The 446,707-nt window shown below is 62.3% G+C and carries 398 protein-coding genes, 1 tRNA gene, 1 pseudogene, 1 CRISPR repeat array and 3 riboswitches (1 of these 404 running past the window's edge); of the genes and pseudogenes, 219 read left to right on the top strand and 181 right to left on the bottom strand.

The features are described 5' to 3' along the window. Nucleotides 1-342 precede the first annotated feature (342 nt). Nucleotides 343-1,239 carry a GNAT family N-acetyltransferase gene (locus BW995_RS13475; protein ID WP_217696083.1) on the bottom strand — a complete coding sequence of 299 codons (897 nt, stop codon included), beginning with the start codon at nucleotides 1,237-1,239 and terminating at the stop codon, nucleotides 343-345. Between the two features lie 280 nt (nucleotides 1,240-1,519). Between BW995_RS13475 and BW995_RS13470 the strand changes: the two genes are divergently transcribed. Genes BW995_RS13470 through BW995_RS13455 form a run of 4 tightly spaced genes read left to right on the top strand, consistent with a single transcriptional unit; the run spans nucleotide 1,520 to nucleotide 5,861 of the window. Continuing rightward, nucleotides 1,520-2,443 carry a 2-hydroxyacid dehydrogenase gene (locus BW995_RS13470; RefSeq protein WP_076400897.1) on the top strand — a complete coding sequence of 308 codons (924 nt, stop codon included), beginning with the start codon at nucleotides 1,520-1,522 and terminating at the stop codon, nucleotides 2,441-2,443. A 24-nt stretch (nucleotides 2,444-2,467) separates the two neighbouring features. Further along, nucleotides 2,468-2,842 (top strand): cupin domain-containing protein, encoded by a 375-nt coding sequence (locus tag BW995_RS13465; protein WP_084194828.1) that lies wholly within the window; start codon nucleotides 2,468-2,470, stop codon nucleotides 2,840-2,842. Nucleotides 2,843-2,894: 52 nt separating this feature from the next. Continuing rightward, nucleotides 2,895-4,358, top strand: a complete 1,464-nt coding sequence (locus BW995_RS13460) for an aldehyde dehydrogenase family protein (protein WP_076400896.1) — start codon at nucleotides 2,895-2,897, stop codon at nucleotides 4,356-4,358. Nucleotides 4,359-4,406: 48 nt separating this feature from the next. After that, complete coding sequence (locus tag BW995_RS13455; protein WP_076400895.1) at nucleotides 4,407-5,861, top strand: NAD-dependent succinate-semialdehyde dehydrogenase; 1,455 nt, start codon at nucleotides 4,407-4,409, stop codon at nucleotides 5,859-5,861. Between the two features lie 186 nt (nucleotides 5,862-6,047). On the opposite strand, the gene BW995_RS13450 is transcribed toward BW995_RS13455, so the two are convergent. After that, a complete protein-coding gene (locus BW995_RS13450) occupies nucleotides 6,048-6,554 on the bottom strand; it encodes a GNAT family N-acetyltransferase (protein ID WP_076400894.1) in 507 nt (168 codons plus the stop codon). Between the two features lie 261 nt (nucleotides 6,555-6,815). Here BW995_RS13450 and BW995_RS20300 point away from each other — a divergent pair. Further along, nucleotides 6,816-7,001, top strand: a pseudogene (locus BW995_RS20300) (hypothetical protein); the annotation flags it as partial. Here BW995_RS20300 and BW995_RS13440 read toward each other — a convergent pair. Then, complete coding sequence (locus tag BW995_RS13440) at nucleotides 6,995-8,269, bottom strand: NAD(P)/FAD-dependent oxidoreductase (protein WP_076400893.1); 1,275 nt, start codon at nucleotides 8,267-8,269, stop codon at nucleotides 6,995-6,997. The pseudogene BW995_RS20300 and the gene BW995_RS13440 sit on opposite strands and share 7 nt — an antisense overlap. Nucleotides 8,270-8,348: 79 nt before the next feature. Next, nucleotides 8,349-9,017, bottom strand: a complete 669-nt coding sequence (locus BW995_RS13435; protein ID WP_076400892.1) for a haloacid dehalogenase type II — start codon at nucleotides 9,015-9,017, stop codon at nucleotides 8,349-8,351. Nucleotides 9,018-9,394: 377 nt separating this feature from the next. Here BW995_RS13435 and BW995_RS13430 point away from each other — a divergent pair, with 377 nt between their 5' ends. The 7 genes from BW995_RS13430 (at nucleotide 9,395) to BW995_RS13400 (ending at nucleotide 19,482) form a co-directional block, all read left to right on the top strand. After that, nucleotides 9,395-10,255, top strand: coding sequence for a GNAT family N-acetyltransferase (locus BW995_RS13430; protein ID WP_076400891.1), 861 nt, complete (start codon nucleotides 9,395-9,397; stop codon nucleotides 10,253-10,255). 9 nt (nucleotides 10,256-10,264) lie between these two features. Next, nucleotides 10,265-11,644, top strand: a complete 1,380-nt coding sequence (locus BW995_RS13425) for an aspartate aminotransferase family protein (protein WP_322099125.1) — start codon at nucleotides 10,265-10,267, stop codon at nucleotides 11,642-11,644. Nucleotides 11,645-11,949: 305 nt separating this feature from the next. After that, the gene (locus BW995_RS13420) at nucleotides 11,950-13,560 is read left to right on the top strand and encodes an ABC transporter substrate-binding protein (protein WP_076400890.1); all 1,611 of its coding nucleotides are present in this window, start codon (nucleotides 11,950-11,952) and stop codon (nucleotides 13,558-13,560) included. 367 nt (nucleotides 13,561-13,927) lie between these two features. Continuing rightward, the gene (locus tag BW995_RS13415) at nucleotides 13,928-14,878 is read left to right on the top strand and encodes an ABC transporter permease (protein WP_076400889.1); all 951 of its coding nucleotides are present in this window, start codon (nucleotides 13,928-13,930) and stop codon (nucleotides 14,876-14,878) included. After that, on the top strand, nucleotides 14,875-15,729 hold the full coding sequence (locus tag BW995_RS13410) for an ABC transporter permease (protein WP_076400888.1): 855 nt from the start codon (nucleotides 14,875-14,877) through the stop codon (nucleotides 15,727-15,729). Before BW995_RS13415 ends, BW995_RS13410 begins: the two co-directional genes overlap by 4 nt. After that, nucleotides 15,726-17,387 carry an ABC transporter ATP-binding protein gene (locus BW995_RS13405; RefSeq protein WP_076400887.1) on the top strand — a complete coding sequence of 554 codons (1,662 nt, stop codon included), beginning with the start codon at nucleotides 15,726-15,728 and terminating at the stop codon, nucleotides 17,385-17,387. Before BW995_RS13410 ends, BW995_RS13405 begins: the two co-directional genes overlap by 4 nt. Before the next feature lie 475 nt (nucleotides 17,388-17,862). Beyond that, complete coding sequence (locus tag BW995_RS13400; protein ID WP_175617071.1) at nucleotides 17,863-19,482, top strand: methyl-accepting chemotaxis protein; 1,620 nt, start codon at nucleotides 17,863-17,865, stop codon at nucleotides 19,480-19,482. A 368-nt stretch (nucleotides 19,483-19,850) separates the two neighbouring features. Here the strand turns inward: BW995_RS13400 and BW995_RS13395 are convergent, their stop codons facing one another. Then, complete coding sequence (locus BW995_RS13395; RefSeq protein ID WP_456152101.1) at nucleotides 19,851-20,330, bottom strand: Lrp/AsnC family transcriptional regulator; 480 nt, start codon at nucleotides 20,328-20,330, stop codon at nucleotides 19,851-19,853. A gap of 284 nt (nucleotides 20,331-20,614) precedes the next feature. Between BW995_RS13395 and BW995_RS13390 the strand changes: the two genes are divergently transcribed. From BW995_RS13390 to BW995_RS13345, 10 genes are all read left to right on the top strand, one after another. Next, complete coding sequence (locus BW995_RS13390) at nucleotides 20,615-21,943, top strand: NAD(P)/FAD-dependent oxidoreductase (protein ID WP_076400885.1); 1,329 nt, start codon at nucleotides 20,615-20,617, stop codon at nucleotides 21,941-21,943. A 503-nt stretch (nucleotides 21,944-22,446) separates the two neighbouring features. After that, entirely contained in the window at nucleotides 22,447-23,082 is a 636-nt protein-coding gene (gene eda / locus BW995_RS13385; protein ID WP_076400884.1) for a bifunctional 4-hydroxy-2-oxoglutarate aldolase/2-dehydro-3-deoxy-phosphogluconate aldolase, read from the top strand. 11 nt (nucleotides 23,083-23,093) lie between these two features. Next, nucleotides 23,094-24,035: a sugar kinase gene (locus BW995_RS13380; RefSeq protein WP_076400883.1), complete on the top strand. Its 942-nt coding sequence runs from the start codon at nucleotides 23,094-23,096 to the stop codon at nucleotides 24,033-24,035. 553 nt (nucleotides 24,036-24,588) lie between these two features. Then, entirely contained in the window at nucleotides 24,589-25,284 is a 696-nt protein-coding gene (locus tag BW995_RS13375; protein WP_076400882.1) for a FadR/GntR family transcriptional regulator, read from the top strand. Between the two features lie 34 nt (nucleotides 25,285-25,318). Beyond that, complete coding sequence (locus BW995_RS13370; RefSeq protein WP_076400881.1) at nucleotides 25,319-26,338, top strand: zinc-binding alcohol dehydrogenase family protein; 1,020 nt, start codon at nucleotides 25,319-25,321, stop codon at nucleotides 26,336-26,338. A gap of 216 nt (nucleotides 26,339-26,554) precedes the next feature. Further along, on the top strand, nucleotides 26,555-27,532 hold the full coding sequence (locus BW995_RS13365; protein WP_076400880.1) for a C4-dicarboxylate TRAP transporter substrate-binding protein: 978 nt from the start codon (nucleotides 26,555-26,557) through the stop codon (nucleotides 27,530-27,532). Between the two features lie 153 nt (nucleotides 27,533-27,685). Further along, entirely contained in the window at nucleotides 27,686-28,153 is a 468-nt protein-coding gene (locus BW995_RS13360; protein WP_076400879.1) for a TRAP transporter small permease, read from the top strand. Beyond that, complete coding sequence (locus tag BW995_RS13355) at nucleotides 28,153-29,427, top strand: TRAP transporter large permease (protein ID WP_076400878.1); 1,275 nt, start codon at nucleotides 28,153-28,155, stop codon at nucleotides 29,425-29,427. Before BW995_RS13360 ends, BW995_RS13355 begins: the two co-directional genes overlap by 1 nt. Before the next feature lie 63 nt (nucleotides 29,428-29,490). Next, nucleotides 29,491-30,978 carry a UxaA family hydrolase gene (locus BW995_RS13350; protein WP_076400877.1) on the top strand — a complete coding sequence of 496 codons (1,488 nt, stop codon included), beginning with the start codon at nucleotides 29,491-29,493 and terminating at the stop codon, nucleotides 30,976-30,978. Nucleotides 30,979-31,297: 319 nt separating this feature from the next. After that, complete coding sequence (locus tag BW995_RS13345; protein ID WP_076400876.1) at nucleotides 31,298-32,776, top strand: tagaturonate reductase; 1,479 nt, start codon at nucleotides 31,298-31,300, stop codon at nucleotides 32,774-32,776. A 93-nt stretch (nucleotides 32,777-32,869) separates the two neighbouring features. Here BW995_RS13345 and BW995_RS13340 read toward each other — a convergent pair whose 3' ends face one another. From BW995_RS13340 to BW995_RS20545, 11 genes are all read right to left on the bottom strand, one after another. After that, nucleotides 32,870-33,658 carry a lysozyme family protein gene (locus tag BW995_RS13340; protein WP_076400875.1) on the bottom strand — a complete coding sequence of 263 codons (789 nt, stop codon included), beginning with the start codon at nucleotides 33,656-33,658 and terminating at the stop codon, nucleotides 32,870-32,872. A gap of 165 nt (nucleotides 33,659-33,823) precedes the next feature. Then, nucleotides 33,824-34,111: a lysozyme family protein gene (locus tag BW995_RS20550; protein WP_139332906.1), complete on the bottom strand. Its 288-nt coding sequence runs from the start codon at nucleotides 34,109-34,111 to the stop codon at nucleotides 33,824-33,826. Nucleotides 34,112-34,141: 30 nt separating this feature from the next. Further along, complete coding sequence (locus tag BW995_RS13335) at nucleotides 34,142-34,606, bottom strand: hypothetical protein (RefSeq protein ID WP_076400874.1); 465 nt, start codon at nucleotides 34,604-34,606, stop codon at nucleotides 34,142-34,144. A 338-nt stretch (nucleotides 34,607-34,944) separates the two neighbouring features. After that, nucleotides 34,945-36,087 carry an ABC transporter substrate-binding protein gene (locus tag BW995_RS13330; protein ID WP_076400873.1) on the bottom strand — a complete coding sequence of 381 codons (1,143 nt, stop codon included), beginning with the start codon at nucleotides 36,085-36,087 and terminating at the stop codon, nucleotides 34,945-34,947. Between the two features lie 37 nt (nucleotides 36,088-36,124). Further along, on the bottom strand, nucleotides 36,125-37,330 hold the full coding sequence (pcaF, locus tag BW995_RS13325; RefSeq protein ID WP_076400872.1) for a 3-oxoadipyl-CoA thiolase: 1,206 nt from the start codon (nucleotides 37,328-37,330) through the stop codon (nucleotides 36,125-36,127). Nucleotides 37,331-37,357: 27 nt separating this feature from the next. Beyond that, a complete protein-coding gene (gene paaK / locus BW995_RS13320) occupies nucleotides 37,358-38,674 on the bottom strand; it encodes a phenylacetate--CoA ligase PaaK (RefSeq protein ID WP_076400951.1) in 1,317 nt (438 codons plus the stop codon). 84 nt (nucleotides 38,675-38,758) lie between these two features. Further along, nucleotides 38,759-39,220, bottom strand: coding sequence for a hydroxyphenylacetyl-CoA thioesterase PaaI (paaI, locus tag BW995_RS13315; RefSeq protein ID WP_139332905.1), 462 nt, complete (start codon nucleotides 39,218-39,220; stop codon nucleotides 38,759-38,761). Then, on the bottom strand, nucleotides 39,213-40,733 hold the full coding sequence (locus BW995_RS13310) for a 3-hydroxyacyl-CoA dehydrogenase (RefSeq protein WP_217696082.1): 1,521 nt from the start codon (nucleotides 40,731-40,733) through the stop codon (nucleotides 39,213-39,215). The genes paaI and BW995_RS13310 overlap by 8 nt, the downstream gene beginning before the upstream one ends. After that, on the bottom strand, nucleotides 40,733-41,533 hold the full coding sequence (gene paaG / locus BW995_RS13305; RefSeq protein ID WP_076400870.1) for a 2-(1,2-epoxy-1,2-dihydrophenyl)acetyl-CoA isomerase PaaG: 801 nt from the start codon (nucleotides 41,531-41,533) through the stop codon (nucleotides 40,733-40,735). The genes BW995_RS13310 and paaG overlap by 1 nt, the downstream gene beginning before the upstream one ends. Before the next feature lie 26 nt (nucleotides 41,534-41,559). Beyond that, complete coding sequence (paaN, locus tag BW995_RS13300; RefSeq protein ID WP_245821445.1) at nucleotides 41,560-43,269, bottom strand: phenylacetic acid degradation protein PaaN; 1,710 nt, start codon at nucleotides 43,267-43,269, stop codon at nucleotides 41,560-41,562. 215 nt (nucleotides 43,270-43,484) lie between these two features. Further along, a complete protein-coding gene (locus BW995_RS20545) occupies nucleotides 43,485-43,697 on the bottom strand; it encodes a hypothetical protein (RefSeq protein WP_139332904.1) in 213 nt (70 codons plus the stop codon). A gap of 56 nt (nucleotides 43,698-43,753) precedes the next feature. On the opposite strand from BW995_RS20545, the gene BW995_RS13295 reads away from it, so the two are divergent. From BW995_RS13295 to BW995_RS13275, 5 genes are all read left to right on the top strand, one after another. After that, the gene (locus BW995_RS13295) at nucleotides 43,754-44,782 is read left to right on the top strand and encodes a diiron oxygenase (RefSeq protein ID WP_076400869.1); all 1,029 of its coding nucleotides are present in this window, start codon (nucleotides 43,754-43,756) and stop codon (nucleotides 44,780-44,782) included. 306 nt (nucleotides 44,783-45,088) lie between these two features. After that, a complete protein-coding gene (locus BW995_RS13290; protein ID WP_076400868.1) occupies nucleotides 45,089-46,132 on the top strand; it encodes a 2Fe-2S iron-sulfur cluster-binding protein in 1,044 nt (347 codons plus the stop codon). A gap of 106 nt (nucleotides 46,133-46,238) precedes the next feature. Further along, on the top strand, nucleotides 46,239-47,201 hold the full coding sequence (gene paaX / locus BW995_RS13285; protein ID WP_175617076.1) for a phenylacetic acid degradation operon negative regulatory protein PaaX: 963 nt from the start codon (nucleotides 46,239-46,241) through the stop codon (nucleotides 47,199-47,201). A gap of 44 nt (nucleotides 47,202-47,245) precedes the next feature. Beyond that, nucleotides 47,246-48,058: an IclR family transcriptional regulator gene (locus tag BW995_RS13280; RefSeq protein WP_076400867.1), complete on the top strand. Its 813-nt coding sequence runs from the start codon at nucleotides 47,246-47,248 to the stop codon at nucleotides 48,056-48,058. Between the two features lie 84 nt (nucleotides 48,059-48,142). Next, nucleotides 48,143-50,032, top strand: a complete 1,890-nt coding sequence (locus BW995_RS13275; protein ID WP_076400866.1) for an ATP-dependent nuclease — start codon at nucleotides 48,143-48,145, stop codon at nucleotides 50,030-50,032. Nucleotides 50,033-50,407: 375 nt separating this feature from the next. Here the strand turns inward: BW995_RS13275 and BW995_RS13270 are convergent, their stop codons facing one another. Next, complete coding sequence (locus tag BW995_RS13270) at nucleotides 50,408-51,151, bottom strand: YggS family pyridoxal phosphate-dependent enzyme (RefSeq protein WP_076400865.1); 744 nt, start codon at nucleotides 51,149-51,151, stop codon at nucleotides 50,408-50,410. Beyond that, complete coding sequence (locus tag BW995_RS13265) at nucleotides 51,148-51,846, bottom strand: glutamine amidotransferase (protein WP_076400864.1); 699 nt, start codon at nucleotides 51,844-51,846, stop codon at nucleotides 51,148-51,150. Before BW995_RS13265 ends, BW995_RS13270 begins: the two co-directional genes overlap by 4 nt. Nucleotides 51,847-51,953: 107 nt before the next feature. Here BW995_RS13265 and pdxR point away from each other — a divergent pair, with 107 nt between their 5' ends. Next, entirely contained in the window at nucleotides 51,954-53,396 is a 1,443-nt protein-coding gene (gene pdxR / locus BW995_RS13260) for a MocR-like pyridoxine biosynthesis transcription factor PdxR (protein WP_076400863.1), read from the top strand. 285 nt (nucleotides 53,397-53,681) lie between these two features. Further along, the gene (locus BW995_RS13255) at nucleotides 53,682-54,482 is read left to right on the top strand and encodes a methyltransferase, TIGR04325 family (protein ID WP_076400862.1); all 801 of its coding nucleotides are present in this window, start codon (nucleotides 53,682-53,684) and stop codon (nucleotides 54,480-54,482) included. Between the two features lie 18 nt (nucleotides 54,483-54,500). On the opposite strand, the gene BW995_RS13250 is transcribed toward BW995_RS13255, so the two are convergent. Further along, complete coding sequence (locus BW995_RS13250) at nucleotides 54,501-55,469, bottom strand: bile acid:sodium symporter family protein (RefSeq protein WP_076400861.1); 969 nt, start codon at nucleotides 55,467-55,469, stop codon at nucleotides 54,501-54,503. 118 nt (nucleotides 55,470-55,587) lie between these two features. On the opposite strand from BW995_RS13250, the gene BW995_RS13245 reads away from it, so the two are divergent. The 7 genes from BW995_RS13245 (at nucleotide 55,588) to BW995_RS13215 (ending at nucleotide 61,792) form a co-directional block, all read left to right on the top strand. Further along, a complete protein-coding gene (locus tag BW995_RS13245; RefSeq protein WP_076400860.1) occupies nucleotides 55,588-56,442 on the top strand; it encodes a LysR family transcriptional regulator in 855 nt (284 codons plus the stop codon). A 403-nt stretch (nucleotides 56,443-56,845) separates the two neighbouring features. Further along, nucleotides 56,846-57,721, top strand: coding sequence for a branched-chain amino acid ABC transporter permease (locus tag BW995_RS13240; RefSeq protein ID WP_076400859.1), 876 nt, complete (start codon nucleotides 56,846-56,848; stop codon nucleotides 57,719-57,721). Between the two features lie 2 nt (nucleotides 57,722-57,723). Beyond that, nucleotides 57,724-58,737 carry a branched-chain amino acid ABC transporter permease gene (locus BW995_RS13235; RefSeq protein ID WP_245821443.1) on the top strand — a complete coding sequence of 338 codons (1,014 nt, stop codon included), beginning with the start codon at nucleotides 57,724-57,726 and terminating at the stop codon, nucleotides 58,735-58,737. Continuing rightward, the gene (locus BW995_RS13230; RefSeq protein ID WP_245821442.1) at nucleotides 58,734-59,540 is read left to right on the top strand and encodes an ABC transporter ATP-binding protein; all 807 of its coding nucleotides are present in this window, start codon (nucleotides 58,734-58,736) and stop codon (nucleotides 59,538-59,540) included. The genes BW995_RS13235 and BW995_RS13230 overlap by 4 nt, the downstream gene beginning before the upstream one ends. Next, complete coding sequence (locus BW995_RS13225) at nucleotides 59,537-60,265, top strand: ABC transporter ATP-binding protein (RefSeq protein WP_076400858.1); 729 nt, start codon at nucleotides 59,537-59,539, stop codon at nucleotides 60,263-60,265. Before BW995_RS13230 ends, BW995_RS13225 begins: the two co-directional genes overlap by 4 nt. A gap of 4 nt (nucleotides 60,266-60,269) precedes the next feature. Beyond that, nucleotides 60,270-61,067: an enoyl-CoA hydratase/isomerase family protein gene (locus tag BW995_RS13220; protein ID WP_076400857.1), complete on the top strand. Its 798-nt coding sequence runs from the start codon at nucleotides 60,270-60,272 to the stop codon at nucleotides 61,065-61,067. Between the two features lie 254 nt (nucleotides 61,068-61,321). Then, nucleotides 61,322-61,792: a thermonuclease family protein gene (locus BW995_RS13215; protein ID WP_076400856.1), complete on the top strand. Its 471-nt coding sequence runs from the start codon at nucleotides 61,322-61,324 to the stop codon at nucleotides 61,790-61,792. A 12-nt stretch (nucleotides 61,793-61,804) separates the two neighbouring features. On the opposite strand, the gene BW995_RS13210 is transcribed toward BW995_RS13215, so the two are convergent. After that, nucleotides 61,805-62,659: a DMT family transporter gene (locus BW995_RS13210; RefSeq protein WP_076400855.1), complete on the bottom strand. Its 855-nt coding sequence runs from the start codon at nucleotides 62,657-62,659 to the stop codon at nucleotides 61,805-61,807. 464 nt (nucleotides 62,660-63,123) lie between these two features. Here BW995_RS13210 and BW995_RS13205 point away from each other — a divergent pair, with 464 nt between their 5' ends. The 6 genes from BW995_RS13205 to BW995_RS13180 are packed head-to-tail and all read left to right on the top strand — an operon-like array spanning nucleotide 63,124 to nucleotide 68,685. Further along, nucleotides 63,124-64,743, top strand: coding sequence for a pyridoxal phosphate-dependent decarboxylase family protein (locus tag BW995_RS13205; protein WP_076400854.1), 1,620 nt, complete (start codon nucleotides 63,124-63,126; stop codon nucleotides 64,741-64,743). Beyond that, entirely contained in the window at nucleotides 64,737-66,281 is a 1,545-nt protein-coding gene (locus BW995_RS13200) for a phenylacetate--CoA ligase family protein (protein WP_076400853.1), read from the top strand. The genes BW995_RS13205 and BW995_RS13200 overlap by 7 nt, the downstream gene beginning before the upstream one ends. Nucleotides 66,282-66,290: 9 nt before the next feature. Further along, nucleotides 66,291-66,824 (top strand): hypothetical protein, encoded by a 534-nt coding sequence (locus tag BW995_RS13195; protein ID WP_076400852.1) that lies wholly within the window; start codon nucleotides 66,291-66,293, stop codon nucleotides 66,822-66,824. A gap of 15 nt (nucleotides 66,825-66,839) precedes the next feature. Then, on the top strand, nucleotides 66,840-67,712 hold the full coding sequence (locus tag BW995_RS13190; RefSeq protein ID WP_076400851.1) for a hypothetical protein: 873 nt from the start codon (nucleotides 66,840-66,842) through the stop codon (nucleotides 67,710-67,712). Continuing rightward, the gene (locus tag BW995_RS13185; protein WP_076400850.1) at nucleotides 67,709-68,137 is read left to right on the top strand and encodes a hypothetical protein; all 429 of its coding nucleotides are present in this window, start codon (nucleotides 67,709-67,711) and stop codon (nucleotides 68,135-68,137) included. Before BW995_RS13190 ends, BW995_RS13185 begins: the two co-directional genes overlap by 4 nt. Beyond that, nucleotides 68,134-68,685, top strand: a complete 552-nt coding sequence (locus BW995_RS13180) for a hypothetical protein (protein ID WP_076400849.1) — start codon at nucleotides 68,134-68,136, stop codon at nucleotides 68,683-68,685. The genes BW995_RS13185 and BW995_RS13180 overlap by 4 nt, the downstream gene beginning before the upstream one ends. A gap of 87 nt (nucleotides 68,686-68,772) precedes the next feature. Here BW995_RS13180 and BW995_RS13175 read toward each other — a convergent pair whose 3' ends face one another. Then, complete coding sequence (locus tag BW995_RS13175; RefSeq protein WP_076400848.1) at nucleotides 68,773-69,507, bottom strand: SDR family oxidoreductase; 735 nt, start codon at nucleotides 69,505-69,507, stop codon at nucleotides 68,773-68,775. 129 nt (nucleotides 69,508-69,636) lie between these two features. On the opposite strand from BW995_RS13175, the gene BW995_RS13170 reads away from it, so the two are divergent. From BW995_RS13170 to BW995_RS13160, 3 genes are all read left to right on the top strand, one after another. After that, nucleotides 69,637-70,527, top strand: coding sequence for a LysR family transcriptional regulator (locus tag BW995_RS13170; protein ID WP_076400847.1), 891 nt, complete (start codon nucleotides 69,637-69,639; stop codon nucleotides 70,525-70,527). 152 nt (nucleotides 70,528-70,679) lie between these two features. Then, complete coding sequence (locus BW995_RS13165) at nucleotides 70,680-71,252, top strand: hydrolase (RefSeq protein ID WP_076400846.1); 573 nt, start codon at nucleotides 70,680-70,682, stop codon at nucleotides 71,250-71,252. Next, nucleotides 71,252-72,319: an AbrB family transcriptional regulator gene (locus BW995_RS13160; protein WP_076400845.1), complete on the top strand. Its 1,068-nt coding sequence runs from the start codon at nucleotides 71,252-71,254 to the stop codon at nucleotides 72,317-72,319. Before BW995_RS13165 ends, BW995_RS13160 begins: the two co-directional genes overlap by 1 nt. 2 nt (nucleotides 72,320-72,321) lie before the next feature. Here the strand turns inward: BW995_RS13160 and BW995_RS13155 are convergent, their stop codons facing one another. The 7 genes from BW995_RS13155 to BW995_RS13125 form a co-directional block, all read right to left on the bottom strand. Continuing rightward, nucleotides 72,322-73,008, bottom strand: coding sequence for an energy transducer TonB (locus tag BW995_RS13155; protein ID WP_084194824.1), 687 nt, complete (start codon nucleotides 73,006-73,008; stop codon nucleotides 72,322-72,324). Further along, on the bottom strand, nucleotides 73,005-73,802 hold the full coding sequence (locus tag BW995_RS13150; protein ID WP_139332902.1) for an ABC transporter ATP-binding protein: 798 nt from the start codon (nucleotides 73,800-73,802) through the stop codon (nucleotides 73,005-73,007). The genes BW995_RS13155 and BW995_RS13150 overlap by 4 nt, the downstream gene beginning before the upstream one ends. After that, nucleotides 73,799-74,797 carry a FecCD family ABC transporter permease gene (locus tag BW995_RS13145; RefSeq protein WP_076400843.1) on the bottom strand — a complete coding sequence of 333 codons (999 nt, stop codon included), beginning with the start codon at nucleotides 74,795-74,797 and terminating at the stop codon, nucleotides 73,799-73,801. The genes BW995_RS13150 and BW995_RS13145 overlap by 4 nt, the downstream gene beginning before the upstream one ends. Beyond that, nucleotides 74,790-75,638 carry an ABC transporter substrate-binding protein gene (locus tag BW995_RS13140; RefSeq protein WP_076400842.1) on the bottom strand — a complete coding sequence of 283 codons (849 nt, stop codon included), beginning with the start codon at nucleotides 75,636-75,638 and terminating at the stop codon, nucleotides 74,790-74,792. Before BW995_RS13140 ends, BW995_RS13145 begins: the two co-directional genes overlap by 8 nt. Beyond that, entirely contained in the window at nucleotides 75,635-76,201 is a 567-nt protein-coding gene (locus tag BW995_RS13135) for a DUF7676 family protein (protein ID WP_076400841.1), read from the bottom strand. The genes BW995_RS13140 and BW995_RS13135 overlap by 4 nt, the downstream gene beginning before the upstream one ends. Nucleotides 76,202-76,230: 29 nt before the next feature. After that, the gene (locus tag BW995_RS13130) at nucleotides 76,231-78,165 is read right to left on the bottom strand and encodes a TonB-dependent receptor plug domain-containing protein (protein ID WP_076400840.1); all 1,935 of its coding nucleotides are present in this window, start codon (nucleotides 78,163-78,165) and stop codon (nucleotides 76,231-76,233) included. Between the two features lie 298 nt (nucleotides 78,166-78,463). Further along, nucleotides 78,464-78,688: riboswitch (cobalamin riboswitch) on the bottom strand. 20 nt (nucleotides 78,689-78,708) lie between these two features. Then, nucleotides 78,709-79,887, bottom strand: coding sequence for an MFS transporter (locus tag BW995_RS13125; protein WP_076400839.1), 1,179 nt, complete (start codon nucleotides 79,885-79,887; stop codon nucleotides 78,709-78,711). A 162-nt stretch (nucleotides 79,888-80,049) separates the two neighbouring features. Between BW995_RS13125 and BW995_RS13120 the strand changes: the two genes are divergently transcribed. Beyond that, a complete protein-coding gene (locus tag BW995_RS13120; protein WP_076400838.1) occupies nucleotides 80,050-80,937 on the top strand; it encodes a LysR family transcriptional regulator in 888 nt (295 codons plus the stop codon). 291 nt (nucleotides 80,938-81,228) lie between these two features. On the opposite strand, the gene BW995_RS13115 is transcribed toward BW995_RS13120, so the two are convergent. The 5 genes from BW995_RS13115 to BW995_RS20540 form a co-directional block, all read right to left on the bottom strand. Then, complete coding sequence (locus tag BW995_RS13115) at nucleotides 81,229-81,852, bottom strand: glutathione S-transferase family protein (protein ID WP_076400837.1); 624 nt, start codon at nucleotides 81,850-81,852, stop codon at nucleotides 81,229-81,231. 169 nt (nucleotides 81,853-82,021) lie between these two features. Further along, nucleotides 82,022-82,405: a DUF1636 domain-containing protein gene (locus tag BW995_RS13110; protein ID WP_076400836.1), complete on the bottom strand. Its 384-nt coding sequence runs from the start codon at nucleotides 82,403-82,405 to the stop codon at nucleotides 82,022-82,024. A gap of 3 nt (nucleotides 82,406-82,408) precedes the next feature. Then, nucleotides 82,409-83,317 carry a LysR family transcriptional regulator gene (locus BW995_RS13105; protein WP_139332901.1) on the bottom strand — a complete coding sequence of 303 codons (909 nt, stop codon included), beginning with the start codon at nucleotides 83,315-83,317 and terminating at the stop codon, nucleotides 82,409-82,411. Nucleotides 83,318-83,540: 223 nt separating this feature from the next. After that, nucleotides 83,541-84,482 carry a thioredoxin-disulfide reductase gene (trxB, locus tag BW995_RS13100; RefSeq protein WP_076400835.1) on the bottom strand — a complete coding sequence of 314 codons (942 nt, stop codon included), beginning with the start codon at nucleotides 84,480-84,482 and terminating at the stop codon, nucleotides 83,541-83,543. Nucleotides 84,483-84,497: 15 nt separating this feature from the next. Beyond that, a complete protein-coding gene (locus tag BW995_RS20540) occupies nucleotides 84,498-84,950 on the bottom strand; it encodes a hypothetical protein (RefSeq protein ID WP_139332900.1) in 453 nt (150 codons plus the stop codon). Between the two features lie 112 nt (nucleotides 84,951-85,062). On the opposite strand from BW995_RS20540, the gene BW995_RS13095 reads away from it, so the two are divergent. Then, complete coding sequence (locus BW995_RS13095) at nucleotides 85,063-85,566, top strand: Lrp/AsnC family transcriptional regulator (protein WP_076400834.1); 504 nt, start codon at nucleotides 85,063-85,065, stop codon at nucleotides 85,564-85,566. A gap of 90 nt (nucleotides 85,567-85,656) precedes the next feature. On the opposite strand, the gene BW995_RS13090 is transcribed toward BW995_RS13095, so the two are convergent. Continuing rightward, on the bottom strand, nucleotides 85,657-86,217 hold the full coding sequence (locus BW995_RS13090; RefSeq protein WP_407656318.1) for an HNH endonuclease: 561 nt from the start codon (nucleotides 86,215-86,217) through the stop codon (nucleotides 85,657-85,659). Between the two features lie 885 nt (nucleotides 86,218-87,102). Here BW995_RS13090 and BW995_RS13085 point away from each other — a divergent pair. The 4 genes from BW995_RS13085 (at nucleotide 87,103) to BW995_RS13070 (ending at nucleotide 94,075) form a co-directional block, all read left to right on the top strand. Beyond that, on the top strand, nucleotides 87,103-88,785 hold the full coding sequence (locus BW995_RS13085) for a methyl-accepting chemotaxis protein (protein WP_076400833.1): 1,683 nt from the start codon (nucleotides 87,103-87,105) through the stop codon (nucleotides 88,783-88,785). A 97-nt stretch (nucleotides 88,786-88,882) separates the two neighbouring features. Further along, the gene (gene gluQRS / locus BW995_RS13080; protein WP_076400832.1) at nucleotides 88,883-89,719 is read left to right on the top strand and encodes a tRNA glutamyl-Q(34) synthetase GluQRS; all 837 of its coding nucleotides are present in this window, start codon (nucleotides 88,883-88,885) and stop codon (nucleotides 89,717-89,719) included. Between the two features lie 381 nt (nucleotides 89,720-90,100). Further along, a complete protein-coding gene (locus tag BW995_RS13075) occupies nucleotides 90,101-91,771 on the top strand; it encodes a methyl-accepting chemotaxis protein (RefSeq protein ID WP_245821440.1) in 1,671 nt (556 codons plus the stop codon). A 633-nt stretch (nucleotides 91,772-92,404) separates the two neighbouring features. Further along, nucleotides 92,405-94,075 (top strand): methyl-accepting chemotaxis protein, encoded by a 1,671-nt coding sequence (locus BW995_RS13070; protein WP_076400830.1) that lies wholly within the window; start codon nucleotides 92,405-92,407, stop codon nucleotides 94,073-94,075. A 340-nt stretch (nucleotides 94,076-94,415) separates the two neighbouring features. On the opposite strand, the gene BW995_RS13065 is transcribed toward BW995_RS13070, so the two are convergent. Then, nucleotides 94,416-95,183 (bottom strand): tetratricopeptide repeat protein, encoded by a 768-nt coding sequence (locus tag BW995_RS13065; RefSeq protein ID WP_139332898.1) that lies wholly within the window; start codon nucleotides 95,181-95,183, stop codon nucleotides 94,416-94,418. 171 nt (nucleotides 95,184-95,354) lie between these two features. On the opposite strand from BW995_RS13065, the gene BW995_RS13060 reads away from it, so the two are divergent. The 4 genes from BW995_RS13060 (at nucleotide 95,355) to BW995_RS13045 (ending at nucleotide 98,704) form a co-directional block, all read left to right on the top strand. Beyond that, entirely contained in the window at nucleotides 95,355-95,933 is a 579-nt protein-coding gene (locus BW995_RS13060) for a hypothetical protein (RefSeq protein WP_076400828.1), read from the top strand. A gap of 143 nt (nucleotides 95,934-96,076) precedes the next feature. Beyond that, a complete protein-coding gene (locus BW995_RS13055) occupies nucleotides 96,077-96,703 on the top strand; it encodes a hypothetical protein (protein ID WP_139332897.1) in 627 nt (208 codons plus the stop codon). After that, complete coding sequence (locus BW995_RS13050) at nucleotides 96,703-97,572, top strand: SDR family oxidoreductase (protein WP_076400826.1); 870 nt, start codon at nucleotides 96,703-96,705, stop codon at nucleotides 97,570-97,572. Before BW995_RS13055 ends, BW995_RS13050 begins: the two co-directional genes overlap by 1 nt. Before the next feature lie 34 nt (nucleotides 97,573-97,606). Then, nucleotides 97,607-98,704, top strand: a complete 1,098-nt coding sequence (locus tag BW995_RS13045) for a GGDEF domain-containing protein (protein WP_076400942.1) — start codon at nucleotides 97,607-97,609, stop codon at nucleotides 98,702-98,704. Nucleotides 98,705-99,081: 377 nt separating this feature from the next. Further along, nucleotides 99,082-99,374: direct repeats of the CRISPR family, unit length 31 nt; unit sequence GTCGCCCCCTTACGGGGGCGTGGATTGAAAC. Between the two features lie 272 nt (nucleotides 99,375-99,646). Here BW995_RS13045 and ahpF read toward each other — a convergent pair. From ahpF to rsmI, 8 genes are all read right to left on the bottom strand, one after another. Continuing rightward, entirely contained in the window at nucleotides 99,647-101,227 is a 1,581-nt protein-coding gene (gene ahpF / locus BW995_RS13040; RefSeq protein ID WP_076400825.1) for an alkyl hydroperoxide reductase subunit F, read from the bottom strand. 238 nt (nucleotides 101,228-101,465) lie between these two features. Next, nucleotides 101,466-102,029 carry an alkyl hydroperoxide reductase subunit C gene (ahpC, locus tag BW995_RS13035; protein WP_076400824.1) on the bottom strand — a complete coding sequence of 188 codons (564 nt, stop codon included), beginning with the start codon at nucleotides 102,027-102,029 and terminating at the stop codon, nucleotides 101,466-101,468. A gap of 272 nt (nucleotides 102,030-102,301) precedes the next feature. After that, nucleotides 102,302-105,043: a sensor domain-containing diguanylate cyclase gene (locus BW995_RS13030; RefSeq protein ID WP_076400823.1), complete on the bottom strand. Its 2,742-nt coding sequence runs from the start codon at nucleotides 105,041-105,043 to the stop codon at nucleotides 102,302-102,304. Between the two features lie 259 nt (nucleotides 105,044-105,302). Continuing rightward, a complete protein-coding gene (gshB, locus tag BW995_RS13025; RefSeq protein WP_076400822.1) occupies nucleotides 105,303-106,259 on the bottom strand; it encodes a glutathione synthase in 957 nt (318 codons plus the stop codon). Nucleotides 106,260-106,341: 82 nt separating this feature from the next. Continuing rightward, nucleotides 106,342-107,202, bottom strand: coding sequence for a SirB1 family protein (locus BW995_RS13020; protein WP_245821438.1), 861 nt, complete (start codon nucleotides 107,200-107,202; stop codon nucleotides 106,342-106,344). Between the two features lie 2 nt (nucleotides 107,203-107,204). Beyond that, complete coding sequence (locus BW995_RS13015) at nucleotides 107,205-107,927, bottom strand: BON domain-containing protein (RefSeq protein ID WP_076400821.1); 723 nt, start codon at nucleotides 107,925-107,927, stop codon at nucleotides 107,205-107,207. A gap of 51 nt (nucleotides 107,928-107,978) precedes the next feature. Continuing rightward, nucleotides 107,979-108,407: a YraN family protein gene (locus BW995_RS13010; protein WP_076400820.1), complete on the bottom strand. Its 429-nt coding sequence runs from the start codon at nucleotides 108,405-108,407 to the stop codon at nucleotides 107,979-107,981. Further along, on the bottom strand, nucleotides 108,404-109,357 hold the full coding sequence (rsmI, locus tag BW995_RS13005; protein ID WP_084194823.1) for a 16S rRNA (cytidine(1402)-2'-O)-methyltransferase: 954 nt from the start codon (nucleotides 109,355-109,357) through the stop codon (nucleotides 108,404-108,406). The genes BW995_RS13010 and rsmI overlap by 4 nt, the downstream gene beginning before the upstream one ends. A gap of 71 nt (nucleotides 109,358-109,428) precedes the next feature. On the opposite strand from rsmI, the gene BW995_RS13000 reads away from it, so the two are divergent. From BW995_RS13000 to BW995_RS12980, 5 genes are all read left to right on the top strand, one after another. Further along, a complete protein-coding gene (locus BW995_RS13000) occupies nucleotides 109,429-110,742 on the top strand; it encodes a penicillin-binding protein activator (RefSeq protein ID WP_084194822.1) in 1,314 nt (437 codons plus the stop codon). Nucleotides 110,743-111,036: 294 nt separating this feature from the next. Next, complete coding sequence (ppa, locus tag BW995_RS12995) at nucleotides 111,037-111,570, top strand: inorganic diphosphatase (protein ID WP_076400819.1); 534 nt, start codon at nucleotides 111,037-111,039, stop codon at nucleotides 111,568-111,570. A gap of 224 nt (nucleotides 111,571-111,794) precedes the next feature. Continuing rightward, nucleotides 111,795-115,181: a PAS domain S-box protein gene (locus tag BW995_RS12990; RefSeq protein ID WP_076400818.1), complete on the top strand. Its 3,387-nt coding sequence runs from the start codon at nucleotides 111,795-111,797 to the stop codon at nucleotides 115,179-115,181. Nucleotides 115,182-115,442: 261 nt separating this feature from the next. Then, a complete protein-coding gene (locus BW995_RS12985) occupies nucleotides 115,443-116,798 on the top strand; it encodes a sensor histidine kinase (protein ID WP_245821457.1) in 1,356 nt (451 codons plus the stop codon). A gap of 116 nt (nucleotides 116,799-116,914) precedes the next feature. Continuing rightward, nucleotides 116,915-120,436: a PAS domain S-box protein gene (locus tag BW995_RS12980; protein WP_175617068.1), complete on the top strand. Its 3,522-nt coding sequence runs from the start codon at nucleotides 116,915-116,917 to the stop codon at nucleotides 120,434-120,436. A 269-nt stretch (nucleotides 120,437-120,705) separates the two neighbouring features. On the opposite strand, the gene BW995_RS12975 is transcribed toward BW995_RS12980, so the two are convergent. The 3 genes from BW995_RS12975 to mutS all read right to left on the bottom strand — a co-directional run bounded on the left by BW995_RS12975 (nucleotide 120,706) and on the right by mutS (nucleotide 126,849). Continuing rightward, nucleotides 120,706-122,775, bottom strand: coding sequence for a methyl-accepting chemotaxis protein (locus tag BW995_RS12975; RefSeq protein WP_076400815.1), 2,070 nt, complete (start codon nucleotides 122,773-122,775; stop codon nucleotides 120,706-120,708). Between the two features lie 669 nt (nucleotides 122,776-123,444). After that, nucleotides 123,445-123,969: a hypothetical protein gene (locus tag BW995_RS12970; protein WP_076400814.1), complete on the bottom strand. Its 525-nt coding sequence runs from the start codon at nucleotides 123,967-123,969 to the stop codon at nucleotides 123,445-123,447. A 213-nt stretch (nucleotides 123,970-124,182) separates the two neighbouring features. Continuing rightward, nucleotides 124,183-126,849, bottom strand: a complete 2,667-nt coding sequence (mutS, locus tag BW995_RS12965; protein WP_076400938.1) for a DNA mismatch repair protein MutS — start codon at nucleotides 126,847-126,849, stop codon at nucleotides 124,183-124,185. Between the two features lie 442 nt (nucleotides 126,850-127,291). Here mutS and BW995_RS12960 point away from each other — a divergent pair, with 442 nt between their 5' ends. From BW995_RS12960 to upp, 9 genes are all read left to right on the top strand, one after another. Next, entirely contained in the window at nucleotides 127,292-127,810 is a 519-nt protein-coding gene (locus tag BW995_RS12960) for a hypothetical protein (protein ID WP_245821436.1), read from the top strand. An 80-nt stretch (nucleotides 127,811-127,890) separates the two neighbouring features. After that, on the top strand, nucleotides 127,891-130,158 hold the full coding sequence (locus tag BW995_RS12955; protein WP_076400813.1) for an NADP-dependent malic enzyme: 2,268 nt from the start codon (nucleotides 127,891-127,893) through the stop codon (nucleotides 130,156-130,158). A 374-nt stretch (nucleotides 130,159-130,532) separates the two neighbouring features. Continuing rightward, nucleotides 130,533-132,074, top strand: coding sequence for an ATP-binding protein (locus BW995_RS12950; RefSeq protein ID WP_084194842.1), 1,542 nt, complete (start codon nucleotides 130,533-130,535; stop codon nucleotides 132,072-132,074). Nucleotides 132,075-132,170: 96 nt separating this feature from the next. Beyond that, entirely contained in the window at nucleotides 132,171-132,917 is a 747-nt protein-coding gene (phoU, locus tag BW995_RS12945; RefSeq protein ID WP_139332895.1) for a phosphate signaling complex protein PhoU, read from the top strand. Between the two features lie 174 nt (nucleotides 132,918-133,091). Next, nucleotides 133,092-133,742, top strand: a complete 651-nt coding sequence (locus tag BW995_RS12940) for a response regulator (RefSeq protein WP_076400811.1) — start codon at nucleotides 133,092-133,094, stop codon at nucleotides 133,740-133,742. Nucleotides 133,743-134,001: 259 nt separating this feature from the next. Continuing rightward, nucleotides 134,002-134,709 carry a 7-cyano-7-deazaguanine synthase QueC gene (gene queC / locus BW995_RS12935; RefSeq protein ID WP_076400810.1) on the top strand — a complete coding sequence of 236 codons (708 nt, stop codon included), beginning with the start codon at nucleotides 134,002-134,004 and terminating at the stop codon, nucleotides 134,707-134,709. Next, entirely contained in the window at nucleotides 134,706-135,395 is a 690-nt protein-coding gene (queE, locus tag BW995_RS12930; protein WP_076400809.1) for a 7-carboxy-7-deazaguanine synthase, read from the top strand. The genes queC and queE overlap by 4 nt, the downstream gene beginning before the upstream one ends. A 61-nt stretch (nucleotides 135,396-135,456) precedes the next feature. After that, complete coding sequence (locus BW995_RS12925; RefSeq protein WP_076400808.1) at nucleotides 135,457-136,014, top strand: 6-pyruvoyl trahydropterin synthase family protein; 558 nt, start codon at nucleotides 135,457-135,459, stop codon at nucleotides 136,012-136,014. A 68-nt stretch (nucleotides 136,015-136,082) separates the two neighbouring features. After that, nucleotides 136,083-136,733 carry a uracil phosphoribosyltransferase gene (upp, locus tag BW995_RS12920; RefSeq protein ID WP_076400807.1) on the top strand — a complete coding sequence of 217 codons (651 nt, stop codon included), beginning with the start codon at nucleotides 136,083-136,085 and terminating at the stop codon, nucleotides 136,731-136,733. 116 nt (nucleotides 136,734-136,849) lie between these two features. On the opposite strand, the gene BW995_RS12915 is transcribed toward upp, so the two are convergent. Genes BW995_RS12915 through BW995_RS12905 form a run of 3 tightly spaced genes read right to left on the bottom strand, consistent with a single transcriptional unit; the run spans nucleotide 136,850 to nucleotide 139,512 of the window. Continuing rightward, nucleotides 136,850-138,244, bottom strand: coding sequence for a sensor histidine kinase (locus BW995_RS12915; protein ID WP_076400806.1), 1,395 nt, complete (start codon nucleotides 138,242-138,244; stop codon nucleotides 136,850-136,852). Between the two features lie 6 nt (nucleotides 138,245-138,250). Beyond that, complete coding sequence (locus BW995_RS12910; RefSeq protein ID WP_076400805.1) at nucleotides 138,251-138,964, bottom strand: response regulator; 714 nt, start codon at nucleotides 138,962-138,964, stop codon at nucleotides 138,251-138,253. A 20-nt stretch (nucleotides 138,965-138,984) separates the two neighbouring features. Then, nucleotides 138,985-139,512, bottom strand: a complete 528-nt coding sequence (locus BW995_RS12905; RefSeq protein ID WP_076400804.1) for a MarR family winged helix-turn-helix transcriptional regulator — start codon at nucleotides 139,510-139,512, stop codon at nucleotides 138,985-138,987. A 270-nt stretch (nucleotides 139,513-139,782) separates the two neighbouring features. On the opposite strand from BW995_RS12905, the gene BW995_RS12900 reads away from it, so the two are divergent. Both BW995_RS12900 and murI read left to right on the top strand, forming a co-directional pair. Beyond that, on the top strand, nucleotides 139,783-140,655 hold the full coding sequence (locus BW995_RS12900; RefSeq protein WP_076400803.1) for a branched-chain amino acid aminotransferase: 873 nt from the start codon (nucleotides 139,783-139,785) through the stop codon (nucleotides 140,653-140,655). 45 nt (nucleotides 140,656-140,700) lie between these two features. Further along, nucleotides 140,701-141,534: a glutamate racemase gene (gene murI, locus BW995_RS12895; protein ID WP_076400802.1), complete on the top strand. Its 834-nt coding sequence runs from the start codon at nucleotides 140,701-140,703 to the stop codon at nucleotides 141,532-141,534. Here murI and BW995_RS12890 read toward each other — a convergent pair. Further along, the gene (locus tag BW995_RS12890; protein ID WP_076400801.1) at nucleotides 141,452-142,384 is read right to left on the bottom strand and encodes a cation diffusion facilitator family transporter; all 933 of its coding nucleotides are present in this window, start codon (nucleotides 142,382-142,384) and stop codon (nucleotides 141,452-141,454) included. The two genes, murI and BW995_RS12890, sit on opposite strands and share 83 nt — an antisense overlap. A gap of 25 nt (nucleotides 142,385-142,409) precedes the next feature. Next, entirely contained in the window at nucleotides 142,410-143,009 is a 600-nt protein-coding gene (gene pdxH / locus BW995_RS12885; RefSeq protein ID WP_076400800.1) for a pyridoxamine 5'-phosphate oxidase, read from the bottom strand. Between the two features lie 212 nt (nucleotides 143,010-143,221). On the opposite strand from pdxH, the gene BW995_RS12880 reads away from it, so the two are divergent. Then, nucleotides 143,222-143,713, top strand: coding sequence for an RT0821/Lpp0805 family surface protein (locus BW995_RS12880; protein WP_245821434.1), 492 nt, complete (start codon nucleotides 143,222-143,224; stop codon nucleotides 143,711-143,713). A gap of 250 nt (nucleotides 143,714-143,963) precedes the next feature. On the opposite strand, the gene pheT is transcribed toward BW995_RS12880, so the two are convergent. The 4 genes from pheT to rpmI all read right to left on the bottom strand — a co-directional run bounded on the left by pheT (nucleotide 143,964) and on the right by rpmI (nucleotide 148,138). Beyond that, nucleotides 143,964-146,360, bottom strand: a complete 2,397-nt coding sequence (gene pheT, locus BW995_RS12875) for a phenylalanine--tRNA ligase subunit beta (RefSeq protein ID WP_076400798.1) — start codon at nucleotides 146,358-146,360, stop codon at nucleotides 143,964-143,966. Further along, on the bottom strand, nucleotides 146,357-147,433 hold the full coding sequence (pheS, locus tag BW995_RS12870) for a phenylalanine--tRNA ligase subunit alpha (protein WP_076400797.1): 1,077 nt from the start codon (nucleotides 147,431-147,433) through the stop codon (nucleotides 146,357-146,359). The genes pheT and pheS overlap by 4 nt, the downstream gene beginning before the upstream one ends. A gap of 123 nt (nucleotides 147,434-147,556) precedes the next feature. Then, nucleotides 147,557-147,913 carry a 50S ribosomal protein L20 gene (rplT, locus tag BW995_RS12865; protein WP_076400796.1) on the bottom strand — a complete coding sequence of 119 codons (357 nt, stop codon included), beginning with the start codon at nucleotides 147,911-147,913 and terminating at the stop codon, nucleotides 147,557-147,559. A gap of 30 nt (nucleotides 147,914-147,943) precedes the next feature. Further along, nucleotides 147,944-148,138, bottom strand: coding sequence for a 50S ribosomal protein L35 (gene rpmI / locus BW995_RS12860; RefSeq protein WP_076400795.1), 195 nt, complete (start codon nucleotides 148,136-148,138; stop codon nucleotides 147,944-147,946). Between the two features lie 403 nt (nucleotides 148,139-148,541). Here rpmI and BW995_RS12855 point away from each other — a divergent pair, with 403 nt between their 5' ends. The 3 genes from BW995_RS12855 (at nucleotide 148,542) to BW995_RS12845 (ending at nucleotide 151,275) form a co-directional block, all read left to right on the top strand. Beyond that, a complete protein-coding gene (locus BW995_RS12855; RefSeq protein WP_076400794.1) occupies nucleotides 148,542-149,471 on the top strand; it encodes an exopolyphosphatase in 930 nt (309 codons plus the stop codon). A gap of 256 nt (nucleotides 149,472-149,727) precedes the next feature. After that, nucleotides 149,728-149,988 carry a YMGG-like glycine zipper-containing protein gene (locus BW995_RS12850; protein ID WP_076400793.1) on the top strand — a complete coding sequence of 87 codons (261 nt, stop codon included), beginning with the start codon at nucleotides 149,728-149,730 and terminating at the stop codon, nucleotides 149,986-149,988. Nucleotides 149,989-150,102: 114 nt separating this feature from the next. Then, nucleotides 150,103-151,275, top strand: coding sequence for an OpgC family protein (locus tag BW995_RS12845; protein WP_217696080.1), 1,173 nt, complete (start codon nucleotides 150,103-150,105; stop codon nucleotides 151,273-151,275). 61 nt (nucleotides 151,276-151,336) lie between these two features. Here the strand turns inward: BW995_RS12845 and BW995_RS12840 are convergent, their stop codons facing one another. Both BW995_RS12840 and BW995_RS12835 read right to left on the bottom strand, forming a co-directional pair. Continuing rightward, nucleotides 151,337-151,750: a bacteriohemerythrin gene (locus tag BW995_RS12840; protein WP_076400792.1), complete on the bottom strand. Its 414-nt coding sequence runs from the start codon at nucleotides 151,748-151,750 to the stop codon at nucleotides 151,337-151,339. 69 nt (nucleotides 151,751-151,819) lie between these two features. Further along, nucleotides 151,820-152,230 (bottom strand): bacteriohemerythrin, encoded by a 411-nt coding sequence (locus BW995_RS12835; protein ID WP_076400791.1) that lies wholly within the window; start codon nucleotides 152,228-152,230, stop codon nucleotides 151,820-151,822. A 230-nt stretch (nucleotides 152,231-152,460) separates the two neighbouring features. Beyond that, a riboswitch (SAM riboswitch) is annotated at nucleotides 152,461-152,536 on the top strand. Nucleotides 152,537-152,670: 134 nt separating this feature from the next. Here BW995_RS12835 and metZ point away from each other — a divergent pair. From metZ to BW995_RS12805, 6 genes are all read left to right on the top strand, one after another. Continuing rightward, the gene (gene metZ, locus BW995_RS12830; protein WP_076400934.1) at nucleotides 152,671-153,819 is read left to right on the top strand and encodes an O-succinylhomoserine sulfhydrylase; all 1,149 of its coding nucleotides are present in this window, start codon (nucleotides 152,671-152,673) and stop codon (nucleotides 153,817-153,819) included. 274 nt (nucleotides 153,820-154,093) lie between these two features. Continuing rightward, on the top strand, nucleotides 154,094-154,456 hold the full coding sequence (locus tag BW995_RS20820; protein WP_076400790.1) for a hypothetical protein: 363 nt from the start codon (nucleotides 154,094-154,096) through the stop codon (nucleotides 154,454-154,456). Between the two features lie 151 nt (nucleotides 154,457-154,607). Beyond that, nucleotides 154,608-154,988: a DUF350 domain-containing protein gene (locus BW995_RS20815; protein WP_076400789.1), complete on the top strand. Its 381-nt coding sequence runs from the start codon at nucleotides 154,608-154,610 to the stop codon at nucleotides 154,986-154,988. A gap of 96 nt (nucleotides 154,989-155,084) precedes the next feature. Then, entirely contained in the window at nucleotides 155,085-155,855 is a 771-nt protein-coding gene (locus BW995_RS12815) for a hypothetical protein (RefSeq protein WP_076400788.1), read from the top strand. Nucleotides 155,856-155,933: 78 nt separating this feature from the next. Then, nucleotides 155,934-156,701, top strand: a complete 768-nt coding sequence (locus BW995_RS12810) for a DUF1190 domain-containing protein (protein WP_076400787.1) — start codon at nucleotides 155,934-155,936, stop codon at nucleotides 156,699-156,701. Nucleotides 156,702-156,704: 3 nt separating this feature from the next. Continuing rightward, nucleotides 156,705-157,865 (top strand): glutathionylspermidine synthase family protein, encoded by a 1,161-nt coding sequence (locus BW995_RS12805; RefSeq protein ID WP_076400786.1) that lies wholly within the window; start codon nucleotides 156,705-156,707, stop codon nucleotides 157,863-157,865. 258 nt (nucleotides 157,866-158,123) lie between these two features. Here BW995_RS12805 and BW995_RS12800 read toward each other — a convergent pair whose 3' ends face one another. From BW995_RS12800 to BW995_RS12785, 4 genes are all read right to left on the bottom strand, one after another. Further along, nucleotides 158,124-159,062 carry a hypothetical protein gene (locus tag BW995_RS12800; RefSeq protein WP_076400785.1) on the bottom strand — a complete coding sequence of 313 codons (939 nt, stop codon included), beginning with the start codon at nucleotides 159,060-159,062 and terminating at the stop codon, nucleotides 158,124-158,126. 247 nt (nucleotides 159,063-159,309) lie between these two features. After that, nucleotides 159,310-159,384 (bottom strand) — tRNA-Gln (locus BW995_RS12795). Nucleotides 159,385-159,560: 176 nt separating this feature from the next. Further along, on the bottom strand, nucleotides 159,561-160,295 hold the full coding sequence (locus tag BW995_RS12790; protein WP_076400784.1) for a TerC family protein: 735 nt from the start codon (nucleotides 160,293-160,295) through the stop codon (nucleotides 159,561-159,563). A 67-nt stretch (nucleotides 160,296-160,362) separates the two neighbouring features. Further along, nucleotides 160,363-160,641, bottom strand: a complete 279-nt coding sequence (locus BW995_RS12785) for a hypothetical protein (RefSeq protein ID WP_076400783.1) — start codon at nucleotides 160,639-160,641, stop codon at nucleotides 160,363-160,365. Between the two features lie 177 nt (nucleotides 160,642-160,818). Here BW995_RS12785 and BW995_RS12780 point away from each other — a divergent pair, with 177 nt between their 5' ends. Beyond that, nucleotides 160,819-163,296 carry a hypothetical protein gene (locus BW995_RS12780; RefSeq protein WP_076400782.1) on the top strand — a complete coding sequence of 826 codons (2,478 nt, stop codon included), beginning with the start codon at nucleotides 160,819-160,821 and terminating at the stop codon, nucleotides 163,294-163,296. 82 nt (nucleotides 163,297-163,378) lie between these two features. Here BW995_RS12780 and BW995_RS12775 read toward each other — a convergent pair whose 3' ends face one another. The 3 genes from BW995_RS12775 to BW995_RS12765 form a co-directional block, all read right to left on the bottom strand. Next, complete coding sequence (locus BW995_RS12775; RefSeq protein ID WP_076400781.1) at nucleotides 163,379-163,936, bottom strand: NifU family protein; 558 nt, start codon at nucleotides 163,934-163,936, stop codon at nucleotides 163,379-163,381. Between the two features lie 88 nt (nucleotides 163,937-164,024). Then, nucleotides 164,025-164,528: a universal stress protein gene (locus BW995_RS12770; RefSeq protein WP_076400780.1), complete on the bottom strand. Its 504-nt coding sequence runs from the start codon at nucleotides 164,526-164,528 to the stop codon at nucleotides 164,025-164,027. Nucleotides 164,529-164,585: 57 nt separating this feature from the next. Beyond that, nucleotides 164,586-165,416 (bottom strand): TIGR02186 family protein, encoded by an 831-nt coding sequence (locus BW995_RS12765; protein WP_076400779.1) that lies wholly within the window; start codon nucleotides 165,414-165,416, stop codon nucleotides 164,586-164,588. 149 nt (nucleotides 165,417-165,565) lie between these two features. Between BW995_RS12765 and BW995_RS12760 the strand changes: the two genes are divergently transcribed. Continuing rightward, the gene (locus tag BW995_RS12760; protein WP_076400778.1) at nucleotides 165,566-166,375 is read left to right on the top strand and encodes a lysophospholipid acyltransferase family protein; all 810 of its coding nucleotides are present in this window, start codon (nucleotides 165,566-165,568) and stop codon (nucleotides 166,373-166,375) included. Between the two features lie 60 nt (nucleotides 166,376-166,435). On the opposite strand, the gene BW995_RS12755 is transcribed toward BW995_RS12760, so the two are convergent. Beyond that, on the bottom strand, nucleotides 166,436-167,836 hold the full coding sequence (locus BW995_RS12755) for a DUF3422 family protein (RefSeq protein ID WP_322099124.1): 1,401 nt from the start codon (nucleotides 167,834-167,836) through the stop codon (nucleotides 166,436-166,438). 155 nt (nucleotides 167,837-167,991) lie between these two features. On the opposite strand from BW995_RS12755, the gene tldD reads away from it, so the two are divergent. The 5 genes from tldD to BW995_RS12730 all read left to right on the top strand — a co-directional run bounded on the left by tldD (nucleotide 167,992) and on the right by BW995_RS12730 (nucleotide 173,083). Beyond that, nucleotides 167,992-169,425: a metalloprotease TldD gene (tldD, locus tag BW995_RS12750; RefSeq protein ID WP_076400777.1), complete on the top strand. Its 1,434-nt coding sequence runs from the start codon at nucleotides 167,992-167,994 to the stop codon at nucleotides 169,423-169,425. A 189-nt stretch (nucleotides 169,426-169,614) separates the two neighbouring features. Further along, nucleotides 169,615-170,268, top strand: a complete 654-nt coding sequence (locus BW995_RS12745) for a YopT-type cysteine protease domain-containing protein (RefSeq protein WP_175617067.1) — start codon at nucleotides 169,615-169,617, stop codon at nucleotides 170,266-170,268. A 90-nt stretch (nucleotides 170,269-170,358) separates the two neighbouring features. Continuing rightward, nucleotides 170,359-171,240 (top strand): S-methyl-5'-thioadenosine phosphorylase, encoded by an 882-nt coding sequence (locus tag BW995_RS12740; RefSeq protein ID WP_076400775.1) that lies wholly within the window; start codon nucleotides 170,359-170,361, stop codon nucleotides 171,238-171,240. 15 nt (nucleotides 171,241-171,255) lie between these two features. Then, nucleotides 171,256-172,350 carry an S-methyl-5-thioribose-1-phosphate isomerase gene (mtnA, locus tag BW995_RS12735; protein ID WP_076400774.1) on the top strand — a complete coding sequence of 365 codons (1,095 nt, stop codon included), beginning with the start codon at nucleotides 171,256-171,258 and terminating at the stop codon, nucleotides 172,348-172,350. Between the two features lie 82 nt (nucleotides 172,351-172,432). After that, nucleotides 172,433-173,083 (top strand): class II aldolase/adducin family protein, encoded by a 651-nt coding sequence (locus tag BW995_RS12730; RefSeq protein ID WP_139332893.1) that lies wholly within the window; start codon nucleotides 172,433-172,435, stop codon nucleotides 173,081-173,083. Between the two features lie 6 nt (nucleotides 173,084-173,089). Here the strand turns inward: BW995_RS12730 and BW995_RS12725 are convergent, their stop codons facing one another. The 14 genes from BW995_RS12725 to mutM all read right to left on the bottom strand — a co-directional run bounded on the left by BW995_RS12725 (nucleotide 173,090) and on the right by mutM (nucleotide 192,073). Next, nucleotides 173,090-173,614: a hypothetical protein gene (locus BW995_RS12725; RefSeq protein ID WP_076400772.1), complete on the bottom strand. Its 525-nt coding sequence runs from the start codon at nucleotides 173,612-173,614 to the stop codon at nucleotides 173,090-173,092. A 25-nt stretch (nucleotides 173,615-173,639) separates the two neighbouring features. Beyond that, nucleotides 173,640-174,116: a transposase family protein gene (locus BW995_RS12720; protein WP_076400771.1), complete on the bottom strand. Its 477-nt coding sequence runs from the start codon at nucleotides 174,114-174,116 to the stop codon at nucleotides 173,640-173,642. 161 nt (nucleotides 174,117-174,277) lie between these two features. Continuing rightward, the gene (locus BW995_RS20535; RefSeq protein WP_139332891.1) at nucleotides 174,278-175,417 is read right to left on the bottom strand and encodes a hypothetical protein; all 1,140 of its coding nucleotides are present in this window, start codon (nucleotides 175,415-175,417) and stop codon (nucleotides 174,278-174,280) included. A gap of 12 nt (nucleotides 175,418-175,429) precedes the next feature. Beyond that, entirely contained in the window at nucleotides 175,430-175,999 is a 570-nt protein-coding gene (locus BW995_RS20530) for a hypothetical protein (protein WP_139332890.1), read from the bottom strand. Between the two features lie 24 nt (nucleotides 176,000-176,023). Then, nucleotides 176,024-178,729: an ATP-binding protein gene (locus BW995_RS12715; protein ID WP_076400770.1), complete on the bottom strand. Its 2,706-nt coding sequence runs from the start codon at nucleotides 178,727-178,729 to the stop codon at nucleotides 176,024-176,026. 55 nt (nucleotides 178,730-178,784) lie between these two features. Then, on the bottom strand, nucleotides 178,785-180,500 hold the full coding sequence (locus BW995_RS12710; protein WP_076400769.1) for an ATP-binding protein: 1,716 nt from the start codon (nucleotides 180,498-180,500) through the stop codon (nucleotides 178,785-178,787). Between the two features lie 472 nt (nucleotides 180,501-180,972). Next, nucleotides 180,973-183,402: a DNA topoisomerase (ATP-hydrolyzing) subunit B gene (gyrB, locus tag BW995_RS12705; protein WP_076400768.1), complete on the bottom strand. Its 2,430-nt coding sequence runs from the start codon at nucleotides 183,400-183,402 to the stop codon at nucleotides 180,973-180,975. Nucleotides 183,403-183,610: 208 nt separating this feature from the next. Further along, nucleotides 183,611-184,783: a DNA replication/repair protein RecF gene (gene recF, locus BW995_RS12700; protein WP_076400767.1), complete on the bottom strand. Its 1,173-nt coding sequence runs from the start codon at nucleotides 184,781-184,783 to the stop codon at nucleotides 183,611-183,613. 11 nt (nucleotides 184,784-184,794) lie between these two features. Then, on the bottom strand, nucleotides 184,795-185,913 hold the full coding sequence (gene dnaN, locus BW995_RS12695; protein WP_076400766.1) for a DNA polymerase III subunit beta: 1,119 nt from the start codon (nucleotides 185,911-185,913) through the stop codon (nucleotides 184,795-184,797). 184 nt (nucleotides 185,914-186,097) lie between these two features. After that, nucleotides 186,098-188,305 carry a chromosomal replication initiator protein DnaA gene (gene dnaA / locus BW995_RS21420; RefSeq protein ID WP_456152100.1) on the bottom strand — a complete coding sequence of 736 codons (2,208 nt, stop codon included), beginning with the start codon at nucleotides 188,303-188,305 and terminating at the stop codon, nucleotides 186,098-186,100. A 1,023-nt stretch (nucleotides 188,306-189,328) separates the two neighbouring features. Continuing rightward, nucleotides 189,329-189,595 carry a 30S ribosomal protein S20 gene (gene rpsT, locus BW995_RS12680; protein WP_076400765.1) on the bottom strand — a complete coding sequence of 89 codons (267 nt, stop codon included), beginning with the start codon at nucleotides 189,593-189,595 and terminating at the stop codon, nucleotides 189,329-189,331. Nucleotides 189,596-189,819: 224 nt separating this feature from the next. Continuing rightward, complete coding sequence (locus BW995_RS12675; protein WP_076400764.1) at nucleotides 189,820-190,596, bottom strand: enoyl-CoA hydratase; 777 nt, start codon at nucleotides 190,594-190,596, stop codon at nucleotides 189,820-189,822. A gap of 95 nt (nucleotides 190,597-190,691) precedes the next feature. Further along, nucleotides 190,692-191,207, bottom strand: a complete 516-nt coding sequence (locus tag BW995_RS12670; RefSeq protein ID WP_076400763.1) for a hypothetical protein — start codon at nucleotides 191,205-191,207, stop codon at nucleotides 190,692-190,694. A 17-nt stretch (nucleotides 191,208-191,224) separates the two neighbouring features. Continuing rightward, the gene (mutM, locus tag BW995_RS12665; RefSeq protein ID WP_076400762.1) at nucleotides 191,225-192,073 is read right to left on the bottom strand and encodes a bifunctional DNA-formamidopyrimidine glycosylase/DNA-(apurinic or apyrimidinic site) lyase; all 849 of its coding nucleotides are present in this window, start codon (nucleotides 192,071-192,073) and stop codon (nucleotides 191,225-191,227) included. A 122-nt stretch (nucleotides 192,074-192,195) separates the two neighbouring features. On the opposite strand from mutM, the gene ubiE reads away from it, so the two are divergent. The 6 genes from ubiE to BW995_RS12635 all read left to right on the top strand — a co-directional run bounded on the left by ubiE (nucleotide 192,196) and on the right by BW995_RS12635 (nucleotide 198,639). Then, nucleotides 192,196-193,023, top strand: a complete 828-nt coding sequence (gene ubiE, locus BW995_RS12660; RefSeq protein ID WP_084194815.1) for a bifunctional demethylmenaquinone methyltransferase/2-methoxy-6-polyprenyl-1,4-benzoquinol methylase UbiE — start codon at nucleotides 192,196-192,198, stop codon at nucleotides 193,021-193,023. A 53-nt stretch (nucleotides 193,024-193,076) separates the two neighbouring features. Beyond that, the gene (ubiB, locus tag BW995_RS12655; protein ID WP_076400760.1) at nucleotides 193,077-194,627 is read left to right on the top strand and encodes a 2-polyprenylphenol 6-hydroxylase; all 1,551 of its coding nucleotides are present in this window, start codon (nucleotides 193,077-193,079) and stop codon (nucleotides 194,625-194,627) included. A gap of 778 nt (nucleotides 194,628-195,405) precedes the next feature. Further along, nucleotides 195,406-196,320 carry a glutamate/aspartate ABC transporter substrate-binding protein gene (locus BW995_RS12650; RefSeq protein WP_076400759.1) on the top strand — a complete coding sequence of 305 codons (915 nt, stop codon included), beginning with the start codon at nucleotides 195,406-195,408 and terminating at the stop codon, nucleotides 196,318-196,320. Between the two features lie 176 nt (nucleotides 196,321-196,496). Next, nucleotides 196,497-197,243, top strand: a complete 747-nt coding sequence (locus BW995_RS12645) for an amino acid ABC transporter permease (protein ID WP_076400758.1) — start codon at nucleotides 196,497-196,499, stop codon at nucleotides 197,241-197,243. After that, nucleotides 197,243-197,908 (top strand): amino acid ABC transporter permease, encoded by a 666-nt coding sequence (locus BW995_RS12640; RefSeq protein ID WP_076400757.1) that lies wholly within the window; start codon nucleotides 197,243-197,245, stop codon nucleotides 197,906-197,908. The genes BW995_RS12645 and BW995_RS12640 overlap by 1 nt, the downstream gene beginning before the upstream one ends. Then, a complete protein-coding gene (locus tag BW995_RS12635) occupies nucleotides 197,905-198,639 on the top strand; it encodes an amino acid ABC transporter ATP-binding protein (RefSeq protein ID WP_076400756.1) in 735 nt (244 codons plus the stop codon). The genes BW995_RS12640 and BW995_RS12635 overlap by 4 nt, the downstream gene beginning before the upstream one ends. A gap of 247 nt (nucleotides 198,640-198,886) precedes the next feature. Here the strand turns inward: BW995_RS12635 and BW995_RS12630 are convergent, their stop codons facing one another. From BW995_RS12630 to BW995_RS12595, 8 genes are all read right to left on the bottom strand, one after another. Beyond that, nucleotides 198,887-200,842: an acyltransferase family protein gene (locus BW995_RS12630; protein ID WP_076400755.1), complete on the bottom strand. Its 1,956-nt coding sequence runs from the start codon at nucleotides 200,840-200,842 to the stop codon at nucleotides 198,887-198,889. Nucleotides 200,843-201,066: 224 nt separating this feature from the next. After that, nucleotides 201,067-201,819 (bottom strand): hypothetical protein, encoded by a 753-nt coding sequence (locus tag BW995_RS12625; protein ID WP_076400754.1) that lies wholly within the window; start codon nucleotides 201,817-201,819, stop codon nucleotides 201,067-201,069. A gap of 162 nt (nucleotides 201,820-201,981) precedes the next feature. Continuing rightward, nucleotides 201,982-202,983, bottom strand: coding sequence for a tryptophan--tRNA ligase (gene trpS, locus BW995_RS12620; RefSeq protein WP_076400753.1), 1,002 nt, complete (start codon nucleotides 202,981-202,983; stop codon nucleotides 201,982-201,984). Between the two features lie 87 nt (nucleotides 202,984-203,070). Further along, nucleotides 203,071-204,663, bottom strand: a complete 1,593-nt coding sequence (gene murJ / locus BW995_RS12615) for a murein biosynthesis integral membrane protein MurJ (RefSeq protein WP_076400752.1) — start codon at nucleotides 204,661-204,663, stop codon at nucleotides 203,071-203,073. A gap of 209 nt (nucleotides 204,664-204,872) precedes the next feature. Continuing rightward, on the bottom strand, nucleotides 204,873-205,946 hold the full coding sequence (locus BW995_RS12610; RefSeq protein WP_076400751.1) for a polysaccharide deacetylase family protein: 1,074 nt from the start codon (nucleotides 205,944-205,946) through the stop codon (nucleotides 204,873-204,875). Nucleotides 205,947-205,965: 19 nt separating this feature from the next. Further along, on the bottom strand, nucleotides 205,966-208,239 hold the full coding sequence (locus tag BW995_RS12605; RefSeq protein WP_076400750.1) for a diguanylate cyclase domain-containing protein: 2,274 nt from the start codon (nucleotides 208,237-208,239) through the stop codon (nucleotides 205,966-205,968). 55 nt (nucleotides 208,240-208,294) lie between these two features. Beyond that, nucleotides 208,295-208,954: a chemotaxis protein CheX gene (locus BW995_RS12600; RefSeq protein ID WP_076400749.1), complete on the bottom strand. Its 660-nt coding sequence runs from the start codon at nucleotides 208,952-208,954 to the stop codon at nucleotides 208,295-208,297. Further along, nucleotides 208,951-209,310, bottom strand: a complete 360-nt coding sequence (locus BW995_RS12595; RefSeq protein ID WP_076400748.1) for a response regulator transcription factor — start codon at nucleotides 209,308-209,310, stop codon at nucleotides 208,951-208,953. The genes BW995_RS12600 and BW995_RS12595 overlap by 4 nt, the downstream gene beginning before the upstream one ends. Nucleotides 209,311-209,613: 303 nt before the next feature. Between BW995_RS12595 and BW995_RS12590 the strand changes: the two genes are divergently transcribed. The 4 genes from BW995_RS12590 to BW995_RS12575 all read left to right on the top strand — a co-directional run bounded on the left by BW995_RS12590 (nucleotide 209,614) and on the right by BW995_RS12575 (nucleotide 213,821). Continuing rightward, nucleotides 209,614-210,927, top strand: a complete 1,314-nt coding sequence (locus BW995_RS12590) for an AmpG family muropeptide MFS transporter (protein WP_076400747.1) — start codon at nucleotides 209,614-209,616, stop codon at nucleotides 210,925-210,927. Between the two features lie 74 nt (nucleotides 210,928-211,001). Further along, on the top strand, nucleotides 211,002-211,766 hold the full coding sequence (locus BW995_RS12585) for a sulfite exporter TauE/SafE family protein (protein WP_076400746.1): 765 nt from the start codon (nucleotides 211,002-211,004) through the stop codon (nucleotides 211,764-211,766). Nucleotides 211,767-211,809: 43 nt separating this feature from the next. Continuing rightward, nucleotides 211,810-212,415, top strand: a complete 606-nt coding sequence (locus BW995_RS12580) for an SCO family protein (RefSeq protein WP_076400745.1) — start codon at nucleotides 211,810-211,812, stop codon at nucleotides 212,413-212,415. Nucleotides 212,416-212,417: 2 nt separating this feature from the next. Then, nucleotides 212,418-213,821 (top strand): cobyrinate a,c-diamide synthase, encoded by a 1,404-nt coding sequence (locus BW995_RS12575; RefSeq protein WP_076400744.1) that lies wholly within the window; start codon nucleotides 212,418-212,420, stop codon nucleotides 213,819-213,821. Nucleotides 213,822-213,973: 152 nt separating this feature from the next. Here BW995_RS12575 and BW995_RS12570 read toward each other — a convergent pair whose 3' ends face one another. The 3 genes from BW995_RS12570 to BW995_RS12560 form a co-directional block, all read right to left on the bottom strand. Next, nucleotides 213,974-214,753: a GNAT family N-acetyltransferase gene (locus BW995_RS12570; protein WP_076400743.1), complete on the bottom strand. Its 780-nt coding sequence runs from the start codon at nucleotides 214,751-214,753 to the stop codon at nucleotides 213,974-213,976. A 135-nt stretch (nucleotides 214,754-214,888) separates the two neighbouring features. After that, the gene (locus BW995_RS12565) at nucleotides 214,889-215,314 is read right to left on the bottom strand and encodes a Fur family transcriptional regulator (RefSeq protein WP_076400932.1); all 426 of its coding nucleotides are present in this window, start codon (nucleotides 215,312-215,314) and stop codon (nucleotides 214,889-214,891) included. A gap of 347 nt (nucleotides 215,315-215,661) precedes the next feature. Continuing rightward, nucleotides 215,662-216,081, bottom strand: coding sequence for a MucR family transcriptional regulator (locus BW995_RS12560; protein WP_076400742.1), 420 nt, complete (start codon nucleotides 216,079-216,081; stop codon nucleotides 215,662-215,664). A gap of 113 nt (nucleotides 216,082-216,194) precedes the next feature. Here BW995_RS12560 and BW995_RS12555 point away from each other — a divergent pair, with 113 nt between their 5' ends. Continuing rightward, complete coding sequence (locus tag BW995_RS12555) at nucleotides 216,195-216,452, top strand: sulfurtransferase TusA family protein (RefSeq protein WP_076400741.1); 258 nt, start codon at nucleotides 216,195-216,197, stop codon at nucleotides 216,450-216,452. A gap of 38 nt (nucleotides 216,453-216,490) precedes the next feature. On the opposite strand, the gene rimI is transcribed toward BW995_RS12555, so the two are convergent. From rimI to ddpX, 3 genes are read right to left on the bottom strand one after another with little or no spacing between them, the layout of a single operon-like run. Then, on the bottom strand, nucleotides 216,491-216,961 hold the full coding sequence (rimI, locus tag BW995_RS12550) for a ribosomal protein S18-alanine N-acetyltransferase (protein ID WP_076400740.1): 471 nt from the start codon (nucleotides 216,959-216,961) through the stop codon (nucleotides 216,491-216,493). After that, nucleotides 216,954-217,652: a tRNA (adenosine(37)-N6)-threonylcarbamoyltransferase complex dimerization subunit type 1 TsaB gene (gene tsaB, locus BW995_RS12545; protein ID WP_076400739.1), complete on the bottom strand. Its 699-nt coding sequence runs from the start codon at nucleotides 217,650-217,652 to the stop codon at nucleotides 216,954-216,956. The genes rimI and tsaB overlap by 8 nt, the downstream gene beginning before the upstream one ends. 2 nt (nucleotides 217,653-217,654) lie before the next feature. After that, the gene (ddpX, locus tag BW995_RS12540) at nucleotides 217,655-218,212 is read right to left on the bottom strand and encodes a D-alanyl-D-alanine dipeptidase (protein WP_076400738.1); all 558 of its coding nucleotides are present in this window, start codon (nucleotides 218,210-218,212) and stop codon (nucleotides 217,655-217,657) included. Between the two features lie 182 nt (nucleotides 218,213-218,394). Here ddpX and lepA point away from each other — a divergent pair, with 182 nt between their 5' ends. Then, nucleotides 218,395-220,200 carry a translation elongation factor 4 gene (gene lepA, locus BW995_RS12535; RefSeq protein WP_076400737.1) on the top strand — a complete coding sequence of 602 codons (1,806 nt, stop codon included), beginning with the start codon at nucleotides 218,395-218,397 and terminating at the stop codon, nucleotides 220,198-220,200. Nucleotides 220,201-220,368: 168 nt separating this feature from the next. Here lepA and BW995_RS12530 read toward each other — a convergent pair whose 3' ends face one another. After that, nucleotides 220,369-221,904 carry a YifB family Mg chelatase-like AAA ATPase gene (locus BW995_RS12530; protein WP_076400736.1) on the bottom strand — a complete coding sequence of 512 codons (1,536 nt, stop codon included), beginning with the start codon at nucleotides 221,902-221,904 and terminating at the stop codon, nucleotides 220,369-220,371. Nucleotides 221,905-222,235: 331 nt separating this feature from the next. Here BW995_RS12530 and BW995_RS12525 point away from each other — a divergent pair, with 331 nt between their 5' ends. After that, a complete protein-coding gene (locus BW995_RS12525) occupies nucleotides 222,236-223,714 on the top strand; it encodes a methyl-accepting chemotaxis protein (protein ID WP_076400735.1) in 1,479 nt (492 codons plus the stop codon). 570 nt (nucleotides 223,715-224,284) lie between these two features. Beyond that, the gene (locus BW995_RS12520; protein ID WP_076400734.1) at nucleotides 224,285-224,758 is read left to right on the top strand and encodes a MarR family winged helix-turn-helix transcriptional regulator; all 474 of its coding nucleotides are present in this window, start codon (nucleotides 224,285-224,287) and stop codon (nucleotides 224,756-224,758) included. A 339-nt stretch (nucleotides 224,759-225,097) separates the two neighbouring features. Here BW995_RS12520 and BW995_RS12515 read toward each other — a convergent pair whose 3' ends face one another. From BW995_RS12515 to BW995_RS12500, 4 genes are all read right to left on the bottom strand, one after another. After that, nucleotides 225,098-225,553, bottom strand: a complete 456-nt coding sequence (locus BW995_RS12515) for a CBS domain-containing protein (protein ID WP_076400733.1) — start codon at nucleotides 225,551-225,553, stop codon at nucleotides 225,098-225,100. A gap of 118 nt (nucleotides 225,554-225,671) precedes the next feature. Then, on the bottom strand, nucleotides 225,672-226,997 hold the full coding sequence (locus BW995_RS12510) for an HlyC/CorC family transporter (RefSeq protein ID WP_076400732.1): 1,326 nt from the start codon (nucleotides 226,995-226,997) through the stop codon (nucleotides 225,672-225,674). Between the two features lie 80 nt (nucleotides 226,998-227,077). Then, the gene (gene aroB / locus BW995_RS12505) at nucleotides 227,078-228,208 is read right to left on the bottom strand and encodes a 3-dehydroquinate synthase (protein WP_076400731.1); all 1,131 of its coding nucleotides are present in this window, start codon (nucleotides 228,206-228,208) and stop codon (nucleotides 227,078-227,080) included. A gap of 47 nt (nucleotides 228,209-228,255) precedes the next feature. Then, nucleotides 228,256-228,813, bottom strand: a complete 558-nt coding sequence (locus BW995_RS12500; RefSeq protein WP_076400931.1) for a shikimate kinase — start codon at nucleotides 228,811-228,813, stop codon at nucleotides 228,256-228,258. 373 nt (nucleotides 228,814-229,186) lie between these two features. On the opposite strand from BW995_RS12500, the gene BW995_RS20810 reads away from it, so the two are divergent. From BW995_RS20810 to BW995_RS12490, 3 genes are read left to right on the top strand one after another with little or no spacing between them, the layout of a single operon-like run. Continuing rightward, nucleotides 229,187-229,327: a hypothetical protein gene (locus BW995_RS20810; protein ID WP_175617066.1), complete on the top strand. Its 141-nt coding sequence runs from the start codon at nucleotides 229,187-229,189 to the stop codon at nucleotides 229,325-229,327. 9 nt (nucleotides 229,328-229,336) lie between these two features. Beyond that, nucleotides 229,337-231,193 (top strand): hypothetical protein, encoded by a 1,857-nt coding sequence (locus BW995_RS12495; protein ID WP_076400730.1) that lies wholly within the window; start codon nucleotides 229,337-229,339, stop codon nucleotides 231,191-231,193. Between the two features lie 2 nt (nucleotides 231,194-231,195). Further along, a complete protein-coding gene (locus BW995_RS12490) occupies nucleotides 231,196-232,239 on the top strand; it encodes a site-specific tyrosine recombinase XerD (protein WP_076400729.1) in 1,044 nt (347 codons plus the stop codon). A 196-nt stretch (nucleotides 232,240-232,435) separates the two neighbouring features. Here BW995_RS12490 and BW995_RS12485 read toward each other — a convergent pair whose 3' ends face one another. The 8 genes from BW995_RS12485 to BW995_RS12450 all read right to left on the bottom strand — a co-directional run bounded on the left by BW995_RS12485 (nucleotide 232,436) and on the right by BW995_RS12450 (nucleotide 240,948). Next, the gene (locus tag BW995_RS12485) at nucleotides 232,436-233,512 is read right to left on the bottom strand and encodes a tartrate dehydrogenase (protein WP_076400728.1); all 1,077 of its coding nucleotides are present in this window, start codon (nucleotides 233,510-233,512) and stop codon (nucleotides 232,436-232,438) included. A 172-nt stretch (nucleotides 233,513-233,684) separates the two neighbouring features. Beyond that, entirely contained in the window at nucleotides 233,685-235,031 is a 1,347-nt protein-coding gene (locus BW995_RS12480) for a diguanylate cyclase (RefSeq protein WP_245821432.1), read from the bottom strand. A 307-nt stretch (nucleotides 235,032-235,338) separates the two neighbouring features. Further along, nucleotides 235,339-236,559, bottom strand: a complete 1,221-nt coding sequence (gene ftsY, locus BW995_RS12475; RefSeq protein WP_076400727.1) for a signal recognition particle-docking protein FtsY — start codon at nucleotides 236,557-236,559, stop codon at nucleotides 235,339-235,341. Continuing rightward, complete coding sequence (mtaB, locus tag BW995_RS12470; RefSeq protein WP_076400726.1) at nucleotides 236,559-237,824, bottom strand: tRNA (N(6)-L-threonylcarbamoyladenosine(37)-C(2))-methylthiotransferase MtaB; 1,266 nt, start codon at nucleotides 237,822-237,824, stop codon at nucleotides 236,559-236,561. The genes ftsY and mtaB overlap by 1 nt, the downstream gene beginning before the upstream one ends. Next, nucleotides 237,821-238,696 carry a diaminopimelate epimerase gene (gene dapF / locus BW995_RS12465; protein ID WP_076400725.1) on the bottom strand — a complete coding sequence of 292 codons (876 nt, stop codon included), beginning with the start codon at nucleotides 238,694-238,696 and terminating at the stop codon, nucleotides 237,821-237,823. The genes mtaB and dapF overlap by 4 nt, the downstream gene beginning before the upstream one ends. A gap of 213 nt (nucleotides 238,697-238,909) precedes the next feature. After that, entirely contained in the window at nucleotides 238,910-239,404 is a 495-nt protein-coding gene (locus tag BW995_RS12460) for a CarD family transcriptional regulator (protein ID WP_076400724.1), read from the bottom strand. A gap of 714 nt (nucleotides 239,405-240,118) precedes the next feature. Further along, the gene (fdxA, locus tag BW995_RS12455) at nucleotides 240,119-240,454 is read right to left on the bottom strand and encodes a ferredoxin FdxA (protein ID WP_076400723.1); all 336 of its coding nucleotides are present in this window, start codon (nucleotides 240,452-240,454) and stop codon (nucleotides 240,119-240,121) included. 41 nt (nucleotides 240,455-240,495) lie between these two features. Further along, nucleotides 240,496-240,948, bottom strand: coding sequence for a tellurite resistance TerB family protein (locus tag BW995_RS12450; RefSeq protein WP_076400722.1), 453 nt, complete (start codon nucleotides 240,946-240,948; stop codon nucleotides 240,496-240,498). Between the two features lie 103 nt (nucleotides 240,949-241,051). Between BW995_RS12450 and BW995_RS12445 the strand changes: the two genes are divergently transcribed. After that, entirely contained in the window at nucleotides 241,052-241,702 is a 651-nt protein-coding gene (locus BW995_RS12445) for a DUF938 domain-containing protein (protein ID WP_076400721.1), read from the top strand. Between the two features lie 275 nt (nucleotides 241,703-241,977). On the opposite strand, the gene BW995_RS12440 is transcribed toward BW995_RS12445, so the two are convergent. The 3 genes from BW995_RS12440 to BW995_RS12430 form a co-directional block, all read right to left on the bottom strand. Next, nucleotides 241,978-242,574 carry an OmpA family protein gene (locus BW995_RS12440; RefSeq protein ID WP_076400720.1) on the bottom strand — a complete coding sequence of 199 codons (597 nt, stop codon included), beginning with the start codon at nucleotides 242,572-242,574 and terminating at the stop codon, nucleotides 241,978-241,980. Then, nucleotides 242,567-243,064, bottom strand: coding sequence for a FecR family protein (locus tag BW995_RS12435; protein ID WP_084194811.1), 498 nt, complete (start codon nucleotides 243,062-243,064; stop codon nucleotides 242,567-242,569). The genes BW995_RS12440 and BW995_RS12435 overlap by 8 nt, the downstream gene beginning before the upstream one ends. Nucleotides 243,065-243,149: 85 nt before the next feature. Continuing rightward, nucleotides 243,150-243,662 carry an NADAR family protein gene (locus BW995_RS12430; protein WP_076400718.1) on the bottom strand — a complete coding sequence of 171 codons (513 nt, stop codon included), beginning with the start codon at nucleotides 243,660-243,662 and terminating at the stop codon, nucleotides 243,150-243,152. Between the two features lie 617 nt (nucleotides 243,663-244,279). Between BW995_RS12430 and BW995_RS12425 the strand changes: the two genes are divergently transcribed. The 7 genes from BW995_RS12425 (at nucleotide 244,280) to BW995_RS12395 (ending at nucleotide 252,841) form a co-directional block, all read left to right on the top strand. Further along, complete coding sequence (locus BW995_RS12425) at nucleotides 244,280-246,268, top strand: AMP-binding protein (protein ID WP_076400717.1); 1,989 nt, start codon at nucleotides 244,280-244,282, stop codon at nucleotides 246,266-246,268. Between the two features lie 56 nt (nucleotides 246,269-246,324). Further along, complete coding sequence (locus BW995_RS12420) at nucleotides 246,325-247,152, top strand: ABC transporter ATP-binding protein (protein WP_076400716.1); 828 nt, start codon at nucleotides 246,325-246,327, stop codon at nucleotides 247,150-247,152. A gap of 12 nt (nucleotides 247,153-247,164) precedes the next feature. Next, the gene (locus BW995_RS12415; RefSeq protein WP_084194810.1) at nucleotides 247,165-248,100 is read left to right on the top strand and encodes a branched-chain amino acid ABC transporter permease; all 936 of its coding nucleotides are present in this window, start codon (nucleotides 247,165-247,167) and stop codon (nucleotides 248,098-248,100) included. An 18-nt stretch (nucleotides 248,101-248,118) separates the two neighbouring features. Next, complete coding sequence (locus BW995_RS12410; protein WP_076400715.1) at nucleotides 248,119-249,228, top strand: branched-chain amino acid ABC transporter permease; 1,110 nt, start codon at nucleotides 248,119-248,121, stop codon at nucleotides 249,226-249,228. Nucleotides 249,229-249,317: 89 nt separating this feature from the next. Continuing rightward, nucleotides 249,318-250,655 (top strand): ABC transporter substrate-binding protein, encoded by a 1,338-nt coding sequence (locus BW995_RS12405; protein ID WP_076400714.1) that lies wholly within the window; start codon nucleotides 249,318-249,320, stop codon nucleotides 250,653-250,655. Between the two features lie 74 nt (nucleotides 250,656-250,729). Continuing rightward, nucleotides 250,730-251,569 carry an ABC transporter ATP-binding protein gene (locus BW995_RS12400; protein WP_076400713.1) on the top strand — a complete coding sequence of 280 codons (840 nt, stop codon included), beginning with the start codon at nucleotides 250,730-250,732 and terminating at the stop codon, nucleotides 251,567-251,569. Nucleotides 251,570-251,599: 30 nt separating this feature from the next. Beyond that, nucleotides 251,600-252,841, top strand: coding sequence for a phenylacetate--CoA ligase family protein (locus tag BW995_RS12395; RefSeq protein WP_076400712.1), 1,242 nt, complete (start codon nucleotides 251,600-251,602; stop codon nucleotides 252,839-252,841). 101 nt (nucleotides 252,842-252,942) lie between these two features. On the opposite strand, the gene BW995_RS12390 is transcribed toward BW995_RS12395, so the two are convergent. Further along, nucleotides 252,943-253,563: a TetR/AcrR family transcriptional regulator gene (locus BW995_RS12390; RefSeq protein ID WP_076400711.1), complete on the bottom strand. Its 621-nt coding sequence runs from the start codon at nucleotides 253,561-253,563 to the stop codon at nucleotides 252,943-252,945. 155 nt (nucleotides 253,564-253,718) lie between these two features. On the opposite strand from BW995_RS12390, the gene BW995_RS12385 reads away from it, so the two are divergent. The 4 genes from BW995_RS12385 to BW995_RS12370 all read left to right on the top strand — a co-directional run bounded on the left by BW995_RS12385 (nucleotide 253,719) and on the right by BW995_RS12370 (nucleotide 260,465). Then, nucleotides 253,719-254,918 carry an efflux RND transporter periplasmic adaptor subunit gene (locus BW995_RS12385; protein WP_076400710.1) on the top strand — a complete coding sequence of 400 codons (1,200 nt, stop codon included), beginning with the start codon at nucleotides 253,719-253,721 and terminating at the stop codon, nucleotides 254,916-254,918. A gap of 15 nt (nucleotides 254,919-254,933) precedes the next feature. Then, the gene (locus BW995_RS12380) at nucleotides 254,934-258,089 is read left to right on the top strand and encodes an efflux RND transporter permease subunit (protein WP_076400709.1); all 3,156 of its coding nucleotides are present in this window, start codon (nucleotides 254,934-254,936) and stop codon (nucleotides 258,087-258,089) included. A gap of 130 nt (nucleotides 258,090-258,219) precedes the next feature. Next, complete coding sequence (locus BW995_RS12375; protein ID WP_076400708.1) at nucleotides 258,220-259,638, top strand: efflux transporter outer membrane subunit; 1,419 nt, start codon at nucleotides 258,220-258,222, stop codon at nucleotides 259,636-259,638. A 110-nt stretch (nucleotides 259,639-259,748) separates the two neighbouring features. After that, nucleotides 259,749-260,465 carry a TylF/MycF/NovP-related O-methyltransferase gene (locus BW995_RS12370; protein WP_076400707.1) on the top strand — a complete coding sequence of 239 codons (717 nt, stop codon included), beginning with the start codon at nucleotides 259,749-259,751 and terminating at the stop codon, nucleotides 260,463-260,465. Between the two features lie 97 nt (nucleotides 260,466-260,562). Here the strand turns inward: BW995_RS12370 and clpB are convergent, their stop codons facing one another. Beyond that, on the bottom strand, nucleotides 260,563-263,202 hold the full coding sequence (gene clpB, locus BW995_RS12365) for an ATP-dependent chaperone ClpB (RefSeq protein WP_076400706.1): 2,640 nt from the start codon (nucleotides 263,200-263,202) through the stop codon (nucleotides 260,563-260,565). A gap of 257 nt (nucleotides 263,203-263,459) precedes the next feature. On the opposite strand from clpB, the gene BW995_RS12360 reads away from it, so the two are divergent. Next, on the top strand, nucleotides 263,460-264,248 hold the full coding sequence (locus BW995_RS12360; protein WP_076400705.1) for an MOSC domain-containing protein: 789 nt from the start codon (nucleotides 263,460-263,462) through the stop codon (nucleotides 264,246-264,248). A gap of 128 nt (nucleotides 264,249-264,376) precedes the next feature. Here BW995_RS12360 and BW995_RS12355 read toward each other — a convergent pair whose 3' ends face one another. From BW995_RS12355 to BW995_RS12345, 3 genes are all read right to left on the bottom strand, one after another. Beyond that, complete coding sequence (locus BW995_RS12355) at nucleotides 264,377-264,685, bottom strand: DUF1465 family protein (RefSeq protein WP_076400704.1); 309 nt, start codon at nucleotides 264,683-264,685, stop codon at nucleotides 264,377-264,379. Nucleotides 264,686-264,746: 61 nt separating this feature from the next. Continuing rightward, on the bottom strand, nucleotides 264,747-265,121 hold the full coding sequence (locus BW995_RS12350; protein WP_076400703.1) for a hypothetical protein: 375 nt from the start codon (nucleotides 265,119-265,121) through the stop codon (nucleotides 264,747-264,749). Between the two features lie 35 nt (nucleotides 265,122-265,156). Next, nucleotides 265,157-266,845, bottom strand: coding sequence for a methyl-accepting chemotaxis protein (locus tag BW995_RS12345; protein WP_076400702.1), 1,689 nt, complete (start codon nucleotides 266,843-266,845; stop codon nucleotides 265,157-265,159). Nucleotides 266,846-267,201: 356 nt separating this feature from the next. Here BW995_RS12345 and BW995_RS20805 point away from each other — a divergent pair, with 356 nt between their 5' ends. From BW995_RS20805 to BW995_RS12335, 3 genes are read left to right on the top strand one after another with little or no spacing between them, the layout of a single operon-like run. Then, a complete protein-coding gene (locus tag BW995_RS20805; protein ID WP_175617065.1) occupies nucleotides 267,202-267,516 on the top strand; it encodes a hypothetical protein in 315 nt (104 codons plus the stop codon). Beyond that, nucleotides 267,461-269,914 (top strand): putative bifunctional diguanylate cyclase/phosphodiesterase, encoded by a 2,454-nt coding sequence (locus BW995_RS12340; RefSeq protein ID WP_175617064.1) that lies wholly within the window; start codon nucleotides 267,461-267,463, stop codon nucleotides 269,912-269,914. The genes BW995_RS20805 and BW995_RS12340 overlap by 56 nt, the downstream gene beginning before the upstream one ends. Before the next feature lies 1 nt (nucleotide 269,915). Beyond that, nucleotides 269,916-270,962, top strand: a complete 1,047-nt coding sequence (locus BW995_RS12335) for a BMP family ABC transporter substrate-binding protein (protein WP_175617063.1) — start codon at nucleotides 269,916-269,918, stop codon at nucleotides 270,960-270,962. A gap of 11 nt (nucleotides 270,963-270,973) precedes the next feature. On the opposite strand, the gene BW995_RS12330 is transcribed toward BW995_RS12335, so the two are convergent. The 3 genes from BW995_RS12330 to BW995_RS12320 all read right to left on the bottom strand — a co-directional run bounded on the left by BW995_RS12330 (nucleotide 270,974) and on the right by BW995_RS12320 (nucleotide 275,162). After that, nucleotides 270,974-273,316: a hybrid sensor histidine kinase/response regulator gene (locus tag BW995_RS12330; RefSeq protein WP_076400700.1), complete on the bottom strand. Its 2,343-nt coding sequence runs from the start codon at nucleotides 273,314-273,316 to the stop codon at nucleotides 270,974-270,976. Then, nucleotides 273,313-274,335 carry an ABC transporter substrate-binding protein gene (locus BW995_RS12325; protein WP_076400699.1) on the bottom strand — a complete coding sequence of 341 codons (1,023 nt, stop codon included), beginning with the start codon at nucleotides 274,333-274,335 and terminating at the stop codon, nucleotides 273,313-273,315. Before BW995_RS12325 ends, BW995_RS12330 begins: the two co-directional genes overlap by 4 nt. 83 nt (nucleotides 274,336-274,418) lie before the next feature. Further along, a complete protein-coding gene (locus BW995_RS12320; protein WP_076400698.1) occupies nucleotides 274,419-275,162 on the bottom strand; it encodes a DUF695 domain-containing protein in 744 nt (247 codons plus the stop codon). 140 nt (nucleotides 275,163-275,302) lie between these two features. Between BW995_RS12320 and BW995_RS12315 the strand changes: the two genes are divergently transcribed. Together BW995_RS12315 and BW995_RS12310 are read left to right on the top strand one after the other, a co-directional pair. Beyond that, nucleotides 275,303-277,687, top strand: a complete 2,385-nt coding sequence (locus BW995_RS12315) for a Tex family protein (RefSeq protein ID WP_076400697.1) — start codon at nucleotides 275,303-275,305, stop codon at nucleotides 277,685-277,687. Nucleotides 277,688-277,852: 165 nt separating this feature from the next. Next, entirely contained in the window at nucleotides 277,853-278,050 is a 198-nt protein-coding gene (locus tag BW995_RS12310; protein ID WP_076400696.1) for a hypothetical protein, read from the top strand. A gap of 323 nt (nucleotides 278,051-278,373) precedes the next feature. Here BW995_RS12310 and BW995_RS12305 read toward each other — a convergent pair whose 3' ends face one another. From BW995_RS12305 to BW995_RS12295, 3 genes are all read right to left on the bottom strand, one after another. After that, the gene (locus tag BW995_RS12305) at nucleotides 278,374-278,946 is read right to left on the bottom strand and encodes a flavodoxin family protein (RefSeq protein ID WP_076400695.1); all 573 of its coding nucleotides are present in this window, start codon (nucleotides 278,944-278,946) and stop codon (nucleotides 278,374-278,376) included. 16 nt (nucleotides 278,947-278,962) lie between these two features. Continuing rightward, entirely contained in the window at nucleotides 278,963-279,427 is a 465-nt protein-coding gene (locus BW995_RS12300) for an Rrf2 family transcriptional regulator (RefSeq protein WP_076400694.1), read from the bottom strand. A gap of 115 nt (nucleotides 279,428-279,542) precedes the next feature. Then, on the bottom strand, nucleotides 279,543-280,283 hold the full coding sequence (locus BW995_RS12295; RefSeq protein ID WP_076400693.1) for an SDR family NAD(P)-dependent oxidoreductase: 741 nt from the start codon (nucleotides 280,281-280,283) through the stop codon (nucleotides 279,543-279,545). Between the two features lie 38 nt (nucleotides 280,284-280,321). Here BW995_RS12295 and BW995_RS12290 point away from each other — a divergent pair, with 38 nt between their 5' ends. Then, nucleotides 280,322-281,002, top strand: a complete 681-nt coding sequence (locus tag BW995_RS12290) for an SOS response-associated peptidase (RefSeq protein WP_084194808.1) — start codon at nucleotides 280,322-280,324, stop codon at nucleotides 281,000-281,002. A gap of 6 nt (nucleotides 281,003-281,008) precedes the next feature. On the opposite strand, the gene BW995_RS12285 is transcribed toward BW995_RS12290, so the two are convergent. After that, a complete protein-coding gene (locus BW995_RS12285; RefSeq protein WP_076400691.1) occupies nucleotides 281,009-283,432 on the bottom strand; it encodes a Lon protease family protein in 2,424 nt (807 codons plus the stop codon). 110 nt (nucleotides 283,433-283,542) lie between these two features. Beyond that, nucleotides 283,543-283,953 (bottom strand): metallopeptidase family protein, encoded by a 411-nt coding sequence (locus BW995_RS12280; RefSeq protein ID WP_076400690.1) that lies wholly within the window; start codon nucleotides 283,951-283,953, stop codon nucleotides 283,543-283,545. A gap of 156 nt (nucleotides 283,954-284,109) precedes the next feature. On the opposite strand from BW995_RS12280, the gene BW995_RS12275 reads away from it, so the two are divergent. Both BW995_RS12275 and BW995_RS12270 read left to right on the top strand, forming a co-directional pair. Next, on the top strand, nucleotides 284,110-284,400 hold the full coding sequence (locus tag BW995_RS12275) for a 4a-hydroxytetrahydrobiopterin dehydratase (RefSeq protein ID WP_139332887.1): 291 nt from the start codon (nucleotides 284,110-284,112) through the stop codon (nucleotides 284,398-284,400). Nucleotides 284,401-284,587: 187 nt separating this feature from the next. Continuing rightward, on the top strand, nucleotides 284,588-286,108 hold the full coding sequence (locus BW995_RS12270) for an acetyl-CoA hydrolase/transferase family protein (RefSeq protein WP_076400688.1): 1,521 nt from the start codon (nucleotides 284,588-284,590) through the stop codon (nucleotides 286,106-286,108). A gap of 58 nt (nucleotides 286,109-286,166) precedes the next feature. Here BW995_RS12270 and BW995_RS12265 read toward each other — a convergent pair whose 3' ends face one another. Then, nucleotides 286,167-286,790: a DapH/DapD/GlmU-related protein gene (locus BW995_RS12265; RefSeq protein ID WP_076400687.1), complete on the bottom strand. Its 624-nt coding sequence runs from the start codon at nucleotides 286,788-286,790 to the stop codon at nucleotides 286,167-286,169. Further along, the gene (locus BW995_RS12260) at nucleotides 286,787-287,605 is read right to left on the bottom strand and encodes a substrate-binding periplasmic protein (RefSeq protein ID WP_076400686.1); all 819 of its coding nucleotides are present in this window, start codon (nucleotides 287,603-287,605) and stop codon (nucleotides 286,787-286,789) included. Before BW995_RS12260 ends, BW995_RS12265 begins: the two co-directional genes overlap by 4 nt. 259 nt (nucleotides 287,606-287,864) lie before the next feature. Here BW995_RS12260 and BW995_RS12255 point away from each other — a divergent pair, with 259 nt between their 5' ends. The 4 genes from BW995_RS12255 (at nucleotide 287,865) to BW995_RS12240 (ending at nucleotide 294,101) form a co-directional block, all read left to right on the top strand. Next, nucleotides 287,865-290,324, top strand: coding sequence for an ATP-binding protein (locus BW995_RS12255; RefSeq protein WP_076400685.1), 2,460 nt, complete (start codon nucleotides 287,865-287,867; stop codon nucleotides 290,322-290,324). A gap of 49 nt (nucleotides 290,325-290,373) precedes the next feature. Next, the gene (recQ, locus tag BW995_RS12250; RefSeq protein WP_076400684.1) at nucleotides 290,374-292,191 is read left to right on the top strand and encodes a DNA helicase RecQ; all 1,818 of its coding nucleotides are present in this window, start codon (nucleotides 290,374-290,376) and stop codon (nucleotides 292,189-292,191) included. A 74-nt stretch (nucleotides 292,192-292,265) separates the two neighbouring features. Further along, nucleotides 292,266-292,907, top strand: coding sequence for an SAM-dependent methyltransferase (locus BW995_RS12245; RefSeq protein WP_076400683.1), 642 nt, complete (start codon nucleotides 292,266-292,268; stop codon nucleotides 292,905-292,907). A 3-nt stretch (nucleotides 292,908-292,910) separates the two neighbouring features. Further along, entirely contained in the window at nucleotides 292,911-294,101 is a 1,191-nt protein-coding gene (locus BW995_RS12240; RefSeq protein ID WP_245821429.1) for a DNA polymerase IV, read from the top strand. A 182-nt stretch (nucleotides 294,102-294,283) separates the two neighbouring features. Here the strand turns inward: BW995_RS12240 and BW995_RS12235 are convergent, their stop codons facing one another. Further along, the gene (locus BW995_RS12235; RefSeq protein ID WP_076400682.1) at nucleotides 294,284-295,885 is read right to left on the bottom strand and encodes a gamma-glutamyltransferase family protein; all 1,602 of its coding nucleotides are present in this window, start codon (nucleotides 295,883-295,885) and stop codon (nucleotides 294,284-294,286) included. 215 nt (nucleotides 295,886-296,100) lie between these two features. On the opposite strand from BW995_RS12235, the gene gpt reads away from it, so the two are divergent. Next, a complete protein-coding gene (gene gpt / locus BW995_RS12230) occupies nucleotides 296,101-296,592 on the top strand; it encodes a xanthine phosphoribosyltransferase (RefSeq protein WP_076400681.1) in 492 nt (163 codons plus the stop codon). A 13-nt stretch (nucleotides 296,593-296,605) separates the two neighbouring features. Here gpt and BW995_RS12225 read toward each other — a convergent pair whose 3' ends face one another. Both BW995_RS12225 and BW995_RS12220 read right to left on the bottom strand, forming a co-directional pair. Further along, the gene (locus BW995_RS12225) at nucleotides 296,606-297,655 is read right to left on the bottom strand and encodes a glycosyltransferase family 4 protein (protein WP_076400680.1); all 1,050 of its coding nucleotides are present in this window, start codon (nucleotides 297,653-297,655) and stop codon (nucleotides 296,606-296,608) included. A gap of 24 nt (nucleotides 297,656-297,679) precedes the next feature. Further along, a complete protein-coding gene (locus BW995_RS12220) occupies nucleotides 297,680-298,615 on the bottom strand; it encodes a UDP-2,3-diacylglucosamine diphosphatase (RefSeq protein WP_084194806.1) in 936 nt (311 codons plus the stop codon). A 232-nt stretch (nucleotides 298,616-298,847) separates the two neighbouring features. On the opposite strand from BW995_RS12220, the gene BW995_RS12215 reads away from it, so the two are divergent. After that, nucleotides 298,848-299,780 carry a diacylglycerol/lipid kinase family protein gene (locus BW995_RS12215; RefSeq protein ID WP_076400925.1) on the top strand — a complete coding sequence of 311 codons (933 nt, stop codon included), beginning with the start codon at nucleotides 298,848-298,850 and terminating at the stop codon, nucleotides 299,778-299,780. A gap of 88 nt (nucleotides 299,781-299,868) precedes the next feature. Here the strand turns inward: BW995_RS12215 and BW995_RS12210 are convergent, their stop codons facing one another. The 5 genes from BW995_RS12210 to hemC all read right to left on the bottom strand — a co-directional run bounded on the left by BW995_RS12210 (nucleotide 299,869) and on the right by hemC (nucleotide 305,237). Beyond that, on the bottom strand, nucleotides 299,869-300,294 hold the full coding sequence (locus tag BW995_RS12210; RefSeq protein ID WP_076400679.1) for a bacteriohemerythrin: 426 nt from the start codon (nucleotides 300,292-300,294) through the stop codon (nucleotides 299,869-299,871). Between the two features lie 604 nt (nucleotides 300,295-300,898). Further along, nucleotides 300,899-302,197, bottom strand: a complete 1,299-nt coding sequence (locus tag BW995_RS12205; RefSeq protein ID WP_076400678.1) for a heme biosynthesis HemY N-terminal domain-containing protein — start codon at nucleotides 302,195-302,197, stop codon at nucleotides 300,899-300,901. A gap of 2 nt (nucleotides 302,198-302,199) precedes the next feature. Further along, the gene (locus tag BW995_RS12200; protein ID WP_076400677.1) at nucleotides 302,200-303,492 is read right to left on the bottom strand and encodes a COG4223 family protein; all 1,293 of its coding nucleotides are present in this window, start codon (nucleotides 303,490-303,492) and stop codon (nucleotides 302,200-302,202) included. Next, a complete protein-coding gene (locus tag BW995_RS12195; RefSeq protein WP_076400676.1) occupies nucleotides 303,489-304,274 on the bottom strand; it encodes a uroporphyrinogen-III synthase in 786 nt (261 codons plus the stop codon). The genes BW995_RS12200 and BW995_RS12195 overlap by 4 nt, the downstream gene beginning before the upstream one ends. A 12-nt stretch (nucleotides 304,275-304,286) precedes the next feature. Further along, nucleotides 304,287-305,237: a hydroxymethylbilane synthase gene (gene hemC / locus BW995_RS12190; RefSeq protein WP_139332885.1), complete on the bottom strand. Its 951-nt coding sequence runs from the start codon at nucleotides 305,235-305,237 to the stop codon at nucleotides 304,287-304,289. Between the two features lie 93 nt (nucleotides 305,238-305,330). Here hemC and tsaD point away from each other — a divergent pair, with 93 nt between their 5' ends. Further along, nucleotides 305,331-306,413, top strand: a complete 1,083-nt coding sequence (gene tsaD, locus BW995_RS12185) for a tRNA (adenosine(37)-N6)-threonylcarbamoyltransferase complex transferase subunit TsaD (protein WP_076400923.1) — start codon at nucleotides 305,331-305,333, stop codon at nucleotides 306,411-306,413. A gap of 27 nt (nucleotides 306,414-306,440) precedes the next feature. Beyond that, nucleotides 306,441-306,905 (top strand): preQ(1) synthase, encoded by a 465-nt coding sequence (gene queF, locus BW995_RS12180; protein ID WP_076400675.1) that lies wholly within the window; start codon nucleotides 306,441-306,443, stop codon nucleotides 306,903-306,905. Here the strand turns inward: queF and BW995_RS12175 are convergent. The 4 genes from BW995_RS12175 to BW995_RS12160 all read right to left on the bottom strand — a co-directional run bounded on the left by BW995_RS12175 (nucleotide 306,887) and on the right by BW995_RS12160 (nucleotide 311,779). Then, a complete protein-coding gene (locus BW995_RS12175; RefSeq protein ID WP_076400674.1) occupies nucleotides 306,887-307,534 on the bottom strand; it encodes an HD domain-containing protein in 648 nt (215 codons plus the stop codon). The two genes, queF and BW995_RS12175, sit on opposite strands and share 19 nt — an antisense overlap. Nucleotides 307,535-307,543: 9 nt before the next feature. Next, on the bottom strand, nucleotides 307,544-308,866 hold the full coding sequence (locus BW995_RS12170; RefSeq protein WP_076400673.1) for an MFS transporter: 1,323 nt from the start codon (nucleotides 308,864-308,866) through the stop codon (nucleotides 307,544-307,546). Between the two features lie 346 nt (nucleotides 308,867-309,212). Further along, entirely contained in the window at nucleotides 309,213-310,526 is a 1,314-nt protein-coding gene (locus tag BW995_RS12165; RefSeq protein WP_076400672.1) for an ammonium transporter, read from the bottom strand. A 248-nt stretch (nucleotides 310,527-310,774) separates the two neighbouring features. Beyond that, the gene (locus BW995_RS12160; protein WP_076400671.1) at nucleotides 310,775-311,779 is read right to left on the bottom strand and encodes a hypothetical protein; all 1,005 of its coding nucleotides are present in this window, start codon (nucleotides 311,777-311,779) and stop codon (nucleotides 310,775-310,777) included. Between the two features lie 127 nt (nucleotides 311,780-311,906). Here BW995_RS12160 and BW995_RS12155 point away from each other — a divergent pair, with 127 nt between their 5' ends. Both BW995_RS12155 and BW995_RS12150 read left to right on the top strand, forming a co-directional pair. Continuing rightward, a complete protein-coding gene (locus BW995_RS12155; protein ID WP_076400670.1) occupies nucleotides 311,907-312,383 on the top strand; it encodes an Lrp/AsnC family transcriptional regulator in 477 nt (158 codons plus the stop codon). 218 nt (nucleotides 312,384-312,601) lie between these two features. Next, nucleotides 312,602-313,729 carry a response regulator gene (locus tag BW995_RS12150; protein ID WP_076400669.1) on the top strand — a complete coding sequence of 376 codons (1,128 nt, stop codon included), beginning with the start codon at nucleotides 312,602-312,604 and terminating at the stop codon, nucleotides 313,727-313,729. 41 nt (nucleotides 313,730-313,770) lie between these two features. Here the strand turns inward: BW995_RS12150 and BW995_RS12145 are convergent, their stop codons facing one another. From BW995_RS12145 to BW995_RS20800, 4 genes are all read right to left on the bottom strand, one after another. After that, complete coding sequence (locus BW995_RS12145) at nucleotides 313,771-316,452, bottom strand: ATP-binding protein (RefSeq protein ID WP_076400668.1); 2,682 nt, start codon at nucleotides 316,450-316,452, stop codon at nucleotides 313,771-313,773. Nucleotides 316,453-316,626: 174 nt separating this feature from the next. Beyond that, nucleotides 316,627-317,049, bottom strand: a complete 423-nt coding sequence (locus BW995_RS12140; protein ID WP_076400667.1) for a DUF779 domain-containing protein — start codon at nucleotides 317,047-317,049, stop codon at nucleotides 316,627-316,629. A 380-nt stretch (nucleotides 317,050-317,429) separates the two neighbouring features. Then, complete coding sequence (gene adh / locus BW995_RS12135) at nucleotides 317,430-318,950, bottom strand: aldehyde dehydrogenase (RefSeq protein WP_076400666.1); 1,521 nt, start codon at nucleotides 318,948-318,950, stop codon at nucleotides 317,430-317,432. 168 nt (nucleotides 318,951-319,118) lie between these two features. Next, nucleotides 319,119-319,676, bottom strand: a complete 558-nt coding sequence (locus BW995_RS20800) for a rhodanese-like domain-containing protein (RefSeq protein ID WP_084194801.1) — start codon at nucleotides 319,674-319,676, stop codon at nucleotides 319,119-319,121. A gap of 141 nt (nucleotides 319,677-319,817) precedes the next feature. Between BW995_RS20800 and BW995_RS12125 the strand changes: the two genes are divergently transcribed. The 3 genes from BW995_RS12125 to BW995_RS12115 are packed head-to-tail and all read left to right on the top strand — an operon-like array spanning nucleotide 319,818 to nucleotide 322,132. Continuing rightward, nucleotides 319,818-320,834, top strand: a complete 1,017-nt coding sequence (locus BW995_RS12125; RefSeq protein ID WP_084194800.1) for an ABC transporter substrate-binding protein — start codon at nucleotides 319,818-319,820, stop codon at nucleotides 320,832-320,834. Next, a complete protein-coding gene (locus BW995_RS12120) occupies nucleotides 320,827-321,570 on the top strand; it encodes an ABC transporter permease (protein ID WP_076400664.1) in 744 nt (247 codons plus the stop codon). The genes BW995_RS12125 and BW995_RS12120 overlap by 8 nt, the downstream gene beginning before the upstream one ends. Beyond that, complete coding sequence (locus tag BW995_RS12115; protein WP_076400663.1) at nucleotides 321,551-322,132, top strand: ATP-binding cassette domain-containing protein; 582 nt, start codon at nucleotides 321,551-321,553, stop codon at nucleotides 322,130-322,132. The genes BW995_RS12120 and BW995_RS12115 overlap by 20 nt, the downstream gene beginning before the upstream one ends. A gap of 3 nt (nucleotides 322,133-322,135) precedes the next feature. Here BW995_RS12115 and BW995_RS12110 read toward each other — a convergent pair whose 3' ends face one another. The 4 genes from BW995_RS12110 to BW995_RS12095 are packed head-to-tail and all read right to left on the bottom strand — an operon-like array spanning nucleotide 322,136 to nucleotide 325,864. Then, complete coding sequence (locus BW995_RS12110) at nucleotides 322,136-322,927, bottom strand: ABC transporter permease (protein ID WP_076400662.1); 792 nt, start codon at nucleotides 322,925-322,927, stop codon at nucleotides 322,136-322,138. Further along, entirely contained in the window at nucleotides 322,927-323,700 is a 774-nt protein-coding gene (locus BW995_RS12105) for an ABC transporter ATP-binding protein (protein WP_076400661.1), read from the bottom strand. Before BW995_RS12105 ends, BW995_RS12110 begins: the two co-directional genes overlap by 1 nt. Beyond that, complete coding sequence (locus BW995_RS12100; RefSeq protein WP_076400660.1) at nucleotides 323,690-324,664, bottom strand: YVTN family beta-propeller repeat protein; 975 nt, start codon at nucleotides 324,662-324,664, stop codon at nucleotides 323,690-323,692. Before BW995_RS12100 ends, BW995_RS12105 begins: the two co-directional genes overlap by 11 nt. A gap of 33 nt (nucleotides 324,665-324,697) precedes the next feature. Further along, nucleotides 324,698-325,864, bottom strand: a complete 1,167-nt coding sequence (locus BW995_RS12095; RefSeq protein WP_076400659.1) for an ABC transporter substrate-binding protein — start codon at nucleotides 325,862-325,864, stop codon at nucleotides 324,698-324,700. A 201-nt stretch (nucleotides 325,865-326,065) separates the two neighbouring features. On the opposite strand from BW995_RS12095, the gene pedF reads away from it, so the two are divergent. From pedF to BW995_RS12040, 11 genes are all read left to right on the top strand, one after another. After that, nucleotides 326,066-326,524 carry a cytochrome c-550 PedF gene (gene pedF / locus BW995_RS12090; protein WP_076400658.1) on the top strand — a complete coding sequence of 153 codons (459 nt, stop codon included), beginning with the start codon at nucleotides 326,066-326,068 and terminating at the stop codon, nucleotides 326,522-326,524. Further along, nucleotides 326,514-327,359, top strand: coding sequence for a substrate-binding periplasmic protein (locus tag BW995_RS12085; protein WP_076400657.1), 846 nt, complete (start codon nucleotides 326,514-326,516; stop codon nucleotides 327,357-327,359). Before pedF ends, BW995_RS12085 begins: the two co-directional genes overlap by 11 nt. A gap of 21 nt (nucleotides 327,360-327,380) precedes the next feature. Beyond that, the gene (locus tag BW995_RS12080) at nucleotides 327,381-328,208 is read left to right on the top strand and encodes a quinoprotein dehydrogenase-associated SoxYZ-like carrier (protein WP_076400656.1); all 828 of its coding nucleotides are present in this window, start codon (nucleotides 327,381-327,383) and stop codon (nucleotides 328,206-328,208) included. After that, nucleotides 328,205-329,173, top strand: a complete 969-nt coding sequence (locus tag BW995_RS12075; RefSeq protein WP_076400655.1) for a quinoprotein relay system zinc metallohydrolase 1 — start codon at nucleotides 328,205-328,207, stop codon at nucleotides 329,171-329,173. The genes BW995_RS12080 and BW995_RS12075 overlap by 4 nt, the downstream gene beginning before the upstream one ends. Before the next feature lie 87 nt (nucleotides 329,174-329,260). Beyond that, on the top strand, nucleotides 329,261-329,341 hold the full coding sequence (gene pqqA / locus BW995_RS21370) for a pyrroloquinoline quinone precursor peptide PqqA (protein ID WP_076400654.1): 81 nt from the start codon (nucleotides 329,261-329,263) through the stop codon (nucleotides 329,339-329,341). Nucleotides 329,342-329,489: 148 nt separating this feature from the next. After that, complete coding sequence (gene pqqB, locus BW995_RS12065) at nucleotides 329,490-330,413, top strand: pyrroloquinoline quinone biosynthesis protein PqqB (RefSeq protein ID WP_076400653.1); 924 nt, start codon at nucleotides 329,490-329,492, stop codon at nucleotides 330,411-330,413. Then, a complete protein-coding gene (gene pqqC / locus BW995_RS12060; RefSeq protein WP_175617062.1) occupies nucleotides 330,410-331,195 on the top strand; it encodes a pyrroloquinoline-quinone synthase PqqC in 786 nt (261 codons plus the stop codon). The genes pqqB and pqqC overlap by 4 nt, the downstream gene beginning before the upstream one ends. After that, nucleotides 331,195-331,479, top strand: a complete 285-nt coding sequence (gene pqqD / locus BW995_RS12055) for a pyrroloquinoline quinone biosynthesis peptide chaperone PqqD (RefSeq protein WP_076400652.1) — start codon at nucleotides 331,195-331,197, stop codon at nucleotides 331,477-331,479. The genes pqqC and pqqD overlap by 1 nt, the downstream gene beginning before the upstream one ends. Continuing rightward, on the top strand, nucleotides 331,476-332,612 hold the full coding sequence (pqqE, locus tag BW995_RS12050; protein ID WP_076400651.1) for a pyrroloquinoline quinone biosynthesis protein PqqE: 1,137 nt from the start codon (nucleotides 331,476-331,478) through the stop codon (nucleotides 332,610-332,612). The genes pqqD and pqqE overlap by 4 nt, the downstream gene beginning before the upstream one ends. A 218-nt stretch (nucleotides 332,613-332,830) precedes the next feature. Then, entirely contained in the window at nucleotides 332,831-334,603 is a 1,773-nt protein-coding gene (locus BW995_RS12045) for a PQQ-dependent methanol/ethanol family dehydrogenase (RefSeq protein ID WP_076400650.1), read from the top strand. Nucleotides 334,604-335,133: 530 nt separating this feature from the next. Then, on the top strand, nucleotides 335,134-335,697 hold the full coding sequence (locus BW995_RS12040; protein ID WP_139332882.1) for a hypothetical protein: 564 nt from the start codon (nucleotides 335,134-335,136) through the stop codon (nucleotides 335,695-335,697). Between the two features lie 240 nt (nucleotides 335,698-335,937). Here the strand turns inward: BW995_RS12040 and BW995_RS12035 are convergent, their stop codons facing one another. Beyond that, nucleotides 335,938-336,243: a hypothetical protein gene (locus tag BW995_RS12035; RefSeq protein ID WP_076400648.1), complete on the bottom strand. Its 306-nt coding sequence runs from the start codon at nucleotides 336,241-336,243 to the stop codon at nucleotides 335,938-335,940. 661 nt (nucleotides 336,244-336,904) lie between these two features. Between BW995_RS12035 and BW995_RS12030 the strand changes: the two genes are divergently transcribed. Both BW995_RS12030 and BW995_RS12025 read left to right on the top strand, forming a co-directional pair. Then, on the top strand, nucleotides 336,905-338,779 hold the full coding sequence (locus tag BW995_RS12030) for a ribonucleoside-diphosphate reductase subunit alpha (RefSeq protein WP_076400647.1): 1,875 nt from the start codon (nucleotides 336,905-336,907) through the stop codon (nucleotides 338,777-338,779). Nucleotides 338,780-339,105: 326 nt separating this feature from the next. Beyond that, entirely contained in the window at nucleotides 339,106-340,065 is a 960-nt protein-coding gene (locus BW995_RS12025; protein ID WP_076400646.1) for a ribonucleotide-diphosphate reductase subunit beta, read from the top strand. A 175-nt stretch (nucleotides 340,066-340,240) separates the two neighbouring features. Here the strand turns inward: BW995_RS12025 and soxB are convergent, their stop codons facing one another. Genes soxB through soxX form a run of 5 tightly spaced genes read right to left on the bottom strand, consistent with a single transcriptional unit; the run spans nucleotide 340,241 to nucleotide 343,951 of the window. Continuing rightward, nucleotides 340,241-341,878, bottom strand: coding sequence for a thiosulfohydrolase SoxB (gene soxB, locus BW995_RS12020; RefSeq protein WP_076400645.1), 1,638 nt, complete (start codon nucleotides 341,876-341,878; stop codon nucleotides 340,241-340,243). Further along, nucleotides 341,875-342,720, bottom strand: coding sequence for a sulfur oxidation c-type cytochrome SoxA (soxA, locus tag BW995_RS12015; protein WP_084194797.1), 846 nt, complete (start codon nucleotides 342,718-342,720; stop codon nucleotides 341,875-341,877). Before soxA ends, soxB begins: the two co-directional genes overlap by 4 nt. Further along, nucleotides 342,665-343,000, bottom strand: coding sequence for a thiosulfate oxidation carrier complex protein SoxZ (soxZ, locus tag BW995_RS12010; protein WP_076400644.1), 336 nt, complete (start codon nucleotides 342,998-343,000; stop codon nucleotides 342,665-342,667). Before soxZ ends, soxA begins: the two co-directional genes overlap by 56 nt. Before the next feature lie 13 nt (nucleotides 343,001-343,013). Next, nucleotides 343,014-343,472, bottom strand: a complete 459-nt coding sequence (locus BW995_RS12005) for a thiosulfate oxidation carrier protein SoxY (protein ID WP_076400643.1) — start codon at nucleotides 343,470-343,472, stop codon at nucleotides 343,014-343,016. Beyond that, entirely contained in the window at nucleotides 343,469-343,951 is a 483-nt protein-coding gene (soxX, locus tag BW995_RS12000) for a sulfur oxidation c-type cytochrome SoxX (protein WP_076400642.1), read from the bottom strand. The genes BW995_RS12005 and soxX overlap by 4 nt, the downstream gene beginning before the upstream one ends. A gap of 108 nt (nucleotides 343,952-344,059) precedes the next feature. Between soxX and BW995_RS11995 the strand changes: the two genes are divergently transcribed. Continuing rightward, nucleotides 344,060-344,335, top strand: a complete 276-nt coding sequence (locus BW995_RS11995; protein ID WP_217696078.1) for a sulfurtransferase TusA family protein — start codon at nucleotides 344,060-344,062, stop codon at nucleotides 344,333-344,335. A 10-nt stretch (nucleotides 344,336-344,345) separates the two neighbouring features. Here the strand turns inward: BW995_RS11995 and BW995_RS11990 are convergent, their stop codons facing one another. After that, a complete protein-coding gene (locus tag BW995_RS11990) occupies nucleotides 344,346-345,176 on the bottom strand; it encodes a DUF2189 domain-containing protein (RefSeq protein ID WP_084194796.1) in 831 nt (276 codons plus the stop codon). A 205-nt stretch (nucleotides 345,177-345,381) separates the two neighbouring features. Here BW995_RS11990 and BW995_RS20795 point away from each other — a divergent pair, with 205 nt between their 5' ends. Together BW995_RS20795 and cyoE are read left to right on the top strand one after the other, a co-directional pair. Next, nucleotides 345,382-345,537, top strand: a complete 156-nt coding sequence (locus BW995_RS20795) for a hypothetical protein (protein ID WP_175617061.1) — start codon at nucleotides 345,382-345,384, stop codon at nucleotides 345,535-345,537. 42 nt (nucleotides 345,538-345,579) lie between these two features. Next, nucleotides 345,580-346,542, top strand: a complete 963-nt coding sequence (gene cyoE / locus BW995_RS11985) for a heme o synthase (protein ID WP_084194795.1) — start codon at nucleotides 345,580-345,582, stop codon at nucleotides 346,540-346,542. A gap of 294 nt (nucleotides 346,543-346,836) precedes the next feature. On the opposite strand, the gene BW995_RS11980 is transcribed toward cyoE, so the two are convergent. After that, entirely contained in the window at nucleotides 346,837-348,048 is a 1,212-nt protein-coding gene (locus BW995_RS11980; protein WP_076400640.1) for an arabinose transporter, read from the bottom strand. A 50-nt stretch (nucleotides 348,049-348,098) separates the two neighbouring features. On the opposite strand from BW995_RS11980, the gene BW995_RS11975 reads away from it, so the two are divergent. Beyond that, nucleotides 348,099-348,782, top strand: a complete 684-nt coding sequence (locus tag BW995_RS11975) for a TetR/AcrR family transcriptional regulator (RefSeq protein WP_076400639.1) — start codon at nucleotides 348,099-348,101, stop codon at nucleotides 348,780-348,782. Here the strand turns inward: BW995_RS11975 and BW995_RS11970 are convergent. The 3 genes from BW995_RS11970 to BW995_RS11960 all read right to left on the bottom strand — a co-directional run bounded on the left by BW995_RS11970 (nucleotide 348,758) and on the right by BW995_RS11960 (nucleotide 349,829). Beyond that, nucleotides 348,758-348,967, bottom strand: coding sequence for a hypothetical protein (locus tag BW995_RS11970; protein ID WP_076400638.1), 210 nt, complete (start codon nucleotides 348,965-348,967; stop codon nucleotides 348,758-348,760). The two genes, BW995_RS11975 and BW995_RS11970, sit on opposite strands and share 25 nt — an antisense overlap. Nucleotides 348,968-348,979: 12 nt before the next feature. Further along, nucleotides 348,980-349,348, bottom strand: a complete 369-nt coding sequence (locus tag BW995_RS11965; RefSeq protein WP_076400637.1) for a hypothetical protein — start codon at nucleotides 349,346-349,348, stop codon at nucleotides 348,980-348,982. 157 nt (nucleotides 349,349-349,505) lie between these two features. Beyond that, the gene (locus tag BW995_RS11960) at nucleotides 349,506-349,829 is read right to left on the bottom strand and encodes a DUF6156 family protein (RefSeq protein WP_076400636.1); all 324 of its coding nucleotides are present in this window, start codon (nucleotides 349,827-349,829) and stop codon (nucleotides 349,506-349,508) included. A 220-nt stretch (nucleotides 349,830-350,049) separates the two neighbouring features. Between BW995_RS11960 and BW995_RS11955 the strand changes: the two genes are divergently transcribed. The 4 genes from BW995_RS11955 to BW995_RS21245 all read left to right on the top strand — a co-directional run bounded on the left by BW995_RS11955 (nucleotide 350,050) and on the right by BW995_RS21245 (nucleotide 354,878). Then, complete coding sequence (locus tag BW995_RS11955) at nucleotides 350,050-351,177, top strand: YeiH family protein (RefSeq protein WP_084194837.1); 1,128 nt, start codon at nucleotides 350,050-350,052, stop codon at nucleotides 351,175-351,177. Nucleotides 351,178-351,184: 7 nt separating this feature from the next. Continuing rightward, nucleotides 351,185-352,087, top strand: coding sequence for a LysR family transcriptional regulator (locus BW995_RS11950; RefSeq protein WP_322099123.1), 903 nt, complete (start codon nucleotides 351,185-351,187; stop codon nucleotides 352,085-352,087). Nucleotides 352,088-352,104: 17 nt separating this feature from the next. Then, a riboswitch (TPP riboswitch) is annotated at nucleotides 352,105-352,223 on the top strand. Between the two features lie 136 nt (nucleotides 352,224-352,359). Further along, the gene (gene thiC / locus BW995_RS11945) at nucleotides 352,360-354,195 is read left to right on the top strand and encodes a phosphomethylpyrimidine synthase ThiC (protein WP_076400635.1); all 1,836 of its coding nucleotides are present in this window, start codon (nucleotides 352,360-352,362) and stop codon (nucleotides 354,193-354,195) included. A 269-nt stretch (nucleotides 354,196-354,464) separates the two neighbouring features. Next, nucleotides 354,465-354,878, top strand: a complete 414-nt coding sequence (locus BW995_RS21245; RefSeq protein WP_076400634.1) for a helix-turn-helix domain-containing protein — start codon at nucleotides 354,465-354,467, stop codon at nucleotides 354,876-354,878. Between the two features lie 85 nt (nucleotides 354,879-354,963). Here BW995_RS21245 and BW995_RS11935 read toward each other — a convergent pair whose 3' ends face one another. Then, nucleotides 354,964-355,821, bottom strand: coding sequence for a DUF4743 domain-containing protein (locus BW995_RS11935; RefSeq protein ID WP_076400633.1), 858 nt, complete (start codon nucleotides 355,819-355,821; stop codon nucleotides 354,964-354,966). A 250-nt stretch (nucleotides 355,822-356,071) separates the two neighbouring features. Here BW995_RS11935 and BW995_RS11930 point away from each other — a divergent pair, with 250 nt between their 5' ends. Beyond that, nucleotides 356,072-356,827, top strand: a complete 756-nt coding sequence (locus BW995_RS11930) for a hypothetical protein (RefSeq protein ID WP_076400632.1) — start codon at nucleotides 356,072-356,074, stop codon at nucleotides 356,825-356,827. A gap of 123 nt (nucleotides 356,828-356,950) precedes the next feature. Here the strand turns inward: BW995_RS11930 and BW995_RS11925 are convergent, their stop codons facing one another. Together BW995_RS11925 and BW995_RS20790 are read right to left on the bottom strand one after the other, a co-directional pair. Beyond that, nucleotides 356,951-357,739 (bottom strand): protein phosphatase CheZ, encoded by a 789-nt coding sequence (locus tag BW995_RS11925; RefSeq protein ID WP_245821428.1) that lies wholly within the window; start codon nucleotides 357,737-357,739, stop codon nucleotides 356,951-356,953. A gap of 84 nt (nucleotides 357,740-357,823) precedes the next feature. Further along, nucleotides 357,824-357,976: a hypothetical protein gene (locus BW995_RS20790; protein ID WP_175617060.1), complete on the bottom strand. Its 153-nt coding sequence runs from the start codon at nucleotides 357,974-357,976 to the stop codon at nucleotides 357,824-357,826. A gap of 727 nt (nucleotides 357,977-358,703) precedes the next feature. On the opposite strand from BW995_RS20790, the gene BW995_RS11920 reads away from it, so the two are divergent. Beyond that, a complete protein-coding gene (locus BW995_RS11920) occupies nucleotides 358,704-361,442 on the top strand; it encodes a PAS domain S-box protein (protein WP_076400630.1) in 2,739 nt (912 codons plus the stop codon). Nucleotides 361,443-361,765: 323 nt separating this feature from the next. After that, the gene (locus tag BW995_RS11915) at nucleotides 361,766-362,743 is read left to right on the top strand and encodes a methyl-accepting chemotaxis protein (RefSeq protein ID WP_407656317.1); all 978 of its coding nucleotides are present in this window, start codon (nucleotides 361,766-361,768) and stop codon (nucleotides 362,741-362,743) included. Nucleotides 362,744-362,772: 29 nt separating this feature from the next. On the opposite strand, the gene BW995_RS11910 is transcribed toward BW995_RS11915, so the two are convergent. Further along, the gene (locus tag BW995_RS11910; protein ID WP_076400628.1) at nucleotides 362,773-364,377 is read right to left on the bottom strand and encodes a GlcNAc-transferase family protein; all 1,605 of its coding nucleotides are present in this window, start codon (nucleotides 364,375-364,377) and stop codon (nucleotides 362,773-362,775) included. Between the two features lie 255 nt (nucleotides 364,378-364,632). On the opposite strand from BW995_RS11910, the gene fabI reads away from it, so the two are divergent. Together fabI and BW995_RS11900 are read left to right on the top strand one after the other, a co-directional pair. Next, entirely contained in the window at nucleotides 364,633-365,406 is a 774-nt protein-coding gene (gene fabI, locus BW995_RS11905; RefSeq protein WP_076400627.1) for an enoyl-ACP reductase FabI, read from the top strand. 188 nt (nucleotides 365,407-365,594) lie between these two features. Beyond that, a complete protein-coding gene (locus BW995_RS11900) occupies nucleotides 365,595-366,092 on the top strand; it encodes a DUF3124 domain-containing protein (RefSeq protein ID WP_175617059.1) in 498 nt (165 codons plus the stop codon). A 257-nt stretch (nucleotides 366,093-366,349) separates the two neighbouring features. Here BW995_RS11900 and BW995_RS11895 read toward each other — a convergent pair whose 3' ends face one another. Beyond that, the gene (locus BW995_RS11895) at nucleotides 366,350-367,732 is read right to left on the bottom strand and encodes a hypothetical protein (protein WP_076400625.1); all 1,383 of its coding nucleotides are present in this window, start codon (nucleotides 367,730-367,732) and stop codon (nucleotides 366,350-366,352) included. A 406-nt stretch (nucleotides 367,733-368,138) separates the two neighbouring features. Here BW995_RS11895 and BW995_RS11890 point away from each other — a divergent pair, with 406 nt between their 5' ends. The 19 genes from BW995_RS11890 (at nucleotide 368,139) to BW995_RS11800 (ending at nucleotide 388,192) form a co-directional block, all read left to right on the top strand. Beyond that, entirely contained in the window at nucleotides 368,139-369,302 is a 1,164-nt protein-coding gene (locus BW995_RS11890) for an isovaleryl-CoA dehydrogenase (protein WP_076400624.1), read from the top strand. Nucleotides 369,303-369,422: 120 nt separating this feature from the next. Next, complete coding sequence (locus BW995_RS11885) at nucleotides 369,423-370,613, top strand: acetyl-CoA C-acyltransferase (protein WP_076400623.1); 1,191 nt, start codon at nucleotides 369,423-369,425, stop codon at nucleotides 370,611-370,613. Between the two features lie 141 nt (nucleotides 370,614-370,754). Further along, entirely contained in the window at nucleotides 370,755-371,444 is a 690-nt protein-coding gene (locus tag BW995_RS11880) for an SDR family oxidoreductase (RefSeq protein WP_076400622.1), read from the top strand. Next, the gene (locus tag BW995_RS11875) at nucleotides 371,444-372,052 is read left to right on the top strand and encodes a carbonic anhydrase (protein ID WP_076400621.1); all 609 of its coding nucleotides are present in this window, start codon (nucleotides 371,444-371,446) and stop codon (nucleotides 372,050-372,052) included. The genes BW995_RS11880 and BW995_RS11875 overlap by 1 nt, the downstream gene beginning before the upstream one ends. Before the next feature lie 26 nt (nucleotides 372,053-372,078). Beyond that, on the top strand, nucleotides 372,079-372,687 hold the full coding sequence (locus BW995_RS11870; RefSeq protein ID WP_076400620.1) for a 2-hydroxychromene-2-carboxylate isomerase: 609 nt from the start codon (nucleotides 372,079-372,081) through the stop codon (nucleotides 372,685-372,687). Nucleotides 372,688-372,734: 47 nt separating this feature from the next. Continuing rightward, entirely contained in the window at nucleotides 372,735-373,148 is a 414-nt protein-coding gene (locus tag BW995_RS11865) for a rhodanese-like domain-containing protein (RefSeq protein WP_076400619.1), read from the top strand. Nucleotides 373,149-373,317: 169 nt separating this feature from the next. Then, a complete protein-coding gene (locus BW995_RS11860) occupies nucleotides 373,318-374,928 on the top strand; it encodes a carboxyl transferase domain-containing protein (RefSeq protein ID WP_076400618.1) in 1,611 nt (536 codons plus the stop codon). Between the two features lie 14 nt (nucleotides 374,929-374,942). Further along, nucleotides 374,943-375,782 carry an enoyl-CoA hydratase/isomerase family protein gene (locus BW995_RS11855; protein ID WP_139332880.1) on the top strand — a complete coding sequence of 280 codons (840 nt, stop codon included), beginning with the start codon at nucleotides 374,943-374,945 and terminating at the stop codon, nucleotides 375,780-375,782. Further along, a complete protein-coding gene (locus BW995_RS11850; protein WP_076400616.1) occupies nucleotides 375,775-377,775 on the top strand; it encodes an acetyl-CoA carboxylase biotin carboxylase subunit in 2,001 nt (666 codons plus the stop codon). The genes BW995_RS11855 and BW995_RS11850 overlap by 8 nt, the downstream gene beginning before the upstream one ends. 28 nt (nucleotides 377,776-377,803) lie before the next feature. Then, nucleotides 377,804-378,223 (top strand): hypothetical protein, encoded by a 420-nt coding sequence (locus tag BW995_RS11845; protein WP_076400615.1) that lies wholly within the window; start codon nucleotides 377,804-377,806, stop codon nucleotides 378,221-378,223. Between the two features lie 113 nt (nucleotides 378,224-378,336). Continuing rightward, the gene (locus BW995_RS11840; protein WP_076400614.1) at nucleotides 378,337-379,257 is read left to right on the top strand and encodes a hydroxymethylglutaryl-CoA lyase; all 921 of its coding nucleotides are present in this window, start codon (nucleotides 378,337-378,339) and stop codon (nucleotides 379,255-379,257) included. Next, nucleotides 379,258-380,646 carry an SLC13 family permease gene (locus BW995_RS11835; protein ID WP_076400613.1) on the top strand — a complete coding sequence of 463 codons (1,389 nt, stop codon included), beginning with the start codon at nucleotides 379,258-379,260 and terminating at the stop codon, nucleotides 380,644-380,646. A gap of 128 nt (nucleotides 380,647-380,774) precedes the next feature. Continuing rightward, nucleotides 380,775-381,284, top strand: a complete 510-nt coding sequence (locus tag BW995_RS11830; protein WP_084194791.1) for a response regulator — start codon at nucleotides 380,775-380,777, stop codon at nucleotides 381,282-381,284. Nucleotides 381,285-381,387: 103 nt separating this feature from the next. After that, nucleotides 381,388-381,969, top strand: a complete 582-nt coding sequence (locus tag BW995_RS11825) for a response regulator (protein WP_076400612.1) — start codon at nucleotides 381,388-381,390, stop codon at nucleotides 381,967-381,969. A 193-nt stretch (nucleotides 381,970-382,162) separates the two neighbouring features. Continuing rightward, the gene (locus BW995_RS11820) at nucleotides 382,163-382,681 is read left to right on the top strand and encodes a phosphorelay protein (protein WP_076400611.1); all 519 of its coding nucleotides are present in this window, start codon (nucleotides 382,163-382,165) and stop codon (nucleotides 382,679-382,681) included. Nucleotides 382,682-382,849: 168 nt separating this feature from the next. Further along, nucleotides 382,850-383,539, top strand: coding sequence for an NnrU family protein (locus tag BW995_RS11815; RefSeq protein WP_139332879.1), 690 nt, complete (start codon nucleotides 382,850-382,852; stop codon nucleotides 383,537-383,539). A 249-nt stretch (nucleotides 383,540-383,788) separates the two neighbouring features. Then, the gene (locus tag BW995_RS11810; RefSeq protein ID WP_076400609.1) at nucleotides 383,789-385,297 is read left to right on the top strand and encodes an inorganic phosphate transporter; all 1,509 of its coding nucleotides are present in this window, start codon (nucleotides 383,789-383,791) and stop codon (nucleotides 385,295-385,297) included. A 228-nt stretch (nucleotides 385,298-385,525) separates the two neighbouring features. Beyond that, nucleotides 385,526-387,112: a PfkB family carbohydrate kinase gene (locus tag BW995_RS11805; protein ID WP_217696077.1), complete on the top strand. Its 1,587-nt coding sequence runs from the start codon at nucleotides 385,526-385,528 to the stop codon at nucleotides 387,110-387,112. A 75-nt stretch (nucleotides 387,113-387,187) separates the two neighbouring features. Continuing rightward, a complete protein-coding gene (locus BW995_RS11800; protein WP_245821426.1) occupies nucleotides 387,188-388,192 on the top strand; it encodes an NAD-dependent epimerase/dehydratase family protein in 1,005 nt (334 codons plus the stop codon). 23 nt (nucleotides 388,193-388,215) lie between these two features. Here the strand turns inward: BW995_RS11800 and BW995_RS11795 are convergent, their stop codons facing one another. The 7 genes from BW995_RS11795 to BW995_RS11765 form a co-directional block, all read right to left on the bottom strand. Next, on the bottom strand, nucleotides 388,216-389,667 hold the full coding sequence (locus tag BW995_RS11795) for a methyl-accepting chemotaxis protein (protein ID WP_076400607.1): 1,452 nt from the start codon (nucleotides 389,665-389,667) through the stop codon (nucleotides 388,216-388,218). Between the two features lie 46 nt (nucleotides 389,668-389,713). Further along, complete coding sequence (locus BW995_RS11790) at nucleotides 389,714-390,049, bottom strand: hypothetical protein (protein WP_076400606.1); 336 nt, start codon at nucleotides 390,047-390,049, stop codon at nucleotides 389,714-389,716. A gap of 166 nt (nucleotides 390,050-390,215) precedes the next feature. Next, nucleotides 390,216-391,655, bottom strand: coding sequence for a dihydropyrimidinase (hydA, locus tag BW995_RS11785; RefSeq protein WP_076400605.1), 1,440 nt, complete (start codon nucleotides 391,653-391,655; stop codon nucleotides 390,216-390,218). Nucleotides 391,656-391,681: 26 nt separating this feature from the next. Beyond that, a complete protein-coding gene (locus BW995_RS11780; RefSeq protein WP_076400604.1) occupies nucleotides 391,682-392,371 on the bottom strand; it encodes a TetR/AcrR family transcriptional regulator in 690 nt (229 codons plus the stop codon). 114 nt (nucleotides 392,372-392,485) lie between these two features. Beyond that, nucleotides 392,486-393,751, bottom strand: coding sequence for a Zn-dependent hydrolase (locus tag BW995_RS11775; protein ID WP_217696076.1), 1,266 nt, complete (start codon nucleotides 393,749-393,751; stop codon nucleotides 392,486-392,488). Further along, nucleotides 393,751-395,034, bottom strand: a complete 1,284-nt coding sequence (gene preA / locus BW995_RS11770; protein ID WP_076400602.1) for an NAD-dependent dihydropyrimidine dehydrogenase subunit PreA — start codon at nucleotides 395,032-395,034, stop codon at nucleotides 393,751-393,753. Before preA ends, BW995_RS11775 begins: the two co-directional genes overlap by 1 nt. 13 nt (nucleotides 395,035-395,047) lie before the next feature. Beyond that, entirely contained in the window at nucleotides 395,048-396,358 is a 1,311-nt protein-coding gene (locus BW995_RS11765; RefSeq protein WP_076400601.1) for an NAD(P)-dependent oxidoreductase, read from the bottom strand. A gap of 348 nt (nucleotides 396,359-396,706) precedes the next feature. On the opposite strand from BW995_RS11765, the gene dgt reads away from it, so the two are divergent. Continuing rightward, nucleotides 396,707-398,047 carry a dGTP triphosphohydrolase gene (dgt, locus tag BW995_RS11760; protein WP_217696075.1) on the top strand — a complete coding sequence of 447 codons (1,341 nt, stop codon included), beginning with the start codon at nucleotides 396,707-396,709 and terminating at the stop codon, nucleotides 398,045-398,047. 73 nt (nucleotides 398,048-398,120) lie between these two features. Here the strand turns inward: dgt and BW995_RS11755 are convergent, their stop codons facing one another. The 5 genes from BW995_RS11755 to BW995_RS11735 form a co-directional block, all read right to left on the bottom strand. Then, the gene (locus BW995_RS11755; RefSeq protein WP_076400600.1) at nucleotides 398,121-399,125 is read right to left on the bottom strand and encodes an ABC transporter substrate-binding protein; all 1,005 of its coding nucleotides are present in this window, start codon (nucleotides 399,123-399,125) and stop codon (nucleotides 398,121-398,123) included. 104 nt (nucleotides 399,126-399,229) lie between these two features. Next, a complete protein-coding gene (locus tag BW995_RS11750; RefSeq protein WP_076400599.1) occupies nucleotides 399,230-400,339 on the bottom strand; it encodes an ABC transporter permease in 1,110 nt (369 codons plus the stop codon). Continuing rightward, nucleotides 400,336-401,223, bottom strand: a complete 888-nt coding sequence (locus BW995_RS11745) for an ABC transporter permease (protein WP_076400598.1) — start codon at nucleotides 401,221-401,223, stop codon at nucleotides 400,336-400,338. Before BW995_RS11745 ends, BW995_RS11750 begins: the two co-directional genes overlap by 4 nt. Further along, nucleotides 401,213-402,001 (bottom strand): ABC transporter ATP-binding protein, encoded by a 789-nt coding sequence (locus BW995_RS11740; RefSeq protein ID WP_139332909.1) that lies wholly within the window; start codon nucleotides 401,999-402,001, stop codon nucleotides 401,213-401,215. Before BW995_RS11740 ends, BW995_RS11745 begins: the two co-directional genes overlap by 11 nt. 286 nt (nucleotides 402,002-402,287) lie before the next feature. Next, nucleotides 402,288-404,225, bottom strand: coding sequence for an acyltransferase family protein (locus tag BW995_RS11735; protein WP_245821425.1), 1,938 nt, complete (start codon nucleotides 404,223-404,225; stop codon nucleotides 402,288-402,290). Here BW995_RS11735 and BW995_RS21240 point away from each other — a divergent pair, their 5' ends adjacent. Next, on the top strand, nucleotides 404,226-404,357 hold the full coding sequence (locus BW995_RS21240; RefSeq protein WP_281251133.1) for a hypothetical protein: 132 nt from the start codon (nucleotides 404,226-404,228) through the stop codon (nucleotides 404,355-404,357). It abuts the gene before it with no gap. A 333-nt stretch (nucleotides 404,358-404,690) separates the two neighbouring features. On the opposite strand, the gene rhmD is transcribed toward BW995_RS21240, so the two are convergent. The 4 genes from rhmD to BW995_RS11715 form a co-directional block, all read right to left on the bottom strand. Next, nucleotides 404,691-405,869, bottom strand: a complete 1,179-nt coding sequence (gene rhmD / locus BW995_RS11730) for an L-rhamnonate dehydratase (protein ID WP_076400596.1) — start codon at nucleotides 405,867-405,869, stop codon at nucleotides 404,691-404,693. 44 nt (nucleotides 405,870-405,913) lie between these two features. Next, nucleotides 405,914-407,275, bottom strand: a complete 1,362-nt coding sequence (locus BW995_RS11725; protein WP_076400595.1) for an MFS transporter — start codon at nucleotides 407,273-407,275, stop codon at nucleotides 405,914-405,916. A gap of 127 nt (nucleotides 407,276-407,402) precedes the next feature. Next, complete coding sequence (locus tag BW995_RS11720) at nucleotides 407,403-408,155, bottom strand: SDR family NAD(P)-dependent oxidoreductase (RefSeq protein ID WP_076400594.1); 753 nt, start codon at nucleotides 408,153-408,155, stop codon at nucleotides 407,403-407,405. A 100-nt stretch (nucleotides 408,156-408,255) separates the two neighbouring features. After that, entirely contained in the window at nucleotides 408,256-409,098 is an 843-nt protein-coding gene (locus tag BW995_RS11715) for a fumarylacetoacetate hydrolase family protein (protein ID WP_076400593.1), read from the bottom strand. A gap of 137 nt (nucleotides 409,099-409,235) precedes the next feature. Between BW995_RS11715 and BW995_RS11710 the strand changes: the two genes are divergently transcribed. Both BW995_RS11710 and BW995_RS11705 read left to right on the top strand, forming a co-directional pair. Next, the gene (locus tag BW995_RS11710; protein ID WP_076400592.1) at nucleotides 409,236-410,174 is read left to right on the top strand and encodes a LysR family transcriptional regulator; all 939 of its coding nucleotides are present in this window, start codon (nucleotides 409,236-409,238) and stop codon (nucleotides 410,172-410,174) included. Between the two features lie 26 nt (nucleotides 410,175-410,200). Then, nucleotides 410,201-411,136 carry an AEC family transporter gene (locus BW995_RS11705; protein ID WP_076400591.1) on the top strand — a complete coding sequence of 312 codons (936 nt, stop codon included), beginning with the start codon at nucleotides 410,201-410,203 and terminating at the stop codon, nucleotides 411,134-411,136. Between the two features lie 67 nt (nucleotides 411,137-411,203). On the opposite strand, the gene BW995_RS20505 is transcribed toward BW995_RS11705, so the two are convergent. Further along, nucleotides 411,204-411,869, bottom strand: coding sequence for a hypothetical protein (locus BW995_RS20505; RefSeq protein ID WP_139332878.1), 666 nt, complete (start codon nucleotides 411,867-411,869; stop codon nucleotides 411,204-411,206). Nucleotides 411,870-412,048: 179 nt separating this feature from the next. Here BW995_RS20505 and BW995_RS21365 point away from each other — a divergent pair, with 179 nt between their 5' ends. Continuing rightward, nucleotides 412,049-412,300 carry a helix-turn-helix domain-containing protein gene (locus BW995_RS21365; protein WP_076400590.1) on the top strand — a complete coding sequence of 84 codons (252 nt, stop codon included), beginning with the start codon at nucleotides 412,049-412,051 and terminating at the stop codon, nucleotides 412,298-412,300. A gap of 139 nt (nucleotides 412,301-412,439) precedes the next feature. On the opposite strand, the gene BW995_RS11695 is transcribed toward BW995_RS21365, so the two are convergent. The 3 genes from BW995_RS11695 to BW995_RS11685 are packed head-to-tail and all read right to left on the bottom strand — an operon-like array spanning nucleotide 412,440 to nucleotide 418,146. Further along, nucleotides 412,440-415,907 carry an SbcC/MukB-like Walker B domain-containing protein gene (locus tag BW995_RS11695; RefSeq protein WP_076400589.1) on the bottom strand — a complete coding sequence of 1,156 codons (3,468 nt, stop codon included), beginning with the start codon at nucleotides 415,905-415,907 and terminating at the stop codon, nucleotides 412,440-412,442. Next, the gene (locus tag BW995_RS11690; protein WP_076400588.1) at nucleotides 415,904-416,605 is read right to left on the bottom strand and encodes a DUF4194 domain-containing protein; all 702 of its coding nucleotides are present in this window, start codon (nucleotides 416,603-416,605) and stop codon (nucleotides 415,904-415,906) included. The genes BW995_RS11695 and BW995_RS11690 overlap by 4 nt, the downstream gene beginning before the upstream one ends. Beyond that, the gene (locus BW995_RS11685; RefSeq protein WP_076400587.1) at nucleotides 416,602-418,146 is read right to left on the bottom strand and encodes a Wadjet anti-phage system protein JetA family protein; all 1,545 of its coding nucleotides are present in this window, start codon (nucleotides 418,144-418,146) and stop codon (nucleotides 416,602-416,604) included. Before BW995_RS11685 ends, BW995_RS11690 begins: the two co-directional genes overlap by 4 nt. Nucleotides 418,147-418,229: 83 nt before the next feature. Here BW995_RS11685 and BW995_RS20500 point away from each other — a divergent pair, with 83 nt between their 5' ends. The 7 genes from BW995_RS20500 to BW995_RS11650 are packed head-to-tail and all read left to right on the top strand — an operon-like array spanning nucleotide 418,230 to nucleotide 423,728. Next, a complete protein-coding gene (locus tag BW995_RS20500) occupies nucleotides 418,230-418,640 on the top strand; it encodes a hypothetical protein (RefSeq protein ID WP_139332877.1) in 411 nt (136 codons plus the stop codon). 10 nt (nucleotides 418,641-418,650) lie between these two features. Continuing rightward, nucleotides 418,651-419,388, top strand: coding sequence for a P-loop NTPase family protein (locus BW995_RS11675; protein ID WP_076400585.1), 738 nt, complete (start codon nucleotides 418,651-418,653; stop codon nucleotides 419,386-419,388). Next, nucleotides 419,388-419,927, top strand: coding sequence for a hypothetical protein (locus BW995_RS11670; RefSeq protein ID WP_076400584.1), 540 nt, complete (start codon nucleotides 419,388-419,390; stop codon nucleotides 419,925-419,927). The genes BW995_RS11675 and BW995_RS11670 overlap by 1 nt, the downstream gene beginning before the upstream one ends. Before the next feature lie 41 nt (nucleotides 419,928-419,968). Then, nucleotides 419,969-420,271 (top strand): hypothetical protein, encoded by a 303-nt coding sequence (locus BW995_RS11665; RefSeq protein ID WP_076400583.1) that lies wholly within the window; start codon nucleotides 419,969-419,971, stop codon nucleotides 420,269-420,271. 3 nt (nucleotides 420,272-420,274) lie between these two features. Then, a complete protein-coding gene (locus tag BW995_RS11660; protein WP_076400582.1) occupies nucleotides 420,275-420,583 on the top strand; it encodes a hypothetical protein in 309 nt (102 codons plus the stop codon). Continuing rightward, nucleotides 420,583-422,934: a VirB4 family type IV secretion system protein gene (locus BW995_RS11655; protein WP_076400581.1), complete on the top strand. Its 2,352-nt coding sequence runs from the start codon at nucleotides 420,583-420,585 to the stop codon at nucleotides 422,932-422,934. The genes BW995_RS11660 and BW995_RS11655 overlap by 1 nt, the downstream gene beginning before the upstream one ends. Next, nucleotides 422,916-423,728, top strand: a complete 813-nt coding sequence (locus BW995_RS11650) for a hypothetical protein (RefSeq protein WP_076400580.1) — start codon at nucleotides 422,916-422,918, stop codon at nucleotides 423,726-423,728. The genes BW995_RS11655 and BW995_RS11650 overlap by 19 nt, the downstream gene beginning before the upstream one ends. Here the strand turns inward: BW995_RS11650 and BW995_RS11645 are convergent, their stop codons facing one another. After that, nucleotides 423,729-423,962: a hypothetical protein gene (locus tag BW995_RS11645; protein ID WP_076400579.1), complete on the bottom strand. Its 234-nt coding sequence runs from the start codon at nucleotides 423,960-423,962 to the stop codon at nucleotides 423,729-423,731. 70 nt (nucleotides 423,963-424,032) lie between these two features. Between BW995_RS11645 and BW995_RS11640 the strand changes: the two genes are divergently transcribed. The 23 genes from BW995_RS11640 to cas3 all read left to right on the top strand — a co-directional run. Beyond that, on the top strand, nucleotides 424,033-424,998 hold the full coding sequence (locus BW995_RS11640; RefSeq protein WP_175617057.1) for a type IV secretion system protein: 966 nt from the start codon (nucleotides 424,033-424,035) through the stop codon (nucleotides 424,996-424,998). A 37-nt stretch (nucleotides 424,999-425,035) separates the two neighbouring features. Continuing rightward, the gene (locus tag BW995_RS11635) at nucleotides 425,036-425,224 is read left to right on the top strand and encodes a hypothetical protein (RefSeq protein ID WP_076400577.1); all 189 of its coding nucleotides are present in this window, start codon (nucleotides 425,036-425,038) and stop codon (nucleotides 425,222-425,224) included. Beyond that, entirely contained in the window at nucleotides 425,224-425,871 is a 648-nt protein-coding gene (locus tag BW995_RS11630) for a VirB8/TrbF family protein (protein WP_076400576.1), read from the top strand. The genes BW995_RS11635 and BW995_RS11630 overlap by 1 nt, the downstream gene beginning before the upstream one ends. Before the next feature lie 23 nt (nucleotides 425,872-425,894). Continuing rightward, nucleotides 425,895-426,998, top strand: a complete 1,104-nt coding sequence (locus BW995_RS11625; RefSeq protein ID WP_076400575.1) for a TrbG/VirB9 family P-type conjugative transfer protein — start codon at nucleotides 425,895-425,897, stop codon at nucleotides 426,996-426,998. Nucleotides 426,999-427,002: 4 nt separating this feature from the next. Beyond that, a complete protein-coding gene (locus BW995_RS11620; protein WP_076400574.1) occupies nucleotides 427,003-428,169 on the top strand; it encodes a TrbI/VirB10 family protein in 1,167 nt (388 codons plus the stop codon). A 2-nt stretch (nucleotides 428,170-428,171) separates the two neighbouring features. Next, entirely contained in the window at nucleotides 428,172-431,735 is a 3,564-nt protein-coding gene (locus BW995_RS11615; protein WP_076400573.1) for a hypothetical protein, read from the top strand. Between the two features lie 3 nt (nucleotides 431,736-431,738). Continuing rightward, nucleotides 431,739-432,746, top strand: a complete 1,008-nt coding sequence (locus tag BW995_RS11610; RefSeq protein ID WP_076400572.1) for a CpaF/VirB11 family protein — start codon at nucleotides 431,739-431,741, stop codon at nucleotides 432,744-432,746. Then, nucleotides 432,739-433,203: a hypothetical protein gene (locus BW995_RS11605; RefSeq protein ID WP_076400571.1), complete on the top strand. Its 465-nt coding sequence runs from the start codon at nucleotides 432,739-432,741 to the stop codon at nucleotides 433,201-433,203. The genes BW995_RS11610 and BW995_RS11605 overlap by 8 nt, the downstream gene beginning before the upstream one ends. After that, nucleotides 433,200-433,727, top strand: a complete 528-nt coding sequence (locus BW995_RS11600) for a hypothetical protein (protein ID WP_076400570.1) — start codon at nucleotides 433,200-433,202, stop codon at nucleotides 433,725-433,727. Before BW995_RS11605 ends, BW995_RS11600 begins: the two co-directional genes overlap by 4 nt. Then, nucleotides 433,724-435,496 (top strand): type IV secretory system conjugative DNA transfer family protein, encoded by a 1,773-nt coding sequence (locus BW995_RS11595; protein ID WP_076400569.1) that lies wholly within the window; start codon nucleotides 433,724-433,726, stop codon nucleotides 435,494-435,496. The genes BW995_RS11600 and BW995_RS11595 overlap by 4 nt, the downstream gene beginning before the upstream one ends. Next, the gene (locus tag BW995_RS11590; protein WP_076400568.1) at nucleotides 435,493-435,900 is read left to right on the top strand and encodes a hypothetical protein; all 408 of its coding nucleotides are present in this window, start codon (nucleotides 435,493-435,495) and stop codon (nucleotides 435,898-435,900) included. Before BW995_RS11595 ends, BW995_RS11590 begins: the two co-directional genes overlap by 4 nt. A gap of 5 nt (nucleotides 435,901-435,905) precedes the next feature. Beyond that, the gene (locus tag BW995_RS11585; protein ID WP_076400567.1) at nucleotides 435,906-437,951 is read left to right on the top strand and encodes a DNA topoisomerase; all 2,046 of its coding nucleotides are present in this window, start codon (nucleotides 435,906-435,908) and stop codon (nucleotides 437,949-437,951) included. A 14-nt stretch (nucleotides 437,952-437,965) separates the two neighbouring features. Beyond that, nucleotides 437,966-438,343, top strand: a complete 378-nt coding sequence (gene ssb, locus BW995_RS11580) for a single-stranded DNA-binding protein (RefSeq protein ID WP_084194788.1) — start codon at nucleotides 437,966-437,968, stop codon at nucleotides 438,341-438,343. Nucleotides 438,344-438,441: 98 nt separating this feature from the next. Continuing rightward, the gene (locus BW995_RS11575) at nucleotides 438,442-438,678 is read left to right on the top strand and encodes a hypothetical protein (RefSeq protein ID WP_076400565.1); all 237 of its coding nucleotides are present in this window, start codon (nucleotides 438,442-438,444) and stop codon (nucleotides 438,676-438,678) included. Then, the gene (locus BW995_RS11570; protein WP_076400564.1) at nucleotides 438,675-441,092 is read left to right on the top strand and encodes a zincin-like metallopeptidase domain-containing protein; all 2,418 of its coding nucleotides are present in this window, start codon (nucleotides 438,675-438,677) and stop codon (nucleotides 441,090-441,092) included. The genes BW995_RS11575 and BW995_RS11570 overlap by 4 nt, the downstream gene beginning before the upstream one ends. A 1-nt stretch (nucleotide 441,093) precedes the next feature. Beyond that, the gene (locus tag BW995_RS20785) at nucleotides 441,094-441,252 is read left to right on the top strand and encodes a plasmid mobilization protein (RefSeq protein ID WP_175617056.1); all 159 of its coding nucleotides are present in this window, start codon (nucleotides 441,094-441,096) and stop codon (nucleotides 441,250-441,252) included. A 56-nt stretch (nucleotides 441,253-441,308) separates the two neighbouring features. Then, the gene (locus BW995_RS11565) at nucleotides 441,309-441,734 is read left to right on the top strand and encodes a hypothetical protein (RefSeq protein WP_139332875.1); all 426 of its coding nucleotides are present in this window, start codon (nucleotides 441,309-441,311) and stop codon (nucleotides 441,732-441,734) included. Further along, nucleotides 441,727-442,332: a hypothetical protein gene (locus BW995_RS11560; RefSeq protein ID WP_076400562.1), complete on the top strand. Its 606-nt coding sequence runs from the start codon at nucleotides 441,727-441,729 to the stop codon at nucleotides 442,330-442,332. Before BW995_RS11565 ends, BW995_RS11560 begins: the two co-directional genes overlap by 8 nt. A gap of 856 nt (nucleotides 442,333-443,188) precedes the next feature. Continuing rightward, a complete protein-coding gene (locus tag BW995_RS11550) occupies nucleotides 443,189-443,461 on the top strand; it encodes a BrnT family toxin (RefSeq protein WP_076400560.1) in 273 nt (90 codons plus the stop codon). Further along, on the top strand, nucleotides 443,454-443,723 hold the full coding sequence (locus BW995_RS11545) for a helix-turn-helix domain-containing protein (protein ID WP_076400559.1): 270 nt from the start codon (nucleotides 443,454-443,456) through the stop codon (nucleotides 443,721-443,723). Before BW995_RS11550 ends, BW995_RS11545 begins: the two co-directional genes overlap by 8 nt. A 51-nt stretch (nucleotides 443,724-443,774) precedes the next feature. Next, entirely contained in the window at nucleotides 443,775-443,984 is a 210-nt protein-coding gene (locus BW995_RS11540) for a hypothetical protein (RefSeq protein ID WP_076400558.1), read from the top strand. A 72-nt stretch (nucleotides 443,985-444,056) separates the two neighbouring features. After that, nucleotides 444,057-444,368 carry a hypothetical protein gene (locus tag BW995_RS11535; protein ID WP_076400557.1) on the top strand — a complete coding sequence of 104 codons (312 nt, stop codon included), beginning with the start codon at nucleotides 444,057-444,059 and terminating at the stop codon, nucleotides 444,366-444,368. 271 nt (nucleotides 444,369-444,639) lie between these two features. After that, nucleotides 444,640-446,707, top strand: partial view of a CRISPR-associated helicase Cas3' gene (gene cas3, locus BW995_RS11530; protein ID WP_139332908.1) — the 5' portion only. Its footprint extends 338 nt past the window's final position; only the first 2,068 of its 2,406 coding nucleotides appear in the window; its start codon is at nucleotides 444,640-444,642; the stop codon falls past the right edge of the window.

Genomic DNA, 446,707 nt, shown 5'->3' with positions numbered 1-446,707 from the left:
AAATACAGAACGGCCCCTTGGCGCAAGCTAAGGGGCCGTTCTGTATTTAGCTTATGAGTTCAGATTTGAACTGACGAGGAAGTCAGGTCACCCGCAGGCGTCAGGAGGGCGCAGCCCTCCGCCCGGACGCCAAGGGCAGCGAAGCGTAAGCGAAGCAACATCTGGCCCCCGCAACCAAAATACCAAAAAGCCCCCCGGCTCACGCCAGGGGGCTTTTCGCATTCCCACACCCAACTCCCGGGATCAAAGGGCCCTCCGGCCCTTTGCGGGCGCGGGCAGAGCCCGCACTTCCCTTCCCTCACAACAAAAGCCCCACGGCTTACACCGAGCGAACCGACGCCCTCACCCCAGCGTCTGCGCCACCAGCCCGTAGGTCAGCGGAGCCCCGGCTTGCTGGTTGGTGGTCCACGAGCAGCCGAGCGCCATGGTGGTCACGGTGTCGAACAGCGGAATGCCGCAGCTCAGCAGATAGTCCGAAAACGGCGCGTTTTTCTGGCGGGTATCCAGCCGCAGGAACCGGCCCTGCAACGCGACCACATGCGGGCGCAGGACCATCACCGCATCGCGGTCATTGGCGGCAATCAGCGGGCCGACCACATGGCCACGGCCAAAGGGACGGCACAGGCTGAAGGCGACGATCTTGCCGTTGCGTTCCAGTACCATGCCGGTTGACAGCGGAAACAGCCGGTTCATCAGCACCCGGCGCCCGGCGCGGAAGGCCTGCTTGTCGAGGGCAATCAGGGCCTTGTGGTCCTCGGGCGTCACTGGACGCAGGACTTCGCCAGCCTCCAGCGCCGGAGCCGGGGGAGCGGTCTGGACTTCGCCCTGATGCTGATAGACCAGCCCTTCATCGCGGAAGCCCAGCGAGCGGTACAGCCGCTCGGCGGGACGGGTGGCGTTCAGACCCAGACGATAGCCTTGCAGGTCGCGCAAGGCATGGTCCATCAGCCAGTGGGCAGCACCATGCATTTGCAGGCGCGGCGAGGTGATCACCATGCCGATGGTGGCAAAATTGTCTTCCTCGGGGAACCACATCGCTGATCCGACCACCCGGCCGATTTCATCGACGGCGGCGATGCCGCGGCCACTGTCGAGCATGAATTGCCAGTCCTCGGCCCGGTGGGGCCAGGTGACGCTGATCGACAGGGCGTGCAGCATGGCCAGATCGGCATCAGCGATATCGATGGCGGAAAGCTGGAACGACTCAAGCTGCATGGACTCGGAAACAGACTCGGACACGGTATACCTCATGGTCTCCGGCAAGGCCGACGGGGTGCAACCGGCAGGACACTCTGACCATACGGCACGCGCCGTTTGGGTCAAGATGAGACTAAGGGAAGCGGTGCCATATATTCCGCTCTCGATTCAATGGCCTTTGCAATATTTGACTGAAAAACCGCCATTTTCGGCATCATTCGCTGCGCTGCCTGCCCCAGTGTTTTGCTCAGACTATGAAGGCTGTGTGGGCCGGGCCGCCTTGGGCGGATCGCCCGGGCGGCGGCAAGGGAAAGAAAGCGCGATGACCTTCCTGTTCAACTCTGATCCGGTGCGTGGGCAGATTTTTGCCGATGCCTTTGCGGCCAGCCTGCCGGATGTTGCCTTTTCGATGGACCCGGCAACGGTTGATCCCGACGCGGTGCGCTATCTGCTGACCTGGACGGTGCCCAAGGATCTGGAGCAGTACCGGAACCTTGAGGTGCTGTTTTCGATCGGCGCCGGGGTTGACCAGTTCCCGCTCGACCAGTTGCCGGACAGCTTGCAGGTGGTGCGGATGGTCGAAGACGGCATCGTGCGGATGATGCAGGAATACGTCACCCTGTCGGTGCTGGCGGTCCATCGCAACCTGCCGGCTTATCTCAGCCAGCAACAGCGGGCGGAATGGCGGATTCTGCCGGTGCGGCAGGCGTCGGAACGGCGGGTTGGTGTGCTGGGGCTGGGGATGCTGGGGACGGCGGTGCTCGACAGCTTGCGGCCGTTCGGCTTTCCGCTGCTGGGCTGGAGCCGTTCGCCGCGCAGCATTGACGGCGTCACCTGCTACAGCGGGACGGAAACCCTCGACACCTTCCTTGCCCAGTGCGATGTGCTGATTTGCCTGCTGCCGCTGACGCCGGAAACGCGCGGCCTGCTGGATGCCCGCCTGTTTGCCACCCTGCCTGCCGGGGCCAGTCTGGTGCACGTCGGGCGCGGCCCGCAACTGGATCAGGCGGCGCTGTTGGCGGCGCTGGACAGCGGCCATCTGGCCAGCGCGGTGCTGGATGTCACCGACCCGGAACCGCTGCCGCCCGACCATCCGCTGTGGAGTCATCCGCGGGTTCTGATTACCCCGCACATCGCCAGTGTGACCCAGCCGGTGACGGCGGCACAGGCGGTGATTGCCAACATCTGCCGCCATCAGGCTGGCGAAGCGATGGTCGGTCAGGTCGACCGCCAGCGCGGCTATTAATCTCTTTTCGACAAGGACTGAATGATGACCGACGTGAAGATGTCCGACCTGCTGAAGACGCTCGATTACGCCCCGACCTTCGCCCCGAAGGAAAGCAAGCCGCTGCCCGAACGCCTGATTGCCGGTGATCCGGACTTCACCTGCTGGCCGCTGGACGTGTCGCGCGACGAAATGATCCACACCGGCATCTGGCAGGCGACGCCGGGCGAAACCCGTTCGATCAAGGGCGGTACCTTTGAGTTCTGCTACATCCTGTCCGGGGTGGTCGAAATCACTCCCGACGGCTGCGAGCCGGTGATCTACCGTGCGGGCGACAGCTTTGTGATGAAGCCGGGCTTTACCGGCGTGTGGAAGACCATCGAGACGGTGCGCAAGATCTACGTCACCGTGATGGAATAAGCCTTTTGTTTGCGTCTCCCTGCGGCCGTATCAGTCACAACAAGGATAAGTCATGTCGCTGAGCTTTGACCCCAACAGCCTGACCCTGCCGCAGGGTCACTATATCGGCGGAACCTATGTGGCGGCGCGTGAGGGGATGACCCTTTACCGCCCGTCCGACGCGGTGGCCTTTGCCGATTGCCCGATTGCCGATGCGGCACTGGTGGATCAGGCGGTGCAGACCGCCAAACAGGCGCTGAAGACCAGCGGCTGGGGTACCCTGCGCCCGCGTGAGCGGACCAAAATCCTGCAACGCTGGGCCGACCTGATCGAACAGCACGGCGAGACGCTGGCGAAGCTGGAGGCGGTGGCCTCCACCCGCCCGGTCGGCCATCTGATCGCGGGCGACATCGCGGTGACTGCCGAGCAGATTCGGTTCTTTGCCGAATTTGCCGACAAGGAAGGCAGCGATCTGGTGCCGACCGATGGCAACTCGCTAGGCATGATCATGACCGAGCCTTACGGGGTGGTCGGGGCGATCACGCCGTGGAATTTCCCGCTGTCGATGGCGGGCTGGAAACTGGGGCCTGCGCTGGCGGCTGGCAATGCGGTGGTGCTGAAGCCGTCCGAAATGACGCCGTTCGCCACCCTGTACATGACCGAACTGGCCGAAAAGGCGGGCCTGCCCGCCGGTCTGATCAACATTGTGTTGGGCGATGGCCCGACCACCGGCAATGCGCTGACTGGCCACCCGGACATTGCCAAGGTCAGCTTTACCGGCTCGACCGGGGCCGGGTCGGCGATCATGGCCAACATTGCCCGCACCGGCGTCAAGCCGATGACGCTGGAATTGGGGGGCAAAAGCCCGCAGGTGGTGTTTGCCGATGCCGATCTGGACCAGACAGCCGACGCCATTGCGCGCAGCATTCTGGGCAACGCCGGACAGGCGTGCGTTGCCGGGTCACGGGTGATTGTACAGGACAGCGTTGCCGACGAACTGACCGCGCGCCTGATTGCCCGCATGACGGTGATCCGCCCCGGCCCGACGTGGGACGAGCTGACCGATTACGCGCCGATCATCTCGGAACGCCAGATTGCCCGCATGAGCAGCATTGTCGAAGCCTCGAAAGCCGCCGGAGCGGAGTGCCTGCTGGGCGGCGAGCGCCTCGACCGTCCGGGCTATTTTTATGCCCCGACCCTGCTGGGCAACGTCACCGAGAACTCTCCGGCGGTGCGGGAAGAAATTTTCGGGCCGGTGCTGACCATCCAGAGCTTCCACGACGAAGCCGAAGCCCTGGCGCTGGCCGACCACCCGACCTATGGGCTGGCGGCGGGCCTGTTCACCCGCGACCTGTCGCGCGCCATCCGCCTGACGCAGGCGTTGCAGGCCGGGACGGTGTGGGTCAACCGCTACAGTCGGTCCCGCGACCACATCCTGCCGACCGGCGGCTACAAGCAATCAGGGATTGGCAAGGACCTTGGGCGCGAGGCCTATCAGGCCAACCGCAAGAGCAAGAGCGTGCTGATCAGTCTTTAATCTTTGCGGACTCTTTCCCCGTAACGCACACACCATAGAGGGCCTGCCATGTTGTCGCTTAACGATCCCAGCCTGTTCCGCCAGCAAGCCCTGATCAACGGGGTGTGGTGTGATGCTGCATCCGGCCAAACGGTGTCGGTGACCAATCCGGCCACCCGCACCGAGCTGGGGACGGTGCCCGATCAAGGGGCCGAAGAAACCCGCGCGGCCATCGAGGCGGCCAACGTCGCCTTTGCCAGCTGGCGCAAAAAGACCCATGCCGAGCGCGCCGCCCTGCTGGAAGCATGGTACGGCCTGATGATCGAACATCTGGAAGACCTGGCGCAGATTCTGACCTTTGAACAGGGCAAACCGCTGGCCGAAGCCCGTGGTGAAATCCGTTATGGCGCGTCGTTCGTCAAATGGTTCGCCGAAGAGGCCCGCCGCGTTGCCGGGGGCTCGGTGCCGTCGCCGACCGCTGACCGCCGCATTCTGCTGCTGAAAGAGCCGGTCGGGGTGTGCGGGATCATTACCCCGTGGAACTTCCCCAACGCGATGATCACCCGCAAGGTTGCTCCGGCGCTGGCCGCAGGCTGTACCGTGGTGATCAAGCCGTCCGAGTTCACCCCCTATTCGGCGCTGGCACTGGGTGTGCTGGCCGAACGGGCCGGGATTCCGGCCGGGGTAATCAACATCGTCACCGGCCTGCCGACCGGTATTGGCGATGAAATCATGGCCAACCTGACGGTGCGCAAGATTTCGTTCACCGGCTCGACCCGCGTTGGCGCCCTGCTGATGCGCGGCGCTGCCGACAGCATCAAGCGCCTGAGTCTGGAACTGGGCGGCAACGCGCCGTTCATTGTCTTTGATGATGCCGACGTCGATAGCGCCGTTGAAGGCGCACTGGTGTCGAAGTTCCGCAACGGTGGCCAGACCTGTGTCTGCGCCAACCGCATTCTGGTGCAGGCCGGGGTCTATGACGCATTCGCCAGCAAGCTGGCGGCGCGGGTGTCGGCAATGAAGGTTGGTCCGGGCACCGTTGACGGTGTCGATATCGGCCCGATGATCAATGATGCGGCGATCGACAAGATCAACCGCCACGTTGCCGATGCACTGGACAAGGGCGCGTCGATCATCTCCACCTGCACCGCCCCGAGCGAAGCGCAGTACGCAACGCCGGTGGTGCTGGCCAATGCCTCTGCCGACATGCTGCTGGCCAACGAAGAAACCTTTGGCCCGGTGGCCCCGCTGTTCCGCTTTGAAACGGAAGAGGAAGCGCTGGCGATTGCCAACGGCACGCCGTTCGGTCTGGCCGCCTATTTCTACACCGAAAGCCTGAAGCGGGCCTGGCGGGTGGCCGAGGCGCTGGAAGCGGGGATGATCGGCCTCAACACCGGGGCGATCTCCACCGAAGTGGCGCCGTTCGGCGGGGTCAAGCAGTCCGGTCTGGGCCGCGAAGGTGCCCAGTGCGGCATCGAAGAATACCTTGAAATGAAGACCTTCCACGTCGGCGGGCTGGGCTGAACACCAGCCTCGTGCAGATGAGAAGAAAGCCAGCGCCGGTTCCCCTCCCGGCGCTGGTTTACTTTTTGGGGTTTGCTTTTGAGTCAGGGCATCATGGATGTGCCTGTTTCAGCAGGGTGGCGGAATAGGCCATGGTGGCACGGCAGGTGCCGATCCGGCTGAGGCACAGCCAGCGAAAGGGCAGGCTCATAAGGCTCTCTGTAGCAGGGTGGTGTCCAGCCAGCGATCAAACTTGTAGCCGACATTGGTCAACCGTCCGGCCACCACAAAGCCGCAGGACTGGTGCAAGGCCAGTGAGGCGATGTTGTCGCTGCCCGCAACGACGGCAATCATCTGGCGAAAGCCTGTTTGCTGGCAGTCGGCGATCAGGTGGTTCAGCAGGAGGCGGCCCAGTCCTCGCCCGGTGTGGTGCGGTGCCAGATACAGTGAGTTTTCCACCGTCCCGGCATAGGCCGGGCGCGGGCGATAGGCGGTGGCATAGGCATAGCCCGCCAGCTCGCCATCAACCTCGGCGACCAGAAAGGGGGCCTTGATCTGGCGGATGGCGGCCATTCGCCCGGCTATTTTCTCAACAGAGGGCGGTTCAGTGTCAAAGGTGGCGGTGGAGGTGGTGACGTAATGGCCGTACAGGCGGGTAATCTCCGGCAGGTCGTCGGGGGTGGCAGAACGCAGGATAACGGGGTGAGAAATCATGATAAACTCGCAAGGAACACCAGAACTGACCGTTACTGTAGGCGGCGGTCCGGCAGGTCTTCAAACGAGTTTAGTGGTTTGCTTGTGTGAGAAAAACTGTGCCATGCGCCTGCCGCCCCTGAATGCCCTGCGTGCGTTTGATGCCGCTGCCCGTCATGGCAGTTTTACGTTGGCGGCGGTGGATCATACCTTTGTGGCTCTGCAAGCGGCCGAGGATGGGCTGGGGGTGGCGGTGGTGCCGCCGCCCGCTGTCTCGCTGCCGGGCGGTTGGTGGCACCGTTTGCCACGGCTCAGGCCGTTTCGGGAACCTATTTCATTTTGCACCGGGCCGGTGCCCTGTCGCCAGCGGTACAGGCGTTCCATGACTGGCTACGAGCGCAAGGGGCGGCCACCTGTACGATGCTGCCGCCCCCTCTGATGCCGGTCCGGGACTCTGGTGATCACTGAATCTTGTCGAGAAACTTGTAATACATCCCGACCAGCGGCAGGAACCACGGCTTGCCGAAGTGGCCGGGGACGGCGGGCCAGTCGAGGCCCTTCAGCGGGTTGCGGTCTTCGCGGCCCAGCATCGCCTCGGCCATGATCATGCCCAGATGCGACGACAGTTGCGCCCCGTGGCCGGAATATCCCATGGCGTACCACACGCCATCGACGTAGCCCGCACGCGGGTAACGGTCCTTGGTCATGTCCACCAGTCCGCCCCAGCAGTAGTCGATGTCGACTGTGGATAACTGCGGGAAAAGGTTGACCATCGCCTCGCGCAGGATGGCGCCGCTTTTGGCATCCGACCGCTGGTCGGAGGTGGCGGAGAAGCGTGCGCGGCCACCAAAGATCAGCCGGTTGTCGGGGGACAGGCGGAAATAGTTGCCGATGTTCATCGAGGTGACATAGGTGCGGTTGCCGGGAACCACACTGGCGATTTCGGCGGCACTCAACGGGCGGGTGGCAATCAGGAAACTGCCGACCGAAATGACCCGGCGGCGGAAATAGCCGAACGGGCCAGAGGTATAGGCCCCGGTGGCGACCAGCACCTGATTGGCCCGCACGGTGCCTCGTGGGGTGGTCAGGGTGTGTTTGCCAGCGTTTTGCACATGGGCAGTGACCGGGGCCTGTTCAAAGATCACCGCGCCATGGCGGGTGCTGGCGGTGGCGAGGCCGACCACATAGCGGCCCATGTGCATCATGGCGCTTTTTTTGGACAGCATCGCCCCGTGGAACGGGGCACCGACTTCCTGCTCCAGATCCTTGGGGGACAACAGGGCGGTGTCGGGATCGACTTCGGCGTGAATGGCCTCAAAGTTGCGGGCGATGGCGTCGAAGTGCTGCGGCTTGGAGGCGAGCTTCAGCTTGCCCGAGCGGCGGAAATCGCAGTCGATGGTTTCTTCGGCGATGATCTGTTCGATGGTGTCGATGGAATCATCAAGGGCGCGATACAGCGCCTTGGCCTGTTCGGCCCCAAGGTGGGCCTTGGCGGTAAGGAAGCTGTGGGCCAGCCCGTTGTTCAGGTGGCCGCCGTTGCGTCCCGACGCGCCGCAACCGACGTGCCCGGCCTCCAGCACCACCACACGGGCGCCAGCCCTGGCCAGCGTGCGCGCCGCCGACAGGCCGGTAAAGCCGCCGCCGATCACTGCAACATCATACTCACCCTCGACCGGCCCGCTGGCCGCGCTGGTAAACGGAGGGGTACTGTCGTGCCAATAGGACTCGAACTTCATGGCCTGCGCCCGTGTCTAAAGTTGGTCTTGAGGACGCGCCGCCGGACCACTGTCCTGCGGCGCGTCCCTCAGGGGAGCGTTACAGCCCGACCACCCCGGCGAGGCCGGAGATGTCGGCGATTTCGGTGTAACCATAGTACGGGTTGGCCGGTTCGTGACCACGGTTGACCCACACCTTGTTCTTGATCCCCAGATCATGGGCCGACATCAGGTCGTACCGGAACGACGACGAGACGTGCAGGATGTCTTCGGGGTTGCAGTTCAGCATGTCGAACATGTACTCGAATGCCTGGAAACGCGGCTTGTAGGCGTTCGCCTGCTCGGCGGTATAGACGGCGTGGAACGGCGCGCCCAGCTTTTCGACGTTGGACATGATCTGGCAGTTCATGGCGTTCGACAGCGCCACCAGCGGGATTTCCCTGGCAACCTTGGCCAGCCCGGCGGGAACGTCGGCATGCGGACCCCATGTCGGCACGCGCTCGTAGATCATTTTGGCGTCTTCGTCGCGGAATTCCAGACCGTTGCGCTTGCAGGTGCGTTCCAGCGAGTTGTGCACCACCTCGGCATAGGGCTTCCAGTCGCCCATGATTTCGTCAAAGCGATAGGCCGAGAAATTCTTGATGACCTGCTGCATGCGGGCTTCGTCGAGCTGCGCGCCGTACAGGTCACGGGCGGCTTCGGCCATCTGGAAGTTGATCAGGGTGCCGTAGCAGTCAAAGGTGATGTACTTCGGGCGGAAGGTGGTCATGGCCGACAGTCCTTGCTCGTTGTGCGGGGAGGAGGCGGGGAAGGGGGGCGGGGAGCAACCGGCGTGACGATCATCAGGTCGTGCTCTGTCCCTGCACTTCATCATAGGGGGGGTGCGCCAGCGTGCAGGACTGAATTGCCCGGCTGCAAAGCAGAATGTGTTGTATCAAGGGGCTGTTTTGGCAGACTGTTTGGCGGCGGGATGATTGCGGCGTCTTCACGGGGCCCCGGCGAACGGAGACGCCCGGCCTGCACAGCATAAGATGCCGTTCGGGTGCGTTGCGGTGCTTGGCTATGCCGTTGCCCCCCGATCCACGGAACCATCTCCTCTGCGTCTTCGGCTACAACAGAAGGAGGTCGTAACGAGGATCTGAACCTATGCAAGCAACCCAAATTGATCTTGTGGCATTCCTGCCGTCGCATCTTGACGGTGCGCTGGCCTTGTCGCGGCAAGCCGTGTGGCCGCACCGTCTGGAAGACTGGCGCATGGCGCTGGACCTCAGTGCCGGTGTGGTGGCGGTCGAAGACGGCGAACGGCTGGTCGGAACCGTGCTGACCACCTGCTATGGCACTGATTGCGCGACCATCAACATGGTGATCGTTGATGAATCGATGCGCGGGCGCGGTCTGGGCCGCAAGTTGATGGATGCGGCGTTTGAACTGGCCGCTGACCGCCCGCTGCGGCTGGTGGCCACCACTGATGGCCTGCCGCTGTACGAAAAGCTGGGCTTTGTGCGCACCGGCACGGTGATGCAGCATCAGGGCATCCCCGCAGGTGCGCCGGCAATGCCGGAAAGCATCGCCCCGGACGCGGTGGCCTTTGAAAGCGATGTCGATCTGGCGGCCCTGATTGCGCTGGATACGGCGGCCTTTGGCGGCGACCGTTCGGGACTGCTGGCCTACCTGCGGTCGGTCGGCCGGTTTGCGGTGCTGCGCCGCGACGGGGCAATTGTCGGCTTTGCCGCCCTGCGTGCCTTTGGCCGGGGCGAGGTGATCGGGCCGGTGGTGGCCGCCTCTGCCGATCAGGCCAAGGCGCTGATTTCCTTCTGCATCGCCGCGCGTCCCGGTGCGTTCCTGCGCGTTGATACCACCGAAGACACCGGCCTGTCCCCCTGGCTGAGCGAGATCGGTCTGGCCCATGTCGGTGGCGGTGTGGTGATGCGGCGCGGCGAGCCAGTTGCCCCGATCGGATCGGCTGTTGCCCGTACCTTTGCCCTGGCCAATCAGGCTTTGGGCTGATCTGGAGAAATGATTGTGAGCACTTCCCTGATTGACCTTGACCGTGCCCATCTGGTGCATCCGGTTGCCTCGTACCGGACGCATGAACAACTGGGTGTGCGGGTGATTGCGTCGGCGTCGGGCGCGACGGTGACCGATTCCACCGGCCACCAACTGGTAGACGGCTTTGCCGGCCTGTGGTGCGTCAATGCGGGCTATGGCCATGAAAGCATTGTCGAAGCGGCGGCCAAGCAGTTGCGTACGCTGCCCTATGCCACCGGCTATTTCGGTCTGGGCTCCGAGCCTGCCATCGAACTGGCCGCCGAGCTGGCCAAGCGGGCACCGGGCGACCTGAACCACGTCTATTTCACTCTGGGCGGTTCGGACGCGGTGGACAGCACCATCCGCTTCATCCGCTATTACTGGAACATGCGCGGCAAGGCTGCCAAGGACCAGTTCATTTCGCTGGAACAGGGCTATCACGGCTCGTCGACCATCGGTGCGGGCCTGACCGCACTGCCAGCCTTCCATGCCGGTTTCAGTGTGCCCTATGCCTGGCAGCATAAAATTCCGTCGCACAACGTTTACCGCAATCCGGTCGGCTCGGACCCGGCGGCGGTGATTGCTGCCTCGGTGGCGCAGTTGCGGCAAAAGGTCGCCGAGCTGGGCGGGCCGGAACGGGTGGCAGCATTTTATGCCGAGCCGATCCAGGGATCGGGTGGTGTACTGGTGCCGCCGACCGGCTGGATGAAGGCGATGCGCGATGTGTGCCGCGAGCTGGACATCCTGTTTGTTGCCGACGAAGTGATCACCGGATTCGGCCGTACCGGCCCGCTGTTTGCCTGTTCGGAAGACGACGTGGTGCCGGATTTCCTGACTGTTGCCAAGGGTTTGACCTCTGGCTACGTGCCGATGGGGGCGGTGTTCATGAGCGAGCACGTCTACCAGACACTGGCCGACGGGGCAGGCAGCAGCGCGGTCGGTCATGGCTACACCTACTCGGCGCATCCGGTGTCGGCAGCGGTGGGGCTGGAAGTGCTGCGCCTGTACGAAGGCGGCCTGCTGGAAAACGGTCGCAAGGCCGGGGCACGGCTGATGGAGGGCCTCAATAGCCTGAAAAACCACCCATTGGTGGGCGATGTGCGCGGTCGCGGCATGTTGGCGGCGATTGAACTGGTGGTCGACAAGGAAAAAAAGACGCCATTCCCTGCCGCTGCCCAGCCGTCCCGCCGCATTTTCGACCGCGCGTGGAACAACGGTCTGGTGATCCGTGCCTTTGCCGATGGCGTGCTGGGATATGCCCCGCCGCTGTGCTGCACTGATAGCGATATTGATGCGATTATTCAACGGACTAAGCTGACTTTGGATCAGACGCTGGAAGACCCGGACGTGCGGGCTGCTCTGGCGTAACAGGCGCGAAAAAGGGGGGTGTGCTCGTCGCGCCCCCCTTTTGAAATACTGTCGCGGCCACCAACTTCAACATATTCTGCCGTGGGGGGGCTGTAATTCGGCAGCTCTGGTGTTTCAAAATGGCGACACTGGAATGGCATAAAAAAGCGGCCCGCTCAAAAAACAAACAGGGTCGTGGGATGCGAACAGACCAGGAAGGCATGGGTCCGCCAGCGGCGGATCAATGGCAAGGCCCAAGACCCTGCGGGGCAGGCCGCCATACGCCAGAGTGATGACGTTTCACGTTCAATTCATGGGGAGCTCCGATGACCGATTCTAAGATTGTGAACTGGACCGCAGCCGATAACGCCATGGTGGAAGATGCTATCCGCCGGGGCGCCAGCCGTCGTGACCTGTTGAAAATGATGGCGGCAGGCGGTATCGCGACTTCGGTCGGCGGGACCATTCTGGGTCGCGCCATGTCGGCCGTCGCTGCCACCCCGGTGTCTGGTGGGCACCTGAAGGCGGTGGGCTATTCGTCGTCGAACGCCGACACCCTCGACCCGGCCAAGGCTTCGCTGTCAACCGACTATGTGCGCTGTTGCGCGCTGTACAACCGCCTGACCTTCCTCGACAAGAGCGGCTTCCCGCAGTTCGAGCTGGCCGAAGCGCTGGACACCAAGGACGCGCTGGTGTGGACCGTCACCCTGCGCAAGGGCGTGCAGTTCCACGACGGCAAGACGCTCGATGCCGACGACGTGGTGTACTCGCTGAAGCGTCACCTCGACCCGGCGGTTGGCTCCAAGGTGGCCAAGATCGCCAAGCAGATGAGCGACGTGAAGGCGATTGATCCGCGCACCGTGCAGATCACCCTGACCAGCGCCAACGCTGACCTGCCGACCATTCTGGCGATGCACCACTTCATGATCGTGCAGAACGGCACCACCGACTTCAGCAAGGGCGTCGGCACCGGGGCATTCAAGCTCGAAACCTTCGAGCCGGGCGTGCGCTCGATCATGAAAAAGAACACCGATTACTTCAAGGCGCAGGGCGCCCACGTCGACAGCTTTGAATTCTTTGGCATCCCGGACGAAAACGCCCGCGTCAATGCCCTGCTGTCGGGCGATATCCACCTGATCACCATCGGCCCGCGTTCGATCCGTCTGGTGGAAAACCGCCCGGATGTGGTGGTGCAAAAGACCATGTCCGGCGCCTACACCAACCTCAATGTCCGTCTGGACATGGCACCGGGTAACCAGAAGGATTTTGTTGACGGTCTGAAGTACCTGATCAACCGCGAACAGATCCTGAAAGCCGCCCTGCGTGGCGTCGGCAGCATCGCCAACGATCAGCCGATTTCCCCGATCAACCCCTATTGCAACACCGATCTGAAGCCCAAGGCCTATGATCCGGACAAGGCCAAGCACCTGCTGCAAAAGGCCGGGGTGATGGGGCAGACCCTGCCGGTGGTGGCGTCCGAAGCCGCCGACGTGTCGATCGACATGGCGATGATCCTGCAACAGTCGGCGTCGGAAATCGGCATGAAGCTTGATGTCCAGCGCGTTCCGGCCGATGGTTACTGGGATAACTACTGGCTGAAGGCGCCGATCCACTTCGGCAACATCAACCCGCGCCCGACCGCTGACCTGCTGTTCTCGCTGTTCTATGCCGGGGAAGCAGCGTGGAACGAAAGCCGCTTCAAGTCCGAACGGTTCGACAAGCTGCTGGTCGAAGCCCGTGCCGAGCTGGACAACGCCAAGCGCAAGGAAATCTACGGCGAAATGCAGGGTCTGGTGTCGGAAAACGCCGGGACCATCATCCCGACCTACATGGCCAACGTTGCCGCCCACTCCAGGAAGCTGAACGGTCTGGAGCCGAATCCGCTGGGTGGCATGATGGGCTATGCCTTTGCCGAGTACGTCTGGCTGGAAGGCTAAGGCGCGTTACCCTCAGGGCGTCATCAGGAAACGGGGCCAGCCTGGTCTGGTCCCGTTCCCGACGCCAGCCCATCCGGACGGGGTGGGGTGTTTCATATGACATGAAACGATTGTCGGACCATTGTTTCCTGTTTTCCGTTGCGCATAAGTGCTAGAGGCATTCCTGTTTCATGAACAAGTGTTCGAGGAAATGGGTCGTTTTCTGTCAGGGAACAGCAGGATACTTGCCAGACCGTGCGTGTGCGTGCGCCGTTTGTGCCCCCGCCGGAGCAACCCGGGGCCGACCCCCTTCCTGTACCTTCGAGGCGGTGTCCTCTGGCAGGGAACCATCCTCGCAGCAAGCAGTACAAATCCAGGGAGCAGGTGTGTGAAAAGTCAGGTTCTTTCCCTTATCGCCGGACGACTGGGGATCGCAGTGATAACGCTGCTGATCGTGTCGTTTGCGGTGTTTTTTGCCACCTCGATGCTCCCCGGTGATACCGCGTCGATCCTGTTGGGTCAGGCTGCCACGCCTGAGGCCGTGGCTGGTCTGCGCAAGGCGATGCACCTCGATGATCCGGCGATTTTTCGCTATGGCCGCTGGTTGCTGGGCCTGTTGACCGGTGACTTTGGTACCTCCTATGCCAACGGGCGTCCGATCATGGACCTGATTGGTGGGCGGTTGATCAATACCCTGAAGCTGGCGGCGGTGACCACCCTGTTCGCCGTGCCGCTGTCGCTGTTTCTGGGGATTACCTCGGCCATGCTGCGCGGGTCGTTGTATGACCGGGTGGTGACGTTGTGTACCATCGGCCTGATCTCGATCCCCGAATTCATGGTCGCCACCACCGCCGTGCTGATTTTCTCGGTGTCGCTGGGCTGGCTGCCGGCGCTGGCCTTTGCCAATGAAGTCCATTCTTTGGGTGAATTGCTGCGCGTGTTTGCCATGCCGGTGATTACCCTGACCTTTGTGGTGTCGGCCCAGATGATCCGCATGACCCGGGCGGCGGTGGTTGAAACCCTCAACACCCCCTATGCCGAAATGGCCCTGCTGAAAGGCGCGTCGCGGGGGCGGATTGTCATGCGTCATGCCCTGCCGAATGCGCTGGGGCCGATTGCCAACGCCATGGCGCTGTCGCTGTCCTATCTGCTGGGCGGGGTGATCATCGTCGAGACGATTTTCAACTATCCCGGCGTGGCCAAGCTGATGGTCGATGCGGTGGCGACCCGCGATCTGCCGTTGATCCAGACCTGCGCGATGATCTTTTGCCTTGGCTTTCTGGTGCTGACCACCATTGCCGACATCATTGCCATTCTTGCGAACCCGAGGTTGCGATGACCACTCCTGTTTCCACGACTGCTCCGCGCCGGACGCCCGGCTATCGTTTCAACCTAGTGGGGATTATCGGTTTCTCGGTTCTGCTGTTCTGGGTGGTGGTGGCGCTGGTCGCCCCGTGGGTGATCCCCTATCCGGTCGGCGAAATTGTCGACTATGACTATCTGGCCCCGATCAGTGACAAGTTCTGGATGGGCACCGATTATCTGGGCCGTGACATCCTGTCCCGCGTGTTGATGGGCGCCCGCTATACGGTGGGGATTTCGCTGGCCTCGGTGACGCTGGCCTGTTCCATCGGGGTGACGCTGGGGATGGTCGCTGCCGTTTCGGGCGGTTGGCTGGACACCGTGCTCAGCCGGTTCCTTGATGCGATGAACTCGATTCCCAGCAAGCTGTTCGGGCTGGTGGTGGTGGCGGCTGTCGGTTCGTCGCTGCCGGTGCTGGTGCTGACCATGGCCGCCGTCTATGTGCCGGGGTCGTTCCGCTTTGCCCGGGCGCTGGCGGTCAACATCAACACCATGGATTTCGTCACCGTCGCCCGCATCCGTGGCGAAGGCACGCTGTACCTGATTTTGTCGGAAATCCTGCCGAACATCCTTGGTCCGGTGCTGACCGACCTTGGCTTGCGGTTCGTGTTCACCGTTCTGCTGCTGTCGGGCCTGTCGTTCCTTGGGCTGGGGGTGCAGCCGCCCTATGCCGACTGGGGCGCGATGGTGCGTGAAAACATCAGTGGCCTGTCGTTCGGGGCTCCGGCGGTGATTTTCCCCTGTCTGGCGATTGCCACCCTGACCATCAGCGTCAATCTGCTGATTGACAACCTGCCGCAAAAAATCCGCGATCGGAGTGATGCATGAGCCAGCTGGTAGAGATCCGCGACCTGAAGGTTGCTGCCAAAACCGACGCCGGTCGCACGGTCGAGATCATCAAGGGCGTTTCCTTTGACATTGCCCCCGGTGAAATTGTCGCCCTGATTGGCGAAAGCGGTTCGGGCAAGACCACCATTGCCCTGACCCTGATGGGGTATACCCGCACCGGCTGCCGGATCAGCGGCGGCAGTGTGACCGTTGACGGTCAGGACATGGTGCAGCTCAGTGAAAAGGACCGTGCCGATGTGCGCGGGACCAAGGTCGCCTATGTGCCGCAAAGCGCTGCTGCCGCCTTTAACCCGGCAGCGACGATCATGGATCAGGTGATCGAAGTCACCCGCATCCATGGCCTGATGCCGGTTGATGCGGCGCGGACGCTGGCGGTCGAGCTGTTCCGGGCCCTGTCGCTGCCCAATCCCGACACTATCGGCGACCGTTACCCGCATCAGGTTTCCGGTGGCCAGCTTCAGCGCCTGTCGGCGGCGATGGCGCTGATTGGTCAACCGAAGGTGGTGATCTTTGACGAACCGACCACCGCGCTGGACGTGACCACCCAGATTGAAGTGCTGCGGGCATTCAAGAGCGTGATGCGCAAAAACGGTATTGCCGGAGTGTATGTGTCGCACGATCTGGCGGTGGTGGCCCAGATTGCCGACCGCATTCTGGTGCTGCGCGGCGGGGAAGTGCAGGAGGTTGGCTCCACCGACCAGATTCTGCACCGTCCACAGCATGCCTATACCAGACAGTTGCTGGGCGCGTTCGAGCCGGTACCGCGCTCCCCCGCGGAAGCGGCGCGGGTGGCCGACCTGCATCCGCTGCTGGAAGTCGATCATCTGGTGGCGGGCTATGGCCCGCTTCAGTCCGATGGCATGCCGCTGGTGCGGGCACTGAACTCGGTCAGCCTGTCGGTGCATCGCGGGCGCAATCTGGGGATCATCGGTGAGTCCGGCTGTGGCAAATCGACGCTGGCGCGGGCCATTGCCGGAATTTTGCCGCGCAAGGGTGGCAATATTGTTTTCAACGGTCGTGAACTGGCTGCTGATGCCCGTCATCGCAGCCGGGAAGAACTGCGCGACCTGCAGATCGTGTTCCAGTACGCCGATACGGCGTTGAATCCGGCCAAGTCGATCGAGGAACTTCTGGGGCGACCGCTGGCCTTTTACCACGGCTTGAAAGGCAAGGCGCGCGACCAGCGCGTTGAGCAGTTGCTGGACATGGTACACTTGCCCAAAAGCGTACGTCACCGGCGGGCGTCCGAGCTGTCGGGCGGGCAAAAGCAGCGTGTCAATTTTGCCCGTGCGCTGGCTGCCGAACCGAAACTGATCCTGTGCGATGAAATCACCTCGGCGCTGGATACGGTGGTGGCGGCGGCGGTGATCGAGCTGCTGAAGGAACTCCAGCGTGAACTGGGGCTGTCCTATATCTTCATCAGCCATGACCTGTCGGTGGTCGAGGCCATTTGCGACGAGATCATGGTGATGTACGCCGGGGAAAAGGTTGAGCAACTGACCCCGAGCGATATCGGGCGGGCAGAAAACCATCCCTACTCGCGCCTGCTGTTTTCCTCGACGCCGAAGCTGGATCCGGGCTGGCTGGACAGTCTGGAGCAAGACCCCGAGCTGGTGCGGGCCTATTGCCGCCGATAACCGTTGGCCCGTGGCACGACCGGTTCCCAATCGCCGCTCTGGCACTGTCCAGGGCGGCAATTTGTTTGCTGGCATATGAATATACCGCGAAGTCGCTAGCCTGTGATGAAAATGTACTGACTGTTCTATTTTGCAAGTAACGGTTTTTATTTATAACGCATCATCCCTCTAAATGGGGGACTCTATATTTTTCATCGTCGCCTTTCTTCGCCTGTGCTATGTGATTTCTTGGGATGCGGGAAATGTGTCCTGCGTAAAAGGTGAGATCAGGGGAAACCGGGGTAAAAAAGACATGCCATTCGATTGGAAATGTCTTGATCTGTAGCTGTGAAGACTGGTGACGATACAGATCCCTCGCATACAGTATCCTGCTCAGAGTCGTTGCAAGAACGGGGACCATATGAAAAAGAATAAATTAGATAATGTTAATATTGCGACGCGTCTGTCTCTGGGAGTTCTTGTCTCGGTCGTCGGGATGATCCTGATTACAGGGGTGGCCCTGTTCAACAACAAGACTGATGCCCTGCATGAACGGCAGGCCCAGTTGAAGGCCGTGGTCGATGGGGCGGCATCCCTGATCGAGGCCTATGCCGACAAGGCCAAAAAGGGCGAAATGACCACCGAACAGGCGCAGGCTGCCGCCAAGCAGGCTCTGCGCGCCTTCCGCTACGATGGCGACAACTATCTGTTCATCAACGATGACAAACTGGCCTATGTGCTGCATCCGGTGCGCGCCAATCTCGAAGGCACCGACGGGACCGGCGTCAAGGACAAACGGGGCAATCCGATTGTCGTCAACATGGTCGAACTGGCCCGCAAGGAAGGCGCTGGCTTCACCTCGTACTGGTATCCCCGACCGGGCCAGGACAAGGAAGTCGAAAAGATGGCCTACACCAAACAGACCCCGAGCTGGCGCTGGTACGTCGGGACCGGGGTCTACATTGATGATCTGGATACCTCGTTTCTCAACAATGCCCTGAAAACGTCCGCTCTGGTGCTGTTGGTGATTGCGGTATCGGTGTGGTTGTCGATTATCATTCGTCGGTCGATTGCGCTGCCGTTGATCGGGCTGACCGGCAACATGGAGCGTCTGGCGCAGGGCGATACCGGCATCACCATCGACCACGCCGACAGCAAAAGTGAAATTGGTGGATTCGCCCGCGCCCTGATGGTGTTCCGGGAAAATGCCATCGAACAAAGCCGCCTGCAGGAGCGGGAGCGCGCCGAAGAGCGCAGCCGGGCTGAACGCGGCGTGCGTATCGAGGCCCTGTGCAAATCGTTTGACGTGTCGATCCACCGCTTGCTGGGTACCGTGGCCCAATCGGTTTCCTACATGAACGAAGCGGCGCAGAAACTGTCCGCCGGGGCGCAGGAAACCAGTGTGCAGAGCGCGGCGGTGGCGGCGGCATCGGAACAGGCTTCGACCAACGTGCAAACGGTGGCCGCCGCCAGTGAAGAGCTGTACGTCTCGGTGGAAGAAATCAGCCGTCAGGTTCAGCAATCCAGCATCATCGCTGCCCATGCGGTCGAGCAGGCTGAAACCACCAACACCAGCATGAGCGGCCTGTCGGCTGCGGTCGGACGGATCAGCGAAGTGGTGGACCTGATCAACAACGTCGCCAGCCAGACCAACCTGCTGGCCCTGAACGCCACCATCGAAGCCGCGCGCGCCGGGGATGCCGGCAAGGGCTTTGCGGTGGTGGCCAACGAGGTCAAGAATCTGGCCAGCCAGACCAGCCGCGCCACCGAAGAAATCGGCCAGCAGATTGGCGCGGTGCAGCAGGAAACCTCAGGGGCGGCGGCGGCGATCACGGCCGTGGTGGACACCATCGGCCAGATCAGCCAGATCACCTCGGCGATTGCCAGCGCGGTGGAAGAGCAGGGGGCCGCAACGCAGGAAATCGCCCGCAATGTGCAGGAAGCCGCCCATGGCACTGACGAAGTGAACCTCAACATTCAAGGGGTATCGCAGGCCGCCAATCAGGTCGGCGAAGCCGCCGAGCAGGTGCATCAGGCGGCGCAGGACCTGAATAACGAGGCGGTCAGCCTGAAGGGCGCAGTGGAAGAGTTCCTGCGCGAAATCAGGGCTGCCTGAGCGGGAAACCAAGCCAGGGAAGGATGTGGAGCGCTGCTCCACACCTCGCCGGGGCCTTTAGAGCATTTTCAAGTTGACCGTCGACGGTCAACGGCTCGGAAAATGCGGCACTAAAAGGGAAGAGCGTTTTCGCTCGGTATGAAAACGCTCTAGAGCGTTGTGCGAAAAGTGGGAACCGGTTTTCGCAAAAACAATGCGGCACTACAAAAAATTAGACCAGCATGCCTGCTTCCGATTTAACGCACGCTGGTCTAGCTCCGGACCCCATTCCTTTGATCATAAAAGAAAAAATGGGGGCTTGGGGCCTCAGGCCCCAAACGGGCTCGGGCGGTAGCCCGCTTTTGTTTTCCCACTTTTCGCACTACGTCCTAATACTGAAACAGCTTGGTCAGCGGGATATGGGGCCGCACGATGGGGGATTTCAGCACCACAAAGCTGAAATACTTGTCGATTCCGATATCCATGTCGGTCAGCTTTTCCATGATTTCCTGATACTCGCTGATATCGGCGGTGATGAACTTCAGCAGGTAATCATAGCCGCCGGAAATCAGGTGGCATTCGACCATCTGGTCGATCTTTTCCACCGCGCCCAGAAAGCGGGCGAAATCAATCTGGCGGTGGTTTTTCAGGGTGACTTCGGTAAAGACGGTCAGCGTCTGGCCCAGCTTGCGGACATTGATCAGGGCGGAATAGCCCTCGATATAGCCCTCGGACTGCAGTTTCTTGACCCGCACCAGACAGGGGCTGGGGGACAGGTTGACCAGCTCGGCCAGTTCGACATTGGTGATGCGTCCGTTTTTCTGCAATTCATGCAGAATCTTGATGTCGATCCGGTCCAGCTTCAGCACATTCACCTCCCGTCGGCGGCCTGCACGATGTAGAGCAGTGGGGCAACGCAGCAGGCGAAATAAAATGCTGCCTCTGTCTGCCTGCGAACCATAGCACAGCGCTGGGGAATGTCTATCGATGCTGCCAAATGGCGGGAAACCCACCAAAAATGGTGAGAACGCCCGACGCATAAAGCGCCGCAAAGCTGGTGCTTTGCGAAATAAAATGCTGCCTCACGGGGAACTGCAGCACCCGCTTTGGTGCTGTGGCTTTATGATGGAGGGCAACGGTTGGAGAAAATCCCATGCGCGTCCCTCTGCTGAAAATCGAATCCTCCCCGACCCTGCCCGAGTCTGCCGATGCGGTGGTGATCGGTGCCGGGATCGTTGGTGTGTTTACGGCCTATTATCTGGCAAAGCGCGGCCTGAAAGTGGCGCTGGTGGAAAAGGGACTGGTCGGGGCTGAACAGTCCAGCCGGAACTGGGGCTGGTGTCGTCAGCAGAACCGCGATGCGCGCGAACTGCCGATTTCGACCAAAAGCCTGGAGCTGTGGGAACGGTTTCAGGCCGAAAGCGGCGAAAACGTCGGTTTCAGCCGTTGCGGCCTGCTGTACCTCAGCAACGACGAGGCCGAACTGGCGGGCTGGGCAAAGTGGTGTGACTTTGCCAGAACGGTGAACGTCACCAGCCATGTGCTGACCAGCGAACAGGCCAACGAGCGTGGCCGTGCCACCGGGCGAAGCTGGAAAGGCGGCATTTTCTCGCCAACAGACGGGATTGCCGATCCGTCGCGGGCGGCTCCGGCGGTGGCGCGGGCGCTGATGGCGCTGGGCGGGACGGTGCACCAGAGTTGCGCGGCGCGCGGGCTGGAAACCAGTGGTGGCCGGGTGAGCGGGGTGGTGACGGAAAAGGGCACCATTCGGACGCCGGTGGCGATCCTGTCCGGTGGGGCGTGGGCATCGTCGTTCTGTCGTCAGCTGGGCGTGGTGTTCCCGCAGGCGTCGGTGCGCTCGTCGATCGTGGCGCTGGCGCCGGGCGCGCAGGGGATTCCTGACGCCCTGCATACCAAGGACGTTTCAGTCACCCGCCGCGGCGATGGCGGCTATACGCTGGCGATCAGTGGTTATGGTCGTCTGGACATGACCTTGCAGGGTCTGCGCTTTGGCCGCGAGTTCATGCCGATGTTCATGAAGCGCTGGCGCAGCCTGCGGCCCGGCGGGCTGGAAGGTCTGCGCTCGGGGCATGAAACACTGTCGCGCTGGTCGCTGGACAAGCCGACGCCGATGGAAAAGATGCGGATTCTTGATCCGTCAGTGGACGAAGGCACTGCCGTCGAAATCCACCGCCGGGCGGTGGCCCTGATGCCGGAACTGGGCAAGGTGGACATCAGCGCCAAATGGGCGGGCTACATTGACAGCACTCCCGATGGCGTGCCGGCAATGGGTGAAGTCCATAACGTTCCGGGCTTCATTCTGGCGGCAGGCTTCAGCGGCCACGGCTTTGGCATCGGGCCGGGGGCCGGGCATCTGCTGGCTGACATCGTCACCGGTGCCGCCGAGCCGATTGTTGATCCGCGTCCCTACAGCCCGGAACGGTTCCGTTCTTCGGTGTGGGGCAAGGTGGCGGAGTTCTGATTTCTTATTTTTGACAAGCACTGACCGGGGAGAAAGACGGTCTTCTCCACAGGGAGTGCTTCAGGCCGCGTCGGGGCTGCATGGCGGTGCAGGGGGCGCGGCACGACAGCGGGATATCGGGATGCCCTCCCTGATATCCCGCTTTTTTTATCTCCACAGGCTTGTCGGCGGTGGTGAAACTGGCTAGCCTTGGCGGCATGTGAGTCCCGACCGGGCCGGATGTTCGTCCGTTTGGCCCCGTTGGTGTGCGGTTCACATGACCCCCGGCCTGTTTGCCCCGTTCCGTGTGGCCTGTGCCGGTGAATTGCATCCTCTCGGCTTGGTGTCTGCCGCAGTCTGGCTGTCGGCGGGCCTGTTGCTTGGAGCAAATCCCGAGCAGATGGACACATCTGCGACGACGTATTTGCTTAAATAACAAATCATTAGAGCATTTCTCGTGATCCTTGGAGGCCGAGAAATGCTCTAGTCTGCGTTGCCGTTCGGCACGCTGAAAAGGATGAATCATGTCTGTTCCTGCGATTGAACCCCTGCTGCCTGCGGGCCGGGTGATCCCGGTGCTGGTGCTGGATGACCCTGAAACGGCGCTGTCGGTGGCCGAGGCGCTGGTGGCTGGCGGCCTGAGCGTGCTGGAAGTCACCTTGCGTACCCCGGCGGCACTGGCCTGTGCGGAAAAGATCGCCCGCCACCTCCCGCAGGCGCTGGTCGGGCTGGGGACGCTGACCCGCCCCGAGCAGTTTGCGCAAGCGCGCGATGCCGGGGCGCAGTTTCTGGTCAGCCCTGGCCTGACCCCGGCAGTGGCCGAAGCGGCGCTGACCACCGGCTTGCCCTATCTGCCGGGCATTGCGACAGTCAGCGAAGCGATGGCCGCCCGCGAGTACGGGTTTACCGAGCTGAAGTTCTTCCCGGCGATGCTCAATGGCGGCGCGGCGGCGCTGAAGGGCATGGCGCCGCTGTTGCAGGACGTGCGCTTCTGCCCGACCGGCGGCTTGACGGTGGCTTCGGTGCCCGAGATGCTGGCATTGCCGAACGTGTTTGCGCTGGGCGGGAGCTGGCTGACCCCGGCGGCGGCGGTCCGTGAGCGGCGCTGGGCGGATATCGAGGCGCTGGCACGGGCGGCGGTGGCCGCTCAGCCGGTCTGAGGGAGGTCTGGATGAGCACGCTCCCCCCTCTCCTGACCGGTCGCATTGCCGCGTTGGGGGAATGCATGCTGGAACTGCGACAAGGCCCGGGCGGTCTGGTGCTGGGCTTTGGCGGCGACACCCTTAATACCGCTGTCTATATGGCTCGCCTGGGGGCCGCTGTGGACTATGTGACGGCACTGGGCGATGACGGCCACAGCGCGCAGATGGTGGCCGCCTGGCAGGCCGAAGGTGTCGGCTGTCAGCATGTGTTGCGGTTGCCGGGGCGGGTGCCGGGTCTGTACATGATCGAGACCGACCCCACTGGCGAGCGGCGCTTTTTGTACTGGCGGGACTCTGCTCCGGCGCGCGAGCTGTTCACCCTGCCGCAGACACCCGCCCTGCAACAGGCGCTGATGTCCTGCCCGATGCTGTTCCTGTCCGGGATCAGTCTGGCGATCTGGGGCGAGCAGGGGCGGGCGCAGTTGTTCGCCTTCCTCGACCGTTACCGGCAGGCCGGGGGGCGGGTGGCCTTTGACACCAACTGGCGGCCCCGCCTGTGGGCCGACCGGACACAGGCGCAGGCGGCCTATCAGGCAATGTTGCAACGGACCGACCTTGCCTTGCCGGGCGAGGAAGACCTGAGTGCCCTGTATGGCGATCAGGGGGCCGAAGCGGTGATGGCGCGGGTGGCGGCGTTCGGGATTTCCGAAATCGTGCTGAAGCTGGCACAGCCCGGCTGTCTGGTGCGCTGGGGAGGCCAGCAGGTGGCGGTTCCGGCGGTTTCTGGCGTGCAGGTGGTCGATACCACGGCAGCCGGAGACAGCTTTGCTGCCGGTTATCTGGCGGCGCGCCGGACCGTTGGGCCTGCGGACGCTGCGGCGGTTGGTGCCCGGTTGGCGGCGGTGGTGGTGGCCCATCCCGGCGCGATCATTGACCGGTCGGTGATGCCGGTGGGACTGTTGGCCCAATAAATGGTCACTGAACCGGGGAGGTCAAAAGGGCGGCAAATGCGCTTTTGACCTCCCCGTTTTTATGGAGAAATGGTCCTGTTGTCCAACCGATGAAAGACGCAAAAAACGCTCCCGATTCGGTGCAACCATGATTTGATGGCAAATGTGTACCAAAAGCCCATTTTCACGACATAAAATAATCCTGCCTCTGGTTTTCTCCCCGGTCATTTGGTCCAATGATTGGACCAAAAAAGAATATTATTTTAATATGGTATTGTTTGCGACTGTTGACGATCGTTTGTGTGCGATGCACCCTCGCGGGGCCTGAAAACGATTGTTTCCCGGAAGAGCCTCCGGGAAAGAAACAGAATGAAAATATTTTATATCATTATGTTAATGACTGATTGGTCGGCCATTTCAACCTGTGTCAACGATCTGTCGCAAAACCTTCGCACCTGCAAAAACAGACGTTCTTCCGGAGTTTGCGATTTTGCCGCTTTGGTGCCGGTGATACCATCCGCTCCATAAGGTCCAATAATAGGACCCAAAATCAAAACATGGGGAATGGGTGGTCATGTCCGGGACAGCAACCTCGACAGTCAAAACGATTTTTGAGCGGCTGCGGCTGGAGCTGGTCGAACAGTACCACCCCGGTGACCTGCTGCCCAATGAACGCCTGCTGGCCGAACGGTTCGGGGTCAGCCGCAACACCATCCGCGAGGTGGTGATTTTCCTCGAAGCCTATGGGCTGGTGGAAAAGACCCAGCGCGGCCCGCGTGTGCGCGCCCCCGATGCCGAGGCGATGTTCCGCATCGTCAGCCAGATGTTTGACCGCAGCCCGCAGGCCTACAACGATGTGCTGCATTTCCGTCGCCTGATCGAAATCGGCACGCTGCCCGAGGTGGTGGATCACATCACCGACGACGAAATCCGCGATCTGGAGCGCTGTGCACTGCTGATGGAGCAAGCCCCGACCATCCGCGAAGCGGCCGAAGCCGACTTTCGGTTCCACGCGATGCTGGTGGTGGCGTCCCGCAACGTGATCCTGGCCAAGCTGTACGAGGCGATGGCTCAGCCGCTGATGTATTACCTCGAAATCGGCAAGAGCAACCGGGGTCTGGAAAGCACCACCAGCAACCATCACCGTAGCATCATCGACGCCCTCAAGGCCCGTTCCTACCGGCTGTTGCGCGATGCCTGCGAAGACCATTTCCGCTTCAGTGCCAAGGTGCTGGATCAGGAAACCGCCCATACCCGCCCCTCTGTCTGACCGCCTTTCCACGCCGTGACCGCGTAAGGATACCATGATGAAAGCCTTGATGATTGCAGGCGAAAACAGCTGTGTTTTCCACGATATTGCCCAACCCGTTCCCGGCCCCGGCGAAGTGCTGGTGGCGGTGCGCCACGTTGCCCTGTGCGGCAGCGACCTCAACACCTTCAAGGGTCTGAATCCACTGGTCAGCCTGCCGCGCATTCCGGGGCATGAAATCGGCGGGGAAATCGCGGCGGTGGGCGAGGGCGTTCCGGCTGAATTCGCCATTGGCAGCCGTTGCATTGTCATGCCCTACACCAGTTGCGGCACCTGCCCGTCGTGCCGTCGTGGCCGGGTGAACGCCTGCCGTGGCAACCGGACGCTGGGCGTGCAGCAGGAAGGCGGTCTGGCGGAATACATCGTTCTGCCCCATGGCAAGGTGATCCTGAACACCACGCTGGCACCGCGCCATCTGGCGCTGGTCGAGCCGCTGTCGGTGGGCTTCCATGCGGTCGATCGTGGCCGGGTCAGCAAGGACGACACGGTGGTCGTGCTGGGCTGCGGCATGATCGGCATGGGGGCGATTGCCGGTGCGGTGCACCGTGGCGCACGGGTGATTGCCGTCGATGTCGGCGCCGCCAAGCTGGACATCGCCACCCGCTATGGCGCCAGCGCGGTGATTGATGCGGGCAGCGAAGACGTGTTGGCGCGGGTGGCCGAGCTGACCGGCAACGATGGCCCGGATGTGGTGATCGAAGCCGTGGGCCTGCCGCTGACCTTCACTCAGGCGATTGACATGGTGGCCTTCACCGGTCGGGTGGTCTACATCGGCTATGCCAAGGAGCCGGTGACCTACAAGACCCAGCTGTTCAACCTCAAGGAACTGGACATTCTGGGCTCGCGCAATGCGACGATGGCTGATTTTCAGGCGGTGATTGCCTATCTGGAATCCCTGAGCACGCCGCCCGATGACATGATCACCAAGGTGTTCCCGTTCGCCGAAGCCGATCAGGCCCTGCCGTACTGGGTGGCCGAGCGTGAAACCACCCTCAAGCTGATGATCGAGCTGTAAAAACAGCATGCCTCTACGCAGGCGGGGGGAGGGTCATCTCCTGCCTGCTGGCATGTACAGGATGGCGGGTGAATTGGCATGACGACCGGACCGGGGATCTCCCCTGCCGGGCCGATTCTTCCGGCCATCGTCCGAGACTGGTGGCGCAGCCACCACGCAGTGAGACCGATGGGGCGGGGCAAGCGCCCGATTGACAGAAGAAACAGGAGGAACGCAATGAAACGGATGCTGTGTGCGGCGCTGACCGCGTTGGCGATGATGACCGGTGTGGGCGGAGCCAATGCGGCCCCGACAACCGAAGTGATGGTGGCCTATGAAAACAATCCGGGCGAACCGCTCGACAAGGTCATGCATTACTGGGCCGATCTGGTGGCCGAAAAAAGCGGCGGCAAGGTCGCGCTGAAGCTCTATCCCAGCTCACAGCTGGGGGCCAAAAAGGACGTGATGGAACAGGCAATGATGGGGATGAACGTCATCACCATCGCCGACGTCGGTTTCCTGCAGGACTATGACCCGGACTTGGGCATCCTGTTCGGCCCCTACCTCAGCGACAGCCCGGAAAAGCTGTTCAAGATTTATGAAAGCCCGTGGTACCTGCAGAAAAAGGAAGCCCTGAAGGCCAAGGGCATCCATGTGGTGCTGTCCAACTACCTGTATGGTGTGCGGCACATTCTGGCGAAAAAGCCGATCCGCACCCCGGACGACATGAAGGGCCTGAAGATCCGCGTTCCGAACAACGTGATGCAGATCAAGACCATCGAGGCGATGGGCGCGACCGCCACCCCGATGCCGCTGGCTGACGTCTATCCGGCGCTGACCACCGGCCTGATTGACGGGGTGGAAAACCCGGTGTCGGTGCTGTACGGCGCCAAGCTGCACGAAGAAGCCAAGTTCCTGAGCAAGGTCGGCTATCTGACCAACACCTCGATCTGGCTGGGCGGCGAAGCCTATTTCAAGACCCTGCCGGCTGACGTGGTGACCCTGCTGGAAGAAACCGGTTATCAGGCCGGTCTGTACAGCCAGAAGGTTTCCGCCGAGCAGGACGCCGAGCTGATCGAGAAGATGAAGGCCGCCGGTGTGACGGTGATCGAACCGGAGGTGGCAAAGTTCAAGGATGTGACCAAGGTTGTCTACACCCAGTTCCCCAAGTGGTCGCCGGGTCTGTATGACACCATTCAGCAGCAGCTGAAATAAGGCCTGTGATGGGCGTGGTTGCGGTCTCCTGAACCGCCCCGGTCAGATGGCTGGCTGTGCCAGCGCCCGCTCAACGGGTTCTTGACCAGCATTTTCCGCACAACAAACAACAGGTGGGTGGCCCCTTGGGGTCACCCCTCCGGGGTAAACACCATGGGTGTGATCAATCGTATGGCAACTGCCATAGCCGGTTCGGCTCTGGCTGCCTTGGTGCTGATGACGATTGCGGCGGTGATCGCCCGCTACGTCTTTGATGCACCGTTCCACTGGACGGAAGAAGTCTCCGGCCTGCTGATGATCTGGATCGTGATGATCGGGGCGATCGTTACCGAACGCGACGATCAGCATCTGACCATTCCGGTGCTGGTTGATGTCCTGCCGCCCCGGGTTCAGGCGGCGGTGTCGCTGGTGGTCACGGGCCTGTCGGTGGCCATTCTGGGCTATGGCGCCTGGCTGGGCTGGCTGCTGGCCAAGGCTGCCGAGTCCAAGCTGACCGGCGTTTTACAGTTTTCGTGGTTCTGGATTGACCTCGCCTATCCGGTTGGCTCGGTGGGGATCGTGGTGTTCCTGCTGGCGAAAATGCTGCGTGATCTGCGAACTCTGCTGCGGGGAGACCACTGATGTCCTGGCCGGTTATCATCATCCTGATGCTGGGGCTGTTTGCCCTCAACATGCGCCTGTACGTGGCGATCATCGCCGCCGTGCTGGCGTACTTTATCTTCTTCAGCCGCTTCCCGGATCAAATCGCCATCCAGCGTCTGATCGGGGCGTCGCAGAACATGTCCCTGCTGGCGATTCCGTTCTTCATCCTGCTCGGCACGCTGATGGAATACACCGGGGTGGCGCGCCGGATGCTGAAGGTGGCCGATCTGCTGGTCGGCAAACTGACCGGCGGCATGGCGTTGACCAACGTGATGCTCAGCACCCTGCTGGGTGGGGTCAGTGCCTCGAACCTCGCCGATTGCGCCATGCTGACCCGCATGCTGGTGCCGGAAATGGAGCGCAGCGGCTATAATCGTGCCTTTGCCGCCGCCGTGACCGCTTCGGGGGCGTTGATCACCCCGATCATCCCGCCGGGCATTGCGCTGATCATCTATGCGCTGGTGGCCGATGTGTCGATTGGCTCGATGTTCATGGCCGGGGTGGTGCCGGGCCTGCTGATGTCGGCGATGCTGATGGTCACCATCTATATCGTGTCGAAAAAGCGCGGCTACAAACCGGCGCGTGAAACCTGGCCGACCCGCAGCGAAACCCGCCGGACCCTGCTGGATGCCTGGCCGGTGCTGGTGCTGATCGTGTCGATCATTGGCGGCATTCGTCTGAACATCTTTACCCCGACCGAAGCCGGAGCGGTGGCGGTGGGTGTGGTGCTGCTGATCGGCTTTGTGATTTACCGCGAAATGCGCCTTGGGCACGTCTCGCACGCCCTGACCGAGACCTTCAAGTCAACCGCCTCGGTGATGCTGGTGATCATGGCCAGCTCGGCGCTGGCGTGGATCCTGTCGCTGGAACAGGCGGCGCAGCAGATGGCGGTCTACATCACCTCGCTGACCGACAACAAGTATGTGTTCCTGCTGGTGATCAACCTGCTGCTGTTGCTGTTGGGGATGCTGGTCGAAGGCAACGCCATCCTGATCGTGCTGGTACCGTTGATGATGCCGACGGTGGCCCATTTCGGCATCGACCCGGTGCATTTCGGGATCATCGTGATCGTCAATCTGGCCGTCGGCTGCCTGACGCCGCCGGTCGGTACGGTGATGTTGCTGGTGTGCAATCTGGCGAAGGTGAAGATCGTTGACTTCCTCAAGCAGGGGGCACCGCTGTTCCTCGCCCTGCTGCTGGCCTTGCTGCTGATCACCTTTGTGCCCGAGTTGTCGCTGTTGCTGGTGCATTGATCGGCTTCGGGACACCTGCGGTTTTTCCTCCCCCCTGACGTGCTGTAAGCGAAAGATCTTCCGATGGCGCAGTATATCAAAATCAATCCCGCCGATACCGTTGTGGTGGCCCTCGAGCCGCTGGACAAGGGCACGGTCCTGCCCGCGCTGGGTCTGACCCTGCTGGATGACATCCCGCGCGGTCACAAGCTGGCGCTGGTCGATCACGCGGTGGACCAGCGGGTGATCAAGTACGGCGGGGTGATCGGCAAGGCGATTGTGCCGATTGCTGCCGGGGCGCATGTCCACGCCCACAACATCAAGACCACTCTGGGGGGAGTGGAAGACTATCAGTATGACGGGGCGCAGGATGACCCGCTGGTCGGTGACGGCACGATGCCGACCTTCCCGGCCTTTGTGCGCAGCAATGGGGAAATCGGCATCCGCAACGACCTGTGGATTATTCCGCTGGTCGGCTGCATCAACGGTCTGGCCCGCAACGCCGCCAAGACCTTTGAGGCCACCGGCGCGCTGCCTGCCGGGTCGCGGGTGCTGGTGCTGGAACATCCCTATGGCTGTTCGCAATTGGGCGATGATCTGGACAACACCCGCAACATCCTGCGCGCGCTGGCGATCCACCCCAACGCCGGTGGGGTGCTGGTGATGGGGCTGGGCTGTGAAAACAACACCCGCGCCCTGTTTCAGGCCGGGTTTGAACATCCCGACCCGCAACGCCTGCGCTATCTGGTGACGCAGGAGGTCGAAGACGAGCTTGACGCCGCCCTGACGGCGATGGGCGAGCTGGCGGCGATCATGCAGACCGATCAGCGGCAGCCGGTTGGCGTTGACCGCCTGCGGGTGGGCCTGAAGTGCGGCGGCTCGGACGGTTTGTCGGGGATTACTGCCAACCCGCTGCTGGGGGCTTTTTCCGACTGGCTGTGTGCCCACGGTGGCGCAACAGTGCTGACCGAAGTCCCCGAGATGTTCGGAGCCGAGCATCTGTTGATGGAGCGGGCGGAAACGCCCGAGGTGTTCAACGACATCGTGCACCTGATCAACGACTTCAAGGATTACTTCATCCGCCACGACCAGCCGATCTATGAAAACCCCTCGCCGGGCAACAAGGCCGGGGGCATCAGCACGCTGGAAGAAAAGTCGCTCGGCTGCACCCAGAAGGCAGGCAAGGCGCTGGTGCGCGACGTGATCCGCTATGCCCATCGTATCCGCAAGCCGGGCCTGACCCTGCTGGAGGCTCCGGGCAATGACGGGGTGGCGGTGACCGCGCTGGCGGCGGCGGGCTGCCATCTGGAACTGTTCACCACCGGACGCGGTACGCCGCTGGGTGGCATTGTGCCGACGATGAAAATCGCCACCAACTCGCCGTTGTTCGACAAAAAGCCGCACTGGATGGACTTCAACGCCGGTCCGATTGCCGAAGGCACATCGACGGTCAACGAGATGCTGCCCGCCTTCATCGACGCCATTCTGGCCGTCGCCAGCGGCGATTTTGCGCGCAACGAAAAGAACGGTGCGCAGGAAGTTGTGATCTTCAAGTCCGGCGTGACGCTTTAGAGCATTGTGCGAAAAGCGGGAACCGGTTTTCGCGAAAACAATGCGACAAATCAAAATGTGAGACCAGCATGCCTGCGTCAGGTCACGGTACGCGACAGTAAGGAAACAAGGACGTGGAGCGCTGCTCCACACCTCGCTGGGGCCCTTAGGCCCCAGACCCCATTCCTTTGATCATAAAAGAAAAAAAATGGGGGTTCGGGGCCTCAGGCCCCGAGCGGTTCGGGCGGCAGCCCGCTCTTTAAACCTTATTGTCGTGTCCTGTTGCGTGAGGTTTAACGCACGCTGGTCTAAGTATTTCTGCCAAAAGGATACCCCGTCCATGACGACGACCTTCCCCCGCCTGAGTGCCGCCCTGCCGGTGGCGCAGGGCAAAGCCCGCCCGACCCCGCGCATCATCCAGTTCGGGGAAGGCAACTTTCTGCGTGCGTTCTTTGACTGGAAAGTGGACCGCCTGAACGAAGCCACCGGAGCCGACTGGGGGGTGGTGGTGGTGCGCCCGATCGCCGGGGGCATGCCGCATACTCTCAATGAACAGGACGGCCTCTATACCGTGCTGTCGCGCGGGGTCGATGACAGCGGCACGGCGGTGTCGGAGTCCCGGCTGGTCGGCTGCATTCGCCGTGAACTGTCGGCGCACAGCGAGTGGGAGGCGGTGCTGGACCTGGCCCGCACTCCCGAGATCACGGTGATGGTGTCGAATACCACCGACGCCGGGATCGCCTATGTGCCGACGGTGGCCTATGGCGATGCGCCGCCAGTGTCGTTCCCGGCGAAGGTGACGCGCTATCTGCATGAACGCTGGAAACACTTTGGCGGTGCGCCGGAAACGGGCCTGCAGTTGCTGGCCTGCGAGCTGATCGACCACAACGGCGACGAGCTGCGCCGGATCGTGTTGCAGCACGCTGCCGAATGGTCGCTGGAGCCGGGCTTCATTGCCTGGGTCGAGCAGCACAATGCCTTTTACAACACACTGGTTGACCGCATCGTTCCGGGCTTCCCGCGTGCCGACGCCGACGCCCTGCGCGCCGAACTGGGCTATGACGACCTGTTCATGACCACCGGCGAGCTGTTCCACCTGCTGGTGATCGAACGCAAGCCGGGGATGCCGGACTTGCGCCTGCCGCTGGGGCAGTATGATGCCGGGACGATCATCACCGACGATGTGACCCCCTACAAGGCGCGCAAGGTGGCGATCCTCAACGGGGCGCACACCGCGCTGTGCCCGCTGGCGATGTTGGCCGGTATTGCGACGGTGGGCGAGTCGGTGACCAACCCGGTGGGGGCGCGCTTCCTCGATCGTCTGCTGGGCGAGGAAATCATCCCGCTGCTGTCCCTGCCAAAGGCCGAGCTGCAGGACTTCGCCGACGCCGTACTGCGCCGTTTCCGCAATCCCTACATCCGCCACCTGTGGCACGACATCAGCCTGAACGGGCTGGTGAAGTACCAGACCCGCGACCTTGACCGCCTGCTGGGCTACGCCGAGGAATTCGGCTCGTACCCGCGCCTGCTGTCGCTGTCGCTGGCGGCGTGGCTGGTGTTCTACCTCGGCCGCTTCCCGGCTGCCGAGACCCTGCCGCCACGGGATGCACCGGAGATTCTGGCCCGCATCACCGCCATTGCCGCACTGGATCAGGGCAGCGACGGTGTGGCGGCGATGGTGGCCGCCTATCTGCAGGAACCGGCATTCTGGGGCCGCTCGATCGACACCCCGGCCCTGCGCAAGCAGGTAACCCACTGGTTCGGCGTGCTGACCGAAGCCCCGTTCAGCTTTGACCGGCTGGGCGAGATTGTCCAGTAACGACCAGCGATGAAAAGAGTGGGCGACGGCCCACTCTTTTTCTCCAGGTGCCCTGTGCTGTGGGCCCACATTCAAGGCCCACAGTTCCCGGATTCATGGCCCAGTCATCTCATTGGGGAACATTGTTGGATACAATGCCTTTAGTCGCTTCAATTCCTGTTCTTTCCGTTCCAGCTCGGCGCTGGAGGGAGGTGGTGGCGGTTCTGGCTTATAGTCGGGGTACATGGTCGGGTACAGGGCGGCCAGTTTCTGCTGTGCCGGATCGAGTTTGGCCTGCTGGTCGAGGGATTGCGGAGAAGGCTGAGGGCCTGTCAGCAGGGTAGAACGCGCTTCTGTCGATAACGGGGCAGCTTTATCTTTATCGGTTGATTCTTGCGGCGCTGGATTGTCCTTGTTTTGTTCTTTATTTTTTTCGTCAGTTTTACTCTGGGTATCCCGGTTGGGCTTTGTCGAAGAGGGCTCCTTGTTCGGAGAGGGGGGAAAGGTTTTCGGGTACCGTGCCCGATACTCTTGTGCCTCGGTAGACCGCTCAATGGCCTCCCAGCGGGCGCGCTCTTCCTCAGACCAGGTTGTGGGATCCCCGGTCAGAAGGTTGGCTTCAGCAAGGCGCCGTGCGGCAAACCCCGCGACACTGTTGCTGTTTGAACGATACAGAAGCTCTTGACGGGCCGTGACTCGATCACCCTTAAGCCACGCCGCGGTCATCTTGGGAGCGCGGACGCCATTATAGGCCAGAGAGGTGAATGCGGCCTGTTCCTTTGATCCCTGCATGGATTGGACAATCTGTTCCGCTTCTTGAGCAGTCCAGCCATTGTTTTGTGCTATTTTTGCTATTCTCTGGTTTGCAATATCATTATGCTTGTCCCATTGTTTTTTGGCCATCCCAGTGATTTGGTCCTCGCTGAGGGTGAATCCAAACTTGTTGTCTTCTGTTTTTTCGTTATTTCTTTTCCATGCAGGGATTATTTTGTTAATATTTTTTATTTCTTCCCCTTTTTCTATATCGCTCCTGTTTATTTTATTTAGTACTAATTGAAGTGTTTCTTTCTATTTTTCAGAAAATTGATATGGATGGTCAAGATTTATTTCTTTTCCGATTTCATCAAGACTTCGGAGAGAAAATTTTTTATCCTTGTTTTTACTAAAAAGGGCTGTTCCTGCCCCCATTGTTGGTATGCCCTCCGTATCGCTATAGATGCGTGGAACATATCCTTCAAATGTATTTAGGTGCTCTGTCGCGACACGATTATATTCTTCTAGCGGGATTGGAGGCGGCGCAACAAATTTTCTTCCAGCCTCTTTTTGTGTGTTTTCAGTAGATTTTTCGGAGCCCATGATTATCCAGCATTATTGTCGTTGGGGAGATTATTTTTCTCTCTCAAAGAGATTCACGATTGGGCTTTTCATGCCATTCTCAAGGAAGAAATACATGATGCATGGCTTCATTTCATTGTATTTATCCATGTCTTCTTTATTTAACCTGTCAATATAGTCTTTAACTATATCATATTTTGTTGTTATGCTCATTTCATTATTATTTTTATCGATACCGACAAAAGAATACTGACTGTCATCAGCATACTTCTTCTTCTGGAACGTTGTTTTTTCTCTTCCCTTTACGGTGAGGGTCGCCCTCTCCTTCTCAATGCGGAGAACGAAGAAGGGTTTGTCGGTGGGGGCCCAGTACAGTCTTTCGGGAGTGCCGAAATGGTCGATGGAATAGGTGCTGTGCCACGTTCCCTCGACCGGCGCGCAGCCCTGTGGCGCATCTTCAGCGTGGGCGGTGCTGATGGCGAGAAGAGACGCGAATGCAAGGAAGACGGATTTCATGGAGTGCCTGTCAGGAGTGATGTTCAATATTGGAACATATATAGAACAATTCTTTTGACAGGGCAACTCATTTTCACGCATAGGCTGTCTCGGAGGGCATGCCATCGGTGACGTAGCCAGTTCCTTCGCTCAGCCCAACCGTCTGCGATAAATCAACAGAACGGGGTCCGGGGCCTTTCGGCCCCGGCGAGGTGTGGAGCAGCGCTCCTCGGTCTTTTTGTTTCCTGTGCTTTTTCAAACGCAAATGCGTCGTCGCAGATGGTCCATCTGCTCGGGATTTGAGTCTGTTCCTTCAGCAAATGCGTCGTCGCAGATGGTCCATCTGCTCGGGATTTGCGTTACTCCGCCAGCGCCCAGTCGTTGCCGTTGACGCTCAGCATGCGGAACGAGTCCAGCGTCAGGCCCATGTGGTCGGTCGGCGACATGCCGAAGGCACCGCTGACCCCGATGTACAGGTCGGTGCTTTCCAGCGCGTCGCGCACCTTGGCGCGGTCGGTGGAGTTGGCTTTTTTGATCGCGTTGACGGTCAGCATCAGCCCGTCATAGGCATAGCCGCCAAAGGTCGAGGTATCCTGATTCCACCGTGCCTTGAAGGCGTTGTTGTAGGCGGTCACCACCGGCTTTTGCGGATCACCGGCGGGCAGCTTGTCGGGGATCAACTGCGCCGGAGACGGCAGGCGCACGCCGTTGGCGGCATCGCCCGCCAGCTTGAGGAACTCGTTCGAGGCCACCCCGTGCGACTGGTACAGCGGGATGGTCAGGCCAAGCTGCTTGTAGTTCTTGGTCACCAGCGCCGCCCCTTGTCCCAGACCGAACACGAACAGCGCCTGCACGCCAGTGGTGTTCTTGATCTTGGTCAGCTGCGGGCTCATGTCGGTGTCTTTGGGGCCATAGGTTTCATTGGCCACCAGCGTGATGCCGTATTTGCTGGCAACCGCTTCGGTTTCCTTTTTGCCCGACTGACCAAAGCCGCTGGTTTCCGACAGCAGCGCCACCTTGCTGATGTTGCGCTTCTGCATGTCGGCGAACACCTTTTCCGCCGCCATGCGGTCGGTGTGCGGGGTCTTGAACACCCACTTCTTCACCGGGTCGACGATCACCACCGCGCCCGCCAGCGAGACGAACGGCACTTCGGCCTTTTCGACCAGTGGCACCATCGACATGGTGGAGCCGCTGGTGGTGCCGCCGACGATCACGTCCACCTTGTCGTCTTCGATCAGGCGCTTGGCAAAGCTGTTGGCCTTGGTGGCGTCGCTGCCGTCGTCATAGTGGACCAGCTCCAGCGGCCGCCCGAGGACGCCGCCGCCCTTGTTGATCTCTTCGACGTACATTTGCAGCGTTTTCAGCTCCGGGTCGCCGAGGAAGGCGGCGGGGCCGGTGACCGACAGCACCGACCCGATCCTGATCGGCTCGGCGGCGGTGGCCGGGCCTGCGCTCAGGCCAAGGACGGCGGCAGCCAGCAGGGAGGCAAGGGTTTTCATGGCGTTTCCTCCGGTTTTTTTGATGTGTGTTTGTTTTTCAAACGCGTTCGATGATCAGGGCGATGCCCTGACCCACCCCGATGCACATGGTACACAGGGCATAGCGGCCACCGGTCCGCCGAAGCTGACGGGCGGCGGTGGTGATCAGGCGGGCGCCGCTCATCCCCAGCGGATGGCCGATGGCGATGGCGCCGCCGTTGGGGTTGACGTGGGCGGCATCGTCGGGCAGACCCAGCTCGCGCAGGACGGCCAGCGACTGGGCGGCGAAGGCTTCGTTCAGCTCGATGACATCCATCTGCGCCAGCGTTAGGCCGGTCTGCGCCAGCACCTTGCGCACCGCCGGAACCGGGCCGATGCCCATGATGCGCGGCGGAACACCGGCGGTTGCCATCCCGACCACCCGCGCCAGCGGAGTCAGTCCGTGCTGCCGGGCGGCCTGTTCCGAGGCCAGCAGCAGGGCGCAAGCACCGTCATTGACCCCCGAGGCATTGCCTGCGGTGACGGTCAGCTCCGGGCCGTTGACCCCTTTCAGGCGGGCCAGACTGTCGAGGGTGGTTTCCGGGCGCGGGTGTTCGTCGGTGGTGATCACCTTCGGGTCGCCCTTTTTCTGCGGGATGACCACCGGCACGATTTCGTCGGCAAACACCCCGGCAGCATGGGCGGTGGCCCAGCGCTGTTGCGAGCGCAGGGCAAAGGCGTCCTGATCGGCGCGGGATACAGTGAAATCGGCGGCCACGTTGTCTGCCGTTTCCGGCATCGAGTCCACGCCGTACATCTGCTTCATCCGCGGATTGATGAACCGCCAGCCGATGGTGGTGTCGTACAGGGCGGCGCTGCGCGAAAAGGCGCTGTCGCTTTTCGGCATCACGAACGGGGCGCGCGACATGCTCTCGACGCCCCCGGCCAGCATCAACGCGCCTTCACCGGCCTTGATGGTGCGGGCAGCCAGACCGACGGCATCCATCCCCGATCCGCACAGGCGGTTGAGGGTGGTGCCGGGCACGCCGACCGGCAGACCGGCCAGCAGTGCGGCCATGCGGGCGACGTTGCGGTTGTCTTCACCGGCCTGATTGGCCGAACCATAGATCACGTCATCGACCGCCTCCCAGTCCACCGACGGGTTGCGCTCGGCCAGCGCCCGCAACGGGATGGCGGCCAGATCATCGGCGCGCACGCCGGACAAGGCACCACCGTAACGTCCGACGGGAGTACGGACGGCATCACAAATCAGGGCTTCAATCATCGGAACCTGCTCTGGCAGAAGGGGGGATCAGATTTGCTTCGGGCGGTTGTCGATCACCCGTTTGGCCTTGCCGACCACCGTGCGCGGGATGGTGCCGGGGTCGAGCACCTGCACCTGGGTGCTGACGCCAACCATCGTCTTGATGTGCCGTTGCAGTTCCTTGCCCAGCGCCAGCACCCCGGCGTCACTGAGCGCGCTGGCCGAACTGGTTTTCAGCTCGCAATGGACGGTCATGGTGTCCATGTGGCCGTCGCGGTCGATCACCAGCTGGTAATGGCCGGACAGGTGCGGATTGGCGAGAATCTGTTCTTCGATCTGGGTCGGGAAGACGTTGACCCCGCGAATGATCAGCATGTCATCGGAGCGGCCAGTGATCTTGCTGATGCGGCGGAACGAGCGGGCGGTGGGCGGCAACAGGGCGGTCAGGTCGCGGGTGCGGTAGCGGATGACCGGGAAGGCTTCCTTGCTGAGCGAGGTAAACACCAGTTCGCCCTCGCTGCCGTCGGGCAGGACCTCGCCGCTGACCGGGTCGATGATTTCCGGGTAGAAATGGTCTTCCCAGATCACCGGCCCGTCCTTGGTTTCCAGACATTCGCAGGCGACACCCGGCCCCATCACTTCGGTCAGGCCGTAAATGTCGATGGCGTCAATGCCCAGCTTCTGCTCGATCTCGCTGCGCATGCCTTCGCCCCACGGCTCGGCCCCAAAGATGCCGATTTTCAGCGAGATGTCTTGCGGGCTGATGCCCAGCTGCATGAACTCGTCGGCGATCACCAGACTGTAGGACGGCGTCACCATGATCGCATCGGGGCGGAAGTCGAGGATTTGCTGCACCTGCTTGTCGGTCTGGCCGCCGGACATCGGCACGGCAATGCAGCCCGCTTTTTCGATCCCGTAATGCGCCCCCAGACCGCCGGTGAACATGCCGTAGCCATAGGCGTTGTGCACCATGTCGCCGGGACGCACCCCGGCGGCGCGCAACGAGCGGGCGACCAGCGTCGCCCAGGTGTCGATGTCGCGGGCGGTATAGCCAACCACCACCGGCTTGCCGGTGGTGCCGGACGAAGCATGCAGGCGGGCGAGTTTCTGGCGCGGCACGGCAAACAGCCCGAACGGGTAATGGTCGCGCAGGTCGAGCTTGGTCATGAACGGAAACAGCGACAGGTCGGACAACTGGCGCAGGTCGTCGGGATGTACGCCCTTGGCGTCGCATTTCTGGCGATAGGGGGCAACGTTGTCATAGGTGTGGCGCACCGACCATTTCAGCCGGTCGAGTTGCAGCGCGGAAATTTCATCGCGGCTGGCGGTTTCAATCGGGTCTAGGGGCGCGGGGACTCCGGTCATTTTGGACACTGTTCCTCTCCTGTAATCTTGTTTCTTGAGAGCTTTGAGGCACGTCGGTCCGGCGTTCTGTGGGATCAGGTCTGATCAGGGGCCGGTAAGGACGTCGCCTTTGATGCGGCTGGATTTGCCGCGGAACACCGCGATGATGCTGCCATCCTGCCGAGTGACGGTGACGTCATAGACGCCACTGCGTCCGGCGGTGGCACGTTCGGTGGCTTCGGCGCGCAGGATGTCGCCAACCTGTGCCGGAGCCAGAAAGTCAACATGGCAGGCCGAGGCAACGGTGGTGTGGTTGCCGCTGTTACAGGCATAAGCAAAGGCGGTATCGGCCAAGGTGAAAATCAGCCCGCCGTGGCAGGTGGCGTGCCCGTTGGTCATGTCTTCGCGCACCGGCATGTCCAGACAGGCGGCACCGGGCGCAATCGAAATCAGGCGCATCCCCAGCATTTGCGGGGCGCGGTCGCGGGCCCACATGGCCGCTCCGACGCGGGTGGCAAGCTCCTGTGCGGTGATCTCAGGGGTATGTTCAGGCATGTGTTCAGGCATGGCAGGGCCTTCCGCTCAACAGACAGGATCGCAGATAGGGCGACAGGCGATAACGGTCCTCGCCATAGTAGGCCGCCAGATGGTCCAGCACCTGCACCACGGTGGCGACGCCGATGCGGTCGGCCCACGCCAGCGGGCCACAGGGATAATTGGCCCCCAGCCGCATGGCGGTATCGGCGGCGGCGGCAGAGCAAACGCCATGGTGGACGGCATCACCGGCTTCGTTGGCCAGCATCGCCACCGTGCGCATCACCGCCAGCGCCGGAGAATCCACCAGCCAGGAAACGGCAATGCCCGCCGCCTGCAACAGGCCGGTGAGAGCGTGCCGTGCCGCCGGAGTACAGTGCGGCGCACAGGCCATCGCCAGCCGGGAGGCCTGCTGATAGTCAAGGGCGAGGTCCAGCACCGCCGTATCGGTGATCCCGCTGCTGGCGGCGCGCTGGGCGGCGCTGCGGCCATCGGTGGGATAGAGCACGGCAGAGCCAACGGTTGCCAGCCGGTCATCGTCGGCGGGCTGGTGCTGGCAGGCAACGCCATGGGCTTGCAAACGAGCGGTCAGCGCAGCGGTAGCCGGGTGATCCCCGTGCAGCACAATGCCGTCCGGGGCGGGGCAGTGCGGTGCCACCTGCACGTCGGGGCGCTCGCCGCCGCGATGGTCATAAAAGCCGCGTCCGCTCTTGCGGCCAAGAAAACCAGCGGCAACCAGTTCCTGCTGGATCAGCGACGGGGTAAAGCGCGGGTCATGAAAGAACGCCCGCCACACCGACGAAGTGACGGCGAAATTGACGTCGTGGCCGATCAGGTCCATCAGCTCGAACGGCCCCATGCGAAAGCCACCGGCATCACGATAGAGGGCGTCAAGGGTGGCGGTATCACTGACCTGTTCGTCCAGCAGCCGCAGGGCTTCGGCGTAATAGGGGCGGGCGACGCGGTTGACGATGAATCCCGGCGTCGAGCCGGTGCGCACCGGGGTTTTGCCCCACCCTTGCGCCGTCGCCATCAGGGTGTCCACCACCGCCGGAGCGGTGGCAAGGCCGCTGACCACTTCGACCAATGCCATGAGTGGGGCCGGATTGAAGAAATGCAGCCCGGCCAGCCGTTGCGGCGCATCAAGGGCGGAGGCAATGGCGGTGATCGACAGTGACGAGGTGTTGCTGGCGAGGATGCAGTCGGGGGCGGTCACAGCTTCGAGGCGGCGGAACAGCTCCTGCTTGACCGTCAGGTCTTCGATGATCGCTTCGATCACCAGCCCGGCCCCGGCCAGATCGTCCAGCGTGTCAACCGCCTGCAGGGCGGCGCTGGCGGCGTGGGCGGTGTCGGCGTCCAGCTTGCCCTTTTGGGCCAGCGTGGCAAAGCTGGCCCGCTGGCTAGCCACCGCGTCGGCGGCGGCTCCGGAGCGGCTGTCGTACAGGAACACCGGGTGCCCGGCACGGGCGGCGATGTGCGCGATACCGCTGCCCATCGCCCCCGCTCCGACCACTGCCACCGGTGTGGACAGAGGCAGTGCAGACATCATTCACCTGTAAAGTTGGGAGGTCGCTTGGCGGTGAACGCCGCCACCCCCTCGGCATAGTCCTTGCTCCAGCCCAGTTCGCGCATGCACATCCCCTCAAACGACAACTGCTGCTCCAGGGTGTGGTTCTGCGCGGCGTGCATCGCCTGCCGGGTGCGCACCAGCGCCTTGGTCGGGGCGACGGCCAGCCGTTCGGCCAGTTCGGTGATGGTGGCGGCAAAGGCGTCATCGTCAACGGCAGCCCAGATCAGCCCCCAGTCGGCGGCTTTCTCGGCGGGCAGCTTGTCAGCCAGCAACGCCAGCCCCATCGCCCGCGCCATGCCGATCCGCTGCGGCAGGAACCAGGTCCCCCCGGTGTCGGGAATCAGGCCGATCTTGCTGAAGGCCTGCAGGAACGAGGCGGACTTTGCCGCCACCACCAGATCACAGGCCAGCGCCAGACTGGCCCCGGCTCCGGCGGCGATGCCGTTGACGGCGGCAATGGTCGGCACGCGCAGGGCGCTCAGGCGCAGGATCAGCGGCTTGTAATTGCGCTCGACGGTGTTGCCGATGTCGGGCATCTGCCCGGCGTTGATCTGCATCGCCCGGTCGCCCAGATCCTGCCCGGCGCAGAACCCGCGCCCGGCGCCACTGATCACCAGCACCCGGATGCTGGTGTCGGTTTGCACCTGATCAAGGGCGGTGCGCAGCTCGGCATGCATTTCTTCGGTAAAGCTGTTGAGCTTGTCCGGGCGGTTGAGGGTCAGGCGGGCGATGCCGGTGCTGACCTCGAACAGGATGGTGGAAAAGGTCTGGCTCATGGTGTCCTCGTGACAGTGGTGATCGATCACAGATGATACCGACGTTGGACCACACAGAAACGATCCGCCACAAAGGCCGAGTTGCTATAGGAGGCATTGGCCGCCGGATTACCCCCGGTGCCGTGATAGTCGGAATAGGCCGCCGACTGGTTGACGAACACCCCGCCGGTCAGGTTGATCGACAGCGCCACCCGGCTGCGCACGGTGGCGGCGGTGACGGCATCGGTCATTGCCGGATCGCTGCTGTACAGGCCGACGGTCAGCGCGCCGTGGGTGCGCACGATGCGTTCGGTCAGGGTCGGCAGGTCGGCGCGGTTGGCGACCTTCACCACAAAGCTGATCGGCCCGAAGCGTTCTTCCATATAGGCGGCGTCGTCGGTGGCATCGCAGGACAGCAGCACCGGGGTACGGACCTCGGCCTGTGGATAATCGGGGTTGTCGAGCTTTTGCGACGGCAGGATCACCGAGCCGAACCGCCCGGCATTGGCATCTTCAATGCGGGCGAGGGTGTCAGCGGACTGGATCGCCCCCAGAACGGCGTGGGCCACTTCGGGCTTGGACAGGAAACCGCTGATGGCCTTTGCCAGATCAGCGCACACCTCGTCGTAGCTCTTCGGGCCGTCTTCGGTGCGGATGCCGTCGGCGGGAACCAGAATCGCCTGGGTGGTGGTACACATCTGGCCGCTGTACAGCGACAGGGTGAAGGCCAGATTGCGCAGCATCGCCTTATAGGAGTCGGTGGAGTCGATCACCACGGTGTTGACCCCGGCCAGCTCGGCGTAAACCCGCGCCTGTCGGCAATTGCTCAGCAGCCAGTTCCCGAACACCGAACTGCCGGTGAAATCGACCGAGGCGACCGCCGGATGGGTGACCAGCGCCTGCGTGTCGGTGCGGGTTTCCCCGAGGAACAGCGACACCAGATTGGGGTCCAGCCCCTGTTCGCGCAGCACCTCGCGCAGCACCCGCACGGTGAGGGCGGCGGGCAGGATGGCGTTGCTGTGCGGCTTGATGATCACCGGGTTGCCGGTGACGAGGGCGGCGAACAGGCCGGGATAGGTGTTCCAGGTGGGGAAGGTGCCACAGCCGACCACCACCGCCACCCCGCGCCCGACGATCTGGAAATGCTTTTTCATCACCAGCGGCGGGTTCTTGCCCTGTGGCTTTTCCCACACCGCTTCGGCGGGGATGGTGCTCTGCTCGCGCCAGCCATAGGCGACCGCCTCAAGACCGCGATCCTGCGCGTGCGGGCCACCGGCCTGAAAGGCCATCATCCAGCCCTGCCCGGTGGTCATCATCACCGCATGGGCAAGGGTGAAGCTGTGGCGGTTGAGCCGGTCGAGCATTTCAAGGCACACCCCGGCGCGGCCATCGGGACCGATGTCCTGCCATCCGGCCATCGCCGTTTGTGCCGCCTCCAGCAGGGTCTGCATGTCGCACAGCGGATAGCTGACCTCCAGCGTTGCCCCATAGGGCGAGCGTTCCCCGCCCAGCCAGCCGCGCTGTCCTGGCTGCTCAAGGGCGAACTGCTGGCCGAGCAGGGCGTCAAAAGCCTGCTTGCCTGCGCTGTCTGCGCCGTCGCCATAGGCCCGGGGACTGGGGGATTCGGCATAGGGCGACCAGTAGCCACGCTGATGGATGGCGTGAACGGCGGCATCCAGGGTGGCGCGGTGCTTGTCGAACATCGGATGGGGCATGGCTTCCTCATAATGGCAGGTCGGCAGGGAGCTGGGCGACATGATGCAGGCGAGGACGGGACAGAGCGGTCGCCGGGGTTCCGTCGGGGAACCTTTTTATGATGCACATGTGGCGCGAAACTCTTTTTCCTGTGTATCGTATTTTTGGATGCAGTGGTAACTGTTTTTTCGACGGAATTTTTTGGCTTTAAAATAAATAAATGTATTTCAATAAGTTAGTTGATAAAAAAATTATCAATTAGGCAATTGATTATGAATTATGTAATTTTTGCAGCTGCGAAAAGAAAAGGTGCGCTGTGCGGTGCAGCATATTTTCTTTGAAAAAATGATACAGATAATGTTGACTCAATGAAGAAATCGGTATCATAAAAGAAGGGCGAGCAAACGACTCCTCCTGATCCGGGATCTGCGGTTTCCCCCGCAATCGTCCCGCCTGCCACCGGCATTTGCCACCGGCGCAGGGCTGCCACCGATCAGGCTCCAACAAAATCATCCATATCCTTTGTCTGTGTCCCAGGGAGGCACCATGTCTATTCTCAAAGAGCGCCTGTCCGACGTGATGGAACTGCCGCCGGAAACGCCGCAGCCGAACGTCTATCCGTTGTCCTGGCAGTCGCACACCGCCAAGCTGCAGGAAGTGTGGGAAGCATCGCTGCGCGAAAACTGGGACCCGGAAAAGCTGCCGTGGGATACCCTTGATCTCGACAGCTATAGCTGGGAAGAGCGCGAATCGATTGCCTACTGGTGGACCCTGCTGTCGGTGTTCGACGCGTCGGCCCCGCCGGTGTTTGCCGAAGCGCTGGTCAAGACCTATGAGGTCCACGAGGAAGACCCGGTGCGCAAGTGCTTCTTCTCGGTCACCCGCGACGAGCAGAACCACGAAATCATGTGCGGTCTGGCGATCACCAAATTCCTTGGTCATCCCGACCCGCTGACCTACGAGCCGAAAACCGAGCTGGGCAAGCGCCTGCAAAAGAATGCCCGCTGGCTCTATTACAACGGTGGCCGTTACTGGACCGGCTACAAGAGCGCGGTGCCGCGCTATGATCTGGCAGTGCTGTTCAGCTCGTTCCTGATGGGGGAAATTGCGGCGGCGACCATCTTCAAGCAGATGTTCGACAACTCGCGCGAGCTGGTGTTCAAGGAAGCCTTCCGCAACATTGGCCGCGACGAAGGCCGCCACATGGCGATCTGCATGGCGGTGATGGAACGCGACTACCCCAAGATGGGCCCGGACAACAAGTCGGTGATCACCAAGCAGATCCGCGCCGGTTACCTGTTCCTGTCAGCGGTGCTGTTCGAGCCGCCGATGGACTTCTGGGATCTGCCCGCCGACTTCATCGACAACCAGCGCGAAGCCGAAGAAGTGGCGCGCGGGGCTGGCTTTGGCATCCCGACCTACGAGGCCAAGAAGGAAAACTGGCGCAACGCCATCATCAACCTGAAGGGTGTGCTCGACCGCTACAACATCCCGTTCCCGGCCATCCCGGAAGTGGACATTACCGGCGAAGAAGTGTCGGACACCGAGATGGACGACATCATTCCGGTGTTCTGATTGCGGATCAGAGGGAGTGACGGAGTGCCCTCCTGCGTGTTCCCGCGGGGGAGCGCTCCGGCGTTTGGAGCATTGTGCGAAAAGTGGGAACCGGTTTTCGCAAAAAAAACAATGCGACAGAACAAAAGGTTAGAGCAGCGTGCCTGCGTCAGATTGAACGCACGCTGCTCTAGAGCAAATCCCGAGCAGATGGCTCCATCTGCGACGACATATTTGCTGAAAATACAACATGTTAGAGCATTTGAAGTGATCCAGAGAGAACGGAAAATGCTCCAGGGTGGTTTCAACAAAAGAAAGGGCCAGACAATGGCACGGATCGTGATGCAGCCTTCGGGCAAGTCGGTGGATTGCACGTCGGGTGATACGGTGCTGATGGCGCTGGAAAAGGCTGGCTATGCCCTGCCGAACAACTGTCGCGCCGGGGCCTGTGGCGAATGCAAGGTCAAGGTGCTGTCCGGGCAGTTCGATCAGGGGATGGTGCTGGACATGGCGCTGTCGCAGGATGAACGCCGCCATGGCTATGGCCTGATGTGCATGGCCAAGCCGATTTCCGATGAACTGGTGATCGAATGGGGCACCGAGGACGCCCGCCCCAAGCTGTTCCCGCCACGGGAAAATGTTACCTGTGTGGTGGTGGACAAGCGGCTGATTGCGGCGCGGGTGATGGAAATCCGCCTGCGGCCGGTGGGCCAGCCGATCCGCTACTGGCCGGGCCAGTACCTCACCATCGGTGATGCGCAGAACGGCATTCCGGCACGGGCCTATTCGATTGCCAATGCTCCGCGCCCCGATGGCGAGATCGTGTTGCAGGTAGCGCGGGCCGACGATGGCCGCACCAGTGTCTGGCTGCATGACACGGTGCAGATTGGTGGCGTGGTGAAGGTCTCCGGGGCCTATGGCACCTTCATCGGCGATCCGTCGGTTGATACGCCGGTTCTCTGTCTGGCGGCCGGGACCGGACTGGCGCCGATTCTGGCCCTGGCCGAAGCGGCCCTGCGGCGCGGCTATCGCAAGCCGGTGACGCTGGTGATTTCCGCCCGCACGCTCGACGATGTCTATGGGCTGGGGATGCTGGTGTGGTGGCGGACCAAGCACCGCAACTTTGATTTCAAGATCACCCTGACCCGCGAACAGCACCCCGACCACCTGAATGGGCGGCTGGACCGGGTGCTGCCGCTGCTGTTCCCCGACCTGTCGAAGCACAGCGTGTTTGTGGCGGGCAGTCCGGCCTTTGTGGAAACCTGTGTGGCAACGGCACAGAGCCTGAAGGCACAGGCGGCGATGACCCATACCGAGGGGTTCTTTTGTCAGGATGTCGTGCAGGATGACGCCAGCAGCACGTTTGGATGATGAAAAACAGGACAGCTTGCGGCCGACGACCAGACAGCAGCTTGGCAGGAAAGGATGTTTATGATTAGGGTGGGGACGATTTCAACAGTTTTTGGTTGTGGCTGTCATGCTTGGGCCGATTGACCAGCACCTTGATGCCTTTCGTCAGCAACGCAGCGTGCAGGCAGGCTCCCTGATCATCTCGCTGTTCGGTGATGCGGTGCTGCCGCGTGGTGGCACCGTCTGGCTGGGCAGCCTGATCCGCCTGCTGGAGCCGCTCGGGCTGAACGAACGGCTGGTGCGCACCGCTGTTTTCCGGCTGGTGAAAGACGGCTGGCTGGAGGCGACCACGCAGGGCCGCCGGTCGAATTATGCCCTCAGCGACAGTGGACGGCGGCGGTTCGAGGACGCCTCGCGGCTGATTTATGCCGCGCAGGCCCCGGAGTGGGACCGGCGCTGGCGGCTGATTTTCCTGATTGGCGAGCTGACCGCCAAGGAACGCGAGCACATCCGCCGCGCCCTGTTCTGGCAGGGCTTCGGGGCGTTGAATGACGGCTGCTTCATCCATCCGGGGGCCGATCTGGCGGCGGCCTTTGACGGGCTGGTGGCCGATGGTCTGGGGCCGTACCTGAAAAACCTGATGCCGTTGCAGGCCGCCGACGCCCGCACCGGCCTGTCGGCGTCGAACAAGGACATTGCCGAACAGGCGTGGGATCTGGGCGACCTGTCGGCGGCCTATGAACGGTTTGCCGCCACCTATCTGCCGCTGCTGGTGGCGCTGAGCGGCGATGCCAGCGCCGGGCTGCGCGACGAAGATGCCTTTCTGGTCCGTACCCTGCTGATTCACGACTATCGCCGCCTGCTGCTGCGTGACCCGGAACTGCCGGAAGTCCTGCTGCCAACCGACTGGCCGGGGCAGCGGGTGCGCCTGTTGTGCAAGGACATTTACCGCCGCCTGCTGGGGCCGTCGGAACGCCACCTTGATCAGCATCTGTCGCTGGCTGACGGGTCGGTACCGGTGGCTGGCCCGACCCTGCTGGCCCGCTTTCGTGATGATGATCCGTTGCTGTCCCTGCACCGGGCAGGGTAAAAGCTCGGCATCACCAACCTCAATTGACGCAGCGGGAGGCGGCCATGGACGACGAACTGGACGGAAAGCAGGGCGTGCAGTCGCTGGAAATCGGCATGAGCATCCTGAAAGCGATGGTCGCCGGGCACCGGTCGATGATGCTGAAAGACATCGCCGCCGCCGCTGGCATGTCGCCGCCGAAGGTCCACCGCTATCTGGTCAGCCTGATCCGCGCCGGGCTGGTCGAACAGGACCCGCTGACCTCGCGCTATGACATCGGCCAGTTCGCCCTGCGCATCGGGCTGGTGGCGATTGACCGGCTGGACCGCATCCGGCTGGGGGTGGCGGCGATTTCCGATCTGCGCGACCAGTTGAACCAGACGGTGGCGCTGGCGGTGTGGGCCGACCGTGGGCCGGTGATCGTCCGCTGGGAACGGCCCCGCCGCCCGATCACGGTCAACGTGGTGACCGGTGTACACCTGCATCTGCTGAACAGTGCTGGCGGGCGGGTGTTCGGGGCGTTCATGCCGAAGGCCAAAATCGATCCGCTGCTGGCCGATGAACTGAAAACCCTGACCCTGCCCGACGCCATCCGCACCCGCGCCCGTGCCGAAGCGATGCTGGACGAGGTGCGGCGCACCGGTATTGCCACCATCAGCGAAGGCTATTTCGCCGAGGGTGTCGAAGCCGCCGCCGCTCCGGTGTTCAACTTCAAGGGCGAAATATCGATGGCGCTGGTGGTGGTCGGGGTGCAGGGGACGCTGGACATGGGCCTTGACGGCCCGCTGATTGCCGACCTGCGCCACGCCGCCACCGATTTGTCCGCGCGGCTGGGCTATGCCGGAGGAACGGCGGCGGTGTCGCCTTCCGGCCAGTGAATTGATCGTGGCGGAGAAGGGGTAAATATGCTCTGTTTCTACTATTGAGAGAATAGGCCTTGGCTACAAGGAACAGGAGCGAAAATGAAGATCCAATCTGTCCGTATCTGCAACTTTCGCGCGTTGAAAGACGTGACGATACCGTTCGATTTCATTACGACCTTCATCGGGCCGAACGGTGCTGGTAAGTCAACAGTTCTTCGTGCACTCGACTGGTTCTTCAACGGTAAACCGGGTTCCCTGACGGAGAAGGATTGCTCTTTTGGGGCAACGGACGAAGAGATCGAGGTCCAAGTTACTTTTGCAGATCTCACCGAAAATGATCGTGAGGCGCTTGGAAAGTACGCACCGGAAGGAGCCGCCACATTCACTGCATGGAAGCGCCGATTCCCCGATGGCACTGATATGCTTTCCGCGAATGCAAAGGGATTCCAAGCTTTCAATGCCATCAAGGCGGCAGGCAGTGCGACTGCGAAGAAAGAGGCGTATACCACCCTTAGGCGCGAGCAACCGGGGCTGGGACTTCCTGCTGCGAACACCGGCTCGGCTGTGGAGCAGGCGATTACAGCTTGGGAAGCGGCACACATTGATCAACTTCTCGATATGCCTGAAGCTTTGCAAACCAATTTTTTCGGGTTCAATAGCGGCGGCAAGATGAGCGGGCTTTTCGACTTCGTTTTGGTGACAGCCGACCTTCGGGCAAGTGAGGAGTCCATCGACGGCAAGGCAAGCATTATCGGGAGAATCCTTGAGCGTTCGATTGACCGAACTGCCGCTGATGAGGCAATCGCTGAGATCGTTGCAGAGTCACGAGCAAAGCAGCAAAGGGTTTATGAAGAGAAATTCAAGGGGCAGATTGGTATCATGACAGAGCAGCTCAATGCAGTTGTCACAGCCTATGCTCCTGGCCGGGCAATCACGGTTTCTCCGGCTGAAGTGGAACTCAAGGCACCACGTACAACATTCGATGTGGCTGTGCTCGACGGCACTACCGAAACTGCGGTAGAGCGTCAAGGGCATGGCTTTCAGCGCACATTGTTGATCTCGGCTCTGCAACTCTTGGCGCAGTCGGGTGCGGCTTCGACCGAGGGAGTCATTTGTTTGGCAATTGAGGAGCCGGAGCTTTTTCAACACCCGATCCAGGCGCAGGCCTTCGCGAAGGTACTCAGGTCGCTCGCTGAGGATGATGGCAAACGCATCCAAGTGGCTTATGCCACGCATAGCCCCTACTTCTTGGAGGCGCGATACTTCCATCAAATCAGACGGCTGACGAGATCAAGTGACGTAGTTCCGATGGTAACGGTTCACTTTGCCACGGTTGAGGATGTGAAAGTTAGGCTTAATGGAACAGTGAATGGCGATGTGGTCGATCGTAGGCTCGACCATAATGTGGCCGATCAGCTTGCGATTGCACTCTTCGCGAATGGTGCCTTACTTGTGGAAGGGCTCACCGAAGCTTCTGTGTTTTACGGGATCGGCGACCGGACCTCCCCAGGCGCTCTTGAGGTAGCCGGTATCTCGATCATTCCTGTGGGAAGCAAGACATCGATACCTCTCGCACATGCGATTCTCAAATCTGTTGGTGTGCCAGTCTACGCACTGTTTGATGCAGATGGTGGTTTCGAAGATCGAGCAAGGCGTAATAATAAGAGTCAAAATGACATAGATAATGAACGAAATAAATGTGCAAAAGAAAATAGAGCATTATTAAAATACTTTGGGTTACCTGAGGATGATTTTCCATCTGATAATGTATTTGATTTTGTTGCAATGTTTCATGACAATCTAGAATCTTTTTTATCGAATAAATGGCCTGAATGGATTGTTTCATGTAACGTTATTGAATCTGAGGCGGGAATAAATCTTTCCAAGAATTGTCTTGCTTACAGGGCTGCAACACTTCGATCGGCAGGTGTAGTGCCTGAAATGCTTACGAAAATTCTGGGCAAAGCGGCAAGCGTTAAACATGCATGAGATTATCTGTCATCACGAAGGGAAATCTCGCAGAACTGGTGAGGGCGGTTATGTGGATAGTCTTCAGTGGGTGTGAGACGGATCCGGAGTCGAGAGTGCTCCGGACACTGCCTGCCCTCCCCCGACATCAGAGTGTTTTCGTTCTCTCTGATTTTCTCTAACTGGTTGCCCCCTCTATCGTGGTGCGAGCGGCATAGCGGCGGTGATCTAGGCGTAGGCCATCAGCTGAATCTGGTGAAGCACCCCGACCACCGCCACCGCCTCGATCATGGCGCTGGTGGTGGTCGGGGTGCAGGGGACACTGGACATGGGCCTTGATGGCCCGCTGATTGCCGACCTGCGCCACGCCGCCACCGATTTGTCCGCGCGGCTGGGCTATGCCGGGGGAACGGCGGCGGTGTCGCCTTCCGGCCAGTAAAAGGAATCCGGCGTCGGGCGGGCCCCGAACACCGCCTGCCCGACCCGCACGATGGTTGCTCCCTCTTCGATGGCGGCGGGGAAGTCCCCGGACATGCCCATCGACAATTCGCACAGGTCAGCACCTTGCGGGGCATCATTGCGTGCCTGATCGCGCAGACTGCGCAGCAGGCGGAAACAGCGGCGGACCTCGGTTTGGTCGGCAGTAAAGGTGGCAAGCGTCATCAGCCCGCGCGGACGCAGGGCATCAAAGGCGGTCAGGCTGCGCAGAAAGGCGGGCAGCTCGGCGGGGGCCAATCCGTACTTGCTGGCCTCGCCCGAGGTGTTGACCTGAATCAGCACATCCAGCCCCCGCCCCAGAGTTTGCAGCCGCCGTTCCAGAGCGGTGGCCAGCGACAGGCGGTCGAGGGAGTGCAGGCTGCTGGCAAAGTCGAGCATCTCCTTCACCTTGTTGCTTTGCAAATGACCAATCATCGCCCAGCGCACCGGCTCGCCAGCCAGCGCGGCGGCTTTGGGGCGGCCCTCCTGCACCTTGTTTTCCCCCAGCTCGCTGGCTCCGGCGGCGATGGCCTGCCGCACCCGCTCGGCAGCAACGGTCTTGGTGACCAGCAGCAGGCGCACCTCACTGGCCGGGCGACCGGCCCGTTCGGCGGCCTCGCGCATCTGCTGCTGTACGTCCTGCAGGGCGGTGGCGATGCTCATGGCAACGCCTCCAGCCACTCGGTCAACAGCCGCCGTCCGGCTTCGCGCAGGGTGGCGCCATGCTGCTGCGCCTCGGTCCGCAGGCGGTTGGGGTCAATTCCGGCCGCGGCCAGCTCGCAGGCATGGCCGATCAACCACGACTCCAGACCATTGCTGGTATCGGCTTCGGGGTGGAACTGCATCGCCAACACCGTAGTGCCGATGGCAAAGGCTTGCGGACAGACCGCCGTCGAGGCCAGCGCCACGGCAGCGGCAGGAACCTCGAAGGCATCGCCATGCCAGTGCAGCACCGGCACGCCGTCCAGATGACGCAGCGGACTGGCGTATCCGGCGGCGCCAAGCGTCAGTGGCGCAAAGCCGATCTCTTTCTCCCCGCCAGGGGCAACACGGGCTCCCAGAGCATGGGCAATCTGCTGGGCACCGAGGCAAATTCCCAGTGTGGGCTTCCCGGCGGCCAGACGCTGCCTGATCAGGACCTGTTCGGTGGCAAGGAACGGATAGGCGGCCTGTTCGTAGACGCCGACCGGACCACCGAGGATCACCAGCAGGTCGGCGGCCAGTGGATCAAGGCCGGACAGGTCCTGCTGCCCGACATCGTGATACTGCACCTGATAGCCCGCCTGCTGCAACACAGCCTCGAAGGTGCCAAGGGTTTCAAACGCGACATGCTGAAGGGCGAGCGCCTGTCTGGTCATGGTCCTCTCCATGGTGGGCGGCGGGATTGCTGCGCCGGGACCCTTCAGGCACTATCGCGTCACCGGCCTGTTGCAAAGAGCCGGATGGTGGCAGAGAGGTAGGCCGGATGGGAAAAGGGGCAACACTGGCACTGGAGGTAAAGCCCGAGGGGCGCGAGCCGCTGTTTCTGGCGCTGGCCCGGGCCCTGATCGCAGATATCGAACGGGGACGCCTGCCGCCGGGAACGGCCTTGCCGGGAACGCGGGCGCTGGCGGCTTCGTTGGGGATGCACCGCAACACCGTTGACGCCGCCTATCAGGACCTGATTTTGCAGGGCTGGCTGGTCAGTGTGCCGTCACGGGGAACCTTTGTGGCCCGCGACCTGCCGGATTGCCCGCAGCTGCGCCCCGTTGACCCTGTGCTGCCCGATCGGGAGCATGCGGTGCGGCCTGCGCCTTTGCCGTTCAGCCTGTCAGACGGTACCCCTGATCCCCGGTTGGCGCCGGTGGTGGCGCTGGCACAGGCGATCCGGCGGGCGTTGCTGTCGCCCTCCTTTCTGTCCTGCCGCGACTATGGCGACCCCTGTGGTCATCCGTTGCTGCGCGAGGCGCTGGCGCTGTATCTGCGTGATGAACGGGGGCTGGCGGTGCGTCCGGCGCAGGTGATGATCACCCGTGGCAGCCAGATGGCGCTGTTTCTCGCCGCGCGCGCGTTGGGACGGGCAGGGGCGGTGATCGCGGTGGAAACACCGGGCTATCCGCTGGCCTGGCGGGCCTTTCAGGCGGCGGGGGTGCAGGTGGTCGGTGTGCCGGTGGACGGTGAGGGGCTGGATGTCGAGGCGCTGGAGCGGCTGGCCGGGAGCCAGCCCGGACTGGTGGCGGTCTACCTCACCCCGCATCACCAGTATCCGACCACGGTGACGCTGGGGGCTGCCCGTCGCCTGCGGTTGCTGGATCTGGTCCGGCGGCATGATCTGGTGATCATCGAAGACGATTACGATCACGAATACCGCTTTGAAGGTCGCCCGCTGTTGCCGCTGGCGGCGCGCAACCATGCGCAGGACAGGGTGATCCATGTCGGGTCGTTATCAAAGCTGATCGCCCCCGGTCTGCGCATTGGCTACGCCATTGCCCCACCAGCCCTGCTGGAGCGGATGGCCGGGCAGCGCGAAGCCATCGACCGGCAGGGCGACGGCCCGCTGGAGCAGGCATTGGGCGAACTGCTGGCCGATGGGACCCTGCGCCGTCATGCCCGCAAGGCGCGGCGGCTGTATCTGGCCCGCCGTGACCGGCTGGTGAGCCTGCTGCGCGCCACGCTGGCGGATCGGACTGATTTTGCCGTTCCGGCAGGGGGGCTGGCGGTCTGGCTGCGTCTGCGCGGAGAGGTGGAACTGGTCGATCAATGGGTGCAACAGGCGGCGGCCTTGGGGTTGGCGGTGCTGCCGGGTCGCCAGTTCTCCCTGACGCCTGCCGCCCCGCCTGCTGCCTTGCGGCTGGGCTTTGCCGCCCTGAGCGAAGACGAGCTGGAACAGGCAGTTGGAGTGCTGGTGCGAGCCTGCCCTGTGGGGTAAGCAGTCGCATCGCGTCGGCCTTGGGGCTGCAAGCCACAAGGTTCAAGGTCGTGAGGTCTTTTCTGGGGCGGGCAATGTTCGTGATGGTTGTGGTGATCTGTGTAAGACGCTGTTTATGTTTTAAGCATCGCCGGTTATCGCTAAAATCAGTTCCCAATTTCCGTGTGGTGCTTTAGGGTGGCGGGACTTTGATTTGCGCCAGACTCTCAATTCCCGACCATTGCTTTGTTGCACCACTCGTATGCCGAATCAATTTTACAGCCTATGCTCCAGGAGATATTGAAAGTGCAACGGCCACATGTTTCTCATATCTTTTCTCAGGACCTTATTTACTGGATAAAGCGCAAGCTGGGGAAAGGCGACTACGTGGCATCTTTTCCCACCTGGAAAGATGCGGCAGACCATTCAACGTCATACACCACCGATACAGCGTTATATCTGGACAAATTTTTTTATCCAAAGCTGAACCATATTAGCAGTTGTTCTCAGGACTGGAGTGTGGCGACGGCCATTTCGCTTGCGTGTCGCGGAAAGGAAAACAATGCCCCGGTGTCCATTCTGGACTTTGGGGGGGGCGTTGGCGTCAGGTTTCTGGAGATGCGGACCCTGTTGACCAATTTGGGAATTCCGAAACTCTGGCGCGTTGTCGAGCTTCCTGATCTGGTTGCCAGAATGAATGAAATTGACCTGCCAGAAGGGTTGGTCTTTGACACCGAGCTGCCTCCGGCGGGGACATCCGATGTTGTGATCGTCGATGGTGTTCTGCAATACATTGAAAACACCTATGACGCTCTCGATGCCTTGCTGAAGTTGTCGGCGAAGTATGTTGTTGTTCGGCGAACCCCTCTTGTCGCCAGCGAGACGGAAATTTTCATCGTTCAGCGGAACAGCATCAAGAACGATGGAACAACGGTTCCGCTTGTTATCGCAAAGAAATCAAAATTTGAGGAAACCATTGTCTCCAATGGCTATGCCATCGTGAATTGCTTTGAGCAGGAGCACGCGGACAAGACGTATTTCTCTGATTTCCAGTACATGACGTATTTTCTCGCAAAAGACCATGAGGGCTGCGAGCCTGCGGCGTAAACCATGCCCTCCGCCCGCTCATTCAGCGGCGGGACGGGCGGCATAGCGGGCGGCAATCCAGGCGCAGGCCATCAACTGAATCTGATGAAACAGCATGATCGGCAACACCACCGCCCCGATCATCGCGCTGGAAAAGATGGCGTTGGCCATCGGCACGCCGCTGACCAGACTCTTTTTCGATCCACAGAACAGGATGGTGATCTGGTCCGCCCGGTTAAAGCCCAAGGCCCGGCTGCCGATCAGGGTCAGCCCCAGCACGCACAGCAGCAGCAGGATATCCAGCAGCACAATCATCGCCAGGTTTTCCAGCGAGAACTGGTGCCAGACGCCTTCGATCACTGCATGGCTGAACGCCAGATAGACCACCATCAGGATCGAGCCGCGATCAACCGGCATCAACAGCTTTTTGCGCGCGCGAATCCACCCTCCGACCCACGGCTGCAACAGTTGCCCGGCGATGAACGGCACCAGCAGTTGCAGCAGGATGGTCTGTAGCGAGTCGAGGGAAAAGCCCCCCGCCGTCTGCCCGAGCGAAAACAGCAGCCCGACCAGCAGCGGGGTGATGAACATCCCCAGAATGTTCGACGCCGATGCCGAGCAAATCGCCGCCGGGATGTTGCCTCCGGCAATCGAGGTGAAAGCAATCGACGATTGCACGGTCGAAGGCAGCACGCACAAATACAGGATACCCAGATACAGCGGATGCGGCAGCAGGCTGTCGGGGATCAGCCCGATCGCCAACCCCAATAACGGGAACACCCCAAAGGTGATGGCCAGAATCAACAGGTGCAGCCGCCAGTGCAGCAAACCGGCAATCACCGTTTCGCGTGACAGGCGGGCCCCATGCAGAAAGAACAGCAGGGCAATGGCGCAGTCGGTCGCAATGCCGAACCCGTGGGCAAACGCCCCGTGGGCCGGGAACAGCGAGGCCAGCAGCACGCACAGCAGCAGGCCGATGGTGAACAGGTCGGGCAGAAAGCGCCGCATGGGGGACTCCTGAGGCATCGGGCACAAGGGTATCTGTCGCAGGGTGTGCCTTATGGCAGATCGAAATACAAACAATAACGGTTATGATGGTTCACCATAAAAATAACCGGAGGCAGCGATGCTTGACCTGACCCATGTGCGCAGTTTCCTGATGGTCAGCGATGTCGGCAGTTTCAGTCTGGCGGCACGACGGTTGGGGCTGAATCAGTCCACCATCAGCCAGCATGTCCGCCGTCTGGAAGACCGCCTCGGGCGGCGGTTGCTGGTACGCGATACCCACCATGTGGCGCTGACCGCCGATGGCGAAGCCCTGCTGCCGGATGCGCGGCTGATGCTGGCGCTGGCCAGCAAGGTGGACCAGCATTTCAGCGCCGCCAACCTGCGCGGCCACCTGCGGCTGGGGGTATCCGAAGATCTGGTCGGGCGACAGTTGCCGTTGATTCTCGATGCCTTTGCCTGTGCCCATCCATCGGTTGATCTGGCGCTGACGGTGGCCCTGTCAGCGCCGCTGTTTGCCATGCAGGACGCGGGCGAGATTGATCTGGTGTTCGCCAAGCGACGGGTGGGGGAAACGCGTGGCCGTTTTGTTTGCCGCGAGCCGCTGGTGTGGCTGGCCCGCGACCCCGAGCGGCTGGGGCAGGCCCGTCCGTTGCCGCTGATTGCCTTTTCACCGCCCAGCATCACCCGCGCCATTGCGCTGGAAACGCTGGAGCGGGCGGGCATCCCGTGGCGTCTGAGCTGTACCTGCGAAAGCCTGAGCGGCCTGACCGCAGCGGCGCGGGCCGGGATGGGGGTGTTTGTGCAGCCGCGGCGGCTGGCCCCGTCGGGATTGCGTGAGGTTTCGCCGGACCTGCTGCCGCCGCTGGACGACGTGGAGTTCATTCTGGTGGCGCGCAAGGGGGCCGATCAGGCACTGGTCCGGGCACTGTCGGACGAGGTGATGCGGACCATGGCCGGGATGCCGGTGGTGTGAGATGAAAAAAAACCGCCAGAGCCTCCCGGTACACCGGGGATGCTCTGGCGGGAAGGTGCGGGACGCGCGCCCGACTGGAGGAGCGGGGCAGCGTTTCCCAGGGTGATCCCGGAGTGATCAGGACATGATCAGGGACATCGACCAACCTGAGCGCAGTGTCGCGCCGGGGTGGATAGATTTATGGATTGTGAAATTGATTTCGTCAAATGGAATTCGATGGGCTTTTCCTGTTGACGTAATTCATTCCGTTATTCAGAATTTCTGCAACGGGCATGATCAACCAAAACCAATCAAGGCCCGATCCATAAACGGGAGGCCACACCATGACAGCCCTGTCAGGGATACCCGCACCGGGACGACCGGTGCGAGGCGGCACAGCCGCGCGCGGAAAGGGAGGCGGCTGATGTTGGCGCAATTCCTTCAATATCTGTTTTCCGGCATCACCATCGGCGCCACCTATGCGCTGGCGGCGCTGGGATTCACCATGATTTACAATGCCAGCACGGTGATCAACTTTGCCCAGGGCGAGTTCATCATGCTGGGTGGCATGCTGGCGGTGATGTTCCAGCAGGCCGGTTTTCCGCTGCCGCTGGCGGTGCTGCTGGCGATCATCGTGCCGTCGCTGGTGGGCGTGCTGATGGAAAAGATGGTGGTCGAGCCGGTGCGCTCGGCCGATACGGTCAACATCATCATCATCACCATCGGGGCATCGCTGGTGATTCGCGGTGTGGTGCAGGTGGTGTTCGGCAAGGGGGCCTTCATGCTGTCGTCGTTTTCCGGTGACACGCCGGTTGAAATCGGCGGGGCGATGATCATGCCGCAGAGCTTCTGGGTGATCGGGGTGTCGGCGCTGGTGGTGGTCGGGCTGTGGTATTTCTTCACCCGCACCCTGACCGGCAAGGCGATGCTGGCGACCTCGTTCAACCGCACCGCTGCCGAGCTGGTCGGCATCAACACCAGTTGGGTGCTGTGGATGAGCTTTGCCATGTCGGCGGCGGTTGGCGCGCTGGGCGGTGTACTGGTGACGCCGCTGACCATGACCTCTTATGACAGCGGTATCATGCTGGGGCTGAAGGGCTTTGTGGCGGCGGTGGTCGGGGGTCTGGGCAGCGGTGCCGGGGCGCTGGTGGGCGGCTTGCTGGTCGGTGTGCTCGAAGCGATGGGGGCGGGCTATCTGTCGTCGTCCTACAAGGATGCGCTGCCGTTTGTCCTGATCCTGCTGATCCTGTTCTTCCTGCCGCGCGGGCTGTTCGGCTCCCGCCAGACGGAGCGCGTCTAGCCATGATCCGACCCGTCATTCTCCGACCCATGGCACTTCGACCGGCAACCCTTGGGCTGGTGGCACTGGCCGTGCTGGTGCTGGTGCTGCCGCTGGTGATCAGCAACAGCTTTTACCTTGATCTGGTGATCCGGATTGCCATCAACGCCATCATCGTGCTGGGACTGAACCTGCTGATCGGCTTTGCCGGGCAGATCAGCTTTGGTCATGCCGGCTTTCTGGGCATCGGTGCCTATGCCAGTGCGGTCCTGCCGACTCATTTCGGCTGGCCGCCCCTGCTGGCCCTGATAGCCGGAGCCGCCGCCGCTGCGGCATTGGCGGCGGTGATGGCCTGGCCGATTTTCCGCCTGAAGGGCCATTATCTGGCGATGGCGACATTGGGGCTGGGGATCATCCTCAACCTGATTTTCCGCAACGAAGCCAGCTATACCGGCGGCCCGGACGGCATGGCGGTTCCGGCGATGGAGCTGTTTGGCCTTCAGCTGTCACGGGACCGTCAATGGTACTGGGTGATTGCGGCCCTGCTGCTGGTCAGTGTGTGGGCGTCGCTGAACATCATCGACTCGCCGTTCGGGCGGGCGTTGCGCGCCCTGCATGGCTCGGACGTGGCGGCGCGGGTGGTGGGGGTCGATATCGCCCGCTACAAGATGGCAATCTTTGTGATGTCGGCCACCTTTGCCAGCATCATGGGCAGCATCACCGCCCACTACGTTGGCTTTGTCACCCCGAACATCGCCGACTTCTTCCACTCGGTCGAGCTGGTGACGATGGTGGTGGTCGGTGGCATGGCCTCGGTGTTCGGCTCGCTGCTGGGGGCGGTGCTGCTGACCATCCTGCCGCAGGCGCTGGCCACCTTTGAAGGATGGGAAACCGTGGCCTTTGGCGCGATCCTGATCCTGTGCATGATTTTCATGCCGCGCGGGTTGCTGCCGACGCTGGCCGCCCGTCTTGGCAGCCTTCGTTTTGCGGTTGCCCGCCTGCGGGCGGGTCGCTCTGCCGGGGAGTCCGACTCATGATGGCCCGAACCTCAACAGCCCCCGCCACGCCGGTTCTCAGCGTGCGCGACCTGTCGATCAATTTCGGCGGAGTGCGGGCGGTGCAGAATGTCAGTTTTGATATTGCCAGTGGTTGTATCTATTCGGTGATTGGTCCGAACGGCGCCGGGAAAACCACCCTGTTCAACCTGATCACCGGCGTTTATGTGCCGACCGCCGGAGAAATCCTGCTCGACGGCCAGCCGGTGCAGGGGCAACCGCCGCACCGGCTGGCCCGGCGCGGGGTGGCCCGCACCTTCCAGAACCTGCAAGTCTGCCTCAACATGACCGCGCTGGAAAACGTGATGGTCGGGGCGCATCTGCGGCTGGATCGCAATGTGCTGAAGGCGGCCTTTCGCTGGCCGTCCCTGCGGCGGGCCGATCAGGCCCTGCATCAGGAAGCCGCCGAACTGATGCGCTTTGTCGGGCTGGAGCATGCGCTGGAGGCGCGCGCCGATGCGATGTCCTATGGCGCGCTGAAACGGCTGGAAATTGCCCGCGCTCTGGCGATGAAGCCACGGTTGCTGTTCCTTGATGAACCAGCGGCGGGCCTCAATCCGCGCGAGACGCTGGAGATTGACGAGCTGATTCGCAAGGTGGCCGTCTCCGGGGTGACGGTGGTGCTGGTCGAGCATGACATGAAGATGGTGATGAGCCTGTCCGACCGCATTCTGGTGCTGGACTACGGCAAAAAGCTGGCCGAAGGCACCGCTGCAGAAATCCGCCAGGACCCGGCGGTGATCGCCGCCTATCTGGGAGCCGGAGCCGCAGGAGAAACCCCATGAGCATCCCTGAAACACCGGCCCCGTTGCTGGCGGTCAGCGGGCTGGAAAGCTGTTATGGCCGCATCAAGGCGCTGAAAGGCGTGTCGCTGGAGGTCGCCAGCGGCGAGCTGGTGGCGCTGGTCGGGGCCAATGGCGCGGGCAAGACCACCTTCCTGCGCACCCTGTCGGGGGTGCAGCCGGCCAGCGCGGGCCAAATCCTGTTTGCCGGGGAGGCCATCGAGCGTCTGCGCCCCGAGCAGCGGGTGCGGCGCGGCATTTGCCAAAGCCCGGAAGGGCGGCAGGTGTTCGGCCCGCTGAGCATTGAAGACAACCTGCGTCTGGGTGGCTACACCCGGTCCGCGGCGGAGGTCAGCGAGGACCTCGACAAGATTTATCAGCTGTTTCCGGTGCTGCGCGACAAACGCCGTCTGGCGGCGGGCACCTTGTCCGGTGGGCAACAGCAGATGGTGGCGATCGGGCGGGCCTTGATGGGGCGGCCCCGGCTGCTGCTGCTCGACGAACCGTCGATGGGGCTGGCCCCGCTGATGGTCGAGGAGGTGTTTGCCGTCATCCGCCGCCTGCGGGCCGAGGGCATGACCATCCTGCTGGTCGAACAGAACGCCTTTGGTGCGCTGGCGCTGGCCGACCGTGGCTATGTCCTTGAAACCGGCACCATCACCCTGACCGGCAGTGGAGCCGAGTTGTTGCAGAACGAACAGGTGCGCGCCGCCTATCTGGGATTATGAGACCATGAGCAACACAGACTATGAAACGCTGGAGATCGTCCGCGCCGGAGCGGTGGCGACGGTGTGGATGAATCGTCCGGCGGTCCACAATGCCTTTAATGAAACACTGATTGCCGACCTGACCGCCGTCTGTGCCGAGCTGGCCGGGGATGATCAGGTGCGGGTGGTGGTGCTGGCCGGGCGCGGCAAGAGCTTTTCAGCCGGGGCGGACCTCGGCTGGATGCAACGCGCCGGACAGGCATCAGAGGCTGACAATCTCGCCGATGCCCGCCGACTGGCCGAAATGCTGCGGGCACTGGCCGAACTGGGCAAGCCAACCATCGCCCGCGTCCACGGGGCGGCGCTGGGCGGCGGGTTGGGACTGGCGGCGGCCTGTGACATGTGCGTGGCGACGCCGCAGGCGGTGTTTGCCACCTCGGAAGTTCTGTTCGGCATCATCCCGTCGGCGATCAGCCCCTATGTGATCCGGGCGATTGGCGAGCGGCAGGCCGCCCGCTATTTCCTGTCCGCCGAACGGATGTCAGCCGAGCGGGCGGGGCAATTGGGGTTGGCGCACGAGGTGGTGCCTGCCGAGGCGCTTGATCAACGGCTGGAGGAGCTGACCACTGCCTTGCTGCGCGGCGGCCCGCAGGCACAGGCCGCCGCCAAGCAGCTGATTGCCGTGTCCGGGGTGCGGGCAGTCTCGGATGCCCTGATCGAAGAAACCGCCCGCCGCATCGCCCGCCTGCGCTCCGGGGCCGAAGCGCGCGAAGGGCTGGGAGCCTTTCTGGAAAAGCGCCCACCGTCGTGGCTGGCGGGGTAGCGGGTTTTTCAGGAGAGAACAGACAAGACCGGGCAGGGAAATCTGCCCGGTTTTTTCATGGAGAAACGCGTATAGAGAGTGTGGCGGTGTATTTGTTCTTTTTATGTTCTTAAGGGCGTGCTAGGGTTTTGACGGTGCCCGCTGGAACGGGGCTTTGGATTCGTACGATGCAACCTATGAGGTATCATTGTAAAATGCAAACCCATAAATGTTTCCAGCGCCGTGCCCGATGGCCTCTTGTGTGGGGAATGGTGATGACCGTCGCCGTTTCCGGGATGATGCCGGGGCCGGGGCATGCCGAAGAACCTGCCGACAACGCGCCAGCGGAGTCCCCCGCCAACACGACCCTGCACAGCACCTTGCCCGGCCCGTTTCCGGGGCAGGTGATCAAGGTGGTCGATGGCGACACCATCAGGGCCTCGATCCAGATCTGGCTGGGGCAGACAACGGTGACCTCCATCCGGGTGCGTGGCGTTGACACCCCCGAATTGCGCGGCAAATGCGTCGAGGAAAAAGACAAGGCCCGGCAGGCGAAGGCGCAGGTCAGCCTGTGGGCTCCGCCCGACGTCGCAATTCAGGTGCTGAATGTGCAGACTGACAAATACGGCGGGCGGGTGGTGGCCGATGTGCTGTTGCCCGATGGCCGCCTGTTACGGGATGCATTGATTGAGGCTGGTCTGGCCCGGCCTTATGACGGCAGCAAGCGGCAACCGTGGTGTCCGTAACGATGCCCGTCTTTATGGGGTCGCTTTCTTTCCGGCCACCACCAGCCCGATTCCCGACACGATGGCCAGCGCTGAAATGCCCAGCAGAAGGGTGAACGGCTCGCCGAGAAACATCGCCCCGCCCAGAGTGGCGAGCAACGGCACGCTCAGTTGCAGGGTGGCGGCGCGGGTGACGGTCAGGTGACGCAGGGCGGCATACCACAGCACATAGCCGAGACCGGAGGTGATCGCCCCGGAGACCACCGCATAGCCGACGCCGGTCCAGTCGGCAGACACTCCATTGGTGACTGCCACCCCGGCCAGCACCAGCAGGGCGCAGGGGGTGGCCCGCACAAAGTTGCCTGCGGTGGCGGCAATCGGGTCGGTGGTCCCCCGGCCCAGCAGGGAATAGGCTCCCCAGGCAATGCCGGACATGACCATCAGGGTGGCACTGGTCAGCGGTGGCGCTCCCAGCTTGGGCAGCATCAGCACCACCAGTCCGCCGACCGCACAGGCCAGCCCGACCCATTGCACCCCCGACAGCCGTTCGCCGATGATCAGGCCGTACAGGATCATGCTGATCTGGATCGAAGCGAACAGCAGCAGGGCGCCGGTTCCCGCCGGAATGGTTAGATAGGCCAGGGCAAAGGCCAGCGCGTAGACAAACAGCGCGATGGCGGCTTTCCACGATCCGGCCAACAAGGCCCCGGAAGCTCCGCCCCGGCGCTGTAGCGATACGATCAGCCACAGAATCGCCGCCCCGGAGCCAAGGCGCAGGGCAACAAAGCTGACCGGATCGAGGGCGGTATCACGCAGGGCCACCCGGCACAGCAGGGAATTGCCGGCAAAGGCCAGCAAGGCGGTGGCGATCAACAGCAACAGACGCATGGCGGGCCTCGGGGGGCGAGGAGGAGGGGCGAGTCAGCGTGCCGGACAGTGGGGAGGATGCAATAGGACCAAAGGAGAAGACGCAAAAAATGTGGCGCTGCGGCAATATTTGATGTTGGGATATCATCATGTTGCAAACAAAAATAATATGCTGGTTGCTGTAATGCCAAAATGATTTGTATGGAAAATATGCCGAGTGTATAGAAAATTAATTAAATACATATTGATGCAATTTTATTTTATCTTGATTTTGGACGCATCATTTATTTCGGCAGGAAAAATTTCATTTGCCGAATTTTATTTTTATATCTCTCTGTTGGATTTATCTTTCCGGAACTCTTTATTTTTGTCCTCACGGGCATGTGTGTCACAGCACGGAAACACTTACTGGTTATTGAGTCATTGATATTCACCTATAGATAGTATTTATCCAGTGCATGGCTCACAGTTGAAAAGTGCTGGCTATGCAACCCTTGGAAAATGTCTTTTTGCCGGTCTCGCTGCCTGCGTCGGTCGCCTCTGAAACGCATGGGCGTGGCTGTGATGGTCTGGCTCCGGCCTTTGGCGAAGCGGCCTTCACCGGTGCTCTGGCCATCGCCGCCCGCAAGGTGCAGGCGTTGCTGGCCAGTCAGGAGATCGAAGGCGTCCGTCTGGAACGGCCTCATGCCCTGCTGGCAGCCGCTCGCAGCCTGATGGTGGACGAAGCGGTGGACGCGGACGGGATGGCGTTTGATGCCGACCGTTTTGCCGACATCCTCGACCTTTATCTGCGAACCGGCATCAAGGTGAACTCGCGCGGCTATATGGCTCGGCAGTTTTCCTCTGTTGTGCCTGTGTCGGCGGTCTTTGATCTGGTCAGCGCCATCGCGCCGCAACCAGCCTCGTATTACGAAGCCGGACAGTTGGCCAATGTGGCCGACAAATTGATCGCCGAGCAGTTTGCGCCGCTGATCGGCTGGGAGGCCGGGACGTTCGAGATGGTGACCACCTCGGGCGCGTCGCTGGCCAACATGACAGCGGTGCTGGCAGCGCGCAACCGGCGGCTGGGGCAAAGCTGGCAGCAGGGCGTTCAGCCGCAGGCCGACGGGCGACGTCCGGCGATTGCCATTGGTGGCGATGCGCACTTTTCGGTCAGCCGCATCGCCGGGGTGATCGGGATCGGGCAGGATCAGGTGATCCGCCTGCCGCTCAATGATCGCCGACAGGTGCATGTCGAGCAGGCGGCGCAGGCGCTGGAGCAAGCGGCAGCGCGCGGGCTGGATGTGTTCTGCATCGTGGCGGCGGCGGGGACCACCTCGATCGGGGCCATCGACCCGCTGCCGGAACTGGCGGCGCTGGCCCGCAAGTGGGGGGCGTGGCTGCATGTCGATGCCGCCCACAATGGCTCGTTTCTGGTGTCGGACAACCTGCGGCCCCGCCTGCGCGGGCTGGAACTGGCGGATTCGTTCTGCCTTGACGCCCATAAGACGCTGTTCGTTCCGGCCCTGTGCACCCTGCTGTTTTACCGCGACCCGGACAGCGCGGCGGCGGCGTTCCCGGAAAAGGCCAGCTATGTGTTTGATCCGCTGGAAGACGAGATGAGTCTGTTCCAGAGCGGCATCAAGAATTTTGAATGCACCAAGCGACCGTCGATCCTGAACCTGTGGCTGGTGTGGGCGCTGTTCGGGCGACGGCTGTTTGAACAAAAGCTCGACTATCTGGTGATGCTGACCGAACTGACCCACGACTATCTGGCGGCGCAGCCGGATTTTGCGGTGATGCATCGCCCCGAAGCCAACATCCTGTGCTTTACCCACCACCCCGCCGGATTGCCTGCCGAACGGCTGGGCGACCTGCATCTGGAACTGCGCAACCGCATCCGCGCCGAGGGCCGCTATTTCCTGTCGAAGGTCGAACTGGACGGGGTGACGGTGCTGCGGCTGGTGATGATGAACCACCAGATCACCATGGACGATGTGATCGACATGATTGGCGAGGTCCGCCGTCATGCCCGCGAAATTTGCGCCGACTGGGGCATTGCTGCGGGTGCGGCTGCCGAGGCCGAGATGATTTTTTCCCCCCAGACGATGAGCAAACCATGCTGATAGAGCAAAGCGCCGGTCATGACCTTGTGGCGTCCCTGATCCCTGATGATGTTCTGTGTCCGGCGTCGATTGATGACGTGCTGGCGTTGCCGTCGTTCCTGTCGGTGTTGCGGGCGGCGGAGTCGCGTCTGGGCTGTCCGCTGGCGATGATGCCGATGGGAACGCAGGACCGGCTGATTCAGCGTCGCCTGCGGCAACTGGTGGAGATTGCCCGCGTCAACCCGCTGTGGCGCGAGCGGATCAATGCTGCGGTTGGCGATGGTCCGGTGGATACTTACGAGGCCTTTCAGGCCCTGCCGATCACCGACAAGGACACCTTCAGCACCCTGTTCACCGGCGAGCGGGCCGGGATGGTGGTGCCGATTGACCGCTGCGGGTTCGAAGTGGTGGCCAGTGGCGGCACCTCGTCCGGGCGTCCGTCCGAGACGGTCTATCCGCTGGACGAGCTGCAGGAAACCTATGAGTGGGCGGGCGAGTTCATGGGGCGGGCGATGATGGCGCCGCTGCTGCCGGGACCAGGGCCGAAGTGGGTGTCCACCACGCTGGCCGACTACCAGATGTGGAGCAGCGGCACGATGGTCGGCGGGGTGCTGCAAAAGATTCCCGGCGTCAACTATATCGGGGCCGGGCCGATGAGCCGCGATGTCTACAAGCTGATGATGTCCTATCCCGGCCCGAAGGCGATCATGGGCATTACCCAGAGCATCGCCCTGCTGGCCGACTTTGCCGAAGTCCTGAGCCAGACCGAACGCGACAGCCTGCACATTGCCCTCTATGGCAGCGGCCTGCTGACGCCCAAGGTGCGGGCCGACCTGCAGGCGGCCTACCCGAACCTCAAGATTCTCAGCTATTTCGCGGCCACTCAGGCGGAAACCATCGGCTTGCAACTGGACCCTGACAGTCCTGTGCTGACGACGGTGCCCGGCCTGCACCTGATCGAAGTGGTCGATGAAAACGGCCGCTGGGTGGCCGAAGGCGAAGAGGGCGAGCTGGTGGTCACCCGCCTGTTCGGCAATGCCGCTCCGGTGCTGCGTTACAAGGTCGGTGACCGGGTGATCCGCCGTCCCGACCGCCAGCCTGATCAGCAGCCAGCGGGCCTGCGGGCGATGCAGTTCGAATATGCCGGGCGCAGCGGTGATTTCATGCACATCGCCGACACCCAGTATTCGGCCCCGCGCGCGCTGGCGGCAATCAGCGAGGAATTCAAATCGCGCGACCTGCTCGACATCGACGCGGTGGCCGCCAACGTCCAGTTCCAGATCACCCGCTCGTCGCGCCAGTTCCTGCTGGTGGTGGCCGCACCCGGTCTGCGCGACAGGCTGCCGGAGCTGGCGAAGGCGCTGGGGTCGGACGGAGCGGCCCCGGTGATGATCGCCGGGCTGATCCGCTCGATGTCGTTGTTCGATGGCATGGAGGCCACCGAGGCCACCTTGCGCGAGTCCGGCTATCGCTTTGGCTTGCGGCTGGTCGAGCCGAACGGACCGGAGCTGGTCCGTACTGAAGTCGGCAAGGTCCCCTTGGTGGTGGACCGGGTATAGGAGAGACAAATGCTTCCGGTACTTAACATTCAGGTCTACGTCGATGTGGTGGCGCTGCTGGTCGGCAAGCCGGTCGAACGGTCGGTGTTCCTGTATGACGATGGCCCGTTTCCCGGCAGTGGCATGGGGACGCCTGCCCTGTCCAGCCCGGTCGGGCCGGGGCAGTGGGTGCGCTGGACGATGACCCCGATCGACGTGCAGACGCCGGTGTGGATTGATTCACTGACCTTTGGCTGCGGCACGGTTCCGGCACCGTCGGTGACCGACCTGCCGCGCTCGGACGAACTGCCCGGCCCGACGCCGCTGTGGGCGCGCAGTTGGGAAGGGATGATCCCGCCTGTCGGGCTGACCCCGGATACCACCTATCCCTATCGCATGGTGATCGGCTTTGGTGAAGACGACGGCAAGCTGGTGGCGCTCGACGGGGCATCGCTGGCCTACCTGCCGGTTTATCACGGGCCGCAGGCGGCGGAAGCGCCGGTCTCTGCTGCCGCTGATCATCCAGCTTATTCGGCAGCCTGTCATGCCGATGGCATTCTGTAGCTGAAGGACGAGACGATGCAGATTTCCATCATGCTGGTGGTCGACAACGCGGCGGCCCTGGCGACCGGGACGCTCGACGGCCACATCTACCTGATTGACAACACCCAGCATCTGGTTGGGGTCGATGAAGTTGCCGGGACACCGGAAAAGAACGTCACCCACGTCATCGGCACCCATGATGCCAGCGGCGGGCAGGCATCGGAAGCGATCCTGAACTGGCTGAGCTGTGGTGTTTCCGGTCCGCCTTCGACGTTGCCGCGCCTGTTCCGCCATCGCAATGGCGAAGAGACCTTTAACGCCCGTCTGGCGGCGGCGGTGCAGGATGCGGCAACGCCTGCGGCCCTGAACAAGCTGTTTGGCAAGTCAGGCCCCTTTGGGCAACCCCATCCGGTGATGCTGGTCCAGACGCTGGACGGGGCGACGGTGCCGTTGCTGGGCGGGGTGATGACCGCCTCGGGGACCGCAGTCCATGAAGCCAGCCGGGACAGTATCAACGCTTTTCCGCCGGTGGTGACCAACCTTTATGGTCCGGCGGTGGATGACGGGGTGATTTATCCGGCCCTGTATGGCTCGCCCGATCCCTATACCGAGGGCTGGTACTGGAGTGCATCGGTTGATACCAGCAAGGTCGGTCGTCACCAGTATCTGGTGGATGTCCAGATCCACCAGCCCGAGGTGAACGACGACGGCCGCGTGGTGTGGATGCCGCGTATTTTCACCATGTCGGCGGAACTGGAAGTGGTGTTACAGCCGCAACTGAACGGCTTTACCGGGGCCTATGCCGGCGCTGTCCTGCCGCTGCCTCCCTGTTGTGGGGTGCAGGCGGTTGCCAGCGACGCCGAGGCTGCCTGTGATTCCCAGACGTCCTGCGCCGGAGACATGCTATGAGCCAGATCGTTATTACCGTGGTGGTCAATGTGGCCGGGGCGCTGGCCGCCGGGACGCCGGATCATCACATCGTCATGATCGACGACAACAAGGCCGCCGGGTCGCTGCATGAGGCAACCGATCGCCTGCATACCGCCGTGCGTGAGGGCGATACGCTGGTGTGGGTGGTGACCTCGCTGGAATGCGAAACCTATGCCGCGATCACCGCCCTGTCGGTGCCCGATGACGTGTGCGAGGTCCGCCGCGAAACCTATCCCGATACCGCCGTGACCTATTGGGTCGGGATCGTCAAAAAGGCGGTGACGGCCCCGGTGCCCTATGGCCTGACCTTTGCGCTGGGCAGCAGCCTGTACACCCTGTCCACCTCGCCGAACTGCGCCCTGATCGAGGCCCAACCCATCGTTGTTTCGGAGGCCGCCGAATGAGCACGCCCCTCTCTACCGTTCCGCCAGCGCCGCAGCTCAACATCGTCTCCAGCGTCGATGTGGCGGCCATCCTGCGCGACAGCACCACCGTCGGTCATATCGGGGTGATGGACAACAGTCCGGCCAGCAAGAACAAGGGCACCGCCGACCTGCAAACCGTCTGTTGTCAGGGGCAGGTGTTGAACTGGCTGGTCTATTCCCGCGATGCCAGCAAGCGCCCGGATGGCACCTGGCCGGCATCGGCCCGCATTGCCAACATCCTGTTCCTCAACGAGGACGGCACCGTGCGCAATGAAAAGGTGTTCCGCGAACTGAAGGTCTATGGCGGCCCGGATGCGATGCGCAGCCAGTGGACGCCGGTTTATTACTACTGGGCCGGTATCCTGCGCCCGGACATCGAGCCGGGGGTCTATCGCTACCGGCTGATCATCCAGTGCGATACCGATGTGGTCGGTCAGCCGAAGGCCTATCAGTTTGATGGCCCGTCGCTGGAGGTGGTGCTGCCGACCAACCCGATCATCACCCGCATGGTCCGTCCCGGCGGGTGATCTGGCCCGGCGGGTGATCTGGCCCGGCGGGTGATCCGGCTGAACCGTGGGCGCACACCGGCGCGCCCACGGCGGCACGGCAACAGGTTACACCAACCCGCCGTTGGCGCGCAGGATCTGGCCGTTGATCCAGCCACCATCCGGCCCGGCCAGAAAGGCGATGGCGGCGGCGATGTCGTCGGGGGTGCCCAGTCGTTCCAGCGGCGGCATTTTGGCCAGCCGCTCGACCAGCTCCGGGCTTTTGCCGGTCAGGAACAGGTCGGTGGCGGTCGGACCAGGGGCCACCGCATTGACGGTGATCTGACGGCCACGCAGCTCTTTGGACAGGATGCGGGTCAGGGTTTCGACCGCGGCCTTGGTGGCGGCATACAGGCCATAGGTTTCCATGTTGCTGCCAACCACACTGGTGGACAGGGTAATGATCCGCCCCCCGTCGCGCACCAGCCCGGCGGCGGCGCGCAGGACGTACACCGCCCCGGTCAGGTTGGTGGCAATCAGCCGGTCAATGGTGGCATCGTCGATGGAGGCCATCGGCGCGGTGGCAAACACCCCGGCGGACAGCACCACCACATCAAGCCCGCCCCAGGCAGCGACCGGGGCGGCCATCAGGGTCTGCACGTCGGACGGGGTGCTGATATCGGCCTGCACGATCAGGGCCTGCCCACCGGCAGCGGTGATGCGGGCGGCAACCGCATCGGCTTCGGCGGCGTTGCGGGTGTAGCTGAGGGCAACGGCAAAGCCGTCGCGGGCCAGACGCTCGGCGGTGGCGGCTCCGATGCCGCGCGATCCACCAATCACCAGAGCGGTTTTTTGCGGGGACATGACTGAACTCCGTGCAGGGGGGGGGAGGGATGCCTCACTCTATCTGCCACCATTGTTCTGATAATCCCGGTTGCTCTGGCATCTCTGTTCGTATTTCCTGAACAAGAATCAGGACAGAGGAGCAGCACGATGGATCATCTCGACGCCATGCGGGTGTTTGTGCGGGTGGTGGAACGGTGCAGCTTTACCCGCACCGCCGAAGACCTCGGCCTGCCGCGCTCGACGGTGACCGAAGCGGTCAAAATGCTGGAGGCCCGGCTGGATGTTCCGCTGCTGCTGCGCTCGACCCGCCATGTGCGGCCAACCCCCGATGGCGAACGCTACGCCCGGCACTGCCGTTCCATTCTGAATGATATCGAGGTGGCCGAGGCGTCCTTTTCCGGGCGGTCGCCGCAGGGGGTGGTGCGGGCCAGCGTCCACGGCACGCTGGCGCGCTTTTTCCTGCTGCCGCACCTGCCGGATTTTCTCGCCCGCCATCCGGGTCTGTCAGTCGAACTGCGCGAAAGTGACCGGCTGGTCAGTGTGATCGAGGAAGGCTTTGATTGCGCCCTGCGGGTCGGGGTGCCACGCGAGTGCGACCTGATGATGCGGCGGGTCACCACCTTGCCCGAGGTTACACTGGTTTCGCCAGCCTATCTGGCCCGCCACGGGGTACCGACCCATCCCGACCGCCTGCTGGCTGACGGCCACCGGATGATCGGATTCTGGTGCAGCGCGGTCAACGGCCCGATGCCGCTGGAATTCCTCTGCGATGGCGAGCGGCGGACAGTGAGTCTGCCGACGGCGCTGACGGTGTCATCGGCAGAAAGCTATACCGCCGCCGCCCATGCCGGGCTGGGGATCATCCAGATCCCGCGCTATCACGCGGCGGCGGCGCTGGCGGTCGGGACGCTGGTCGAGCTGTTACCGGAGTTTCCGTTGCCTGCGGTGCCGGTGACGCTGCTCTATCCGCGCTCCCGCCATCTGGCACCACGGGTGCAGGTGTTCATGGACTGGGTGCAGGGGTGTTTCCGGGCCTGAAAGCCTCCCGCCTTTTCGGGAGGCTCTGGAGTTCAGGGGCCACAGGGCCTCCCGCCTTTTCGGGAGGCTCTGGAGTTCAGGGGATTGACGCTCGGCACGGGACGCGCCCACCCTGACAGTCCTCCCCACACGTCTCGCAAGGAAACCTGCCAATGATCACCCTGTCGGCCTCCCGTTCGGCGCTGGTTCTGATTGACCTGCAACAGGGGATCATGGCCCTGCCCAGTGCCCCCCGCCCGGCGGCCGAGGTGCTGGCGAACGGCAAGATTCTGGCCGAGCGCTTTCGGGCGATGGGGGCGCCGGTGGTGCTGGTGACGGTGGGTTTCGCTGCTGATTTTTCCGACGCTGCGCCGGGGCTGGTCGATCAGCCCGCGCCGCGTCCGGCAGGCGGGCTGCCCGTGGACTGGTCCCGGCTTGCCGACGGGCTGGAACAGCCGGGCGACCTGCGCATTCATAAACAGCAATGGGGGGCGTTCAGCGGCACCGGCCTTGACCAGATGATGCGGCGGCGCGGCATTGATACGCTGGTGGTGGCCGGGATTGCCACCAATTTCGGGGTTGAATCGACCGTACGCCATGGCTGGGAACTGGGCTATTCGATGGTGGTGCCGGAAGACGCCTGCTCGACCACCACCACCGCTGAAGCCCACGAAATGACCTGCCGCCTGATCCTGCCGCGCATTGCCCGCATGACCACCGTTGCGGCGCTGACGGTGGAGCGGTGATGCTGGTTTCTCCTGTTCAAACCGCCAGCCGGTGGGCCGGGCTGGTGCTGTTGTCGCTGGTGCTGGCGTGGGCTCTGGAAGCGGTGCATCTGCCCGCCGCCTTCCTGCTGGGGCCGATTCTGGCTGCCATCGTGATGGCGGTCGGCAATGCCCGTGTCAGTATTCCGCGCTGGGGGGCGACCAGTGCGCAGGGGATCGTCGGGGTGATGGTGGCCGCCGCCCTGCCGACCACCCTGTTTCAGGAAATCCTGCTCGACTGGCCGGTATTTCTGGGCGGAATCGTTTCAACCTTGCTGGTGTCCAGTGCGCTGGGCTGGGTGCTGGCCCGCTCGCGGGCGTTGCCGGGCAATACCGCCATCTGGGGCTCGGCACCGGGGGCGGCAACGGTGATGACCCTGATGTCGGACTCCTATGGCGCTGACATGCGGCTGGTGGCCTTCATGCAATATCTGCGGGTGGTCTGCTGCGCGCTGGCCACCACGGCGGTGGCGCATCTGTCCGGCAATGCTCCGGCGGGGGGCGGGGGGCAGGACTGGTGGCTGGTGACGTCGTGGGCAAATGTCGGGCTGACGATGGCGCTGGCGCTGGGCAGTGCCACCCTGGGGGCGGTGGCACGGGTGCCGGGCGGAACATTGCTGGTGCCGATCATTGCCGGAGTGGCAGCCAAAATGGTCGGGCTGCTGGAGATCACCTTGCCGGTGCCGCTGCTGGCCTTTGCCTATGCGATCATCGGCTGGAGCATCGGTTTGCGCTTTTCGCGTGACGTGCTGCGCCATGCGGCGCGGGTGTTTCCGCGCGTGTTTGCCTCGATCATGGTGCTGCTTCTGCTGTCGAGTGGTCTGGCCGGGCTGTTGGTGCTGTTCGCCGGGGTTGACCCGATGACCGCCTATCTGGCCACCAGTCCGGGCGGGGCGGATTCGATTGCCATCATTGCCTCCTCGACCCATGCCGACCTGCCGTTCGTGATGACCATGCAGGTGGGGCGCTTTTTGCTGGTGTTGCTGGTTGGCCCGGCGCTGGCCCGGCTGTTGTCCTTGTCTCCACGCGCAGCCGCAGCAGCGGAATAGTCCTACAGCAGGCGGAACAGGATCGGCACGTCGATCTGCCCGCTGACCGGCACCCCGTCGCTGTGCGCCGGACGCAGCCGCCAGCGGCGCAGGGTCGATAGTGCCGCCGTATCAAGGCTGTCTTCGCCGCTGCTGTGGATAACTTCGGCCTGCGACGGCACGCCGGAGGCATCAACGAACAGCCGCACCACCACCTTGCCCTCTTTGTTGCGCTGGCGGGCGCTCCATGGGTAGGGCGGATGGGGGGTGGAGACGGCACCGAGGCTATAGCCGGGCGGTGTGCTGATGCTGGCCGGGCGTGCGGCGGGTGCTGTTGCCGGTGGCGTGCTGTCGGTGGCGACGGCCTGCGCCGGAGACGGGGCGGCAGGGGCCGGATTGGGGCGGGCGGGGCGGGCCTTTGCCACGGGCCGGACAGGACGCGGTGGCGGTGGTGTGGGGGCGGCGGGATGGACCGCTGGCTCCGGCTCCCGAGCCGGGATGGGCGCTTGCTCTGGCTCCGGTTCTGCTGCCGGAACCGGTGCAGAGGCCGGAGCCGTGCTGACCAGCATCACCTCCATCACTGCGGACGGTACTGCGGCGGGGATCAGCGGTGGCGGCGTGGTCAGTTGCAGCAGCAGGGCCAGCGCCCCACCGTGGGCCAGCAACGACAGGCTGCCTGCCAGCAGATAGGGCCGCATCCCCGTTTTCATGGCCGTACCGCCTCCCACGGCACCAGATAGGGCGCGCCATCACGCAGGCCGCGGGTGGCGGCAATGCCATAGACGCGGGCCAGCAGGCCATCATCAAGACAGTGCGCGGGCGGACCATCGGCCACCAGTGCCCCGTGGTGCAGCACGACCACCCGGTCGCACCAGCGGGCGGCCAGCCCGAGATCGTGCAACACCACCAGCACCGCCATTCCCTGTCCGGCCAACCGACGGAGCAGGGTCAGCACCTGCAACTGATGACCGGGGTCGAGATGGGCAATCGGTTCATCGGCCAGCAGAACCGGCGCCTCGACCGCCAGTGCGCGGGCGAGCAGCACGCGGGCCTTTTCGCCGCCGGACAGGCTGGTGATCGGACGCCGGGCCAGATCGCTGACCGAGGTTGCCGTCATCGCCTGTTCGATGGCCTGACGGTCGGCGCTGGTGAGACCGCGCCCGCTGCGGTGTGGCACCCGCCCGAGCGCCACCACCTCGGCCACCGCCACCGGCCAATGAAGCTCGCTGCTTTGCGGCAGATAGGCCAACTGGCGGGCGCGGGCGGTGGTGGACAACCCGGCCAGCTCCTGTCCGTTAACCAGCACCCGCGCCGCTCCCTGCTGGCCGGCAATCTGGCGCAGCAAGGTGCTCTTGCCCGCGCCGTTGGGGCCGAGCAGCCCGACCACCTCGCCCGCAGCCACCGACAGGCGTAGCGCCTCCAGCAACATCCGCTCGCCGCCGCCGCGACGGTCGCGGGCCAGCAGGGGGCGGGTGTGAACCTCCAGCAGGGGAATGCTCATCATGCCTGTCTCCGGGCTTTCAGGATCAGGGTGCAAAAGAACGGCGTGCCGATGATGGCGGTAACAACCCCCAGCATCAGTTCGGAACGGGCGGGAATCAGCCGCACCGCAATGTCGGCGGCGGTCAGCAGGGCCGCGCCGCCCAGCGCCGACGGCAGCAGGACGGCAGAGGGGCGATGGCCGACCAGCGGACGCAGCAGGTGGGGGATGATCAGGCCGACAAAGCCGACTGATCCCGCCGTTGCCACCGCCGCCCCCACCGCCAGCGCCGCTCCGGCGATCACCTGGACCCGCAGGCGCGGCAGGGCAATGCCCAGACTGGCGGCGGCCTCTTCGCCCAGCGTCAGGGCATCCAGCCCGCGTCCGGCCCGCAGCAACAGCAGGCAGCCTGCCAGCACAAACGGACTGGCGAGCAGGACATCATCCATGCTGCGGTCCTTCAGCGAGCCCATCATCCACATGACGATTTCCGTCACCGCATAGGGCGATGGCGACAGGTTCAGCGCCAGCGAGGTCAGCGCCCCGGCCATGCTGGACAGGGCGACTCCGGTCAGAATCAGGGTCAGGGTCGACGCCGCCGGTCCGGCAAGAGCCAGCAACAGCAGGGTACCAAGCGCCGCGCCGCTGATACCGGCCAGCGGCAGGGCCAGACTGAAATCAGCCGCCAGCCCGTAATAAAAGGCCAGCACCGCCCCCAGACTGGCACAGGCCGAGGTGCCGATGATCGACGGTTCGGCCAGCGGATTGCGCAGCAATCCCTGCAACGCCGCCCCTGCCAGCCCGAGCGCCGCCCCGACCACCAGCCCGAGCAGCACGCGCGGCAGGCGGATCTCCTGCATCACCATCGCCAGCCGGGGATCATCGTGCGGGAACAGGTCCGGCAGCAACCCGGCGACCATCATCGAGGGCGTCAGGGGGGCGGTCCCCAGCGTCAACGCCCAGCCAGTCAGGGCCAGCAGTGCCAGCAGCAACAGCAGGGACAGGCGTCGTTCAGTCATGATGGTCTCCAGCAGGAGGGCGGGCAGCGGCCAGAAAGGCAATCCCCTTGATCAGCGGCCAGCCTGAACAGGCGACCAGCGAGCCGGGCAGGGCGATGGTCGGGCGGCTGGCAGCCAGACGGCGGAACAGCGGATGGTGGGAAAACTTGTGGCGCAGGCTCCAGCCGGGGCGATCGAAATAGGCGGTGATCAGGGCAGTCGGCGGATGCAGGACCAGTGTTTCCAGATCCAGCCGCCCCCAGCCGCTCTGCCCGACCTCGGCGGCCAGATTGCGGTAGCCGCCGAGGGTCAGCGCCTCGTTCATGAACGTCCCTTGCCCCGAGCTGCCGCCATCGGGGCGGTAATAGGCGGCGAGCGGCGGATCGGTTGGCCGTTCGGCCAGCAGGCGGGCGAGCTGCTGTTCATTGTCACTGGCCAGCGCCTGCCCGACCTCGGCGGCACCGAGGACGGTTGAGACCGAGCGCAGTTGCTCCATCGCGTCGGCAAAGCTGTTGGTCGGCGGCATGCGGACCACCGTTACCCCCAACCGCCGCAGCAGGGACAAGGTTTGACTGTCGCCACGATCGCTGCCGACGACGATATCGGCCCCGGCCCACAGAAAGCCTTCGGCATCGGCGGGCAGCACCGGCAAGCCTTGCGCCCGGGCCGCCGCATCGGACAGGCCGGGGTCCACCGCCTGCGCCGACAGGGCGGCGATCCGGGCGGGCGGCAGCAGGGTCAGCAGCAGTTGATCACCACACAGGGCGGTGGAGGCAACGCGCCGTGTGTCTTCCTGTGCCTGCGCTGGCAGGGACAGCATGGTCCCCACCAGCGCCATCCCCATCGCCCGGCGCAGGATCATTTCGGCTTCCGGGCGGCGCGGTCGCAGTCTTCCGGCTCCAGCCCCAGATAGCGGCGGCGGAAATCATCCCACATCGCCAGTCGTGACCAGTCCGGCTGGCGGGCACGGGTGTTTTCCGGGGTGGCAAAGGGGTTGGGGAAAAAGACGGTGATCTGCTGCTCCCCGCCGCCATTGTACAGGCGCAGGCCCCACGAATAGGCCGCACCATCGCGGTTGAGCATGCGGTAAAACTCGGCCCGTCCGGTGCGGCGATGCAGGTTGACCTCCGGGGTGGGGGGAACCGGCGCTCCCTTGCCGCGATGGTCGCCGATGCAGACATGGAAATGCCAGCGGCCAAAATCGACCGTCAGATAGCCATCGTGCAGGCTGATCCGGGTGGGGGCGTTGGGGGCGCAGATTTCAAACACCGACCCCAGAACGTGGGTGCCGAACACGATTTCCTGCCAGTGATCGGCAAAAATCTCGCGCAGTAACCCGTGCAGCAACGGTTCGTCGGTGGCGATCGGAAAGGACTCGATGGTCCCCAGACCGGGTTCTTCACGCTTGATGCTGACAGCGGTCATCAACAAGGACTCCCTGACGTGACAGAGGGTTAAAACGAGGTCCGCACACCGACATAGGCGGCGCGGCCATAGGTGCCGTAGGTGTCGATTTCGCTGTATGTCTTGTCGAGCAGGTTCTCGACCCGGCCATAAAGCTGGGTGCCTTCGGTCAGGTCATAGGCTCCGGCGAGGTTGACCACCGCAAAGCCACCCAGCATGCGGTTATTGTTGCTGCTATAGCGGTTGCCGACCGCGCGCAGGCTGGCGGTGGTTTCCAGTCCGTCCAGCGGCAGCCAGGTGGCGGAAAGCGAGCCCTGATGCTTGGCACGATAGGCCAGAATCTGGCCGGTGCTGTTGTTGCGGCTGTCGGTGAAGGTGTAATTGCCCGACAGCCGCCAGTCGTCGGACAGCTCCCAGCGGGCGGTGGCTTCCAGACCCTGGGTGCGGGTGGATGACAGGTTGGTGAAGGTGGTGACACCGCCCACCGTCTGGGTGGTGATCATGTCCTTGATGCGGTTGTTGAACCACGTCAGGTCAACCGAGCCTTTGCCGTCGAGGAACGATTGCTCGATCCCGGCATCCCAGCCACGGCTTTCTTCCGGTCGCAGGGTCGGAGTGCCATAGATCGGCAGGTACAGTTCCGACAGCGACGGCGCGCGGAAACCGGTGCCATAACTGCTGTGCAGGCGTGACTGGGTGGCCTCGACCAGATAGGCAGCGGTAGTGCGATAGGTTGTGTGTGTCCCAAAGGTCTCGTGGTCGTCCAGACGACCGCCAACGGTCAGGAACAGCGCGTCGAACGGCGACACCTGATAGTCGGCAAAGTAACCGGCAGTGCTGACGTCCTTGTGGCCGGGCAGGGAAAAACCACCGCCCTGGGTGGTGGAATCGGTCTTGGTTTCAGCCCCGAACACCACCGTGTTGTGCTCGTTCAGGTGGGCCGTGCCCTGATAGTCCAGCTTCTGGCTTTCGCCGTCATAGAAATAGGCCGAGCCGCCGGACAGGTCGCCGTCCTGATAGTCGCGTTTGGATTCCTGTACCGAATAGGCAAGGGTGTTTTCCAGCACCGGTCCAAAGGGCGAAAAGGTGGTGGCCAGCCGGGCGCTGCGGTCCCGCTTGCGGAACCAGCTGTTGTCGTCTTCGGCCCGGCGGGTGGTGTTGTTGTAGCGGTCATAGTCCAGCCGGTCGTTCATCGCCCGCAGCGACGTTTCCACCGACCATGCATCGGTGATCTGATAGCCCAGCCGGGCCGAGGCGGAACTGGCCTGATAGCCATCATTCTCGCTGTTGCCGTTGCGCTGGTCAGCCGAGGAAATGCCGTCGGTCTGAAAGCGGGTGGCGCTGATGGCATAACTGGCCGCGCCCTCGCTGCCCGACAGGCCGGCGCTGCCCTTGTAGGTGTGGTAACTGCCCGCTTCGGCGCTGGCGGTGACTTTTGGTTTGCCCTTGCCCTTGCGGGTGGTGATGCTGATCACCCCGCCGATGCTGTCGCTGCCATACAGCAGGCTTTGCGGGCCGCGCAGGATTTCGATGCGCTCGATGTCCGACGCCAGCAAATGGCCGAAGTCGAACGACGGGCGGGTCGAACTGGGGTCGGCCATGTCAACGCCGTCGATGATCAGCTTGGTGTGCCAGGCTTCGGCCCCTCGGATGCGCACATCGGTCTGACTGCCGGTGGTGCCGTAATTGGCAATCGACAGGCCGGGGACGGTGCGCAGGACTTCAGCCACCGTGTTTGCCTGCTGGCGGGCGATGTCTTCGGCGGTGATGACGGTGACGGCGCTGCCGATCTTGCTGCTGTCGGTGGCCACCCGGTTGGCGCTGACCACGATGGCGTGGTCATCCGGTTGCCCGTCGCTGTCGTCGGGATCGGCGGCAAGGGCGGGGGGAGACAGCAGCAGCAGGGCCGCCAGCAGCGAGGCCGGGGCGGTGCGTGCGGATCCTCCCTCTTTGACTCCGGCAGCAAAAAGACGCATTTTTGGCATCGACAGACTCCGTCTGTGTGAATGGGCTGGTCATCAGGTCTGACCGTTCACGGAAGGGCCCGCAGTCCGCCAAGATCGTCGGGCCCTTCCACATTTCTCTGTTTTTAAACGCATTTTTCCATGCGATGCCCCACGTCAGGGCACAGCACGGGGCATTGCCGGACAGACCGCAAGGGACCGTGCCGGACGCAGACGAACACCCCGCGCAGAGTCTGAAAACAGACTCCGGGCGGGGAGTAGAGTGATGTCACCACCTCGGGAAGAAACTTCCGTACTGCCGATGCACCCCGCTCGGACAGATGGGCGACGACGTGAGGCAGGTCTCCTGGCTTCGCGGGTCATGGTCTGGCGTCCAGCCTTCCCGGAGAAACTCCCCAGTGGCTTGTGTCATTGGACGCTGACTCGCCGCTCACAGTTGCGGGGGCAGCCACGGCTTCGGCCCCGATTGGGTCGTCCTCACCGTGTTCCCGTTTTAATCCCCTGGGCTTTGCCCATTAGGGAACCATCACGTTCCGTCTGGATTACAGAAAGGATAACAGACTGTCAACCGTGTGCATCAGGTCGGCGGCTTAGGCCCTTGACCAGCAGGGCGAGGGCACCGCAGGCAGCCCCCAGCAGGCACACCCCCGACCACTGCCCGACGGCCCACGCCAGCGCGGCGGCAGCTGACCCGGCGGCACCGCCCAGAAACATGCCGGTCATGAACACGGTGTTGATCCGGCTGCGGGCTTCGGGGGCGAGGGCATAGATGATGTGCTGGTGCGACACCATCGCGCTTTGCACGCCAAAATCCAGCAGCACCACGCCAGCCACCAGCGCCAGCAGCGAGCCCTTGATGGCGAACACCCCCCACGACAGCAGGGTGATCGCCGCCCCCAGCCACACCACCACATGCGGGCCACGGCGATCAGCGATTTTCCCGGCCAGCGGGGCGGCAAAGATACCGACCGCACCGATCACCCCGAACAGCCCGGCGACATCGGCCCCCAGAGCGAACTCCGGCCCTTGCAGATACAGGGCGAGGATGCTCCAGAAGGCCGAGAAGGCACCGAACAGCGCCGCCTGTGCCAGCGTGGCGGAGCGCAGGGCCGGGTACTGCAACCACAGATGCCCCAGCGACCACAGCGCCCGCCGATAGGGCAACGGCGAGGTCGGGTGATGCTTGGGCAGGGTCAGCCGCATCATCGCCGCCGCCAGCAGGGCCAACGGAATCCCGAGGGCAAACATCACCCGCCAGCCGCCATGTTCGCCGACAAAACCGGAGACGGTCCGACTGAGCAAAATACCGGACAGCAGACCGGCCATCACCGTGCCGATGGCCGAACCGCGCTTGTCCGGGCTGCTGAGGGTGGCGGCAAAGGGAACGATCTGCTGGGCCACGGCGGCATTGGCGCCAACGACCAGCGAGGCAACCGCCAGCAGCACCGCCGACGGAGCCAGCGCCGCCCCGGCCAGCGCCACCGCCAGCGCGGCGAATTGCAGCATGATCAGTCTGCGCCGCTCGACGATATCCCCCAGCGGCACCAGCAACAGCAGGCCGAGGGCATAGCCAAGCTGGGTGGTGGTGGGAATGAAGGCAGTGGCCGGGTGATGGTCAAAGTCGGCCTCCATCAGCCCCAGCAGCGGCTGATTGTAATAGATGTTGGCCACCGCCAGACCGCAGGCGGCAGCCATGGCAAACAGGGTGGTCTTGCGCAAGGTGGGCGCGGCGGGCTGTGACATGGCAGGGTCCTTTGCGGGTATCGCTGATCTAAATTTTTTTGTCGCAGTGATTTTGCGCAAAACCGGTTTCCACTTTTGCGCTCACCGCTCTATAGCTAGATTATCTCTGTTCTGGTCGGTAGTCTGGCTTTCTGTTCCTCCTCTATAACGGTTAGCGATAGAATGAATATCGACGATGTGCAGGTGTTCACTGCGGCGGTCAGTGCGGGCAGTCTGGCCGCCGCCGCCCGCCGTTTGGGGCTGGCGCCGATGGTGGCCAGTCGGCGGCTGGCGGCGCTGGAAGCCGAGTTGGGGGTGCGCCTGCTGCACCGTACCACCCGCTCGCTGTCGTTGACCCCGGAAGGCGAAACCTTTCTGCCCTATGCACAGGCGCTGGTGGACAACGAACAGGAGGCACTGGTGCGCCTGCGCTCGTCCGACGGGGCGGCGATCGGCTTGCTGCGGGTGTCGGCGTCGATTGCCTTTGGCCTGAAGTTCATTGCACCGATTGTACCGCCATTGCTGGAGACGCACCCGCAGTTGCGCATTGCGCTGGAGCTGACCGACACCCTGCCGGATCTGGTGGCGAGCGGCATTGATCTGGCAATCCGGATTGCGCCGTTGCGCGACAGCGGGATGGTGGCGCAAAAGCTGGCCGACAATCCCCGGCTGGTGGTCGCCAGCCCGGACTATCTGGCCCGCCATGGGGTGCCGGACGACATCGACGCGCTGACCCGCCATCAGTGCCTGCCGTTGCTGGGGGTGACGCACTGGACCTTCGTTGACCGGGGCGGCGAGCGGCACATTCGTCTGACTCCACGCTTTTCCGCCAGCACCATCGAAGCCTGCCACGCCACCTGTCTGGCGGGGGGCGGCATTGCCCGCCTGTCAGTCTGGCGCGCCGCCGATGATCTGGCCGCCGGGCGGCTGGTACCGCTGGAACTGGGCGGAGCACGCCCGGAAGACATCCACCTGTGGGCGGTCTATCCAACCAACAAGATGGTGCCGCAGAAGGTCCGGGTGTTCATCGCCGCCCTGCGCCGGAAACTGGCGCAGGAAGGGGGTGGCTAGATCAGTGTGCGTTAAACCTGACGCCACTGTACACGACAGTGGGGAAACAGGATCATGGAGCGCTGCTCCAAACCTCGCTGGGGCCTTGAGGCCCCAGACCCCATTGACTTGATTTTTAAAGAAAAAATGGGGGTTCGGGGCCTCAGGCCCCGAATGGGTTTGGGCGATAGCCCATTCTTTTCCACCAACTGTCGTGTACTGAGACCTGACGCAGGCACGCTGATCCAACCTTTTGTTCTGTCGCATTGTTGTTGCGAAAACCGGTCCCCACTTTTCGCACAATGCTCTAAGTTAGTCGTGCGGCCAGGCCTGAAACTCGGCCAGCGCTTCGGCACGGTCGGACAGGGCGATCAGCGATGGCGTGCGGTCGCTGGACAGGACCGACGGCAGCATTTTCAGGGTAAAGCGACAGGCCACCGCCGTGCTGATGTCGGCCTGCAACGGGCGCTCGCCAAACAGCCATGGGGTGGTGTCGATTGTTTCGGCCACTTCGGCATCCAGCAGGCGGCAGGCGTGGTCCAACTGGCCGTTGATCCGTTCCAGCCATGGCTGGTGGCGCTTGTCTTCCGGGCGCAGCTTCAATTCGTAAACGACCTGAATGGCCTTTTCACACACCGCCATTGCCAGACCGGTGATGCGCTGCGCCCGCGCCAGATCGGCCAGATCACCCGGCAACAGGCTGTGATCGGCCTCAACCAGCCGCTCGGCGTATTCCAGAATCAGCCCGGAATCCATCAGCGTCACGCCCGCATCGGTGATCAGGGTCGGGGCTTTGACCACCGGGTTGTAGGCGGCAAAGGCGTCATAGTCCCGGAACACGGACAGCGGTTCATGGGTGAACGGCAATCCCATCCGGGTCAGGGAAATCGCCACCCGGCGCACATAGGGGGAATCGAGCAGGCCAATCAGCTTCATCGGACGCATCCTCTCGGAAAGGGGGCGAACAGGGTAATCCGAGGGGGAGCGCCGGGCCAGTGGCGGAATCTGGGGGGAGCCAGAGCAGTGAGCGCAAACTCACGGCTCTAACCTTTTATTTTGCCGCATTGTTGTTGCGAAAACCGGTTCCCACTTTTCGCACAATGCTCTAAACCGGTGGAATACGGGCGATGAACCGTCCCTTGACCCCTTGCGGCCAGTCCTTGAACGGCACCACCCCGTCGCTGCTGGCGTGGTAGTGGCGGATATACTCGGCCAGCGTCGCCACGCTGCTGTCCTCGGCGGGGAAATCTCCCAGCACATAGGCCATCCGTCCCGGCCCGCGCAGGTGGACGGCGCAGGGGCGGCGGCAGGCCATCAGGCAGCGCATGCTGTCAACGCGGACACCGGGAACATCGGCCAGATGGTCCCGTGCCATTGCCAACAGCTTTTCCCCGCTGCGTGGCAGGGGAGCGGCGTCATCCGCCGGGGTGGTGGCGGGGTCTTCCGGGTGGCGGCAGGTTTCGCACACCAGCAGAACAATCTCGCTCATCGGTTAGAAATCCTGCTCGGACAGCTTTTCCAGCAGGAAGTCACGGAACACCGTCACCCGCTTGGAATGGCGCAGTTCTTCCGGATAGACGAAATAGCAGTCAAAGCTGGGGCCGCGCAGTTCCGGCAACACCTGCACCAGCTGGGTCGCCACCGTCGAGAAGTAATCCGGCAGGGCGGCAATGCCCATCCCGGACTGCACGGCGCGATAGATGCCATAAATGTTGTTGACCCGCAGCACCGGCTGACGCGGGGTGGAGGTGCCTGCCGACAGCAGCCAGTTCATGTTTTCCACCGGCGCCTTGCTGTCATCGCCATAGATGATGATCCGGTGGTTGTCGAGGTCCGCCGGGCTTTTCGGCATGCCGTATTTCTTCAGGTACTCGGGCGCGGCATAGACGTGATAGTGCAGGGTGGCGAGATGGCGCTGCACCAGGTCCGGCTGGCGGGGGGTGGTGAAGCGGATTGCCACGTCGGCCTGACGCATCGCCAGATCGATTTCCCCGTCATCAAGCAGCATCGACATGTCGATGCCCGGATAGTCTTCCATGAACGAGGTGATGCGCGGGGTCAGCCATACCGAGCCAAAGGCAACGGTGGTGGTGACTTTCAGCGGGCCTTCCGGCTTTTCACGGCTTTCGGTGATGCGGGCCTCGACCATCGACAGCTTGGCAAACACCTCGTGGACGGTGCGATAGAGCAACTCGCCCTGTTCGGTCAGGATCAGCCCGCGCGCGTGGCGGTGGAACAGCGAGACGGTCAGGCTCTCTTCCAGCCCGGAAATCTGGCGGCTGACCGCCGACTGGCTGAGGTTCAGGATTTCACCGGCGTGGGTAAAGCTGCCTGCTTCTGCAACGGTGTGAAACACCCGCAACTTGTCCCAGTCCATCATGGTGCCCTGTCGTGCTGGCATGGAAGCCTTTCCCCCTTGTCTCATCTGTTTGGGCGTCATCTCTGTGGGCATGGTTGAGAAAATGTTATGCGCTTTTTGCGCACGGGCTACAAGTTTTGTGCATAGGACATAAAGCCGGGATCAGGGAAAACCCCGAGTCCCGGCTTTATGATGCACCATTTTGGCGGAATGGTGGCGGACAGACGAGGGCGCAGGGCTTTCCCGCTGCACCGTCTTTCCGGCCTTACAGTTCGCCCTTTTCCGACAGGAAACGATCGACTTCGATCGCCGCCATGCACCCGGTGCCAGCGGCGGTCACCGCCTGACGGAAAATGTGGTCCTGCACGTCACCCGCGGCGAACACACCCTCGACAGCGGTTTTGGTGCTGCCCGGGGTGGTGATCAGATAGCCGGTCTCGTCCATCGGCAACTGGCCGGTGAACAGGTCGGTGTTCGGCTTGTGGCCGATGGCAATGAACACGCCGTGGCAATCGTGGGTGCTGGTTTCGCCGTTTTCGATGTTTTTCAGGCGGACACCGGTCACGCCGCTGTCATCCCCGACCACTTCGTCGATCACCGAATTCCACACGCAGGTGATTTTTTCATGCTTGAACAGGCGGTCCTGCATGATCTTTTCGGCACGCAGGCTGTCACGGCGATGGACCAGCGTCACCGACGAGCAGAAATTGGCCAGATAGAGGGCTTCTTCGACGGCGGTGTTGCCGCCACCGACCACCACCACCGGCTTGTTGCGGAAGAAAAAGCCGTCACAGGTGGCGCAGGCCGACACGCCGCGACCGGAATAGGCCTGTTCACTGTCCAGCCCCAGCCAGCGGGCCGAAGCGCCGGTGGCGATGATCAGGGTGTTGGCGGTGTAGGTATCACCCGAATCGCCCTTGCAGACGAACGGACGCTTGCTGAGGTCGGCTTCGACGATGATGTCGTGGATCAGCGATGCGCCGACGTTGATCGCCTGCTGCTGCATGCGCTCCATCAGCTCCGGCCCCATGATCGGTTCGGCAAAGCCCGGATAGTTTTCAACGTCGGTGGTGATGGTCAACTGGCCACCCGGTTGCAGTCCGGCAACCATGATCGGTTCCAGATTGGCACGGGCGGCATAGATGGCGGCGGTGCAGCCCGCTGCGCCCGACCCGAGGATCAGGACTTTGGTCTTGTGATCAGCCATGATGAAACGGCAACCTTATCGGTAAAACGGGAATGATTGCGGCAGAAGATAAGCGCCGTTCTCCGCCAAGAAAAGAGGACTGTTGCCGTTGCGGGCCGTATCCGGTGCTTTTTTGGTGGCTGTGGGGGAGCGGAGCCGGGCGAAAATCGCCAAAGCGTCCATCAGATGGGTCTTATGTTGGTCGAATCGACTTATAAAGCGGCCTTTAATGCTGTAAAAATAGCCATTTTTGCGCGAAGTTCGAAAATTATCACTTTTTTGGGCATTTCCCTCTGGCATTCTTGGGGGGTTCGGTGTAGGAGAACCGCCCTTTTCCGGTGCCATGGCGCGTCGGACGGGAACTCTACGCAACAGGTGGGTTAATTTATTGCGTGATGACGTATTGTCATTGCGATAAAGGCCCACTAGATTGTAATTTCCTTGCGTAACGTTGCGTTTGAAACAAATAATCGAAGGCACGGGACGCATCAGACCCCTGGCGCTGCGGAAACATCCGACAGGCGCAGGGGGGTAAACTGCGAATGAAACACTCAGCCGGTCCGTTGTGCGGGCCGCAGTCCACGAGAGGGGCATAAAAGCCATGCAGCGAGTCAAGCTGGATCGGATCGATCGCCGTATCCTGCGCGATTTGCAGGACGATGGGCGGATGACCAACGTGGAGTTGGCGCGCCGGGCCGGAATTTCGGCTCCTCCCTGCTTGCGCCGGGTGCGGGCCCTGGAAGAGGCCGGGTACATTCGCGGCTTTCACGCCGACGTTGATCCCGGTGCCCTGGGCTACAACGTGACCATCTTTGCTCACGTCGGGCTGAACAGTCAGGCCGAAGCCGACCTGCGCGCCTTTGAGGGACTGGTCAACGAGTGGGAACAGGTCCGTGAGTGCCACATGCTGGCCGGGGAGACCGACTTTCTGCTGAAAGTGGTGGCGCGTGACTGGGATGATTACCAGCGATTCCTGACCACCCGTCTGACTGCGGCCCCCAATGTGGCGCACGTCAAATCGGCGCTGGCCATCCGCACCGGCAAGCTGAAGCCGGGCGTGCCGATCGAGGTGGATGAGGGCGACAGCGACGAAGGGGCGGCGTAAGTTTTTTCTACCATACAAAAAGGGCACCGCTGTGAGACGGTGCCCTTTTTGTATGGTGGGGCCTGCGTTTTGCGGCTCCCACTCTTGCGCTTACTGCTCCAGTTCGGAATCCCAATATAAAAAATCCCGCCAACTTTCATGCAGATAGTTTGGCGGGAAGCGGCGGCCTTGATCCTGAAGCTGGTGGCTGTTCGGACGATAGGGTTGCCTGATCAGCGGCATGTCGGCTTCCTGCGGCGTGCGGTTGGCCTTGCGCAGGTTGCATGTGCCACAGGCGGCAACGACGTTCAGCCACTCGGTCCGCCCCCCGCGTGAGCGGGGCACAACGTGGTCAAAGGTCAGATCATGGACCGCAAACCGCTGGCCGCAATACTGGCAGGTAAAGTGGTCGCGCAAAAAGACGTTGAAGCGGGTAAAGGCCGGTTTGCGCGCTGTCGGGGCATATTCTTTCAGGGAAATGACCGACGGCAGGCGGAATGAGCAGGTCGGGGAATGAACCTCGCGCTCGTATTCTGACACCACGTTGACCCGGTCAAGAAACACCGCCTTGACGGCATCCTGCCAGGACCACAGCGACAAGGGGAAGTAGCTGAGCGGGCGATAGTCGGCATTGAGGACCAATACCGGGGATTTTTCAAAGACAGCCAACACGGTCCATCACCTCGTTCTCCCGAACCGGCAGGGGACGCGGCCCTGATCCGGTCGCCAGATTTCTGGCTCGCCTGCGGAAGGCAGAGCGGCATCAGGGAAAAGGGGATGCCGGTTGATGACGGAAAGTGCCCTGCGTGTGGTGGGAGAGGGCATTCCGGATCGCAAAACCGGGGATCATTCTTCCTGAAAAACGCTCTGACGCAGGCACACTGGTCTAACCTTTTGACGTGCCGCAGTGATGGTGCTGCACAAGAGTCGGAGGGCGATCCATGCAGCGCGCCAGCCCCGCAGGCAGGACAGGCAAACAGGACGGGCCGTCGGTCGGGGGATCCTGCGGGAAAAGCATCCACAGGGGCGGCGGCTCGGTAGCAAGCAAGATATGGTATCTTTTACGGCTCTTGCCGCCAAGTCGTGTGTAAAACTTTGATGATGTTTTTTTACGGCACTGCCGCACAGGTCTTGGCGAGGTTTAACCGGGCTGGCCGCACCGGACCAAAGGACGGGTCTGGGTCCAGAAAATCCGTGCTGGTCTGCTGTGGATTTAAGGCTAAGGAATTACGAGAAAAGGCCCCTGCCTTTCCACCAGTAATATACTTTCATCCATGTATTTATAAGTCCAGAAGGCGGTCAATATTCTATCATGAGGTGCAGTAAAAGGGGGTGTTGCATAATTATGCTGTGGCGCGCCTTGGGCCCTTCCTCTGCTATCTACCATTGATGCAACTTTTTCACTTTATTCCGTTTATTGCGCAATAATTTTTTCTGATAAGAAATTGTTGAGTTCTGAAAGATACCCTGTCCTTCCCCGTGATCTTTCGGACAGGGGAGGCGAAGTGGACGGTGGGCACGGTTGTCGGCACCGATCTGATGGAAAAGAAGAGAGACATGTTTAAAACCATGAACATCGCCACCCGCCTTTCCCTGATCGTGGGGGCTGCAGTGATTGGCATGGTGGCGGTGATGATCGTCGGCCTGATGGTGTTGCGCGGTGAATTGATCGACGATCGCAAGGCCAACACGCGCAACGTTCTGGATAGCGCAACCACGCTGGTGCGGTCTTATGAACAGAAGGTCCAGCGCGGCGAGTTGACGGTCCAGGCGGCTCAGGCTGCCGTGGCAGCCGATCTGCGGGCGATCCGGTATGGTGATAACAATTATCTCTATGTGATGGACCAGCAGGGCCGGTTTCTGGTCTATCCGATCAAGCCCGAACTCGAAGGCACCGACTCCCGCATCATCAAGGACAGGGAGGGCAAGGCCTTCTTTGCCGAGATGATGGATCTGGCGGGGAAGGGGCAAGAGGCCTTCGTCCACTACTGGTGGCCAAAGATCGGCAGTGACGTACCGATGGAAAAGCTGTCGTCGATACGGGCCTTGCCGGAATGGAAATGGTTTGTCGGGACCGGCATCTACATTGATGACGTTGACCGGATTTTCTGGAGTGACGTGATGTGGCTGGGCAGCATCGTGGTGGTGATCCTGCTGCTGGCTGTCGGTCTGTCGGTGTTGATCCAGCGGTCGATCACCGTGCCGCTGGGGGTGCTGACCCGTGACATGGAACGTCTGGCGCGCGGAGATACCGCAATCACCATCGAGGACGTTGACGGCAAAAGCGAGATTGCCGCCTTTGCCCGGGCGTTGGTGGTGTTCCGCGAAAATGCCATCGAGCGCGCGGAGATGCAGCGGCGGGAACATCAGGAAGAACAGGCCCGCATGGCGCGGGCGGGCAAGATTGAAACGCTGTGCTCGTCGTTTGCTGCGACCATGGAACGGGTTCTGGGAACGGTGGCAGGATCGGTTGTCCAACTGAATCAGGCGTCGGAAAGCCTGTCGAACGGGGCGCAGGAAACCAGCGTCCAGAGTGCAACGGTGGCGGCGGCGTCGGAACAGGCTTCGGCCAACGTGCAGACGGTGGCGGCAGCGACCGAAGAGCTACACACCTCGGTCAACGAGATCAGCCGTCAGGTCCAGCGGTCGAGTGCGATTGCAGCGCAGGCAGTCCAGCAGGCCGAGGCCACCGACCGCAGCATGGAGGGGCTGAGCAGTGCTGTCGGGCGGATTGGCGAGGTGGTCAACCTGATTAACGACGTTGCCAGTCAGACCAACCTGCTGGCGCTGAATGCGACCATCGAGGCCGCGCGCGCCGGGGAGGCTGGCAAGGGCTTTGCGGTGGTGGCCAACGAGGTAAAATCACTCGCCAATCAGACCAGCCGTGCCACCGAGGAAATCGCCCAGCAGATCGGGGCGGTGCAGCAGGAAACGCAAGGTGCGGTCGAGGCCATCCGGACGATTGCCGACACCATCGCACAGATCAGCCACATTGCTTCCGGGATTGCCGCCGCGGTCGAGGAACAGGGGGCGGCGACGCAGGAAATCGCCCGCAATGTACAGGAAGCCGCCCATGGCACCGACGAGGTCAACCGCAACATTCAAGGGGTATCGGTGGCTGCGGGACAGGTCGGGGAGGCCGCCGAACAGGTTCACGATGCTGCCGTGCACTTGAATACCGAAGCGGAAACCCTGAAGCAGACGGTCGAGTCGTTCCTGGGTAATGTTCGTAGCGTATAAACATTTATGCCAATGATTGATAAGGGCGCTTCCCTGGGACGGACCCTTGTCCTTTCGAGTATTATGGGGATGCCAAAGACCGCTACAGGAACAGCCCATGCCCGGTGATGTGACCCGTTTCGCCCCCAGCCCAACCGGTTTTTTACACCTTGGGCATGCGCATGCCGCCCTGTTTGCGGCAGCCCATGCGGTCAACGGACGTTTTTTGCTGCGCATCGAAGACATCGACCAGACGCGCTGCCGCCCGGAGTACACAGCGGCGGTGTTCGACGATCTTGCGTGGCTGGGTCTGCACTGGGAGCAGCCGGTGCGCCAGCAATCGCAGCATCTGGAGGACTATCGGCAAGCACTGGGTACTCTCGAGCAACTGGGAGTGCTTTATCCCTGTTTCTGCACCCGGGCTGACATTGTGCGGGAAGTGGGGGACATTCACCGCGCTCCCCATGGCCCGGATGGCGTGCTGTATCCGGGCACCTGCCGGGGCCTGTCGCGGGCCGAGGCACAGGAACGGCTGGCTGCTGGTCTTCCCTATGCCCTGCGGCTGGACGTACAGCAGGCGCAGCAGATGTCCGGCGGTCCCCTGTTGTGGACCGACCGCAGGCAGGGTGTGCAGCGGGCGGAACCGCAGATATTTGGGGACGTGGTGCTGGCGCGCAAGGATACCCCGACCAGTTACCATCTGGCAGTCACCGTTGATGATGCCCTGCAAGGGGTGACGCTGGTCACCCGCGGCGAAGACCTGCGGGCGGCGACCGATGTCCATCGTCTGCTACAGGCTTTGTTGGACTTGCCGACGCCGGACTATCAGTTTCACGGTCTGTTGTGTGGCCCGGATGGCAAGCGGCTGGCCAAGCGGGATCAGGCCAAAACCTTGCGGGCCATGCGGGCCGAGGGGCTGACGGCGCGGGATGTTCACACCCTTGCCGGGTTTTAGGAATATTCACTCCATTCATGTGTGCTGTTTGTTGTTTGTGTTAACGTTTACAGTGTTTCGGCTACTACTTTCCGCTAATGCGATACCTACCCTGAAGATAAATTAAAATATTCCACGGTATCGTCGTGCATGATTATCTGAATATCCATAAACATATAAAGTTTATTTATCTGGACTATTTTCCAGTTATCAGCTTTCGGTGCTACGTTTTCCTTGAGACATAGTCATTGACCTTAACCCAATCTCAGTGAGTATATGTGATATCTAATGAACAAAACCGCTCCCCCAGCTTGTTGAATGCAACGAAAGCCGTAAGCGGTCAGGATCCAACAGCCCCCCTCTGTTGATCCGATAGAGAGGAATGCATACATGTTGAAATCCATGACTATTGCGACGCGCCTGTCGCTGATCGTCGGCGCAGCGATTGTTGGCATGATGGCGGTCATGCTGGTCAGCCTGATGGTCTTGCGCAGCGAATTGCTCAGTGACCGCAAAATCAATACGCACAACATCATTGATACGGCCAGCAGTCTGCTCAGGTCATACGATGAAAAGGTCAAACGCGGAGAGATGACCGATCAGGCAGCCCGTGAGGCGGTTCTGGCCAATCTGCGGGCGATGCGATTCGGGGATGATGATTACCTGTATGTGCTCAACAGCAAGGGCATCTTCCTGATGCATCCGGTCAAGCCCGAGCTGGAGGGCACCGATGGCAGCCAGATCAGGGACAAGGAAGGCAAACTCTTTTTCGCTGAAATGGTCGAACAGGCCCGCAGCAAAGGCGAGGGGTTCGTCGATTATTGGTGGCCCAAGCCCGGCAGTGACGAGCCGGTGCAAAAACTGTCCTATGTCCGTGCCGTTCCGCAATGGGACTGGGTCGTCGGGACTGGCATCTATATTGATGATGTCGACCGGATTTTCTGGCAGGACGTCCTGTGGCTGGGCGGTATGGTGGTGGTGCTGTTGCTGGTGGTGGCCGGGGTGTCGGCGCTGATCCAGCGATCGATTACCGTGCCGCTGGCGGTGTTGACCGGTACCATGGAACGCCTGTCGCAAGGGGATACGGCGATCACCATTGAGGATACGGACGGCAAAAGCGAGATCGGGGCCTTTGCCCGCGCGCTGGAAGTGTTCCGCGCCAATGCCATCGAGCGTGTGCGCATGCAAGAGCGTGAACATCAGGAAGAACAGGCCCGGGTGGCACGGACTGGCAAAATCGAAAACCTGTGTGCGTCGTTTGCCTCGACCATGCAGCGGGTGCTGGGGACAGTGGCCACATCGGTGACGCAGCTTAATCAGGCATCGAAAAACCTGTCGACCGGAGCGCAGGAAACCAGCGTGCAGAGTGCCGCAGTGGCGGCGGCGTCCGAACAGGCATCGGCCAACGTGCAGACGGTGGCGGCAGCCACCGAAGAACTGTACGCCTCGGTCAACGAAATCAGCCGTCAGGTCCAGCAATCCAGTGCGATTGCCGCACAGGCGGTTCAGCAGGCTGACAACACCGACCGCAGCATGGAAGGCCTGAGTGTGGCTGTTGGGCGGATCGGCGAAGTGGTCAACCTGATCAACGACGTGGCCAATCAGACCAACCTGCTGGCCCTGAATGCGACCATCGAAGCGGCCCGCGCGGGCGAGGCGGGCAAGGGCTTTGCCGTGGTGGCCAACGAGGTAAAATCACTCGCCAACCAGACCAGCCGGGCGACCGAGGAAATCGCCCAGCAGATCGGTGCGGTGCAGCAGGAAACGCGTGGGGCGGTCGAAGCGATCCGGGCCATTGCCGGGACCATCGAGGACATCAGCCACATTGCCGCCGGGATTGCCGCCGCTGTCGAGGAGCAAGGAGCCGCGACGCAGGAAATTGCCCGCAACGTTCAGGAAGCCGCCCATGGCACCGACGAGGTCAACCGCAACATTCAAGGGGTATCGGTGGCTGCCGGACATGTCGATGAGGCGGCTGTACAGGTGCATGACGCTGCCCTTCACCTGAACCGGGAGGCAGAAGACCTGCGTCAGACGGTCGAGGATTTCCTGGGAGGAATTCGGGCGGCATAAAAAGCCTGAAAAGTGCTCTCGAACTGTGAGCCTCAAATAACGTGGAGCGCTGCTCCACACCTCGCCGGGGCCTTGAGGCTTCGGCGAGGTGTGGACGGTAGTCCGCCATTCTCCACCAACTGTCGTGGATTGTGTTGTGAGCCACGCTCACAGCTCTCATCAGTCGTTAACATATGAAATTGTGTGCCGTTCAATCAGGGCGTTCTCATATGAGAGCGCCCTTTTTTACTTTTTCTGAAAAACGGAAAAGTCCAGCCATCACACTGCGGATTGGCCGGTGTTTTACGGTAAGGTAAAATAATATCTTGTTATATCAATATATTGCATCGTTTCTGATCGCGCAGGAAAATGGACAGGTATCGTGGCCTTTTTTACCCCTTTTGCACTGTTGTATGGATGGGGCGGGATAAAAGTATTCCCTGTCTACAAACCATGTACCAACACCCCCAAAACAGTGTAGAAGAACTGTCAGTTGAGAACGGAGGACGCCTTAAAGGCCATAAAACAACAAGGGACAGTGTGCTGCAGACCTCAGCAGACCGATCCCTCGGCCTTTGACACAAAGAACTGGACCATCTCGCCCCTGTCTTCGGTGGGCAAGACAACACAGGAGCCAGGACCGTGCTCAATAACATGACTATCGCGACGCGACTGGTGTTGATCGTCGCGGCTTCCGTTGTTGGCATGATTGCCATCATGTTTGTCAGTTTGCTGATGATCCGCAGCGAGCTGATGCACGACCGTCAGACCAGCACCCGCAACATCGTGGACAGCGCGGCGTCGGTGGTGCAGGGCTACATCGAAAAAGACAAAAGCGGCGAGATGAGCGCGAGCCGCGCGCAGGTGTTTGCCAAAAATTCCCTGCGGCCAATCCGTTTTGCCGAAGACGATTACATTTTTATCGTCGATATGGACGGGACGTTCGTCATGCATCCGACCGAACCGGCTCTGGAACGGACGGATGGCAAGCAGCAGGTGGACAAGACCGGGCGCAGCTTTGTGGCCGACATCCTGCAAGCGGCGAAAAAGGACGGCCACGGCTTCATCACCTACTGGCGCCCCAAGCCGGGCACCGACGAGCCGGTGGAAAAGCTGGCCTACATCGTGGTGATTCCCGAATGGGGCTGGGTGTTGTGCGCCAGTGTCTATATGGACAGCGTTTACAATACCTTCTGGCTGGATGCGGCGATTCTGGGCGGCATCGTGGTGGTGATCCTGCTGGTGGTGGTCGGGTTGTCGGTGGTCATCCGCAGTTCGATTGCCAAACCGCTGAACGGCCTGAGCCAGAACATGGACCGCCTGTCGCACGGGGACAGCTCGATCACCATCGAGTACACCGACAGCAAAAGCGAAATCGGTGCGTTTGCCCGGTCGCTGGAAGTGTTCCGCGAAAACGCCATCGAACGGGCGCGGATGCAGGAGCGCGAGCGGCAGGACGAACTGGCCCGTGGTGAGCGCGCTGTGCGGATTGAAAGCCTGTGCAGCACCTTTGACACCTCGATCCATCGCTTGCTGGCGACCGTTTCGACCTCGGTGCAGGATCTGAACCAGGCGTCGCAAACCCTGTCCAGCGGGGCACAGGAAACCAGTGCCCAGAGTGCGGCAGTGGCCACCGCGTCAGAGGAAGCCTCGACCAACGTGCAGACGGTGGCGGCGGCAACTGAAGAGCTGTATGCCTCGGTCAACGAGATCAGTCGGCAGGTGCAGAATTCCAGCGCCATTGCCGCACAGGCGGTGCAGCAGGCCGAGGCCACCAACCGCAGCATGGCCGGACTGACCCAGGCGGTTGGGCGCATCGGCGAGGTGGTCAGCCTGATCAACGACGTGGCCAATCAGACCAATCTGCTGGCCCTGAACGCCACCATCGAGGCTGCCCGTGCGGGCGAGGCGGGCAAGGGCTTTGCGGTGGTCGCCAACGAGGTCAAATCGTTGGCCAACCAGACCAGCCGGGCAACCGATGAGATTGGTCAGCAGATCAGCGCCGTACAACAGGAAACCAGCGGCGCGGTGGATGCCATTCACGCGATCGTCGGAACCATCGAGCAGATCAGCCACATTGCGGCCGGCATTGCGGCGGCGGTGGAAGAGCAGGGGGCAGCGACGCAGGAAATTTCCCGCAACGTACAGGAAGCCGCCCATGGCACCGATGAGGTCAGCCGCAACATTCAAGGGGTGTCGCTGGCGGCAACCCATGTTGGCAGCGCCGCCGGACAGGTTCACGGTGCGGCGCAGGAACTGAACCGCGAGGCGGTCGGCTTGCGGCAGACGGTCGAAGAGTTCCTGAACGGGATCCGGTCGGCCTGATCTCACCATCAAACAGGGGCTGTCGTCGCGGAAAACCGGGCGGTGGCCCCTGTCTGGTCAGGTTTGGACCAGCGTGCCACAGGACACGACAGTTAGGGAACAAGGACGTGGAGCGCTGCTCCACACCTCGCCGGGGCCAGTCGGCCCCAGACCCCATTCCTTTGAATTCAAAGAAAAATGGGGGTTTGAGGGCATTGGCCCCCGAGCAGTTCAGGCGGCAGCCTGCACTGATTTCCACCAACTGTCGTGTACTGTGACCGGGCGCAGGAACGCTGCTCTAACCTTTTGTTCTGTCGCAGTGATTGTGTGCAAAACCGGAACCACTTTTGCGCTCACTACCCTATTGTTTCACATCCAGCTTTTCAATGTTGTTGCGGGCAGCGTCGGCACTGGCGCTGTCCGGGGCCAGCCGCAGAACGGCCATCCAGTTCTGGCGGGCGTCATTCGGGCGTTTCATCGCCAGGGCCAGATTGCCCGCCTCCAGCCACAGGTCCGGGTCTTTGGGGGCGATTTTGGTCGCCTTCTGAATGTCGGCTCCGGCCAGATCATAGACCTGTAACCGGCGATAGGCGGCAGCCCGCAGGGCGAGGGCGCTGACCCGTTGCGGCTGGTGGTCGATGGCGGTGTTCAGGTCGTCAATGGCTTCCCACAGCTTGTTGTCATTGGCCAGCAGCACCGCCCGGTCTTCGTACAGGTCGGAATTTTGCGGGTTGACGGTGATGGCGGCGTTCAGCACCCCCAGTGCCCGCTCGGTTTGCCCGGCACTGCTCCACGCCGCAGCGGCCTGTTGCAGCAGGCTGGCCTTGATTTCGGCGGTGGCCCGCTTTTGCGTTGCCAGATCTTCCAGCAGGGTGGCGGCGGCGTGATGTTCGCCCAGCGCATCCATCGCCGACGCCTTGCAGTGTTCAGCGGGAATGCCGCCGCCCAGCCCGGCCCACTGCCCGGCATATTCCAGTGCCGCCTTGGGCTTGCTGCGCACCATGTCCAGACAGGTGCGGTATTCCACTTCGGGATTGATCTCTTCCAGCCCGGCCGCCCGGGCCGCCTGTGGCGCCGTCCCCAGCGCGAGCACGATACCGCCGATCATCCACATGCCTGTCTTGTTCACCACATGCCTCGGTGCTGTTGGAATGGGGCCGTCTGCGCTGACCATGGGGCAGGCACGCCGGTTTGTCAGCAGGACAGAAGCAGAAAAACGCCGTATACGCCAGAGGAAGGGTAGAAAACGGCGTGGCGATTGCCGATGTGGTAGGACATCCGGTGCACAGGGAGTGCGATCATGGACCTGACACGAGACGCCCGCCACGCTGTTCCCGCCCTGACCGGCCTGCTGCTGGGGCGACGAGAGGCTCTGGGGAGGCTTGACCTCAGCCCGGCAGCGTTCTGGCGGGTATTCTGGCTGGTGCTGGGCATCATCCTGACCGGCGAAGTGGCCTTTGCCGCCCTGACCGCGCGCGACAGCCTGCTGGTGGCCTATCACGGGGCGCTGGTGGGGTTGAGTGTGCTGGGAGGCAGCGCGGCGGCGGTGCAGATCATGATGGTGATGGGCATGCTGGAAGAGTGGGATCATCTGATCCTGCGGTTCCTGATTCCGCTGTTGTGGATCGCCGCTGTCCTGTGGAGCGCGGTGCTGGTCTGGCGGGTGGCGTCGTTCGGGATGGAACTGTCGGGCTGGCCGGACTGGTGGCCACGGGTTGCCCTGTCCGGGGTGGCGCTCTACACGGCCTGGCAGGCGGCCCGCTTTGGCTTGTGCCTGTCGCGCATCGAGGCGGCAGGTGTTCTGCTCGCCTATGCCTGTGCCGAGTTTGTCGGCTTTGTGTTTGTGAATGGCTCGTTGCTGCTGATTGCCGGGCTGTGAGCCATCGGCACCGACTTTTAAGGAAAACACTCTAGCCGCCGCCCCTGTCGCTTATTATCTTCAGCGCACAGCCCCTGTCGCGGGGCGGAGGTTTCAGCGCCACGCTCCTTTGGCGAGTGCAGGCAGGCAAAAAGGTGTGTGTGGTGTCAAAAGATCCGTCTCTCCCCGTCGGGAGCCCCAATCCGGTTCAGGAAACGGTTGCTGCCGTGCTGGGAGTCGGAGAACTGGCCTTTGACCGGGCTGGCGCCTTTAACCGCTTTGTCCTGACGTCGGGGGCCTACTGGCGGGTCTTTATCCTGAGTCAGGCGGTGGTCCCGGCGGCGATTGCCGCCCATCTGGCCAACCTGCTGGAACATCCGGTCCTGCGGATGATGGTCGGGGCAATCCTGCCGTCGATGGCGGCCGCGGCGGCGGCCAGTCTGGCGACCATTGCGCTGACCGCCTTTTGGCACGGCAAACGCCTGCAGCGCAAACTGAGCCTTGAGGATGTCGGCCCCAACGCGCTGCCGTTTCTGGTGCCTGCCATGTGGGCGGAACTGATGAAAACGGTGTTGCTGCTGTTGCTGGAAGGCATCGGCAGCCCGGCTGCCCGCCTGTTGCAACTGGCGGTGCTGGTGACGGTGCTGCTGGCCCAGTGGCGGGCGGCGCGGGTCGGGCTGGGGCTGTCGGGCTGGCAGAGTGCCGGCATGGTGGCGGCCTTCTTTGGCGTGCAGGCGATGACCGTTGTGGCTGTCACGATGATAATGATGATGCTGAAAGGGGCGATGTGATGACGCACCGCTCGCTGTTGTGCTTTGGCATGGGCTTTAGTGGCCGCGTGCTGGCAACCCGGCTGCTGGCCGAAGGCTGGACCGTTCACGGCACCAGCCGCAGCGCCGAAGGCTGTGCCGCGCTGGCGGCGCTGGGGGTGACGCCGTGGCAGTTCGACGGCTCGACGCCATTGCCGTCGCAGGCCTTCGACGGCGTGACCCATGTCCTGTCGTCGGTTCCCCCCGGCAGCCCGCGTTCGCTCGACGATGACAGCGACCCGGTGCTGACCGTCCACCGCGATGACCTGCTGGCCTGTGGCGCGGCATGGATCGGCTATCTGTCCACCACTGGCGTCTATGGCGACCATCAGGGCGGTTGGGTCGATGAACAGACACCCGTGGCGCCTAACCTGTCGCGGGCGGCGCGGCGGGACCGGGCCGAGCGGGACTGGCAAGCGCTGACGCCAGCGGCGCACATCTTCCGGCTGGCGGGGATTTATGGGCCGGGGCGCAATGCGCTCGATCAGGTCCGCCGAGGCGGTGCCCGCTGCATCATCAAGGAAAACCAGTGGTTTGGCCGGATTCATGTCGAGGACATCGCGACGGTGGTTCAGGCCTCCATCGCCCGCCCCCGTCCCGGCGCCATCTATAACGTCTGCGACGACCAGCCGACGCCGCCGGAAGAGCCGCTGCGCCATGCTGCCGCGTTGCTGGGGATGGACCCGCCGCCGGATGTTCCCTTTGATCAGGCCGAGCTGTCGCCGATGGCCCGCAGCTTTTATGCCGACAGCCGCCGGGTGCGCAACAACCTGATCAAACAGGAGCTGGGGGTGCAGTTGCGCTATCCGACCTACCGCGAGGGCTTGCAAGCCCTTCTTTCCCAAGGGTAAGCTCACGACTCCGCAGCGCAATGGGTCGATGATGATGATGGCTGTTCCCTGGGATACCCTGTGTACGGTGATGGACGAGCGGCTGGCCCGGCTGTTTCTGGCCTGGCAAAGCGACTGCGCGCCGGTCGAGCCGCTGGAGGCCTTTGCCGGGCACGTTGACCACATGCTGATCATCGAAATGAACGGCGCCAAAAGCCGCTATCAGCATTATGGCGCCGCCTTTGTCGCCAACTTTGGCAAGGACCTGACCGGCGAGGTGATCGACCTGCTGCCGAGCGAGATTCTGCCCGCTTCCCAGCGCGGAATGCTGGAGTTTGAATATACCTATGCCCAGCGCAACCAGTGCCCGCTGTGGCGGTCGTACAGTGGCAAGTTCGGTGATCATTTCGAGACATGGCAACGGCTGGTGCTGCCGCTGGGGCCAGACCGGCTGGCGGTCGGGGCCTATCCGGTGGCCGGGCAGGGCGGACAGCCGCCCGCACTGGAAGACCCGCAAACGTCCCTGTTGCGGCTGGTGGTCGGGCGGGTGCCGGTGCGCCTCAGTCATGACGGGGCGCTGGTGGATCTGGCGCTCAGCCTGAAAACCTACAGTGATTCCCGCATCCATATGGAAGAACTGGAAATCCTCGCCACCCGTGACGCCCTGACCGGGGTCGCCAATCTGCGCCATTTCCACCACCTGTCAAACCTCGAACTGGACCATGCCCACCGCATGGGCCGTCCGCTGGCGGTGCTGGGGCTGGATATCGACCACTTCAAGGTGATCAATGACACTTGGGGTCATGCCGTCGGTGACGAGGCGCTGAAGAGCTTCGCCCATGCCTGCCGCCGGGCCATCCGCGAGCTGGACGTTCTGGGGCGTTGTGGCGGCGAGGAGTTCGCCATCACCCTCCCCAACACCGCCGCCGCCGGGGCAGTGGTGCTGGCCGAACGCCTGCGCCAGCAGGTCGAGGCCATCCGTCTGCCGATGAAGGATGGCAGCGAGTTGCGCTTTACCGTCAGTATCGGGGTGGCGGTTGATGTGCCCTATGCCGAGGATCAGGCGCGCACCATCGCCGACCTGCTGGCGCGCGCCGACGAGGCCCTGTACCGCGCCAAGAATGGCGGGCGCAATCAGGTGGTGGTGAGTTAAGGGGAGCACCGGGGTTCGCGTGGGAGGTGCGCCGGGCTGCTGCCCGGACCTGCTTGGGGACCCCGCCGGGCTGCTGCCCGGACCTGCTTGGGGACCAATGTCCTCAAACCCCTCTTTTTTCTTTTCAGGATGATGTGTGTAACGGATGGCTGTCGCTGTGAAGTGATGCCATGCCATGGAGTGTGCTGTCATATCTGCTTGCGCGAACCGCAAGCGTGTCGGAAATCCCCGGGAGGTTCGCGCTCGGTTATCTTATTGAAAAGAAACGGTTTTGATTTTCGTGTTGTATGCCTACATATGTTTCTCGGGAAATTTCGGAGAGGTTCGCGCAACAGGGGGCTTTTCCTGAGCAAAGACAGTCTGTTATAGTGGGTGCCGTCGCCCCCTTACGGGGGCGTGGATTGAAACGCACATGGCTTTGAGGCTGGGCGATGTGTTGGTTGTCGCCCCCTTACGGGGGCGTGGATTGAAACCCTGACAATGAACCAAAAATCAAGGTCATGGGTCTGTCGCCCCCTTACGGGGGCGTGGATTGAAACGCCCCGACCTGAGGGGCGAAGATCGCCCCGTCGAAGTCGCCCCCTTACGGGGGCGTGGATTGAAACACATCCCCGAAGTCCCGAAGCGCCCGGATTCGGAGTCGCCCCCTCACGGGGGCGTAGATCGAACCCTCTGATGCGATGACCCATGCCGCTCCCGATCCCCCCTTTCCCCCAAAACGGGGGTCTGGGGCCTCCAGGCCCCAGCGGGGGGCGGGGCAGGGCCCCGCGACCCTTCCCACCAGAGTCCCTCAGAAAAAGAAAAACCGCCCTTTCCACACCCGGGAGAGAACACTGGTGCAGAAAGGGCGGTGGATCGGCCCGCCCGAGGCAAGGGGGGGGAGGCGGACGGGCCGGGACAGCCTCACCGGGAGAGATCCCCCCGGTGAGCAAGCGGCTGGGATCAGGCCGCGGCTGTGGCGTCGACCGGCACCTGACGGATCAGGTAGTCAAAGGCGGACAGGGCGGCCTTGGCCCCTTCGCCCATGGCAATGACAATCTGCTTGTAGGGCACGGTGGTGGCATCACCGGCAGCGAACACACCGGGGACCGAGGTTTCGCCACGGGCGTTGACCTCGATTTCACCGCGCGGGCTGAGGGCGATGGTGTCCTTCAGCCATTCGGTGTTCGGCACCAGACCGATCTGCACAAAGATGCCTTCCAGCTCCAGCCGGTGGATTTGGTCGGTGGTGCGGTCCTTGTACGACAGGCCGTTGACCTTGCTGCCGTCGCCGTGAACTTCGGTGGTCAGCGCCGAGGTCAGGATGGTGACGTTGGGCATGCTGCGCAGCTTGGCCTGCAACACGGCGTCGGCGCGCAGCTTGTTGTCGAATTCGATCAGGGTGACGTGGGCGACCAGCCCGGCCAGATCAATGGCCGCTTCGACGCCGGAATTGCCGCCGCCGATCACCGCCACGCGCTTGCCCTTGAACAGCGGACCATCGCAGTGCGGGCAGTAGGCGACGCCCTTGTTGCGGTATTCGGTTTCGCCGGGGACGTTCATTGACCGCCAGCGGGCGCCGGTGGACAGGATCACCGTTTTGGCCTTCAACGAGGCTCCGCTGGCCAGTTGTACCTCGATCAGACCACCCGGAGTCGTCGCCGGGATCAGCTTTTCGGCTTTCTGGACGTTGATGATGTCAACGTCGTATTCCTTGGCGTGCTGTTCCAGCGCGGCGGCCAGCTTGGGGCCTTCGGTGTAGGGGACCGAGATGAAGTTTTCGATCGCCATGGTGTCGAGCACCTGACCACCGAAACGTTCGGCGACCACCCCGGTGTTGATCCCCTTGCGGGCGGCGTAGACGCTGGCCGCAGCCCCGGCGGGGCCACCGCCGACCACCAGCACGTCAAAGGCGGCCTTGTCCTTCAGCTTTTCGGCGGCGCGGGCCGAGGCGTTGGTATCGACCATCGCCAGAATCTGTTCTAGGCTCATCCGGCCCTGAGCGAACGGCTGGCCGTTGAGGAACACGGTCGGCACGGCCATCACCTGCCGGGCTTCGACTTCCTGCGGGAACACCGCGCCGTCGATGGCAACGTGCTTGATGCGCGGGTTGATGACGCTCATCAGGTTCAGGGCCTGCACCACATCGGGGCAGTTCTGGCAGGACAGCGAGAAGTAGGTTTCAAACAGGAATTCGCCGTCCAGATCCTGAATCTGGGCAATCACGTCCTGAGCGGTCTTCGACGGGTGGCCACCGACCTGCAACAGCGCCAGCACCAGCGAGTTGAATTCGTGGCCGCCGGGGATACCGGCAAAGGTGACGCGCACATCGGTGCCATTGCGCACGATGTCAAAGGACGGCGTGCGGGCATCGCTGCCGGCGTCATCAAAGCTCACCTTGTCGGACAGCTCGGCGATATCGGCCAGCATGCTGCGCAGTTCCTGCGACTTTTCGCTGTCGTCGAGGCTGGCAACCAGCGTGATCGGCTGGGTCAGCATGTCCAGGTAGGCTTTCAACTGGGTCTTCAGGCCGCTGTCCAACATCTGGTGAGACTCCTTGTGCTCTGGATACAGGGGGGCGGTCGGCGCACCGGCTGGCGCGCTCGTGATCATCGCCCGCGACGGGGGAACCGGCTGATGGCCGGTGAAAGATGAAAAAAAGGGACTAACGAACAGGGCAGGCGGGGGAGGCGACCCAGCCCCCGCTGGCCCCCGAAATAAGGGGGACCGGGCGGGGAGCCGGTGGCGGGATCAGACGATCCCGCCCGTAGCGCGGACTGGCTTAGATCTTGCCAACCAGATCGAGCGACGGCTTCAGGGTGGCGGCGCCTTCCTGCCACTTGGCCGGGCAGACTTCACCCGGATGCGAGGCGACGTACTGGGCGGCCTTGACCTTGCGCAGCAGTTCCAGGGCGTCACGGCCAATGCCACCGGCATTGATTTCAACGATCTGGATCTTGCCGTCCGGGTCGATCACGAAGGTGCCGCGATCGGCGAGGCCAGCGGCTTCGATCATCACTTCGAAGTTGCGCGAGATCGCACCGGTCGGGTCGCCGACCATGGTGTACTTGATCTTCTTGATGACGTCCGAAGCGTCAGCCCAAGCCTTGTGGCAGAAATGGGTGTCGGTCGAGACGCTGTAGATTTCCACGCCGAGCTTCTGGAATTCGGCATAGTTGTCGGCCAGATCGCCCAGTTCGGTCGGGCACACGAAGGTGAAGTCGGCCGGGTAGAAGAACACCACCGACCACTTGCCCTTCAGGTCGGCATCGCTGACGTCGATGAACTGGCCGTCCTTGTACGCCTTGGCCTGGAACGGCTTCACTTCGGTATTAATCAGGGACATTACGCTCTCCGTTGCGTTGATTGCTGAACCGAGGCTGATACTAGCGAGACCTCATTCGATTGGGAAACTCGTTTTTTTGAACATAATGATCGAAAAAAGCGATGCTTCCGTGCTCTGCAATAAGGCTACTCCTCGTAGGGGTATTTGACCATACCCCGGTGCGTGACCGTGCCGGAAAAAGCACGTTCAAGAACCGCCCCATACTGTGGAGTGATTATAAGGTTGTGGCAAGGGCCTAGAGGTAAAAATAAAAAGACAGGACACTGTGTGGTTCAGGCCAAAGGCTGGTGGCCCTGTGCCGGATGGTTTTCCTGTGAGGATTCATGGACAACAACCCTGTTGCGGCCCGCCTCTTTTGCCCGGTAGAGGGCCTGATCAGCCCAACGGAGCAGAGTCTGTTCGGTCACGGGCAGAGGCGTCGCCGCAGGCAGCCAGCTGGCGACACCAATACTGATCGTCACCACGCCGCACGCGGATTTTTCATGCGGCAGACTCAGGGCTTCGACCGCGCCCCGGATGTGTTCTGCCAGTGCCATGGCTCCCGCCGGGTCGGTATCGGCCATCAGGACACAGAATTCTTCACCGCCATAGCGGGCGGCCAGATCGCTGGCCCGGCGGCAACTGCTCTGCAGGACGGTCGCGACCTGCCGCAGGGCTTCGTCGCCTTCCGGATGGCCATAGAGGTCGTTGTAGGGTTTGAACAGGTCGACGTCGATCAGCATCACCGCCAGCGCTTGCCCGCTGCGGTGTGCACGGGCGCACTCGTTGGCAAACGTTTCATCCAGATGGCGACGATTGGCAAGGCCGGTCAGGCCATCGGTGCGCGACAGTTGCGCCAGTCGGCGGTTGGCGTCGGCCAGTTCCTGCGTGCGTTCAGCCACCTTCTGTTCCAGTTCGGCGGCGTGACGCTGAAGCTGTGTGGCCATGGTCCCCAGTGAGTGCGACAGACCGGACAGTTCGGAAATCGCACTATCGACTGGCAGAGTGGTGTTCCATTCTCCGGCTCCCAGATGGCGGGCCCAGCGATCCAGCGCCAGTAGGGGCTGGGTGAACCAGTAGGAAAAGGCCAGTGCGGCAATACCGCCCAGGATCAGGACCACCAGCAACAGCGACCCAACGGTGTGCAGGGCTTTGCCGCTGCCGTTCGACAGGCGGTGTTCGGGCATCACCAGCGCGATGGTCAGCAGGGGCCCGTCAGGCAGTTGCAGGGATTGCCAGTTCAGCAGATGGCGTTGACCATTCACCTCAATGGAACGGCTGTCCGCCGGGCTGTTGGCTGCCCGCATGATGGCTCCGGCGGTGCGGATGGCCGGAGTATCGCTTTGATCGGCGCGAATCCGCAGGGTCCTGGTGTCATCCAGATGATAGATGGCACTGTCGTCCGAACTGGCGAGCAAGGTGCCATCATGTTCTGCCAGAAAGGCAACGCCGCCCAGACTGCTCAGGTGTTTGTGCAGAAAGGCTCCCAACTGTGACAGCGAGACATCTGCCGCAATGACGCCCAGAAAGCGGTGGTCGGTACTGTACAGCGGGGCGGACATGCCGATACCGATGGCATCATACAGGCCGTTCGGGTCATCAATGCCATAGCGATAGGCCGGATACCACTTCAGCGTTTCCGAATTCAGGGCCGCCTGATACCACGGACGGGTGCGGGCGTCGAAAAAGGCATTGCCCGAGGTCGGAACCTGCTGGCTGGGCTGGTTGGTGTCATCGACGCGGAACAGCTTCATTTCCCGCCCTTCGGCGGTGGTGGCCCGCAACAGGCGCAGGGTCTTGTCATCGCGGCGGGGCGGACGGCTGGCGGCGTAATAGTCTCCTTCGGCAGTGCCGATCGACAAAAAGGTCAGCAAGGGCTGTTGCCGAAACTGCGCCAGCAAGGTGGTTTGCAGGGTCACCGGATCGCTCGGGTCCAGCAGGCCATAGCGGAACAGGTCGGCGTTAAAGGCCGCGACCTGGCGGGGAATGGCAAAAAAACTGCTGACCTGCTCGCGGACCTGCTCGGCCAGTTCGTTGACCTGCTGCTGCTCCATGTGATCCGCGGCCTGCATCGAGGTATGGTAAAACAACAGGGCGACACCACCGATCAACAGCGGCGTCGGGACCACCACCGCCAGAATCATCAGGGTTCGCACGCGGATGGTGGCTTTTCCCGCCGGGCGGTCGCCCTGCTGTTCGGCCAGCAGCTTCAGCACACCGCCGCGCCATAGAATCAGCAGAACCAGCAGGAGGGTCAGCCCGCCCCCGATCGGCCACAGCAGGGTGGCTTCGGCGTGTTCCTGATCAAAGGCAACCCGGGTGGTCGCCGACAGGGTCCAGACGCCATCGGGCAGAATGATCCGGGCGGTGCTGGTGGGGTGTTGTGTGTCGTCCGGGGTGCCGAACAGCCGTGTTGGAGGCTGTCCGTTGGTGTGCTGCTCGATCGAGATACTGAAATCCAGCGTTGGTTCCAGCAGGCCGGATTCGATCAGCAAGCCTTCGATATCGACCGCCATCGAGATCAAGCCACTGAGATCACCCGCTTTGTCGAACATCGGTGTGCGGATCACCAGTCCGGGGCGACCGGTTTGCATCAAGCTGACCGGAGCATCAACGACCGTGTCCCGGGTGGCGATGGCGCGATTGATCGAGCCCATGAATTCCGGGTGCAGGGCGTAATCAAGGCCAATCACCGCTTCGTTGCCTTTGGCTGGATAAACGAAGCCAACCTTCAGCCTGTGGGCGACCAGCACGCTCAGCAGGCGGGGCTGACGGGCAACGGCCCCTTGTGCCAAAGCGGTCACCGCACTGACTGGCAGGTCCGGCTGGGTGGCAATGGCGGCGGCCATCGTGCGGTTTTCGGCCACAATGCCGTCAAGCCGGGCCTGCAAGCGGGCTTGAAACGGGGGAAGCTGGCGGTCCAGAGTCTCGGCGATGGCCTGATCGTGGTGCAGACGCTGATACTGATCGAGTCCGGTCAGGACCGCGATGCAGGTCAGCAGCACCACAATGGCCAGCCCGATGGTTCTCTTCATCTGTCACCGTCGTCTCATCACAACATACCAGAGTATTCTGTGATGTGGCGAGACATGCAAGCTGTCTGATGATCAACATGACTGATCACCAACATAATCCCTGCTCCCCTGCCCGCGAGCCGGGTGGCTAGAGCATTTTCCGTTCTCTCTGGATCACTTCAAATGCTCTAATATCTTGTATTTCCAGCAAATGCGTCGTCGCAGATGGACTCATCTGCTCGGGATTTGCTCTAACGGGGCAGGGGGCAGAACGGCTGGTTTACAGCAGGCCCTTGGCGGTAACCTTGTTTTCGATGACGTCCCAGATCTGCTGTTCGATGCAAACGCCATCAAAGCGACCGATTTCCTGCAGGCCGGTCGGGCTGGTGACGTTGATTTCCGTCAGGTAGTCGCCGATCACGTCGATACCGACAAAGATCAGCCCCCGCTTTTTCAGCTCGGGGCCAATGGTGGCGCAGATGTCCAGCTCGCGGTCGGTCAGGCGCGACTGTTCCGGGCGGCCACCGACATGCATGTTGGAGCGGGCTTCCCCTGCGGCGGGCACGCGGTTGATGGCACCAGCCGGTTCGCCGTCGATCAGGATGATGCGCTTGTCGCCCTGCCGGACCTCGGGCAGGTAGCGCTGGACGATCAGCGGTTCGCGCGACTGCTGGCTGAACAGCTCGATCAGCGAGTTCAGGTTTTCATCATCGGGCTTGATGTGGAACACACCGGCCCCGCCGTTGCCAAACAGCGGCTTGACGATGATGTCCTTGTACTCGGCGCGGAACTCGCGGATGCGCTGGGCATCGCTGGTGATCAGGGTCGGCGGCAGCAGGCCGGGGAAGTGGGTGACGAACAGCTTTTCCGGGGCGTTGCGGACCTCGGTCGGATTGTTGACCACCAGCGTCTTCGGGTGGATGTGGTCCAGAATGTGGGTGGCGGTGATATAGGCCATGTCAAACGGCGGGTCCTGCCGCATCAGCACCACGTCAACCTGGCTCAGATCCAGCTCTTGCCAGTCGCCCAGTGTGTAGTGCGCGCCTTCCTGACGGCGGAGGGTCAGGGCGCGGGCGCGGGCGATCACCTTGCCATCCTGCAGGGCCAGATGCTGCGGCAGGTAGTGCCACAGACGATGGCCGCGGCGCTGGGCTTCCAGTGCCATCGCAAAGGTCGAATCGCCGTGAATGTTGATGGTCTCGATCGGATCCATCTGGATGGCAATGGCCAGACTCATGCCGCAGGGCTCCTTCCCCGTTGGAGTGTGTCAGGGGCCGGAGAACTCCGCTGCCCGCAACGCTTGGAAATGCACAGATAGGTCACTGCAATCGCTGGCGCAACTCGGCCATCACCTGCGCGATGCGGGTGCGGTCGTCGCCGTCAGGGGCGAGGGTCAGGTAGGTTTCCAGCGAGTCGAGGGCGCTTTCCAGATTGCCCCGCCGCATGTACAGCAAGCCGTTTTCCCGCCACAGCCGGTAATCCTGCGGGGCGAACAGCAGCATCCGTTGCAGGATTTCTCCTGCCGCATCCAGCATCCCGCCATCGAGCAGCCGCATCTTGATGTTGCTTTGCAGGCGGATCAGCACCGCCCGGTTCGACAGCGGCGCATACATGTCCGGGGTCAGTTCGGCGGCCTGACCGGTCATCGCCTTCAGCAGCGACCGCAGGTCGGCCACACTCAGGGCCGGGCCGCCGTGGAACGGGTCGATGATGGCGCGGTCGCCTGCTTCGCCTTCCAGCCGGATCAGGAAATGGCCGGGGAAGTTCAGCCCGTGGGCATCCCAGCCCTGCGCCCGGGCCACATGCAGGTACAGGATGCCCAGCGACACCGGCAAGCCGCGTCGCCGGTCAATCACCCGCATCAGGTCGGCATTTTGCAGGTCTTCATAGGTCTCGACATCCCCCTGATAGCCCCAGTCGGTGGCCAGAACGGCACTGAGGGCGCTGGCGCGGTCGGCAGCCGTCTCGGCAGGGCTGGCCTGCAGGCGGTCCCGCAGGGCATCGACCAGCGCCTGCAGGTGATCAGTATAGGTGTCCAGTCCCTTGCCCGGATGGTCAAGGGCGGCCAGCCACAGGGCCGCCTGAGCAAGGGGAACAGCGTCGTCGGGCTGATCGGCCAGCATGGCAAGAGCCAGACGGGGTGCCGTGACGAGGGAAACCGGGGCAACCGGAACAGCCATGATCAGCGGTTTTCCTTTGCAGCAGGCGAGTCGGACTCCGAGCGGACCAGCGGGCCGGGGATACCTTGTGGACGGGTGATGGTCACCGAGGTGACCGTTTCATTCGGCCCGACACGTTTCGGGTCGTTCTTCATCAGGACAAAGGAAAAGACAGCCCGCACGAAATCGGTGTTCCTCGCCCGGGCAATGACGCGATTGAGTTCGGCCTGCGACTGGGCAACCCCCATCAGGAACACCACCCGCTGGCTGGACTCGGCGATATAGTTGTTCGATTTGACGTTGCCGTCAAACAGCAGACCGGCGGAAATTTCCTGTTCGATCAATTTATCGCGGGCGCTGTCCGACATTTCGGGCGACGGACCGACGCGCAGGGCGTCAATCACTTCAGCGACGCCATCGCTTTTGCTGGCCGCTTCGACCAGTTTTTTGCGGTCGTTTTCGCTGCGGACAAAGCCGCTCAGCAGAACGCGGCGTTCGCGCACGGTGACGTTGACGTCCGAGAAATAGCCATAGCCCGCCCGGCCAAGGGCCCCGCGCACGGTGCTGTCGATCATGGTGTCGGAACTGGCCCCGTCAAGACCCCGGTCCTCGGTGGCGGTATTGGCCACCGACGCCCCGGCCCCAATCACCAGCCCGACCGGCGAGCATCCCGCCAATGCCAGTCCGGCCAGCATGCAGCCGACCGGGAACAGAAAATGACGAAAGATGCGCGACAGTCTGATCATGCCCCTACCATACGGATATCAGGACCGGATTCCAGCTTTTCAGATATGCAGTCAGGTGTTTTGAGCGAAACCGCGCCACCGTTCGCGCGGTTTGGCGCTGTCTTCCGGCTCGGGACGCCAGGCGTCGGCCAGATGCAATGGCCGTCCCGAGGCGGGAACCGCGATCACGTCAAAGCGAATCTGCGCCTGGGCATCGGACGGATGTTTGGCGATCCAGCCCTCGGCAGCGCGGGCGATGCGCTGGCGCTGGTCGGCGGTGACCGCTTCGAGGGCTTCGGTGGTGGTCGGACGGGCCTTGACCTCGATAAAGGCCAGCACCGGCCCCTTGCGGGCGACCAGATCGACCTCTCCGGCGCCGCTGCCGCGCCCGCTGGTAAAGCGGCGAGCTTCGATCTGCCAGCCGAGAAAGCGCAGGGTCAGGGCGGCGACGTTTTCGGCGCGGCGGCCCTTGCTGTCGGCGGTGGGAGGCGTTTCGATCATGGCGTGGAATCTCTGTCGGACGTGGAGTCGGGGTTTGCCGCCAGTTCAAGGGCACGGGCATAGACCTGACGCTTTTTCAGGCCGGTGGCGGTGGCGACGGTGGCGGCGGCATCGCGCACCGACTGGGTGCCGAGGGCGGCACGCAGCAGGCTGTCGAGGTCGGCCGCCGAGGTTTCCTGTGCCGCACCGGCGATCGGCGGGGCAATCACCACCACCGCTTCACCCTTTGGCGCGCCAGCGACCTGATAGTGCGCCAGCAGGTCGCCCAGCGGGGCGCGGCGGACTTCTTCGTGCAGCTTGGTCAGCTCGCGGCAGACGGCGGCTTCGCGCTCGGGGCCGAGGACGGCGACCATGGTCGCCAGACTGTCCGGCAGGCGGCGGGTTGATTCGTAAAACACCAGCGTTGCCGGGATGGCGCGCAGCTCTTCCAGCGTGTCCTGCCGCGCCTTGTCCTTTTGCGGCAGAAAGCCTGCGAACAGGAAGCGGTCGGTCGGCAGACCGGCACTGACCAGCGCGGTCAGCAGGGCCGAGGCTCCCGGTACCGGCACCACTGTCAGGCCGGAGTCTCGCACCTCGCGCACCAGTTTGAAACCGGGGTCGGAAATCAGCGGCGTTCCGGCGTCAGAGACCAGCGCCACCACCTCGCCCGCGCGGATGCGTTCGATCAGTTGCGGGCGCATGCGGTCGGCGTTGTGCTCGTGATAGGGCAGCATCGGCACCGACAGGCCCAGATGGCGCAGCAACAGGCCGGTGACGCGGGTGTCTTCGCAGGCAATCACCGAGGCCCCGGCCAGTGTCTGGCGGGCGCGGTCGCTGATGTCGCCCAGATTTCCGATCGGCGTGGCCACCACATGCAGGCCCGGAACCAGCCGGTAGCGGCGACCGACCAGAGACGTCTCCTGACCCTCTGGTTTACAGGGCAGCCCGCTATCGTTAGGCTGAGGGTCCATATCACTGTCTGCACCACCGTCGGAGAGAGGCTGTGCGCCGTCAAGCTCAGGATCATCAGTCTGGGGTCCAAATGAAGGCATCACGGAGCGGGTTCCCTGGTTGTCATCACGACCAGCCCCCGCGCCGTCAGGCCACGCGTTCAAAGGGCTGGCGACTGGGGGGGCTGTCGATTGTGGTTGCAGCCGCCCTGTTGAGCGCCTGCCAGACCACACAGGTATCATCCCCGCCGCCAACCGCAAAGCCCCCAGCAACGACCCAGCAGGCCCCGGCCCCGAAACAGCAGGCCGCGCCAGCCCAGCCGGTGGTGCAGAACCGGCCGGTGCGGGTGGCGATGCTGCTGCCGCTGTCCGGTCCGTCGGCCTCGACCGGGCAGGCGCTGCTGAATGCGGCGCAGATGGCGGTGTTTGATCTGGCCAACGAACAGTTCTCGCTGCTGCCCTTTGATACCCAGGGCACCCCGGACGGTGCCCAGCAGGCCGTCGGGCAGGCACTGGCGCAGGGGGCCGAACTGATTCTGGGGCCGTTGTTTGCCCCCGATGTCAGTGCCATCCGGCCCCAGACGCTGCAGGCGCAGGTGCCGATGATCACCTTCTCCACCGATCCGTCGGTGGCGGCTCCGGGGGTGTACGTGATCGGCTTTTTGCTGCGCGAACAGGCGCGGCGGATGGTCGAGGCGGCGATGGAACACAACCTGACCCGTTTTGCCCTGCTGACCCCGGATACCCCGTTTGGCCGCCTGATGGGCAACGCCTATATCGAGGCGGTCAATGCGCAGGCCGGGACAAAGCCGAACAGCGCGCAACTGGTGGCGCGCGAGGTCTATTCGCCGACCGATCAGACCCAGTTGAGCGAGGCCGTCCAGCGGCTGGTGGCGGCGCGCAACGGCTCGCAGACGCCGTTTACCGTGCTGATGGTGCCCGACAGCGGGGCCAAGCTGAAGGACGTGGTGGCCCTGCTGAACTATCAGGGCCTGAACGGGGCGCGGGTCAAGCTGGTCGGGCCGATGCTGTGGGATGACCCACAGGTGACGCAGGACCCGGCGATGATCGGGGCATGGTATCCGGCGCCGTCGCCGGGAACCCATCAGGGCTTCTCGGCCCGCTATCAGTCGCTTTATGGCCAGTCGGCGCCGACCATTGCCAGCCTCGGCTATGATGCGGCGGCACTGGCCGCCGTTCTGGCCCGTCAGCCGAGCCAGCCGGGGGCTAAAGTCTACACCAATCAGGTGCTCAGCAATCCGAACGGTTTTGCCGGGATTGACGGGGTGTTCCGTTTCCTGCCCAACGGCCTGTCCGAACGCGGGCTGGCGGTGATGGAAATCCAGCAGGGCGGCCCGCGCCAGATCGGGGCGGCGTCTTCGACCTTTGTCCCGGCGGTCAACTGAGTCGGGGCCGGATGATGGCGATTCGGCCTCTCTTCCCACCCGTTTCGGTGGGGAGTGCAGGCAGGGAAAAGGCGCTCTTTGTGCGCCTTTTGTCCGGGGGTTGCCTACCTGAACGGGTTGGCTGTTCCTGATGAGGGCCGATTGTCGCTTTTCTGGTGGGGGAAAGCGCATTTCCCGGATGCATTCCGTTGCAGTCGTCGCTAGGATACCCCGCATTTTGCTGCCGCTTGTCGGGAACACAGAGGTTCCGGGCGATAGGGAGGGCGGCGCTATCTCAAGGACGAGGTTGTTTAAATGGACATCAGCAAGATTCCGGTGGGCAAAGATGCTCCGCATGACGTCAACGTCATCATCGAGATCCCGCTGCGCAGCGAGCCGGTGAAGTACGAAGTGTGCAAAGAGTCCGGCGCCATGTACGTCGACCGTTTCCTGCACACCGCCATGCACTATCCGTGCAACTACGGCTTCATCCCGCACACCCTGTCTGGCGACGGTGATCCGGCTGATGTGATGGTTCTGGGCAACATGCCGGTGGCCGTTGGCTCGGTGATGCGCGTGCGCCCGATCGGCGTGCTGTTCATGGAAGACGAGTCGGGCATCGACGAAAAGATCCTCGCCGTGCCGCACAGCAAGCTGCACCCGTACCACGACAACATCACCAACTACACCGATGTGCGTGAAACCCTGCTGAAGCAGATCGAGCATTTCTTTGCTCACTACAAGGATCTGGAAGCCGGCAAGTGGGTGAAGGTCACCGGCTGGGGCGATGCCGCCAAGGCCGAAGCGATCATCGTCGAAGCCATCGAACGCGCCAACGCGGCGAAGTAAGACGGCGTTCTGCTGATTGACTGGAAAAGGACTGCCCTTCGCACTGAAGGGTGGTCCTTTTTTCTTGGGAAGTTGGCCCGGTTGCAGGCATTCTGAAAGACCGTTCCCAGCCCCGGGAGGGGCTTTTCTGTCCCAGCCCCGGGAGGGGCTTTTCTGTCCCAGCCCCGGGAGGGGCTTTTCTGTCCCAGTCCCGGAAGGGGCTTTCCTGTGGATGAGCATTCGCGATGGTTTCCTCTTCCACCCCACCGCCCGAAACACTGCCGGTGGCCGCCGACAGTCTGGTGGTGCGCCCCTTTCGCCCGCTGGCGATTCTGGGGGTGCTGCTGATCATCCTGTGTGGTGGCGGGCTGAGCTGGATGCAGTATCGCGCCAATCTCGACCGGGTGACCGATCAGGCGCAGCGGCTGGCGGAGACGCTGGCAGCGTCGCTGGCCTCCTGGCCGGTTGAAAGCTCGCTGACCTCGGCGGAGGTCACCCTGCCGCGCCTGCTGAGCGAAACCCCGGTGCTGCCGCTGGAGGTCCAGCGTCGGCTGGAGGCCCGCTTGCGGCTGGTCTCCGAAGCAACGCCGCTGTTGCAGCTTTCCCTGTATGATCCCCACGGAAAGATCATTTTTTCCACCGACGACAGTTTGACCGCCATCACCGAGGGGGTGATGATCACCAAACCGCCGTCTGCGCTGTCCCCCCCTCCCCAGCAACTGACAGAGGGTATCCGCACCACCGGGCAGCCCGGCTTCAGCGCGCGCAAGACCTTTGTGCTGGCCGGGCGGACGCTGAGCAGCACTGCCGCCTATCGTGTTTTCACCCCGCTGGCCATGCCCGAGGGGGAGGAAAGCGTGGCGGATCTGGAACTGTATGTCGATCTGCAGGCCCCGATGGAGCAGCTGGAGGCCGAAATGCCGCGCCTGTACCTGCTGACGGCAGCCGGGTTGCTGGGGCTCTATGGCGGACTGCTGTTCCTGCTGCATCGTCTGGGGCGGTTTGCCGTCGACTGCCAGCGGCGCAGTGTGGTGACCATGGCGACCTTGCAGGAAAGCGAGGCCCATCTCGGCCGGGTGCAGGACGCAATGGAAAACACCATTGCCGAACGCACGCTGCGCCTGAAACAGAGCGAGGCCCGGTTTCGCGAATTTGCCGAATCCGCCTCTGACTGGCTGTGGGAATGCGACGAAAACGCACGGGTTACCTATATTTCCGAGGGCTTCACCCGCATCATGGGCATCGACCGCTCGCTGGTGATCGGGCGATTCCGCTGGGACATGTCGGACCTGCCTGCCGATGATGAAAAGTGGCAGCACCATCGCGCGCTGATTTCCGGCATGAAGCCGTTCCGTGATTTCACCTATACCTTTCGGCTGCCGAACAACAAACGGCGGGTGGTCTCGCTGAACGGGACGCCGATCTTTGATGAACGGGCCCGTTTTCAGGGTTTCCGGGGTACGGGTGCCGACATTACCGTACAGTACGAAGCCGAACAGACCATCCTGCATCTGGGCCGCATCCTCGAACAGTCGGCCAACGACGTGCTGGTGTTCGAAGACGGAGCCTTGCGCATCCTGCAGGCCAACCGCGGAGCCCGGCACAATCTGGGCTATGCGATGGACGAGCTGGCCGAGATGACCGCGCTGGATATCCTGTCGACCGAAACACGCACCAGTCTGGAAAACAGGCTGGGACGGTTGCGCCTGTACCCTGCCGAAGTGGCGGTCTATGAGTCGGTGTTCCAGCGCAAGGACGGCTCGTGCTATCCGGTCGAAGCCCGCATCCAGTACATGGAAGAAGAAAAGCCGCCGGTGTTCGTGGCGGTGGTGCAAAACATCACCGCCCGCAAACAGGCCGAACAGGCGCTGGCCGAAAGCGAGGAACGCTATCGGTCGGTGGCAGAGATGAGTCTGGATGCGATTCTGGTTCATGTGGACGGCATCATCGTGTTTGCCAACCAGCAGGCGACGGTGATGGCCCATGCCGATCAGGCCACGGCACTGGTCGGGCATCCGATCAGTGCCTTTGTGGTTCCCGACCCGGATCGCCCGCCGGGGGACCGGCTGCCGAATCTGACCGCCCTGTTCCTGCCCCAGCCGCGTGAAGCGGCGGCGGACGGGGCGATCAGCTATCAGCGACTGGATGTCCGGCTGCAACGGCTGGACGGGTCATCCTTTGATGCCGAGGTCTCATCGTCACCGATTGCCTTTGGCGGACGGCCAGCGGTCCAGACCATCCTGCGCGACATCACCCAGAGCAAGGTGGTGCAGGGGCAACTGATCCAGACCGCCAAGCTGGCCACTCTGGGGGAAATGGCGGCGGGCATGGCGCATGAACTGAGCCAGCCGATGAACGTCATCCGCATGGCAGCGGAAGGGGCGATGCTGGATCGCCCGGACGGGTCGCATGTGGACCCGGCGGGCCGGGCGGCGCTGGAAATCATCTCGGGGCAGGCGGCCCGGATGGGCGAAATCATCGACCACATGCGCATCTTCTCGCGCAAGCAAAGCGATGAGGTCGAACTGTTCGACCCGCTGCAGGCAATCGAGCAATCGGTTTCGATGCTGGAAAGTCAATTGCGCGCCGAAGACATCCAGCTGGAGGTGGTGGACCAGACGGCAGACGATCAGGTGTTGCTGGTGCGCGGGCGCACGGTTCATCTGGAACAGGTGTTGTTGAACCTGCTGACCAATGCCCGTCATGCCCTGCGATCCCGCTTGCGGGCCGATGACCAGCATCACCGCTATGGCGAGGTCGGGGAGGATCAGAACTGGCGGGCGACCATCACCATGACCCTGTCATGCGATGGCGAGGGGCAGGACAGTGGCGGGCTGGATGGCAGCGAGGCCGCCAGTCCGGTGCAATGGCTGGTGATTGCCGTGCAGGACAGTGGCGGCGGCATCGCGCCCGAGCATCTTGATCGCATCTTCGAGCCGTTTTACACCACCAAGGAGGTCGGCACCGGGACCGGTCTGGGGCTGTCGGTCAGCTTCAGCCTGATTACGGCGATGGGCGGAACCATTGATGCCGCCAACCGCGAGGGCGGGGCCTGCTTTACCATCCGGTTGCCCTTGAGCGCCGACAGCCCTTCCGGCACGCCAGAGGTCGGGGCGCGCAGTTTTGCGCTGCCTGCGGGCACCGACCTGCCGACGCCCCTGCCGGATGGACACCCGCCGGGGTGGGCGGCGACCGGCACGGCAGAGGAGCGGGCCGATGGGAGGGGCTGTGGTCAGCACGAAGATGATGAGGACTATTCCGCCCTGATCCCGCATGTGATGGTGGTGGATGATGAACCCTATGCGGCCTCGCTGGTGCGTGACCATCTGCTCCGTCTCGGCTATCGGGTCAGCACCGCCGAGGATGGGGAACAGGCCTATGGGCTGTTTCTGGATGATCCTCCCGATCTGATCATCACCGATTTGCGCATGCCCCGCTGTGGGGGAGACGAATTGATCGCCCGGGTTCATCAGCATGTCCCCGACTTGCCGGTCATCGTGGCGACCGGTCATCTGGGGCATCTGGAAACGGCCGCCGCAGCCTTGCAGGAGGTAACGGTGGCGGTGATCAAAAAGCCGATCAGCCTCGCCGAGCTGGCTGATCTGGTCCGGCGGTATGCTCCGTTGTCCTGAGGGGGCCATTCTTCGGGCCATTCTTCCGGAAAGCGCCGGAAAGCATCTGCCATGAAACAGTCGGCGTCTGGCTCTGGGGGACTGTTCCTTGCATTTTAACAGTGTCTTGTGGGGCAAAGGTGTGGTGTAGTTTACCCCGGCTGCCTTCTGAGCAAGGATTGAGCGTTCGTGGCGGATATGCTGAAAGGCGTGAAGGACGCAGAGACCGGTCTTTCCTGGTCTCGCGCGCATGCGTCCACCCGGCGCGGAGCGTCGCCGGTGATGGTCGCCATCGGGCTGGCGGGCAGTTATTTCCTGCTGTCGGTCCTGTGGATTTTACTGTCTGACCGGGCGGTGGACCTGATCAACGACCCGGCATTGCGCAGTACGGTCCAGACCATCAAGGGACTGATCTTTGTCCTGTTGTCGAGCGCCCTGATCTTTCTGCTGGCATGGGTGATCTTTGCCCGCATGGCCGTCACCCGGCAGAATGAACTGGCGGCGGCCCGCCGGTTGAGTTCGTTGCTGGAAAGCGTCAATGACGGGGTGTGGGAGTATGACACCGGGACCGGCGATATCCTGTTCAGTGGTCGCTGGCAGGACCTGACCGGCTATCCGGTGCTGGTGCCCCTGCCGCACGCACAATGGAAGCGCCTGATCCATTCCCACGATGTGCCCCGCTATGAAGTGGCCGTGCTGGAAACCGTCGCCGGACGTCAGAGCCATTTCGAGCTGGAAATGCGCTTTTCCCACAAGGATGGCCGCTGGCTGTGGCTGCATGTGACCGGGGGAGTGATGTTCAGCTCCTCGCCACAGGGGGGGGTGGTGCTGGCTGGTGCGGTCACCGATCTGTCACTGATCAAGGACAATGAAGAGCATCTGAAGCGGATGGTCAGCGAACTGACCCGCTCCGAGATGGAAATCCAGCGATTTGCCTTTGCGGCTGCCCATGACCTGCGGCAGCCGGTACGGCAGATGGGCAGCTATGCCCAGTTGCTGGAACGCTCGGTGCAGTCCTTGCTGGGGGGGGGGCTGGGCGGCGGGAATGGTCCCGGCTCCGCGCCGGAAACGGTGGTGCGGGATGTGCAGGAGTATGCCGGCTTTATCCGTGACGGGGCCGCCACCCTCAATGGCCACCTTGACAGCGTGTTGCAGGCATTTGAAGTCCGGTCACAGACCTTGACACTGACCTCGGTCGATCTGCTGATGGTGGTCGATGGCGTGCTGGCCAAGCTGAAGCCGATGATCGACAAAAGCGGGGCCGAAATTCTGTGCGAGCCGCTGCCGATGGTTCAGGCCGATGGCGACCAGATCGCCCTTCTGTTCGAGCACCTGTTGAAAAATGCCCTGTCGTACCGTTCGCCCGGGCGCCCGTTGCGCATTCAAATTCGGGCGCACCGTCGTTTGGGGACTTGGGAAATCAGCGTGCAGGACAACGGCGAAGGCTTTCCGGCTGACAAGGACGAGGCAATTTTCCAGGCTTTTTACCGTTTGCATACCGCCAGCGAAGTGAGCGGTTCGGGGATGGGGCTGACCATTGCCCGCGCCATTGCAGAGCAGCATGACGGCAGCCTGACCGCGACGGGGAAACCGGGAGAGGGGGCAACCTTCTATCTGACCCTGCGCGACCCCACATGATCAACAGGACCGTAGTGTGATGGAGCAGGCGACGACAACCCGTGTTGTGAATGTCACCATATGTATGCGAGCCTTTGTCGCATGACTGTCTGCCTTTGATCGTGGAAGGGATATCCGTGTCCGTGCCTCCCCCTCCCTCTCCCGTGCCAGCCTCTGCGCCCCAGACCGGCGTTTCCCTGCCACTGGATGCCCTTGCCGTGCCTGCGGCCCTGTTTGATCTGGACGGGCGTCTGCTGGCGTGCAACGCCGCCTTTGAGACGTTGAGCGGTTATGCGGCGCTGGAAGGCTTGCGGCCCAATCTGTTGTTTGTGCGCTATGGCGATGAGACGCCGCTCGACCTGTTTGATGCTGCGCGGACGATGGATTTGCCGACGGTGGGGGTGGCGGCATTGACCCGCGCCGATACGGTGGTGCTTGATGTGTCGTGGACTCTGGCCCTGTGGCAACAAAGCCCGGACTCGTCCGTTTATGTCCTGACTGCCACAGACATTACCGATGAAAAGTGTCTGGCCTGCAAGATCAAGCATTCGCGGGACAAGTACCGCGAGGCCTTTGACGAGCAGACCGAAATGGTGTGCCGTTTTGATCCCGATACCACCATCCGTTTTGTCAACGACGCCTACGCCCAGGCACTGGGAGCCGCGCCACGGGCCTTGATCGGTCGGCGGCTGGTCGATTTTCTGGTGCCACAGGATGCGGCGGACTTCATCCGCCACCTGGGCAGCTTTACGCCGCAAGACTCCATTCGGGATGGCGAGGAAAGCTATGAAGTGGCGTCGGGCATCCGCCGCCATTACTGGTGGCGGCGGCGGGCGATTTTTGACCCGTCCGGGCGCGTGTGCGCGTTTCAGTCGGTGGGGCGCGACATCACCCGGCGCAAGCAGAATGAAGCTGAAGCCGAGCGGCTGGAGCGGCTGGTCGAAGCCAGTCCGGTGCTGGGATTGCGGCTGCGCTATGCGCCCGGCTGGCCGGTGGAGTATGTCACCAACAACGTCGAGCGCCTGCTGGGCTGGACAACGGACGAGCTGCTGAAAGGGGCGGTGAGTCCGCTAACCCTGCTGCATCCCGCCGACCGCGACGAGGTTGCCAGCGATTATCGCGGCCATGCGCGCACTGGCAGCCCGTTCCGGCATGTGCTGCGACTGGTAACCCGTGACGGCGATTCCCGCTGGTTTGAAGCCTCGGTGCTGTTTGAAAAGGATGATGGCGGGCGGGTGACCCATCTGGAAGCGGTGCTGCACGACGTGTCGGCTTTTGTGGCGGCACAGGAAAAGGTGGCGACGTCCGAGCATCGCTTGCTCGATTTTGCCGCAGCGGCCAACGACTGGTTTTGGGAAATAGGGCCGGATTTCCGTTTCAGCTGGATCTCGTCGCACGAGGTCAACCGCAACGGGCTGGACATGAAACAGCTGTTGGGGCGCCATTGCTCGTCGTTGTTCAATCTGGCCGAAGAGCCCGAGGTGTGGGAAGGCCATCATGATGACCTGATCCATCACCGCCCGTTCCGTGATTTCCGTTTCTGCATGCATCATCCCTCGGGGCAAAAGATCCTGATTTCGGTGTCTGGCCGTCCGGTCTTTGCCACCGATGGCACGTTCCTCGGCTATCGCGGCTCCAGTACCGATGTCACTGAAGAACAGCGGACGGCGATGGCGCTGGCCGACAGCAACCGGCGCTACCGGACCATCTTTGACAGTTCTGATGTCGGGTTGTGGGATCTGAATCTGGTGCATTTGTTCGACCGGTTCACCCTCATGCGGGCCAATGGCACCGAAGACCTGACGCCGGTGGTTGACAGCCTGTTCAGTGCAGTCCGGGTCAATGCCATCAATCAGGCGGCATGGACCCTGCTGGCTCTGCCGCATGATCTGACGTGGGACTGGTCGGCGCCGATTCTTGACCATCTGCGCCGTCTGTTGCGGCCGGTGATTCTGGCGCTATGGAACGGCGAGCAGGTGATCCGCGTCGATGTGACGTGGTGGCAGGGTGGCGAAAAGCGCAACCTGCTGGTCTCGCTGCGGGCACCCCAAAATCCTGAGGATGCCAGTCAGTGCGTGCTGTCGATTCTCGATATCACCGAACGGGTGGTGGCCGAGCGCCAGTTGCGCGACAGTGAGCGGCGATTCCGCAGTGTCTTTGATCAGGCCGTTTCAGGGATGGCCCTGATTGGTCTGGATGGCGGCTGGTTGCGGGTCAATCCATCGCTGTGCCGGACGCTGGGGCGGACCGATGCGGTGCTGTTCAAAAGTTCACTGTTTGACACAGTGTGCGCGACAGAGGTCTCGGCGGTCGATGACTGGATGAAGGCGTCTCTGGCGGGCAGCGACGACGTTTTTCATCAGGAATGCCGCTTTACCGGGCCGGTGGAGGGGGATATCCGCTGGACGCACCTGTCGCTGGTCTTGCTGCGCGACCGTAACGGCTGGCCGTTGTATTTTATCGGGCAGGTTCTGGACATCTCGACCCGCAAGGAAGCCGAAGAGCGGGCGTTCAAGGCAGAAGCACAACTGCGCGACGCCATCAAGGCAATGGATGACGGCTTTGTGCTGTATGATGCCGAGGACCGGCTGGTGGCGTGGAACGACCGCTTCGCCGAGATTTATGATACCATCCGGGATTTGCTGAAACCCGGCGTCCCGTTCAGTGTGCTGGCGCAGGCGTCAATCGAGCGTGGCCAGTATGGCCCGCCGATGAGCGGTAATGCCGCCTGGCTGGAGGAACGGAAAGCCCTGCATTCAGGAGGAACCGGTGCCGGGCGGGAAGAAATGCTCCATGATGGCCGCTGGGTTCTGATCAAGGAAACCCGCACCCCCGATGGTGGAACCGTCGGGGTGCGGGCTGACATCACCCGCCAGAAAGCCCGCGAAGCCGTTTTGCGTCAGGCGATGGAAGAAGCCCGTCTGGCTGACCGGGCCAAGTCCGAGTTTCTGGCCAACATGAGCCATGAGCTGCGGACGCCGCTGAATGCGATCATCGGGTTTTCGGAAATCCTGTCACAGGAAATGTTCGGGCCGGTTGGCAATCCGCTGTATCGCGAGTATGCCGAAGGGATTCATGACTCCGGGCGGCATCTGCTGCAGATCATCAGCGATATCCTCGACCTGTCAAAGATCGAGGCCGGGGAGTTGATTCTGGAACGCGAGCCGCTGGATGTAACCCTGGTGGCGGAGGCCGCCCTGCGGATGGTCCGTCCCCGTGCCGAGGCCCGCGGGGTGCACCTGCGTCTGGACCTGACACCGCCGCCGCCGATGCTGTGGGGAGATGAACTGCGGATCAAACAGGTCCTGATCAACCTGCTGTCCAATGCCGTCAAGTTCACCGAGCCGGGTAAGGACGTGCGCATCTGGTGGCAGTCGCGGGGGGAGAACGGGCTGGTGCTGGTGGTCGAAGACGAAGGCATCGGCATGAGTGAAGAAGAGGTGGTGATTGCCCGCAGCCTGTTTGGGCAGGTGCAAAGTGCCTTTGCCCGTCAGACACAGGGAACCGGACTGGGGTTGCCGATCTCGATCAAACTGATGGAAGCCCACGGCGGGCGGCTGGATATCGAGAGCACCAAGGGGGTCGGAACACGGATTTATATGGAATTCCCGGTCAGGATGGCCAACCCGTTCCGCCCGTTGCCCCGTCAGAGCCTGTAGGGAGAACAAGGACGTGGCCGCGTCCTTGTTCCCTTATCGTTGTGTCCTGTGGCGTCAGGTTTAGGGCGTTTTCACACTGAGCGAAAACGCTCTCCGTTTTGAGTGCCGCATTTTCCGAGCCGTTGACCGGAGACGGTCAACCTGAAAATGCTCTAACGCACGCTGGTCTAGAACAGCGTGCGTTAAACCGGACGCAGGCACGCTGCTCTAACCTTTTGTTCTGTCGCATTGTTGTTGCGAAAACCGGTTCCCACTTTTCGCACAATGCTCTAGGCCTGAGAGATATCGCGCAGGAAGGTATCCACCTCGGTGCGCAGCATTTCTGCCCGTTCGGCCATCTGTTCGGCCTCGGCCAGTAGACCGCTGGCTGCCGTCCCGGTGCGTTCGGCGCCTTGCCGCATCTGACCGATATGGCTGGTGACCTCCGAGGTCGAGCTGGCGGCCTGCTGGATGTTGCGGGCGATTTCGTTGGTGGCAGCGCCCTGTTCTTCGACGGCGCTGGCGATGGTGGTGGCGACCTCGTCAATGCGGGCGATGACGTTGACGATTTCCTGATTGGCCTCAACGGCGTTGCGGGTGGCTCCCTGTACCGCGGTGATCTGGTGGGCGATTTCATCGGTGGCCCGGCTGGTCTGGCTGGCGAGGTTTTTCACCTCGTTGGCGACCACCGCAAAGCCTTTCCCGGCCTCCCCGGCGCGGGCGGCTTCGATGGTGGCATTCAGCGCCAGCAGGTTGGTCTGGTTGGCGACGTCGTTGATCAATTGCACCACTTCACTGATCTTGACCGAAGACTCGGCCAGACTGTGAACCAGTGTTTTGGAATGTTCGGCAATGCTGACCGCCTCGCGGGCAATCTGCGACGATGCCTGAACGTGGCGGCTGATTTCATGGATCGAGGCCGACAGCTCTTCGGCGGCGGCGGCGACGGTTTCCACGTTGGCTTGTGACTGTTCCGCCGCGCCAACCACCTGATAGGCCTGATCAGAGGTGGCCTGCGCCACCGAGGTCATCGCCTGCGCCGTTTCCTCCAGCTTTTGGGCGGTGGCTTCGACGGCGTTGACCGTCTGACCAACCTCACGGTCAAAGCTGGCGGTCATCGCCCGGATGCGCTCGGCCCGCTCGATCTGGGCTTGCTGGGCAACCTGCTGTTCCGCCGCCATGCGCCGGTTGCTGTCCATGTTGTTCTGGAAAATTGACAGGGCGGTGCTCATCGCCTTCAGCTCGACCGGCTTTTCGACCTGCGGAATCTGCACCGAGGTCTGACCATCGGCCAGCGCGGTCATGCACGAGGTCATGGTCTGCATCTGGGCGGAAATGCGCCCACCGATCCACACCGACAGGGCGACACCGGCCACAACGGCCAGCAGCCCGACCACCAGCAAAATGGTTTTGGTGCGGTTGGCTTCGGCCATCACTTCGCTGGCCGGGGCCATCACCAGCGTAATCCAGGTTTCCTTGACACCGGGCAGGGAAACAGCCTGAGCGGTGACCAGCATCTCCTGCCCGCTTTTCCTGTCTTGCAAGGGCTGGATCACCGAGCCGCTTTGGCGGGCCTGTTTGATCAGGGCCTGCAGGGCCGGATCACTGACCGGCTTGCCACGGTCGGCACTGTCCGGGGTGGCAACCCAGGTGTCGTCATGGGCGATGACATAGGCGTGGCCACTGTCATACACCTTCAGGGCCTTGACGCGCTCGGTCAGGGCGGCCAGAGACAGGTCGGCGGTTGCAACCCCGACAAAATTTTGGTTTTTGCCCTGAATGGGGGACGAAATGGTGGCCATCATCACTGGTTTCCCCTGAATTTCGTACAGATAGGGCGGGGTGATGATGGTCTGCTTTTCCTTGATCGGGCGATCATACCAGCCCTTTTCGGCTTCGGCACCGGTCAGCGGTTCAACCGAAAGGGCAATGGCGTTGTTGGCCCCACGGGACGCATAGATCAGATAGCGACCCTGAGCATCGCCATAGGGAGTATTGGCATATTTGGCATCCTGCCCGTCGGCATTCGGATCGAGGCCGACATACAGGCCGGAAAAGCCCTCGCGGTGGGGCAATTGCTGTAGCAGGGTCTGGGCATAACCGGCCCGGTCAAAGGGGCCGCTGTTGGCGGCCAGCAGGGCCGAGGCGGAATAGGCATTGCTGGAGGCCTGGGTAATGGCTTCGGTCAGCAGGCGGTCAAGGATGGCAGATGCCTCGGCCGCTTTGGCCTGCAGGGTCTCATCGGCCCGCTGTTCTGCCTGGGTGCTCAGGGTTTGCGAGGCAAACCAGATCACCGCAGCCAGGGACAGGACGACGATCGTGAGCATGGGAATAAGGATTTGGCGGCGAATGGTCGTCATTGGGGAGCTTTCCTCCATCGGCCGGTAGGGAAGGTCTGATGTCATATTAGAGCATAATTTTGCACCGCCGCGCACGCCATGCTGCCAAAAGGCCGAGGTGGGGCGTACAGAAGAGTGGCAGCTATGGGAGAAAGGATGCACGCAGGGTGTCAATGTGTGGTTAATGCCCTGTTTTGCAATATTTATTTCATACTTATGCAATGTAACTTAAGAGGGATGGTGGTGACGTATTGCCCTGATGACATGAAGGGTATTCATGTCCATACAGACACAATGGTCTCTGTCAGGTGTCCGTATCATGCCTACGAAACCCCCCGATTCTTGTGTGGACCGGGGCGTTTGTAACCGCAAGTACTCCGGCGAGCGGGAAGAGTGTGTCAGGTTTATCTGGAACGGTTCCCGCCCTCTCTACAATATATAGACCGATCCATATATATCAGGTGTCTTGCCACAGATCACAGTCCACGACAGTTGAAAGAGTATAGCGGACTGTTGTCCGCGCCTGCCCGGGGGACGACGCCCCCGGACTCCCATTTTTTCTTTTATGATCAAAGGAATGGGGTCTGGGGCCGACTGGCCCCAGCGAGGTGTGGAGCAGCGCTCCACGTCCTTGTTTCCTGACTGCTGTAGATTGCGGTCGCAGATGAAGTCATCTGCCCCGAACATGCTTCAGGAAAACAGGGCGTCGATGGCGCTCTGGTCGAGGGTGCCGGTCTGGCTGTTGGCCGATCCGCCATGCTGACGCCGTTCAGCGGTATGGTCGTAAATCCCGGCCATTTGCAGGGCGCAATCGGTGTTGGTCAGGATATTGGCGAACAGGTCAGTACCTTCTTTCCAGTCGCCAATCCGCCCGGTCAGGGCGCTGGCGGCTTCGGTGGCCCGATAGAGGACTTCGTGCAGCCCTTTGACCCGGCTGATGTTTTCGATGGCTTCACTGGGGGGCTCGATGCCGCGATAGGCTGAACGGGCCAGGCTGATAAGGTCGCGCACCACGCCTTCGTCACCAAAGACCATTTCCAGGACATGGCGCATGTAAAAGGTCTGGGCATCAAGGCCGCCTGCGCCGGGCACCCGAAAGGTCGAACCGATCCGTCGTAGGCCTGTTTGGGAAAAAACCTCGGGGTGGACCTCGACCAGTGACTCATAAAACGCAGTAAATGCAGCACGATAGGTGCTCAGGCTTTGTGGCGTCACGGTATCCCCTCCTGTGATCGGAGCACCGTGCACGGACTCGCGTGCTGCTGTGGCTCTCCGACCGTTTCCCGGTCCCAGGTCTGCTCCCGGTGCATCGTCTCCCTACGGCGCACCGAGTGCAGTGATATCATTCCTTGAGGTTGAAGATCAAATACTGGATGTGACCCTATGCTGTTTGGCGTAGTTCTTATAGGTGCATGAGACTATTGTGTTTTAGTCATCCAAAAGTGCTTTGAGGCGATAAAGTTCCTCAAGGGCCTGCCGGGGGCTTAGGTCGTCGGGGTTGACCGCCTTCAGGGCGTCGGTGGCGGCACAGGACGCCGGGACGGTGGGGGGGACGGGCGCCGTGCCAGCGGGGGGGCTGTCGGGGACCAGCGGCATCCGCTGGGCGGCGGCGGCAAACAACGGCAGTTCTTCCAGATGTTTGACCGGGGTGTGGCCCTTCTGACCCTTTTCCAGAGCGGCCAGAACCTGCTCGGCCCGCGCAATCACCGCCGCTGGCAGGCCGGCCAGCTGGGCAACGTGAATCCCGTAACTGCGGTCAGCGGCGCCGGGGCCGACTTCGTGCAGGAAGATGATCTTGCCCTGCCATTCCTTGACCTTCATCGAATGGCAGGCCAGCGACGGCAGGCTGTCGGCCAGCACCGTCAGTTCGTGATAGTGGGTGGCAAACAGCGAGCGGCAGCGGTTGAGGCCGTGCAGGTGCTCGACGGTGGCCCAGGCAATCGACAGGCCGTCGTAGGTGGCGGTTCCACGGCCGATTTCGTCCAGAATCACCAGCGAGCGGTCGGTGGCCTGATTGAGGATGGCGGCGGTCTCGACCATTTCGACCATGAAGGTTGACCGCCCCCGGGCCAGATCATCCGCCGCCCCCACACGGGAAAACAGCCGGTCCACCGCCCCGATCACCACCTGTTCGGCGGGCACAAAGCTGCCCATCTGGGCCAGAATGGTGATCACCGCATTCTGCCGCAGGAAGGTCGATTTACCGGCCATGTTCGGGCCGGTGATCAGCCACAGGCGCTGGGCGTCGGACAGGTCGCAGTCGTTGGCAACAAACGGCCCCTCGCTGTTGCGGGCAAGGGCGGCTTCGACCACCGGATGGCGGCCCTGTGTAATCCGGAAATCGTGTCCGCTGGTGATCTGCGGGCGGCAGTACCGGCCCTCCAGCGCCAGTTCGGCCAGTGCGGCCAGCACGTCCAGCCGTGCCAGCGCCTGTGCGGCGCGGGCGATGTCACTGGCCTGCCCCAGAATGTCCTGACACAGCCCCTTGAACAGCTCCAGTTCGATCGCCAGCGCCTTGTCGGCGGCACCGCGCTGCTTGTCTTCCAGTTCCGACAGCTCGACGGTGGTAAAGCGCACCGCGTTGGCCATCGTCTGGCGATGGATGTAGGGGCCGCCCTTGACCATCAGCGGGTCGGCCTTTTTGGCCGGAACCTCGATGTGATAGCCGATGACGTTGTTGTGCTTGATTTTCAGCGAGTCGATGCCGGTGTCGGTGACATAGCGGCTCTGCAGGGCGGCAATCAGCCGCTTGGACTCGCCGGACAGGGCTTTCAGCTCGTCGAGCGCCGGATGAAAGCCGGTGGCGATGAAGCCGCCGTCGCGCGACAGCATCGGCAGGTCGGGCGACAGGGCGCGGGCCAGCTTGTCCACCAGCGCCTGATGCTGCCCCAGCGCTTCGGCGGTGGCGGCCAGCAGGGCCGGGGGTTGCCCGGCAGCGATGCGGTGGAGGGTCAGCCGCAACAGCGGGACTTCGGCCAGCCCGTCACGGATCGCCGCCAGATCGCGCGGCCCGCCACGGTCCAGCGACAGGCGCGACAGGGCGCGTTCGATGTCGGGGCAGCGTTTCAACGCCTCGCGGATCGCTTCGCGCTGACCGTCATCGCTGCGCAGGGCCTCGACCGCATCCAGCCGGGCGCCAATGCGTGCCGGGTCGGTCAGCGGCGCGGCCAGCCAGGTGGTCAGCAGGCGCGCCCCGGCCCCGGTGCGGGTGCGGTCGATCACCGACAGCAACGAGCCGCGCCGTTCGCCGGTCAGGGTTTCCAGCAGTTCCAGATTGCGGCGGGTGGCCGAGTCGATTTCCATCACCGCCCCGGCGGCCAGACGGCGCAGCGGCGACAGGCGCGGCAGCTTGCCCTTCTGGGTCAGTTCGATGTAATCGAGCAACGCCCCGGCGGCGGCGATTTCCGGGCGGCTGAAGTTGCCCAGTCCGTCCAGCGCCTTGACGCCATGCACCGCCTCCAGCCGCTTGCGGGCGTTGGTCGAGTCAAAGCGCACCGACGGCAACGGCGACAGGTGGTCGCGCCAGTCGTTGAACACTTCGAACAGTGATGGTTTTTGCAGCAGGCGGTCGGGTACCAGCACTTCGCCGGGCATCAGTCGGGCCAGAGCCGCCGCCAGCAGGCTGTCGGGAACCGGCTGGACCATGAAATCCCCGGTCGAGACATCCACCCACGCCAGCCCCAGCTCGTTGCCGCTGCCAATGTCGGCGACGGCAGCCAGATAGTTGTGGCGGCGGGCGTCGAGCAGCGAGTCTTCGGTCAGCGTGCCGGGGGTGATGATCCGCACCGTCTCGCGCCGCACCACCGACTTGGCCCCGCGCTTTTTGGCTTCGGCGGGGTCTTCCATCTGCTCGCAGACCGCCACCTTGAAGCCCTTGCGGATCAGCTTGGCGAGGTAGGCTTCGTGGGCGTGGACCGGCACGCCGCACATCGGAATGTCTTCGCCCAGATGCTTGCCGCGCTTGGTCAGGGCAATGTCCAGCGCCTCGGCGGCCTTGACCGCATCGTCAAAGAACAGCTCGTAAAAATCCCCCATCCGGTAAAACAGCAGGGCGTCGGGGTGGTCGGCCTTGATGGTCAGGTACTGCCCCATCATCGGGGTTACGCCTTCGGGCAGAACCGGCGCGTCGAGCACGTCACCTTCCAGCACGCCATCAGCGGCGGCGCGGGTCAGGACAGGGGCGGAAAAGGCTGCGGGACGGCGGTTCAACGCGAGACTCCACGGTATGGGCAGGGGATGGGGGCGGAAAATAGCACAAAACAGACAGGACAGAACCCTTCCCGCTCCATTGCCGCATCCGCCGCAGGGAGAACGAAAAACGCTCTAGGCATCCGGGTGTGGGTGGGGCAGAATGTCTCCCCCTCGCTGCATGCTGCCCCATGTGGCCCGCTGTTGCCCCCCACTCCGTCCTGTGGATGCGCTGATGATTTTCTCCGGCGCCGTGGCGGGGCCAAAGTCCCGGGTTGACGGGCATGCGCAGCCTTTGATGCCAGCGTTTTCCTGCTGGCTATCCAGATCAGGTAAGGATCGTTGCGCCGTGACTGATGCCACCCCTTCTTCGTCTTCGCTGCCGTCCGGGCAACAGGCCACCCGCGAGCTTGTCGGCATTTTTGCCCGCCCCGAGCCGCTGACCGCCTGCATTCACGACCTGTTGGCTGCAGGCTTTGGCCATGCCAACCTGTCGGTGCTGTCCAGCCATGAAGCCATCGAAGCGGCCGATACCAACGAAGCCGCCTGGCAGGATCGTCTGATGCCGCTGGTCAACGAAGCCCGCTACGAAGTGCCGCTGGTGTCCGGCTTGCTGGTGGCGCTGGCCGGTGGCCCGACCGCCGCCCTGATCGGGGGCGTTGTCGCCGCCGGTGTCGGTCTGGCGGCACTGAAGGAATTGCTGGAAGAAACCATTGCCCTGCCCAACAGCGACGCCTTTGCCGATGCGGTCAAGGCCGGGGAAATCCTGCTGTGGGTCGAAGTCACCGACGCCGACCGCGAACAGCTGGCCTCGTCGCTGCTGGTCAAACACGGTGCCCGTGACCTGCACGTCAATACGCGCGGCTGAAATCCGCGCGGCTGACCGTTTTTCCCTGCGGATGTTCCATCCGCTGCTGTTGTCTATCTTACCCTACAGGCCCAAACATCATGGACGATACCCCCAAGACCAATGTCGAGCACGACTCATTGCTGATGCACGCCTCGGGGCGGCCCGGCAAGATCGAGATCGTGCCGACCAAGCCGCTGACCACCCAGCGTGACCTGTCGCTCGCCTATTCGCCCGGCGTGGCGGCTCCCTGCAAGGAAATTGCTCGCGATCCGTCGCTGGCCTATGACTACACTGCCAAGGGCAACCTGGTGGCGGTGATTTCCAACGGGACCGCCGTTCTGGGTCTGGGAGACCTGGGGGCTCTGGCCGGCAAGCCGGTGATGGAGGGGAAGGCCGTCCTGTTCAAGAAGTTTGCCGACGTCGATGCCATCGACCTTGAAGTCGATACCAAAGAGGTCGATCAGTTCGTCAACGCCGTGCGCTACCTCGGCCCCAGCTTTGGCGGCATCAACCTCGAAGACATCAAGGCCCCCGAGTGCTTCATCATCGAGCAGCAACTGCGCGAACTGATGGACATTCCGGTGTTCCACGACGACCAGCACGGCACCGCGATCATTGCCGCCGCCGGCCTGATCAACGCCTGTGAACTGACCGGCCGCAACGTGCGTGACATCAAGGTGGTGGTCAACGGCGCCGGGGCGGCGGGCATTGCCTGCCTCGAACTGATCAAGGCGATGGGCTGCCGCCACGAGAACGTCATTCTGTGCGACACCAAGGGCGTGATCTACAAGGGCCGTGAAAGCGGTATGAACCAGTGGAAGTCGGCCCATGCGGTGCCGACCGAAGCCCGCACGCTGGCCGAGGCCCTTGAGGGGGCCGACATGTTCCTCGGCCTGTCGGTCAAGGGCGCAGTGACGCCGGAAATGGTGGCGGCGATGGCACCGCAGCCGATCATCTTTGCGATGGCCAACCCCGACCCGGAAATCACCCCGGAAGAAGTGCGGACGGTGCGCAAGGATGCCATCGTGGCCACCGGTCGTTCGGACTATCCGAACCAGATCAACAACGTTCTCGGCTTCCCCTATATTTTCCGTGGGGCGCTGGACGTGCGGGCGCGCACCATCAACGAAGAGATGAAGGTTGCTGCCGCCAAGGCGATTGCCGCGCTGGCCCGTGAAGACGTGCCGGACGAAGTGGCCGCCGCCTATTCCGGCCGTCGTCTGCGCTTCGGGCCGGAATACATCATCCCGGTGCCGTTCGACCCGCGCCTGATCGCCACCATTCCGCCCGCCGTCGCCAAGGCGGCGATGGAAAGCGGTGTGGCACAAAAGCCGATCATCGACATGGCCGCCTATCGCCACGAACTGTCCGAGCGCCTCGACCCGATGGCGGCGACGATGAACGCCATTGCCTCGGAAGTGATCGGCAACCCGCAGCGGGTGGTGTTCGCCGAAGGGGAAGAAGAAAAGGCCATCCGGGCCGCCGTTGCCTTCCGCAATGCCGGCTATGGCCATCCGGTGCTGGTCGGTCGCGAAGACCGGATCGAAGACACCATGAAGGCGATGGGCCTCGGCTCGCTGGACGGGATCGAGATCCACAACGCCGCCAAGTCGTCCCACACCAAGGAATACACCGACTTCCTGTACAAGCGCCTGCAGCGCGAGGGCTATCTGTACCGCGATTGCCAGCGTCTGGTGAATCAGGACCGCAACGTCTTTGGTGCCTGTCTGGTGGCGATGGGCGATGCGGATTCGATGGTGACCGGCCTGACCCGTACCCATGCGGTGGTGGTGAAGGAAATCGCCAAGGTGATCGACACCAGGCCGAATGAACTGATGTTCGGCCTGACCATGCTGATCACCCGTGGACGGACGGTGTTCATCTGTGACACCACCATCCATGAAACCCCGACTGCTGAACAACTGGCCGACATTGCCACCGGGGCCGCCAACAAGGTGCGCCAGATGGGGCATGAGCCGCGGGTGGCGTTCCTCAGCTATTCGACCTTTGGCAGCCCGCAGGGCGGGGAAACCACCCGCGCCCGTGAAGCCAAGGAAATCCTCGACCGCCGCTCGGTGGACTTTGAGTATGACGGGGAAATGGGGGCCAACGTCGCCCTCGATGCCGAACTGCAAAAGGTCTATCCGTTCACCCGCCTGTCCGGCCCGGCCAACGTGCTGGTGATGCCGGGTCTGCATTCGGCCAACATCTCGTACAAGCTGCTGCACAAGCTGGGCGGCGGGACGGTGATCGGCCCGATGCTGATCGGTCTGGCGGCTCCGGTGCAGATTGTTCACCTCGACGCCAATGTGTCGGACGTGGTGAACATGGCGCTGATCGCCGCTCATGATGCCCTGAAGCGCTGATCTCCTGACCAGCGGTTTTGCCTGCAAAAAGCCCCCCGGACCAAAAGCCGGGGGGCTTTTTCTTGTGGAACGAGCAGGTTGCGCCACCTGTCACATTTATTTCATCGTTCTGTCACGAAAGAGTCCCTACTATCCGGTCATTCTGCGAGGCCCTTGTTGCGCTCTGTATGTCCTATGGATGGCAACACGGCGAAGCCGTTTTCTGGACCGGTGCGCGCCAAGTATGACGCACACCGGGCCTGTCTTTGTTGTGTCGCATTGTCTCTGCGAAAACCGGTTCCCACTTTTCGCACAATGCTCTGTCTTTGTTTTGCCGCATTGTCTCTGCGAAAACCGGTGCCCACTTTTCGCACAATGCTCTGATGGACGAGTTGATGGCCCCACACACCAACACTCCGCAAACACCAGTCTCTGGTCGTGGTGATGAACAGGCTTTTGCCTCGCCCCTGCCTTCGGTGGCAAGGCCGGTGTCGTTTGCCCGTGTTGCGCGTTTGACGCTGTTGTTTTCAACGCCGCTGGTGCTGGCGTTGTCGGCATTGGTGGTGTGGGCCGAACTGGCGATCATTCCGGCGGCGCTGACGCTGGTGGGCGTGGCCGGAGTGACGGCGCTGTTCCTGCGCTCGCTGGTTGGTGACTGGGAAGCGGTCGCGGCCTATTTGCGCCCGTTGCCGGTGCGCGGTGGGCCAGTCGCGCCGCTCCCCGTTCTGCGCTTTTCCGAAGGGGCCCGTGATGTGGCCATGGCCGCCCGCAGCCTGCGCCAACGCACGATGCAGGCGATCAATCGCGCCGAAGCCGAAGCGATGGCCCAGATCGGGCTGCTGGATGCCTTGCCGACGCCGGTGTTGCTGATCAACAGCCATGCCCATGTGGTGCAGGCCAACGAAGCGGCCCGCACCCTGTTCGGGCGCGATCTGGAGCCCCGTCCGTTGATTGCCATCCTGCGTGACCCCGGCATTCTGGAGGCGGTGGACCGCATTCTGGACGGGTCCCTGCGCAGCAAGGCGGTGCAGGTGACGCTGGGGGCGACGGTTGAACAGACCTTTCAGGTTGAGGTGCAACGGCTGACCGACGAACTGCCACTGGCGGCCCATGCAGTGGTGGTGCTGCATGACATTACCGCGCTGGTGCGGGCCGAGCAGATGCGCGCCGATTTCGTGGCCAACGCCAGTCACGAGTTGCGCACGCCGCTGACCAGCATTCTCGGCTTTGTGGAAACCCTGCGCGGCCCGGCCCGCGATGACGCCGAAGCCCACGAACGGTTCCTGGCCATCATGCATCAGCAGGCCAGCCGCATGCGGCGGCTGATTGAAGACCTGCTGTCGCTGTCGCGGATCGAACTGCGCGAGCACACGCCGCCGGTCGGCACGGTGTCGCTGGAAGACGTGGTGGAAGGCGTGGTGATGGGGCTGGAAATTCTGGCCGAAGAAAAAGACATGGCGTTGCAGGTCGAAATGATCAGCGACAGCGATCTGGTCGCCGGTGACGAAGACGAACTGGTGCAGGTGTTTGCCAACCTGATCGCCAATGGCATCAAATACGGACGTCCGGGAACGCCGCTGGTGATCCGGGTGGACCGTCCGGCCCGTGGTCCGGCGCAAATGCCCCATGCCATGCGGGACGCCTGTCTGGTTGTGCACGTTATTGATCAGGGCGACGGTATCGCCAAGGAGCATCTGCCACGGCTGACCGAACGGTTTTACCGTGTTGATACCGCCCGCTCGCGCCAGTTGGGCGGCACCGGTCTGGGATTGGCGATCGTCAAGCACATTGTCAATCGCCACCGGGGTGCCCTGACCATCGACAGTACCGTGGGGCAGGGATCGACGTTCAGCGTCTACCTGCCGTGCCCTCCTCCGGCAGACAAGCGGGCGCGCAGCAGCGATTTCCTGCGTCATGAACCGGAAACCGAACTCTGATCCTTTTCTCTTTTCGTTGTTTTGTCCTGTTGTCCGGCCCCGAAGACCGTTTCGGGGCTGTGCGAATGATCCCCCTCCCTGCCGTTGGAGACGATGATGCCGGTGTATCCCACCCACACCATGAAAGCCTTTGATGATGAACTTGATCGCCTGAACCAGACGCTGGGCCGGATGGGCGGGCTGGCCGAAACCCAGCTCGGGACCGCCGTGCAGGCGATGCTGACCCGTGACGAGGCGCTGGCGGCTCAGGTGATTTCCGGCGACGATCAGGTCGATGGGGCCGAAGACCACATCAATGAACAGGTGGTGCGTCTGCTGGCCCTGCGTCAGCCGGTGGCCGACGACCTGCGGCTGGTGATGTCGGCCCTGCGGGTGGCGTCGGCGCTGGAACGGATTGCCGACCATGCCACCTCGACCGCACACCGGGTGGCGGTGCTGAATCAGGCACCGATGGTTCCGGCGGTGAAATCGGTCGCCCGTCTGGGCTGGCTGGTGCGTGACCTGCTGAAAGAGGCGCTCGATGCCTTCATGAGCCGGGATGCCGATCGGGCGCTGAAGGTGTGGGAGCGCGACGAAGAGGTTGATGACCTCTATTCCTCGCTGTTCCGGGAACTGTTGACCTACATGATGGAAGACCCGCGCCATATTGCGCCCTGCACCCATCTGCAGTTCATTGCCAAGAATCTGGAGCGGGTCGGCGACCATGCGACCAACCTGGCCGAAGCGACCTGGTTTGTCGTCCACGGGACACCGTTGTCAGCCAATCGTCCCAAAAAGGATATGTCGTCTTATACGATGGCTGAGCCGCGCCACCTTTCTCCTCAGGACCAAAGTCCTGAGTAGTTCGACCCAACATTGGCCTCTTCACGCGACTTGTGTGGGCAAATCACACCAAAGACCGGAAAAAAATACCGGATGTTGTGTGATTGCCGGATGACAAATGCTTGGCAAGGTTTCCTCGGAAGGCTACTTTGAGATCAACTAAGGTTTATGGCTGCTGTAGGGAACGGCTCAAGCATGCGGATCCTGTTAGCTGACGATCACACTCTGGTCCGTCAGGGGCTGATGCCCTTTTTCAAGGCTTTGGACCCCGATGTCGAGGTGGTGGAAGCCTCAACGCTCGACGAAGCCCTGGAAGCTGCGCAGGGGGCCGGGGTGTTGGACCTGATCCTGCTCGATCTCAAGATGCCCGGAATGCGGGGCACTCAGGGGTTGGTGGCGATGGTCAAGGCATACCCGAGCGTCCCGGTCGTTATCCTGTCCGGTTCGGTCGAGGCTGCCGATGTGATGAGCTGTGCCGACGGCGGGGCGGCGGGCTACCTGCCCAAGACGTTGAATTCCACGGCGATGATCAACGCCTTGCGGCTGGTGCTGTCGGGGGAACGCTATTTCCCCTCGTTCGCCTTCTCTGCTCCGCGCAAGCCGAGTGAAGACGCCGAGCCGGACACCAGCAACCCGCTGTCCCAGCTCGAAGAGCGGGAAAAGCTGATCCTCGGGATGGTGGTCGAAGGCCGCACCAACAAGGAAATCGCCCGCGCCCTTGATTTGCAGGAAGTCACCATCAAGGTGCAGACCCGCAACATCTATCGCAAGCTGGGGGCGGCCAACCGCAGCCAGGCCGTCCGCATTGCGATGGAAAACGGCTGGCGGCTGACACCGGGGGCGTGACAGCCCCCGCCCCGTGCGTGATGCGGCGGGGTGTTGCCGCGACCGACAAACTCCCGGGCGGGCTGCAAAACTGATTGCGCCCGCTGGGGGTTTGGTCTAGAGCATCGCACAGAACACGGTGCCTGCCCGTTGGGGTGCCCTTGCTTCAGACAGATGGGAGCAGTGCCGGAGAGGAGGACTCGCCGGGGCTGTTCTTGTGCTTTGCGCACATGCTGGTCACTCCCGCAGGTTTTTCCTCTTCCCGATGGTCGGTTGTACGATGACTCTCGATCCCAGTTCAGCCCTTGTGCTGTTTTCCGGTGGCCAGGACTCGGCAACCTGCCTTGCCTGGGCCCTTGACCGCTTCACCCGTGTCGAGACGCTGGCCTTTGATTACAACCAGCGTCACCGTATCGAACTGGAGGTGCGGCAGGACTTTCTGGCGGCACTGCGGGCTGACTTCATCCCGTGGGCCGAGCGGCTGGGGCAGGACCATTTCATTGATGCCACCGGCCTGTCGGCCATCGGTGCTACGGCGATGACCGAAAACGTCGCCATCGAAATGGGCAGCAACGGCTTGCCGACCACCTTTGTGCCGGGGCGCAACCTGCTGTTTTTGACCTATGCGGCGGCGCTGGCCTATCGGCGGGGCATCAAGCACATCATTACCGGGGTCTGTGAAACCGATTTTTCGGGCTATCCCGATTGCCGCGACGATACCATCAAGGCGTTGCAGGTGGCCCTGAATCTGGGGATGGAAAGCCGCTTTGTGCTGCACACCCCCTTGATGTGGATCGACAAGGCGCAAACGTGGGCGCTGGCGGAAACGCTGGGTGGCCGGGCGCTGGTCGATGCGATCGTGGACAAGACGCACACCTGCTATCTGGGCGACCGCAGCACCCGCCATCCGTGGGGCCATGGCTGTGGCCAGTGCCCGGCCTGTACCCTGCGGGCCAACGGCTGGTGGCAGTGGGAGCAAGGGGCATGACGCTGCCAGACGCTGATCCGGCGGCAGCCGGGCGGACCTATACGGTCAAGGAACTGTTTTACACCTTGCAGGGCGAAGGCTTGCGGGCCGGGCGTCCGGCGGTGTTCTGCCGCTTTACCGGCTGTAACCTGTGGACTGGCCGGGCCGAAGACCGCGCCTCGGCTGATTGTACTTTTTGTGATACCGACTTTCTCGGCACCGACGGGCCGGGCGGTGGACGTTTTGCCGGACCGCAGGCGCTGGCCGAGGCGATTGCCGCCTGCTGGCCGTCGATGGCTGGCATTCCGGCCAGCGAACACGGCTTGCCCTATGTGGTGTTCACCGGCGGCGAGCCGACCTTGCAGGTCGATGAGGCCCTGTGCCGGGCCGTTCATCAAAAGGGTTTTGAAATCGCCATTGAAACCAACGGTACCCGCCCGGTCTCACCCGGCGTGGACTGGATTTGTGTCAGCCCGAAAGCCGGAACGACGCTGGTGCAGACTACCGGCGACGAGCTGAAGGTGGTCTATCCCCAGTCCGGGCAGGATCTGGTGGCGCTGGCCGCGCTGCCGTTCTCACATCATCTGTTGCAGCCGCTGGATGATCCGCAGCGGGCCGACCATACGGCGGCGGCATTGCGCTATTGCCTGAGCCATCCCCGCTGGCGGCTGTCGTTGCAGACCCACAAGATGCTGGGCATTCCCTGACCCGGCAAGTCTTGTTTACCTTGCCCCTGCTGTGCCCTTTGTTACAGGAAAGCCTGTTGTCATGTCGTTGATGCACGTTACGCGCCGTCTGGAGATTGATGCCGGTCACCGGATCATGTTGCATGGTTCGAAGTGCCGCCATCTGCATGGCCATCGCTATGCGATCGAGGCGACGGTGTGCAGCCCGCAGGCCGAACTGCATCAAAGCGGCGAGCAGGCCGGGATGGTGCTGGATTTCGGGTTCCTGAAGCAGGAAATGACCGCCTGCATTGATCAACCGTGTGACCATGGCTTTATGGCCTCGCTGGCCGATCTTGATGTATTGCGGATGTTTGCCCCGCCCGCGCAGGCGTTCGACCCGTGGCTGGCCGGTGTGCGACAGCAGGTCGAGCGCGATGGCTATCTGGCTACCACCGATTGCCGGGTTGGCTCCAAACTGTACGTGGTGCCGTTCCACCCCACCGCCGAAGAACTGGCCCGCCACTGGTTCCAGCGTTTGCAGCCGCGCGTGCTTGAACGGTCGCACGGGCTGGCCCATCTGGATCGGGTGCGGGTGTGGGAAACGCCCAACTGCTGGGCCGAATATACCGGCGATGGCGTGCTGTCCAGCGCAGGCTGACGGTGCGGCTCCGCTCTGACAGAGCGACAGGCAAAAAAATGATATCGGATAACTTGTTGGAGACTCCCATGCGCCGCGTCGAAGAATTCCCCAATCTGTGCGTTCTGGATCACCCGCTGATTCAGCACAAGCTGACCCACATGCGCGACGAACGGACCTCTACGCGCACCTTCCGCCAGTTGCTGCGCGAAATTTCCCTGCTGATGGGCTATGAAGTCACCCGTAACCTGCCGCTGGCGCTGGAGCGGATACAGACGCCGCTGGTCACAATGGACGCACCGGTGATCGCAGGCCGCAAGCTGGCGGTGGTGCCGATCCTGCGCGCCGGTAACGGCATGGCCGATGGCCTGCTGGAACTGATCCCGGGTGCCCGTGTCGGTCACGTTGGCCTGTACCGCGACCATGATACCCATCGCCCGCATGAATATCTGGTCAAGCTGCCGGACTCCGAGGGCCGGACCTTCATTCTGGTCGATCCGATGCTGGCCACCGGCCATTCGGCGGTGCACGCGGTGAACGTGCTGCTGGAGCGCGGGATCAGCCGGGAGCAGATCATTTTCATGGCGCTGGTAGCCGCCCCGGAAGGGATGCGGGTGTTCAACGAGGCGCATCCCGACGTGCCGGTCTACGTGGCGTCGCTGGATGATCACTTGAACGAACAGGCCTACATCGTCCCCGGTCTGGGCGATGCCGGGGACCGTCTGTTCGGGACCAAGTAGGGGCTGTTTGTTCCTAGAGCATTTTCCGTTCTCTCTGGATCACTTCAAATGCTCTAATATATTGTATTTCCAGCAAATACGTCGTCGCAGATGGAGTCATCTGCTCGGGATTTGCTCTAAAGGGGCAGGTGCAGCGTAACGCGCAGGCCGCCCATTTCCTGACTGTCGTCCAGCAGGATGTCGCCGCCGTGGACACGGGCGGCATCGCGGGCGATGGTCAGGCCCAGGCCGGTGCCGCCGGTCTGGGAATTGCGCGAGCTGTCGGCGCGGAAAAAAGGCCGGAACACGTCTTCGCGCAGGACGGGGGGAATGCCCGGACCGTTGTCCTCGACGACGATGGAGCAGCTTTCTTCGTCCTCTTGCGCGATGTAGTGCACCCGCACCCGCTGACCATAGCGGCAGGCGTTGCCGATCAGGTTGCTGAGGCAGCGTTCGATGCTGTCGCGCCGCACGGTGGTCGGGGCCTGTCGCCGCTCGCCGCTGGCGGTGTACAGGCCGATCAGCTCGACCGCGCAGCGCTCATCGCGCTGAAAGCGGGCAACGACGGTTTCCAGCACTTCGACCAGATCGACATCGCTGGCGCTTTCGGTACCTTCGCCACGGGCAAAGGCCAGATAGCCTTCCACCATCCGCTCCATTTCCGCCACGTCTTCGCTGAGGTCGCAGGCATCGGGCGAGTCGCCCATCATTGCCAGTTGCAGTTTCATCCGGGTCAGCGGTGTGCGCAGGTCGTGACTGACCCCGGCCAGCATTTCCGTGCGCTGGGCCACCTGCCGCTGGATGCGTTCCCGCATCAGGTTGAAGGCTTGTGCCGCCTGCCGCACTTCGCGGGCGCCTTCGACCTTGATCGGCGGCAGGTCGCGCCCCTTGCCAAAGCCATCGGCTGATACCGCCAGACGGCGGATGGAGCGCACCTGATTGGACATGAAGATGGTGGCAATGCCGAACAGCAGCATCGCCGTTCCGGCCATCCACAGCACGAAAATATAGGTGGTCGAGCTGAACAGCCGCTTGCGCGGGGCGGTGATGTGCAGAATGCCGTCAGAGCGCTGGACATAGATGTCGATGTCGCGGGCAAAAATCGCCATATCGACCATCACCGGGCGATGAAGTCGCTCACTGAGGCTTTGGGCAAGGACATCTTCCATGTTTTCGTTCTGGCTGTCGTTCAGCTCTTCGGACAGGGCATCGCGGAAATGCTCGTCATTGGGCAGGACTTCCCCGGCCTTGAAGTCCAGTTGCAGCTCGAAATGCTCCTGCGCAAAGTCCGTCACCCACGCTTGCCCGTCGGGGTCCGGGTAACGGTGCAACAGGCTGAGGGTGGCGGCGATATCTCCGGCCAGACCGCTGGCCAGACGGCGCATCACCGTGTCCCAGTGCCGTTCGTAGAACACCACCGAGGTTACGACCTGCAACACCACCAGCGGGACCACCAGAATCAGCAGCGACCGCCCCAGCAACCCCCGAGGCACCATCCGTTTGAGCGAGGTGGGTGTTCCGAACAGCCGCATGAGCGTTCAGCCCCCCGGACGCAGGACATAGCCGGTGCCACGCACCGTTTGCAGGTAGCGCGGTTGCCGGGGGTCGTCTTCCAGCTTTTTGCGCAGGCGGGTGACCTGCACGTCCACCGTGCGCGGGTTGCCGGTCATGCCGGTGGCATCGGCCAGATCCTCGCGGGTGAAGGGCTGTCCGGCGTTGCTGGCCAGCACCATCAACAACTGGGCTTCGGCGGTGGTCAGATAGACCGGCTCGCCATTGGTGCGCAGTTCCTGTCGACCGAGGTCGAACAGGCTGCTGCCCATGCGGACACTGCCGACCGCCAGAGCAGCCAGAGCCGGGGCTGGCGTGGCCAGACGGCGCAGGATGGAGCGCAGGCGCAGCACCAGTTCGCGCGGCTCGAACGGTTTGGCCAGATAGTCATCGGCACCGCTTTCCAGTCCGGCAATACGGTCCTGCGGATCCCCGTGGGCGGTCAGCATCAACACTGGCGGGCCGTTGCTGTCGCGCAGGCTGCGGGTCAGCTCCAGCCCGCTTTCCCCCGGCATCATCACGTCCACCACCAGCGCGTCAAAGCACATCCCGGCCAGATGGGCGCGCGCCTCGGCGGCATCGGCGGCGGTGCTGACGGTAAAGCCGTTTTCGCTGAGAAAGCGGCGCAGCAGGTCGCGCAGGCGGCGGTCATCATCGACCACCAGAATGTGCGGTTGCTCTTCGGGCAGGACAGCGGACATGACGGGCCTCGGGGCAGGTCTTAAGGGGTGGAGCGGCGCGGACGGGGCAGGGTGGGGTCAACCCCCAGATCGCCGACAAAGCGGGCGCGGTCGGGTTCATCGATCATCCCGGCCAGCACCTTGCGGAAACCGTCCACCGCTTCGGCTCCGGCTTCGCGGTAGGCGCGGGCGATGCGGCGGCGCTGGCGTTCGCTGAGCTGGCGTTCGAGATCCTGCCCCTTTTCGGTCAGCTCCAGCAGGCGCTGGCGGCGGTCGCGGGTTCCGGCCTTCTGGGTGATGAAGCCCTCGCGCACCAGTTGGCTGAGCACGCGGGACAGGCTTTGCTTGGTGATGCCCAGAATGCGCAGCAGATCGGAAACGGGGATGCTTTGATAGCGTCCGACGAAATAGATCACCCGGTGATGGGCGCGCCCGAAGCCGTGCCGCGCCAGCATGGCATCGGCCTCGGCGGTGAAGTCGCGGTAGGCGAAAAAGAGCAACTCCATGCCCTTGCGGAGTTCTTCGTCGCGCAGAAAAAGCTGGTGCGCCCCTGCTTTGATATCACTCATGAGTTCTGAACAAGCCTGCCATGTGGGTCTGGATAGGACAGCAATATTGACATATATCGCTGCACAATGTTACCGATAATGGAGAATTGGCGAAACTTAGTTGCGCAAAATCGCCGAGAACCCTCCGTTTGTATCAAAACACCCCTGCAGTGACCCTGTGGGCGGTGACCGCCTTCCCCTTGCCTGTATCGGGCTGGAAACGGGCGGTGATCGCTGCGGGACTGCCTCCGCCACAGTAGTCCGACAGGGGCCGGAAAGAAAGAGATGGCTATGAGCTTGATCCCCTTTGATGACCGCGACGGCTTTATCTGGATGGACGGGCAGATGCTGCCGTGGCGGGAGGCCAAAGTCCATGTCCTGACCCACGGGCTGCATTATGCCTCGTCGGTGTTCGAGGGCGAGCGGGCCTATAACGGGCAGGTATTCAAGCTGGCCGAGCACAGCCAGCGCCTGATCCGCTCGGCCGGGCTGTTGGGCTTTGCCTTGCCCTATGACCGGGCAACGCTCGATCAGGCCACCGACGCGGTGTTGCAGGCCAATGGCGTGCGCGATGGCTATGTCCGGCCGGTCGCCTGGCGCGGGTCGGAGATGATGGGGGTGTCGGCACGCCACAACCGTATCCATGTGGCGATTGCCTGCTGGGCCTGGCCGTCCTATTTCGATGCCGATGCCCGCATGGCCGGGTTGCGGCTGACGGTCAGCAAGTGGCATCGTCCGGCCCCGGAGACCGCCCCCACCCAGTCGAAGGCCGCCGGGCTGTACATGATCAGCACCCTGTCCAAGCATGCCGCCGAAGACGAAGGCTGGGACGACGCGCTGATGCTGGACCATCGCGGGCAGGTAGCCGAGGCGTCGGCGGCCAATATCTTTCTGGTGATCGACGGCGCGCTGCACACTCCGACGCCGGAGTGCTTTCTGGACGGCATCACCCGCCAGACGGTGATCGAGCTGGCGCGCGAAATGGGGCTGAGTGTCACCGAACGCGCCATTGACCCCAGCGAGTTCGCGCGGGCAAGCGAAGTCTTCTTGACCGGAACTGCTGCCGAAGTTACTCCGGTGCGCCAGATTGGCGACTGGCACTTTACCCCCGGTGCCGTCTGCCAGCAGGTGATCGCCGCCTATGACCGGGCGGTTGGGAAATAATCCCTGACGGTGGGATAGCGAACGGGGGGCAGCGAGCGGTAGGCAATGGCACGGGTTGCTGTGTTTGATTCCGGGTTGGGTGGCGTGTCGGTTCTGGCCGCCATCCGTGACGCGCTGCCCCCGGCGACGCGCTACAGCTATTGCGCCGACGGGGCCTTTTTCCCCTACGGCCCGCGCTCGGAAGCCGAAATCGAGGCGCGGGTGCGGGCGGTGATCCATGCCCTGTTGCGTCATGAAACGGATCGCCCCGACGTGGTGGTGATTGCCTGCAACACTGCCAGCACGGCGGCGCTGGCCGCTGTGCGCGCCGACCATCCGCAGATGCCGTTTGTCGGGGTGGTGCCTGCGATCAAACCGGCGGCATCGTTGAGCAAAAGCCGGGTAATCGGCTTGTTGGCAACGCCGGGAACCGTCCGGCGGGCCTATAGCGATCAGTTGATCCGGCAGTTTGCCGCTGACTGCGTGGTGGTGCGCCACGGTGCGCAAAAGCTGGCTGATCTGGCCGAACAGGTGGTGGCGCGTGGCGGAGTACAGCAGGCCGCCGATTTGCGTCCGGCGGTCGAGGCCGAAATTGCGCCGCTGTTTACCGACCATCGTCTGGATACGGTGGTGTTGGGCTGTACCCATTACCCGCTGGTCCGCCATTGGCTGAGTGAGGCGGCACCGTGGCCGGTCACCTGGCTCGACTCGGGCGAGGCGGTGGCGCGGCAGGTGCTGCGGGTGTTGCCCGCAGACAGCCTGACCCGCCCGGAACAGGGTGGCTCGCATAGCTGGAATACCGCCGCCTCGGTGGGGTTTACGGCGGCGATGATGGCGATGGGGCTGGGAAAACCTCATGTGCTGCCGGTTCAACCAGCCCTGACGGGTCATGGTGGATGATCACCTCGGCCTGCGGAAAGGCCGCGCGGATGGCCTCTTCGACCTGATCGCCGATGGCATGGGCCTTGATCAGCGGTAGCTGGCCGTCCATCGTCAGGTGTAACTGGATGAACTGTTGCGGGCCGGACGAGCGGGTGCGCAGGTCGTGGACGTTCATCACCCCCGGAATCGCCAGCGCCAGCGCGACAATCTGCTCGCGGTCTTCGGCAGGAAGCTCGCGGTCCATCAGCAGGTCAAAGCTGTCGCGGGCAATGGTCCAGGCGTTGAACATCAGGAAACCGGCAATCCCGATGGCAAACAGCGGGTCGGCCCACGTCCAGCCCAGAGAGATGGTCAGCAGGATCGAGACGATCACGCTGCCATTGATCAGCACATCGCCGGTGTAGTGCAGGCTGTCGGCGGCAATCGCCACCGAGGTGGTGCGGCGGATGACGTATTTCTGAAAGCTGACCAGCGCCAGCGTGGCGATGATGGCAAACACCATCACCGCGATGCCGACCGCCCCTTGCCGCACTTCGACCGGTGATGTCAGACGGCCAACCGCCTGCACCAGCAACAGCCCCCCCGACCCGGCGACAAACGCCGCCTGCGCCATCCCGGCCAAGGGCTCGGCCTTGCCATGACCAAAGCGGTGATCGTCATCAGCCGGTTGCAGGGACTGGCGCACCGCCAGCAGGTTGACCAGCGAGGCACCACAGTCCAGCAGGCTGTCCACCGTGCTGGACAGCAGCGCCACCGAGTCGGTCAGCAGCCACGCCGCAACCTTCACCAGCACCAGAACCAGCGCGGTGGCGGTGGCGGCATAGGTTGCCCAGCGGAGCAAGTGGGCGTTGGGCTGGGGGGTGCTCACGGTGCGGCTGTCCTTTACGGCGGTGTTATGGGTACAGACGTTCCGTGGTCCACGGCTCGTCCTTCAGGTTCCTCTTATAGATCATCCGGTCATGCAGGCGGAAGGGGCGATCCCGCCAGAATTCAATACGAACCGGCACCAGACGGAACCCCGACCAGAACGGCGGGCGTGGAATGCGGCCCAGACCGAATTTGGCGACATATTCGGCGATGCGGCTTTCCAGCTCGAACCGGCTTTGCAGCGGGCGCGACTGTTGCGACGCCCACGCCCCGATGCGCGAATCCCGGGCGCGCGAGGCGTAATAGGCATCCGCTTCCTCGGCGGTGACCGGCTCGATCTGACCCTCGATCCGCACTTGCCGCTTCAGGCTTTTCCAGTGAAAGCACATCGCCGCCTTGGGGTTGGCGGCCAGTTCACCGCCCTTGCGGCTTTCAAGGTTGGTGTAGAACACGAAACCGTGCTCGTCATGGCCTTTCAACAGCACCATGCGGGCCGACGGAAAGCCATCAGGGGTGCTGGTGGCCAGACAGACGGCGTTCGGATCATTGGGTTCGCTTTTGCCAGCCTCGGCCAGCCAGTCGCTGAACTGGGCAATGGGGTCGACATCCGCTGAAAAATCGTTCATGTCTGGTTCAGTTCGTTGCTGTTACGACAAAGCATGATACAGCTCGACCGTGCGCAGAACGCAGGGGGAGCCATTGATCAGGCCACCTCACGGAGCATAGGGCAAGATGCCCCACCTGTGCCATGCTTTAGCCAAAGTTTTCAGCCAGAGTAAACGCATATCTCCCGGCTCCGCCTGCGCTGCGGGCCTGACGTGAAGACATTGAGGATCAGATGATGATTAGCCGTAGCTTGCGCATCACGGGTGTTGCCGCCGCCCTGACCGCCGCCATCAGCCTGTCTGCCTGCCAGCAGATGCAGAACAACCCCAAGCAGACCGCCGGTACCGTGCTGGGTGGCGTCGGTGGTGCGGTGGTTGGGTCGCAGTTCGGCAAGGGGACCGGCCAGATTGCCGCCACCGCTGCCGGGACCCTGCTGGGCGCGTTCCTTGGTTCGGAAATCGGCTCGTCGCTCGACAAGGCCGACCAGATGCAGGCCGAACGGGCGCACCAGAATGCGATGGCCGCCCCGGTGGGGGAAACCATCCGCTGGAACAACCCGGACTCCGGTCATTCGGGGACGGTGACGCCGGTCAAGGATGGCCGCACCGACTCGGGTCGTTATTGCCGCGAATACAAGACCACCGTGATGATCGATGGCCGCGAGGAAGCCGCCTATGGGCAGGCCTGCCAGCAGCCGGACGGCACTTGGCGCGTTGTGCAGTAAGACTGCACGGGGCGTGTTGTGCAGTAAGACTGCACGGGCTGACAAAAAAGACCGGGAAGGCACGATGTCCTTCCCGGTCTTTTTTTGTGTTTACGGCACAAGGGAAACAAGGATGTGGAGCGCTGCTCCACACCTCGCCGGGGCCTTGATGTCTCGGATCCCACTCTTTTGATAGTGAAAAAAGAAATGGGGGTCCGGGGGCATTGGCCCCCGGGTAGGTGTGGACGGCAGTCCGCTCTCTTTTTTGATCTTACTTGCGCAGGCTGCCGCCGGTGGCCTTTTCGATGGCGGCGATCACCTTGCCGGAAATCTCTTCGATTTCGGCATCGGTGAGGGTCTTTTCCATCGGTTGCAGAGTGACCGACACCGCCAGCGACTTTTTGCCGTCGGGCATGTTCGGACCCTGATAGAGGTCGAACACGCTGACGTCGGTGATCATCTGGCGATCGGCGCCCCTGGCGGCGCGAACCATCGCGTCGGCGGCCACCGAGGTATCCACCACAAAGGCGAAGTCGCGCTCCAGAGGCTGGAAAGCCGAGGCTTGCAGCAGGCTGCGCGCCTTGGTGGCCTTGGCCTTGGGCGTCGGCAGGCGTTCAACGAACAGTTCAAAGGCCACCATCGGACCCTTGACATCCAGCGCCTTCAGCACTGCCGGATGCAGGTCACCGAACTGGGCCACCACCACCTTGCCCAACCGCAGCGAACCCGAGCGGCCCGGATGGTAGTAGGACGGTGCTTCGGCCACGATCTGCAGGCTGTCGGTGTTGACACCGGCGGCCTTCAGCAGGGCCAGCACGTCGGCCTTGACGTCGAACACGTCCACTGCCCGCGGGCGTTCATCCCAGTGACGGGGACCGGTCTTGCCAGCACGCAGACCGGCAATCACCCGCGTCTGGTCACCCGGTTCGCCGCCATGGAACTGCGGGCCGACTTCGAACAGGCCGACGTTGGGATAGCCACGGGCGGCATTGCGCCCGGCGGCGGTCGCCAGATTCGGCAGGATCGACGGACGCATGGCGTCGAGGTCGCTGCTGATCGGGTTGGCGAGCAGCAGTTCCGGCTGGCCGCCACCGAACAGTTCGGCCTGCGCACGCGGCAGGAACGACCAGGTGACGGTTTCGTGCAGGCCACGACCGGCGAGGGTACGGGTCAGCACGCGCAGGGTCTTTTGCTGGGCGGTTAACACCTGTTTGGGCATCGACAGGCGCGGCAGCGGGGTGACCGGCAGGTTGTCATAGCCGTTCAGGCGGGCGACTTCCTCGACCAGATCATGTTCTTCGGCGATGTCCCCGCGCCAGCTCGGCGGCTGGACGGTCAGCAGGTCGTCACTGGTGGACAGCACCGAGCAGCCCAGCCGTTCAAACATGGCGATCATGGTGGCGGTGGCCACCTCGATCCCGACCAGCTGCTTGACCCGCGACGGGCGGAAGTCGATCGGGCCGTTGCCAGCAGGCATGTCGCCCGCAATCACCAGTTCCGAGGCTTCGCCGCCGCACAGGTCGAGGATCAGGCGGGTGGCCAGCTCGGCACCCCACACCGGCGACTGCGGATCAACGCCACGCTCGAAGCGGTGCTTGGCATCCGACTCGAGGGTCAGCGCACGGGCGGTTCTGGCAATCCGGCGAGGATCGAACAGCGCCGCTTCGAGGAAGACGGTGGTGGTGGTTTCGGTGCAGCCGCTTTCCACGCCGCCCATCACGCCGCCGATCGAGTGGGCCTTGCCCTGATCAGCCACGGCGACCATCTCGGCGGTCAGCTCATAGGTCTTGTCGTTCAGCGCCACCAGCTGCTCACCCGGTTGGGCAAAGCGCACCAGCAGGTCACCGTTCAGGGTGTCTGCGTCGAACACGTGCAGCGGACGGCCCCAGCCGATGGTGACATAGTTGGTGATGTCCACCAGCGCCGAAATCGGACGCAGGCCGATGGCCAGCAGACGATCCTTCAGCCACTGCGGGCTGTCGCCGTTCTTCACTCCACGGATGGTGCGACCGACGAACACCGGGCAAGCAGCCAGCGTGTCGTCGGCAATCTGCACCCGGCGCGGGCTGGCAAAGGTCCCGGCCAGCGGCGCGGTCAGCGGGTCGGCCTTCAGCGTTCCCAGACCGACGGCGGCCAGATCACGGGCGACTCCGCGCACGCCGAGGCAGTCGGCGCGGTTGGGCGTCACCGAAATGTCGAACACCGGATCAATGTTCAGCACGCTGGCCAGCGGCACCCCGACCGGAGTGTCTTCCGGCAGTTCGATGATGCCGTCGTGGTCTTCGCCCAGACACAGTTCACGGGTCGAGCACATCATGCCCTGACTTTCCACACCGCGAATCTTGCCCTTTTTCAGCTTGTCGCCGCTGACCGGGATCACGCAGCCCGGGGTGGCGAGCGCCACCTTCAGACCGGCGCGGGCATTGGGCGCGCCGCAGACGATCTGCAGGGTGCCCTGACCGTTGTCAACGGTGCACAGCTTCAGCTTGTCGGCGTCGGGGTGCTTGTCAGCGGTCAGCACATGGCCGACCACAAAGCCGTCCAGTTTGGACGACGGGTCGATGATCTCTTCGATCTCCAGCCCGATCATGGTCAGCGTCTTGCCGATCTCGGCCACCGAGGCGGTGGTGTCGAGGTGGTCTTTCAGCCACGAGAGGGTGAATTTCATCGGGTCAGCCCTCCGGTCAGGGTCGGGACGTCAAGGCAACCGAATCCGTAGTGGCGCAGCCACCGCAGGTCGGAATCAAAGAAGGTGCGCAGGTCGGGGATGCCGTACTTCAGCATGGCGATGCGCTCGAGGCCCATGCCGAAGGCAAAGCCCTGCACTTCGTTCGGGTCATAGCCGCAGGCCTTCAGCACGTTCGGGTGAACCATGCCGCAGCCCAGAATTTCCAGCCAGCCGTCGCCTTCGCCGATCTTCAGTTCGCCGTTCTTGCGCGAACAGCCGATATCGACCTCGGCCGACGGCTCGGTGAACGGGAAGAAGCTGGGACGGAACTGCATCGGCACATCGCTGACCTCGAAATAGGCCTCGACGAATTCCTTCAGGCAGCCCTTGAGGTGGCCCATGTTGATGTTCGTGTCAATCACCAGACCTTCGATCTGATGGAACATCGGGGTATGGGTCATGTCAGAGTCGCAGCGATAGGTGCGGCCCAGGCAGATCACCCGGATCGGCGGCTTGCGGCTTTGCATGGTGCGGATCTGCACCGGGCTGGTGTGGGTGCGCAGGACGTGACGGCTGCCGTCTTCCCGTTCGGGCAGGAAGAAGGTGTCGTGCATTTCGCGCGCCGGGTGGCCGGGCGGGAAATTCAGGGCGGTGAAGTTGTGGAAATCGTCTTCGATATCCGGGCCTTCCGCCAGTTCAAACCCCATCTGGCCGAAAATGGCGATCACTTCGTCGATGGTCTGGCTGATCGGATGCAGGGTGCCGTCACTGTCCGGGCGGGCGGTCAACGAGACATCGACCCGCTCGCTTTCCAGCCTGGCGTTCAGGGCAGCCGTTTCAAAGGCAGCCTTGCGACCATCCAGCGCCGTGGCAACGTCATCCTTGAGGGCGTTCAGTGCGGCGCCAAAGGTCCGGCGCTCGTCCGGATCCATCTGGCCCAGGCCCTTCATCATGTCGGTAATGCGGCCCTTTTTGCCCATCACCGCCACGCGCACTTTTTCCAGCGCGTCGGCGTCAGGCGCATCGGACACCGCCGCCAGCAGTTCGGCGCGCAACTCGTCCAGCTTGTCCATGATCCCTCTGTGAGTCAGGTGGGGGTAGGCGAAATAGCCAAAGGGGGCCGCCTTTGGAAAGGCAGCCCCCCTCAGTATAAGCATTTTTAGCCGTCAGGCACCGGTTGGTGCCATCAGCATGGCTCAGCCGAGGGCCGCCTTGGCCTGTTCGACGAGCTTGCCGAAGGCTTCCGGCTCGCGGATGGCGAGGTCGGACAGCACCTTGCGGTCCAGTTCGATGCCAGCCTTGTTCAGGCCGTCAATGAAACGGGAGTACGGCAGGCCGTGTTCGCGGGTGGCAGCGTTGATGCGCTGGATCCACAGGGCGCGGAAGTCGCGCTTCTTGTTGCGACGGTCACGGTAGGCGTACTGCAGGCCCTTTTCGACCTTTTCAATGGCAATACGGAAGTTGGTCGAGTTGCGGCCCTGGTAGCCCTTGGCCAGCTTCAGGACTTTCTTGTGCCGGGCATGGCTGGTAACGCCGCGCTTCACACGAGACATTGCGGTTCTCCTTTAATTCTGACCGAAAAATTAGCCGTGCAGGTACAGCTTGACGATACGCGCATCACAATCGTTGAGGATCATGGTGCCACGAGCCTGGCGCTTCATCTGCTTGGGCTTGTTGCGCATCATGTGGCGCTTGTAGGCCACGTTGGCGCGCACCTTGCCGGTGCCGGTCAGACGGAACCGCTTTTTGGCGGCGCTTTTGGTCTTCATCTTGGGCATTTTAAGTCCTTTCCGAAGAGAGGTGTTTTTCGAAAGCGGATTGGCATGCCCGGTAGGACCCTTGAAATCAAGGAGTCCCACACAGCCTCGCCGCTCGGGTTTGGAGGGAGGAGCTTATACGCGGAGCAGGGTAAAAAGGCAAGATGGCTGGGCGAATAAAATTCCATCGCCCCCCATCCTCAACCGCGTAATTTGGTTGTATGGTGTTTTTCGACAGAGCGTGTGGGCTGAATCGTGCCAAAGAACCATGGGTTGACCGGGCTACGGCAATTGCGTCGGTACCCCTGATGTCGCTATGGTGTCGGCACGCAGACCAGACTGCGCCGGGGCGCAGGAATGCTTGATTTTCGATCAACGGCAGACCGCGGGGCGCGGCCGGCTGATGCAAAAGGAATAGGGAAAGATGACGGAACGGAAATTCCGCCTTGTCACGCGCAGCGACTTTGACGGCCTTGTCTGCGCCATGATCCTGAAAGAGCTGGGCTTGATCGACGACATCAAGTTCGTGCATCCCAAGGACATGCAGGACGGCAAGATCGAAATCACCGGCAACGACATCACCACCAACCTGCCGTATGTCGAAGGCGTGCACCTCGCCTTTGACCACCATCTGTCGGAAACCTTGCGGGTGGGCAAGCGCGACAACCACATCATCATCCCCGAAGCGCCGTCGGCTGCCCGGGTGGTGTACGAATATTATGGCGGGGCGGAAAAGCTGCCGCGCATTTCCGAAGAAATGATGTTGGCGGTGGACAAGGGCGACTCGGCGCAGTTCTCGCTGGATGAAGTGCTGAAGCCCGCAGGCTGGAACCTGATGAACTTCATCATGGATGCCCGCACCGGTCTGGGCCGTTTCCGCGAGTTCCGCATTTCCAATTATCAGCTGATGATGGAACTGATCGACTATTGCCTCGATCACCCGATTTCCGACGTGCTGGCCCTGCCGGATGTCAAGGAACGTACCGACCTGTATTTTGAACAGGAAGCGATGTTCAAGGAACAGGTCAACCGCTGTGCCCGCGTCCATGGCAACGTGGTGGTGCTGGACCTGCGCGACGAAGACCCGATTTATGCCGGCAACCGCTTCATGATTTACGCGATGTTCCCGCAGTGCAACATCTCGATCCACATCATGCGCGGCTTCCAGAACCAGAACACCGTCTTTGCGGTTGGCAAGTCGATCTTTGACCGCTCCAGCCAGACCAACGTCGGCAAGCTGATGCTGGAATACGGCGGCGGCGGTCACCATGCGGCGGGCACCTGTCAGGTGGAACATGCGGTGGCGGAAGAAAGCCTGAAGGCGCTGGTCGAAAAGATGAATGCCGACGGCTGACGGCAGAGCGTCACGGGGGCAAGCCCTTCTCCGGGCCAGAGGATGCCTGTTTTCGCAGGTACCCTCTGGCCCGAGTCGTTTCCAGGCTTTTTTCTGGCGTGGCGGTTGTTTCACCTGCTTTTGCAACACCGTTGGGTAACCCCCTAATATCTTTGGTATCCCTGCCGCGAAATTAACCATTTTTTGCCTTTTTCCCGCCTTAATATGGGGCGACACTCTGATGGTACCTTTTATCCATTTGCTGCAGGAGGCCGTTATGTCTCGCGTTACCGCTCTCGTTTCCCCGCGCCATGCCGGCAAAGCCGTGGCTGTTGCCCTGTCTGTTGCGGCTCTGGGGCTGGGTGGGTGCTCGAACATGACCCAAAGTGAACAGCGCATCCTGTCCGGTGCGGCCATCGGTACGGTGGGCGGCGCACTGGTGGGGGCTGCGACTGGTGGCTCGACCGTCTGGGGCGGAGTGATCGGCGCGGCGGCTGGTGCGACCGGCGGCTATGTCTATGACCAGGTCAAGCGCTGACGGCTGTCCCGTCGTGGACTGTTCATGACCGCCTCCTGATAAAACGGAGCTTGCACGCCGGAAGTCTACCCCTTATGTCGCGGTGGGGCGTTGTGCAGGCTTGTGGGGTGTCTGGTGTCTTTGTCGTCTGAAACTGTGGTGTCCGGCGCGGTGGTGTCCCACCGCCAGCGGGACCACAGGATTGATGTGTTTCGTGGCCTCGCCCTGATTTTCATCCTGTGGGACCACATTCCGAACAACATCCTCGGGTTGGTGACCATGCGGGCCTTTGGCCTGAGCGACTCGGCCGAAGTGTTCGTTTTCCTGTCAGGCTTCAGTGCAGCCCTGGCCTATTCGGCCGGGCTGCATCGTCATGGCTATCTGTTTGCCGCAGTGCGCATTTTGCGCCGTGTGGCCCAGTTGTACATGGCTCATATCTTTGTCTTTGCGGTGCTGGTTGGCATCGTGTTCGTGATGAATGCCCACGTCGAGACGCGCGATTTCATCAGCGAGATGGGGCTGGGCAGACTGATCAACGACACCGAAGGCGCGCTGGTGGCCGAGCTGACCTTGCGCTTCAAGCCCAGCCTGATGGACCCGCTGCCACTGTACATGGTGTTGTTGCTGATCATGGCGGCGGTGCTGCCCTTGCTGGTGTACCGGCCCCGGCTCACGCTGGCGCTGTCACTGGCGGTCTATGCGGCGGCGCAGGTGTGGGACATCAACCTGCGTGCCTGGCCGGATGGCGGCTGGTTCTTTAACCCATGGGCGTGGCAGGCGTTGTTCATCATCGGGGCCGTCTGCGCCCTGCTGCAAATCGGCCCGGCCCGGCTGGAGGCCCGGCCCCGCCTGCGGGCGGTGGTGGACCGGCTGGCGTGGGGCTATCTGCTGTTGTGTTTTGCGCTGGTGCTGTTGTGGCATGTCCCGGCGTGGCATGACCGGGTGGTACCGCTGTGGCTGGGGCAGATGATTTATCCAATCAGCAAAACGGCGCTGGCACCGTTGCGTCTGCTGCACTTTCTGGCGGTAGCCTATTGCATCGCCGGGCTGTTCCGCCCCGGTGTGTGGATGGAAAGCTGGTGTGCCCGTGCCTGCCGGGTGATGGGGCGGCATTCGCTGGAAGTATTCTGTCTGGGCATCCTGCTGTCCCCGTTGGCCGATGGCGTGAACGCGGTGCTGGATGACCAGCCGCTGGTGCAGGTGGCGACCTCGCTGACCGCCTCGCTGCTGATGGTGGCCTTTGCGGTGGTGCTGGAATGGTCGGGGGCCCTGCAACGGCGCGGGGTTCTGGCGGTGGCCAAGGGGTGACAGAACCGGGTCCGGGCACGAGATGCAAACCCCTCTCGTGCCATCCCGGAGCCCGAGGGTCTTACCGCTGACGCATCACGAACGGCTTCATCTTCAGGTCCTGATCAATGATGTGGTTGATCAGCCAGTCGCGCAGGAAATGCAGGATGTGCATCTTGACCGCCGGGGTCAGCTCCAGCGAAGCATCGGTCATGTAGGTGCGGGCAAAGGCTTCGATGTCGCGGATCAGGCGGCGGTGCTCCTGACGGTGGCTGTCGTGGTACAGATAGCCCATCCGCACCTGCAACATTTCCTCGCGGGCGAAATGCGCCTTGCCGTATTCCAGCAGCGACTTCAGCGTGTCGGACAGCAGTTGGCGGGTGAAGTCGATGTTGGCCTGGGCCTCGAAATCATTGATCATCTTGATCAGCATCTTGTGGTCGGCGTCAATGGTGGGCTCACCGACGCTCAGCTTGTCACGCCATTCGATGGGCATGGTGGACTCTCCTTATCCTCATGAGTGTTCTTTTTTGTCCGGCTTGCTGCCGGTCGGATGACGCTGGATTTATGATGCGCCCAGAAAGGGCCGCATCTTCAGGTCCTGCTCGATGATGTGGTTGATCAGCCAGTCACGCAGGAAATGCAGCATGGCCAGTTTCACTTCACCGTCGATTTCGGTGCTTGTGTCCTCCATGTAGGTGCGGATGTGGCCTTCGACATCGCGCAACAGGCGGCGGTGTTCCTGACAGTGGCGGTCATAGTAGGGGTAGTTGATGCGGGCCTGCAGGCGTTCTTCGCGGGCGAAGTGCTCCTTGGCATAGCCCATCAACCGCTTGAGGGTCTCGGACAGCACCTGACGGTCAAAGCCGGCATCGGCCTTTTCCTCGAATTCATTGATGATCTTGATCAGGTTCTTGTGGTCGGCATCCAGCGTCGGGTCACCAACACTCAGCTTGTCGCGCCATTCGATGGGCATGGTCTGTTTCCTCCCCCCCTTTTGGGTGTTCGTCTGGACGTGTGTGCGCCTGCGGGGCTGCGACGCATGAGACACCAAAGGATAGTGCTTTCTATCTAAAGTGCATATCCTATGGTTGTGTCGATGAAACGGCACTGTCCAGAATGGGGGGTATGCAGAAAGGGCATGGGGTTTTTAGGGGTAATGATCGCCAAGGTGCGGGCTTGAAGTGGAAAAAGGCGTCCGTTATACATAACGAACGTGGGATTTGGCGACCGGCTTGCGGCCACGAAAAAACTTCCGCTAAAAGGTCCCGGCCCGGCATCGTCCGGCCCCGACCGCGCCGGTTATATGATGGCGAAAGGGCCGTATTGATGACTGCTTCCCGTTCTTCTTCCCCTGTCTTTCCGACCGGTGGCGCTGCCTTGGGGCTTCCCGAGGATGCGGCGGCGCAGACCCGCATGGTGCATGGGGCCACCCTGCGCTCCGGGTTCGACGAGACAGCCGAAGCGGTGTTCATGAATTCCGGCTATGTCTACGGCAGCGCCGAAGAGGCCGAGGCGGCCTTTGACGGCACCCATGCACGCTATGTGTACTCCCGGTTCCGCAATCCGACCATCCAGATGTTTGAAGACCGTCTGGCCCTGCTGGAAGGCGCCGAAGCCTGCCGCGCGACCGCCTCGGGGATGGCGGCGGTGTTCGGGGCGCTGGCCTGTCAACTGCAAGCCGGAGACCGGCTGGTGGCGGCGCGGGCTTTGTTTGGCTCGTGCTCGTGGATTGCCGGTGAGCTGCTGCCGAAGTGGGGCGTGGTCACCGAATTCGTCGATGGCACCGATCTGACCGCCTGGGAACAGGCGCTGGCGACTCCGGCCAGGGTGGTGTTGCTGGAAACCCCGTCGAATCCCGGCCTGGAGCTGATTGATCTGGAAGCCGTCTGCGCGCTGGCCCACAAGGCCGGTGCGGTGGTGGTGGTCGATAACGTCTTTGCCACCCCGATGTTGCAACATCCGTTGCAGCTGGGGGCCGATGTGGTGGTCTATTCGGCCACCAAGCACATCGACGGGCAGGGCCGCTGTCTGGGCGGGGCAATCCTCGGCACCAAAGCCTTTATCGAGGAGGTGTGCGGCCCGTTCCTGCGTCATACCGGCCCGACGCTCAGCCCGTTCAATGCCTGGACCCTGCTGAAGGGGCTGGAAACGCTGGCCCTGCGGGTGGAACGTCACTGCGCCAACGCGGTGGCGCTGGCCCGCCATCTGGAAGGCAAGCCGGGGGTGGCCCGCGTGCTGCATCCCGATCTGGAAAGCCATCCGCAGTATGCGCTGGCGCAAAAACAGATGTCCGGTGGCGGTTCGGTGCTGGCGATTGACTTTGCCGGTGGCAAGGATGCGGCCTTCCGCTTCCTGAATGCCCTGCGGGTGGTGAAGATTTCCAACAATCTGGGCGATGCCAAGAGTCTGGCCTGCCACCCGGCGACCACCACCCACCAGCGTCTGACCGCCGAGGAAAAGGCAATTCAGGGCATTGGCCCCGGCTTGCTGCGCCTGTCGGTCGGTCTGGAAGACATTGCCGACCTGATCGCCGATGTGGATCGCGGGCTGGCGGCCCTGTAACGGCTTGATAGAGCAGTGAGCGCAAAAGTGGTTCCGGTTTTGCGCAAAATCACTGCGACAAAACAAAAGCCTGGACCAGTGTGCATGCGTCAGAGTTAACGCACGCTGGTCCAGGCACGCCCTGACGAACAGCGGCGCTCTCGGGAGCGGGGGCGCCGCTTTTGTGTTCCGCATGCCACCGCATGACCACAAACATTCCCTGCCTCCGCCATCGGACTGCCGCAATCCCGGCGCAGAGTCACAGCATCACAGGTATCCCAAGGATTCCCTTGCCATGTTGTCCTCTGCGCAGTCGTTTGGTTCGGTGCTGGCTCTACCGCTGGCCAGAGCTTCCGTTGCCGGAGCCTTGCTGATCGTTGCCTCCCTGACCCCGGCCCTTGCCGATGATCAGGCTCTTGCCAGCGATCTGGCGGTGGCCCGTGCCGAATTGCAGAAAGTCAGTCTCGGTCCGCGGACCGCCCAGCGGGCCACCCTGCTGGGGGTGGCGCAGGACAGTTTTGCCTGCTGGTCGGCAGAAAGCACCGCCACGCCCCCCGACCGCGAAGAAGCCGCTGCCTGCCGCGCAGATTTCTGGGCGGTGGTCGGCGAGTTACAGGCGGTCGATCACCAGACCACCCGCTCGGCGCAGGTGCGTTAAACTGTCAGCAGGTGCTTTTATCACCCATGACGGGAGACTTTGCGAGTGCCTCAATCGCCTTGATATGATAGATCTTTGCCGCGCGCGCGATGCTGAATTGGCAGGGTGCGCGGGCCTGTCTGGGCAAACTCCGCAATCAAGGTGTGACGGCATGTTGAACTATCTGATGTATTTTGGCGCTGCGGTGGCGGTGTTTGCCGTCGCCATGGGGGCCTATATGGTCATCACCCCCTACAAGGAACTGAGCCTGATCCGTCAGGGCAACACGGCAGCAGCCTGTGCCTGTGGCGGCACGATGATCGGCCTGACCTTGCCGCTGTACACGGTGCTGGCCCACACCTCGGACCTGATCGACTTTCTGACCTGGGGCGGGATTGCTCTGGTGACACAGTTGGTTGCCTGGGGTGTCGTTGCCATAATTCTGCGCAATTTGCGTGATGGAATTACCAACAATCAGGTCTCTTACGGGGTGTTCGTCGGCAGCCTGTCGATTGCCATCGGCATCCTGAACGCCGGGGCGATGACCTATTAGGGCGTCCGCGCCCCCTGATATCTGATGTCACGCCCGCTTGATGCGGGTCATTCCTGTCCCACGCTGTTGTATCCGGCGTCTTTGCGGAGTTTTCTCATGTTGGATTTTCTGAAGCACCTGATCGGCATCAAGACGCGTGATCTGGCCCAGGAGGCCACCAACCTGCTGGCAACGCTCGATACCGATGCGGCCATTCAGGCTGATCTGCGGGTGATGGAAGATGATCTGGACGCGGCTGGCAAGCTGATTGCCGAGCTGCGCGCCGCCTATAACCGCGAAGTGCAGGAATTCGAGGCGGTCGAGAAGCGCTATCAGCAGCATTTCACCGCTGCCGAAAGCCTGCAGGTGCGGCTGCAGGCCGCCCCCGAAGCCGAAAAGGCTGCCATCAATACCGGCCTGAACGAGCTGGTGGACCTGCTGGAAAAGCTGGTTCCCGAAATGGAAAAGGAAAAGCAGGACGTGGTCGAAGCCGAAGCCCTGCTGCGCGAAGCGGAAAAGGCCTATCAGGAAAAGGGTGCGGCGCTGAAAAAGGCCCGCTCTGATCTGGAAAATGCCCGCCGTGACCTCAAGCGGGCCGAAATCGACGCCGACCGCGCCAAGGCTCAGGCCGAACAGGCCGCCCGCGTTGCCGGTCTGCGCGATAAAAGCGGTCAGCAGACCGGCCTGCGGGTTGGCTTTAACGCCATGACCGAAAAGGCCGCCGCCCTGCGCCAGCAGGCGGAATCCCAGCGGATGAAGAGTCAGGTGCTGAAGGACGCTCCGGCGTCGACCAACAGCTATGTTCAGCAGGCCCTGAACGACGCGGCTGGCAAAGGCACCACCGACAGCCGTTCGGCGGTGGACCGGCTGGCGGCGCTGAAAAAATAACGGTGAGCCTGCCCGCACGGGCAGCGTAAAGACGCAGGAGGCCTGCCGGAACGGGGCAGGCCTCGGGGGAGTGGAAGCATGAAGGTCTTTCCTTGGCTGCTGTGCGGGGCGGCCTTTCTGGCATTGGGATACTGGGCCGGGTCATCCAGGGATGAGCCAGAGGAGACACGCTCTTACCGATCGCTGGACGAGTGCCTGGGCGATGCGTCCAGCATGGGGGACCGGCAGCTGTGTCGGAACACCTATGATGCGGTGATGTCCGATACCACGGCGGTACCGACCTTTCAGAACCAGTCCGCCTGCGAAGGAGAGTTCAGCGCTGGCGGTTGTCGTCAGGTCAGCAACAGTTCGCTGTGGGCCCCCTTGTTGACCGGCTTCATGATCAGCCGGGCGATGGACCACCGTCGCCCGGTCTATTCCGCCATGCCGCTTTACAAGCAATGGCAGGAACCGCCGCGCAAGGGCAGTGGCACGTCGTGGTGGCCGTCGTCCTATTCGTCGGTGCCCTATACGTCGTCTTCGTCGTCGTCTTCCCGCCCGTCGTCTTCGTCCTATTCCCCTTCGTCGTCCGGTTCCTCGTCCTCTTCATGGTTTGGCAGCCGCAGCAGCCGTTCGACCGGCGCCGCCCCGCCGACGACCAGTGGCAAGGACGGCTCAACCTCGACCAGCAGCCCGCGCTCTTCGACCTCGGCATGGGGTATTTCCAGCACCCCCAAAGCCAGCAACGATAACTCGTCCGATGCCAGCTCATCGCGCAAATCATCGCCGGTGGGCATTGCCAGCCCATCGGTGTCGCGGGGCGGCTTCGGGTCTTCTGCATCATCATCGGCAAGCCGGGGAGGCTGACACATGCAGCGTCATCAGTGCGCACCACGCCCGAACTGGCGGCAAGAGGTCGAGCGGGTTGGTCTGAACTATCACACCATCGATTCGCTGCCCTACTGGACCGAAAACGCCTGTTGGGAATTTACTCTCGACGAAATCGACCGGCTGGACGATGCCGCCACCACCCTGCACAAGATGGCCCTGCAGGCGGTCGAGGCGGTGGTCGAAGACCGGCTGTTGCCGCTGTTCGGCATCACCGGGCTGGCGGCGGAGCTGGTGACGGAAAGCTGGCGGCGGGATGATTCTTACCTGTACGGTCGCTTTGATTTTGCCTGGACCGGCGACGGCGAGCCCAAGATGCTGGAATACAACGCCGATACCCCGACCTCGCTGTTCGAGTCGGCGATTGTGCAGCATCACTGGCGCGAAGCGGTGTTTCCCGATGCCGACCAGTTCAATTCGCTGGACGAAGCCCTGACCGACCGCTTTGCGCAAATGCTGCACGGCCTGCCGTCAGCCGATCCCCGCCGCACCCTGCACCTGTCATGCGTGATGCCGCACGCCGAAGACGAAGGCAATCTGCGCTATATCGAGGCCTGCGCTCAGGACGCCGGATTCAAAACGTCGCTGATTGCGGTGTCCGATATCGGCTGGGACAAGGATCGCCACCAGTTCGTGGACATGCAGGAACAGCCGATGCGACGGCTGTTCAAGCTCTATCCATGGGAATGGCTGGCCCAGGAAGAATTCGCCGCCCACATTGCTGCCGCCGGCATGTCGTTCATCGAACCGGCGTGGAAAATGGTGCTGTCGAACAAGGCGCTGCTGGCCCAGATGTGGGAAATGTTCCCCCATCATCCGAACCTGCTGCCCGCCAGCTTCGATCGCTCGGCGGTGGCACCGCTGGCTCCGCAGGGGCTGGTGCGCAAGGCTCTGCTGGGACGCGAGGGCGAGAACGTCACCATCTATGATCCCGATGGCTCGACCGTTGCTGCCAGCGGTGGCCACTATGGCAGCGAAGGCTATGTCTGGCAGGCCCGCGCTCCGTTGGCGGCAGCCGGTCGGGGGCATGCGGTGCTGGGGGTGTGGATGGTTGGGGCCAAGGCCTGCGGCCTGTGCATCCGCGAAGACGACGGCCTGATCACCAAGGACAGCAGCCGCTTCGTCCCGCATTTCTTCCGCTGAGAACAGGTGGGGGAAACCGTAGAGCGCTGCTCCATGGCTTTGTCGGGGCCTTCAGGCCCCGCACATCCCATCTCCGTGGTACACGGGACCAAACACCTGGAGCATTGTGCGAAAAGTGGGAACCGGTTTTCGCAAAAACAATGCGACAGAACAAAAGGTTAGATTATTTTCAAGTTGACCATCGACGGTCAACGGCTCGGAAAGTACGGCCCTAAAAGGGCAGAGCGTTTTCGCTCGGTGTGAGAACGCTCTAAATTGTTAGCCAACCCGCTGCATGAGCCAAGAGGTCAGCCCCGCGTCCAGGACCATAGCTGCAAACTTTTCCGGGTCGAGGATGGTGATCTTATCGTCGGAGCAGGTGATGTGGCCGGAGTGATAGACGTAGAACATGCGCCCGAACTGGGTCATTTTGGTAAAGGCCTCAGCGTATTCCTCGTCAAACTCCCGCTGCTTGGCCTTGCTTTTGACCTGTACGAAGGCGTGTTCATCAGTCGTTGGCAGCCAAAGCTCCATGTCCACCAGTTTTTCTGTTTTCCCGACGACACCCTGGCGACGCCACCCACTGCCCGAAAATACCAGATCAACCAGCAACTCGAAGTCCTGCGGCGTTAGCAGTTTCATCATGGATATGATTACCCGCCGGAGGTCGGCAGTCAGGCGTTCAGCCTCGACCACCTCCGTGCGACGCTCGCCGTTGATCCTGCGGACGACATACTCCGGGTCCTTGGCATCGCAACAGGTGCCTCGGTAGGCAGCAAGTTGGGTGATGTGACCGGACAGCGTTTCCATACGCAGCGGCTGGTCCGCTAGGTCGCGGGAGTGCCAGCCATCCAGGGTGCGGCGGAAGGTGCCTCTGCCATCGGAGTGCCGTTCCAACGCTGAGGCGGGGTCCAGAAAACACCAACGGAGCAGCCGGCCAGAGAAAGTGATCCAGAGGATTACACCAGGGTCATCTCGGAAGATACGGACCACGTTGACGATCTCGGTAACCTTGCCCTTGCCCTTATCCGCGTCGGTATAGGTCTTGCCATAGGCGGAAAGGTTGGCATCAGTGAGCATGTCGAAATGGATGCCGGTGTTGTAGCCCATACGGACGATGCCTCGCTCGAAGCATTCCTTCTCCCAGCTGCCGCCTTCGCCGAGTTTGATGTACCGGACACGATCCGCGCTGATCCTGGTGCTTCCGCCGTCGGGCATCTTATCCTCCTTGCCTGGACCAGCCAGCATTCCGCCGGGAAAGTGCATGGTCAAGGCGACGTGGCCAAGGCCGACCTTGTGAAACTCTCCTGCCGGATTAGCCAATCGGAGAGGGCCGCTGGCTGAGCATCAGTTGCTCAAAGCCAAACCTGACCCACAAATTACAACCCCAGCCGCCCTGCCAGCGTGTACAACCGCTGCCGCCTGATCTGTTGCAACTGCTTGAAATTATTGATGATTGAGAAGTTGGCTGGGGCGCCAGGATTCGAACCTGGGAATGCCGGTACCAAAAACCGGTGCCTTACCGCTTGGCGACGCCCCATCCGTGTCTTCTTCCGCATTGGAAGGAGCGGCAAGGTAGGGGAAAAAAAATCCCGAGGCAAGAGTTTTTTTGCCGTAGCCCTCACAGGATACGACAATCAACAAAACGGGGTCCGGGGCCTCAAGGCCCCGGTGAGGTGTGGAGCAGCGCTCCACATCCCTGTTCCCTTTCCCCTTTTACTGCTGGGCGCGCTTTTTCTTGCGGGCAGCGGCGGCCCACAGGTTCAGGGCTTCGACCAGCGCCGAGAAGGCAATGGCGAAGTAGACATAGCCGCGCGGCACATGGAAATGGGCACCATCGGCAACCAGCGCCATCCCGACCACCAGCAGGAAGGCCAGTGCCAGCATCTTGACCGTCGGATGGTTCTCGACAAAGCGGCCGACGGTTTCAGCGGCGACCAGCATCACCAGAATGGCGATCACCACCGCGGCGATCATCACCGGCAACTGGTTGGCCATGCCGATGGCGGTGATGACGGAATCGAGCGAGAACACCACGTCGAGCAGGGAAATCTGGATCACTGCCGAGGTAAAGCTGATGTGGCGCGGCCCGGCATCCGGCCCGTGCTCGTCGCCGCCTTCCAGCATGCCGTGGATTTCCATCGTTGCCTTGACCAGCAGGAACAGGCCACCGCCGACCAGCACGATGTCACGCCACGAAATGGCAAGGTCCATCAGGGTAAACAGCGGCTCGGTCAGGCCGATGATCCAGCTCAGGCTGCCCAGCAGGACCACGCGGAAGATCAGGGCCATTGCCAACCCGATCTTGCGCGCCTTGGCTCGTTGTTCGGGCGGCAGGCGCGAGGCGACGATGCTGAGGAAAATGACATTGTCGATGCCAAGGACAATTTCGAGCACCGACAGGGTGATCAGACTGGCCCAGGCGGCTGGATCGGTGAGCAGTTCAAGCATGGATGAAATCCTTCACGGCATCAGGGATGCGGCAGAAAAAGCGTATTGTGCAAAAAGCCGGTTGGCGTTATCCGCCAACACTCATCTGACCATTCTTGATGGTGATGAGATCGTTATCCTCGGCATTGACGCTCTGCCCGTTGCTCAACAGGACCGAGCAGTCGGAACAGATACCGGACAGGACGGCCCGAGGGGCAATGGTAAAGCGGAAGTGTTCACCGTTTTCCTCGATAACCACCTGATAGGGCGTGGTATCGGTGTTGGCGAGATCGACCGCCCACGCGGGCGCACCGCCACAGGTCAAAAGCAACAGGGTCAGGGATGCCCACAGGGCAGGGGTGCGCATGACGTGTGACTCCGGGGATGCTGCTGGTGCGAAGTATCAGCGGAGGCCGGGCATTTGAAAAGGGGGGACGCGTGGCTGTTTTTTCTTTTCTGGCTAAAAATGCGCCAGGAAACACCACTGTGGTGCGTGCATATGGGATGGGACTGTATTTTGCAGACTGGTGTGGTGAGAGACAGCATGAAGTTTCCTGTTTTCGCGGACCTCGAGCCGCTGATTGCGCGTGGAGAAATCACGCATTTTTCCTTTGATGTGTTTGACACCTTTCTGCTGCGGCGCTGCGCCCTGCCGGTGGGGGTGTACGAGCGGGCGTACCATCACCTGCCGACCGCTGACGGCGACGGGCAAAAGGCCCGTAACTACCTGCAATACCGCCAGAATGCCGAGCAGGAAGCCCGCTACGAAGCGCTGGAGTACCACGACCGGCACGACGTTTCGATCAGTGACATTTACCGCCATTTCCCGCCGCAGCCGTTCGGGCTGAAAAGCAGTCAGCGCGAGCTGTTGGCAGTGGCCGAGTTTGCCGCTGAAAAAGAGCTGTGCTTTGTGCACGATCAGGCGCTGGCGCTGTATCTGGCCCTGCAACAGGCCGGGGTGAAGGTCGGGTTCATCTCGGACATTTACTGGCCAGGGGACTGGCTGGCTGACTTGCTGACCCATTGTGTGCCGGGCTTGCGCTGGGACTTCCTCTATGCCTCGTGCGATTACGCCAAAGGCAAAGGCAACGGTCTGCTGGAGCTTTATCTCACGGAACAAAAGGTCAAACCGCAGCAGGCGGCGCACATTGGCGATAACACGTCTGCCGATATCAAACCGGCGCGGGCATTGGGGATGCGCTCCTTTTACTGTCCGCAGATGAGCCCGGCCGAGGCCAGTGTCTATCAGCGTGAATCGCATGTCCGCGACCTGTTCTGTACCTCGTTCGGCGTGCCGTTGCATCAGGATGGCGGCGTGCGAGCCTTGCGGCGGCGGGTGATGGCAATGTTGCCCGAGGGCAATCCGCTGCGGCAGATTGGCGCACTGACCATGGGCCCGGTGATGTTGGCCTTTGACCGCTTTGTGGAACAGCGGCTGGCGGCCTTGCAGGCTGAACCGACTGCCGACGGGGCGCCCCGGCGGGTAGGGGTGGCGTTTCTCGCCCGTGATGGCTTTTTCCCGTTGCGGGTCTGGCAGCAGAGGGGACACCCTCCTGCCGCCTATCTGGCGATCAACCGGCGGGTGGCGGTGATCGCGGGCAGCTATGATCACACAGGACTGGAACGATTCTTTCACGCTGTGCCGGGGGTGAGCGCGGCGGTGCTTGAGGGATTTTTCAAAAGGTCGATCCCGGCCATCACGCAGTACTTTGCCCGCCAGCCCGGTGGTACCGCCAGCGGCAAGGACTTTGCCCGCGCCTTGCCCGCGCTGTTGTCTTCTGACGAACTGTTGGCAGTGACCGACAGCGTTCGCGCCAGCCTGCTGGCCTATCTGCGTCGGCAGATGCCGGACCTCGACAGCTATACCGATCTGTTGCTGGTCGATGTCGGCTATGGCGGGACGGTGCAGCACGCCTTGCGCAAAGTGTTTGACCAGCAAGGGTTGCCGATCCGCCTGCACGGGGCCTACATGATTCTGGCCGGCGAGGGCTTTTCCGGGCTGGCCGATGACGACAGCGCGGTGGGGATGCTGAGCGACGAGGTGATCGCCCCGCATACCTCGCTGGCCCTGCGGCGCAACGTGGCGATTCTGGAGCAGATTTGCAGTGCCCCCGAAGGCTCGGTCAGCGCCTATGATGCCGATGGCGTGGAAATCCGCGAAGACGATCCGCGCGACCCGGCGCAATTGCAATTGTGCGAGGAAATCCGGCAGGGGACGTATGACTTCATCCGCCAGCATCAGGCGCTGCCCCCGGCGTTGTGGGATCACGTTCTGGCCGACCCGGCGCACCTGCGGGTCTGGGGCAGCATCGCCTTGATGCGGCTGTTGCTGGTGCCGACCGATGACGAATTGCTGCTGCTGAAAGACATCAAGCTGGATGTCAATCTGGGGTCGCAGGTGCAATTGCCGTTGCTGGATGTGCCGATCAGCGAGGCGCTGGCGGCAGGCAAATCGGCCTTGTCCCTGTTCAGGGCCAACAGCCGCCTGATGTGGCCTGCGGCCAGTCTGGCGATGGTGTCGCCGCAGCATGGCTATCTGTACAGCCTGTTTACCGCCGGGTTGATGCCCGGCGACGTGTTCGGCGAAGCCCGTTGTGGTTCGGCATCCTTGATGCTGATCACCGACGGACAGCCGCAGATGGTCACGGTGTCCTGTCTGCGGACGGCAGAGAACCTGTTGCGGCTGCGGATTCCGGTTTCTGCCGGTGGGACAAAGACCACCGTTGCCATCCCGTTGGACGAGCTGGCCCCGCAGGGGCAGATTCAGTCGCTGATGTGGTCCGGTGGCAAGACAGCCGCCAAGGCGATGGCGGACTCTGAACCGGTCCTGTTGCCGTTGGGGCAGATTCAGGGGGCCAATGTGACGGTGGAGCGGGGCCTGTTCGCAGCCAGTGGGCCGCAACCGCATCTGCTGATCGAGGTCCCGGCGGGATCACAGCCGGTCGGGTTGCTGACCATCACCGCCCGGCTGGAAGGGCAGGGCCGCTTGCTGGCGCTGAACGATCAGGCACTGGCGGGGTAACGGGCGACAGCATTTCCTGAAAACACAACAGGCGGCAGGGATGATCCTGCCGCCTGTTGTGCCCGGACACAAGGTCGCGCCGTTACGACACGGCTTCGACCGCCTGCACTTCCGGGATGTAGTGGCGCAGCATGTTTTCGATGCCATGCTTGAGGGTGGCGGTCGAGCTGGGGCAGCCCGAGCACGATCCACGCATCACCAGATAAACCACCCCGTCCTTGAAATCATGATAGGTGATGTCGCCTCCGTCACGGGCCACCACCGGGCGGACGCGGGTGTCGATCAGTTCCTTGATCTGGGCGACGACGTCGGAGTCTTCGGCGGTGACGGTGTTGGCGGCAATGCTGGCACTGTTATCCAGAACCACCGGCTGGCCCGAGGTGTAGTGTTCCATGATCGCGCCGAGGATCATCGGCTTCATCACCTGCCAGTCGCGGGCTTCGGCCTTGGTGACGGTGATGAAATCACCGCCCAGAAAGACACCATCAACGCCGGTGATGGCGAACAGGCGCTGGGCCAGCGGGCTGTGGGTGGCCTGCTCGATGCTGGTAAAGGTGCTGCTGCCCGATGCCAGCACCGGACGGCCGGGGATGAATTTCAGGCTGGCGGGATTCGGGGTCGGTTCGGTCTGGATGAACATGGGCTGGTCCATAAGGTGTATTGAAAGTGCATGTATGACTGTTTTACCAGACTATTATAGTCGGGTAAAGGGTGGCCGGACGCAAGGATCAGGTCAGCACATCAATCGCGCTGTCCGACAGATGGCCGGGGACCAGGGTGACTGGAACGCGCAACTTGTTGATCAGCTTGCCCGACAGGCTGCTGACCAGCGGGCCGGGGCCTTCCGGGCCGGTGCCCGAGGCCAGCACCAGAATCGAGATTTCCGGTTCTTCGTTGATCAGGTCCAGCAGTTCGGTCGCCCGGTCGCCTTCGCGGATGTACAGGGTGGGTGTATGGCCGGACCCGGCTTTGACCTCGGCGGCCAGACGTTGCAGGATTTCTTCGGCCTTGGCGCGGGCTTCTTCGCTCATCAGGCGACCGATGCCGCCAAAATGCTGGAATTCGGGCGGGTCAACCACCATCAGCAGGGCGACCATGCCACCGGTGTTCAGCGCCCGCTTGCAGGCATAGCGCAATGCCGCCCGCATTTCTTCCGACTCGTCCACCACCACCAGAAACGTTCGTCCGTGGTGTTCATCGTCGGTGGGGTGCTGGGTGTACAAACTGCTCATGGCGACCTCTGCAAGGGGGCTCGATAGGGGGAGAGTGTCGTATCGTCGTATAAAGGGTCAGCTCTTGCGGAACGCAACCCCGGCAACCCAGCCTGCGGCAACCGCCACCACAATGGCGGCCAGACCATACAGGGCGGAGTGCTTGTAGGCGAACAGAAAGACTTCGGCGCTGAAACCGACTTTCGAGATCACCAGCGGGGTAATCTCGGCGCTGACAATATCGCCATCGCGCACCAGATAGACCTCGGCGGTATAGGCGCCGGTGGGGACGTTGGAGGGGAAAAACAGGTCGGCGCGGAACAGGCGGTTGGCCAACTGGCTGATCGCCTGTGGCTGATAGGAATACAGCCCCTGCCGTTCCTTCAGGCGCAACAGGGCGGTCCTGAACTGCTCCTGCTCTGCATCGCTGGTGGTGATGGCGGTGCGGGGGACCAGATCGAGGCTGTCGGGCATGATGCGGTGGCGCAGGCGGGCGGCAGGCGACAGGATCTCTTCGACTGGCCGGGTGGAGGTCACCTGAAAGAAGTTCGGCACGTCATCAAAGGTCATCGAAGCCGCATTGGCCCAGATCACTCCGGCCAGCTTGTCCTGACGGCGCACCACCTGGGTCTCGGACGGGCCGCGCACCACCAGCACCACATCGCCGGGGCCGTCGGTGGCCCCGAACATCAGCACATCGGTCCCGGAAAAGCCGGTGGTGATGGCAACGATATGTTTTGACAGGTCGGCCACCAGCGGCTTGATCTGGCTGGGCGGCGGGGTGGTGCTGGCTGCCGGTGTCTGCTGGCTGGTCAGGGTAAGGAACAGGCCACCGCTGACCAGCCCGACCAGCACCGCCAGCCCCGTGCGGAAGCGGTTGCGTGGTTTGAGGGGGGGATGATCGCCCATACCGGTGGTGTCCTTTGTCGCCTGTGCGGTTTTAGTCTAGAGCACAGGCCGCCCTGGCGTCCTCCCCGTTCCTTTTTCCTGACTGTGCCCCCGCGATCCGTTGCCCCCCTGGCACGTGTTGCGGGGACTCTGGCCCGTGATGGCATCCAATGATTGCGATACTCTCTGCCACCTTTCGTCTGCTGCTGTTTGTACTGCTGACACTGGTTTTTCTGCTGCCCTATTGCGGGGCCATGCTGTTCGGGATCGGCTATCGCCAGACAGGCCGTCTGTATTGGCGGCTGGTGGCCCGGCTGGTTCTCAAGGCGACCATCGTGGTGCGGGGTGCCCCGTCAACGCTGCGCCCGCTGCTGATGGTCAGCAACCATGCCGGCTATGTTGACATCGTGATTCTCGGAAGTGTCATCGAGGGCTGCTTTGTTGCCAAGGCCGAGGTCCGTTCGTGGCCGGGCATCGGCTTTCTGGCGCGGCTGGCCCGCACGGTGTTTGTTGACCGCCGCCCCAGCAGCACGGGCCGGGAAAGCTCGGTGATCAGCACCCGCCTGGCCGAAGGCGAGCCACTGATCCTGTTCCCCGAGGGTACCTCGTCCGACGGCAACCGCGTCCTGCCGTTCAAAAGCGCGCTGTTCACCGTCGCTCAGGGCGAGATCAACGGCACACCGGTCAGCGTTCAGCCACTGTCGATCACCTATACCCGCTCGGGCGGCCTGCCAATGGGCATCACCGCCCGCCCGTTCTATGCCTGGTACGGCGACATGGATCTGGTGACCCACCTGTGGGCACTGATGTGTCTGGGAGCGTTTCAGGTCGAGGTTGATTTCCTGCCGGTCACCGCCCTGGCTGACCACGGCGACCGCAAGGCACTGGCCCGCTTCTGCGAAAACACCATCCGCCGCAGCCACAGTCTGGCGATTACCGGACGCTGTGAAACCGAGGTCAACCCGACGCTGTCGCTGTAAGAAAAAAGCAGCGCGGGCAAGGGCCCGCGCCCCCGGGGGTCAGGGATCGGGCATCGGGCATCAATGCCCGCCGTGCTCGTCCCCGACCAGCGCCGCCTTCAGGCGCTTGACGCCGATGAACACCATCCCCAGCACCAGCGGCACCGCCACCAGCGCGGCAATGTCCGGGTTGACCGGCAGTCCGGCGGCCTTGGCGCCCTTCAGCAGATAAGCGATCAGGCTCCACAGGTAATAGCTGATGGCGACCACCGACAGGCCTTCGACCGTCTCTTGCAGCCGCAACTGGGCATCGGCCCGGCGGTTCATCGAGTGCAGCAGGTCGCGGTTGTTTTCTTCCAGACTGATGTCAACGCGGGTGCGCAGCATGTCCGAGGCCCGCGCCACCCGTCGCCCGAGGGCATCGGCACGCTCGGCCATCGCTTCGCAGGTGCGCATCGCCGGCGCAAACCGCCGGTCCATGAACTCGCGGAAGGTCTGACTGCCGGGCAGACGCTCTTCGCGCATTTCCTGCACACAGCGGTTGACCAGCGCCTGATAGGCCTTGGCCGCCCCGAAACGATAGCTGTTGTCGGCCACCAGTTGTTCGGTTTCCGCCGCCACGTCAATCAGGCGGTCCAGCAGCAGCCGCTCGGGATCCCGACCAACGACACGTTCGCGCTCGCTGTCGGCCATCGCCCCGATGATGGTCGCCACTTCACGTTCCAGCCGTGACAGCTTTGGGCCCATGCTGCGGGCAATCGGAAAGGCCAGCAGCGCCATCATGCGATAGGTTTCCAGTTCCAGCAGGCGCTGCACCATCCGGCCAATCTGGCCGCGGGTCAGACTGTCGGCATTGATCAGGATGCGCCCGAAACCGTCGTTGTGCAGGCGGAAATCACTCCACGCCGTCCCGGCGCCTTCGGCAATCGAACTGCCAACCACCAGATGATCACCGAAAATGTGGGTCAGGTCGTGGGTGTCAGCGCCTTCACAGATCGCCGCATGCAAGGCGACCATCATTTCGCCCGGCATGTCGGCCAGCCATTCGTCGGGCACCAGATCAAGCGCGGTGCCGCCGAACGGGTCGCTGTGGCCAAAGGCATCAAAGCGGTAAAAGGTGTAGGTGCAGAACTCGGTGTGACGTTCCCAGCGCAGCCGCAGCCCCCCGTTGGTGGTCGAGCCGACCTGTTCCGGCCACAAGGTGGCGGCGTAATAGATCGCCTCCGGCTCGGGCGGGGAGACGCCAAAGCGGTCACACAGGTCCAGCAGGTGCGCCCGCTCGGCATCGTACCCATGCTCCCCTGCCATGATCGCCAGATGGGTCACCCGCACCGGAGCCTCGAGGATTTCATAGGGGCGGGCGTGGACTTCGTTGGCCAGCGCCAGCCGCAGCGGATGCTCGCGCAGGATCGCCCGGCGGCCAGTGCCGTCGCGGGCCGGGACGCCATCCCGAACAATTTCTGTGGCTACCAAGTCAATCACCGGTCATTCTCCTGGGTCGAACTGTGTGTCTGCCATCTGTGCATCAGGGCAAGGGACCTGCTGACAGATGGCGTCCCAGGCCCCATATTGGGGGACTGCCATGATGCTGCCGGGCGCAAAAAACGCCAACCGCCCAAGAGAGTAGGAGTGAACCGATGGCCGATCTTTCCATCACGGAAGACCTGTTTTTCAACCGCGCCGGCCTGGACCGGGACGCCTGCCTCGCCACGGTGCGGTCAGCGCTGGACGGGGCGGATGACGGAGAATTGTTCCTGGAATACCGCCAGTCGGAATCGGTCTCGCTCGACGATGGCCGTATCCGGGCGGCCAGTTTTGACACCGCACAGGGCTTTGGCTTGCGGGCGGTCAGTGGCGAAACCTCAGGCTTTGCCCACGCCTCGACGCTGGACATGGCCAGCCTGAACCGCGCCGCCGAGGTGGTCAAAGCCGTGCGCTCCGGCAACAGCGGCACCTTTGCCGCCGGGCCGAATGGCACCAATGCCGCCCTGTACACCGCTGACAATCCGCTCCCCGCCGTTTCCTTTGAAACAAAAGTCAAGCTGCTGTCTGATATTGACAGCTATGCGCGCGCCAAAGACCCGAAAGTCCAGCAAGTGATGGCGTCCTTGTCCGGATCGTGGCAGGCGGTACACATCATCCGCCCCGATGGGGTAGCCGCCGACATTCGCCCGCTGGTGCGCCTGAACGTGACGGTGCTGTGCAGCGATGGCAGCCGACTGGAAACCGGCTCGCACGGTCTGGGCGGCCGGGTCGGCTATGACGGGGTGATCGCCGAAGAGGTGTGGAAGACCTGCGTTGACGAAGCCCTGCGGCAGGCGCTGGTCAACCTCGACAGCGTTGATGCTCCGGCGGGCGAAATGGAAGTGGTCTGTGGCGCTGGCTGGCCCGGCGTCCTGCTGCACGAAGCCATCGGGCATGGACTGGAAGGCGACTTCAACCGCAAAAAGACCTCGGCCTTCTCGGACCTGATGGGCAAGCGGGTGGCAGCGCCGGGGGTGACGGTGGTCGATGACGGTACGCTGCCCGACCGGCGCGGCAGCCTGACCATCGACGACGAAGGCACCCCGTCCGGGCGTACCGTGCTGATCGAAGACGGCATCCTGACCGGCTATCTGCAAGACCGCCTGAACGCCCGCCTGATGGGGATGGCCCCGACCGGCAATGGCCGCCGCCAGTCCCATGCCCACCAGCCGATCCCGCGCATGACCAACACTTTCATGCTGGGCGGCGACAAGGACCCCGGCGAGATCATCAGCAGCGTCAAGAAGGGCCTCTATGCGGTCAACTTTGGCGGCGGGCAGGTCGATATCGTCTCGGGCAAGTTCGTCTTCTCGTGTACCGAAGCCTATCTGATCGAAAACGGCAAGCTGGGTCCGGCGGTCAAGGGCGCAACCCTGATCGGCAATGGTCCCGATGTGTTGACCAAGGTGTCGATGATCGGCAATGACATGGCGCTGGACCCCGGAATCGGCACCTGCGGCAAGGATGGTCAGGGCGTCGCCTGCGGCGTCGGCCAGCCGACCTTGAAGATCGCCGGCCTGACGGTGGGCGGCACGGCTGCGGCGTAAATCCCCGGACAGAAAACAGACGCCATCAAGGGAATAGCCCCCTTGGTGGCGTTTTTTGTCTGTCGCTACACACGTTGGGGTAGAGATTGACATTTATAGTAATGCTTATCATTCTTTTTCCCGCATAAGAGGCCATTCGCCAGTGTGCCAAAGCAGGCGCGTGGTGCGCCATGGAGAGATTGAATGGGCATGAAGGATTTCATCCTGGCCGAAAACGCCGGGAAGCAGGCATGGCAAATCATCACCGGTGATTTTTATGCCTTGGGCAAAGCCTCCAATTTCTCTGGCGTCTGCATGACCTTGGTCATCCAGTGGTTCATCGAGCTGAAATTTGCCAACGGGGTCGCACCAGATACACTGGCCCGCTATATGCTGCACGGGAACTTTCGCCGCTACGGCTATTCCACCGTGTTCAAGATGCAGGACCATTACGGCACGATCGGGGATCGCAGTTTTGTTCGCCACCTGAGCGGCGCGGCTCTGGAGTGTGATAATCCGGAAAATGCTGCCAGCGCCGCCGCCCACTGGCGGCTGGTCCGGGAAAAAATTTATGGCATTCAGCGGGACAGCGAGGCCGTTCAGCTGGTGATGAATCCTCAGCCCTACAGCGGATTGCTCGGGTTGTATGGTAACAACAGCTGGCTGATCCGCAAGCTGGGGTCTCCGCGGTGGGCCCATGCGGTCGGTATCCATTGCAACGGCCAGAAAACCTACATTTTTGACCCGAATTATGGTGTTGCCATTTTCGACGCCCAGCAATGGGGGCCGATTTCGCAATTTTTCACCGCCATGTGGTCCGACTACAAAATGAACCGCGGCGATCTGGCCGACATCACCCTGTAACAGCCTGCCTCTTGTCCGGCTTTTCCCTTGCCTTGCCTGAGCGGCACCGCCATCATCCGCGCAGTTCTGGTCCTGTGGAGGATGGCAAAAGTGGCAGACGGACAAGCCCGGCCGGTGATCGGCATTATCGGCGGTAGTGGTGTGTATGGCATCGAAGGCCTGACCGATGTGGAATGGCGGACGATTGACAGCCCGTTCGGGGCGCCGTCGGACCAGTTGATGTTTGCCTCGCTGAACGGCCAGCCGCTGGTGTTCCTGCCGCGCCATGGCCGTGGCCACCGTATCAGCCCGTCCGAAGTCAACTACCGCGCCAACATCGACGCCCTGAAGCGGGCGGGCGTGACCGAAATCCTGTCGGTGTCGGCGGTTGGCTCGCTGAAGGAAGAGCTGCCGCCCGGTACCTTTGTGATCGTTGACCAGTTCATTGACCGCACCTTTGCGCGCGAAAAGAGCTTTTACACCTCGGGCTGCGTCGCCCATGTGTCGATGGCCCATCCGGTGTGCTCGCGGCTGGGCGATGCCGCCGAAGCCGCCTGTCAGGAGCTGGGCATCCCGCACAAGCGCGGCGGCACCTATCTGGTGATGGAAGGCCCGCAGTTCTCCACCAAGGCAGAAAGCATGCTCTATCGCCAGTGGGGCTGCGACGTGATCGGCATGACCAACATGCCCGAAGCCAAGCTCGCCCGTGAAGCCGAGATGTGTTACGCCACCGTCGCCATGGTGACGGATTTCGACTGCTGGCACCCCGACCACGACGCCGTCACCGTTGATGCGGTGATCCGGGTGCTGCTCGACAACGCCGACAAGGCGCGGTCGGTGGTCAAGACGGTGGTGCCCAAGCTGGCCGACCGTGAAGGCCCGTGTGGCTGTGGCTGTCACACCGCGCTGGAACATGCGCTGATCACCAGCAAGGATGCCCGTGATCCCGAGGTGCTGGCCCGGCTGGATGCCGTCGCCGGGCGTGTGCTGTAAGCGGAGCGTCAAGCGATGAACGTCAACGGAACTCCGACCCGTACCATCTGGCTGGCCGACGATGGCCGCTCGGTGCAGATCATTGACCAGACCCGTCTGCCGCATGCGTGGGAAGTGATCACCCTGCGCTCGATGGCCGAAGCTGCCCGCGCCATCAAGGACATGTGGGTCCGGGGCGCGCCGCTGATCGGGGCCACCGCCGCCTACGGGATGGCGCTGGCGATGGCCGAGGATGCTTCTGACGCCAACCTGCAAGCCGCCCACGATCACCTCTATGCCACCCGCCCGACAGCGGTGAACCTGCGCTGGGCGTTGCAGGCAATGCAGGACTGCCTGCGTCCCCTGCCCGCCGACCAGCGCGCCGCCGCTGCCTATCAGCGCGCTGCCGCCCTGTGTGACGAAGACGTTGAGATCAATTATGCCATCGGGGGCCATGGTCTGACGCTGTTCAAGCAGCGGTGGACCGAACGGAAAGCCGCCGGGGCCGAGCGCCTGAACGTGCTGACCCACTGCAATGCCGGATGGCTGGCCACCGTCGATTGGGGCACCGCACTGGCACCGATCTATCGTTTCTTTGACGAAGGCCTGCCGATTCATGTGTGGGTGGACGAGACCCGCCCGCGCAATCAGGGCGCCAGCCTGACCGCCTGGGAACTGAACCAGCATGGCGTGCCGCACACGGTGATTCCCGACAACGTCGGTGGCCACCTGATGCAGCATGGCATGGTTGATCTGTGCATCGTCGGCACCGACCGCACCACCGCGTCGGGGGATGTGTGCAACAAGATCGGCACCTATCTCAAGGCACTGGCGGCGCACGACAATGGCGTGCCATTCTACGTCGCCCTGCCCAGCCCGACCATCGACTGGACGCTGGACGACGGCATCAAGGAAATCCCGATCGAAGAGCGCGATGCCACCGAAGTCACCCAGTTGACCGGGCGCACCGCCAGCGGCCAGATCGAAACCATCACCATCACTCCGGCAGGCAGCCCGGCGGGGAACTGGGGTTTCGACGTGACGCCCGCCCGCTATGTCACCGCGCTGATCACCGAAAAGGGCGTCTGCCCGGCGACCCGTGACGGGCTGGCAGGCTTGTTTGGTGTGTGAGTGAAGGGATGTGGAGCGCTGCTCCACGCCTCGCCGGGGCCTTAAGGCCCCGGACCCCGTTACGTCATAGGGATTTCCGTTGGTGATCAGAAACATTGATCTGCGGCAAAAAGTGATCCGCACTGCCCTTAGCCTGACCCGGCAGGGGCTGAATCATGGCACGTCGGGGAATGTCTCGGTGCGCTGTGGCGAAGAGGGCTATCTGATCACCCCCTCGGGCGTCCCCGCCGAGTCCCTGCTGCCGCAGGATATCGTCTATATGGACTTTGACGGCGAGATCGAAGGCCGCTTGCAGCCCTCCACCGAGTGGCATTTCCATGCCGCCCTGCTGCGCGAACGCCCCGATCTGAACGCGGTGATCCACACCCACGCGCCCTTTTGCACCACGCTGGCGGTGCTGTCGCGGCCCATCCCGGCCTTTCACTACATGATTGCCAAGGCCGGTGGTAATGATATCCGGGTGGCTCCCTACGCCACCTTTGGCACCCCGGAGCTGTGCGCCCATGCCCTGACGGCGATGCAGGACCGCCGCGCCTGCCTGCTGGCCCAACACGGCATGATCGCCGCCCACGGCTCGCTGGAGGCGGCGCTGGCCCTGACCATCGAAGTCGAAGACCTCGCCCGCCTGTACTGGCAAGCGCTGCAAATCGCCGAGCCGCCGGTATTGGATGATGCCGAAATGGCGAGGGTGCTGGAGAAGTTCAGGACCTATGGGACCCGGCAGGGGCGGTAACGCTGATCAGATAGCCTCATATTCCATGATGTAAGCGAGCCTGAGGGCCCCGTTCCAGAGGGTTTGCGTGATGTTGGTGACCCCGCTTTTACGCATGATGTTGAGTGCGAAGCTGCGAGTGCGGGCCGTAATTCCGGCGTTGATGCGGATGCGGCTTTTGTTCTCATCGCAGGAAACGTCACGGACATGGTGGTTACGGTTCTCGATGCCCCAATGGTCCCGGATGGCGGCGGCCCATGCCGTCGCCGGGTACCCGGAGGCAGGGGAGACGTAGAAGGCAACCTCACCACGGTAGCTCCACAGGGCAGTTTCTGCAAAATGAAGCAAGGTGCGCCGCGTGACACGGATGATGGTCTTGATGAAGGGCTGCCTCTCGGTCCCGACCAGAGCATCGCCGACCGGGAAAGTCTCGACGGTGCGATCTTCCTGACGAGATTGACCCTTTTTACGCAAAAATGCGGTGTCAGCGGGATCATTGTTGCTGGCGGTGGTGCAGGCAATTTTGAGTAAACTGGGCTGGTTGGCTTTCACCTGGATCAGAAGATGGTTACCAGTGTTACGGACAATCTCGAATGTGTTTTTGGCAGTGCAGGGCGTCGAGGATGATCTGGCTGTCAGCGGCTAAGGCGCTCAGCACATGAGCCGCCTTGCGATCATGGAAAGCATCGAAGCTACCGCGCAGGGTCTTGCCGTCGATGGCCACCGCCGGGAGCATGGAGACGCTGTCAACCGGAGCTTCGGCAAGGCCAGCGGCATGAGCACGGAACACCCGCTCCATCTCGTCGGCATCAAGGCCCTGCAGGATGAACCGCACTGATGAATAGGCCGAAGCACGACGAAGCGATACGCCAAATGCGTCATTCAGCCGGTCAAGACGAGTTCGGATGAAGCTGTGAACCTGACGATACGACCGTACCCCGGCCAGCATCGCCAACACAGTGAACAGCAGGATCGGGGCCAGAAGGAACATTTTCCCCTGACCGCGACGGGGATCGGAAATCTCAGAAAACAACGACAGCAGCGTGCTCGGCACCGGGGCAACCGTTCAGGATGATTACCCTCTATAAATCCAGACAAAGCGCCCGCAGGAAAGCATCTTTAATGCTCACCCTCAGGACCATTCGCCCCTCATCACGTCATTATTGAGCCTCAATGATAAGATACAGATGATAAAATTACAATAATTAGATGATATTATATTATATAAATACAACGACTATTTCCAGTTATTTTTCTATTTTCACATAATTTATGCATTTCATACTCCGTCGATATGATTTTATCATGCGCTATTTCGTCAAAAATGATAGGTGTATAAGACACAGAATCAATATTATCGCTGATCTTATCCTTCTGGCACAAAATTTTCTCACATTCCATTTGATGGTGGCATGGTTTATCTCTTAAAAACAAGCGCTTTTCCTTAATAATCTTTGTTGCCCAGTCAACAGCGGGGCCAGAGGGAGAACCTTTCTCAGAAAGATCAATGCCTGCCGCGCTAACAGAAGATCTAAAACGAATGGAGTGCCATCCATATACAGGTAAAAAACTATCAAAATGATTACGAAGCCTAACCACCAGATTATGAATTAACAAACACAATTCCCTAAGCCCATTGCTTAATTCCAAACGCACCGAAAATTTCAAATTATCCTCATTTTCCTGTGATGAGCAATGCAAAACTCGACTATCATTACCAAGAAATTGGATCGCTGGACGCCAAAAAACTTTTGCAACACCATTGATAATACTCGTATCAATCCTTGTTGAATCCAAGGAATGCTTAAAATCGGTCACATCAAGGCAAACGAAGAAGATATGATCCTTGCGGACTCCTGAACTTGAACGCTCCTCGTCCTGCTCCGCAGACCAAGACCCATCATTGCCCGCTTCATCTTTTATGCCGTCAAGATTATTATTGTTGCTGTAAACCTTATCAAGGTATAAATGAACGTCATTCCACAAATAATTCGACAGGTATGTATTTAAATAATAATTTAGTATTTTATTTATTTCATTATTGACATCACTTTTATTATGATAATTTTTTTGTTCTTTATAAAAATTTATATCCTCAAAAAACGCGTCATTTTCTATTATTTTATTCAAAATTATTTCGTGAATGAATATTTTATTAAAATAAGCATTCCATATTTCCAACGAAATGTCAGAGTCAATATTATCTAGTATTTTATAAATACTAGAATTATCTCTATGATTTTCGATCCACCGCCGGAAAAAATCCTGCAGGGACTCCTCCTTCTCTTTTTCTGTATCAAGAGCAGGAACAATCCCTGTAGGATTTGTAACATCTGGTGACTGCACTGTGCGCATCGCACCCTATCATTACGGCTGATGTCGGAACACACGCACCGCTAATTCCCCCAAGCCAGCCGGCCTCCAGGCACTGCTTACTTTGTCCCAAGCCACCGCGTCCCATAAACCGCTCGACGCCCCCTCATTTACCGCCCCCTCCGTAGCCACTATTGCGGCGCCGCCTTCAAATAAAGATTTCTCCTGCAACAAACGAGCAGATTCTATTACTGGAACACCAACAATATTATCTGTTGGACCCACCCGGCCATGAAAAACAATACCTGCCGCAAAACCAACACGCAATTTTAGTTGAATTCCTGTAATTTCATCTATTTTATACTTCAACATTTTTATACGTGGCAAAACATGTCGCCCTCTTTCCTTTATACAAAACAGTACACCATCGCCAGTAAAGGAGACGACATTCGCCCAAGGGGCCAATTGTGCCATCATCACATCAATTATTCTCACCATACGGATGGCACGTGCCGCGTGGTCTACGCGCACATCCCCCATAATTATGGGAGTAGAAGACACAATATCGATCATCCCGACAATGGCAGGATCTATCCGGGTTAAAGAGGCTTGCGTCTCAGGCATTATACAACTCTCCCCATTGAATCATCAGCACCAGGTATGGCGGGAAATCGCCGCAGACCCGTTGAAACCCCGGGGCTGCCACTGGCCAGTAATGCGCTCCCAATCCCCATTTCTCCACAGCCCTGCCTGAATTCCTGCAGTGACAGCCAACTCCGTGGCAACAATGCTGACCTGACCATCAGGATAGAAGTCCTTGGCTGCAGCAAGACGCGCGGCCTCGACCACTGGCCAGCCCACCAGATTGTTGCTGGGACCAATACGATCAAAGCGAACCGGTCCCCAACTCAGGGCAATGCGCAAACGCATTCCTTTGTTCGCCAGAAACGGGGCCATAGCCGGAAAATTACCCCGTTCCAGATCAAGGGCATCTGCCAGAGTACGCAAATGCGGCAAGCATACTCCGGTGGTCCCGGCCTTGAAATGGAACAATAGTCCATCACCGGTGAAGCTGATTGGTTGTGCAATGCCATCGAGCTGTTTTTGCAACCGCTTAATGAGGGCAATCATCAATGCGTCCCGTTGCTCCGGTGCAAGCAGAGCATTCATCATGACGGTCTCGGTTGATGACACGATGTCGATAAAGCCGACAATGACGTTACCCAGATCTTGCGGTTCCTCTTCCATGGCAGCCAGCTTCTGGTTCAGGATTGCATTTTGATCTTCTAGTGCCTGGCGGTTATTCTCGGCTTGCGTCAATCGCTCCCGCACCTGTTGCAAGGTCTCGGTCCGGTCCAGCAATTCATTCATCATGGTAACGTTTAGAACACGTTCCCTATTGATCATGTCACGGGTACTGCGCCAGCCAAAATAGTCGAGAACCGCCCGCCAAACAGTTTGTTGCAGACCGGACCCGGCAACAGAGACAATTTCGTGATTAGGCGAAGTCATCGCCTCACGCAAGCGCACCATCATGGCATTACCGGCATTGATGTGGATGGTGATCAATCCCCCAGCAGATCCCGCCCGGTCAAGGAACTCTGTCATCATCCGTGCCAGTTCCCCCTGCAGGCCACTACTGCCGACACCGCTCAGCGCCTCCCGAAACCGGTTCGCCTCCTCTTCATCGACTTCAGTGTCGGTGATGGTGACAGCATTGGTGACCGGTTCAAAAAGCTCCACGAGAACCCGGTGCTCACGACCGCGAAAAATGACAGCGCCCTGAACCAGATCCACGACCGCAACCCATTGCGAGACCTCGCCCGGGGGCAACGGGGTGAACCTGTCGGCCGTCACCCGGCACAACTCGAAATCAGGAAATTGGTCGTTATAGCCAGTCAGAATCTCCATCAACTGACCATGGGCCTTTTCTTCACGGCCCACATCAATGACCTCGCTATAGGCCTGGACGAGAAAGTCTTTTTCGATCGGTGCCGAAGAGTTAGTGTAAGGAACAACAACTTTTACTGGCAATTTTTGATCCCGTGATCCCGCTGTAGAGGCTCGCCCCCTGGTTTCACGAACCATACTGTCAATGGTTTTCCAGGTCGGCTGACCAAAACCACCGCTGATCGTATCAAGAAGATAGAACGGCATAAACCGGCTGGCTTGCAGCAAGAAAGAAATCGCCGCCGTCTTTTCCAGCTCGTCGTCGCTCTGGGAACTGTGCAACAGGCGGGTGATAAAGGAATTGTCCACCCGCGGCCACAGCTTCACCGCCAGCGTGTCCGAAGATTGGGTTGCAAAGTCGATGAACGCACGCTCGAACTCCTCGCGCACCACTCGCCGCAACCATTGATAGGCAGGATCAAACTGCGATACGTTGCGCCGGGCCAGATCCACATCCGGGCTAGGGCTATCCACGAAACCGGTGGCGAAGAGCGCATAGTCGGGCAACAGCGAGGTATCTTCCTCATCGACCAGCATTCGCCGAACATACAGCCTCATGCTGGCATTAAAGGTAAGCTGGGGACGGAAATACAACACACCACTGGCGCTGTAATTACTCTCTTTTCGTTCAAAACGATGAATATGAAGCGGTTGGTCCTTGTTGGGCAGCAGGACGCTGGCCGCATTGGCCGCATCGGCCTCACTTCCCCAAGGGGGGCGGACGGCATTGGCCGTAACGCCCCGTTCACCGGAACGCTGGATTTTGATCGGAATGGGCAGCAAATAGGCAAAGCGCTCGACCAGCTTGCGCAGCCCATCGACGCCCTGAAGATCATGAATGCGTTTACTGACGGCCGACGAGTATGTGTTGGAAAAATGCAGCCGCACGCGGGTACCGGGCTTGGGCATTTGATCACTGCCGACCTGCTTCATCACCCAGTTGGCCTTGTCCGAGGTGCTCCAGCGCCAGACTTCGGAGGATTTGACCGAGCGGGTGGTCACATCGACCCGCTCTGCCACAATGAACGACGACAGAAAACCGATACCGAATCGACCAATGATCGCCGGATTATGGACCGCCGCTGCAAGTTTCGATGAATCACCAATTTTGCCCAGGTTTTCCCGCAGCTCGTCGCCGGTCATCCCGGTACCGCTATCGGTAATTTCCAGATAACCATTCCCACCCACGAACGGATCGACCTCAATAGTGATCTGCTCATCGGCATAAAAGGGCTTGCGGTGGCCCACATCGTACTTCGAGACGATGGCATCATGAGCGTTCTGGATCAACTCGCGGACGGTCAGATGGGGATCTCCGCCGTAAAGATGGCTGATCAACAGATCAAGAACGTGCCGAATGTCCTTGATCTCAATTTGCCCGGCATTCTTTATGTCAGCGTTCATCGTATGATCCTCGTTTCTTTATTCTGTCCGCCTACCGCATGGTGGCTGGGGTGAATCAGGCAGCAGAGCTGTTGAAATAGTCAGCGAGGGAGTCGAGGAATTCGTCCATCTCTCCCACCGAAATTTTGCTGTCGCAGGCAAGTCGACCAGAGAAAAAGAGAATCCTGGCCAGCTCCCGATCAGCGTGGGAGTGCGTCCCTCGCTGTTCCAGTCGGGCCATGACCGGGTTGCGTTTGTTCAGGATAGCGATTGTCTTGTCCTGTCGGTCAGCAAAACCGGACATCCCCTCTTTTTCCATCATCGCGCGCAAGGCATCGAACAACAGGCCGCCGATACCCGACTCCCGTTCCGTTGCCAATCGCACCACCGTCAATGGCATCCGCGCATCGACGTCTTCACAGCAGATCACCTCCCAATCCGCCGGAACGACCCCGCGAAACAAGGGAACCAAGGCAGAAGGCGTGACTTTCCGCTTCATTTCGGCGAGGAATTCTTCGGCGACAGAAACATGGGGAATAGCCATGGTGTCGCACACCCGGCACACCAGTTCGCGTTCGTCAGAATCGAGCAAAAGGACCGGACGCCAGCCCAACCGGCGCGCACGGTCGGCAAAGACGCGGTCACGAGCAGGGTCCTTGACCCAGACCAATCGCTCCAGCCCGTCGAGCACCTCGGCCAAGGGTGATTTCTCGTCGGCACCAAAAACCTTTACCGGCAGACGCGGGCCCATCGTCCGCATCAGTTCCTCGCTGCTGCCAAGGGCCGCAACGATGACCTGCCGGTAATGGTCGAACAGCTGCGCCACGATATCCGGTTGATGTCTGCCAAGATCGGACAGCATCGCAATGATTGCTTCCCGAATGGCGGCAATCATTCGCCGATGGGCCCCGTCAACCACCAACGTCTCGCGGTCCGGCTTCAACTCACAGTCCTGGACATCAATAACGCCGCAGACCATAACGTTCAGCGGCTTGGGGATCAGTTCCTGTTGCACAACCCTGATCCCGCGGCGATAGACCTCGAGCGCCGGAACCCGCTCCGGCCCGGCAGCAATGGCAATCCATCCGCCATTGCCGAATTTCACGCTCCCGATGGCCAGCGGCGGCTCGTCCCATCCATAGCGACGCATCAACCAGGCTTCGACATTCGCCTGATCCCCGGAAAAGATGGGATGACTCCAGCCGTCAGGTCGCCGCAACCCAACGTTCATGCCATTCAGGTGGATGGGATAATGGGTGTAGAGAAAGGTCTTCTCAAGGTCGTTCCGCGTATCATCCTCGTCCAGCAGATGGCGAACATCGTCACGAAGCCAGAGCGTGATGGTCGTGCCAAAACCTGGCAGGTTCCCGACGATGGGCCGAATATCAACGCCCTGATCTGAAAGGAAATCCATTTCATGGGCTTCGTCGGGGGAACAGCGACTGCGCGAGACAACCTTGATACGGTCAGCAACAAGAAAGACCGCGTGGAAGCCAAACCCGAATTGCCCAATACCGAGGCTTCCGTCCTCCGATGAGGGCCAGTGACTACGGAACAGAACGGTCAGGTTGGTCCGCAGTTCATCTGCGGTCATGCCGACCCCGTTATCAGAAATGCTGAAGACGCCCTCATCAGAGTCGACGGAAATTGATATCAGACACTTTGAAAACCCGTGCCTCACCTCAGCCTGACGGCAGGCCTCCAACGCATTCTGGATCAGTTCTCGTCGAAAGATGGATACGTCGTTGAACAAGCTACGCATAAAGCGTACAAAGCCTTTGAAATCAATCATTGACCACATCCATCACATAAAAACACCTATAAGGAGAATTGTTACGGCACCCCCAATCAATCGTCAAGATTGTATATAAAATTTATCTCTTAAGACTATGCAGTTTTGGCTTTACTCTTAATGAGATTTGCGCCGAGAATAAAAATTTTATAGCTATCGAATTTACTGAAAACGATAGACGGTGCGGAAGAAGCCAAAATATTCAAGGCTCCGGAAAGGTATAAAGCAGTCCCACACCGGCTTGTGTCCTCAACTGTCCTATCGGATCGAGTACACACAGATGTAGAACACATAAAACGAGGCAGGTATTACTACCTGCCTCGTTTTATGTGCAAAAATCTTGGTCTAGAACATTGTGTAAAAAGCGGGAACCGGTTTTCGCAAAAACAATGCGACAGAATAAAAGGGTAGATCAGCGTGCCTGCGTCAGGGTTAACGCACGCTGATCTACGCGAAAACCGACAGGTTCCCGTTACACGTCCAGATTGGTCACCTTCAGGGCGTTGTCCTGAATGAACTCGCGGCGCGGCTCCACCACGTCGCCCATCAGGGTCGAGAAGATTTCCTGTGCCTCGTCGGCGTGGGCGACCTTGACCTGCAACAGGCGGCGCACGTTGGGGTCGAGGGTGGTTTCCCACAGCTGGTCGGGGTTCATCTCGCCCAGACCCTTGTAGCGCTGGATGGCAATGCCCTTGCGGCCCGCGCTCATAAAGGTGTTCACCAGCCCGATCGGGCCGCGGATGATGTGGCGGCTGTCCTTGATCGCCAGCTCACCGGCCTTCTTGTAGATCTCTTGCAGCTCGGCGCTCATCTGGTCGAGGCGGCGGGCTTCGGCGGAATGGACCACCGGCGCATCCACCACATGCCGTTCGGTCACGCCGCGCAGGGTGCGGGTGAAGATCAGGCTGCCGTCATCGCCCAAAGCCCCGGCCCAGCCGCGTTCGTATTCGGCGGCGATGCGGTCCAGACGCTGGGCCACATACTCCACCGCTTCCTGAGCGCGAACCGGATCGGCCAGCACGTCGGCATTCAGCGCCCCGGCAATCGCCACCTGTTCCAGCAGGAAGGTCGGCACGCGGGCGTTCATGCGGTTGAGGAACTGGCTGATCTGGCGGCCCTTGACGATCAGTTCGCGCAGGTGCTGGCCGGCGATCTGGCTGCCGCTGTGGGTGGTCAGCACCGCATCGGACAGCGAGACGTCGATCAGGTAATCTTCCAGCTCGCGGTCATCCTTCAGATACCGCTCGGAATTGCCCCGCTTGGCGCGGTACAGCGGCGGCTGGGCGATGTACAAATAGCCGCGCTCGATGATTTCCGGCATTTGGCGGAAGAAGAAGGTCAACAGCAGGGTACGAATGTGCGAGCCGTCAACATCGGCGTCGGTCATGATGACGATCTTGTGGTAGCGCAGCTTGTCGATGTTGAAATCGTCGCGCCCGATGCCGGTGCCCATGGCGGTGATCAGGGTGCCGATTTCCGCCGAGCCGAGCATCTTGTCAAAGCGGGCGCGCTCGACGTTCAGGATTTTACCCTTCAGCGGCAGAATCGCCTGGAAGCCACGATCACGCCCCTGTTTCGCCGAGCCACCGGCGGAGTCCCCTTCCACGATGAACAGTTCGGACTGGGCCGGGTCGCGGTTCTGGCAGTCGGCCAGCTTGCCGGGCAGCGAGGAAATATCCAGCGCCCCCTTGCGGCGGGTCAGTTCGCGGGCGCGGCGGGCGGCTTCGCGGGCGGCGGCGGCTTCGACCACCTTGCCGACCACCTTGCGGGCGTCCTGCGGATGTTCCTCGAACCACTCGGCCAGCTTTTCCGACACGATGCTTTCGACCACCGGGCGGACTTCCGACGACACCAGCTTGTCCTTGGTTTGGCTGGAGAATTTCGGGTCCGGCACCTTCACCGACAGCACACAGGTCATGCCTTCGCGCATGTCGTCGCCGGTCGGCTGGACCTTTTCCTTTTTCAGCAGGCCGCTGTCCTGGGCATAGGCCGAAATGGTGCGGGTCAACGCCCCGCGCAAACCGGCCAGATGGGTGCCGCCGTCACGCTGCGGAATGTTGTTGGTAAAGCACAGGGTGTTTTCGTGATAGGCGTCGGTCCATTCCAGCGACACTTCGACGGTAATGCCATCACGTTCACCGAGAACCGCAATCGGGCTGTCGTGCAGCGGCTGGCGCGACTTGTCGAGATAGCGGACGAATTCCTGAATGCCACCATCGTAATGGAACACCGTCGAGCGCGGTTCGACATGGCGGGCATCGCTGAGTTCCAGCGTCACCCCGGAATTGAGGAACGCCAGTTCGCGCAGGCGATGTTCCAGCGTGTCGTAATCGTATTCGGTAATGGCAAAAATCGACGGGCTGGCGAAGAAGGTCACTTCGGTGCCGGTTTCATCCCCGCACTCGCGCACCCGCACCAGCGGAGCGACCACCGCACCATGTTCAAAGCGGACATAGTGTTCCCAGCCCTCGCGCCAGATGCGCAGGTCGAGCCAGTCGGACAAGGCATTGACCACCGACACGCCAACGCCGTGCAGACCACCAGAAACCTTATAGCTGTTCTGGTCGAACTTCCCGCCAGCATGCAGCTGGGTCATGATCACTTCGGCGGCGGAAACGCCTTCTTCCTTGTGAATGTCGACCGGAATGCCGCGCCCGTTGTCGCGCACCGTCACCGAGCCATCGCCGTTCAGGCGGACGGTGGTGCGGTCGGAATAGCCGGCCAGGGATTCGTCGATGGCATTGTCGACCACTTCGTAAATCATGTGGTGCAGACCCGACCCGTCGTCGGTATCGCCAATGTACATGCCGGGTCGCTTGCGGACAGCCTCCAGTCCCTTCAGAACCTTGATGGAATCGGCGCCGTAATCGGAGCTTTTGGCGGCAGTGGTGGCGTCGGTCATGGTCCTCACTCTGGGTAACGGGGGCAGCGGGGGATGATCGGTAACGGGATCAACGCGCTAAAAAAATCCGAACTCACATAATATAGGCTCACCGGGACGGAACAAGAAAAAAGAAGGATCACAGGCGGTTCCGACCAGTTTACCCACCCGGCTGGCAAGGGTTTACGGCAGGGCTTTACCTAAAGCTCCCCCCCACCAAAACACCCCTTTACTGTCCAGCACCAAGAACAGGCACAACAGCATGGTCCTCGCCGACGGCAAAAAACTGTGCCTGGTCGTCAAGACCGGCAAATAAAGACCGATCAGTGCCGGTCAACCACGCCTGCGCCCCCAGCGTCAGCAATTCCTGATACAAGGCCCGGCGGCGGGTGTCATCGAGATGGGCCGCCACCTCGTCCAGCAGCAACAGCGGAGCCGAGCCGCGACAGGCCCCCTGTACCCGCGCCTGCGCCAGCAGCATGGCAATCAGCAACGCTTTTTGCTCGCCGGTCGAACACAGGGCGGCAGGCATGCCTTTGGTGCGGTGAAAAACGGCCAGATCGCTGCGCTGCGGGCCTTCGGTCGGCGCTCCGGCCAGTTCCAGCGGGCGGTTGCGCGCCAGCAGCAGGCGATAGTCTTCCTCGGCCTGCAACGCCGACCGCTCGCCCAGCCAGCCTTCCAGCAGGCCGTGCAGGGCCAGGTCCGCCTTGGGGAACGGGCCGTCGCTGGCGTCGATGGCGGCGGCCAGACGGTTCAGCAGGTCGCGGCGGGCCGCTGCCACCGCCACCGCATGGCCTGCCATTGCTTCTTCCAGCGCCTCGAACCACAACCGTTCGCGGCTCTGGTCGCGGATCAGGCGCTGACGCTGGCGATAGGCTTTGTCAAAGGCCGACAGGCGGCTGGCATGATCGGGATCAAGGCCATAGACCAGCCGATCAAAGAACCGCCGCCGCCCGGACGAGTTTTCGGTAAACAGCCGGTCCATGGCCGGGGTCAGCCAGACCGCCGACAAGACCATGCCCAGATCGGCCTGACTGCGGGCCGGTTCGCCATTCAGGCGGACAATCCGCCGATCCGACGGCCCAACCGCCCGCCCGGTGCCGATGTTCAGCGGGCCGCTGGCGGTGTGGACCGCTGCCGCCACCGCCCATTCGCCCTGTGCCCCGTGTGGCGCACCATGACGCACCACATCGGACAGCTTCGCCCGCCGCAAGCCACGACCGGGAGCCAGAAACGAAACCGCTTCCAGCAGGTTGGTCTTGCCGACCCCGTTCGGCCCGGTCAGCACCACCGGGCGCAAATCGGTTTCCAGGCGCAGGCGTTCATAACAGCGAAAGTTCTGCACCGTCAGGCGCGTCACCCCCACCGGCAGGAACGCCGGGCTGCCCGGAACCGGGTCCATCAGGGCGACGATCAGACGCGCATCGGCATCAGCACATACAGCGCCGCGCCATCGTCCGTTTCGCGGATCACTGTCGGGCTGGCGGCATCGGCCATGGCGAACAGGGCGGTATCGCCCTCGATCTGCCCCAGGATTTCCATCAGATAGCGCGAGTTGAAGCCGATTTCGATGGTGGCGCTGTCATAGTCGGCCTCGATCTCTTCGACCGCGCTGCCCGCATCGGGGCTGGAGGCCGACAGGGTCAACAGGCCCGGACTGATCGCCACCTTGATCGCCCGGCTCTTTTCGGTCGAAATCGCCGACACGCGATCCACAGCATCGGCAAACAGCTTTTTGCCGACCCGCAACAGCTTGTCGTTATCCTGCGGGATCACCCGTTCATAATCGGGGAAGGTACCGTCAATCAGCTTGGAGGTCAGCACCACGTCATCAAAGGCAAAGCGGATTTTGGTTTCCGACAGCGAGACGGTGACGCCCATGCCGGTTTCTTCGATCAGCTTGCGCAGTTCCAGCACCGTTTTGCGCGGAACGATGATGCCCGGCATGTTGTCGGCGCCTTCGGGGCGACCGACTTCCACCCGCGCCAGCCGGTGCCCGTCGGTGGCCACCGCCCGCAACACGTTCACCCCGGACGAGGTGGTGCTGTGGAAATAGATGCCGTTCAGGTAATAGCGGGTTTCTTCGGTCGAGATGGCAAACTTGGTGCGGTCAATCAGCGCCCGCAGGTCGGGGGCGGCAACGGTAAAGCTGTTGCTGAACACGCCGTCGGCCATCGACGGGAAGTCTTCGACCGCCAGACAGGACAGGGCAAAGCGCGACCGCCCCGAGCGCAGGGTCAGTTGCGACCCTTCCGGTTCAAAGGCAATTTCGACCTGCGCGCCATCGGGCAGCTTGCGGACGATCTCGAACAGGGTATGGGCCGGGGCGGTGGTGGCACCGGGCCGCTCGACGGCGGCGGACACCCGCTCGATGATGTCCAGATCCATGTCGGTGGCATTCAGCGCCAGCCCTTCGGCGGTGGCTTCCAGCTTGACGTTCGACAGGATCGGCAGGGTATTCCGGCGCTCGACCACGCTCTGAACGTGACCGAGGGACTTCAGAAGCACGCTGCGTTCAATGGTCAGTTTCACGGGTCGTATCACTCGCTGTCATCGCCATCCGCAAACTGCGGTGACGGAAATCATAATCAGGGAGCGGGCGCGACCGGACGACACACGGACATTCCGGGTCGGCCCACCAAGATGGGCCGGGTAGTCTAGCATAGCCAAACCACCCCGCCAGCCTGAATTTTCCGGGTTCCCCAAACGGTAACGATCAGACTTCCAGCATCCGCCGCAGCAGATCGACGTCTTCGGCAAAGGTGTCGTCGCTGCCGATCAGTTCCTCGACCTTTTTCACCGCGTGCATCACCGTGGTGTGGTCGCGGCCCCCGAACTTGCGGCCGATTTCCGGCAGCGAGCGGCTGGTCAGTTGCTTGGACAGATACATCGCCACCTGTCGCGGACGCGCCACCGAGCGCGACCGGCGGGCCGAGCCCATGTCCGACAGGCGGATCTGGAAATGCTCGGCGACCTTTTTCTGGATGTCTTCGATGGTGATCCGGCGGTCGTTGGCCCGCAGCACATCGCGCAGCACGTCCTGCGCCGTTTCCAGACTCAGGTCACGGCCCACCAGTTGCGCGTGGGCGATCAGGCGGGTCAGCGCACCTTCCAGTTCGCGCACGTTCGAGCTGATCTTGTGGGCCAGAAACTCCAGCACCTTGGTCGGCACATCGGTGCCCATCTGCTCGGCCTTGGCGGCCAGAATGCCCAGCCGCAGTTCATAGGTGGTCGGATGGATGTCAGCCACCAGCCCCGAGGCCAGACGCGAGCGCAGGCGGTCGCCGATGTCTTCGAGGTCCGCCGGGCTCTTGTCGGCCGAAATGACGATCTGCCGCCCCTGATCGACCAGCGCATTAAAGGTGTGGAAGAATTCTTCCTGCGTCGAGTCCTTGCCCGAGATGAACTGCACGTCGTCGATCATCAGCACGTCGACCGAACGGAACTGTTCCTTGAAGTCCATCGTCGTCTTGTAGCGCAGCGCCTTGACGAAGCTGTACATGAACTTTTCCGCCGACAGATAGACCACCCGGCGGCCCGGATGCCGTTCCCGAATCGCCCAGGCAATGGCATGCATCAGGTGGGTTTTCCCCAGACCGACACCGCCATACAGGAACAGCGGATTAAAGGCCACCCGGTCGGAATCGGCCACTCGCTGGGCGGCGGCATAAGCGAATTCGTTCGGCTTGCCGGTGACAAAGTTTTCAAAGGTATAGCGCGGGTCCAGCGGAGCCGACAGGCCATCATCGACCGCATCGCTGACCACCGTCGTCGTCACGCCACCGGCAGGCAGCAAGGGGACAGTGGAACGGGCCGAGGGCAAATCCGGCAGGTCGTCGAAATCCGGGGCGGCAAAGCCACCTTCGGCATAGTCGAAATCATCTTCATCAAAGGTCGGCAACGCCCGGTCGACAAACGACGGTGCCGAGCGGAAATCATTTTCAGGCACCGACGGCGCACCGGCAGCTTTCGCCCCGGCGCGGGATTTTGCCGGAGTCGCCTTCACCGGAGTCGCCTTGGGGGCGGCAGCCTTGCTCACGGTTTTGCTGCGAGCCTTCACCGGGGCAGGCGCCGGGGCTTCAACCACAACCGCCTCGGCAACCGGGGCCCGCTTGCGCGTCGTCGCCTTGCGAACGGGGGCTGGTGCCTCGGCAGTCACCGGCACGGGGACCGCGACGGGCATCGGCGCAGCCGCCGCCAGCGAGGTCGGGATGCGAATCAGCTTGCCAGCCTTGCTCACCGCCATCGCCACTGCCGCAACGGCAGCGTCAATACGCACCACCGGAGCCTCGACGGGGGCCTCGACGGGCGCAGGCTGTAGCGGAGCGGTTTTGGTCGCACCTTTGGCTGGCGCTTTGGGAGAGGCAGCTTTGGTCACGGTTTTGCTACGGGCCTTCACTGGGGCAGGAGCGGAAACGGGCGCACTGTCCTCGACCTTCGCCGCGACCTTGCTCGCGGCGGTCTTGCGCGGGGCAGCCTTGCGGGCCGCCGGCTTGACCGGGACCAGAACGGATTCGACCGACGGCGCAGGCAGCGGATCAACAGCCGACGCCACCGGCTTTTTGCGCGGAGCGGCCTTTTTCCGCACCGGCACCGGTTCGGGGACCGGCTCGGGCTGCGGAGCCGCCGCGCGACGGGCGGGCATCCGCGGCGCTGCCGCCTTGGCCACCTCGACCTTCACCGCCCGCACTTCGGGATTCTCCCCCGCCCACAGGGCGCGAATCCGCTCGGCATAATGGGTGTTCACCCAGTCGCGCAAAAAGCGTGTGGGAACCGCCAGCCGGACCTGCCCATCGGCAATGCCCCCCAGCATCATCGGCTTGACCCAGCTCTGGTAAGCCGCATCTCCCACTTCTTCCCGCAAGCGACCGCAAACACGGTGCCATTGCTTCACGGACGGGTCATCCACCCGAAGATCAGTCATTAGCATACTCCGCAGGCAGCTCCATCGGAGCCATCACATAAACCCTGTGGATAAGCCGCTCGGGCCACCCACAAGAGACGCCAAAACATCCGTTCATCGCTCTTCTTGGCAAAAGCCAACAACAACAGCGTAAAGAACAGAAGACCACTCGCTTATTGTTTAATAAACGAATGAAGACTTGAATTTTATGAGGATTTGCACCGGAAAGACTGTCCAACAGCCCCTGTGGAAAAGTCTCTGGCACCTCAGGGAGCAGAACTTATCCCCAAGCTCTGACCTTGGCAACGGGCCTTGATGCGAATTGCGAGAATCTTTTGTCTTGACGGACAGAGGGCTTGCCAGCAGCCCGTCATAGGGTTCTCCGTACAGGCAGACTCGCCAACGGGCCGACTCGAAAAACACTCAACTAACTGTTTATAAACGATAAAAATAGAGATAGTCCTTGATCACCCTGTGCATTTCGCAAAGTTAAGACCATGATCCTGTCATCAGCACCCGCACAATCCCCCCCATACGATGGGGCTGCCATTATCCACAGGCGACTAGATATTGTTCTGAAACCATCCACAGCCCACCCGCTCGCCGATTCGCAGACGCCATAAACAAACACACGAATCGGCAAGAAAAAACAGCGACTCGGACAGGGTTCATCCCTGTTCAAGATGCAGGCAGACAGAAAAATCAGGATAAAAAAATTGCACGGCCCTGCGGGGGAACCGTGCATTCTGTGGATAAGCCTGCCCGGGGCCTTGAGGCCCCGGCGAGGTGTGAAGCAGCGCTCCATGACCTTTTTGTTTTACAGCAGACGCATATCCTGCGGTGCGTTATCTCCAAAACGACAAACGCCGCCGCAAAAGCCAAGCCTGGCTTTTCCGTACAGCGTTTGTAGAGAGTACCTTGCGCGCAAAGTACGTCCGCAGCTTGTTCTTGCGCTGGAGGAAGCAGTCCACCGGACTGATCCCGCCTGCAAGACCGTCAAACAGGCAGGGGTACCCAAAGGCACCCCTTCCGCTTGATGGCAGCTTAGGCAGCCATCGCCTTGATACGGGCGTTCAGGCGGGACACCTTGCGGGACGCAGTGTTCTTGTGGAACACGCCCTTGGTGACGCCGCTCATCAGTTCCGGCTGGGCGGCCTTGAAGGCAGCAGCAGCGGAGGTCTGATCGCCCGAGGCAATGGCCACTTCCACCTTCTTGAGGAAGGTGCGGATGCGGCTCTTGCGCGCGTGGTTGATCGCATAGCGCTTCGTATTGCGGACGATACGCTTCTGGGCCGACTTGTGGTGAGCCATCGTTTTGTCTTTCCGTAAACAGACTGAAACCGGATCGCATGTCGCGAGAAGCGCGGTTTATATGGGAAGACGCCGCAAAGGTCAATATCTCTCTCGGGTTTTGCTGCCCATTGTGGTGCAGATACCCGCCGATGCGGCCCGGACCTGTCCTGACAGGAATCCCCCGCCGCACACGGTCGGTACAGCGGGGGATTTTCTCAGGAAATCAGGCTGTTTTCAAAGCCTTAACGGCCAGTGAACTTCGGCTGGCGCTTTTCGACAAAGGCGGCCATGCCTTCCTTCTGGTCTTCGGTGGCAAAGGTGGAGTGGAACAGGCGGCGTTCGAAATGCACCCCTTCGCTCAGGGTGGTTTCGTAGGAACGGTTGACCGAATCCTTCACCATCATCACCACCGGGCGCGACATGTCGGCGATTCGCTGCGCAACCTTGACGGCCTCGGCAACCAGATCGGCAACCGGCACGATACGGCTGACCAGCCCCGAACGCTCGGCTTCGTCAGCGGCCATCTGACGACCGGTCAGGCACATTTCCATCGCCTTGGACTTGCCGACAAAGCGGGTCAGACGCTGGGTGCCACCAGCGCCCGGCATGGTACCAATGGTGATTTCCGGCTGGCCGAACTTGGCGTTGTCACCGGCCAGGATGAAATCGCACATCATCGCCAGTTCACAGCCACCGCCGAGGGCAAAGCCAGCCACCGCCGCAATCACCGGCTTGCGGCACTTGGTGACCCGTTCCCAACCAACGGTGATGAAATCGGCCAAATAGACATCCATGTAGGACTTGCCAGCCATTTCCTTGATGTCGGCCCCGGCGGCAAACGCCTTTTCCGAACCGGTCAGAACCACCGCGCCGATATCCGCATTGGCTTCCATCTCGTCCAGGGCCTGGCCAAGTTCCTTGATCAACTGGGCGCACAAAGCGTTCAGCGCCTTTGGCCGGTTGAGGGTAATCAGACCGACGTTGCCACGAATCTCGACCAGAATCTGCTCGTAAGACATGGAAGAACTCCCCTTTTATTGAATCTCGAGTGAGGTATTGCTGTACAGAGCGTAGGCTGTTTCTTGTTTTAGCGATACGCGACAGGGAACAGAGACTATTTTGCCGGCTTCATCTGGAAGCAGACCGTTACCATCCCTGCGTTTTCATTGATGGCGATCAGCAAGTCTTCGCTTTCACGGCTGTAAAGGACTCCTTCGGCCCTGGACCCGATCAGGTTCCAGCCGATCTGCGGCAAGGTTTCAGCATAGAACGCCTCGACCGCCGAGCGCGTCACGCGCCCATAGGCATAGGCCTCGCCAATGCTCCCTGCCGGTGTGGTGAAAAGGTAGTCGCCCATCTGGCAACTGGCCGGAATGTCCGGCACAGCACCGCCAGCCGCAGTCAGTGACAGCCCCGGCATCAGGGGCACATCCACCAGGTCATCGATAAAGCCGGTCGATCCGGCAAAGGCGGGGGCCACCAGCCCCATTCCGCCCCCCATATCCGGCGCAGAGAAATCCGGCACAGAGAAAAAGGCCCCACCGGCCACCAGTCCGGCGACGGACAGGCGGCAGCACAGAGTCAGGAGCGGCGACCGGCCAGCGGTCTGAAAACGGCGTAAGTATCGCATGGTTCGGTACGGTATCATCACCTTTGACGCTGACCACAGTAAAAAGTGGAGCGGCCAGTTTGAACAATCCGTTGCACTCCGCCGGTTTCCGCTAGGTCACAGATGCAGCCCGGACAGGGGTTTCCCGCCCGGTCATAGACGGCGAAATGATGCTGAAAATAGCCCAGCTCGCCGTTTACCAGCCGGTGGTCGCGCAGGGATGATCCCCCCGAGGCCAGCGCCTCGGCCAGCACCGTGCGGATCGCGTCCACCAGTGTCTGGCAATCGGCAAACGACAGACTGAGGGCAGGACGCCGGGGGTCGATGCCCGCGCGGAACAGCGACTCGGAGGCATAGATGTTGCCCACCCCCACCACCACCGAGGCATCCATCAGCACCGGCTTGACCGGGCTGCGCCGCCCGGCCAGCGCCCGCTGCAACACCAGCGCATCGAAGTCCTCGCCCAGCGGCTCGGGGCCCAGATCGCGCACCAGCGGGTGGCGGGGCAACTCATCCAGCGTGGTCAGGGTCATCAGACCAAAGCGGCGCGGATCACGATAGGTGACCATCGCCCCGTGGTCGGTCAGGATCACCACATGGTCATGCTTGCCGGGCGGTGCCAGATTGGACCCCGGCGGGCTGACCTCAAAGGTTCCCGACATCCCCAGATGACCCAGAATCACCTGCCCGTCATCCAGCAGCCACTGATAGTATTTGGCCCGTCGCCAGATCCGTTCGACCCGCCGCCCCTGCACGGCTGCGACAAAGCCATCGGGGAACGGCTGGCGCAAATTGGCCCGCCGCAGCGTGACCGACTCCAGACGGTGTCCCTCCAACACGGCGGCCAGCCCGCGACAGACGGTTTCGACCTCGGGTAATTCCGGCATGATCCCGGTGTCTCCCTGCTTTTTTCATGACTTTCCATTGGCGAACGGCATTCGGTGGTTGTCGTTCGCGCCAACCTGTCTCTATATAGCGTTCGTCCTGCCCTTAGGCTATTGTGCGCGCCATGACCGAACTCAACACCCCCGCCGACCCGTCATCCGAGTCCCCCGCTGCTGCGCCGTCCGGCGTTGGCGCGACCACGCACTTCGGCTTCCGCACGGTGAAGACCGAGGAAAAGCAACATCTGGTGCGCGAGGTGTTCGACTCGGTCGCCAGCAATTACGACCTGATGAACGATCTGATGAGCGGCGGTGTCCACCGCCTGTGGAAAGATCGCTTCATTGAAATGCTGGCTCCGCGACCGGGACAGAAACTGCTGGACGTGGCGGGTGGAACCGGCGACATCGCCTTTCGCTTTCTGTCGCAGGCGCAAAAGCGGCAAAAGGACGATCAGCCGGATGCCAGCGTGACCGTGTGCGACATCAACGGCGAAATGCTGCGCGTTGGTCGGGACCGGGCGGTCAACCGCAACATCCTGCGCAACATCGAATGGGTCGAGGGCGACGCCCAGCACCTGCCGTTCCCTGATGCCAGCTTTGACGCCTATACCATCGCCTTTGGCCTGCGCAACGTCACCGACATTGATCTGGCGATGCGCGAAGCCCGCCGCGTGCTGAAGCCCGGCGGTCGTTTCATGTGCCTGGAATTTTCCAAGGTGGTGATGCCGGTGCTGGACCAATTGTACGATGTCTATTCGTTCAAGATCCTGCCGGTGATGGGTCAGGTGGTGGCCCGCAACCGCGAGGCCTATCAGTATCTGGCCGAAAGCATCCGCCAGTTCCCGCCGCAGGAACAGATGATCGAGCGGATGAAAAAGGCCGGGCTGTCCCAGTGCAGCTATCGCAACCTGTCCGGCGGTATCGCGGCCATCCATTCCGGCTGGCGCATCTGACGGCGGTACGGACAGGCCCCCAACGACATTCCCACGATTCAGAGTAGCCCGGCATGATCCGTACCGCCCGCAACCTGTCCCGCCTGTTCCAGATCGCCCGCGTTCTGGCGCGCCACGATGCCCTGTTCCCGCTGGAAGACGTGCCGGCCCTGCGGGAGCTGATCGGTGTCGCCCGTGCGGTTTACCGCCGTCCGGCGGAAGGACGACCGGGACAGCGGCTGGCGCGGGCCTTCGCCGAGCTGGGACCGACATTCATCAAGCTGGGACAGGCCCTGTCCACCCGCCCTGATCTGCTGGGCGAAGAGGTGGCTGCCGACCTGACCTATTTGCAGGACAAGCTGCAACCGTTCTCGTTTGCCGAAGCCCGTGCGATCATCGAAGGCGAGTTTGAACAGCCGCTGGAAAGCCTGTACAGCAGCTTTGACGAAACGCCCGTGGCAGCCGCGTCGATCGCACAGGTGCACTTTGCCGTCACCCCCGACGGCCGCCCGGTGGCGGTCAAGGTGCTGCGTCCCGGTGTTGAACAGCAGTTCCGCCGCGATATTGCGCTGTTTTACTGGCTGGCCCGCCTGATCGAGCGCGTCCAGCCGCACCTGCGCCGCCTGCGACCGGTCGATACCATCGCCACCTTTGAAGAGTCGGTCAACATCGAGATGGACCTGCGTTTCGAAGCTGCCGCCGCAGCCGAAATGTCGGAAAATTTCGAGGGAGACGAAACTTTCCGCATCCCGGAGATCGACTGGCAACGCACCAGCCGGTCGGTGATGACTCAGGAACGCATCACCGGCATTTCGCTCGATGAACGCGAAAAGATCGCCGCCGCCGGGCTGGACCCGGTCGAGGTGATCACCCGCGCCGCCAATGCCTTTTTCAACATGGTGTTCCGTGACGGCTTCTTTCATGCCGACCTGCACCCCGGCAACCTGTTCGTGCAGGCCGACGGGGTGATTGTGGCGGTCGATTTCGGCATCACAGGCCGTGTTGACCACGAAACCCGCCGCATTCTGGGGGAAATGCTGCTGGGTTTCCTGACCGGCAACTATCGCCGGGTGGCCGAAGTCCATTTCGAGGCCGGATGGGTGCCCGCCGACAAGAGCGTCGATGCCTTCACTCAGGCCGCCCGCTCGATTGCCGAGCCGATCTTTGGCAAGCCGATTCAGGAAATCTCGATCGCCCGCCTGCTGGGGCAATTGTTCGCGGTCACGGAAACCTTTTCGATGGAAACCCAGCCGCAACTGTTGCTGTTGCAAAAATCGATGCTGCTGGCCGAAGGTGTTGGTCGTGTTCTGGCGCCGGAAATCAACATGTGGGAACTGGCCCAGCCGCTGATCACCGACTGGATGCGCAGCAACCTCGGCCCCGAGGCCCGCATCAAGGCGGCGGTGGTCGGCACCGCCCGCTCGCTGGAAAAGCTGCCGAGCATTCTGGTCCAGGCCGAACAGGCCGCCCGCATGATCAGCTCGGAGGGCCTGAAGCTGCACCCCGACACCGTGCGCGAAATGGCCCGTCAAGGCGCCCTGACCGCGGGCCGCCGCAGCCTGTTCCCCGCCTGGCTGCCGTGGGCGCTGGTGGTGGCCCTGCTGGGAATTTTGCTCAGCCGGTAAGGTCGACCCTTTGCCGCCATCCGTTGACGTCATGTACCCGCCCGCCTGCCGGACAGTCCGCAGGCGGGCTTTTTGTTGCGCCCGTGCTGGAGCATTGTGCGAAAAGTGGTCACAGGACACGGCAGTTGGTGGAAAAGAGTGGGCTACCGCCCAAACCCGTTTGGGTGCGACGCCCCCAAACCCCCACTTTTTCTTTTATGGTCAAAGAAGTGGGGTCTGGGGCCTCAAGGCCCCAGCGAGGTGTGGAGCAGCGCTCCACGTCCTTGTTCCCAAGCTGTCGTGTACTGTGCTGAGTGAAAACGCCCCAGGCGTCCGGTTTACGGTGCAGCGCACAAAAAACAGGCGACCAAGAGGACATGCCTGTTTTCCTTCAGGCTCCCTGCCCCTTTAACCAGCGGGTCCAAAACCCCGAACGTTCGGATTTTCGAACACCCCCTCTTGTACTCTGCATGACAAAATGCTCATCTTTTGGGTATGGATCAGGTAAACTGTTGGTAAATACTGGTCTATCAGAGAACGCGCATAGATCAAGCCACCATTCGGAAATCCGAACACCCTATTCGGCAAACCGAACGTTTTTCATGGTTCTTTCAGACCATGCCGACAAAAGCATATCTCCAATGCCTTGGAGATACTGGCAAAAACAGCGATCATTCGAATTACGCAGATCTGGCACGCTACGTGCTCATGGCTTTCCCAGGGACGGCTCGGTTTTCGATCGACGCGTCCGTTGACCCTGTCCACCAACGGACACAGCAACAAGAAGTGAGGCATCTGCATGACCAAGACCATTCTTTCCCGCGTCATTGGCCTGGCTCTGGCGGCGAGCCTGTTGAGCGCCCCGGCGTTCGCCGAAGAGCTGACCGGCACGCTGAAGAAGATCAAGGAGAGCGGCACGATTGTTCTCGCCCATCGCGACTCTTCGATTCCCTTCTCGTACCTCGGCACCGATCCGCAGCAGCCGATCGGCTATTCGCACGAGCTGCAGCTGAAGGTCGTCGATGCCCTGAAGCAGAAGCTCGCCATGCCGGACCTGAAGGTCCGCTACAATCTGGTGACCTCGCAGACCCGTATCCCGCTGGTCCAGAACGGCACCGTCGATCTGGAATGCGGCTCGACCACCAACAACATCGAACGTCAGCAGCAGGTTGATTTCTCGGTTGGCATCTTTGAGGTCGGTACCCGTCTGCTGGTGAACAAGAAGTCGAAGATCAAGGACTTCCCGGATCTGGCCGGCAAGAACGTGGTGACCACTGCGGGCACCACCTCCGAACGCCTGCTGAAGGCTCTGGATGCCGACAAGGGCATGAAGATGAACATCATCTCGGCCAAGGACCACGGCGAAGCGTTCCTGATGCTGGAATCGGGCCGTGCCGTTGCCTTCATGATGGACGACGTGCTGCTGTACGGAGAAATCGCCAAGGCCAAGAAGCCGGCCGACTGGGAAGTCGTCGGCACCCCGCAATCGTTCGAAATCTATGGCTGCATGGTCCGCAAGGAAGACCCGGCGTTCAAGGCCGTGGTTGACCAGGCGATCAGCGACACCTACAAGTCCGGCGAAATCAACGAAATCTACAAGCGCTGGTTCCAGAGCCCGGTGCCGCCGAAGGACCTGAACCTGAACTTCCCGATGAGCGAGCAGCTGAAGAAGCTGATTGCCAACCCGACCGACAAGTCGGCCGAGCAGCTCTAAGCCGCTTGCTGGTGTCCGGCCTTTCCCGCAAAGGCCGGACATCCCGAGGGTCTCACAGAGGCCTTTCCGTCGAGGGCTCCACAGGGGCCTGTCCAACCGTACCCACAAGGGCCCATCCCCCGCTCGGGGACCATGGTGCCCGTTTTCGGTTTGCGTGACCTCATGGGGCAACTCGCATGAACTATAACTGGAATTGGGGCGTTTTCTTTCAGTCCACCGGCATTGGATCGGAAATCTATCTCGACTGGTTCGTCACCGGTCTGGGATGGACGATTGCCATTTCGCTGGTCGGCTGGCTGATTGCCCTGGTGTTAGGCTCGCTGCTGGGCGTCATGCGCACGGTGCCGAACCGCCTGCTCGCCACCATCGCCACCACCTACGTGGAAATCTTCCGCAACGTGCCCCTGCTGGTACAGTTGTTCCTGTGGTACTTTCTGGTCCCTGACCTGCTGCCCGAACCGCTGGAAATGTGGTTCAAGCAAGACCTGTCCCCCGCCGCCTCGGCCTATCTGTCGGTCGTTGTCTGCCTTGGCCTGTTCACCGCTGCCCGCGTGTGCGAACAGGTGCGCACCGGCATTCAGGCCCTGCCCAAGGGCCAGTTGAACGCTGGCTATGCCCTGGGGTTCACCCTGCCGCAGGTTTACACCACCGTGCTGCTGCCGCAGGCGTTCCGCATCATCATTCCGCCGCTGACCAGCGAATTCCTGAACATCTTCAAGAACTCCTCGGTCGCCTCGCTGATCGGCCTGATGGAACTGCTGGCCCAGACCAAGCAGACCGCCGAATTCAGCGCCAACCTGTTCGAAGCCTTTACACTGGCCACCCTGATTTACTTCGTCCTGAACATGAGCCTGATGATGATCATGCGCTGGATTGAAAAGCGGGTCGCCGTTCCGGGCCTGATCTCGGTGGGAGGCAAGTAATGGATTTCTCGGCAATCATTCCCGCCCTGCCCGGTCTGTGGATCGGCATGATCACCACCCTGGAACTGTTGGTTCTGGGCGTCTGTGGTGGTGTCGCCCTGGGAACGGCTCTGGCCCTGATGCGCCTGTCGCACAACAAGACACTGGCCAAAATTGCGGCGACCTACGTCAGTTACTTCCGCTCGATCCCGCTGCTGCTGGTGATCACCTGGTTCTATTTTGCCGTGCCGTTCGTCCTGCGCTGGATCACCGGGGTTGATACTCCGGTCGGAGCGTTCAGCTCGTGTCTGGTCGCCTTTGTGATGTTCGAGGCCGCCTATTTCTGCGAAATCGTCCGCGCCGGCATTCAGGCCATTCCGCGCGGCCAGATGGGCGCCGCCTATGCACTGGGGATGACCTATGGCCAGACCATGCGTCTGGTGATCCTGCCGCAGGCCTTTCGCAAAATGACCCCGCTGCTGCTGCAGCAAAGCATCATCCTGTTTCAGGATACCTCGCTGGTCTACACCGTCGGTCTGATGGACCTGTTGAACGCCGCCCGTTCCCGTGGGGACATTCTGGGCCAGCCCCATGAATTCCTGATCTTTGCCGGCCTGGTTTACTTTGTCATCAGCTTCACCGCCTCGCGCGCCGTCAAGCATCTGCAAAAGAGGTTAGCCGTATGATTTCCATCCAGAACGTCAACAAGTGGTACGGCGACTTTCAGGTGCTGACCAATTGCAGCACCGAGGTCCAGAAGGGCGAAGTGGTGGTGGTCTGCGGTCCCTCGGGTTCTGGCAAGTCCACGCTGATCAAGTGCGTCAACGCCCTTGAGCCGTTCCAGCAAGGGGATATCGTTGTTGATGGCACCTCGATTGCCTCGCCGAAGACCAACCTGCCCAGGCTGCGTTCGCGCGTCGGCATGGTGTTCCAGCATTTCGAGCTGTTTCCCCATCTGACGATCACCGAAAACCTGACCATCGCCCAGATCAAGGTGCTGGGTCGCAGCAAGGATGAGGCCACCCAGAAAGGCCTTGCCCTGCTCGACCGCGTTGGCCTTGCCGCCCACGCCCACAAGCATCCCGGCCAGTTGTCCGGCGGCCAGCAGCAGCGCGTCGCCATTGCCCGCGCTCTGGCGATGGACCCGGTGGTGATGCTGTTCGACGAACCGACCTCGGCCCTTGACCCGGAAATGGTCAACGAAGTGCTGGACGTGATGGTGCAGCTGGCTCAGGAAGGCATGACCATGATGTGCGTGACCCACGAAATGGGCTTTGCGCGCAAGGTTGCCGACCGGGTGATCTTTATGGATCGTGGACAGATCGTCGAAGACTGCACCAAGGACACCTTCTTTGGCGATATCAATGGCCGCTCTGACCGCGCCCAGCAGTTCCTGGCCAAGATCCTGCAGCATTAAGGACGCTTCCCCCCTGCGACGACTGGTGGCGGGACAAAAACAGGGTCGTGGAGCACTGCTCCACGACCCTGTTCTTTTTCTGTCGTGTACTGTGGCGTCGGATTTAACGCAAGCTGGTCTAGAGCAGCGTGCGTTAAATCCGACGCAGGCACGCCGCTCTAACATTTTGTTTTGTCGCATTGTTTTTGCGAAAACCGGTTCCCGCTTTTCGCACAATGCTCCAGCAGTTCGGACGACGACCTGCTCTTTATTCAAAGTGCAGGAGCGGAACAAGAAGCCGTGCTCCGTCGGCCGAGAGGTGGTTACTATCATGATAGAGCGGCACCTGGCCATCGCTGGTACGGCAGGACTGACTGTCACAAAGAACACTGGCAGGATAAATGCGGCTCAGGAGCGGACTATCCGGCAATTCATCAAAAATCTGCATAATTACCTGATTGCGCTTTTTGTATTGCTCGAAAGGAACTGTCAAGGCAAAGGGGTCTTGCCCCGCCATCAAATGACGCACCATCGCCTTTGGAACATCAAAGCCCGTATCAGGCACCGGGTAGACCAGATGGACGTGAATACCTGCAGCGATCAAGGAAGAAACGGTGGAGCGAACAGCATTCCCATAAACCTCGATCATCTTCTCACGAGACAGCAATTGACGCCTCTGGTCGGTAAGCACGTCTACAGCCTTGCTCTGATCCAGGAGATCAAAGCGACCTTCCAGATACAAGCTATAGTATCCTGACAGAATCACATTCTTGATCGTCTTCGACGCCAGAATATCCCCCAGAGCCTGCTGATTGTGTTGATAGCACGTCGGTTGCCCAATGTTCCCTATTCCACCAAACGGCGGGCAACCGCCATGGCCGAAATAGGTCAACGCAATACCACGGCTGCTCGCCATTTCATCCAGCAAGCCGACCAGCCGCTCGGAATGGCTGTCACCCCACAGAGCCCAGGTGGGAGCCACCGTCTGAGAGCCATAGGTACAGTATTGATTGCCTGTAACCATTGCTTTGGAAGCCATACACTGCGGTCGTGGATTGACCGGCGCTGCAGACCAGAACTTCAAGGCAAGCTCGGGGTAACGGGCAGGCCATCCGTTGCTGGTGACACCAAACAGACCAAATAGTGTCAGAACCATTGCCCCGACCAGAGCGGATACGAAAATGATTCTCCGGCTAAAATAAACAGATTTTCGGAATGGGGTCTCGATAAAACGCCAGGAAAAATAGGAAAGAACAAGAGAGGATATAATCCACAGGAATATATCCATATTATTTGTTGGACGATCCAGGCGATACGTCCAAAGCGTAATGATCGGCCAATGGAACAGATACAGGGAATACGAAATTCTACCGATCATCACGAGTGGGGAAACCCCTATCATCCGTGATACAAAAGTCGGTCCCGTTGGTGCCATTCCCGCATAGATGACGAGGGCCGCCCCCAGACAGGGTACCAGCATCGTAAACCCCAAGGAATTGGCAACATCCGTATAAAGAAAAATGCTGGTCAGTATCATGCCGCCACCCAGGAGCCCCGCTCCTTCATGCCAGATTTTGCGAGACGACACTGGCAGCACCCCGAGAGCCAGAATCGCCCCCAAAAGAAGCTCCCATGCTCGGGCAGGCAACAAAAAGAAAGCAGCAGCCAGATGGTCTGCGGCCGCCCATTGATTGAGAAACAGAGAGATAAAGAAAAAAATGACCAACATTATTTTGAGATAACCGCCTCTCTTCAGGCGCATCCCAAGCAATAGAAACAGTGGGAAGAAAATATAAAATTGCTCTTCAATAGACAAAGACCAAATATGCAATAATATATTTGAACTGGCTGGAGTCGCCCAATATCCTGTTGTAATGTAAAAGAATACATTCGACAAAAATAATGTTGCAGAAAGCAGCGCCTTCGAAAAATACAAGAAATCATCCGGCGTCAATATCATTGCACAGAATATGCTTGTTACCATCAGGGTAACGAAGAGGGCCGGATACAACCGCCGCAGACGGCGTTCGTAGAATTTTACAATAGAGAAACGACCTTCCTTGATTTCGCTCACCATCAGAGACGTAATCAAGAATCCAGAGATAACAAAAAAAATATCAACACCAACAAATCCGCCAGAGAATGATGATATACCTGCATGAAAAAGAACAACAGGAATAATTGCGATAGAACGAAGTCCATCTATATCACGGCGATATATCAATTTATTACTCCATACCGCAATTATACACCATAGAGTGTATATAAAAAATTTTCATTCGCAGAAGCATGATTTTTTCTGAAATCACATGCCACATACAAACAAGAACACCCTCTATCATAACCACCAAAGATTACAAACAGTCTCGCCGGAGATGCAATAAATTATTAAATCCCAAAGCGTGAGGGCACCACTCCACATCCCGCCGAAGGCATGAGCCTATCGGCTCAGAACCGCAGCAAAGCCTGATCCCGCAGCAAACGCTGATAGGTATAATCGGCTTGTGCGACCTCTTCCACGGCGGTGCGATGGCTTAACAGCGCGTCGACACTCAGCAACAGGGAGGCAGGCAGGGCTGCCCCGTGGTTCCGGCTGGCCGGACGGATCAGCAGGCTGTCCGGCTGATCCCAGCGCAGCAGGTTATAGGCAAGCTGGGTCAGCCCGTCAGGCTGCAAGCGCAGGAAGTGCAATGACTGCTCGGCTTTGGCGAGCAGGATATCAGGATCATCCTGCCCGGATGTGGCATGAACCGTTCTCGCCATCACCCATGACCGCATCAATGGCTCGTCGGGTATCCATGGCACCAGACCTGCGGAGATGCAGGCCGCCGTTTGCGGGAAAACATTCTGCGGGACGGCCATGAATATGGCATCGGCCCCCGGTGACATGACGGCCTCGCTGACACAGGCCACCGCCAGCATCACCTTGAACAGCCCGAACCCTTCGGGTTGGGCACCGTAAAAGACGATCTCGCGCCATGGGGCCTCGATGGCAAGGTTTTCCCCATAATGCCGCAAGGCAACAATCAATCCTGACATCTGCCCGTTCAGCATCAGGGCATAGCCCCGCCGGGAACTGATGGCATCACACAGGATCTCTTCGGATGGGGGACAGGCATCAGCATTCCCTGCGTCACGCGCAAACTGCATGGCGACATCGCAATCGGCGGCATGGGTCGAGCGAATGGTCAGAGTCAGCATCACAAACACCTTACGGTTGACAGCCTACTATAGCTGATTCCCGTAAAAACGCAGTGCTGGAGAAGCCGGAAACACTCCCCCATTTTAGGAGGCATGGCCCCAAGAGATACCCTGAATGCTGGTAATTTCTCTTGGGGTACAGATATGCCGCGCCTTCCTTTCTTACGGACGCAGGAAACCCACCGCATCGTAAACTTCGTCCAGGATCGGCGAGGCGATCTCGTTGGCCCGTTCGGCACCACGGCGCAGGATCGCATCCAGTTCGGCCTGATCGGCCAGCAGTTCGTTCATGCGGGTGGTCATCGGGGCCAGCACCGACACCGCCAGATCGGTCAGCAGGGTCTTGAATTCCGAAAATGCCTTGCCGCCCATTTCGCCCATCACCTCCGCACGGGTCCGGTCGGACAGGGCGGCGTAGATGTTGATCAGGTTGGCGGCTTCCGGGCGACCTTCCAGACCTTCGACAGTTTCCGGCAGCGGCTCGGGATCGGTCTTCGCCTTGCGGATTTTCTGGGCAATGGCGTCGGCATCATCGACCAGCGTAATGCGCGAATAGTCCGACGGATCGGACTTCGACATCTTTTTGGTGCCGTCGCGCAGCGACATCACGCGGGTGCCTTCGCCAAAGATCAGCGGCTCGGTGATCGGGAAGACCTCCTTGCCGAAGTCGTTATTGAACTTGATCGCGATATCACGGGTCAGTTCCAGATGCTGTTTCTGGTCCTCGCCCACCGGCACATGGGTTGCCTTGTAGGCCAGAATGTCGGCCGCCATCAGGTTCGGATAGGCATACAGGCCAACCGAGACGTTTTCCCGGTTCTTGCCCGCCTTTTCCTTGAACTGGGTCATGCGGTTCAGCCAGCCCATGCGGGCCACGCAGTTGAACACCCACGCCAGTTGCGCATGCGCCGGAACCTGGGACTGGTTGAACAGCACGGCCTTTTCCGGGTTGATTCCCGCCGCGATGAACGCCGCTGCCACTTCGCGGGTGGCCTTGGTCAGCGCCGCCGGGTCCTGCCAGACGGTGATGGCGTGCAGGTCAACGACACAGAAGATGCAGTCTTCATAGTCATCCTGCAGGCGCACCCAGTTGCGGATGGCCCCCAGATAATTGCCAAGGTGCAGGTTGCCGGTGGGCTGGACGCCCGAAAAAATGCGTTTCATACCATCACTCTGGTTGCAGGTGGATGCGGCGCGAGGGACCGCGTTGGGCCGGTCCGTCTGCGGGCTTATCGCAATCATGCCACAAGATCAAGACGACTCCTGCGGCGGCTCCTGTTCCGGGGATTTGGCCGGACGCCGCCGCAACCGCTTGAACAGCGCGAAGTCGGCTCTTTTGACCACCCCCAACACGATGGCTGCCAGCGAGAACACCAACACGGCCAACAGGATCAGGGCAGACAGCAGACCGGCATTCATCACCCCGTGCGTCAGCGGCCACTGCTGCAAGCCCCACTCGGCAGCCTCGACGGCGGCGGCCATCACGCCGGTGGCAAGAAACAGGCGGATGGTCCGCTGCTTCAGGCGGGCATCGGGGACGAACCAGCCGCGCCGCCGCAGGATAAAGAACAGCGTGCCGCTGTTGACGCACGCGCCAATGGCGGTGGCCAGAGCAATCCCGACATGCCCCATCACCTGCATCAGCAGCAGGTTCAGCCCGATATTGACCAACAGCGCCACCGAGGCCGACTTGACCGGCGTTGCGGTATCTTCGCGGGCAAAAAAGCCGGGCGACAGCACCTTGACCAGCACATAGGCCGGCAGCCCAAGGGAAAAGGCCATCAGCGCCTGAGCCGTCGCCAAGGCATCGCTGGCAGAAAAGGCCCCCCGCTCGAACAGGACGCTGATGATCGGCCCACCCAACACCAGAAATCCGGCCATCGACGGCACGGTCAGCAGCAAGGCGAACTCCAGCGAACGATTCTGGCTGATCATCGCGTCGTCATGGTGTCCCGCAGCCAATTGCCGCGACAACAGCGGCAGCAGGGCGGTTCCAATCGCCACCCCGATCACCCCCAGCGGCAACTGGTTGACGCGATCGGCATAGTACAGCCAGCTCACCGCCCCGTCGGCCACCATCGACGCCAGCATGGTGTCGATCAGCAACGATATCTGATACAGCCCTGCCCCAAAGGCCACCGGGATGATCCGCTTGATCAACAGCCGCACCCGCGGGGTCAGGGTCGGGCGCACCAGCCGGGGCATCATCCCGGCCCTGCGCGCCGAGATCATCAGCCAGACGAACTGCGCCAGCCCTGCCAGCTCGACGCCCCACGCCAGCGCATGGCCGGGCGTTTCGACAAATGGCGTCAGCGCGGTCAGGGTCAGCATCAGGATCAGGTTGAGCAGGATCGGCGTTCCGGCGGCGGCGGCAAACTTCCCGAGGGAATTGAGCAGGCCGGAAATCAATGAACAGAGCGAAATCAGCAACAGATAAGGAAAGGTGATCCGGGTCAGGTCCACCGCCAACTCATGCTTGCCTTCGGCGCCGGTAAAGCCGGGGGCGAAAGCATACATCGCCCACGGCATGGCAATCATCAGCACGCTGCAAAACAGCGCCAGTGCCAGCGCCATCACCGAAAAGGCCCGATCCGAGAACAGGCGGGCCTCTTCAGCACCGTCTTTTTCCAGCGTGGCCGAAAACAGCGGCACATAAGCCGCCGCCACCGCCCCTTCGCCAAAAAAGCGCCGGAACAGGTTGGGGAACTTGAAGGCGACAAAGAAACAGTCCGCCACCAGTCCCGCCCCCAGATAATTGGCGATCATGATGTCACGGAAAAAACCCGTCACCCGGCTCAGCATGGTGAAACCGCCAACGGTGGCAATAGAGCGCATCAACGCCATGGGAACAACCTGTTGTCAGAGCATTTTGAGGAGCGCGACACTCTAGAGCATTGTGTGAAAAGTGGGGACCGGTTTTCACATGAACACTGCGACAGACGTGAAGAGAGCATCCTGCCGTATACGGCAGAAAGGCAACAAGATCATGGAGCGCTGCTCCACACCTCGCTGGGGCCGGGAGGCCCCAGGCCCCATTTACTTTAGGTACCCTCTCAATCCCACGCCCCCGGCACCACAATCTGGGTTCCCCACCAGTACCAGCGCGGCCCTTTGCCATTCGGGCCGGGAATGGGCAGGGTACAGTTCAGGCGGGATCGTCCCTTGGTCAGAGGTTTGTTCAGGACCAACTCGATCCGGGTACCGTTGCTTTGAGGGCTTTGCCGGGTGGTCAGGGCTTCCCCACTGGGGCCATAACAGGTCAGGCGGGCCAGTGATAGCTGAGGGTCGGTGACAGTAAAGCCCACCGCCGGAGGATTCCCCGCCCCCTGCACCGGAGCCAGTGGTACCGCCGGGGTCACATCGCGCACCGGCAAGGCGCGGGCGCTGATGCGGGGCACAAAGAACTCGGCGCTGCCATAATGCTCGTTGAGGGCAAAGCGCGGCAGATAAAAGCGGTCTTCACTGGTCGCCACCACCCCGGACTGCTGACCAAAGGCGGCGCGATAGCCCATCTCGCGCAGCAAGGCCATCGACGGGCCATCGGCCTCCCCATAGGGGTAGGCAAACAGGCGGGGCTGTTGCCCCAGTTCCTTCTGAAAAGCCGCCTGCATGGTCAGCAGATCGGCCCGCTGTTGCTCCGGGGTCAGTGCCGGGAAATGGGCGTGGCTGTGCGAATGCGCCCCGATGGTCACGCCCGCCGCCGCCAGCTCGCGCAGTTGCGCCCAGGTCATGTACCCGCTCTGGCCGACGGTCTCGGTGTTGACGAACAGGGTCCATGGCACCCCGGCCGCCCGCAACAGCGGCCATCCCACCTGATAGACACTGCCATAGCCATCATCGACGGTGATCGCCGTCGCCCGCTCCGGCAGCGGTGTCCCGCTTTCCAGTGCTCCGACGATGGTTTCCAGTGGCAGAACCACCGCCTGATCCTGCCGCAGGCGGGCCAGATGGTCGCGCACCTGCTCGGGGCGGATATTGGTGGAAGGGTAGCGGTTTTCCCCAAAGCGATGATACATCACCACCACCGCCTGCGGGATATCCCCCGGCGGCGGCGGTGACGCCAGCGCCTGCCCGGCCCCCAGCATCACCGCCAGCAGCACGCAGGCCATCCGGTACCACGTCCTCATCAGGGCCTCCGCCTGCACGTCATGGCATCGACGGGCTTTCGGCCCCCAGATCGCCGATCAACCGCTGTTCCTGCCCCCATACCCACCGGTTTTTCCCCGCCTGCTTGGCACGATACATCGCATCATCGGCGGCGGTCAGCAAAGCATCGGCGTCGGTCGCATCCTGCGGGAACAGGGCAATGCCGATCGAGGCCCCGACATGCAATGTCTCGCCCTGCCACTGCACCGGCTGACACAGGGTCCGCAACACCTTGTCAGCCACCACCGTCACACTGGCCGCGTTCTGGACATCCTCGATCAACAGGACAAATTCGTCCCCCCCGATACGGGCAGCAGTATCGGTGGTCCGCAGAGCGGCCCGCACCCGGCTGCCGACAGCGGCCAGAACCACGTCCCCGGCATCGTGCCCATAGGCGTCATTGATCGGCTTGAAGCCGTCCAGATCAATGAACAGCAAGGCCAGTTTACCGTCGTGGCGCATGGCATGGCTGGTTGCCGATTGCAGACGATCGGACAGCAATGCCCGGTTCGCCAGCCCGGTCAACTGGTCATAGAGCGCAAGATATTGAATCCGTTCAGCCGCACGATGGCGTTCAATGGCAATCGAGGCGATGCGGGCCGCCCGCAACAGCACTTCGATACTGCTGTTATCCGGCAGGTGCGGCATCGCGCCATAGCAGTCAAAGCTGCCCAGCACCGCCTGATCCGATGACAGGATCGGCACCGACCAGCACGAGCGCACACCACTGGACTCGCAAATCACGCGGAATTCCGACCAGTTGGGGTCGCGCAGGACATCATAGCTGTAATGCGGATGGCCAAAGTGCGCCACCGGACCACAGGATGCCAGACTGGGGGCCACTTCCCGCCCCTCAAAGACGCTGAGGAAGTCCGGCGACAGCGACGGACCGATGGCACGGACAAAGCGTTCACTGCGGGCATCGAGCAAGGTGAGAGAGGCTCGCTGCTCAGGAAGCTGGGACTCGATCATTTCACACAGCCGTCCCATCAGGCTGTCCAATGGTTCCGCACGGGCCACCATCTCGAGAATCGTGCGCTCGGACTGCAACAGGGCATAGGCGCGATCGCGCTCGGTCACGTCAATGCCGGTGCAGATCAGGTGGGTGGCCATCTCGTCGCCATTGGTCAGATGACTGAACGACCAGCGGATGCTGCGGCGGTCGCCGCTGTGGCTGACCAGACCGGTGCGCAATCCCTGCGGCGGCGTTGTCGCCCCCTGATCCAGACGAAAATAGCCCCATGCCCCCTGATCCGGAATCAGATCGGCCAGACGGGTTCCCAACGCCTGCTTTTCAGGCAGTCCGGTCGCGGTTTCACAGGCACGGTTAAAGGAAACAATCCGTCCGCGCCGATCGACCACCGCCACCAGCGCCCCGATGGTGCGCAGAACGGTCGCGGTAAACCGCTGTTCATGGGACAGTTTTTCATTGGCCTGCCGCAAATCCGCCATCGCCTGATCGCGTTGTTCCTCGATCTTGCGGCGCTTTGAAATATCGCGCTGGATTCCGACAAAGTTGGTCAGCACGCCATCGGTGTCAAACACCGGCGAGACCAGCAGCTCGTTCCAGAACAGCGTGCCATCCTTGCGATAATTGCGCAGGACCGCCATGCCTTCACGCTGCTCGGACAATGCGGCCCGGATAGCATCCAGTCCGGGCTGATCGACGTCCGGGCCCTGCAGGAATTTGCAGTTTCGGCCCAGCACTTCTTCCGCCGTATAGCCGGTAATGACGGTAAAGGCCGGATTGGCGTAAATGATCGGACGACCTTCCTTGCGGGCATCAACGATGATGATGCCCTGACTGGGCGCCTCGATGGCCCGGTTCCGCAATCGCAGTTCCGTCCGGCTTTCCCGCAGGTGGCGTTCACGGCGGACTGCCGAGGACACATCGGACACCTGCATGACACACACCGCGCCCTGAACATCCGAGCAACGGGGAAGCGGGCGCACCAGCACCGACTGTTCCATCGCCACCGCCCGTGTACCGCTCCCCCGCGTCAGCGGTATCGGATAGCGGTGCAACTGGTTGGACAGCAATGCCGACAGGCCATCCGTGCAGGCATCCCGCACCGTTCGCGACAGAACGGTCGACACCTGGTCCCCGAATACCTCCTCCAGAGTCCGGCCATGGACATCGGCAGCCTTCATGCCACTGGATCGTTCCATCCAGTGATTCCACAGCAGAATGCGGGCTTCGCTGTCAAACAGCGCAACCCCGCAATCAAGAACATCGAGCAGACGAACCTGCCCCGGAGACGCCGACCTGATCATATCCGCACCTTACCCTGTCCCTTGTTCCGCAAACCTGCCTTGTGATCGGGGCAGGTCAACCGCTCAAGGCTTCGAGATACTCGTTGATCTTGGCCCGGAAGCTGGCTGCCGAACGCAAATCAATGGCAAAGGCCAAAAAGCCCTGAATGGCCCGCCGCCGCAAACTGAAATCAATCTGGACCAGCAACAGCACCGAAGACGAGCCATCCAGCGGCGGCTCGGCAGACATCCGCGCCTCGGGCGGGGGATCGCACAGGAACGACAGGAATCCCTGCTTGTCACCGGTATAGGTTTCCGGCAATGACGAGCTGATTTCGCTGTGCAGGGCGTTGGCGATCGTTGCCAGACAGTTGTTCAGGATAATGTTGCCGATTTCGGCCAGCGTTTCCTGTTCGAGTTCCGATATTTCTTCGGCGGGCATGTCTTCGCCAATGATGGCCCGCACCAGTTCCAGGCTGCGTTCTTCGGGAAACAGCAGGGCTGCCGCCCCGGCAATGAAACCGTCGAACGACTGGCGAACCCCGGCAAGAACGTCGGGGATGCTGGCGTCGAAAACCCGCTGTGCCTCGGCAATGCCGACAAAGGCAACCTCGGGAACCGACAGGATGACTTCATCGTTGACCAGACGCGAAAAGGCCCCCGCCGCGCGCCCGACGCCCATGTTCATCAGTTCGGTAACGACGTCCTGTTCGTCGGCGGTCAAAATCATGGTCATGGGGCACTCCCGGTGATGAAGGCCGTCAGCACGGCAGTGTCCGGCGGCTTGGGAATGAAGGCCATGCCAAGGTTACGGGCCCGTTCAATCACGGCATCCTGAATGTTGGCCGTACACAGGGCCAGACGGACAGACGGGGCAGAGGTCCGCAGGTCCTCGGCCAGTTCCAGCCCGGTCTTTTCAGGCATGTTGTAGTCAATGACGGCAAGATCAATGGCCGTACCCGCCACAACCGACAAGGCTTCGTCAACACTGCCTGCTTCGAGAAATTCGGCATCCGGGGCAATGGCCGACACCATCCGGCGCAACGACAAACGGGCGACACGACTATCGTCTACAATCAAAATAACCGGCATAACCAACGATCCTTACCTGTCCAGCAAACCAAAAAAACCAGAACGCACCCACATGGCGGGACTGTGATACCAAGAGAGGGCAGCGCTGTACACGCACCACTTCAAGACATTCTCAAGGCAAGCCAGACACCCTGCTGGTGGCCCCTGATGAGGGGGCCGACAAGATGCTCCCGCGTCTATGCTGGTCTGTGCTGGTTCTGGGGCCCCTATCCTGAGGGTGTCATTAAGGCTACACTACGACCGTTAGCCAATGAATAATACTGAATTATCTGCTTTTCTACCATTTTTATCAGGGATGCTCCCATGACCGCAGAAAAAACAAGGGAATGGCTTTCCTCCCTGACGATTTACTGGAATATTCGTATTCTATCCATTGGGCTCCTCGGGTTCTCTTCTGGACTGCCGCTGCTGCTGGTGATGGGAACACTGGCCGCCCGGCTCAGCGAATCCGGCGTCTCGCTGCAGGATATCGGTGCCTTCACCCTCGTCACGTTTGCCTATGGCTTTAAATGGCTGTGGTCGCCAATCGTGGATCAACTGCCGTTTCCCCTGTTGTGCCGCCTGTTTGGCCGACGGCGGGGCTGGATGCTGGCCAGCCAGCTGGCAACGGCGGGCTGCATTCTGGGATTGGGGTTCAGCAACCCGGCAGAAAGCCTGTGGGCCACCGCCCTGTGGGCCATCGCCCTCAGCTTTGCCTCGGCCACCCAGGACATCGTGATTGATGCCTTTCGGGTCGAGCGCCTGAACAGCGAAGAAATGGGCGCGGGAGCCGGGGTGATCGTGCTGGGCTACCGGCTGGGGATGGTGGTGGCTGGCGGCGGCACCCTGATTCTGGCCGACCTGTGGGGCTGGGCGGGGGCCTACAGCCTGATGGCAGCCCTGATGGGGGTTGGTGTTCTGGCGGCGCTGATCCTGCCGGACCCTCCGCTGCCGACGGCAGGGGAAGCCACTCCACGCCCCTCTCTGGCCGAGTGGGTCCGCCATGCGGTCGTTGACCCGTTGCGCGACTTTGCCGCGCGCCGGGGCTGGCTGCTGATCCTGCTGTTCATCGCCCTTTACAAATACGGCGATGCCCTGCTGAGTGCGATGAGCACGCCGTTCTACCTGCAAATGGGCTTCAGCAAGACCGAAATCGGGGTGGTGACCAAGGGCTTTGGCATCACCTTTACCATCATCGGCGGTTTGGGCGGCGGGGTGCTGGTGGCCCGGCTGGGGATCATGCGGGCCTTGCTGGTCTGTGGCGTGCTGCAGGCGGCCTCCAACCTGCTGTTTGCCGCGCTGGCGATCAGTGGCCACAACATGCCGGTGCTGATGGCCACCATCGCCGTCGAAAACTTCACCTCCGGCATGGGCGGCGCGGCCTTTGTCGCCTATCTGTCGTCGCTGTGCTCGCTGTCCTATACCGCCACCCAGTATGCGCTGGTCAGCTCGCTGATGGCCACCGCCCGCACCTTTCTGGCCTCGGGCGGCGGCTGGCTGGCCGAGCAGATGAGCTGGTTGCAGTATTTCCTGCTGACTGCACTGGCGGCATTGCCCGGTCTGCTGTTGCTGCTGTGGCTGATGCGCCTGCCACAGACTCCCGCAGGTGTGAGCGCGGTTTCTGCCGCAAAGGATTGACCTGCCCGCACGAAGGGTGTCCACTGCGCCCGTCATTGCATTCTGGCCCTGTTTCTGTCGGAGAACCCCGTTCCGTGTCGCAGGATTCCGCTCTTCTGGCCCTGATGGCCGCTGGCGCCAGCCACTGCGTCGTCGTGATCTCGGACCATGGCAGCCTGTTGACCAGCCTGTTTTTCACCGGTCTGATGGGCAGCCTCAGCCATTGCAGCACCATGTGCGGGCCGTTTGTGCTCAGTCAGGTGGCCGCCCGCATGGAAGCCATCCCGGCGCAAAAGATGCGCGAGTGGCACCGTCTGACCGGGGCCGCCCTGCTGCCCTACCATCTGGGCCGAGGCACCACCTACATGCTGCTGGGAAGCCTTGGGGCGCTGCTGGCAGGTTCGCTGTCCAGCCTGAACGGCCTGCGCTGGCTGTCTGCCGCCCTGTTGCTGGTCGCCGCCCTGCTGCTGGTCGGTTATGCCCTGCCGCAGTTCAAAATTCACCTGCCCGGCCTTCCCGCTGAACGCTGGTGGTCGGCCACCGTCGCCCGCAAGGCCCAATCGCTGTTTGCCTCGCCGGTCGGTGGGCGCGGCTATCTGCTGGGAACCCTGCTGGGCTTCATTCCCTGCGGCCTGCTGTATGCCGCCCTTGCCGCTGCCGCCGCCACCGGCGATCCATTGGCCGGAGCCTTTGGCATGGCAGCGTTTGTGCTGGGCACCATCCCGATGCTGTTTGTCGTCGGCCTGCTGGGCCATCTGGCCGGGGACCGCTGGCGCACCACCATGCGGCAAGCCGCTCCCATCCTGTTGTTGTTCAATGCGGCGGCGCTGGTGTGGATGGCGGTCAGCCAGATCCTGTAACCAACCCCGCCACCCCGCCAACCCCGTTACCCCGGAGGTCTCCATGTCACCCCTCAAAACCATCCTTCTGGTTCTGGCTGTTGCTCTGGTTGCGGTCGGAGCCCGCTTCTGGCTGCTGCCGGGACAGGGAACCCCCGCAGCGACCACCACCAGCGCACCGGCGGTGATCGGCGGCCCGTTCACCCTGCAGGACAGCAGCGGCAAGACGGTGACACAGGCCGATTTCGCCGGGAAATACATGCTGGTCTATTTCGGCTACACCTATTGCCCCGACGTCTGCCCGACCAGCCTGCAAACCATGACCGCCGCCCTGCAACAGTTGCCTGCCGAGAAGACCGCCAAGCTCACCCCGATCTTCATTTCAGTTGATCCCGAGCGCGACAGTCTGGCGCTGATCGGCCAATACGTGCAGCATTTCTATCCCGGCATGGTCGGCCTGACCGGCACCCCCGAACAGGTCGCCGCCGCCGCCAAGGCCTATCGCGTCTATTTCGCCAAGGTGGCCGACAAGACCGGCGACCCGACCGCCTATCTGATGGACCATTCGGCGATCACCTATCTGATGGGGCCGGACGGAGCCTTCATCACCCATTTCCCCCACGACACCACCCCGGCCCAGATGGCCGCCAAACTGGCCGGAATTCTGTAATCATGCGCGGTTTCCTGATCGCCGCCCCCCGTTCGGGCAGTGGCAAGACCGTCCTGACCCTTGGCCTGCTGCGCGCCCTGCGGCGGGGTGGACTGACGGTGGCCTCGGGCAAGGTCGGACCGGACTATATCGACCCGGCCTTTCACGCCGCCGCCACCGGTCGCCCCTGCCTGTCGCTGGACAGCTGGGCGATGCGCCCGGCCTCGCTGGCCGCCGTTCTGGCCGATCTGGGAGCGGCAGCAGGAACCAATCTGGCGGTGATCGAAGGGGTGATGGGCCTGTTCGACGGCGCGCCGGTGGCCCTCTCGGCGCAGGAACGCCAGTCTGGCGGCCATCTGACGGACGGCTCGACCGCCAGTCTGGCCGCCCTGACCGGCTGGCCGGTGATTCTGGTGCTGGATGTCACCGGGCAAGCGGCCAGTGCCGCCGCCGTCGCCCGTGGCTTTGTCACCCACCGCCGCGATGTCAACGTGGCGGCGGTGGTGCTGAACCGGGTGGCCGGAGCCCGCCACGAAGACACCCTGCGCCGGGCCTTTGCCGACAGTCTGCCCGAAGTGCCGGTGATCGGGGCCGTTCCGCGCGACCAGCGTCTGGACCTGCCGCACCGCCATCTGGGACTGGTGCAGGCCTGCGAGCATCAGGCGCTCGACCGCTTTCTCGATGCCGCCGCCGATCTGGTGGAAAATCACCTCGACATGGCCGCCCTGCGCGCCATCGCCGGGCAGCATCGCGACAGCGGCCCGCTGTGGCAGTCAGCCAGCACCGAGGCCCCGGTCCTGTTGCCGCCGCCGGGCCAGCGCATCGCCGTCGCCCGTGACGAAGCCTTTGCCTTTGCCTATCCGGCGCAACTGCGGATGTGGCAGGCCAGCGGCGCCGAGGTGCTGCCGTTTTCCCCGCTGGCCGACGAAGCTCCGGCGGCAGAGGCCGACGCCGTGTTCCTCCCCGGTGGCTACCCCGAACTGCACGCCGCCCGCCTGGCACAGGCCAGCCGGTTCCGGCAGGGCATGACCACCGCCGCCCGGCGCGGGGGGTGGATTTACGGTGAATGCGGTGGCTTCATGACGCTGGGCGACAGCCTGACCGATGCCGACGGGGTGGCGCACCCAATGCTGGGCCTGCTGCCGCTGCACACCAGCTTTGCCGACCGCCGCCTGCATCTCGGCTATCGTCGGGGGGTGCAGGTCAATGACGGCCCCTTTGGTCCTGCCGGGACCATTGTGCGCGGGCACGAGTTCCACTATGCCACCGTCTGCCCGCCGCGACCGGGGGAAGCGCCGCCGCCTGCCGAACCGCTGTTCCATGCCGAAGATGCCGCCGGGATGCCGCTGGGGGCGATGGGCCTGCGGCGGGTGCGCGACGGCCTGCGGGTTGCCGGGTCGTTTCTCCATGCCATTGATGTTGAATAGAGCGTCCTCGGCGAGTGCGAAAACCGGTTCCCACTTTTGCGCTCACTGCTCTAGAGCATTGTGCGAAACGTGGGAACCGGTTTTCGCATAAACAATGCGACAGAACAAAAGCTTGGAGCAGCGTGCCCGCGTCCGGTTTAACGCACGCTGCTCTAGCGCGCCGTCCGGTCATAGTGCTTGACGTATTTTTCGGAAATCTGGTCGGTTTTCACCAGCACGCAGACATCGGTGGTGTTGAACTGGTGGTCGATCACCGCACCGTCCCCGACCCAGCCGCCAAGGCGCAGATAGCCCTTGACCAGCGGCGGCACCGAGGCCAGACCGCGGATGGCGTGGATGTCGGCGGCGGGCATCAGGTCCATCGGGTTATAGAGGTCCGGCAGGGCGCGCGGACGCAGCTCGGCGGGAGCAAGATGGTTGTGATACAGGTATGACAGCGGCAGGGCCAGTTTGGCCGGGTCGGTGCCGTGCAGGCTGGCGCAGCCAAACATCAGGTCGATGCCGTGATGGAACACATAGGCGGCGATGCCACGCCACAGCAACTGCATGGTCAGCTTGGTGCGATACTGACTGTCTACGCATGAGCGGCCCAGTTCCAGCACCTTACCCGGGAACTTCAGCACCGGTGAGATGTCGTATTCGGCAGCGGTATAAAAGCGGCCGATCTTTTCGACGTGTTCCTGCCGCATCAGGCGATAGGTTCCGACCACGCCCTCGGCCCCCTTGCCACGGGACCGGTCAATGACCAGCAGGTGTTCACAGACATCATCGAACGCATCGAAATCACGCTGCTGCTCGGTCACGTCTTCCGAGGGCTTGGCCCCCATTTCCTGATAAAAGACCTGATAGCGCAAAGACTGGGCTGCGCGGATTTCAGCATCGCTTTCAGCCAGACGGATTTCCTGCTCACCTTGGGTTAGCGCCTCTAGCACGCCCTTCTTCCTTCTGCATGCACGCCCGACCACGGCAGGAGGATGCTGGATGCGTCCCCCCGCTGTGCGGGCTTGATCTGCCCCTGTTTCCCCGCAGGATACTACGGGAGTTCAAGGACAGGAAGGGAGGGTGCCTCAGGCGTTGTCTTCGCCGTCCTTGAGGGGGACACCATACAGTTCCAGGCGGTGTCCTACCAGCTTGAAGCCGTATTGTTCGGCGATCTTGCGCTGGATTTCCTCGATTTCATCGGAATGAAATTCGATCACGTCACCGGTTTTCATGTTGATCAGGTGATCGTGATGCTCGTCCTGAACTTCTTCATAGCGGGCGCGACCATCGCCGAAATCATGGCGGGCCAGAATGTTGGCTTCTTCGAACAGGCGCACGGTACGATAGACGGTGGCGATCGAGATATGCGGATCCTGCAGTGAGGCGCGGCGATAGACTTCTTCCACGTCGGGGTGGTCGGTGGCTTCGGACAGGACGCGCGCGATGACCCGACGTTGTTCGGTCATCTTCATGCCCCGTTCGACGCACATCTGTTCAATGCGAGACGTCATGGTGTTGCCCCGGTCCATACTGCTTTTCCTCAAAGTGTAGTCATCGTGGAAGTGTCGTCAGAGGAGATCCTCTTGGTAACGAGCGGCGGTGGTCATCTGGTATTGGCCCCCGGCGGGGCTGGGCGGACGCCGCCTTGGGGGAAGACGACAGGATCGATTGTTGAGTTGTTATGTTGGTTTTGCAGAACCAACGCAAGCCTTTATGCGAACGATCATAGACCGCTGGTGCATTGTAGTCATTCTAGTTTCGCTTTAAACAAAAGAAAAGCGCGTCTTCTGCCGAATGTCCCTTGTAAAGGGCAGGGAATTCGGCAGAAGACGCGCTTAATAATCGTTATTAACAGCGATTATTCTTCGCCGCCACGACGACGGGCTTTGGTCCCCAGGCCGATCTTCTTCGCCAGGGAAGACCGATGCTCGGCATAATTCGGGGCCACCATCGGGTAATCGGCGGACAGGCCCCAACGCTCGCGATAGTCTTCGGGCGTCATGTTGTAGGCGGTCTTCAGGTGGCGCTTCAGCATCTTCAGCTTCTTGCCATCTTCCAGACAGACCAGATATTCAGGGGTCTCGGACTTTTTGACTGGCACGGCAGGCTGTGGACGTTCCGGTTGCGGTGCCTGCTGGCCGACGTTGTTCAGGGCGCGGTGCACGTCGTGGATCAACTGCGGCAAATCGCCCATCGGGACCGTATTGTTCGCCACGTGGGCGGCAACGATCTCCGCCGTCAGGGCGAGCATTTCTTTTTCGGTCATCGGCTCGGACATAAGGAAATCCTCGTTATCTCTGGCAGGGGGAACTATCTTCGTGTCTCTGCAAGACAATGTGTGCTTGATTTCTCTGATTAGCAACATCTGTGCCGCAAATAAAGGAGAAAATAGTGTCCAACTCCTGTGATGCTGACTATTTCCTCGATATCACCAGCGACGTCTGTCCGATCACCTTTGTAAAGACGAAGCTGAAACTCGAAAAAATGCAGGTAGGAGAAACTTTGTCCGTACGCCTGAAAGGCGAGGAGCCCAGACGCAATGTTCCTGAATCCGTTCAGGAGTTGGGTCACCTTATTCTGAAACTGGAGCCCGAGGTGATCGCAGAAGGGGTATCTGTATTTCACCTTCTTATTCAGAAAAAGGGTTAGCAATCCTTGGGGGGCGCGGAAACGGTCCAGAGATGCGATTACAGGGCCAAAGACATGACCAGCGCATCCCGTGCCCGCTCGCCAGCGTGATGGGGGGGGTAATAGCCCTTGCGACGGCCAACGGTCTGAAAGCCGCCCTGTTCATATAGCGCCTGGGCGGCGCTGTTGTCGTCGGCGACCTCCAGAAACAGGGTCGCCGCACCACCGGCGCGCAGGGATGCGGTCATGCTGGTGATCATCCGTCGCCCCCATCCCTGCCGCTGACAGCAGGGGCGGGTGGCGATGGTAATGATTTCGGCTTCATCCAGCACCAGACGGCACAGGATGAAGCCCACCGGTTCCCCGTCCTGCGCAAACAGCAGGGCGCTGTTGGTCGGATCATTCAGCAGTGCGACAAAGGCCGCGCTGTCCCACGGGTCGGCAAAGGCTTCGCCGTGGATGGCGGCCAGCAGCGGGGCATGGGCTGTGGTGGCGATGGTTTGATCTGGGGTTTGGTCTGCGTCAGTCATGGGGGACATCGGGACGAAGTTGCCCGCCATTCTGCGGGATGGCGGCATCCGGTGGACGGATGTACAGCGGAATGGCCGGAGCCTCGGCCGCTGAGCGACCGGCCGCCAGCCCGGCGAGGCAGGCCGGGTCAACGGCCGCTTGCGGGTGGCTGGCGGTCAGGGCGGCAATGCCATCCAGCAGGGCAGTGGCGTCGCCGGTAACGGTGGCGGTGGTGATGCCCCAGTCGGCCAGCAGGGGTGCCACCTGCTCGACCGGCGCGGCCAGCGGAGCCGCCAGCGGGCGCAGACCGCCAGTATCATCGGCGTGGAACGGTTGCAGGTACAGGTCGTCGCGGCGGGCATCAACGGCGACCAGAATCGCTCCGCGATACCCGGCATTGGCGGCCTGTCTGGCATAGGCCTCCAGCGTGGTGATACCGATCACCGGCAGGCCGGTGGCCAGCGTCAGGCCCTGAGCCGCCGCCAGTCCGACCCGCAGGCCGGTGAAGGATCCCGGACCGATGGTCACGGCGATGGCATCCAGATCCTGCCAGTCCAGACCGCTGTCCTCGCGGACGGCGGCAATCATCGGGATCAGCTGTTCCGCCTGACCGTGGGACATCGACAGGGTGCGCAGGGCCAAAGTCTGCCCGTCCTGCCACAGGCAGACCGAACAGCCATTGCCTGCGGTATCAAAAGCAAGAATCCGCATCCTCACATCATCCGGGTTCCCGCTGCCGCATCGGTCAGGACCGGATAGCGGGCGCGGGCGTTGAACAGTTGGTAGTGCCACCACTCGTTACGGAAAAAGTCGAACCCGGCGCTGGTCATGATCCCCATCAGGATCACCCGGTTCTTTTGGGCTTCGGCGGAAATACCGTCGGTCACGCCGTGGTGGGACAGCGGGCGCAGGTCGTCGAACGGCGTGCCCATGTCCAGCTCGGCCCCGCTGGCGGCATCCAGCAGGGTCAGGTCAACCGCCGCCCCCATGCTGTGCGGCGAGCCACGGCGCGGATCGGCGATGAATTCGGGGTCGGGGGTATGGTTCCACAGCTTCCATTGCGCTTCGGACGGTCGAAAGCCATCCAGCAGCTTCAGCCGGTAGCCCAGCGGTGCCGCAATGGCAATCGCCCGCCGCAGCAAGGCGGCAGCCTCGGGCAACAGGTAAAAGGCGGCCCGCTGATAGACAGGGGTGCCGGTGAAGTTGCGGTCCGTCGCATAGACGACATCGAAATCGACGTCATAATCCGGCGCGGTGATTTCCTGCAGCATCTGGGGTCCATTGGCAGCAAAAACAGGCCCCCACTGTAGCGGGGAGCGCCGTCTGGCTCAATCGGCGTGATTTCAGGTCGTCATGCGTTCACTTTGCCCCGGGAAAGTGTCGCAGGCCAGTTGTAACGGGGGCGCTTTGGCCCTATGGTCTGGGCAAACTCTTGTAAAGTGAATCGTTGATCATGGCTGACCTGCGTCACATCCGAAACTTTGCCATCATTGCCCACATCGACCACGGGAAATCGACCCTGGCCGACCGCCTGATCCAGTTGTGCGGTGGTCTGTCTGACCGCGAAATGAAGGATCAGGTTCTCGACTCGATGGACATCGAGCGTGAACGCGGCATCACCATCAAGGCTCAGGCCGTCCGCCTGAGCTATCAGGCCAAAGATGGCGTGACCTACGAACTGAACCTGATGGACACCCCGGGCCACGTTGACTTTGCCTATGAAGTCAGCCGCTCGCTGGCCGCCTGTGAAGGCTCGCTGCTGGTGGTCGATGCCTCGCAAGGGGTGGAAGCGCAGACCCTTGCCAACGTCTATCAGGCCATCGAAGCCGCCCACGAAATCGTGCCGGTGCTGAACAAGGTTGACCTGCCCGCCGCCGATGTGCCGCGCGTCAAGGAACAGATCGAAGACGTGATCGGCATTGATGCTTCCGAGGCGGTCGAAATCTCGGCCAAGACCGGTCTGGGCGTGCCGAACGTGCTGGAAGCGCTGGTGCAGCGCCTGCCCGCGCCCGAAGGCAACATTGATGGCCCGCTGCAGGCGATGCTGGTCGATAGCTGGTATGACAGCTATCTGGGTGTGATCATCCTGATTCGCGTCAAGCATGGCCGGATCAAGCGCGGCATGAAGATCCGCATGATGCAGACCGGGGCGGTGCATCAGGTCGACAAGGTCGGCGTGTTCACCCCCAAGATGGTCGAAACCGGCGAACTGCACGCTGGCCAGATGGGTTTCCTGATGGCGGGCATCAAGACCGTTGCCGATACTCAGGTTGGCGATACCATCACTGACGACGCCAAACCGGCCCTGCAACCGCTGCCGGGCTTCAAGCCGTCGATTCCGGTGGTGTGGTGTGGCCTGTTCCCGATCGATTCGTCGGAATACGAACACCTGCGCGACAGTCTGGCCAAGCTGCGCCTGAACGACTCCAGCTTTGACTTCGCGCCGGAAAACTCGGCGGCGCTGGGCTTCGGCTTCCGCTGCGGTTTCCTCGGCCTGCTGCACATGGAGATCATTCAGGAGCGTCTGGACCGCGAGTTCGACCTCGACCTGATCACCACCGCTCCGTCGGTCGTCTATCGCATGCACATGACCAACGGCGACGTCAAGGAACTGCACAACCCGGCCGACTTCCCCGACCCGGTGAAGATTGCCACCATCGAAGAGCCGTGGGTGAAGGCCACCATCATGGTGCCCGATGACTACCTCGGCAACATTCTGGCTCTGTGCACCGAACGGCGTGGCGAACAGGTCGAACTGACCTATGTCGGCAACCGGGCGATGGTGGTGTACCGCCTGCCGCTGAACGAAATCGTCTTTGACTTCTATGACCGCCTGAAGTCGATCTCCAAGGGCTATGCCAGCTTTGACTACGAAGTCGAGGGCTACACCGAGGGTGATCTGGTGAAGGTGTCGATTCTGGTCAACGCCGAGCCGGTTGATGCGCTGGCCTTCATGGCGCACCGTAGCCAGGCCGAGTACCGGGGCCGCCAGATTTGCGAACGCCTGAAGGACCTGATCCCCAAGCACCTGTTCAAAATTCCGATTCAGGCCGCCATCGGGGGCAAGGTGATCGCCCGCGAAACCATTGCCGCCATGCGCAAGGACGTCACCGCCAAGTGTTATGGCGGCGACATCAGCCGTAAGCGCAAGCTGCTGGACAAGCAGAAGGAAGGCAAAAAGCGCATGCGTCAGTTCGGCAAGGTCGAAATCCCGCAGACCGCCTTCATTCAGGCCCTGCGGATGGGCGAAGACAAGTAATCTTCCCCGGTCGCTGTACTGGAAAACCCGCCCCGGAGGTCTCTTTGGGGCGGGTTTTTTATACTTTTTCATGGAGTGCTGCTCCATACCTCGCTGGGGCCTTGAGGCCCCGAATGGGTTTGGGCGATAGCCCATTCTTTTCCACCAATTGTCCTGTCCTGTGATGCCCTACGACACCAGACTCTGTTTCCCCGGCAGCAGGCGGCGATAGGACAGGGCTTCGGCGATATGCGGGGCGGCGAGGCTGTCGCTGCCCGCCAGATCGGCGATGGTGCGGGCCACCCGCAGCACCCGGTGATAGCCACGGGCCGACAGGCGCATCCGCTCGGTGGCCTTTGTCAGCAACTGGCGGGCGGCGTCCTCCATCGGGGTGGCACTGTCCAGAACGGCGCCGTCGGCGTCGGCATTGCGGCGGACGGCGCCGCCGGGGGCGAGCGCCTGATAGCGGTCGTTCTGCACCTGCTGGGCGGCGGCCACGCGGGCGGCCACCGTTTGCGAGGGTTCCCCCTGCGGCAAGCGGGTCAGTTCAAGGGGCGAGACCGCCGGGACGTCGATATGGATATCAATACGGTCGAGCAGCGGCCCGGACAGGCGGCCCTGATAGTCGGCGCCGCAGCGGGGGGCCTTGTTACAGGCCATCGACTCGTCGCCCAGATAGCCGCAGCGACAGGGATTCATCGCTGCCACCAACTGCACCCGTGCCGGATAGCTGACGTGGTTGTTGGCCCGGCTGATCACTGCCCGGCCGCTTTCCAGCGGCTGGCGCAGGGCTTCGAGGGCACCACGGGCAAATTCGGGCAGCTCGTCGAGGAACAGGACGCCATTATGGGCCAGACTGACATCGCCCGGCTTGGCCCGCATGCCGCCGCCGATGATGGCGGCAACGCTGGCTGAATGGTGCGGATCGCGATAGGGGCGGCGGGTCAGCAACTGGCCGCCGGTCAGCAGCCCGGCAACCGAATGGATCATCGACACCTCCAGCGCCTCGTGCGGCGACAGCGGCGGCAGCAGGCTGGGCAGGCGGCGGGCGAGCATCGACTTTCCCGAACCGGGCGGGCCGATCATCAGCAGGTTATGGCCCCCGGCAGCGGCAACCTCCAGCGCCCGCTTGGCGCTTTCCTGTCCTTTGACATCCAGCAGGTCGGGCAGGGTAAGGCTGTCCCGGGCGCTGGCCGGAACCGGTGCGGGCAGCGGGTCGCCATCCTTGAAATGATTGATCAGGCTGAGCAGGCTGGCCGGAGCCAGCACGCCGCTGCCACCGGCCCACGCCGCTTCGGAGCCTTGAGAGGCCGGGCAGATCAGGCCGAGGTCGCGGGCGTTGGCGTGGATGGCGGCGGGCAGAACCCCGGCCACCGCCGCCAGCGAGCCATCCAGCCCCAGTTCCCCCAGAATGATGTAGTTCTGGATGTCATCCAGCGGCAGGACCCCCATCGCTGCCAGCAGGGCGCAGGCAATCGGCAGGTCAAAATGGCTGCCTTCCTTGGTCATGTCCGCCGGTGCCAGATTGACGGTGATCCGCCGTGGCGGCAAGGCCAGTCCGATGGCGGTCAGCGCGGCCCGCACTCGTTCCCGTGATTCTCCCACCGCCTTGTCTGGCAGACCGACGATGGTAAAGGCGGGCAGTCCGTTGGACAGTTGGACCTGAACGTCGATCTCGACGCAATCCACCCCGGAAAAGGCAACGGTGTTGACATGTGCGGTCATCGGGCGTGATCAGTATCCAGAGATAACAACGGTCTATTGTCACTGTAATGGACCATGATGTACACGGAAAAGATGCGGCAGGTGTGGAGGTGAGGGTGACGGGGTGGGGGTGAATTGCTCTTTAGTATAGTTTTTATCTATCCATCTATCCCGTATGGTAAGGTGTGATGGTTGTATGGCTTTGTAAAACGAAGCTGCAAGATTGAAAATATAGTCACATTTTAAATATGTGAATGATTATTCAACTGGAAATCTGGACTTCCCTGAATTGAATAGTCATGTATTGTGTCGTACTACCACTCCAGACCGGCTCGGTAAAAAGGGAACTGCTATGTTTTTCCAGAAAAATTCTCAGGCAGAACAGAAAATAGCGGCCCTTGGCCGTTCTCATGCTATCGCAGACATGACGGTCGATGGAGTTATTATTGATGCAAATCAACAGTTTATTTCTTTGTTTGGCTATCAGCCGACAGAGATTCGCGGACAGAATCACACGATTCTGATTGCAGAGCGTGAACGCTCTTCCGAGGAGAGCCGGTCGCTGTGGCAAAAACTCCGCTCTGGCCAGTCTGTTACCGCTGAATTTGGCCGGGTCGCCAAGTCGGGCCTATACCTTTGGGTACAGGCATCCTATGTTCCGATTGTGAATGCACAGGGGACTGTCACATCGGTGATGATGGTTGCCTCGGATGTCACGGCCCGCAAGATGCAGGGTTTTGATTACGAAGGGCAAATTCAGGCCATCGGGACAAGCCAGGCGGTGATTCATTTCGAGACGGACGGAACCGTTCTCCAAGCCAACGAGCTGTTTCGTGCCGTGCTGGGCTATGCCAGGGACGAAATCGTTGGCAAGCATCACAGCATGTTCGTGCCTGCCGAGGAGAGAAACACGCCCGAGTACCGCGAATTCTGGCGCAAGCTGGCCAGTGGCGAAGCCCAGATCGGGGAATTCCGCCGGGTGAGCAAAAGCGGGGACGATGTCTGGATTCAGGCCTCCTATACCCCGATCCGGGACTCGCAGGGCACGGTGTTCAAGGTGGTCAAGTATGCTCAGGACATCCGCCCCCAGATTGCCCGTCGTCGTGAACGTCAGCGGTTGCAAGAGGCGATCGAACAGGAACTGACCGACATCAGTTCCGAAGTCGATCTCGCCACCGGTCGCGCCGAAGGGGCCGCCAACGCTGCCCGTGACACCACCGGCCGGGTGCAGGAAGTGGCCTCCGGGGTCGAGGAGCTGTCCGGGTCGATTCGTGAGATCAGCCAGCAGGTCAACACCGCGCTCAGCATTTCCCAGACCGCCGTCAAGGAAGCAGGCGAAGCCAATGATCTGGTCGAAGGTCTGGTTGCGGCGGCGGGCCAGATTGACCGGGTGGTCCGGCTGATCAATGACATCGCCGGGCAGACCAACCTGCTGGCCCTGAATGCCACCATCGAAGCCGCCCGTGCGGGCGAGGCGGGCAAGGGCTTTGCGGTGGTGGCTAACGAAGTCAAGGGGCTGGCAACGCAAACCACGCGGGCAACGGGCGAAATTGCCGGGCAGATTACCGGTGTACAGCAGGCAACCGAACAGGCTGTTGCGGCGATTCGGGCGATCAGCAGCACCATCTCGCAGGTGAACGACATTTCGGCCAATATCGCCGCAGCCGTCGAGGAACAAAGCTCGGTGACGCGCGGAATTGCGGCCAGCATGCAGACGGCGGCGGAAAGCGTGGATCAGGTCTCCCGCTCGCTGGGCGAGATTGCCTCGGCGTCTCAGCGCATCAACCAGGCGACTTTGAATGTGCGCGAAGCTGCCCGCAAGGTAACCTGACGGCGTCAGCCTTCGATGGGAAGCAGGCTTTGATTTTCCTTGTTGTGAATTGCATCTTTTACATGCGAAACAAGCGCCTGTTTTCATACATTAGACTCTAAAACCAAGCTCGGTGATCGACCTTTGCGGCCTTTGTTCTCATCCCGGGCGATAGAATAAAGCGTCCGGGGGAGAGAGGAGAGTGGTTGGACCAATGCTTCTGTCGGGTATTGCCCAGGAGGAAGACCGATGGTGTAGGTCCCAGGACTGACCGTAAAATGGGCACTGCACTTTATTTGGGTGTATGCATACCCTAAAAATGAGGATATATCGCAATTTAGGGCCTTTTCATTCATTCAAGATATGTCCTTTGTCTAATGACATAAGGCCAATTCAGCCAAGAGGATTATATCTTCTGCACAACCATAGGGGAGCGTTATTCCTTTGCAAGAACGACGCGTCGCGGTTATACCAAGAATTGTGACATGACGGTAAGATTGGTCCTAATGGACTATGGGCTGCTCTTGGTCACGGGAGGAACCCCTGCCTCAAAAAGACAATGCAGGGTACTTTGGTTCGCGAGGCACAGGTATGAATAGCTCTATCACTCACCGGGTCACTGCTGACCAGACCGAAATCAGTGACACGCAAGCCCTGTTTCAACTGGAAGACCAGACGAGCCAGTTGTTGCGGCGGGCTCATCAGCGGGCAACGGCCCTGTTCCTGTCCGATCTGGGGCCGGGGGCGTTCACGCCGCCGCAGTTTGCCGCGCTGTACAAGCTGTACGAGCAGGGGTCTGTATCGCAGAACAGTCTGGGCCGGATGATCGCCATGGATGCGGCCACCATGCAAGGGGTGGTGCGGCGTCTGCATGAGCGGGGGATGGTGAACCGGACGCCCGATGCCATTGATCGCCGCCGTATCCAGTTGTCGCTGACGGCAGAAGGCCGTGAAGCCGTTGAACTGGCGCTGGAGGGGGCTCAGGCGGTGGAACGTGAAATTCTGGCGCCGCTGAACTCGCGGGAACAGGCGACCTTCCTGCGCTTGCTGCGCCGTCTGGCCTGATCACCTGCTGCCGGAACAGACACCATCCCGCGCCGGGGCATTACCCTTGCTGCGCGGGATGGTGTTTTCGGGACGCCTCTCCGGGAGTCAGTTTTCCCGTATCCCCCTTTTCCTTGACTATTCAACGAATGGGGTCCGGGGCCTTCCGGCCCCGGCGAGGTTTGGAGCAGCGCTCCATGTTTTCCGGGCCGTTGACCATAGACGGTCAACTTGAAAATATTCGCCGTTCTCAGTGCCGCATTGTTGTTACGAAAACCGGCTCCCACTTTTCGCACAATGCCGGTTTTTTCATGTCGCATTGTTATTGCGAAAACCGGCTCCCACTTTTCGCACAATGCTTTAATGCGCCGCCACCCCATAGCTTTCGCCGTGGATATAGTCGGTCTGGGCGCGCAGGTCTTCGGACATTTCTTCCAGCACAAAGGCGTACAGGTCACGGACCGAAACCATGCCGATGACATGGTGGTTTTCATCGACCACCGGCAGGTGGCGGTAATTCCGTTTGCGCATCATCCGCAGGGCCTGTTGCGGGGAATCATCCGCCAACAGGGTATCGGGGTCGGGGGTCATCACCTCGCCAACGGTGGTGGTGACAGGATCACGGCCAACGGCAACCACGCGGGCGGTCACGTCGCGTTCGGTGACGATTCCTGCCAGCCGACCGCCGGGGTGACAGATCACCACGGCGGCAATACCGCGTTCATCCATCAGGATTGCGGCTTCACGGATGGTCATCGACTGCATCACGCAGGCGATGCCTTGCGGGTTGATGATATCGGGGACGATTTTCGGCATGGATCCTATCCTCCGCCAAAGCCACACCAGGAGCTTCCGGGTGGCGGGGTCAACATTTCGCCACCTATAGGGGATAATATCCGACCATCTTGGTCAAGAAATATTTTCAGCCGTCGGACTACTCCACATCATCCCGAGACGGCAAGCGTATCACTTTCAAGGCGGTGATCTGGTTGCGCTGACGACGCAGGACTTCGAACCGGAAGCCGTAAAACAGGAAAGTCTGTCCGACTTCGGGGATCGAGCGGCTTTCATGCAGAATCAGACCGGCCAGAGTCGCGGCTTCTTCGTCCGGCAAATCCCAGTCAAATTGTCGGTTGATATCCCGGATGGTGACATCGCCGTTGATGACATAGGAGCCGTCGGGCTGCGGACGGATTCCCATCACGGTGATATCGTGCTCGTCGGCGATTTCCCCGACGATTTCTTCCAGAATGTCTTCCAGCGTCACCACGCCTTGCAGGGTGCCGTATTCGTCAACCACCAGCGCAAAGTGCTCGCGGCGGGCGCGAAAGGCCTGAAGCTGATCCAGCAGGCGGGTGGCGTCGGGAATGAACCACGGGGCCGTTGCGACCGCCATGATGTCGAGGGTATCGAGGGTGCCCCGGTCGGTGTGTTCCTGAACGGCGCGGGCCAGAACCTTGGCATGGATCACGCCGACGATGTTGTCGGGCTTGTCGCGGTACAGGGGCAACCGGGTGTAGGGGCTGCTGAAAACCTGTTCGATGATCGCCCGAATCGGCTGATCGGCGTCGATGGTCATGATGTTCCGGCGATGGATCATGATTTCCGACACTTCGACGTCCGCCAGATCCAGCACGCTGCGCAGCATGGCGCGCTCGTGGTGGATTTCCGGTGACTGGTCGGCCATTTCGCGGGTGTGCAGGTCAATCACGCCGCGCAGTTCGGCCATCATCATCGCTGCCGAGCGGTTTTGTCCCCGGTTTGGCAGAATGATACGGATGATCAGCTGGACAATGGCCTGCATGACGCTGACCACTGGTGCCAGCACCCATACCAGAACGCGCATGATCGGGGCCAGCCGCAGGGCGACACTGTTGACCGAATTCAGGGCGATCATTTTCGGCAGGATTTCGGAAAAGATCAGCACCATGATGGTCATCACCACCGTGGCATAGACGACGCCTGCCTGCCCGAACAGCTTCATCAACAGGCTGGTGGCAAGGGCGGATGAGGAAATGTTGACCAGATTGTTGCCCAGCAACAGGGTTCCGATCAGGCGTTCCCGCTTGTCGAGCAGGCGGGTGACCATCGCTGCCCGGGTGTTGCCGTCTTTTTCCAGCTCGTGCATCAATGGTCGCGAGACGGCAGTCAGGGCTGTCTCGGCACCGGAAAACAGGGCCGACAGCGCCAGCAACACCAGAATAATACCGGCAACCAGCAGAACGGTTTCCAGAGAACCGCTACTTATCGCCTCATCCATCGTTCAGGGCATCCTTATGGTTAAGTGGGAAGAGGAAAGAAAACGCCCGTTTCCGCAAGCGGGAAACGGGCGTAAAGGGATCAGGTGGTGACCGTAACGGCCTGCTGCAACACCTGAAGAACCTGGGGCGGATCAACGTCACGACACAGAATGGACTGACCAATACCATGGGCCAGAACAAAGGTGACCTTGCCGTCAGAGACCTTTTTGTCGCTGGCCATGTGGGCGAGCAACCGTTCGGCATTCATCGGCTGGCCGTTGACCTGCGGCGGGACCACCGGCAGGCCAACGGCGGCCAGATGGGCACGCACGCGGGCGGCATCGGCAGGCGGGCACAGGCCCATGGCGACCGACAGGTCAAAGGCCATCACCATCCCGACGGCAACGGCTTCGCCGTGCAGTAACGGACCGCCATAGCCGCCTTCGGCTTCGAGGGCGTGACCAAAGGTGTGACCCAGATTCAGCAGGGCGCGCACGCCGCTTTCGCGTTCGTCCGAGGCCACCACCCGCGCCTTGGCGGTGCAACTGGCGAGAATGGCCCGTTGCAGGGCCTGTTCATCCAGTCGGGCGATGGCCGCACCACCCCCGCTTTCCAGCCAGTCCCACAGGTGGGGGTCATCAATCAGGCCATATTTGGCGACTTCGGCATAGCCTGCGAGAACTTCGCGCACGGGCAGGGTGCGCAGGACGGCGGTATCGGCCAGCACCAGTCGCGGCTGGTAAAAGGTACCAACCAGATTTTTCCCCTGAGTCACATTGATGCCGGTCTTGCCGCCGACCGAGCTGTCCACCTGACTGAGCAGGGTGGTCGGTACCTGCACGAAATCAACACCGCGCAGCAGGATCGAGGCGGCAAACCCGGCCAGATCGCCGATCACGCCGCCACCCAGCGCCACCACCATCGTCTTGCGCTCGCTGCGCACCGCCAGCATGGCATCAAGCAGCCTGCCGAGGTTGTCCCAGCTTTTGGCCTGTTCGCCGGCGGGCATGATCGCGTGATCAACGCGCATCCCGGCCTGTTCCAGCGAGGTGCGCACGATATCGAGGTAATGCGGGGCCACGTTGTCATCGGTGACGATAAAGGCCCGTTTGCCACGGGAAACGGCGCGAATGGCCTCGCCGCAACCGGCCAGCAGGCCGCTGCCGATCACGATGTCATAGGACCGGTCGCCAAGATCGACGCGGAGAGTCTGGGATGAGGCAGGAGACACGGGACGGCTCGCTGTAGGTCAAAAGGAAAAACAACTGTGGCAAAGAATTACGGGATCGCCAAGGGCAGGCGGTGACCCAGATGGCCGATCAGGGCATTCAGCACCCGGCGGCAGGTGGCATCCGGGCTTTCATCGCTGACCTGAACCACCACATCGGCCCCGGCATAGACCGGATAGCGGCGGGCCATCAGGTCGCCGAGAATCTGGCGGGGATCACCCTGATTCAGCAGCGGGCGATGGCTGCGGCCTGCGGTGCGGCGGACCAGCAGGTCAAGGTCGGCCTTCAACCAGATCGCGGTGCCATGGGCGGCGATGTTCTGGCGGGTGTCTTCGTTCATATAGGCGCCACCGCCGGTGGCCAGCACGCACGGCGGGCCTTCCAGCAGGCGCGAAATGACCCGCGTTTCCCCTTCGCGAAAGGCCGGTTCGCCGAATCGGGCAAAGATTTCGGCAATGGTACAGCCTGCGGCTTCCTCGATGGCGGCATCGGCATCAACGAACGGTACGCCAAGGACATTGGCCAGACGACGCCCGACCACACTTTTTCCGGCACCCATCAGGCCAATCAGCACCACTGAACGCGCCAGTGGGGCTTCGGGGCCCAGCCCGGAAGACGGGGAGTCCTGCCCGCCCGTCTGACCATCACCTTGACTCACGCCAACCACTCCCGTTTCGTCCCCGCCCTTTTATGCTGTCTGTCATTTTTGCGTGCGTTGCCAGTCGCCTGAGGGGGAGCTAGACTGTCTGGCCTTTCTGCATCGGAAAGGGGGGACACGCCAAATCTGTCCTGCGCTTTTACCGCGCTAACGGGGCGTCTGTAAACTGCTACCCCGTGTTTTGTTTGCGGCCCGGACTTGTGCCGGATCACAGAAAAGCCACGGTTACCGTGCTAGACTGCCCCCTTCGATGACAAAAATTCGTCCGGGCCGGTGACAGGGACAGCCTGACCGGTGGTGCCACAAACAAGAGTGTTGTTCGATGACTTTCCTGACTCGGTTGATTGTGATTCTGGTGCTGGTGGCTGTGGTGGGCGGCGTCGTCTTCCTGGCGACGTGGAATATGGACCCGCCGCTGGCGCAGGTGGAAAAGCAGATCCCGGCGGAACGGTTCCAGAAATAAGGCAGACAAATGATGCGGCAGGTGGGGCTGGGGTGGGCCATCCGGGGCAGTCTGGTGGCCGGGGTGATGGTGAGCGGCGTGCTGACGGGCGGACCGGCCGGGGCGCAACAACCGTTGTCGCTGGTTCCGGCGGATCAGGGCGGGGTCCCGGTTGCTGCTCCGGCTCCGGCTCCGGCACCGGTTCCGGCACCTGCGGCCACACCAGCCCCGACCCCTCCGCCCTCGGCACCTGCACCGGAAGGCAACCGGGCCTCGCTGTTCGAGGTCAAGGACTTGCGTCCGCTGACCATCGACGGCAAGGGCCTGATCGAACCGGGGCTGGCCGGAATGCCGGGCGATATCTGGAGCGATGGCACCCCCACCAGCCGCCGGTTTGCCGAACGACTGATTGCGGCCCAGATGGCGCAGCAGGTTCCGGCGCTGAGTGACCTGCAGCGGCGGATGCTGGTTCTGAACAGCGAGCCTCCGGCGCAGGGCGGCGGCAGTGCTGCCGGGGGAAAGGATGGCAGTTTCCTCGAAGCCCGCATCCGGCAGTTGCTGCTGCTGGGCAACACCGAGGAAGTGCGGGCGCTGGTCGATCTGGTCCCCGCCCAGTCGCGCAGCGAGGTGATGATCCTGTCGCAGGTCAACAGCCTGCTGATCAACGGCGATAGCGAGTCTGCCTGTGCCATCGTGCGGCAACAACTGGAACAGGCGGCCAGCACGCCGTGGCAAAAGGCGATGGTCTATTGCGAATATCTGGCTGGTCACGGTGACGGGGCGGCGATGCAGACCGGCCTGTTGCGCGATCAGGGCGAGGCGGAAAACGATCCGCTGTTCTTCTGGGTGGCGGAAAGCCTGTCCGGCTTGCAGGTGCTGCCGCTGGAGTCGCTGAAAGACCCGACACCGCTGGCGGCGGTGATGTTGCGCAGCAGTGGCAAGCCGCTCCCGACCGGCGTTCTGGTGTCGCCGCCCGCCTGGCTGGCGCGCACGCTGGCCCTGTCGGGGCAGGGGGCGGCCACCAGCAAGATTGATCCCCTGATGCGGGCGGTGGCGGGCGAACAGGCGTTCCAGCGTGCTGCCCTGTCGCGCGAAGCCCTGACCGGGCTGTATGACAAGGCGGCACTGGCGGGCAAGCTGTCGGCCAGCCCGCTGGAAACACTGGCGGCGGACCCGTCTGCGGCGGCCACGGCGGCGTTGTGGGTGCGGGCGAAGGCGCAAGGGTCGGTGCCCGATCAGGCGCAGGTGGTGGCCAAAGCGTGGGAGCAGGCCAACAGTCGCGCCCTGCCGTTGCTGGCGGCCAGCCTCTACGGGCCGATGGTGCAGACCATGCCGGTCACGCCCGATCTGGGCTGGTTCGCCGGGACGGCGGCGCGGATTTTGCTGGCCAGCGGAGCGGCAGAGCAGGCGCGCCCGTGGCTGAAACTGGCTCAAAGTCAGAGCAATGGCGCACAGACCGCCCTGCTGGATCGTCTGGCGTTCAATGGCTTTTCCTCCGGGCTGTCGGCGGATGCGCTGGCGGCATGGCGCAAGGCACAAGCGGGCAAGAGCGAGGATATCGCCCGGCGCGAACAGCGCCTGCTGACCTTGCTGCAAGCGGTTGGCGATCGTCTGGACCCCGGCCTGTGGGCCGATTTGTGGGCCACCAGTGCGCGGGATGCGGGTCAAACGCCGTCGGCCAGCCGCTGGCAGGCGTTGATCCGGGCTGCCGGGCAAAAGCACGTTGGCGAAACCATCGGACTGGTGATGCTGGTGGCCGATGGCCAGCCGGTAGCTGCGCTGTCCGATGGGGCCCTCAGCCTGATGATCGACAGCTTGCGGCAGGTTGGCTTGACCGCTGACGCCCGCGCTCTGGCGGTGCAGGCGGCGATCGCCTCGGGGCTGTAGGAATGGGGGAGGCGGTAGCGGTTTCCGGCAGCGGCCTGCTGCGCGTCGAAGCCTTCCTTGAAATGATGGCCGTCGAGCGTGGGGCCAGCCCGCAGACCATCGACGCCTATCGTCGTGATCTGCTGGACATGGCCCTGTTCCTCGGCAGTCGGGGCGTTGAGGCCGATCACGGGCGCGAAGAGGACTTGCGGGCCTGGCTCCAGTCTCTGGCCGCCCGCGACCTGTCGGCCCGCACCGCCGCCCGGCGTTTGTCGGCCCTGCGGCAGTTCCATCATTTCCTGCTGGCCGAACGGGTGCGCGACAGCGACCCGACCACCACCCTCGACGCGCCGCGTCTGGGCAAACCGCTACCGAAATTTCTCACCGAAGCCGAAGTCCGCGCCTTGCTGGAGGCCGCCCGTGAAGCGCCCAACCCGGACGCCGATGCCGACCAGATTGCCACCGCCATCGCCCGGCGGCGGGCGCTGGTGGAAATCCTTTATGCCACCGGGCTGCGTGTCACCGAACTGGTGACCCTGCCACTGGCGGCGGTTGTTCGGGGCCAGAGCGTGCTGGTGGTGATGGGCAAGGGGTCCAAGGAACGGATGGTGCCGTTAACGACGGCGGCGCAGCAGGCGATTCAGGACTGGTTGCCCCATCGCCCGGCCACCTTGCCGGGAGGGAAAACGCGCAAAAAGGCTGAAAAGTTCCTGTTTCCCTCGCCGACGGCACAGGCCGGGCATCTGACCCGCGATGGTTTTTACAAAATGCTGGCCGAGATCGGGGAACGGGCGGGGCTGCCGGCCGAACGGCTCAGTCCCCACGTCCTGCGGCATTCCTTTGCCACCCATCTGTTGGCACATGACGCTGATCTGCGCAGTGTGCAGCAGATGCTTGGCCATGCCGACATCGCCACCACCGAAATCTATACCCACGTTCTGGATGAACGGTTGCAGTCGCTGGTCGCGGCCTCGCATCCGTTGGCCGGTGGGGTCGGGATGGCTGATCTGATCAAAAAGAAACAGCGCGGTATTCCCGGACCGCCGAGGCCGCGCAAGGAGAGGTAAGGCTTCACATCACAGGACACGACCGTTGGTGGAGAATGGCGGACTGCCGTCCGCACCTGCCCGGGGGGCGATGCTCCCGGACCCCTATTTTTTCTTTGAATTCAAAGGAATAGGGTCTGGGGCCGACTGGCCCCAGCGAGGTATGGAGCAGCGCTCCATGGACCCTTTCCCCTTATTGTCGTGTTCGAGAGCCCTATCAGATCTCGCTGGCAATCGCCTTGCCACAGACTTCGGTGCTGGCCGAACCGCCCAGATCGCGGGTGCGGCTGGTCGGGGACAGCAGGACCCGTTCGATCGCCGACATGATCCGCGCCGCACCGGCCTTTTCGCCGAAATGATCCAGCATCATGGCGGCGGTCCAGATCTGGCCGATCGGGTTGGCAATGCCCTGACCGGCGATATCCGGGGCCGAGCCGTGGACCGGCTCGAACAGCGACGGATGTTCGCCGGTGGGGTTGATGTTGGCCGACGGCGCAATGCCGATGGTGCCGGTGCAGGCCGGACCCAGATCGGACAGGATGTCGCCGAACAGGTTCGAGGCCACCACCACGTCAAAGCGGTCGGGGTGCAGCACGAACTGGGCGGTCAGGGCGTCGATGTGGTACTTGTCCTGCCGCACGTCCGGGTATTGCGCCCCCATGGCGGCGCAGCGTTCATCCCAGTAGGGCATCGAGATGGCAATGCCGTTCGACTTGGTGGCGGCGGTCAGGTGCTTTTTCGGGCGGCTCTGGGCCAGGTCAAAGGCATAGCGCAGGATGCGGTCAACGCCGTGGCGGGACATCACCGTTTCCTGAATCACCACTTCGCGGTCGGTGCCTTCAAACATCCGTCCGCCCAGCGAGGTGTATTCGCCTTCGGTGTTTTCGCGCACGACGTAAAAGTCGATATCCCCCGGCACCCGGCCCGCCAGCGGCGACGGCACCCCGGGCATCAGGCGGACCGGACGCAGGTTGACGTACTGGTCAAACGAGCGGCGGAACTGCAACAGCGATCCCCACAGCGAAATATGGTCCGGCACCTTTTCCGGCCAGCCAACCGCCCCGAAAAAGATCCCGTCATAGGTGCTGAGGGTTTCAAACCAGTCTTCCGGCAGCATGCGGCCATGGGCCAGATAGTAGTCGCAAGAGGCAAAGTCGAACCAGTCGAGCACCAACGGGATGTTCAGGGCCTTGCTGACCGTTTCCAGAGTACGGACGCCTTCGACCATCACCTCTTGCCCGATGCCGTCGCCGGGGATGACGGCAATGCGATAGGGTTTCTGCTGCGCTTGCATGGGGACTGCCTTTTGTTGCGAGCTGTTGTTACGGTCGTTTGTGGTGTGGAAAAACCGGGAGCGCCTTTTTCCGCACAAACTCCAGCCAGCGCACAGCGCGCGGCCATCACCATAGTTATCCAGACTTCGGAACAGAAGATGCTGTTTCACTCCTGAAAAACAGTGGTTCGTTTCAAAGGCAGTTTCTGGCCGACCCGGCGTGGTCATCGTGATCGATGGTGACCCGGTTCCGTCCGGCGCGCTTGCTGTGATACAGGGCGTCGTCGGCCCGTTGCAGCAGGGAGTCTCCCTGCTCGTCGGGCCACAGCGAGGCCACCCCCAGACTGACGGTGACATGGGGCGGTGCGCCAAACGGATGCTGTTCGACCGCCTGCCGCACCCGTTCGGCCAGCGACAGGGCGGCGTGCGGTGGGGTATCGCGGCACAGCACCAACAGTTCTTCCCCGCCCCAGCGAACCGCCAGATCGCTGGCCCGCAATGACTGGCGGATCAGGGTGGCAACCCCGATGATCACCTGATCCCCGGCCAGATGGCCGAACTGGTCGTTGACCGCCTTGAAATGGTCGATATCCAGCAAGATCACCGATAGCGGCTTGCCGGTGCTGTGGGCGCGAGTAATTTCGGTCGGGAACAGCTCGTTCAGACACGTCCGGTTGGCCAGCCCGGTCAGGGCATCGGTGCGGGCGGCCTGTCGCAGCCGGATCCCCAGCGCCCGCTGGTGCAGGGCGTAGAACAGGACCAGCAGCACCAGCACGCCTGCGACGGCGACGATCCGGATAATCATCGTGCTGTCGATGCCCGTTTCGATATTGATGCTGACAAAGCGGTTGATGATCGCTTCGCGTTCGACCGGCGTGATGCTGGCAATGCCCTTGTTCAGGATGTCGCGCAGAATGGTCTGGTCTTTGGCGACGCCAATGCGCAGGCGGTTTTCGTAATTGGGCACCTGCCCGGCAATCTTCAGGTTGAAATAGCCCTGTGCCCGGATGGTGTAGGCGGCGATGATCAGCGAGCGCATGGTCATTGCCGCCTGCCGGGCATCAACCATTTCGATGGCGGTTTTCTCGTCGTTGACGGTGATCATCCCGATGTTGGGGTAATCGGTGCGCATCCGTTCTTCGATCGAGGTGCCATAGGGCAGGACAATGCTTTCCCCGCTCAGGGCGTGGGGGTCGGTGATGAAAGGATGCTCTTCGCGGGTGATGAACACGTTGCTGTCAATGAACAGCGGATCGGTAAAGGTCAGCCACTGTTCCCGCGCCGGGGACTGGTTCAGGAAACTGAGCAGGGTGCAGCGCCCGCTTTTCGAGGCTGCCAGCGTTTCATCCCAGCTGCGGGTGATCACCAGTTGTAAGTGGACACCGGCCCGCTCGGCGGCCAGACGCAGCAGGTCGGCGGCGATGCCGACATGTTGACCGTCGGCGGTGATCACCTCGAACGGTTCCCAGTCGGGGTCGGCGCAATAGGTGATGACCGGATGGCTGTTCAGATAGGCCTGCTCGGCGGTGGTCAGCGCCACTGTTCCGGCCCGGGCGGGGCCAGAAACACAGAAGGCCGGCAGCAGGAGCAACAGGCAGGACAGGATGCTGTGATACAGGGGATACCTGTGTTGATGACAACGGCTTTTGTGTATTCTGCCAGCCATACCGAATATCCTGTTTCGGGAAAAACCCGATCTGATGCGTGCGCGGACCGTATCACGGAAAGGCGAATTCCGGCAAAAGCCCCCATAATATATACAGTCAGATTATGAGCATCGAGACACAAAAAAGGCGCTCAAACACTCGATAGGTGTTTGAGCGCCATGATATCCATCAATGGTTATGTCAGGAAAGGCCCATCAGGCTGCGGGCAAAGTCGGTGGCATTAAAGGGCCGCAGGTCATCAACCGTTTCCCCCACCCCGATGAAGTGGACCGGCAGGCCGAATTCCTGCGCCAGTGCCACCACCACCCCGCCCTTGGCGGTGCCGTCGAGCTTGGTCATCACCAGCCCGCTGACATCGACCATCTCGCCGAACACCTTCACCTGCTGGTGGGCATTCTGGCCGACGGTGGAATCGAGCACCAGCAGCGTGCTGTGCGGGGCGTCGGGAACCAGTTTCTGGATCACCCGGCGGATCTTGCGCAGCTCTTCCATCAGCTCGGCCTTGTTGTGCAGGCGACCGGCGGTGTCGATCATCAGCACGTCATCGCCACGGGCGGTGGCTTCCTTCAGCGCGTCATAGGCCAGACCGGCGGCATCGGCACCGGTATCGCGGGAAATCACCGGACAGCCGGTGCGGTCGCCCCACACCTTCAACTGTTCGACGGCAGCGGCGCGGAAGGTATCGCCGGCCGCCAGCGTCACCGACAGGCCCTGTTCGCGGTACTGTTTCGCCATCTTGCCAATGGTGGTGGTTTTCCCGGCGCCGTTGACCCCCACGACGAGGATCACATGCGGCTTGCGGCTGGCGTCGATGGTCAGCGGTCGGGCGACCGGCTCCAGCAGGCGGGCGGCTTCGTCGGCCAGCGCCTGACGAACTTCTTCCGGGGTGATGTCCTTGCCAAAGCGGCCTTTGGCGAGGGCGGCAGTCAGGGTGGCGGCTGTCTTCACGCCGAGGTCGGCCTGAATCAGCAGCTCTTCCAGCTCTTCCAGCGCCTCGTCATCGAGCTTGCGCTTGGTGAACAGGTCGGTGATGCCGGTGGTCAGCCGTGACGACGAACGCGACAGGCCGTCTTTCAGGCGCTGGAACCAGCTCTTCTTTTCCGGGGTCTTGCTCTCAGGGAGGGGAGGAGCCTGTTCAATAACGACCGGCTCGGGTTCCGGCTCCGGCTCCGGCTCCGGCTCGGCCACGGGGTCCGGGGTGGGTTCCTGCGTGGGTTCCTGCGTCAGGTCGGGGACAGGCGAGACCTCTGCCACCGGTTCGGCGGTGGGGGTGGTGCGGTCTTCCGGGGGCAGATCGTCCGTCACAGGGGCTTCGGCAACCGGAGCGGCGGGCGCTGTCGTCTCACCACCAAACAGGCGGCTTAACCAGCCTTTTTTCTTCGGTTGGGTCACATCGCTCATCAGACAGGAATCCCCTTCAACTCGGTCGCACTGGCTTCGGTAATCCGCAGCGTGCGGATGGTGCCTGCTTCCAGCGGAACGTCAACCCTTACCGGCAAAAACTGTTCACTGTGGCCGGTGGTGTCGGTTTCCAGCAACACCGCAACGGTGCTGCCGACCTGACGGGCCAGACAGTCGGCCAGCGCCTGATCGCCAACGGCGCGCAGACGGGCGGCGCGTTCCTTGACCACCTCGTTCGGCAGGCCGGGGATTTTGGCCGCTGGCGTGCCGGGGCGCGAGGAATAGGGGAACACATGCAGATGGGTCAGACCGGCTTCGCCGATGATCGCCAGCGTGTTGTCAAACATCGCCTCGTCTTCGGTGGGGAACCCGGCGATCAGGTCGGCGCCAAAGGTCACATCCGGGCGCAGGGCGCGGATTTTGCGGCAGATGTCGATCACATCGGCGCGCAGGTGGCGGCGCTTCATGCGTTTCAGGATCATGTCATCCCCGGCCTGCACCGACAGGTGGACATGCGGCAGCAGGCGCGGTTCGCGTCCGAACAGCTCCAGAAGGTCATCATCGACCTCCACCGGGTCGAGCGAGGTCAGGCGCAGGCGTGGCAGCTCGGGGACCAGTTGCAGCAGGCGGCGCACCATCTGCCCCAGCGGCGGCTGGCCGGGCAGGTCGGCACCATAGGCGGTGATATCGACCCCGGTCAGGCTGACTTCGCGATAGCCGTTGGCGACCAGCGTGCGCACCTGTTCGACAATCGGCCCGATCGCCACCGAGCGCGACGGCCCACGGGCGTAGGGGATGATGCAAAAGGTGCAGCGGTGGTCACAGCCCTGCTGGACCTGCACAAAGGCGCGGGTGCGGCCTTCAAAGCCTTCCAGCAGGTGCGGGGTGGTGGTGCGGACCTCCATGATGTCATCAACCAGTACCGGGTTGTTGATGCCATGGTGATAGCTTTCGGGCTGCAGCTTTTCGGCGTTGCCCAGCACCTGATCGACCTCGCCCATCCCGGCGTAATACTCGGGATTGACCTGCGCGGCGCAGCCGGTGACGATGATCTTTGCCTCGGGGTTTTCCCGCCGCAGCTTGCGGATGGTCTGGCGGGCCTGCCGTTCGGCTTCCCTGGTGACGGCGCAGGTGTTGATGATGATTGCGTTGTCCAGCCCGGCAGAACGGGCATGGTCGCGCATCACCTCGGATTCATAGGTGTTCATCCGGCAGCCAAAGGTCACCACCTGCGGTTCCGGCTTGTTGGCGGGCTGGTCGCTCATCCGTGCAGCACTCCGTCGCGGATCACGCCGGACAGGTCGCTCCACAGGCTGGCGTCCAGCACCCCCTGAAAGACGGTGGTGGCCGGGCCGGTCATCAGCACATGGCCGTCCGCCGGACGCCATTCCATCCACAGGCTGCCGCCGTCGAGGATGATTTCGGCCTTGTTGTCCACATGGCCGCGCTTGACGGCGGCGGCCATCACCGCACAGGCCCCCGAGCCACAGGCCGAGGTGATCCCCGCCCCGCGTTCCCACACCCGCATGCGCAGGCGGTCGCGGCCCAGTACCTGCACCGCTTCGACATTGGTGCGGGCCGGGAACAGTGGGTGATGTTCAATGCGCGGGCCGTCGGTGGTCAGTGGCACCGCGTCGGCATCATCGACAAAGAACACCGCGTGCGGATTGCCCATCGACACCGCCACCGGGTCGTGGAGCGCGCCTTCGCTCAGGCCGACGTGCAGGGTATCGCGGGCTTCGGACAGCGGCACCTGGTGCCAGTCAAAGCGGGCCGGGCCCATGTCCACCGTCACCAGACCGTTGGCCGCCCGTTGCGACGGCAACAGACCGGCAATGGTTTCCACCACGCACTGCTCAGTGCTGTTTTCGCTCATCAGCAGGTGGGCGACGCAGCGGGTGGCATTGCCACAGGCTCCGGCTTCGGAGCCATCGGGGTTGCGGATGCCCATCACCGCAGTCGCCCCGGCTGAACGCGGCGGTTCGATGGTGATCACCTGATCACAGCCGACCCCCCGATGGCGGTCGGCAATTCGCCGGGCGAGGTCTTCGGTCATCACCACCGGGACATGCCGTAGGTCGATCACCACGAAGTCATTGCCAAGGCCGTGCATTTTCAGGAAGGGAATCGCAACCATGACCGCCGTCTCGTTCTGGCGCACTGTCCGGGGCCGGGATGCCGGGATAGTGCGGATGTTTTACCAAGGTGAGCACGCCCGTTGGTACTCGGCCCCCAATAAAGGGAGACTGTACCGAAAAGGCAAAGGGAAAGCAGGGTAACAGGCCTAAAAACACTCAGGGCGCCTGTGGTCAGTCCACAGGCGCCCTGAATTTGGCAAGACTGACGCAGCTTAAGCAGCCAGCAGCAGTTTTTCCAGCTTTGCCGTCGCGGCATCGGCGGCGATGTCTTCGACCGCGGCCAGCTCACAGGCCAGACGCTCCAGCGCCTGTTCATAGATCTGGCGTTCCGAGTACGACTGTTCCGGCTGGGTGGCCGAGCGGTGCAGGTCGCGGACCACTTCGGCAATCGCGCACGGATCACCGGAATTGATCTTGGCTTCGTATTCCTGGGCGCGGCGGGACCACATGGCACGCTTGATGCGCGCACGGCCCTGCAGGGTGGTCAGGGCGGTTTCCATCACCTTGCGGGTCGACAGCTTGCGCAGACCGGCATTCTTGGCCTTGGCCACCGGAACGCGCAGGGTCATCCGCTCGCGTTCAAAGGTGATGACGAACAGTTCCAGTTCGTGACCGCCAATGACCTGCTTTTCGATATCCATCACGCGCCCGACACCATGGGCGGGATACACCACGTAATCACCAGCGACAAAGCTCGAAGTGGTCATGTTGTTCTCTTTATCTTTTTCATGCCGTACGTACCGGGCCCAAAGGGGCCGACAGCCAGAGCGGTAACTGTTCCAGAAAAAAGGGCAACGCGGATGCCTGAACCTGACAGCCTGTGTACTGAGTCCGAAACCTGCCGGAGTGGCAGACAGGCTTGGGACTCAGCACACAGCTCGAAAGGGGTGCGCTATGGAAACCGTGGTCGCATCGTGGCCCATCAAAGACAGTACGCAACGCCGTTTTACACACCCCGAAGGGTGGAACCTTAACGACAAACCGCCCAGGGTCGGCATGACTGGGCGGGTAGCAACACCTGTAGTCGTTCCGCAGGCATGCGGAAATCTTCCCCAGAGACGACAAAGGCGCCGGAGCTACACAAGAGTGCGGCTCACAAAGCGCTGACGACACCCGTAGGAGCGACGATGGCCACTCCCTGGACTGTCTGTTGACCCGATGAGGAAAATGCGCCGCTGAACAGCTCCCAGCGAACGGCGAACTGTATAGCACGGCACAGGGGCGAAGTCAGGTAAAAAAACCGTCAAAAACCCGCATGGCAGCCATACTGCGGGAAAAGCCAAGGAAAATCAGATGTTTCTATGCATATTTTTTGACCACCCCTTGCCCGGAGAATAATCACCGGAAGGCGGCAGGGCAGAGATCCCCCGGGCTGCGCGCGGAAAAACGCTGCGCAGCCCGAAACGGGGAGTCGCACCGGATCAGGCGCTGTCGCCCGGCTTGGTCGAGACCAGTTCTTTTTTGCCCGGACGGTTCTGCCAGCTGTCGGCATCCGGCAGCGGAGCCTTTTTGCGGGTCAGGTTCGGCCACTGGGTCGAGAAGTCGCGGTTGAATTCGGCCCATTCCGCGGCAATGCCTTCGGAATCGGGGAAGATCGCTTCGGCCGGGCATTCCGGTTCGCACACACCGCAATCGATGCATTCGTCCGGGTTGATGACCAGAATGTTTTCACCTTCATAGAAGCAGTCCACCGGGCAGACTTCCACGCAATCGGTGTACTTGCACTTCACGCAATTTTCGGTAACGACGTAAGCCATGGGGAGGGGATCTCCGGTTGAGCCGCGCAGGGAGCCAACAGTCAGGACGAGCTGAGACCAAGCCGGTCCAGCACCCGTTTGCGGGCGAGTCCGCTGTCAGCATCTTCGACGAACAGCAGGCGGTTAAGACGACGCATCAGGTTGGCCTCGAAATCGTGCAGGTGACCATCGGCATAGACCACTTCCCACACCATCTCGATAATGTCCAGACGTTCATTGTAAGAAAGATTATCTTTCACAGTCCTTGTATGTGAATAAAGCTCCGCGCTGCGGGCGGCTTCCGCTTCCCCTGCGGCCAACAACCGGGCTGCCCCGGCATCGTCGAGGGAAAACCGCTGCCGCACCAACGCCAGCACCGACGCCCGTTCTTCCGGGCCAAAGGTGCCATCCATCATTCCCGCCTCGACCAGCAAAACCGTGGTGGCCAGAGCCACCGGGTCGTGGTCACCTATCGAGCGGTTGGAGAACAACAGTGATTTCAGCGCATCAAGCATCAGCAGGGGGAATCCGTAGCTGGTTCACGGTACAAAAGGACTATACGATACCCTTTCTGCCCTTTATCCTCGGGCGGGCGCACTTTAGCGAGGTTCCGTGCCAATGACCAGCCCTGCCACGATCCAGTCGCCAACCTTTCGTGATGGCCGCCTGTTTTCGCCATCCTGCGAGCGCAATCGCGGTCCGATTCTCGATGTCCTGCAACGAATCCTGCCGCAAAAGGGGCTGGTGCTGGAAATCGCCGCCGGATCAGGCCAGCACGCGACCTATTTCTCGGCGGCATTGCCGCATCTGGCGTGGCAGCCGACCGACCAGAGTACATCCAATCTGGTCAGCATCGATTCCTGGGCGGCGGCGATGCGCGCCGAGGGCTGTGGGCTGGAACAGTTGCGTGCGGCCCGTGCGCTGGAAGTCTGTGACCTGCCGTGGCTGGTGTTCCGCGCCGAGGCGGTGGTGTGCATCAACATGATCCACATCTCGCCGTGGGAAAGCACCTGTTGCCTGATGGAAGGTGCCGGGCATGTGCTGCCAAAGGGCGGGGTGCTGTACACCTATGGCCCCTACTTGATAGATGGTCAGCAGACCGCCGAGTCCAATGCCCGCTTTGATCTGTGGCTGAAGGACCGCGACCCGCGCTATGGCATCCGCGACATGGCCGAAGTGGGTGCCGAGGCCGCTCGCCATGGCCTGACGTTGCGCGAGGTGATCGCCATGCCGTCGAATAACTTCTCGCTGGTGTTCGAGAAGGGGTGAATCAATGGGGCGTTGCTGCATGCGACAAAGAGAGCAAGATTATGGAGCGCTGCTCCAAACCTCGCTGGGGCCTTCGGAGTATTGTGCGAAAAGTGGGAACCGGTTTTCGCAAAAACAATACGACACTGCAAAGAGAAAGACCTGTGAGCTGTAAAGCTCACAGGTCTTGGCCCCAGACCCCATTTTATGTATTAAAATCAAAGAAAAAAGGGGGGCTTGGGGGCATTGGCCCCCAAATGGGTGCGGGCGATAGCCTGCCCTCTTTTCCTGCCCCCTTACTGCACCGTCACCGAAACCCGGCGGTTGCGCGGTTCGGACACGCCATCGGCGGTCTTGACCAGCGGGTTGCGCTTGCCGTGCGAGGCCACTTCGACCCCTTCCGGCTTGGCACCGGCTTCGGTCAGCATTTTCATCACTTCTTCGGCCCGCTCGCGCGAGATGGTCTGATTGATCTGGTCCGACCCCAGCGTATCGGCATGACCGACCACGATCAGGCGGGCGTGCGGGCGGTTGGTGACTTCGGCGACAATGCGCGGGAACTCGGCGCGCGATTCGTCGGTCAGTTCCGAAGTGCCGGACTTGAAATACAGCAGGAAGGTGGTCGGCTGCGGCGGCATGGCGGCCATCGCCTTGCCCCACGTTTGTTGAATGTCGTCGGCGCTGACCGCTTTCGGTGCCGATGGCGCGCTGGTGCGGGAACCGACTTCGGTCCCGGCGCTGGCTTCGGTCAGCACCTGCTGACCGGCGGTCGAGGTGACTTCGACCCGGCCGACATGGCCGTTGGGGTCGGGCAACAGCACCACCCGGTCGCCGCTGCACGCCGCCAGCAGCAACAGACCGGCGAGGGGGAGGAGGCGAAGGGCTTTAATCATGGCTGTTTACCTCAACCAGAAAACGGGTGCCGCGAATGCCGATGGTGGCAACCGGGGTGGAAATGACGGTCTTGTCCGGGGCCAGCTTGGGAATCTGCCCCGACAGGAACGAGAATGTCCCCTGCGCCAGCCGCACCCCCATGCCGACCTTTTCGGCGGCGGGGTCAAACAGCACTTCGTCGAGTGTCAGCGCACTGTTCGGGCCGAGCGCAATGGTGGTGTCATCGCGCAGGGTGACCCCCAGCGTGCTGTCCTTGCCGGTGCTGATGGCATCACCCTGATACAGGTTGTCGCCCGCCGCCAGCGGCTTGGGGGTGCCATCACGGGTAACGGTGGTGCTGCCATCGGCATTCTTGACGTGGCCGATCAGCTCCGCCGCCGAAGCGGCTGGACTGCCGAGCAGCAGGACACCGGCCAGACAGGCCAAGGCTCCTGCGGCGGGCAGGCCCCGGCGTACAGCGCGGGGAGAATGGAAGAGAGAAAAGCTCATTGCGACAATCACCAGTAGGGAGTTGAAGCCGAAACAGTGCGCTTCAGGATAGGCGATTGTTGCTTTAAGGGAAACAGGTGATTGCCTAAGAAAGGGACGGTTGCAGCGGGGTGCCAGTCCGCCCGTCAATCGCCAGCAAGTCTCCCCGCAGATCGGTCAGGCATTCACCCAGCCAGTTGCTGCCCTGCCAGGTACTACGATCGAGCGCGGCAGGGTTGTCTTCGGCCAGACCAATCCCCCAGATGCGGTCCTCGGGGCTGGCCTCGACCAGAGTGGTTCCGGCGGTGGCGAGCAGAACGGCGCGCAGCTCCGGGTCCTGGGTGAACTTGTAATAGTTGCCCTGATAGACGATGGCCCGGGCAACCCGCTGCCAGACTTCCGCCTGAAAGCCCTGAATCTTGCGCCCCAGAGCCTTTTGCTTGCGCGGGGTGGGGGCTGCCATGATCTGCGCGTGGATCTCCAGATCCCCGAACAGCAGGGCCTTTTTGGCCATCATGTACTGCTCGGCGCAGGCATAGGGGACGTCGCCTTCGGAAAAGCTACAGGGATGCCACTGGCTAAACGGGCCGGACCAGAAAAAGGTGAATGTCTCGCTCATCGGGATTTCCTGCGGGGAAAGGTAAGGTTGCAAACACCTTGGGGTGTCGTTGTGATGGAATGCAAGGCTTCGTGCCTCGATCAGCTCCTCCGCCCCTCTTTTTCACCGCCCCACAAATTGTATACAATTTTACAATCTCCCTCCCGATTCTCCCCGCATTGACGCTACGGAATAGCCACATTTTCCATATGCCGCAGCGCCGCAAAATTCATTGTGCAGTGCGCTGAAATCCGCATGTTTCCTGACATTTTTCCAAAAATATGATGGCGGCGCTTGACCGTGCGCTGCGATTGGGTTTAAGTAATACAAGGCTTGGGTTTCATGTATGCAATTTTCTGAGCCGGGCGGCGGGAACAGGGACCTGTCGACCCACAAACAGGCCAAAAGTCGCAGGAAACCCGTACCGATCACCACCGGCCCGTTGCAGGAGGCACACCGCCCCCGACGGACCGGCAGAATAAAGGGCATCAAGCCGGACAACGGCACCGCCCAGGGAGACGAACCATGTCCGAGGAGACGTTGATGACTCACGCCCGCCGTGTGTCTGCGCCTTGGTGCCTGCCTGCATCCGTGCGATGCCGGGCCGCTGGCCGCCCTCTGCCACAGGAGGCCGGGCGATGAGCACCCAGGTACACCCATCCATCACCACCACCCGGGCGATGGACACCCTGCCCAAGCTGCTGCACCATCACGCCCACACCCGTCCGGCCCATCCGGCGATGCGGGAAAAGGATTACGGCATCTGGCAGACGTGGAGCTGGAAGCAGGTCTACGACGAGGTGCTGTTGCTGGCGGGCGGGCTGGCGGCGCTGGGGTTCCGGCGCGGTCATACGCTGGCGATTGTCGGCGACAACCGACCGCAACTGTACTGGTCGATGGTGGCAGCGCAGGTGCTGGGGGGAACTCCGGTGCCGGTCTATCAGGACTCGGTGGCCAGCGAAATGCAGTTCGTGCTGGAACATGCCGAGGCGCATTTCGCGGTGGTCGAGGATCAGGAGCAGGTGGACAAGCTGCTGGAGGTGATCGACCGCTGCCCCAGCCTCGGCACCATCCTCTACGAAGACCCGCGCGGCCTGCGCGACTATCAGCAGCCGTTCCTGCACTCGCTCGATGCCCTGCGCGAAAAGGGCCGCGAGTTCATCGCCTGCCACCCGACGTTTCTGGAACAGGAACTGCAACAGGGCAAGGGCAGCGACATCGGGGTGATGCTGTACACCTCGGGCACCACCGGCAAGCCCAAGGGGGTGATGCTCAGCTTTGACAACGTGCTGATCACCGCCCGCAACAACGTTGAAATGGAAGGCCTGACCGCCGACGAAGAGGTGCTGGCCTATCTGCCGATGGCATGGGTGGGCGACCACCTGTTTTCGATGGCGCAGGCCTATGTCTGTGGCTTCACCGTCAGTTGCCCGGAAAGCGGTGAAACGCTGCTGACCGACCTGCGGGAACTGGGGCCGACCTATTTCTTTGCCCCGCCGCGCATTTACGAAAACATCCTGACCACGGTGATGATCCGCATGGAGGACGCCTCGCGCGCCAAACAGTGGATGTTCAAGGCGGCGCTGGAACTGGCGCGCAAGGTCGGGGTGCGGATTCTCGATGGCGAAGCGGTGTCGGCGGTCGAACGGCTGAAATACTGGCTGGGGGCGCTGCTGGTCTATGGCCCGCTGAAAAACGTGCTCGGCTTTTCGCGCATCCGGCTGGCCTATACCGCCGGGGAAGCGATCGGGCCGGAGATTTTCAGCTTTTACCGGGCGCTGGGGATCAACATCAAACAGATTTACGGCTCGACCGAAGCCAGCGTGTTCATCTGCGTCCAGCCCAACGGTCAGGTGTTCAGCGATACCGTTGGTTTGCCTGCGCCGGGGGTGGAAATCCGCATTGCCGAGTCTGGCGAAGTGATGTTCCGCTCGCCGGGGGTGTTCCACGCCTATTTCAAGCAGCCGGACAAGACCGCCGAAGAAAAGACCGCCGATGGCTGGGTTCATACCGGCGATGCCGGGCTGTTCGACGAGCGCGGCCACCTGAAGATCATCGACCGCGCCAAGGATTTGGGCCGGTTGACCAACGGCGGCATGTTCCCGCCGAAATATCTGGAAAACAAGCTGAAGTTCTTTCCGTTCATCAAGGAAGCGGTGGCCTTTGGCGACCAGCGCGACCATGCCTGCGCCTTTGTCAACATCGACCTCGAGGCGGTTGGCAACTGGGCGGAACGGCGCGGCCTGCCGTACTCCGGCTTTCAGGATCTGGCGGCGCGTGACGAGGTGTACGAGCTGATCCGCGACTGCGTCAATCAGGTGAACGCCGATCTGGCCCGCGATCCGTTGCTGTCGTCGTGCCAGATTCATCGCTTCCTGCTGCTGCACAAGCAACTGGATGCCGATGATGGCGAACTGACCCGCACCCGCAAGGTGCGCCGCCGCTTCATCGCCGAACGCTATGCCGAGCAGATCGAGGCCCTGTACGACCGCAGCCGCCCCAGCGTGCATGTTTCCACCGAAGTCACCTTTGAGGATGGCCGCAAGGGCAAGGTCGAAGCCGACCTGCGTCTGGCCGATGCCGAGGTCCATCCGGCGGCAACCGCACCTCTGCGCAAGGCGGGCTGACCCCGCGCGCGTACCGGCTGCCCGATCAGAAAAATTCAGCACAGGAGGGTGCCTTCATGTCTGCACCACCCCTCTCGTCCACCGCCTCCGCCGCCGCTCCGTCCGGCAAGCGCCCGATTGGCGATGTGATCCTGAGTGTTCAGAACATCTCCCTGCGCTTTGGCGGCGTGCGGGCGTTGACCAACATCAGCTTTGACGTCCGCCAGCACGAAGTCCTGGCGATCATTGGCCCGAACGGCGCGGGCAAAAGCTCGATGCTGAACGTGATCAACGGCTTTTACCACCCGCAGGAAGGCAAGGTGTTTCACAAGGGCAAGGAACGCCTGAAGATGAAACCGCACGATGCCGCCCGCGCCGGGATTGCCCGCACCTTTCAGAACATCGCCCTGTTCAAGGGCATGAGCGCGCTCGACAACATCATGACCGGCCGCAACACGATGATGAAATCGTCGTTGCTGGACCAGATGCTGTACTGGGGGCGGGCGCAGAAAGAAGAAATTGCCCACCGCGAATTCTGTGAACGGATCATCGACTTTCTGGAAATCGAAGCCATCCGCAAGACGCCGGTTGGCCGTCTGCCCTATGGCCTGCAAAAGCGGGTCGAGCTGGGGCGGGCGCTGGCCGCACAGCCGGAAATCCTGCTGCTCGACGAGCCGATGGCCGGAATGAACGTCGAGGAAAAAGAGGACATGTGCCGCTTCATCCTCGACGTCAACGACGAATTCGGAACCACCATGGTGCTGATCGAGCACGACATGGGGGTGGTGATGGATATCTCTGATCGCGTGGTGGTGCTCGATTATGGCCGCAAGCTGGCCGACGGCACCCCGCACGAGGTACGCAGCAATCCCGATGTGATTGCCGCTTACCTCGGCGGTCATTAACGGGGGGCGACCATGGACTTTCTCTACAATATCCTGGTGGCTCCGTTTGCCATGATTGGCGCGGCTCCGTCGTTCTTTGTCGAGGTGCTGATCGGCGGCCTGCTGTCCGGGGTGATGTATTCGCTGGTGGCGCTGGGCTTTGTGCTGATCTTCAAGGCGTCGGGCGTGTTCAACTTTGCCCAGGGGGCGATGGTGCTGTTCGCCGCCCTGTTCTTCGCCGGATTCATGGACAAGGGCATTCCGTGGTACGGCGCCCTGCCGCTCACCGTGCTGGTGATGCTGGTGCTGGCGATGGGAATCGAACGGGTGGTGCTGCGTCCGCTGGTCAACCAGCCGCACATCATCCTGTTCATGGCCACCATCGGGGTTTCCTATTTCCTCGACGGACTGGGACAAACCATCTGGGGGTCGGAAATGCGCGTGCTGAACATCGGCATCCCGCAGAACCCGATCAACATGGGTCCCATTCAGGTGAATGCCTTTGACATCGTGGCGGCGGTGGTCGCAGGCTCGCTGGTGGCCGCTCTGGCCTTGTTCTTCCAGTATACCCGCATCGGGCGGGCGCTGCGCGCGGTGGCCGATGACCATCAGGCGGCGCTGTCGGTTGGTATCCCGCTGAAAACCATCTGGGCGATTGTCTGGACCGTCGCTGGTGTGGTCGGTCTGGTGGCCGGGGTGATGTGGGGGGCCAAGCTGGGGGTGCAGTTCAGTCTGGCGATGGTGGCGCTGAAAGCCCTGCCGGTGCTGATCCTTGGCGGCTTTACCTCGATCCCCGGCGCGATTGTCGGCGGGCTGATCATCGGGGCCGGTGAAAAGGTGGCCGAAGTGTTCTGGGCCGACGCCATTGGCGGCGGGATCGAAGACTGGTTCGCCTACATGCTGGCGCTGGCCTTCCTGCTGTTCCGGCCACAAGGCCTGTTCGGCGACAAGATCATCGAGCGCGTGTAACAAAAGGACGAACCGGCCATGTTTTACCGTGAAGCAGGTCAATTCAAGGCGTCCTACGCCGCCGACCAGCAGATTTTCCCCATCCGGCAGGACCGGATTGCCTATTACACCCTGTTGGCGGTCGCCTTTGCGGCGGTGCCGATGGTGGCGAACGAATACTGGATGGCGACCATCCTGATCCCCTTTCTGGTGATGTCGATTGCCTCGCTGGGGCTGAACATCCTGACCGGCTATGCCGGACAGTTGTCGCTGGGAACCGGTGGCTTCATGGCCACCGGCGCCTTTGCCGCCTACAAGCTGTCCACCTGGGACATCGGTGCCACCTTTGGCCTTGCCGAGCCGATGCACCTGCACATGGTGTTTGTCTTCCTGGGGGCCGGGGTGATCACCGCCGCCGTCGGGGTGCTGTTCGGCATGCCGTCGCTGCGCATCAAGGGCTTTTATCTGGCGGTGGCAACGCTGGCTGCGCAGTTCTTTCTGCTGTGGCTGTTCAACAAGGTGCCATGGTTCACCAACTATTCGACCTCGGGCGTCATTTCGGCCCCCCCGCGTGAGCTGTTCCCCGGTGTGGTGATCACCGGCCCGATGGCGCACCCGGTCACCAAGTACCTGTTCCTGCTGTCGCTGGTGGTGCTGTTGGCACTGGGGGCCAAGAACATCATGCGCTGCCATCTGGGGCGGGCGTGGATGGCGATCCGTGACATGGACATTGCCGCCGAAATCATTGGCATCCGCCCGATGCGCACCAAGCTGGCAGCCTTTGCGCTCAGCTCGTTCTATTGCGGCATTGCCGGGGCGGCATGGGCGTTCCTGTACACCGGTTCAGTCGAGCCGCTGGCCTTTTCGATCGAAGTGTCGTTCAAGGTGCTGTTCATGATCATCATCGGCGGCCTTGGCTCGATCATGGGGTCGTTCCTTGGGGCGGCGTTCATCACCCTGTTGCCGGTGCTGCTGACCAATGGCCCGCGTCTGCTGGGGCTGAACATCCCGGTCGATATCATCTCGCACCTCGAATTCATGATCTTCGGGGCGCTGATCATCTTCTTCCTGATCGTCGAGCCGCACGGGCTGGCCCGTCTGTGGCAGATCGCCAAGGAAAAGCTGCGCCTGTGGCCGTTCCCCTACTGACCCGCCGGGGTCGGGGGATGGTTGACAGGTGTGCCTGAATACGCAGGGGAAACAATCCCCGCATAATCCGTCCATGGGAGGACACAACGATGCGTCTGAGCAAGTTTACCAAAGCGTCGGTTTACACGATGGTGGCCGCGGCCCTGACAGTTGGTGTGCTGGCGGGGGGCGAAGCCCGCGCCGAGGATGGCCAGTATGTGCCGGGGATGGTCTATCGCACCGGTCCCTATGCTCCGGGCGGGATTCCGTGGGCTGACGGCTATGCCGACTATTTCACCCTGCTCAACGAACGCGACGGCGGCATCGGCGGGGTGAAGATTCTCTATGACGAATGCGACAGCGCCTATAACAACGACAAGGGTGTTGAATGCTATGAAAAGATGAAGGGGCAAGGCCCGACCGGGGCCTCGGCGTTCCAGCCGCTGTCCACCGGCATTTCCTATGCCATCCTTGACCGCGTGCGCGCCGACAAGATTCCGCTGATCACTTCGGGCCTTGGCCGCGCCGATGCCTCGGTCGGCTCGGTGTTCCCCTATGTGTTCACCCTGCCGGTGACTTACTGGGCCGGGGCCGATGCCATCGTCCAGTACATCGGGCAGCAGGAAAAGGGCGCGCTGAAGGGCAAGAAGATCGCGCTGGTCTATCACGACTCTGCCTATGGCAAGGAGCCGATCAAGACCCTCGAAGCGCTGGCCGCCAAGGAAGGCTTTGAACTGAGCCTGTTCCCGGTGCCGCATCCGGGCCTTGAACAGAAAGCCACCTGGCTGAAGATTGGCCGCCAGTTGCGGCCGGATTACGTGATCATGTGGGGCTGGGGGGTGATGAACGCCACCGCCCTGAAGGAAGCCGCTGCCGTTGGCTTCCCGATGGATCACTTCATCGGGGTCTGGTGGTCCGGTTCCGAAGTGGACATGAATGCGGCTGGCGCGGTCGCCAAGGGCTTCAAGGCGGCGCAGTTCATCCTGCCGGGCAACAGCTTTGGGGTCTACAAGGACCTGAAGACAAAGGTCTTTGATGCCGGCAAGGCCAAGGGCGAAGCCGCCGAGCATGGCACGGTGATCTATAACCGTGGTCTGGGCGCGGCCCTGCTGACCGCCGAAGGCATCAAGGTGGCGCAGGACAAGTTCGGCAAAAAGCCGCTGACCGGCGAGCAGATCCAGTGGGGTGTCGAGCACATCAACCTGTCGCCCGAACGGCTGGAGCAGATTGGTTTCTCGGGGATGATCAACCCGGTCAAGCTGTCGTGCAATGACCACGAAGGCGGCGGTTCGGTGATCATCACCCAGTGGGATGGCAAGGAATGGCAGCCTGCCTCTGACTGGATCATGCCGCGCCGCGAGGGCTTCCTGCGTCCGATGTACGAAGAATCGGCGATGGCCTATGCCAAGGAAAAGGGCATTACCCCGCGTGATTGCTCCAAGGAATAAGGATGGCCGGATCGGGGAGGGCCTGCGCGTCCTCCCCGTGACCAGCACCCTGTGACCAACAAAGGAGAGCTGCCGTGACTCAGGCCGTGTTGCCGCTTGCCCAGCCCGCCCCCGCCGAGCCGATCCTGCGGGTCAACAATATCGAAGTGATCTACGACCACGTCATTCTGGTGCTGAAAGGGGTGTCGCTGGCGGTCCCCGAAGGCGGCATCGTGGCCCTGCTGGGGGCCAACGGCGCGGGCAAGACCACCACCCTGAAAGCCATTTCCAATCTGCTGCGTGCCGAACGCGGCGAAGTCACCAAAGGCTCGGTGGAGTATCAGGGCCGTCAGGTCGATGCGCTGACTCCCAACGATCTGGTGAAAATGGGCGTGGTGCAGGTGATGGAAGGCCGCCATTGCTTTGGTCATCTGACCGTTGAGGAAAACCTGCTGACCGGGGCCTATACCCGCCGTGACGGGTCCGCCGAGATCAAAAAGGATCTGGAAATGGTCTATGACTATTTCCCCCGCCTGCGCGAACGGCGCAGCAGTCAGGCAGGCTATACCTCGGGCGGTGAGCAGCAGATGGTCGCCATCGGGCGGGCGATGATGAGTCGCCCAAAGCTGATTTTGCTCGATGAACCGTCGATGGGGCTGGCGCCGCAACTGGTCGATGAAATCTTTGAAATCGTCCACACCCTCAACCAAAAGGAAGGGGTGTCGTTCCTGCTGGCCGAACAGAACACCATGGTCGCCCTGCGCTATGCCACCTTTGGCTACATTCTGGAGAATGGCCGGGTGGTAATGGAAGGCGAGGCGGGCAAGCTGGCCGAAAATGACGACGTGAAGGAATTCTACCTCGGTATGGCCGGGGAAGACCGCAAGAGCTTCCGCGATGTGAAGCATTACCGGCGGCGGAAACGCTGGTTGTAACGTTGGTCTTCACCAAAGGGGGGCGTGTTGATGTCCACGGATGGTCTTTCAGCCTATTTTGATGATCTGGAAATCTGTTCTCCGGCTGAGCGCGAACGGCAACTGTTCGCCGCCTTGCCGGACCAGATTGCCCACGCGCAGGCAACAACCGAATTTTATCAGCAGGCGCTGGCCGGTGTTGATCCGCTGGCGATTACCTCGCGCACGGCGCTGGCCGGGTTGCCGGTTACCCGCAAAAGCGCCCTGAAAGCGTTGCAGGCAGCCAGGCCGCCGTTTGGCGGGCTGGTGGCGCGGGGGGAGGCGATTGGACGGGTGTTCCAGTCGCCCGGCCCGATCTATGAACCACAGGGCAACGAGCCGAATTTCTGGCGGGCGGCGCGGGCGTTGCACGCCGCCGGATTCCGCGCCGGTGATCTGGTGCACAACTCGTTCAGCTATCACTTTACCCCCGGGGGCTGGATTTTTGATGACGGGGCGCGGGCGCTGGGCTGTCTGGTCTTTCCGGCGGGCGTCGGCCAGACCGAGCAGCAGGCCGAGGCGCTGGCCGCCCTGCGTACCACCGGCTATTGCGGCACGCCCGGCTTTTTGCGCACCCTGCTGGAAAAATGCCGCGAGCTGGGGCTGGATCATGCATCCCTGACCAAGGCGCTGGTGTCGGGCGAGGCTTTGCCGCCGTCATTGCGTGAGCTGCTGGCCGGATATGGCGTCGATGTCTATCAGGCTTATGCCACCGCCGATCTGGGGGTGATCGCCTATGAAACCTCTGCCCGTGACGGGCTGGTGGTGGATGAAGGGGTGATTGTCGAAATCGTCCGCCCCGGAACCGGCGATCCGCTGCCGGTCGGCGAGGTCGGGGAAGTGCTGGTGACGCTGTTGTCGGCGGCCTATCCGCTGATTCGCTTTGCCACCGGCGACCTGTCGAAAGTCCTCGATGGTCCCAGCCCGTGCGGGCGGACCAACATGCGGCTGGCGGGCTGGATGGGGCGGGCCGATCAGACCACCAAGATCAAGGGGATGTTCGTCCATCCTGAACAGGTGGCAGAGATCCTGAAAGCCCATCCGGGGCTGGACAAGGCGCGGGTGGTGGTCGGCAGCGAGGATAACCGTGACACGATGACCGTCCGGCTGGAAACGGATCAGGCGATTGATACCGCACTGGTGGCGGCAACGGTGAAGGCGGTGACCAAACTGTCTGCGGTGATCGAACTGGTGGCACCGGGCAGCCTGCCCAACGATGGCAAGGTGATCGACGATCAGCGGACCTATCAGTAACCGGTTGCTGATACCCCCCACCAGCAGCCTTGTTTTGTCCCCCGGCTGCTGGAACACCCCCCGTCAGAGCGCACTGACGGGGGGTGTTGCTTTTGCTCTCGTCAGGGCGTTTCTTCAATCCCGTTCAGGAACAGGCGAACGGCTGTCGGGATATGGGTGTTCATCTTGCTTTCGATGTCGTCGGTATATTGACCGACCACCTTGTAGGAATGAAAGACTCCCATCACCCCGCCGATGAACACCTGCGCCAGTTGTTGCGGCGTGCCGACCGTCTTGCGGTCGCGCAGGGCTTCGGCAAAGCGTTCGGCCAGCAGACGTTCGATGGTGCGCGGCCCACGTTCCAGAAAAAACAGGGCCATTTCCGGCATGCGCGGGCCTTCGGTGACCAGAATGCGGAACACGGCAACCGCCCGTGGCGACATGGCGGCGGTGACGAACCGGCGGGCCAGAGTGATCAGCGCTTCCTCAGTAAAGGGGAGGGGGCTTTCGTCCGGCACGATGACGGCCCAGATATCGCTGGTTACGTCTTCGATCATGGCCCGCAGCAGGCCTTCCTTGTTGCCGAATTGCTCGTAGAGAGTGCTGCGGGATCCCTTTGATCTGCTAACGATATCGGAGAGGGTTGTATGCTCAAAGCCCTTCTCGAGGAATAATTCCGTTGCCGCTGCCAGCATGGCCTGGCGGCGGCTTTCGCCACGAGTGAGGGGTTTTGTTTCGGTCACCGGCTGTCTCCTCAGTCCCTGTCGGGGGCCTGTTCGCTACTTTTTCACTTTAAGAAGGCTCTTGCGAGCTTTTGTACTGTACTGTACGATACACTCAATTTCGTGGAAAGTCCACTCCCCGTCGATGGACACCTCCTTAGTTTGGGAACACCGCAATGCCCCTCCCGTCCAAAGCCGTCTTCCTCCCGTTTGTGCTCTCGCTGGCTTTGGCTGTCGCTGCCTGTGACAACCAGCAACAACAAGGCGCCGCCCCGGCGGCTCCGCCGCCGCCGGAAGTGACAGTGCAGACGCTGGCAACACAGACGGTCCCGCTGTACACCGACCTGCCGGGCCGCACCGCTGCCTATCGCGTTGCCGAAGTGCGTCCGCAGGTGAGCGGCATCGTACTGAAGCGCCTGTTTACCGAAGGCAGCGAAGTCCAGGCCGGACAGCAGCTGTACCAGATTGACCCCTCGACCTATCAGGCGGCGGTGCAAAGCGCGATGGCCGATCTGGCCAAGGCGCGCGCAACTGCCAAATCGGTCGAAGCCAAGGCCGCCCGTTATGCCGATCTGGTGAAGATCAACGCCGTGTCCAAACAGGACTACGACGACGCCGTTGCCAGCCTGGATCAGGCCAAGGCCGACATCATGGTGGCGCAGGCCGCTGTTGATACCGCCAAAATCAATCTGGAATACACCAAGGTCTATGCACCGATCAGCGGCCGCATCGGCAAGTCGGCCATCACCGAAGGGGCGTTGGTGACCGCCAACCAGACCACCCCGATGTCGACTCTTACCCAGCTTGACCCGATTTATGTCGATGTCAGCCAGTCCAGCTCCGACCTGATGCGTCTGCGGCAGGCGGTATCTGCCGGTCTGCTGCAAAAGGGCCAGGCTGATCAGGCGCCGGTAACGTTGACCCTTGATGGTTCGACCCAGGCCTACAAGCATAACGGTCAGTTGCAGTTTGCCGACGTGACGGTGGACGAAACCACCGGGGCGGTGCAGGTTCGGGCGGTGTTCCCCAACCCGGACAAGGAACTGTATCCGGGCCTGTTCGTCCGTGCCCGCGTCGAACAGGGCGTGCGCGAGAATGCCTTGCTGGTGCCGCAACGGGCAACGGTGCGTCTGCCGGATGGCTCGGCGGCGGTGTGGGTTGTCGGGGCTGACAACAAGGTTGCCACCCGTCCGATTCAGGCCACGCAGGCGGTCGGGGATGCCTGGCTGGTCAACAGTGGTCTGCAGGCGGGCGAGCGTATTGTGATCGAAGGTCTGCAAAAAATCCGTGCCGGTGCCGAAGTCCGTCCGGTCGATCCCACCGCAGCCGCTGCTCCGGCGGGGCAGGCTGCGCCTGCTGCCGCTGGGCAGAAGTAACCGGAGGTCCGCCCCATGGCGCGTTTTTTCATTGATCGCCCCGTCTTTGCGTGGGTGATCGCCATCGTGATCATGCTGGCGGGGGCGTTGTCGATCCTCAGCCTGCCGATCGAACAGTATCCCCGTATTGCACCGCCATCGGTGCAGATTTCCGCCTCCTATCCCGGTGCATCGGCGCAGACGCTGGAAAACTCGGTGACACAGGTCATCGAGCAGAAGATGAACGGGATTGATAACCTTCGCTACATGTCCTCGACCTCAGACTCGGCGGGGAACGTCAGCATCACCCTGACCTTTGAACCCAAAGCCAACCCCGACATCGCGCAGGTGCAGGTGCAGAACAAGCTGCAGCTGGCCATGCCGCTGTTGCCGGCGGTGGTGCAGAGCCAGGGGGTGCGCGTTGCCAAGGCGACCAAGAACTTCCTGATGGTGGTGGGCCTGGTGTCAACGGACGGCAAGCTGACCGCCCAGCAACTGGCCGACTATCTGGTGTCGCGCGTGCAGGACGATGTCAGCCGTCTGCCGGGCGTCGGCGAAGTCACCGTGTTCGGCTCGCAGGCTGCCATGCGGATCTGGCTGAACCCGGACAAGATGATCAGCTACAAGCTGGCCGTATCCGATATCACGGCGGCCCTGACGGCGCAGAACAGTGAAGTGTCTGCCGGTCAGATCGGCGGCACGCCATCGGTGCCGGGCCAGATGATCAACGCCACCATTTCGGCCCAGAGCCGTCTGGAAACCCCCGAGCAGTTCGGCAACATCCTGCTGAAGGTCAACAGTGACGGGTCGCAGGTGCGCCTGAAGGACATCGCCCGCATCGAGCTCGGCTCGGAAAGCTATGACACTTCGGCCCGCTATAACGGCAAGCCTGCCGCCGGTCTGGCGGTCAAGCTGGCCACCGGTGCCAACGCCCTGAACACCGCCGAATCGGTGCGGGTGCGCTTTGCCGAACTGAAACCGTTCTTCCCCGAGGGCGTCGATGCGGTGTTCCCCTATGACACCACGCCGTTCGTGAAAATCTCGATTGAAGAAGTGGTCAAGACACTGATCGAAGCCATCGTGCTGGTGTTCTTCGTGATGTACCTGTTCCTGCAGAATTTCCGCGCCACCCTGATCCCGACCATCGCCGTGCCGGTGGTGTTGCTGGGGACCTTTGGGGTGCTGGCGGCCTGCGGATTCAGCATCAATACCCTGACCATGTTCGCCATGGTGCTGGCGATCGGCCTGCTGGTCGATGATGCGATCGTGGTGGTGGAAAACGTTGAGCGCGTGATGAGCGAAGAGGGGTTGTCCCCGAAAGAAGCCACTCGCAAATCGATGGGCCAGATCACTGGCGCGCTGATCGGCATTGCGCTGGTGCTGTCGGCGGTGTTTGTGCCGATGGCCTTCTTCAGCGGTTCGACCGGGGCCATTTACCGGCAGTTTTCGTTGACGCTGGTGTCCGCAATGGCCCTGTCGGTGCTGGTGGCTCTGGTGCTGACTCCGGCGTTGTGCGCCACCATCCTGAAGCCGGTCGAGCCCGGCCACGCGTGGGAAAAGAAGGGCTTTTTCGGCTGGTTCAACCGTGCCTTTGATGCCAGCCGTGACCGCTATACCCGTGGAGTGACCGGCGTGCTGAAACGCCCGGTGCGCTTTGTCGGCATCTACATTGCGCTGCTGGTGGCGCTGGGCTTCCTGTTCGTGCGCCTTCCCAGTGCCTTCCTGCCCGACGAAGACCAGGGCATCATGTTCATGCAGGTGTCGACCCCGGCCAGCGCCAGCCAGGAACGCACGCTGACCGCCCTGCGTTCGGTGGAAGACTATTTCCTGAATGTGGAAAAAGACAACGTCAGCAGCATCTTCACCGTTGCCGGATTCAGCTTCTCGGGCCGTGGTCAGAACTCTGGTCTGGGCTTCGTGAAGCTGAAGGACTGGGACGAGCGTCAGCGCCCGGACCAGAAGGCGGCGTTCATTGCCCGTAAGGCCATGGGCGCGCTGTCGACGGTCAAGGATGCGATGATCTTTGCCTTTACCCCGCCAGCGGTGACCGAACTGGGTAACGCCTCGGGCTTTGACTTGCAATTGCAGGATCGCGGCGGCCTCGGCCATGAAAAGCTGATGCAGGCGCGCAACATGATGCTGGGGATGGCCTCGCAGAATCCGGCCCTGATCGGCGTGCGCCCGAACGGGCTGGAAGATACCCCGCAGTTCAAGGTCAACGTTGACCGTGAAAAGGCCAGTGCGCTGGGGGTGTCGCTGTCTGACATCAACACCACCATGTCCACCGCCTGGGGGTCGTCCTACGTCAACGACTTCATGGATAACGGTCGCGTCAAAAAGGTCTATCTGCAGGCAGATGCCCCGTACCGCATGCAGGCTGATGACCTGAATCGCTGGGAAGTACGCAACAGTGCCGGTGAAATGGTGCGTTTCTCGACCTTCATGACCAGCAAGTGGACCTATGGTTCGCCGCAGCTTGAACGCTATAACGGCATGCCGTCGCGTGAAATCATGGGGGCTCCGGCACCGGGGCATTCCTCGGGCGAGGCGATGGCGATCATGGAAGGCATTGCCAAGCAACTGCCGCCGGGAATCTCGCTGTCGTGGACCGGTCTGTCCTATGAAGAACGCATGGCCGGAGCTCAGGCACCCGCCCTGTACGCCATTTCAATTCTGGTAGTGTTCCTCTGCCTTGCCGCCTTGTACGAAAGCTGGTCGATCCCGTTCTCGGTGATGCTGGTGGTGCCGCTGGGGGTGCTGGGGGCCGTTGCGGCGGTGTCGATGCGTGGACTGTCGAACGACGTTTATTTCCAGGTGGGGATGCTGACCACCATCGGTCTGGCGGCGAAAAACGCCATTCTGATTGTCGAATTCGCCAAGGAAATTTACGAGCGGGAGAAAAAATCACTGGTCGAAGCGGCCATCGAAGCCGCCGGTCAGCGTCTGCGCCCGATCCTGATGACCTCGCTGGCCTTCATCCTTGGCGTGCTGCCGTTGGCGATTGCCCACGGTGCGGGCTCGGGGGCGCAAAATGCCATTGGCGTGGGCGTGATGGGCGGTATGATCAGTGCCACCGTGCTGGCGATTTTCTTCGTGCCGCTGTTCTTTGTTCTGGTGCTGCGCTATTTCGCCAAAAAGCGCCCGCACGAAAGCGAAGAGTCTGCCGCGTCGCCTGACACTCCGGCCGCCTGATGGACAGAGCATTTTGCGGTCTTTCCATCGCCCGCAAAATGCTCTGGTTTCCTGTTTCTGTACGAAAATACGTTGTCGCAGCTGTTCCCCTTGCCCGGGATTTGCTCCAGCACACCGCGAAAGAATGACAATGACGTTTAAAACTGCCCTTCTCACAACGTGTGCCGCCGCCCTGCTGGCAGGGTGTTCTCTGGCACCGGATTACCAGCGGCCCGACATGCCGGTGCCGCAAAGCTGGCCCACCGGTCCGGCCACCAAGGCATCCCCCGCGCAAGCCGGGGCTGCCGTGTGGAGTGATGTCTCGTGGAAGAGCTTCTTCACCGACAGCACCCTGCAGGGCCTGATCCAGACCGCGCTCGACAACAACCGTGACCTGCGAGTGGCGATCCTGAACATTGACGTCGCCCGTGCGACCTATCGGGTGCAGGAATCGGCGCTGGTACCCAACGTCAGCGCCAACGCGGGCGAGACGGTGGCCCGCACCTCCAAGGCCTCCAGCAGCCAGATGCCGCAGGCGTCGAACACCTCGCGCTCGGTGAGTGCCAATCTCGGCGTGTCGTCGTTCGAGCTGGATTTCTTTGGCCGGGTGCGCAGCCTGAACGACGCGGCGCTGGAAAGTTACCTCGCCACCGAGGAAGCCGCCGCTTCGACCAAAATTTCGCTGATTGCCGAGGTTTCCAACGCTTACCTGACCCTGCTGGGGGATCGCAAGCTGTTGGCGCTGACCGAAGAAACCCTGCAGACCCGTCTGACCTCGCTGGAGCTGGTGCAGCGCAGCTTTGACAGCGGTGTCAGCTCGGAACTTGATCTGGCGCAGGCCCGCACCGCCGTTGAAACGGCGCGGGTCAACCGCTCGATCTATCAGCGTCAGGTCGAACAGGACCGCAACGCTCTGGCCCTGCTGCTGGGGCAGCCGGTGGACCTCGCCACCCTGCCGGGCGAGCTGGATCAGGTGGCGCTGGTCGCCGATCTGCCGGTGGGTATGCCGTCTGACGTGCTGCTGCGTCGTCCGGACATCATGCAGGCCGAACATTCGCTGAAATCGGCCAATGCCAACATCGGTGCGGCACGGGCGGCGTTTTTCCCCAGCATCTCGCTGACCGGTGCCTTTGGCCTGTCCAGCCTGTCGCTGGATCAGTTGTTCACCGGTGCGGCCAAGGCATGGTCGTTCGGTCCGTCGGCCACTCTGCCGATCTTTGACGCCGGGAAGAATCAGGCCAACCTCGACAGCGCCAAGGCCAGCCGTGACATCGCGGTGGCGAGCTATGAAAAGAGCATTCAGACCGCTTTCCGCGAAGTGGCCGATGCTCTGGCTGCCAAGGGGACGCTGACCGAACAGATGCAGTCGCAGCAGAATCTGGTCGATGCCACCCAGACCAGCTATCGCCTGTCGCAGGCGCGTTATGATCGCGGCATCGACAGCTATCTGACGGTGCTCGATTCCCAGCGCTCGCTGTACAGCGCCCAGCAGGATCTGGTGTCGGTGCAGGTGTCGCGCCTGTCCAATCTGGTCACCCTGTACAAGGTGCTGGGCGGCGGTCGCTCCTGACCCGTCTCCTCAAGGGTTGTAAGGTTTTATCCTTTCGCCCATAGTTGCAAACGGCACCCCTCCCTTGACGGCGGGGTGCCGTTTCTCGTTGCGGCAGAAAGTTCCCGGTAATGCTTCACCATCTGAAAGACACCCTGAAAATCCGTTATCGCCAATGGCGGATTGCGGCCAGCCTGCAACGGAATGATGCGCTGGGGGCGTTGCATCGGGCGTGGGGCTATGTTCATGCCACCCAGTTGAGCGGCGATTACTACGAGTTCGGCGTTTATCAGGGGGCGTCGCTGTTCAATAGCTGGCTGTCATGGCGGTTTTTCCGTAACCGGCTGGAACGATCCGACAGCCTGCCGTTCGAGCGCACCGGCACCGTTGCCGAGTTTCTGCGGCACAGGCCGGTCTTTTACGCCTTTGATACCTACTGCGGCATGCCGGACAATGCCGAGGGTGAAGACACCCTGGCCACCGGCAGCTTTCAGACCAGCCTTGAGCTGGTTCGCCGCCGCTGTGCCATTGCCGGGCTGACCGAGCCGACCGCGCGTTTCATCCCCGGCCTGTTTGCCGAGACGGCCGACCAGATCGGAGCGGCTCCGGCGGCGGTGGTCCACATTGATTGCGACCTCTACGCCTCGGCGGTTGATGCCCTGCGGGTCATCCGCCCCCGGCTGGTGCAGGGGACGGTGCTGTTGATGGATGACTACAACCTGTTCCGCGCCAGCAATGCCCACGGCGAGCGGCGGGCCTTGCGCGAATTCACCGAAAGCACGGGCATCACGGTCGAGCCGTGGTTTGCCTACGGTCCCGCCTCGCAGGCGTTTTTCTGCCATCTGTAGGCAGAACCGGTTTTCGCAAAAACACTGCGTCAGCTCACAGTACACGACAGTTTGGGAACAAGGACGTGGAGCAGCGCTCCACAGTCCTCTTTGCCCCTTAATGCACCGACGTGCGCGGCGGCGAGGACAGCGGTACGCTGTCGTCCGGGACGCCGATCCCGTTGATGGTCAGCAGGCCGGCTTCGGAGGCGACATGGATGGTCTCGCCGTCGCGGATACGGCCTTCCAGCAGCAACATCGCCAGCGGGTTTTCCAGTGACCGCTGAATGACGCGCTTCAGCGGGCGAGCGCCATACACCGGGTCATAGCCCTTCTCGGCCAGCCAGTCGAGACCGCCGGGGCTGACCTCCAGCGCCATCTTGCGTTCTTCCAGCCGCTTGCGCAGGCGGGCGAGCTGGATATCGACGATCCCGGCCATGTTGTCGCGGAACAGGCGGTGGAACAGCAGAACTTCGTCAAGACGATTGAGGAACTCGGGCCGGAAGGCCGAGCGGACCACCTCCATCACCTCGCCGCGCACCTGACCGCTGTCCTCGCCTTCCTGCTGGTTGGCCAGAATGTCGGCCCCTAGGTTCGAGGTCAGGATGATCAGGGTGTTGCGGAAATCGACCGTCCGCCCCTGACCGTCGGTCAGGCGACCGTCATCGAGCACCTGCAACAGCACGTTGAACACGTCGGGGTGGCCCTTTTCGACTTCGTCGAACAGGATCACCTGATAGGGGCGACGGCGGACGGCTTCGGTCAGGGCACCGCCTTCGTCATAGCCGACATAGCCCGGAGGTGCGCCGATCAGGCGGGCCACCGAATGCTTTTCCATGTATTCCGACATGTCGATGCGGACCATCGCCGTTTCGTCGTCGAACAGGAACGAGGCCAGCGCCTTGGTCAATTCGGTCTTGCCGACACCGGTCGGGCCGAGGAACAGGAACGAGCCGATCGGGCGGTTCTGGTCGCCCAGCCCGGCGCGGGCGCGGCGGACGGCGTTGGAGACGGCCACCAGAGCTTCGCGCTGGCCGATCACCCGTTTGGCAAGGGTGTCTTCCATGTGCAACAGCTTGTCGCGTTCGCCTTCCAGCATCTTGTCAACCGGAATGCCGGTCCAGCGCGACACCACCGAGGCGATGTTTTCCGGCCGCACCGTTTCGTTCAGCAGGGCGTTGCCATCGGCCACCCCGCGCTTTTCGGCGTCTTCGGCATCCTTCAGACGCTTTTCCAGATCGGGGATGATGCCGTATTCCAGTTCGCCGACGCGCTGATACTGGCCCTGACGCAGGGCCTGTTCCTTTTCCAGTCGGGCCTGTTCAAGGGCTTCCTTCAGCTTGGTGGCCCCGGCGAGGGCGTTCTTGGCCTGCCGCCAGCGTTCGGTAAAGGCGGCCGACTGGGCTTCGAGGTCGCGCAGCTCGTCTTCAAGGGTGATCAGGCGATCGCGTGAGGCGTCGTCGGATTCCTTGCGCAGGGCTTCGCGTTCGATCTTGAGCTGGATCACCCGGCGGTCGAGTTCGTCCAGTTCTTCCGGCTTGGAGTCAACCTCCATCCGCAGTCGGCTGGCGGCTTCATCGACCAGATCAATCGCCTTGTCGGGCAAAAAGCGGTCAGTGATGTAGCGGTTGGACAGGGTGGCCGCCGCCACCAGCGCGCTGTCGGAAATGCGCACCCCGTGGTGCAGTTCGTACTTTTCCTTGATGCCGCGCAGGATCGAAATGGTGTCTTCGACCGTCGGTTCGGCGACAAACACCGGCTGGAACCGGCGGGCCAGCGCGGCGTCCTTTTCAACGTGTTTGCGGTATTCGTCGAGGGTGGTCGCGCCAATGCAATGCAGCTCGCCACGGGCCAGCGCCGGTTTGATCAGGTTGGCGGCATCCATCGCCCCGTCGGCCTTGCCCGCGCCGATCAGGGTGTGCATTTCGTCGATGAACAGCACGATCTGACCTTCGGCGGTGGTGACTTCGTTCAGCACCGCTTTCAGGCGTTCTTCAAATTCACCCCGGAACTTGGCCCCGGCGACCATCGCCCCCAGATCGAGCACCATCAGGGTCTTTCCGGCCAGCGACTCCGGCACATCGCCGTTGATGATGCGCAGGGCCAGACCTTCGACCACCGCCGTCTTGCCGACGCCGGGTTCGCCAATCAGCACCGGATTGTTCTTGGTGCGGCGGCTGAGCACCTGCACCGTGCGGCGGATTTCTTCGTCGCGGCCAATCACCGGGTCCAGCTTGCCCTCGCGGGCGGCCCTGGTCAGGTCGCGGGCGTACTTCTTCAGGGCGTCATACTGCTCTTCGGCGCTGGCGCTGGTGGCGGTGCGGCCCTTGCGCATCTCGCGGATGGCGGCATTCAGCGCCTTGGGGTCGGCCTTGGCGTCGTGCAGGATGCGGCTGGCATCGGTGCCGGACTGGGTCGCCAGCGCCAGCAGCAGGTATTCGGCGGTCACAAAGCTGTCGCCAGCCTTTTCCGCCATCACCAGCGCCTGATCGAGCAGCTTGGAGGTCTGCTGCGCATAGTACATCTGCGCGCCTTCGACCTTCGGCAGCTTTTTCACCGCTTCGTCAACGGCATCCTTGGCCTTGGCGGCATTGGCTCCGGCGGCCTTCAGCAGGTTCGAGGCCATGCCTTCCTTGTCGTCGAGCAAAGCCTTCAGCAGATGCTCGGGCGTCACCTGCTGGTGGTTTTCGCGCAAGGCAATGGTCTGCGCTGCCTGGATGAAACCTTTGGAGCGGTCGGTAAACTTTTCAAAATCCATCGTCATGTCCTCGGTCTGAGCGACGCAGGGTGCGGTCCCTGAACAGGCAACGCGCAACATCTGCCAGAGGCGGGCTTTCCCGCCGTCCTGTTAAGAAAGGAGGTGGGGTAAACCCGCCTTTCTGTCGGGGATATATAAGAAGAGGCTGCACTTTTGCGCAAGGGGGAGGCTGCATGCGGGAAACAGACCGCCAGAATCGGGTATGCCATGCTGCACAGCAGTTGACAGGGCCGGGCCGGTGAGGAAATTCTGGTGCCATGGAAACGCAACACGACACCCAGACGCCCGGCACCGCTACGGTGGCTGCCCTGTGGCGCTATCCGGTCAAGGGGCTGAGCCCGGAAGACCTGCAACAGATCACCCTGACCCCCGGCGACGGCATTCCCGGTGATCGGCGCTATGCCATTGCCCATGGCAACACGCCGTTCGATCCGTCGGCCCCGGAATGGCTGCCCAAGCACAATTTCCTGATGCTGGCCAAAAACCCGGCGCTGGCGGCGCTGACCACCCGCTGGATCGAGGTTGCCCACACCCTGACCATTGAACGTAATGGTCGGCAGGTGGCGCGTGGTGATCTCAGCACCCCGATTGGCAGGGTGATGATTGCCCAGTTTCTGGCCGCCTATCTCAAGGACGGCGTGCGCGGGACTCCGCAGCTGGTCGAGGCCAGCGGCCACATGTTCTCTGACCACAAGAACAAGGTGCTATCGCTGTTTTCCGAAGCCAGCCTGCGCGATCTGGAGCGGGTCACCGGCCAGAGCCTCGACCCGCGCCGGTTCCGGGGCAACATGATGCTGGCGGGCCTGCGTCCGTGGGAAGAGTTCACCTGGATTGGCCGCGAGCTGGAGGTGGGCGGGGTGCGCCTGCGCATCACCCAGCGGATTGACCGCTGCCCGGCGACCAGCGTCAACCCGGACAGCGGCAAGGTGGACATCAACATTCCGCGCGCGCTGAAGGCGGGCTTTGGTCACATTGATTTTGGCGTCTATGCCGAAGTGATCGACGGCGGTTCGCTGGCGGTGGGCGACAGGGCGACCATCCTGTAAGACGGGAGCGCGGTGTCAGGAATGGATTGCCTGCTCCATTCCTTGCAGGCTGTAGATACGGTGCCGCAGGCGATCACCGCGTTCGACCAGCGTCAGCAGGGTCGGCGGCAGGTGGTCGCCCCCGCTGGTCAGGCAATCCTGAGCCAGCGTCTGGCCGGTCTGCTCCAGTTCCTGCCCCAGAGTGCTGCACAGGCCTGAAAGCCGCTGTCATCCAGTTCGCCATTGGCGGCGCTGCGATAAAGCATCAACAGCGACATCATCCCGGTGACCTGACTGGTCAGGTAAGACAGGTCGCGCACCGTCCGCAGCATCTGGTCCTGCGGTACGCCGTCGAGGCCGCCATGGGCGACCATATCGACGTGATGGCGGGTTTCTTCCAGCAGGGCGAGGGTTTCGTCAAAGGTCTGGTCAAACAGGTGTGTCGAGGCCCAGTGCACGGTCGGTTCCTTTTCAACGCAGAGGGGGCTTGTGGCCGGTTTCCACTTTTCACACAATGCTTTAACCGCGCGCTTCGCTGATGGTGGCAAAGGGCTTCAGGACGTCGCTGATGCTGGCAAAGATGTGAATCAGCGAGGCCACCGATGCCGCCCGGGCATGGACACGTCCTTGCGGCAGGGCCGGACGGGCACAGATTTGTTCGGTGGTCCAGCGGATGGTTTCGACATGCTGCCCGACGTGGCGGGCGCTGGCCGACAGGGCGGCAAGGTGCAGAATCGTTTCCGGTGCCGGTGGCGCGGTGCGGGCATTGCGCACCGCGTCGATGGTCTGGCTGAGGGTGTTGTGGGCGATCTGGCAGGACAGGTCCGTGACGGCACGGGTGACCTGCTGACGGGTTTCTTCCAGCGGACGGGGGGGATGATGCGGAAAGGTCATGATCGGCCTCGTACAAAACAGGGAAGAGAAAAGGATCAGGCGGCGCGGACCCCGGACAGGAAGGTATCAACGCTGTCGCGCAGCAAGGTGGCATTGCCCGCCAACTGGTCGGCAGAGGTCCGCACATCACTGGCGGCCTGACCGGTTTCTTCGGCGGCGTCCCTGACCCCGTAAATGGTGGCCGAGACTTCGTTGGTCCCGGCGGAGGCCATCTGCACGTTGCGGCTGATTTCCTCGGTGGCGGCTTCCTGCTGGGTGATGGCGCTGGCAATCAGTGAGGCGGTGTCGCTGATCTGCGAGATGGTCTTGCCAATGCCCTGAATAACCGCCACCGCATGGCGGGTTTCATCCTGAATGGCGCCGACCTGATGGGCGATGTCTTCGGTGGCCTGCGCGGTCTGTCCGGCGAGAACCTTGACCTCGTTGGCGACGACCGCAAAGCCCTTGCCGGCATCGCCAGCACGGGCGGCTTCGATGGTGGCATTCAGCGCCAGCAGGTTGGTCTGATTGGCGATCCCGGCAATCAGGGTCACCACATGGCCGATGCGGTCGGCGGTGGCGGCAAGGTCTGACACCATCCGGTTGGACCGTTCGGCCTCGTCAACCGCCGAACGGGCAATGCTGGCGGCATGGCCGATGCTGCTGGCGATCTGGTGAACCGACCGGCTCAGTTGCTCGGTGGCCGAGGCAACCGCGCTGACGTTGGTCGAGGCTTCCTCGGCGGCAGCGGCAACGACGGCGGACTGGCGGCTGGTTTCCTCGGCGGTGGCCGACATGGCGGCGGCGGTCTGGCCCATCTCGCTGGCCGACGAGGACACCACATGGACGATTTCGCAGATGGCTTTTTCAAAGTCATCGGCCATTTGCAGCATCATCGCCTTGCGCTCGGCGGCGGCACGCTGTTCGGCTTGTCGGGCCTGCTGCTCCAGGGTTCGGCGGGCCAGTGCATGATCCTTGAACACCACCATCGCCCGCGCCATTTCCCCGACCTCATCCTGCCGGTCCTGACCTCGGACATCCACCGACAGGTCGCCATCGGCCAGCGCGTGCATCCGGTGGGCCAAAACCCCAAGGGGGGGAACGATATTCTGCACCAGCAGGTAGGCAATCGCCCCGATCAGCGACATGGCGATCACCACCATGGTGGCAAATTCCAGCACCTGCCGCATGTAGGCGTTTTCAAAGCGGTCAAGGTAGACGCCGGTCCCGATCACCCACCCCCACGGGCCAAAGCCCTGCACATAGGAGAGTTTGGCGACCGGCGTGCTGACACCGGGCATCGGCCACTGATACGAGATGAAGCCGCCGGTGCCCGCGGTGGCGAGGTCGATCATCTGGCGAAACACCGGCGTCCCGTCGGCGGCGGTCCGGTCAAGAATCACGCTGCCTTCCAGTTCCGGGGTTGCCCGATTGACCAGCAGGGTTCCGCTGGTATCAAGCACGAACAGGTATTCGTTGCCGTCGTAAACCATGGTCCGCAGACTGTCACGGGCGAGGGCTTTGGCCTGGGCGTCGGTGATCTGCCCGCTGCGGACCTTGCTTTCCAGCCCGGCCACCAGCCCGTGGGCGGCCTGTACGATATGCTGCAACGATGCCTGCTGATCGGCGAGCATCGCGCTGTGCAGGGTGATCATGGCATAGGCTGTCCCAAGGACCATGCAGGCGGCCGCAACGATCATCAGGGCCCACACTTTGACGCTGATTCGGACGTGGTTGAGGGTCATGTGTTCCGCCTTTCCATGAGAGCATTGTGCGAAAAGTGGGAACCGGTTTTCGCAAGAACAATGCGACAAAACAAAAGGTTAGAGCAGCGTGCCTGCGTCCGGTTTAACGCACGCTGCTCCAGGGAGGGGGTAGTAACAGGAGTAACCACTTCCGCTAGGGTATGCAGGGAAAGGGGGATAAGTGATGAAAGTTATAAGAAAATAGTGGGTATTGTCTGTGGTGAGGCGTGTTTTGTGTAGAAATATTTCAGGTATATTTCCATTATGTTGCATTGCAATAAAGTAATGGATGCTCCTGTTCTGATGGCATACATTAACGGTGATGGATAATGCCTTGATGGCCGCTGATTCTGGTCGTGCTCGCTCTGGATGATATTGAATTTTCTTGGGTTTTCAGTCGCCTGAAAAGGGAAAAAGCCCACGGGAATTTTCTTGTCTATCTGGAAAATTGTCAGATTTTTGTCACTGGTTTCAGGCAGTCAGACTCTCTATCCACACACTTGATCATTGCCGCAGGTGGTTACGCCTGTTGGGGATTTGCTTTAATGGCCTGGGTAGAAAACAACCGTGCGCCCCATCCGCTTTGGCATTCGTGCGCGCCTTTGGCTGGCGCTGATGACGGTCGCCGGCATGACGCTGGTGGCCAGTCTGGTGGCGTGGGTGACCAATGACCACAGCAGCCAGATCACCACGCAGATGGTGGAAGGCGAAGTCCCGGCCATCGTTGCCTTGTCCCGGTTGGGCCAGCATGCGACCCAGTTGATCGCCACCGCCCCCGGAGTCCTGTTCGTCGATGATCAGGCCGACCTGCACGAGCAATGGCGGCGAACCGCGGCTGCCGAAGAAGCGATGATGCAGGCGGTGCAGGAGGTCCAGCGCCAACAGGGGGCGACCAGCCCGGTGCTGGCCAGCATTGAACGCACGGCGGGGCGGACCAGCGTGCAGTTGCAAATCCTGCTGTCGGCGATGGAACACAGTCTGGCCTTGCGGGCGCGCTATCGCATTCAGACCGAGCAGATCGACGTGCTGCAACAGGAATACCGGGTGCTGGTTGGCTTGTTGTCTTCGGATGTGGCCAATGACATGGCGGTTCTGTCCGATGCCAACCGCATCATGGCGGCTTTGGCCGAGGTCTGGCAGGTCAGCACGCCCGAACGGATGAGTGCGCTGGAAGAGCGGGTGCGGGGAGCCTTTGACCGTCTGGACAGCCTGCGACCGGCACTGATCCGCTCGCATACCGGAGCCGTCGAGCTGCTGCCCCTGATTGACCGCCTGCGGACGCTGGCGTTGGCCGATGGCAGTATCTTTGACCTGAAGCGGCGGGACATTCAGGCGCGTCAGGTGGCCGCCGACCGGCTGGCAACCATTCAGGTGCTGGCGACGGCTCTGGATCGCGACATTCGCACCTTGATGAGTGCATCGCAGGCGCGGATTTCGGTTGGCCATGCCGATGTGATGGAACGGCTGGGGCAAAGCAAACTGATCCTGCTGCTGTCATCGGGGCTTAGTCTGGTGGCGGCGATGATGGTGGCGTGGCGCTATGTCGGAACGTCGGTGGTCGGGCGGCTGCAAACGCTGGCTGACAGCATGCGGGCGATTGCCGCCGGAAATCTGGCGGCACCGATCCCCACCGGGGGCCATGATGAAGTCTCGGACATGGGGCGGGCGCTGGTGGTGTTCCGCGATGCCCTGGCCCATGTGCGCCATGTGGCCAGCCATGATCCGCTGACCGGGCTGGCCAACCGGCGGCTGTTTGAAGAAAAGCTGAGCCGGGACATGCAGCGGGCCGAGGCCTGCGGGACGGTGATTGCCATCAACCTGCGCGGCTTTCGTGACATCAACAATACCTTTGGCCATCAGGTGGGCGACCAGTTGCTGCTGGCGATGGCCGACCGGTTGCGCTGGGCGGCGCGGGCGCAGGATCTGGCGGCCCGTCTGGGCAGTGATGATTTTGTGCTGCTGGTGCCGGGGCTGGTCGAGCCGGAGGAAATCTCGGCCTATCTCGACGGGCTGCACAAGGTGCTGGCGGCACCGGTGCCGCTGGACGTGATCGAAATGGAAGCCCAGCCGGTGCTGGGCATTGCCCGTTATCCGCACGATGGCCTGTGTGCGGCGGATGTGCTGCACAACGCCGATCTGGCGATGACCAGCAGCAAGGATGCGATGACACCGGCAGTGGCCTTTTACAACAGCAGCATGGGCGAGGCCCTGCACCGCCGGAAAGCGATCCGCTCGGACCTGCGGCAGGCGATTGATGACGGCCATCTGGAACTGCACTACCAGCCGAAGGTCGAGATGCAGACCGGCCTGATCACCGGCATGGAAGCGCTGGTGCGCTGGCAGCACCCCAAGCGGGGGCGGATCAGCCCGATGGAGTTCATCCCGGTGGCCGAGCAGTCCGGCCTGATCCTGCCGCTGGGGACGTGGGTGTTGCAGGAAGGCTGCCGACAGGCGCAGGCCTGGAGTGCTGCCGGACTGGGAGACCTGCGGGTGGCGATCAACATGAGCCCGGTGCAGGTGTTGTGTCAGGATGTGGTTGGCATCGTGGCGCAGACACTCGAAGACACCGGCCTGCCGCCGAACCTGCTGGAAATCGAGATTACCGAAGGCGTTCTGATGCAGGAAGAAACCAAGGCCATGCAGCGCCTGCGGGCGATGCGTGATCTGGGCGTGCATCTGGCCATTGACGACTTCGGCACCGGCTATTCCTCGCTCAGTTACCTGAAAAAGATGCCGGTCAGTTGCCTGAAGATCGACCAGTCCTTTGTTCGTGGATTGATGGAAAACGAGGAAGATGCCCGTCTCAGCCGGGTGATCATCGGCATGGCCCACGATTTCGGGCTGGAGGTGGTGGCCGAGGGGATCGAAACGCTGGAACATGCCGACTTCCTGCGCCATGAAGGCTGTGATCTGGGGCAGGGCTATTACTTTGCCAAGCCGCTGGAGCATCAGGCCTTTGAGCGGCTGCTGGCCAGTCCGCCTCCCTGGCAGCATCAGCCGGTCGGGATGCGTTCCAGTGCGCTCCTGCCGTGGTCGCAGACGCCCCGTTACACCCGCATGGGGGCCTGAGATGAGGCAGATCAGCCGGCGGCGGTTCTTGTCGCAGGGAATGATGTCCGTACTGGCAGGGGGGGTGGCTGGCGGCCTGCTGGCGGTGACGCCGGGGATCGTCCGCGCCAGTGACGGGCAGGGGACAAACAGGACTGGGGCACCGTGCAAGGTGGCGGTGGTCTTTGACGTGACCGGCAAGTTCGACAAAAGCTTTGCCGAGTCCGCCTGGCGCGGCGTGCGCAAGGCTCGTGAACATCCCGGGCTGGTGGTGCGCGAGCTCGAAGCAGAAAACCCGGCGCTGCGGTTGCAGAGTGTGCGGGTGGCCGCCGAAGGCGCGGATATGGTGATCACCGTTGGCAGCGAGTTCGCCTCTGCCGTCGGGCAGGTGGCCGCCGAGTTTCCACAGGTGCGCTTCACCGCCATCGAGGCGGTGGTCAGTGGCCCGAACGTGCAGGATGTGCATTTCCGGGAGCAGGAAGGTGCCTTTCTGGCCGGAGCAGCGGCGGCACTGATGTCCCGCACTCAGATACTGGGGTTCATTGGCGGGCTTGATCTGCCCAGCATCGAACGCTTTCAGGGCGGGTTCCGCGCCGGGGCGCAGTTTGTCAATCCCGCCGTATCGATGCTGACCGTGATGGCCGGGACGGATACCGAAACCGCCTTTCGCGATCCCTATGCCGGTTATACCGCCGCGCAAGGGGTGATGGATCAGGGGGCCGATGTGGTGTTCGCCGCTGCCGGGGCCACCGGTCTGGGGGCCTATCAGGCGGTGGCTGACCGGCAACGCTATTCGATCGGGGTCGATACCGATCAAAGCGACCTGTTCCCCGGCTCGATGCTGACGGCGGTGGTCAAGCATGTTGATGCGGTGGTCGAACAGGCGGCGCTGACCTGCAACACCGCTCAATGGATGGCTGGGCGGATTGACCTCGGCCTGTCGGACTGGAGCATCAGTCTGGCCGCAGGCCCCGAAAGCCGCCGCCTGCTGCCCGCCGAGGTGCGCAGCAGGCTGGAACAGATTCAGCAGGAGATCATCAGCGGGGCGCGGGTGGTGCCTGCCCTGTAATCTCCCCTCTCTTACGATGCTGTCGGGGGATGCAGCAGGTCATAGAGGGTCTGGCGCAGCAAGGGCAGTTCGATCGGCTTGGGCACAAAGGCATCGACGCCGAACACTTCCCGGTTCCAGCGGGTGACTTTCGATGAAAAGCCCGAAATCATCACCACCGGCATGGTCGGGCGCCAGGTCTTGACCGCCAGCGCCAACTGGTCGCCCTGCAGGCCGGGCATGGCAAAGTCGGTGATCAGCAGGTCGAAGTCATTCGGGGCTGCCTTGACGGTTTCCAGCGCAATCAGCGGGTCGGCAATCGCCTTGACCCGATAGCCGCAGTTGGTCAGATATTCGCCCAGCGCGGCCAGATTTTCCGGTTCGTCGTCCACCAGCAACAGGCATTCTCCCTGACCAACCGGCAGGCTGGGCGGGCTGGTCGGAGCCGGGGTAACGTCCGGGTCACTGCTGCTGATGCCGGTGTCGGCGGCGGGAAGGTAAATGCGGAAGGCGGTCCCCAGACCGGGTTCACTGTAGACGGTGATCCGCCCGCCCAGTTGCGAGACGATTCCGTCCACGATTGACAGCCCCATCCCGGAGCCGCCCTCGGCCTTTTTGGTGGTGAAGAACGGTTCAAAGATGCGTTCGGCAATGTCAGGCGACATGCCGGGGCCGTTGTCCTCGATGGTCAGGCGGACGTAACGGCCCGATGACAGGACGGCAGCGCCACTGCTGACCCCGGCACCGCCCTGCCAGTCGGGCGGATCGTTGCTGGCATCGTGGATCATGTTCTCCAGCGCCACCGAAATCAGGCCCGATCGCTGACCAATGGCCTGCCCGGCATTGGTGCACAGGTTCATCACCACCTGATGGATGCGGGATGGATCGGCCAGCACTGGCCACAGGCCGGGATCGGCGTAAAACTCCACCCGCAAATCTGCGGTGGCCGAGGCACGCATCAGATCGACGGCTTCGCGCACCGGGCCTGCCAGATCGACCGGGATCAGGTCCTGTTCGCCCTTGCGGCTGACCACCAGCAATTGCCCGACCAGATCCCGCGCCCGGCGGACGCCGTTCAGGATGCGCTCAAGGCGACGGTGGTTCTTGTCCTCGGGGTCGGTGCTGTCGAGCACCATCTGGGCATAGCCGGAAATCGGCGTCAGGATGTTGTTGAAATCGTGGGCTACCCCACCAGCCAGACGGCCAAGGGTTTCCATTTTCTGTACGTGGCGCAGTTGCCGTTCCAGATTGGTGCGGGCGGCGCTGGCTCGTTTGAATTCGGTGACGTCGGTCTCGGAAATGATGAAATTGGTGATCAGGCCGCGTTCGTCGCGCAACGGGTGGACGGTGACCCGGTCCCAGACAGGCTCGCCGTTCTTGTCCACCCGCCGTTGCAACTCGCCATCCCAGTCATCGCCCATCGCCAGCGCGCGGGACAGGGCCTGCTGAACGCGGTCATCGTCGGCGGCATAGTCAAACAGCGGTGCTTGCCGCCCCACTTCGACCGACAGCGCACCATAGCGGGCCAGTGCGGCGTGGTTGGCATATTCAATACGGCCTTCGGCGTCGACGATGGTGACGGCTGACGGGCTTTGTTCGATGACGCGGATCACCTTGCGCAGGTTGGCGTCGTTTTCTGCCACCGTATCGAGCATGTCGCTCAGTTCGGCGGACAGTTGGGCGACTTCGTCATTGCCTGACAGCGATGGACGGACCCACAGGTTGCCCGCCTGAAAGCGGGTAATGACCGAATTCAGATAGCCCAGTCGCATGGTCAGGCCGAAATGCAGGATGGCAAACAACAGCAGCGCCCCGACCCCCGAGGCGGCAGCAAAGGCAAACAGTTGTTCGTGGTAGAACAGCGTCGCCTGTTCCCATGCCAGCCGATAGGTGATGTGCAGGACCAGAAAGCCACAGCGGTCTTCGCGCATGCTGTCCGGTGACCAGCCGCAGATCGGCGCATAGCCGAGCAGAGTGTGGTTTTCCAGTGGTTGCAGCACCAGCCCGCGCCGGGGGGCCATGCTTTCGATGCGCTCGACCAGCGGGGACGACAGGCCATTGCGCCACGGCTGGCCGATCAGTTCCAGGGCCGAGGCGGCAACAATGGTGCCGGTGTCATCAACCAGCAGGGCGCTTTGCAGCCCTTCGAGGGTTCCGACGGCCCCAAAGGCGGTGCGGACCTGTTCGGGGCCGGTATCGCGGACCAGAATTTCGACGCTTTCCTGCAAACGGGTGATTTCGTGGCGCAGGGTTTCCTGCGCCATCAGGTCGGTCCGTTGTTCCTGGCGGGGCAACAGGATCAGGTGCGAGATGATCAACGGGATCATCGTCGCGATCACCACCACCAGCGGCAAGGCAAAGCGTAGCGAAATCATCTTGGGGTGAACTCACTCAACACATGCGCCGAAACATCCAGATCCAGCAGGCTGCCATGGCCGCGCCGGGTTTTCAGGACGCGGGTTTCCAGTAGATAGTCTTCCAGGTGCTCGATGGTCCGTGCAAGACCTTCTCCCGGATTGCGGATCAGGTCCAGTGCCTCGTGCAGGTCGGGCCACAGAATGCCCTTCAGGGCAGCCCGAGTTTCGCTGCCGGTCAGTTTCTGGCGGTCAGCAAGGTGTTCCAGCACGGTGGGCGTCTGGTTGATCAGCATGGTGCGTGCGGCAAACCACCCCTGTGCCAGCAGGCGCAGGTCATCAAGGCGCTGGGCGGCGACGTGCCGGGTGGTGACGATCACATCGGCGATTTCCCCCGGCAGTTGGCGACTGCTAAAGGCTTCGATGCCACCAGCCCGCAGCAGATGGCTGCGCATCGGCTCAAAGGTTATGACCGCATCGACGTGGCCGGACAGAAAGGCACTTTCGTGCTCGCCGGCGGGAAGGGGCAGGATGTCGAACAGCCCCCTTGGCAGGGACAGTTTTTGGTGCAGGCGATAGAGAAAATAGTGTCCGACTGCTCCGACTTCGATTCCCAGCCGCATGTGTTGCCACGGAGGTTGCAGGTTGTGGTCGGCGTGCAAAATCAGGCTGTCGCCACCGTTCGACAGATCCGCAGGCCACAGGACCACCAGATCAAGGCCATCAGCCTGCAAGCGGAGGGTTTCGTCCAGGGTCAGGGCGGCAACCTCGGTATTGCCATTGCGCATCGCCCGCATGATGGCGCTGGCCGAGGTGAATTCGATCAGGGTGATTTGGTCGGCTGTAAACAGGCCCTGTTCCCGCGCAATGTACAGGGGTTCATAGCCCAGCCACTGGTTGGTGGCCACTCGCAGGGCCGGTTGGGGTTCTTCCAGACATCCTGCCAGGGGCAACGTAAACGCCGTCCCACCTGCCGCGGCCAGATGGCGGAGGACCGAGCGGCGGGAAAGGTGGCCGGGCAAGGGGTACGAAAAAAACATCCGGTCTTGCTTTATCCGGTTGCGGAGCGGCTGGCGGCAAACGGGGGAGAATTTTGCCGCCAGCGTGAAATACGGGGTGATGATCAGTGCGGCTGGGCGATCGTGGCCGCTTCCCAGCCGTCATAATATCCGCCACAGGTGGCGGCCAGCCGGACCAGCAGCAGGCTGGTTTCGTTGATCGACTTCAGGTCTACCGGCTCTTCCCGGCACAGGCGGACTTCGACCGAACCGTCGTCGGGGTCCTGCGCCATCTGGTCCAGCCGATAGCCCTCGGTGGCGGCCTCGTCGGCAAAGGCCTGAGCGCCGTTGCTGTTGGGGAAAAAGGCGCTGTGGAACACCTCGCGCGGGATGGTGACGGTATCGCCGTCTTCTTCCAGCTGGTCAACAATCCGGCGATTGATGATGCAGTGCAACTGGTCTTCGGACGGATAGAGTCCCTCAAGGAACACGCTCCACTCCGGGTCATCCTGCGTGTGAACCTGTGCGGTATAGCTGCCAAGGGTCAGTTCGGCAGGAATGACCGTGTCGCCGGGCAGATAGGCATGCATGATGCACTGCCCACCCATGGTCAGTGACCCGACGAACACGCCTTCGCCGTCACTGAGGGTATCGACCAGCTCGTCAAAGGCTTCGTCGGCCTCGGCCAGCGCATCGGTTTCCTCGGCCACCATCAGGCCGTGTTCGGCAGGTTGGCGCAGCACGATCCGTGCCCGCACCAGTATGGTCAGCCCCTGGCTTTCCTCTGGCGAGGCGTCAAGGTCAAGGGTAATCGCAGCCGGACGACCGTCTTCCAGCTGATACAGATAGGTATCCCAACCAAGTGACATTGATGTTTCTCCCCGGCGTCATGGTGCCTCACTGTAGCACGATCTGTTGATGGCATCGCCAGGGAATCCTGTTACGGGCTTTCCTCCGCTGTGGCTCTGGGCTACCGTACACGCCTTGTTCTTTCTTATGGACCAGCTTCATGCTTCCTTCGATTTCTGCCCGTATTGCCCAGGAACTTGCTTGCCGTGAGGCTCAGGTTGATGCCGCCGTCGAGCTGCTGGACAGCGGTTCAACCGTGCCGTTCATCGCCCGTTACCGCAAAGAAGCCACCGGCGGGCTGGACGATATCCAGTTGCGCGCCCTGGACGAGCGCCTGCGCTATCTGCGCGAGCTGGAGGACCGGCGGGCCGCCGTGCTGAAGTCCATCGACGAGCAGGGCAAGATGACCGACGCCCTGCGGCTGGCGCTGCTGAAGGCCGAAACCAAGACCGTCCTCGAAGACCTGTACCTGCCCTACAAGCCCAAGCGGCGGACCAAGGCGCAGATGGCCCGTGAACAGGGGCTGGAGCCACTGGCCGAGGCCCTGCTGGCCAACCCGCTGCTGGTGCCCGAGGTCGAGGCGCAAGGCTACCTGAAGCCCGCCACCGACGACGACAAGGGCGTGCCCGATGTGGCGGCGGCACTGGAAGGCGCCAAGCAAATCCTGATGGAACGCTTTGCCGAAGACGCCACGCTGGTCGGTGAGCTGCGCGACCTGTTGTGGAACGCCGGGATCATGGTGTCGCAGGTGGTCGATGGCAAGCAGGAGGCCGGGGCCAAGTTCGCCGACTACTTCGACCACCGCGAACCGATTGCCAAGGTGCCCAGTCACCGCGCGCTGGCGATGTTCCGGGGCCGGGAAGAAGGCATGCTGCGGCTGGCGCTGGTCCACCCCGACGACCCGGAAAACCCGCGTGAGGCCGGTCCGGCGGAACGCAAGATCGCTTTCCGCTTTGGCATCACTGACAAGGGCCGCCCGGCGGACAAGTGGCTGGGCGACGTGGCGCGCTGGACGTGGAAGGTCAAGCTGGGGCTGCATCTGGAAATGGACCTGATGGGCCGCCTGCGCGAGCTGGCCGAAGAGGAAGCCATCCGGGTGTTCGCCGCCAACCTGCGCGATTTGCTGCTGGCGGCTCCGGCGGGCCAACGGGCGACGCTGGCGCTTGATCCGGGTTTTCGGACCGGGGTGAAGGTGGCGGTGGTCGATGCCACCGGCAAGCTGGTTGCCACCGACACCATTTATCCGCATGTGCCGCAGCATCAGTGGGAACCGTCGCTGCGCACGCTGGAACTGCTGGTGCGCAAGCACGCCGTTGAACTGGTATCGATCGGCAACGGCACCGCCTCACGCGAAACCGACAAGCTGGCCGCCGACCTGATCGCCCGCATGAAGGACTACAAGCTGGTCAAGGTGGTGGTCAACGAAGCCGGGGCCTCGGTCTACTCGGCGTCGGAATATGCCTCGCGCGAGTTGCCGGGGGTGGACGTGTCCCTGCGCGGGGCGGCCTCCATTGGCCGTCGCCTGCAAGACCCGCTGGCCGAACTGGTGAAGATCGAACCGAAGTCGATTGGCGTCGGGCAGTATCAGCATGACCTCAGCCCGGCCAGGCTCGACCGTGCGCTGGATGCGGTGGTGGAAGACTGCGTGAACGCCGTCGGCGTTGACGTCAACACCGCTTCTGCCCCGCTGCTGGCGCGGGTGTCGGGCCTGAGCGAAAGTGTCGCCCGCAACATCGTCAGCCATCGCGACAGCAACGGCGCCTTTGCCAGCCGCAAGGAGCTGTTGAAGGTCAGCGGCCTCGGCCCGAAGACCTTTGAACAGTGCGCCGGCTTCCTGCGCATTCGCGGCGGTGACCAGCCGCTGGATTCCTCCTCGGTCCACCCGGAAGCCTATCCGGTGGTGCAGCGCATCCTGAAGGCGGCCAACTGCAACATTGACCAGGCGATTGGCAACGTTACCGTCCTGCGCGGCCTGAATCCGCAGAGCTTTGTCGATGAGCGGTTCGGCCTGCCGACGGTCAGCGACATTTTGAAGGAACTGGAAAAGCCGGGTCGTGACCCGCGCCCGGAATTCAAGACCGCCACCTTCAAGGAGGGCGTGGAGAAGATTCAGGACTTGCAGCCGGGGATGATTCTGGAAGGCACCGTTACCAACGTTGCCAACTTCGGGGCCTTTGTCGATATCGGGGTGCATCAGGACGGCCTGATCCACGTCTCGGCGCTGGCTGACCGCTTTGTCAAAGACCCGCGTGAGGTGGTGAAAACCGGCGATGTGGTGACGGTGAAGGTGCTGGAAGTGGACCTGAAGCGCAGCCGTATCGCCCTGACCCGCCGCATGTCCGACGAAATCGGCCCGAAAGAAGACCGCCCGCGTTCGACTCCGGCGGCTGGCAAGGTGCCGTCAAAGGGACAAGGCTGGTCGGCTCAGGGGGCTTCGGTGTCTTCTGGTGCGGCCAAAGGGGGAGCCAAGGGCGGCAAGGCCCCGGCGGCGGACCTCGGTTCGCTGGCCGATGCCTTTGCCAAGGCCGGGTGGAAAACCAAATAACCACTGCCAGATAACCACTGATTGATAAGGGGAATCGTCAGGCGGTGGGCCTCTGTCTTCTTTCTGCCATCAAATGACCATCAAACGGTCATTCGACCTTGCTAATAGAAGACAGTATCAGTGCGCGCAGGATGGGCGCGCCGCCCACTGCCTGAGACGAGGACCATGACCATGCCCGCCCCGGACCTGTGGAAAAACCCCGGCCATGAACCTGAATTGGCCGATATGCTGAGTGACCCCATTGTGCGTGCCGTCATGCGCCGCGATGGCCTGTCGATGCTCGATGTGCTGGAACCGGCTCTGGCCGCCCGCGCAGCGTTGAGCGAACAGGATGCCACCACGAATTTCCGCACCGCTGCCTGAGCGCAGCCCCTTTCCTCGACCATGAACAACGCCCCCGGCCTTTGGCACGGGGGCGTTGTTCATGGTCGAGGAAGGATCGTGGAGCGCTGCTCCACACCTCGCCGGGGCCTTAAGGCCCCGGACCCCATTCCTTTGATCATAAAAGAAAAAATGGGGGTTTGGGGGAGCTTTACCCCAAGCGGTTGCAGGCGGCAGCCTGCCATCCCCCTTTAGAGCATTTTCCGTTCTCTCTGGATCACTTCAAATGCTCTAATATCTTGTATTTTCAGCAAATACCTCGTCTCAGATGGAGCCATCTGCTCGGGATTTGCTTTAGCGTAGGCTTACTTGCCGCGCAGCCAGCGGGCGGCGGACTCGGCGACGCGGGCACCGAACAGTTCGGCGGTCTTGCGGTCCGAGGCGGGCGGGGTGACGTCGGCGCCTTCGTCGGCGTTGGCCTGCGCCATCGCGCCGAGGAAGCTGCCCAGACGGTTGAGGTCTTCGACGCTGCCCTTGGAGTTGTTGTTGCCCGGCAGGATGCTGTTGCCGACCCACACCATGCCGTGCTGGGCGGCGAACACCGACAGCTGCATCAGGGTGGCGAGCTTGTCACCGCTCTGGCTGGCCGAAACGGTGAAGCCAGCGGCGATCTTGTCTGCCCAACCACGGCCATACCAGGTCTTGGAGGTGGCATCCATGAATTCCTTGAACTTGGCCGACACCGAGCCCATGTAGGTCGGCGAGCCAAAGACAATCGCGTCGGCGGCGTCGAGGACGGCGGCCTTGGCTTCGTACTCTTCGACCGAAATCAGGTGGACGTCGGTGCCGGCGACGCTGCGCGCGCCAGTGGCAACAGACTCGGCGATGGCGGCGGTGTGGCCGAAGCCTGAGTGATAAACGATGGCAACGCTGGTCATGATTGCTCCGCAGAAATCATAGAAGGAAGAGGGGGACGCCTCCCGGCCCGGCCTCGCAGTTGCCCGCGCGGTGAATGGCGGCAACCACATCGGACAGGCGCGTCTGGTCCAGCACGGCCGCACGGGCCGCGTCGGCGCGGGTGATCACCTCGCGCAGGACCGGGACGATGGAGGCCCCGACCGGACAGTCGGGATTGGGTGTCTGGGGGTGAAGGGCCACCGGCTCGTCGTCATCAACCGCACGGGAAATCTCGAGCAGGGTGATGGCTTCGGGCGGGCGGCTGAGCATCGCTCCCCCCTGACTGCCGCGCACCGACCGCACCAGTCCGGCCTTGGCCAGGGTGGACAGGATACGGCGGATCACCACCGGGTTGGTGTTGACACTGCCCGCCAGCCAGTCGGAGGTGCAGGGCTGATCCGGGGTCAGCGCCAGCACGGCGGCAACATGGACGGCAAAGGCAAAGCGGCAGTTCTTGCTCATGGCGTATATGTAACCACATCAGTTACAATTGTCAATCCAGCCTGCGGCGCTGGTTGGTGACCTTTTGGCGACAGACTGTTGCCATGGGGGAAACAGTCTGTCGCGGACTTACCCCCTAGTAAAGGTGCTGCCCGCCGGTGACGAAAATCTCGGTACCGGTGATATAGCTGAATTCGTCCGAACACAGGCGGAAGGCCAGTGCGGCGACGTCTTCGGGGGTGCCCATGCGGTCGAGCGGGATGCGCGGGATCAGCGCTTCGTATTCCGGGCTGATCATCTCGGTCTTGATTTCGCCCGGTGCGATGGCGTTGCAGCGGATGTTGAGCTGGGCCAGCTCGGCGGCCATTTCGCGGGTCAGGCCGGACAGGGCCGCCTTGGAGGTCGAATAGGCTGACCCGGCGAACGGGTGAACGTAGTGCCCGGCAATCGAGGTGATGTTGACGATCGAGCCGCGCGCCTTGTGCAGATCCGAGGCCAGCCCGCGCGCCAGCCGCAGCGGCACGAAGAAATTCAGCTCGAACACCTCCCGCCAGCCTTCAATCGGGCCGTTGAGGATGCCGAGGCGTTCCTTGAACGGCGTCTTCGGGCTGATCCCGGCGTTGTTGATCAGCCCGTGCAGCGGCTGGCCACCGAGCGCTGCCTTGACGTCGCGGATAAAGGCTTCGACGCCGCTGCTGTCGGTCAGGTCGGCCAGAAGGTGGTCCTGCCAGTGTTCGGTGCGCGGTACCGAGGCATCAACCGGGCCTCGGGCGCAGGTGATCACCCGCCATCCCTCGGTCATGAACCGCAGGGCGGTGGCCTGGCCGATGCCCTTGCTGGCTCCGGTGATGACAACGGTCTTGGGAGAAGTGCTCACGGCCTTGTCGCTCCACTGAAAAAGGCTATCCTGCCGTCATTGGTACGCCAATATCACCGGCAAGGAAACTGCTCTCGGGGGGGAGTCCTCCCAGAACAGGCCAGCCTGTCACAGGAGCCCCCGCCATCTGCTCGCGCTTTTCCCAGTCGATCCCCGAGGACGCCCTGCGGCGGCGCTTTGGGTTGTCCGGGCCACTGCCGCCGGTGCCCGCGCTGGTGCGCCCGACCGATGCAGCGCTGGTGATCGGCAGCCGGGGGCAGTTCCGGCTGTTGCGCTTTGGAGTGCTGGCGGCGTGGGGGGATACGTCGGGGACTCAGAAGCCGGTGATCAACGCCCGCAGCGAAACCCTGCGCGACAAGCCGCTGTTCCGGGGCTGGCTGGAACAACGGGTAGCGGTGCCGATGGCTGGCTATGACGAGTGGCAGGGCGACGACAAACGCCTGCACCATGTCGGCCCGCATGACGGGGAGGGGCCATTACTGGCAGCCGCCCTGTGGGACGGCGGCGAGCGGTTTTGCCTGCTGACCTGCGCGGCAGACGGCGCGATGGCCGAGATTCATCATCGGATGCCGGTGTTCCTGCCTGATGCGCAGGCGGCGGACGCATGGCTGGGGCCTTATCCCTTTGCGCAGGCGCAGGGTGTGTTACGGCCACACTCGGGGATGCTACATGCCGCCCCTGCGCCGGTTCCACTGCCAGCGCAGGGGCGGTTGCTATAACGGGGGTTACTTGTCCCGCCGACGGCCATCGCCCCCGGCGTCCAGTTCGCGCTGCTTGCGCGCCCACAGCGACAGCTTGGCGGCAATGGCGCGGTTGATGCTGCCCAGCGTCCATTCGCCGCTGGCACTGAGCGTTCCGGCCTCCACGCCGGTCAGCAGCTCGATGCCCTGATCAATGGTTTCCACCGGATAGATGTGGAACAGACCCTTGCCGCAGGCGGCCACGATGTCTTCGCGCAGCATCAGATGGCGGACGTTGCTGGCCGGGATCAATACCCCTTGCTGGCCGGTCAGGCCGCGTGCCTGACAGAGGTCAAAGAAGCCCTCGATCTTTTCGTTCACGCCGCCGATGGCCTGAATGCGGCCAAACTGGTCCACCGAGCCGGTGACGGCCAGCGACTGGCGGATCGGCATCCCGGACAGCGCCGACATCAGGGCATACAGTTCGGTGGACGATGCCGAGTCGCCGTCAATCATGCCATAGGACTGTTCAAAGACGATGGTGGCGTGAATCGGCAGCGGCTGGTCCTCGGCAAAGCGCGAGGCGAGGAACGATGACAGGATCATCACCCCCTTGGAATGCAGCGGCCCGGACAGTTCGGCCTCGCGTTCGATGTCGATCAGTTCGCCCCGGCCCATGCGGACACGGGTGCTGATGCGCGACGGCTTGCCAAAGATGGTTGGCCCGGCTTCCAGAATCGCCAGTCCGTTGATTTCCCCGATCGCGTCGCCGTCGGTGACGATGCGGATGGTGTGGTGCTCCATTTCCTCCTGCATCGCCAGCGGGATGCGGTCGGCGCGGCGTTCGCGGCCCCGGATGGCGGCGCGGATGTGCTCGGCACTGACCAGCGAGGCCCCAGCCTGCGCCGCCATATAATCGCCTTCGCGCAGCAAATCGGCCAGCTCGCCCATGTTGGTGGACAGCTTTTCGCGGTCCTCGCTCAGGCGGCTGCTGTATTCGATCACCCGCGCCACCGCATCGGCCCCCAGCGGGCGCAGGTTCTTGCGCCTGGCCATGTCGGCCAGCAGCAGGGCGAGGTCGTGCAGGGTCTGCTGCTCGCGCGGCATATCGACATCAAAGTCGGCCACCACCTTGAACAGCTCGCGGAAATCGGCGTCCATCTCGCTCAACAGATAGAACAGCGACGGCTCACCGAGCAGGATCACCTTCACGTCCAGCGGAATCGCTTCCGGTTCCAGCGCCTGGGTGGACCACATCCCCCACGAGCTGCCGGGGGCCTCGATGGTGATTTCCCGCTTGCGCAACGCCCGCTTCAGGTCGTCCCACGCAAACGGCTGGGTCAGCAGCTTGCGGGCCTCGAGAATCAGGAAGCCGCCGTTGGCACGGTGCAGGGCTCCGGCGCGGATCAGGTTGAAGTCGGTGACCAGCGCGCCGAACTGCTGGCGGTGCTCGATGCGGCCAACCAGATTCGGCTGGATCGGGTGGTCTTCCTCGATCACCGGCGCGCCGGTGCTGTCGTCGTGGCTGACCAGCACGTTGATCTTGTAACGGCGGAACGGGCCGTCTTCGTTGGCCGCCTTTAGCATCGGGTTGTTTTTGTCGTCGTCGCCATCGGGCAGGAAGGCCCCGACGTTTTCCAGTACGTCATCATGCACCGCCCGCAGATAGGCGGCGGCGGGCGAGGCGCTGTCGTAGTCCTGTTGCAGGTCGTCGATCAGGTGGCTGACCGCCGCGTCGGCAGTTTCCTTGTTGAGGGTGCGGACCTGCTCGCGCTTTTCCCGTTCCCAGCGCGGCACTTGCCGCAGGGCGTTTTCCAGTTCGTCCTGCAGACCCTGCATCCGTGCCTTCCACTCGGCCTGCTGCTCTTCCGGCAGGTTGGCAAAGTCGTCGGCGCTGACCACCTCGCCCTCATGGATCGGCGCCAGCGCCAGCCCCATCGGGGTGCGCATCAGGGCGATGTCGCGCCCCTTGGCCGTGTCGCGGTGGGCGTCAATCAGGGCTTCCTGCCGGGCCTTGAACTCGTCCTCGATCGCCCGGCGGCGGGCGCGGTACTGGTCGCTGTCAAAGGCGGTGGGGATGGCGTGGCGCAGCTCCTCGATCAGGCAATCCATCGCTTTGGCAAAAGCGCGCGCCGTTCCGGCAGGCAGGGCCAGCGCGCGCGGCTTTTCCGGGGTGGTGAAGTTGTGCACATAGCACCAGTCTTCCGGCTGCGACCGCTGGGCGGCGGCGGCCGTGACGAACGAGCGGACGAGACTGGCCTTGCCGGTGCCTTCCGGCCCCATGCAGAACAGGTTGTACCCCTCGCCGGTCATCCCCAGCCCGAAGCGGACCGCTTCGACAGCACGGGACTGGCCAACCGGATGAGTGATCGCCTCGGCCTGATCGCTGCGCTGATAGGGCAACAGGGCCGGATCAACGACATGGTACAGGTGTTCGGCGGCAAGGGGGGCAACAGGCGCAAAGGTCATGGACAAACCGTATCAAGGACAGGGGTATCAAGGCGAAAGGTATGGCAGGTGGGACGTGTATTTTGAGCAAATACGTCGTCGCAGATGAAGCCATCTGCTCGGGATTTGCTCTAGTCGGCGCTGTCTTCGATATACTCCATGTCGTCGTCACTCAATCCGAAATGGTGTCCGACTTCATGAACAATCAAGTGGGTGATGATTTCTTCCAGCGTCTGGTCGGTTTCGCACCATTCGGCCAGCAGCGGCTGACGGAACAGAAAGATCATGTCCGGCTGGGTGGCCAGCGCCTGGGTGCGCTCGCCGACCGGAATGCCCTGATACAGGCCGGTGATGTCGAACGGGTCTTCGACCTCCATCTCGTCGAGCAGCTCGTCGTCGGGGAATTCCTCGACCTGAATCACGATGTGGGGCAGGTGATCGGCAAACGGGGCCGGGATGGAGGCCAGCGCGGCGCGGGCCAGCCGGTCCAGATCGGCGGCAGAGGGGGCGTGGCCGAACGAGGGAAGGGAGCTGTCGTTCATGGCGGGCGATCCTGCTGTCTGGAGAAAGGCTGGTCAGGATACACAGGCCCCCGGTTGCAGCAAGCTATTCCTCCCGTTTGCGCTATACTGACCGCATGGCTGGCGACAAAACGCATGAGTCGCTGATGGTGCACTGCACGAAAAGGAGTGCGGGTGATGGCTTTGTTGTCTCCCATTGAGCGAGCTTCCCTAGCGGAAAGACTGCCATTGTGGCGACCTGTCTCCGGGCGACAAGCTCTGAAACGGGGGTTCCACTTCATTGATTTCAAACAGGCGTTCGCTTTCATGACACAGGTGGCACTGCTGGCCGAGCGGCGGGATCATCACCCGGAAATATATAATCTCTATAACAGGGTAGAGCTGATTCTGACCTCGCACGATGTTGGCGGTCTGTCGATGCGCGATGTGCAGATGGCCGAAGAGATTGATACATTTGCCCCGCGCTGACGGCCTTTATGCGTAAAATGCATGGTGCCATGCGTTGATGAGTCCGGTGGTCTTTGGGGCCTTTGTTTTGTAAACGCATGGCTGCATGTCGAAATATCACACCATGTTGCAGTGCACTTTAGTGAATGTGATGCATCATTTCACTCTTCGCTAATGTTGCGAAATTTTGTTTCGTGGAGCCTGTCGCATGTACCGTTCGCGCATCAAAAACGAAACCCTGTGGTCCAAGGTGGTCAGCCCGCAACAGGCGGCAATGCTGATTCGCGACGGCATGGTGGTCGGGATGTCGGGCTTCACCCGTGCAGGCGAGGCCAAGGCGGTGCCAATGGCGCTGGCCGACCGGGCGCTGGCAGGCGAACCGCTGGGGATCACCCTGATCACCGGGGCCTCGCTGGGCAATGATCTGGACAAGACGCTGGCTGAAGCCAAGGTCACCCGCCGCCGGATGCCGTTTCAGGCCGACCCGACCCTGCGCAAGGAAATCAACGCCGGCAACGTGATGTTCGTCGACCAGCACCTGTCGGAAACGGTGGAGCTGCTGCGCTCGGGCCAGTTGGGGCCGCTGGATGTGGCGATTGTCGAAGCGGTGGCGATCACCGAAAACGGCGGCATCATTCCGACCACCTCGGTGGGTAACTCGGCGACCTTTGCCATGCTGGCCGAAAAGGTGATTGTTGAAATCAACATCACCATGGGCGAGGAAATGGAAGGTCTGCACGACATCTATATCCCGACCCGCCGCCCGTACCGCGAGCCGATCCCGGTGGTCGATACCCGTTCGCGCGTTGGTCTGCCCTATATCCCGGTCGATCCGTCGCGCATTGCCGCCATCGTGATCACCGACAAAAAGGATTCGACCGCCAAAATCGAGCCGCCGGACCACGAAACCAAGGCGATTGCCAATCACCTGATCGGCTTCCTTGACAATGAAGTCAAGCGCGGTCGGCTGGGGCTGAACCTCGCGCCGTTGCAGGCCGGGATCGGCTCGATTGCCAACGCCGTGCTGCATGGCTTTGGCGACAGCCATTTCCATGACCTGACCATGTATTCGGAAGTGTTGCAGGACAGCACTTTTGACCTGTTCGACTGCGGCAAGCTGACCTATGCCTCGGGCTCGTCGATCACCCTGTCGGCGGACAAGCACGAGTCGGTGCTGCGCAACATCAACAAGTACAAAAGCCGCCTGATCCTGCGGCCGCAGGAAATTTCCAACCACCCGGAAGTGATCCGTCGTCTGGGCCTGATTGCCATCAATACCGCCCTTGAGGCCGATATCTATGGCAACGTCAATTCGACCCATGTGATGGGCAGCCAGATGATGAACGGCATCGGCGGCTCGGGCGATTTTGCCCGCAACGCCTATCTGTCGGTGTTCGTCACCAAGTCGGTGGCCAAGGGCGGCAGGATTTCGTCGATCGTGCCGATGGTGACGCACGTTGACCATTGCGAGCACGATGTGGACATCATCGTCACCGAACAGGGGCTGGCCGATCTGCGCAATCTCGCCCCACGGGAACGGGCCAAGGTGGTGATTGCCAACTGCGTCCATCCGTCCTACCGCGACGAAATCGCCGATTACGTCGCCGAAGCCACCCGCACTGTCGGCGGTCAGACGCCGCATATGCTGGACAAGGCCTTTTTCCTGCATCAGCGCCTGCGCGATCAGGGCAGCATGCAGCCTGTCGCCGCCACGCAGGCCGCCGAGTAACGCTGTCCTGCCGCATCCCGGATGGTGCCTGCATCCGGGATGCGGTGTTCAGAAAGTCTTATCCGGTGATCATGTGGACTGCCGGAACATCGCTCTGCACCAGTGCTCCGGGGGCAATGATGGCCCGCGCCCCGATCACCACTCCGTCCAGAATGGTGCAGCCTGCGCCGATAAAGGCCCCTTCGCCGATGTGAACCTGTTCACCGATGCAGGCCCTGCCCGAAACCAGCACATGGTCGGCAAGGTGGCTGTGTTCACTGACAATGGCCCCCCGCCCCAGCACAACGCCAAAGCCCAGCGATGCCGCCGGACGCACGATGGCGTCGGCGAAAATCTGGCACCCTTCGGCTACCTCTGCCGTTTCCGCCACCAGAGCTTCGGGGGCAACGATTGCCGGGAAGCAGAATCCGGCCTGCCGGTAGGGCGCATAGGCGGCCCGCCGCTGCAGGGCAGGCCCGCCGGGCAGGGTGGAACAGCCGTTCACCAGCCACAGGGTGGCCGGGGTGTGGCGGTGCAGGGCACGTTCGGCGCTCTGGACGATCATCTGCCCTGCCATGGCCTGTCGGGCTTCGGGACTGTCGTCAATGACCATCTGTGCCGGTGATCCCAGCCGCTGCAACAGGGCCAACAGCTGTGGAGCCTGATCACTCCAGCCCAGCAGGGCGATGAGGGGGGGGATCATTGTTTGTCTGATGCCTGTTCGGTGATGGCCCGGTTAAAGATGTCGCGCAGATGGCGACCCCGTTCGGTATCCTGAAAACAGGCATGCAGGGTGCGGAGGGCCACCGATTTCCCGCCCAGACGAACCAGATCGCGCAGTGGCTGCAGGCTGACGTCCTGCTCCATCAAATAGCGGTAGACCTGTGGGTCGATGAAGGCACCATCAATGCGGCCAGCAGCGACCTTGCGAATATTGGTCGTATCGTTGTTGTCGGCCTCCACCTGCAGGCGATGGGTGCGAACCAGAGCGTCAACGCCGGGGCTGTTGATGTAGCCCCGCACCACTCCCAGCGTATAGGAACTGAGGTCACTGAGCAGATTCCAGCGCAGTGGCATGTCGCGCCGTTCCACCAGGGACAGCGAGGTTACCTGATAGGCCTGCGACAACAGGCAACCGTCCTGCCCGGCCCGTTCGGCGTATTCGGGATAGAGGATGTCGGCCTGCTTTTGCTGGAACATGGTCAGGGCCCGCGGCCAGGGCACGTAGCCGACTTCGACCGGGATGCCTTCGCGCTCAAAGACCGATCGCAGGATACGGGTGCTTTCACCGCCATAGGGCAAGGCTTCGCCGGTGTAGGGGGGCCAGAACAGGGTCAGCATCTGGATGGGCCGGGGAGAGGTGTCCTTGCCGCTGGTGCCCGCGGTCCCGGCCACGGCAGCTGGCCGCATGGCTTCTCCCGAGGCGCCGGTGTTCCAGGCCGCAAACAGGCCTCCTGCCACCAGGATGGCGGCAAGGATTCCGAAGGCGGCTCTCCAGCGGTGGATCCACCACGCCATGGGCGTATCTCTCATGCCTGCGGTCAGAGCCTTTTCCGGTGCGGTGGGCTCTGGTTCACCAGGGAAAAAGCTGTTACGGAACGTGCTCCTTATGGCTCGTGTTGCCAGCGAGCCATAATCTCTTCCTGGGACCATATCGCAGATCGGGCCGTGAGAAAATGGTTCTCTCTGGAAAAATCCCAATCTTGCGAACACAATGGGCAATGCAAACATCCTGCATTGACCCCTGGGCCAGCCCGAACAGCGGAGAGCCTTCCGGATGCGCCTCAAACGCAAGTTGCTCCATACGTTCCTGCGGCGGACCGCCATGGTGGCTTTGGTCGTCGGACTGGTACTCAGCCTGTTTCAGGGGTGGCAGGATCAACAGAACCAGCTGGTGAACATCGAACGCACCGTCAATCATCTGGTGGATGCGGCCATGCCGTCGGCAGCGATGGCGGCCTATTCGATCGATACCGGGCTGGCGTCCAGTGTGGTGGATGGCCTGTCCCTGCGCAATCCGGTCGCCGAGGCGCGGATTGTCAGTGATTTCCACGACACGCTGGCCAGTGCCAAGCTGCATGAGCCTCAGATGCCCGATGGCTGGACGCTGGGCATTCTGCGCCTGTTGCTGGGTGAGGACTATCAGATCAGCCGCCCGCTGTTTGGCCCCTTGTACCATAACCAGCCGCTGCCGGTCGGCTATCTGGAAGTGACGGTTTCGCCCGCCCTCGGCGGCGAGGATTTTCTGGGTCGGGTGCTGCTGGGGCTGGCGCTGATGATGGTGCAGACCGTCCTGCTGTGCGCGATCCTGACCTGGGTTTATCTGCGCACCACCTTGTTGCCGGTCGAACGCATTGTTGACGATTTGCAGGACATCCCGCCCGAGCCGGGGGACAGTCTGCGCCCAATCCGGATTCCTCCGGGGCATCACAGTGACGAGATCGGCTATCTGGTGGAATCGTTCAACCGGCTGATCGGGTCTGCCGAGCTGGAGCTGATCGCCCGCCGCCGGGCCGAAGACAGCCTGCGTCTGATCAACGAGGATCTGGAAAGCCGGGTGGATGAGCGAACCCGCCACCTGCACCGCGAGATTGGTGAACGGCGGACCATCGAAAACGCCCTGCGCATCAGCGAAAACCGCTTTCGTGATCTGGCCGAGGTGTCGTCTGACTGGTTCTGGGAAAGTGACCACAACGGGCGGCTGACCATCATCTCGGAACGCTTTCTGGCCCATACCGGCCTCAGCTGGGAAAGCGTTGCCGGTCGTTCACTGAATGATCTGATCGAGATGGGGGTGGTGACGGTCATTTCGCCTGCCTGGCCGGAACTGCGACGACAGATTGTGCACAGCCAGTCGCGGCTGACGTTCGAGGTGATGCTGCACCTGAAAGATGGTGGCCACCTGCGGGCGGCGATTGCGGGCAAGCGGTTCCTGTCGTCAACCGGCAAGGTGCTGGGCTATCGCGGTACCGGGCACGACATCACCCGGCAATACGACGACGCCGAGAAACTGCGTCTGGCCTATGGCGAGGCCGAACGGGCCAACGCCGCCAAGTCGGAATTTCTCGCCAACATGAGCCATGAGTTGCGGACGCCGATGAATGCGATTCTCGGCTTTGCCCAGTTGCTGCTGTTGCCGCGGGCGCAACCGCTTGATCCGTCACAGACGCAGTATGTCCAGCACATCATCGATGCGGGCGATCATCTGCTGGGGCTGATCAATCAGGTGCTGGATCTGGCCCGTATCGAAGCCGGACATCTTGACCTGTCTTCCGAGCCGCTCGACATGGCGGCGCTGGCCATCGAATGCCTCGACATGCTGGCGCCACTGGCCGAAAAACGCAGCATTCAGATGTTTCTGGATGAGCAGCCCGTGCCGCCGGCACCGGGCGATGTGCCAGTGCTGGTGGTGCTGGGGGATCGGGTCCGGCTGAAGCAGATCGTCATCAACCTGCTGTCCAACGCGATCAAGTACAACCGCAGTGGCGGCATGGTGCGGTTGCGGTTGCGCGAACAGGGGGTATCGCACCTGACAATCAGCATCGAAGACAACGGCATCGGAATCCCGGTTGATCACCTGCCGAAGATTTTTGACCCGTTCCACCGGGTTCTGGCCTCCAGTCAGGCCGCCGAAGGCACCGGAGTCGGGCTGGCGGTCACCCGCCGGCTGGTCGAGGCGATGAACGGCAGCATCAGCGTCACCAGTACCGAGGGCGAAGGCAGCCATTTCTGGTTCACCATTCCGCGTTTGACGGCGGCATCCATCGCTGGCTGGACACCGCGCAAAATGGGCGATGGCGAGATGGGATGGTGGAGCACCGAAACGGCCATCCTGCGCCACGGCACGCCGTTGCAGGTGCTGTATATCGAAGACAATCCGGCCAATCAGGCACTGATGCAGGACCTGCTGGCGGTGGTCGGCGGGGTAACACTGGTGACAGTCAGCACCGGCAGCGAGGCTCTGGGCTGGGCGGTGGATCATCTGGCTGATCTGGTGATGATCGACATCAACCTGCCGGATGTGACCGGCGACGTGGTGGCCCAGCGCCTGCGCCAGATGCCGGACTATCAGACGGTGATGATGGTGGCGATCAGCGCCAATGTGCGGGCACAGGACATCGCCCAGGCGCGCGGCATGGGCTTTGACGATTACCTGTGCAAGCCGTTCGAGGTGGCCAGTGTGGTCAACTGTCTGGTCGAAGCCAAAAAGCGCCTGTCATCGGCTTTGCCCTCCTGACCGAAATAGCCGTTCCCCCGCCTGCCAACTTGCCCTATAACTGCGGCCCATGGTGGACGATCCCCTTTCCATTTTACGCTCGGTCTTTGGGTACGAGTCTTTTCGCGGTCCTCAGCGCGACATTATCGACCATGTGATTGCGGGCGGTGACGCGCTGGTCCTGATGCCGACCGGCGGCGGCAAGTCCCTGTGCTATCAGGTTCCTGCTTTGTGCCGGTCCGGGGTGGCGGTGGTGGTCAGCCCGCTGATTGCCCTGATGCAGGATCAGGTCGAAGCCCTGCGGCAACTGGGGGTCAAGGCGGCGGCGATCAATTCGACCATCTCCTTTGGGGCGGTGGTCGAGATCGAGCGGGCGATGCGGGCCGGTGAGATCGATCTGGTCTATGTCGCCCCCGAACGGCTGCTGCAACCGGCGTTCCTCGACAATCTGGCGCGCTGCCCGTTGGCCCTGTTTGCCATCGACGAGGCGCATTGCGTGTCGCAGTGGGGCCACGACTTCCGCCCGGAATACCTGCAACTGGCAACGCTGGCCGATCGCTTTCCGGGCGTTCCTCGCGTGGCCTTGACCGCCACCGCCGACGGCCCGACCCGGCGCGAGATCGTCGAGCGCCTGCATCTGACCGATGGCGCGCAGTTCATTTCCGGCTTTGACCGTCCCAACATCCGCTATCGCATTGGCCTGAAGGACAATCCCAAGGCCCAGTTGCTGCGCTTTATCCGCGAGGAGCACCCCGGCGACTCCGGGATCATCTATTGCCTGTCGCGCAACAAGGTCGAAGAAACCGCCGGTTGGCTGCGGGAACAGGGGCTGGAGGCTCTGGCCTACCACGCCGGGCTGGACAAGCATGTGCGCGCGGCCAATCAGTCCAAATTCCTGCGCGAAGAAGGGCTGATCATGGTCGCCACCATTGCCTTTGGCATGGGGATCGACAAGCCGGACGTGCGCTTTGTCGCCCATCTGGACCTGCCGAAATCGCTGGAAGCCTATTATCAGGAAACCGGCCGCGCCGGGCGCGACGGGCTGCCGTCGGATGCGTGGATGGTTTATGGCCTGCAGGATGTGGCCAAGGTTCGCCAGATGATCGAAGGCTCCGAGGCCCCCGACGAGATCAAGGCGATTGAACGCCGCAAGCTGAATGCCCTGCTCGGCTTTTGCGAAACCGCCCGCTGCCGCCGTCAGGTGCTGCTGGAATACTTTGCCGACACCTGCGAGCCGTGCGGCAACTGTGACACCTGTCTGGAGCCGGTCGAAACGTTTGACGGCACGCAGGTAACGCAAAAGGCCCTGTCGGCGATCTACCGCACCGGCCAGCGCTATGGCAGCGGCCATGTGATTGACGTGCTGCGCGGCACCGAGACCGAGCGCACCCGTTCGCTGGGCCATCAGCGCCTGCCAACGTGGGGTGTTGGGGCCGATCTGGGCAAGGATCAATGGCAATCGGTGTTGCGCCAGTTGGTGGCGCTGGGCCATGTGGTGGTCGATGTCGAAGGCCACGGCGCCTTGCGCCTCAGCCCCGAGGTCAGGCCGATCCTGCGCGGTGAACAGCCGGTTTTGCTGCGCAAGGACCCGGCGGCGCGCAGCCGGGCGGCCAAGGGCGAGCGGCGGCAGGTCAGCTTCGACGATCCGCGCCACGAGGCGCTGTTTCATGCCTTGCGCGGTCGCCGAATGGAGCTGGCGCGCGAGCAGGGTGTTCCGCCCTATGTCATTTTCCATGATGCCACGCTGGTGGAGATCGCCCGCCTGCGGCCCCGTGATACCGACGAGATGGCACGGGTGCCCGGCGTCGGTGCGGGCAAGCTGGCGCGCTATGGGGATGCCTTTCTGGCGGTGGTGCGGGAAACGACCGACCGCACGGCGGCGGAATAACCGGTCCGATTGTTCCCTTTTCGTTCTGGTGATGGTATTCTCCCCGGACGATGCTGCACACTGGAGCCGCTGCCATGACCTCTGCACCACTGGTTGACCCGTCCCTGACCGATCCGGGAGCCTTTTGGGACAAACGCTTTGGGGCGCACCACTACGTCTATGGTACCCGGCCAAACGCCTTTCTGTGCGCTCAGTCCTCCCGCTTGAAACCCGGCATGAGCGTGCTGGCGGTGGGCGATGGCGAAGGCCGCAATGGCGTGTGGCTGGCGCAAAACGGCCTGATGGTCAGCAGTGTTGACGCCTCGCCCGAAGGGGTGAAAAAGGCCCTGCAACTGGCGCTGGAACGGCAGGTGACCTTGCAGGCCACCTGTGCCGATCTGGCGACGTGGGACTGGCCGCAGGCCACGTTCGATGCGGTGGTGTCGGTGTTCCTGCACCTGCCGCCTGCGCTGCGGGCAACGGCGCACCGGCAGATGCTGGCGGCGCTCAGGCCCGGCGGTCTGGTGATTCTCGAAGCCTTCCGCCCCGAGCAACTGGCGCACAGCAGCGGCGGCCCCAGGGACCTGAGCCTGCTGTACACTGCCGACCAGTTGCGCGCCGACTTTGCCGGGGCTGACATCCTCCTGCTGGACGAGGCGGTGCCGCTGCTGGACGAAGGTCCGCTGCATCAGGGGCTGGCCGCCACCGTCCAACTGGTGGCCCGCCGTCCGGCGTGATGGGTGACGGTGAGCGCGCTGGCTCCGGCCCTGTGCCGGGATTGTCTCGAGGCTTTTGATGCCGCCTGCGCCCCGTCCCGCTGCCCGACCTGTGGCAGTGGGCGGGTGGTCTGGCATGCTGAATTGCGCGATCTGGCGATTGCCCATGTCGATTGCGACAGCTTTTATGCCTCGATTGAAAAGCGTGACCGGCCCGAATTGCGCGATCAGCCAATCCTGATCGGCGGCACCGATCCGCGTTCGGTGGTGGCGACCGCCTGTTATCTGGCCCGCCAATACGGCTGCCGGTCGGCGATGCCGATGTACAAGGCGCGCGAGCTGTGCCCGCAGGCGGTGATCGTGCGGCCCGACCATGGCAAATACCGCCGGGTGTCGGCTGATATCCACCGCATCCTGCACTCGGTCACCAGCCTGATCGAGCCGCTGGCGCTGGATGAAGCCTATCTTGACCTGTCCCACCGCGAAGACATCCCCGAGGCTTTGGCCGATATCGCCCAGCGGGTGGAGCAGGAGGTGGGCATCTCGCTGTCGGTTGGTCTCAGCTATAACAAGTTCCTCGCTAAAACTGCTTCGGACCTGCAAAAGCCACGCGGCTTTTCGGTGATCGGGCGGGCCGAGGCAGTGGCTTTTCTGGCTCCGCGTCCGGTGCGGGCAATTCATGGCGTCGGGCCTGCGATGGAGCGGCGTCTGCAAGGGGACGGCTTTACCACCATCGGCGATTTGCAGCAGGTCAGCGAGATGGAGCTGAAGACCCGCTACGGTGCCCATGGCGGGTGGTTATGGCGGATCGCGCGCGGGCAGGATGACCGCTCGGTGACGCCCGAGCGGGAAAGCAAGTCGATCTCGGCGGAGACCACCTTTCAGCAGGACTTGTCCCGCCCGGCCGATTTACTGGCCGCACTGGCCCCGCTGGCCGAGCGGGTGGAGCGCAGCTTGCGCCGCCACCAGATGGCCGCCGCCGGGGTGGTTCTGAAGCTGAAAAGCCGGGATTTCAAGCTGCGCAGCCGCCATTTGCGGCTGCCGACACCCTCGCAACAGGCCGGAGTCTTGCTGACGGCGGTGCGTCCGCTGCTGGAGCGGGAAGCCGATGGCACCCTGTTCCGCCTGATCGGCATCGGAGCCGAGCCGCTGGTTGACGGGGCGCTGGCCGATCCCCCGGACCTGTTTTCGTGCAGGGAACACGACGGTCAGTGAAACAATGTGAACTGCTGTCCGCACCTGCCCGGGGCCTCCGGCCCCGGACGTTCATTTGGGGCCTCCGGCCCCGGACCACCATTTTTTCTTTTAAGTCAACGGAATGGGGTCTGGGGCTGACTGGCCCCAGCGAGGTGTGGAGCAGCGCTCCACATCCCTTGTTACCTTACGGTCGTGTCCTGTTAAAACCCCGCCACCACGCCATCCCCGCGCGGATCAACGGCACCTTCCAGCCAGCCATCGGGGCGCAGCACCAGCGCGGCGGCGTGGCCCATGATGTCCTCAAAGGGGCCAAGCACCGACACGTCATGGCCCGCACGGCCAAGGGCCTGAATGACCGCCGGATCGAACCGGCTTTCGACCTTCAGGTCGTGCTGCTTGCCGCCATCGAGCGTCTTGCCCAGCACCCAGCGCGGAGCGGTGACCGCCTGTTGCAGGCTCTGACCATAGCGGGCATAGCGGGTGAACAGCGCCGCCTGTGTCTGCGGCTGGCCATCGCCGCCCATGGTGCCATAGGCCATCACCCGGCCATCCTGGAATTTCGCCAGCGCCGGCGACAGGGTGTGGAACGGCTTGCGGCCCGGTGCCAGCGCCTGCACGTTGCGCGGATCAAGGGAGAAGGCATGGCCGCGGTTGTGCCACAGGATGCCGCTGTCCGGCAGCACCATCCCCGAGCCGTAACCATGGTAAATCGACTGGATGAAGCTGACCACCCGGCCCTGACTGTCGGCGGCGGTCAGATACACCGTGTCGCCATCGCGCAGGGCGGCGGGCCACGGCGCGGCGGTGCGGCGGCTGATCTCTTCCGACAGCTTGTCGAGCACATGGTCGTTCAGGTAGGTGGTCGGGTGAACGCTCATGTACAGCGGGTCGGTGATGTGGGCGTTCCGCACCTTGAAGGCCACCTTGGTGGCTTCGACCAGCCCGTGCAGGTGTTCAAAGCTGTCGGCGTCGGGGGCGGCGCTGGCATGGCGCTCGAACAGGCCGAGGATCATCAGCGAGGCCAGCCCCTGCGTCGGCGGCGGGGCGTTGAACAGGGTGACGCCGGGCAGGGGCAGCGACAAGGGGCGGCGGCGCACCGACCGGTGGCGGGCCATGTCTTCGCCTTTCAGCGGGCTGCCGATACGGGCAAGGTCGGCGGCGATGCGGCGGGCAACCTCGCCACGATAGAAATCGTCGAGTCCATGGCGGGCAAGATAGCCGAGCGTCTCGGCCAGAGCCGGATTCTTTTGTACCGACCCTTCATCCGGGATTTCGCCTGCGGCCAGAAAGTGGTCGGCAAATCCGGGCAGGGCAGCAAGGGCGGTCTTCAGGCGGACGGTCGTCCGGCGCTGGGCGGCCGAAACGGCATAGCCGCTGCGGGCATAGGTGATGGCATCGCCTAACAATCGTTCAAGGGACAGCGAGCCCCCCCAGCGACTCTGCGACACTTCCAGCGCCGACTGCCAGCTGGACACCGCCCCGGCAACGGTGATCGCGGCCATCGGGCCGGTGGCCGGAATGCTGCTGAAGCCCTGACTCTTGAACAGGTCGATATCGACCGCCTTGCCTGCCGCGCCCGAACCGTCAATCGACATCGGCGGGCGGCCCGGTTCATGGATGATCCAGAAGGCGTCCCCGCCCAGCGCGTTCATGTGGGGATAGACGACGGCAATTGTCGCTGCCGCTGCTACCATTGCTTCGATGGCGTTGCCACCATCACGCAAAACGTCCAGCCCGGATTGAGCTGCCAGATGGTGCGGGGCGGCGATCATGCCGCGCGGAGCAGTAACAGTGTGCAGCATTGGCGTAGGCTATCCTCTGACGATCGTTCAGGCTGAAAGCCGGTCGGATCAGGGGGGGGTGCAAGCCGTCTGCGCGGTGGTTCACAGACAGGCTTCCGAATTTGCCGCCATTGTTTAGAATGGAAGCCTTCTGGACAAGCACGAAAATTCCTTGCGTCCCCCGAAAAGGGCGTGGCAAACCCCTTTTTTCGTTTTTCCCCGCAGATGAGACAATCATGACTGACTACACCGCCAACCGTTACCTGCCCATCGCCTGGGAACTGTTCCACCGTGACACCCGCATGCTGGCGCACAAGCTGATGGACATCGGCCCGTTCCAGGGGGTGATTGCCATCACCCGTGGCGGCCTGATCCCGTCGTCGATCATTGCCCGTGAACTGGACCTGCGGGTGGTCGACAGCATCAGCATCATTTCCTATGACGACCGGGTGCAGGGCGAACCCCGCATTGCCAAGGACATTGACCGTGCGCTGGTTGGTGACGGGGAAGGCTGGCTGATCATTGACGATCTGGTTGACAGCGGGGTAACGGCCCGTCTGGTCAAGGCGCACATCCCCAAGGCGCACCTTGCCACCGTTTACGCCAAGCCGAAGGGCGAACCGGCGGTCGATACCTATGCAGTGCCGGTGCCGCAGGACATGTGGCTGCTGTTCCCGTGGGATGGCGAGCTGCAGCCGAACGAGCCGCTGGCCCGTCGGCGCGGGTAAAGGCAGAAGCGGGTCATGCTGCCGCCTGCGGGGGGCCGAAGGCGCTGTCCGGGGGGAACGGGGCAAGGTTGTCCAGAAACTGGTCGACCGAGCGGTCCCACGAACAGTGTTCGGCAAACTGGCGGCAGCGATCCGGCGGCAGCTCGAGGGCGGCCAGCGCGGCGGCGCGCAGATCGTGGTCAAGGACGGCCACCGGCGCCGCCGGGTCCTGATCGGCCACCACGTCCTGCGGCCCGGCGACCGGGTAGGCCGCCACCGGCAGGCCACAGGCCAGCGCTTCCAGCACCACCAGCCCAAAGGTGTCGGTCAGGCTGGGGAAGACGAACACGTCGGCTGAAGCATAGTGGCGGGCGAGGTCCTGCCCATGGCGGGCGCCAGCAAAATGCACCGCCGGATAGCGCCGTTTCAGCTCGGCCAACTGGGGACCATCGCCGACCACCACTTTGCTGCCCGGCAGGTCAAGGGTGAGAAAGGCCGCGATGTTCTTTTCCACCGCCACCCGCCCGACATACAGAAACACCGGTCGCGGCAGGTCGGCGTACAGGGTCTTGTCCTGCGGCGCGAACAGGGCGGTATCGACGCCACGGGTCCAGCGGCGGATGTTGCCGATGCCGTGCGCCCGCAATTCATCTTCGATGCCCTGAGTGGCGACCATCACCGCCTGGGCCGGGCCATGGAACCAGCGCAGGGCGCGATAGGACCAGCGAATCGGCATTCGGGTACGGGCGTGCAGGTAGTCGGCAAACTTGGTGTGAAAGGCGGTGGTGAACGGAATGCCGCGCCGGACGCAATAAGACCGCGCCGCCAGCCCCAACGGGCCTTCGGTGGCGATGTGGATGGCGCAGGGGCGCGCCGCATCAATCATCCGCGCCATCGAGCGACCGGGCAGGATCGCCAGCCGGATTTCCGGATAGGTGGGGCAGGGAACGGTGCGAAAACGGTCGGGGGTGATCATCTCCACTGCATGGCCGCGGGTGGTCAGGTGATCGCGCAGGGTGGCCAGGGTTCGCACCACGCCGTTGACTTGCGGCATCCAGGCGTCAGAAACCAGCAGAATACGCATGGTGGGCTCCTGTGTGTGGCGGGGTCAGGCCCCGGCAGTGGCCAGCGCAGCAACATCGCTGCCCGCGCGCAGTTTGGTCCAGTCGAGGATTTCCAGCCGCCCGTCGAAATGTTCGACCAGAGCGGTACAGCTTTCGACCCAATCGCCATCGTTGCAGTAGGTGATGCCGTTGACGTCGCGAATCTCGGCGTGGTGAATGTGGCCGCACACCACCCCGTCCAGTCCCCGCCGCCGGGCTTCATCGGCCATGGTGCCTTCGTATTTGGCAATGAAGCTGACGGCGTTCTTGACCTTGTGCTTCAGGTAGCGCGACAGCGACCAGTAGGGCAGGCCAAAGCGGCGGCGGATGAGGTTGAACCAGTGATTGAGGGTCAGGGCCAGCGTATAGGCACTGTCGCCCAGCAGGGCCAGCCATTTGGCGTACAGCACCACCCCGTCAAACTGGTCGCCGTGGATCACCAGAAACCGGCGGCCATCGGCGGTCTGATGGATGGCTTCGGGCAACAGGCGGACGTGGCCGAAATCGTTTTCGACGTAGTCGCGGGCGAATTCGTCGTGGTTGCCGGGGACATACAGCACCCGCGTTCCCTTGCGCGCCTTGCGCAGCAGCTTTTGCACCACATCGTTATGCGCCTGCGGCCAGTACCAGCTGCGGCGCAGACGCCAGCCGTCGATGATGTCGCCGACCAGATACAGGGTTTCACTGTCCACGCTGCGCAGAAAGTCGAGCAGGAATTCGGCCTTGCAGCCACGGGTGCCAAGATGGATATCGGACAGGAACACGGTGCGATAGCGATGCTCGGCGGTGCCGTCCGGCTGGTCGTCATCCTCGCGCCCATCGGGCACCAGTGGCGGCACCGAAGGCGGCCCGTCGGCTGTCTGCCCGCTGGGCGTGCCGGTGACGGGCGGTATAAGGGTCGCTGAGGGACTGGCCCCCACAAGATAGGAAAGCGCGTTCATCCTGTTCCCCGATCCAGCGAGCCGTCTCTCCCCAGGGGCGGCGTTGGAACTGTGAGGGAATAGGTAGTCCAGACGGACGCGGTAAAAAACACCAAACAGGCTGTGACGCCAATATTTCACCTTGCGGTCATGATTCTGTCATTTTTATTGTAGAAAAATATCATCATCTTGTTCTGTATTGATGTGGTAGTTACTGTCTGCTTTTATTGAATGAAACATCATGTCCGGGTGGATGATGACACTTTCTGCGCCCTTGCCCCCATCCGCTCGCCGCTTGATGATTATCTTTAATCCCACCGCCGGTGGTGCCAAAAAGAGGCGTCTGAACAAGACGTTGCAAGCCTTGCAGGCGCTGGGCTGCTCGCTGGTGCTGCGCGAGACGCAGCAACGCGGCGATGCCGAGCGCTTTGCCGCCGAAGCCGCTCTCAGTGCTGTCGACATGGTGGTGGCCGCGGGCGGCGATGGCACCATGAACGAGGTGCTGAACGGCCTGATGCAGCATCCCGCCGATCAGCGGCTGCCGCTGGGAATCATTCCGCTGGGAACCGCCAACGTGTTGGCGCTGGAGGTGGGGCAACGGTTGACGCCTGCCGACATGGCCCGCACCCTGGCCACCGGCACGCCACAGACTGTCCATCTGGCTCTGGTGCAGCCCGCTGCCGGTCCGGCGCGCCATGTCCTGTTGATGGCCAGCGCGGGCTTTGATGCCCATGTGGTGGAACACGTCCGGCTGGGGCTGAAACGGCGAACAGGCAAGCTGGCCTATGTTTTCGAGACACTATGGCAGGCCGTGCGCTATCCCTTTCCGCGCCTTCAGGGGTATTGTGACCAGCAGCCGTTCGAAGCGGCAACGGTGGTGGTGTGTAACGGACGGCTGTATGGCGGCCCGTTCGTGGCTGCGCCGGATGGCAATTTGCAGAGTGATGAACTGTATCTGTTGGCCTTGCCTCGGCGGGGGCTGCTGGCGGTGCTGGGCTATGCCGTCTCGCTGGCCTCGGGAAGCCTGTCCCGTCGGCCCGAGGTGACCTACCGCGCCTGCCACGAGGTGATGCTGACCGCCCCGGTGGGGGCCCCGGTGCAGGCCGATGGCGACAGCATCGCCTGCCTGCCGGTTCATATCACCGTCGCGCCGGAAACCATTGCACTGGTGTATCCGGGAGCGTGATGCGGAAGCGTGGCGGAAACAGAACGGGCCAGACTGCCCCCCATGGCAATCCAGCCCGTTTTCTGGTTGTGCGATCAGGTGAGGCTGATCAGGCGACGTGCCGACGCTTCTTGGCACCCTCGCCGATGTAATCCTTGTAACCCATGTCGTGCTTGACGATGTGGTCCATCAGCCAGCGCTTCAGGAAGGCCATGATTTCATCGAAGTTCAGCAGGTCGGGTTCGCGGTTGAACACCACGCCGATGTCTTCCACGACCTTGGTCAGTTCGCGGTGCATCGCAATGTGTTCTTTCTTGTGCGGGTAATCCGACGCCAGAAAGATGGCTTCTTCGCGTTCGAAGTGCCGCTTCACATATTCAACCAGCTGCCCCAGAATGCGGGCGATTTCCGCATTCCGGACCCGGGGGTTGTTCTTGATGTCCCACAACTGGTTGGTGATGTTCACCAGCATCTGATGGTCGTAGTCGATCGCGCTGTTGCCCACGCGCCAGGCATCATTCCATTGGATGAGCACGCCTTGCCTCCGGCCCCCTGTGTTTAACACCTGCACGAGCGCCCGTCGCGAGCGTCCGCAGCCCTGATTTTTTTGTAAACAGACTTTCTGCAGCCATAGTGTTAGCGCAATGGCCGGTCAGACACAAACAGGGATTTATACATCTGACGGCATAGCGGCCATGGCGAAAGCCCATCCGTTCAATATGGTGTTGTTGCCACTGGCTGGCAAGAATGCAACAGGCACAATTCCTGTCTGTGCGGGGGCTGACAGCACCGGAAATGGCAGGATGCCCTTGTTGAGACTGCGAAAAGCCATTTCATTTGGCTGCAGGCGAAAAAGACCCTGCCCGCCGGTACTGATCAGCGGTGGATGCCCTGCGCGGTGAACGGGAGGGCGTCTAGCGGAAAGGACTAGGCCTTAAGCCTGATAAAGCCGCAGGCCGTAGAGGTTCGCTTGCCCTTCGCCTCTGCCTTTTGGAATGGAACGGTCAAAAGGACGGGGCGACTCCGGGCGAGAGCGATGAGTCTTGAATGTTGATCGTGCTCACCGCTCTCGCCCTTTGGCTTGTCGCATTGGTGTTGTGAAAACCGGTTCCCACGGTTCGTACACGGCTCTGGTCCGTTCAGACGTTTGCCGTGACGCTGCCGATGGTGTTGCAGGTGGGGCAATGCACCGACCAGTCCGCAGCGGGAGTATGGCACTGGTCGCACTGCCACAGCGCAGCCGGGGCGGGAGAGTGGGCGTCCCACGCGGCGGCCAGCTTGTACCAGCGCAGGGCCTCGGTCGTGTTGCCGTGCTCGCTTTCTTCGAGGCGGGCCATCAGCAGGGCCAGCCGCCGCTCGTGGAGGCCACGGTCCAGCAGCGGTTTCAGGCGGGTACGGGCCTGCCCCCACAGTTCGGCCTGCAAGGCCGCTTCGGCGGCCAGCAGGCAGCTCTCCGGGTGGGAGGGGTTGCTGTCGGCCAGCGCATCCACATGCTGCACCCGTTTCAGGGCCTCTTCGCCTTGCCACAGCGACAGATAGGCCGCAGCCAGCGCCGGATGCGGCGCCGTGCGCCACGGTTCGATCAGCAGGGCAGCGGCCTTTTTGCCGTTGCCATCGCTGATCAGCGACTGGGCATGGCGCAGGACGGCGGGCAGGAAACCGGGGGCCGCCGAGACGGCTTTTTTGGTCAGGCGGGCGACCTCGTGGGTTTCCCCGCGCAGCAAGGCGGCATCGGCCTGCGCACACAGCAGCGTGGCGGTCAGGCGGGCGCGTTCGGCGTCGCTGAACACCTCGCGCTTGCAGCCAAGGTCGAGTGTCTTTTGCGCCGCCGCCCAGTCGCCCGCATCGACCAGAACGGTGAACAGCGGACGCACGGCCCAGGCGGCCCGTTCGTTGACAGCCACTGCCCGGCTGGCCACATCGCGCAGCAGCACCTTGTCGTTGCGCTTTTCAGCCAGCGCCAACAGCCCGTGCAGGGCAGCCAGCGCGCTGGAACGGGTTTCCAGCAGCTCTTCGTACAGCGCCTGAGCGCCATCCAGATCATCGCGCAACAGGGCGGCTTCGGCCTGAATCAGCACCGCTGCCTGTTGGTTGGGCAGCAGGGCCTTGGCCTGCGCGGCTTTCCTGGCCGCTTTGGCGGCGTCGTGGGTCAGCAGGGCACTTTCGGCCTCGGCCAGCGCCAGCAGGCCGCGCTTCAGGGCTCGGCGCGAGCGGAACCGGCCAATGACGCCGGGGACGGTCAGCACCCCCAGCACCAGACGGACCAGCAGGGAGACCACCAGCACCAGCAGTACGGCAGCGACCAGCAGCACTGGCACCGAGGTGTCAACCCGCCAGCCCAGCCATTGCACCATCACTTCGCCGGGGTGGTTGGCAAGCCACACGGCGCCAGCGACAGCCAGCCCGACGGCGATCAGGAACGAGATCAGACGAATCATGCTCATCCCTCCTTTTTGCCGGCAGTGGGCGGGGCGGGAGGCGCGCTGGTGGTGGCGGTCAGGGCGGCTAGGGCTTCGCCGGTCAGGTCCGACAGACCACTGGTGGCGGCAAGACGGGCCTTGGCGGCGGTCAGCCACGGTTGCGCGGCGGTGGCGGCCTGACCGTCCAGAGCCGCCAGTTCGGCGATGGCTCCGCTCAGGGCACCTTGCTTCAACAGGGCTTCGGCCCGGCTGACCACGGCGGCGGGCGATGTGCCGACGGCATCACCATCGGTCCGCCGGATGGACACCAGACTCATCATCCGGTCCATGGTGCGACTCCACCAGTCGGCGGTCTCGTTCGGCAAGGCTCCGGCGCGGATGATTGCGCCAGCCTGTGCGGCAAAATCCTGTTGCAACTGGATGGTGGTCGCCACGCCGCTCGCCGCCTGTGCCGCAAAGCCCGAGGTCAGGGTTTCAACATCAATGGTGCTCGGCGCCACCGCACGGGCGGTTTTCAGCTCGTCGGTAAACGGGCGGCCTTCGTCAACGGCGGCACGCAACTGACCAACCGCCAGCAAAAAGGCCAGCGCCTGATCCTGCCGGGCCATCGCCTGTTGAATCGCCCCTTCGACCGCCGCAACGCGGTCAGCCAGCGCCAGCACGCTGGAGGCTTGCGCCCGGTTGGCCTTCAGCTCGTTGATGTCCTTGCCCAAGGCCACCAGTTGCTCGTTCAGGGTGGTGCCGAGCGTGGTTTCCAGCGTCCCCAGACGCTTTTCCAGCGCGCTGGTGTCGGCTTTGGCGTCGCTCTTGACGTCGGGAACGTGCGGCTGGGCAGCCCCCACCGGGCCAGTCGGGCTGATGGCAATGGCCCCGGCCCCACCGCCAACGGCAGGCGCAGGCGCAACGGCGGCGCTGCTCATCTGCTCGTGGCCGTGTTCCAGCGTGGCGACACGCTTTTCCAACGCCGCCAGTTTGGTCTGCATCGCTCCAAGGGCGTCTTGCAACGCCGCCACCTCTTCGGTGCCCTCGCTCTGAACGGTCAGGCTGGCTTTTGGCAGCAGGGCGGCAGCATGGGGTTGCAGGGCGGCAGGCAGCGAGCCAAGCCACAGCGGCAGCGAGGCATAGCCCGCCAGAGCCGCCACCAGCACAACGGCGCTGACACCGCCAATGATTTTCGCCTTCCGCGCTCCGCTGGCTTTTTTGGCGGCGGCATCCTGCCCGCTGCGCTCGGCGGCGCGGGCGAGGGCAATTTCAACCGGATCGGTCGGTTGGGCGGAGGTAGGCTCAGACGGGGCCGAGGGCCGGTCGCTCATGGGGTATCTCCCTTCATGCTGCTGGCGCGGTCCTGATCAAGGATGCTCAGGAGGGCGTCTTGCGTCGGGTGCGGGGCAATCCGCACCCGGAGTTCAGACGCGTCAGATAAGGACGTGCTGGACAGGGCCTCTGCCACTGCCGGACTCAGGCAATAGGCAGTGACCGTAGACAGGTGAGGCGAAAGTTTAGCCTCTCGGGCAAGGGTTGCAAAGGTTTGTGCCGTTCGGGGCGAATACAGCAGCACCGCATCAAGCTGGTGCTGGCGGACACACTGCGCAAAGGCGGGGGAAAACGCCGTTGCCGGGCGGGTTTCGTACAGGACGGCCCGGTCAACATGAAAACCGCGCTCCCCCAGCAGGGCCGCCAGATCGCCCGCCTGCACCGAGGCGGCGGCGTGGAACAGTGGCCCCTGTTGCGGACGCAACAGGCGGCAGGTCAGCGCGGCCAGCGACTGGACATCGCCCGCCGCAGAATGAACGTTGGTAAAGCCCGCCGCCTGTGCGGTGCGGGCGGTCTGGTCGCCGACGCACAGCGCCGGGCGGTCCCACGGCGCCGACAGGGCGGCTCCGGTTTGACGCAGGGCTTCGGCCAGCGCCCGCACGCCGTTGGCGCTGGTCAGCAGCCAACCCTGAGCGCAGGCCATCTGCGCCAGGGCGGCGGGCGGGACGGCACAGGGCACCACCACCAGCAACGGTTCAAGGATCACCGTCAAACCGCGTTGGCGCAGGGCATGGGCGGTGCGGTCGGCGTCCTCAAGCGGGCGGGTGATGGCGACGTGCATGGGGCTGCTGTCTCAGGCTTTGCCAGCAGAGACGGCCTCGGCCAGAAGGGACGACGCCTGCTGGCGGACGTCTGCGGCAGCGGCCTCTCCGATGGCGACCGGATTGGACAACGGGCCGCGATGATTGACCACCACCGCTTCGCTGCCGTCCGGGCGGAGAACCATGCCACGGAACACGATGTCCCGCCCATGGACTTCGGCCAGCCCGGCAATCGGGGTCCGGCAGGAACCGTCCAGCGCGGCGAGAAAAGCCCGTTCACAGCGCACCCGCGCACTGCTTTCGCCGTGAATCAGCGGCAGCAGATAGTGATGACAGGTCAGGTCGTCCTCGCGGCAGGTGACGCCAATCGCCCCTTGCGCAATGGCAGGCAGCATGGTGTCAACGCTGAGGGTATCGGTGGCGTGCTGGCTCATACCCAGCCGGTTCAGCCCGGCAATCGCCAGCAGGGTGGCATCAACCACCCCGTCGCCCAGCTTGTTCAGCCGGGTCTGGACGTTACCGCGCAGCGGCACCACCTTCAGGTGGGGATAGCGGTGCAGCACCTGAGCGGCCCGCCGCAGGCCCGCCGTGCCGACTACCGCACCCGGTGGCAGGTCGGCGAGGGTCTTGGCCTTGTGGCAGATAAAGGCGTCGCGCGGGTCTTCGCGTTCCAGAATGCACGGCAGATCGATCCCCGGCGGCAGGGTGGTCGCCACGTCCTTCATCGAATGCACCGCGATGTCGATGGTGCCTGCCACCATCGCTTCGTCCAGCTCCTTGGTGAACAGGCCCTTGCCACCGATCTCGGCCAGTGTTCTGTTCTGGATGGCATCGCCGGTAGTGGTGAAAATGCGAATGTCGATGCTCCCCGGCTCGGCAAGCTCCGAGTGGGCAGCGATGAGACGGTCGCGGACCTCGTGCGCCTGAGCCAGCGCGAGGGGGCTTCCGCGGGTGCCGATAACTAACTTGGGTCTGGTGGTCATGATCCAGGTGGTGTAAGGGCAAGGCGTGCCCATGGAAAGGAAATGAGCCGAATGGCGTCGCCCAACAGTATGTCCCTTGCGAGCCCTGATGCAATGACTCCGTGCTATATTTTGGGAATCGAAAGCAGTTGCGACGAAACGGCGGCTGCGGTGGTGCGGGCTGACGCCCCCTGTGGCGAGCGGGTGGTGAGCGAGGTGGTGCTGTCGCAACTGGAGGATCACCGGCCGTATGGCGGTGTGGTGCCCGAGATTGCCGCCCGTGCCCACCTGTCGGCCTTGCAGGCGCTGGTGGCCGAAGCGATGCAGCGTGCCGGAGTCGGCTATGGCGATCTGTCAGCGGTGGCGGCGACCGGCGGGCCGGGGCTGATTGGCGGGGTGATCGTCGGGGTGATGGCCGCCAAGGCGATTGCGATGGTCCACGACAAACCGTTTCTGGCGGTCAACCATCTGGAAGGCCATGCCCTGACCCCGCGCCTGTCGCACGATGTGCCGTTCCCCTATCTGCTGCTGCTGGTATCGGGCGGGCATTGCCAATTGCTGGTGGTCGAGGGCGTCGGCCAGTTCCGCCGTCTGGGCACCACCATTGACGACGCCGCCGGGGAAGCCTTTGACAAGGTGGCGAAGATGATCGGGCTGGGCTATCCCGGTGGCCCGGCGGTGCAGGCGGCCGCCGTTGGTGGTGATCCCCGCCGCTTTGACCTGCCGCGTCCGCTGAAGGGGCGGCCCGGCTTTGATTTCTCGTTTTCCGGCCTGAAAGCCGCCGTTCGCCGCAGCATCGAACAGATGCCACCCGGCCCGTTGAGCGCACAGGACAAGTCCGATCTGGCGGCGTCGTTTCAGGCGGCCCTGGTTGATAGCACCCTTGACCGAGTGCGGCGGGCGGTGCGCCATTTCCGCGCCAACTGGCCGCAGGGAACGGCGCTGGTGGTGGCCGGAGGCGTGGCGGCCAATGCGCCGCTGCGTGCCGAGCTGACCACGCTGGCTGCCCGCGAGGGGCTTGATTTTGTCGCCCCGCCGCTGAAATGGTGTACCGACAACGCCGCCATGATCGCCTGGGCCGCCGCCGAGCGGCTGGCGCTGGGCCAGAGCGACCCGCTGGATTTCAAGCCGCGCCCGCGCTGGCCGCTTGATCCCGATGCCCCCAAGGCACGTGGTGCCGGGGCTGTCAAAGCTTAATATCCTCCAACTTGAGGCCTTTCAATCATGACCAATTCCGACCCCTCGGGCCTGACCCAGCTGGGAACCCATACCGCCCTGCCGGATGACCCGGAACGGGCGGTGCTGGAAACCGTGCCCAACCCGCACCCCGATACCCGCTATGTTACCCGCTTTACCCAGCCGGAATTCACCAGCTTGTGCCCGGTGACCGGCCAGCCGGATTTCGCCCATCTGGTGATCGACTTCATTCCGAACCAGCGGCTGGTCGAATCCAAAAGCCTGAAGCTGTTCCTCGGCTCGTTCCGTAACCACGGGGCGTTCCACGAAGATTGCACCGTCTATATCGGCAAGCGCATCGCCGCCGCCATCGAACCGCACTGGCTGCGCATCGGCGGCTATTGGTATCCGCGCGGCGGGATGCCGATCGACGTGTTCTGGCAGACCGGCGAAGCCCCCGCCGGGGTGTGGATCCCCGAGCAGGGTGTGGCCGGTTATCGCGGGCGCGGCTGAGGTTCCTGCTGCCGCCCGTCAAGCAGCCGGAACTGTTCAAGGAACAGGCATTCGGCCTGCTTGCTGGGCAGAGGGGTCAGGGTCACGTCCGTCAGCGGTCTGGCCTTGATCCCCAGCACTTTCCGCACTTCATCGGCGGTAAAGCCCGCCAACTGAACGGCTTCGGTGGCTCCGGCGATCAGGTCGGCCTTTTTGATCAGCGCCTTGTCTTCGGCAGACAGGTCGGCAGGCAGGCCAAAGCGCAGATGCACCGCCCGCGTCAGGCGCAATTCAACTTCACGGAACACGTCGCCGACCACCGCCTTTAACGGGGTGATCATGTCGTGGGTGACGTATTCGCTGGCATCGTGCAGCAGCCCGGCCAGCAACAGGGCCGGTGATGGCGCAGGCCGGAAACCGTGCATAATCTCGACCACAAACACCGAATGCTGGGCCACCGACCACGCATGGTCGCCGCTGGTCTGACCATTCCAGCGGGTATTGCGCGCCAGTCCCAAGGCAATGTCGCCGATTTCAATATCCAGCGGGCTGGGGTCAATGAGGTTCAACCGCCGCCCGGACAGCATGCGTTGCCAGGTGCGTGGGGCATGTTGTTGCAGGCGGTCGCGGGCTTCGGGGCTGAGGGTCATGGCAACGCCTCACCGGGGGTCTTTGACGGTGGGCGGCGGCTCAAAGGAAAATGACAGCTGGTCGGTTTCCTCAGGGGCTCCTTCCGCACGCGGGTCCAGTTCGGCCAGCAAAGGCGATGTGTTGGTGGTGGTCTGGAAACGTCCCTTGCTGTCCACCGGGGCAGGGGGCGCAACCTTGTGCCGCCACAGGGCAAACAGGGCCAATCCGACTCCTGAAACGGCGATGAACAGGAACAGTCCGGCCGGGCCGATGATCTCCATCAGGGCCGAAGAGGCAATCGGGCCGATGGTGGCCCCGACGGCAAAGGCCATCAGCAACCCGCCCGAGGCGGCGACAAAATGTTGCGGCTCGATGAAGTCGTTGGCGTGGGCCACCGCCAGCGGATAGAGGGTAAACAGGCCGACACCCAGCAAGGCAATCAGCACGAACGGGGCCGGGTTGTCGTGGACGCTGTTCAGATTGTCCGCACCAATCCACATCGACAGGGCCGCAAGGCCCAGACTGAGAAGGGCACTGACCATCGCCACCCCGCTGATCACCTTGCGGCGTTCCAGCTTGTCGGACAGGCGCCCGATGGGCCATTGCCCCAGCATTCCGCCCAGGATGCCGCAGGAAACCATGGTGGCGATACCAAAGGTATCCAGCCCCATTTTGGCGGCATAGCGGGGGGCAATGGAGTAAAACGAGCCAAGGGCCAACCCGGAGGTAAAGCACCCGGCCATGCCCAGCGGGCTGGAGGCCAGCAATTTGGCGATGCTGAACGGAGAATGGGCGGGCAGAGCCGGAGCGGGCGAGCGGTTCATGGCGATCGGGACCAGAGCCAGCGAAAACAGGATCGCCACCAGCATGAACAGGGTGCTGCCATGAATGTCGGCGGCGGTCAGCAGGTACTGACTGGCGGCATTGGCACCGTACAGGATAATCATGTACAGGCTGAATACCGTTCCGCGCGTGGTGTTGGTCGCACGGTCGTTGAGCCAGCTTTCAATGCACATGAACAGCCCGGCGACCAGATAGCCTTCGACAAAGCGCAGACCTCCCCAGACCACAGGGTCGATGATCAGCACATGCATCAGGACGGCGGCGGAAAACAGGGCGGCAAAGGCGGCAAAGATGCGGATGTGACCGCGGCTTTCGATAAAGCGGCGGACGTGCAGGGCACCAATGATCTGGCCGGCATAAAACGCCGACATGATCAGACCGGCGGTGAAGGGTGGAATGCCTTCCATCGACATGCGGACTGACAGCAGCGTCGCCAGCAAACCGTACCCGAACATCATGATGCCGGCACCGACCAGCACGGCAGAAATTGACGCAAGCACCTGACGCATCACACCCTCGTTGTGTGGGGGAAGGAACGAGAGATCATCTGTTGCATGCTGCTGACATCAGAAGACCCTGATATTTCGCAACATCTTATCACAGGATATTTTGCCTGCCGGGGAATAAAACAAGGACGCAGCCGGTTTCCCGACTGCGTCCCTGGCTCGTTCTGGTCCGGCCCGTGAAAAGACCGGCGGAGAACGCTCTTTAGAGCGGGGGGCGTTCCCCTGGGGTCTCGGCCCCCGCTTTAGCTCTGTTCATGTCGCAGGGGCTTTCGCCCCTGCTCGGGATTTGACTCTGTACGTTCCGCAAATTCGTCGTCGCAGGGGCTTTCGCCCCTGCTCGGGATTTGCGTTAGTGCACCGACTCACCGTGCTGGGTCAGGTCCAGACCTTCACGCTCTTCTTCCGGCGAGACGCGCAGGCCGATCACCATGTCCAGAACCTTCAGGATGATGAAGGTGGCAATGGCACACCACACGATGGTGACGCCGACGCCGTAGACCTGCAGACCGAACTGGGCAGCGTTGCCTTCCAGCAGACCGGCCTTGCCGTTGATCGATTCCGCCGCGAACACACCGGTCAGCAGGGCACCGACGATCCCGCCGACACCGTGCACGCCAAAGGCGTCCAGCGAGTCGTCGTAACCGAGGGCATGCTTCAGCCAGGTGGCGCCCCAGAAGCACACAACACCAGAGATCAGGCCGATCAGCAGGGCACCGGTCGGGGTGACGAAGCCAGCGGCCGGGGTGATGGCAACCAGACCACCAACGGCACCCGAGATGATGCCCAGCACGCTCGGCTTGCCGCGCACGCCCCATTCAACCAGCATCCAGGCCACGGCAGCAGCAGCGGTAGCAACCTGGGTGGTCATCATGGCGGTGGCAGCCAGACCGCCAGCGGTCAGGGCGGAACCGGCGTTGAAGCCGAACCAGCCCACCCACAGCAGGGCAGCGCCGATGACCGACAGGGTCAGGTTGTGCGGAGCCATGTTGTCGACGCCATAGCCCTGACGCTTGCCGATCACGATACAGGCCACCAGACCAGCGATACCGGCATTGATGTGCACCACGGTACCACCAGCGAAGTCCAGCACGCCAGCATCGAACAGGAAGCCGCCGGTTGCCCAGACCGAGTGGCAGATCGGGATGTAGACGATCAGCACCCACAGGACGGTGAACCACAGCATGGCCGAGAACTTCATGCGGTCAGCAAAGGCGCCGGTGATCAGCGCCGGAGTGATGATCGCAAAGGTCATCTGGAACATGGCGAACAGGATTTCCGGGATGGTCCCGGACAGGGTGGTCGGCAGGATGCCGGTCAGCATGGCCTTGGACAGGCCACCGATGACCGGGGTGCCTTCGGTAAAGGCCAGCGAGTAACCGACAACCATCCACAGAACCGTCACCACCGCGGTGATGGCAAAGCTCTGCATCATGATCGACAGGACGTTTTTCTTGCGCACCATGCCGCCATAGAACAGGGCCAGGCCCGGAATGGTCATCATCAGCACGAAAGCGGAAGACACCAGCAACCAGGCAGTATCCCCAGAGTTCAGAGTGGGTGCCGCTGCCTCGGCAGCGTCGTCCGCCATGGCGACCGAGGAGTAAAGCAGACCAGCTGCGCTAGCAGCCGCACCCGCCAGAAATGATTTTTTAGGATGGTTCATCGGTAACCCCCGAAGCGGCTTAATGCCGAGCAATCTCCAACAGACACGAACACCCGTTTTGACCCTGGGTATCGTGACCAGTGCCTTTCCTCTAACAAAAACCGTGCCAGTCGGCTTTTTGGCGAGAATAGGGCAGATGCGCGCCGGTATTCATCCGTAGTCCCGAATACATGCCGCAAAATTGAGCAAAGAGGAAGCGGCGTGCTGTGAATCCGGGCATCATGGGTAAAATGGCTGTTTGCCAGCGGTCAGGATGCGGCTTGTGGGGGCGTTTGGGCCGAAAGCGGGGCGTTTCCACCGGAAAACAGCCAGCGGCGGAAGGTTTCCGGCGGCAAAGCGCGGACCAGGGGGGCCAGAACAGCCATCAGCAGGATGGCGGCAATGCCCCGGCCCAGCAAAACGCCGGACCAATGCCCCCCCAGAGCCATCATGAACAGGGTGTCTTCGATCAGGCTGTGGCACAGACACAGGAAGGCAATCGCCAGAAAGGTGTCGCGTGGCGGCAGGCGACCGGCCTGGCTGTCGCGGATGATCAGCCCGCCGCCATAGCTTAGCCCCAGCAAGACCCCGATCATCGTCAGCGGGGTGGCCTGCGGACCAATGCCCATCAAACGCAGAACCGGCGACAGCAGGCGGGTCAGCAATCTGGTCAGGCCGCTGGCATCCATCAGGCGCAGCACCAGCAGCAGGACGACCAGAATGCCCAGCATCGACAGCAGGGATTCTGCCGAGGCCAGCAGCCAGTCTCCCCAGCCTTCCTGCTGGGAATGGTGCGGCAGAAAGGTGATGTCCAGCGGCTGTTGCAACAGGTCAAAGCCGTTATAGATCGCTGACAGGATCGCCCCATAGCCAAGGGCAAAGCCAAGGCGCAGGGCAGCGGTGACGATCAGCGAGGCTCCGGCTTTCTGGCAAATCCGCTGCTCCAGCGGCAGCCCGTGCCCGGCCAGCATCATCACTGACAGCACCGTCATTTGGGCAACGGTCAGCGGCGTTTCAGGCAAAACGCCCAAAAGAGCAGCAGCCCCACCGTACAGATTGACCAGACAGGTGGTGGCCCAGACCACGCCCATTTCGGGCGGCAATCCGACCAGCATCATCACCGGGGCAAAGATGGCCCCCAGCCAGGGGATAATGCCCAGCTCGACGGCTACTTTCACCGCCAGCATCACCGGTATCATGATCTTCAACAACGACCAGTAGAGCCTGAGGGTATCTTTCAGCAGCCCCCGGACAGCCTGTATGACGGCCTGCATGTCACTTCATCCCTTTGCAAACATGGCGACAGGATGGATAAAATACGTCATGTCTGATGCAAAAAGTGGTCAAAGACACCATTTTTGTGAATAGTTCTGTCAATATGAATGCTAAATCTGGTGGAAAATGGCAAACAGGCAGTTTCTTGAACCGGTCGATCACCGTTTGCTGGCCGAATTGCAGGCCAATGCCGAGATCACCAATGCCGCTCTGGCTGAAAAAGTCGGACTGTCACCGTCTTCATGCCTGCGGCGTGTGCAACGGCTCAAGGAAGACGGCATCATCCTGCGCACCGTTGCCCTTGTGGACGGTGAAAAGGTCGGACAGGGGTTGCGGGCGATGGTCGAGGTGATGCTGGATCACCACGGCGGGCCTCAGCGCAGGGATTTTGTTGCACGCGTGCGGCAGGAACAGGCGGTGCTGTCGGCATGGGCGGTGACTGGCGAGCCGGATGTGGTGCTGATTCTGTCATTGCGCGACATGAAGGATTACCAACGGCTGTGCGAGCGCCTGTTCACCAACGATGCCAATGTGATTCGCTTTCGATCCCATTTCGTGATGGACAGCTATAAGGATGAAACGGCGCTGCCAACGGCAGGCTGACGACCATCGAGTGTTGCTCCATGACCCTGTTTTCTTTTTGTCGTGTCCTGTGGTTTCACATTTAAGGCTCACAGCTCTGGAACGAAATTATCTTGTGGTTGTGCTTGTCCTTCATTTCAGTTTCTGTTCAGCTATGGGCTGTTTAATGGATATCACCGGATAGATTGGCTCCACATGGTCCGTCATGCGGGAGATACCGTCACGAACTGGGCTGTGCTGTGCGATCACTCTTTGCTCCTGTCGCTGTTCTGGTGATTGAGGACGATCCGAATGTCGGAGAGTTTCTGCGGGATTTTTTGCAGGAGTCTTCCTATACCCCGATCCTGTGTCATGGCGTGCGACAGGCACTCGATGCCCTCAGCGCCAATCCCGATATTCATGTCGGACTGGTTGACATCCACCTGACCAGCATGACCGGCTTCGACCTGCTGGAGCACCTGAAGGCGCAGGGGACAGCGCTGGAGGCGGTGATGATGACTGGTCGCAGCAGTTGCTCCCCCGACCTGTGGCGGCAGGCCGGTGAGCTGGGGGTGCATGACATTTTGCAAAAGCCGATCGATCACGGGCGGTTGTTGGCGGCCCTGATGCGGGCGGTTCATGCTGCCGGACAGCGTCAACGGATCGTCTGTTTGCAGAACCGTCTTGATCAACCGGCTGGCCCCGCCTCTCCCGTCCCCGCCTCTCTCGCTCCCGCCTCGCCCCTGCTGGCGACAACGGTATCGCAACAGGGCGACCTCTCGCAGGCGGAATCCATTTTACTGGAACGTTTGGTGGCCTGTGCCCGTTTGCGCGATGACGGAACCGGGGCGCATTGCCAGCGTGTTGGCCGTTACGTGCGCTTATTGGCTGACGAAATTGGTCTGCCATCGGCACAGAGCGAGCGCCTGGGATGGGCGGCGATGCTGCATGATCTGGGCAAGATCGGCGTTCCGGACCGGCTGATCAACAAGCCCGGCCTGCTCAGCCCCGAGGAAATGACCATCATGCGGGGGCATGCGGCCATCGGCCATGGCCTGCTGGAGGGAACGCAGCATCCGGTCCTGCAACTGGCCGCCGAAATCGCGCTGAGTCATCACGAGCATTTCGATGGCTCGGGCTACCCGCAAGGGCTACGGGGGGAGGACATTCCCCTCTCGGCCCGTCTGACCGCCCTCTGTGATGTCTATGATGCCCTGCGCATGCAACGACCCTATAAAGCCCGTCTGGATCATCAGGCTGCCCTGCGGGTTCTGTTGCAGGGCGATGGCTATTCCTGTCCCCAGCATTTTGACCCGGTGCTGTTGGCCGCCTTTGCGCGGATTGAACAGCAGTTTGCACGCATTTTTGACCACGACGACGATTTATAGAGTAGTGAGCGCAAAAGGGGTTCCCACTTTTCGCACAATGCTCAGGCAGACAGCAACCGCTCGATTTCCCGTAGCAAGGCAAGGGGCTGGATGGGCTTGCCGAGGCTGGCGGTGATGCCCAGTTGCTTCAGGCGCGCCAGATCGGCCCCACGGGTGCGGGGGAGCAAGGCCAGCAAGGGGCAGTTTTCCAGCGACAGGAGGGATCTGATTTCCTGGGCGACGGCTTCCTCGGCCATTGTTTCGGCTGGCAGGCTGACGATCAACAGGTCCGGCGGAGCCATTTCGATCAGGGGAACAGCCTGAGCGCAGGAGCTGGCCGCGTGAACGTGATAGCTGGGGTAAGGGCCAAGAACCTGCTGTAGAAAAGCCCGGTCTCCGGGGGTGTCCTCGATGATCAGCACTTGCGCGGGGGGCGTTCTGGCTTGCACGATCACGCCGCCGGACAGGGCCGGAGAGGCCTCGTTGGTGGTGTGGGACGATGGGGTGATGCGAGACGGCGAGGTGGCGAGCGGCAGGTCAACGGCAAACAGCATGCCCTGCTCCTGCGGTTCGGCCAGCAAGCGACCACCCATGGCTTCGACAAGCTTTTTGCTGATTGCCAGACCGATACCGGTACCCTCGATGCTGGAGTTTTCGTGTCCAAGGCGGTTGAACGGCTCGAACAGGTGGGGCAGCAGGCTCTCGGGGATGCCGCAGCCGGTGTCTTCGATCCGCAGGCGATAGAACTGCCGGTTCAGAGGTCCGGCGGACAGGGTGACGGTGCCGCCCGGACGATTGTACTTGATGCCGTTGCTGATCAGATTGAGCAGAATCTGGCGCAGGCGGCTTTGATCGGCCCGCACCAGAGCAGGCGCCAGCGAGTCGCCCTCTTCTCCCGGCAGGTGAATGGTGACCTCCATCTGCTCGGCCAGAACTCCGGCCAGACGGGCACACTCGGCCAGAATCACCGCCGGGGCGACATTTTCCAGTTTCAGGATGACTTGCCCGCTTTCGATGCGGGAAAAATCGAGGGTTTCGTTGACCAGACAGAGCAGGGCTTCGCCCGCCTGATGGACGCGGACCACCTGATCGCGCTGTCGTGGCGGCAGTGGCGGAGTGCTGGTCAGCAGCAGTTGGGTAAAGCCCATGATGGCGTTCAGCGGGGTCCGCAGTTCGGTGCTCATGCGGGTCAGGAAGGCATATTTGGCCTGATTGGCGGTTTGTGCACTCAACTGTGCGGCCTTCAGGGTTTCTTCCTGATGGAGCCGTTCGCGGATGTCACGGAAGAAGGCGAAGGATCCACTCAGGCTGCCGTTGTCAAATTCGCTCGACGCCATGACGTCAACCTGTACCGGTGTTCCATCCTTGTGATGGAACGTCAGGGTGTAGGAGCGGAACTGCGTCGAGCTGCGCAGGCGCATCTGTTCGTGGAAGATGGCCAGCCCCTCGGGGGTCAGGATGGGCTCCAGCGATTTTCCCATCATCTCGGTCGCGCTGTAGCCCAGCAGGCGCAGGGCTTCCTGATTGATCCCGATCACCCGTCCGGCCTGATCGAGATGGACAAAGCCCTCGTTCGAGGTGTCGATGATCCGTTGCACCCGTTGCAGCGAGTTTTCCAGATCGTGCAGCAGGGCATGGGTCCGTTCAACTTCGCGCGACAGGGCGGTGTTGCGCTGGGCGACGGTTTCTTCCAGATGCTCCTGATGGCGCAGCAATTCCTTTTCCGCCGCCACCCGACAGGTCACTTCGTAATGCAGGCGTTCGTTCTGGGCTGCGACCACCCGCGATGTCCGGCTCATCTGGCGCATCAACAGGGCACCGACCAGCAACAGGGCGCAACTGGCAAAAATGCCAATCAGGGCGGTCGGTGACACCAGCGTCGGGGCCATGTCTGGCGGCACAAATTCCAGCCGGGCGATTTCCAGCCCTTGCGGATTGGCAAAGACCACCGACGATTTCAGCAAGTCCTTTGGGTTGGTGAACAGGGCGTGGGTCAGCGGCGAACCATTGTCCGGGTGCATGCTATCGTGGGCGTGCAGCAGGACGGTGGTTTCGGTGGGCGTGATGCGGACCAGACTGGCATGGGGCAAGGACAGGCGCGAGGTCAGCTGTTCCAGCCAGGCGGTATTCAGCGGGCGGAGGAACACCACATTGGGTACGCTTTCCCGGTCATACACCCGGACGTTGACGGCCGGGCGAAGTTCCGAGGTGGCGGCAACATACAAAACGCCATCAATCAGCAAAAATCCCGAGCTGGTCGCCGGGCGGCCGGTGATGTTGGGGGTGATGAGGCGGCTTTGTGATGCCAGATCGCGCAAGGACCCGATCAGGGTCATTGCTGCTGGCGTGCTGCTGTCGATATCCTCGATGGCATCGTTGGCAAATTGCCGGATCGGTCCGCGTGGATAGACCAGATAAACGGCGCTGACCTGATAGGAACTGGTCAGGTCGGGACCATAATTGCTGTGCAGCCAGTCGGGATTAAGACTTTGGGTGATGGTGTCGAACGCTTCATCCCAATAGCTGTAATCGCTGACCAGCAGTTCCATGCTTTTCTGCAGGTCCTGCTGGCTGGCAATGATGTTCTGTTCGACCAGGTCGTGGGTGGTGCGGCGCACGCCGTCGCGGACAGTCAGGATTTGCAGAACACTGATCACCACGAACAGTACGGCCGCGCATCCCAAAAGGACCATCGCCCGTCGCAGATGCCGGTCGGTATGGTCGGGATTCCAAATCTCTGCCATCGGCGCCCTCCGCTCTCCCCCCCCTCCCTGGCCTTGTTGCATTAGGACCATCGTTTTAAGGAGGATGGCTGTAGAGTGCCCTCTTCATGCTTAAAAATCCACCACTGCTTCAACGATCAGGGTGCTTTTCCTGAACAGGAATGACCATCAGAAGACAAACGGCAAAGCAGTTCCTCATACCCCGTGATGGGCACCGCGGGGGGCAGGGCCGGCGGCATCAAGGGCCAGCGATTCTTCATCGGTGAACACGCGGGATCGGGTCAGGAAACGGATGCCCTCGGGGATTTCCAGCGAGAAACTGGCCCCGCGCCCCGGTACAACGTCGATGATTAACTGGGTGTGTTGCCAGTATTCGAATTGCAACCAGCCGATATAAACCGGAAAGCCGCCGATATCGCCCAGCCAGACGTCCCGCTCGCCGACCTTGAACTCTCCCTGCACGTAGCACATCGGGGCCGAGCCGTCACAGCAACCGCCGGACTGGTGGAACATCAGCGGGCCGTGCTTGTCGCTCAGCGTCTTGATCCATTCCAGCGCCAGCGGGGTGGCGAGAACGCGCGGGGGTGGCGTGAAAGAGGCCGTGTCAGTGGTGCTCATGAAAGACTCCTGTAGAGAAAAAAAGGCGGGCACCACAGATGCCCGCCCCAGTCTTTTGAGAGAATAGCCCCGATGAGGCTGGCAAACAGGAGGCATGCGTGACCCCTGTCTGCTGTAACACGCCAGAGCAGTGACGCAGCGATCGGGCGCAAAACCGGTGCCCACGTTTGCGCTTACTGCTCTGCCCATCAACACCACGTTTCGGGCTGTACCCCCTGATTGCCGTCGGGAAACGGCAACCGCACCGCCTGAAAGACCCGTGATGGTCCTGAAATCCATTCGATCCGGGAAGGGATCAGGGCTGGATCACACCCTGTCGGCACCCATTGTACCATCTGTGGGGGAGGGCTGGCGGGCCATCCCCCACGGCAGCTCCGGCTTTAGAAGAACCCGAGGGCCTTGGCGCTGTAGCTGACCAGCAGGTTCTTGGTCTGCTGATAGTGGTCGAGCATCATCTTGTGGGTTTCGCGGCCGATACCCGACTGCTTGTACCCGCCAAAGGCGGCGTGGGCCGGGTACAGGTGATAGCAGTTGGTCCACACGCGACCGGCCTGAATTTCGCGGCCCATGCGGTAGGCGACGTTGCCGTTGCGCGACCACACCCCGGCACCCAGACCGAACGCGCTGTCATTGGCGATGTGCAGGGCTTCTTCCATCGACGAGAACTTGGTCACCGACACCACCGGGCCAAAGATTTCTTCCTGGAAGATGCGCATCGAGTTGCTGCCGACGAAGATGGTCGGTTCGACATAGAACCCGCCGTCCAGCTCGCCACCCAGCTTGGCCTGCTTGCCACCGGTCATCAGCTGGGCGCCTTCGCGCTGGCCGATGTCGATGTAGGACATGATCTTTTCCAGCTGGTCGACGCTGGCCTGCGCCCCGATCATGGTCGACGGATCGAGCGGGTTGCCCTGCTTGATCGCCTTCACGCGGGTCACGGCGCGGTCCATGAACTCGTCGAAAATCTTTTCGTGCACCAGAACACGCGACGGGCAGGTGCAGACTTCACCCTGATTGAGGGCGAACAGGGCAAAGCCTTCCATCGCCTTGTCGGCAAAGTCGTCGTCGGCGTCGAAAATGTCGGGGAAGAAGATGTTCGGCGACTTGCCACCCAGTTCCAGCGTCACCGGAATGATGTTTTCCGAGGCGTACTGCATGATCAGGCGACCGGTGGAGGTTTCCCCGGTGAAGGCGATCTTGGCAATCCGGTTCGACGAGGCCAGCGGCTTGCCCGCTTCGATGCCAAAGCCGTTGACGATGTTCAGCACGCCCGGCGGCAGCAGGTCACCGACCAGCTCGGCCAGCACCAGCAGCGACCACGGGGTCTGCTCGGCGGGCTTCATCACCACGCAGTTGCCGGCGGCAAGGGCCGGAGCCAGCTTCCAGGCGGCCATCAGGATCGGGAAGTTCCACGGGATGATCTGACCGACCACGCCCAGCGGCTCGTGGAAATGATAGGCAACGGTGTCGTCGTCGATTTCGGCCAGCGAGCCTTCCTGAGCGCGGACGCAGGAGGCAAAGTAGCGGAAGTGGTCGATCGCCAGCGGAATGTCGGCGGCCATCGTTTCGCGGATCGGCTTGCCGTTATCGAGCGTCTCGACCATCGCGATGGTTTCGAGGTTGGCTTCCAGACGGTCAGCGATCTTCAGCAGGATGTTGGCGCGGGCCGCGACCGGGGTCTTGCCCCAGGCGATCTTGGCAGCGTGGGCGGCGTCCAGCGCCTTTTCGATGTCTTCGGAGGTCGAACGCGGAATTTCGCAGATCGGCTGGCCGTTCACCGGGCTGATGTTGGTGAAGTACTGGCCCTTCACCGGGTCAACCCATTCGCCGCCAATGAAGTTTCCATAGCGCGGGCGCAGCGTAATGGCGGCCTTAATCTTTTCCAGAGCCTGATTCAGCATGACGTTCGTCCCTGTTTTCGGTTGGTTGTATACGCGGTTGGGTTGGGGATCGGGTCAGCAGTGCGCCTCGCCCCTTGAAATGTCCCGAGCATCATTGCGCTGGCAGGCGGCGGGCGAAATTCGACTTTGGTTGAATGAGGAGGACGGCAGGCCGCCTATAAGCAGCAATCAGGGAGCAACATCATAAAACGGCTGCGGCCGGGCGGTGGGAACCAGCGGGTACAGCTCCAGTTCCCAGCCCGGAATGCCGTCGCGGTACCAGTAAACCTGCTGATAGCCCAGCGACAGCGCGCGGCGTCCGGCGTTCCAGCTCATCCAGCAATCGGGGCGGCAAAAGAACACCAGCGGTGCGTCACGGCGACCCTCGCTCAGACGGGCCAGTTCGGCGGCAAACCAGCGTTCAATGGCCGGGGAGGGCTGTTGCTCCCCGACGTTGGGCAGCCAGACACTGCCCGCAATCGACGGGTGGTCGGCCTTCACAATCCACTGGTCGGTCTGCTCGCCATAACTGCCCAGCGTCAGGGGCGAGGCATCAATCAGCACCGCGCCTTGTTCCTGCAAGGCCAGTGCCTGCGCGGCGGTGATGGTGGTGGCGCCGGGCAGGTGGTCGGGGGTGGCGGCCAGATAGGGCGGTGCGCGGTAGCCGTCAGGGATGTCAACCGCTCTGCCGGAGCTGACCGGCAGCAGGATCAGGACCGTAAGGACAGACAGCAACAGACGGAGCATGGCGGGGGAGTCCCTTGCTGCAAGGGGAAAAACACAGTTTAGGACAGGCCGGGCGAACCGCCATCCCTCGAAAGTCGAATGGTTGCCCTCTCCATGGCTGGCGTAGGGTGGACGGCAGAAAAAAGTAAGGGGGGAAGAGCCATGATCACCCGTCGCACCGTGATACAGGCGGCGCTGGCCGCACCGCTGGTGCTGCGTCCTGGCCGGGCTGCGGCGGCCCCGCCGCCGGTGCTGCGGTTGGGGCTGTTGGCCACCGGCACTGCGTCGTGGGAAGTGGACAGCCTGCCCGACCGCACCGATCCGGGCGCGCTGGGGGTGCGGCTGGAGGTGATGCCGCTGGCCAGCCCGCAGGCCGGAAAGATTGCCCTGCTGGGCGGGGCGGTCGATGCCATCGTGTCCGACTGGCTGTGGGCGGCGCGCAGCCATGCCGAGGAACAGCCCCTGCACTTTCTGCCCTATTCATCGGCACTGGGGGCGCTGGTGGTGCGCTCCGAGGCTCCGATTGCCTCGCTGGCCGATCTGGCTGGCAAGCGAATCGGCGTGGCGGGCGGGGCGCTGGACAAAAGCTGGCTGGTGGTCAACGCGCTGGCAAAGCAACAGGGCATTGCGCTCGACAGCGCGGCGACGGTGGTGTTTGCCGCTCCGCCGCTGTTGTCGGCGCAGATGGCCGATGGTGCGCTGGATGCGGTGCTGACCTTCTGGCCCTACGTGGTGCGCTTGCAGGCGCAGGGGTTCCGGGTGCTGGCCTCGGTGGAGCAGTGCGCCCAAACCCTGAGCGGGCAAGCGGTGACGCCATCGTGGCTGGGCTATGTGGTGCGGCAGGACTGGAGCCGCCCGAACGCATCGGCCCTGCGGCAGTTCTACGAGGCGCTGCTGACCGCCCGCCGCCGCTTGCGTGATGATGATGCGGCGTGGCTGGGGTTGGAACAACAGATGGCCGCCGAAAGCCCGGCGGTGGCGATTGGCCTGCGGCAAGGCTGGCGGGCCGGGATTCCGGCTCCGTGGGGCGAGGCGCAGCAGCAGGCGTGCAGCCAGCAGTTTGCCCTGCTGCGCGCGCTGGGCGGCGAGGCGGTGACCGGCGCGGTGAGCGCGCTGGACCCGGCGATGTTTGCCCCGCTGACCCTTGATGGCAACAGCATGGCGCACTGGCATGCTTAACCGGAGTTTGCCGGGGATACTGGCGGCGGTGTTGGCGCTGGCCCTGTGGGCCGGAGCTGCCGGGCACTGGCCGCAGGCCCATCTGCCGACGCCGCTGGCGGTGCTGGCGGCACTGGAAAAAGCGGCGGCCAGCGGCGAGCTGTGGCGGCATCTGGCGGCAACGTTGGGGCGGGTGGTGGTCAGTTTCGTGCTGGCGATGTCGCTGGGAACGGCGGTCGGCTGCCTGCTGGGGAGGTCGCCGCTGATCAACCGGCTGTTTGGCGGCTGGTTGCTGGTGCTGCTCAATCTGCCGGCACTGGTGGTGATCATCCTCGCCTACATCTGGTTCGGCCTGACCGAAGCCGCCGCCGTCTTTGCGGTGGCGCTGAACAAGCTGCCGCATGTGGCGGTAACGGTGCGCGAAGGCAGCCGGGCGCTCGATCCGGCGCTGGAGGAGATGGCGATTGTCTTTCAGTGGAGCCGCTGGCGGCGGCTGCGCCATATCCTGCTGCCGCATCTGGTGCCCTATCTGTTTGCGGCGGCGCGGTCAGGGTTGGCGCTGATCTGGAAAATCGTGCTGGTGGTGGAAATGCTCGGTCGCTCCAACGGAGTCGGCTTTCAGATTCACCTGCTGTTTCAGGTGTTCGATGTGGCGGGCATTCTGGCCTACTCGCTGGCGTTCATCGCGGTGATTCAGGCGGTGGAATGGGGTGTCCTGCGGCGATGGGAGGCACGCTGTGTGCGGTGGCGGGGTTGATCTGACGATCGAGCGCAAGCAGTTCGGTGACCGGCTGATTCTGCAACGCTTTGCCCTTTGTGTGCGGGCGGGCGAAGCGGTGGCGCTGACCGGACCGTCGGGGCGCGGGAAGTCAACAGTGCTGCGCATTGTCGCCGGGCTGGACAGGGACTTTCATGGTCAGCGGCAGCTTGATCAGGCTGTGCGAGTCACAATGGTGTTTCAGGAACCCCGCCTGTTGCCGTGGCGAACGGCGCGGCAATCGCTGCTGTTGTGCCAGCCTCCCGGCGGAGCAGAGGCGGTGGCGGCGATGTTGCAGGCGGTCGGGCTGGCGGGGGCGGAAGACCTCTATCCGGCGCAGATGTCGCTGGGGATGCAGCGCCGGGCGGCGCTGGCGCGGGCGCTGGTGATGCAGCCCGACCTGCTGATTCTCGACGAAGCCTTTGCCTCGCTGGATCAAACCACCGCCGAGGCGATGCGGGCGTTGCTGCGCAGCGAACGCCAGCGCCGCCCGTTTACCCTGCTGATGGCCACCCACAGCCCGGATGATCTGGCGCTGGTTGATCGGGTGGTGGCGCTGTAAAAATTATCCCCCCTTGCGCTTCATCAGTCCCCGGCGCGGATCATAGCCGCGCACCGCCAGCGCCAGCAGGACCAGCGCCACCGCCGTCACCATCCCGAGGTCGGGCCATGACACCTGCCCATAAAGCGCATGGCGGATCAGCTCGACGCCGTGGCCGAACGGGTTGATCTCGCAAATCCAGTACAGCGTTTCAGAGCTTTCCCGCATCTTGTACAGCGGATAGAGCGCCGGGGAGCAGAAGAACAGCGGGAACACCACAAAGTTCATCACCCCGGCAAAGTTTTCCAGTTGGCGGATGGTCGATGACAGCACCAGCCCCAGCGCCCCCAGCATGATGCCGTTCAGGATCAGCGCGGGCAGCACGGTCAGCCAGCCCGGCCCCGGCAGTTCGATGCCGAACAGGGTGGCGATCAGCAAAAAGGCCCAGCATTGCAGCAGCGACACCGCCACCCCGGCCACCAGTTTGCAGACCAGCAACCACCAGCGCGGCAACGGGCTGGTCAGCAACAGCCGCATCGAGCCCATTTCGCGGTCATAGACCATCGACAGCGAGCTTTGCATGCCGTTGAACAACTGGATCATCCCCAGCAGGCCGGGAACGATGTACACCTCGTAGGGGATATAGGTCTGGTAGGGCGGCACAATCGCCACCCCCAGCGCGGCGCGGAAGCCAGCGGCAAACACCAGCAGCCAGATCAGCGGGCGCACCAGCGCGCCGAGAAACCGTTCCCGCTGGTGCAGAAAGCGCAGGATTTCACGGCCAACGATGCCGCGCAGGGCCAACAGCCAGGGCATCAGCACGCCTCCTGTGCCGGGGGGGACTCGGGGGTGAAGTGGCGAAAGGCGTCGGCCAGGCTGTCGCTGTGGGCGGCGGCCAGCACCACCGGCACGTCACCTGCGGCGCGAATCCGGCCCCGGTGCAGGATCACCACCCGGTCGCTGATTGGGTCCACTTCGTCAATCAGATGGGTGGCCCACAGCACTGCCATGCCGGTGGTGGCGCACAGTTGGTGAATGTGATCGACCAGCAGGCGACGGGTGGGGGGATCAAGGCCGACGGTTGGTTCGTCGAGAATCAATACTGCCGGACGATGCAGCAGGGCGCGGGCGATTTCCACCCGCCGCCGATGGCCGCCATTCAGGGCGCGAACCTTTTCGTTGCGCCGTTCCCACAGGCCGAGGCGGGTCAGTTCTTCTTCGGCCCGCTGCTCGGCCTGCCGGGGCGGCAGACCGTGCAGGCGCGAGAAGTAGCGCAGGTTCTGCGCCACCGTCAGATCAAGATCAAGGGTGGCATCCTGAAACACCACCCCCAGCGCGGCAAGGGCCGCGCGCGGTTGCCGTTCCAGATCGTGCCCGGCAATGCGAATCTGCCCCTGTCGGCTGATCAGCAGGCGGGTGAGCAGGGAAAACAGGGTGCTTTTGCCCGCCCCGTTTGGCCCCAGCAGGGCGGTGAACCGTCCGGCCTCGGCGCTCAGGCTGACCTCATCCAGCGCCACCCGCTCGCCATAGCGAAAGGACAGCCCGGTCACCGCCAGCGGGGCAGAATCGTTGCTGCCATCAGGGGACAATCGCCACCCCCCACGGATAGCGGCCAACCTTCACCGACTTCACCACCGTCATGTCCTCCAGATTGACCACCGACACGTCACCGGAAACGCCATTGCTGGTGAACAGGCGCTTGCCATCGGGGCTGATGTCCATGTGCCATACCCGCCGCCCGACCAGCAGCATGGTTTTGACCTCGTAGGTGTGGGCATCGACCACCGCCACATGGTTGGCCGGGCCGAGGGCGATGAAGGCCAGCACATTGTCGGGCGTAAAGCGGATGCCGACCGGCTGAATCTGGTCTTTCTTCACTCCCTTGATGCTGAAGGTCAACGTCTTGACCGGCTGGCGGGTGGCGACATCCAGCACCGTCACCGTGCCGCCCAGTTCCGACGACACCCACAACTGTTTCCCGTCATGGGTAAACTCGGCATGGCGCGGACGCTGGCCGACCAGCGTGTTGTCAACCACCGCCCCTTTGGCGGTGTCGATCCAGTGCACCATGTTGGTGGTTTCCGAGGTGTTGACCGCCCATTTGCCGTCGGGGCTGACCGCCATGCCTTCGGGTTCAACGCCGACATCATACTGCGCCGTTACCTTGCGGGTTTCGGTATCGACCACGGTGACGGCGGCGTTGTCTTCGTTCGAGATGTACAGGTGGCGGTCATCGGGCGACAGGGCGAACTGTTCCGGGTCATCGCCAGAGGGCAGGTTGTAGAGAATCTTGCCGGTGGCGATATCCAGCACCTGCACGGTGTCACTGTCCGAGGCGCAGATGTACAGCTTGTCGTGTTTGGCCGACAGGGTGATCCCACGCGGACGGCGACCGACCTTGATGGTCTGGGTGACCTCCAGCGTGGTGCCGTCGATCACCGACAGGGTGTTGTCCTTTTCGTTCGACACATAGACGGTATAGGCCTCGGCGGGGGCAATCAGCAGGTACGGCAGGCTGACGGCACACAACAACGCGGTGCGGAAGGATGTCATGGTGGTGGGGTCTCCCTGATGGTTTTTTGTGGCTTATTTTTGCGGACAAGTGCTTTCCGGGCGGTCCAGCCCGAGGGTGTCCAGCTCGTTGGTCGGGTGTAAAAAGCCGTCCTGCGGCGAAACGGTCACCAGTGCCCGCGCCCAGCCGACCAGAATGGGCTGGCGCAACTGGCCGTTCCACGGGCGGAAGCTGAGCGGCACGCCCTTGAATCCGGCGACGGTGAAATCAGGCTCGTGCAGGGTGGTAGCAATTATTGCCGGATCGAGGGTCTTTTTGCGCACGCTGGCTTCCCCAACTGCCCGCACCGCCACCCAGGCGGCCCAGTCGCGCGAGCCCATCGGGCGGTGGGCGAGGTCCTGAAAGCGGTTTTGCAGTTGCCCCGATCCCCAGGTTTCCATCAGCCAGTGCCACGCCATCGGGGTCAGTCCCTGCGTTCCGGCCACCGGGCGCGGCAAATCGGTGTTGAACAGCAGGTAATCACCAAAGTCCCCCGCCTCGTCCGACACCACCACCACGTCGTAGTCCTTGCTGCGGGTAAAGGCGATCAGTTCGGTTTGCGCAGTCCGGCGCAGGTCGGCGTCGCCGGTCCACCGCTTTTCTTCGACGATTTTGGCCCCAAAGCGCTGGGCGGACCGCTTGATGGCGGCGGCAAACAGGGCGTCTTGCGGGGTCGGGCCGGTGACCAGCAGCCAGCGGGTCCATTTCTTGACGATCATGCTTTGCGCCAGCCCGTCGGCGAGCATGAACCGGCTGGGCAGGGTGTGCAACAGATTGGGACGGCAGGCCGGACCGCGCAGGCGGTCATCGGCGGCAAAGGCGTTGAAAAAGGTCATCTTTGCCGCTTCGGGGGCGGCAAGGGCCTTGTCGAGCGCCTCGCCGGTCAGGCCGGTCACCACCAGCGACACTCCCCGGGCGGCCAGTTGGCGCACGCCGTCAGCCGGGTCGGCGTCGACCGGCAGGGAGACCTCCTCCAGCTGATAGGACAGCTTGAGGAACTTGCCGGTGGTGTTGGTGTCGTTGACCCCCAGCCTGGCACCGCTCAGCCCTTCGTCATCAGGCGGTGGTGGCAGGTTGGCCAGCAGCGGCGGCTGTTCCACCGCCTGCCCCAGCCAGCCGATTTTCAACGCCTCTTCCGCCTGCGCCATCGGGGGCGTGCTCAGGCTCCAGACCAGCAACAGGAATAAAAACAGACCCCTCATCCGTCGCCTCTCTCTCCGGTCATGCTGCGACCTCTGAGGGGTCGCTTGTGGGGGAATGGTAAAAGCCCCCCGGATTCCCCTCCATGCGACCAAGGTCGAATGGAAGGCGATGCTGCCTTTGCTCACAACAGAGACAGAACAGGCCGCCAGCAAACGAACCGGCCATATCTCCGAACATTCTGTGGATGGGAACGTACTGCGATGACTCATACCCTCACCGCGCCTTTGCGCCGCCTGTTGTCCCTGTCGGCTGTGGCCGGGGTGCTCGCCCTTGGGGCCGCGTCGCTGTTCAACACTCCGGCCAGTGCCCACGGCGATGTGACGCCGCAGCCGGTGGACATTTCCGGCCTGCCGAAGCTGGGCGAAGAGTGGGAGTCGGAAAACCCCTATCGCGGCAACAAGCGGGCGCTGGAAGTCGGGGCCTCGGGCTATAACCAGAACTGCGCCCGCTGCCACGGTCTGGAAGTGATCTCGGGTGGTATTGCCCCTGACCTGCGCAAGCTGGACCTTGGCGATGAAGGCGATAGCTGGTTCATCATGCGCATGCAGTCGGGAGCGGTGCGCAACGGCATCACCTACATGCCGGTGTTCGATGGCGTGTTGCCGCGCGAAGCCCTGTGGTCGATCCGCACCTACATCGAGTCCAAGCATGTGGATTAAGCGCGTCCTGACGGGCGCTGTCCTCTGCTTCGGTGTTGCTCTGGCCGGGGCCGCGCAGGCGGCTCCGCTGGATACGGTGCGCGAGCGCGGTACGTTGACCATTGGCGTTTATCGTGACTTCCCGCCGTTTTCCAGCGTGGAAAAGGGTCAGGTGGTGGGGGTGGATGTCGATATCGGGCGTGAAATCGCCCACCGCATGACGCTGACCCCCAGTATCCTTGAAATCACCGCCGACGAAGACGTCGATGATGATTTACGCAACGGCGTGTGGCGGGGGCCGGTGACCGGCGGGGTGGTGGCCGACGTGATGATGCACATCCCCTATGACCTGAATCTGGGGGCACGCAACGACATGGCGGTGCTGTTTTCGCCCTATTATCAGGAAACCCTTGCCGTTGCCCGCGCCCGGCCCACCCTGAGCGTGGTCGAACTGAGCGAGGAGCGGGTGGGGGTCGAGCTGGACAGCCTGTCTGACCTGTACCTGTCCGGGGCCTTTGGCGGTTCGATGCGCGACAGCACCCACCGCTATCTGACCTATGCCGACGCCGCCCGTGCCATCGGCAGCGGCGACGTTACCGCCCTGATGGGGCCGCGCTCGCAGATCGAAGACGCCCTGCGCCACCTGACGCCGGAGCAGCGGCAAAAAATGGTGCTCAGCATCCCCGGCACCCCGGGACTGTCGATGCAGTCGTGGCCGTTGGGGATGGCGGTGAAGGTTGATTCCCGTGATCTGGCCTATGCCGTTGGCGATGTGGTGGCGGCGATGGTGGCCGATGGCACCATGACGGCGATTTTTCAAAAGCACGGTCTGACCTATCAAAAGGTGAACGAGTAATCAGAACTCGGGAGAGCAGCCATGGGGGAAAAGAACGTCTGCTGTAACAGCCTGTCCCGGTCCTTGCCGGGATGGGCTGTGGCTGTTTCGGTGGTCTGGGGAGTGGCAAGCGCCCATGCCGGGCAGGCCGACCCGCTGGCCTCGGTGATGTGGGACAGCGTGCATCAGGAAGTGCTGGCCGGGCAGCCGGTGGTGTTTGACCCGGCGGTGCGGGTGATCACGGCGGCGCGGGTGGAAAACACCATGCAGGTACCGATTGAGGTCGAGGTCGATGACAGCGTCGGGCCGGTCAGCGAAATCGTGGTGTTTGCCGACCACAACCCGATTCCGCGCATCCTGACCTATCGCCCGCTGTCGGCCCGCCCGCGCATTGGCCTGTCGTTCAAGGTGCAGGAGGCCACCCCGATCCGGGCCGCCGCCCGCACGGCGGATGGGGTGTGGCATGTCGGCGGCCAGTGGGCCGATGCGGCGGGTGGCGGTTGTACCACCCCCAGCGCCGGACAACGCAGCCGGGCATGGGAAAGCCATCTCAACGAGGCGACCTATCACCGCTGGCCGCGCGCCGATGGCAGCGAACGGTTACAGGTGTCGCTGATCCATCCGATGGACACCGGACTGGCTCCAGGCATTCCGGCCTTTTACCTGACCCGGCTGGTGCTGCGCGATCAGGACGGCACGCCGCTGGCCGAGCTGTTGCCCGCCGAGCCAGTGGCGGAAAACCCGCTGTTCGCCCTCGACCTGCGCCCGGCCCAGCCGGGGAAAACCGTCTGGCGGCTGGAGGGGGGCGACAGTGACGGCAATCTGGTGGCGGCGAGTCTGCCACCGTCACCACAGGAGGGCGGCCAATGAACTGGCGCGCAGCATGGGCGGGGCTGGCACTGCTGGCGATGACGGTCGGCAGGGCTCACGCCGAGCCTCCCGATCCGGTCCGCCGCGACTATCACCTGACGGCACGGCAGATTGCCGATGGCTCCTATGTGGTCGAAGGCTCTACCGAAGACTTCAGCCGCAACAATGGTGGTCTGATGGTCAACAGCGCCTTTATCGTCACCGATGAGGGAGTGATCGTCCTCGACACCGGCCCGTCGCGGCTGTTTGGCGAACAGTTCCATGCCCTGATCGACCGCACCAGCGGCGGCAAGCCGATTGTGCAGGTGATCAACAGCCACCTGCACCCCGACCATTTCCTCGGCAATCAGGCCTTTGCCCCCGAGACGCTGACCGCCACCGCCGAGACCATCGCCGGGATTTCGGCTGCCGGGGAAGACTTCACCACCAACATGTATCGCCTGCTCGGCAACTGGATGCTCGATACCGAACCGGTGGTGCCAAAGACGGTATTGCAGGCCCATACGGCGGTGGTTGGCGGTCATCGTCTGCACTATCTGACGCTGGCCGGGCACAGTGACAGCGATGTGGCGCTGTTCGATGAAACCACCGGCGTGTTGTATGCCGCCGATCTGGTGTTCCACGACCGCACGCCGACCACCCCCCACGCCGACATCGCCCCCTGGCTGGCGGCGCTGGAGGCGCTGGAGGCGCTGAAGTTCAAGGTGGTGGTGCCGGGGCACGGGCCGGTGGCGCAGGATGCCGGGCCGTTGCACCAGACCGCCGACTGGCTGCGCTGGCTGGATGGAACGCTGCGGCAGGCGGCCCGGCAGGGATTGTCCGAGGCCGAGGTGTTTCGTCTGCCGATCCCCGAGCGGTTTGCCGCTCTCAGCCTGACGCGGGCCGAGTTTGAACGGTCGGTGGTGCACCTCTATCCGGCGCTGTTGCGGGGGCAGTTACAGCCATCTGCTACCAAGGTCGAATAGGCACAGGGCGCGCAGGCTTGTTAGCCTTTGAGGGTGAACACAGAGCCAGCCGCCAAAACAGGGCTGGGCATCAGCAAGGAGGACTCTATGCGTACCTGGAAGACCCCGCGTGTTGTCGAGATCTCGGTGGGAATGGAAATCAACGGCTATATGTGCGCAACCGCCTGATACGCCAGCCGACCATTCCTGCGAAAAAGGGGCGCTCCCGTGCGTTGTCCCCGACCGGGGGCGTCTTTTTTTCTGCCTGTTGATCACAGTCCCACAAGTGTTGTTGCGAATGGGTTCATTCGCCCGCACTCCGACAGGAGAGGGAGCGATGGTGCACGTTATCGTGCTGGGAGCAGCGGCCGGTGGTGGCTTTCCGCAGTGGAACTGCGCCTGTGACCAGTGTCAGAGCGCCTTTCACAGCGCCCGTTCGTTTACCCAGTCGTCTCTGGCGGTCAGTGCCGATGGCGAACACTGGTTCCTGCTGAACGCCAGTCCCGACCTGCGACAGCAAATCCTCAACACCCCGGCGCTGCATCCGCAGCCACAGGCGGGCAAGCGGCACAGTCCGGTGGTTGGTGCGGTGCTGACCAATGCCGACGTGGACCACGTGACCGGCCTGTTGACCCTGCGCGAAAGTCATCCGCTGGCGATTTACGCCAGTCAGCGCGTGTTGGGGGTGTTACACGCCAATTCGATTTTCAATGTGCTCAATCCCCAGTACGTGCAGCGGTGTCCGCTGGCGCTGGACCAGCCGGTGACGCTGTGTCTGCCCGATGGCCGCCCGGCCGGGCTGACGGTCGAGGCATTCTGTGTGCCGGGCAAGATCGCCCTGTGGCTGGAAGACCCGACCGCCGCCAACTATGGCAGCGTGCCGGAAGACACCATTGCCCTGAAGGTCAGCGATGCCGACGGCAACAGCTTTTTCTACATTCCCGGCTGTGCGTCGCTGCCGCCCGAACTGGCCGACCGTCTGCGCGGGGCCGAGCTGGTGTTCTTTGACGGCACCACCTATACCGACGACGAAATGATCGCCCACGGTCTGGGCAGCAAGACCGCCGCCCGCATGGGGCACATGGCGATGAGCGGGCCGGAGGGGTCGCTGGCGGCCTTTGCCGATTTGCAGGTGGCCCGCAAAATCTACATTCACATCAACAATTCCAACCCGGTGTGGACCCCCGGCAGCGCGGCACGCTGTGCGGTGGAAAGTGCCGGGTGGCAGGTGGCCCATGACGGGCTGGAGGTAAGGGTATGACTCACATGATGCCGCTGATGACCCGTCCCCGCCCGCGTGACGCCGACCCGATGTCTCCCGCCGAACTGGAAGCCGCCCTGCGGGCGATTGGCGCGCAGCGATACCACAACCTGCACCCGTTCCACAAAATGCTGCACAGTGGCCAGTGCTCGCTGGATCAGGTGCGGGCGTGGGCGCTCAATCGCTATTGCTATCAGGCCTGTATCCCGCGCAAGGACGGGGCGGTGCTGGCCAAAATCGAAGACCGCGAGGTGCGGCGGGCGTGGATGCAGCGCATTCTGGACCATGACGGCCATCTGGACGATCAGGGCGGCATCGAACGCTGGCTGGTACTGACTGACAGTCTGGGCTTTGACCGCGATTACGTCACCAGCCAGCAGGGCGCTTTGCCCGCCACCCGCTTTGCTGTCGAAGCCTATGTGCGCTTCGTGTGGGACAACCCCGGCCTGACCGCCATCGCCTCATGCCTGACCGAACTGTTCGCGCCGAAAATTCACGCCGAGCGCATTGCAGGCATGCTGGAGCATTACGATTTCACCAATGACACGGTGATGGCCTATTTCCAGAAGCGGCTGACGCAGGCACCGCGGGACTGTGATTTTGCGCTGGACTACGTGCTGAAAAACGCCCGTACCGTGGACGAACAGAACGGGGTGCTCAATGCCCTGACCTTCAAGTGCAACGTGCTGTGGTCGCAACTCGATGCCTTGTATGCCGCCTATGTCGCGCCGGGGATGGTCCCGCCGGGGGCATGGGTGCCGGGGGAAGGGGAGACGCGATAATGGCTCGGTCTGCTGTCAGTGATACCAGCCAGCCGCGACTGGCTGACCATGTGAAGCTGCGCTTTGATGCCATCCGCAAACGCTGGGTGGTGATGGCACCGGAACGGATGCTTCTGCCCGACGAGGTGGCGGTCGATGTGCTGAAATGCTGTGACGGTGCCACGCCGCTGGCAACGATCATTGACCGGCTGGCCACGGATTATCAGGCGCCGGTCGAGGTGGTCGGCCCGGATGTGGTTGCATTGTTGCAGGATTTGTGCGAGCGGGGGTTTGTCACCACATGAATGCTGTTCCGGGTTCCCCGCCAGTCGAGGCCGCTGCCGTTGCGATTGAACCGCCGCTGGCGATGCTGTGCGAGCTGACGCACCGCTGCCCGTTGCGCTGCTCCTATTGCTCCAACCCGGTGGCGCTGGAAGGGGCCTCGCACGAGCTGTCCACCGCCGAGTGGCAGGACCTGCTGAGTCAGGCAGCCCGGCTGGGAGTGCTGCAGGTGCATTTTTCCGGTGGCGAACCAACCGCCCGCCGGGATCTGCCGGTGCTGGTCCGCCATGCGGTGGAACAGGGGCTGTATACCAACCTGATCACCTCTGGCGTGCTGGTCGATCAGGCGATGGCCGACAGGCTGGCCGAGGCCGGGCTGGAACATGCCCAGATCGGGTTTCCCGACATCACCGAAGAGGGCAGCACCCTGATCACCGCCTTCAAGGGCGGGCTGGCGCGCAAGTATGCCGCCGCTGCCGCCCTGAAACAGGCCGGTGTGGCCCTGACGATGAACGCGGTGATCACCCGCCATAACGTTGAACGCCTGCCGCAGATGTTCGAGGTGGCGCAACAGATCGGTGCCCGCCGGATCGAGGTGGCCAATGTGCAGTATTATGGCTGGGGCCTGCTGAACCGGGCGGCGCTGATGCCCAGCCCGCAGCAACTGGCGTGGATGACCGGCGTTGTCACCGAAGCGCGCGCGCGGCTGAAGGGGCAACTGGCGATCGACTATGTGATTCCCGACTATTACGCCAAACGCCCGAAAGCCTGTCTGGGGGGCTGGGGACGCCAGTTCCTGAACGTCACCCCCAGCGGTACGATTCTGCCCTGCCACGCCGCCGAAACCCTGAAGAACCTGTCGTTTGACAGCATCCGCGACCGTTCGCTGGCAGACATCTGGCTGCATGGCAGCGCCTTTGCTGCCTATCGCGGCGATGCCTGGATGCCCAAGGGCTGCCGGTCGTGCGAGCACAAGGAAACCGACTGGGGCGGATGCCGTTGCCAAGCGCTGGCGCTGGCGGGCAAGGCCGACGCGATGGACCCGACCTGTGAACAGTCGCCGCTGCATGCCAGCGTGCGGGCGATGGCCGAGCAAGAGGCCGCCGCCAACATCAACACCATGACCTATCGGACATTCACCGACACTGCACGGTAGAGGCGGCGCGTATGATACTTTTTGGCAATGGAGCCGAAAAGTAAATCCTCTACCATCACATCAGTGATCACTGAAAATGCAGAATTAATCCTGCGTGGATTGTCTGTATGCGGGGACATTTTGTCCTGAGTGATACTTTTATCGTGCCTGTTGTTGATACCATTTTCTGCAAGAAAGACGGCTCGATCAAGAACCTGGGGAGGTAATCAGAGAAAGCCATGACTCACTACGCTCGCTTCAAGACCGCATTGAGCGGCTTCGCGCTGGCCACCGTTCTGGCGGTCAGCGCCCCTCTGGCAGCACAGGCTGCCGGGGTCACCGATCAGGACATTCTCAACGACGCCAAGACCCCCAAGGACGTGGTGACCTACGGAATGGGGACGCAGGGCCAGCGGTTCAGCCCGCTGAAGGCCCTGAATGTGGATACCGTCAAAAACCTGCACGCTGCCTGGTCGTTCTCGTTCGGCGGGGAAAAACAGCGTGGTCAGGAAGCCCAGCCGGTGGTCCGCGACGGGGTGATGTATGTCACCGCCTCGTATTCCCGCCTGTTTGCCATCGACGTGAAAACCGGCGACGAGCTGTGGCAATACGACGCCCGCCTGCCCGAAGGCATCATGCCCTGCTGCGATGTGATCAATCGTGGTGCGGTGCTGTATGGCGACAAGGTGTACTTCGGCACGCTGGATGCCAAGCTGGTGGCGCTGGACGCCAAGACCGGCAAGGTGATCTGGAAAAAAGCCGTTGCGGAATTCAAGGACGGCTATTCGATGACGGCGGCACCGCTGATCGTCAAGGGCAAGGTGATCACCGGCGTGTCCGGTGGTGAATTCGGCGTGGTCGGCAAGGTTGAAGCCCGCGATGCCGAAACCGGCGAACTGCTGTGGTCGCGTCCGACCGTCGAAGGCCACATGGGCGAGCTGAACGGCAAGCCGTCAACGATGACCGGCAAGCTGAATGCCACCTGGCCGGGCGACATGTGGAAATACGGTGGGGCTGCCCCCTGGCTGGGCGGGACATATGACCCGGAAACCGACAGCCTGTTCTTTGGCACCGGCCAGCCGGCCCCGTGGAACAGCCACCTGCGTCCGGGCGACAACCTCTATTCGTCCTCGACGCTGGCGATCAATCCCGATACCGGCGAAATCAAGTGGCACCTGCAGACCACCCCGCATGACGGCTGGGACTTTGACGGCGTCAACGAGTTCATCTCGTTTGACCTGAAAAAGGACGGCAAGGTGATCAAGGCCGGGGCCAAGGCCGACCGCAACGGCTTCTTCTTTGTTGCCGACCGTACCAACGGCACCCTGTTGTCGGCGACGCCGTTCGTCAACAAGATCACCTGGGCCAAGGGCTTCGACATGAAGACCGGCCGCCCGCAGTACGTCGAAGAAAGCCGTCCCGGCAATCCGGCCGAGGCCAAGGAGGGCGAAAAGGGCAAGGCGGTCAACAACTGCCCGTCGTTCCTGGGTGGCAAGAACTGGATGCCGATGGCCTACAGCCCGGATACCGACCTGTTCTATGTCCCGGCCAACGAATGGTGCATGGAGATCTGGAACGAAAACACCACCTACAAAAAGGGTGCGGCCTATCTGGGGGCCGGCTTTACCATCAAGCCCGCCTATGACGATTACATCGGTGTCCTGCGCGCCGTTGATCCCAAGAGCGGGAAAATCGTCTGGGAAGCCAAGAACAAGGCCCCGCTGTGGGGCGGTGTGCTGACCACTGCGGGCAACCTGGTGTTCACCGGCACTCCGGAAGGCTACCTGAAGGCCTTTAACGCCAAGACCGGCGAAGAAGTCTGGAAGTTCAACACCGGCTCGGGCGTTGTCGGTTCGCCGATCACCTGGGAAGGCGATGACGGTGCCCAGTATGTGGCGGTGCTGTCCGGCTGGGGCGGTGCTGTGCCCCTGTGGGGCGGTGAAGTCGCCAAGGCGGTGAAGGATATCAACCAGGGCGGCAGCGTCTGGGTGTTCAAGCTGTCTCCGTCGTAACTTTCCCTCCCTTGCTACGGCGCGGTACAGAGAACAACGGGTCAAAGTTCCCCTTTGGCCCGTTGTTTCTTTTTCGGGGTATCCACAGGCAGGTTATCCACAGAATCACCGGATAACTGTCGGGATAAGGGTGTGGGTATCTTGTGGATGGAACGTCTGAAGCCCCCGTAACCATGCGGGATTGCCAAGGAGGTGAGGCTTTCGGTGTTGCTGTCCGGTTCTGTGTCTTGAGAGAGATATTCTGTAGTATTTTCTTTATCAATTCGCCTTATGCGGGAATTATACCTGTTACAGAATCCATGCCGCTTTTCCTCGCCCTCCTGTTTCTCTGGGGGGTGTGAGCGGGTCAGGGTTGGTCTGATGGCGACAGGTTTCGACAGGCGTGGCCTGGAGCGTTGTGCGAAAAGCGGGAACCGGTTTTCGCAAAAACAATGCGACAGAACAAAATGTTAGACCAGCGTGCCTGCGTCAGGTTTAACGCGCGCTGGTCTTGGCTGGGAGAGCGGGAGTATGTCGGGGGACGGGGGGCCATGACAGACGGGAATGCAAACCGGGTACATGTTCTGCTTCCGTGGTGGGTGAAGCCTGCCGGAAGCGTGGCCGCGCTGGCGCTGTGCATCGCCGTTGGCTCTGTTGTCTATTGCCTGCCGCAGCGGGTGGAAGCCTCGGATGGACAGGGGGCGCTGGCCGTCTCTTCGGTCAGGGCCTCCGGACACAGCTATGCTGCCCAGACCCTGGCCGAAACGCCCTATAGCGTGGCGCAGGGCGGAAATGGCGCGGCGGTGCTGGCGCAGGCCAGCAGCAAGGAACAGGTCTATATTCTGGAAATTAGCGTTCCCGCGCGCAGTGGGCAGACAAGCGTCGCGTTTCAGGGGCTGTGTGAAGTCCTCGACAGCATGGGCAGCACGCGGGAAACGCCGCTGGAAGGCTCCGGGCCGGTGCAAAAACGGCTGGTGGGGGAAAAGGTCCGCTGCCGAATCCACAGCCCGGCGGGCAACAGCCTGCAGGTGGTCCTGAAACAGGAAAACCGCATTCTGGCCTCGGCGGCAACAGCAGAAGGCGGGGTGCAGGATGTGATGGTGGCATCTCCGTAAGGTCGCTGTCCGTTCGGGGGCTTCTTACACCAAAGAGCATGATGCGCCATTAGACCAGCGTGCGTTCAATCTGACGCCACAGTCCACGACAGTTGGTGGGATCAGTGCGGGCTACCACCCGAACCCGTTTGGGGACGATGCCCCCAAGCCCCCATTTTTCTTTAAGAATCAAGTCAATGGGGTCCGGGGCCTCAAGGCCCCGGCGAGGTGTGGAGCAGCGCTCCACCTCCTTTCGTTACTCTAATGATCGGCCCGCAGGTAGGACACCATCCGGCGGGTTTCTTCGATCAGGCGCTGCATCTGCGCCCCCAGATTCTGCGAGGTTTGGGTTATGTCATCGGCATGGCGGGCCAACTGGTCTTCCTGCCGCCGCATCAGGGCGATTTCGCGGGTGGCCCCATCCAGATGGCGGGCCGACGCCTGGCTGGCGCGTTGCATGTCGGCCAGAACGTCGGTGGTTGCCCGGCTTGCGCTCTGAATGACTGCCGAGGTGTGATCAACACCACTGCGCTGAAAGGCAACGGGGTAGATAATGGTGGCGCTCATGGTGTGATCCTCCCTGCAGATGGCCTCGTGGTCTGTTTCCCCTGACATCTGGACCGTTCTGGCGGTTTTTGTGCAGGCGGGGACGGGTGAGGCGGAACCGGAAACAACGGGTATGCGGGACCGTGATGACGGTGGGGTAGATTAGGGGGTAGCCTGGAATGGCTGGCCGTCATCTTGTAGCAGCAATTATACGCACAGTGTGCGCCATGGCAAGTGACAAAAGCGCATTTTGTGCGCCATCGTCCCTAAGGACCATCAGCCCTCCCCACCGCAGGCAGAAAAAAATTCACCCGGCAGAAAAATGTGAACGGCCAGCCAACACCAGAGAACGCCTTGCTTTCCCCTTGCCGATGGCCTGAAAAGGATATTTTGTTCACCCTTAGTTCCTTTGTGCCGGGCTGCAAGAAGGCTTGCGTTGCCGTCATCAAAGCGTCAATATGCCCGCCGTCGAAAGGAGCCCAGCCCCAACATATTGATGACGACCCCCGTTGGCGTCCCATATATGGATCGGGTGCAGTGCGTCACCGCACGGCTCGCTCGTCAGAACAGATACACCCAGGCACCATGCCTTCCTGTCCACTCCTCCGCAGGGCCCTTTCCGGCGGCAGGGGGAGGATTCCGTAAGCAGGGCGCCAATTTCTTCGGTTCAGGAGGCTTCGTAGTGCTCAACGTCGTTCAGATCGCTCATCATCCGCGTGTGCAGACGGACCCCTCCCGCGATAGCCTGCTGACCACCTTTGGCAAGGCCGTGCTCGAAGACCGCTACCTGCTGCCGGGTGAAAGCTATCAGGATCTGTTTGCCCGCGTGGCCAGCGCCTATGGCGACGATGATGCCCACGCCCAGCGCATCTATGACTACATTTCCAAAATGTGGTTCATGCCGGCCACGCCGGTGCTGTCGAATGGCGGCAGCAACCGTGGCCTGCCGATTTCCTGCTTTTTGAACGAAGCCGAAGACAGCCTGAACGGCATTGTCGATCTGTGGACGGAAAACGTCTGGCTGGCCTCCAAGGGCGGCGGGATCGGCAGCTACTGGGGCAACCTGCGCTCGATTGGCGAGCCGGTCGGCGCGGTCGGCAAGACCTCGGGCGTGGTGCCGTTCATCCGGGTGATGGACAGCCTGACGCTGGCCATTTCCCAGGGCTCGCTGCGCCGTGGTTCGGCGGCGGTGTACATGCCGGTCAACCACCCGGAAATCGAAGAATTCATCGAACTGCGCCGTCCGACCGGTGGCGACCCGAATCGCAAGGCGCTGAACCTGCACCATGGCATCCTGCTGACCGACGCCTTCATGCGGGCGGTGGAAAAGGACGACGAATGGCCGCTGATCAGCCCGCGTGACGGGTCGGTGATGCGGCGGGTGAAGGCGCGCGCGCTGTGGATTCGCATCCTGCTGGCGCGGGTGGAAACCGGCGAGCCGTACATCGTCTATTCCGATACCGTCAACAACAGCCTGCCCGAACATCACCGGCTGGCCGGGCTGACGGTCAAGACCTCGAACCTGTGCGCCGAAATCACCCTGCCGACCGGCCGCGACCATCTGGGCAAGGACCGCACGGCGGTGTGCTGCCTGTCGTCGCTGAACCTGGAAACCTTCCTCGAATGGCGCGAAGACCCGCGCTTTATTGAAGACGTGATGCGCTTCCTCGACAACGTGTTACAGGACTTCATCGACCGCGCCCCGGACAGCATGGCCAAGGCCAAGTACTCGGCGATGCGCGAACGCTCGGTCGGGCTGGGGGTGATGGGCTTCCATTCGTTCCTGCAGGCCAAGGGCGTGCCGTTCGAATCGGCGATGGCCAAGGTGTGGAACAAGATGGTGTTCAAGCACCTGAAGGAAGGCGTCGATGCCGCCTCGAAGGCGCTGGCGATGGAACGTGGCCCGTGCCCGGATGCTGCCGATTACGGTTTCATGGAACGCTTCTCCAACAAGACCGCCATTGCGCCGACCGCCTCGATTTCGATCATCTGCGGCGGGGCCAGCCCGGGCATCGAGCCGATGGCCGCCAACAGCTACATGCACAAGACGCTGTCCGGTTCGTTCAACGTCCGCAATCCGTACCTCAAGACCCTGCTGGCCGAGCGCGGGCAGGACAACGAAGAGGTGTGGACCTCGATCACCGTCAACGAAGGTTCGGTGCAGCACCTCGACTTCCTGACCCAGGACGAGAAGGACATCTTCAAGACTGCCTTCGAGCTGGATCAGCGCTGGGTGATTGAGCATGCCGCCGACCGTGCCGCCTTCATTGATCAGGCGCAGTCGCTGAACGTCTTCCTGCCGGCTGACGTGCACAAGCGCGACCTGCACCAGATTCACCTGCAGGCGTGGAAAAAGGGCGTGAAAAGCCTGTACTACTGCCGCTCGAAGTCGATCCAGCGGGCGGAAGTGATCTCGTCGCAGGCGGTCAGCATTCCTGGCGGTCTGGGGACCGCCCCGACGCAGGTGGCGGGCATTGCCAGCCCCACCGGCCCGATTGCGGCGGCCAACGACAGCTCGAACAGCACCGATTACGAAGAGTGCCTGGCCTGCCAGTAAGCCCGTGCGGTAAATAACCACAGTACACGACAGTTGAGTAACAAGAGCGGGCTACCGCCCGAACCCGTTCGGGGACCAATGCCCCCGAACCCCCATTTTTTCTCTGAATTCAAAGGAATGGGGTCTGGGGCCTGAAGGCCCCAGCGAGGTGTGGAGCAGCGCTCCACGTCCTTGTTTCCTTGCTGTCGCGTCCTGTGACATGGCACGACAAAGCGATCGCGGAATCGAGGAGCGGGCCGCGGCCTGCTCCCGGTTTTCTCCTGTCGTATTTTTTGCGAAAACCGGCCAACGGTTTTCTGTCTTTCCCATCCCACCGTGAGACGATCATGTCCTTGCTTGATGCCCAGCCGGTCTACAAACCGTTCCGCTATCCCTGGTGCTATGACGCGTGGCTGACCCAGCAACAGATTCACTGGCTGCCGGAAGAAGTGCCGCTGGCCGATGACGTCAAGGACTGGCACCACAAGCTGAGCGAAGCCGAACGCCACCTGCTGACGCAGATTTTCCGCTTCTTTACCCAGTCGGATATCGAAGTGAACAACTGCTACATGCGGCATTACACCCGCGTGTTCAAACCGACCGAAGTCCAGATGATGCTGGCGGCCTTTTCCAATATGGAAACCATCCATATTGCCGCCTATTCGCACCTGCTGGACACCATCGGCATCCCCGAAGTCGAATACCAGGCCTTCCTCCACTACAAGGAAATGAAGGACAAGTACGACTACATGCAGGTGTGGGGCGTTGATACCAAGGAAGACATCGCCCGCACCATGGCGGTGTTCGGGGCCTTTACCGAAGGCCTGCAACTGTTCGCCAGCTTTGCGATCTTGATGAACTTCCCGCGCTTCAACAAGATGAAGGGCATGGGGCAGATCGTGACATGGTCGGTGCGTGACGAGACCCTGCACTGCAACTCGATCATCCGCCTGTACAAGACCTTCCTCGCCGAAAATCCCGACGTCGATCAGGAGGCGCTGGCCAACGACCTGTACGAAGCCTGCGAAACCATCCTGCACCACGAAGACGCCTTCATTGACCTCGCCTTTGAAATGGGCGCGGTGGAAGGCATGACCCCCGGCGACGTCAAGCTGTACCTGCGCTATATCGCCGACCGCCGCCTGACCCAGCTGGGGCTGGTGCCGCGCTATGGGGTGGAAAAGAACCCGCTGCCGTGGCTGGACGCGATGCTGAACGCGGTGGAACACGCCAACTTCTTTGAAAACCGCGCCACCGAATATTCCAAGGCCGCCACGCAGGGCACCTGGGAAGACGCGTTCGAGTAATGCAGTCATGGAGCGCTGCTCCAAACCTCGCCGGGGCCTTGAGGCCCCGGACCCCATTCCTTTAATTTTCAAAGAAAATGGGGGGTCGGGGGCATTGGCCCCCGAGCAGTTCAGGCGGCAGCCTGCACTTTCTTGCCAACTGTCGTGTACTGTGTCCCACTTTGTGCTCACTGCTTTAGGGAGAGGGAGCGATCAAGGCCACCTCTCCCAACGATGACGGCTCGACCTCTGGCCGATGGCGTAGATGGGCCTCGGCCACTTGCCACATCGGCGGGCCATCAGCTCCGTCCGCTGCCACGCTGGCCCAGCCTGCCACCACATATGATCTCTCTGCCATCAGCGGGCTGTCGCTGCGGGCCAGTCTGAGATCCTGAATCCGCTGTCCGATCGGCTGGCGGGGATCAATCCGGTACGACAGCCCACCGGTGCGCACCATGTCGCCGCCTTGCCGGTAATAGGGGTTGGGGTGGAACAGATTGTCGGCCACGTCTTCCAGAATCCCTTTGATCTGTGCCCCGCTCATCTGCCGCCGGTAACTGGCGGGGTAGGTGATGGCGGTCTGGCTATACAGGTCTTCGCGGGTGATCTCTTGCCCGGCGGGCACACAGCCGCCCCAGCGAAAGCCGGGGGAGAGGGCAATTTCGGCGTCGTGCTGCTCCAGCAGGGCGGCGCACAGCAAATGATCAAAGCTGCCGCCCAGCGTGCCGCGCCGGGTCAGCCAGTGGCTGGTATGGCCGACCGGCTGGCGCAGATGGGCTTCGTGCGGCTGGCGCAACGAGGCCACCAGCGCCGCCATCGCCGGGTCCGCCGGAAGGGCGGCACTGAGCACCGGAATCTGGGCAAAGCGAAAGGCGCTGATGCGCTTGTTCTGCACCTCGATATCCAGCCGGGCCAGCACTTTGCCATGGGAGCCGCCAGTGATGATCAGGCTGTCGGCCACCCGAATCGCCGCAGGCAGGGCCTCGTGGGTGTGACCGCTGAGAATTACGTCCAGCCCGGCCACCCGCCCGGCCAGAGCACAATCAACCGCCAGCCCGTTGTGCGACAGCAACACCACCAGATCAGCCCCCTGCACCCGTACCTCGGTAATGTGCTGGCGCAGCAGGTCTTCATGGATGCCGAACGACCAGTCGGGGATCAGGTGGCGCGGGTTGGCAATCGGGGTGTAGGGATAGGCCTGCCCGATCACCGCCACCAGCAGGCCGCCGCGCTCGAACAGCGTCCACGGGGTGAACACCGGCTCGTTCCAGGTGGTGTCGCGCACGTTGCCCGCCAGAAAGGGACAGGGCAGGCGGGCAAACAACGCCTGCACCCGCTCGGCGCCATAGGTGAATTCCCAGTGGCCGGTCATGGCGTCAATGCCCAAGGCCTGCATCACCGTCAGCATCTCTTCGCCCTGCGACTGCAACGCCCCATACGATCCTTGCCAACTGTCGCCGCCGTCAAACAGCAGGGTCCGCCCCGGTCGCTCGGCGCGGATGGCGGCAATCAGGGTTGCAAGGTGGGCCACGCCACCCAGACGGCCATAACTGGCGGCCAACTGTTCAAAGCGGTCGGGGCGCAGGGCATAGGCCAGCGGACTGTCGTCGGCCAGCCCGGCCAGTTGGGCGGCAAATTGTGGATCGGGAAGCGGCTCGCGCAGGTACAGCGGGGTCAACTGGGCGTGCAGGTCCGGCAGGTGCAGCAGGGTCACTTGCCCGAGCGCCGGAAAGGCCAGCAGGTCATCGAGTCCCGGCCCGGCAGCCCGCCCGCTGTGCAGCGGCAGGGCGCAGGCGGCGAGGGTGGCGAGAAAGTCGCGGCGGCTGAGTCTCATTTGCGCACCGCCGGGGTTTCGATCGGCAGGCCGTTGCCGCGCCACGCCAGATACAGCTCCAGCGCCTGATAGTCGGGATCACCATAGGGCAACGGCTCGGCCTTGATGTTGCTGTTGCACTCGCGGAACCGCCGTTGCAGCGAGCCGAGGTCTTGCCATTTCAGGCGATAGGTGGGAAAGCCGTTGCTCTGGCCCTGCGACAGCTGTTCGGCACGCAACGAGGCGCCTTCCAGCGTGACGTGGCAGTCATGACAGGACAGCCGCATCAGGCCGATCCGGCGCTGATAGACCTGTTCGCCCCGCCGGAACCATCGGGCAGCCGGACCATCAATGCGCACCGCCATCGGCAAACCGCGCGACTGGCCCTTGACCAGCGTGGTCATCGCCACCAGCGCATCACTGTCATAGGGCCACGGAGCGGCCTGCATCTGCTGTTGGCGGCACTGGTTGATGCGGTCTTCGAGGGTGTGCAGGGTTTTGCCATCGGCTGCCACCTGCGGATAGCCCGTGGCCGCACCGCGCAGGGATGCGGGCGCATGGTGACAGTCACCGCAGGCCTTGCCAGCCTGCCCGTCGCGCTGTTCCCACAGGGCTTGCGCCCGTTCCACCCACAACATACCGGGGTTGGCAACGTCGTCCCATTCCATCTCGCGGGTGGTCGGGTCGGCGATCAGCAGGCCGGAATAGCTCTGGCCGATGCGATAGGCGGCAAGGTCGGTGGGCAACGACGGCAAGGCCACCTCCGCCGCCTGCACCGTGCTGCTCCACAGGGTCAAGGCCAGCAGATCAAGGAACCACCGTAACCGCCACTTCGGCACGGTAAAGGCTGCCGTCATCATCATGCCACTCCATCACCAGCAGGCCGCCATGGTCGGCTTTCAGGGCAAATTCCCAATAGGGATTGGCCGAGATGCCGGGGTTCCAGTCAGCGCGCATCAGCTCCTGACCATCAAGGGAAACCGTCACCTGCCGCACAATCCGGCGCGGGATCAACAGGCCGTGCTCGTCCTTGCGCAGGCCCGATTCCATCGGGTGGGCGAGAATGCTTTTGACCGTAAAGACCTCGCCTCTGCGCACGCTGGCGGGGACTTTCAGCCGGGGGGAGCCGAGGGCGTCGGTCATGCAAGTTCTCCTGTCATCCGCCGCAGCCGCCAATGGTGACTTTGACCTCGCGCCCGGCCACTGCCACCCGCTGGCCGGAAAACACCGCCACCACCAGCACGGTCTGGGTGGCGGCCAGCCGGATACGGGTGCGCACCTGTGCCACGCCGAGGGCCGGAGTCACATGGATGGTGGCAATCTCGGGCAGCGGGTTGACCTCGGAAATGATGTGCAGCCGTTGCAGGTGATCGTCGGCGGTCATCGGGCTGTCAACGGTGATGCCAAAGGGAACGGTGTTGCCGTTCTCGGCCAGTTCGGGGGCTTCCAGTCGGATCAGTGACGAAGACAGCAGGGTCGCCCCTTGTTGCAGACCGGCAATCAGCGCCTGAGCCTGCGACGGCGTGGCCCGCGCCAGACGCGACCACAGCAGCGGCAAGGGGCAGGCGAGGGCCGCCGCCAGCAGGGTCCGACGGCTCACAGGGGGTGGGGTCATGGCGAGGTCTCCGTCAGGCTGGCGAGATAGCTCACCACATCTTCCACCTGCTGGGCCGTCAGCAGCGGCGTCTCGGCCTGGGCCGGAGCCACCTGCACCGCGTCGCCGGTGCGATAGAACGGGGGCATCACGCTGTCGGGGGACTGGCGGCGGGCATCGACCACCCGCAGGCGAAGCCGGGCCAGCGACAGCCGCCGCCCGACGCCGCGCAGATCGGGGCCGATCTGGCCCTGAAAGTCTTCGTTGGGAATCGGGGCGCGGTGGCAGGTCAGGCAGTTGCCCTGTGTGCGTCCGGCAACGATTGCCTGCCCGCGTTGTGGATCACCGGGAGTCGTGGTCAGCGGAGCGGCAATACCGTCGCCGCTGACCAGATAGGGCACCAGTCCCGGCTGACGGACCTGCTCGTCCGCATGGGCCACTGACGGCAGGGTCAGCAGCAGGCCGAGCACGATCCTGTCAAGCCGCTGGTTGTGCCGCATCGATTCCTTGCCCCTGTTTCCGGCATTCTGACAAACAGTAGCGCAGCGGCGGCGGGCGGTCTGTTATGCTAAAGTCCTATCGACGATTGGTCTGCACGAGGTTTCCCGGTGTCTTTGTCTGCTGTTGCGTCTCCGCTGGTGATTGATGCCCGTGGTCTGGTCTGCCCGTTGCCGATTTTGCGCCTGCAAAAAGCCTTGCAGGGGCTGGCCGACGATGCGGTGGTCGAGCTGCTGACCGACGACCCGGCGGCGATTGCCACCGTGCGCGATTTCTGCGCCGGGCGGGGGCTGACCCTGCTGGCGCAACAGGAGCAGCCCGGACGCAACAAGGGAGAGACGGTCTGTCACCGGATCTCTCCCTTGCCCGCCTCTCGTGCGGAATAACCAACCGTGATCAGCCATTATCGACAATGATCGCCTTGTAAGCGTGCCAGGTGGCATGGCCGACCAGCGGCAGGGTGATCGCCAGTCCGACAAAGAACGTCGCCAGTCCAAAGCCGGTCACCAGCACGATCATCGCCGCCCAGCCGATCATCACTTTCCAGTTGCGGCTGACGGCGCGGACGCTGCAGGCCATCGCATGGACGGCAGACACGTCGCGGTCGACCAGCATCGGCACCGAGATGGCGGTCAGGGTGAACACCGCAGCGGCGATTACCCCCCCGGCCACCGTGCCGACCAGCAGGAACAGTGGAGCCTGTGGGGCCATCAGGATATCGCTGAAAAAGCGGTCCATGCTGGGAGGCGCTGAATGGTAAAAGCTGGCGAAAATCAGCAGGGCGACCATGAACCACGCCAGCATCATCACCATCAGGGTCAGGCCGACCACCAGCAACTGGTCACTGCGGCGGAAAAAGGTGGCAAAGGCCTCGCGCAGGGTGATGTCTTCGGCGCAGGCGTGGCGGCGGCTGACTTCGTACAGGCCGACGGCGGCCAGCGGGCCAACCAGCATGAAACCGGCGGTCATCGGCAGGATCAGCGACTCCATCCCCACCGCCGACAGGCCGAAAAAGATCAGATAGGCGGTTACCACAAACACCGCGCCATAGGACAGGCTGACACGGGGGGCGGCCCATAAATCGGACCAGCCCATGGCCAGCCAGTGGGCGGACTCATCGACGGTCACCTGATTGACTGGCGGCGGAGCGCGATCTCCGAACCAGTAGCGGTTGGAATCGTGGTGGAACGGACGGGTAAATTTTTCCTGCGTGTCGGTTGTTGCCATGGTCCAGCCTCCTGAATCCGATATGGAAACGTGCGGTGACACAGCGGTAGCGGGGGTGGTACCGGGAACGCCACATATTTCCCCTTTGCGTAGTCTGACATTTGGGGATGAGAAACACCAGAGTCCAGACCCTGTCTTGTTTCTGGTGAGAGGAATGACCAGATAATTTCCTACCTGAATGAGTGGTCTTTAAGTGGGGGTCGTCATGCCACATCCTCCCCGTGCCGTTTTGCGCCGCATCATGCTGGGGGTCCTGTTTGCCCTGCTGGCTTTGCTGGCCTACGGCAGCATCATTGCCAAGGTCGGCACCCATGGAGCCGACGAGTTTCTCGCCCGGGTCCACGGCAAAGCCTATCACTGACATCCATTCTCTCTGGCTCTGGTTTCTATCTGGGAGGCCACCATGCGCCACAGTCCCGGCTTTACCGATTGGGTCCGTTACGTCAAGCGTCCGCCACGATCCGGCTTGCCGCCGGGTAGCCGGGCGATGGCGGCGGCGGGGGTGCTCCGCCAGTATCTCGAATTGTGCAAGATGCGTATCGGCATGATGATCGGCATCACCGCCATGGTCGGTTATGGTGCCATCGCGCCACAGATCGATGGTTGGGCGTTGCTGGGGTTGGGCTGTGCGATGATGCTGGGCTCGTCATCATCGTCGGTGTTCAACCATTTTTATGATCGTGATCTGGACCGGCTGATGACACGAACCGCCCGCCGTCCGCTGGCGCGCGGCAGTCTTGGCAATCCATGGTCGGCGGTCTGGGTGGCAGCGGTGTTGCTGGTGGCGGGTCTGACCATGGCGGCCGGGCTGTTCAACTGGGTGGTCGCCCTGCACCTGTTTCTGGGGGCGTTCATCTATGGGGTGGTTTATACCGTCTGGCTGAAGCGGCGCACCTGGCTGAACATCGTGGTCGGTGGTGCCGCAGGCAGCTTTGCCTTGCTGGCCGGAGCCGCCGCCGCCGACCCGCAGCAATGGCTGCTGCCAACGCTGATGGCGGTGACGCTGTTCCTGTGGACGCCATCGCATTTCTGGGCGCTGGCGATCCTGCTGAAAGACGATTACGCCCGCGCCGGAGTGCCGATGCTGCCGGTGCTGATCGGAACCGTCCGCTGCGCCCGCTGGATTCTGGTCAATTCGGTGCTGCTGGTGCTGTCGTCCCTGCTGCCGTGGCTGCTGGGGGAACTGGGGGTGGTGTATGGCGTGCTGTCGCTGGCCTTTGGTGGTCATTTCCTGTGGCTGTCGTGGCGACTGGCACGGGAACCGGGGCCACTGTGGGCACGGCGGACCTTCTTTGGCTCGATGCAATACCTGTGCGGGGTCTTTCTGGCGGTGATTGCCGACCGCCACCTGATGGGGTTGTTTTAGACCAGCGTGCGTTAAACCTGATGCCACAGGACACGACAATTTGTGGAAAAGAATGGGCTATCGCCCAAACCCATTCAGGGCCTGAGGCCGCGACCGTTCACTTGGGGACGATGCCACCGGGCCCCTCTTTTTTCTTTTATGATCAAAGGAACGGGGTCTGGGGCCGACTGGCCCCAGCGAGGTGTGGAGCAGCGCTCCATGATCCTGTTTTCTGCTTGTCGTGTACTGTGGACTCATGTTTGAGGTTCACAGCTCTGGGGTGCCGTACGGCGTACAGGACGAGTCTCGTCCTTGTCAGGCCGGACGAGGGGACGTGAGCAGGCGCACCGCCACCAGTGCAGACAGGGCGACCGCACCGGCACCGGCGAGATAAACGGCGTCCAGGCTCCATGCGCTGGCCACGGCCCCCATCAGCGGGCCGGTGATGCCGAGGGAAACATCGCTGAAGGCAACATAGGCCCCCATGGCCGTCCCCCGACTCTGGGGTGGAGCGCGGCGGACGGCTTCCACCCCAAAGCCCGGAAAGGCCAGTGAATAGCCAAATCCTGTCAGGGCAGCGCCGATATGGGCCATCACCGCTGTCTCTGCGCCCCAGATGAGCAACTGGCCCAGCGCTTCGATCAGGACACAGACCAGCGCCACCCGTGCACCCCCCAAGGCGTCGGGGAGGTGGGCAAAGAACACACGGGCGGCAATGAACGCGAGGCCAAAGGCGGTGAACGTCAGCGACGCAGTGTCCCAGCCACGGGCCGCAAACAGCAGGGCAATGAACGTGGTGATCACACCAAAGCCGACACAGCACAGCGCCAGCCCGGTGCCTGCCTGCCACACCACGCCCAGCACGGTATAGAATGGCATCCGTTGCGCCGCAGCCGGGGCAATCGCCCGTACACGGGCCACCAGTGCCAATGCGATCAGCGGCAGGAGGATCGCCGCGACCGACAGGCCGGCAAAGCCGATTTCCCGCTGCACGGCAATCCCGACGGGAGCGCCGACGGCATAGGCGCCGTAAATGGCCATCCCGATCCACGCCATGGCTTTGCCCGCGTTCTGCGGACCAACCAGTCCGATCGCCCAGCTCAGGGCACCGGTGACAATCAGGCTTTCACCACACCCCAGCAACACCCGGCCCACCAGCAGACACCACACCGATGGTGCTGGCGAAGAGAGGAAAGACAGCGACACGAGGTAGGCTCCTCCGGAACAGGACGCAACCAGAAAGCCGGTCACCACCGCGCGTTTGGCTCCCCGCGTGTCGGCCAGTGCCCCGGCCCAGGCCCGGGACAGCAGGGCTGCGACAAACTGCGTACCGATCACCGCCCCCACCATCAGGGGGCCCATGCCCAGCACACCAGAGACATGCAGGGGCAGAACCGGCAAGGGCAGGCCGATGGTCAGAAACCCGATGAACACTGCCAGCGTGATTGGCAGCACCTTGAGAAAGACGCTGGCGGCGGGCGGCGATGGAATTGCCGGGGACACTGTTTTTTGAGACTTGTTGGACATCACGTCCTCCAAACATGAGTATTTGCTCGATATCTGGAAGGATATGAGGGATGATCCCTGTTGCAAACTCGCGTTCGGACAGCCCCATGCCCTCCTTGCCCCAGCCTCGCCGCATCCCGCGTCAAAGCCGTTCCCGTGCTCTGGTGGAGGCCATTCTGGAGGCAACGGCTCGCGTTCTGACCGAACGGGGCTATGCCGGAACCAATACCAATCTGGTGGCGGAACGCGCTGGCGTCAGCGTTGGATCGGTCTATCAGTATTTTCCCAACAAGGATGCCCTGCTGACGGCGCTGCACGAGCGGCATGCGGCAGAGATGCATGCGGCAATGGAGCGTGCCCTAGGCAGCCCTTCAGCGGCAGGGGCAGACACGCGGGATTTGCGCAGCAAACTGGCATCTCTTGTCCAGGCGTGGCTGGCGGCCCATCGGGTCGCGCCAGAATTACACCGGGTGCTGGAGAAGGAGTTTCCGTTTTTCGACGCTCCAGCAGACCAGAGCCCGACCGATCAGGGCATCCGGCAGCGCATCCGCGCCCTGCTGGACGAACACCGGAGCGAAGTGGTCCCGCAGGACCCGGAGCTGGCGACATGGGTGATGGTGCAAACGATGGAATCGTTGATCCATGCCGCTGTGATCCCGCCGGGTGCCCCGTGTTCTGCCGAGGCCGCCGGACAGGCCATCGTTGATCTGCTGGCTGGATATCTGTGCGGTCAGGCGCGGCGGGCCTTGCCATAGCCGCAGTCACACTTGCGCGACGGCTCGACCAGCTTCAGGGTCAGCGGCGAGTTGGGATCGTCTTCGAGGGTGCGTTTCCAGCGGAACATGGCGCCGCATTTCTGGCAGACCTGACCGTCATGGCTGCTTTTCGCGGCAGGCTTTTCCGGTGACGGAACCGTATAGGTCGGGCGGTGGGTGGCCATCGGGGTTTCTCCTTATTCGCCGTCGCTGTGGGGCGTTTCGCCCAGATGCAGCGGGGCATAGCCACGGTCAACGGCATGGCGCAAGGCATCAAAGCCCGCCTTGGCTTCCTCGTACTGGCCGCGCAGATCGGCCAGTCGGGCGATTTCGTCCGCAGACGGGGCGTGCCAGTCCACCGCCATTACCGCCGCCAGATAGCTGGCGCGGACTTTGGCCACCCCGACCGCCAGCCGAAAGAATGCGTCGTGGTCGAGCTGGGGCAGGGCCTTGCTGAGCAGTTCGCGGTTGGCCGAGCGGATGGCGATATCCAGCTGTTCCATGAAGCGGGTCCGGCGCCGCAGATCGGTGGCATCGTCGCCAGACAGGTGGTGGCTGGTGTGCATGGGCAGAAAGCTCCTGCGTGCGGTGATGGGGCGGAAGGCTGACAGGGCGGGGTAGCCCTGTCAGCCAGTCTATATCTTAGAGCCGTTTTCTTAAAACAAGCCTTAGCAGGGTGCGAAAAGTGGGAACCGGTTTTCGCAAGGATACAGGACGTATCCTTTATCCGGCGACCGGTTGGGGAAACTCCAGCACGGTGGTTTCCTCGTCGGCATGATTGGTGATGTCTGCCTGTTGCAGGGCACCGCAAGGGTAATAGCGATAGCGGTGCGACATCGCCACTTCGCCGTAAACCACCTTCTCAAAGCCGAGCAGACGCCCGGCAGCGTCGTAGTCGGCGCGGAAAAAGGTGTTGCGGTTGTGGATTTCGGCGGGCGTCAGCTCTGTCACCAGCCGGAACGGCAGGCGGACGCCGCTGTAGGAGACAAAAAAGCGCTGCCCGCCAGCAGGCTGGTCTGTGGCATCGGCGGTGTGCGATGTGGTCATGGGACCCCCGAATGGATGTGCATGAACGGAGCGCCGCCGGTCAGGGGGGTAGGGCGGGGTGGCTATATTATACGTGATGTATTTGTGGTTGGTAGAGGGATATACGATAAATTTTCCTTATCAAACGCCATGAAATTAGAGATTGGTTATCAAGGGGTGGGCGGGAGTATCCCCAAGGGAGACGTTTTGATCGTTGATCAAGAAAACCCCGGAGGCACTGATGGCCGCGTCCCCTACCGCTTGTCCTGTTCCCGCTGCTGATGCTCCCCGTCGCTACGGCCCGTGGGCCGGATTGGCGTTGTCGGTGGCGCTGGCGGTCGGGGCCAGCGAACTGCACCGGCTGCCCGCTCTGGGCTGGGCCAGTCCGTTGATTCTGGCGGTGGTGCTGGGGATTGCCCTGAACAGTGTCCGCCGACAGCCGGTGGCCAGCCTGCCGCTGTTTGCGCCGGGGATCGCGCTGGTGATGAAACGCCTGTTGCGGATCGGGGTGGCGCTGCTGGGGCTGCAAATTACCCTCGGCCAGATGCAGGCACTGGGCTGGAGCGGTGGTGCGTTGATCGTCGGCACGGTGGCCGCGACCTTTGTCTTTACCCTGGGATGCGGACACCTGTTGCGGGTCGAGGCTCGCCTGACCCGCCTGATTGCGGCGGGAACCTCGATTTGTGGTGCTTCGGCGGTGGTGGCGGCCAATGCGGCGGTCGAGGGCGATGATGCCGACGTGGCCTATGCGGTGGCGATGGTCACGGTGTTCGGCACCCTGTCGATGCTGGGCTTTCCGTTGCTGGCCGGGCTGATCGGGCTGGGCGACCATGCCTTTGGGCTGTGGAGTGGTGTTGCCATTCACGAGGTCGCACAGGTGATCGCCGCCGCCTATCAGTACAGCCCGCAGGCGGGGGAAATGGCGACCATCACCAAGCTGGCGCGGGTGGTGCTGGTGGTACCGGTGGTGTTTGTGCTGCTGCTGGCTTTGCCGACCCGGTCGGCGGGGCAGGTTGGGCCGACCCGGTCGGCGGGGCAGGTTGGGCCGACCCGGTCGGCGGGGCAGGTTGGGCCGACCCGGTCGGCGGGGCAGGCCGTGGGAGCCGGGCGGCGGGTGACCATCCCGTGGTTTGCTTTGGGTTTTCTGGCCTTGGTGGGGGTGGCGAGCTGTGACATCCTGCCGCCTGTGGTGCTGGACGGAGTGGCGACGGTCGATCGCTGGCTGTTGACGGTGGCACTGGCCGGAATGGGACTGGCGACGGCTCCGGCGGCGCTGGTGCGGCGGGGCGGGCGGCCGATGCTGCTGGCGGCGCTGGCGACGGTGTTCATCAGCCTGTTCAGTCTGGGGGGTGTCCTGATGATGGGGTGACGCGGGGATGATGACGCTGGAGCAACTGCGGATTTTTGTGGCCGTTGCCGAAGAGTTGCACTTTACCCGTGCCGCCCGCCGGTTGCGCCTGACCCAACCGGCGGTCAGCAGTGCGATTGCCACACTGGAACAGGCCCATCAGGTGCCGTTGTTCCATCGCATTGGCCGGTCGGTCAGCCTGACCGAAGCCGGTCGTCTGCTGGTCCCGCAGGCCCGTCTGATCCTGCGACAGGTGGCCGGGGCTGAACAGCAGCTGGCCGACCTGTCCGGTCTGCGCCATGGCACGATGCGGATCATCGCCAGCCAGACCGCCGGAACCTATTGGCTGCCGCCCCGCTTGCACCGCTTTGCCGAACAGTATCCCGGTGTGTCGATTACGCTGGCCATCGGCAACAGCCGTCAGGTGCTGGCGGCGGTGCTGGCCGGGGATGTTGATCTGGGGCTGCTGGAAAGCACGGTGGATGATCCGCACGTCAGCCGCCGGGTCTGTGCCGAGGACCGGCTGGTGATTGCCGTCGGGCAGGGGCATCCGTGGTTCGGGCGGGCGACGGTGACCGCTGCCGAGCTGGAGCAGGCGGCGTGGATTGCCCGCGAAGATGGCTCGGGAACCCGCGCCCAGTTTGAACAGGCGTTGCACGGGTTGGGGGTGGACCTGCGCCGCTTGCGCATCACGCTGACCCTGCCGAATGGCGAGGCCATCCGGACCGCCCTGCTCAGTGGGCACGGTGCCGCCGGGTTGTCCGATCTGGTGGTGGCCGACGATGTGGCGGCCGGGCGTCTGCATGCGCTGCCGCTGCCGGTCGCCCCGCGCCCCTTTACCCTGATCCGCCATCTGGAACGCTATGAAGCAGCGGCAACGCAGGCGTTCGTGGCGAGCCTGCCGGTTCTGAGCGGGGTTGACAGGTCGTAGAACGCCTCTCATTCTAAAGCCATTCCGAGGGGTGCCGTTCCATCAGGACGGCTGAGACCAGGCGCTTGGGCGTGCCGGGAACCCTTTGAACCTGATCCGGGTCATACCGGCGGAGGGATAGGAACCTGAGCGTGCCGTTGCCACAAGGCCCAAGGGCCAGCAAGCCGGTACTCTCTCACCCCCATCAGCGGGCTGGCGTGGACCAGACAGTTGGCGGGGATGTCCCAACCGGCGCCCGGATCTCCCATCCAGACGCCAGGGAGATCCTCGCAATGAACCACATTACCCTGCCCAGTGACTTCGCTTTGACCACCGGCCCGTTTCCGGGGTCGCGCAAGCATTACCTGACCACCACCAGCGGCCTGCAGGTGCCGTTCCGGGAGGTCACCCTTGATCCTTCGGCCCGCGAAGAGCCGGTGCGGCTGTATGATACCTCGGGGCCATACAGTGATCCGTCGGCGCGGATTTGCATCGAAGAGGGCCTGTCGCGCCCCCGTGATGCCTGGGTGCTGGCGCGCGGCGATGTCGAAGCTTATGACGGGCGACCGGTGCAGCCGCAGGACAACGGCAACGTCGGCCCGGCCCATGCGGTGCCGGAATTCCCGTTGCAGCGGCGTCCGTTGCGCGCCCGCGATGGCAAGGCGGTGACCCAGTTGGCCTATGCCCGCGCCGGGATCATCACCCCGGAAATGGAATATGTGGCGGTGCGCGAGAATCTCGGGCTGGCCAAGGCGCGCGAAACGCTCAGCCGGGACGGGGTGCCGTTCGAAGCCGATATCCCCGACGAGATCACCCCGGAATGGGTGCGGGCCGAAGTTGCCGCCGGGCGGGCGATCATTCCGGCCAACATCAACCACGGTGAACTGGAACCGATGGCGATTGGCCGTAACTTTCTGGTCAAGATCAATGCCAACATCGGCAACTCGGCGGTGACCTCGGGCGTGGCCGAAGAAGTCGAAAAAATGGTGTGGTCGATCCGCTGGGGGGCCGACACGGTGATGGACCTGTCTACCGGGCGCAACATCCACCACATCCGCGAATGGATCATGCGCAACAGCCCGGTGCCGATCGGGACGGTGCCGCTGTATCAGGCACTGGAAAAGGTCGATGGCATTGCCGAAAACCTGAGCTGGGAGGTCTACCGCGATACCCTGATCGAACAATGCGAGCAGGGGGTGGACTACTTTACCATCCATGCCGGTCTGTTGTTGTCGCACATTCCGCTGACCGCCAACCGGGTGACCGGCATTGTGTCGCGCGGGGGCTCGATCATGGCCAAGTGGTGTCTGGCCCATCACCGCGAAAACTTCCTCTACACCCGCTTCCCGGAAATCTGTGAAATCCTGCGGGCCTATGACGTGGCGGTGTCGCTGGGCGACGGCCTGCGCCCCGGTTCGATTGCTGACGCCAACGATGCCGCCCAGTTTGCCGAGCTGGAAACGCTGGGCGAACTGACCAAAATCGCCTGGCAGCATGACGTGCAAGTGATGATCGAAGGCCCCGGCCATGTGCCGATGCACAAGATCAAGGCCAACGTTGCCTTGCAGCAGAAGCTGTGTGGTGACGCGCCGTTCTATACCCTCGGGCCGTTGGTGACCGACATTGCACCGGGCTATGACCACATCACCTCGGCGATCGGGGCATCAATGATCGGCTGGTTCGGGACGGCGATGCTGTGCTACGTGACCCCGAAAGAGCATCTGGGCCTGCCCGACCGCGAGGACGTGCGGCAGGGGGTGGTCACCTACAAGATTGCCGCCCATGCCGCTGATCTGGCGAAAGGCCATCCGGCGGCGCGGCTGCGGGATGATGCCCTGTCGCGGGCCCGCTTCTCGTTCCGCTGGCATGACCAGTTCAACCTGTCGCTCGACCCGGAAAAGGCGCTGGAGTTCCACGACGAGACCCTGCCGAAGGATGCTCACAAGGAAGCGCATTTCTGTTCGATGTGCGGCCCGAAGTTCTGCTCGATGAAAATCTCGCACGAGGTCCGCGACCACGCCGGGCGCGAGCGGCAGGAGGGCATGGCGGAGATGGCCGACAAATTCCGCCAGCAGGGCGGTGATTTGTACGTCACGATTCCTGACCCATTCACGGCGACTCAGGGATAACGGACCGGCCAAATACCCCTAAAAAACTTCCGGGTGGCGATTGTGTCACCCGGATTTTATACTTTTGCGAGATATTAATGCGTATAAATGAGCCTTTATTCCTATTTAGGAAACTTCAATAAACGCAGGGAGCGTTTTTCTTTCTGGAAAACACCCCATGGCGAGACCGAGAAGATAAAAACTGGAATTTTTTCAAATCAGACGTTCACAACGCAAATGAACAGTGGTTATCATGATCATGTCGTTAACCCCTTTTAGGGAGTATGAGCATGGTAGCGCACATAGCTCGGCGCGAATATGCCAAGGCTACGACCCCGGATGATCTTCTGACCACCCCCGGTCTGGACTCGGCCCCCAAGCGCCCGAGCAGTCAGAAAGCCCTTGCCATGGCAGCCCTGTCGGGCCGCCCGCTCACCGCGCGTGAACGGGAATGCCTGGCTTGGTCTGCTGAAGGCAAAACGGCCTGGGAAACCGGCGTTATTTTGGGAATCTCTGACCAAACCGTCATCAGTCATCTGCGCAATGCCCAACGCAAAATGCGTGCGGCCAACCGTGTTCAGGCGGTTGCCATGGCCATTCGTGCAGGTCTTCTGGATGACATCATTGACGTGAGCACTCCGCTGCCGCCGTTAGGAGCGGTGGTGATGGGTGATCCCGCCAATCGGGAAGACGAAGACCAGTAAGAACCGGTGCCAGGGCGTCATGCAGAGGGGATGAAGTGCATGGCGCCCCGTCTCGCCGGGGTTTGTTCAGGGTCCGGGATTTTTTTCAAGGTAATGGCTGGCGCAGACCGGTCAGCAACGCCTCATAGTGCGGCTCGTCGTCCGGCGTCAGAATGCCGTGACGCAGCGCAAAATCCACAATCACCAGATTGACGTTGAATTTGAAATCATCGCCAGCGGCAATGACCTCCAGCGCCTTGCGCACTGGCCACAGCTCAAAGCCGACCATTTCACCATCGGTATTGCGCGGGGTGAAGTCGGCGGGAAGTTCCAGATCATAACAGAACATGGTGTCGGGCTTCAGCCCGCCTGATCCTTCCATGCAATAGGTAACCGCCCCGACGGCGCGCGCCTGTGCGACCAGCGCGGCCGGAACATCGGCCTCTTCGGCGGCTTCCTTGGCAAGGTTTTCCACCAATGACAGACCGGCAGGCTGACCACCGGCGACCATGTTGTCGAGCTTGCCGGGGGCGACCTTTTTGTCCAGTGCCCGCCGCCCGATCCACAGGGCCGGACCATCGGCGGTCTGCACCCAACCGTTCATGTGAACCCCATAGGCCCTGATCCCCAGATACGACACCTGCGCCCGATCGATGCGGAACAGCTCGGGGGCGGACCATGATGTCTTGCAGGCGTACAGTTCGCCGCGCGGCTGGGGACAGCGGCCTTCGCTGGCCAGAGTGGCAAAGACCTCGGCGATGGCGGCGCTGCGCAGGTCCGGGCTGGACAGGGCCGGAGACAGGCTCACGGCGTTGTGATCGAGTCGGACCACCTGCGGGAAACGGGCAAGTTCGGGTTCAAACGTTGACCGGACCCAGCCCACACGCTGCTCATTGATCATCAATGGCTTGAAAAGGCTCAGGTCTTTGCGGTTGCAGGCGTGAATGTGGTCGAGAAAACTCATCAACAGGGGTCCTGAAACGGCGGAAATGACGGACCACGGTAGAGCGTTTCTGCCACGTCTGGAACGGGAATGTATCGGGGTATGGCGGGCTGGTCGCAGGATTCCGTCTTTTTTCGTCACAAAAGTCATGGTCTGTGATGAAAAGCACACGACAAAAGGCATGCCATGGGTATAGTGAACCATAGTCCTTAGCACTATGCCCCCAGAAACCAGCCCAGAGGCTCGCGCCGCACACAAACAGGAGATTGCCATGCGTATCACTGGCCCGCTCGGGAAAATCCTCTTTGGTTCGGCTGCGGTCGGAACCGGTATCCTGTTCGCCATTCCAGTGGTGCGTGCGATTGGCCGCGAGGGCTTTTCGGTGATCGACGGATCGGCTCCGGCCATTGGGGCGGGGATCTATCTGGTGATGACGCTGCTGCTGTGCCTCAGTGCTCCGGGGTTGTTTGCACGGGGGGTCGGGGTGGTCAGTGCGGCGGTCAGTGGCTGGGCCTGCGGCGAAGCAGCGACTTTGGCGCAGAATGGTGATTATCGTCTGGCCAGCGGGCTGGTGTGTGTGGCGGTGCTGGTGGTAACGCTGGCGGTGACGGTGATGCGCAGCATCATTGCCCGCCGGGATCGTGACATCGCCCGTCTGTCCCGCCGGATGTCCTCGCTGAGTGACAGCGTGACGGCGCACCTGCGTGACCGTTTCCACGGGGTGGCGATGTACCAGGACGACCCGAATCCGCTGGCCGATGTGGCGCTGGTTGATCGTCTGGTGAACGGTGCCATTGCCGACGCCAGCCGCGCCCACGACCGCGACGATTTCCTGCGCACCCTGATTTACGGGCTGCGCGATGTGCGGGACAGCCTGCGTCATCACGGGGCCGATACCTACAGTCAGGCGTGCTTTGATGAACATGCCCGCGCGCTGATGGCCGATATCCGCCGCGAAGGTCTCGATTTGTCGGCGCAGCGTCGCCCGGCGGCTCCTGCGGCGGCGAAGGGGCAGACTGCCCACTGAGCACTGTTTCCAGATAGAGTCTGTTTATCCAGCAAAAGGCCCCCGATCCTCTGTGGACGGGGGCCTTTTGCCCGATAGGCACAGCATCGGCGAGGTGTGGAGGCGCGCCCCACACTCCCCGTCTCAATCAAACAGTCGGTCGATTTCATCCTGCGAGATGGCAGCCGCCCCCAGTTGCGGGCCATTGAGCAGGCGTGCATCGTCTTCGCTGTGGTCTTCTTCCCCGATCAGTTCGGCGAAGGAGTCCTGGCCCCAGATGGAGATCATCTTGTCGATGCGGTCTTCGATGAATTTCAGGGTGTTGACCACCTTGGTGGTGCGCTGACCGGTGATGTCCTGAAAGTTGCAGTGCTCGAAGATCACCATCACGTGCTCGGTCAGGTCTTCGGCCAGCCGGGTCGTATAGGTGTCGTCGCCAGCAGCTTTCAGGGTGTGGGCGATGGTGTCGATTTTTTCGGCGGCATCAAGGATGCCTTCGGTGGCCTGTTCGGTCGATCCGACGATGGCATCAAGTTCCCCGGCCACCACCACCAGCCGGTCGCCCTGGGTGTGGCTTGAACGCAGGTGGGCGATTTCGCGCTTGGTCTCCTGAATCGAGTTGGCCAAAGCCCGCAGCTCGGTGCGCAGGATCATCACTTCCTGTTTCTGGCGTTCGTATTCCCGCAGGATCGGATCGTCCTGGGGGGCATCTTCATCAACTTCGTCTGCCGGTTCAAAGTGGGCGCGCAACAGATGGTCAAGCGAGCGCAGCTCTTCTTTCATCGAGCGCAACTCGCGCATCATCTGTCCGGAATCCCCGGAAGAGAAGGACGGGCTGCTGGCGTGGCGTTCGCCACCGTCACCGCTGCCTCTCTGACGCCGTTGCAGTTCGGCGGTAAACAACTTGCGCGGCATCCCGGTCGGACTATCCATAGCCCACTTCTCCCACTTCATGCACAGGGTCAACCCTGCGTTGCCATTGGTCTCAGTATATAGACAATCACCGGTCCTGAATCATCAGGAAATGCAGCAGGATTCCGGCACCATTTCCGGTTCGGTGATCGCATCACGCCCCACCGGGGCCAGAATCCCGGCAGGGTTGCTTTTGTTCAGTGGGGCATCATGGGAAGAACCGACGCCGCAGGAGCGTTTCCAGGTTTCTTCAGCCATGCAGCCTCCTTTATGACGGGCTGGTGCGGTGGGCCAGCCGAACAGGCCCGGATGGGCGTGGATAAAGTATCATACCCTGTTCCGGTGCCAACAGGCAAACCCTGGAGCGTTGTGCGAAAAGTGGGAACCGGTTTTCACATAAACAGCGCGGCATGAAGAAACCGGCGTTGTGCGAAAAGTGGGAACCGGTTTTCGCATAAGCAATGCGGCATGAAAAAACCGGCGTTGTGCGAAAAGTGGGAACCGATTTTCGCATAAGCAATGCGGCAAAACAAAATCCTGGACCAGCGTGCTTGCATCAGATCACAGTACACGACACAAAACAAAAAGATCATGGAGCGCTGCTCCAAACCTCGCCGGGGCCTTTAGGCCACGGACCCCACTGATTTGATATTGAAAGAAAAAATGGGGGTCCGGGGGCATCGTCCCCCGGGCAGATGCGGACGGCAGTCCGCCATTCTCCACCAACTGTCGTGTACTGTGGCATCAGATTTAGCGCACGCTGGTCTAGCCGCGGGTCGGTTGATGGTCATCAGCAAGAGAATGGTCGTACATCTTTTATCCACCATCAGGGATGGGGTATATTCTTTTGGTCATTTTCTGAAAAACCTTATTCCTGTTGGCGGCTCTTTGTGAAACGCTGGAGGCCGTCAAAGAGCTGCCAAGGGCTCTGTACGGTCGTGTGTCTACGACGATCGTTACGACTTTGGGTTGGGGAGGGATGCCTGTGCAGAAAAAATCTTCGGGCAAAAAGCCGTTCTGGCGCTTGCCGCGTTCGACGGCCTCCCATGAATTCCAGACCATCGTGTCGGCGGCACTCAGCAGTGTCAGCGAAGGGGTGGCGGTCTTTGACAGCGATGATCACCTGATCTACAGCAACCCGTCGTATGCCTCGCTGTTGTCCCTGCCGGACCATGCGCTGCCGGTCGGTTTGCCGTTCACCAGCCTGCTGTCGCTGCTGGCCGAGCGGGGGGCCTTTGCCGACCCGTTCTTTGTCGAGCACCGGCTGGACCACCATCAAAAGCGCCATAACCAGCCGCTGGACCATGCCCTGAAGAATGGCCGCTGGCTGCGCGAGCGGATTTCACGCACCCTCGAGGGGCAAACGGTACTGACGCTGAGCGATATCAGCACCGTCAAACAGCAGGCCCAGACGCTGGAGCAGTCCGAGCAGGAAGCCCGTGCCATGCGGGCCCGGCTGCGGCAGGCCATCGGCAGCATGAACGAGGCGTTTGTCCTGTTTGATGCCGATGACCGTCTGGTGCTGTGCAATGCGCGCTTTGTGGAAGGCTTGCCGGGGCTGGGCAGCCTGCTGGTGCCCGGCACCAGCTTTGAAGAGATCGTCCGGGCCGCGGTGGACAGCGGGCTGATTGCGTCGGCGCGCTCCCATCCCGAGCCATGGATACAGCAGCGCCTGCTGGATCATCGCGCCCCGCGCGGGCCGCGTGAAATCGAGTATGCCGATGGCCGGACGGTGCTGTTGCGTGAGGCACGGACGCCGGATGGCGGGGCGGTGGCGATCGAATCCGACATCACCTTGCGGCGGCGGGCGGAAAAGGCGCTGGCCGACAGCGAACAGCGGCACCGCCGTCTGGTCGAGCTGATGCCTGATCTGGTCTGTGTGCTGAAAGATGGTCTGATTGGCTATATCAACCCGGCCGGGCTGCGGATTCTGGGGCATGGCGAAGACACCCTGATCGGCTGCGCGCTGGCCGATCTGGCGCCGCCGGATCAGCAGGCAACGGTGCGGGCGGTGTTGCAGGACCCCAAAAAATTTGAACGCTGGCACCGGGTGCCGCTGATGTGTCTGCCGGAACAGGCGACGGGGCAAACGGTGGGGCCGGTGATGGCTCCGCTGGAGCTGGCAGTGTTGCCGCTGTGCGATGATGGCAGCGAACTGATGGTGGTCGGGCGTGACCTCAGCGAGATTCAGCAAGCCAATGATGCGACGCTGGCCCGTGAACGGCAGCTGGACGGGATCATGAATACCGTGGTCGATGGCATCATTACCATTGATCACCGTGGCCGGATCGAAAGTTTCAACACCGCTGCCGAACGCATTTTCGGCTACACCGCTGCCGAAGTGGCCGGGCAGCCGGTCCACATGCTGATCCCCAGCGGGCAACGGCAGATGCATGGCCAGTATCTGGAAAACTATCTGGAAACCGGCCACAAGAAAATCATCGGCATTGGCCGCGAGGAAGTGGCCCAGCGCAAGGACGGGACCGTGTTCCCGATCGAGCTGGCGGTGTCGGAACTGCGGATTGGCGGGCGCATCCTGTTCACCGGGGTGGTGCGCGACATCACCGAGCGCAAGGAAGCCGAAGCCGCCCTGCGTGCCAGCGAAGAACGTCACCAGTTGGCGATTTCCGGTACCAACGAAGCCATCTGGGACTGGGATGTGCGGTCGGATTGTGTCTATTTCAGCCCGCACACCTGGGACGTTCTGGGGGTTCATCCGCAGACGGTGCAAAAGCCATCACAATGGCTGGCGCTGATCTGCCGTGAAGACCTGCCAGCCTTCCGCGAGGCGTTGCGGCGACACCTGAAAGGGCTGACCCCGTTCTTTTCCTGCAGCTATCGCATCACCGATGCCGATGGAGCCTTGCGCTGGGTACAGCATCGTGGACTGGCGGTGCGGGATGCGCGTGGGCATGTCTACCGGATGGCCGGGTCGCTGGGTGACATCACCGCTCGCCGCAAGGCCGAGGATGACCTGATCGTGGCCAAGGAACAGGCCGAATGGGCCAACCGGGCCAAGACCGAGTTCCTGGCCAACATGAGCCATGAACTGCGGACACCGCTGAATGCGATCATCGGCTTTTCCGAGGTGATTTATTCCGAACTGTTTGGGGTGGTCACGCCGCCGTCCTACAAGGAATATGCCTACAACATTCTGGAATCCGGTCGTCACCTGCTGGACGTGATCAACGACATTCTTGATGTCAGCCGGGTGGAAGCCGGGGAAATGACCCTGCATCCCGAACGGGTGGCCTTTGCCGACATTGCCGACAGTGCCCTGCGGCTGGTGTCGGTACGCGCCAGCGATGCCGGCATTCAGCTGCGCAGCACGATTGAACCAAACCTGCCCGACATGTGGGGTGAACCACGTCGCCTGAAGCAGATCCTGATCAATCTGTTGGGCAATGCGATCAAGTTCACCCCCGCCGGTGGGGCGGTGACGCTGAAGGCCTTTTGCCCGCCAGCAGCCGAGGCGGAACAGGCCCGGACCCTGATCATCGAGGTGCAGGACACTGGTATCGGCATGCGGGCCGAAGACATCCCCCGCGCCCTGATGCCATTCCAGCAGATTGATAGCCGACTGGCCCGCCGTTACGAAGGCACCGGGCTGGGATTGCCGTTGACGGTGGCCTTTGTCCGTCTGCACGGCGGCGATCTGCAGATTACCAGCGCGCTGGAGCAGGGGACCACGGTCCGGCTGAGCTTTCCGGTGCGGGTCTGGTAAACGCCCCACAAAATGGTTTCATAAAATACCATAATATTATTATGAGAATATATATGGCAGGTCCGCCTAAAAGGCGGGCATATGCGCGGGCACTCTTTTGTTAACCCTTTGTTATGCCTTCTGCCGCAGTGCGGCATATTTTTTGCTTAAACACTTATGGGCAGTTGTTGTATCAGTGCGGACCTCACGGATGCAGCAGACCGGGCGGGTAACGGCAAACCAAGTCTATAAAGAACACTCGCCAATCGTTAGGAGGGCCGATGTCTAACGCAGAGCGTATTGTCGAACTTGCGGAAAAAGTTTCTTACCTTACTGAATCAAAAATGAGCCAAATTCATGCCATCACTGGTTCTGTCCGGATGCTGGCATTGAACGCCCTGATCGAAGCGCACCGGGCCGGAGACCATGGGCGCGGGTTTGCGGTGGTGGCCAGTGAAGTGAAATCCATCTCGCAGGCCATCTCGTCGGTGGCCAACGAGTTGCAGCAGGAACTGGTCGGGAGCGCCAGTGACCTGTCGTCCTTGGGGCGTGGACTGGTCGAGCACGTGCGGGGAACGCGCCTGGCTGATCTGGCCCTGAACATGATCGAAATCATTGACCGCAACCTGTATGAGCGGTCCTGTGATGTGCGGTGGTGGGCAACCGACAGTGCGGTGGTTGACGCCGTGCAACAGCCCTCTGCCGCGACCAGCCGCCGGGCGTCCCAGCGGCTGGGGGTGATCCTGTCATCCTATACCGTCTATCTGGACCTGTGGGTGATTGATGCCGACGGTCGTGTTGTTGCCAATGGCCGCCCGGACCGCTATCCGGGAGTCCTCGGCCGTTCGGTGCAGCAGGAACGCTGGTTCACCCAGGCGATGGCCACGCGCGATGGCGGGGACTTTATCGTTGATGACGTCTGCGCGTCCGATCTGTTGGGCGGGGCGCAGGTGGCGACCTATGCGACGGCCATCCGGCAGGATGGCGAAGTTGATGGGGCTCCGCAGGGTGTGCTGGCGATTTTCTTTGACTGGGAACCGCAAGCCCGCGCCGTGGTGCAAGGGGTCCGTCTGAGCGAAGAGGAAAAAAGCTCCACCCGCTGCCTGCTGGTCGATTCGACCGGGTTGGTGATTGCCTCTTCGGATAACAAGGGCGTTCTGTCGGAACGGGTCGGCTTGCCCGCCAGCAAGCAGGCTATCGGCCATACTGTTCGTCATGACAGCGCGGTGATGGGCTATGCCCTGACACCGGGCTATGAGACCTATCGCGGACTGGGGTGGTATGGGGTGATCGTCCAGACACCGCATTCCAGCAACAACTGACCGGTTTTACGGTGATCATCAGGACTGTTTCAGGGCTTGAGGGGTGCAAGCTCCTGTAACGGCCACACTCCCAGAGCCTTGCTGCTGCCCGTCAGACCTTCGGGCAGCAGCAAGGTTGGCTCTGGCAGGGAAAAGGGCGCTGCACACAGATCCGTCGGATACCAGCCGCCGGTGGTGACCCACTGGTTGCGCTCGGTGGTGTGGTGGGTGGCGATCAGGTAACGGCTGCCGCTGCGCTGAAAGGCCCGCAGGGCGGCCAGCGCTGCTTCGACCGGCAGATGGGTCAGAACGTCGCGGCACAAAATGGCATCACAGCGTGGCAAAACGGTGCTGACGATATCAGCCTGACGGGTAAACACCGCTGTCTGATCGGCAAACCGTTGCATGAGGTGGCTGACCGCCTCGGGGGCGATGTCAAAGCCAAGATACAGACGCAGATCGGGGAGCAGGTCGGCAATCCAGTTGCCGTCGCCGCATCCTGCATCGGCCAGCACCTGCACATTCAGAAAGCGCAAGGCATCGCGCAGGCGGGGGCGCAGGGTGGCGGTGGCGGCCATCGTCGAGCCAGAGCCTGAGCGGGTTTCCTCACACCGCCAGCCATTGCCGGCCCAGATGGCGGAAAAGACTTTCTGCCGTTTCTGGCTTTCGGTCGGCTGTTCGGGCTCGCGGTCGGGCAACAGGCCGGGCTTGCCATCAATCAGACGCACCCGGAAGTCGATCCCGCTGGCCGCTTCATAGGAGGCCAGCGAACGGACGCGGCCCAGTCCATAGCGGTCAATGTCGCGCAGGGCGGGGTCTTCGGCGCTGGCCGGATATTGCTCCATGCCCAGCATGTGACGCACCCGCTTGGCGGCTCGCTGGCGCAGGACAGCCCAGTCTTTCTGGTCTTCCCAATGCCGCGGTCGGGACGGTCGGGGGGTGTAGTCGTGGTAGGCCACCGCCTGATTGGGGGTGAACAGGTCCCAGCCGTGGCTCCACAACCGCACCGCCAGCGAGATTTCTTCGCCCTGAAAATACAGGTAGGGATCATAGGGCACGTCCCTGACCATCGCCGCCGCCGCAAACAGCAGCCCGGCACCGAGGTGACAGGTTGGCTCCAGTGCCTTGGGAGCATCCTCGATCGCGGCGCCGGTGGACCGCTGCAACAAGATGCCGTCGGTATCAAAGCCCTTGGGATGAATCCGCACATAGCGCGGCGGGCTGAAGGTCGATGGCGGCTCAAAGCTGAGGGGATAGGTGGACAGCACCGCGCGCGGCGACGGAGCGGCGGCCAGCATCGCCAGTAGCACGCTGTCCCAGCCGGGGACAAAGCGCATGTGGCTGTCGATCTGGAAATAATAGTCTTCGCCGGCCATCAACTCCTGTGTGCGGGAGCGGGCCCAGCAAGCCCCCTGACTGTCGCGGGCGTGGACCTCCAGCACCCGCACCTGAGCAGGGCGGTCCGGCCAGGGGGCACAGTCGGTATCGTCCTCTGGCACCCATTGCAGGCAGACGCCCACCCGCAGGCGGTCCGGGGCATCGGCCTTGGTGAACAGGTCGCTCATGGTGGCGGCCAGATCAGGGTCGCGGTAACTGGCAATGGCGACAAAGATCGTCGGACGGTCCGCTGATGCGGTAAGCGGGCTGGGGATCATCGAGGCTCCTGAAGCGGGGATCGTCCGGGTACCGCCGCAGGGTAGCACGAGAGTGGTGTCAGATTAAGCAAACACCGGTTCAGCACGGGGAGGGGAGTGTTGCCTGAATATCAGGCGAACTGCATGTAATGGCACTGCAATCTCCTTATTTTAAGTAGACCCTTTCATGGAACAGTCATTGTCGGGGACGGGGAGAGTGTCGTATGCTGCACTGCATCATCACTTCCCCCAATACTCTCCCAACACGAGGGCGCCATGACCAACCCGTTTTCCCTGCACGGTAAAAAAGGCCTGATCGTCGGTATCGCCAATGACCAGTCGATCGCTTATGGCTGCGCCAAGGTTTTCCGCGACATGGGGGCCGAGCTGGCGGTTACGTTCCTGAACGAAAAAGCCAAGCCCTATGTCGTGCCGCTGGCCGAGACCCTGTCTGCCGAACTGATGGGACCGTGCGATGTGCGCGAAAGTGGCGAGCTGAAGGACGTGTTTGCCCAGATCGAACAGAAATGGGGCAAGCTGGATTTCGTGCTGCACTCGATCGCCTTTGCGCCCAAGGAAGACCTGCATGGCCGCGTGGTTGATTGCAGCCGCGAAGGATTCTCGATGGCGATGGATGTGTCCTGCCATTCGTTCATCCGCATGGCCCGCTATGCCGAACCGCTGATGAAGGACGGTGGCACTCTGCTGACCGTGTCGTTCTATGGCTCGGAAAAGGTGGTCGATCACTACAACGTCATGGGGCCGGTGAAGGCCGCGCTGGAAAGCGTCACCCGTTACATGGCCGCCGAGCTGGGCGAAAAGGGCATTCGCGTCCACGCCATGTCGCCCGGCCCGCTGAAGACCCGCGCCGCGTCGGGCATTGACCGCTTTGACGAACTGATGGCCCGGGCGGCGGAAAAGGCCCCGGAACACATTCTGGTCAGCATCGAAGACGTCGGGGCCTATGCTTCGTTCCTGGTGTCCGATGCAGCCCACAACATCACCGGCGGTGTGCACTTCATTGATGCCGGTTACAACATCATGGGCTAAACCGGACTCGCCTTGTGGCGTGTCCGTGTGAGGTGTGAAACCCGGAGTCTGGTACAGGCTCCGGGTTTTTGTTGTGCAGGATTGGTAATCACCAACACCGTGCGCTACAACAGGGCACGGTGTTTGCTTTTTCAAGGGAGCCTGCCATGCGGTTTACAGGTCTGGGGTACACGGCAGGTCTGCTTGTGATGCTGCTGCTGACGGGGGGAGCCGCCTCTGCCACCGAGCCGACGACCAGCGAAGTCCGTAGCGCCCTGTGCGGGCCGATTGCCATTCCTGCCCAGTATGGCAAGGATGCGGCGCAGGGGCGTCAGTTCCTGCCGATCTATTCGGCGATCCGCTATTTGCACAACGACCTGTTTTCGGTGGCGGTGACCATCAGTCTGCGCAACCCCAATCCGACTCATCCGCTCAGTGTGTCTTCGGCGCTGTTGTTTGGTCATCAGGGCGAACCGCTGAAGGACTTTATCGACGGAGCCCCGCAGGTGATCCCGCCGCTGGGAGCGGTGGAGCTGTTCCTGCGCAATGTCGATTTCCCGCAGCACACCGGCGCCAGCATGGTGCTGGCGTGGAGCGGTCCGGCAGGGGTGCTGCCGCCGGTGACGGAATCGGTGATGGTTGGCAGTAAGGGCAGTCAGGGGATGGCGTTCAACAGCCGGGCCAGTGAGCTGGGGCCGTGCCGGTAAACAGGGTCATGGAGCGCTGCTCAAAACCTCGCTGGGGCCTTGATGACCCAGACCCCATTTCTTTGATAGTAAAAGAAAAAATGGGGGTCTGGGGGCTTTGTCCCCCCGGGCAGGTGCGGACGGCAGTCCGCCATTCTCCACCAACTGTCGTGTACTGTGGCGTCAGATTTAACGCACGCTGGTCTAACCTTTTGTAGTGCCGCATTGTTGTTGCGAAAACCGGTTCCCACTTTTCGCACAATGCTCTAAGTCTTCCCCTAATTCTTCATCGAGAAGTTCAGGAACGGCACGATACAGCGGTCCAGAATGTCCGAGTTGGCAATCAACTGGCCGATTTCCGCATCGCCCTTGATCGATCCGCGCTTGCGCATGTCATCGAGGTCGGCTTTCAGGCCGGCGATGGCCTTGATGCCTTCGGGGGTTTGCAGCGGGCCTTCAAAGAACCGGCGGCCAAGGCCGGGCTTGGAGAACAGCCCTTCGAGGATGTTCAGGGCTTCGCCAAAGCCGGTTGGCTTTTCGCCGACAATCCCCAGCGCCTTCATGGTATCGGTGCTGATGTATTCCATGAACCGGTCGCAGAACAGGCGGACTTCGTCAATGCGCTCCTTGCGGGCGATTTTGTCGGCCTGACGAATCTGGCTGACGATTTTGCCAAAGGCGACCAGCAGCTCGGGCGGGTTTTCGATCAGGGTGTTGAAATAGGGCCCCAGAATCGACCGTCCGGCGGCAATGTCGGTTTCAAAGCGATGGCCCTTGACTTCCGGCAGGCCACGGGCAGCGCGTTCTTCGTTCACCTTGTCGGTGATGTCGCGCACTTCCCACTTGCCCAGCACGATCAGGGCCTGCGGGTCGCGGATCAGCCCGATGGCATCTCCCAGATCGCGCACCTGCTCGACGCAGTTGAAGTTCTCGGCCACGGCCTTGATGGTGTCGGGCGACCAGTCAAAGACATTGCGGAAGCCCGCGCCAAAGGCCTGTCGCAGGGCGCGCATGTGGAATGCCTTCAGCATCGCCAGCGCGTACAGGACATCGGGGTTGGCTTCGGCCAGGATGTCACCGGCCTGATAGCCCAGCCCCATCACCAGTTCGGTCAGGGCCAGCGGCTGGAACACCGACATCACCCGCAGCTTGCCGATTGCTGCCGGGTTGTGGATGGTACCCAGCAGTTGCCGCTTGGCCTTGGAGTTGGCCTTGAAGATCAGCTCCAGCGCCATGTCGATGAAAAAAATCTGCGCCTGATCGACGGTCAGGCCGCAGGCGGTCATGTGCGTCCGGCCCTTGCTGGGGGGAATCGGTTTCCCCTTGTCGTCGTTCAGGCGGATAATGTTCGACTTCCACGCCGAGACGAACATCCGCAGGCCGCGTTCGATCTTTTCGTCGTCGGTCAGTGCCTGCAGAAAGGGAACGCCTTGCAGCTTTTTTTCCGAATCCGGCAGGGCGCGGTCTTCGATCTTTTGCAGGATCGGATAAATCTCGGCCGCCACCCGCAACAGGCGAGCTTTCCGCTGGCCGGTCAGTCGGTTGGCAGTGGTGCGGACGAGGGATTTCACCGGCGGTGGAATCAGCTTCAGGACGGGCCCGTCACCACTGGCATCGCCAATGGTCAGAATCGCCGTTGAAAGTCGTGCCCTGTTGCTCATGCCTGTGTCCATATGCCGCCGAACGTGCCGGGGATGTCATCGTTCGTTACAGATCGGCCTTGCCTCTGGGAACCCTGCGCTAGTTGCCGTCGGAAATCAAGCCAATCTCGAACGAACGGAAGGGCTTATTCGCGCCAGAGCCTATCTGAAAGGATAGGTCTGGCCGCCATCGTCTCTGTCGGATCGGACAAGAGGGGTGGGTAAAGAACACTGTATTGACGTTTACGTAAACGGAAAGTACCTTGGTGGGCACGGGAGCAGGCTCGCCCCGGTTACCCACATGGGAACCGGAGGACAGGAAAACCAGAGTGCCGCCCCGACCGGGAGACGTCGTAACCACCCGCCGGGTGGCGGGCAGGGCAACCACCCGCCCGATGGCGGGCAGGCAGGAAAGAAAGGCTGACAGATGAGCTTTACGAGCCTGAATTTTGATCTGGGAGAGTCGGCAGACATGCTGCGCGACAGTGTGGCGCGCTTTGCCGCCGACCAGATTGCGCCGCGTGCAGCGGAAATTGATCGCAGTAACGAGTTCCCCGCCGACCTGTGGCGCAAGTTCGGCGATCTGGGGGTGCTGGGGATCACCGTCGAGGAAGAGTACGGCGGGGCCGGACTGGGCTATCTGGAACATGTGGTGGCGATGGAGGAAATCTCCCGCGCCTCGGCCAGTGTCGGCCTCAGCTATGGCGCGCATTCCAACCTGTGTGTGAACCAGATTCGCCGCAACGGTACCGAAACGCAAAAGCAGACCTGGCTGCCGCGCCTGATTGCAGGCGATGCGGTGGGGGCGCTGGCGATGTCCGAGCCGGGGTCCGGGTCGGATGTGGTGTCGATGCGCCTGCGTGCCGAGCGGCGGGGCGACCGCTTTGTCCTGAACGGCAACAAGATGTGGATCACCAATGGTCCCGATGCTGACGTGCTGGTGGTTTATGCCAAGACCGATCCGGCGGCGGGGCCGAAGGGCATCACCGCTTTTCTGGTCGAAAAGGGCATGGCGGGGTTTTCCACCGCGCAAAAGCTCGACAAGCTGGGGATGCGTGGCTCCAACACCTGCGAACTGGTGTTTGAAGACTGCGAAGTACCGGAGGAAAACATCCTTGGGGCGCTGAACGGCGGTGTGCGGGTGCTGATGAGCGGTCTTGACTATGAACGGGCGGTGCTGGCCGCCGGGCCGCTGGGGATCATGCAGGCCTGCATGGACGTGGTGGTGCCCTATGTCCATGACCGCAAGCAGTTTGGCCAGCCGATTGGCGAGTTCCAGTTGATGCAGGGCAAGCTGGCCGACATGTACACCACCATGAATGCCTGCCGGGCTTATGTCTATGCGGTGGCCAGGGCGTGCGACCGTGGCGAGACCAGCCGCAAGGATGCTGCCGGGGTCATTCTGTACGCCGCCGAAAAAGCCACCTGGATGGCGCTGGAGGCAATCCAGACGCTGGGCGGCAACGGTTATATCAACGACTACCCCACCGGGCGACTGCTGCGCGATGCCAAGCTGTACGAGATCGGCGCAGGCACCAGCGAGATTCGCCGGATGCTGATCGGGCGCGAGCTGTTTACCGAAAGCGCCTGAAATCCGCAGGGAACCGGCCCGTTCCCTGCCATTTTTATCACTGCGCTGCCCTCACCGGCGGCGTTTGGACAGACCCACCGCGCCGCCCTGACTGGCGGCGCCTGGACAGGACAAACTGTAATGACCCATGCTGATCCGATTGTGATCGTTGGCGCTGCCCGCACCCCGATGGGGGCCTTTCAGGGCGAATTGTCGGGCGTGACCGCGCCGGTGCTTGGCTCGATTGCGATCAAGGGCGCGCTGGACCGGGCCGCGGTTCCGGCTGCTGATGTGGATGAAGTGCTGATGGGCTGCGTGCTGCCGGCCGGGCTGGGACAGGCTCCGGCGCGTCAGGCATCGCGCGGGGCCGGGGTGCCTGACGCGGCGGGCTGCACCACCATCAACAAGATGTGCGGATCGGGGATGCGGGCGGCGATGTTTGCCCATGACATGCTGCTGGCCGGGTCGGCCTCGGTGATGATCGCCGGTGGCATGGAATCGATGAGCAACGCCCCCTACCTGCTGGACAAGGCCCGTGGCGGCTATCGCATGGGCCATGGGCGGGTGATGGACCACATGTTCCTCGACGGTCTGGAGGACGCCTATGACAAGGGCCGCCTGATGGGCACCTTTGCCGAGGACACCGCCAGCCATTACGGCTTTACCCGCGAACAGCAGGACGCCTTTGCGCTGGCTTCGCTGGACCGGGCGCTGAAGGCGACCAATGACGGCACGGCGGCGGCGGAAATCGTGCCGGTGGCGATCAAGGGCCGCAAGGGCGACACCCTGATCGAAGCCGACGAACAGCCGCGCAACGCCCGCCCGGACAAAATCCCGACCCTGAAGGCCGCTTTCCGCGATGGCGGGACGGTGACGGCGGCGAACAGCTCGTCGATTTCCGACGGGGCGGCGGCGCTGGTGATGATGCGCCGGTCCGAAGCCGACCGGCGCGGTCTGACCCCGCTGGCGACCATCCTCGGCCATGCCACCGACGCCCGCGCCCCGGCGTGGTTCACCACCGCTCCGGTGGGAGCGATGGAAAAGCTGCTGACGAAGGTCAACTGGTCGCTGGCTGACGTTGACCTGTGGGAAATCAACGAGGCTTTTGCGGTTGTAACCATGGCTGCCATGCATGATTTACAAATTGCTCATGAAAAGGTGAACGTGCATGGTGGGGCTTGTGCCTTGGGTCATCCCATTGGCGCATCAGGGGCACGTATCCTCGTGACCCTGATTAATGCACTGAAAAAGTATGGTTTGAAGACCGGTGTTGCCTCGCTCTGCATTGGCGGCGGCGAAGCAACGGCGGTGGCGCTGGAGCTGGCCTCGTAACGGCTCTGATCCCTTTCCCTGTCTGCATCAAGGACGTTTTAATCAAGGACGTGGCGGGGAGGATCAGAGACAGGTATGGTGCCTGCACTCCGATGCTTCCCCCCCATCCGGGTCTGCCTGATGTAACGAAAGGAAACAGCGATGCCCTGTGTGTTGATCACCGGTGCCAATCGTGGCCTGGGGCTGGAATTTGCGCGACAGTACCGCGATGCGGGATGGCGCGTGATTGCCTGCTGCCGTGCCCCGGAACAGGCCCCTGCCTTGCAGGCGTTGGGGGTCGAGGTCGAGGCGCTGGAGGTGCCCGACGCCGACTCGCTGGCGGCTCTGGCACACAGGCTGGCTGGTCAGCCGGTCAACCTGTTGATCAACAACGCCGGTATCTACGGTGCCCACGCCCATCAGGCGTTCGGTACCGTTGACTGTGCCTCCTTTCTGGCCGCCCAGCAGGTCAATGCCTTTGGCCCGCTGGCGGTGACTCAGGCGCTGGTGTCGAACCTGCGGGCCGCGGTGGCGGCTGGCGGGACGGCAACGGTGGCGATTGTCTCGTCACGGATGGGGTCCATCGGTGAAATGCCGGGTGGGTCTTATATTTACCGTGCCTCCAAGGCATCGGTGAACATGGTCGGGGCCGGTCTGTCCCATGACCTGAAGCCCGATGGCATTGCCGTTGTCTTGTTGCATCCGGGCTGGGTCCGCACCGACATGGGCGGCCCGGACGGAATGCTGGATGCGCCGGAAAGCGTCAGCGGCATGCGGGCAGCGATTGCTGCCACCTCGCTCGACCGGACCGGTTTGTTTGTCGATTATCAGGGAAAGGAACTGCCGTGGTGATGCGGACCATTGATCGTATGGTGGCTGGCTTTCGTAGTTTTCGCGCCATCTATTACGAACAGCGCCCCGAGCGCGTGGCCTCGCTGGTCGAGGGCGGCCAAAAGCCGGAAATCCTGCTGGTGGCCTGTTCGGACAGCCGGGTTGACCCGGCGATCCTGATGAATGCCGAACCGGGCGAACTGTTCGTGGTGCGCAACGTGGCGGCCCTGGTGCCGCCCTATGCCCCGGACGGTCACTATCACGGCACCTCGGCGGCGCTGGAATATGCCGTGCGCGACCTGAAGGTGCAGGACATCATCGTGCTGGCCCATTCCAGCTGTGGCGGGGTCAGTGCGCTGGTGGCGGCCACCAAGCATGAAACCATGCCCGACCGTGAATTCATCCAGCCGTGGATGTCGATGATGGCCGGTGCGGTCGGTGACGAAGAACCGGCCAAGGCCAGTCAGGACACCCTGCGGCAGTCGATCCGCAACCTGCGCAGCTTCCCCTTTGTGCAGAACGCCGCCGACCTCGGATATCTCAATGTCCACGGCTGGTGGTTCGACATGAAGGAAGGCGCGCTGTATCGCCTGAACGAAGACGACGGTCAGTTCGTTCGTATTGAATAACCCCACCCGGATAAGGAAAGGCCACCATGGCGAAAAAGACGCCGATCGAGTTCTGGTTCGATTTCTCCAGCCCCTATGGCTATATCGCCGCGACGCAGATTGACAACATCGCGGAAGACCATGGCCGGACGGTGCTCTGGCGGCCTTTCCTGCTGGGTGCGGTGATGAAGGAAAGCGGTGGTGCGCCGCTGGCCAGCTCGGCGATGAAGTTCAGTTACATGAAGACCGACGTCGAGCGGTTCTGTCGCCTGTACGGCATCACCTATCGCCAGCCGGAAACCTTTCCGATTGGCGCGGTGGCCGCCTCGCGGGCCTTTTACTGGCTGGAAGAGCATGCTCCGGCCAAGGCGGTGGATTTCGCCGCCGTGGTCTATTCTGCCTACTTCGAGCAGGGCAAAAATATCGGAGAGCCGGAGGTGGTGCTCGATATTGCCGCCCGCATGGGGATCGACCGGGCGGCGCTGGAACAGGCGCTGGCCGATCCGGTGATCAAGAACCGTCTGCGCGAGGTGTGCGACGAGGCCGTTTCCCGCGGCATCTTCGGCTCGCCGTGGCTGGTGGTCGATGGCGAACACTTCTGGGGGGCCGACCGCCTGTGGATGGTCGAGGAATGGCTTGAAACCGGCGGCTGGTAAGGCCACTCTGTACGCCTGATTTTTTCTGACAGACCAAGGGGATGGCAATGGCTCTGACCAAAGGTTTCAAGGCTCTGCTGGACGAGAGCTATCGTCTGATCGAGACGGTGACCGCCGACGAGGCCAAGGCCCTGCTGAACCATCCCGATGTGGTGTTTGTTGACATCCGTGACGTGCGCGAGCTGGAACACGAAGGGGTGATCCCCGGCTCGTTCCATGCTCCGCGCGGGATGCTGGAGTTCTGGGTTGACCCGGAAAGCCCGTACTACAAGGACATCTTTGGGTCGGGCAAAAGCTTTGTCTTTTATTGTGCTTCCGCCTGGCGCTCGTGCCTGGCGACACGGGCCATGCAGGACATGGGTCTGTCGCCGGTCGCGCAACTGGGCGGCGGCTTTACAGCCTGGAAGGCTGCCGGGGGTCCGGTGATCCCGCGTGAGGACAATCCCGGACCGAAGGCCTGAGCCTTCCTTTTCCTGCGCATACCGGTCTGACCCGAGACTCATAAAAAAAGCGGGCAGGCCAGCGGGGCGCGTGGCGCACAGCAACAACCACCGGACCGCACAGACGGTCCACGCCACGGTGATCCCGTTTCTGGAAACGTCTCAAGACAGGACGCGGAGAGGCTTCCCCATGACCATTTTGAAGTCCGCCGTCAATCGGCGATCCGAAGACTTTCAGGCTAATGCCGCGCACATGCAAACGCTGGTCGATGACCTGCGGGCGGTGGTGCGCACCATCAAGGACGGCGGCGGCAGCAAGGCGCGCGACAAGCATCTGGCGCGCGGCAAGCTGCTGCCACGGGAACGTATCCGGCGGTTGCTGGATGTCGGCAGCCCGTTCCTTGAGTTCAGCCAGCTCGCCGGGCACGGTCTGTACGAGCCGGGCGGAGTCCCTGCCGCTGGCATCATCACCGGCATTGGCCGCATTGCCGGGCAGGAATGCGTGGTGGTGGCCAATGATGCCACCGTCAAGGGCGGCACCTATTACCCGATGACGGTCAAAAAGCACCTGCGGGCGCAGGAAATCGCGGCGGAAAACGCTCTGCCCTGCGTCTATCTGGTCGATAGCGGCGGGGCTTTCCTGCCACGTCAGGACGAAGTGTTTCCCGACAAGGAGCACTTTGGCCGCATCTTTTACAATCAGGCCACCCTGTCGGCGGCGGGCATTCCGCAAATCGCGGTGGTGATGGGCTCGTGTACGGCGGGCGGTGCCTATGTTCCGGCGATGTGCGATGAAAGCATCATCGTCAAGGGACAGGGCACCATCTTCCTCGGCGGGCCGCCGCTGGTGCAGGCGGCAACCGGGGAAATCGTCAGCGCCGAAGACCTTGGCGGGGCGGATGTTCATTGCCGCACCTCGGGGGTGACCGATCACTACGCCCACAGCGATGACCATGCCCTGTCGCTGGCCCGCCAGATTGTCGGCGGGCTGAACCGGCGCAAAACCCCCGGCGTGACCCTCCAGCGGTCGGAAGAGCCGCTGTATGATCCGGCGGAGCTGTACGGCATCATCCCGCGTGACAGCCGCAAGCCCTATGACGTGCGCGAAGTGATCGCCCGCCTTGTCGATGGCTCGCGCTTTGACGAGTTCAAGGCACTGTACGGGTCTTCGCTGGTGTGCGGCTTTGCCCACCTGTACGGCTATCCGGTGGGGATCGTCGCCAACAACGGCATCCTGTTTTCGGAAAGCGCCCTGAAAGGCGCGCACTTTGTCGAGCTGTGCAATCAGCGTGGCATTCCGCTGGTGTTCCTGCAAAACATCACCGGCTTCATGGTCGGACGCAAATACGAAAGCGGCGGCATTGCCAAGGACGGCGCCAAGATGGTGATGGCGGTGTCGTGCGCCACGGTCCCCAAACTGACGATGGTGATCGGGGGCTCGTTCGGGGCGGGGAACTACGGCATGTGCGGGCGGGCGTTCGGGCCGCGTTTCTTGTGGATGTGGCCGAACAGCCGGATTTCGGTGATGGGCGGCGAACAGGCGGCGGGCGTGCTGGCCACCGTCCGGCGCGAGGCGATGAGCGCCAGCGGGCAGGACTGGCCGACGGACGAGGAAGAGGCGTTCAAGGCCCCGATCCGGGCGCAGTATGAAACGCAGGGGCATCCCTATTATGCCGGGGCGCGGCTGTGGGATGACGGCCTGCTCGATCCGGCAGACAGTCGGCGGGTGTTGGGGTTGGGGCTGTCGGCGGCGCTGAATGCCCCGATTCCGCCGACCCGCTATGGCGTGTTCCGCATGTGATGGCGGGAGGAGGCATGATGACTGAACCAACACCATCCTCCCTGTTGCTCTCCGCTGATGATCGTGGGGTGGTGACCGTCACCCTGAACCGCCCGGCGATTCACAATGCCTTTGATGATCTCCTGATTGCCGACCTGCGGCGGGCCTTTGACGGCTTTGCCGCCGATCCGTCGGTACGGGTGGTGATCCTGACCGGGGCCGGGCGCAGTTTTTCCGCCGGGGCCGATCTGGCGTGGATGCAGCGGATGGCGGGCTATGGCGAGGAGGAAAACCACGCTGATGCCCTCGCACTGGCCGAAATGCTGGCCAGCATCGCCACCTGTCCCAAGCCGGTGATTGCGGCGGTGCAGGGGGCGGCCTTTGGCGGCGGTGTCGGGCTGGTGGCAGCCTGTGACATGGCGGTGGCCAGCGACAGCGCCAGCTTTTGCCTGTCAGAGGTCCGGCTGGGGCTGATCCCGGCCACCATTGCCCCGCATGTGATTGCTGCCATCGGGGTGCGGGCCTCGCGGCGCTACATGCTGACTGCCGAACGGTTCGATGCCATCGACGCCTTCCGGCTGGGGCTGGTGCAGGCGGTGGTGTCGCCCGATCGCCTGCAGGAACAGGTCGAAACATGGGTGAAGGCGCTGTTGCTGGGCGGGCCACAGGCCCTGTCAGCCAGCAAGGACCTGATTGCCTCGGTGGCCGGGCGTCCGTTGTCTTCACCGCTTCTTACCGAAACCGCCGCCCGCATTGCGCGCCAACGGGTCGGGGCCGAGGGGCAGGAGGGCTTGCGGGCCTTTTTGTCCAAACGGGTTCCGTCGTGGGTGAGCCGTGCAGCGGGCCGGGTGGAAAAGGATCAACAGGATGTTTGAGAAAATTCTGATCGCCAACCGGGGCGAAATTGCCTGCCGGGTGATCAAGACGGCGCGCCGGATGGGGATTCGCACGGTGGCGGTGTATTCGTCAGCCGATGCCACCGCCCTGCATGTGCAGATGGCCGACGAAGCGGTGTTTCTGGGCGATGCACCGCCGCGTGACAGCTATCTGGCGGTGGACAAGGTGGTGGCCGCCTGTGTGCGCACCGGGGCACAGGCGGTGCATCCGGGCTATGGCTTCCTGTCGGAAAACGCCGCCTTTGCCGAGGCGCTGGCCGCCGCTGGCGTGGTGTTCATCGGTCCGCCGGTTGCGGCGATCGAGGCGATGGGCTCCAAGGCCGAGTCCAAGCGGCTGATGGCACAGGCGGGGGTGCCGCTGGTGCCCGGCTACCACGGCCACGACCAGAGCGACGAGCGCCTGACCGCCGAGGCCGAGGCCATCGGCTATCCGTTGCTGGTGAAGGCCAGCGCGGGCGGGGGTGGTAAGGGGATGCGGGTGGTGTCGGCACTCGCCGAGCTGCCTGCGGCTCTGGCCGGGGCACGGCGCGAGGCGCTGGCGGCCTTTGGCGATGACAGCCTGTTGCTGGAAAAATACCTCGATCATCCGCGCCATGTGGAAATGCAGGTGTTTGGCGATCAGCATGGCAACTACGTGCACCTGTTCGAGCGTGACTGCTCGTTGCAGCGCCGCCATCAAAAGGTGATCGAGGAGGCTCCGGCCCCGGACCTGCCCCCGGCGATCCGGCAGGCGCTGGGCGAGGCGGCGGTGGCGGCGGCGCGGGCGGTCGGCTATGTCGGGGCGGGGACGGTCGAGTTCCTGTATCAGGACGAAGCCTTTTACTTCATCGAAATGAACACCCGCCTGCAGGTCGAGCACCCGGTGACGGAAATGATCAGCGGGCAGGATCTGGTGGAATGGCAACTGCGGGTGGCCGCCGGTCAGCCGCTGCCCTGTCGGCAGGACCAGCTACAGCCGCGCGGCCATGCCTTTGAAGCCCGTTTGTATGCCGAAGACCCGCACAAGGACTTCCTGCCCGCCACCGGTACCTTGCGGCGGCTGCGGCCTCCGGTGGAAACGGCGACGGTACGGGTGGATAGCGGGGTGGTCGAAGGCGATACGGTGTCGGTGCATTATGATCCGATGCTGGCCAAACTGATCGTCTGGGGTGAAGACCGGGCAACCGCCCTGCGCAGCCTGCGGCGGGCGCTGGCGGAATATCAGATTGTCGGTGTTGCCAGCAATCTGGCCTTTTTGCAGGCGGTGGCCGCCCATCCGGCCTTTGCGGTCAGTGCGGTTTCAACCAAATTCCTCGATCAGAACCGGGCCGCGCTGGTGCCGCCGGCGCCGCCCGTCCCGGCGGAGCTGCTGGTCTGCGCCATTCTGGAAGTCTTTTACCGTCACCGGCAGGCGGTGGCCGGTCAGGCTGCGGCTTCGGCGGACCCGTGGTCGCCGTGGGCCAGTGGGGACGGCTGGCGGATGAATGATGACAATCATTTCGACCTGACCCTCCTTGACGGGGACCAGCGCCAGACGCTGGTGCTGCATTTCCGTGCGGCGGACCAGTATCAGGTGGATGTGGCCGGACAGACATGGCCGGTGGTGGTCCGACAGGCCGGGCAAGGCGAGGTTGTTGCCGAAATTAACGGTCTGCGCCATCACCTTTCTGTCATCTTTGAGGGGGCGGAGCTTGTACTGGTTGCGCAAGGCTTGCACCATCGTATAGTCGTAGACATCCCCGGTGATCATGACGGGGATGACAGCGCAGCGACGGGACTGGTGGTAGCCCCCATGCCGGGCAAGGTGACGCAGGTCATGGTGCAGGCCGGGCAGCAGGTGGACAAGGGGCAGCCACTGGTCATCCTGGAGGCGATGAAGATGGAACACACCCTGCTGGCCCCCTTTAAGGGGATGGTAACAGAGGTGTTCTACACCGCCTCCGAGCAGGTGACCGAAGGGGCGCAATTGCTGATCGTGGAGCTGCTCGAATAAGGGCAGCGCAAGATGTAAGGGGTCTTTAATGAGCAATCGAAACCCGAGTCTGGATGGCCTGATGCGGAATTATGGCTGGGCCGTGCATGACTTCCAGCGGCTGGCAAACTCCGTGTCGCTGTTGGTTGCATCGCTTGAAACGTTTGATGACCTGGTGGCACCAAACTTTTACACCGATGTGGACACGCTGGTGAACCTGCGACCGACGTCGCCGGCCGCCCGCAGGCTGCTCGATGAAATGAGCGATGAAGACCGGCTGACGTTGCGCAAGCTGAAAAAGACCCGTGATGATCTGATGTACCGGTTCTTTCTGGACAACAAGATCAACGCCGATGCATCGGCGGTTCCCTCGGCGGTGCTGGAAAAGCTCGGTACCGCCCAGCGGGAAATCGATGCCGGCAACGCGGTGCTGAACCGTCTGTATCAGGCGTTGGCAGCGCAGGTCTGAGACCGGTGTTCCGGCAGCCTCCCCGGTGACAGCGGGGGGCTGCCAATGCCGAGGATGTTCAAGGCGGAACCGGGCCTGTTCTTTCTCCTGCAGGAGCCCGGAGTATGACGTCTATGCCTTCTTTGCCGTCTTTTCCGTCGTCGGTCCGCATTGTTGAAGTCGGGCCGCGCGATGGCCTCCAGAATGAAAAAAACGTCGTGCCCACTGCCGAGCGTATCGCCCTGATCAACGGGCTGCGGCAGGCCGGGCTGCGCCATATCGAGGTTGGCAGCTTTGTGTCACCGAAATGGGTGCCGCAAATGGCCGACACGCCGCAGGTGCTGGCGGCACTGCCGCCGATGGCCGATGGCCGCTATGCGGTGCTGGTGCCCAATGAACGCGGCATGGACGCCGCCGAAGCGTGCCCCAACATCGGGGAGATCGCCATTTTCGCCGCCGCCTCGGAAAGCTTTTCCCACAAGAACATCAACTGCTCGATTGCCGAAAGCCTGGAGCGGTTCGCGCCGGTGGTGGCGCGGGCGCAGGCCAATGGCTGGGCGGTGCGCGGCTATGTCTCCTGCGTGATGGGATGCCCTTATGAGGGTGATGTGCCCGTGCAACGGGTGGCCGAGGTGGCGGCGGCACTGTACCGCATGGGCTGTTACGAGATTTCCCTTGGCGATACCGTTGGGGTGGGTACGCCCCGTCTGGCCAAGAGCATGATCGAGGCGGTGGCGGCCGAGGTGCCGGTCACCGCGCTGGCGGCCCATTTTCACGATACCTATGGGCAGGCGCTGGCCAACCTGCTGGCGGTGCTGGAACTGGGGGTAGCGGTGATTGACAGCTCGGTGGCGGGGCTGGGCGGGTGCCCCTATGCCGCCGGGGCGGCGGGGAATGTTGCCACCGAGGATGTGGTATACATGCTGCACGGCATGGGGATCGAGACCGGCCTTGACCTGATGGCGCTGGCGGTGGTCGGTCAGCGCATCAGCAGCGTGGTGGGGCGGTCAACGGGATCAAAAGTGGCGCGGGCGGTGCTGGCGCGGGGAGCATAGATGAACAGTAGGGTGGCGGTGGCCGGTGTCGGCTGTGTGATCGGTCTGGCGCTGGTATTGCTGGGGACCGGGGCCGATCCGGCGCAGGCGGTGATGGGACGGGCGGCGGTGGTGATCATCGCCGCTCTCGCCTTGTGGAGCACCGGGGTTTTGCCCGAAGCGGTGACGGCGCTGGCCTTTTTTCTGGCGGTGGTGATGCTGGGAATCGCCCAGCCTGCGGTGGCCTTTTCCGGCTTTCATGCCACCGCCTTCTGGCTGGTGGTGGGGGGAACCATTCTGGGGCTGGCGGTGCGACGCACCGGGTTGGGAGAACGACTGGCGCGTGCGCTGGTCGGGCGGATCGGCCATTCCTACCTTGCCCTGTCGCTGGGTATCGCGGCTGTGGCGATGGTGCTGGCCTTTTTGATGCCGTCGAGCACCGGACGGGTGGTGCTGTTGATCCCGGTGGTGCTGTCGCTGGCCGATCATCTGGGCTATCAGGCGGGCAGCCGGGGGCGGATCGGGCTGGTTCTGCTGGTGGGGATGATGTGCTTCAACCCGCCGACGGCAGTTCTGCCAGCGGTGGTTCCGAACATGGTGATGATGGGGGCGGCAGAAAGCCTGTACGGCCTGCACTTCCAGTATCTGCCGTGGCTGTTGGCCCATTTGCCGATCACCGGGCTGCTGAAGGCGGCGCTGATCGTGGCGGTGTGCTGGGCATTGTTCCATCAGCCGCCGCAGCGGGACGATGACGAGGTTCCCCCTGTCCGCCCGTGGTCGGGCGATGAAAAACGCCTGCTGGTCATTTTGACGCTGACCTTGCTGGTGTGGGCCAGCGATGGCTGGCACGGGATTTCTCCGGCCTGGGTGGCGCTGGCGGCGGGGGTGGTCTGCCTGCTGCCGGGGATCGGGGCCGACAAGCCCTTGATCCCGCTGGAGGGATTGGCGCAGGGAGTCAGCTTTCCCATGCTGCTGCACATCGCCGGGCTGCTGTCGCTGGGGGCGGTGGTGGCCGAATCGGGGCTGGGGGCCGCCATCGGGGGCTGGCTGCTGGCGGTCCTGCCACTGGAGCCGGGGGCAACGGCGCAGAACTTCGCCACCCTGACCGGGGTTTCCGCCGCCGTCGGTCTGCTGACCACCTTGCCCGGTGTCCCGGCGGTGATGACGCCGCTGGCATCAATGCTGGCCGAGGCCAGCGGCCTGACCGTACAGCAGGTGCTGATGATCCAGTCGATTGGCTATTCAACGGTGATCCTGCCCTTTCAGGTGCCGCCACTGATCGTTGCCATGCAGATGGGCGGTGCCCCGGCCCGTCCGGCCGCCCGTTTGACGCTGGGGGTTTGTGTCCTGGCGGTTCTGCTGTGCTGGCCGCTGACCTTCCTGTGGTGGTGCCTGATCGGTGTCCTGTAAGGGGTGCCTGTCAGAACGAAGAAGGCGAGGTGCTTTTCTTCCTGCGGGGTTGAAGGTACAGGAATAAATGGCGTAGAGTGCATATCCCCTCAATCAGGAGGGATGTCGGCAAGGATGGGATCAGGCGCATGATGACGGGCAAGGGGGAAGTCAGAATCCTTGTCGTCGATGATGATCCGAATTTTCGCCGACTGATGCGGGCCATCCTGTCTGCCATCAGCACTGCCGAAATCGCCGAAGCCGGTGATGGTCATCAGGCGTTGCAGGTGATGCGCGACTTTTCCCCCACCCTGATTTTGGTCGACTGGCACATGCAACCCATGGGTGGGGCGGAGTTCATCAGCCATATTCGGACGCACACCGACAGTCCAAACCCGTTGGTACCGATTGTGGTGGTGACAGGTCATGCAGAAAGCGGCCTTGCCACCCAGATCAGGGATGTTGGTGCCGACGATTTTGTGGTTAAACCTGTATCGCCCCGCACGGTGCTGGGGCGTATACTCCGCGTTTTACAGGCCCCCCGATTGTATGTACGGTCAGGGGATTACATGGGGCCGGACCGTCGGCGCCGGACACAGGAAAATCTGCCGGATGACCGGCGGAGGCCCGATGGTCTTAGCGCAAAAGTCGATGGGTAATTTTGGTTCTTTGTGAACGCCTTTTTATGCGAGTATAGAAGTCTTACCTGTATTCTCATCAGCTGCCGTATGTGGCGCCTGGTCAGAGGCATGAGGGACCTGGATGAGCGGCTATAACTTGGAACGTCTTAACTTCCTGGTCGTGGACGACAACAAGCACATGCGGGCGCTGGTGAAAACCATCCTGCACGCCTTGGGGTCGAAAAACGTGCATGAAGCAGCCGACGGTGCAGATGCCTTTAAGGAACTGCGTCACTTTCCGGCTGATATCATCATTTGCGACTGGAACATGTCTCCCCTGGATGGTCTGGACTTTGTGCGGTTGGTGCGGACCGGCAAGGACAGTCCGAATCCGTTTGTTCCGATCATCATGCTGACCGGCCATACCGAGATGCATCGCGTGATCGAAGCCCGTGATGCCGGTGTGCATGAATTCCTGGCCAAGCCGATTTCGGCCAAGGGGTTGTATTCCCGCGTCAAGTCGATTATCGAGCGTCCGCGCCCGTTCATCCGGGCAGGCCTGTATTTCGGGCCGGACCGTCGCCGCCGCCAGATCGACTGGAAGGGTTCGGAACGACGCAAGAACAGCATGGAGATGATCCCCAGCAAGTCGGCAGCTTCGGCTGCGCCGGCCGATGAAGGGGGACTGAGCCAGGCGGAAGTCGAGGCTCTGCTGAACGGATAAGGTGTGCCGGGGGCGGTGCAGACGCCGGAACGTGTCAGGTCCGGCGATACTGGCGGCAGCCGCGAACCACAGCCTTGATGGCATCACGGTTCGCAGGCGTCCGGCAGTCGGGTATCATATGGGGGGGCCTGTGCCTCGACAGACGGGTCTTTGGGAAGACCAGTGGCACAGGTGTAAAAAGGAGTTAGGGTTCATGAGCGGCACCAGTAAGCCGGAATTCATTCAGCCGCCGTCCACCTTGAAAGACAAGGTGGCGATCACCAACGATGGCGTTGATCTCGACGCGTTGGAGCAGGCTGAATTGCTGATCGCCGGGATGCAAGGCTCCTATCTGGAGTGGGTGGAAGAGGATCTGAAGAAGATCTACGCCCTGTATGCCCAGGCGCAGCAGGAAACCGGTTCCCGCAAGCCCGTGTTCAAGGACATTTTCTCGGTTGCCCATGACGTCAAGGGGCAGGGCGGCAGCTTCAACTATCCGCTGATGACCATTATCGGCAACCTGCTGTGCCGTTTCCTCGAACGTCTGGAGGCCGAAGATACCGAGCCGAAAGACAGCCACATGGCGGTGGTCAAGGTACACATCGATGCCATGCGTCTGGTGATTTCCCAGCGGATGGAAGGCGAAGGTGGCCGGGCCGGTGACAATCTGGTTCGGGGCCTGAACGCCGCGCTGTCCAAGATCCAGCCGCCAAAGGACCCGGCCAAGAGCTGATCCGCCTGAGGCGACCTGAACGTTTTTAGAGCATTGTGCGAAAAGTGGGTACCGGTTTTCGCAAAAAACAATGCGACAGAATAAAAGGTTAGAGCAGCGTGCCTGCGTCCGGTTTAACGCACGCTGCTCTAGTCTCAAGCCCCGCTCCTGTCTCAGGGACGGGGCTTTGTGTTGTTGACACCGGCCTTGTGGGGAATGGACCCGATGCTGATCCTGATGCTGGCGGTTGTGCTGTTTCTGGCGACGCACAGTGTGCCTGCCATCCCTGCGGTGCGTCAGCGGGCGATTGCCGTGCTGGGATGGAAAGGCTATGTGCTGCTGTATTCGCTGCTGAGTATCGCTTCACTGGTGCTGGTGGGCTGGGGCTATCGTCAGGCCCCCTATCTGCCTCTGTGGGAGCGCGACCCCCGCCTGTTCTGGCTGCCGGTGCTGGTGATGCCGTGGGCATGGATGCTGGTGGTGGCCGGGCTGGTCATCCCGAACCCGTTCTCGATCTCGCTGTGGCGCGACCGCGCCGCCGAACCTACGACCGGGTTGCCCGCGGTGGTCCGCCATCCGGTGCTGTGGGGATTCCTGCTGTGGGCCGTCGCGCATATGGTGGTGAACGAGGATGCCGCATCGTTGCTGATGTTTGGCTTGTTTGCCCTGCTGGCGCTGATGGGGATGCGCGGGCTGGATCGCAAACGCCGTCGTCTGTGGGGGGATGAGCAGTGGAGCCGGTGTTGGGAACGGCGCTCGTGGCGTGCGGCGCACTGGTCGCAGGCGGTGGCCCTGCTGGCCGGATTGGCAGCCTATGGGGTGTTTCTGGAATTACACGAACGTTTGATCGGTGTGGCACCGTGGCCCGCCGGATTCTGATCCGGGACGGGAACGAGCATCCCCGAGTCGGGGTGTTCATCAGCAGGGCGCACAGCGTGCGGAACGGCCTGAAAGGCCGATGAGCATGTGGTGCGCCTCGGTTTTTCAGAAAGCGCACCCCTTGCTCATTCGCAGCAGAAAATGCCGTCCTCTGCAAGATAATGTTACAAAAATGAGGATAATTCATTGCAATGTGATGACGCATTGGGTAGCCCATTGCCCAACGTGAAATATCCATACAGGTGATTCGTGGGCAAAACCACGCTCGACAAAGATCTGCAAAAGATCGCGTCGCTTGACGCCGCGGCTCATGATCCGCACCGCGTCCGTACCCTGGGGCTGGGCTTTCTGTTCCTGCTTCTGATCCTCCCGTTCATCTGGCTGGTGGTGGGCGACAGCCCGGGTCTGTTCTCGGTGATGGTGGCCGGGGTGATCGGTGGCTACATGGCGCTGAACATCGGTGCCAATGACGTCGCCAACAACATGGGTCCGGCGGTCGGGGCCCGCGCGCTGACGCTGGTCGGGGCGCTGATCATCGCGGCGGTCTGTGAGGCTGCCGGGGCGCTGCTGGCCGGGGCCGATGTGGTCAGCACCATTTCCAAGGGGATCGTTGATCCGTCGGCGATGGCCGACAGTGCCAGCTTCATCCGGGCGATGATGGCGGCGCTGCTGGCGGCGGCCCTGTGGACCAATCTGGCCACCTGGATGGGCGCGCCGGTATCGACCACCCACGCGGTGGTCGGTGGCGTGGTTGGCGTCGGGGTTGCCGCTGCTGGCGTGCAGGCGGTCAACTGGGATGTGATGGGCGGTATTGCGGCCAGCTGGGTGATTTCGCCGTTGCTGGGGGGCGGTATTGCGGCGGGCGTGCTGGCGTTCATCAAGATCACCATTCTGCACAAGGATGACAAGATTACTGCCGCCAGGCGCTGGGTGCCGGTGCTGGTGGCGATCATGGCGGCGGCCTTTACCGCCTATCTGCTGGCCAAGGGACTGAAAAACGTCTGGAAAACCGGGAGTGTGACCTGGACGGTGGCGGCGTTGGGCATGGGGGCGCTGGTGTGGGAAATTACCCGCCGGTCAGTCAACCGTGCCGCCCTGCGCCTGGAAAATACCCGCAAGGCGGTGGCCAGCCTGTTCACCATTCCGCTGATCGTTTCGGCAGCCCTGCTGTCGTTCGCCCACGGGGCCAATGACGTTGCCAATGCCGTTGGCCCGCTGGCGGCGATCGTCAATGCCGCCTCGATGGCCGAGGTGGCCAGCGACATGGCGGTCCATGTGCCGGGCTGGGTGCTGGTGGTCGGGGCGCTGGGCATTTCGATCGGGCTGGTGCTGTTTGGCCCCAAGCTGATCCATGCCGTTGGCGAAAAGATCACCAAGCTGGACCCGGTGCGCGCTTACTGCGTCGCCCTGTCGGCGGCGGTGACGGTGATCGTTGCCTCGGCGATGGGGTTGCCGGTCAGCTCGACCCATATCGCTGTCGGCGGGGTATTCGGTGTCGGCTTCCTGCGTGAATGGTTTGTCAATTCGCGTGGTCGTGAGCCAAAGGTCAAGCCGGTGGTGCTGGGCGAGGACGGGCAGCCGGTGGTCAAGACCCCCGATCCGCTGAAGCTGCAGAAAAAGGCGGAAAAGAGCCGCAAGCGCCGTCTGGTGCGCCGTCAGTACATGACCACCATCGCCGCAGCGTGGGTGATCACCGTGCCGCTGTCGGCGGGGCTGGCTGCGTTGCTGTATGTGGTGATGGAAAAGGTTCTGGGGTAGGCCCCGGCACCATGCTCCTGTTGCGTCATCAGGGCCGGAGAGCAGTCTCTGGCCCTGTGGCGTTTCGGGGTGTTTTTTCGCGCATGAAAATAAAGTAGATATTCACCACTTTATGGTTTTCTCTGGCCGAACGGGCTCAAGGAGTGAACCTGTGTTGTGCCAGACCGGGGCGTCTGGCGGGGTGACAACGAGAGTTCAGAAGAACTCCGCGAACCAGAGGGGCGACGCATGGCAGATCCCGATCTGTCCCCGTCTGGCCAGCAGGCCAGCGGACCGATGGCACCGCTATCGGTGCGGTCAAAAATCCACAGTCTGGACGGGCTGGCGGCGCTGGCGCGGCGAGCGCAGCAGGATGGCAAGACGGTGGCTCTGTGCCACGGGGTGTTTGACCTGCTGCATCTGGGCCACGTGCGCCACATCGAAGCCGCCCGCAAGGAAGCCGATGTCCTGTTTGTCACCCTGACCTGCGACGAACACGTCAACAAGGGGCCGGGCCGCCCGGTGTTTACCGAACAGTTGCGCGCCGAGATGCTGGCCGCGCTGGCCTATGTTGATGCGGTGGGGATCAATTATGCTCCCAGTGCCGAAACGGTGATTCATGCCGTCCGCCCGGATGTCTACATCAAGGGCTCGGACTATGCCGATGCCGATCAGGATGTGACCGGCAAGATCCGCTCTGAACGCGATGCCGTCGAGTCCCATGGCGGGCGACTGGTGTTCACCGACGAGGTAACGTTCTCATCCTCGACGCTGATCAACAAGTACCTCAACGTCTATGACCCGTCATTGCAGCACTATCTGGAAACCCTGCGCGACGAGGGCACCCTTGAAACGCTGCTTGGCCATGTCGAGCGGTTGCAGGAACTGCGGGTGCTGTTCGTCGGCGATGCGATCATCGACGAATACGATTACGTCACCCCGATGGGCAAGGCGGCGAAGGAAAACATTATCGCCAGCCTGTTTCATGGCAAGGAACTGTTTGCCGGTGGCATCATCGCCGCCGCCAACCACGCGGCGAGCGTGGTGAAAAGCGTCGATGTGCTGACCTGTGTGGGCAGCGCCGACTCCCACGAAGCGCTGATCCGCCAGACGGTGCGCGACAACGTGACCCTGCACCTGCTGCAGCGGGACAACGCCCCGACCACCCGCAAGGTGCGCTACATTGACGCCTATTCGATGCGCAAGCTGTTTGAAGTCTATCACATGGACGACAGCTATCTGCATGGCGAGCTGAAGCAGACCTTTGACACCTTCATTGCCGAGCACGCCGCCGAGTATGATCTGGTGGTGGTGTGCGATTTCGGCCATGGCCTGATTGACGGAAAAAGCATCGACCTGCTGGAAAAGCACGCCCGCTTTCTGGCGGTCAATGCGCAGTCGAACGCCGCCAACATCGGCTTCAACATGATCACCAAGTATCCGAAGGCCGATTACATTGCCATCGACGCCAACGAAGCGCGTCTGGCTGCCCATGACAAGGTCAGCGACATGTCCGAAGTGGTCGGCGAGATGCTGCCGCGCCGTATCGACTGTCCGAACATCATCGTCACGCAGGGCAAGCACGGCTGTCTGGTCTATCAACGCGATCAGGGCCTGCACCGCATTCCGGCACTGACCAGCACCATCGTCGATACGGTGGGGGCGGGCGATGCCTTCTTTGCCATCACCGCTCCGGCGGTGGCGCTGGGGGTGCCGATGAAGCTGGTCGGCTTTCTTGGCAATGCTGCCGGGGCGATCAAGGTCGGGATCGTCGGCCACCGCACGTCGGTGGAAAAGGCGCCGCTGGTCAAGTTCCTGACCGCGTTGCTGAAATAACGGGACGCCCCCGGGAACGGGGGAGAGGCCAGACACGGGGTGCAGAATGGCACCAGTTTACACAGCAGGATGCAAATGATGACAGAACGGTCGTGGAATGTGCTGGTGGTTGGGGGCGCGGGCTATGTCGGGGCGGTGCTGGTGCCGCAACTGTTGCAGGCCGGGCACCGGGTGACGGTCCTTGATCTTTACCTCTATGGCGAAGACCTGTTTGCCGACCTGCGCGGCACACCGGGATTCCGCGAGGTCAAGGGCGACATGCGCGATCCGGCGGTGGTTGAAGACGCCCTGAGCGGCTGCGATGCGGTGATCCATCTGGCCTGCATTTCCAACGATCCGTCATTCGAGTTGAACCCGGAACTGGGCAAGTCGATCAACTACGACTCGTTCCGCCCGCTGGTGCAGGCGGCCAAGCGGGCCGGGGTCGAGCGGTTCGTCTATGCCTCGTCGTCGTCGGTGTACGGCATCAAGGAAGGCATCGTGGTGACCGAGGATGTCCCGCTGGAGCCGCTGACCGACTATTCCCGCTTCAAGGCCCTGTGCGAAGACATCCTGCACGAAGAACGCCAGCCCGGCTTTACCACCCTGATCGTCCGCCCGGCCACCGTGTGCGGCTATTCCCCGCGCCAGCGGCTGGACGTGATCGTCAACATCCTGACCAACCACGCGGTCAATCGCGGCATGGTGACGGTGCTGGGCGGAGACCAGTTGCGCCCGAACATCCACATTCAGGACATGTGTGCCTTTTACCTCAACAGCCTGCGCTGGCCTGCCGACCAGATCGACGGCAAGGTCTATAACGTCGGGGACGTGAACTATTCAGTGCGGCAACTGGCCGATATCGTGCGCGGGGTGGTCGGTGAACAGGTGGCGGTCGAGGTCAAGCCGACCAACGACAACCGGTCCTATCATGTGTCGTCCGAGGCCATCGAGCGTGATCTGGACTTCCGCCCGGTACACGGGATCGAACAGGCGGTGCGCGATCTGGTGGCAGCCTTTGAGGCTGGCAAACTGCCCAATTCGCTTGATGACATCCGCTATTACAATATCAAGGTGATGCAGGCGCTGGCGCTGAGCTGAGGCAACGCCTGTCCCCGTGATCGTTACTTGTGCAGATCGGCAATAAAGCGGTCCACCACCAGACGCAGGTGGTGGGCCTGCTGGCCGAGGGTTTCCGATGTTTCAGCGACGGCGGACGACGAGGCGGTGGTTTCCTGCACGGCGATCTGGAAATGCTCGGCGGCCTGATCGCTTTGCTGTACGGCGCTGGTGGCAACCTGTGAACTGCGCTCGATTTCAGTCACCGCGCTGCTTTGCTGATCGACGGCATTGGCGATGTCCTGGGCGATGCCGTTGAGGGTCGAAATGTCGTTGATGATTGTTCCCAACGCCTGCACCGCATCCTGCGACGATGTTTGTACGGCGGAAATCTGCTGTTCGATTTCACTGGTGGCGTGGGCGGTCTGACTGGCCAGTTGCTTGACCTCGTTGGCGACCACGGCAAAGCCCTTGCCAGCTTCGCCAGCGCGGGCGGCTTCGATGGTGGCGTTCAGCGCCAGCAGGTTGGTCTGGCTGGCAATGGTATTGATCAGGTGCAGGATTTCACCGATCCGGTTGGCCGAGGTGTCCAGCGTCTTGACCGTGCTGTCGGCTTCGGCGGCGCGCTCCGAGGCGGCCTTGGCGATCTGTTCGGCCTGATGGACCAGCGAGCGTACCTCGTGGACCGTCGTTTCCAGCCGTTCGGTGGCCGAACCGACATCATCAACGCTGTTGACCGCCACATCGGCGGCATTCAGGACGTCCTGAATGCCGTCCGAGGTCTTGCGGGCGACCGCCTTCATGCGCCCGGAAACGCTTCCCATCTCGTCGGCGGACTGGCTGACGGCGCTGACCGCCCCGCTGATCGTTTCATCAAACTCGGCGGTCAGGGAACGCAGGCGGGCCGCCCAGGCCGCTTCGGCAGCCTTTTCGAGTGCTTCGCGGCGGGCAAGCTCTTCGGCATCGGCTTGCGCCTGGGCAGCAACGTGCAGGGCCTGCTCACTGCTGGCAAAGGCGCTGACAATCTGGGCGGCAATCCACATCAGCACGGCAGTTTCCAGCACCACGATCACCGCATGCAGCACGACACGGAAGAAATCGGCTCCGTCGGGAAATACGGCCCATGGCAGGACAAAGTTCAGCACCAGATGGTGAACGGCGGTGCTGGCCGCACCGGAAAGCACCGGTCGCCAGTCGCACCACACCACCGACAGCGCCAGAGCGGCAAAGAAATACATGTGCAGGTCGATCTGCCACGGATGCCCGGCGAACTGGAACACCAGAATGGCCGGAAAGGCGGCAAGGACGGCCCCACCGGTGATGCGGGTGGTTTCCGCCTGCGGGGCGCGCAGGCAGCCCACCGATGCCACAGCGGCCACCATCACCGCCATCAGGGTCGGCAGCAGGACCGGCTGACCGGACACCAGTCCGGCAAGGGCGACGATACCGACATTGGCCCACGAGAACAGCAGGACAAAGCGGCTGAACCGGGAGCGGATGGAGGACAGGGCGGTCATGGGGGTATCCTTGCAGCAAAAAGAACGGCAGCGTGTTGGACAGCGGTCACAGAGTCAGGCAGCCGCGCGCCGCAGCCGCATCAATCACCAGCCAGGCACCATTGTGTCGCAGGCGCTCGGCACCGTCCGGGCCTTCGAGAGAGGTGGTGACAATGCTGTCCCACAGGCCGGTGCCCTTGATGGTTCCCCCGGCGGCGGCAACAGTGGTGGCCGCGTCGGCAAAGCTGTTCCACGGCGGCAGGATGACGGCGACGGCATGGCCGTTTTGCGGGGTGGCACTGGCGAGCAGTCCGCTCAGGGCCAGCCCGAGGGTCAGCAGGACAGCGGGTGCCCAACGGTGCCAGACGGGCAGGCGCGCGGCTCCGTCCGTCAGGGGCTGCACTGTGCGGGATTGTCGTGTACTGATGAATAAATTCATGCGGAAAATGTAATCTACCGGACCTGAAATACAAGAGCATTCTTTGATGCTCTGCCGGAAGATATAGGGATACGGGCAGGCGGGGAGCCAAAAGGCCCCTCGCCCGCCATCGTGTTGTTCAAGGGAGGAATTACCGCGCCACCGCCGTCGGGGTGGCCAGCGCGTTCCGCTTTTGAATCGCCTCGTAAACCGGCGGAAAGGCCGGGCGGTTGAGGTAACGGCCCGCCCCGCGCACTGCCCGGCTTTCGCCAAGGGCATGGGTGATCACCCCCTGGCTGAGGGTGTAGACTGGCAGCCCCTGAATCTCCATGCCTTCAAAAATGTTGGTGCTGACCTTCTGGAACTGGGTGCGGGCGGAGATGGTCTTGTGGGCCGCCGGGTCCCAGACGATTAGGTCAGCGTCGGCCCCGACCTGCACCGTGCCCTTGCGCGGATAGAGGTTGAAAATGCGTGCCGCATTGGCCGAGGTGATGCGCACAAAGTCGTTCATCGTCAGCCGACCGCTGTTGACCCCGTGGTGCCACAACACCGGCAAACGGTCTTCCACCCCGCCGGTGCCGTTGGGGATCTTGGCGAAGTTGTCTTTGCCCATCGCTTTCTGTTCGGTACAGAAACAGCAGTGGTCGGTGGCGGTGGTGTGCAGGCGTCCCGATTGCAGGCCGTGCCACAGGGCATCCTGATGCTTTTTGGCGCGGAACGGCGGGCTCATCACATGGGCGGCGGCAATGTCCCAATCGGGATGGCGGTACACGCTGTCATCGACCAGCAGATGCCCGGCCAGCACTTCACCGAACACCGCCTGTCCGCTGTCCTGACCGCGCCGAATGGCATCAAGGGCTTCTTCGACCGAAACATGCACAAGGTAAACCGGCACGCCCAGCACGCGCGCCACCTGAATGGCGCGGTTGGCGGCTTCGCCTTCGACCTCCGGCGGGCGGGACAGCGGATGGCCTTCGGGGCCGGTGAGGCCCTGCGCCAACAGCTTTTGTTGCAGGCGGAACACCAGCTCGCCGTTTTCAGCGTGAACAGTCGGGATGGCGCCCAGTTCGAGGCAGCGGGTGAAGCTGTTCACCAACACTTCGTCATCGGCCATAATGGCGTTTTTGTAGGCCATGAAGTGCTTGAAGCTGTTGACGCCGTGCTGTTCGACCAGCGTGCCCATGTCACGATGTACGCTGTCATCCCACCACGTGACGGCGACGTGAAAGGAATAGTCGCTGGCGGCCTTGTCGGCCCAACCGCGCCAGGTGTGAAAGGCCTCGAGCAGTGATTGCTGCGGGTTGGGAATCACGAAGTCGATGATGGTGGTGGTGCCACCCGCCATCCCGGCGACGGTGCCGCTGAAAAAGTCTTCGGTGGCGACCGTCCCCATGAACGGCAGTTCCATGTGGGTGTGGGGGTCGATGCCCCCCGGCATCACGTAACAGCCTCCGGCGTCGATCACTTCGGCCCCGCCGGGGGCCTCCAGATCGGCACCGACGGCCTTGATCAGCCCGTCTTCACAGTACACATCGGCGCGAAAGGTCTGCTCGGCGGTGACAACGGTCCCGCCCCGAATGATGACACCCATCGACTTGCTCCTTGCTGGCGTGCGGGTTAACTCTCGCCCGGCACTCCGCCTGTACAGGATACAGGATCATCCGGTGGCGCCAGTCCGCCCGCCCGCAGGACCATCCGCACCACTTCGGCCGTGAAGTGGGCAAAATCGTCACGGGTGAGCTTTTTGCGTCCGAGAACCGTCCGAACCTGCACCTCGAAATCAGCGTAATGCTGGGTCATTGACCAGATCATGAAGAAGAACTGCCGGGGATCGACCGGAGCCATGCGGCCTTCGGATATCCACTGCTCGATGACGGCGGCCTTGCGATCGACCAGACGGCGCAGGTCTTCGGCGAGAAACTCACCGATCTGGCTGGCGCCGTGGAGGATTTCGTTGGCAAACACCTTCGAGGCATTGGGGCGCAGGCGCGAGGCGTCCATTTTGGCCCGGATGTAGGCAGTCAGGGCCGTCGCCGGATCGGCGCTGGCATCCAGCCCGGCCAGCGGGTCCAGCCACAGGCGTAGAATGTTGTCCAGCACCGCCCGGTACAGGTCTTCCTTGGTTCCGAAATAATAGTGCAGGTTTGCTTTTGGCAGTCCGGCCTTGTCGGCGATGTCGGCCATGGTGGCACCGGCGCATCCGGCCTCGGCGAACACCAGTTCGGCGGCCTTGAGGATGCGTTCGACGTTTTCCCGCCGTATCCGGCGGCCACGGGCGGCTGTTTGCGCCTTCTCCGTCACGTCCATGGGAAGGGGGTCGCTCCTTGAAGGGAAAGGGGAGGGGATCGGGGCGACCATCTTACGACAGGGACGGGACGGGGTTAAACGGCTTCCTGCCATCGGCAATCCTGCATTTGAGTTTTAAGGGGCTGTTTGCTCTCCGTTGGCCTTGTGCAGCATGGCGTGTAACAGCACGTCACAGCCCGCCGCCGCCCATTCGGGGGTGGTGTCTTCGATTTCGTTGTGGCTGATGCCGCCGACGCAGGGGATGAAGATCATCCCGGTAGGGGCGATCCGGGCCATGTAGCAGGCGTCGTGTCCGGCTCCGGCGATGATGTCGCGGGCGCTGAAACCACCCTTGGTCACTCCGTCGCGGACGGCGGCGACGCACGAGGCCTCGAACGGCACCGGGGCGTAGTAGAAAATCTGCTCCAGCGCCGTTTCCAGCCCGATGGTGCTGGCAATGTCGGCGACGGCGGCGCGCAGCTCGGCATCCATCGCTGCCAGCGTGGCATCATCGGGGTGGCGCAGATCGACGGTGAAGAACACCTGACCGGGGATGACGTTGCGCGAGTTGGGGTGAATCTGCATCAGCCCGACGGTGGCGCAGGCGGCGGGGGCATGGCTCAGGCCGATGCGGTTGACTGCCTCGACCACCCGCGCCGCACCCAGCAGGGCATCCTTGCGCCGTGGCATCGGGGTCGGCCCGGCGTGGGCTTCCTGTCCGGTGAAGGTGATTTCATACCAGCGTTGCCCCTGGGCGTCGGTGACCACCCCGATGGTCTTGCCTTCGTCTTCGAGGATCGGCCCCTGTTCAATGTGGGCCTCGAAATAGGCTCCGACCGGGCGGCCCCCCACCGGAGCCTCCCCGGCATAGCCGATGCGGGCCAGTTCCTCGCCCATTGTCTTGCCGTCGAGGTCGGCCCGGCTGAGGCCATAGTCGAGATCGAACACCCCGCAGAACACCCCCGAGGCGACCATTGCCGGAGCAAAGCGCGAGCCTTCCTCGTTGGTCCACACCGCCACTTCCACCGGGGCTTCGGTGGTGTAATTGAGGTCATTCAGGGTGCGGATCACCTCCAGCCCGGCCAGCACGCCATACACGCCGTCAAAGCGGCCGCCGGTCGGCTGGCTGTCGAGGTGGCTGCCGGTGATGATCGGCGGCAGGGCGTTGTTGCGCCCCGCACGGCGGGCAAAGATGTTGCCGATGCGGTCAATGGTGATGGTGCAGCCAGCCTCTTCGCACCATTTGATGAACAGGTCACGACCGGCCTTGTCTTCGTCGGTCAGGGCCAGACGACAGACGCCGCCCTTGGCGGTGGCGCCGATGCGGGCCATCTCCATCAGGCTGTTCCACAGGCGGGCGCTGTTGACCTTCAGGTTTTGCGGCAGGGACGAAGTGGACATCATACTGTCTCCGGGGCGGTCTGGCGGAACGGGTTCTGCGGGTGCCGGGTCCAGGTGAGCGGCGGCTGGGTGGCCGGTTCGGGCTGCATGGTGATGCACGACGGCACCGGGCAGACGTGCGAACACAGGTTACAGCCCACGCAGTCGTCCGGCTCGACGGTGAACACCCGGCGGCCTTCGCCTGCGCTGATGCGGATCGCCTGATGCGAGGTGTCTTCGCAGACGATGTGACAGCGGCCACAGTCGATGCAGGCGTCCTGATCAATCACCGCCTTGGTGGAGAAATTCATGTTGAGGTCATTCCAGTTGACCACATTCTTCACCGCCGCCCCGATCAACGGCTCCAGCGAGTCCATTCCCTTGCTGTCGAGGAAGTTCGACAGGCCGCTGATCATGTCCTCGACGATGCGGAAGCCATAGGTCATCGCCGCCGTACACACCTGCACGCCGTGGGCCCCAAGGGCGATAAACTCGGCGGCGTCGCGCCAGGTGCTGATGCCGCCGATGCCGGAAATCGGGATGCCTGCGGTAAAGGGATTGCGCGAGATTTCGGCCACCATGTTCAGGGCAATCGGCTTGACCGCCGGGCCGCAATAGCCGCCGTGGGTGCCTTTGCCATCGACGGTCGGGGTCGGGGCCATGGCGTCCAGATCGACCGAGACAATCGAATTGACGGTGTTGATCAGCGCCACCGCATCGGCCCCGCCGCGTTTGGCGGCTTCAGCGGACCACAGGATGTTGGTGATGTTGGGGGTCAGCTTGACGATCACCGGCATGCGGGTGGCGTTCTTCACCCAGCGGGTGACGTTTTCCACCATCTCGGGCACTTGTCCGATGGCCGAGCCCATGCCGCGTTCGCACATGCCGTGCGGGCAGCCGAGGTTCAGTTCCAGCCCGTCGGCCCCGGTGGCTTCGATCTTGCGCACCAGCTCGACCCAGGCGCTTTCTTCCATCCGCGCCATCAGCGACACCACCAGTGCCCGCTCGGGCCAGTCTTTTTTGACCTGGGCAATTTCCTGCAGGTTGACCTCCAGCGGGCGGTCAGAGATCAGTTCGATGTTGTTGATCCCCAGAATGCGCCGCTCGGTGTCCATGTGGGCGCCATAGCGCGAGCTGACGTTGACCACCGGCGGGTCTTCGCCAAGGGTTTTCCACACCACCCCGCCCCAGCCGGCCTGATAGGCGCGGACCACGTTCAGGGCCTTGTCGGTGGGCGGAGCCGAGGCCAGCCAGAACGGGTTCGGCGAGCGGATTCCGGCAATCGTGCAGCGTAAATCAGCCATGGTGTCAGGTCCTTCAGGCAGCGGTCAGGGCGGACAGGCGGAGGGTGGCATCGATGGCGTGGGCGGCGCGTTTGCCGTCCTCGACCGCCTGCACCGTCAGGTCTTCGCCGCTGGCAATGCAGTCGCCGCCAGCGTAGACACCGGGGATTGAGGTCTGGGCGGCATCGTCAACGACGATCTTGCCGCCCTGCACGGCGATCCCGGCCAACGCCCCGGTGAGCAGGGTTTGACCCACCGCTTTCAGCACCAGATCGGCGGGCAGGGTCAGGGTGCTGCCGGTGCCGGTCAGGCGACCATCGCTGAGGGTGGTGCGTTCAAAGGTGATGGTCTGGACATGACCATCACCATCCATCCGGCGTGGCTCGGCAAAGGTGCGCAGGATGACGCCGCTGGTCAGCGCCAGCTCCTGTTCCCAGCCGGTGGCCTTCATCTGCTCGCGGCCCCGGCGATAGACCAGCGTTACCTCGGCAGCGCCCAGCCGTTTGGCCTGAATGGCGGCGTCGATGGCGGTGTTGCCGCCGCCAATCACCACCACCGTCTCCGGTACCGCAGGCGGGGCCGAGGGCGGGCTTTGGCGCAGGCGTTCGATAAAAGCGGTGGCGTCTTCGACCCCGCTCAGGTCTTCGCCGGGGATGCTCAGGCGGTTGTTCCCGCCCAGCCCGATGGCCAGAAACACCGCGTCATGGGTTTGCCGCAGCCCGTCGAGGGTGATTTCGTGGCCCAGACGGTGTTCCGGGTACAGGGTGATGCCACCGATCCCCAGCACAAAGGCGACTTCGCGGGCGGCAAAATCGTCGGCCATCTTGTAGGCGGCCAGCCCGTATTCGTTCAGTCCACCGGCTTTCGGTTTGGCATCGTACAGCGACACCTGATGGCCCAGCAGGGCCAGCCGATGGGCACACGACAGCCCGGCCGGACCCGCGCCAACCACCGCCACCGTCTTGCCGGTGGCCGGAGCACGCTCGAACGGCTGGCGGCCACTGGTGATCATCGCGTCGGTGGCATACCGCTGCAGGCGGCCAATGGCCACCGGACGATCTTCGGCGGTGGTGCGGACACAGGCCTGCTCGCACAGGGTTTCCGTTGGACACACCCGGCCACAGGTTCCACCCAGAATGTTTTCGGCAAAAATGGTGGTGGCGGCCCCGGTCAGGTTGCCGGTGGCAATCCCCCGGATGAAGCCGGGAATGTCGATGCTGGTCGGGCAGGCGCGGGTACAGGCGGCGTCATAACAGAACAGGCAGCGGTTGGCTTCGGCGCTGGCCTGCAGGTCGGTCATCGGCGGAACGAGATCCTGGTACACGGAAAGCGGGCTGTCGTTCATCGGGCTGGCATCCCTTGGTCGTGACGGAGGAAGGCGTGGTGTTTTCCCCTTATCAAAAGGCGTGCCAAGTGAGGTTTCATGCGGGTTTGGTGGATTTAATCTGATCAAATGGTCAAGATTTGGGGGTTTGGTCAGCTTTTGCGGCGGGCATCTGATTAGATTTAGATCAAGAGGGGATCAAAAAGTGTCGTTGGTCTGGGAAGGGAGGAAATTTCTGTGGAGATTCAGATGTGATTATTTTTTGTGCTGCCTGTTTTTTGGTCTTTTCGGGTTGGTGGCACATCTTGAAGGTGTGTCATTCATGCGTTACAGTCTTTGCTCTTTTTAATCGCTGGGTGGGTCTTCGAAATGATGCAATGGAGTGCGCTGCTTAATCTTTCTCGCCTTTGTGACCCTGTGCCTTCTCGTGATGCTGAAACGGAGGAGCGTCCGGCTTATTATCGGGATATAGAAAGAATTACCTTCTCCGACCCATTTCGGCGGTTAGCAAATAAAACTCAGGTTCATCCGCTTTATGAGCATGATCATATCCATCATCGGCTGATACATAGTGTCGAGACGGTCAACGTTGGGCGGTCTCTGGGGATGGGGGTTGGTCTTAAGATTCGCCAACGTTGTCCAGAAGATGCTCCTGATCCTTATATAATGTCGGGTGTTGTTCAGGCCGCGTGTTTGGCTCATGACATTGGGAATCCTCCCTTCGGCCATTCTGGAGAAGCGGCGATTGGAGAATGGTTTGCTCGCCATTTTGATAGAAAAACCTATTCGCTTCTGGCGAAGCTGGACGAGAAGGATCGGGGTGAGTTTACGGAATTTGAGGGGAATGCTCAGGGGTTTCGCCTGCTCTCTCGGCTGGAGATGTATCGGAACCGTGGTGGGATGCGTCTTTCAAAGGCTGTTCTGGCAGCTTTTTCAAAGTATCCAGTTACTGCATATGACCATAAAAGAGAATTTGGTGTTGATGCTTATTGTGGAGCGAAGAAGTTTGGTATATTTAGGAGCGAATTGGAATACTTCAATGATGTAGCGAATAGTACTGGTCTTATTTCTAAGGGCGCTAATTGCTGGCGTAGGCACCCTCTTGTATTTCTTGTCGAGGCGGCTGATGATATCTGCTATTCAATTATGGATATTGAGGACGCTCATACCTCTGGAGAGCTATCATATGCCGAGGTCGAGCGCTTATTGATGGGAATTTTTCGCTCCAACCAGTCGCAGGGTGATAGGAGTGAAGGAGAGCAAATAGCCTATTATCGAGCAAAGGCTATTGGTGTTGCGATTAATGCGTGTATTGAAGCATTTATGAATAATTATGATGATATTATGGTGGGTAGTTTTTCAGGGTCATTAATTAATTCCTCTGTTATTCATGAGCAATTTAAAGAATTGGTATTAATAAGTAAGAATAGAATATATAAATCTCATAGAAAAATGGAACTTGAGGTTTTTGGTCGTAATGTTATACATCGTATTATGGATGGTGTGGTAGGCGTATATCAGGATCTGAAAGATAAAAAATGGAATCGTGATGAAATGAACTCATATCACAGGCGTTTGGTTGATATGAGTAAGATGGACATCCGTGATGTTCATGATGAGTATTCTGCTCTTCACTCATTGACGGATTACGTGTCTGGAATGACGGATCGCTATGCAGTAAAGATGGCGCATATGCTGACTGGGGGATGATTCCCTGAAACAAAAAGCCTCCCCCACCGTCTGGTGAGGGAGGCTTTCCGGCGCATCAAAACCCTGATGGCGGTCAGAGCTTTGACGCAGCGTCAAAAACGGTGTGGCTATAGGCGTTGGTCGGCATCTTGCTGATCACCGGCGACGAACCGCCCGACATCAGGATCGACACGGTCCGGTCGAAGTCTTCCGGCGACAGATAGCCGATACCTTCCTTGCCGCCCTCAATCAGTTTGGCGACTTCGCCCATCATGGTGGTCTGGTGTTCTTTGGTCTGGGCGCCGGTGCTGTCGTTGGCCAGCACGATATCGACCGCTTCGGCCTGATGCTGGGCGGCGTATTCCCAGCCCTTGGCGGTGGCCTTCAGGAACTTTGCCAGCTTTTCCACCGTTTTGGGGTCGGCCAGCGCCTTTTCGGTGGTATACAGGCCGTCTTCCAGCGTGGCGACGCCCTGTTCCTGATACTTGAACACCTGCAGTTCTTCCGGCTTCATCCCGGCTTCGATCAGCTGCCAGTATTCGTTATAGGTCATGGTCGAGATGCAGGCGGCCTGCTTTTGCAGCAGCGGATCGACGTTGAAGCCCTGCTTCAGCACCGTCACATCCGGGTTGCTGCCCGAGGTCGAGTACTTCAGGCGGGCCATCCACGACAGGAACGGATATTCGTTACCCGCAAACCACACCCCCAGTGTATGGCCCTTGAAATCGGTCGGCGAGCTGATGCCAGCATCCTTGCGGCAGGTCAGCATCATGCCTGATTTCTGGAAAATCTGGCCGATGTTGACCAGCGGCACGCCCTTTTCCCGGGTGGCCAACGCCGACGGCATCCAGTCCACAATCACATCGGCCCCACCGGCGGCAATCACCTGTGTCGGGTTGATGTCCGGGCCACCGGCCTTGATGGTGACGTCCAGCCCGGCGTCCTTGTAGAACCCCTTGTCCTGCGCGACGTAGTAACCGGCGAACTGGGCCTGCGTAACCCATTTCAGTTGCAGGGTCAGCTTGTCAGCAGCCGAGGCCGCCGAACCAGGACCTGCCAGAGCAGCAGCAATCAGGGCAACCGAAGCAAACTTTTTCATCGTCAGGTTTTCCTTCTTTTACAGGGCAGGGGGAGAGGGCTCCCGGGGTGGGCTCCCGGGGTGGGCTCGTGGTGGGCCCGGGGTGGGCCCGGGGTGGGGATGACCTACCGCTTGCGGAACGAGGGATGCCAGGCGGTGAGGCGACGTTCGGCCAGCGCCAGACCACCGTACAGGGCCGAGCCGGTGACGGCGGCGACGGTGATGGTGGCCCACACCACATCAAGGTTCATGCGGGCGACTTCGGTGCTGATGCGAAAGCCCATCCCGACCACTGGCGTCCCAAAGAACTCGGCGACGATCGCACCGATCAGGGCGAGGGTGGAGTTGATCTTCAAGCCGTTGAACAGGAACGGCAGGGCGCAGGGTAGGCGCAACAGCCACAACGTTTTGCCATAGCCCGCGCCGTAGGACCGCATCAGGTCGAGCTGGATTTTCTCGGCGGTTGCCAATCCGGCCAGCGTGTTGATCAGCATCGGGAAGAAGGTCATGATCACGATCACTGCCGCCTTTGACTGCCAGTCAAAGCCGAACCACATCACCATCACCGGGGCGATGCCGACCACCGGAATGGCGCTGGCCAGATTGCCGAGCGGCAGCAGGCCACGGGCGAGGAACGGCAGGCGGTCGGCCAGCACGGCGACCACAAAGCCCGCGCCACAGCCGATCAGATAGCCGCGCACCACCGATTTCAGCACCGTCTGGCAAAAGTCATCCCACAGCTCGCCACCATGGGTGGGGATGGCGGCCAGAATGGAGGATGGCGGCGGCAGCAGGACCGAGGGCACGGCAAAGCCACGGGTGATGATTTCCCAGCCCATCAGCAGCCCCAGCCCGAACAGGGTCGGACCCAGCCAGCGCAGGAGGCCTGTTTCTTCGGCCAGAAGGGCCAGCACCCGCCACAACAGCAGCGAAGCCCCGAACAGGTACATCCAGGTTCCGGCACCGCTGCTCGGGTCAACGCCGTCAGCCAGCAGCAGGAACGGCGACAGGCAGGCCGAGGCAACGCCGAGGAACAGCAGGGCGGCTTCGGTTCGGGGGGTGCGGGTCAGGCCGCGCAGCAACAGACACAGCAGACTGACGGCATAACACAGGGCGACGGCGGGGGCCTGCGGCCAGTAAATGGCGGCTCCGTCAAGGAGTCCGAGGGGCAGCGGTGCGGCGATCAGCATCACCAGCGGCCACGGCGCCATCTCGGAGCGGGTGGTTTTGCTCATCGGGTGCCTCCGCGTTTGCCGGTAACCACGAACCGTTCCATCAGGCCGATCAGCCACACCAGCGAGACGCTGAGCAGGGCGGACATGACGAGCGCGCTCCAGATTTGCACCGTCTGCCCATAGTACGAGCCACTCAGCAGCCGCGCCCCCAGCCCGGCCTGACCGCCGGTTGGCAGCTCGGCGACGATCGCCCCGACCACGCTGGCGGCGACGGCGATTTTCAGGCTGGTGAACAGATAGGGCAGGGCCGACGGCAGGCGCAGCAGCCAGAAGGTTTGCTGGCCGTTGGCGCTGTAAGTGCGCATCAGGTCAAGGGACAGCGGGTCGGCCGAGCGCAGGCCCTTGACCATCCCGATGGTGATCGGGAAAAAGCACAGGTACATGCTGATCACCGCCTTGGGCAGCAGGCCGGAAAAACCGATGTTGCCCAGAATCACCACCACCATCGGCGCAATGGCCAGCACCGGAATGGTTTGCGAGGTGATCACCCACGGCAGCAGGCTGCTTTCCAGTGTTTTGACCTGCACAATGCCGATGGCGAGAAGAATCCCCAGCACCACCCCCATGCCAAAGCCGGTCAGCGCCGACCCGGCGGTGACGGCGGTATGGAACAGCAGGTTGCGAACGTGGGTGACCGGATAGCCGGTCAGCGACTGGACCATCTCGCTGGCGATCTGGTCGGGGGTCGGCAGGATCGGGCGTTTCTGGCTGAAGGCCTGCCGGGCGAACTCGCTCAGCGTCCAGTGGTCGGTGTGGGCGCGGGCAAAGCCGTCCAGCACTTGCGGCGCGTTTAGCCACAGGGCCCCGGCATACCACAGCGCCAGCACCGCCAAGGCCATCACCGCCACCGGCAGCAGATGGGTGCGCAGGCGCTCAGTCATCATAGGAATGCCCTTCCATCAGGCCCTCACGCACCCGCTGGGCGATGTGGGCAAATTCCGGGGTTTCGCGGATGTCGAGCGTCCGTTCGCGCGGCAGGTGCTGTTCGCAGTCGATCACGTCGAGGATTTTCCCCGGACGCGGGCTCATCACTACGATGCGGGTGGACAGAAACACCGCTTCGGCAATCGAATGGGTGACAAAGATGCAGGTCTTTTGCGTTTGCAACCACAGGCGGGTCAGTTGCAGGTTCAGGTGGTCGCGGGTGATTTCGTCCAGCGCCCCGAACGGTTCATCCATCAGCAGCAAGTCCGGCTCGAAGGCCAGCGCGCGGGCAATCGACACCCGCTGCTGCATGCCGCCCGACAGTTGCCAGGGGAATTTCTTTTCAAACCCGGCCAGCCCGACCATCTCCAGATGGTCGCGCGCCCGTTGCTGGCGCTCGGCGGCGGGCATGCCCATGATTTCCAGTGGCAGGGTGACATTGCGCTCGACGCTGCGCCACGGATAGAGCGCCGGAGCCTGAAAGACATAGCCATAGGCCCGCTTCAGGCGGGCGGCTTCGGGCGTCATGCCGTTGACGATGATCTCGCCGGATGTCGGCTGCTCCAGATCGGCAATCGTCCGCATCAGGGTGGTCTTGCCACAGCCCGACGGGCCGATCAGCGAGATGAAATCACCCTTGTTGATCTTCAGGCTGACATCGCTCAGGGCATAAACCGGCTTGTCGGCAGTCTGATAGGTCAGGGTGACGTTGCGGGCATCGACGATTGTCCGGGCAATGGCCGCCGGAGGAACTGTCTGCGGGGGTGGCACGGGGGGCAGGGGGGCTTGCACGGCTGTGACCTCGCGGTGAATGCGTCTCCGCTGGAGGTAAAGCAAGAAGTAAGCCAGATAGAATATGGAATGGTTCTATCTTTTTAATAATCTGTTTTTAAAGGTGAAAAAGCTGTCCGACAGGACAGTTTCTGTCCCTTTGGTCAGCTTTTCCGGGCAGGAGGGCTTTGAATATGATTATTTTATGGGCTATTTTTCGCTGTTGATGCGTTTTTAATCACATTCGGGTCCATTATGGCGCTGTTCGGGGACTGTGCCTGTCCCGCTCCATCGCCTCTGCCAGCGGTCTGGCCAGAATGCCCGAGGCGAAATCGGTCGGGTGGTTGCTGTCGCGCAGCAACAGGTGGCCGTCGAGCTTGGTCGGGCAGGAGTCCTGACCGCACAGCAGGGTGGCGGGCTCAATCCGCACCAGCGCCCCCGGCGGCTCGGCGGCAAGGGCGTCAAGGACTGGCAGGACCTCCCGGTTCAAGGCCCGGTAATAGCCGAGCGGAATGCGGACTTCGGCGGGTTGCTCCTGCCACCAGTCGCGCAACAGCACCATTCGGGCGGCGGACACTTCGGCTTCGGGGTTGGGGTAATACAGGTAGACGGTTTTCCCGGCGCGGGTCAGCTCTGCCACTTCGGTGCGCAGGGATTGGGTGAACAGGGCGACCCGTTCCTCCTCGCTCAAACGCTGCCCGTTCTGGTCGGTCAGCCAGTTCCGAGCCTTTTGCCCGGCGCCGCCGCTCCAGGATGTGCCATGGAGATACATCGAATAGCGGCTGAACAGGACGATATTGCTGATTTCGGGCGAGGCCAGTATCTGTTGATAGGCATGGCGGTTGTGGAGCGTGCACAGGCCATCCGGGTAAAGGGTTGTGCCAACCTGCACCAGAGGCGGGCAGCCGTGCAGGTTGAACAGCTTGGCCGACAGCCCGGCCTTGTCCAGCGTCTGGGCAAACGTACCGCTGAAGGCGCGGGCCTGACTGTCTCCCCACAGGGCCCAGGTGGGGGAGGTGTCCTTGCTGCCGATGGTGCAATAGGTGCCGCTGGTGCTTCTGGCAACAATGTCGGTGTGCCCGTGCGCACAGCCGGTCTCGATGTCGCTGTGCAGGGTCGCAAGATCGGCCTTGCCGGTGGCGGACCAGCGCTCTGGCCAGCCGTTGGCGCGTTCGATGACCGTGCCGCCGAGGCCGAGCGCCAGCAGGGAGGCTCCGATGGCACCGAGCAGGGCTTTGCGGGAAAACGGCGGGCGGCGGCGATAAAACGGGCGCTCGACCAGCCACCATGCGGCGACGCTGAGGACGCCGCTGAGGACCAGAACCGTCAGGGCATCAAGGACGGTCTGGGTGCTTGAGGTATAGTAGTCGTAGAACAGGACGACCGGCCAGTGCCACAGGTACAGCGAGTAGGAAACAAGGCCGATCAGGGTCAGCGGGGCGGATTTCAGGATCAGGCCAACAGCCCCGGAATGATTTCGGTTGCCCAGCAACAGGGCGGTGCCAAGGCAGAGCGGCAAGGCCGTAAGGCCGGGAAACGCCGTCGCCGCATCATACACAGCGAGCGGGACAACAATCAGCGCAAGGCCGGTGAGGTTGACCGTTTCCGCCACCCATTTGCGCGACAGGACGGGCAGCAGCGGACAGGCCGCCAGCGCACCAAGGCCGAATTCCCAAAAGCGGAACGGCAGCAGGTAAAAAACCCACCGGGGGTGGGTATCGATCATGGTCCAGCTCAGGATGAACGAGACTGCGGTTGTCAGCAGGATCAACGGGAACAGCCATGCCTTGCGGTATCGGCCAGTCAGGGCCAGCGCCAGCGCATAAGCGGCGTAGAATTGTATCTCGAGGCAAATGCTCCACAAATGCAGCAGCGGCTGATCCTGAGTGGCAAAATAATCAGAGAATGACTTGGCTGCGAAATTCGTCATCAGAAATGACGTTGTTTTCAGAAAGCCTCCAAAGCCGGACAGGTCTTCTGGCATCAGCAACAGGCCCGCCGCCATGGTGGTGCAGAGGGTCACTGTAATGAACGAGGGCAACAGGCGGTAAATGCGCCGCTCATAAAACGACAGCAGGGAAAATTGACCCTGTTGCAAGCGTCCATGGATGATCGAGGTGATCAGATAGCCGGAGATGGTCAAAAAGACATCAACGCCAGCAAACCCCCCCGGCAGCCAGGTGCTATTCACATGGAACAGAACGACTGCGGCGATCGCAAGACCGCGAAGGCCATCAATTTCCCGGCGATGCATCATTGTCAGGGACCGTATTTTCTGAAGGAGGAGATGGTCTCCGGTGCTACAGGTTTGATTGGGGATTGAAAAGGAAAATCTAGAGCAGCGTGCGTTAAACCGGACGCAGGCACGCTGCTCTAACCTTTTGTTCTGTCGCATTGTTGTTGCGAAAACCGGTTCCCACTTTTCGCACAATGCAGGTTTCTTAATGTCGCATTGTTGTTGCGAAAACCGGTTCCCACTTTTCGCACAATGCTCTGATCGCGTTGGCAGCTGTCATGCCGGACATAAAAAAGCCCCCGCTGTCGGAGCGGAGGATGCTCTGACAGCGGGGGCAAGGGGCTGGCACCACCACCGTCGCGGCCCTACCCGATGGGGTGGTGGTGTGCCTGTCAGGCGTGCCAGCCAAATGGAATGAATCTACCGTGAATAGGGGCGGGTCAGGGCGCAGTCCGGGTTCAGGCGTACCCCAAAGCCCGGACGGTCCGGCACCTTCATCCGTCCGTTGACCGGCACCGGCTCGTCCAGTAGCAGGGGGTTGAACATCGGGACAACTTTGTCGGCCTGCGGGGCCATCATCAGGAACTCGGCGAACGGGCTGTTGTGACGGGTGATGACGAAGTGATAGCTGTAGACGCTGGAGCCATGCGGCACCACCAGCGCGTTGTGCGCATCGGCCAGCGCCGAAATCTTGATCAGTTCGGTGATACCGCCGCACCAGCCGACATCGGGCTGAATGATGTCGCAGCAGCCCATCTCCAGCAGCATCCGGAAGCCCCAGCGGGTGGCTTCGTGCTCGCCGGTGGTGACCAGCATCCCCTTGGGGACGTTGCGGCGCAGTTCGGCATAGCCCCAGTAGTCGTCGGGCGGCAGGGCTTCTTCGATCCACTTCAGGCCGAACTCCTGCGCTTTTTGCGCCAGCCGGGTGGCATAATTGACGTCGAGGCTCATCCAGCAGTCATACATCAGCCAGAAATCATCCCCGACCCGCTGGCGCATGTCGGCCAGCAGCTCCAGGTTCTTGCGCAGGCCCTCTTCGCCTTCCGCCGGGCCGTGGTGCAGCGGCAGCTTGCCACCGATGAAGCCCATCTGTTGCGCCAGATCCGGGCGGGCGCCGGTGGCATAGAATTGCAGCTCGTCGCGCACCGCTCCGCCCAGCAGGTGATAGACCGGTTCCTGCCGCACCTTGCCCAGCAAATCCCACAGGGCGAGGTCCACGCCGGAAATGGCATTCAGGACGATGCCTTTCCGGCCATAGAACAGGCTGCCGTTGAACATCTGGTCCCACATCTTTTCGATGTCGGTGACCTTCTGGCCTTCGACAAAGCGGGCGAGATGCTTTTCCACGATCCATGCCCCGATATCGCCGCCGGTGGTGACGGCAAAGCCGACCTCACCGGACGAGGCTTCGATTTCGACCACCAGCGTCCCCAGCACGTTCAGGCCAAAGGTCTGGCGGCTTTGCCGATACTCTGGGTATTTGCTCATCGGGGTGGCGATGTGATCGTCAATCCAGTGACCATGATCCTGATCGTGATAATCGGCGCCGCCACCGCGGACGGTAAAGGCGCGGACGTGGGTGATGGTGGGTGTGCTCATGATGTCGGTCCTGAAGGGATGGAGCAGAAAAACGGAGGGCGGTTTCAGGCGTCCTGATGCGACGGATGCAGCGCCGGGGCCGGTGCAGCGGTGGTCAGTCCCAGCCCCTTCAGGCCGAGGATCAGCAGGGCCCCGAGCAGGGTGGTGGCGGCCAGCAGGTACAGTCCGGCGGTGGTCGAGGCAAAGGTCCCCTCGGCCCAGGTCCTGACGTTGGGGGCAACAAAGCCGCCGACAGCGCCAAGGGAGTTCACAAAGGCCAGCCCGCTGGCAGCCGCGACACCGCCGAGATAATTGGTCGGAAAGGTCCAGAACAGCGGTTGCACGGCGATGAAGCCAGCGGCGGCGACACACAGGGCGAGCAGGGCCAGCAAGGGGGCTCCGTTGGCACCGGCCAGTGCCGAGGCGGCGATGCCGACACCGGCGGCGGCGAGTGTCACCGCAGCCGGTCGGCGGCGGTCACCGATGCGGTCGGCGTAGCGGGGGATAAACCAGGCAGCGGCCAGAGCGCAGATCCACGGCACGGCGGTGACAAGACCGACCTCAAATCCGACCTGCTTGCCCAGCAGACCGGCAACCTGTGACGGCAGGTAAAACACCACCCCATAGACGCTCATCTGGATCAGGGCATAGATGGCGCACAGGTACAGCAGGCGGCCATTGGTCAGGGCGGCCAGCATCCCGCGCGGGCCGTGGTCCTGCTTGTGGCGGTCTTCGGCCTCCAGGGTGGAGATCAGGGCGGCCTTTTCGCTGTCGCTCAGCCAGGTGGCATCAGCGGGACGGTTCGACAGGTACCAGAACGCCCACACCCCGACCACCGAGGCCAGCAGACCTTCGACCAGGAACATCCACTGCCAGCCGTGCAGACCGGCGGCTCCGTGCAGGTCCAGCAACAGGCCGGACAGCGGGCTGCCAAAGATGAAGGCCAGCGGTGCGCCGAAGTAAAAGAACCCCATCACCCGCCCGCGCACATGGGCCGGGAACCAGTAGGTGATGTAGAGGATCACGCCGGGAAAGAATCCGGCTTCGGCCACGCCGAGCAAAAAGCGCAGGATGTAGAACGAGGTCTCGCCGTGGGCAAAGGCCATCGCCGCCGAAATCAGGCCCCAGGTGACCATGATCCGGCACATCCAGACGCGGGCACCGACGCGGTGCATGATCAGGTTGCTGGGGATTTCAAACAGGGCATAGCCGATGAAGAAAATGCCCGCGCCCAGCGCAAAGGCGGCATCCCCGATGCCGGTGTCAGCCTGAAAGACTTTCTTGGCAAAGCCGACGTTGGCCCGGTCCAGAAAGGCCAGCACGTACATCAGCAACAGGAACGGCAACAGGCGGGCCATCACTTTGGCGGTGGCGCGGGCCAGCTCGGCAGCGGGCACTGGGCCCGCACCGGGAGATTGGGTGCTCATGGATGTTTCCTCTCTGTCAGACGAGCGCCGTTATTGTGTTTTTTTGACAGGTGGCGCCCGCCGTGGGGTGAATGGTAGGAGCTGTTTTCCGAAAAGGGGAGTGCGCTTTCTGTGGAGAAGGGGAGGATTAGTAAACGGCGCGGCCGCCGGAAATGTCGAACACGCCACCGGTGGTAAACGAACAGTCCGGTGATGCCAGCCAGCCGATCATGGCGGCGACTTCCTCGACCTCCACAAAGCGGTTCATCGGGATTTTCGCCAGCATGTAATCGATATGCTCCTGCTTCATCTGGGCAAAGATGTCGGTCTTGGCGGCGGCAGGGGTCAGGCAGTTGACCAGCACGCCACGGGTGGCCAGTTCCTTGCCCAGCGACTTGGTCAGGGCGATCAGCCCGGCTTTCGAGGCGCTGTAGTGCGAGGCGTTGGGGTTGCCTTCCTTGCCTGCGATCGAGGCGACGTTGACAATCCGGCCATAGCCGCGTTCGACCATCTGCGGCACCACCGCGCGGCAGGTCAGGTAGGGGCCGACCAGATTGACATCGACCACCCGCCGCCAGACATCGGGCGACAGTTCCCACAGCGGAGCATTGCCGCCGGTGATCCCGGCGTTGTTGACCAGAATGTCAACCTTGCCAAAGCGGTCGAGAGTTGCCTTGAGGGCGGCGTTGACCGAATCCTCGTCGGTCAGTTCGACCGACACCGGCAGCACGGTGCCCAGCGGCGACAGGCGGTCGCTGGCGGTGGTGAGGGCATCGGCATCAATATCCCACAGGGCGACACTGGCCCCTGCCTGCAACATCCGCTCGGCGGCGGCATAGCCAATGCCACGGGCGCCGCCGGTGATGATGGCGACAGAATTGGTGAAACCGGACTCGGTCATCGGAGCGTATCCTTTGCAATGGGCAAAGCGGTCCCGTTCAGAGGGCGCGCGGGTCATCGCGCGGCCTCTCTGGCAGGGCACACAAACAGGAAAAAGAAGATCAGGCGGCGACGGTGCGCTGGCGCTGTTCGCCCAGCCCGCTGATGCCAAGGGTCATCACCTGCCCGGCACGCAGATAGACCTGCGGCCGTTGACCGAACCCGACGCCCGGCGGGGTGCCGGTGGAAATGACGTCACCAGGGTGCAGGCTCATGAACTGGCTGATGTAGGACACCAGATGCGCAACGCCGAAAATCATCGTGCGGGTCGAACCGTCCTGATAGCGATGGCCATCGACCTCCAGCCACAGGGACAGGTCCTGCGGGTCGGCAACCTCGTCCGCCGTCACCAGCCACGGCCCGAGCGGGGCAAAGGTGTCGTGCGCCTTGCCCTTGTCCCACTGGCCGCCGCGCTCCAGCTGGAAGGCCCGCTCGGAAACGTCGTTGACCACGCAATAGCCTGCCACATGGTCAAGGGCGTCGGCTTCGCTGACGTATTTGGCGGTCTTGCCGATCACGATGCCCAGTTCGACTTCCCAGTCGGTCTTTTCCGCCCCACGGGGGATTTCCACATCGTCATAGGGACCGCACAGTGCGCTGGTCGGCTTCAGGAACAGCACCGGCTCGTTGGGGATGGCCATGCCCGATTCAATCGCATGGTCGCTGTAATTCAGGCCAACACAGATGATCTTGCCCACCGCGCCGACGCAGGCCCCGATCCGGCTGTCAGCGGCCAGTTCCGGCAGGGTGGTAAGGTCAACGGCGCGCAGGGCGTCAAGGCTGGCGGGCGTCAGGGCCGCGCCGCCGATGTCTGCCACATGGGCCGACAGGTCGCGCAAGGTTCCGTTGGCATCGAGAGCGGCGGGTTTTTCGTGTCCCTGCGGGCCAACGCGCAACAGCTTCATGGTGTTTCCTTCCTGTTTTTTGGTATCTGGACGGCAGTGGTGGTTTTCGGTCTGATAGGCAGTGTACGAAGGACAGCGATAGCCAACCAATCGAAAGACGGCTGCTATCGATCAGCTTTTTCTATCGGTCAGGTGCCATGTCTGCTTCTTCCCTGCTGCCCGCGCTGATGAATCGCTTACGTTTGAAACAGTTGGCGCTGATTGCCGCTGTCGGGCAGACCCGCAATCTGCACCGCGCTGCCGAGGCGATTCATGTCACCCAGCCGACGGCAACCAAAATGCTGCACGATGCCGAGCTGGTGTTCGGCTTCCCGCTGTTCGAGCGCCTGAGCCGGGGGATGCAACCAACCGAGCTGGGGGCCGAGGTGGTGCGCTTTGCCAGCCGCCTGCTGGCCGACTTTGAACGCTTTGCCGCCGATCTGGATGCCAAACGACAAGGCGGCTATGGCCAGTTGGTGGTCGGGGCGATCATGGGGGCGGCGCCCGATCTGGTGGCGCGGGCGGTGGCCGACCTGAAAGCCACCCGCCCGCTGCTGGTGATCCGCCTGCTGGGGGAAACCAGCGACGAGATCATGGATTTGCTGGCGGTCCACAAGCTCGATCTGGCAGTGGGGCGGTTCAGCGGGCCGTTGCAGCACAACGAGTTTGATTTCGAGCCGCTGGCCAACGAAACACTGTACGTGGTGGCGCGCAGCGGCCATCCGCTGGCGCAGGCCGAGGGCCTGACCCTGCGGCAACTGGTCGAGTGCCCATGGGTGATGCAGCCTCTCAGCAGCCCGGCCCGGCGGGTGCTGGAGCAGGAATTCGCCCAGGCCCATCTGGCGACTCCGGCCAATCTGGTCGAGGCCAGTTCGATCTTTGCCACCCTGCAAGTGCTACAGGCCAGTGATGCGGTAACAATGTTGCCGGAGTCGGTGGTCCGTGACCACCTGCGCGCCAATCTGCTGTGCAGCCTGCCGATCACCATCGGCAAGGATTTGACCGGCTTTGGCATCCTGACCCGCAAGGGCGAGCCGCTGGGGGCGGTGGCGCAGGAATTCGCCCGTGCCCTGCGGCAGTATGCCCGGGGACTCTAATATTTCTTTACCTAGGATTGTGTTCGATGCTGTCCACCTTGCTGACCGTGCTGCCGATCTTTGCCCTGATTCTGGTCGGCTGGCTGGCCCGCCGTCTGGGAGCATTGGGACCGCACGCCACCACCGAACTGAACCGCTTTGTGGTCTGGCTGGCCCTGCCCGCACTGCTGTTTGACGTAATGGCGAAGGCCAACTGGTCCGAGCTGTGGCAGCCGGGATTCATCGCCGCCTTTGCCATCGGCGGGCTGGTGGTGTTCGCGCTGACGGTGGCCGGGCGGTTGCTGCGCGGGGCACCGCTGCCCGATGCGGCGGTGGATGGGCTGAACACCGCCTATCCCAACACCGGCTACATGGGCTTTCCGCTGGGAGTGCTGGCCTTGGGGCCAGGGGCTGCCGGGCCGGTGACGCTGGCGATGATCCTGACCGTCTGCGGTATCTTCGGAGTGGGGATTGTCTGCATCGAAATCGGCTTGCGCACCGAAAAAGGCCGGGGCAGCGTGGCGGTGAAGGTGGCGAAGGCGCTGGGCAAGAACCCGCTGCTGGTGGCTCCGGCGCTGGGGGCGCTGGTGTCGCTGTCCGGCCTGAGCCTGCCTGCCCCCGCCGAGACCTTTCTGAAGCTGCTGGGCGAGGCCGCCTCGCCCTGTGCGCTGGTGGCGCTCGGCCTGTTTCTGGCGGCGGACCGCACGGCAGCCCCGGTGTCCAACAGCCTGTGCAGCCTGTATGTTCTTGCCAAGCTGGTGGTGCAGCCGGTGGTAACGTGGGGGCTGGCGGCGCTGGTGTTCCAGTTGCCGTCGTCGCTGACCATCATCGCCACCCTGCTGGCCGCCCTGCCCACTGGCACCGGCCCGTTCATGCTGGCGGAGTACTATAACCGCGAGGCCAGCATGACAGCACGGGTGATTCTGATCTCCACCGTGCTGTCGGTGCTGACCGTCTCGGGCTATCTGGCGTGGGTGTTGTAGGGAGGACGATACTTGAAGTGTATATTTATTTTTTGAAATAAATGTCATTTCATTATGGAGAATAATATCAATTATTTTTTATTTCATGTTCGATTGACTTTATTCTTTCGTCTACTAGTTTTGTTATTCCTTTTGGGAAATTATTGTGCGATGTCATTATTCTTCTATCTCCCTTTTCCCATCTCGCGATCACGTCTCTATATCCTGTAAAATGTAGCATAAGTTTATCAACATATTCTATCATTTCTTTATCTTCACTTATTAATTTTCTATTTTCTAATATTATTTGTTCTGCTCTTCCTTCTGATCCATGGTATTGTGCTGATATATGGTTAACCCATGCCTCAATTTCGATATCGCTGACAATACAATATTTTTTTGTGCTGCTCTCATTGTAGGTAGAACCTTCTCCTATGGCCAGTTTCCATGCTTCTCCTTTGGCGCAATCACGAAGAAAGTGTGTCTTGCCATCTATATCTACGGGACCGGATGAGAAATATGCGTCACGATTGTTTCCATATTTACGCCTAAATGCATTCCATTCATTCTCTGAAGAAATGAATTGGGCTTGCAATGGGTAGTAAAAAAGTTCTAGTTTTTTATTTAATTCTTCTATTTTACTTTTCTTGTAATCTTTATATTCGTTGTGTGCGTAAGCGATTATGCTAAAAATAAGCGCGATTACTGGAAGAGCAATGAAGGAGTTTATCCGTTTGAATAGGTCTCTTATCATAATAATTTCCCCCTTTTTAATTGCGTTTTTTGAAAAAATCAATTTTTAAGTTTAATTCATAGCGTAAAATGCCAGGTGATGACGGGCTTTCGGTCCAGGACGTTGCCTGGATCATGTATGTGGACAATGACACCGTCTACCAGTGGCATCGTTGATGGTGCGAGGGTGGGGGGGCACGATTGTTGGAATTTGGCTGGAAAGGCTCAAGTCCCCGGCTGTCTTGCGTCGATGAATCTGCCCTCGTCCATGCGCTGACCGAGCGCCTTTACACTACGACAGCAGAGATTGTGGCCCTTGTGGAAAGCCGGTTCGGGATCAGCTACAGCCGCTCGGGGATGATAAAGCTCTTGTCCCGTCTCGGGTTTGAGTACCGCAATGCACTCGAGGGAAGCGTCTGGTTGAGGTTCGTTAGGATAGCGTGCGGGATATGACAAAAGGGTAACAAAATCGCGGAGCGCTGCTCCACACCTCGCCGGGGCCTTGAGGCCCCGGACCCCATGAATTTGACACTCAAAGAAAAAATGGGGGTCCGGGGGCATTTGCCCCCGGGCAGGTGCGGACGGCAGTCTGCTATCCTTGTGCGGCAGGGGCTTCCCCCTCCCCGAACGCCATCTGAAACGCCTCAAAGCCCTGATTCAGCGGGTTGGCCTGCACGAAGGCCTGCCGGGCGCGTGGGCGGATGCCATAGCATTCGATATCGACCTGATCATCGTGGCGCAGGGTTTCGATGAAGGTATCCATCGTTTCGTAGAGGGTGGCGCGCTTTTCGAACGGGGCGGCGACCAGCACCTGCAGGCCGAGCTTGTGGTAAAAGTCCATGCAGGCTTTCTGGTTCTTGCCGTCGAGCTTGGAAAAGGCTTCGTCGAACACCGCCAGCCCGATGCCCTTTTCCAGCGCCGGATCACCGGCGGCGCGGTCGTGGTAGGCGGCGGCGAGGGCGCTGCCGATAGCGACGTAGAACGGCACCTGCTGTTCGGCCCCCGAGCCGGTGCCCCGGCGGGTTTCCAGATCGGTTTCGCGGTTGGTGGTGATGTCCTTCATGATCAGGTTGAAGGTGTAATAGCGGCGATAGTCCTCGAACTCGCTCATGTCGAGGCTGTCATCGAGCAGCACCGCCCGCACGGTTTCCAGTGCCTTGGCGTGCGGATGGTCGGCGCTGACATCCTGATCGAACAGCAGGCCGAACAGGGTGTCGTCGGCCTCGGACGCCCGCACCAGCGCGATGATGTCGCGCATACCTTCGTGCGGCTGGGCGGTGAAGCGATAGCGTTCATAGTGGAAATCGTGGTCGCGCAGGATGCGGTTCAGCTTGTGCAGGGCACTGTCCAGCCGCTGGAAACGGGCACGCAGTTCATAGGCGAACGAGTGCTGAAAGATGTTGCGGGTCTTTTCGGCCGCTTCGATGGCGTCGGCTTCGAACTGCACCAGTTCGGTGTCACGAATCTGGCTGAGGGTGCTGTCCAGCCACGGGGCAATGTCGCGCATCACCTGCACCGTTTCGCGGGTCAGGTCGGGGCGGCTGCCCGCCAGTTGGTGATAGGCAAGGGTGCGGTCAAAGATCAGGTTCTTGCGCTTTTCGATCTCGTCGCGCAACTCGAACACCACCTTGCGGGCGTCGCGGGCGATGCGTTCACAATCGTCCTTTGCCTCCTTGCGGCGACTGGCATAGAGGGTGCGGCTTTCCTCGCGCGGCAACAGGGATTTGCGGCGTTTCCACAAATCGAACGCCTGCCGCCGCTGGGTGTTGGAGCCGAGCAGCTGGTCACCGCCCGCATTCAGCCTGCCGGTGATCTCGCCGACGGTACGGCGGGACTCGGCCAGCCGCACCGAGGCATCGCGTTCTTCGCGGCGATAGTTGGCGAGCGTCTCGCGTACCTTTTCCAGACGGCTGCCGAGGTCGGGGTTGATGTTGCGGGCGAGGTCGCCCATGTCGGCATTGACCTGATCGAGACGGCCTTGCAGGCTTTCGGCCTGACCGCACAGGGTCAACAGGGCCTCGCCCCGGCCTGCTGCCTGTCCCAGCGTGTCGAGGCTGCCCGCCAGTCGGCGCAGGGCTTCGCAGCGGCTGTCCAGCGCGGCAATCTGTTCGCGCAGGGCGCTGGCCTGTTCTTCCAGCGCTGGCAGGCTGGCGCGGGCGGCTCCGGCACCGATGCGATAGCCGCCCTGAACTTCGCGCAATTCGACGGTCAGGCCATCATCATAGGTGCCATCGCGCATGATTGCCCGCCCCGGCTGGTGCAGGTCAGCCAGCGTATCGGCCAGCCGCACGCCGCCAATGCGGCGAATGACAAAGGCCATCGCCGCGTCATCGTCCGAGCGCAGCACCGACGCCAGCGTGTTCGGCTCGGGGGTGGATTTTTTGCTGTCGATCTTGCGGGTGTTGACGATCCGGCAGCCGCGCAGGCGGCGGCGGTTCTGTTGCAGGTGGCGGATGGCCTCATCGACATGGGCATCATCGACCACGATCGCCTCGCGGTCACGGCCCAGCAGAGCCTCGACCGCATCGCGCCAGTCTTCGGACTGCACGGTCAGCAGGTGGCCGAGCACGCGCGGGCGAAAGCCCTTGTCGCTCAGTTCGCTGATCAACTGCGACACATGCGGGTCGAGCAGCGCACCCTTTTCGCGGATGTCGCGGATCTGGGCTTGCAGGTCCAGCAGGGCCTGTTCCGGGATCGCCTGTTCCTTCACCAGCCGGTCGGCGGCGGTGCGGCAGGTGGCGGCGGCGCTGCTGGCGTCGGCCAGGGTTGGATCATCCAGAGCCATGGCTACCGCGCGCGGGTCGGCGGGCCATGACGGCGGGGCGGCGCTGCCCGAAGCACTGACCAGCCGGTCGAGGGCGGCCATCAGGGTCAGCGGCAGGGTTTCCAGCGTGTGCTGGGTGCGCAGGGCGGTGGCTCCGGCGACCACGCTGGTATGCAGCACCTTCAGCGAATTGAGGACGGTGGTCAGTTCCAGCCCCAGCGCCTTGGATTGCTGCTTCAGTTCCTGCATCCGGCCGCCTTGGGTTTGGCTGGCGATGGCGCTTTGCAGGTTGGCCTGTTCTTCGTCCAGATCGCGGATCAGGCGGGCGTATTCCTCGATTTCATACTGGGCATCGCGGCCCATGCGCAGGGCGCTGTCGCGGTCCCGCCGCAGGCTGCGGGTGACGCGGACGGCGGCATCAAACCCGGCGCGGGCCTCCAGCCACTGATTGCGCTCGTGCTCGCGGACGGTGGAGCGGAAGGCGCTGACTTCGCTGTGCAGCACGGTCAGCGCCGCCAGCTTTTCGCGCAGCTTGCTGATGTGCTTTTGCAGGTCGTGATAGGTGGCAATCGACTCGCGCAACTGACCAATGCGGATGTCGTCGCGTTCCAGCAGATAGCGGCGGACAAACTCGGTGGCGTTGGGGATTTGCTCGAACGAGATGGCGTTGACGAAGGCTTTCAGCATGTGGTCGGGGGCGATGAAGCGTTCGCCGGTGGACAGGGCTTTCAGATAGTCCTGCACATAGCGGGTCGGCTCGTCACGATAGACCGCCAGCGAACCGCCGACCTCGGCGCACAGCTTTTCCAGATGCGGGCGGGCCAGCGACCAGTCGCGCACCCCTTCGCTGCCATCGTCGCGGGTGTACAGAAAATCGCTGACCGTCAGCGCCCGACCATGGGCAATGAACTGGGCATGGACCCGTTCACTGGTTTCCCGCTCGCTGGCCTCCAGCGCAATGCCGATAGTGGTGGCCTGCTGCGGGCGGTGGGCGTTGCGGAACACCAGAAACAGATAGGTGCGGGCCTCGCGCCGCGACACCGCATCCGGCCCCAGCCGCCCCAGACAATAGGCGTGGACCGACCGGCTGCTGCGCTTGCGCCCGCTGTCGCTGGCGCTGGCGTTCAGGCGCAGATAGCGGCGGTCGTTGCCGGTCATCACCACCTGAATCAAGTCGAGCAGGGTTGATTTGCCGCTGCGGTTTTCGCCGATCACCCCGATGTGTCCGCTGACGTCGATGTCCATCGACGGCAACAGGTGCCAGTTGATCAGGCCAAGACGGGACAGGGCGTTCATCGGGCAGCATCCTCGGAACTGTCAAACAGGGTAGGGGGAGCCTCGGCATCGGCCTGTTCGCCTGCCTGGGTGATGCGGGCTTCCAGATCGGGGGCATAGCGTTCCAGCCGGGTCAGGGCGTCACTGGTGATCAGGCGGTTGACCATCGGGCGGATATCGAGCTGGTGGTCCTGCGCCTCGGGGTCAAAGGCGCCGATCTGCACCAGTCCCCGGCGGGCAAAGTCGCGCAGCAGGTCAAGGAGCCGCGCCGGAGTTAATGCTTCCTTGCGGTGGCGGCCCACCCGGTCACGATAGCGGTCGAACAGTTCGTTGACGGTGGTCACCACCAGTGCGCGGGCTTCGGTGGCGCCGCGCTGAACCTCTTCCTGCCAGGTGTGGGCCAGCAACAGCAGGATCAGCGTATGATCCAGCCGCAGGCGCGGCAGGGTGTCGAGGTCGGGGTCAGGCAGCAGGCCAACCCACTGTTCGCTGTCGCTGTGCAGGAACTGATAGCCCAGCGCATCGAACAGCGTTTCAAAGTACAGGCGATAGCGGTTGCTGCCCAGCAGGCCATAGACGGCGGCAACGCCACGGTCGCCAGCATAGAGGAACTGCCGCTGGACCAGCAGGTTGGCGGCACGGCGGACCTCTTGCGCGGTCTTTTCGCCAAAACGCTCTTCGATCTCGGCCAGAGAGGTCAGGGGGGGCAGGGAACTCATCGGGCGGTCTCCGGCTGAGGCAGGCGGTGGATCAAAAAGTTTTCGCAGCGCAGCCACTCGTCATCGCGCACCAGTCCGATCGGGCAAGGATCAAGGCGATAGCGGGCCTGCACCACCGCAGGCGGGGCATGGCGATAGCGGCGCAGATGTTCAAAGGCCAGAAAGTCCTCGACCGTTTCCAGCGACAACAGGCGGGCTTCGCCGTGCTCGCCGGGGGCAAGGTGGCGGTCAAGGAAGGCCAGCACATGCTGTGGGTGGACGATGAACAGGTCGTTGTACTGGCGCAGGCGGGCGCGCCAGGCCAGCAGCGCCGGACTGATGCGGCGCGGTTGCAGGGTGTCATCGCGCACCGCCGGGTGCGGCGTGACCGGCTCGCGCAGCAGGTGTTCGGCCCACGGGGCCATCTCGCCGACCATCAGGCCGTTGGGCGCGGGCGGTTCGATGCCCAGCGCCGCCGCACTGGCCAGACTGCTGTCCAGTCGGGCAATCAGGGCGCCAATCCGCTGGCCGTGCCGCTGGTCGCCGAGATCGGCGTATTTGATGGTGTTGCGCAGGCGGGTTTCCAGCCGGACGCGGAAGGCGTTGATCCGCTCATAGGTCTGGTCCAGCGAGTCAAACACCGTGCGCAGGGTGAACAGGTCGGCATCGACCAGCGCGCGGGCGTCGTCGGTGGTCGGGGCCAGTTCACTGCCGATATAGCCGTCGAGCAGCAGGCGGCGGAGCAGGCCTTCGTCTTCCAGCCGTTCGAGATAGCCGAGAATCTCGTCCTTGTAGCGATAGGGGTGGTTGGTCTTGTAGATCGACTCGAAGTCTTTCAGCACCAGTTTCCCGATGAAGTCGCGGAAGAACATTTCCAGCCGGGTTTTCAGGCTGTCGCTGCCAAGAATCTCGCGTTCGATGGTGCGCAGGCTGGCCAGCACCATCCGCAGTTCGCGCGAAAAGCCCAGCGCCATTTCTGCCGCCTTGTGCAGACCGGCGGCGGCACCGGGGGCGCGGGTGTCGGCGCTGTCACTCATCAGGTCGGTCAGGGCGCTGGACAGGCTGCCCCGGATCAGCGACACCACCCCACGGAACGAGGCCGACAGACCCTTTTCCAGCGCCGCCAGCCGGTCGGCCAGCAGCATCGCCGCAGGCGGCATGTCAACGGTGACCCGCAGGCCATAGACTTCTTCGTCCAGCCAGCCGGTGCGCAGCAGGCGGTTATAGGCTCGCCAGGCCCGGCTGCGCATCTCGTCCTGCACCGCCGAGCCTTCGCTCGCCTGACTGCTGCGGCGCAGCTGGCGGCCATTGCTGCGGATGTCGGGGGCGCTCAGGACGCTGGTGCCGTCGTCGCGGTCGTCGCTGTCGCCCTCCCGCCACAGGTCGGGGTTGGCGCGCAGGCAGTCATAGATGGCGGCCACGACCTCGGTGCGGGTGGGGAAAGTGACGGTATCGCTGAAAAACCGCCGGAACAGATCGACCACCACCCGGGCGTAAAAGTACCTCTGCTCACGGCTGAAAATCAGGAAGGCATCATCGTGCAGCAGACCAAACAAACTCATCAGGGCATTCCTAAAGCGTAGCGCGTTAAACAAAGCCCCCCGAGTCTTGAGTATAAATTACAAGACATTGGGGACGATCATACATGTCGATCGGCTGGGGGCAAGGAAAAGTTGAAGTCGAAAAGCACCGGCAGGAGATCCTTGATCTTCTTGCCGGTGGCTGGACTGTAAGACGCATTTTTCTGCACCTGCAAGAAAGCAGGAATATTGCCGTATCGTTGCGGGCTTTCTACCGTGCAGTCAAAGGACTTCTCCCGGCCCCTGTCGATGTAGGCGACACTCCCCATTATTCCCCCGTTTCAGGCGTTCCCCTTCAGGCACGGGCGGCGAGGAAGCCGCGTGTCGTGAAGCAGCCTGCCTCCCTCATCACCACCACAGCGCCGACCGCGCCTGTGCCGGAAGGGCCGTCTCCCGAACAGGAGGAGACGCGCTCCTCCCTGTCAGGGATGGTCTTTTCCAGGGGCAAGCCGGGCGACGGCGCGGGCACCTGGTAAAGGAACCATCATGCTCGTCAATCTTATTCTTCAGGGCAAGGGCGGTGTTGGCAAGTCATTCATTGCCAGCCTGCTGACCCAGCATTACCTGGACTGCGGCGTTCAGCCGCTGTGTTTTGACACCGATCCGGTGAACCAGACCTTTGCCGGGTATCCGGCCTATAACGTCGATACGCTGGACATCATGGACGGGGCCGACATCAACCAGCGGTCTTTTGACCGGCTGATCGAGGCCATTGCGTCAGTCCCGGCGGAGGAGGACGAAGCTCCGCCGGTGGCGGTGGTGGACAACGGGGCGGCGACGTTCGTTCCGCTGTGTTCCTACATGCACTCCAACGAAATCATCCCGATGCTGCGGGACATGGGCCACGAGGTCCGCTTTCATGCGGTGATCACCGGCGGCCAGGCGATGGATGACACCATCGACGGCTTTGCCAGCCTGTGCCGCTATTTCCCGGATGTGGAGATGGCGGTGTGGATCAACGGCTTTTTCGGTGAGCCGGTAAAGAACGGCAAGAGCTTTGAGCAGTCGGGCATTTATGCCAGCAACGCCAAACGCATCCATTCGATCATCCATCTGCCCGCCCTGAAGAAGGAAACCTTCGGGCAGGATCTGGAACAGATGATGAAGGACCGGCAAACCTTCGCTGAAGCCATTGCCAACCCGCTCACCCCGATTGTGGTCCGCCAGCGCCTGAAGATGGTCCAGCGCGACCTGTGGGCCCAGATGGCACGGGCGAACCTGTAATGGCCGGGCCGTTTTACGACCCGGTGACGGGGGAAATCTTTGACGACGGGCCGGAGGCAGCGGGGCCGGAACCGGGTGTGGCGGGGGATGGCCTGCCGACCCAACCCCCGGCAGCGGAAACCGGCAGGCGGGGGTTTACCCCGCTGACCGCCTCGGAGGCGGCAGACCTGCTGCACCGCGAGCACCGGGTATCGGTGTCGGCGGACGATCCGCTGTTGATGCTGGTGACGCTGCACGGGCGCTGTCTGGCCGATCTGCAACAGGTGCTGGCCTTTCATGACACGGCAATCGAGGCGGCGATCACCGCCACGGCGGGTTCGACCGTGCGGGCGGTCAACGAGGCGCTGGAAACGCTCAAGGACAAGACGGTGCGGGCCGGGCTGTCGAATGCGATGGCGCTGGTCGAGCGGCAGGGGATGGCGATGGAGGCCTTCCAGGGCACCACCCGGCGTCACCTGCGGGTAATGGCGGCGCTGACGGCGTCGTCGTGGCTGGTGTGCCTGCTGGCGCTGGCCGTGCTGTGGAGCGGGCTGAAATAGCCTGCGCTGATATCTCGCGACGAAACAAGAGGATGACGACGATGAAAAAGGTACGGGCCGCCGTGATGGCGGCGCTTGCCGGGGCGTGCGCCCTGCTGACCACTGCCGCGCTGGCAGCGGGCGGCAAGGCCGACTGGGTGAGCAGCGGGGTGGGGGTGGTCGAAGACACCACCGCCGGTCTGATGAAGCTGGGAGCCCAGGTGCTGGGGGGTGGCGTGGTGGTGGTGGCGATCAGCCTTGCCATCATGCAGAAGTTTGATGTCAAGGTGATCGCGATCCTGATTGCGGCGGGGATCCTGATGATCTTCGGGCCGGACATGATCTATGCCCTGATGGGGACCTGAGCCATGAAAGCGCGGGCCGCCGTCTTTACCCATACCCAGTTGCCACTCACCCTGTTTGGCCTGCCGCCACGGCTGACGATGGTCCTGCTGGTGCTGTGCGGGGCACCGTTTGCCCTGCTGTTCGTGCTGGGGTGGACCAAAACCGGCTATGTCGGCATGCTGGGCGGCAGCATTGCCGCGCTGGTGCTGGCCTTTCGCATCGGGCGGGCTGATCCGCACATCGAAAGCGTCTGGCTGACCAGCGGTGCCTTCTGGCGGCGGCGGCCTGCGCGCACCTTGATTGCCGGGTCTCCTGATCAGGAGGCCCGCTGATGGAAACGCTGTGGCCCTTTTTCGGCTCGACGGTCGGGCTGGCCACGCTGGGGGCGGCACTGGCGGTCCCGGCGGCGCGGCGTCTGACCCTCGGCTCGGTGCAGGACGACTGGCTGTGCAACGAGCTGGAGCTTGACCACATCCAGGCCGATGGCCAGACCATCGCCTGCAAGTCGGGCACGCTGATGCGGGTGATCTCCCTGATGGGAGAGAGCTACGAAACCAAACCGTTTGAAGAACAGGTGGCGCTGTGTGCCGGTCGGCAGCAGATGCTGAACCAGATTGGCGAAATCGGCGCGGTGGTGCGCTGGTTCGGGGCCAAGCGGGAACGGGCGATTGTCCATCAGGCCACCTGGCCCGGCCCGGTGCTGGAAGACATCGGACAGGCCGAAGCGGCGCTGTTCCGCCGCTCGTATTCGATCCACTGGTACCTGATGCTGTCGGCCCGCTCGGCGCACACGCTGGACAAGGCGATGGCGCGGGCCTTGCCGCTGCTGTCGCCCTACCGGGCCGAGGTGCTGACCGTGGCGGCGGATGGCGAAGCCTGTCCGCTGACCGCCTTTGCCAACTATCTGGTCAGCGGCGAGGTCAGCCATGACCTGCCGCGCCTGTCGCGCAACCTGTCGGGGGCGCTGCCTGCTGCCGATCCGCAGTTTCGCGCCGATGGCGGCATCTGCATGAGCGTGCCGACGCCGCTGCACCAGCGCATTCTGGTGGTGCGCGGCTGGCCGGAAACGGTCGATGGCTGGCCGATGGGGCAACTGATGGCCCTGCCGGGCGAGCTGGACCTGACCCAGGTGTGCCTGCCCGAACGGCAGGAAATTGCCTCGCCGATGCTGCTGCACAAGCTGAAGGGCCTGCAATCGAACCCGTTTTCGTCCTCGGCAGCCACCGCCGACTTTGCGGCAGCCGCCGATATTGTCGGGGGTGGCGAAATCTGGTGGCGGACGCAGTTCCACATCACCCTGCGCCATCCGACGCAGGCCGGGCTGGACGAGCTGACCCGGCAGGCGAGCGACATCCTGTCGCGCCGCCGCATCCTGTATTCGGTGGAAACGAAAGGGGCGGCGGTGGCGTGGTTCAACCGCCTGCCGGAACACAACACCCTGCTGCGGCCCCTGCGGCTGTTTTCCGACGCCATCGCCGCCCTGTGGCCGCTGCCGTTCTCGCCGGTGGGCCGCCATGCCTGCCCGTGGGGTCAGGGACCGGTGCGGCAGTTCTTCACCGGCACCCGCCAGGCCTATGCCTTCCAGTTCCACATTTCCGACCGCCCGCAATCGCTGGGCAACTTTCTGGTCTTTGCCCCGTCCGGCTCCGGCAAGTCAACGGTCATCGCCCATCTGCTGGCCGGGCTGACCCGCCACGCCGGGGTGTTGTCCCTGATTCTGGACTCCAAGGAAGGCACCCGGTTCATGGTCGAGGCCTTTGGCGGGCTGTACCAGAACTTTGACAGTCTGGCGCTGAACCCGCTGGCGGTGGCCGAAGACAGCCGTCAGGGACGGCAACGGCTGTACCTGCTGCTGCGCTCGATGCTGGGCGAGGTGGCCGACGCGCCGGAAAGCGGGCCGATCCTTGATCACCTGATTGCCACCGCCCTGCAACTGCCGCCGCACCAGCGCAGCCTGTCGGCGCTGTTCGAGCCGTGCGTGCCAGCCCAGACCCGTCAGCGCGGCGCGCTGGCTGACTGGGTGGTGGACGGCAAGGGCAAGGCGGGGCGCTACAGCCATGTGTTCAACGCCGCCAAAGACAGTCTGGCCTCGTTGCTGGGGCAGGCTCCGATGGTCGGCATCAACATGAACGAAGCCCTTGAGGATGCGCGGCTGGCCCCGCCGGTGGTGGCGCACATCCTGGAAACGATCACCGCCTCGCGCCACAAGGGCTTTGCGGTGTTCATCGACGAGGCGGCCAACCTGCTGCGCAACGGGGTGTTTGCCGACTATGTGCGGGTTTTGTACCGCGAAGTGCGCAAGCAGGACGGCATTGTCGGGATGGCCTTTCAGGACCCGGCAGCCCTGCACCGCAGCGGCATTGCCGAGGCGGCGCTGGAAAACACCGCCACGCTGATTTTCTTCCCCAATACGATGGGGCGGAAGGCCGACTACGAGGTGTTCAACCTCAATGACGAGCAGAAGCAGTTCATTTTCCACAGCCCGCCCGGCTCGGGACGGCGGGTGCTGGTGGTGCGGCGCGATGCCGCCTCGGGCTACGAGGAAAGCGTGATTCTCGACGTTGACCTGTCGCAGCTGGCTGACGGCGACTGCCTGAAATACTTCCGCTCCGGCCCCGAGGCGGTGCAGCGGATGGTTGACCTGCAAACGCAATGGGGGAGCGCATGGGCGGCGCATTTGTAAGAAACCGCAGGCCGTCGCGCCGCCGTGGCCGCCGCCGCTGGCTGGGGCTGGTGGTGGTGCTGGGTCTGGGGCTGCCGACGGCGGCGATTGCCGCCTATCCGGTGGTGGACGAGCTGGGGATTGCCAAGCTGCTGGAAATCAAGCGGCAGATCATGGAAGAGGTCAAGCTGGCGACCGAGCAGGTGAAGATCCTGACCGACAGCCTGAGCTTCCTGAAGGACATCAACGGGGCAATCAACGACGTATTCGCGGCGATGGGGGAAATGTCCACCATCAAGCTGCCGATCACCTCGTTGCCGTCGATCAAGCGGCAGGCCGAAGCCAACTGGCGGTGCCTGACCCAGATGGGCGACCTGGCCCCGGACCTTGACTTTGACGACATCGACTTTGGCAGCCTGTGCGGGGCGCGCTCGGCGATCCGGGCGGCCTACTTCCTCGACCCGGTGGCGCTGTCCAAGCTGTCGATGCCGCAGCAGAACAGCCAGCGGCAGGTGGTGCAGCAACGGCGGGAAAAGCTGGTGGCCGACGCGGTGTCGGAGGCTCTGGCAGCCTCGACGGCGGCACAGAAAAAGACCCTCACCGACATGGCCAGCACGCTGGACCAGCTTCAGGGGTCTCTCGACCGGGCAAAGACGGTCAACGACCGGCTGGCGGTAATCGGCCAGATCGAACTGGCCCGCTATCAGGGGGACATCAACGACTACGCCCTGCAAGCCAGCATGCTGCGTCTGCAAGGGGCAATGGCCCTGCGGCAGATCCCGGTCAGCTCGCTGTCTCCGGCAGGCACGCCGTGATCAGGGCGTGCGGTCGGCGTGGGCGGCAGCGGTCTGCGCGGATGCGGCGTTCTGGCGCTTCTTGCGCCACTGCCAAAGGTCGAACACGACAACAAACGTTAGAAGGGAGGCAGTAATGATCAAAGATACTATCAGCTTTAGAGAAATCCAGATGCCGCCGAAGAAGAAAGCAAGAAGTTCATAAATAGTATTGTCGTTGTGTTGTGGATTGTAATTCATCGGGTCGAAACTCATCACTCACCCCCTTGAGATAGAGAAAAAGATGGCGTTTTCATGCTGGTCCTGCGGGACTCTGGACATGTACATGGCAAAGGCATCCGACTTCACAGGAAACCTGACCGAAGCCCTGATGCCTGCCATGCTGGCACTGTTCATGCCACTGGCGGGCTGCTGGGTGGTGGTCACCGGTATCCGGCTGCTTGTAGAGCCGGGGGCAGTAAAAGGCACGATTGCCCGCGACCTTTTTATCATGTTGCTGGCCTCGGTGCTACTGTCCGGGCAGGCCAACGGCCTGATCACTGACGCCTATACCGCCAGCCTTGATGTTATCGCCGGAGCAGCCGCCACCGCCTTTGACGTTGCCGGTGGCAAGCCGGTTGAAGGCTATGAAGGCATGTCGGCACTGATCGCAGCAATGGAAAGCGCCATTCAGGCGGTGCTGGAAGTGGCCGAAGGAATCACCACGGAAGGTGGCTGGAGCAACTGGGTTCCATACCTTCTGGCTGCACTGCTGGTGTTCCCCTTCATTTTGATGGTGGTGATCTATCTGGCCCATGTGGTGGTGGCACTGTTCCGCATCGTCAGCATTACCGCCATGGTGCCACTGCTGGCACTGTTCCTCGGCTTTAGCTGGGGGCGACAGATGGCAGTGGCCGGCATCAAGGGGGTGATCGGCTCGGGGCTGGTCCTCTATACCTGCACGCTGGCGATGGCCCTTTCGGTGCAGGGTGTCACCAGCCTGAAATTTCCCACCGCCGAAGACAATCTTGGTGAGTTTGCTTCCTTCAGCAATCCCGAAATGCTGATGGCGATTGCCATGGGCTTCCTCGGCATCGCGATGATGCGGGAGGCCACCGGCCTCGCCAACATGATCAGTGGCCTGCTGTTGCAGGATGGTGGTCAGCAGATGATCGTCAATGCCGCCAAGGGAGCCAGTAAGGCCAGTGCCCGAGGGGCAATTGATCTGGCCAGTTTGGCCGGAAAGTCTGTCAGCTCGGCGAGCCAGATGGCCAGCGACCGCGTCGCCCGCTGGCGCAATCCGAACCAGTAATCCCCGTCCTCACCTCCCAAAGCAGGAGCCTGTTCCCATGCCTTTCCGCCTTTCTCTCCGTCTCGGTCTTGTGGTGGCTGTCGGCCTGCTGGCTGCGGCCTGCGGCACCACCGGCAAGACCGAGTTGCAGCAGGACCAGTCCGGCAGTGACCGGATGTTGCCCTCGCCCTGTGCCTGCGAGCGTCTGGACTACCGCCCGGCCTCTTTCGTATGGAGGGCTGCCTGATGAATGATCCGTTTGCCTATCAGTCGGCCCACCGGCGGATGGCGTGGCTGCTGCGGCTGTCCACCGCCACCAACGTGGTGCTGGGGCTGTGTCTGGTGGGAGTATCGGGGGCTCTGACGGTGCTGATGCCGCTGAAGGAAGTCCGCCCGGCCCTGATCACCCTGAAGGGAGCCGAAGACCAGATCATCCACATCGAACCGCTGGAAAAGGGCGCTGCAGGCTTTGAATTGCTGCTGGAAGCGATGGCGCGGCGCTATGTCAAGAACCTGCTGGAAATCGACGACGCCACCCAGGGGCCGCGCTTCCGCGAAGCCTTCGCCATGACCACCCAGAGCTACTACAAGAAATTCCGCGACGAGCGCATCGAGAGCAAGGCCATTCAGGAGGCCCTCGACAGCGGCCTGACGCGGGAAATCCTGATCGAAAGTGCCGCCAAAGTATCGGAAAACAAGGGCATCTACACCTACGCGGTTGATTTCGTGCAGGTGGACCGGCGGCGCGGTGTCGAGGTCGAACGCAAGCCGCTGCGCGCCTATCTGGCGATGACCACCGCGCCGTCCAGCGTCGCCGCTCCCCAGCGCTATGACAATCCGCTGGGGATTGTGGTGCAGGACCTGACGCTGAAAGAAAAACGCCCGACCCCGTAACCCGCTGACCGCAGGATAACAGCATGTTTCATCGTCGCCTGATCATGGCGGCGGCCTTTGCCATGGCCGCCGTCACCGCCCCCGGCTTGTCTGTTGCCCAGACCCCGCTGGCTCCGCCCGGTGCAGGCGGGGCAGCATTTCCGCCGCAGGATGGCGGTCTTGCCACCGGCACCGCCGTCCACACTCCCAAACCACCACAGGCTACTACGGCAGCGGCGGCCAGCCCGGCCCCGGCAGCCGCCCTGCCGCCGTCCCAGCAGGCCATCGCCCAGGCCGCCAACCAGCGCGAAGGCCTGTTCACCGCGCTGGTGCGGGCCAACGGCGGGCAGATTCAGGATGCGTGGGACAAGACCGAGGAAGGGGTCCACACCTTTGCCCTGCGCGGGCAGAGCACCGTCTACAAGGTGATTGCCCGCGAGTTCATGACCACCACCATCATCCTGCCCGACGACGCCGAAATCGTCTCGGCCGACCTCGGCGACCCGGCGGGGTTCTCGGTGGCGGTGCGCACCCGCAACATGCTGGCGATCCGTCCGGCGGGCTGGGGGATGGATACCAACCTCAACATCTATACCCGCTCCGGGCTGGTCTATCCGTTCTACATCCGGGCCGAAAATGCCCAGTCCTACAACGTGCCGGACCTGCTGGTGCGCATCGAAGGCAAGGAAAAGGCCTTGCAGGCCGGGGCCTGGCTGGTTGAGCCGACCGCCAGCCCGGCGTCGGTTGCGGCCAGTCCGGCAGCCGGTGGCGTCGGCGATGCTCCGTTGCCAAAGCTGGAAAAGGCGGTGGCCGGACTGAACCAGCCGTCGGCCCCGGCGGGCGACTGGGTGCGCGCCGTGCCGTTCGATCCGTCGCGCCTGCACGGCTTTGAGGACTACGAGCTGTGGGGCGATGACGCCCTGAAGCCGGTGCGGGTGTTCCGCGACGACCGCTTCACCTACATCCAGTACGACGGGCAGTGGGATGCTGCCGAGCTGCCGACCGCCTATGTGGTGGTGGACGGCATCGACGAGGTGGTCAACACCCGCGTGCAGGGGTCCACCTACATCGTCGAAGCGGTGGCCCCGCTGATCTCGCTGAAGATCGGCAAGCGCTTCCTGTGCCTGAAATACAACGGGAAGGACTGAGGCCATGGCCCTGTGCGACATCGCGCTGGCCGTTGGCCTGACACTGGCCGGGGCCTGTGCCCCGCCGGAAGGACCACCGCCGCTGCCTGCGGGCGATGACAGCGCCTGGAACTACCAGCCGCCTGCACCGCCCCCGGCACCACCACCCGCCCCGGCTCCGCCACCACCGCCGCCGCCGATGCCGCCGGTGGTGATCGAAAAGACGGTGATCCGCGAAGTGGCGGTTCCGGCTCCGGCCCCGCCACCGCCGCCGGTGGTGCAGGTGATCCAGCCGCCCGCCCCGGAGCCCCCGCCGCCGCAAAATCCGCTGCTGCCGGAGCTGAGTGCCTCGGTGCAGGCGGCGGTGGACTATCGCCGTCAGCATGGCGGCCTGCAAGCCATCCCCGGCCCGGCGGGCAGCCCGCAGGCCGGGCCGATGGCCCCGCTGCCGGTGCTGGCTCCCTCCGGCGACCTGCCGCCGCTGACCCCGCCCGAGGAATACGAGGCCGAGGGCCGCGACAGCACCGGGCCAGTGGACAACGAGCGCATCCTGGCCGCCGACCGCAGCATCGCAGGGGTGCTGGAAACCGGCATCAACAGCCAGATCAGCGGCACCAGCGGCGGCCCGCTGGTGATCCAGGTCAGCCGCGATGTCTATGGCTATCACGGGCGGCTGATCCTGATCCCGAAGGGCTCGCGGATGCTGTGCCAGTACAAGGGCCCGGAAGACATGGGCTCGACCCGGCTGGACATCCGCTGCAACCGCATCCTGCTCGGCGGCAGCCGGGCGGAAATCTTCAACCTGAAGGCGCTGGGGACCGACCAGCAGGCGCGGATGGGGATTACCGGCGATGTCGATAGCCGGTTCCTCGAACGCTATGGCACCGCCTTTGCCCTCACCGGCATCTCGGTGGCGGTGCGGGCGGCCACCGCCATGGCCGGGTCGGCGGGCACCACCGGCAGCAGCTCGGAAAGCAGCGCCAACCAGAACAGCTCGATCACCACCGGCGGCGAGGAACTGTCGCAAAAGCTGGGCGAAATCACCGCCGCCGCGCTGGAAAAGAGCCTCGACCTCAAGCCGATCATCACCGTTCCGCAGGGCACCCGCATCACCATCCGCCCGTCGTTCGACTGGTACATCAAGCCCGCGAAATCCCCGTCCTCCGCCTCTTCATCTGCACAAGGGAAATAACCATGCGCATCAAACGCCTGTTCCACGGCTGCACCGCCGCCGTGCTGGTGCTGGGGGCCTTCGCCCTCACCCGGACAGCCCCAACCTTCGCCCAGGCGGTGGCGGTCCAGCCGTCCGTCGTTACCGGTGCGATCACCAGCGCAACCGGCACCCCTGCCGCCACCCCCGACCCTGCCGCGCTGGCCGAGGCGGAAACGGTGGTGGTGCCGGTGGTGCCGCAGGCGCAGACCCCGCTGCCTGCCGATACCGCCCTGCCGGTGAAGTTCACTCTCGGCAAGGCGGCCATTGACGGCATCGACCCCAAACTGACCGAGGGCGTCACCTTCGAGGGCTATGCCCGCAAGGTGCTGGTGCCGGTCAATGACGGCTCCACCCCCATCGGTCAGGTGCTGGTCACCGCCGTGTCAAAGGAAGAACGGGTCGAGGCCATCGACACCGAGGGCCTGAGCAGCCAGTTCAAGGTTGACGACAGCCAGCAGGACAGCCTGTGGCCGGACAGCCCGGTGGAGGTCAAGGGCAGCCGCGCCGCCCTGATTGCCGCCCTGCAACGGCTGGCTGGCGAGCCCGCCGAAGAGACGGCAGACGAAAAGGCCAAAGTAGACGGCGAAAACGGCACCTCGGGCAGCGACGGCAACAGCGGCGCGGCCTCGAACGCGGCACAGAACGACGATCTGGCCAACTACAAGGCCCCGGACGCCACCCCCGCCACCAGCAGCGAAAAGGACCCGGTGACCTCGGTCACCCTGACCACCGAAGGCTGCCAGATCCGGGTGGACGAGGCGCAAGGCATCGCCATCCAGCAAAGCCGCACCGAAACCAGCGAAGACGGCGTGGTGACCGACCGTGGCACCTGTAGCGACGGTGACAAGCGCTACAGCCTGCAAAAGAACTACTCGGCCTGCGGCGATACCCTCTCGATTGCCACCCTGACCGCCACCGCCAACTATCAGGCCTATTACGTTGATGACGGCGGTACCTCGCACCCGGTCGGCAACTGCCAGCCGGACGCCAGCACCACCTTTACCATCAGCGAAGACGGCAGCGCCTGCGCTCCGACCATTGACCTGTCCGCCGGAACCGTCACTCCCAACACCGCGCTGGTCTATACCGACCGCAGCGGCAAGAGCGTGCAGGTGCGCGGCTGTCAGCCGTCCAGCAGCAAGACCTCGCTGTCGCTGATCCAGAGCTATGGCTCCTGCCCGGACAAGGTTGACCTCAACGCCCTGACCGTCACCCGCCAGTACCGCTATACCTACAAGGATGCCAACGGCAGCCTGCAAACGGTTGGCGACTGTACGCCGGGCACCAGCACCCTGCCGGTGAGCCGCTCTTATGACGGCTGTAGCGAGAAGGTCAACAGCAGCGCCGGAACCGTCACCCGCCAGTACCGGCTGGTCTATACCGATGCCGAAGGACTGCTGCACAGCCTCAGTGACTGCCGCACCGACGGTGACAGCGCGGTGGCGTTGAAAAAGTCCCATGACGCCTGTCAGGACGAGGTGGACCTTGCCGCCCGCACCGCCCGGCGGCGCTATCAGCAGGTCTATACCGACGCCAGCGGCACCCTGCATGCCGTCTCTGACTGCACCACCGACACCGAGGCGGCGGTGATGGCGATTACCGAAGACACCACCGCCTGCCCGGCCCAGTACGATCTGGACAAGGAACTGGCGCTGCCGCAGGCGGTGCTGAAGTACACCCCGGCCAGTGGCAAGACGGTGCAGGTGCGCGGCTGCGCCGCCGCCACCGACAGCAGTGCCCAGCCGCTGACCCGCAGCTTTGAGGCCTGCACCCCGCTGGTGGACACCGGCAAGCAGACGGTCACCGCCCGCTATCAGCTGATCCATCAGGTCGATGGGGCCCAGCGGGTGGTCAGCGACTGCCGCGCCGACAGCAGCAGCACCAAAGCGCTGGTGAAGTCCTATGACGGCTGTCCGGCGGTGATTGACCTGACGGCGATGACCGCCACCCGCCGCTATACGCTGGGCTATACCGATGCCAAGGGGGTGCGCCAGACGGTTGGCGACTGCACCGCCGACCCGACGCAAACGATGATGATCACCGAAAGCGTGGAAAGCTGTCCGGTGGTGGTCGATCTGCCGGGCCGCAAGGTGCTGGTGCAGTCGTTGCTGTCCTATGACGATGCCGACGGCAGGACGGTGCAGGTGCGCGGCTGTGCGCCCGGCAGCCAGACGCTGGACATCACCGCCTTTTACGGGGCCTGCACCGATCAGGTCGATCTGGCCAGCGCGCAGGCGTGGCGGCGGTTCCAGTGGGGCTACCTCGACGCCAAAGGGGTGCAGCACACCGTCAGTGACTGCACCGTTGATACCACCAGCGTCTTTGCCATCACTGAAAACACCGCCGCCTGTCCGGTGTCGATCGAGCTTGACGCCCGGCGGGCGGTGATCCAGGCGGTGCGCTCGTACAAGGATGCCAGCGGCAAGACGGTGCAGGTGGCCGACTGTGCGCCGTCAACCACCAAAGCCGCCCTGCCGATGAGCCAGCAGGTGGCGGGCTGCTCGCTGCGCCACGACTTTACCGCCCGCAAGAGCGAAGAGCTGGGGATGTGGGTCTATACCCTCGACGGCCAGAGCTATCAGGCCACCCCCTGCCTGCCGACCGGGCGCACCTTTGACCACACCACCGTGACCTCGGCCAACGGGGCCTATATCTGTCAGCCGATCATCGTCGGGGCCAGTGTCACCGTGCAGGGCCGCGAGCGGATTACCGTCGACGGCGTGCAACAGTACATCACCGACTGTGCCCCGGTGGCCGGGTCGTCGCAGAGCCTGCAATCAACCACCGACGGCTGCATGGATGTCGCCTCGTGGAGCCACGATATCGCCGGGTCCGTCAGCTATGGACAGGAGCGGTTCTATTACCTGCGCCCCAATGGCCAGCGCGAATATGTCAGCGACTGCCAGACCAGCAGCACCCGCTATGCGCACAATCATAGCCAGTCCGGCTATGAAAACCATGACGCCTCCCTCTATGCCTACCCGCTGACCACCATCAGCATCAAGGTGAACGGCATCGACCGGGTGATCGCGGTCAATCAGGTGCTGCCGGGGGCGCAACAGCTTCCTTACGCCGATGCCGGGCGGATGAACCAGGGCACCGGTGAGTACAGCTATGAGGGCTGCGCCAAGTACGAAGACACCGTGCAGGTGGTGGCCTGGCAGCGTCCGGACGGCTCGACCTACAGCCAGCCGGTCGGGCCGGGGCCGCTGACCAGTCTGGGCGATGTCTGCACCTACATCCGTCCGGTAACGCGGGAATCGTGGGTGCCACAGTTCAGCAATGGATCCATCGCTGCTGGATCTGGCTACAACGCTGGTATCGCTGGCAGTTGTCCGTTCAAGGCCACAAGAACGGTGCTGCGCGAAGACGGGGTGGTGGTGTCACGCACCGAAGCCACCAAGGCTGCGTCATCGACGTTGATCACAACCCCCGCCGGGTTCAATGGTGATGGACAGCCGCAATACTCGTATGAGTATCGGTGTTACACCAGTTCAGCCAATGAAACGGTGATCGCCGCCTGGCTCGTGCAGTTGGGGTGGTGAGCCATGGGCCACATCCCGTCTTCCTCTGCCGTCCTTGACACCGTCCTGCGCCCGCTGGCGCGCTTTTACGATGATCCGCAAACGGTTGAAATGCGCATGTGCCGACCGGGCGCGGTGATCGTCGAGCGGCGGGGCCACGGCAAGCAGCAGATCGAGGCCGCCGAGCTGACGCTGGCGGTGATCGAAGACATCTGCCGCACGCTGGCCAACATCAACTCGGTCAACTACAGCCCGGACAGCGCCCCCAAGCTGTCGTGCATCCTGCCCGGCCTGCCGGACGGCAGCCAGCGCCACCGCTTCGAGTGCCTGACCGGGGCCAGCGTGCAAAGCAGGCTGTCGCTGGCCATCCGCTGCAAACACCGCTTTACCCCCACCTGGCAACAGGTGGGGGCAACCCCGCAGGTCGAAGCCTTCCTGCGCCGCTGCATCGAGGCCGAGGCCAACATGCTGATCAGCGGTGCCACCAACACCGGCAAAACCACCCTGCTGAACAAGCTGCTGGAGTTCCTGCCCGCCGACCGGCGGGTGATCGCCGCCGAAGACACCCCGGAACTGGACATTGCCCGCTTCTGGGACGCCGTCGGCCTGCTGGCTGCCCGCGACGATGACGGCCAGCGTGCCGGAATGGTCAGTTGGCGGCAGATGTACGACCACCTGATGCGCGCAACGCCGGACCACGTCCTGTTCGGCGAAATCAGCACCATGAACGCCTATCCGGCGCTCGGGGCGCTGAACTCCGGCATCACCGGTTTCATGTGCACCATCCACGCCGCCAGCCCGGAACAGGCCCTGACCCGCAAGTTTGACCAGAACATCGCCTGGTCCGGCCAGTCCATGCCCCGCGTCCCGGAATTCCTCGCCGAGCTGATCGACGTGGTGATCCAGATCAAGCGCACCCACGACGGCATGCGCCGCATCACCGACATCTACCTGCCCCGCACCGCCTCGTGGGTGATGCGGGACGGGGTGATGACTGACCTCACTGTTTCAGGAGAAGAAAAGCATGAATGACGCCAAAGGGAGCAATCTGCGGGTCGGTGTCCTGCCCGGACATTACCTGGACTCCGCTCCGTTCATGACCATCATGTGCTTCAGCCTGCTGGCCGTTACGCCCTATCTGCTGCCCCTGCTGGCGCTGTATCTGGTGATCTGCACCGGGGTTTTGCTGGTTTCTCTGGCTCTTCTGCGCGCCGGACGGCTTCCTCCGTTGCATGGCGAGGCTCTGGTGATGCAGCGGAAAATCCCCCTGCTGGTCTCATCGGCCCTGCCGCTGGCGGTGATCGCAGCCCTGTTGACCATCCATCCACTGGCTGTTGCCGCGCCGGACGGTGTCCCGGCGGACTGGGTGCTGGCCCTTGCCGTCATCAGCATCCAGATGTGCGCGCTGGAGGACTGTACCGCCACCATCGACCGGCTGACGACCGCCTCCGGCAACGACCACACCGGGGAAAAGGATGGCGCAGCATGAACACCATCCGTCCTTCATCAGGCGCTGGCCTGCCCTGGTGCCGTCCGGTCAAACCGACCGATGTCGCCACTCTCGCTGTACGCCTGAAAACATGCCTGCATTTTTACCTTGCCTCTGTGCCGGTCGGGACCGCCCTCAGCCTTTTGCTGCTGGGCACGTCCTTTTACCTCGCCTCTCCAACGGACGCCGTGCGCCCAATGGTTGCCATTTTTGCATATATCGCCCTGAGTGGGAGCCTGTTTTGCGGGGCAACACTCCGGGCGCTGACCATCCTGCGTGACCTGCGGGTGGTCGCCCGGTGGTACGGCGGCACCCGCACCCTGTCGCTGCTGGTCAATGCCTCCTATCCGCTGGCGCTGATGGCGGTGGTTGTTCACACCGTTGCGCCGCCGCATCAGGCCGTCTTCCTGCTCGATACCCTCGCGCTGCACATCGTCATGAGCTGCGTGGTGCGGGACGGGCTGGGCACGGTGCTGAGCGTTGCCGCTGCCGTTGAACACCCGGTCGGGGAGGCAGCACCATGATCCGTCTGTTCCTGCTGCTGTCTCCGGTGCTGATGGCGCTGATCACCGCCACCGTCTGGCGGCAGGTGTTCGGCTTTGATGTCCTTCAGCGCCCGCACTGGCAGTGGCTGAAGGCCTATGTCCATGATTACAGGACCCTGCCGGAGTTCATCGCCTGGTCCGGCTATGCGGCCGGAGGCGGGCTGCTGCTGGTGCTGGTGGTGGCTCTGGCGCTCAACAGCCGGGCGAAGGCGCGCACCGTCCATGGCGAGCACGCCGCCGAGACCCTGCACGGCTCGGCCCGCTGGGGACGCTGGCGGGATGCCGTCCTCGCCGGACTGACCGGCAGCAAGGGCGTGGTGGTCGGCGGTTTCCGCAAGGGCTGGCAGGTACGCACCCTGCGCCATGACGGGCCGGAGCACGTCCTGTGCTTTGCCCCCACCCGCTCGGGCAAGGGGGTGACGCTGGTCCTGCCAACCCTGCTCGGCGAGTGGACGGATTCCGTGGTGGTGCTCGACATCAAGGGCGAAAACCACGCCAAAAGCGCAGGCTGGCGCGCCAGCCTCGGCCACAGGATCCTGAAGTTTGAACCGGCGGCTCTGCACGGCAGCGTCAGCTTCAACCCGCTGGCCGAAATCCGCCTGGGGACCGACTTCGAGGTGTCCGACGCCCAGAACATCGCCATGATGATCATCGACCCCGACGGCAAGGGCTTGCGCGACTTCTTCATGAAGACCGGCTTTGGCTGGCTGACCGCCGGTATCCTGCACGTGATGTACCGGGTGATGAGCGAAAACCGCCGGGTGGCCAACCTGCGCGACGTGTCGCTGTACCTGTCAGCCCCGACCCGCGCCCCGACCGAAGCAGGCGGCGATGCCGTTGACGAGGAAGGGTTGACCCGCATGCTGAAGGCGATGATCGCCTTTGACCACTGCCTGAACGGTGGTGCGCGTGAGGCGGTCAACCAGTTGGTCCACACGGCGGCGCAGGAAATGCTCGACCGGGCCGGGGCCGAGCGGTCCGGGGTGCATTCCTCGGCGATTGTCGAGCTGGCGCTGTACCGTGACCCGATTGTGTCGGCCAACATCGCCCGCAGCGATTTCCGCCTGAAAGACCTGATGAACGGCGATAGCCCGGCGGCGCTGTATCTGGTGGTGCCGCCGTCCGACATCGACCGCCTGCGGCCACTGCTGCGCATCGTCATGAACCTGATCCTGCGCCGCCTGACCGCCGAAATGGCCCACACCGGCGGGCCGCTGTACCGCTACCGGCTGTTGCTGCTGCTCGACGAATTTACGTCGATTGGCAAGCTGGAAATCTTCGAGAAGGCTCTGGCGTTCATGGCGGGTTACGGCATCAAGGCCTTCCTGATCGTGCAGGACATCACCCAGCTTCAGAAGGATTACGGCAAGGAAAACAGCATCATGGGCAACTGCCATGTGCGCATTGCCTATGCCCCCAACACCGCCGAGACGGCAAAAGTCCTGTCCGACATGCTGGGCAAGACCACCGTGGTGCAGGCCAAGCGCGGAGCCTCGCGCAAAGGTCTGGAGGTGGTGGCCAGCACCTCGGACAGCCTCGCCGAAGTCGCCCGTCCCCTGCTGACCCCCGACGAGTGCATGACCCTGCCCGGCATCCGCGTCCGGGGCAAAAAGGTCATCCCCGGCGACATGCTGATCTTCTCCGCCGGGTCGCCGCCGCTCTATGGCCGCCAGAAGCTCTACTTCCAGGACCGCGAGCTGCTGCGCCGGTCGGAAATGCCGGTCCCGGCACAGGGGGCGGCGGAATGAAGGATCAACAGAAACTGTCTCCCCATGACCTTGTTGCAGCAGTCGCAGCTCTGACCGCAACCACAGCCATCACCTTCCTCGCCCCGGTTGCCAGCGTCGTTTTCAACACCAGCCTTGGCCTGTCCAGTTTTCTGATGATGGGCCTGCTGCCAACCCGGTTTTCCTCGCTGTTCTGGCTGCGCAAGGGGGCGGTGCTCACCTCGCTGATTGCCCTGTTCTGGTACCAGCAGGCCCGGCAGGTCAGCGGCCTGTCCGACAACGGCTTTTTCTGCCTGCTGTCGTCCTCTGCCCCTGTTCCCGCCGAGCTGTGGGTTTCCCTCGCCTTTGCCGTCATCGCTGGCGCACAGGCCGCGTTGGCGGTGCTGACGCTCGTTTCCGCCCTGCCGCTCAAAAGAAAGGACTGAACGCCATGCGCTTGATTATCGCTGAAAAACCCGCCGTTGCGGCAGCCATCGCCGCTGCCTTTGGCGGAGGATCAAAGACCGCCTCAGCCTACCGCCTGCCCAACGGCGATGCGGTGAGCTGGCTGTATGGCCACATCATCCGGCTCGGCGAACCCGACGAACACGATGAAAAATACAAACGCTGGTCACTGGCAGACCTGCCGATCCGCTGGCCGGTGAAGCTCTATCTCCAGCCCGAACATAAAGCCCATTACGAGGCCATTGTCGCCCTTGCCCAACAGGCCGACGAGCTGGTCCATGCCGGTGATCCCGATCCCGAAGGGCAGCGGTTGGTTGACGAGGTGATCGAGTACGCCGGTCTGACCGACAAACCGTGCAAGCGGGTGCTGATCAACGACAACAACCCCGGCCCGATCCGTGCCGCCTTTCAGGCGATGCGCGACAATGCCGACTATCAGCCTCTCTCCCTGTCCGCACTGGCGCGGGCGGTCAGTGACCAGAGGTATGGCTTCAACATGACCCGCGCCTGCACGCTGGCGGCGCGGGCAAAAGGCGTCGATGGCGTGCTGTCGGTCGGGCGGGTACAGACCCCGATCCTCGGGCTGGTGGTCGCCCGCGACAAGGCCCATGAAGGCCACACGAAGAGCCATTACTACACCGTCAAGGCCACGCTGTCGGTCGGGGGCCAGGAGGTTGCCGCCACCTGCCAGCCGGGCAAGGATGATCCGGTGGACGACAAAGGCCGTCTGACCAATCCCGCTGTTGCACAGGCGATGGTCAACAGTCTGCGCGGCCAGACCACCACCGTGCAGGTGGCGACCACCACCGCCCGGCAACAGGCCGCACCGCTGCCCTATAACCTGCTGGCCTTGCAGGCTGACGCTGCCGGAGCCTATCGGTATAGCCCCAAGCAGGTGATGGAAATCACCCAGTCCCTGCGCGACAAGCACAATGCCATCACCTACAACCGCTCGGACTGCCGCTATTTGAATGGCGAACGTCATGCCGAAGCCCCGGCGCTGCTGGCGGCTCTGGCCGGAGCGTTTGGCGAGCTGGTGGCCGGAGCAACCCCGACGCTGCGCAGCAAGGCCTTTGACAGCAGCAAGGTCACCGCCCACCACGCCATCATCCCGACCGAACGGGTGCCCGATCTGGCGGCGCTGAGCAAGGACGAGGCCCGCATTTACCAGATGATCGTCCGGCAGTACGTGGCGCAGTTCTACCCGCCAGAACAGTGGCGGTCCACCGAAGTGGTTTTCTCGGCCAACGGCCACACACTGAAGGCCACCGGTCGGGTTGATGTGGCCGCTGGCTGGCGGCTGTTGTACGGCAAGGAAGAGGTTGACGCAGCCGAAGACGATCAGGAAGGCAGCAGCAACAATCTCGAAGCCCTGAAGCGGGGCAATCAGGGAGTTGTGAAAGACGCTGCCAGTCAACAGGGCACCACCAAGCCGCCGCCGCGCTACACCATGAAAACCCTGCTGCAAGACCTGACAAAAGTCTCGAAGTACGTCACCGATCCGAAAATCAGGGCGTTGCTGCTGGCAAAGGATGCCGACAAGCAGGACGAAGCGGGCGGTATCGGCACTCCGGCCACGCGGGACAGCCACATCGAAACCCTCTTTAAGCGGGGCTTTGTCGAAGAAAAGGGCGCGGCACTGGTCTCCACAAAACTGGGCCGCTCGTTCCACGATGCCTTGCCAGACCTTGCCGTCAAGCCCGATCTCACCGCCCTGTGGGACGAGCAGCAGCGGCAAATCGAAGCCGGTGTCATGGACTTCCGCACGGTGATCAAGGGGGTGGACGCCACCATCGCCGCCGAAGTCGCCCGCATCAAGGAACACGGCCTGAGCATCACCAGCACGGCACCGCTTTGCCCGGTCTGTGGCAAAGGCCACCTGCGCAAACGCAGCAGCAGCAAGGGCGATTTCTGGGCCTGCTCGGCCTATCCCGCCTGCAAGGCGACTTATCCCGATACCAAGGGCAAGCCGGACCTGAGCCCGCGCAAAGCCACCTCGAAACACAAGCCCGGCAAGGCCGTGGCCTCTTAATTAGGAGAAAGAGCATGTCTGGTTGTTTGAACCGCGTCACCCTGATCGGCTACCTCGGCGGTGATCCCGAACAGCGCACCACCCAGGCCGGGGAAGCGGTTGTCAGTTTTACCCTGGCAACCACCGATAGCTGGAAAGACCGCAACAGCGGTGAAAAACGCGACCGCACCGAATGGCACCGGGTCGTGGTGTTCAATTCGGGTCTGGTCAAAGTGGCCGGGCAGTACCTCAAAAAGGGCAGCAAAGCCTTTGTCGAGGGAGAGCTGCGCACCCGCAGATGGACCGATCAGAACGGAACCGAACGCTTTGCAACCGAAGTCATCCTCAGCCAGCTCCTGCTGCTCGACCGGGCTGGCTCCCCTGATGGTGGAATGACTAATGGCGTCCAGTGATGACGGCAACGAAGTCGGGAATTTTACCTGCTGTTGAGCATCGTTTCCTGCACGTAAGCAGCCCTGACCGTCCATCTTTCTGAAAAAGGTATTTCGCCATGTCTGACTTCAACAACGACAACGACAACGACAACGACAAAACAGAACAGAACCTGCGGCAGGCTGCCGCCCTCGTGGACCAGCAGCTTGATGCCGGTCAGATGGTCGAGGTTGACCCAGAGCTGGCCGAGTTCATGGGCATCATCCCCGACGACGATTTCCCGGCTGACGACGCGCTGGAGGCGCACCTGTTCCCCTATGGCCGTCCTGACGACGAGAAAGGGGGTGAAGCATGAGCGACGCCCCCCGCAAAACTCCGCCTGCCTCTTCCTTCCGCCAGAAAGTCGCCGAAGAGCTGATCCGGCGGCTGGAGGAAGGCACCGCGCCGTGGCAGCACTTCGTCAAGCCGGGGCTGATCAAGGAGCCCCCGTTCAATCCCGTCTCCGGCACCGTCTATCGCGGTGGCAACCAGATGTGGCTGTCCATGCACGATTCCTACGACCCGCGCTGGATGACCTATAATCAGGCGGCAAGCGTCGGCGCGCAGGTCCGCAAGGGGGCGCGAGGCGTCCCGATTGAGTTCTGGAAAACCCATGAACAGCGCGTGCTCCGTGATGAACATGGCAAGCCGATCCTCGGTGAGGACGGCAAGCCGCAAAAGGCCACCTACGAGCTGACACGCCCGATTGCCCAGCGGTTCGTGGTGTTCAACGCCAGCCAGATTGATGGCCTGCCTCCCTACAAAGCCCCGGAGCTGAGCTTTGACCCCATCGAGCGGGCCGAAGGCCTGCTGGCCGGGGCCGGTGTGCCGATCCACCACGACACCCAGGACCGGGCCTTTTACCGTGGCGGGAAGGTTGATGAAATCCATCTGCCCCGGCGCGAGCACTTTAAGGACGCCGCGCAGTATTACGCCACCGCCCTGCACGAGCTGGGCCACGCCACCGGCCATTCCAGCCGCCTGAACAGGGACCTGTCCGGGCCGTTCGGCTCGGAGAAATACGCCCGTGAAGAGCTGCGAGCGGAAATTTCCTCGTTGATGGTGGCGCAAACGCTGGGGATTGGTCACAACCCCGGCAACCATGCCGCCTATGTGGCGTCGTGGATCAAGGTGCTGAAGGACGATCCGAACGAGATTTTCCGCGCCGCCCGTGATGCCGAAGTGATCCAGACGTGGGTGCTGGAGCCTGAAAAGCGGCAGGAGCTGCACCAGCGCCATGCCTCGACCAAGACCCAAAGCGTCAGGGAGGCCAAAGGAATGGAGCAGTCCCAGGACACCCCCACCGCGACCCGCGTTTACTTGCAGGTGCCGTTCAAGGAAAAGGATGCGGCCAAGGCTGCCGGTGCCCGCTGGGACAAGTTCGTGCAAAAATGGTACGCGCCGGAAGGGGCCGACATGGCCGCCCTTGCCCAGTGGCAGAAGCAGCCGGAAACCGCCGCCACCAAGTCCCCGGAAGCCGCTCCGGCTGATGAGGTGCAACAGCCGACAGAAAAGGTCTGGCTGGCGGTGCCCTATCAGGAGCGGCTGGCCGCCAAACAGGCGGGGGCGAAGTGGGACAAGGCTGCCAAATCATGGTACGCGCCGGAAGGCACCGACCGGGCGGCGCTGACGCCATGGCTGCCAATACAGGCGCAGGCGGCTCCGGTCGAGCGTTCGCCGGTCGAACAGTTCGCCGAGGCTTTGGCTGTCCACGGGCTGGAGCTGAAGGGCGCGCCGGTGATGGATGGTCAGTGGCACCGGGTGCCAGTGACCGGCGACCGACAGGGCCAGCTTTCCGGCAGCTATCGCGGCTTTCTGGATGGCGTTGCCAACGGGCAGATGGTCAACTTCAAGCAGGGCGGCGAGGCCATCCAGTGGACCGCCGCCTCGGTGGCAATTTCGCCTGAGCAACGCGCCGCACTGGCCGCCGAGGCTGCCGAACGGGCTGCGGCCCGGCAGTCCGGGCTGGAGGCCGCCCACGCCGCCGCCGCCCGTGCTGCTTATGGTATCTGGCGCAATGCTCCGCAATGGGCCAACCGCGACAACAGCCCCTATCTGGCCGCCAAGAACGTCCATGGGTACGGGGTGAAGGTCGATGCCGAAGGCCGTTTGCTGGTGCCGCTGCGCGACAGTGACGGCCATCTGCACAACCTGCAAACCATCGGCCAGCGCAGCGAGGATGGGCCGGGCAAGACCTTCCTCAAGAACGGCAGGAAAACGGGGCTGTTCCACCTGATCGACCCGCACAAGCAGGCGGGCAAAGTCCCGATGGTGGTGGCCGAGGGCTATGCCACCGCCGCCGAAGTCCATCAGGCCACCGGCCTGCCGGTCGCCGTCGCCTTTGACAGCGGCAATTTGCGTCCAGTGGCCGAGGCCCTGAAAGCTGCCTGGCCGCAGGTGCCGCTGATGATCGCCGGTGACAATGATCACCACCTCGAAAACCGCCCCGGACAGGTGAACGTGGGCAAGGTCAAGGCCACCGAAGCCGCTCAGGCAGTGGCAGGGACGCTGGCCTTACCACAGCTTACCACAGCCCAGCAGGCCAAAGGCCTGACCGACTGGAACGACCTGGCCCAGGACCAGGGCAAAGCCGCCGTCGCCGCCGCCCTCGCCCCGCTGGTCGCCACCCTGCGCCAGCAGCAAGGCGTCCGGCTCCAGCAGGATCAGCAGCAAGCCCAAACCGCCCGCCAGAGCAAACAGGCCGGTCAGGGCATGGCTTTGGGGCTGTGACATGGAACTCCGCAGCGCCCTGCTGAAAGCCTACGTCACCGTACAGGAAAAAAAGGCCCTCGAAGCCGAAGCCGCCAGACGCGGCATCACCCTCTCCGACCTGCTGAGGGCCGCCGCCCTCGCCGAATTGCAGAAGGCCAGGGCCGAACAGGGCGAATGACCCAAACAACAGACCCGAGGGGCATGGGGGTGCCTCTCGGGTCCATGGAGACAGTCATGACAGAAACGTCGAACCCCGCTCATCCCACGCCATTTCAACGCTCGCTGGTTCAGGCGATGGGGAAGATTTTCCTGTGGATCAGGCTGGCTGCCAGCGAGCCCGCCCCAGGCCGGGTTATTGCCGGGCTGTATGTCGATCTGCACAAGGCCGAGGGCCCGAGTGCCTGCCGCATTCCGGGGAATGTGCCCGACGGCCAAAAGATCGCCTTCGTCCTCTCTGATCTCGCCCACAACATGGCCGATGTTGTTAGCGGGAAGAATGACTTCTTTGCTGCCGAATACTTTGCCCATGAATGCCAGCGGGTAGCCCGGATGGAGTTCGCCGCCCAGTGTTGGGGGCGGATATCTGCCGGGCTGCTGAAGTTGGCGGAAGCTTTTAATGCCGCATCGGCCACTGGGGAATCAGGAGGCACGGATGCCTGATGTCATCGCCCGCCTTGAGCAGGCTCTGCGCCGCAATCCCGATTGCTATACCGGCCTGCTGATCCGGCAGCGGGCTTTTCATGTCGAGAAAGGGCCGTCAGGAGATCAGGAAGCGCTTGCGCTTATCTATGCTGATGATCCGGGCCTCTCAAAATACTGGTACGGACATGTTCAGCGCCACCCGTCAAAGCCGGGCTTTGTGGCCTGTCTGGTTTGGACAGAAATCTTCATCAATGGCGACTGCCCAGAGACACTTTTTGCCCGTTTCCATTACTGGGTCAAAGATCGCCTGAATTATGAACCGTGTACCGTTCAGTATCCCGGTGATGCCTTCCATCATGCCCCGACATTTGCGCAAGCGGTCGCGGGCATGGAAGTGATTATTCAGAGATTTAATCTCGATAAAAGATGGCCTCCAGACGAAATGGATACCCAACCCGTTGAGTTCAGGATTCTGGATGTTTACGGCATGGAGAACATCAAAGATGCAGACGGATGTTGGCCGCCTGTTCCTATGAGGGTGGTTTCAGGGATCGTAGAAGAGCCTGCGGAATCCAGGACGTGTCCCCGGCTTTTTGTATCATTGCCTCCGCCGTAACTGGATACGGGTTATCTGATGCAGCGATTTCATTTCCGCTATCGGAGAACACCTTTTTGAGGGTGCAAGACGATGTTCCCCACATAGACGAAATTTTGCTTCCTCGCGGTTTATGCAAAATGAAATGAAATCCATACTCCAGCTTTTGAGGGCTGGGTCGTGTCCTAAAATTCTCCAAAGAAAGAAGAATATAGGGGATGGCCCAGACCTTTATGCCTGCGTAGCACCAAATTTTTTTCTGGTCTGCCCTTTGAAGCATTTTTTGCCATTGAGGGACAGGGAGATTGCCTTTGCGGCACATACTCAAGCAAAACGCATATGCATATCGAAGGTTCGTATCTTCGAAAAAGAGCTCCCTGATTCTTTGCCCTCGTGCAAAGTCCCAACCATCGGGTTCAAGGGACTTCAGGCGCGCATTGCGTGCGGCCAATACGCAGTCATCCAAGGGATCGATACCCTCTTTCAGTTCCCTGTGGTGAAAACTTGAGGATGTTCGGAGGCTATGGACTGCATGCAAAAACAATGGCTCATCGCATGAGGGGCAGTATGGAACGATCCCTAACGCATTATAAAGAGATGTTCCCCTGAGGATGAATTCTTCCGGGGTTACAAGGGGACCATGTGGTTTTCCATAACAGGCTTCCTCCATTATCCACCTCCGTTAAGCAATGGGATATGCATTGACGTTATCACTCTCATAGAGGCAACATGTTAATATACTTCTATATTTGGTAATGTTCTACAACCCAAGGATTGGCGTAGATGCCAACGCCAGTTTGGTCCATTATTGAAATGGTACGCTAATAGCGTACAAATCCCCTTGCCGATACTACGCTATTAGCGTATCATCTTTCGTATGGACAGCACGCGAAACATCACCTTCGATCCCTCAAAAGAGGCTGTAAATCAGGAAAAGCATGGGGTTTCCCTTGCTCTTCTGGAAGCTGTCCTTAAGGGAGAAGTCACGACCTTCCCCGATGACCGCAGGGATTATGGTGAACCCCGGTTCGTCACCTTCGGTTACGTTGAGCAGCGGCTTTACGTTGGTGTCTGGACCCCTCGCGGTGACACTTTCCGGGCCATTTCGGTGCGCAAGGCGAACAGCAAGGAGCAAAAACGCTATGGCTGATGATGATTTTGAAGACTGGGACGACAATCCAGACTGGAGTGACTACCCGGCCAAGCCGCTGGATGCAGCGGGCCAATTGCTGACAGCCAGGGCCAGACTGGGCTTATCCCAAAAGGAGATGGCCAGCCTGCTGGGAATTTCCATTGGAACGTTGCGAAACTGGGAACAGCGCAGGACTGATCCCGATGGTCCGGGAAAGGCTCTCATCAGCCTGATTTATCGGCATCCCGAAGAGATATGCACCTGGCTGTCGGTCGCCTGATTTCTTCTGCCGTCCATCACTCACTTTGCCTCCTGCAGGAAGGGAACACCCATGAGCACCGGCGACCCTGACCATTTTCCTATTGTTGAAGACTTTGACCGCCTGCCATTCACAGCGGTTGAGGATCTTTTGAAGGCTGGCATTCCCGCCTACTTTGCAGACCCTCGCTTTCCCGAAGGCTACGTCAGGGCCAACCCTGATGGCACGCGCACCCTGATCCGTTTCAACGGCGAAGACTGGGAGGATGTGCGGCAGTTATGAGCAAGACCCTATGGATCATTGCTGGTCCAAACGGATCGGGCAGAAACATAGTGGTGAGGCGGCACAATCCCCATGGCCTGCCCGTTCCAAACCCGGATGGCGGTGAAGGTAAACGCCGATGGGCACTTGCTGGTGCCGTTGCGTGACAGTGACGGCCATCAGCACAACCTGCAAACCATCGGCCAGCGCAGCGAGGGGCCGGGGAAGACCTTCCTGAAAGGAGGCCGCAAGACCGGCCTGTTCCACCTGATCGACCCGCACAAGCAGGTCGGCAAAGTCCCGATGGTGGTCGCCGAGGGCTATGCCACAGCCGCCGAAGGTGACCGATCATCACCTGTCAGCTTTACCACACCAGCCGATACTTGCATCCATTCATTGATTTAATATAATTGAATCTACTCAAGATCATTGCCAGTACACTTATCATGAGGAAGCCGTTAGTGCCTGACATCAATGCATTTCTCCGTTTATTATATATTGGCGACGCAGTCACATGAGATTGCCTCCCGCACGAAAAAGCCCTCAAGGCAATGCTGACGCGGTTTCCTGCTTTCAATGCCCGGCAAAGACCTATGTAACCCCGTCAGGAGAAACCTCTGTCGGGCGCACCGTCTATCAGCATTGCCTTATTGTCGGGCTGGTGGCGCGTGAGCTGATGACTCGCCGCCGGGTGATTGCCGTGCCGGGGGCAGAAACGCAAGCCGCCGAGCATGACATTGGCAAAGTCAGCCCTTTCTTTTACGAAAAAATACGTCAGGCCTGTACCGTTCCAAATGATCTGGTGGCGTTGCCGGGAATTAATCCGGCTTTGGAACAGGGGTGGGGAGGCCATGCGACGGTTGGCATGGTCGCAGCGCGTGGAATGGGAATGGCAGGATATGGCCCTGCCATTATCGGACAGCACCACGGCTTTTATCCCAATGCGCAAAATTATACGGCATCGGCCGAGATTTTTGGCGGGCCTGCATGGCAAGAGCAACGTGTCCAACTGGTTCAGGCCTTACGCACGGCCCTGAGCGTGGATGAGCCAGTGGTCACGGATATGTGGCAGGCACGGTTATTGACCGGATTCACGACAGTTGCGGACTGGATCGGATCGGGAGACCTGTTTGAAGACCCGGCATCCGATTGGGAAGGTGTCATTTCACAGGCGGTTGACGAAGCTGGTTTTCACCCCCTGTCCGTGCGGATGGGGCTGAAATTTGAAGACCTGTTCGGCTTTTCGCCCAACCCGGTCCAGCAGGCTTTTTCTGCCTGTGTTGCCTCGCCCGGAGTGTATGTTCTCGAAGCTCCGATGGGCCTCGGCAAGACCGAAGCCGCCCTGTACGCGGCCTATCAAATGCTCCAGAGTGGTCAGGCTGAAGGCGTTTATTTTGCCCTGCCAACACAACTGACATCCAACAAGATTTACGAGCGCTTCCGGGATTTTTTGACGGCAATTCTGCCGGATGGGCAGCCGCGACGGGCTTTGCTGCTGCATGGGCAAGCCTGGTTGACCGATACCCGAATGGGGGAAGAGGCCCAGCCGGGAGGAAGCTGGTTTGACCATCGCAAACGGGGGTTGCTGGCCCCGTTTGCCGTGGGAACGCTCGATCAAGCCTTGATGGCGGTAATGAATGTCAACCATGGTGCGGTCAGGGCCTTTGGTCTGGCCGGAAAAGTCGTCATTCTGGACGAAGTCCACAGCTATGACGCCTATACCGGTGTGCTGCTGGATACGCTGGTAACCGCCTTGCGCCAATGGGGGGCGACGGTGATCGTGTTGAGCGCCACCCTGACGCAAGACCGGCGGGCAGACATTCTGGGAACGGCTGTGGCTCAGGCGGCATATCCGTTGATTACGGCCTGCCCGAATGATGGCCCTGTCCGTGAAATTCCCTTGCCGACACCACCAGCCTCGCGGGTGACGGTTGTTTCCTGCACGGATGATGCTGTTGCACTTGAGGAGGCCTTGAACCGTGCTGCGGAGGGGCAGCAGGTCTTGTGGGTCGAAAACACCGTCGCCGAGGCACAGCAACGATTTAAAAGCCTGGCAGCCCGCGCCAGAAGTCAGGGCATTGACTGTGGTCTGCTGCATTCCCGTTATCTTCAGTCGGATCGACAGGCATCCGAAGCGGAATGGGTGAAAATCTTTGGCAAGGATGGTCGATCACAACGATCCCGCTGTGGACGCATTCTGATTGGCACCCAGGTGGTTGAGCAGTCGCTGGATATCGACGCCGATTTTCTGGTGAGCCGCTTTGCGCCGACCGACATGCTGCTCCAGCGATTGGGGCGGCTCTGGCGTCACCGCGATACCCCGCGCCCGGTTGGGACTGACTGTACCGTTTTGCTGCTGGTGCCGGACCTGCCCCGTGCCATCGAAACCCCTGCGGCAGCATTTGGTCCGACTGCGGCGGTTTACAGCCCATATGTGTTATGTCGGTCATTGGAGGTGTGGCATGACCTGCGGGACGTCTGCTTGCCGGATGACATCCGTTCTCTGGTTGATCGCACCTATGCCACCCGGACAGAGCAAGGGCCAATGGCTCGCTGGTTTGACGAGCTGGAACATGGAACCCGCACCAGAAAAGGACGGCGGGCATTGCGCCAGATGGCCCGCCTGACGCTGGTCGATGACGAGCCTGTCCAGTCGGATACAACCGCGCGAACCCGCTTTTCTGATATTGAAACGTGTGATGTCCTGCTGGTGCAAAGCCTGCGGGCAGTCGGGGCTGTCTCCG

The organism is Insolitispirillum peregrinum, assembly GCF_900156605.1.
GTDB lineage: Bacteria > Pseudomonadota > Alphaproteobacteria > Rhodospirillales > Rhodospirillaceae > Insolitispirillum > Insolitispirillum peregrinum.
Note: the sequence above shows the minus strand (reverse complement) of the source record. Positions and strands in the feature narration are given on the sequence as shown.

Coding starts and splice junctions, on each gene's coding strand:
- BW995_RS12575 (WP_076400744.1), top strand. CDS start 212,418: ATGCGCGGTTTCCTGATCGCCGCCCCCCGTTCGGGCAGTGGCAAGACC.
- BW995_RS11590 (WP_076400568.1), top strand. CDS start 435,493: ATGAAGGATCAACAGAAACTGTCTCCCCATGACCTTGTTGCAGCAGTC.
- murI (WP_076400802.1), top strand. CDS start 140,701: ATGGCACGGGTTGCTGTGTTTGATTCCGGGTTGGGTGGCGTGTCGGTT.
- BW995_RS12445 (WP_076400721.1), top strand. CDS start 241,052: ATGACCAGCCCTGCCACGATCCAGTCGCCAACCTTTCGTGATGGCCGC.
- BW995_RS13360 (WP_076400879.1), top strand. CDS start 27,686: ATGGGTGTGATCAATCGTATGGCAACTGCCATAGCCGGTTCGGCTCTG.
- soxZ (WP_076400644.1), bottom strand. CDS start 343,000: ATGACCGACGCCCTCGGCTCCCCCCGGCTGAAAGTCCCCGCCAGCGTG.
- rpsT (WP_076400765.1), bottom strand. CDS start 189,595: ATGGCTCACCACAAGTCGGCCCAGAAGCGTATCGTCCGCAATACGAAG.
- BW995_RS12370 (WP_076400707.1), top strand. CDS start 259,749: ATGCTTCACCATCTGAAAGACACCCTGAAAATCCGTTATCGCCAATGG.
- BW995_RS11825 (WP_076400612.1), top strand. CDS start 381,388: ATGAGCGGCTATAACTTGGAACGTCTTAACTTCCTGGTCGTGGACGAC.
- BW995_RS12710 (WP_076400769.1), bottom strand. CDS start 180,500: ATGATTGATTTCAAAGGCTTTGTACGCTTTATGCGTAGCTTGTTCAAC.
- BW995_RS11875 (WP_076400621.1), top strand. CDS start 371,444: ATGCGGACCATTGATCGTATGGTGGCTGGCTTTCGTAGTTTTCGCGCC.
- BW995_RS11745 (WP_076400598.1), bottom strand. CDS start 401,223: ATGATGACTGAGCGCCTGCGCACCCATCTGCTGCCGGTGGCGGTGATG.
- ppa (WP_076400819.1), top strand. CDS start 111,037: ATGGACATCAGCAAGATTCCGGTGGGCAAAGATGCTCCGCATGACGTC.
- BW995_RS11950 (WP_322099123.1), top strand. CDS start 351,185: ATGATGACGCTGGAGCAACTGCGGATTTTTGTGGCCGTTGCCGAAGAG.
- BW995_RS11605 (WP_076400571.1), top strand. CDS start 432,739: ATGAATGACGCCAAAGGGAGCAATCTGCGGGTCGGTGTCCTGCCCGGA.
- preA (WP_076400602.1), bottom strand. CDS start 395,034: ATGGCTGATTTACGCTGCACGATTGCCGGAATCCGCTCGCCGAACCCG.
- BW995_RS20530 (WP_139332890.1), bottom strand. CDS start 175,999: ATGCCTGAGACGCAAGCCTCTTTAACCCGGATAGATCCTGCCATTGTC.
- BW995_RS13175 (WP_076400848.1), bottom strand. CDS start 69,507: ATGTCCCCGCAAAAAACCGCTCTGGTGATTGGTGGATCGCGCGGCATC.
- pheS (WP_076400797.1), bottom strand. CDS start 147,433: ATGGACAAGCTGGACGAGTTGCGCGCCGAACTGCTGGCGGCGGTGTCC.
- BW995_RS13355 (WP_076400878.1), top strand. CDS start 28,153: ATGTCCTGGCCGGTTATCATCATCCTGATGCTGGGGCTGTTTGCCCTC.
- BW995_RS11915 (WP_407656317.1), top strand. CDS start 361,766: ATGAGCCAAATTCATGCCATCACTGGTTCTGTCCGGATGCTGGCATTG.
- BW995_RS12525 (WP_076400735.1), top strand. CDS start 222,236: ATGTTTTTCCAGAAAAATTCTCAGGCAGAACAGAAAATAGCGGCCCTT.
- BW995_RS12765 (WP_076400779.1), bottom strand. CDS start 165,416: ATGGGCGATCATCCCCCCCTCAAACCACGCAACCGCTTCCGCACGGGG.
- BW995_RS12310 (WP_076400696.1), top strand. CDS start 277,853: ATGACCATGCCCGCCCCGGACCTGTGGAAAAACCCCGGCCATGAACCT.
- BW995_RS13210 (WP_076400855.1), bottom strand. CDS start 62,659: ATGCGTCTGTTGCTGTTGATCGCCACCGCCTTGCTGGCCTTTGCCGGC.
- BW995_RS13330 (WP_076400873.1), bottom strand. CDS start 36,087: ATGAAAACCCTTGCCTCCCTGCTGGCTGCCGCCGTCCTTGGCCTGAGC.
- BW995_RS12595 (WP_076400748.1), bottom strand. CDS start 209,310: ATGCCGGTTATTTTGATTGTAGACGATAGTCGTGTCGCCCGTTTGTCG.
- BW995_RS13345 (WP_076400876.1), top strand. CDS start 31,298: ATGACGACGACCTTCCCCCGCCTGAGTGCCGCCCTGCCGGTGGCGCAG.
- BW995_RS12815 (WP_076400788.1), top strand. CDS start 155,085: ATGTTGGATTTTCTGAAGCACCTGATCGGCATCAAGACGCGTGATCTG.
- BW995_RS12670 (WP_076400763.1), bottom strand. CDS start 191,207: ATGCGATACTTACGCCGTTTTCAGACCGCTGGCCGGTCGCCGCTCCTG.
- BW995_RS11910 (WP_076400628.1), bottom strand. CDS start 364,377: ATGATCCCCAGCCCGCTTACCGCATCAGCGGACCGTCCGACGATCTTT.
- recQ (WP_076400684.1), top strand. CDS start 290,374: ATGGTGGACGATCCCCTTTCCATTTTACGCTCGGTCTTTGGGTACGAG.
- BW995_RS12590 (WP_076400747.1), top strand. CDS start 209,614: ATGACCGCAGAAAAAACAAGGGAATGGCTTTCCTCCCTGACGATTTAC.
- BW995_RS13155 (WP_084194824.1), bottom strand. CDS start 73,008: ATGAAAACGGGGATGCGGCCCTATCTGCTGGCAGGCAGCCTGTCGTTG.
- BW995_RS12245 (WP_076400683.1), top strand. CDS start 292,266: ATGACCTCTGCACCACTGGTTGACCCGTCCCTGACCGATCCGGGAGCC.
- BW995_RS12025 (WP_076400646.1), top strand. CDS start 339,106: ATGTCCTTGCTTGATGCCCAGCCGGTCTACAAACCGTTCCGCTATCCC.
- BW995_RS13465 (WP_084194828.1), top strand. CDS start 2,468: ATGACCGACGTGAAGATGTCCGACCTGCTGAAGACGCTCGATTACGCC.
- BW995_RS13335 (WP_076400874.1), bottom strand. CDS start 34,606: ATGAAATCCGTCTTCCTTGCATTCGCGTCTCTTCTCGCCATCAGCACC.
- BW995_RS11880 (WP_076400622.1), top strand. CDS start 370,755: ATGCCCTGTGTGTTGATCACCGGTGCCAATCGTGGCCTGGGGCTGGAA.
- BW995_RS12925 (WP_076400808.1), top strand. CDS start 135,457: ATGTCGTTGATGCACGTTACGCGCCGTCTGGAGATTGATGCCGGTCAC.
- ubiE (WP_084194815.1), top strand. CDS start 192,196: ATGACCGAACTCAACACCCCCGCCGACCCGTCATCCGAGTCCCCCGCT.
- BW995_RS20785 (WP_175617056.1), top strand. CDS start 441,094: ATGGAACTCCGCAGCGCCCTGCTGAAAGCCTACGTCACCGTACAGGAA.
- BW995_RS11610 (WP_076400572.1), top strand. CDS start 431,739: ATGGGCCACATCCCGTCTTCCTCTGCCGTCCTTGACACCGTCCTGCGC.
- BW995_RS11925 (WP_245821428.1), bottom strand. CDS start 357,739: ATGGATAGTCCGACCGGGATGCCGCGCAAGTTGTTTACCGCCGAACTG.
- BW995_RS21245 (WP_076400634.1), top strand. CDS start 354,465: ATGGTAGCGCACATAGCTCGGCGCGAATATGCCAAGGCTACGACCCCG.
- BW995_RS13200 (WP_076400853.1), top strand. CDS start 64,737: ATGCTGATAGAGCAAAGCGCCGGTCATGACCTTGTGGCGTCCCTGATC.
- tsaB (WP_076400739.1), bottom strand. CDS start 217,652: ATGCGGATTCTTGCTTTTGATACCGCAGGCAATGGCTGTTCGGTCTGC.
- ssb (WP_084194788.1), top strand. CDS start 437,966: ATGTCTGGTTGTTTGAACCGCGTCACCCTGATCGGCTACCTCGGCGGT.
- soxX (WP_076400642.1), bottom strand. CDS start 343,951: ATGCGGCACAACCAGCGGCTTGACAGGATCGTGCTCGGCCTGCTGCTG.
- BW995_RS13050 (WP_076400826.1), top strand. CDS start 96,703: ATGACGCACCGCTCGCTGTTGTGCTTTGGCATGGGCTTTAGTGGCCGC.
- BW995_RS13265 (WP_076400864.1), bottom strand. CDS start 51,846: ATGACCAGACAGGCGCTCGCCCTTCAGCATGTCGCGTTTGAAACCCTT.
- BW995_RS12425 (WP_076400717.1), top strand. CDS start 244,280: ATGAGCACCCAGGTACACCCATCCATCACCACCACCCGGGCGATGGAC.
- BW995_RS12430 (WP_076400718.1), bottom strand. CDS start 243,662: ATGAGCGAGACATTCACCTTTTTCTGGTCCGGCCCGTTTAGCCAGTGG.
- BW995_RS11640 (WP_175617057.1), top strand. CDS start 424,033: ATGGCAAAGGCATCCGACTTCACAGGAAACCTGACCGAAGCCCTGATG.
- BW995_RS13130 (WP_076400840.1), bottom strand. CDS start 78,165: ATGCCAAAAATGCGTCTTTTTGCTGCCGGAGTCAAAGAGGGAGGATCC.
- BW995_RS11780 (WP_076400604.1), bottom strand. CDS start 392,371: ATGGACGTGACGGAGAAGGCGCAAACAGCCGCCCGTGGCCGCCGGATA.
- BW995_RS12120 (WP_076400664.1), top strand. CDS start 320,827: ATGCTTAACCGGAGTTTGCCGGGGATACTGGCGGCGGTGTTGGCGCTG.
- BW995_RS13275 (WP_076400866.1), top strand. CDS start 48,143: ATGAAGATCCAATCTGTCCGTATCTGCAACTTTCGCGCGTTGAAAGAC.
- BW995_RS11890 (WP_076400624.1), top strand. CDS start 368,139: ATGAGCTTTACGAGCCTGAATTTTGATCTGGGAGAGTCGGCAGACATG.
- BW995_RS11675 (WP_076400585.1), top strand. CDS start 418,651: ATGCTCGTCAATCTTATTCTTCAGGGCAAGGGCGGTGTTGGCAAGTCA.
- BW995_RS13470 (WP_076400897.1), top strand. CDS start 1,520: ATGACCTTCCTGTTCAACTCTGATCCGGTGCGTGGGCAGATTTTTGCC.
- mutS (WP_076400938.1), bottom strand. CDS start 126,849: ATGATGGGGCAGTACCTGACCATCAAGGCCGACCACCCCGACGCCCTG.
- BW995_RS20505 (WP_139332878.1), bottom strand. CDS start 411,869: ATGATAAGAGACCTATTCAAACGGATAAACTCCTTCATTGCTCTTCCA.
- BW995_RS13185 (WP_076400850.1), top strand. CDS start 67,709: ATGAGCCAGATCGTTATTACCGTGGTGGTCAATGTGGCCGGGGCGCTG.
- BW995_RS11715 (WP_076400593.1), bottom strand. CDS start 409,098: ATGAAGCTGTTGCGCGTTGGCCCGCAGGGACACGAAAAACCCGCCGCT.
- BW995_RS12405 (WP_076400714.1), top strand. CDS start 249,318: ATGCGTCTGAGCAAGTTTACCAAAGCGTCGGTTTACACGATGGTGGCC.
- BW995_RS12605 (WP_076400750.1), bottom strand. CDS start 208,239: ATGATCAGGTCGGCGTCTCCGGGGCAGGTTCGTCTGCTCGATGTTCTT.
- BW995_RS20550 (WP_139332906.1), bottom strand. CDS start 34,111: ATGGGCTCCGAAAAATCTACTGAAAACACACAAAAAGAGGCTGGAAGA.
- BW995_RS11795 (WP_076400607.1), bottom strand. CDS start 389,667: ATGACCGCCCTGTCCTCCATCCGCTCCCGGTTCAGCCGCTTTGTCCTG.
- BW995_RS13425 (WP_322099125.1), top strand. CDS start 10,265: ATGATTGTGAGCACTTCCCTGATTGACCTTGACCGTGCCCATCTGGTG.
- BW995_RS12350 (WP_076400703.1), bottom strand. CDS start 265,121: ATGACCTTTCCGCATCATCCCCCCCGTCCGCTGGAAGAAACCCGTCAG.
- BW995_RS12300 (WP_076400694.1), bottom strand. CDS start 279,427: ATGAGCAAGAACTGCCGCTTTGCCTTTGCCGTCCATGTTGCCGCCGTG.
- pqqD (WP_076400652.1), top strand. CDS start 331,195: ATGGCTCGGTCTGCTGTCAGTGATACCAGCCAGCCGCGACTGGCTGAC.
- BW995_RS12225 (WP_076400680.1), bottom strand. CDS start 297,655: ATGCGTATTCTGCTGGTTTCTGACGCCTGGATGCCGCAAGTCAACGGC.
- BW995_RS11930 (WP_076400632.1), top strand. CDS start 356,072: ATGCGTATCACTGGCCCGCTCGGGAAAATCCTCTTTGGTTCGGCTGCG.
- BW995_RS12855 (WP_076400794.1), top strand. CDS start 148,542: ATGACGGAACGGAAATTCCGCCTTGTCACGCGCAGCGACTTTGACGGC.
- BW995_RS13165 (WP_076400846.1), top strand. CDS start 70,680: ATGATCACCCTGTCGGCCTCCCGTTCGGCGCTGGTTCTGATTGACCTG.
- BW995_RS12170 (WP_076400673.1), bottom strand. CDS start 308,866: ATGCGTCAGGTGCTTGCGTCAATTTCTGCCGTGCTGGTCGGTGCCGGC.
- hemC (WP_139332885.1), bottom strand. CDS start 305,237: ATGACCACCAGACCCAAGTTAGTTATCGGCACCCGCGGAAGCCCCCTC.
- trpS (WP_076400753.1), bottom strand. CDS start 202,983: ATGAAACGCATTTTTTCGGGCGTCCAGCCCACCGGCAACCTGCACCTT.
- BW995_RS11655 (WP_076400581.1), top strand. CDS start 420,583: ATGGAAACGCTGTGGCCCTTTTTCGGCTCGACGGTCGGGCTGGCCACG.
- BW995_RS11835 (WP_076400613.1), top strand. CDS start 379,258: ATGAACAGTAGGGTGGCGGTGGCCGGTGTCGGCTGTGTGATCGGTCTG.
- BW995_RS12760 (WP_076400778.1), top strand. CDS start 165,566: ATGATTGCGATACTCTCTGCCACCTTTCGTCTGCTGCTGTTTGTACTG.
- BW995_RS12565 (WP_076400932.1), bottom strand. CDS start 215,314: ATGACGTCTCGCATTGAACAGATGTGCGTCGAACGGGGCATGAAGATG.
- BW995_RS13405 (WP_076400887.1), top strand. CDS start 15,726: ATGAGCCAGCTGGTAGAGATCCGCGACCTGAAGGTTGCTGCCAAAACC.
- BW995_RS12195 (WP_076400676.1), bottom strand. CDS start 304,274: ATGCACGTCGCCATCACCCGCCCGCTTGAGGACGCCGACCGCACCGCC.
- BW995_RS12745 (WP_175617067.1), top strand. CDS start 169,615: ATGAAGGATTTCATCCTGGCCGAAAACGCCGGGAAGCAGGCATGGCAA.
- rplT (WP_076400796.1), bottom strand. CDS start 147,913: ATGTCTCGTGTGAAGCGCGGCGTTACCAGCCATGCCCGGCACAAGAAA.
- BW995_RS12345 (WP_076400702.1), bottom strand. CDS start 266,845: ATGACCCTCAACCACGTCCGAATCAGCGTCAAAGTGTGGGCCCTGATG.
- BW995_RS12165 (WP_076400672.1), bottom strand. CDS start 310,526: ATGAACCATCCTAAAAAATCATTTCTGGCGGGTGCGGCTGCTAGCGCA.
- BW995_RS20800 (WP_084194801.1), bottom strand. CDS start 319,676: ATGCTCCGTCTGTTGCTGTCTGTCCTTACGGTCCTGATCCTGCTGCCG.
- gyrB (WP_076400768.1), bottom strand. CDS start 183,402: ATGACCGACGCCACCACTGCCGCCAAAAGCTCCGATTACGGCGCCGAT.
- BW995_RS12635 (WP_076400756.1), top strand. CDS start 197,905: ATGATTTCCATCCAGAACGTCAACAAGTGGTACGGCGACTTTCAGGTG.
- soxB (WP_076400645.1), bottom strand. CDS start 341,878: ATGAGACTCAGCCGCCGCGACTTTCTCGCCACCCTCGCCGCCTGCGCC.
- BW995_RS12520 (WP_076400734.1), top strand. CDS start 224,285: ATGAATAGCTCTATCACTCACCGGGTCACTGCTGACCAGACCGAAATC.
- BW995_RS13015 (WP_076400821.1), bottom strand. CDS start 107,927: ATGATCAGACTGTCGCGCATCTTTCGTCATTTTCTGTTCCCGGTCGGC.
- BW995_RS11755 (WP_076400600.1), bottom strand. CDS start 399,125: ATGAAAAAGTTTGCTTCGGTTGCCCTGATTGCTGCTGCTCTGGCAGGT.
- BW995_RS11765 (WP_076400601.1), bottom strand. CDS start 396,358: ATGAACGACAGCCCGCTTTCCGTGTACCAGGATCTCGTTCCGCCGATG.
- BW995_RS12005 (WP_076400643.1), bottom strand. CDS start 343,472: ATGACCCCACCCCCTGTGAGCCGTCGGACCCTGCTGGCGGCGGCCCTC.
- BW995_RS13020 (WP_245821438.1), bottom strand. CDS start 107,202: ATGGCTGTTCCGGTTGCCCCGGTTTCCCTCGTCACGGCACCCCGTCTG.
- pheT (WP_076400798.1), bottom strand. CDS start 146,360: ATGAAATTCACCCTCTCGTGGCTGAAAGACCACCTCGACACCACCGCC.
- BW995_RS12385 (WP_076400710.1), top strand. CDS start 253,719: ATGCCCCTCCCGTCCAAAGCCGTCTTCCTCCCGTTTGTGCTCTCGCTG.
- BW995_RS13205 (WP_076400854.1), top strand. CDS start 63,124: ATGCAACCCTTGGAAAATGTCTTTTTGCCGGTCTCGCTGCCTGCGTCG.
- BW995_RS12780 (WP_076400782.1), top strand. CDS start 160,819: ATGAAGTTTCCTGTTTTCGCGGACCTCGAGCCGCTGATTGCGCGTGGA.
- BW995_RS13400 (WP_175617071.1), top strand. CDS start 17,863: ATGATCCTGATTACAGGGGTGGCCCTGTTCAACAACAAGACTGATGCC.
- BW995_RS13085 (WP_076400833.1), top strand. CDS start 87,103: ATGTTTAAAACCATGAACATCGCCACCCGCCTTTCCCTGATCGTGGGG.
- BW995_RS12275 (WP_139332887.1), top strand. CDS start 284,110: ATGGCTTTGTTGTCTCCCATTGAGCGAGCTTCCCTAGCGGAAAGACTG.
- trxB (WP_076400835.1), bottom strand. CDS start 84,482: ATGGCTGATCACAAGACCAAAGTCCTGATCCTCGGGTCGGGCGCAGCG.
- BW995_RS11865 (WP_076400619.1), top strand. CDS start 372,735: ATGGCTCTGACCAAAGGTTTCAAGGCTCTGCTGGACGAGAGCTATCGT.
- BW995_RS12325 (WP_076400699.1), bottom strand. CDS start 274,335: ATGTTTTTTTCGTACCCCTTGCCCGGCCACCTTTCCCGCCGCTCGGTC.
- BW995_RS12450 (WP_076400722.1), bottom strand. CDS start 240,948: ATGCTTGATGCGCTGAAATCACTGTTGTTCTCCAACCGCTCGATAGGT.
- queF (WP_076400675.1), top strand. CDS start 306,441: ATGACCAATTCCGACCCCTCGGGCCTGACCCAGCTGGGAACCCATACC.
- gpt (WP_076400681.1), top strand. CDS start 296,101: ATGACTGACTACACCGCCAACCGTTACCTGCCCATCGCCTGGGAACTG.
- BW995_RS12435 (WP_084194811.1), bottom strand. CDS start 243,064: ATGAGCTTTTCTCTCTTCCATTCTCCCCGCGCTGTACGCCGGGGCCTG.
- BW995_RS13310 (WP_217696082.1), bottom strand. CDS start 40,733: ATGTCTGCACTGCCTCTGTCCACACCGGTGGCAGTGGTCGGAGCGGGG.
- fdxA (WP_076400723.1), bottom strand. CDS start 240,454: ATGGCTTACGTCGTTACCGAAAATTGCGTGAAGTGCAAGTACACCGAT.
- BW995_RS21240 (WP_281251133.1), top strand. CDS start 404,226: ATGGAACAGAACGACTGCGGCGATCGCAAGACCGCGAAGGCCATCAAT.
- BW995_RS12340 (WP_175617064.1), top strand. CDS start 267,461: ATGACGGTCGCCGGCATGACGCTGGTGGCCAGTCTGGTGGCGTGGGTG.
- BW995_RS12200 (WP_076400677.1), bottom strand. CDS start 303,492: ATGAGCGACCGGCCCTCGGCCCCGTCTGAGCCTACCTCCGCCCAACCG.
- BW995_RS11550 (WP_076400560.1), top strand. CDS start 443,189: ATGGACAGCACGCGAAACATCACCTTCGATCCCTCAAAAGAGGCTGTA.
- BW995_RS12950 (WP_084194842.1), top strand. CDS start 130,533: ATGGCCCCACACACCAACACTCCGCAAACACCAGTCTCTGGTCGTGGT.
- BW995_RS12990 (WP_076400818.1), top strand. CDS start 111,795: ATGGTTTCCTCTTCCACCCCACCGCCCGAAACACTGCCGGTGGCCGCC.
- BW995_RS12530 (WP_076400736.1), bottom strand. CDS start 221,904: ATGACCGCACATGTCAACACCGTTGCCTTTTCCGGGGTGGATTGCGTC.
- BW995_RS11820 (WP_076400611.1), top strand. CDS start 382,163: ATGAGCGGCACCAGTAAGCCGGAATTCATTCAGCCGCCGTCCACCTTG.
- upp (WP_076400807.1), top strand. CDS start 136,083: ATGCGCCGCGTCGAAGAATTCCCCAATCTGTGCGTTCTGGATCACCCG.
- BW995_RS20810 (WP_175617066.1), top strand. CDS start 229,187: ATGACTTTCCTGACTCGGTTGATTGTGATTCTGGTGCTGGTGGCTGTG.
- BW995_RS11775 (WP_217696076.1), bottom strand. CDS start 393,751: ATGTCCACTTCGTCCCTGCCGCAAAACCTGAAGGTCAACAGCGCCCGC.
- phoU (WP_139332895.1), top strand. CDS start 132,171: ATGCCGGTGTATCCCACCCACACCATGAAAGCCTTTGATGATGAACTT.
- BW995_RS12075 (WP_076400655.1), top strand. CDS start 328,205: ATGAACTGGCGCGCAGCATGGGCGGGGCTGGCACTGCTGGCGATGACG.
- BW995_RS11650 (WP_076400580.1), top strand. CDS start 422,916: ATGGGCGGCGCATTTGTAAGAAACCGCAGGCCGTCGCGCCGCCGTGGC.
- BW995_RS13250 (WP_076400861.1), bottom strand. CDS start 55,469: ATGCGGCGCTTTCTGCCCGACCTGTTCACCATCGGCCTGCTGCTGTGC.
- BW995_RS13270 (WP_076400865.1), bottom strand. CDS start 51,151: ATGAGCATCGCCACCGCCCTGCAGGACGTACAGCAGCAGATGCGCGAG.
- BW995_RS11565 (WP_139332875.1), top strand. CDS start 441,309: ATGACAGAAACGTCGAACCCCGCTCATCCCACGCCATTTCAACGCTCG.
- BW995_RS13235 (WP_245821443.1), top strand. CDS start 57,724: ATGATCCGACCCGTCATTCTCCGACCCATGGCACTTCGACCGGCAACC.
- BW995_RS11625 (WP_076400575.1), top strand. CDS start 425,895: ATGTTTCATCGTCGCCTGATCATGGCGGCGGCCTTTGCCATGGCCGCC.
- BW995_RS12610 (WP_076400751.1), bottom strand. CDS start 205,946: ATGAGGACGTGGTACCGGATGGCCTGCGTGCTGCTGGCGGTGATGCTG.
- BW995_RS13030 (WP_076400823.1), bottom strand. CDS start 105,043: ATGAAGAGAACCATCGGGCTGGCCATTGTGGTGCTGCTGACCTGCATC.
- BW995_RS12085 (WP_076400657.1), top strand. CDS start 326,514: ATGTGGATTAAGCGCGTCCTGACGGGCGCTGTCCTCTGCTTCGGTGTT.
- BW995_RS20500 (WP_139332877.1), top strand. CDS start 418,230: ATGTCGATCGGCTGGGGGCAAGGAAAAGTTGAAGTCGAAAAGCACCGG.
- BW995_RS12810 (WP_076400787.1), top strand. CDS start 155,934: ATGAAGGTCTTTCCTTGGCTGCTGTGCGGGGCGGCCTTTCTGGCATTG.
- BW995_RS13170 (WP_076400847.1), top strand. CDS start 69,637: ATGGATCATCTCGACGCCATGCGGGTGTTTGTGCGGGTGGTGGAACGG.
- BW995_RS12215 (WP_076400925.1), top strand. CDS start 298,848: ATGATGACACTTTCTGCGCCCTTGCCCCCATCCGCTCGCCGCTTGATG.
- BW995_RS13045 (WP_076400942.1), top strand. CDS start 97,607: ATGATGGCTGTTCCCTGGGATACCCTGTGTACGGTGATGGACGAGCGG.
- paaI (WP_139332905.1), bottom strand. CDS start 39,220: ATGCCTGAACACATGCCTGAACATACCCCTGAGATCACCGCACAGGAG.
- BW995_RS12155 (WP_076400670.1), top strand. CDS start 311,907: ATGGCAAACAGGCAGTTTCTTGAACCGGTCGATCACCGTTTGCTGGCC.
- pqqC (WP_175617062.1), top strand. CDS start 330,410: ATGACTCACATGATGCCGCTGATGACCCGTCCCCGCCCGCGTGACGCC.
- BW995_RS12835 (WP_076400791.1), bottom strand. CDS start 152,230: ATGCCCATCGAATGGCGCGACAAGCTGAGTGTTGGTGACCCGACGCTG.
- BW995_RS11935 (WP_076400633.1), bottom strand. CDS start 355,821: ATGAGTTTTCTCGACCACATTCACGCCTGCAACCGCAAAGACCTGAGC.
- BW995_RS11850 (WP_076400616.1), top strand. CDS start 375,775: ATGTTTGAGAAAATTCTGATCGCCAACCGGGGCGAAATTGCCTGCCGG.
- BW995_RS11900 (WP_175617059.1), top strand. CDS start 365,595: ATGCTGCTGCTGACGGGGGGAGCCGCCTCTGCCACCGAGCCGACGACC.
- BW995_RS13380 (WP_076400883.1), top strand. CDS start 23,094: ATGAGCACGCTCCCCCCTCTCCTGACCGGTCGCATTGCCGCGTTGGGG.
- BW995_RS11725 (WP_076400595.1), bottom strand. CDS start 407,275: ATGAGCACCCAATCTCCCGGTGCGGGCCCAGTGCCCGCTGCCGAGCTG.
- BW995_RS11600 (WP_076400570.1), top strand. CDS start 433,200: ATGAACACCATCCGTCCTTCATCAGGCGCTGGCCTGCCCTGGTGCCGT.
- BW995_RS12045 (WP_076400650.1), top strand. CDS start 332,831: ATGACTCACTACGCTCGCTTCAAGACCGCATTGAGCGGCTTCGCGCTG.
- soxA (WP_084194797.1), bottom strand. CDS start 342,720: ATGATGATGACGGCAGCCTTTACCGTGCCGAAGTGGCGGTTACGGTGG.
- BW995_RS12260 (WP_076400686.1), bottom strand. CDS start 287,605: ATGGCGTGGTGGATCCACCGCTGGAGAGCCGCCTTCGGAATCCTTGCC.
- BW995_RS12140 (WP_076400667.1), bottom strand. CDS start 317,049: ATGAGCACCACTGACACGGCCTCTTTCACGCCACCCCCGCGCGTTCTC.
- BW995_RS13435 (WP_076400892.1), bottom strand. CDS start 9,017: ATGACCACCTTCCGCCCGAAGTACATCACCTTTGACTGCTACGGCACC.
- BW995_RS12440 (WP_076400720.1), bottom strand. CDS start 242,574: ATGATTAAAGCCCTTCGCCTCCTCCCCCTCGCCGGTCTGTTGCTGCTG.
- pcaF (WP_076400872.1), bottom strand. CDS start 37,330: ATGATTGAAGCCCTGATTTGTGATGCCGTCCGTACTCCCGTCGGACGT.
- BW995_RS11840 (WP_076400614.1), top strand. CDS start 378,337: ATGCCTTCTTTGCCGTCTTTTCCGTCGTCGGTCCGCATTGTTGAAGTC.
- BW995_RS12955 (WP_076400813.1), top strand. CDS start 127,891: ATGGACGATACCCCCAAGACCAATGTCGAGCACGACTCATTGCTGATG.
- BW995_RS13190 (WP_076400851.1), top strand. CDS start 66,840: ATGCAGATTTCCATCATGCTGGTGGTCGACAACGCGGCGGCCCTGGCG.
- BW995_RS11635 (WP_076400577.1), top strand. CDS start 425,036: ATGCCTTTCCGCCTTTCTCTCCGTCTCGGTCTTGTGGTGGCTGTCGGC.
- BW995_RS12650 (WP_076400759.1), top strand. CDS start 195,406: ATGACCAAGACCATTCTTTCCCGCGTCATTGGCCTGGCTCTGGCGGCG.
- BW995_RS12305 (WP_076400695.1), bottom strand. CDS start 278,946: ATGACCAGCGTTGCCATCGTTTATCACTCAGGCTTCGGCCACACCGCC.
- ubiB (WP_076400760.1), top strand. CDS start 193,077: ATGATCCGTACCGCCCGCAACCTGTCCCGCCTGTTCCAGATCGCCCGC.
- BW995_RS12375 (WP_076400708.1), top strand. CDS start 258,220: ATGACGTTTAAAACTGCCCTTCTCACAACGTGTGCCGCCGCCCTGCTG.
- BW995_RS12410 (WP_076400715.1), top strand. CDS start 248,119: ATGTTTTACCGTGAAGCAGGTCAATTCAAGGCGTCCTACGCCGCCGAC.
- BW995_RS12415 (WP_084194810.1), top strand. CDS start 247,165: ATGGACTTTCTCTACAATATCCTGGTGGCTCCGTTTGCCATGATTGGC.
- BW995_RS12510 (WP_076400732.1), bottom strand. CDS start 226,997: ATGGATGAGGCGATAAGTAGCGGTTCTCTGGAAACCGTTCTGCTGGTT.
- BW995_RS12315 (WP_076400697.1), top strand. CDS start 275,303: ATGCTTCCTTCGATTTCTGCCCGTATTGCCCAGGAACTTGCTTGCCGT.
- BW995_RS12915 (WP_076400806.1), bottom strand. CDS start 138,244: ATGCGGCTGTTCGGAACACCCACCTCGCTCAAACGGATGGTGCCTCGG.
- BW995_RS12645 (WP_076400758.1), top strand. CDS start 196,497: ATGAACTATAACTGGAATTGGGGCGTTTTCTTTCAGTCCACCGGCATT.
- BW995_RS20795 (WP_175617061.1), top strand. CDS start 345,382: ATGCCACATCCTCCCCGTGCCGTTTTGCGCCGCATCATGCTGGGGGTC.
- dapF (WP_076400725.1), bottom strand. CDS start 238,696: ATGGTTGCGATTCCCTTCCTGAAAATGCACGGCCTTGGCAATGACTTC.
- BW995_RS13070 (WP_076400830.1), top strand. CDS start 92,405: ATGACTATCGCGACGCGACTGGTGTTGATCGTCGCGGCTTCCGTTGTT.
- BW995_RS11870 (WP_076400620.1), top strand. CDS start 372,079: ATGGCGAAAAAGACGCCGATCGAGTTCTGGTTCGATTTCTCCAGCCCC.
- BW995_RS13075 (WP_245821440.1), top strand. CDS start 90,101: ATGACTATTGCGACGCGCCTGTCGCTGATCGTCGGCGCAGCGATTGTT.
- BW995_RS12205 (WP_076400678.1), bottom strand. CDS start 302,197: ATGATTCGTCTGATCTCGTTCCTGATCGCCGTCGGGCTGGCTGTCGCT.
- BW995_RS13245 (WP_076400860.1), top strand. CDS start 55,588: ATGCTTGACCTGACCCATGTGCGCAGTTTCCTGATGGTCAGCGATGTC.
- paaK (WP_076400951.1), bottom strand. CDS start 38,674: ATGACCGGAGTCCCCGCGCCCCTAGACCCGATTGAAACCGCCAGCCGC.
- lepA (WP_076400737.1), top strand. CDS start 218,395: ATGGCTGACCTGCGTCACATCCGAAACTTTGCCATCATTGCCCACATC.
- BW995_RS11860 (WP_076400618.1), top strand. CDS start 373,318: ATGACCATTTTGAAGTCCGCCGTCAATCGGCGATCCGAAGACTTTCAG.
- pedF (WP_076400658.1), top strand. CDS start 326,066: ATGACTCATACCCTCACCGCGCCTTTGCGCCGCCTGTTGTCCCTGTCG.
- BW995_RS11710 (WP_076400592.1), top strand. CDS start 409,236: ATGTCTGCTTCTTCCCTGCTGCCCGCGCTGATGAATCGCTTACGTTTG.
- BW995_RS11970 (WP_076400638.1), bottom strand. CDS start 348,967: ATGGCCACCCACCGCCCGACCTATACGGTTCCGTCACCGGAAAAGCCT.
- BW995_RS12220 (WP_084194806.1), bottom strand. CDS start 298,615: ATGAACGCGCTTTCCTATCTTGTGGGGGCCAGTCCCTCAGCGACCCTT.
- gshB (WP_076400822.1), bottom strand. CDS start 106,259: ATGAGTCTGGCCATTGCCATCCAGATGGATCCGATCGAGACCATCAAC.
- pqqE (WP_076400651.1), top strand. CDS start 331,476: ATGAATGCTGTTCCGGGTTCCCCGCCAGTCGAGGCCGCTGCCGTTGCG.
- pdxR (WP_076400863.1), top strand. CDS start 51,954: ATGGGAAAAGGGGCAACACTGGCACTGGAGGTAAAGCCCGAGGGGCGC.
- paaX (WP_175617076.1), top strand. CDS start 46,239: ATGCTTGGGCCGATTGACCAGCACCTTGATGCCTTTCGTCAGCAACGC.
- BW995_RS11660 (WP_076400582.1), top strand. CDS start 420,275: ATGAAAGCGCGGGCCGCCGTCTTTACCCATACCCAGTTGCCACTCACC.
- BW995_RS12785 (WP_076400783.1), bottom strand. CDS start 160,641: ATGCGCACCCCTGCCCTGTGGGCATCCCTGACCCTGTTGCTTTTGACC.
- BW995_RS13390 (WP_076400885.1), top strand. CDS start 20,615: ATGCGCGTCCCTCTGCTGAAAATCGAATCCTCCCCGACCCTGCCCGAG.
- BW995_RS12600 (WP_076400749.1), bottom strand. CDS start 208,954: ATGACCATGATTTTGACCGCCGACGAACAGGACGTCGTTACCGAACTG.
- BW995_RS12805 (WP_076400786.1), top strand. CDS start 156,705: ATGCAGCGTCATCAGTGCGCACCACGCCCGAACTGGCGGCAAGAGGTC.
- BW995_RS13135 (WP_076400841.1), bottom strand. CDS start 76,201: ATGACCGCTGTCAGCATCAAGCGTGAAGAACCCGGTCTGGGGACCATC.
- BW995_RS12035 (WP_076400648.1), bottom strand. CDS start 336,243: ATGAGCGCCACCATTATCTACCCCGTTGCCTTTCAGCGCAGTGGTGTT.
- BW995_RS11955 (WP_084194837.1), top strand. CDS start 350,050: ATGGCCGCGTCCCCTACCGCTTGTCCTGTTCCCGCTGCTGATGCTCCC.
- BW995_RS11595 (WP_076400569.1), top strand. CDS start 433,724: ATGATCCGTCTGTTCCTGCTGCTGTCTCCGGTGCTGATGGCGCTGATC.
- BW995_RS11845 (WP_076400615.1), top strand. CDS start 377,804: ATGAGCAATCGAAACCCGAGTCTGGATGGCCTGATGCGGAATTATGGC.
- BW995_RS11705 (WP_076400591.1), top strand. CDS start 410,201: ATGCTGTCCACCTTGCTGACCGTGCTGCCGATCTTTGCCCTGATTCTG.
- dnaA (WP_456152100.1), bottom strand. CDS start 188,305: ATGACTGATCTTCGGGTGGATGACCCGTCCGTGAAGCAATGGCACCGT.
- BW995_RS12975 (WP_076400815.1), bottom strand. CDS start 122,775: ATGACGACCATTCGCCGCCAAATCCTTATTCCCATGCTCACGATCGTC.
- BW995_RS11885 (WP_076400623.1), top strand. CDS start 369,423: ATGACCCATGCTGATCCGATTGTGATCGTTGGCGCTGCCCGCACCCCG.
- tsaD (WP_076400923.1), top strand. CDS start 305,331: ATGACTCCGTGCTATATTTTGGGAATCGAAAGCAGTTGCGACGAAACG.
- BW995_RS12040 (WP_139332882.1), top strand. CDS start 335,134: ATGACAGACGGGAATGCAAACCGGGTACATGTTCTGCTTCCGTGGTGG.
- BW995_RS13240 (WP_076400859.1), top strand. CDS start 56,846: ATGTTGGCGCAATTCCTTCAATATCTGTTTTCCGGCATCACCATCGGC.
- murJ (WP_076400752.1), bottom strand. CDS start 204,663: ATGGCGTTGATGCGCTCTATTGCCACCGTTGGCGGTTTCACCATGCTG.
- BW995_RS13160 (WP_076400845.1), top strand. CDS start 71,252: ATGCTGGTTTCTCCTGTTCAAACCGCCAGCCGGTGGGCCGGGCTGGTG.
- BW995_RS12580 (WP_076400745.1), top strand. CDS start 211,810: ATGTCACCCCTCAAAACCATCCTTCTGGTTCTGGCTGTTGCTCTGGTT.
- BW995_RS12840 (WP_076400792.1), bottom strand. CDS start 151,750: ATGCCCATCGAATGGCGTGACAAGCTGAGCGTCGGTGAGCCCACCATT.
- BW995_RS12280 (WP_076400690.1), bottom strand. CDS start 283,953: ATGAACGACAGCTCCCTTCCCTCGTTCGGCCACGCCCCCTCTGCCGCC.
- BW995_RS11645 (WP_076400579.1), bottom strand. CDS start 423,962: ATGAGTTTCGACCCGATGAATTACAATCCACAACACAACGACAATACT.
- BW995_RS13230 (WP_245821442.1), top strand. CDS start 58,734: ATGATGGCCCGAACCTCAACAGCCCCCGCCACGCCGGTTCTCAGCGTG.
- recF (WP_076400767.1), bottom strand. CDS start 184,783: ATGGACCCGGTTCCGGGCAGCCCGGCGTTCCTGCCGGTGGGGGTGACG.
- BW995_RS12850 (WP_076400793.1), top strand. CDS start 149,728: ATGTCTCGCGTTACCGCTCTCGTTTCCCCGCGCCATGCCGGCAAAGCC.
- BW995_RS20535 (WP_139332891.1), bottom strand. CDS start 175,417: ATGCGCACAGTGCAGTCACCAGATGTTACAAATCCTACAGGGATTGTT.
- queC (WP_076400810.1), top strand. CDS start 134,002: ATGACTCTCGATCCCAGTTCAGCCCTTGTGCTGTTTTCCGGTGGCCAG.
- BW995_RS13420 (WP_076400890.1), top strand. CDS start 11,950: ATGACCGATTCTAAGATTGTGAACTGGACCGCAGCCGATAACGCCATG.
- BW995_RS11540 (WP_076400558.1), top strand. CDS start 443,775: ATGAGCACCGGCGACCCTGACCATTTTCCTATTGTTGAAGACTTTGAC.
- BW995_RS13220 (WP_076400857.1), top strand. CDS start 60,270: ATGAGCAACACAGACTATGAAACGCTGGAGATCGTCCGCGCCGGAGCG.
- BW995_RS20790 (WP_175617060.1), bottom strand. CDS start 357,976: ATGGCTGAAGAAACCTGGAAACGCTCCTGCGGCGTCGGTTCTTCCCAT.
- gluQRS (WP_076400832.1), top strand. CDS start 88,883: ATGCCCGGTGATGTGACCCGTTTCGCCCCCAGCCCAACCGGTTTTTTA.
- BW995_RS20540 (WP_139332900.1), bottom strand. CDS start 84,950: ATGCGTCCCGTGCCTTCGATTATTTGTTTCAAACGCAACGTTACGCAA.
- pqqB (WP_076400653.1), top strand. CDS start 329,490: ATGGTGCACGTTATCGTGCTGGGAGCAGCGGCCGGTGGTGGCTTTCCG.
- BW995_RS12495 (WP_076400730.1), top strand. CDS start 229,337: ATGATGCGGCAGGTGGGGCTGGGGTGGGCCATCCGGGGCAGTCTGGTG.
- BW995_RS12110 (WP_076400662.1), bottom strand. CDS start 322,927: ATGCCCTGGCTGTTGGCCCTGCGCGGCATCGTTGGCCGTGAAATCCTG.
- mutM (WP_076400762.1), bottom strand. CDS start 192,073: ATGCCGGAATTACCCGAGGTCGAAACCGTCTGTCGCGGGCTGGCCGCC.
- BW995_RS12515 (WP_076400733.1), bottom strand. CDS start 225,553: ATGCCGAAAATCGTCCCCGATATCATCAACCCGCAAGGCATCGCCTGC.
- BW995_RS13340 (WP_076400875.1), bottom strand. CDS start 33,658: ATGGCCAAAAAACAATGGGACAAGCATAATGATATTGCAAACCAGAGA.
- BW995_RS13180 (WP_076400849.1), top strand. CDS start 68,134: ATGAGCACGCCCCTCTCTACCGTTCCGCCAGCGCCGCAGCTCAACATC.
- BW995_RS11960 (WP_076400636.1), bottom strand. CDS start 349,829: ATGACCACATCGCACACCGCCGATGCCACAGACCAGCCTGCTGGCGGG.
- BW995_RS13105 (WP_139332901.1), bottom strand. CDS start 83,317: ATGCCAGCACGACAGGGCACCATGATGGACTGGGACAAGTTGCGGGTG.
- BW995_RS11685 (WP_076400587.1), bottom strand. CDS start 418,146: ATGAGTTTGTTTGGTCTGCTGCACGATGATGCCTTCCTGATTTTCAGC.
- BW995_RS12320 (WP_076400698.1), bottom strand. CDS start 275,162: ATGTCACTTGGTTGGGATACCTATCTGTATCAGCTGGAAGACGGTCGT.
- BW995_RS13410 (WP_076400888.1), top strand. CDS start 14,875: ATGACCACTCCTGTTTCCACGACTGCTCCGCGCCGGACGCCCGGCTAT.
- BW995_RS12125 (WP_084194800.1), top strand. CDS start 319,818: ATGATCACCCGTCGCACCGTGATACAGGCGGCGCTGGCCGCACCGCTG.
- BW995_RS13125 (WP_076400839.1), bottom strand. CDS start 79,887: ATGTCACAGCCCGCCGCGCCCACCTTGCGCAAGACCACCCTGTTTGCC.
- BW995_RS13460 (WP_076400896.1), top strand. CDS start 2,895: ATGTCGCTGAGCTTTGACCCCAACAGCCTGACCCTGCCGCAGGGTCAC.
- hydA (WP_076400605.1), bottom strand. CDS start 391,655: ATGGGTGTCATCATTCGGGGCGGGACCGTTGTCACCGCCGAGCAGACC.
- BW995_RS12640 (WP_076400757.1), top strand. CDS start 197,243: ATGGATTTCTCGGCAATCATTCCCGCCCTGCCCGGTCTGTGGATCGGC.
- BW995_RS13440 (WP_076400893.1), bottom strand. CDS start 8,269: ATGAAGTTCGAGTCCTATTGGCACGACAGTACCCCTCCGTTTACCAGC.
- BW995_RS12900 (WP_076400803.1), top strand. CDS start 139,783: ATGAGCTTGATCCCCTTTGATGACCGCGACGGCTTTATCTGGATGGAC.
- rsmI (WP_084194823.1), bottom strand. CDS start 109,357: ATGGACCCTCAGCCTAACGATAGCGGGCTGCCCTGTAAACCAGAGGGT.
- pdxH (WP_076400800.1), bottom strand. CDS start 143,009: ATGAACGATTTTTCAGCGGATGTCGACCCCATTGCCCAGTTCAGCGAC.
- BW995_RS11975 (WP_076400639.1), top strand. CDS start 348,099: ATGATCCCTGTTGCAAACTCGCGTTCGGACAGCCCCATGCCCTCCTTG.
- BW995_RS13455 (WP_076400895.1), top strand. CDS start 4,407: ATGTTGTCGCTTAACGATCCCAGCCTGTTCCGCCAGCAAGCCCTGATC.
- BW995_RS11535 (WP_076400557.1), top strand. CDS start 444,057: ATGGCCTGCCCGTTCCAAACCCGGATGGCGGTGAAGGTAAACGCCGAT.
- rimI (WP_076400740.1), bottom strand. CDS start 216,961: ATGACTGACGCAGACCAAACCCCAGATCAAACCATCGCCACCACAGCC.
- BW995_RS12560 (WP_076400742.1), bottom strand. CDS start 216,081: ATGTCCGAGCCGATGACCGAAAAAGAAATGCTCGCCCTGACGGCGGAG.
- BW995_RS13145 (WP_076400843.1), bottom strand. CDS start 74,797: ATGACTGAACGACGCCTGTCCCTGCTGTTGCTGCTGGCACTGCTGGCC.
- eda (WP_076400884.1), top strand. CDS start 22,447: ATGTCTGTTCCTGCGATTGAACCCCTGCTGCCTGCGGGCCGGGTGATC.
- BW995_RS13365 (WP_076400880.1), top strand. CDS start 26,555: ATGAAACGGATGCTGTGTGCGGCGCTGACCGCGTTGGCGATGATGACC.
- BW995_RS13195 (WP_076400852.1), top strand. CDS start 66,291: ATGCTTCCGGTACTTAACATTCAGGTCTACGTCGATGTGGTGGCGCTG.
- BW995_RS13295 (WP_076400869.1), top strand. CDS start 43,754: ATGTCTATTCTCAAAGAGCGCCTGTCCGACGTGATGGAACTGCCGCCG.
- BW995_RS12095 (WP_076400659.1), bottom strand. CDS start 325,864: ATGAGGGGTCTGTTTTTATTCCTGTTGCTGGTCTGGAGCCTGAGCACG.
- mtnA (WP_076400774.1), top strand. CDS start 171,256: ATGAACGTCAACGGAACTCCGACCCGTACCATCTGGCTGGCCGACGAT.
- BW995_RS11585 (WP_076400567.1), top strand. CDS start 435,906: ATGCGCTTGATTATCGCTGAAAAACCCGCCGTTGCGGCAGCCATCGCC.
- BW995_RS12715 (WP_076400770.1), bottom strand. CDS start 178,729: ATGAACGCTGACATAAAGAATGCCGGGCAAATTGAGATCAAGGACATT.
- BW995_RS13150 (WP_139332902.1), bottom strand. CDS start 73,802: ATGATGAGCATTCCCCTGCTGGAGGTTCACACCCGCCCCCTGCTGGCC.
- BW995_RS12905 (WP_076400804.1), bottom strand. CDS start 139,512: ATGAGTGATATCAAAGCAGGGGCGCACCAGCTTTTTCTGCGCGACGAA.
- ftsY (WP_076400727.1), bottom strand. CDS start 236,559: ATGAGCGATGTGACCCAACCGAAGAAAAAAGGCTGGTTAAGCCGCCTG.
- BW995_RS12265 (WP_076400687.1), bottom strand. CDS start 286,790: ATGATCCCCCCCCTCATCGCCCTGCTGGGCTGGAGTGATCAGGCTCCA.
- BW995_RS13010 (WP_076400820.1), bottom strand. CDS start 108,407: ATGATCGAAACGCCTCCCACCGCCGACAGCAAGGGCCGCCGCGCCGAA.
- BW995_RS13215 (WP_076400856.1), top strand. CDS start 61,322: ATGACCGTCGCCGTTTCCGGGATGATGCCGGGGCCGGGGCATGCCGAA.
- rhmD (WP_076400596.1), bottom strand. CDS start 405,869: ATGAGCACACCCACCATCACCCACGTCCGCGCCTTTACCGTCCGCGGT.
- ddpX (WP_076400738.1), bottom strand. CDS start 218,212: ATGCTGCAGGAAATCACCGCGCCGGATTATGACGTCGATTTCGATGTC.
- metZ (WP_076400934.1), top strand. CDS start 152,671: ATGGTGCATGGGGCCACCCTGCGCTCCGGGTTCGACGAGACAGCCGAA.
- BW995_RS20820 (WP_076400790.1), top strand. CDS start 154,094: ATGTTGTCCTCTGCGCAGTCGTTTGGTTCGGTGCTGGCTCTACCGCTG.
- BW995_RS12145 (WP_076400668.1), bottom strand. CDS start 316,452: ATGGCAGAGATTTGGAATCCCGACCATACCGACCGGCATCTGCGACGG.
- BW995_RS12285 (WP_076400691.1), bottom strand. CDS start 283,432: ATGACCTTTGCGCCTGTTGCCCCCCTTGCCGCCGAACACCTGTACCAT.
- BW995_RS13350 (WP_076400877.1), top strand. CDS start 29,491: ATGGCGCAGTATATCAAAATCAATCCCGCCGATACCGTTGTGGTGGCC.
- BW995_RS12395 (WP_076400712.1), top strand. CDS start 251,600: ATGTCCACGGATGGTCTTTCAGCCTATTTTGATGATCTGGAAATCTGT.
- BW995_RS13290 (WP_076400868.1), top strand. CDS start 45,089: ATGGCACGGATCGTGATGCAGCCTTCGGGCAAGTCGGTGGATTGCACG.
- BW995_RS11560 (WP_076400562.1), top strand. CDS start 441,727: ATGCCTGATGTCATCGCCCGCCTTGAGCAGGCTCTGCGCCGCAATCCC.
- BW995_RS11720 (WP_076400594.1), bottom strand. CDS start 408,155: ATGACCGAGTCCGGTTTCACCAATTCTGTCGCCATCATCACCGGCGGC.
- BW995_RS12330 (WP_076400700.1), bottom strand. CDS start 273,316: ATGATTTCGCTACGCTTTGCCTTGCCGCTGGTGGTGGTGATCGCGACG.
- BW995_RS11665 (WP_076400583.1), top strand. CDS start 419,969: ATGAAAAAGGTACGGGCCGCCGTGATGGCGGCGCTTGCCGGGGCGTGC.
- BW995_RS13000 (WP_084194822.1), top strand. CDS start 109,429: ATGAAGGCATCACGGAGCGGGTTCCCTGGTTGTCATCACGACCAGCCC.
- BW995_RS12160 (WP_076400671.1), bottom strand. CDS start 311,779: ATGCAGGCCGTCATACAGGCTGTCCGGGGGCTGCTGAAAGATACCCTC.
- BW995_RS12460 (WP_076400724.1), bottom strand. CDS start 239,404: ATGACCACTTCGAGCTTTGTCGCTGGTGATTACGTGGTGTATCCCGCC.
- paaG (WP_076400870.1), bottom strand. CDS start 41,533: ATGAGCCAGACCTTTTCCACCATCCTGTTCGAGGTCAGCACCGGCATC.
- BW995_RS12790 (WP_076400784.1), bottom strand. CDS start 160,295: ATGCTTGAACTGCTCACCGATCCAGCCGCCTGGGCCAGTCTGATCACC.
- BW995_RS11615 (WP_076400573.1), top strand. CDS start 428,172: ATGCGCATCAAACGCCTGTTCCACGGCTGCACCGCCGCCGTGCTGGTG.
- BW995_RS11980 (WP_076400640.1), bottom strand. CDS start 348,048: ATGTCCAACAAGTCTCAAAAAACAGTGTCCCCGGCAATTCCATCGCCG.
- BW995_RS13450 (WP_076400894.1), bottom strand. CDS start 6,554: ATGATTTCTCACCCCGTTATCCTGCGTTCTGCCACCCCCGACGACCTG.
- BW995_RS12175 (WP_076400674.1), bottom strand. CDS start 307,534: ATGACCCTCAGCCCCGAAGCCCGCGACCGCCTGCAACAACATGCCCCA.
- BW995_RS11630 (WP_076400576.1), top strand. CDS start 425,224: ATGAATGATCCGTTTGCCTATCAGTCGGCCCACCGGCGGATGGCGTGG.
- BW995_RS12490 (WP_076400729.1), top strand. CDS start 231,196: ATGGGGGAGGCGGTAGCGGTTTCCGGCAGCGGCCTGCTGCGCGTCGAA.
- BW995_RS12420 (WP_076400716.1), top strand. CDS start 246,325: ATGTCTGCACCACCCCTCTCGTCCACCGCCTCCGCCGCCGCTCCGTCC.
- BW995_RS11965 (WP_076400637.1), bottom strand. CDS start 349,348: ATGCACACCAGCCACCACCTGTCTGGCGACGATGCCACCGATCTGCGG.
- BW995_RS11695 (WP_076400589.1), bottom strand. CDS start 415,907: ATGAACGCCCTGTCCCGTCTTGGCCTGATCAACTGGCACCTGTTGCCG.
- BW995_RS13115 (WP_076400837.1), bottom strand. CDS start 81,852: ATGAAGCTGATTGGCCTGCTCGATTCCCCCTATGTGCGCCGGGTGGCG.
- BW995_RS11855 (WP_139332880.1), top strand. CDS start 374,943: ATGATGACTGAACCAACACCATCCTCCCTGTTGCTCTCCGCTGATGAT.
- BW995_RS12800 (WP_076400785.1), bottom strand. CDS start 159,062: ATGCCCGACGGCGGAAGCACCAGGATCAGCGCGGATCGTGTCCGGTAC.
- BW995_RS11805 (WP_217696077.1), top strand. CDS start 385,526: ATGGCAGATCCCGATCTGTCCCCGTCTGGCCAGCAGGCCAGCGGACCG.
- BW995_RS13060 (WP_076400828.1), top strand. CDS start 95,355: ATGGACCTGACACGAGACGCCCGCCACGCTGTTCCCGCCCTGACCGGC.
- BW995_RS12335 (WP_175617063.1), top strand. CDS start 269,916: ATGAGGCAGATCAGCCGGCGGCGGTTCTTGTCGCAGGGAATGATGTCC.
- tldD (WP_076400777.1), top strand. CDS start 167,992: ATGGCCGATCTTTCCATCACGGAAGACCTGTTTTTCAACCGCGCCGGC.
- BW995_RS11830 (WP_084194791.1), top strand. CDS start 380,775: ATGATGACGGGCAAGGGGGAAGTCAGAATCCTTGTCGTCGATGATGAT.
- BW995_RS12775 (WP_076400781.1), bottom strand. CDS start 163,936: ATGTTCATCCAGACCGAACCGACCCCGAATCCCGCCAGCCTGAAATTC.
- adh (WP_076400666.1), bottom strand. CDS start 318,950: ATGCTGAATCAGGCTCTGGAAAAGATTAAGGCCGCCATTACGCTGCGC.
- BW995_RS12910 (WP_076400805.1), bottom strand. CDS start 138,964: ATGTCCGCTGTCCTGCCCGAAGAGCAACCGCACATTCTGGTGGTCGAT.
- BW995_RS11670 (WP_076400584.1), top strand. CDS start 419,388: ATGGCCGGGCCGTTTTACGACCCGGTGACGGGGGAAATCTTTGACGAC.
- BW995_RS13280 (WP_076400867.1), top strand. CDS start 47,246: ATGGACGACGAACTGGACGGAAAGCAGGGCGTGCAGTCGCTGGAAATC.
- BW995_RS12080 (WP_076400656.1), top strand. CDS start 327,381: ATGGGGGAAAAGAACGTCTGCTGTAACAGCCTGTCCCGGTCCTTGCCG.
- thiC (WP_076400635.1), top strand. CDS start 352,360: ATGAACCACATTACCCTGCCCAGTGACTTCGCTTTGACCACCGGCCCG.
- queE (WP_076400809.1), top strand. CDS start 134,706: ATGACGCTGCCAGACGCTGATCCGGCGGCAGCCGGGCGGACCTATACG.
- ahpC (WP_076400824.1), bottom strand. CDS start 102,029: ATGTCCCTGATTAATACCGAAGTGAAGCCGTTCCAGGCCAAGGCGTAC.
- paaN (WP_245821445.1), bottom strand. CDS start 43,269: ATGTCGCCCAGCTCCCTGCCGACCTGCCATTATGAGGAAGCCATGCCC.
- BW995_RS12255 (WP_076400685.1), top strand. CDS start 287,865: ATGCGCCTCAAACGCAAGTTGCTCCATACGTTCCTGCGGCGGACCGCC.
- BW995_RS13225 (WP_076400858.1), top strand. CDS start 59,537: ATGAGCATCCCTGAAACACCGGCCCCGTTGCTGGCGGTCAGCGGGCTG.
- BW995_RS12940 (WP_076400811.1), top strand. CDS start 133,092: ATGCGGATCCTGTTAGCTGACGATCACACTCTGGTCCGTCAGGGGCTG.
- BW995_RS13095 (WP_076400834.1), top strand. CDS start 85,063: ATGCAGCGAGTCAAGCTGGATCGGATCGATCGCCGTATCCTGCGCGAT.
- BW995_RS13120 (WP_076400838.1), top strand. CDS start 80,050: ATGAATATCGACGATGTGCAGGTGTTCACTGCGGCGGTCAGTGCGGGC.
- BW995_RS12270 (WP_076400688.1), top strand. CDS start 284,588: ATGTACCGTTCGCGCATCAAAAACGAAACCCTGTGGTCCAAGGTGGTC.
- BW995_RS11895 (WP_076400625.1), bottom strand. CDS start 367,732: ATGAGCAACAGGGCACGACTTTCAACGGCGATTCTGACCATTGGCGAT.
- BW995_RS12880 (WP_245821434.1), top strand. CDS start 143,222: ATGATGATTAGCCGTAGCTTGCGCATCACGGGTGTTGCCGCCGCCCTG.
- BW995_RS12770 (WP_076400780.1), bottom strand. CDS start 164,528: ATGAGCAGTTTGTACACCCAGCACCCCACCGACGATGAACACCACGGA.
- BW995_RS12380 (WP_076400709.1), top strand. CDS start 254,934: ATGGCGCGTTTTTTCATTGATCGCCCCGTCTTTGCGTGGGTGATCGCC.
- clpB (WP_076400706.1), bottom strand. CDS start 263,202: ATGGATTTTGAAAAGTTTACCGACCGCTCCAAAGGTTTCATCCAGGCA.
- BW995_RS12675 (WP_076400764.1), bottom strand. CDS start 190,596: ATGTCTTACGAGCAGATTCTGGTCGAGATTCGTGGCAACGTCGGTCTG.
- BW995_RS11545 (WP_076400559.1), top strand. CDS start 443,454: ATGGCTGATGATGATTTTGAAGACTGGGACGACAATCCAGACTGGAGT.
- BW995_RS13370 (WP_076400881.1), top strand. CDS start 25,319: ATGATGAAAGCCTTGATGATTGCAGGCGAAAACAGCTGTGTTTTCCAC.
- BW995_RS11800 (WP_245821426.1), top strand. CDS start 387,188: ATGATGACAGAACGGTCGTGGAATGTGCTGGTGGTTGGGGGCGCGGGC.
- BW995_RS11750 (WP_076400599.1), bottom strand. CDS start 400,339: ATGAGCAAAACCACCCGCTCCGAGATGGCGCCGTGGCCGCTGGTGATG.
- cyoE (WP_084194795.1), top strand. CDS start 345,580: ATGCGCCACAGTCCCGGCTTTACCGATTGGGTCCGTTACGTCAAGCGT.
- BW995_RS11620 (WP_076400574.1), top strand. CDS start 427,003: ATGGCCCTGTGCGACATCGCGCTGGCCGTTGGCCTGACACTGGCCGGG.
- BW995_RS12625 (WP_076400754.1), bottom strand. CDS start 201,819: ATGCTGACTCTGACCATTCGCTCGACCCATGCCGCCGATTGCGATGTC.
- BW995_RS12485 (WP_076400728.1), bottom strand. CDS start 233,512: ATGCAAGCGCAGCAGAAACCCTATCGCATTGCCGTCATCCCCGGCGAC.
- dgt (WP_217696075.1), top strand. CDS start 396,707: ATGATGCAATGGAGTGCGCTGCTTAATCTTTCTCGCCTTTGTGACCCT.
- BW995_RS11690 (WP_076400588.1), bottom strand. CDS start 416,605: ATGAGTTCCCTGCCCCCCCTGACCTCTCTGGCCGAGATCGAAGAGCGT.
- BW995_RS13375 (WP_076400882.1), top strand. CDS start 24,589: ATGTCCGGGACAGCAACCTCGACAGTCAAAACGATTTTTGAGCGGCTG.
- ahpF (WP_076400825.1), bottom strand. CDS start 101,227: ATGTTGGACAGCGGCCTGAAGACCCAGTTGAAAGCCTACCTGGACATG.
- BW995_RS13110 (WP_076400836.1), bottom strand. CDS start 82,405: ATGAGCGAGATTGTTCTGCTGGTGTGCGAAACCTGCCGCCACCCGGAA.
- BW995_RS13140 (WP_076400842.1), bottom strand. CDS start 75,638: ATGATCCTGCGCCGGGCGATGGGGATGGCGCTGGTGGGGACCATGCTG.
- BW995_RS11570 (WP_076400564.1), top strand. CDS start 438,675: ATGAGCGACGCCCCCCGCAAAACTCCGCCTGCCTCTTCCTTCCGCCAG.
- pqqA (WP_076400654.1), top strand. CDS start 329,261: ATGCGTACCTGGAAGACCCCGCGTGTTGTCGAGATCTCGGTGGGAATG.
- BW995_RS20815 (WP_076400789.1), top strand. CDS start 154,608: ATGTTGAACTATCTGATGTATTTTGGCGCTGCGGTGGCGGTGTTTGCC.
- BW995_RS13430 (WP_076400891.1), top strand. CDS start 9,395: ATGCAAGCAACCCAAATTGATCTTGTGGCATTCCTGCCGTCGCATCTT.
- BW995_RS11990 (WP_084194796.1), bottom strand. CDS start 345,176: ATGGCAACAACCGACACGCAGGAAAAATTTACCCGTCCGTTCCACCAC.
- BW995_RS12985 (WP_245821457.1), top strand. CDS start 115,443: ATGGTCGCCATCGGGCTGGCGGGCAGTTATTTCCTGCTGTCGGTCCTG.
- BW995_RS12360 (WP_076400705.1), top strand. CDS start 263,460: ATGGAAACGCAACACGACACCCAGACGCCCGGCACCGCTACGGTGGCT.
- fabI (WP_076400627.1), top strand. CDS start 364,633: ATGACCAACCCGTTTTCCCTGCACGGTAAAAAAGGCCTGATCGTCGGT.
- mtaB (WP_076400726.1), bottom strand. CDS start 237,824: ATGAGCGACCAGCCCGCCAACAAGCCGGAACCGCAGGTGGTGACCTTT.
- BW995_RS12235 (WP_076400682.1), bottom strand. CDS start 295,885: ATGCTGCACACTGTTACTGCTCCGCGCGGCATGATCGCCGCCCCGCAC.
- BW995_RS11575 (WP_076400565.1), top strand. CDS start 438,442: ATGTCTGACTTCAACAACGACAACGACAACGACAACGACAAAACAGAA.
- rpmI (WP_076400795.1), bottom strand. CDS start 148,138: ATGCCCAAGATGAAGACCAAAAGCGCCGCCAAAAAGCGGTTCCGTCTG.
- BW995_RS12100 (WP_076400660.1), bottom strand. CDS start 324,664: ATGACATCCTTCCGCACCGCGTTGTTGTGTGCCGTCAGCCTGCCGTAC.